This window comes from Haloferax larsenii (genome assembly GCF_024730625.1).
GTDB classification, from domain to species: domain Archaea; phylum Halobacteriota; class Halobacteria; order Halobacteriales; family Haloferacaceae; genus Haloferax; species Haloferax larsenii.
In genome coordinates this window covers 1,123,529-1,570,242 of sequence record NZ_CP078063.1, presented here as the reverse complement: position 1 = coordinate 1,570,242, position 446,714 = coordinate 1,123,529, and the positions used below count along the sequence as shown (strand labels likewise).

General features: G+C 62.9%; 462 protein-coding genes, 16 tRNA genes and 3 pseudogenes (2 of these 481 running past the window's edge). 225 read left to right on the top strand and 256 right to left on the bottom strand.

Annotated elements, in window-relative coordinates; genetic code table 11:
- The 5 genes from KU306_RS08170 to KU306_RS08150 all read right to left on the bottom strand — a co-directional run.
- A protein-coding gene (locus KU306_RS08170) for a transcription elongation factor Spt5 (RefSeq protein ID WP_007545105.1) crosses the window boundary here: on the bottom strand, window positions 1-339 show its 5' portion. Its footprint begins 114 nt before the window's first position; the window shows 339 of its 453 coding nt (coding positions 1-339); it begins with the start codon at window positions 337-339; its stop codon lies off the left edge, out of view.
- A 1-nt stretch (window position 340) separates the two neighbouring features.
- A complete protein-coding gene (locus KU306_RS08165; RefSeq protein WP_007545104.1) occupies window positions 341-514 on the bottom strand; it encodes a protein translocase SEC61 complex subunit gamma in 174 nt (57 codons plus the stop codon).
- A 192-nt stretch (window positions 515-706) separates the two neighbouring features.
- Entirely contained in the window at window positions 707-1,900 is a 1,194-nt protein-coding gene (gene ftsZ / locus KU306_RS08160) for a cell division protein FtsZ (RefSeq protein ID WP_258301661.1), read from the bottom strand.
- A 140-nt stretch (window positions 1,901-2,040) separates the two neighbouring features.
- A complete protein-coding gene (locus tag KU306_RS08155) occupies window positions 2,041-3,360 on the bottom strand; it encodes a D-aminoacyl-tRNA deacylase (protein WP_258301660.1) in 1,320 nt (439 codons plus the stop codon).
- A 99-nt stretch (window positions 3,361-3,459) separates the two neighbouring features.
- Window positions 3,460-4,431, bottom strand: coding sequence for a calcium/sodium antiporter (locus KU306_RS08150; protein WP_007545101.1), 972 nt, complete (start codon window positions 4,429-4,431; stop codon window positions 3,460-3,462).
- 204 nt (window positions 4,432-4,635) lie between these two features.
- On the opposite strand from KU306_RS08150, the gene KU306_RS08145 reads away from it, so the two are divergent.
- The 5 genes from KU306_RS08145 to KU306_RS08125 are packed head-to-tail and all read left to right on the top strand — an operon-like array spanning window position 4,636 to window position 9,461.
- Window positions 4,636-5,475: a shikimate dehydrogenase gene (locus KU306_RS08145; RefSeq protein WP_258301659.1), complete on the top strand. Its 840-nt coding sequence runs from the start codon at window positions 4,636-4,638 to the stop codon at window positions 5,473-5,475.
- A 47-nt stretch (window positions 5,476-5,522) separates the two neighbouring features.
- Complete coding sequence (locus KU306_RS08140; RefSeq protein ID WP_258301658.1) at window positions 5,523-6,305, top strand: helix-hairpin-helix domain-containing protein; 783 nt, start codon at window positions 5,523-5,525, stop codon at window positions 6,303-6,305.
- Window positions 6,306-6,364: 59 nt separating this feature from the next.
- On the top strand, window positions 6,365-7,900 hold the full coding sequence (locus tag KU306_RS08135; protein WP_258301657.1) for an anthranilate synthase component I family protein: 1,536 nt from the start codon (window positions 6,365-6,367) through the stop codon (window positions 7,898-7,900).
- On the top strand, window positions 7,897-8,574 hold the full coding sequence (locus KU306_RS08130) for an anthranilate synthase component II (protein WP_258301656.1): 678 nt from the start codon (window positions 7,897-7,899) through the stop codon (window positions 8,572-8,574). Before KU306_RS08135 ends, KU306_RS08130 begins: the two co-directional genes overlap by 4 nt.
- Entirely contained in the window at window positions 8,571-9,461 is an 891-nt protein-coding gene (locus tag KU306_RS08125; protein ID WP_258301655.1) for an aminotransferase class IV, read from the top strand. Before KU306_RS08130 ends, KU306_RS08125 begins: the two co-directional genes overlap by 4 nt.
- Before the next feature lie 6 nt (window positions 9,462-9,467).
- On the opposite strand, the gene KU306_RS08120 is transcribed toward KU306_RS08125, so the two are convergent.
- The 4 genes from KU306_RS08120 to KU306_RS08105 form a co-directional block, all read right to left on the bottom strand.
- Window positions 9,468-9,884: a Rieske (2Fe-2S) protein gene (locus tag KU306_RS08120; RefSeq protein ID WP_258301654.1), complete on the bottom strand. Its 417-nt coding sequence runs from the start codon at window positions 9,882-9,884 to the stop codon at window positions 9,468-9,470.
- A 317-nt stretch (window positions 9,885-10,201) separates the two neighbouring features.
- Window positions 10,202-10,276, bottom strand: a tRNA-Met gene (locus KU306_RS08115).
- Window positions 10,277-10,345: 69 nt separating this feature from the next.
- The gene (locus tag KU306_RS08110) at window positions 10,346-10,804 is read right to left on the bottom strand and encodes a GtrA family protein (RefSeq protein ID WP_258301653.1); all 459 of its coding nucleotides are present in this window, start codon (window positions 10,802-10,804) and stop codon (window positions 10,346-10,348) included.
- Window positions 10,797-11,582 (bottom strand): glycosyltransferase, encoded by a 786-nt coding sequence (locus tag KU306_RS08105; RefSeq protein ID WP_007545084.1) that lies wholly within the window; start codon window positions 11,580-11,582, stop codon window positions 10,797-10,799. The genes KU306_RS08110 and KU306_RS08105 overlap by 8 nt, the downstream gene beginning before the upstream one ends.
- A gap of 95 nt (window positions 11,583-11,677) precedes the next feature.
- Between KU306_RS08105 and KU306_RS08100 the strand changes: the two genes are divergently transcribed.
- Window positions 11,678-14,026 carry a DUF2298 domain-containing protein gene (locus tag KU306_RS08100; protein ID WP_258301652.1) on the top strand — a complete coding sequence of 783 codons (2,349 nt, stop codon included), beginning with the start codon at window positions 11,678-11,680 and terminating at the stop codon, window positions 14,024-14,026.
- 7 nt (window positions 14,027-14,033) lie between these two features.
- Here KU306_RS08100 and KU306_RS08095 read toward each other — a convergent pair whose 3' ends face one another.
- Window positions 14,034-14,294, bottom strand: a complete 261-nt coding sequence (locus tag KU306_RS08095; RefSeq protein WP_007545082.1) for an HAH_0734 family protein — start codon at window positions 14,292-14,294, stop codon at window positions 14,034-14,036.
- A gap of 220 nt (window positions 14,295-14,514) precedes the next feature.
- Between KU306_RS08095 and KU306_RS08090 the strand changes: the two genes are divergently transcribed.
- From KU306_RS08090 to KU306_RS08070, 5 genes and pseudogenes are all read left to right on the top strand, one after another.
- Window positions 14,515-14,796: a 50S ribosomal protein L44e gene (locus tag KU306_RS08090; RefSeq protein WP_007545081.1), complete on the top strand. Its 282-nt coding sequence runs from the start codon at window positions 14,515-14,517 to the stop codon at window positions 14,794-14,796.
- 4 nt (window positions 14,797-14,800) lie between these two features.
- A complete protein-coding gene (locus KU306_RS08085) occupies window positions 14,801-14,995 on the top strand; it encodes a 30S ribosomal protein S27e (protein ID WP_007545080.1) in 195 nt (64 codons plus the stop codon).
- A gap of 18 nt (window positions 14,996-15,013) precedes the next feature.
- Window positions 15,014-15,814, top strand: coding sequence for a translation initiation factor IF-2 subunit alpha (locus KU306_RS08080; RefSeq protein ID WP_258301651.1), 801 nt, complete (start codon window positions 15,014-15,016; stop codon window positions 15,812-15,814).
- Window positions 15,814-15,999 (top strand): annotated as a pseudogene (locus KU306_RS08075) (RNA-protein complex protein Nop10); the annotation flags it as partial. The gene KU306_RS08080 and the pseudogene KU306_RS08075, both read left to right, overlap by 1 nt.
- A 111-nt stretch (window positions 16,000-16,110) precedes the next feature.
- Window positions 16,111-16,875, top strand: a complete 765-nt coding sequence (locus tag KU306_RS08070) for a proteasome assembly chaperone family protein (RefSeq protein ID WP_007545077.1) — start codon at window positions 16,111-16,113, stop codon at window positions 16,873-16,875.
- Window positions 16,876-16,895: 20 nt separating this feature from the next.
- Here the strand turns inward: KU306_RS08070 and KU306_RS08065 are convergent, their stop codons facing one another.
- A complete protein-coding gene (locus tag KU306_RS08065) occupies window positions 16,896-17,795 on the bottom strand; it encodes a PhzF family phenazine biosynthesis protein (RefSeq protein ID WP_258301650.1) in 900 nt (299 codons plus the stop codon).
- Window positions 17,796-17,928: 133 nt separating this feature from the next.
- Window positions 17,929-18,099 (bottom strand): DUF7563 family protein, encoded by a 171-nt coding sequence (locus KU306_RS08060; protein ID WP_169317617.1) that lies wholly within the window; start codon window positions 18,097-18,099, stop codon window positions 17,929-17,931.
- A gap of 235 nt (window positions 18,100-18,334) precedes the next feature.
- On the opposite strand from KU306_RS08060, the gene KU306_RS08055 reads away from it, so the two are divergent.
- The 3 genes from KU306_RS08055 (at window position 18,335) to mtnP (ending at window position 21,070) form a co-directional block, all read left to right on the top strand.
- Complete coding sequence (locus tag KU306_RS08055) at window positions 18,335-19,048, top strand: phosphoribosyltransferase (protein WP_258301649.1); 714 nt, start codon at window positions 18,335-18,337, stop codon at window positions 19,046-19,048.
- A 99-nt stretch (window positions 19,049-19,147) separates the two neighbouring features.
- Window positions 19,148-20,119, top strand: a complete 972-nt coding sequence (locus KU306_RS08050) for an AEC family transporter (RefSeq protein WP_425499520.1) — start codon at window positions 19,148-19,150, stop codon at window positions 20,117-20,119.
- 90 nt (window positions 20,120-20,209) lie between these two features.
- The gene (gene mtnP, locus KU306_RS08045) at window positions 20,210-21,070 is read left to right on the top strand and encodes an S-methyl-5'-thioadenosine phosphorylase (RefSeq protein WP_258301647.1); all 861 of its coding nucleotides are present in this window, start codon (window positions 20,210-20,212) and stop codon (window positions 21,068-21,070) included.
- A 19-nt stretch (window positions 21,071-21,089) separates the two neighbouring features.
- Here mtnP and KU306_RS08040 read toward each other — a convergent pair whose 3' ends face one another.
- From KU306_RS08040 to KU306_RS08025, 4 genes are all read right to left on the bottom strand, one after another.
- Entirely contained in the window at window positions 21,090-22,178 is a 1,089-nt protein-coding gene (locus tag KU306_RS08040; protein WP_258301646.1) for a right-handed parallel beta-helix repeat-containing protein, read from the bottom strand.
- A gap of 399 nt (window positions 22,179-22,577) precedes the next feature.
- Window positions 22,578-23,651 (bottom strand): segregation and condensation protein A, encoded by a 1,074-nt coding sequence (locus tag KU306_RS08035; protein WP_258301645.1) that lies wholly within the window; start codon window positions 23,649-23,651, stop codon window positions 22,578-22,580.
- The gene (smc, locus tag KU306_RS08030) at window positions 23,644-27,342 is read right to left on the bottom strand and encodes a chromosome segregation protein SMC (protein ID WP_258301644.1); all 3,699 of its coding nucleotides are present in this window, start codon (window positions 27,340-27,342) and stop codon (window positions 23,644-23,646) included. Before smc ends, KU306_RS08035 begins: the two co-directional genes overlap by 8 nt.
- An 83-nt stretch (window positions 27,343-27,425) precedes the next feature.
- Entirely contained in the window at window positions 27,426-27,779 is a 354-nt protein-coding gene (locus KU306_RS08025; protein ID WP_258301643.1) for a DUF7518 family protein, read from the bottom strand.
- A 181-nt stretch (window positions 27,780-27,960) separates the two neighbouring features.
- Here KU306_RS08025 and gatB point away from each other — a divergent pair, with 181 nt between their 5' ends.
- Window positions 27,961-29,451 carry an Asp-tRNA(Asn)/Glu-tRNA(Gln) amidotransferase subunit GatB gene (gene gatB / locus KU306_RS08020; RefSeq protein WP_007545058.1) on the top strand — a complete coding sequence of 497 codons (1,491 nt, stop codon included), beginning with the start codon at window positions 27,961-27,963 and terminating at the stop codon, window positions 29,449-29,451.
- Window positions 29,452-30,053: 602 nt separating this feature from the next.
- On the opposite strand, the gene KU306_RS08015 is transcribed toward gatB, so the two are convergent.
- A complete protein-coding gene (locus KU306_RS08015) occupies window positions 30,054-30,233 on the bottom strand; it encodes a hypothetical protein (protein ID WP_258301642.1) in 180 nt (59 codons plus the stop codon).
- Window positions 30,234-30,291: 58 nt separating this feature from the next.
- Entirely contained in the window at window positions 30,292-31,719 is a 1,428-nt protein-coding gene (locus KU306_RS08010) for an MATE family efflux transporter (protein WP_309138734.1), read from the bottom strand.
- A 186-nt stretch (window positions 31,720-31,905) separates the two neighbouring features.
- On the opposite strand from KU306_RS08010, the gene KU306_RS08005 reads away from it, so the two are divergent.
- On the top strand, window positions 31,906-34,464 hold the full coding sequence (locus KU306_RS08005) for a DNA topoisomerase I (protein WP_258301640.1): 2,559 nt from the start codon (window positions 31,906-31,908) through the stop codon (window positions 34,462-34,464).
- Here KU306_RS08005 and KU306_RS08000 read toward each other — a convergent pair.
- Window positions 34,461-35,465, bottom strand: coding sequence for a restriction endonuclease (locus KU306_RS08000; RefSeq protein ID WP_258301639.1), 1,005 nt, complete (start codon window positions 35,463-35,465; stop codon window positions 34,461-34,463). The two genes, KU306_RS08005 and KU306_RS08000, sit on opposite strands and share 4 nt — an antisense overlap.
- A gap of 103 nt (window positions 35,466-35,568) precedes the next feature.
- Between KU306_RS08000 and KU306_RS07995 the strand changes: the two genes are divergently transcribed.
- Window positions 35,569-36,294: a phosphoglycerol geranylgeranyltransferase gene (locus tag KU306_RS07995; RefSeq protein ID WP_007545047.1), complete on the top strand. Its 726-nt coding sequence runs from the start codon at window positions 35,569-35,571 to the stop codon at window positions 36,292-36,294.
- 23 nt (window positions 36,295-36,317) lie between these two features.
- Here the strand turns inward: KU306_RS07995 and KU306_RS07990 are convergent, their stop codons facing one another.
- Window positions 36,318-37,052, bottom strand: coding sequence for a DUF4013 domain-containing protein (locus tag KU306_RS07990; protein ID WP_258301638.1), 735 nt, complete (start codon window positions 37,050-37,052; stop codon window positions 36,318-36,320).
- Between the two features lie 123 nt (window positions 37,053-37,175).
- Between KU306_RS07990 and aspS the strand changes: the two genes are divergently transcribed.
- Complete coding sequence (gene aspS, locus KU306_RS07985) at window positions 37,176-38,480, top strand: aspartate--tRNA(Asn) ligase (protein ID WP_258301637.1); 1,305 nt, start codon at window positions 37,176-37,178, stop codon at window positions 38,478-38,480.
- 276 nt (window positions 38,481-38,756) lie between these two features.
- A pseudogene (locus KU306_RS07980) lies at window positions 38,757-39,050 on the top strand (SHOCT domain-containing protein); the annotation flags it as partial.
- Here the strand turns inward: KU306_RS07980 and KU306_RS07975 are convergent.
- Window positions 39,047-40,399, bottom strand: a complete 1,353-nt coding sequence (locus KU306_RS07975) for an RNA-guided endonuclease InsQ/TnpB family protein (RefSeq protein WP_258301636.1) — start codon at window positions 40,397-40,399, stop codon at window positions 39,047-39,049. The pseudogene KU306_RS07980 and the gene KU306_RS07975 sit on opposite strands and share 4 nt — an antisense overlap.
- A 143-nt stretch (window positions 40,400-40,542) precedes the next feature.
- On the opposite strand from KU306_RS07975, the pseudogene KU306_RS19050 reads away from it, so the two are divergent.
- From KU306_RS19050 to KU306_RS07960, 3 genes and pseudogenes are all read left to right on the top strand, one after another.
- Window positions 40,543-40,686 (top strand): annotated as a pseudogene (locus tag KU306_RS19050) (SHOCT domain-containing protein); the annotation flags it as partial.
- A 64-nt stretch (window positions 40,687-40,750) separates the two neighbouring features.
- Window positions 40,751-41,584 carry a pantoate kinase gene (locus tag KU306_RS07965; RefSeq protein WP_007545042.1) on the top strand — a complete coding sequence of 278 codons (834 nt, stop codon included), beginning with the start codon at window positions 40,751-40,753 and terminating at the stop codon, window positions 41,582-41,584.
- Window positions 41,585-41,658: 74 nt separating this feature from the next.
- Complete coding sequence (locus tag KU306_RS07960; protein WP_258301635.1) at window positions 41,659-42,411, top strand: 4-phosphopantoate--beta-alanine ligase; 753 nt, start codon at window positions 41,659-41,661, stop codon at window positions 42,409-42,411.
- A 67-nt stretch (window positions 42,412-42,478) separates the two neighbouring features.
- On the opposite strand, the gene KU306_RS07955 is transcribed toward KU306_RS07960, so the two are convergent.
- The 3 genes from KU306_RS07955 to KU306_RS07945 all read right to left on the bottom strand — a co-directional run bounded on the left by KU306_RS07955 (window position 42,479) and on the right by KU306_RS07945 (window position 45,348).
- Window positions 42,479-43,162: a hypothetical protein gene (locus KU306_RS07955; RefSeq protein ID WP_258301634.1), complete on the bottom strand. Its 684-nt coding sequence runs from the start codon at window positions 43,160-43,162 to the stop codon at window positions 42,479-42,481.
- 57 nt (window positions 43,163-43,219) lie between these two features.
- A complete protein-coding gene (locus tag KU306_RS07950; protein ID WP_258301633.1) occupies window positions 43,220-44,293 on the bottom strand; it encodes a molybdopterin-dependent oxidoreductase in 1,074 nt (357 codons plus the stop codon).
- Between the two features lie 74 nt (window positions 44,294-44,367).
- The gene (locus tag KU306_RS07945; protein ID WP_258301632.1) at window positions 44,368-45,348 is read right to left on the bottom strand and encodes a glutathione S-transferase family protein; all 981 of its coding nucleotides are present in this window, start codon (window positions 45,346-45,348) and stop codon (window positions 44,368-44,370) included.
- Window positions 45,349-45,513: 165 nt separating this feature from the next.
- Between KU306_RS07945 and KU306_RS07940 the strand changes: the two genes are divergently transcribed.
- A complete protein-coding gene (locus tag KU306_RS07940) occupies window positions 45,514-46,437 on the top strand; it encodes a sulfide-dependent adenosine diphosphate thiazole synthase (RefSeq protein ID WP_258303369.1) in 924 nt (307 codons plus the stop codon).
- Window positions 46,438-46,554: 117 nt separating this feature from the next.
- Here KU306_RS07940 and KU306_RS07935 read toward each other — a convergent pair whose 3' ends face one another.
- From KU306_RS07935 to KU306_RS07920, 4 genes are all read right to left on the bottom strand, one after another.
- Window positions 46,555-47,262: a class I SAM-dependent methyltransferase gene (locus tag KU306_RS07935; RefSeq protein WP_258303368.1), complete on the bottom strand. Its 708-nt coding sequence runs from the start codon at window positions 47,260-47,262 to the stop codon at window positions 46,555-46,557.
- A 6-nt stretch (window positions 47,263-47,268) separates the two neighbouring features.
- Window positions 47,269-48,174 carry a thiamine-phosphate synthase family protein gene (locus KU306_RS07930; RefSeq protein WP_258303367.1) on the bottom strand — a complete coding sequence of 302 codons (906 nt, stop codon included), beginning with the start codon at window positions 48,172-48,174 and terminating at the stop codon, window positions 47,269-47,271.
- Complete coding sequence (gene dcd / locus KU306_RS07925) at window positions 48,171-48,761, bottom strand: dCTP deaminase (RefSeq protein WP_258303366.1); 591 nt, start codon at window positions 48,759-48,761, stop codon at window positions 48,171-48,173. Before dcd ends, KU306_RS07930 begins: the two co-directional genes overlap by 4 nt.
- A 101-nt stretch (window positions 48,762-48,862) precedes the next feature.
- Window positions 48,863-49,603, bottom strand: a complete 741-nt coding sequence (locus tag KU306_RS07920) for a Yip1 family protein (RefSeq protein WP_007545028.1) — start codon at window positions 49,601-49,603, stop codon at window positions 48,863-48,865.
- 113 nt (window positions 49,604-49,716) lie between these two features.
- On the opposite strand from KU306_RS07920, the gene pth2 reads away from it, so the two are divergent.
- Both pth2 and truD read left to right on the top strand, forming a co-directional pair.
- Window positions 49,717-50,055, top strand: a complete 339-nt coding sequence (gene pth2, locus KU306_RS07915; RefSeq protein ID WP_007545026.1) for a peptidyl-tRNA hydrolase Pth2 — start codon at window positions 49,717-49,719, stop codon at window positions 50,053-50,055.
- The gene (gene truD, locus KU306_RS07910; RefSeq protein WP_007545025.1) at window positions 50,055-51,401 is read left to right on the top strand and encodes a tRNA pseudouridine(13) synthase TruD; all 1,347 of its coding nucleotides are present in this window, start codon (window positions 50,055-50,057) and stop codon (window positions 51,399-51,401) included. Before pth2 ends, truD begins: the two co-directional genes overlap by 1 nt.
- 16 nt (window positions 51,402-51,417) lie before the next feature.
- Here truD and KU306_RS07905 read toward each other — a convergent pair whose 3' ends face one another.
- Window positions 51,418-52,233, bottom strand: coding sequence for a hypothetical protein (locus KU306_RS07905; RefSeq protein WP_007545024.1), 816 nt, complete (start codon window positions 52,231-52,233; stop codon window positions 51,418-51,420).
- A gap of 172 nt (window positions 52,234-52,405) precedes the next feature.
- Here KU306_RS07905 and KU306_RS07900 point away from each other — a divergent pair, with 172 nt between their 5' ends.
- The 7 genes from KU306_RS07900 (at window position 52,406) to KU306_RS07870 (ending at window position 54,984) form a co-directional block, all read left to right on the top strand.
- Window positions 52,406-53,131 (top strand): DUF2103 domain-containing protein, encoded by a 726-nt coding sequence (locus KU306_RS07900; protein WP_007545023.1) that lies wholly within the window; start codon window positions 52,406-52,408, stop codon window positions 53,129-53,131.
- A 109-nt stretch (window positions 53,132-53,240) separates the two neighbouring features.
- On the top strand, window positions 53,241-53,510 hold the full coding sequence (locus tag KU306_RS07895) for an eL43 family ribosomal protein (protein ID WP_007545022.1): 270 nt from the start codon (window positions 53,241-53,243) through the stop codon (window positions 53,508-53,510).
- Between the two features lie 32 nt (window positions 53,511-53,542).
- A complete protein-coding gene (locus KU306_RS07890; RefSeq protein WP_004044283.1) occupies window positions 53,543-53,677 on the top strand; it encodes a DNA-directed RNA polymerase subunit P in 135 nt (44 codons plus the stop codon).
- Window position 53,678: 1 nt separating this feature from the next.
- Entirely contained in the window at window positions 53,679-53,948 is a 270-nt protein-coding gene (locus tag KU306_RS07885) for a KEOPS complex subunit Pcc1 (RefSeq protein WP_007545021.1), read from the top strand.
- A gap of 43 nt (window positions 53,949-53,991) precedes the next feature.
- Window positions 53,992-54,369 (top strand): prefoldin subunit beta, encoded by a 378-nt coding sequence (locus tag KU306_RS07880; protein WP_007545020.1) that lies wholly within the window; start codon window positions 53,992-53,994, stop codon window positions 54,367-54,369.
- Window positions 54,370-54,624, top strand: coding sequence for a DUF3194 domain-containing protein (locus KU306_RS07875; RefSeq protein ID WP_007545019.1), 255 nt, complete (start codon window positions 54,370-54,372; stop codon window positions 54,622-54,624).
- Between the two features lie 153 nt (window positions 54,625-54,777).
- Entirely contained in the window at window positions 54,778-54,984 is a 207-nt protein-coding gene (locus tag KU306_RS07870; RefSeq protein WP_139198260.1) for an HVO_0649 family zinc finger protein, read from the top strand.
- A gap of 44 nt (window positions 54,985-55,028) precedes the next feature.
- On the opposite strand, the gene KU306_RS07865 is transcribed toward KU306_RS07870, so the two are convergent.
- The 3 genes from KU306_RS07865 to KU306_RS07855 form a co-directional block, all read right to left on the bottom strand.
- Window positions 55,029-56,939, bottom strand: a complete 1,911-nt coding sequence (locus KU306_RS07865; RefSeq protein WP_258303365.1) for a DUF2070 family protein — start codon at window positions 56,937-56,939, stop codon at window positions 55,029-55,031.
- 132 nt (window positions 56,940-57,071) lie between these two features.
- Entirely contained in the window at window positions 57,072-57,623 is a 552-nt protein-coding gene (locus tag KU306_RS07860; RefSeq protein ID WP_007545016.1) for a GMP synthase subunit A, read from the bottom strand.
- A 90-nt stretch (window positions 57,624-57,713) separates the two neighbouring features.
- A complete protein-coding gene (locus KU306_RS07855) occupies window positions 57,714-58,256 on the bottom strand; it encodes a DUF7097 family protein (RefSeq protein WP_258303364.1) in 543 nt (180 codons plus the stop codon).
- A 134-nt stretch (window positions 58,257-58,390) separates the two neighbouring features.
- Between KU306_RS07855 and KU306_RS07850 the strand changes: the two genes are divergently transcribed.
- Both KU306_RS07850 and KU306_RS07845 read left to right on the top strand, forming a co-directional pair.
- Window positions 58,391-58,735, top strand: a complete 345-nt coding sequence (locus KU306_RS07850; RefSeq protein ID WP_007545013.1) for a DUF192 domain-containing protein — start codon at window positions 58,391-58,393, stop codon at window positions 58,733-58,735.
- 217 nt (window positions 58,736-58,952) lie between these two features.
- Entirely contained in the window at window positions 58,953-60,497 is a 1,545-nt protein-coding gene (locus KU306_RS07845; RefSeq protein WP_258303363.1) for a (R)-citramalate synthase, read from the top strand.
- Window positions 60,498-60,526: 29 nt separating this feature from the next.
- Here KU306_RS07845 and KU306_RS07840 read toward each other — a convergent pair whose 3' ends face one another.
- Together KU306_RS07840 and KU306_RS07835 are read right to left on the bottom strand one after the other, a co-directional pair.
- A complete protein-coding gene (locus KU306_RS07840) occupies window positions 60,527-60,706 on the bottom strand; it encodes a hypothetical protein (protein ID WP_007545009.1) in 180 nt (59 codons plus the stop codon).
- 94 nt (window positions 60,707-60,800) lie between these two features.
- On the bottom strand, window positions 60,801-60,989 hold the full coding sequence (locus KU306_RS07835) for a hypothetical protein (protein WP_007545008.1): 189 nt from the start codon (window positions 60,987-60,989) through the stop codon (window positions 60,801-60,803).
- Between the two features lie 102 nt (window positions 60,990-61,091).
- Here KU306_RS07835 and bluB point away from each other — a divergent pair, with 102 nt between their 5' ends.
- Window positions 61,092-61,757, top strand: coding sequence for a 5,6-dimethylbenzimidazole synthase (gene bluB, locus KU306_RS07830; protein WP_258303362.1), 666 nt, complete (start codon window positions 61,092-61,094; stop codon window positions 61,755-61,757).
- Window positions 61,758-61,805: 48 nt separating this feature from the next.
- On the opposite strand, the gene KU306_RS07825 is transcribed toward bluB, so the two are convergent.
- The 3 genes from KU306_RS07825 to KU306_RS07815 all read right to left on the bottom strand — a co-directional run bounded on the left by KU306_RS07825 (window position 61,806) and on the right by KU306_RS07815 (window position 62,516).
- Complete coding sequence (locus KU306_RS07825; protein ID WP_258303361.1) at window positions 61,806-61,988, bottom strand: hypothetical protein; 183 nt, start codon at window positions 61,986-61,988, stop codon at window positions 61,806-61,808.
- A 40-nt stretch (window positions 61,989-62,028) separates the two neighbouring features.
- Window positions 62,029-62,208: a hypothetical protein gene (locus tag KU306_RS07820; RefSeq protein WP_049918877.1), complete on the bottom strand. Its 180-nt coding sequence runs from the start codon at window positions 62,206-62,208 to the stop codon at window positions 62,029-62,031.
- Window positions 62,209-62,431: 223 nt separating this feature from the next.
- Window positions 62,432-62,516: transfer RNA gene (locus tag KU306_RS07815), tRNA-Ser, on the bottom strand.
- A 149-nt stretch (window positions 62,517-62,665) separates the two neighbouring features.
- On the opposite strand from KU306_RS07815, the gene KU306_RS07810 reads away from it, so the two are divergent.
- Entirely contained in the window at window positions 62,666-63,616 is a 951-nt protein-coding gene (locus KU306_RS07810) for an AAA family ATPase (protein ID WP_007545003.1), read from the top strand.
- A 59-nt stretch (window positions 63,617-63,675) separates the two neighbouring features.
- Here KU306_RS07810 and KU306_RS07805 read toward each other — a convergent pair whose 3' ends face one another.
- Genes KU306_RS07805 through KU306_RS07790 form a run of 4 tightly spaced genes read right to left on the bottom strand, consistent with a single transcriptional unit; the run spans window position 63,676 to window position 67,056 of the window.
- A complete protein-coding gene (locus tag KU306_RS07805; protein ID WP_258303360.1) occupies window positions 63,676-64,182 on the bottom strand; it encodes a DUF7519 family protein in 507 nt (168 codons plus the stop codon).
- Window positions 64,170-65,438, bottom strand: coding sequence for a DUF58 domain-containing protein (locus KU306_RS07800; protein ID WP_258303359.1), 1,269 nt, complete (start codon window positions 65,436-65,438; stop codon window positions 64,170-64,172). The genes KU306_RS07805 and KU306_RS07800 overlap by 13 nt, the downstream gene beginning before the upstream one ends.
- On the bottom strand, window positions 65,435-66,058 hold the full coding sequence (locus tag KU306_RS07795) for a DUF7269 family protein (RefSeq protein WP_258303358.1): 624 nt from the start codon (window positions 66,056-66,058) through the stop codon (window positions 65,435-65,437). Before KU306_RS07795 ends, KU306_RS07800 begins: the two co-directional genes overlap by 4 nt.
- The gene (locus KU306_RS07790; RefSeq protein WP_258303357.1) at window positions 66,055-67,056 is read right to left on the bottom strand and encodes a DUF4129 domain-containing protein; all 1,002 of its coding nucleotides are present in this window, start codon (window positions 67,054-67,056) and stop codon (window positions 66,055-66,057) included. The genes KU306_RS07795 and KU306_RS07790 overlap by 4 nt, the downstream gene beginning before the upstream one ends.
- A gap of 871 nt (window positions 67,057-67,927) precedes the next feature.
- Between KU306_RS07790 and KU306_RS07785 the strand changes: the two genes are divergently transcribed.
- The gene (locus KU306_RS07785; protein ID WP_007544995.1) at window positions 67,928-69,154 is read left to right on the top strand and encodes an orc1/cdc6 family replication initiation protein; all 1,227 of its coding nucleotides are present in this window, start codon (window positions 67,928-67,930) and stop codon (window positions 69,152-69,154) included.
- A 2-nt stretch (window positions 69,155-69,156) separates the two neighbouring features.
- On the opposite strand, the gene KU306_RS07780 is transcribed toward KU306_RS07785, so the two are convergent.
- The 6 genes from KU306_RS07780 to KU306_RS07755 form a co-directional block, all read right to left on the bottom strand.
- Window positions 69,157-69,759: a class I SAM-dependent methyltransferase gene (locus tag KU306_RS07780; protein ID WP_258303356.1), complete on the bottom strand. Its 603-nt coding sequence runs from the start codon at window positions 69,757-69,759 to the stop codon at window positions 69,157-69,159.
- A gap of 98 nt (window positions 69,760-69,857) precedes the next feature.
- On the bottom strand, window positions 69,858-70,247 hold the full coding sequence (locus KU306_RS07775; RefSeq protein ID WP_258303355.1) for a DUF7268 family protein: 390 nt from the start codon (window positions 70,245-70,247) through the stop codon (window positions 69,858-69,860).
- Between the two features lie 3 nt (window positions 70,248-70,250).
- The gene (locus tag KU306_RS07770; protein ID WP_007544989.1) at window positions 70,251-71,186 is read right to left on the bottom strand and encodes an ABC transporter permease; all 936 of its coding nucleotides are present in this window, start codon (window positions 71,184-71,186) and stop codon (window positions 70,251-70,253) included.
- Entirely contained in the window at window positions 71,183-72,202 is a 1,020-nt protein-coding gene (locus KU306_RS07765; RefSeq protein ID WP_007544988.1) for an ABC transporter permease, read from the bottom strand. The genes KU306_RS07770 and KU306_RS07765 overlap by 4 nt, the downstream gene beginning before the upstream one ends.
- 21 nt (window positions 72,203-72,223) lie before the next feature.
- Window positions 72,224-73,954, bottom strand: a complete 1,731-nt coding sequence (locus KU306_RS07760; RefSeq protein WP_258303354.1) for an ABC transporter substrate-binding protein — start codon at window positions 73,952-73,954, stop codon at window positions 72,224-72,226.
- 135 nt (window positions 73,955-74,089) lie between these two features.
- On the bottom strand, window positions 74,090-76,792 hold the full coding sequence (locus KU306_RS07755) for an ABC transporter ATP-binding protein (protein WP_258303353.1): 2,703 nt from the start codon (window positions 76,790-76,792) through the stop codon (window positions 74,090-74,092).
- A gap of 250 nt (window positions 76,793-77,042) precedes the next feature.
- Here KU306_RS07755 and KU306_RS07750 point away from each other — a divergent pair, with 250 nt between their 5' ends.
- A complete protein-coding gene (locus KU306_RS07750) occupies window positions 77,043-77,534 on the top strand; it encodes a DUF7529 family protein (protein WP_007544983.1) in 492 nt (163 codons plus the stop codon).
- A 38-nt stretch (window positions 77,535-77,572) separates the two neighbouring features.
- Here the strand turns inward: KU306_RS07750 and KU306_RS07745 are convergent, their stop codons facing one another.
- The 3 genes from KU306_RS07745 to KU306_RS07735 all read right to left on the bottom strand — a co-directional run bounded on the left by KU306_RS07745 (window position 77,573) and on the right by KU306_RS07735 (window position 81,869).
- Window positions 77,573-78,103 (bottom strand): zinc ribbon domain-containing protein, encoded by a 531-nt coding sequence (locus KU306_RS07745; RefSeq protein ID WP_258303352.1) that lies wholly within the window; start codon window positions 78,101-78,103, stop codon window positions 77,573-77,575.
- Window positions 78,104-78,173: 70 nt separating this feature from the next.
- Window positions 78,174-81,176: a methyl-accepting chemotaxis protein gene (locus KU306_RS07740; protein ID WP_258303351.1), complete on the bottom strand. Its 3,003-nt coding sequence runs from the start codon at window positions 81,174-81,176 to the stop codon at window positions 78,174-78,176.
- A 285-nt stretch (window positions 81,177-81,461) separates the two neighbouring features.
- Window positions 81,462-81,869 (bottom strand): MoaD/ThiS family protein, encoded by a 408-nt coding sequence (locus KU306_RS07735; protein WP_258303350.1) that lies wholly within the window; start codon window positions 81,867-81,869, stop codon window positions 81,462-81,464.
- Window positions 81,870-81,894: 25 nt separating this feature from the next.
- Here KU306_RS07735 and KU306_RS07730 point away from each other — a divergent pair, with 25 nt between their 5' ends.
- The 3 genes from KU306_RS07730 (at window position 81,895) to KU306_RS07720 (ending at window position 85,079) form a co-directional block, all read left to right on the top strand.
- Window positions 81,895-82,023, top strand: a complete 129-nt coding sequence (locus KU306_RS07730) for a hypothetical protein (RefSeq protein WP_258303349.1) — start codon at window positions 81,895-81,897, stop codon at window positions 82,021-82,023.
- Window positions 82,024-82,324: 301 nt separating this feature from the next.
- Complete coding sequence (locus tag KU306_RS07725) at window positions 82,325-83,212, top strand: UbiA family prenyltransferase (RefSeq protein WP_193788137.1); 888 nt, start codon at window positions 82,325-82,327, stop codon at window positions 83,210-83,212.
- A 130-nt stretch (window positions 83,213-83,342) separates the two neighbouring features.
- The gene (locus tag KU306_RS07720) at window positions 83,343-85,079 is read left to right on the top strand and encodes a histidine kinase N-terminal 7TM domain-containing protein (protein ID WP_258303384.1); all 1,737 of its coding nucleotides are present in this window, start codon (window positions 83,343-83,345) and stop codon (window positions 85,077-85,079) included.
- Here the strand turns inward: KU306_RS07720 and KU306_RS07715 are convergent.
- On the bottom strand, window positions 85,076-86,746 hold the full coding sequence (locus KU306_RS07715; RefSeq protein WP_258303348.1) for an acetate--CoA ligase: 1,671 nt from the start codon (window positions 86,744-86,746) through the stop codon (window positions 85,076-85,078). The two genes, KU306_RS07720 and KU306_RS07715, sit on opposite strands and share 4 nt — an antisense overlap.
- Before the next feature lie 518 nt (window positions 86,747-87,264).
- On the opposite strand from KU306_RS07715, the gene KU306_RS07710 reads away from it, so the two are divergent.
- From KU306_RS07710 to KU306_RS07665, 10 genes are all read left to right on the top strand, one after another.
- Complete coding sequence (locus KU306_RS07710; RefSeq protein ID WP_258303347.1) at window positions 87,265-87,729, top strand: hypothetical protein; 465 nt, start codon at window positions 87,265-87,267, stop codon at window positions 87,727-87,729.
- Window positions 87,730-88,505: 776 nt separating this feature from the next.
- A complete protein-coding gene (locus KU306_RS07705) occupies window positions 88,506-90,824 on the top strand; it encodes a type II/IV secretion system ATPase subunit (protein WP_258303346.1) in 2,319 nt (772 codons plus the stop codon).
- The gene (locus KU306_RS07700) at window positions 90,821-92,740 is read left to right on the top strand and encodes a type II secretion system F family protein (protein ID WP_258303345.1); all 1,920 of its coding nucleotides are present in this window, start codon (window positions 90,821-90,823) and stop codon (window positions 92,738-92,740) included. Before KU306_RS07705 ends, KU306_RS07700 begins: the two co-directional genes overlap by 4 nt.
- On the top strand, window positions 92,737-93,489 hold the full coding sequence (locus KU306_RS07695) for a DUF7289 family protein (RefSeq protein WP_258303344.1): 753 nt from the start codon (window positions 92,737-92,739) through the stop codon (window positions 93,487-93,489). The genes KU306_RS07700 and KU306_RS07695 overlap by 4 nt, the downstream gene beginning before the upstream one ends.
- The gene (locus KU306_RS07690; RefSeq protein ID WP_258303343.1) at window positions 93,482-94,042 is read left to right on the top strand and encodes a DUF7266 family protein; all 561 of its coding nucleotides are present in this window, start codon (window positions 93,482-93,484) and stop codon (window positions 94,040-94,042) included. Before KU306_RS07695 ends, KU306_RS07690 begins: the two co-directional genes overlap by 8 nt.
- Window positions 94,035-94,757, top strand: a complete 723-nt coding sequence (locus KU306_RS07685) for a DUF7263 family protein (RefSeq protein ID WP_258303342.1) — start codon at window positions 94,035-94,037, stop codon at window positions 94,755-94,757. Before KU306_RS07690 ends, KU306_RS07685 begins: the two co-directional genes overlap by 8 nt.
- Window positions 94,750-95,202 (top strand): DUF7262 family protein, encoded by a 453-nt coding sequence (locus KU306_RS07680; protein WP_258303341.1) that lies wholly within the window; start codon window positions 94,750-94,752, stop codon window positions 95,200-95,202. The genes KU306_RS07685 and KU306_RS07680 overlap by 8 nt, the downstream gene beginning before the upstream one ends.
- A complete protein-coding gene (locus KU306_RS07675; protein ID WP_258303340.1) occupies window positions 95,199-95,744 on the top strand; it encodes a DUF7261 family protein in 546 nt (181 codons plus the stop codon). The genes KU306_RS07680 and KU306_RS07675 overlap by 4 nt, the downstream gene beginning before the upstream one ends.
- A gap of 118 nt (window positions 95,745-95,862) precedes the next feature.
- A complete protein-coding gene (locus KU306_RS07670; RefSeq protein ID WP_258303339.1) occupies window positions 95,863-96,957 on the top strand; it encodes a hypothetical protein in 1,095 nt (364 codons plus the stop codon).
- 196 nt (window positions 96,958-97,153) lie between these two features.
- Window positions 97,154-98,002, top strand: coding sequence for a hypothetical protein (locus KU306_RS07665; protein ID WP_258303338.1), 849 nt, complete (start codon window positions 97,154-97,156; stop codon window positions 98,000-98,002).
- 602 nt (window positions 98,003-98,604) lie between these two features.
- Here the strand turns inward: KU306_RS07665 and KU306_RS07660 are convergent.
- Window positions 98,605-99,045 (bottom strand): hypothetical protein, encoded by a 441-nt coding sequence (locus KU306_RS07660; RefSeq protein WP_258303337.1) that lies wholly within the window; start codon window positions 99,043-99,045, stop codon window positions 98,605-98,607.
- Between the two features lie 336 nt (window positions 99,046-99,381).
- Here KU306_RS07660 and KU306_RS07655 point away from each other — a divergent pair, with 336 nt between their 5' ends.
- From KU306_RS07655 to gdhB, 5 genes are all read left to right on the top strand, one after another.
- Window positions 99,382-100,401 carry a hypothetical protein gene (locus tag KU306_RS07655; RefSeq protein WP_258303336.1) on the top strand — a complete coding sequence of 340 codons (1,020 nt, stop codon included), beginning with the start codon at window positions 99,382-99,384 and terminating at the stop codon, window positions 100,399-100,401.
- Between the two features lie 269 nt (window positions 100,402-100,670).
- Complete coding sequence (locus tag KU306_RS07650; RefSeq protein ID WP_258303335.1) at window positions 100,671-100,844, top strand: hypothetical protein; 174 nt, start codon at window positions 100,671-100,673, stop codon at window positions 100,842-100,844.
- A gap of 747 nt (window positions 100,845-101,591) precedes the next feature.
- Window positions 101,592-104,459: a bacterio-opsin activator domain-containing protein gene (locus KU306_RS07645; protein WP_258303334.1), complete on the top strand. Its 2,868-nt coding sequence runs from the start codon at window positions 101,592-101,594 to the stop codon at window positions 104,457-104,459.
- A 125-nt stretch (window positions 104,460-104,584) separates the two neighbouring features.
- A complete protein-coding gene (locus KU306_RS07640; protein ID WP_258303333.1) occupies window positions 104,585-104,728 on the top strand; it encodes a rubrerythrin-like domain-containing protein in 144 nt (47 codons plus the stop codon).
- Between the two features lie 2 nt (window positions 104,729-104,730).
- A complete protein-coding gene (gdhB, locus tag KU306_RS07635; protein WP_309138745.1) occupies window positions 104,731-106,032 on the top strand; it encodes a glutamate dehydrogenase GdhB in 1,302 nt (433 codons plus the stop codon).
- A gap of 81 nt (window positions 106,033-106,113) precedes the next feature.
- On the opposite strand, the gene KU306_RS07630 is transcribed toward gdhB, so the two are convergent.
- On the bottom strand, window positions 106,114-106,788 hold the full coding sequence (locus KU306_RS07630; protein ID WP_007544961.1) for a hypothetical protein: 675 nt from the start codon (window positions 106,786-106,788) through the stop codon (window positions 106,114-106,116).
- Between the two features lie 142 nt (window positions 106,789-106,930).
- Here KU306_RS07630 and KU306_RS07625 point away from each other — a divergent pair, with 142 nt between their 5' ends.
- Entirely contained in the window at window positions 106,931-107,668 is a 738-nt protein-coding gene (locus KU306_RS07625; RefSeq protein ID WP_007544960.1) for a sporulation protein, read from the top strand.
- Window positions 107,669-107,742: 74 nt separating this feature from the next.
- On the opposite strand, the gene KU306_RS07620 is transcribed toward KU306_RS07625, so the two are convergent.
- From KU306_RS07620 to KU306_RS07555, 14 genes are all read right to left on the bottom strand, one after another.
- A complete protein-coding gene (locus KU306_RS07620; RefSeq protein ID WP_258303332.1) occupies window positions 107,743-109,131 on the bottom strand; it encodes a phage NrS-1 polymerase family protein in 1,389 nt (462 codons plus the stop codon).
- Between the two features lie 100 nt (window positions 109,132-109,231).
- Window positions 109,232-110,926 (bottom strand): histidine kinase N-terminal 7TM domain-containing protein, encoded by a 1,695-nt coding sequence (locus KU306_RS07615; protein ID WP_425499543.1) that lies wholly within the window; start codon window positions 110,924-110,926, stop codon window positions 109,232-109,234.
- An 87-nt stretch (window positions 110,927-111,013) separates the two neighbouring features.
- Window positions 111,014-111,949 (bottom strand): UbiA family prenyltransferase, encoded by a 936-nt coding sequence (locus KU306_RS07610; protein WP_258303329.1) that lies wholly within the window; start codon window positions 111,947-111,949, stop codon window positions 111,014-111,016.
- Between the two features lie 518 nt (window positions 111,950-112,467).
- Window positions 112,468-113,070, bottom strand: a complete 603-nt coding sequence (locus KU306_RS07605; protein ID WP_258303328.1) for a DUF8054 family protein — start codon at window positions 113,068-113,070, stop codon at window positions 112,468-112,470.
- On the bottom strand, window positions 113,067-113,840 hold the full coding sequence (locus tag KU306_RS07600; RefSeq protein WP_007544944.1) for a nucleotide-binding protein: 774 nt from the start codon (window positions 113,838-113,840) through the stop codon (window positions 113,067-113,069). Before KU306_RS07600 ends, KU306_RS07605 begins: the two co-directional genes overlap by 4 nt.
- A 117-nt stretch (window positions 113,841-113,957) precedes the next feature.
- The gene (locus tag KU306_RS07595; protein WP_258303327.1) at window positions 113,958-114,968 is read right to left on the bottom strand and encodes a pyridoxal phosphate-dependent aminotransferase; all 1,011 of its coding nucleotides are present in this window, start codon (window positions 114,966-114,968) and stop codon (window positions 113,958-113,960) included.
- Window positions 114,969-115,163: 195 nt separating this feature from the next.
- Entirely contained in the window at window positions 115,164-115,901 is a 738-nt protein-coding gene (locus KU306_RS07590; RefSeq protein WP_258303326.1) for an adenosylcobinamide amidohydrolase, read from the bottom strand.
- Window positions 115,894-116,925, bottom strand: coding sequence for a threonine-phosphate decarboxylase (locus KU306_RS07585; RefSeq protein ID WP_258303325.1), 1,032 nt, complete (start codon window positions 116,923-116,925; stop codon window positions 115,894-115,896). The genes KU306_RS07590 and KU306_RS07585 overlap by 8 nt, the downstream gene beginning before the upstream one ends.
- 8 nt (window positions 116,926-116,933) lie before the next feature.
- On the bottom strand, window positions 116,934-117,941 hold the full coding sequence (locus KU306_RS07580; RefSeq protein ID WP_007544935.1) for a nicotinate-nucleotide--dimethylbenzimidazole phosphoribosyltransferase: 1,008 nt from the start codon (window positions 117,939-117,941) through the stop codon (window positions 116,934-116,936).
- Window positions 117,932-118,540, bottom strand: coding sequence for an NTP transferase domain-containing protein (locus tag KU306_RS07575; RefSeq protein WP_007544934.1), 609 nt, complete (start codon window positions 118,538-118,540; stop codon window positions 117,932-117,934). The genes KU306_RS07580 and KU306_RS07575 overlap by 10 nt, the downstream gene beginning before the upstream one ends.
- A complete protein-coding gene (gene cobS, locus KU306_RS07570; protein ID WP_007544933.1) occupies window positions 118,540-119,304 on the bottom strand; it encodes an adenosylcobinamide-GDP ribazoletransferase in 765 nt (254 codons plus the stop codon). The genes KU306_RS07575 and cobS overlap by 1 nt, the downstream gene beginning before the upstream one ends.
- Window positions 119,295-120,245 carry a CobD/CbiB family cobalamin biosynthesis protein gene (locus tag KU306_RS07565; protein WP_258303324.1) on the bottom strand — a complete coding sequence of 317 codons (951 nt, stop codon included), beginning with the start codon at window positions 120,243-120,245 and terminating at the stop codon, window positions 119,295-119,297. Before KU306_RS07565 ends, cobS begins: the two co-directional genes overlap by 10 nt.
- Window positions 120,236-120,871 (bottom strand): HAD family hydrolase, encoded by a 636-nt coding sequence (locus KU306_RS07560; protein ID WP_258303323.1) that lies wholly within the window; start codon window positions 120,869-120,871, stop codon window positions 120,236-120,238. Before KU306_RS07560 ends, KU306_RS07565 begins: the two co-directional genes overlap by 10 nt.
- Window positions 120,872-120,951: 80 nt before the next feature.
- Window positions 120,952-122,160, bottom strand: coding sequence for a M24 family metallopeptidase (locus KU306_RS07555; RefSeq protein WP_258303322.1), 1,209 nt, complete (start codon window positions 122,158-122,160; stop codon window positions 120,952-120,954).
- Between the two features lie 179 nt (window positions 122,161-122,339).
- Between KU306_RS07555 and KU306_RS07550 the strand changes: the two genes are divergently transcribed.
- Window positions 122,340-123,011: an HAD family hydrolase gene (locus tag KU306_RS07550; RefSeq protein ID WP_258303321.1), complete on the top strand. Its 672-nt coding sequence runs from the start codon at window positions 122,340-122,342 to the stop codon at window positions 123,009-123,011.
- Between the two features lie 102 nt (window positions 123,012-123,113).
- Here KU306_RS07550 and KU306_RS07545 read toward each other — a convergent pair.
- Window positions 123,114-123,187, bottom strand: a tRNA-Tyr gene (locus tag KU306_RS07545).
- A 117-nt stretch (window positions 123,188-123,304) separates the two neighbouring features.
- Between KU306_RS07545 and KU306_RS07540 the strand changes: the two genes are divergently transcribed.
- From KU306_RS07540 to ftsZ (KU306_RS07530), 3 genes are all read left to right on the top strand, one after another.
- Window positions 123,305-123,928: a double zinc ribbon domain-containing protein gene (locus KU306_RS07540; RefSeq protein WP_258303320.1), complete on the top strand. Its 624-nt coding sequence runs from the start codon at window positions 123,305-123,307 to the stop codon at window positions 123,926-123,928.
- Window positions 123,929-124,139: 211 nt separating this feature from the next.
- The gene (locus tag KU306_RS07535) at window positions 124,140-124,325 is read left to right on the top strand and encodes a ribbon-helix-helix domain-containing protein (RefSeq protein ID WP_007544928.1); all 186 of its coding nucleotides are present in this window, start codon (window positions 124,140-124,142) and stop codon (window positions 124,323-124,325) included.
- Between the two features lie 2 nt (window positions 124,326-124,327).
- Window positions 124,328-125,527: a cell division protein FtsZ gene (gene ftsZ / locus KU306_RS07530; RefSeq protein WP_007544927.1), complete on the top strand. Its 1,200-nt coding sequence runs from the start codon at window positions 124,328-124,330 to the stop codon at window positions 125,525-125,527.
- 150 nt (window positions 125,528-125,677) lie between these two features.
- Here the strand turns inward: ftsZ (KU306_RS07530) and ncsA are convergent, their stop codons facing one another.
- Window positions 125,678-126,643 carry a tRNA 2-thiolation protein NcsA gene (ncsA, locus tag KU306_RS07525; RefSeq protein WP_007544926.1) on the bottom strand — a complete coding sequence of 322 codons (966 nt, stop codon included), beginning with the start codon at window positions 126,641-126,643 and terminating at the stop codon, window positions 125,678-125,680.
- 131 nt (window positions 126,644-126,774) lie between these two features.
- Here ncsA and KU306_RS07520 point away from each other — a divergent pair, with 131 nt between their 5' ends.
- Both KU306_RS07520 and KU306_RS07515 read left to right on the top strand, forming a co-directional pair.
- Complete coding sequence (locus tag KU306_RS07520) at window positions 126,775-127,419, top strand: DUF7095 family protein (RefSeq protein ID WP_258303319.1); 645 nt, start codon at window positions 126,775-126,777, stop codon at window positions 127,417-127,419.
- Between the two features lie 68 nt (window positions 127,420-127,487).
- Window positions 127,488-127,703, top strand: a complete 216-nt coding sequence (locus tag KU306_RS07515) for a zinc ribbon domain-containing protein (protein WP_258303318.1) — start codon at window positions 127,488-127,490, stop codon at window positions 127,701-127,703.
- A gap of 33 nt (window positions 127,704-127,736) precedes the next feature.
- Here the strand turns inward: KU306_RS07515 and KU306_RS07510 are convergent, their stop codons facing one another.
- The 3 genes from KU306_RS07510 to KU306_RS07500 form a co-directional block, all read right to left on the bottom strand.
- On the bottom strand, window positions 127,737-128,492 hold the full coding sequence (locus KU306_RS07510; protein WP_258303382.1) for a class I SAM-dependent methyltransferase: 756 nt from the start codon (window positions 128,490-128,492) through the stop codon (window positions 127,737-127,739).
- Window positions 128,493-128,649: 157 nt separating this feature from the next.
- Window positions 128,650-129,891, bottom strand: coding sequence for an endonuclease/exonuclease/phosphatase family protein (locus KU306_RS07505; RefSeq protein ID WP_258303317.1), 1,242 nt, complete (start codon window positions 129,889-129,891; stop codon window positions 128,650-128,652).
- Window positions 129,892-129,948: 57 nt separating this feature from the next.
- Entirely contained in the window at window positions 129,949-130,791 is an 843-nt protein-coding gene (locus tag KU306_RS07500) for a deoxyribonuclease IV (protein ID WP_258303316.1), read from the bottom strand.
- A 93-nt stretch (window positions 130,792-130,884) separates the two neighbouring features.
- Here KU306_RS07500 and KU306_RS07495 point away from each other — a divergent pair, with 93 nt between their 5' ends.
- Window positions 130,885-131,409, top strand: a complete 525-nt coding sequence (locus KU306_RS07495; RefSeq protein WP_258303315.1) for a redoxin domain-containing protein — start codon at window positions 130,885-130,887, stop codon at window positions 131,407-131,409.
- A gap of 81 nt (window positions 131,410-131,490) precedes the next feature.
- On the opposite strand, the gene KU306_RS07490 is transcribed toward KU306_RS07495, so the two are convergent.
- Window positions 131,491-132,318: a lipoate--protein ligase family protein gene (locus KU306_RS07490; protein WP_258303314.1), complete on the bottom strand. Its 828-nt coding sequence runs from the start codon at window positions 132,316-132,318 to the stop codon at window positions 131,491-131,493.
- Window positions 132,319-132,458: 140 nt separating this feature from the next.
- On the opposite strand from KU306_RS07490, the gene KU306_RS07485 reads away from it, so the two are divergent.
- A complete protein-coding gene (locus KU306_RS07485; protein WP_258303313.1) occupies window positions 132,459-133,109 on the top strand; it encodes a VOC family protein in 651 nt (216 codons plus the stop codon).
- Window positions 133,110-133,136: 27 nt separating this feature from the next.
- Here KU306_RS07485 and KU306_RS07480 read toward each other — a convergent pair whose 3' ends face one another.
- Window positions 133,137-133,580 carry an NUDIX domain-containing protein gene (locus KU306_RS07480; RefSeq protein ID WP_258303312.1) on the bottom strand — a complete coding sequence of 148 codons (444 nt, stop codon included), beginning with the start codon at window positions 133,578-133,580 and terminating at the stop codon, window positions 133,137-133,139.
- Window positions 133,581-133,795: 215 nt separating this feature from the next.
- Between KU306_RS07480 and KU306_RS07475 the strand changes: the two genes are divergently transcribed.
- Entirely contained in the window at window positions 133,796-134,707 is a 912-nt protein-coding gene (locus tag KU306_RS07475; protein WP_007544906.1) for a serine/threonine-protein kinase RIO2, read from the top strand.
- A gap of 134 nt (window positions 134,708-134,841) precedes the next feature.
- Here KU306_RS07475 and KU306_RS07470 read toward each other — a convergent pair whose 3' ends face one another.
- The gene (locus KU306_RS07470) at window positions 134,842-136,020 is read right to left on the bottom strand and encodes a lycopene cyclase domain-containing protein (protein ID WP_258303311.1); all 1,179 of its coding nucleotides are present in this window, start codon (window positions 136,018-136,020) and stop codon (window positions 134,842-134,844) included.
- Window positions 136,021-136,101: 81 nt separating this feature from the next.
- A complete protein-coding gene (locus KU306_RS07465; protein WP_258303310.1) occupies window positions 136,102-137,151 on the bottom strand; it encodes a TrmB family transcriptional regulator in 1,050 nt (349 codons plus the stop codon).
- A gap of 226 nt (window positions 137,152-137,377) precedes the next feature.
- Between KU306_RS07465 and KU306_RS07460 the strand changes: the two genes are divergently transcribed.
- Entirely contained in the window at window positions 137,378-139,384 is a 2,007-nt protein-coding gene (locus tag KU306_RS07460; protein ID WP_258303309.1) for a DUF7997 domain-containing protein, read from the top strand.
- An 80-nt stretch (window positions 139,385-139,464) separates the two neighbouring features.
- Here the strand turns inward: KU306_RS07460 and KU306_RS07455 are convergent, their stop codons facing one another.
- Window positions 139,465-140,607, bottom strand: a complete 1,143-nt coding sequence (locus tag KU306_RS07455) for an ABC transporter ATP-binding protein (protein ID WP_007544900.1) — start codon at window positions 140,605-140,607, stop codon at window positions 139,465-139,467.
- A 291-nt stretch (window positions 140,608-140,898) separates the two neighbouring features.
- Here KU306_RS07455 and KU306_RS07450 point away from each other — a divergent pair, with 291 nt between their 5' ends.
- The 4 genes from KU306_RS07450 to KU306_RS07435 all read left to right on the top strand — a co-directional run bounded on the left by KU306_RS07450 (window position 140,899) and on the right by KU306_RS07435 (window position 146,650).
- Window positions 140,899-142,200, top strand: coding sequence for a substrate-binding domain-containing protein (locus tag KU306_RS07450; RefSeq protein WP_258303308.1), 1,302 nt, complete (start codon window positions 140,899-140,901; stop codon window positions 142,198-142,200).
- Window positions 142,201-142,212: 12 nt separating this feature from the next.
- Complete coding sequence (locus KU306_RS07445) at window positions 142,213-143,232, top strand: carbohydrate ABC transporter permease (protein WP_007544896.1); 1,020 nt, start codon at window positions 142,213-142,215, stop codon at window positions 143,230-143,232.
- The gene (locus KU306_RS07440; protein ID WP_007544894.1) at window positions 143,229-144,377 is read left to right on the top strand and encodes a sugar ABC transporter permease; all 1,149 of its coding nucleotides are present in this window, start codon (window positions 143,229-143,231) and stop codon (window positions 144,375-144,377) included. Before KU306_RS07445 ends, KU306_RS07440 begins: the two co-directional genes overlap by 4 nt.
- 131 nt (window positions 144,378-144,508) lie before the next feature.
- The gene (locus tag KU306_RS07435) at window positions 144,509-146,650 is read left to right on the top strand and encodes an alpha-amylase family glycosyl hydrolase (RefSeq protein ID WP_258303307.1); all 2,142 of its coding nucleotides are present in this window, start codon (window positions 144,509-144,511) and stop codon (window positions 146,648-146,650) included.
- Between the two features lie 47 nt (window positions 146,651-146,697).
- Here KU306_RS07435 and KU306_RS07430 read toward each other — a convergent pair whose 3' ends face one another.
- On the bottom strand, window positions 146,698-147,567 hold the full coding sequence (locus KU306_RS07430; RefSeq protein WP_258303306.1) for a DUF7351 domain-containing protein: 870 nt from the start codon (window positions 147,565-147,567) through the stop codon (window positions 146,698-146,700).
- Window positions 147,568-147,906: 339 nt separating this feature from the next.
- On the opposite strand from KU306_RS07430, the gene KU306_RS07425 reads away from it, so the two are divergent.
- The gene (locus tag KU306_RS07425) at window positions 147,907-150,063 is read left to right on the top strand and encodes an alpha-amylase family glycosyl hydrolase (protein ID WP_258303305.1); all 2,157 of its coding nucleotides are present in this window, start codon (window positions 147,907-147,909) and stop codon (window positions 150,061-150,063) included.
- Between the two features lie 35 nt (window positions 150,064-150,098).
- On the opposite strand, the gene KU306_RS07420 is transcribed toward KU306_RS07425, so the two are convergent.
- Window positions 150,099-150,914 (bottom strand): alpha/beta hydrolase, encoded by an 816-nt coding sequence (locus KU306_RS07420; protein ID WP_007544890.1) that lies wholly within the window; start codon window positions 150,912-150,914, stop codon window positions 150,099-150,101.
- Between the two features lie 74 nt (window positions 150,915-150,988).
- Window positions 150,989-151,867, bottom strand: coding sequence for a hypothetical protein (locus tag KU306_RS07415; protein WP_258303304.1), 879 nt, complete (start codon window positions 151,865-151,867; stop codon window positions 150,989-150,991).
- A gap of 257 nt (window positions 151,868-152,124) precedes the next feature.
- On the opposite strand from KU306_RS07415, the gene KU306_RS07410 reads away from it, so the two are divergent.
- Window positions 152,125-152,715 carry a 50S ribosomal protein L15e gene (locus KU306_RS07410; RefSeq protein ID WP_007544888.1) on the top strand — a complete coding sequence of 197 codons (591 nt, stop codon included), beginning with the start codon at window positions 152,125-152,127 and terminating at the stop codon, window positions 152,713-152,715.
- A gap of 29 nt (window positions 152,716-152,744) precedes the next feature.
- On the opposite strand, the gene KU306_RS07405 is transcribed toward KU306_RS07410, so the two are convergent.
- Together KU306_RS07405 and KU306_RS07400 are read right to left on the bottom strand one after the other, a co-directional pair.
- A complete protein-coding gene (locus tag KU306_RS07405; protein WP_007544887.1) occupies window positions 152,745-153,320 on the bottom strand; it encodes a hypothetical protein in 576 nt (191 codons plus the stop codon).
- Between the two features lie 39 nt (window positions 153,321-153,359).
- A complete protein-coding gene (locus KU306_RS07400) occupies window positions 153,360-153,710 on the bottom strand; it encodes a rhodanese-like domain-containing protein (RefSeq protein ID WP_007544886.1) in 351 nt (116 codons plus the stop codon).
- Between the two features lie 126 nt (window positions 153,711-153,836).
- On the opposite strand from KU306_RS07400, the gene ubaA reads away from it, so the two are divergent.
- Complete coding sequence (gene ubaA, locus KU306_RS07395; RefSeq protein WP_258303303.1) at window positions 153,837-154,649, top strand: SAMP-activating enzyme E1; 813 nt, start codon at window positions 153,837-153,839, stop codon at window positions 154,647-154,649.
- 811 nt (window positions 154,650-155,460) lie between these two features.
- Here the strand turns inward: ubaA and KU306_RS07390 are convergent.
- The 3 genes from KU306_RS07390 to KU306_RS07380 all read right to left on the bottom strand — a co-directional run bounded on the left by KU306_RS07390 (window position 155,461) and on the right by KU306_RS07380 (window position 161,040).
- Window positions 155,461-157,155: a methyl-accepting chemotaxis protein gene (locus tag KU306_RS07390; RefSeq protein WP_258303302.1), complete on the bottom strand. Its 1,695-nt coding sequence runs from the start codon at window positions 157,153-157,155 to the stop codon at window positions 155,461-155,463.
- Between the two features lie 205 nt (window positions 157,156-157,360).
- Window positions 157,361-159,799 carry a methyl-accepting chemotaxis protein gene (locus KU306_RS07385; RefSeq protein WP_258303301.1) on the bottom strand — a complete coding sequence of 813 codons (2,439 nt, stop codon included), beginning with the start codon at window positions 159,797-159,799 and terminating at the stop codon, window positions 157,361-157,363.
- Window positions 159,796-161,040, bottom strand: coding sequence for an ABC transporter substrate-binding protein (locus tag KU306_RS07380; RefSeq protein ID WP_007544877.1), 1,245 nt, complete (start codon window positions 161,038-161,040; stop codon window positions 159,796-159,798). Before KU306_RS07380 ends, KU306_RS07385 begins: the two co-directional genes overlap by 4 nt.
- A gap of 256 nt (window positions 161,041-161,296) precedes the next feature.
- Between KU306_RS07380 and KU306_RS07375 the strand changes: the two genes are divergently transcribed.
- The 8 genes from KU306_RS07375 (at window position 161,297) to KU306_RS07340 (ending at window position 171,820) form a co-directional block, all read left to right on the top strand.
- Entirely contained in the window at window positions 161,297-161,599 is a 303-nt protein-coding gene (locus tag KU306_RS07375; protein ID WP_007544859.1) for a hypothetical protein, read from the top strand.
- Between the two features lie 72 nt (window positions 161,600-161,671).
- On the top strand, window positions 161,672-164,407 hold the full coding sequence (gene mutS, locus KU306_RS07370) for a DNA mismatch repair protein MutS (protein WP_258303300.1): 2,736 nt from the start codon (window positions 161,672-161,674) through the stop codon (window positions 164,405-164,407).
- Window positions 164,404-166,650 (top strand): DNA mismatch repair endonuclease MutL, encoded by a 2,247-nt coding sequence (gene mutL / locus KU306_RS07365; protein WP_258303299.1) that lies wholly within the window; start codon window positions 164,404-164,406, stop codon window positions 166,648-166,650. Before mutS ends, mutL begins: the two co-directional genes overlap by 4 nt.
- Before the next feature lie 27 nt (window positions 166,651-166,677).
- A complete protein-coding gene (locus tag KU306_RS07360) occupies window positions 166,678-166,980 on the top strand; it encodes a hypothetical protein (RefSeq protein WP_007544853.1) in 303 nt (100 codons plus the stop codon).
- 101 nt (window positions 166,981-167,081) lie between these two features.
- Window positions 167,082-168,038, top strand: coding sequence for a bifunctional 2-dehydro-3-deoxygluconokinase/2-dehydro-3-deoxygalactonokinase (kdgK1, locus tag KU306_RS07355; protein WP_258303298.1), 957 nt, complete (start codon window positions 167,082-167,084; stop codon window positions 168,036-168,038).
- A 103-nt stretch (window positions 168,039-168,141) separates the two neighbouring features.
- Complete coding sequence (locus KU306_RS07350; protein ID WP_258303297.1) at window positions 168,142-169,539, top strand: dihydrolipoyl dehydrogenase family protein; 1,398 nt, start codon at window positions 168,142-168,144, stop codon at window positions 169,537-169,539.
- 73 nt (window positions 169,540-169,612) lie between these two features.
- On the top strand, window positions 169,613-171,094 hold the full coding sequence (arcD, locus tag KU306_RS07345) for an arginine/ornithine antiporter ArcD (RefSeq protein ID WP_258303296.1): 1,482 nt from the start codon (window positions 169,613-169,615) through the stop codon (window positions 171,092-171,094).
- A 72-nt stretch (window positions 171,095-171,166) separates the two neighbouring features.
- Window positions 171,167-171,820, top strand: a complete 654-nt coding sequence (locus KU306_RS07340) for a DUF6663 family protein (RefSeq protein ID WP_258303295.1) — start codon at window positions 171,167-171,169, stop codon at window positions 171,818-171,820.
- 788 nt (window positions 171,821-172,608) lie between these two features.
- Here the strand turns inward: KU306_RS07340 and KU306_RS07335 are convergent.
- Together KU306_RS07335 and KU306_RS07330 are read right to left on the bottom strand one after the other, a co-directional pair.
- Entirely contained in the window at window positions 172,609-173,577 is a 969-nt protein-coding gene (locus KU306_RS07335; protein ID WP_258303294.1) for a C-terminal binding protein, read from the bottom strand.
- A 144-nt stretch (window positions 173,578-173,721) separates the two neighbouring features.
- Window positions 173,722-174,222 carry a DUF7344 domain-containing protein gene (locus KU306_RS07330; RefSeq protein WP_049918873.1) on the bottom strand — a complete coding sequence of 167 codons (501 nt, stop codon included), beginning with the start codon at window positions 174,220-174,222 and terminating at the stop codon, window positions 173,722-173,724.
- 263 nt (window positions 174,223-174,485) lie between these two features.
- On the opposite strand from KU306_RS07330, the gene KU306_RS07325 reads away from it, so the two are divergent.
- Window positions 174,486-174,911: a CopG family ribbon-helix-helix protein gene (locus KU306_RS07325; protein WP_007544845.1), complete on the top strand. Its 426-nt coding sequence runs from the start codon at window positions 174,486-174,488 to the stop codon at window positions 174,909-174,911.
- A 30-nt stretch (window positions 174,912-174,941) separates the two neighbouring features.
- On the opposite strand, the gene KU306_RS07320 is transcribed toward KU306_RS07325, so the two are convergent.
- Window positions 174,942-176,363 carry a sugar porter family MFS transporter gene (locus tag KU306_RS07320; protein WP_258303293.1) on the bottom strand — a complete coding sequence of 474 codons (1,422 nt, stop codon included), beginning with the start codon at window positions 176,361-176,363 and terminating at the stop codon, window positions 174,942-174,944.
- A 285-nt stretch (window positions 176,364-176,648) separates the two neighbouring features.
- On the opposite strand from KU306_RS07320, the gene KU306_RS07315 reads away from it, so the two are divergent.
- Complete coding sequence (locus tag KU306_RS07315) at window positions 176,649-176,909, top strand: glutaredoxin family protein (RefSeq protein ID WP_007544843.1); 261 nt, start codon at window positions 176,649-176,651, stop codon at window positions 176,907-176,909.
- 41 nt (window positions 176,910-176,950) lie between these two features.
- Here the strand turns inward: KU306_RS07315 and KU306_RS07310 are convergent, their stop codons facing one another.
- A complete protein-coding gene (locus KU306_RS07310; RefSeq protein WP_258303292.1) occupies window positions 176,951-179,566 on the bottom strand; it encodes a hybrid sensor histidine kinase/response regulator in 2,616 nt (871 codons plus the stop codon).
- Window positions 179,567-179,638: 72 nt separating this feature from the next.
- Window positions 179,639-180,874, bottom strand: a complete 1,236-nt coding sequence (locus tag KU306_RS07305; RefSeq protein ID WP_258303291.1) for a CBS domain-containing protein — start codon at window positions 180,872-180,874, stop codon at window positions 179,639-179,641.
- A 168-nt stretch (window positions 180,875-181,042) separates the two neighbouring features.
- Here KU306_RS07305 and KU306_RS07300 point away from each other — a divergent pair, with 168 nt between their 5' ends.
- The 4 genes from KU306_RS07300 (at window position 181,043) to KU306_RS07285 (ending at window position 186,336) form a co-directional block, all read left to right on the top strand.
- Window positions 181,043-182,413, top strand: coding sequence for an RtcB family protein (locus KU306_RS07300; RefSeq protein ID WP_425499542.1), 1,371 nt, complete (start codon window positions 181,043-181,045; stop codon window positions 182,411-182,413).
- A 50-nt stretch (window positions 182,414-182,463) separates the two neighbouring features.
- A complete protein-coding gene (locus tag KU306_RS07295; protein WP_007544839.1) occupies window positions 182,464-182,883 on the top strand; it encodes a DUF7539 family protein in 420 nt (139 codons plus the stop codon).
- 133 nt (window positions 182,884-183,016) lie between these two features.
- Window positions 183,017-185,815 (top strand): aconitate hydratase, encoded by a 2,799-nt coding sequence (locus KU306_RS07290; protein WP_258303289.1) that lies wholly within the window; start codon window positions 183,017-183,019, stop codon window positions 185,813-185,815.
- Window positions 185,816-185,922: 107 nt separating this feature from the next.
- Entirely contained in the window at window positions 185,923-186,336 is a 414-nt protein-coding gene (locus tag KU306_RS07285; protein ID WP_049918871.1) for a DUF6069 family protein, read from the top strand.
- Between the two features lie 76 nt (window positions 186,337-186,412).
- Here the strand turns inward: KU306_RS07285 and KU306_RS07280 are convergent, their stop codons facing one another.
- From KU306_RS07280 to KU306_RS19045, 3 genes are all read right to left on the bottom strand, one after another.
- Window positions 186,413-187,798, bottom strand: coding sequence for an FAD-binding oxidoreductase (locus KU306_RS07280; protein WP_258303288.1), 1,386 nt, complete (start codon window positions 187,796-187,798; stop codon window positions 186,413-186,415).
- Between the two features lie 238 nt (window positions 187,799-188,036).
- Window positions 188,037-188,612, bottom strand: coding sequence for a class I SAM-dependent methyltransferase (locus KU306_RS07275; RefSeq protein ID WP_258303287.1), 576 nt, complete (start codon window positions 188,610-188,612; stop codon window positions 188,037-188,039).
- Between the two features lie 67 nt (window positions 188,613-188,679).
- Entirely contained in the window at window positions 188,680-188,844 is a 165-nt protein-coding gene (locus tag KU306_RS19045) for a DUF7331 family protein (RefSeq protein WP_425499538.1), read from the bottom strand.
- 732 nt (window positions 188,845-189,576) lie between these two features.
- On the opposite strand from KU306_RS19045, the gene KU306_RS07270 reads away from it, so the two are divergent.
- A complete protein-coding gene (locus tag KU306_RS07270; RefSeq protein WP_169317615.1) occupies window positions 189,577-189,735 on the top strand; it encodes a DUF7331 family protein in 159 nt (52 codons plus the stop codon).
- A gap of 68 nt (window positions 189,736-189,803) precedes the next feature.
- Here KU306_RS07270 and KU306_RS07265 read toward each other — a convergent pair whose 3' ends face one another.
- Window positions 189,804-191,051 (bottom strand): NADH dehydrogenase, encoded by a 1,248-nt coding sequence (locus tag KU306_RS07265; RefSeq protein ID WP_007544820.1) that lies wholly within the window; start codon window positions 191,049-191,051, stop codon window positions 189,804-189,806.
- A gap of 349 nt (window positions 191,052-191,400) precedes the next feature.
- Here KU306_RS07265 and KU306_RS07260 point away from each other — a divergent pair, with 349 nt between their 5' ends.
- From KU306_RS07260 to KU306_RS07245, 4 genes are read left to right on the top strand one after another with little or no spacing between them, the layout of a single operon-like run.
- Window positions 191,401-191,847 carry a plastocyanin/azurin family copper-binding protein gene (locus tag KU306_RS07260; protein WP_258303286.1) on the top strand — a complete coding sequence of 149 codons (447 nt, stop codon included), beginning with the start codon at window positions 191,401-191,403 and terminating at the stop codon, window positions 191,845-191,847.
- Window positions 191,844-192,533: an SCO family protein gene (locus KU306_RS07255; RefSeq protein WP_258303285.1), complete on the top strand. Its 690-nt coding sequence runs from the start codon at window positions 191,844-191,846 to the stop codon at window positions 192,531-192,533. Before KU306_RS07260 ends, KU306_RS07255 begins: the two co-directional genes overlap by 4 nt.
- Before the next feature lie 3 nt (window positions 192,534-192,536).
- Complete coding sequence (locus KU306_RS07250) at window positions 192,537-193,079, top strand: TlpA family protein disulfide reductase (protein WP_258303284.1); 543 nt, start codon at window positions 192,537-192,539, stop codon at window positions 193,077-193,079.
- Window positions 193,072-193,737 (top strand): cytochrome c biogenesis CcdA family protein, encoded by a 666-nt coding sequence (locus tag KU306_RS07245; RefSeq protein ID WP_258303283.1) that lies wholly within the window; start codon window positions 193,072-193,074, stop codon window positions 193,735-193,737. Before KU306_RS07250 ends, KU306_RS07245 begins: the two co-directional genes overlap by 8 nt.
- 287 nt (window positions 193,738-194,024) lie before the next feature.
- On the opposite strand, the gene KU306_RS07240 is transcribed toward KU306_RS07245, so the two are convergent.
- The 3 genes from KU306_RS07240 to KU306_RS07230 all read right to left on the bottom strand — a co-directional run bounded on the left by KU306_RS07240 (window position 194,025) and on the right by KU306_RS07230 (window position 194,533).
- Window positions 194,025-194,099, bottom strand: a tRNA-Ile gene (locus KU306_RS07240).
- 100 nt (window positions 194,100-194,199) lie between these two features.
- Window positions 194,200-194,303 (bottom strand) — tRNA-Asn (locus KU306_RS07235).
- A gap of 126 nt (window positions 194,304-194,429) precedes the next feature.
- Window positions 194,430-194,533: transfer RNA gene (locus KU306_RS07230), tRNA-Asn, on the bottom strand.
- 136 nt (window positions 194,534-194,669) lie between these two features.
- On the opposite strand from KU306_RS07230, the gene cca reads away from it, so the two are divergent.
- Window positions 194,670-196,031 carry a CCA tRNA nucleotidyltransferase gene (cca, locus tag KU306_RS07225; protein WP_258303282.1) on the top strand — a complete coding sequence of 454 codons (1,362 nt, stop codon included), beginning with the start codon at window positions 194,670-194,672 and terminating at the stop codon, window positions 196,029-196,031.
- Here cca and KU306_RS07220 read toward each other — a convergent pair.
- The 4 genes from KU306_RS07220 to KU306_RS07205 all read right to left on the bottom strand — a co-directional run bounded on the left by KU306_RS07220 (window position 196,013) and on the right by KU306_RS07205 (window position 199,779).
- Entirely contained in the window at window positions 196,013-197,023 is a 1,011-nt protein-coding gene (locus tag KU306_RS07220; RefSeq protein WP_258303281.1) for a histone deacetylase family protein, read from the bottom strand. The genes cca and KU306_RS07220 overlap by 19 nt on opposite strands.
- Window positions 197,023-197,454, bottom strand: coding sequence for a histone family protein (locus KU306_RS07215; RefSeq protein ID WP_007544802.1), 432 nt, complete (start codon window positions 197,452-197,454; stop codon window positions 197,023-197,025). The genes KU306_RS07220 and KU306_RS07215 overlap by 1 nt, the downstream gene beginning before the upstream one ends.
- Window positions 197,455-197,589: 135 nt before the next feature.
- The gene (locus KU306_RS07210) at window positions 197,590-199,059 is read right to left on the bottom strand and encodes a single-stranded DNA binding protein (RefSeq protein ID WP_258303280.1); all 1,470 of its coding nucleotides are present in this window, start codon (window positions 199,057-199,059) and stop codon (window positions 197,590-197,592) included.
- 216 nt (window positions 199,060-199,275) lie between these two features.
- The gene (locus tag KU306_RS07205; RefSeq protein ID WP_007544799.1) at window positions 199,276-199,779 is read right to left on the bottom strand and encodes a hypothetical protein; all 504 of its coding nucleotides are present in this window, start codon (window positions 199,777-199,779) and stop codon (window positions 199,276-199,278) included.
- A 173-nt stretch (window positions 199,780-199,952) separates the two neighbouring features.
- Between KU306_RS07205 and KU306_RS07200 the strand changes: the two genes are divergently transcribed.
- Window positions 199,953-200,025 (top strand) — tRNA-Arg (locus KU306_RS07200).
- Between the two features lie 113 nt (window positions 200,026-200,138).
- Here KU306_RS07200 and KU306_RS07195 read toward each other — a convergent pair.
- Window positions 200,139-200,360 carry a DUF7564 family protein gene (locus KU306_RS07195; protein WP_007544797.1) on the bottom strand — a complete coding sequence of 74 codons (222 nt, stop codon included), beginning with the start codon at window positions 200,358-200,360 and terminating at the stop codon, window positions 200,139-200,141.
- A gap of 145 nt (window positions 200,361-200,505) precedes the next feature.
- Here KU306_RS07195 and KU306_RS07190 point away from each other — a divergent pair, with 145 nt between their 5' ends.
- Complete coding sequence (locus KU306_RS07190) at window positions 200,506-201,123, top strand: DUF309 domain-containing protein (protein ID WP_258303279.1); 618 nt, start codon at window positions 200,506-200,508, stop codon at window positions 201,121-201,123.
- Between the two features lie 4 nt (window positions 201,124-201,127).
- On the opposite strand, the gene KU306_RS07185 is transcribed toward KU306_RS07190, so the two are convergent.
- Window positions 201,128-201,802: a helix-turn-helix domain-containing protein gene (locus KU306_RS07185; RefSeq protein ID WP_258303278.1), complete on the bottom strand. Its 675-nt coding sequence runs from the start codon at window positions 201,800-201,802 to the stop codon at window positions 201,128-201,130.
- A 111-nt stretch (window positions 201,803-201,913) separates the two neighbouring features.
- On the opposite strand from KU306_RS07185, the gene KU306_RS07180 reads away from it, so the two are divergent.
- Window positions 201,914-202,339: a DUF8051 family protein gene (locus tag KU306_RS07180; protein WP_007544791.1), complete on the top strand. Its 426-nt coding sequence runs from the start codon at window positions 201,914-201,916 to the stop codon at window positions 202,337-202,339.
- A gap of 67 nt (window positions 202,340-202,406) precedes the next feature.
- Here KU306_RS07180 and azf read toward each other — a convergent pair whose 3' ends face one another.
- Window positions 202,407-203,195: an NAD-dependent glucose-6-phosphate dehydrogenase gene (azf, locus tag KU306_RS07175; protein ID WP_007544789.1), complete on the bottom strand. Its 789-nt coding sequence runs from the start codon at window positions 203,193-203,195 to the stop codon at window positions 202,407-202,409.
- Window positions 203,196-203,294: 99 nt separating this feature from the next.
- On the opposite strand from azf, the gene KU306_RS07170 reads away from it, so the two are divergent.
- The 3 genes from KU306_RS07170 (at window position 203,295) to KU306_RS07160 (ending at window position 204,669) form a co-directional block, all read left to right on the top strand.
- Window positions 203,295-203,639 (top strand): dihydroneopterin aldolase family protein, encoded by a 345-nt coding sequence (locus KU306_RS07170; protein ID WP_007544784.1) that lies wholly within the window; start codon window positions 203,295-203,297, stop codon window positions 203,637-203,639.
- Window positions 203,636-204,118: an NUDIX domain-containing protein gene (locus KU306_RS07165; RefSeq protein ID WP_258303277.1), complete on the top strand. Its 483-nt coding sequence runs from the start codon at window positions 203,636-203,638 to the stop codon at window positions 204,116-204,118. The genes KU306_RS07170 and KU306_RS07165 overlap by 4 nt, the downstream gene beginning before the upstream one ends.
- An 89-nt stretch (window positions 204,119-204,207) precedes the next feature.
- Entirely contained in the window at window positions 204,208-204,669 is a 462-nt protein-coding gene (locus KU306_RS07160) for a DUF5790 family protein (protein ID WP_258303276.1), read from the top strand.
- Between the two features lie 34 nt (window positions 204,670-204,703).
- Here KU306_RS07160 and KU306_RS07155 read toward each other — a convergent pair whose 3' ends face one another.
- From KU306_RS07155 to KU306_RS07140, 4 genes are all read right to left on the bottom strand, one after another.
- Window positions 204,704-205,426 (bottom strand): creatininase family protein, encoded by a 723-nt coding sequence (locus KU306_RS07155; RefSeq protein ID WP_258303275.1) that lies wholly within the window; start codon window positions 205,424-205,426, stop codon window positions 204,704-204,706.
- Between the two features lie 61 nt (window positions 205,427-205,487).
- The gene (locus KU306_RS07150) at window positions 205,488-207,425 is read right to left on the bottom strand and encodes an ABC transporter ATP-binding protein (protein WP_258303274.1); all 1,938 of its coding nucleotides are present in this window, start codon (window positions 207,423-207,425) and stop codon (window positions 205,488-205,490) included.
- Between the two features lie 60 nt (window positions 207,426-207,485).
- A complete protein-coding gene (locus tag KU306_RS07145) occupies window positions 207,486-207,755 on the bottom strand; it encodes a DUF7538 family protein (RefSeq protein ID WP_049918867.1) in 270 nt (89 codons plus the stop codon).
- 39 nt (window positions 207,756-207,794) lie between these two features.
- A complete protein-coding gene (locus tag KU306_RS07140) occupies window positions 207,795-208,292 on the bottom strand; it encodes a DUF192 domain-containing protein (protein WP_258303273.1) in 498 nt (165 codons plus the stop codon).
- Window positions 208,293-208,385: 93 nt separating this feature from the next.
- Between KU306_RS07140 and KU306_RS07135 the strand changes: the two genes are divergently transcribed.
- The 9 genes from KU306_RS07135 to KU306_RS07095 all read left to right on the top strand — a co-directional run bounded on the left by KU306_RS07135 (window position 208,386) and on the right by KU306_RS07095 (window position 212,967).
- A tRNA-Val gene (locus KU306_RS07135) sits at window positions 208,386-208,458 on the top strand.
- Between the two features lie 172 nt (window positions 208,459-208,630).
- Window positions 208,631-209,032, top strand: coding sequence for a VanZ family protein (locus tag KU306_RS07130; protein WP_258303272.1), 402 nt, complete (start codon window positions 208,631-208,633; stop codon window positions 209,030-209,032).
- 43 nt (window positions 209,033-209,075) lie between these two features.
- Window positions 209,076-209,744: a hypothetical protein gene (locus tag KU306_RS07125; RefSeq protein WP_007544775.1), complete on the top strand. Its 669-nt coding sequence runs from the start codon at window positions 209,076-209,078 to the stop codon at window positions 209,742-209,744.
- 61 nt (window positions 209,745-209,805) lie between these two features.
- Window positions 209,806-209,879, top strand: a tRNA-Phe gene (locus tag KU306_RS07120).
- 427 nt (window positions 209,880-210,306) lie between these two features.
- The gene (locus KU306_RS07115) at window positions 210,307-210,501 is read left to right on the top strand and encodes a cold-shock protein (protein WP_007544773.1); all 195 of its coding nucleotides are present in this window, start codon (window positions 210,307-210,309) and stop codon (window positions 210,499-210,501) included.
- Window positions 210,502-210,658: 157 nt separating this feature from the next.
- Window positions 210,659-210,853: a cold-shock protein gene (locus KU306_RS07110; RefSeq protein WP_007544772.1), complete on the top strand. Its 195-nt coding sequence runs from the start codon at window positions 210,659-210,661 to the stop codon at window positions 210,851-210,853.
- A 172-nt stretch (window positions 210,854-211,025) separates the two neighbouring features.
- Window positions 211,026-211,742 (top strand): DUF2270 domain-containing protein, encoded by a 717-nt coding sequence (locus KU306_RS07105; RefSeq protein WP_007544771.1) that lies wholly within the window; start codon window positions 211,026-211,028, stop codon window positions 211,740-211,742.
- Window positions 211,743-211,789: 47 nt separating this feature from the next.
- Window positions 211,790-211,863: transfer RNA gene (locus KU306_RS07100), tRNA-Phe, on the top strand.
- Window positions 211,864-212,268: 405 nt separating this feature from the next.
- Window positions 212,269-212,967 (top strand): DUF4013 domain-containing protein, encoded by a 699-nt coding sequence (locus tag KU306_RS07095; RefSeq protein WP_007544770.1) that lies wholly within the window; start codon window positions 212,269-212,271, stop codon window positions 212,965-212,967.
- Window positions 212,968-213,027: 60 nt separating this feature from the next.
- Here the strand turns inward: KU306_RS07095 and KU306_RS07090 are convergent, their stop codons facing one another.
- From KU306_RS07090 to KU306_RS07055, 8 genes are all read right to left on the bottom strand, one after another.
- Window positions 213,028-213,399, bottom strand: coding sequence for a winged helix-turn-helix domain-containing protein (locus KU306_RS07090; protein WP_258303271.1), 372 nt, complete (start codon window positions 213,397-213,399; stop codon window positions 213,028-213,030).
- Between the two features lie 172 nt (window positions 213,400-213,571).
- On the bottom strand, window positions 213,572-214,222 hold the full coding sequence (locus KU306_RS07085) for a helix-turn-helix domain-containing protein (protein ID WP_258303270.1): 651 nt from the start codon (window positions 214,220-214,222) through the stop codon (window positions 213,572-213,574).
- A gap of 152 nt (window positions 214,223-214,374) precedes the next feature.
- Window positions 214,375-214,830, bottom strand: coding sequence for a pyridoxamine 5'-phosphate oxidase family protein (locus tag KU306_RS07080; RefSeq protein ID WP_007544767.1), 456 nt, complete (start codon window positions 214,828-214,830; stop codon window positions 214,375-214,377).
- 121 nt (window positions 214,831-214,951) lie between these two features.
- Complete coding sequence (locus tag KU306_RS07075; protein ID WP_007544766.1) at window positions 214,952-215,098, bottom strand: DUF7560 family zinc ribbon protein; 147 nt, start codon at window positions 215,096-215,098, stop codon at window positions 214,952-214,954.
- A 93-nt stretch (window positions 215,099-215,191) separates the two neighbouring features.
- Window positions 215,192-215,347: a DUF7560 family zinc ribbon protein gene (locus KU306_RS07070; RefSeq protein WP_258303269.1), complete on the bottom strand. Its 156-nt coding sequence runs from the start codon at window positions 215,345-215,347 to the stop codon at window positions 215,192-215,194.
- A gap of 118 nt (window positions 215,348-215,465) precedes the next feature.
- Complete coding sequence (locus KU306_RS07065) at window positions 215,466-215,843, bottom strand: winged helix-turn-helix domain-containing protein (protein WP_258303268.1); 378 nt, start codon at window positions 215,841-215,843, stop codon at window positions 215,466-215,468.
- 201 nt (window positions 215,844-216,044) lie between these two features.
- On the bottom strand, window positions 216,045-217,199 hold the full coding sequence (locus KU306_RS07060) for an MFS transporter (RefSeq protein WP_258303381.1): 1,155 nt from the start codon (window positions 217,197-217,199) through the stop codon (window positions 216,045-216,047).
- Window positions 217,200-217,326: 127 nt separating this feature from the next.
- A complete protein-coding gene (locus KU306_RS07055; protein ID WP_007544760.1) occupies window positions 217,327-217,782 on the bottom strand; it encodes a pyridoxamine 5'-phosphate oxidase family protein in 456 nt (151 codons plus the stop codon).
- A gap of 107 nt (window positions 217,783-217,889) precedes the next feature.
- Here KU306_RS07055 and nucS point away from each other — a divergent pair, with 107 nt between their 5' ends.
- Window positions 217,890-218,687: an endonuclease NucS gene (gene nucS, locus KU306_RS07050; RefSeq protein ID WP_258303380.1), complete on the top strand. Its 798-nt coding sequence runs from the start codon at window positions 217,890-217,892 to the stop codon at window positions 218,685-218,687.
- A 17-nt stretch (window positions 218,688-218,704) separates the two neighbouring features.
- On the opposite strand, the gene KU306_RS07045 is transcribed toward nucS, so the two are convergent.
- Window positions 218,705-219,355: a type 1 glutamine amidotransferase gene (locus KU306_RS07045; RefSeq protein ID WP_258303267.1), complete on the bottom strand. Its 651-nt coding sequence runs from the start codon at window positions 219,353-219,355 to the stop codon at window positions 218,705-218,707.
- 185 nt (window positions 219,356-219,540) lie between these two features.
- Here KU306_RS07045 and KU306_RS07040 point away from each other — a divergent pair, with 185 nt between their 5' ends.
- Window positions 219,541-220,071 carry a 50S ribosomal protein L16 gene (locus tag KU306_RS07040; protein ID WP_007544755.1) on the top strand — a complete coding sequence of 177 codons (531 nt, stop codon included), beginning with the start codon at window positions 219,541-219,543 and terminating at the stop codon, window positions 220,069-220,071.
- A gap of 50 nt (window positions 220,072-220,121) precedes the next feature.
- Window positions 220,122-220,994, top strand: a complete 873-nt coding sequence (locus KU306_RS07035; protein WP_258303266.1) for an ATP-grasp domain-containing protein — start codon at window positions 220,122-220,124, stop codon at window positions 220,992-220,994.
- A 26-nt stretch (window positions 220,995-221,020) separates the two neighbouring features.
- Here KU306_RS07035 and KU306_RS07030 read toward each other — a convergent pair whose 3' ends face one another.
- Window positions 221,021-221,383 carry an Hsp20/alpha crystallin family protein gene (locus tag KU306_RS07030; RefSeq protein ID WP_007544751.1) on the bottom strand — a complete coding sequence of 121 codons (363 nt, stop codon included), beginning with the start codon at window positions 221,381-221,383 and terminating at the stop codon, window positions 221,021-221,023.
- 253 nt (window positions 221,384-221,636) lie between these two features.
- Here KU306_RS07030 and gap point away from each other — a divergent pair, with 253 nt between their 5' ends.
- Complete coding sequence (gene gap, locus KU306_RS07025) at window positions 221,637-222,689, top strand: type I glyceraldehyde-3-phosphate dehydrogenase (RefSeq protein WP_258303265.1); 1,053 nt, start codon at window positions 221,637-221,639, stop codon at window positions 222,687-222,689.
- A 132-nt stretch (window positions 222,690-222,821) separates the two neighbouring features.
- On the top strand, window positions 222,822-224,024 hold the full coding sequence (locus KU306_RS07020; RefSeq protein WP_258303264.1) for a phosphoglycerate kinase: 1,203 nt from the start codon (window positions 222,822-222,824) through the stop codon (window positions 224,022-224,024).
- A gap of 9 nt (window positions 224,025-224,033) precedes the next feature.
- On the opposite strand, the gene KU306_RS07015 is transcribed toward KU306_RS07020, so the two are convergent.
- Window positions 224,034-224,342 (bottom strand): hypothetical protein, encoded by a 309-nt coding sequence (locus KU306_RS07015; protein WP_258303263.1) that lies wholly within the window; start codon window positions 224,340-224,342, stop codon window positions 224,034-224,036.
- A gap of 107 nt (window positions 224,343-224,449) precedes the next feature.
- Between KU306_RS07015 and KU306_RS07010 the strand changes: the two genes are divergently transcribed.
- A complete protein-coding gene (locus tag KU306_RS07010) occupies window positions 224,450-224,938 on the top strand; it encodes a metallophosphoesterase (RefSeq protein ID WP_258303262.1) in 489 nt (162 codons plus the stop codon).
- Window positions 224,939-224,980: 42 nt separating this feature from the next.
- Here the strand turns inward: KU306_RS07010 and KU306_RS07005 are convergent, their stop codons facing one another.
- Window positions 224,981-226,051 carry a type II glyceraldehyde-3-phosphate dehydrogenase gene (locus tag KU306_RS07005; protein WP_049918865.1) on the bottom strand — a complete coding sequence of 357 codons (1,071 nt, stop codon included), beginning with the start codon at window positions 226,049-226,051 and terminating at the stop codon, window positions 224,981-224,983.
- Between the two features lie 143 nt (window positions 226,052-226,194).
- Window positions 226,195-227,403 (bottom strand): RNA-guided endonuclease InsQ/TnpB family protein, encoded by a 1,209-nt coding sequence (locus tag KU306_RS07000; protein WP_007544742.1) that lies wholly within the window; start codon window positions 227,401-227,403, stop codon window positions 226,195-226,197.
- Between the two features lie 249 nt (window positions 227,404-227,652).
- Between KU306_RS07000 and KU306_RS06995 the strand changes: the two genes are divergently transcribed.
- A complete protein-coding gene (locus KU306_RS06995) occupies window positions 227,653-228,612 on the top strand; it encodes an aminopeptidase (RefSeq protein WP_258303261.1) in 960 nt (319 codons plus the stop codon).
- Window positions 228,613-228,662: 50 nt separating this feature from the next.
- Here the strand turns inward: KU306_RS06995 and KU306_RS06990 are convergent, their stop codons facing one another.
- Both KU306_RS06990 and KU306_RS06985 read right to left on the bottom strand, forming a co-directional pair.
- A complete protein-coding gene (locus tag KU306_RS06990; protein ID WP_258303260.1) occupies window positions 228,663-229,934 on the bottom strand; it encodes an outer membrane protein assembly factor BamB family protein in 1,272 nt (423 codons plus the stop codon).
- A gap of 82 nt (window positions 229,935-230,016) precedes the next feature.
- Window positions 230,017-231,309, bottom strand: a complete 1,293-nt coding sequence (locus KU306_RS06985) for an outer membrane protein assembly factor BamB family protein (RefSeq protein WP_258303259.1) — start codon at window positions 231,307-231,309, stop codon at window positions 230,017-230,019.
- Window positions 231,310-231,486: 177 nt separating this feature from the next.
- Between KU306_RS06985 and KU306_RS06980 the strand changes: the two genes are divergently transcribed.
- The 4 genes from KU306_RS06980 (at window position 231,487) to KU306_RS06965 (ending at window position 234,298) form a co-directional block, all read left to right on the top strand.
- Window positions 231,487-232,143 carry an HVO_0476 family zinc finger protein gene (locus KU306_RS06980; protein ID WP_007544728.1) on the top strand — a complete coding sequence of 219 codons (657 nt, stop codon included), beginning with the start codon at window positions 231,487-231,489 and terminating at the stop codon, window positions 232,141-232,143.
- A gap of 72 nt (window positions 232,144-232,215) precedes the next feature.
- The gene (locus KU306_RS06975; RefSeq protein WP_258303258.1) at window positions 232,216-233,154 is read left to right on the top strand and encodes a class I SAM-dependent methyltransferase; all 939 of its coding nucleotides are present in this window, start codon (window positions 232,216-232,218) and stop codon (window positions 233,152-233,154) included.
- A 21-nt stretch (window positions 233,155-233,175) separates the two neighbouring features.
- A complete protein-coding gene (locus KU306_RS06970; RefSeq protein WP_007544725.1) occupies window positions 233,176-233,910 on the top strand; it encodes a protein-L-isoaspartate O-methyltransferase family protein in 735 nt (244 codons plus the stop codon).
- A gap of 112 nt (window positions 233,911-234,022) precedes the next feature.
- Window positions 234,023-234,298: a YgaP family membrane protein gene (locus KU306_RS06965; protein WP_007544723.1), complete on the top strand. Its 276-nt coding sequence runs from the start codon at window positions 234,023-234,025 to the stop codon at window positions 234,296-234,298.
- Between the two features lie 48 nt (window positions 234,299-234,346).
- On the opposite strand, the gene KU306_RS06960 is transcribed toward KU306_RS06965, so the two are convergent.
- Together KU306_RS06960 and KU306_RS06955 are read right to left on the bottom strand one after the other, a co-directional pair.
- Entirely contained in the window at window positions 234,347-235,447 is a 1,101-nt protein-coding gene (locus tag KU306_RS06960; RefSeq protein ID WP_258303257.1) for a threonine synthase, read from the bottom strand.
- Between the two features lie 3 nt (window positions 235,448-235,450).
- The gene (locus tag KU306_RS06955) at window positions 235,451-236,407 is read right to left on the bottom strand and encodes a succinylglutamate desuccinylase/aspartoacylase family protein (RefSeq protein WP_007544714.1); all 957 of its coding nucleotides are present in this window, start codon (window positions 236,405-236,407) and stop codon (window positions 235,451-235,453) included.
- A 97-nt stretch (window positions 236,408-236,504) separates the two neighbouring features.
- Between KU306_RS06955 and KU306_RS06950 the strand changes: the two genes are divergently transcribed.
- Entirely contained in the window at window positions 236,505-236,795 is a 291-nt protein-coding gene (locus KU306_RS06950; RefSeq protein WP_258303256.1) for a DUF7536 family protein, read from the top strand.
- A gap of 65 nt (window positions 236,796-236,860) precedes the next feature.
- On the opposite strand, the gene KU306_RS06945 is transcribed toward KU306_RS06950, so the two are convergent.
- Window positions 236,861-238,069, bottom strand: a complete 1,209-nt coding sequence (locus tag KU306_RS06945; RefSeq protein WP_007544710.1) for a potassium channel family protein — start codon at window positions 238,067-238,069, stop codon at window positions 236,861-236,863.
- A 350-nt stretch (window positions 238,070-238,419) separates the two neighbouring features.
- Between KU306_RS06945 and citZ the strand changes: the two genes are divergently transcribed.
- The 12 genes from citZ (at window position 238,420) to KU306_RS06885 (ending at window position 249,134) form a co-directional block, all read left to right on the top strand.
- Window positions 238,420-239,559 carry a citrate synthase gene (gene citZ / locus KU306_RS06940; RefSeq protein ID WP_258303255.1) on the top strand — a complete coding sequence of 380 codons (1,140 nt, stop codon included), beginning with the start codon at window positions 238,420-238,422 and terminating at the stop codon, window positions 239,557-239,559.
- A 393-nt stretch (window positions 239,560-239,952) separates the two neighbouring features.
- The gene (gene ilvA, locus KU306_RS06935) at window positions 239,953-241,164 is read left to right on the top strand and encodes a threonine ammonia-lyase (protein ID WP_007544706.1); all 1,212 of its coding nucleotides are present in this window, start codon (window positions 239,953-239,955) and stop codon (window positions 241,162-241,164) included.
- A gap of 186 nt (window positions 241,165-241,350) precedes the next feature.
- On the top strand, window positions 241,351-242,772 hold the full coding sequence (locus KU306_RS06930) for a cytochrome ubiquinol oxidase subunit I (protein WP_007544698.1): 1,422 nt from the start codon (window positions 241,351-241,353) through the stop codon (window positions 242,770-242,772).
- Window positions 242,765-243,763: a cytochrome d ubiquinol oxidase subunit II gene (locus KU306_RS06925; RefSeq protein WP_258303254.1), complete on the top strand. Its 999-nt coding sequence runs from the start codon at window positions 242,765-242,767 to the stop codon at window positions 243,761-243,763. Before KU306_RS06930 ends, KU306_RS06925 begins: the two co-directional genes overlap by 8 nt.
- A gap of 85 nt (window positions 243,764-243,848) precedes the next feature.
- Window positions 243,849-244,055: a hypothetical protein gene (locus KU306_RS06920; RefSeq protein ID WP_007544690.1), complete on the top strand. Its 207-nt coding sequence runs from the start codon at window positions 243,849-243,851 to the stop codon at window positions 244,053-244,055.
- Between the two features lie 101 nt (window positions 244,056-244,156).
- The gene (locus KU306_RS06915; RefSeq protein WP_007544688.1) at window positions 244,157-244,543 is read left to right on the top strand and encodes a Rid family detoxifying hydrolase; all 387 of its coding nucleotides are present in this window, start codon (window positions 244,157-244,159) and stop codon (window positions 244,541-244,543) included.
- Window positions 244,540-244,746 carry a DUF7981 family protein gene (locus KU306_RS06910; protein ID WP_007544686.1) on the top strand — a complete coding sequence of 69 codons (207 nt, stop codon included), beginning with the start codon at window positions 244,540-244,542 and terminating at the stop codon, window positions 244,744-244,746. The genes KU306_RS06915 and KU306_RS06910 overlap by 4 nt, the downstream gene beginning before the upstream one ends.
- A 29-nt stretch (window positions 244,747-244,775) precedes the next feature.
- Window positions 244,776-244,856: transfer RNA gene (locus KU306_RS06905), tRNA-Ser, on the top strand.
- Between the two features lie 492 nt (window positions 244,857-245,348).
- Window positions 245,349-245,525, top strand: coding sequence for a hypothetical protein (locus KU306_RS06900; RefSeq protein WP_007544684.1), 177 nt, complete (start codon window positions 245,349-245,351; stop codon window positions 245,523-245,525).
- 58 nt (window positions 245,526-245,583) lie between these two features.
- Complete coding sequence (locus KU306_RS06895; protein WP_007544682.1) at window positions 245,584-245,976, top strand: DUF7383 domain-containing protein; 393 nt, start codon at window positions 245,584-245,586, stop codon at window positions 245,974-245,976.
- A 216-nt stretch (window positions 245,977-246,192) separates the two neighbouring features.
- The gene (gene thsB / locus KU306_RS06890; RefSeq protein ID WP_258303379.1) at window positions 246,193-247,827 is read left to right on the top strand and encodes a thermosome subunit beta; all 1,635 of its coding nucleotides are present in this window, start codon (window positions 246,193-246,195) and stop codon (window positions 247,825-247,827) included.
- Window positions 247,828-248,135: 308 nt separating this feature from the next.
- Complete coding sequence (locus tag KU306_RS06885) at window positions 248,136-249,134, top strand: ornithine cyclodeaminase family protein (RefSeq protein WP_074791098.1); 999 nt, start codon at window positions 248,136-248,138, stop codon at window positions 249,132-249,134.
- 41 nt (window positions 249,135-249,175) lie between these two features.
- Here the strand turns inward: KU306_RS06885 and KU306_RS06880 are convergent, their stop codons facing one another.
- From KU306_RS06880 to hisH, 6 genes are all read right to left on the bottom strand, one after another.
- On the bottom strand, window positions 249,176-249,397 hold the full coding sequence (locus KU306_RS06880; protein ID WP_007544675.1) for a DUF7535 family protein: 222 nt from the start codon (window positions 249,395-249,397) through the stop codon (window positions 249,176-249,178).
- Between the two features lie 106 nt (window positions 249,398-249,503).
- Entirely contained in the window at window positions 249,504-252,380 is a 2,877-nt protein-coding gene (gene leuS, locus KU306_RS06875) for a leucine--tRNA ligase (protein WP_258303253.1), read from the bottom strand.
- Between the two features lie 241 nt (window positions 252,381-252,621).
- The gene (hsp14, locus tag KU306_RS06870; protein ID WP_258303252.1) at window positions 252,622-253,068 is read right to left on the bottom strand and encodes an archaeal heat shock protein Hsp14; all 447 of its coding nucleotides are present in this window, start codon (window positions 253,066-253,068) and stop codon (window positions 252,622-252,624) included.
- Between the two features lie 178 nt (window positions 253,069-253,246).
- The gene (gene hsp14 / locus KU306_RS06865; RefSeq protein ID WP_258303251.1) at window positions 253,247-253,657 is read right to left on the bottom strand and encodes an archaeal heat shock protein Hsp14; all 411 of its coding nucleotides are present in this window, start codon (window positions 253,655-253,657) and stop codon (window positions 253,247-253,249) included.
- Window positions 253,658-253,739: 82 nt separating this feature from the next.
- The gene (gene pheA, locus KU306_RS06860) at window positions 253,740-254,546 is read right to left on the bottom strand and encodes a prephenate dehydratase (RefSeq protein ID WP_007544669.1); all 807 of its coding nucleotides are present in this window, start codon (window positions 254,544-254,546) and stop codon (window positions 253,740-253,742) included.
- Window positions 254,547-254,600: 54 nt separating this feature from the next.
- Window positions 254,601-255,260, bottom strand: a complete 660-nt coding sequence (gene hisH, locus KU306_RS06855) for an imidazole glycerol phosphate synthase subunit HisH (RefSeq protein WP_007544668.1) — start codon at window positions 255,258-255,260, stop codon at window positions 254,601-254,603.
- A gap of 185 nt (window positions 255,261-255,445) precedes the next feature.
- Here hisH and KU306_RS06850 point away from each other — a divergent pair, with 185 nt between their 5' ends.
- The 4 genes from KU306_RS06850 (at window position 255,446) to KU306_RS06835 (ending at window position 259,025) form a co-directional block, all read left to right on the top strand.
- The gene (locus tag KU306_RS06850; protein ID WP_049918862.1) at window positions 255,446-256,378 is read left to right on the top strand and encodes a phosphate/phosphite/phosphonate ABC transporter substrate-binding protein; all 933 of its coding nucleotides are present in this window, start codon (window positions 255,446-255,448) and stop codon (window positions 256,376-256,378) included.
- Between the two features lie 61 nt (window positions 256,379-256,439).
- Window positions 256,440-257,186: a phosphonate ABC transporter ATP-binding protein gene (locus KU306_RS06845; RefSeq protein WP_007544663.1), complete on the top strand. Its 747-nt coding sequence runs from the start codon at window positions 256,440-256,442 to the stop codon at window positions 257,184-257,186.
- On the top strand, window positions 257,183-258,226 hold the full coding sequence (locus KU306_RS06840; protein ID WP_007544661.1) for a PhnE/PtxC family ABC transporter permease: 1,044 nt from the start codon (window positions 257,183-257,185) through the stop codon (window positions 258,224-258,226). Before KU306_RS06845 ends, KU306_RS06840 begins: the two co-directional genes overlap by 4 nt.
- A 79-nt stretch (window positions 258,227-258,305) precedes the next feature.
- On the top strand, window positions 258,306-259,025 hold the full coding sequence (locus KU306_RS06835) for a DUF6498-containing protein (protein ID WP_258303249.1): 720 nt from the start codon (window positions 258,306-258,308) through the stop codon (window positions 259,023-259,025).
- A 60-nt stretch (window positions 259,026-259,085) separates the two neighbouring features.
- On the opposite strand, the gene KU306_RS06830 is transcribed toward KU306_RS06835, so the two are convergent.
- Genes KU306_RS06830 through KU306_RS06820 form a run of 3 tightly spaced genes read right to left on the bottom strand, consistent with a single transcriptional unit; the run spans window position 259,086 to window position 260,563 of the window.
- Window positions 259,086-259,682, bottom strand: a complete 597-nt coding sequence (locus KU306_RS06830) for a uracil-DNA glycosylase (protein WP_258303248.1) — start codon at window positions 259,680-259,682, stop codon at window positions 259,086-259,088.
- A gap of 24 nt (window positions 259,683-259,706) precedes the next feature.
- Window positions 259,707-260,396, bottom strand: a complete 690-nt coding sequence (locus KU306_RS06825; RefSeq protein WP_258303247.1) for an endonuclease dU — start codon at window positions 260,394-260,396, stop codon at window positions 259,707-259,709.
- Complete coding sequence (locus tag KU306_RS06820) at window positions 260,393-260,563, bottom strand: DUF5786 family protein (RefSeq protein ID WP_007544647.1); 171 nt, start codon at window positions 260,561-260,563, stop codon at window positions 260,393-260,395. Before KU306_RS06820 ends, KU306_RS06825 begins: the two co-directional genes overlap by 4 nt.
- Window positions 260,564-260,704: 141 nt before the next feature.
- Between KU306_RS06820 and KU306_RS06815 the strand changes: the two genes are divergently transcribed.
- Window positions 260,705-261,331, top strand: a complete 627-nt coding sequence (locus KU306_RS06815; protein ID WP_258303246.1) for an MBL fold metallo-hydrolase — start codon at window positions 260,705-260,707, stop codon at window positions 261,329-261,331.
- Window position 261,332: 1 nt separating this feature from the next.
- Window positions 261,333-261,707 (top strand): hypothetical protein, encoded by a 375-nt coding sequence (locus tag KU306_RS06810; RefSeq protein WP_258303245.1) that lies wholly within the window; start codon window positions 261,333-261,335, stop codon window positions 261,705-261,707.
- Window positions 261,708-261,722: 15 nt separating this feature from the next.
- Here the strand turns inward: KU306_RS06810 and KU306_RS06805 are convergent, their stop codons facing one another.
- Both KU306_RS06805 and KU306_RS06800 read right to left on the bottom strand, forming a co-directional pair.
- Window positions 261,723-261,869: a 50S ribosomal protein L40e gene (locus KU306_RS06805; protein ID WP_007544643.1), complete on the bottom strand. Its 147-nt coding sequence runs from the start codon at window positions 261,867-261,869 to the stop codon at window positions 261,723-261,725.
- A 113-nt stretch (window positions 261,870-261,982) separates the two neighbouring features.
- Complete coding sequence (locus KU306_RS06800; RefSeq protein ID WP_007544642.1) at window positions 261,983-262,249, bottom strand: thioredoxin family protein; 267 nt, start codon at window positions 262,247-262,249, stop codon at window positions 261,983-261,985.
- A 173-nt stretch (window positions 262,250-262,422) separates the two neighbouring features.
- Between KU306_RS06800 and KU306_RS06795 the strand changes: the two genes are divergently transcribed.
- The 3 genes from KU306_RS06795 (at window position 262,423) to hisE (ending at window position 263,673) form a co-directional block, all read left to right on the top strand.
- Window positions 262,423-262,587 (top strand): preprotein translocase subunit Sec61beta, encoded by a 165-nt coding sequence (locus tag KU306_RS06795; RefSeq protein ID WP_007544641.1) that lies wholly within the window; start codon window positions 262,423-262,425, stop codon window positions 262,585-262,587.
- Between the two features lie 54 nt (window positions 262,588-262,641).
- Window positions 262,642-263,250, top strand: a complete 609-nt coding sequence (pdxT, locus tag KU306_RS06790; RefSeq protein ID WP_007544640.1) for a pyridoxal 5'-phosphate synthase glutaminase subunit PdxT — start codon at window positions 262,642-262,644, stop codon at window positions 263,248-263,250.
- 120 nt (window positions 263,251-263,370) lie between these two features.
- The gene (hisE, locus tag KU306_RS06785; protein ID WP_007544638.1) at window positions 263,371-263,673 is read left to right on the top strand and encodes a phosphoribosyl-ATP diphosphatase; all 303 of its coding nucleotides are present in this window, start codon (window positions 263,371-263,373) and stop codon (window positions 263,671-263,673) included.
- A gap of 10 nt (window positions 263,674-263,683) precedes the next feature.
- Here the strand turns inward: hisE and npdG are convergent, their stop codons facing one another.
- The 4 genes from npdG to KU306_RS06765 all read right to left on the bottom strand — a co-directional run bounded on the left by npdG (window position 263,684) and on the right by KU306_RS06765 (window position 266,096).
- Window positions 263,684-264,352: an NADPH-dependent F420 reductase gene (gene npdG / locus KU306_RS06780; RefSeq protein ID WP_007544636.1), complete on the bottom strand. Its 669-nt coding sequence runs from the start codon at window positions 264,350-264,352 to the stop codon at window positions 263,684-263,686.
- 72 nt (window positions 264,353-264,424) lie between these two features.
- The gene (locus tag KU306_RS06775) at window positions 264,425-264,634 is read right to left on the bottom strand and encodes a DUF7534 family protein (protein ID WP_007544634.1); all 210 of its coding nucleotides are present in this window, start codon (window positions 264,632-264,634) and stop codon (window positions 264,425-264,427) included.
- 7 nt (window positions 264,635-264,641) lie between these two features.
- A complete protein-coding gene (locus KU306_RS06770) occupies window positions 264,642-265,496 on the bottom strand; it encodes a TIGR01548 family HAD-type hydrolase (protein ID WP_258303244.1) in 855 nt (284 codons plus the stop codon).
- Window positions 265,497-265,655: 159 nt separating this feature from the next.
- Window positions 265,656-266,096, bottom strand: a complete 441-nt coding sequence (locus KU306_RS06765; RefSeq protein WP_258303243.1) for a UPF0146 family protein — start codon at window positions 266,094-266,096, stop codon at window positions 265,656-265,658.
- A gap of 39 nt (window positions 266,097-266,135) precedes the next feature.
- On the opposite strand from KU306_RS06765, the gene KU306_RS06760 reads away from it, so the two are divergent.
- The 3 genes from KU306_RS06760 to rtcA are packed head-to-tail and all read left to right on the top strand — an operon-like array spanning window position 266,136 to window position 268,164.
- Window positions 266,136-266,657, top strand: a complete 522-nt coding sequence (locus KU306_RS06760; RefSeq protein WP_007544628.1) for an archaemetzincin family Zn-dependent metalloprotease — start codon at window positions 266,136-266,138, stop codon at window positions 266,655-266,657.
- A gap of 46 nt (window positions 266,658-266,703) precedes the next feature.
- The gene (locus tag KU306_RS06755) at window positions 266,704-267,153 is read left to right on the top strand and encodes a universal stress protein (protein ID WP_007544621.1); all 450 of its coding nucleotides are present in this window, start codon (window positions 266,704-266,706) and stop codon (window positions 267,151-267,153) included.
- A complete protein-coding gene (gene rtcA, locus KU306_RS06750; protein ID WP_258303242.1) occupies window positions 267,154-268,164 on the top strand; it encodes an RNA 3'-terminal phosphate cyclase in 1,011 nt (336 codons plus the stop codon).
- 24 nt (window positions 268,165-268,188) lie between these two features.
- On the opposite strand, the gene KU306_RS06745 is transcribed toward rtcA, so the two are convergent.
- From KU306_RS06745 to KU306_RS06730, 4 genes are all read right to left on the bottom strand, one after another.
- Window positions 268,189-268,671: a YbhB/YbcL family Raf kinase inhibitor-like protein gene (locus KU306_RS06745; protein ID WP_258303241.1), complete on the bottom strand. Its 483-nt coding sequence runs from the start codon at window positions 268,669-268,671 to the stop codon at window positions 268,189-268,191.
- 55 nt (window positions 268,672-268,726) lie between these two features.
- Complete coding sequence (locus KU306_RS06740; RefSeq protein WP_258303240.1) at window positions 268,727-269,584, bottom strand: VOC family protein; 858 nt, start codon at window positions 269,582-269,584, stop codon at window positions 268,727-268,729.
- Window positions 269,585-269,721: 137 nt separating this feature from the next.
- On the bottom strand, window positions 269,722-271,536 hold the full coding sequence (locus KU306_RS06735; protein ID WP_258303239.1) for a ribosome biogenesis/translation initiation ATPase RLI: 1,815 nt from the start codon (window positions 271,534-271,536) through the stop codon (window positions 269,722-269,724).
- A 2-nt stretch (window positions 271,537-271,538) separates the two neighbouring features.
- The gene (locus tag KU306_RS06730; protein WP_007544614.1) at window positions 271,539-271,853 is read right to left on the bottom strand and encodes an EMC6-like membrane protein; all 315 of its coding nucleotides are present in this window, start codon (window positions 271,851-271,853) and stop codon (window positions 271,539-271,541) included.
- 124 nt (window positions 271,854-271,977) lie between these two features.
- Between KU306_RS06730 and KU306_RS06725 the strand changes: the two genes are divergently transcribed.
- On the top strand, window positions 271,978-272,271 hold the full coding sequence (locus KU306_RS06725; RefSeq protein WP_007544613.1) for a MarR family transcriptional regulator: 294 nt from the start codon (window positions 271,978-271,980) through the stop codon (window positions 272,269-272,271).
- 117 nt (window positions 272,272-272,388) lie between these two features.
- On the opposite strand, the gene KU306_RS06720 is transcribed toward KU306_RS06725, so the two are convergent.
- Together KU306_RS06720 and KU306_RS06715 are read right to left on the bottom strand one after the other, a co-directional pair.
- On the bottom strand, window positions 272,389-274,260 hold the full coding sequence (locus KU306_RS06720) for a PINc/VapC family ATPase (RefSeq protein WP_258303238.1): 1,872 nt from the start codon (window positions 274,258-274,260) through the stop codon (window positions 272,389-272,391).
- A gap of 93 nt (window positions 274,261-274,353) precedes the next feature.
- Window positions 274,354-275,988 (bottom strand): methyl-accepting chemotaxis protein, encoded by a 1,635-nt coding sequence (locus tag KU306_RS06715; protein WP_258303237.1) that lies wholly within the window; start codon window positions 275,986-275,988, stop codon window positions 274,354-274,356.
- A gap of 176 nt (window positions 275,989-276,164) precedes the next feature.
- Between KU306_RS06715 and KU306_RS06710 the strand changes: the two genes are divergently transcribed.
- The 5 genes from KU306_RS06710 (at window position 276,165) to KU306_RS06695 (ending at window position 282,704) form a co-directional block, all read left to right on the top strand.
- Window positions 276,165-277,259, top strand: a complete 1,095-nt coding sequence (locus KU306_RS06710; RefSeq protein WP_258303236.1) for a M20 family metallopeptidase — start codon at window positions 276,165-276,167, stop codon at window positions 277,257-277,259.
- Window positions 277,260-277,739: 480 nt separating this feature from the next.
- Window positions 277,740-279,248: a carboxypeptidase M32 gene (locus tag KU306_RS06705; protein ID WP_007544592.1), complete on the top strand. Its 1,509-nt coding sequence runs from the start codon at window positions 277,740-277,742 to the stop codon at window positions 279,246-279,248.
- Window positions 279,249-279,334: 86 nt separating this feature from the next.
- On the top strand, window positions 279,335-279,511 hold the full coding sequence (locus tag KU306_RS18970) for an HVO_0416 family zinc finger protein (RefSeq protein ID WP_309138744.1): 177 nt from the start codon (window positions 279,335-279,337) through the stop codon (window positions 279,509-279,511).
- Between the two features lie 157 nt (window positions 279,512-279,668).
- Window positions 279,669-281,519: a UvrD-helicase domain-containing protein gene (locus tag KU306_RS06700; RefSeq protein ID WP_258303235.1), complete on the top strand. Its 1,851-nt coding sequence runs from the start codon at window positions 279,669-279,671 to the stop codon at window positions 281,517-281,519.
- 6 nt (window positions 281,520-281,525) lie between these two features.
- Window positions 281,526-282,704 carry a M24 family metallopeptidase gene (locus KU306_RS06695; RefSeq protein ID WP_258303234.1) on the top strand — a complete coding sequence of 393 codons (1,179 nt, stop codon included), beginning with the start codon at window positions 281,526-281,528 and terminating at the stop codon, window positions 282,702-282,704.
- Window positions 282,705-282,728: 24 nt separating this feature from the next.
- Here the strand turns inward: KU306_RS06695 and KU306_RS06690 are convergent, their stop codons facing one another.
- Complete coding sequence (locus tag KU306_RS06690) at window positions 282,729-282,971, bottom strand: DUF7533 family protein (RefSeq protein ID WP_258303233.1); 243 nt, start codon at window positions 282,969-282,971, stop codon at window positions 282,729-282,731.
- 115 nt (window positions 282,972-283,086) lie between these two features.
- On the opposite strand from KU306_RS06690, the gene KU306_RS06685 reads away from it, so the two are divergent.
- A complete protein-coding gene (locus KU306_RS06685) occupies window positions 283,087-284,910 on the top strand; it encodes an SLC13 family permease (RefSeq protein WP_258303232.1) in 1,824 nt (607 codons plus the stop codon).
- A 27-nt stretch (window positions 284,911-284,937) separates the two neighbouring features.
- On the opposite strand, the gene KU306_RS06680 is transcribed toward KU306_RS06685, so the two are convergent.
- Window positions 284,938-285,693 (bottom strand): DUF502 domain-containing protein, encoded by a 756-nt coding sequence (locus KU306_RS06680; RefSeq protein ID WP_258303231.1) that lies wholly within the window; start codon window positions 285,691-285,693, stop codon window positions 284,938-284,940.
- A 114-nt stretch (window positions 285,694-285,807) separates the two neighbouring features.
- On the opposite strand from KU306_RS06680, the gene KU306_RS06675 reads away from it, so the two are divergent.
- Entirely contained in the window at window positions 285,808-286,419 is a 612-nt protein-coding gene (locus KU306_RS06675) for a riboflavin synthase (protein ID WP_258303378.1), read from the top strand.
- Window positions 286,420-286,431: 12 nt separating this feature from the next.
- Here the strand turns inward: KU306_RS06675 and KU306_RS06670 are convergent, their stop codons facing one another.
- A complete protein-coding gene (locus KU306_RS06670; RefSeq protein ID WP_007544582.1) occupies window positions 286,432-287,475 on the bottom strand; it encodes a PrsW family intramembrane metalloprotease in 1,044 nt (347 codons plus the stop codon).
- Window positions 287,476-287,575: 100 nt separating this feature from the next.
- Between KU306_RS06670 and KU306_RS06665 the strand changes: the two genes are divergently transcribed.
- Together KU306_RS06665 and KU306_RS06660 are read left to right on the top strand one after the other, a co-directional pair.
- A complete protein-coding gene (locus KU306_RS06665) occupies window positions 287,576-287,950 on the top strand; it encodes a DUF7532 family protein (protein ID WP_007544581.1) in 375 nt (124 codons plus the stop codon).
- Complete coding sequence (locus tag KU306_RS06660) at window positions 287,947-289,353, top strand: ribonuclease FAU-1 family protein (protein ID WP_258303230.1); 1,407 nt, start codon at window positions 287,947-287,949, stop codon at window positions 289,351-289,353. Before KU306_RS06665 ends, KU306_RS06660 begins: the two co-directional genes overlap by 4 nt.
- Before the next feature lie 90 nt (window positions 289,354-289,443).
- Here the strand turns inward: KU306_RS06660 and KU306_RS06655 are convergent, their stop codons facing one another.
- The 5 genes from KU306_RS06655 to KU306_RS06635 all read right to left on the bottom strand — a co-directional run bounded on the left by KU306_RS06655 (window position 289,444) and on the right by KU306_RS06635 (window position 294,248).
- Window positions 289,444-289,776 (bottom strand): NifU family protein, encoded by a 333-nt coding sequence (locus tag KU306_RS06655; RefSeq protein WP_007544577.1) that lies wholly within the window; start codon window positions 289,774-289,776, stop codon window positions 289,444-289,446.
- A gap of 111 nt (window positions 289,777-289,887) precedes the next feature.
- Window positions 289,888-291,414 (bottom strand): LVIVD repeat-containing protein, encoded by a 1,527-nt coding sequence (locus tag KU306_RS06650; RefSeq protein WP_258303229.1) that lies wholly within the window; start codon window positions 291,412-291,414, stop codon window positions 289,888-289,890.
- A gap of 501 nt (window positions 291,415-291,915) precedes the next feature.
- Window positions 291,916-292,884, bottom strand: a complete 969-nt coding sequence (locus KU306_RS06645; protein ID WP_258303228.1) for an ROK family protein — start codon at window positions 292,882-292,884, stop codon at window positions 291,916-291,918.
- A 154-nt stretch (window positions 292,885-293,038) separates the two neighbouring features.
- Window positions 293,039-293,719 (bottom strand): TIGR00266 family protein, encoded by a 681-nt coding sequence (locus tag KU306_RS06640; protein ID WP_007544571.1) that lies wholly within the window; start codon window positions 293,717-293,719, stop codon window positions 293,039-293,041.
- Between the two features lie 70 nt (window positions 293,720-293,789).
- On the bottom strand, window positions 293,790-294,248 hold the full coding sequence (locus KU306_RS06635; RefSeq protein ID WP_007544569.1) for a universal stress protein: 459 nt from the start codon (window positions 294,246-294,248) through the stop codon (window positions 293,790-293,792).
- A gap of 221 nt (window positions 294,249-294,469) precedes the next feature.
- Here KU306_RS06635 and KU306_RS06630 point away from each other — a divergent pair, with 221 nt between their 5' ends.
- Complete coding sequence (locus KU306_RS06630) at window positions 294,470-295,210, top strand: SDR family NAD(P)-dependent oxidoreductase (RefSeq protein WP_258303227.1); 741 nt, start codon at window positions 294,470-294,472, stop codon at window positions 295,208-295,210.
- A gap of 79 nt (window positions 295,211-295,289) precedes the next feature.
- Here the strand turns inward: KU306_RS06630 and KU306_RS06625 are convergent, their stop codons facing one another.
- Both KU306_RS06625 and KU306_RS06620 read right to left on the bottom strand, forming a co-directional pair.
- Window positions 295,290-295,670, bottom strand: a complete 381-nt coding sequence (locus KU306_RS06625) for a DUF5611 family protein (RefSeq protein ID WP_007544566.1) — start codon at window positions 295,668-295,670, stop codon at window positions 295,290-295,292.
- 71 nt (window positions 295,671-295,741) lie between these two features.
- Window positions 295,742-296,764, bottom strand: coding sequence for a DUF7093 family protein (locus tag KU306_RS06620; RefSeq protein WP_258303226.1), 1,023 nt, complete (start codon window positions 296,762-296,764; stop codon window positions 295,742-295,744).
- Window positions 296,765-296,868: 104 nt separating this feature from the next.
- Between KU306_RS06620 and KU306_RS06615 the strand changes: the two genes are divergently transcribed.
- Window positions 296,869-297,168 (top strand): DUF6432 family protein, encoded by a 300-nt coding sequence (locus tag KU306_RS06615; protein WP_007544562.1) that lies wholly within the window; start codon window positions 296,869-296,871, stop codon window positions 297,166-297,168.
- A gap of 131 nt (window positions 297,169-297,299) precedes the next feature.
- A complete protein-coding gene (gene ygfZ / locus KU306_RS06610) occupies window positions 297,300-298,391 on the top strand; it encodes a CAF17-like 4Fe-4S cluster assembly/insertion protein YgfZ (protein WP_258303225.1) in 1,092 nt (363 codons plus the stop codon).
- Window positions 298,392-298,423: 32 nt separating this feature from the next.
- Here the strand turns inward: ygfZ and KU306_RS06605 are convergent, their stop codons facing one another.
- The 6 genes from KU306_RS06605 to KU306_RS06580 form a co-directional block, all read right to left on the bottom strand.
- Complete coding sequence (locus KU306_RS06605) at window positions 298,424-298,873, bottom strand: nucleotidyltransferase family protein (RefSeq protein ID WP_258303224.1); 450 nt, start codon at window positions 298,871-298,873, stop codon at window positions 298,424-298,426.
- A gap of 53 nt (window positions 298,874-298,926) precedes the next feature.
- Entirely contained in the window at window positions 298,927-300,009 is a 1,083-nt protein-coding gene (locus tag KU306_RS06600; RefSeq protein WP_007544559.1) for a geranylgeranyl reductase family protein, read from the bottom strand.
- Window positions 300,010-300,142: 133 nt separating this feature from the next.
- Window positions 300,143-301,135, bottom strand: a complete 993-nt coding sequence (locus KU306_RS06595; protein ID WP_258303223.1) for a WD40/YVTN/BNR-like repeat-containing protein — start codon at window positions 301,133-301,135, stop codon at window positions 300,143-300,145.
- 54 nt (window positions 301,136-301,189) lie between these two features.
- Window positions 301,190-304,138 (bottom strand): excinuclease ABC subunit UvrA, encoded by a 2,949-nt coding sequence (uvrA, locus tag KU306_RS06590; protein ID WP_258303222.1) that lies wholly within the window; start codon window positions 304,136-304,138, stop codon window positions 301,190-301,192.
- A gap of 207 nt (window positions 304,139-304,345) precedes the next feature.
- A complete protein-coding gene (locus tag KU306_RS06585) occupies window positions 304,346-304,705 on the bottom strand; it encodes a cell division protein SepF (RefSeq protein WP_007544553.1) in 360 nt (119 codons plus the stop codon).
- Window positions 304,706-304,862: 157 nt separating this feature from the next.
- Window positions 304,863-305,342 carry an RNA-binding protein gene (locus tag KU306_RS06580; RefSeq protein WP_007544551.1) on the bottom strand — a complete coding sequence of 160 codons (480 nt, stop codon included), beginning with the start codon at window positions 305,340-305,342 and terminating at the stop codon, window positions 304,863-304,865.
- Window positions 305,343-305,537: 195 nt separating this feature from the next.
- Between KU306_RS06580 and KU306_RS06575 the strand changes: the two genes are divergently transcribed.
- A complete protein-coding gene (locus tag KU306_RS06575) occupies window positions 305,538-305,840 on the top strand; it encodes a DUF7562 family protein (RefSeq protein ID WP_007544549.1) in 303 nt (100 codons plus the stop codon).
- Between the two features lie 92 nt (window positions 305,841-305,932).
- Window positions 305,933-307,252, top strand: a complete 1,320-nt coding sequence (locus KU306_RS06570) for a ribonuclease catalytic domain-containing protein (RefSeq protein WP_258303221.1) — start codon at window positions 305,933-305,935, stop codon at window positions 307,250-307,252.
- Window positions 307,253-307,352: 100 nt separating this feature from the next.
- Here KU306_RS06570 and KU306_RS06565 read toward each other — a convergent pair whose 3' ends face one another.
- A complete protein-coding gene (locus KU306_RS06565) occupies window positions 307,353-307,586 on the bottom strand; it encodes a DUF7385 family protein (protein WP_007544545.1) in 234 nt (77 codons plus the stop codon).
- A gap of 71 nt (window positions 307,587-307,657) precedes the next feature.
- Here KU306_RS06565 and KU306_RS06560 point away from each other — a divergent pair, with 71 nt between their 5' ends.
- A complete protein-coding gene (locus KU306_RS06560) occupies window positions 307,658-307,858 on the top strand; it encodes a hypothetical protein (protein ID WP_007544543.1) in 201 nt (66 codons plus the stop codon).
- 111 nt (window positions 307,859-307,969) lie between these two features.
- On the opposite strand, the gene KU306_RS06555 is transcribed toward KU306_RS06560, so the two are convergent.
- Window positions 307,970-308,338 (bottom strand): hypothetical protein, encoded by a 369-nt coding sequence (locus KU306_RS06555; RefSeq protein ID WP_007544541.1) that lies wholly within the window; start codon window positions 308,336-308,338, stop codon window positions 307,970-307,972.
- Between the two features lie 134 nt (window positions 308,339-308,472).
- Window positions 308,473-310,077 carry a PAS domain-containing protein gene (locus KU306_RS06550; protein ID WP_258303220.1) on the bottom strand — a complete coding sequence of 535 codons (1,605 nt, stop codon included), beginning with the start codon at window positions 310,075-310,077 and terminating at the stop codon, window positions 308,473-308,475.
- Window positions 310,078-310,320: 243 nt separating this feature from the next.
- Between KU306_RS06550 and KU306_RS06545 the strand changes: the two genes are divergently transcribed.
- Complete coding sequence (locus KU306_RS06545; RefSeq protein ID WP_258303219.1) at window positions 310,321-310,650, top strand: DUF8153 family protein; 330 nt, start codon at window positions 310,321-310,323, stop codon at window positions 310,648-310,650.
- A gap of 182 nt (window positions 310,651-310,832) precedes the next feature.
- Here the strand turns inward: KU306_RS06545 and KU306_RS06540 are convergent.
- The 6 genes from KU306_RS06540 to KU306_RS06515 form a co-directional block, all read right to left on the bottom strand.
- Window positions 310,833-310,904: transfer RNA gene (locus KU306_RS06540), tRNA-Ala, on the bottom strand.
- A gap of 310 nt (window positions 310,905-311,214) precedes the next feature.
- Window positions 311,215-311,523 (bottom strand): 30S ribosomal protein S10, encoded by a 309-nt coding sequence (gene rpsJ, locus KU306_RS06535; RefSeq protein ID WP_004044563.1) that lies wholly within the window; start codon window positions 311,521-311,523, stop codon window positions 311,215-311,217.
- A gap of 2 nt (window positions 311,524-311,525) precedes the next feature.
- Window positions 311,526-312,791 (bottom strand): translation elongation factor EF-1 subunit alpha, encoded by a 1,266-nt coding sequence (gene tuf / locus KU306_RS06530; protein WP_007544533.1) that lies wholly within the window; start codon window positions 312,789-312,791, stop codon window positions 311,526-311,528.
- Window positions 312,792-312,981: 190 nt separating this feature from the next.
- Entirely contained in the window at window positions 312,982-313,935 is a 954-nt protein-coding gene (locus KU306_RS06525) for a homoserine dehydrogenase (protein WP_258303218.1), read from the bottom strand.
- Window positions 313,932-314,501, bottom strand: a complete 570-nt coding sequence (locus tag KU306_RS06520) for a hypothetical protein (protein WP_007544531.1) — start codon at window positions 314,499-314,501, stop codon at window positions 313,932-313,934. The genes KU306_RS06525 and KU306_RS06520 overlap by 4 nt, the downstream gene beginning before the upstream one ends.
- Window positions 314,502-314,824: 323 nt before the next feature.
- The gene (locus tag KU306_RS06515; RefSeq protein WP_007544528.1) at window positions 314,825-317,008 is read right to left on the bottom strand and encodes an elongation factor EF-2; all 2,184 of its coding nucleotides are present in this window, start codon (window positions 317,006-317,008) and stop codon (window positions 314,825-314,827) included.
- A gap of 179 nt (window positions 317,009-317,187) precedes the next feature.
- Between KU306_RS06515 and KU306_RS06510 the strand changes: the two genes are divergently transcribed.
- Window positions 317,188-317,943 (top strand): DUF5781 family protein, encoded by a 756-nt coding sequence (locus tag KU306_RS06510; protein ID WP_258303217.1) that lies wholly within the window; start codon window positions 317,188-317,190, stop codon window positions 317,941-317,943.
- Window positions 317,944-317,965: 22 nt separating this feature from the next.
- On the opposite strand, the gene KU306_RS06505 is transcribed toward KU306_RS06510, so the two are convergent.
- From KU306_RS06505 to KU306_RS06460, 10 genes are all read right to left on the bottom strand, one after another.
- Window positions 317,966-319,375, bottom strand: a complete 1,410-nt coding sequence (locus tag KU306_RS06505) for a PQQ-dependent sugar dehydrogenase (protein WP_258303216.1) — start codon at window positions 319,373-319,375, stop codon at window positions 317,966-317,968.
- 161 nt (window positions 319,376-319,536) lie between these two features.
- The gene (locus tag KU306_RS06500) at window positions 319,537-320,151 is read right to left on the bottom strand and encodes a 30S ribosomal protein S7 (RefSeq protein WP_258303215.1); all 615 of its coding nucleotides are present in this window, start codon (window positions 320,149-320,151) and stop codon (window positions 319,537-319,539) included.
- Between the two features lies 1 nt (window position 320,152).
- On the bottom strand, window positions 320,153-320,581 hold the full coding sequence (locus KU306_RS06495; RefSeq protein WP_007544522.1) for a 30S ribosomal protein S12: 429 nt from the start codon (window positions 320,579-320,581) through the stop codon (window positions 320,153-320,155).
- 183 nt (window positions 320,582-320,764) lie between these two features.
- Complete coding sequence (locus KU306_RS06490; protein ID WP_258303214.1) at window positions 320,765-321,679, bottom strand: mechanosensitive ion channel family protein; 915 nt, start codon at window positions 321,677-321,679, stop codon at window positions 320,765-320,767.
- 79 nt (window positions 321,680-321,758) lie between these two features.
- Complete coding sequence (locus tag KU306_RS06485) at window positions 321,759-322,178, bottom strand: NusA-like transcription termination signal-binding factor (protein ID WP_007544520.1); 420 nt, start codon at window positions 322,176-322,178, stop codon at window positions 321,759-321,761.
- Window positions 322,179-322,180: 2 nt separating this feature from the next.
- On the bottom strand, window positions 322,181-323,440 hold the full coding sequence (gene rpoA2 / locus KU306_RS06480) for a DNA-directed RNA polymerase subunit A'' (protein WP_007544519.1): 1,260 nt from the start codon (window positions 323,438-323,440) through the stop codon (window positions 322,181-322,183).
- Complete coding sequence (locus KU306_RS06475) at window positions 323,433-326,354, bottom strand: DNA-directed RNA polymerase subunit A' (RefSeq protein WP_007544518.1); 2,922 nt, start codon at window positions 326,352-326,354, stop codon at window positions 323,433-323,435. Before KU306_RS06475 ends, rpoA2 begins: the two co-directional genes overlap by 8 nt.
- Before the next feature lie 6 nt (window positions 326,355-326,360).
- Window positions 326,361-328,190, bottom strand: a complete 1,830-nt coding sequence (gene rpoB / locus KU306_RS06470; protein WP_008322818.1) for a DNA-directed RNA polymerase subunit B — start codon at window positions 328,188-328,190, stop codon at window positions 326,361-326,363.
- Between the two features lies 1 nt (window position 328,191).
- Window positions 328,192-329,757 carry a DNA-directed RNA polymerase subunit B'' gene (locus KU306_RS06465; protein WP_007544516.1) on the bottom strand — a complete coding sequence of 522 codons (1,566 nt, stop codon included), beginning with the start codon at window positions 329,755-329,757 and terminating at the stop codon, window positions 328,192-328,194.
- Entirely contained in the window at window positions 329,754-329,981 is a 228-nt protein-coding gene (locus tag KU306_RS06460) for a DNA-directed RNA polymerase subunit H (protein ID WP_007544515.1), read from the bottom strand. Before KU306_RS06460 ends, KU306_RS06465 begins: the two co-directional genes overlap by 4 nt.
- Window positions 329,982-330,248: 267 nt before the next feature.
- Here KU306_RS06460 and KU306_RS06455 point away from each other — a divergent pair.
- Together KU306_RS06455 and KU306_RS06450 are read left to right on the top strand one after the other, a co-directional pair.
- Window positions 330,249-330,321, top strand: a tRNA-Asp gene (locus KU306_RS06455).
- Between the two features lie 29 nt (window positions 330,322-330,350).
- Window positions 330,351-330,423 (top strand) — tRNA-Asp (locus KU306_RS06450).
- Between the two features lie 222 nt (window positions 330,424-330,645).
- Here KU306_RS06450 and KU306_RS06445 read toward each other — a convergent pair.
- From KU306_RS06445 to KU306_RS06430, 4 genes are all read right to left on the bottom strand, one after another.
- Window positions 330,646-330,906 (bottom strand): DUF6199 family natural product biosynthesis protein, encoded by a 261-nt coding sequence (locus KU306_RS06445; protein ID WP_258303213.1) that lies wholly within the window; start codon window positions 330,904-330,906, stop codon window positions 330,646-330,648.
- Between the two features lie 116 nt (window positions 330,907-331,022).
- On the bottom strand, window positions 331,023-331,379 hold the full coding sequence (locus tag KU306_RS06440) for a fluoride efflux transporter FluC (protein WP_258303212.1): 357 nt from the start codon (window positions 331,377-331,379) through the stop codon (window positions 331,023-331,025).
- A complete protein-coding gene (locus tag KU306_RS06435) occupies window positions 331,376-331,711 on the bottom strand; it encodes a fluoride efflux transporter FluC (RefSeq protein WP_258303211.1) in 336 nt (111 codons plus the stop codon). The genes KU306_RS06440 and KU306_RS06435 overlap by 4 nt, the downstream gene beginning before the upstream one ends.
- A gap of 21 nt (window positions 331,712-331,732) precedes the next feature.
- Window positions 331,733-332,812, bottom strand: coding sequence for an ATP-binding protein (locus KU306_RS06430; RefSeq protein WP_258303210.1), 1,080 nt, complete (start codon window positions 332,810-332,812; stop codon window positions 331,733-331,735).
- Window positions 332,813-332,887: 75 nt separating this feature from the next.
- Between KU306_RS06430 and KU306_RS06425 the strand changes: the two genes are divergently transcribed.
- Window positions 332,888-333,331 carry a DUF7382 domain-containing protein gene (locus KU306_RS06425; protein WP_007544506.1) on the top strand — a complete coding sequence of 148 codons (444 nt, stop codon included), beginning with the start codon at window positions 332,888-332,890 and terminating at the stop codon, window positions 333,329-333,331.
- Window positions 333,332-333,373: 42 nt separating this feature from the next.
- On the opposite strand, the gene KU306_RS06420 is transcribed toward KU306_RS06425, so the two are convergent.
- Complete coding sequence (locus tag KU306_RS06420) at window positions 333,374-335,329, bottom strand: PAS domain S-box protein (protein ID WP_258303209.1); 1,956 nt, start codon at window positions 335,327-335,329, stop codon at window positions 333,374-333,376.
- A gap of 110 nt (window positions 335,330-335,439) precedes the next feature.
- Window positions 335,440-336,708: a tRNA(Ile)(2)-agmatinylcytidine synthase gene (locus KU306_RS06415; protein WP_258303208.1), complete on the bottom strand. Its 1,269-nt coding sequence runs from the start codon at window positions 336,706-336,708 to the stop codon at window positions 335,440-335,442.
- Between the two features lie 144 nt (window positions 336,709-336,852).
- Between KU306_RS06415 and KU306_RS06410 the strand changes: the two genes are divergently transcribed.
- Window positions 336,853-337,827, top strand: a complete 975-nt coding sequence (locus tag KU306_RS06410) for a transcriptional regulator (protein WP_007544501.1) — start codon at window positions 336,853-336,855, stop codon at window positions 337,825-337,827.
- A gap of 124 nt (window positions 337,828-337,951) precedes the next feature.
- Here KU306_RS06410 and KU306_RS06405 read toward each other — a convergent pair whose 3' ends face one another.
- The 5 genes from KU306_RS06405 to KU306_RS06385 form a co-directional block, all read right to left on the bottom strand.
- Window positions 337,952-338,206, bottom strand: coding sequence for a glutathione S-transferase N-terminal domain-containing protein (locus KU306_RS06405; protein ID WP_007544499.1), 255 nt, complete (start codon window positions 338,204-338,206; stop codon window positions 337,952-337,954).
- Between the two features lie 108 nt (window positions 338,207-338,314).
- Complete coding sequence (locus tag KU306_RS06400) at window positions 338,315-339,727, bottom strand: NCS2 family permease (RefSeq protein ID WP_007544498.1); 1,413 nt, start codon at window positions 339,725-339,727, stop codon at window positions 338,315-338,317.
- A gap of 261 nt (window positions 339,728-339,988) precedes the next feature.
- Entirely contained in the window at window positions 339,989-340,702 is a 714-nt protein-coding gene (locus tag KU306_RS06395) for a phosphoribosyltransferase family protein (RefSeq protein WP_007544496.1), read from the bottom strand.
- A gap of 81 nt (window positions 340,703-340,783) precedes the next feature.
- The gene (gene pyrE / locus KU306_RS06390) at window positions 340,784-341,314 is read right to left on the bottom strand and encodes an orotate phosphoribosyltransferase (protein WP_258303207.1); all 531 of its coding nucleotides are present in this window, start codon (window positions 341,312-341,314) and stop codon (window positions 340,784-340,786) included.
- Between the two features lie 103 nt (window positions 341,315-341,417).
- On the bottom strand, window positions 341,418-341,960 hold the full coding sequence (locus KU306_RS06385) for a CDP-2,3-bis-(O-geranylgeranyl)-sn-glycerol synthase (protein WP_007544492.1): 543 nt from the start codon (window positions 341,958-341,960) through the stop codon (window positions 341,418-341,420).
- A 126-nt stretch (window positions 341,961-342,086) separates the two neighbouring features.
- On the opposite strand from KU306_RS06385, the gene KU306_RS06380 reads away from it, so the two are divergent.
- Both KU306_RS06380 and KU306_RS06375 read left to right on the top strand, forming a co-directional pair.
- Window positions 342,087-342,926, top strand: coding sequence for a proline dehydrogenase family protein (locus KU306_RS06380; protein WP_007544490.1), 840 nt, complete (start codon window positions 342,087-342,089; stop codon window positions 342,924-342,926).
- A 102-nt stretch (window positions 342,927-343,028) separates the two neighbouring features.
- Entirely contained in the window at window positions 343,029-343,649 is a 621-nt protein-coding gene (locus KU306_RS06375; protein ID WP_007544488.1) for a DUF502 domain-containing protein, read from the top strand.
- A gap of 84 nt (window positions 343,650-343,733) precedes the next feature.
- Here KU306_RS06375 and KU306_RS06370 read toward each other — a convergent pair whose 3' ends face one another.
- A complete protein-coding gene (locus KU306_RS06370) occupies window positions 343,734-344,672 on the bottom strand; it encodes a branched-chain amino acid transaminase (protein WP_074792724.1) in 939 nt (312 codons plus the stop codon).
- A 91-nt stretch (window positions 344,673-344,763) separates the two neighbouring features.
- Here KU306_RS06370 and KU306_RS06365 point away from each other — a divergent pair, with 91 nt between their 5' ends.
- Window positions 344,764-345,651, top strand: a complete 888-nt coding sequence (locus KU306_RS06365) for an NAD-dependent epimerase/dehydratase family protein (RefSeq protein WP_258303206.1) — start codon at window positions 344,764-344,766, stop codon at window positions 345,649-345,651.
- A gap of 12 nt (window positions 345,652-345,663) precedes the next feature.
- Here KU306_RS06365 and ribB read toward each other — a convergent pair whose 3' ends face one another.
- The 3 genes from ribB to KU306_RS06350 all read right to left on the bottom strand — a co-directional run bounded on the left by ribB (window position 345,664) and on the right by KU306_RS06350 (window position 347,502).
- A complete protein-coding gene (gene ribB, locus KU306_RS06360; RefSeq protein WP_258303205.1) occupies window positions 345,664-346,347 on the bottom strand; it encodes a 3,4-dihydroxy-2-butanone-4-phosphate synthase in 684 nt (227 codons plus the stop codon).
- Window positions 346,344-347,084, bottom strand: a complete 741-nt coding sequence (locus tag KU306_RS06355) for a DUF120 domain-containing protein (RefSeq protein WP_258303204.1) — start codon at window positions 347,082-347,084, stop codon at window positions 346,344-346,346. Before KU306_RS06355 ends, ribB begins: the two co-directional genes overlap by 4 nt.
- Before the next feature lie 265 nt (window positions 347,085-347,349).
- Window positions 347,350-347,502 carry a DUF7563 family protein gene (locus KU306_RS06350; protein WP_160163385.1) on the bottom strand — a complete coding sequence of 51 codons (153 nt, stop codon included), beginning with the start codon at window positions 347,500-347,502 and terminating at the stop codon, window positions 347,350-347,352.
- A 192-nt stretch (window positions 347,503-347,694) separates the two neighbouring features.
- Here KU306_RS06350 and argS point away from each other — a divergent pair, with 192 nt between their 5' ends.
- On the top strand, window positions 347,695-349,461 hold the full coding sequence (gene argS, locus KU306_RS06345; RefSeq protein WP_258303203.1) for an arginine--tRNA ligase: 1,767 nt from the start codon (window positions 347,695-347,697) through the stop codon (window positions 349,459-349,461).
- 30 nt (window positions 349,462-349,491) lie between these two features.
- Here the strand turns inward: argS and KU306_RS06340 are convergent, their stop codons facing one another.
- Both KU306_RS06340 and KU306_RS06335 read right to left on the bottom strand, forming a co-directional pair.
- Entirely contained in the window at window positions 349,492-349,629 is a 138-nt protein-coding gene (locus KU306_RS06340; protein ID WP_007544478.1) for a hypothetical protein, read from the bottom strand.
- A 39-nt stretch (window positions 349,630-349,668) separates the two neighbouring features.
- Complete coding sequence (locus tag KU306_RS06335; protein ID WP_258303202.1) at window positions 349,669-351,879, bottom strand: nucleotide-binding protein; 2,211 nt, start codon at window positions 351,877-351,879, stop codon at window positions 349,669-349,671.
- A gap of 130 nt (window positions 351,880-352,009) precedes the next feature.
- Between KU306_RS06335 and prf1 the strand changes: the two genes are divergently transcribed.
- Window positions 352,010-353,254, top strand: a complete 1,245-nt coding sequence (gene prf1 / locus KU306_RS06330) for a peptide chain release factor aRF-1 (RefSeq protein ID WP_007544476.1) — start codon at window positions 352,010-352,012, stop codon at window positions 353,252-353,254.
- Window positions 353,255-353,422: 168 nt separating this feature from the next.
- Here prf1 and KU306_RS06325 read toward each other — a convergent pair whose 3' ends face one another.
- The 11 genes from KU306_RS06325 to ahaH all read right to left on the bottom strand — a co-directional run bounded on the left by KU306_RS06325 (window position 353,423) and on the right by ahaH (window position 364,950).
- The gene (locus KU306_RS06325; protein ID WP_007544475.1) at window positions 353,423-353,809 is read right to left on the bottom strand and encodes a DUF6276 family protein; all 387 of its coding nucleotides are present in this window, start codon (window positions 353,807-353,809) and stop codon (window positions 353,423-353,425) included.
- 76 nt (window positions 353,810-353,885) lie between these two features.
- Window positions 353,886-354,566: a V-type ATP synthase subunit D gene (locus tag KU306_RS06320; RefSeq protein ID WP_007544474.1), complete on the bottom strand. Its 681-nt coding sequence runs from the start codon at window positions 354,564-354,566 to the stop codon at window positions 353,886-353,888.
- A 163-nt stretch (window positions 354,567-354,729) separates the two neighbouring features.
- Entirely contained in the window at window positions 354,730-356,715 is a 1,986-nt protein-coding gene (locus KU306_RS06315; RefSeq protein WP_258303201.1) for a bacterio-opsin activator domain-containing protein, read from the bottom strand.
- Between the two features lie 132 nt (window positions 356,716-356,847).
- Window positions 356,848-358,251, bottom strand: a complete 1,404-nt coding sequence (locus KU306_RS06310; protein WP_007544472.1) for an ATP synthase subunit B — start codon at window positions 358,249-358,251, stop codon at window positions 356,848-356,850.
- Between the two features lie 4 nt (window positions 358,252-358,255).
- Window positions 358,256-360,016, bottom strand: a complete 1,761-nt coding sequence (locus KU306_RS06305; RefSeq protein WP_007544471.1) for an ATP synthase subunit A — start codon at window positions 360,014-360,016, stop codon at window positions 358,256-358,258.
- A gap of 5 nt (window positions 360,017-360,021) precedes the next feature.
- A complete protein-coding gene (locus tag KU306_RS06300) occupies window positions 360,022-360,342 on the bottom strand; it encodes a V-type ATP synthase subunit F (RefSeq protein WP_007544470.1) in 321 nt (106 codons plus the stop codon).
- Window positions 360,339-361,385: a V-type ATP synthase subunit C gene (locus tag KU306_RS06295; RefSeq protein WP_007544468.1), complete on the bottom strand. Its 1,047-nt coding sequence runs from the start codon at window positions 361,383-361,385 to the stop codon at window positions 360,339-360,341. The genes KU306_RS06300 and KU306_RS06295 overlap by 4 nt, the downstream gene beginning before the upstream one ends.
- Window positions 361,382-361,966 carry a V-type ATP synthase subunit E gene (locus KU306_RS06290; protein ID WP_007544466.1) on the bottom strand — a complete coding sequence of 195 codons (585 nt, stop codon included), beginning with the start codon at window positions 361,964-361,966 and terminating at the stop codon, window positions 361,382-361,384. The genes KU306_RS06295 and KU306_RS06290 overlap by 4 nt, the downstream gene beginning before the upstream one ends.
- A gap of 21 nt (window positions 361,967-361,987) precedes the next feature.
- A complete protein-coding gene (locus KU306_RS06285) occupies window positions 361,988-362,245 on the bottom strand; it encodes a F0F1 ATP synthase subunit C (RefSeq protein ID WP_074792737.1) in 258 nt (85 codons plus the stop codon).
- 175 nt (window positions 362,246-362,420) lie between these two features.
- A complete protein-coding gene (locus tag KU306_RS06280) occupies window positions 362,421-364,631 on the bottom strand; it encodes a V-type ATP synthase subunit I (protein ID WP_258303200.1) in 2,211 nt (736 codons plus the stop codon).
- On the bottom strand, window positions 364,618-364,950 hold the full coding sequence (ahaH, locus tag KU306_RS06275) for an ATP synthase archaeal subunit H (protein WP_007544461.1): 333 nt from the start codon (window positions 364,948-364,950) through the stop codon (window positions 364,618-364,620). Before ahaH ends, KU306_RS06280 begins: the two co-directional genes overlap by 14 nt.
- 156 nt (window positions 364,951-365,106) lie before the next feature.
- Between ahaH and KU306_RS06270 the strand changes: the two genes are divergently transcribed.
- The gene (locus KU306_RS06270; RefSeq protein ID WP_007544459.1) at window positions 365,107-365,730 is read left to right on the top strand and encodes a methyltransferase domain-containing protein; all 624 of its coding nucleotides are present in this window, start codon (window positions 365,107-365,109) and stop codon (window positions 365,728-365,730) included.
- A 55-nt stretch (window positions 365,731-365,785) separates the two neighbouring features.
- Here the strand turns inward: KU306_RS06270 and KU306_RS06265 are convergent, their stop codons facing one another.
- On the bottom strand, window positions 365,786-366,268 hold the full coding sequence (locus KU306_RS06265) for a type IV pilin domain-containing protein (RefSeq protein ID WP_258303199.1): 483 nt from the start codon (window positions 366,266-366,268) through the stop codon (window positions 365,786-365,788).
- A 64-nt stretch (window positions 366,269-366,332) separates the two neighbouring features.
- Window positions 366,333-367,658: a DUF7094 domain-containing protein gene (locus tag KU306_RS06260; RefSeq protein WP_258303198.1), complete on the bottom strand. Its 1,326-nt coding sequence runs from the start codon at window positions 367,656-367,658 to the stop codon at window positions 366,333-366,335.
- Window positions 367,659-367,778: 120 nt separating this feature from the next.
- Between KU306_RS06260 and KU306_RS06255 the strand changes: the two genes are divergently transcribed.
- The 4 genes from KU306_RS06255 (at window position 367,779) to KU306_RS06240 (ending at window position 371,726) form a co-directional block, all read left to right on the top strand.
- Complete coding sequence (locus KU306_RS06255; RefSeq protein WP_258303197.1) at window positions 367,779-368,921, top strand: helix-turn-helix transcriptional regulator; 1,143 nt, start codon at window positions 367,779-367,781, stop codon at window positions 368,919-368,921.
- Between the two features lie 70 nt (window positions 368,922-368,991).
- On the top strand, window positions 368,992-369,786 hold the full coding sequence (locus KU306_RS06250; protein ID WP_007544452.1) for an electron transfer flavoprotein subunit beta/FixA family protein: 795 nt from the start codon (window positions 368,992-368,994) through the stop codon (window positions 369,784-369,786).
- Window positions 369,783-370,736 carry an electron transfer flavoprotein subunit alpha/FixB family protein gene (locus KU306_RS06245; protein WP_258303196.1) on the top strand — a complete coding sequence of 318 codons (954 nt, stop codon included), beginning with the start codon at window positions 369,783-369,785 and terminating at the stop codon, window positions 370,734-370,736. The genes KU306_RS06250 and KU306_RS06245 overlap by 4 nt, the downstream gene beginning before the upstream one ends.
- Before the next feature lie 147 nt (window positions 370,737-370,883).
- Window positions 370,884-371,726: a polyprenyl synthetase family protein gene (locus tag KU306_RS06240; RefSeq protein WP_007544449.1), complete on the top strand. Its 843-nt coding sequence runs from the start codon at window positions 370,884-370,886 to the stop codon at window positions 371,724-371,726.
- A gap of 85 nt (window positions 371,727-371,811) precedes the next feature.
- Here KU306_RS06240 and KU306_RS06235 read toward each other — a convergent pair whose 3' ends face one another.
- Complete coding sequence (locus KU306_RS06235; protein ID WP_007544448.1) at window positions 371,812-372,954, bottom strand: DUF373 family protein; 1,143 nt, start codon at window positions 372,952-372,954, stop codon at window positions 371,812-371,814.
- Between the two features lie 62 nt (window positions 372,955-373,016).
- Complete coding sequence (locus KU306_RS06230; protein ID WP_258303195.1) at window positions 373,017-374,903, bottom strand: S9 family peptidase; 1,887 nt, start codon at window positions 374,901-374,903, stop codon at window positions 373,017-373,019.
- Window positions 374,904-375,053: 150 nt separating this feature from the next.
- Here KU306_RS06230 and KU306_RS06225 point away from each other — a divergent pair, with 150 nt between their 5' ends.
- A complete protein-coding gene (locus KU306_RS06225) occupies window positions 375,054-376,049 on the top strand; it encodes a radical SAM protein (protein WP_049918851.1) in 996 nt (331 codons plus the stop codon).
- 75 nt (window positions 376,050-376,124) lie between these two features.
- Here the strand turns inward: KU306_RS06225 and KU306_RS06220 are convergent, their stop codons facing one another.
- The gene (locus tag KU306_RS06220) at window positions 376,125-376,787 is read right to left on the bottom strand and encodes a hypothetical protein (RefSeq protein WP_007544445.1); all 663 of its coding nucleotides are present in this window, start codon (window positions 376,785-376,787) and stop codon (window positions 376,125-376,127) included.
- 122 nt (window positions 376,788-376,909) lie between these two features.
- On the opposite strand from KU306_RS06220, the gene KU306_RS06215 reads away from it, so the two are divergent.
- The 3 genes from KU306_RS06215 to KU306_RS06205 all read left to right on the top strand — a co-directional run bounded on the left by KU306_RS06215 (window position 376,910) and on the right by KU306_RS06205 (window position 378,832).
- Window positions 376,910-377,398 carry a TRAM domain-containing protein gene (locus KU306_RS06215; protein ID WP_258303194.1) on the top strand — a complete coding sequence of 163 codons (489 nt, stop codon included), beginning with the start codon at window positions 376,910-376,912 and terminating at the stop codon, window positions 377,396-377,398.
- A gap of 74 nt (window positions 377,399-377,472) precedes the next feature.
- On the top strand, window positions 377,473-377,964 hold the full coding sequence (locus KU306_RS06210; protein ID WP_007544443.1) for a Tfx family DNA-binding protein: 492 nt from the start codon (window positions 377,473-377,475) through the stop codon (window positions 377,962-377,964).
- An 82-nt stretch (window positions 377,965-378,046) separates the two neighbouring features.
- Window positions 378,047-378,832: an SDR family oxidoreductase gene (locus KU306_RS06205; RefSeq protein ID WP_258303193.1), complete on the top strand. Its 786-nt coding sequence runs from the start codon at window positions 378,047-378,049 to the stop codon at window positions 378,830-378,832.
- On the opposite strand, the gene KU306_RS06200 is transcribed toward KU306_RS06205, so the two are convergent.
- The 3 genes from KU306_RS06200 to KU306_RS06190 all read right to left on the bottom strand — a co-directional run bounded on the left by KU306_RS06200 (window position 378,829) and on the right by KU306_RS06190 (window position 380,670).
- Window positions 378,829-379,233, bottom strand: coding sequence for an SHOCT domain-containing protein (locus tag KU306_RS06200; RefSeq protein WP_007544439.1), 405 nt, complete (start codon window positions 379,231-379,233; stop codon window positions 378,829-378,831). The two genes, KU306_RS06205 and KU306_RS06200, sit on opposite strands and share 4 nt — an antisense overlap.
- 66 nt (window positions 379,234-379,299) lie before the next feature.
- Window positions 379,300-380,304 (bottom strand): mannose-1-phosphate guanylyltransferase, encoded by a 1,005-nt coding sequence (locus KU306_RS06195; protein WP_258303192.1) that lies wholly within the window; start codon window positions 380,302-380,304, stop codon window positions 379,300-379,302.
- An 81-nt stretch (window positions 380,305-380,385) separates the two neighbouring features.
- The gene (locus KU306_RS06190; RefSeq protein ID WP_007544435.1) at window positions 380,386-380,670 is read right to left on the bottom strand and encodes a DUF7091 family protein; all 285 of its coding nucleotides are present in this window, start codon (window positions 380,668-380,670) and stop codon (window positions 380,386-380,388) included.
- 195 nt (window positions 380,671-380,865) lie between these two features.
- Here KU306_RS06190 and KU306_RS06185 point away from each other — a divergent pair, with 195 nt between their 5' ends.
- The 3 genes from KU306_RS06185 to KU306_RS06175 all read left to right on the top strand — a co-directional run bounded on the left by KU306_RS06185 (window position 380,866) and on the right by KU306_RS06175 (window position 382,909).
- Window positions 380,866-381,801, top strand: coding sequence for a hypothetical protein (locus KU306_RS06185; protein WP_007544433.1), 936 nt, complete (start codon window positions 380,866-380,868; stop codon window positions 381,799-381,801).
- The gene (locus tag KU306_RS06180) at window positions 381,802-382,389 is read left to right on the top strand and encodes an RPA family protein (protein ID WP_007544431.1); all 588 of its coding nucleotides are present in this window, start codon (window positions 381,802-381,804) and stop codon (window positions 382,387-382,389) included.
- Window positions 382,390-382,486: 97 nt separating this feature from the next.
- A complete protein-coding gene (locus KU306_RS06175; protein WP_007544429.1) occupies window positions 382,487-382,909 on the top strand; it encodes a DUF8146 domain-containing protein in 423 nt (140 codons plus the stop codon).
- A gap of 23 nt (window positions 382,910-382,932) precedes the next feature.
- Here KU306_RS06175 and KU306_RS06170 read toward each other — a convergent pair whose 3' ends face one another.
- Window positions 382,933-383,394 (bottom strand): DUF5814 domain-containing protein, encoded by a 462-nt coding sequence (locus KU306_RS06170; RefSeq protein WP_007544426.1) that lies wholly within the window; start codon window positions 383,392-383,394, stop codon window positions 382,933-382,935.
- A 125-nt stretch (window positions 383,395-383,519) separates the two neighbouring features.
- On the opposite strand from KU306_RS06170, the gene KU306_RS06165 reads away from it, so the two are divergent.
- A tRNA-His gene (locus tag KU306_RS06165) sits at window positions 383,520-383,592 on the top strand.
- A 226-nt stretch (window positions 383,593-383,818) separates the two neighbouring features.
- On the opposite strand, the gene KU306_RS06160 is transcribed toward KU306_RS06165, so the two are convergent.
- Window positions 383,819-384,727 (bottom strand): DUF4399 domain-containing protein, encoded by a 909-nt coding sequence (locus KU306_RS06160; protein WP_258303191.1) that lies wholly within the window; start codon window positions 384,725-384,727, stop codon window positions 383,819-383,821.
- Window positions 384,728-384,955: 228 nt separating this feature from the next.
- Between KU306_RS06160 and KU306_RS06155 the strand changes: the two genes are divergently transcribed.
- Together KU306_RS06155 and KU306_RS06150 are read left to right on the top strand one after the other, a co-directional pair.
- Entirely contained in the window at window positions 384,956-385,669 is a 714-nt protein-coding gene (locus KU306_RS06155; protein ID WP_007544423.1) for a helix-turn-helix domain-containing protein, read from the top strand.
- 83 nt (window positions 385,670-385,752) lie between these two features.
- Window positions 385,753-386,499 carry an aspartate/glutamate racemase family protein gene (locus tag KU306_RS06150; RefSeq protein ID WP_007544421.1) on the top strand — a complete coding sequence of 249 codons (747 nt, stop codon included), beginning with the start codon at window positions 385,753-385,755 and terminating at the stop codon, window positions 386,497-386,499.
- Window positions 386,500-386,571: 72 nt separating this feature from the next.
- Here the strand turns inward: KU306_RS06150 and KU306_RS06145 are convergent, their stop codons facing one another.
- Window positions 386,572-386,736: a DUF1059 domain-containing protein gene (locus tag KU306_RS06145; RefSeq protein WP_007544419.1), complete on the bottom strand. Its 165-nt coding sequence runs from the start codon at window positions 386,734-386,736 to the stop codon at window positions 386,572-386,574.
- A gap of 141 nt (window positions 386,737-386,877) precedes the next feature.
- Between KU306_RS06145 and KU306_RS06140 the strand changes: the two genes are divergently transcribed.
- Entirely contained in the window at window positions 386,878-387,639 is a 762-nt protein-coding gene (locus tag KU306_RS06140; RefSeq protein WP_258303190.1) for a competence/damage-inducible protein A, read from the top strand.
- Window positions 387,640-387,806: 167 nt separating this feature from the next.
- On the opposite strand, the gene KU306_RS06135 is transcribed toward KU306_RS06140, so the two are convergent.
- Window positions 387,807-388,979 (bottom strand): M50 family metallopeptidase, encoded by a 1,173-nt coding sequence (locus KU306_RS06135; protein ID WP_007544417.1) that lies wholly within the window; start codon window positions 388,977-388,979, stop codon window positions 387,807-387,809.
- 86 nt (window positions 388,980-389,065) lie between these two features.
- Here KU306_RS06135 and KU306_RS06130 point away from each other — a divergent pair, with 86 nt between their 5' ends.
- The 11 genes from KU306_RS06130 (at window position 389,066) to KU306_RS06080 (ending at window position 398,816) form a co-directional block, all read left to right on the top strand.
- Window positions 389,066-389,449 carry a cupin domain-containing protein gene (locus KU306_RS06130; RefSeq protein WP_007544416.1) on the top strand — a complete coding sequence of 128 codons (384 nt, stop codon included), beginning with the start codon at window positions 389,066-389,068 and terminating at the stop codon, window positions 389,447-389,449.
- Between the two features lie 239 nt (window positions 389,450-389,688).
- A complete protein-coding gene (locus KU306_RS06125; RefSeq protein WP_049918850.1) occupies window positions 389,689-390,741 on the top strand; it encodes a hypothetical protein in 1,053 nt (350 codons plus the stop codon).
- A 57-nt stretch (window positions 390,742-390,798) separates the two neighbouring features.
- On the top strand, window positions 390,799-392,853 hold the full coding sequence (locus KU306_RS06120; RefSeq protein ID WP_258303189.1) for a DEAD/DEAH box helicase: 2,055 nt from the start codon (window positions 390,799-390,801) through the stop codon (window positions 392,851-392,853).
- A 78-nt stretch (window positions 392,854-392,931) separates the two neighbouring features.
- Window positions 392,932-394,788 carry an SLC13 family permease gene (locus KU306_RS06115; RefSeq protein ID WP_258303188.1) on the top strand — a complete coding sequence of 619 codons (1,857 nt, stop codon included), beginning with the start codon at window positions 392,932-392,934 and terminating at the stop codon, window positions 394,786-394,788.
- Between the two features lie 50 nt (window positions 394,789-394,838).
- Window positions 394,839-394,911 (top strand) — tRNA-Pro (locus tag KU306_RS06110).
- Between the two features lie 64 nt (window positions 394,912-394,975).
- Complete coding sequence (locus tag KU306_RS06105) at window positions 394,976-395,209, top strand: DUF7563 family protein (protein WP_258303187.1); 234 nt, start codon at window positions 394,976-394,978, stop codon at window positions 395,207-395,209.
- The gene (locus KU306_RS06100) at window positions 395,206-395,334 is read left to right on the top strand and encodes a hypothetical protein (RefSeq protein WP_258303186.1); all 129 of its coding nucleotides are present in this window, start codon (window positions 395,206-395,208) and stop codon (window positions 395,332-395,334) included. The genes KU306_RS06105 and KU306_RS06100 overlap by 4 nt, the downstream gene beginning before the upstream one ends.
- A complete protein-coding gene (locus KU306_RS06095; protein ID WP_258303185.1) occupies window positions 395,331-396,218 on the top strand; it encodes a DNA adenine methylase in 888 nt (295 codons plus the stop codon). The genes KU306_RS06100 and KU306_RS06095 overlap by 4 nt, the downstream gene beginning before the upstream one ends.
- Complete coding sequence (locus KU306_RS06090) at window positions 396,215-396,787, top strand: DUF488 domain-containing protein (RefSeq protein WP_258303184.1); 573 nt, start codon at window positions 396,215-396,217, stop codon at window positions 396,785-396,787. Before KU306_RS06095 ends, KU306_RS06090 begins: the two co-directional genes overlap by 4 nt.
- The gene (locus KU306_RS06085) at window positions 396,784-397,089 is read left to right on the top strand and encodes a hypothetical protein (RefSeq protein WP_258303183.1); all 306 of its coding nucleotides are present in this window, start codon (window positions 396,784-396,786) and stop codon (window positions 397,087-397,089) included. Before KU306_RS06090 ends, KU306_RS06085 begins: the two co-directional genes overlap by 4 nt.
- A complete protein-coding gene (locus KU306_RS06080) occupies window positions 397,086-398,816 on the top strand; it encodes a winged helix-turn-helix domain-containing protein (protein WP_258303182.1) in 1,731 nt (576 codons plus the stop codon). The genes KU306_RS06085 and KU306_RS06080 overlap by 4 nt, the downstream gene beginning before the upstream one ends.
- Window positions 398,817-399,160: 344 nt before the next feature.
- Here KU306_RS06080 and KU306_RS19120 read toward each other — a convergent pair whose 3' ends face one another.
- The 8 genes from KU306_RS19120 to KU306_RS06040 all read right to left on the bottom strand — a co-directional run bounded on the left by KU306_RS19120 (window position 399,161) and on the right by KU306_RS06040 (window position 404,830).
- Entirely contained in the window at window positions 399,161-399,463 is a 303-nt protein-coding gene (locus tag KU306_RS19120; RefSeq protein ID WP_484494626.1) for a DUF7522 family protein, read from the bottom strand.
- Between the two features lie 197 nt (window positions 399,464-399,660).
- Window positions 399,661-400,041: a PD-(D/E)XK family putative nuclease gene (locus tag KU306_RS06070; RefSeq protein ID WP_258303180.1), complete on the bottom strand. Its 381-nt coding sequence runs from the start codon at window positions 400,039-400,041 to the stop codon at window positions 399,661-399,663.
- A 172-nt stretch (window positions 400,042-400,213) separates the two neighbouring features.
- Window positions 400,214-401,356 (bottom strand): ATP-binding protein, encoded by a 1,143-nt coding sequence (locus KU306_RS06065; RefSeq protein WP_258303179.1) that lies wholly within the window; start codon window positions 401,354-401,356, stop codon window positions 400,214-400,216.
- The gene (locus KU306_RS06060; RefSeq protein WP_258303178.1) at window positions 401,353-402,141 is read right to left on the bottom strand and encodes a DUF8125 domain-containing protein; all 789 of its coding nucleotides are present in this window, start codon (window positions 402,139-402,141) and stop codon (window positions 401,353-401,355) included. Before KU306_RS06060 ends, KU306_RS06065 begins: the two co-directional genes overlap by 4 nt.
- Window positions 402,135-402,695: a DUF8063 family protein gene (locus tag KU306_RS06055; protein WP_258303177.1), complete on the bottom strand. Its 561-nt coding sequence runs from the start codon at window positions 402,693-402,695 to the stop codon at window positions 402,135-402,137. Before KU306_RS06055 ends, KU306_RS06060 begins: the two co-directional genes overlap by 7 nt.
- 32 nt (window positions 402,696-402,727) lie before the next feature.
- Window positions 402,728-404,215, bottom strand: a complete 1,488-nt coding sequence (locus KU306_RS06050; RefSeq protein WP_258303176.1) for an Env/VP5 family phage fusion protein — start codon at window positions 404,213-404,215, stop codon at window positions 402,728-402,730.
- A complete protein-coding gene (locus KU306_RS06045) occupies window positions 404,202-404,423 on the bottom strand; it encodes a hypothetical protein (RefSeq protein ID WP_258303175.1) in 222 nt (73 codons plus the stop codon). The genes KU306_RS06050 and KU306_RS06045 overlap by 14 nt, the downstream gene beginning before the upstream one ends.
- A complete protein-coding gene (locus KU306_RS06040; protein WP_258303174.1) occupies window positions 404,423-404,830 on the bottom strand; it encodes a DUF8023 family protein in 408 nt (135 codons plus the stop codon). Before KU306_RS06040 ends, KU306_RS06045 begins: the two co-directional genes overlap by 1 nt.
- Before the next feature lie 108 nt (window positions 404,831-404,938).
- On the opposite strand from KU306_RS06040, the gene KU306_RS06035 reads away from it, so the two are divergent.
- Together KU306_RS06035 and KU306_RS06030 are read left to right on the top strand one after the other, a co-directional pair.
- The gene (locus tag KU306_RS06035) at window positions 404,939-405,145 is read left to right on the top strand and encodes a DUF8053 family protein (RefSeq protein WP_074792776.1); all 207 of its coding nucleotides are present in this window, start codon (window positions 404,939-404,941) and stop codon (window positions 405,143-405,145) included.
- Window positions 405,142-405,486, top strand: a complete 345-nt coding sequence (locus tag KU306_RS06030) for a type II secretion system protein M (protein ID WP_258303173.1) — start codon at window positions 405,142-405,144, stop codon at window positions 405,484-405,486. The genes KU306_RS06035 and KU306_RS06030 overlap by 4 nt, the downstream gene beginning before the upstream one ends.
- A gap of 188 nt (window positions 405,487-405,674) precedes the next feature.
- On the opposite strand, the gene KU306_RS06025 is transcribed toward KU306_RS06030, so the two are convergent.
- Window positions 405,675-405,968 (bottom strand): type II toxin-antitoxin system RelE family toxin, encoded by a 294-nt coding sequence (locus tag KU306_RS06025; RefSeq protein WP_258303172.1) that lies wholly within the window; start codon window positions 405,966-405,968, stop codon window positions 405,675-405,677.
- Window positions 405,969-406,649: 681 nt separating this feature from the next.
- Here KU306_RS06025 and KU306_RS06020 point away from each other — a divergent pair.
- Window positions 406,650-406,910, top strand: a complete 261-nt coding sequence (locus KU306_RS06020) for a DUF7386 family protein (RefSeq protein WP_258303171.1) — start codon at window positions 406,650-406,652, stop codon at window positions 406,908-406,910.
- Window positions 406,911-406,912: 2 nt separating this feature from the next.
- Here the strand turns inward: KU306_RS06020 and KU306_RS06015 are convergent, their stop codons facing one another.
- From KU306_RS06015 to KU306_RS06005, 3 genes are read right to left on the bottom strand one after another with little or no spacing between them, the layout of a single operon-like run.
- Window positions 406,913-407,194 (bottom strand): hypothetical protein, encoded by a 282-nt coding sequence (locus KU306_RS06015; RefSeq protein WP_258303170.1) that lies wholly within the window; start codon window positions 407,192-407,194, stop codon window positions 406,913-406,915.
- 6 nt (window positions 407,195-407,200) lie between these two features.
- Entirely contained in the window at window positions 407,201-407,725 is a 525-nt protein-coding gene (locus tag KU306_RS06010) for a hypothetical protein (RefSeq protein WP_258303169.1), read from the bottom strand.
- Window positions 407,722-407,967, bottom strand: a complete 246-nt coding sequence (locus KU306_RS06005; RefSeq protein WP_258303168.1) for a helix-turn-helix domain-containing protein — start codon at window positions 407,965-407,967, stop codon at window positions 407,722-407,724. The genes KU306_RS06010 and KU306_RS06005 overlap by 4 nt, the downstream gene beginning before the upstream one ends.
- A 453-nt stretch (window positions 407,968-408,420) precedes the next feature.
- Between KU306_RS06005 and KU306_RS06000 the strand changes: the two genes are divergently transcribed.
- From KU306_RS06000 to scpC, 6 genes are all read left to right on the top strand, one after another.
- Window positions 408,421-408,681 carry a hypothetical protein gene (locus tag KU306_RS06000; RefSeq protein WP_074792780.1) on the top strand — a complete coding sequence of 87 codons (261 nt, stop codon included), beginning with the start codon at window positions 408,421-408,423 and terminating at the stop codon, window positions 408,679-408,681.
- Window positions 408,678-408,839, top strand: coding sequence for a hypothetical protein (locus tag KU306_RS05995; protein WP_170836879.1), 162 nt, complete (start codon window positions 408,678-408,680; stop codon window positions 408,837-408,839). Before KU306_RS06000 ends, KU306_RS05995 begins: the two co-directional genes overlap by 4 nt.
- Window positions 408,836-409,867 carry a tyrosine-type recombinase/integrase gene (locus tag KU306_RS05990; protein WP_258303167.1) on the top strand — a complete coding sequence of 344 codons (1,032 nt, stop codon included), beginning with the start codon at window positions 408,836-408,838 and terminating at the stop codon, window positions 409,865-409,867. Before KU306_RS05995 ends, KU306_RS05990 begins: the two co-directional genes overlap by 4 nt.
- 593 nt (window positions 409,868-410,460) lie before the next feature.
- A complete protein-coding gene (locus KU306_RS05985; protein WP_258303166.1) occupies window positions 410,461-410,697 on the top strand; it encodes a hypothetical protein in 237 nt (78 codons plus the stop codon).
- 76 nt (window positions 410,698-410,773) lie between these two features.
- Window positions 410,774-410,965, top strand: coding sequence for a hypothetical protein (locus KU306_RS05980; protein ID WP_258303165.1), 192 nt, complete (start codon window positions 410,774-410,776; stop codon window positions 410,963-410,965).
- Window positions 410,966-411,082: 117 nt separating this feature from the next.
- Window positions 411,083-412,561, top strand: a complete 1,479-nt coding sequence (gene scpC, locus KU306_RS05975) for a succinyl-CoA:acetate CoA-transferase ScpC (protein WP_258303164.1) — start codon at window positions 411,083-411,085, stop codon at window positions 412,559-412,561.
- 44 nt (window positions 412,562-412,605) lie between these two features.
- On the opposite strand, the gene KU306_RS05970 is transcribed toward scpC, so the two are convergent.
- Together KU306_RS05970 and KU306_RS05965 are read right to left on the bottom strand one after the other, a co-directional pair.
- Window positions 412,606-413,493, bottom strand: coding sequence for a class I SAM-dependent methyltransferase (locus KU306_RS05970; protein ID WP_258303163.1), 888 nt, complete (start codon window positions 413,491-413,493; stop codon window positions 412,606-412,608).
- Window positions 413,494-413,534: 41 nt separating this feature from the next.
- Window positions 413,535-415,187 carry a spermidine synthase gene (locus KU306_RS05965; protein ID WP_258303162.1) on the bottom strand — a complete coding sequence of 551 codons (1,653 nt, stop codon included), beginning with the start codon at window positions 415,185-415,187 and terminating at the stop codon, window positions 413,535-413,537.
- Between the two features lie 55 nt (window positions 415,188-415,242).
- On the opposite strand from KU306_RS05965, the gene KU306_RS05960 reads away from it, so the two are divergent.
- Window positions 415,243-415,905, top strand: a complete 663-nt coding sequence (locus KU306_RS05960) for a CRISPR-associated protein Cas4 (protein WP_258303161.1) — start codon at window positions 415,243-415,245, stop codon at window positions 415,903-415,905.
- Window positions 415,906-415,946: 41 nt separating this feature from the next.
- Here the strand turns inward: KU306_RS05960 and KU306_RS05955 are convergent, their stop codons facing one another.
- The 3 genes from KU306_RS05955 to KU306_RS05945 form a co-directional block, all read right to left on the bottom strand.
- Complete coding sequence (locus tag KU306_RS05955; RefSeq protein ID WP_258303160.1) at window positions 415,947-416,555, bottom strand: L-threonylcarbamoyladenylate synthase; 609 nt, start codon at window positions 416,553-416,555, stop codon at window positions 415,947-415,949.
- A gap of 84 nt (window positions 416,556-416,639) precedes the next feature.
- Window positions 416,640-417,146, bottom strand: a complete 507-nt coding sequence (locus tag KU306_RS05950; protein ID WP_007544390.1) for a redoxin domain-containing protein — start codon at window positions 417,144-417,146, stop codon at window positions 416,640-416,642.
- Window positions 417,146-417,409 (bottom strand): glutathione S-transferase N-terminal domain-containing protein, encoded by a 264-nt coding sequence (locus tag KU306_RS05945; RefSeq protein WP_258303159.1) that lies wholly within the window; start codon window positions 417,407-417,409, stop codon window positions 417,146-417,148. The genes KU306_RS05950 and KU306_RS05945 overlap by 1 nt, the downstream gene beginning before the upstream one ends.
- Window positions 417,410-417,567: 158 nt before the next feature.
- Between KU306_RS05945 and KU306_RS05940 the strand changes: the two genes are divergently transcribed.
- Window positions 417,568-418,962, top strand: coding sequence for a hemolysin family protein (locus tag KU306_RS05940; RefSeq protein ID WP_007544388.1), 1,395 nt, complete (start codon window positions 417,568-417,570; stop codon window positions 418,960-418,962).
- Between the two features lie 19 nt (window positions 418,963-418,981).
- Here KU306_RS05940 and KU306_RS05935 read toward each other — a convergent pair whose 3' ends face one another.
- The 3 genes from KU306_RS05935 to KU306_RS05925 are packed head-to-tail and all read right to left on the bottom strand — an operon-like array spanning window position 418,982 to window position 420,666.
- Window positions 418,982-419,257, bottom strand: a complete 276-nt coding sequence (locus KU306_RS05935) for a hypothetical protein (protein ID WP_007544387.1) — start codon at window positions 419,255-419,257, stop codon at window positions 418,982-418,984.
- A complete protein-coding gene (locus KU306_RS05930) occupies window positions 419,254-420,456 on the bottom strand; it encodes an inorganic phosphate transporter (protein WP_258303158.1) in 1,203 nt (400 codons plus the stop codon). The genes KU306_RS05935 and KU306_RS05930 overlap by 4 nt, the downstream gene beginning before the upstream one ends.
- Window positions 420,457-420,498: 42 nt before the next feature.
- Window positions 420,499-420,666, bottom strand: coding sequence for a DUF7859 family protein (locus tag KU306_RS05925; RefSeq protein WP_193788049.1), 168 nt, complete (start codon window positions 420,664-420,666; stop codon window positions 420,499-420,501).
- A gap of 96 nt (window positions 420,667-420,762) precedes the next feature.
- Here KU306_RS05925 and KU306_RS05920 point away from each other — a divergent pair, with 96 nt between their 5' ends.
- The gene (locus KU306_RS05920; protein WP_258303377.1) at window positions 420,763-421,770 is read left to right on the top strand and encodes an ArsR/SmtB family transcription factor; all 1,008 of its coding nucleotides are present in this window, start codon (window positions 420,763-420,765) and stop codon (window positions 421,768-421,770) included.
- Window positions 421,771-422,020: 250 nt separating this feature from the next.
- Here KU306_RS05920 and KU306_RS05915 read toward each other — a convergent pair whose 3' ends face one another.
- Entirely contained in the window at window positions 422,021-422,539 is a 519-nt protein-coding gene (locus tag KU306_RS05915; RefSeq protein WP_258303157.1) for a metallophosphoesterase, read from the bottom strand.
- A 104-nt stretch (window positions 422,540-422,643) separates the two neighbouring features.
- Between KU306_RS05915 and KU306_RS05910 the strand changes: the two genes are divergently transcribed.
- Window positions 422,644-423,588, top strand: coding sequence for a cation diffusion facilitator family transporter (locus KU306_RS05910; RefSeq protein ID WP_007544378.1), 945 nt, complete (start codon window positions 422,644-422,646; stop codon window positions 423,586-423,588).
- The gene (locus KU306_RS05905) at window positions 423,589-423,804 is read left to right on the top strand and encodes a hypothetical protein (RefSeq protein ID WP_258303156.1); all 216 of its coding nucleotides are present in this window, start codon (window positions 423,589-423,591) and stop codon (window positions 423,802-423,804) included.
- Between the two features lie 12 nt (window positions 423,805-423,816).
- On the opposite strand, the gene KU306_RS05900 is transcribed toward KU306_RS05905, so the two are convergent.
- Window positions 423,817-424,842 (bottom strand): threonine aldolase family protein, encoded by a 1,026-nt coding sequence (locus KU306_RS05900; RefSeq protein ID WP_258303155.1) that lies wholly within the window; start codon window positions 424,840-424,842, stop codon window positions 423,817-423,819.
- A gap of 117 nt (window positions 424,843-424,959) precedes the next feature.
- On the opposite strand from KU306_RS05900, the gene KU306_RS05895 reads away from it, so the two are divergent.
- On the top strand, window positions 424,960-426,045 hold the full coding sequence (locus KU306_RS05895) for an aminopeptidase (RefSeq protein ID WP_258303154.1): 1,086 nt from the start codon (window positions 424,960-424,962) through the stop codon (window positions 426,043-426,045).
- Between the two features lie 321 nt (window positions 426,046-426,366).
- Here KU306_RS05895 and lrp read toward each other — a convergent pair whose 3' ends face one another.
- A complete protein-coding gene (gene lrp / locus KU306_RS05890; protein WP_007544372.1) occupies window positions 426,367-426,825 on the bottom strand; it encodes an HTH-type transcriptional regulator Lrp in 459 nt (152 codons plus the stop codon).
- 126 nt (window positions 426,826-426,951) lie between these two features.
- Between lrp and glnA the strand changes: the two genes are divergently transcribed.
- Window positions 426,952-428,322 (top strand): type I glutamate--ammonia ligase, encoded by a 1,371-nt coding sequence (glnA, locus tag KU306_RS05885; RefSeq protein WP_007544370.1) that lies wholly within the window; start codon window positions 426,952-426,954, stop codon window positions 428,320-428,322.
- Between the two features lie 138 nt (window positions 428,323-428,460).
- A complete protein-coding gene (locus KU306_RS05880; protein ID WP_258303376.1) occupies window positions 428,461-429,114 on the top strand; it encodes a class I SAM-dependent methyltransferase in 654 nt (217 codons plus the stop codon).
- Window positions 429,115-429,131: 17 nt separating this feature from the next.
- On the opposite strand, the gene KU306_RS05875 is transcribed toward KU306_RS05880, so the two are convergent.
- From KU306_RS05875 to KU306_RS05865, 3 genes are all read right to left on the bottom strand, one after another.
- The gene (locus KU306_RS05875) at window positions 429,132-430,076 is read right to left on the bottom strand and encodes a phosphatase PAP2 family protein (RefSeq protein ID WP_007544366.1); all 945 of its coding nucleotides are present in this window, start codon (window positions 430,074-430,076) and stop codon (window positions 429,132-429,134) included.
- 3 nt (window positions 430,077-430,079) lie between these two features.
- Window positions 430,080-431,360 carry a YihY/virulence factor BrkB family protein gene (locus KU306_RS05870; protein ID WP_425499541.1) on the bottom strand — a complete coding sequence of 427 codons (1,281 nt, stop codon included), beginning with the start codon at window positions 431,358-431,360 and terminating at the stop codon, window positions 430,080-430,082.
- A gap of 117 nt (window positions 431,361-431,477) precedes the next feature.
- Window positions 431,478-432,608 (bottom strand): tRNA (guanine(26)-N(2))-dimethyltransferase, encoded by a 1,131-nt coding sequence (locus KU306_RS05865; protein WP_258303152.1) that lies wholly within the window; start codon window positions 432,606-432,608, stop codon window positions 431,478-431,480.
- Between the two features lie 136 nt (window positions 432,609-432,744).
- Between KU306_RS05865 and KU306_RS05860 the strand changes: the two genes are divergently transcribed.
- From KU306_RS05860 to KU306_RS05825, 8 genes are all read left to right on the top strand, one after another.
- Window positions 432,745-433,089 carry an SWIM zinc finger family protein gene (locus tag KU306_RS05860; RefSeq protein ID WP_007544361.1) on the top strand — a complete coding sequence of 115 codons (345 nt, stop codon included), beginning with the start codon at window positions 432,745-432,747 and terminating at the stop codon, window positions 433,087-433,089.
- 90 nt (window positions 433,090-433,179) lie between these two features.
- The gene (locus KU306_RS05855; protein WP_258303151.1) at window positions 433,180-434,001 is read left to right on the top strand and encodes an HVO_0234 family beta-propeller protein; all 822 of its coding nucleotides are present in this window, start codon (window positions 433,180-433,182) and stop codon (window positions 433,999-434,001) included.
- 53 nt (window positions 434,002-434,054) lie between these two features.
- Window positions 434,055-434,906 (top strand): ribose-phosphate diphosphokinase, encoded by an 852-nt coding sequence (locus KU306_RS05850; RefSeq protein ID WP_258303150.1) that lies wholly within the window; start codon window positions 434,055-434,057, stop codon window positions 434,904-434,906.
- A 54-nt stretch (window positions 434,907-434,960) separates the two neighbouring features.
- On the top strand, window positions 434,961-435,194 hold the full coding sequence (locus KU306_RS05845; protein ID WP_007544355.1) for a DUF7860 family protein: 234 nt from the start codon (window positions 434,961-434,963) through the stop codon (window positions 435,192-435,194).
- Between the two features lie 24 nt (window positions 435,195-435,218).
- Window positions 435,219-435,842: a uracil-DNA glycosylase gene (locus KU306_RS05840; protein WP_258303149.1), complete on the top strand. Its 624-nt coding sequence runs from the start codon at window positions 435,219-435,221 to the stop codon at window positions 435,840-435,842.
- Between the two features lie 50 nt (window positions 435,843-435,892).
- Window positions 435,893-436,066: a hypothetical protein gene (locus KU306_RS05835; RefSeq protein ID WP_258303148.1), complete on the top strand. Its 174-nt coding sequence runs from the start codon at window positions 435,893-435,895 to the stop codon at window positions 436,064-436,066.
- Between the two features lie 135 nt (window positions 436,067-436,201).
- A complete protein-coding gene (locus tag KU306_RS05830) occupies window positions 436,202-436,618 on the top strand; it encodes an HIT family protein (protein ID WP_007544351.1) in 417 nt (138 codons plus the stop codon).
- Between the two features lie 97 nt (window positions 436,619-436,715).
- Complete coding sequence (locus tag KU306_RS05825; protein WP_258303147.1) at window positions 436,716-437,459, top strand: ParA family protein; 744 nt, start codon at window positions 436,716-436,718, stop codon at window positions 437,457-437,459.
- Window positions 437,460-437,503: 44 nt separating this feature from the next.
- Here KU306_RS05825 and KU306_RS05820 read toward each other — a convergent pair whose 3' ends face one another.
- Both KU306_RS05820 and KU306_RS05815 read right to left on the bottom strand, forming a co-directional pair.
- Window positions 437,504-437,959 (bottom strand): MaoC family dehydratase, encoded by a 456-nt coding sequence (locus KU306_RS05820; protein WP_007544346.1) that lies wholly within the window; start codon window positions 437,957-437,959, stop codon window positions 437,504-437,506.
- A gap of 112 nt (window positions 437,960-438,071) precedes the next feature.
- Window positions 438,072-438,593: a DUF7858 family protein gene (locus KU306_RS05815; protein WP_007544345.1), complete on the bottom strand. Its 522-nt coding sequence runs from the start codon at window positions 438,591-438,593 to the stop codon at window positions 438,072-438,074.
- A 162-nt stretch (window positions 438,594-438,755) separates the two neighbouring features.
- Between KU306_RS05815 and KU306_RS05810 the strand changes: the two genes are divergently transcribed.
- Window positions 438,756-439,622, top strand: coding sequence for a transcription initiation factor IIB (locus tag KU306_RS05810; RefSeq protein ID WP_007544344.1), 867 nt, complete (start codon window positions 438,756-438,758; stop codon window positions 439,620-439,622).
- A gap of 67 nt (window positions 439,623-439,689) precedes the next feature.
- Here the strand turns inward: KU306_RS05810 and KU306_RS05805 are convergent, their stop codons facing one another.
- From KU306_RS05805 to KU306_RS05780, 6 genes are all read right to left on the bottom strand, one after another.
- On the bottom strand, window positions 439,690-440,352 hold the full coding sequence (locus KU306_RS05805) for a P-loop NTPase (protein WP_007544343.1): 663 nt from the start codon (window positions 440,350-440,352) through the stop codon (window positions 439,690-439,692).
- On the bottom strand, window positions 440,349-441,290 hold the full coding sequence (locus tag KU306_RS05800; protein ID WP_258303146.1) for a DUF7857 domain-containing protein: 942 nt from the start codon (window positions 441,288-441,290) through the stop codon (window positions 440,349-440,351). The genes KU306_RS05805 and KU306_RS05800 overlap by 4 nt, the downstream gene beginning before the upstream one ends.
- A 68-nt stretch (window positions 441,291-441,358) precedes the next feature.
- The gene (locus KU306_RS05795) at window positions 441,359-442,210 is read right to left on the bottom strand and encodes a DUF7856 family protein (protein WP_258303145.1); all 852 of its coding nucleotides are present in this window, start codon (window positions 442,208-442,210) and stop codon (window positions 441,359-441,361) included.
- Complete coding sequence (locus tag KU306_RS05790) at window positions 442,207-442,545, bottom strand: DUF7855 family protein (protein ID WP_007544340.1); 339 nt, start codon at window positions 442,543-442,545, stop codon at window positions 442,207-442,209. Before KU306_RS05790 ends, KU306_RS05795 begins: the two co-directional genes overlap by 4 nt.
- A 72-nt stretch (window positions 442,546-442,617) precedes the next feature.
- On the bottom strand, window positions 442,618-442,920 hold the full coding sequence (locus tag KU306_RS05785; RefSeq protein WP_007544339.1) for a DUF7854 family protein: 303 nt from the start codon (window positions 442,918-442,920) through the stop codon (window positions 442,618-442,620).
- A 131-nt stretch (window positions 442,921-443,051) separates the two neighbouring features.
- Window positions 443,052-446,714: the 3' portion of an LAGLIDADG family homing endonuclease gene (locus KU306_RS05780; protein WP_258303144.1), read on the bottom strand. 15 nt of this gene lie beyond the right edge of the window; only the last 3,663 of its 3,678 coding nucleotides appear in the window; its start codon lies off the right edge, out of view; the stop codon is at window positions 443,052-443,054.

Here is a 446,714-nt window from a genome sequence, read left to right as displayed (position 1 = left end):
CTGGACGCGTGCCTTTTCGCCCTTGAACGGCCCGGCGATGAGTTCGACGATGTCACCCTCGGCGATACCTTCGACGTCCGGCGTCGGCGAGAGGAAGTGCTCGACTTCGGCCATGCTGGAGGTGCCGACCATCCCGCCGCTTTCGACCAGTCCGCGAGCGTGCGGAATCTCGTCGAGGACGCGAGAGAGGATGCCGTCGTCGTCGGCTTCGACCATCACGTAGCTCGTGAGCGAGTCGGGAGCCAACACGGCGTGTATCTCCGCGAAGTCCTTCGTCGCAATCATGTCCGCGACCGTTCGCTCCTGGCGAGCGGTCGTCTTTACGGCGAAGATTGGCATCTCAGATTCCCCCGGGGAGGAAGCTCATGACCGCGAAGATGATGAAGCCGACGAGGCCGATGAGGAAGATACCGGCGCCGGCAATCTTGGCGATTTGAGAGAACTCCTGCCAGGACGGGGTGCTCGCGAGCTTCAGCACGCGAATGTAGCTGGTCAGGTCGTACTTGACGTCCATGTTGTCGAGGCATAGGGGGTCGCCCTTTTTCTATCTATTGATGCCACGACGAGAGTACGCGCGGGTCTGCGGCGGCGCGAGCGACCCCGTACGTGACGCGCGGGCCACAGCGATGTGACTCACGGCGCGGGGATGACAGGGCAAGAGCGGGCGGGGACCCAAACGGACCCTATCGACAGCGCGCGACCTCGATTACTCGACGTAGTCGATATCTTCGAGGCGGCCGCCCTGCTGTACCTGTTCCTTCGGTACTTGCTGTTGTTGCTGAGGCTGCTGTTGCTGCTGTTGCTGCTGTTGTTGGTCCTCACCGCGACCGCCGTAAATCTGGGGCGACTCGACGCCCGTGACGACAATCATGGTTCGCATCATGCCTTCGAGTTCGTCGTCGACCGAGGTCCCCCAGATGATGCGCGCGTCGGGGTCGATGCGGTCGTAAATCTCCTCGACGACACCCTCTGCCTCTTCGATGCTCATGTCGGAGCCACCGGTGACGTTGACGAGCGCGGAGTTCGCGCCGGAGATGTCCACGTCGAGGAGGGGCGAACGGAGGGCAGACTTGACGGACTCTTGAGCCTTAGACTCGGAATCGGACTCGCCGAGACCAATCATGGCGACGCCACCACGTTCCATGACGGTCTTCACGTCGGCGAAGTCGAGGTTGACCAAGCCGGGCTTGGTGATGAGTTCGGTGATGCCCTTGACCGAGCGCATGAGCACTTCGTCGGAGACCTTGAACGCCTGCCGAACGGGAAGCTTCCCGACGGCGTCGAGCAGGCGGTCGTTCGGAACGACGATGACCGTGTCGGAGACGTCGCGGAGGCGTTCGAGTCCGGCTTCGGCGTTGGTCCGCCGAACCTCGCCCTCGGCCGTGAACGGCGTGGTGACGATGGCGATGGTGAGTGCGCCGGATTCGCGCGCGGCCTTGGCGACGACGGGAGCAGAACCAGTTCCGGTCCCACCGCCGAGGCCAGCCGTGACGAACACCATGTCCGACCCCTCGATGGCGTCGTAAATCTCCTCTTGGGATTCGAGTGCGGCCTCTTCGCCGACCTGCGGAAGCGACCCGGCACCGCGGCCCTGCGTCTTCTGTTCGCCCATGAGAATCTTCGTGTCCGCGTTGATTTCCACGAGGTGCTGTACGTCTGTGTTGGCCGCGACGAGCTTTGCGCCCTTGATGCCCTCTTCGTGCATTCGGTTGACGGTGTTGCCACCCGCACCACCGCACCCGACGACCGTGATATTGGTCTGGAGGTCTTTCAGGACAGCTTTCAGTTCGTCGTCGGTCATGGTTCCGGAGCGGTTGATTTCCGTCGGGTCGCCGACTTCAGGCGTCCCCTCCCCCATGTCCTCGGCCTCATCGATTGCGTCGTCGACGATAGAGTCCATATTTGTGGAGACGGTTTACGGAGGACCACTAATTATCTTTCTCCCTTTCGTCAGACATCTGTCCGACGACATGGCGTTGGGTTGGGAGGTCAACCCCCCGATTGTACAAGATTATGTATAAATTATGGGCAGAAATTGCATCAAACCGAGAAATCGACGATTCGTTCCTTCGAAACGGCTGCGGGCGAGATTACCTCTCCATCGACCTCGATTTCGTGGCCTGCGGAGAGCTTTCCGAACGCCGGTCCTTCGGGTACCCCGCGCCGTTTGGCCGCCTCAGGGTCGAACGCGGTCATCGAGGCGACGACGCGACCGTCGTCTCGCTCGACCGAGTCGTACTTCGCGCGCAGAATCTCGCAGAGTCGCGCGACGAGTTCGTCGTAGCTGTCGCCCGCGACCGCGGCGCGACCTCTCGCGCGCGTCCCACCTTCGACGGTCTGGTAGGCGACTGTCGTCTCCGCGACGGCGTCGAGCGCGGCATCGATGTCGATGCCCTGCGCTTCGGTTAACAGCGGGTCCGGGAGCGAAACGACGTCGTAGTCGGCAGCGTCGATGTCGGCTCCGAACCGAAGCCCGTCTTCGATGCGGACGAGCGTCGATTCGAGGTCGCGGACGCGCGCGAGCGGCACGCCAGCCGTCTCTCGAACCCAGGTCTCGGAGACCACGCGGTAGCCTTCGTCGTCTAGTACGTCGGCGAGGCCCTCGCGGTCGCCATCGACGAGTGCGACGTCTGCGGCCGAGGCGTCGAACGCGCGGCGAAGCACGTCTCGGTTCTCGTCGGGGTCACCCATCGCCTTCAGTTGCCAGTCGGCGGCGATGTGGCCGACCGACCAGTCCGTCTCGCGGAGGATGCGCTCGAACCGGGGAGCGTAGTGGCCGCCGCCGAAGCCGACGAGTTGGCGGTCGGAGTCGGGGGCGACGCCGTCGATGTCGAGGACGGCCGCCGCGACGGCGCGCGCGCCCTCGGGGTCGTCCCACTCGACTTCGCCACTGCCGAGTTCGACGAACATCGAGGGCACGTCCGTCTCTGTCGGTCCGTGGTGAGTCGCCTCGATGCCGACCTCGTAGCCGTCGGGCGCGTGGTCACGCAGAGCCGAAACGGCAGCTCGCTGGGCGTTCGGACAGGCGCGGGCGAACCGCCCGGACTCACCGCCGTAGTCGGCAGGGCCGAAGTTGCCGGTGAAGTGTGCGGTGAGAAGCGGTCCCGTCTCACCAGAGTGCCGTGAGACGACAGCAACGAAATCGGGCGTCGAAGAAAACGCCTCGGCGGGGTCGTCGAGGTAGATGTGCAGGTCGTCGAACTCGCGGAGTTCGAAGCCATCACGACGGTAGTATCGACCGCCGCCCGCTTCGTCTGGGCGGGTGTCGTCCGTGGCTTCCTCCCATTCCGCGAGGTCTCGCAGGTGCTCGCCGATGTGAACCGATGCGCTGTCGGCGCGGCTGACGACGATTCCAATCACGTTTCGAGAGTGGCCGAGACCAGCGAAAAGCGCGTCGGAAACGGCGAGGTGGAGAGCGGACGAACGGGCGTGAGAAACACCGCGCCGAAGACAGCCTGCTTACGGGAGGATGAGCCAGAAGAACACGAGATAGCCACCGACGAGGAGACCACCATCGAGTCGAGACACGTCGCGGTTGCGGAGCATCATCGCGATGACACCGAACGTGAACACGAGGAGCGCAGGGAAGTCGAGGGTGATGGTACTCTCAGGGACCGACACGGGGACCATGATTGCGAGGATACCGAGGACGGCGACGACGTTGTAGATGTTCGAGCCGACGACGTTCCCGATACTGAACTCGGCCTCGCCGCGGACGGCACTGACCACAGAGGCCGCGAGTTCCGGCAGCGACGTCCCGAACGCGAGGACCGTCAGTCCGATAAAGCGCGTACTGAAGCCGTAGGCTTCGAGGAGTCCTTTCCCGCCCTGGATGAGCCAGTTCGACCCGACGAACAGGAGGAGCAGACCGAGGCCGAGATAGAGCACGTCTTTGAACGTCGCCGACACCTCGTCTTCGTCTTCGATGTCGATTTCCTCGGTCGCGATGGCGTCTGCCTTGGCGGCCTGCGCCCGGTAGACGAGATAGCCAGTGAACGCGACGAGAATGACGAGGAGAATCCCACCGTCGAGCGGACCGAGCCGTCCGTCCATGCCGAGTAAGACGAGCGCGAGCGCCGCCGCAATCATGAACGGAACGTGTCGCCGGAGCGTCGTCGTCGAGACGCCCATCGGCTGGATGAGCGCGGAGATTCCCAAGACGAGGCCGATGTTGGCGATGTTCGAGCCGACGATAGCGCCAAGACCGAGGTCGGCGCTGTAGCCGAGACCGCTCAAGACGGCGACGAACAGTTCTGGTGTCGTCGTCGCGAACGCGACGATGGTCACGCCGACGATAGCCGCCCGAAGACCGAGGCCGATAGCGAGCCGGGACGCACCCTCGACGAGGGCCTCCGCCCCGAGGTAGAGTGCGACGATACCGGCCACGAGGATAGCGGTATCGAAGGAAAGCAAGGTTGCGAGTGCCGACATAGGCGGGAGTAGACCAACGGGAGAACAAAAACACGCCGGTACAGGAGGCGCGCGTTACTAGGTACCACACTAAAAATAGTCATTATTTGGAACAGCCGCCTCGACGCCCCGAGTCGGTCGGTAGCAGCACCGGACAGCAGTCGGGTCCCGGCGGAATCCGACGCAGGCGGGCGAGTTAAACCGTCTGCCAGACACCACCTCGGTATGCACGTCTACGGTCTGGTCGGGAATCCCGTCGGCCACTCGCTCTCGCCGCCGATGCACGAAGCGGCGTACGAGACGCTGGGACTGGATGCGCGATACGTCACGTTCGAACCCGAGCCGTCGGCGCTCGCCGACGCCATCGCCGGTGCTGACGCACTCGGAATCGACGGTCTCAACGTCACGATTCCCTTCAAACAGGACGTTCTCGAACTGGTCGACCCCGACCCACTCGCCGCCCGTATCGGCGCGGTCAACACCATCGCCTTCGACGACGCCGGCGGAGGTGACGGCGAACACGTCGGCGATACCACGCCGAAAGGGTACAACACGGACGCCGCGGGCGTCACGCGCGCTTTCGACCGCCACGACGTCCATCTCGACGGGTCGAACGCAGTCGTCGTCGGTGCAGGCGGTGCAGGTCGCGCCGCCGCGTTCGCCCTCGCGGACGCCGGTGCGTCGGTCCACGTCGCCAACCGAACCGCGGCGAAAGCAGTCGACCTTGCAACTGACGTCCCCGATGCGACCGGCGGCGGCCTCGACAGCCTCGACCGAATCCGCGACGCGACCGTGCTCGTCAACGCCACGAGCGTCGGGATGGAAGCACCCGACGAGACCCCCGTCCCGGCGGAATACCTCCACGGAGACCTCGCGGTTCTCGACGCGGTCTACACTCCTATCGAGACGCGACTCCTCCGGGAAGCCGCCGACGCTGGAGCGGTCACTATCGACGGCGCGTGGATGTTACTCTTGCAGGGAGTCGAGGCGTTCGAACTGTGGACCGGCCGCGACGCTCCCGTCGAAGCGATGAACGCCGCACTCCGCGACCGTCTCACCGCATGACGCTGCCGCAGGTTTTTAAATAACGGCACCGCATACAGAGAACTAATATGGGTTTGCTCGATAGTATCTCGTCCTTTCTGAAATCGCTTCTCGGGGGCGACTCGTCGTCCGCGTCGAAAAACGGCCGTGACACCGACGCGACAGTAACAGTCGAACGAGATACGCGAACGGAACGCGCAGAACCGGATATCGAGACAGAAGCCGCGGTGAAGGAACCAGTCGAAGAGGCGTCGGCCGACGCGGAGGACGACGAAGATGCTTCGACGGAGGGAACAGCCGCCGAAGCAGACGAAGCCATCGAAGAAGCGGAGCCAGCGTCCGAACCGGAACCGGAGTCCGAAGCGGAAGCGGAATCTGAATCGGTGACGGAAGAGGAAGTCGAGGAGGAAGACGAAGTCGAACCGGAAGACGAAGCCGAGACAGAACCGGCGACCGAGGAAAAGGAAACCGAACCTGACGCAGAAGAAGAGGAAGCAGAGTCCGACGCAGACGAAGACGAGCCTGACACAGCCGAAGAGGAAGCTGACTCGGAGACGGTCGAAGCAGAGACCGAGGCAGAAGCGGACGACGAGTCAGAGACTGAAACAGCGGACGAACCCGAGTCTGAGTCCGAAGCGACCGAAGACACCACCGACGCCGCGGACGAGTCCGAAGACTCACCGGCCGTCGAGACGGTTCGCGGCATCGGTCCGGCCTACGCGGGCCGGCTCTCCGATATCGGCATCGAGACGGTTGCGGACCTCGCCGTCGCAGACGCCGACGAAGTCGGAGCCGAAATCGACGTGTCGCCCAAGCGCGTCCAGCGCTGGATCGACCGCGCGAACGAATAACCCGGCACCACCTGACACGTCACGAAACCGTTTACCCGACGCACGAACTGGTGCGAGTAATGACCGCACCGACCGTCGTCACCGAGCGCGACGACTTTCTCGCGACTGCCGAAGGCGCTCCCGCCGGGAGTCGCGTTCCCGTCGAAGTCAGGGTCATCGTTGACGACCCGTTCGACGCCTATCGGCGCACGCGACGCAGTTCTGGTGGCTTCTTCTACGAGACGACCGGCGGCCAATCCGGCTGGGGCTACTTCGGCGTCTCTCCCGTCGAACGCCTCACTGTCGGTCCCGAGGCCGTCACAGACACCGGCGAGTCGCCGACGCTCGCCGCACTCGAAGGACTCGTCGAATCGGAGTCGCTCGTCCGGGGCGACTGCGACGTGCCGTACCCCTGCGGCCTGTTCGGTTGGCTCTCGTACGACGTGGCTCGCGAACTCGAATCGCTCCCGGACGACACCGAAGACGACCGCCATCTCCCGCACTTGCAACTCGGAGTGTACGACCTCGTGGCTGCGTGGCAGGAACCACGGGGTGGTGGTGGTGACGGTAGCGAGAACGAGAGCGAGAACGAAAGCGACCGAACCGAGCTCCGAGTGACCTGCTGCCCGCAGGTTGACCCAGATACCGACCTCGACAGCGTCTACGACGACGCGCTCGCACGGGCGACGGCAGTCGCTACCGAGGCGGTCGAGGGCGACAGAGCACCAGTCGAGCCAGCCGTGGTCGCCGACGAAGCCCGGTTCGAGAGCGCCTGCGGGCGCGGCGAGTTCGCAGAGCGCGTTCGAGCCGCGAAGCAGTACATCCGCGACGGCGACACCTTCCAAGCGAACCTCTCGCAGCGACTCGTCGCACCCGCCGCCGTCCACCCGGTCGATGCCTACGCCGCCCTCCGTCGGGTCAATCCCGCGCCGTACTCCGGATTGCTCGAATTCCGCGGCGTCGACCTCGTGAGCGCCAGTCCCGAACTGCTCCTCCGCGTCGATGGCGACCGACTCGTCACGGAGCCTATCGCCGGAACGCGCCCGCGCGGAGCAACTACAGACGAGGACGCCGAACTCGAAGCAGACCTCACGACCGACGAGAAAGAGCGCGCCGAACACGCCATGCTCGTCGACCTCGAACGCAACGACCTCGGGAAAGTCTCCGAGTACGGGACCGTCGACGTGACCGAGTACCGCCGCGTCGACCGCTACTCCGAGGTCATGCACCTCGTCTCGCTGGTCGAAGGACGCCGCCGAGACGGGACCTCACTGGCCGACGCCATCGCTGCCGTCTTCCCCGGCGGCACCATCACCGGCGCGCCGAAGCCCCGGACGATGGAGATTATCGACGAACTCGAAGCGACCCGGCGCGGCCCCTACACGGGAAGCATGTTCGCCATCGGCTTCGACGACCGGGCCGTGTTGAATATCGTCATCCGGACGCTCGTCCGCTTCCGCGACGAGTACCACCTGCGCGTCGGCGCGGGCATCGTCCACGACTCGGACCCCAACAGCGAGTACGACGAAACGCTCGCCAAGGCGCGGGCGCTCGTGAACGCCATCGACGAGGCGCTCGGCGAGCAGACTCAGTTGACCGTGGGGGCAGAGCGATGACGCGAATCCTCGTCGTGGACAACTACGACTCGTTCGCCTACAACCTCGTCCAGTACGTCGGCGAGTTCGCCGACGACGTGGTTGTCTATCGCAACGACGACCTGACCGTGGACGACATTCGGGACCTCGACCCCGACGGTATCGTGGTCTCGCCCGGACCGGGCACGCCCGCCGAGGCCGGTGTCTCTGTCCCCGTCTTCCGCGACCTCGACTATCCGACCCTCGGCGTCTGCCTCGGCCATCAATCGCTGTGCGCCGCGCTCGGGAGTCGCGTCGGCCACGCGCCCGAGGTCGTCCACGGGAAACCCTCGGTGGTCGAACACGACGGCAAGGGCGTCTTCGCCGGCCTTCCGGACCGTATCGAAGTCGGTCGCTACCACTCGCTCGCGGTCGAACACGACGACATCCCGGACGAACTGGTCGTGACGGCCACGACCGTCGAAGACAGCAAAGACGGCGGGGGGAGCGAGGACAACGAGCCCACCTCTGACGAACGCGTCGTCATGGGCGTCCGTCACCGCGAGAAGCCACACGTCGGCGTCCAGTTCCATCCCGAGAGTATCCTCACCGACGCGGGCAAGGCTATCGTTCGCAACTTCGTCGCTATCGCGGCGGACGAGGGGCCAGCGACCGAAGCGTGGGGAGAACGCACGCGCACGGGGGACGGACAATGAGCGACGAGACAGCCCGTTCCTACTACGTCGATGGCGACATCGTCCCCGCCGACGAGGCGTCGATTCCGGTCACCGACCGCGGCTTTCTCTACGGCGACGCAGCGTTCGAGACGCTTCGCGCCTACGGCGGCGACGTGTTCCACTGGGGTGCGCACGCCGACCGGCTCGCCGAAACCTGCGACGTACTCGGTATGGACCACGGTCTCACCGATACCGAATTGCGGGCGTGTATCGACGAGACGCTGGCCGCTAACGACCTCGAAGACGCGTACGTCCGTCTGTCGATAACGCGCGGAAGCCAGCCGGGTCGCCTGACCCCCGCAGAAGAGGTGGACCCGCGAGTCGTCGTCATCGTCGAACCCCTGCCGCGTGGCGGCCGCGGGTCCGAACCAGTGTGGGACGGCCCCGCGACGGTCCAGACCGTCCGAACCCGTCGGATTCCAGACCGCGCGCTCCCCGCCCGCGCAAAGACACACAACTACCTCAACGGCATCCTCGCCCGGACCGAACTCCGAGTCACGGGTGCCGACGAGGCGCTCATGCTCGATTCGGAGGGCTACGTCACCGAGGGCGCGACGAGCAACCTCTTTTTCGTCGCTGACGACGCCCTCTGTACGCCGAGTCTCGACGGCCCGGTCCTCCCCGGAATCACGCGTCGCGTCGTGTTGGACCTCGCCCGGGAGGAGGGTATCCCAGTTCGAGAGCGGCGCTTCACGCCCGACGAAGTCCGGGATGCGAACGAAGCGTTTCTCACCAACTCGACGTGGGAACTCCGCCCGGTCGAGACGGTCGATGGCATCAGCATCGGCGACGGCCCGGTGACGACGCTTCTCTCGCGGCTCTACGACGACTACGTCGAACGGCAGTGCTACGGAACAGAAGCGTAGGTCGCCTCAGAATTCGACGTTCGAACTCGAACTGCGGTCGGCCGGGTCCTTCTCGACACCGCCCCGTCCCACGAACGAGTAGTCGTCGTCCGAGAGGAAGACGTGGTCGCCGTCGACGGTGATGTCGAGGTCGTCGAGCACCGCGCCCTCGCAGGGGCCGTAGTTGCAGTAGCCCGTGTCGGCTTCGAAGTACGCGCCGTGGTTCTCGCAGATGAGTTCGCCGTTCCGCATCGTCGCACCCGAGCCCTTGTCGATTTTGATGTCCGTCAGGTGCATGCAGTAGTTCAGCCAGCCGCGGATGTCGCCGTCGGTGCGAACGAGAATCGCCTCGCGCTCGTCTTCGTCGTCGCCCGCGACGCGGAACAAGAACGTCGTGTCCGCGGGCACGTCGTCGACCGAACAGATTCGTTCGAGGTCACTCATTGGTATCTGGTCGGTAAGGTGCGGAAAATCTTCTTCGGAAACGGTTGATGCTGTCGGAGGGAGATTTGAACCAAGGTCGCTGTCGCTCCCGGGTTCAACTCTACTGTGCTATGAAGCCGACCTCAGGGGTCGCACCGAGACGAGACTCGGTGCTCAGGAGTTGAGGTCGGCAAAACCATAGCGGGAGGTAGATTTGAACTTTGGTCGCAACACGTTCGTGTTGCTCCCGAGTTCAAACTACCACGTCCGATTTCCAGAGAAACACGTCGTCGCAGTGCGACAAGACGCACTGCTTGGGAGTGTAGTTTTCAGGAGAATAGCGGGAGGTAGATTTGAACTACCGATCTCCGGGTTATGAGCCCGGCGGAATCTCCTGGCTATCCCATCCCGCTGAATCAACAAACGCGACTTCTATTGTTAAGACTTCTGTTTCGGGAGCCGTGTGTCAATTTTCACCGTGACTACCGCTGACTCGAACCGGCGGCAATTCGCCACGTGAACAGGCTCTCAGCGACGTAGTTCAGAAACATCGACGCGGCGATAGCGATGGGCAACGGGATGAGTTGCCAGAGGTCGATGCCGAAGACCGGAATCGACACCGGAACCTCCCGAAGCGCACGAACCACGAGCACCTGCACCGCGAGGCCGCCGCTCCTGACGAGGTTCGACTTCAGGAAGCGCCGCCCCTTCGCCATAAGGTGGTCTGCGCCCGCGCCCGCGAAGGTCCAGCGGTCGTTGATGACGAACATCACCACGATGGCAACCTCCGCGCCAGCGAGTTTGGCGAACTCACCGAGGACGCCGAAGAAGATGATGAGGATGCTGCTCACCGTGAGGTCGAACATCGCGCCGACGACACCGACGGAAGCGAACTTCCCGAACCGAGTGCCGGAGGCGAGCGCCGAGAACCGGTCAGTCATCCGTGGCCTCTGCGGAGAACTCATCGACGAGCGTACACTCGTCGTTCTGGGCGGCGATGAACTCGTGGAGACGGTCCTCGCGAATCGTCCGAGCGCGGTGACGCGACCGCAGGAGGCCGCGTGCCATCTTGATGGTCGTATCGACCGGCGAGACCGTCGAGTTGGGCTGGTCTTCCCAGACAACCGGGACCTCGGCGACGCGGTGTCCGAACGCGCCCGAGACGGCGATGAGTTCGATGTCCCACGCGAATCCGGGTTCGTAGAGGTGGCTGCGAACGTCGTCCCACGCGTCGGCGGTTATCGCCTTCGCGCCGCACTGGTAGTCGTACAGTGGCACGTCGAGCAAGCGGCGGGCGAGCCACGCGAAGCCGTCGCCGAGATAGCGGCGGGCGACGGTCTGGTGCGATGCGACTGTTGCACGGGGGTGGCGACGCGAGCCGACCGCGAGGTCAGCACCCTCGTGGACGGCGGCGACGACGTTCCCCATCGACTCCGCGGGCGTGCTTCCGTCGGCATCGGCGAACGCGAGAATGTCCGTATCGAGGGCTTCGAACCCGGCGGTGATGGCGGCGCCTTTGCCGCGCCGGGCATCGACAGCGTTCACGTCTGCGACTGGAGGGAGGGCAGAGAGAGAGTCGAGTATCCCCGCTCGCGGCGCGTCGAGTTCGACACGGACGACTGCCGGGTCGAACTCCGCGACGAGGGCGCGGACGTACGGGACGAGACGCTCGGGGTCGGGCCGATAGGCAGGGACCACCACCCCGACAGACTGCGACATACCCGTCCATTCTTCGAACGTGGTAAAAAGCGAACCGCTCTCGCGCGCACACCATCCACAACACGTTTACCGCCGGACGCACCTTTCTCTGACAGATGGAATACGCCCTCGTGGCCCGCTGGCTGGCGGTGTTTGCGGTCCTCTGGGCGGTCGGTCTTCCCCTCTCGAACCGACTGTTCGCCCGCCTTCCCGGCCGCGGTGCCGGCCTCACGCTTCCCGTGTCGCTCGTCGTCGTGACCCTCCCAGTCTACCTCGTCGGCCACCTCGCGTTCGGCCCGGCGATAGCTGTCGGTGTCGGCGTCGGCACGCTCGTGACACTCTCGGCGCTGGCTGGACTCGACCGCGACGCGCTCCGTGACGGCACAGTTCGACTCGCCCCCGAAATCGACATCGACAGGCGCGCCCTCACGCAGGCAGCCACCGTGTTCGCTATCGCGTTTCTCTTCGCGGTGGCCCTTCGTGCACTCGACCCCGCAGTCCACGCTGGCGGCGGTGAGAAGTTCCTCGACTTCGGTCTCCTGAAGTCGCTGGCCCGGTCGTCGACGCTCCCGCCGGAAGACATGTGGTTCGCGGGCGAACCGGTTCGCTACTACTACGGCGGCCACCTCGTCTCGATTCTGCTCGCGTGGCTCACGGGCACCGACCCCGCGTTCGCCTACAATCTCGCACTCGCCGGATTCTTCGGCTTCCTCGTGACCGGGGCGTTCGAACTCGGACGCAGCATCTCGCTGAGTCGCGGCCTCGACGGGCGACTCGGTGGCATCCTCGCGGCGTTCTTCGTCGGGTTCGCGAGCAACCTCGTCACGGCCGGTCGGTTCGTCCTCCGACTCCTCCCCGAAGGAATTCAGCGACCAATCGCACAGGCAATCGCCGAGCGCTCGCGCTACACCGTCTCGCAGATTCTCGCCGGAACGTCGGACTTTTCGTACTGGACTGCGAGCCGTGTCATCCCCGAGACGATAAACGAGTTCCCGCTTTTCGCGTGGCTCAACGGCGACCTTCACGCGCACATGATGGGGACCCCGTTTCTCCTCCTCGGCGCGGCGCTCGCGTTCGCGTACTTCCGAACACCGGAAGACGCCATCAGTGAGCGCCGCCTCCTCGTCGGCGCGACTGCTGTGCTCGGCGGCCTGCAAGTCGTCGTCGATACGTGGAGTTTCCCGTCTATCTTCGGCGTGCTCTTCCTTGGGATGGTGTTCGCGCCCGCACGCCCGTGGACACTGTTTCCCGGACGCGACCGACTCGCCGAACTCGTCGGCGACGACCCGGTCCGCAGTGAAGGCGCGAGAGTGCTCGGGACGACTGCGGTCGTCGGCCTCGGCGGTGTCGCCGCGGTCGCGATTGCGAGTCCGTTCCTCCTCGGCAGCGTCGCAGGCGGTGGGAGCACGCGCACAATCGAGATTCTCACGCCAGCACAGCGGAGTGGGGTCGGTGCGCTGCTCCTCGTCCACGGTGCATTCATCGCCGCGTTTGCGCTCCACTACGTCCGAAACCTCGGTGTCCGCGAGGCGCTTCCAGTCGGCGCAGGCGTCCTCGTGCTGGCCGTCGTCGCCGCCATGCACTCGTTCGCCGCGCTCGTCCTCTTCGTCCCGTTCGTCCTCGTCGGCTGGGTGCTCCTCCGTGCGAGCGACGACCCGCAGTTCGCGACGGTGCTCGTCGTCGCCGGGGGGGGACTGGCGATGCTCGTCGAAATCGTCTTCGTGAACGAGCAGGCCGGTCCGGGTCGGATGAACACGGTGTTCAAGACGTACATGCAGGTGTGGGTCCTCTGGGGCGTCGCCATGGGGCCCGTCCTCGCAGGGCTGTTCCGCGAGGCGGCCGCCGCGAGCGACCTGTCGGTTCCGAACGTCGACCTCAGCATCCGCCGAGAAGCAATCCGCGCGATGGGCGTCGGCGTCGTCATTCTGTTCGTCGCATCGACGTCGGTGTACGGCGGCCTCGCAGTCAGCGAACACGCCAGTTCGCCCCGAGAGGAAGTGACCCTCGACGCAACAGCGTTCACCGAGTGGCGGCATTCGCAGGAGGCAGCCGCGATTACGTGGCTCGACGAAACCGCCGACGAGGAGACGGTCGTCCTCACGGCACCGGGGACGAAGTGGTCCGAGGCAGTCACAGACGAGCGAGAATACGTGATGTACGCGTGGCGCGCGAACCCCGAATCGAGCCTCACTGGTGTCCCGACCGTCGCCGGGTGGGCCCACGAAGTCGGCTATCGCGGCCCTGAAGCGTACTACGAGCGAGTCAGACACGTGGACACGATGTACGTCGGCGACGAGTCGGCCCGCGCGCAGTTCATCCAGAGATACGACGTGCAGTACGTGTGGGTCGGACCGGGAGAACGAGCCCGTTACGGCGACGTCGACACCGACGTGCCGTGGTTGACGCCGGTGCACCGCTCCGGCTCTGTGGTGGTCTACGAAGTGGAAAAGTCGGAGTTACCCTGAGACAGGGCTAGGCCGCGCCGCTCTTTTTGATGACTTCGATGGCGTCGGCTTCGACACCCTCGGTGTCCAGCCAGTGCGGGACGAACTCGCGCTTTTCGAACGTCTCGCGCTCGTCTTCGGTGCCGATGGTACACCACAGCTGGACGCGGTCGGGGCCGTGCCAGTCGCCCTGCCGGTCGATGGCGAAGCACGTGTACTCCTCGCCGTCGTATTTGATGACGGCGTCGCGCCGAATTCCGGGGTCGCCGTGGATGATGAGCTTCTTCATGCGCCGGGATTGGCACACTCACCGCTTAATCGCTTCGGCTTCGGGCGTGGAGGCCGGCGCCGGAGACCAACATACTGAGGCCTCGAACTGCCCCGGCTGTCGGTCGAGAGACTGTGGGCCGTTGCCACGGCTCAACGGGGCACGGAAGAGGATTTTGCGGCCGCGTCGAACCAAACGGGTTTTAACGGGCCACGTCAAAACCCCCACAAGGTCGATATCTATGCAGATGCCACGCCGTTTCAACACGTATTGCCCACACTGCAAGGCACACCACGAGCACGAAGTCGAGAAGGTCCGCAAGGGCCGACCGACCGGTATGAAGTGGAACGCCCGTCAGACGCGACGCGGCAAGGCCACCATCGGTAACGCCGGTAAGTTCTCCAAGGTGCCTGGTGGAGACAAACCCACGAAGAAGACGCACCTGAAGTACATCTGCTCGGACTGTGGCAAGGCCCACATGCGCAAAGGATGGCGCGCAGGCCGCCTCGAATTCCAGGAGTAAATCGATGGCAGGAAACTACTACAAAGTCGCGTGTACCGACTGCGAAAACGAACAGATCATCTTCGGAAAGGCCTCTTCGGTCGTCAACTGCGCCGTCTGCGGGACGACCCTCGCCACGCCGACCGGCGGCAACGCCGAGTTCCACGGCGAGGTCGTCGAGACGGTCGAGCGCCGAGACAGCACCGAGCTCGAGGCGTAACTTCTTGGAGGACGCTTCATGAAGTACAGCGGATGGCCTGACTCCGGCGAACTCGTCGTGGGGAAGGTAGACGAGATTGCGGACTTCGGCGTCTTCGTCGACCTCGAAGAGTACGAAGACAAGCGCGGACTCGTCCACATCAGCGAAGTCGCGAGCGGGTGGATCAAGAACGTTCGTGACCACGTCCGAGAAGGCCAGACGGTCGTCGCGAAGGTCCTCGACGTCAACGAGGGGTCTCAGCAGATCGACCTCACCATCAAGGACGTCAACGAGCACCAGCGCAAAGAGAAGATTCAGGAGTGGAAAAACGAGCAGAAGGCCGACAAGTGGATGGCCATCGCGTTCGGCGAGGACGTCTCTGACGAAGAGTACGGCACCGTCGCGAACGCGCTCCTCGCCGAGTTCGAGTCGCTCTACGACGGGTTCGAGCAGGCTGCGATTCACGGCATCGAAGCCCTCGAAGACGTCGAACTGGACGACGACGACCTCGAATCTGTCGTCGACACCGCACGACAGAACGTCTCGGTTCCCTTCGTCAACGTCACCGGCTACGTCGACCTGCGCTCGCCCTCGGGCACCGGCGTCGACGACGTGAAGGAGGCGCTGAAGGCCGCCGAAGGCGACGGCGACGTCGGCGACGAAATCGAACTGTCTGTCACCTACGTCGGTGCGCCAGAGTACCGCATCAAGGTGAAGGCACCCGACTACAAGACGGCCGAATCGGAGCTCGAAGCGAGCGTCGCACGCGCCCGTGAGGCCATCGAGGCCGTCGGCGGCACCGCCGAGTACCACCGCGAACGCAGCGGCGACGAAGAGTAATGAAATCGGACATCCGGGTGTGTAGCGCGTGGCGCGGTCGCCACGACCGCCCGGTGTACTCACTTTCTCAGACGTGTCCGGAGTGCGGCGCATCCACAGAGAACAGCGCGCCCGCTCCGTACAATCCCGACGACACCTACGGCGAGTACCGTCGCGCTCGAAAGCGCCGGGCGGCCGAGGGGTCACAAACGGACGAGGAGTCGCAGGCGACTCGCGACTCACAGGCGACCGAGGAGTAGCCGAATCCGGGGTCGGCTACCGACGCCCTCTTAACCAGTGCGTTCGGCACTACGTGCATGGACGACATCGAAATCGAGGCTGTCGCAGAGGCTGACCTCTCCGACGCGGTCCTCATCGAGGGACTTCCGGGCGTCGGGAACGTCGGAAAACTCGCCGTCGAGCACCTGCTCGAAGAGTTCGAGGAGGCCCAACTGGTCCGGCGGGTCTACGCCGACGTGTTCCCACCGCAGGTGAGCATCGAAGACGGCGTCGCGGAGTTGACTCACACCGAGATTCACGCCGTCGAGACACCGGGCGACGGACCCGACCTGCTGTTGCTCACGGGAGACCACCAATCGCAGTCCAACGAGGGTCACTACCACCTCACTGACGCCTTCCTCGACATCGCCGAGGAGTTCGGCGTCGAGCAGGTGTTCGCGCTCGGTGGCGTCCCGACGGGCGAACTCGTCGACGAGCCATCGGTCCTGGGAGCCGTCGCCGACGACGACCGTATCGAGGAACTCGAAGACGCGGACGTGGAGTTCCGCGACGGCGAGCCCGCGGGCGGCATCGTCGGCGTTTCGGGGCTCATGCTCGGTCTCGGTAGTCGTCGCGGTCTGGACGCGACGTGTCTGATGGGCGAGACCAGCGGCTACCTCGTCGACCCACAGAGCGCACAGGCCGTCATCGAAGTGCTACAGCAACTCCTCGACTTCGACGTCGACTTCGAGGCGCTCGAAGACCGCGCCGAGGAGATGAAGGAAGTCGCCGGAAAGATACAGGAGATGCAGCAGCAACAACAGAGTATCGCCAGCGACGACGACCTGCGGTACATCGGCTAATCGCCGTAATCGACGAGGCTTCAGGCCTCGATGATGTCGTCGGATTCGGACTCCGGCACCACGAGTTCACCGTCGAGCGACTGCACCGCGCGCCCGCCGACTTCGATTGATTCTGCGACGCGAACCGAGATGTGACTGGGTCGGTCGACGAAGTGTCCCTGTTCGAACCGGAGTTCGTCCGGCATGGAGTCGAAAGCACCGACGTGCCGGAGATACGCACCGCAGGCACCGCTGGCGGTTCCCGTGGCCGGGTCTTCGGTGATTCCGACGCCGGGGGCGAAACAGCGCGCGTGGAGCGTCGAATCGCCGTCGATGGCGTCGAAGGAGAACGCGTAGACACCAGCAGCGTCGTACTCGGCGGCGAGTGCTGCGAGCGCGTCGTGGTTGGGCGCGGCACCGGAGAGATGTTCGAGAAAGTTCACCGGGACCATCACGAACGGGAGGCCGGTGGAGGCGAGCGCGACGGGCATGTCAGCGCCGATATCTTGGAGAGCAGCAGCGTCGATACCGAGGGCGTCGCCGAGGCGACCGTAATCGACGTCGAGTTCTCGGACGGTCGGTGCGTCCTGTGTCATCCACACCTCGCCGAACTCGTCGACTTCGACGTCGAGCGTGCCGACGTTCGTCTCCAGCGTATGCGTCCCCGGTTCGATGGCGCGCTCCGCGGCGAGATGCGCGAAGGCGGCGATAGTCGCGTGTCCGCAGAGGTCGACCTCCTGTGTCGGAGTGAAGTATCGGATTCGGCGGTCGGCCGAGGGAGACGAGCAGACGAACGCCGTCTCGCTCGCGCCGAGTTCCGCCGCGATTGCTCGCATCTGTTCCGCGTCGAGGCCGTCGGCGTCGGGGACGACACCGGCGGGATTCCCCGTCAACGGTTCTGTCGTGAAAGCGTCGACGAGAAGGGCGCGTCGGCTATCCATGGAAGTGCGCACTTGCCCGCGCGGTATCAAACCAGCGGGTCACGGACACGAGTCTACGCCAGCGGGTCAGCAGTCGGATGCAAGGTGAGAATGAGATAAGAGCGATACGGAGCCGTGACTGGAGACCGGTCAGTCACGCCCGCGACCAGCGGACTCCTTGAGAGCGCCGGGCCGCGCCCTCCCCTTGCATCACTTCGCGCATGTTCATGCATGCCGGGCAACCAACGACTTCGTTGTGCTCGTTTCCGAACACGCGGACGAAGTCGCGCGAGACGAATTCACCACAGTTTCCGCACGTGTGCATCGGTTTTTCACCTACGGCCTGTCGTACTCACCCATCAGACATAACTATGTGCCTTGTTAACATGGGTTAGTTTCTTCCTGACGAGAATGTCACATCGAACACAACCGCGGAATCGGGAGTTAGGAGGGCATTAACCGGCTGTCTTGGTCGTTTTTGGTAATTGTGCACACGCCTGGGCCGAGTCGTACAGATTAAAGGGTATCAGGCGCCGCAGTACGGACGGTGAACGGAAGTTATGGGCAGCCTCCCCGACGAGTTTAAGTGTACCATCACGAACTGGGAGTACATCTACGGACTCTGCCGAGACGTCTCTGACGACGTCAAGGAGTCCGAATTCGAACCGGACGTCATCGTCGCACTCGCGCGGGGCGGGTGGTTCGCAGGCCGGTGTATCTGCGACTTCCTCGGGCTCGACGACCTGACGAGTCTCAAGATGGAACACTACGTCGGTACGGCCCAGAAATCGAACGAACCCGAAGTGCGCTACCCGATGCCGGAGGGGAGCGTCGAAGGCAAAGACGTGCTCATCATCGACGACATCGCCGACACCGGCGGGTCCATCAAGCGCGCCTACGAGTACGTGACCGACCGCAACGCGGGCGAGGTTCGGACGGCCACGCTCCAACTCCTCCAGACGAGCGAGTTCGAACCCGACTACGTGGGCGAGCGCCTCGAAGAGTGGGCGTGGGTCGTCTACCCGTGGAACTTCATCGAAGACATGATAGACCTCGTCTCGGGCGTGATGGCGAAAGCCGACGAGGAGACCTTCGAGATGGAGGACATCCGCCACTACCTCACGGAGTACCACGACGTCGACCGCATCGAGATGGAAATCGCCCAACCCAACCGCATGCCCGAAGTCATGGCCGAGATGGAGCGACGCGGCTACGTCGAATCCACCGGCGATGACGCGTGGCGACTCGTCGAAAACGACGGCGTCGGCGCCTAAGGCACGCGGGGCGACCGGGTTACGTCGTACCGCACGACGTTTGGGTACTACTGTGCCGGAAGCGTAACGTTCGAGAGTGTGAGACACATCGCCACGCGTGTGTCGCTTCTGTCTATCTTCGCGACGGCGCTGCTTCCCATCCTCACCATCGGTGCGGTGGGGTTCGCACTGGGTCGCCTGCGAGACGTCGACCCCGACCCGCTCAACACGGTGACAGTGTACGTCCTCGCCCCCGCACTCGTCTTCTACAGTCTCGCGACGACCGAACTCGCCAGCGAGACGCTCGCCACACTCACCGGCGGTATCGTCGTCTACCACGTCGTCATGATTCTCGTCGCGGGCATCGTAGCGCGCCTGCTCGGTGTCTCCGAACCGATACTCGGCGCGCTAGTCCTCGTCTCCGCCTTTCCGAACTCCGGGAACTACGGCCTTCCCGTCTCGTCGTTCGCGTTCGGGGCGACCGGTCGGTCGACGGCAGTCGTCTACCTCGCGGTCCAGGGTGTCCTCATCTACACGCTCGGCGTCTACATCGCCGGACGAGGCGGGAGCGACGACGATGGACGTGCGACGTGGCGCATCGGACTCGGTCGCGTCCTTCGCATCCCACTCGTCTACGCCGTCGCCCTCGCGCTCGTCGCCCGGTGGCTCGGCGTCGTCCCGCCGACCGACATCGCGGCCATGCAGACGCTCAAACTCGTCGGTGACTCGGCGATTCCGGTGATGCTTCTCATTCTCGGCATCCAACTCTCGGACGCCGACCTCGGCTCGACGCTCCCGAAAGTCGGTGTCGTCTCGGGGCTCAAGATGGTCGTCGCGCCCGCCGTCGCAGTCGGTGTCGCACTCGTCGCCGGCTTCGGCGACCCGGTCGTCGCCCGGACGTTCGTCCTCGAATCGGCGATGCCCGCAGCGGTGACGCCGCTCATCCTCGTCGCGGAGTTCGGAGACACCGAGGTCGGCGGGGCGATTCCCGTCGCCGAGTTCGTCTCAGCGGCCGTCTTTGCAACGACGCTTCTCAGCGTCCCCCTTCTCTCGGTACTCATCTTCCTCCTCGACGCTGGCGTCGTCGTCTGAGCGTGTTCGACACGGTTGTACGGCCGTCGGTTCGGGCCCGACCAAACCCCGATTCGCCACGATTTTGTGCTCGGTCATCCACGTTCGTGTATGAAAATCGGATTTATCGGCGGCAGTGGAATCTACGAAGCACTCCCCCTCGAAAACACCCGCGAGGAACCGGTCGAGACACCGTTCGGAGAGCCCTCGACGACGCCCATCGTCGGTGAGTTCGGCGACACAGGCCGCGAGGTCGTCTTCCTCCCGCGTCACGGTCCCGAACACCAGCACTCGCCGACGACGCTCCCGTACCGCGCGAACATCTTCGCGCTGAAGAAACTCGGCGTCACCCACATCCTCGCCAGCAACGCCGTCGGCAGCCTCAAAGAAGACCTCCCGCCGCAGACGCTCGTCGTCCCGGACCAGATTTACGACCGCACCAAACACCGCCCGCTTACGTTCTTCGACGAGGGCATCGTCGTCCACCAGCCCTTCGCGATGCCGTACGACGAAGAACTCGTCTCTATCCTCGCGGAAGCCGCCGAAGAGGCGACCGACGCACAGGTCCAAGAAGGCGGCACCTACGTCTGCATCGAAGGCCCCTCGTACTCCACGAAGGCCGAAAGCGAGTTCTACCGCGACCAGGGCTGGGACGTCATCGGCATGACCACGATTCCGGAAGCCAAGCTGGCTCGTGAAGCCGAAATCGCCTACGCGACCATCACCGGCGTCACCGACTACGACGTCTGGAAAGAAGACAGCGAAGTCACGCTCGACGAAGTCCTGAAGAACGCCGCCGCCAACGAGGAGGCCATCAAGGAGACCGTCGAGGCGGCCATCCGTAAGATTCCGGACGACCACGAGACCGACAGCCACTCCGCGCTCGAAGGGACCATCAACACGCCCGACGAGGCGATCCCCGAAGAAACGAAAGAGATGCTCGCGCCGCTTATCGACCAGTACGTCGAGTAAGGGAACGAACACCCGGTTTTCAGCGCGATCGGTTGCCTCTCACACGGACTTTTTCGAGCGTGATTCCGTCGTCCTGAACCACCACGACGTCGTCGACACCGGTCGCTCTGTTTCCTGCGATGACAACGTCGCGGTACGTGACATCCGCGGCGTTCTTGTTAAGGTTCTGTAGCCGAACGCCTGTGATTGGACTTCCTGAGAACCGAGACCCGTCGAAGCGGTTCCCACTCACCGTGACGTCCTCGTAGGTGAGCGTTGGTCCCTGTGGGCCGAACGTCGGACCACTCGCGGCGTTGAGCCGGACACCCTGAACGGTCTCCACGTCGTTTCCGTGAACGTCGAGGCCAGTTACGTCGCGCTGGCTCAGTACGACGACGCCGTCGTACGCCCCGACGAGCGTGTTATCGACGATAGAGAGGTCAGAAGACTCGGCACTGCTCATCGAGATTTGAATCGTCCATCTCGCCGCGATGAAGACGGGGAACCCGAACGCTGAACCGGTGTTCCCCGACGCTCCCAAATCCACCGTGTTGCGCTTGACTTCGACGTCGGTATCTCCGTCGAGGTTGATTCCCCGCCGCCCAGAGTTCGTCTCCGAAGACCGGTCGACGGTGTTTTCCAGCACCGAGACGCCGTCAGTGTCGAAGACGGCGATTGCGGTGGCAGCGTTCCCGGTCATCGCACCGAGTGAATTGCCGACGATACTGATGTTCGACGCGCGGTTCACGGCGTTGCTCACACCCTCGGCGAACCCGAAGGTAATCACCCGTCCGGAGTAGCCCGAAAACGAGCAGTTCTGTACCGTTACGTTCGACAGCCCGGCGACGCCGTTTTTCACTGCAACCGAGGCCCCGCCACCGAACGTGAGGCCGTCGAGAGTTACGTCGTCAGACGAGATTGTGACCGTTCGGAAGGTGGCGCTTCCCGTGTAGTGGCCGGGTGAGGTAATCGTCGCGTCCCCGTTTGCGTCCGGAACGAGTTCGGTCGCGGCCGCTGCCGTCGTCGTGCCGAAGACGCCAAGTGCCGTCAGCGCGCCAGCCGTCCGGAGGATGGTGCGGCGTGTCTGTCCTGTCGTCTGTGGGTTCTGAGATGTGTCTGGTCGTGTCATTGTCACCACTCATCCCCGCATTTCGGCGCGAAGACAGCGCAACGTAACGCGGGTGAACGTGAAAACGGTGTAACAGGTATTCAGTATAGAATCGATAATTGAAATTTAGTTCAGTGTAATCAGGATAGTTCTACGACGGAGAATTCGTCTGCATTCCGCTGCAACGTACCAGCGTCTCTGTACACTCTGAGCAGGATACAGTCACGGATTCGGAAGCAACCACAGGTGCCGACTCGACGCAACTCGACCACGGGAAGAGACAGAGCAAACGTGCTGTGAAGTTCCCCGACACTGACGAGTCGATATAACAGAGCATTTCGACACAAAACGTCCACTGAAGTCGATACAAACACCCAGAGGGTCCACTTTTCGGACGGGTGAACGACAGAGACTCAGCACTCAGTCGTCAGCGAGAGCTTCGACAGCCGCCTCGTCCGCTTCAGCCTCGCCTTCGGGTGACTCTTCGTCGTCTTCGACTTCGTCGAACACCTCGGGGTTCCGAATCCAGAGGTCGCCGAACAGTTCGTCCTGATTTAGATAGACGGTGCTTCGGTGGGCGAGGAACAACAGCGCGAGATACGTCGTCATCACGGTGTCGCCGACGCCTCGAACCTCGGCGAAGAGGACCTCGTCGCGGCCCTTCTCGTAGTGCGTCGAGAGCACGTCGTGGACCGCGTCGACGACCGCCTCGATGTCCTCGTTGTGGGCGGTCCCCGTCACGTCGTCTTCGGTCGGTTCGCCCGCGCCGCGCATGTCGCCAGCGGAGTGGTAGTCGAGCGTCTGCGTCCCACGGGAGAACCCACGCGGCGACTCGGTGGTGTCGTACTCGCGGCGGCGCTTCCACCACGACCCGCGTTCTGCCTCGCGGAGTTCGCGGACGAGTTCGTCCAGCGTCTCCGGCGACCCCCGGGCGTGTTTGCGTTCCAGCCGACGGTCCATCTCGGCTTCCAGCGCATTGATGGGGTCGAATCCGGGTGCGCCGTCGTCGGGTGGGCGTTCGTCGTCGTCGCCACCCTGCATGGCGAGTTCCCACGGTTCGAGTTCTTCTTCCTCGGGGTCGTCCGGCGAGAGGAGTTCGTCGGACTTCATCCGAAGGAGGACGCTCGCGTAGAACAGCGCCCGTCCGGTAGTCCGAAGGTCCATCGCGTCGAGACGGTCGAGGAAGGCGTCTGTCACCTCGACGATGTCGATGTCCCACGGGTCGATATCGCCGTCTTTCGCGAGTTGGACGAGCAGTTCGACCGGTTCGACCTCGTCGTCGTCGCCGTGCTGGACATCGTCCGGGAGCACGTCGTCCATGCCGTCGGCGCTGGCGTCGGCCGGGGCTTCGGCGTCGGCGCTGCGGTCCTGGCCCTCAGCACGGTCGAACGAAAACGGCTCGTCTGCGTCGGTGCGGTCTGCGTCGCGGTCGTCGCCATCGCGGTCGGCACCGCGGTCACGAGTGAGATTGAGCGACGGGATATCGTCAGTCATTCGCCAGCACCTCTGGTTCCGGGCCGTCTGTTCCGTCGCCGGTGTCGGGCGCGTCGTCGCCACCGTCGTCGCGGTCGTCACTGCCGCCGGTGTCGCCATCGCCATTGCCGCCCGCGCCCTCGTCGCCTTCGTCTTCCGGCGAGAACTGGATGCCAGTGACGGCGCTGACGTTGTCGCCCTGCATCGTCACCCCGATAGCGCGCTCGGCGCGTTCGAGGAGCGCAGAGCGGTGCGAGACGACGACGAACTGGGCGTCTCCAGCGAGGTCGTCGACCATTTGACCGACGCGCTCGGCGTTCGCGGCGTCGAGGAAGGCGTCGACCTCGTCGAGTGCGTAGAACGGCGCGGGGTTGTGACGCTGGATGGCGAAGATGAACGCGAGCGCCGTCAGCGACTTCTCACCGCCGGACATGGCATCGAGACGCTGGATTGGTTTGTCGCCGGGTTGGGCCTTCATCGTCAGGCCCTCCTCGAACGGGTCGTCGGGGTTTTCGAGGTGGAGGTGCCCCGTCCCGTTCGAGAGGCGTTCGAAGATGTCGGTGAAGTTCTCGGCGATGGCGTCGAACGACTCCATGAACGTCTCTTTCTTCTGCGATTCGTACTGCTCGATGCGCTCTTGGATGGCGTCGCGCTCTTCGACCAGCACGTCGCGGCGCTCCTGGAGGTCTTCGAGGTCCGCCTTCACGTCGTCGTACTCGTCGATGGCGAGCATGTTGACCGGTTCGAGCGCCTCCATCTCCTCGGTGAGACGTTCGATTTCGGACTCGACGGTGCTGTGGTCGGGAATCTCGTCGGGGTCGTAGTCACCGACCTGCGATTCGAGTTCGTCGATTTCCCACTCCAGTCGCTCGGTCGCCGAGCGCAGGCTCTCCAGTTTGGATTCGACGGCGTTGACGCGGTCTTTCTTCTCGTCGCGGGCCGAGCGCGCTTCGCGCAGGTCGTCCTGTAACTCGCTTCGGTCTTCCTTGAGGTCGACCAGTTCCTCTTCGAGTTCGGCGACCGCCTCGCGTTTTTCTTCGAGGTCGGCTTCGCGGTCTTCGATTGCCTCTTTCGCGTCCTCGATTGCCTCTTTGGCCTCCGCCTTGCGGTTCTGGGCGGACTCGACCGTGCCGTGGAGGTCGTCGACGGCCTCTTCGGCGTACTGTTTCTCCAGTTGGAGTTCGTTGAGGCGACCGTCGAGCGACCCCATCCGGTCTTCGAGGTCGTCGATATCGGCGCGGATGTCGTCGGCGCGGGCGGTGAGTTCCGGAATCTCCGAATCTTCGAGTTGCTGTTCGATGTCGGCGATGTCGGCTTCGACGGCCTCGATTTGCTCGTCGTACGTGGCGATTTCGTCGTCGAGGGTCGCCATCTTCTGGTCTACCGACTCGCGTTCCGATTGGAGTTCGTCGAGGCGGTCTTCGAGACGCTCGATTTCCGCTTCCGCGTCCTCGATGTCTTCCTCGGCGTCTTCGATTTCGCGCTCGATAGTTCGGACGCGGTCTGCAGCATCGGACTTCCGGCCGCGAGCGTCTTCGAGGTCGCTTTCGATGTCGCGAACCTCGCTGTTGAGCGAGCGACGGCGGTCTTCGAGTTTCGTGATCTCCTTCGCGATGCGTTCGAGTCGGCCTTCGCCGGACTTCGAGAAGGAGTATCGAGAGCCACCGCCGGACCCGCCGGTCATCGCGCCGGAGCGCTCGACGAGGTCGCCGTCGAGAGTCACCATCCGGTAGTCGCCCATCAGCGCGCGAGCGGTCTGCATGTCCTCGACGACGAGCGTCGAGCCGAGGACGTACGAGAAGATGGACTCGTACTGCGAGTCGTAGTCGACGAGGTTGCGGGCGAAGTCGACGACGCCCGGATGGTTCGGCTTGCGCGGGAGGCTCCGATTGTCCATCTTGGAGATGGGCAGGAACGTCGCGCGACCCGCGTTCCGTGATTTGAGGTGGTCGATACAGGTCGAACCCACGCCGTCGTCGTCGACGACGACGTTTGCGAGACGCCCACCGGCGGCCGTCTCACAGGCTTTGGCGTACTCGCCGTCTACGGAGCCAAGTTGGCCGACTGCGCCGTGGACGCCCGAGAGTCCTGCGTTGAGAATCGTCGTGACCGCGCGCGGCCACGAGTTGTCGCCGTCAGACCCGGCGCGCGCTTCGAGGCGGGCGTACTCGGACTGCTTGGACTGGAGTTCGTCGGTGACCTCCGAGAGTTCGTCCTGTAACTCGGCCTTCTCGTCCTGTAACTCCTCGATGATGCCGTCTATCTTGGCCTCGTTCTTCTCGGCGGTGTCGAGTTCGCTGTGGAGGTCCGACAGCGTCGCCTTCAGTTCGGGAATGCGCTCGTGTGCGGCCTCGATTTCGTCTTGCGTCTCCGAAATCTGGTTCGAGCGCCGACGGGCGTCGTCGAGGAGGCGGTCTTTCTCGCGTTGACGGTCGTTCTTCTCCGTCTTGTACTCCTCTCGCGTCTCTTTTTTCTCTGTGAGTTCGGATTTTAGCTCGTCGAACTCGGTGTCCACGGAGTCGATTTCGGCTTGGACTTCGGAGAGTTCGACCCGCTTAGACTGGATATCGCTCTTGACAGACGCCTTCTCGACTTTTATCTCCCGGATGTCAGATTCGAGGTCGTCTATCTTCTCCTGTTTGCGGTCGATATCGACGAACGCCTTTCGTCGCTCGGCCTCGGCGTCGTCGCGCTTTTCCTCGGCCGCCTCGATGGCGTTTTCGAGGCGCGCGATGTCGCCTTTTATCTCCTCCATCTCCGACTTGATGCGGAGTTGCTCGTCTTCGCCCTTGCGCTCGATTTCGCGCGTCAGGTCTTCGAGGTCTTCTTCGAGACGCGTGACTTTGCCCTGGCGCTCGTCGAGTTCGGCCTGCAGGTCCGCGAGGTCGGATTCGGTGGACTCGATGCGCGATTCGGTCTGCGAGAGGTCGTCGCGCTTGTCTTCGAGTTCCGCGGCTTTGAGATAGCCTTCGTACTCTTCTTTCTCGTCGCGAAGGCCCTTGTATTCGAGCGCGGTCTCTCGTTCGTCTGCGAGTTGGTCGAGGCGCGTCTCTTTTTCCTCGATTCGGAGGTCCGCCTCGTCGACGCGTTCTTCGACCGCTTCGAGTTCCTCGAAGGCGGCTTCCTTCTTCGCGTCGAACTCGGCGACGCCGGCGATTTCGTCGATGATGCCCCGCCGCTGGTAGGGCGTCATGTTGATAATCTCGGTCACGTCGCCCTGCATGACGACGTTGTAGCCCTCCGGCGTGATACCGGCCTGCGCGAGGAGGTCCTGAATATCAGAGAGGTTGACCGAGCGCTCGTTGAGGTAGTAGTACGAGTAGTAGTTGTCCGAGGTCTCTTTCACCCGGCGCTTGATGGTGATTTCGTCCACGGAGCCGACGTTGTCGGTGCCGGCGGCGTTGACGACCTGCGACCGGTCGAGCGCGCCGTCGGAGTTGTCAAGGACGACGGTGACGCTCGCCTCTTTGGTTCCCGTCGCAGCCTCGTCGCTCCCGTCGGCGTGGCCGGGGTTGTAGATGAGGTCTGTCAGTTTCTCGGCGCGAATCCCCCGCGTGCGAGCGAGTCCGAGCGCGAAGAGGACGCCGTCGATGATGTTCGACTTGCCCGAGCCGTTCGGACCCGTGACGACCGTGAAATCCTCGTAGAAGGGGATGCGAGTCGGTCGTCCGAAGCTCTTGAAATTGTCGAGGACGAGTTCCTTGATGTGCATGTGTTGGTGTTCAGGCGGGCGACACCCGCAGTCGAGCGCACCGCATGGACACGAAGCACGCTCGTCGCTAGCGACGGACCCAGTTACGCGACGATGATGTCGTCGCCGAGGGTCTCGGTTTCGCCTTCGTCACTGTCCTCGGTTTCGTCCGTTTTAATTTCATCGTCGTCTACCTGTCCGCCCTCGGCGTCGGCGTCGACGAGTTCCGTCTCGTCGGTGGCGTCCGACTGAGGTTGGGTCTGGGACTGGGACTGAGTCTGGGACTGGGCCTCGGCATCGCCGCGTCGCTGTGCAGCGCGCGTCGGAATTTCGACGTCGTTCGCGTCTTCGAGTTGTCGAAGTCGCTCTTTCGTCTCGACGAGTTCTTCGGTGAGTCCGTTCACCGCGGCCTGTAGTTCTGCAACCTTCGATTCGAGTTCCTCCACCCGATTGCTCATGCGTATTGTAGCGCCGCGCTGGAGACATAAATGTGCGTCAGACAATCACCGAAAATGTGATACGTGTGCGAACTGTTATCGCCCCCGATTTTCGGTCGCGGCGACTCGATTCGGCGGTGACGAGACGCGCTCTCGGGTCTGTCCCGTTAGTCTTTAGCCCACCGCCGTCGAAGCGCGGCCAATGACTGCGCAAGCGCTCGAACAGCGCGAACTCGCGGTCGTCATCGGGTTGGAGGTTCACGTTCAACTCGAGACGGCTACGAAGATTTTCTGTGGCTGTTCGACCGAGTCCGCCGACGACGAAGAGCCGAACACACGCGTGTGCCCGGTCTGTCTCGGTCTCCCGGGTGCGCTCCCGGTACTCAACGAGAAAGCGGTCGAATCGGCCGTGAAGATTGGCAAGGCACTCAACGCCGACATCGCCGAGGACACCCGGTTCCACCGGAAGAACTACTACTACCCCGACCTGCCCAAGAACTTCCAGATTACCCAGTACGACGCGCCCATCTGCGCCGACGGGACGCTGGAGGTTTCCGTCGAAGGCACGCGCCGCAAAATCGGCATCACGCGCGCCCACCTCGAAGAGGACCCGGGGAGCCTCCAGCACAAAGGCGGCAGCATCGACACCGCCGACTACACGCTGGTCAACTACAACCGCGCCGGGACGCCGCTTATGGAAATCGTCACGGAACCCGACTTCCGGAGCCCACAAGAGACCCGCGCGTTCCTCGCCAAGCTCGAAGAGGTGCTCGAATACCTCGGCGTGTTCGACGCCACCCGCGACGGCTCGCTCCGCATCGACGCCAACATCTCGCTCGTCCCCGCCGACGAAGTCGACGACGACGGCGACATCTCCGACGAGGCGCTCGAAGCGGCGAACCGCACCGAAGTCAAGAACATCTCCAGCCACAAGGGCGCAGAGAAGGCGCTGGCCTACGAGGTCACCCGCCAGAAGAACGCCATCAAACGCGGCCGCGCCATCGAACAGGAGACCCGCCACTGGGACGAATCCCGCGGCATCACCGTCTCGATGCGCTCGAAAGAAGAGGAGAAGGACTACCGCTACTTCCAAGAGGCCGACCTTCCGGCGCTGCAAGTCGCCCACTGGAAAGAGGAGATTCCGATTCCCGAACTCCCCGACGCCCGCCGCGAGCGCTTCCAGACCGAGTACGGACTGGACGAGGAGTCCGCCTCGAAGCTCACCTCAACGAAGGAAGTCGCCGACTTCTTCGAAGACGTGGCCGCCGAGTTCGACGCCGACCTCGCCGCGACGTGGGTCGCCGACAACCTGCTCGGCGAACTCAACTACCGCGACATGCACATCACGGACGTCGCCCACCGCCTCGACGAGTTCACCCGCCTCGTCGAACTCGTCGATGCCGACGAGGTGACGACGAAGAACGCCGAGGAAATCGTCCTCCGGAAGATGCTCGACGAGGGCACGGACCCCGACACCATCGTCGAGGAAGAAGGTCTCGGCAAGGCCGACGACGACGAAATCGTCGGCTTCGTCGAGGAAGCCATCGACGAGAACCCCGACGCAGTCGCCGACTACCACGACGGCGAAGGCGGCGCGCTGAACTTCCTCGTCGGACAGGTCATGCAGAAATCCAAGGGGAGCGCCGACCCCGGCACAGCGAACCAGTTGCTCCGCGAGAAACTCGACGAGTAAGAAAACGCACGAATCCTTTTCGTGCTCTCGTGTCGTGTGCTTCAGATTAGTCTAAAATGTACTTAGAGACGTGGACAACCGAGTTTTGGTGCTCTATGTACCACCCATTCTCTGCTGGCTCGTTACTGTTGGTATGCTTTGGTAGCGAGTCGAGTGTCGACTGAAGGACTTTCTTTTCACTCTTTTTGACACCGGCGTGAGCTGGCGACTCTTCAATCGCCGATTTGACCGTCTCCCGAATCAACGACTCGTCTGGAATTCGAGAATCAGACAGTGGGATAACTTTCGCACGTTCAGGAGCCTCTGGAACGCGACGGCCGATTAATTCGATGTTGCTTTCAACATCACCGCTAAACCCGATATGCGGTACTCTGGCATTACATCCGGTCAGCAGACTGGTACTGATGGCGGCGGTGGTACCGATGAACGTTCTCCGGTTAGTTTTCGGGGACATCCGAGGACATATCAACCTCATTTGATTATAAAATTTCAGAAATTAGGAACGCTAACCGGACTGGTGCGAAATGTCCTCTCGTTACTGTCGAGTACGACGGATTGGCCAGCAGGTCACGGCCACATCCGCCGCCCCTACTGCGAGCGAATCACTGCGTCCGCCGCCGCACGTACTGCTCGAACGGGACGAACTCGGCCGTCCCACAGGCGGCGCACTCGTCGGGGGCGCTGTAGTGATACGACCCGCCTTCTCTCGTCACCGTGCCAGCGTAGACGGCGTGACAGCCATCGCAGACGAATCGCTCCGGCAGCTCTGGAGTGTGCGACATAGTAGCAATTCAACGCGGGCGGAGATGATACTTTGCCACAATGACCGACCCGACGGAATCAGTCGTCGCCCGCCGCAGGCGTCGCCCCGCGGTCGATGACGCCCTCGCGCCACGTGCCGAGCCGGAACCAGACGACTGCGACGGCGAACGACGCGACCGCGCCAGCGACGTAGGCCCACCAGAGGCCTTCGACGCCCCACGCGAGGCCGGAGACGGGGCCGATGACGGGCACCGTGACGGTCCACGCGAACGCGACGGCGAGCGCGACGGGAACGCGGAAAATCCACCGCGAGAGGAACGACAGCGCCATCGCGGCTTTCGTGATGCCAGCGCCGCGGAACGCGCCCTGAATGACCATCACGCCGCCGAAGAAGGCCCACGACGGGGCGACGATGCGGAGGAAGGTGATTCCCTCGTCGATGACCGGCTGTTCGCCGATGAACAGGCGCATCGCTTCGGCGGGGAAGGTAACGACGAGACCGGCCGCGGCGAAGAGGATGCCCATCGTCGTCGCCGTGGCGGTCCACGTGACCGACGCCGCCCGGTCGGGTGTTTTCGCGCCGAGATTCTGGCCGACGCCCGTCGCGGTCGCCTGTCCGACCGCACCCGAGACCGACCACGAGACGGACATCAGGCGGAGGCCGATGCCGTAGGCTGCGGTGGGTATCGGGCCGAACCGGGCGACGAGCGCGGCCATCACGACCGCCGAGAAGCTGCGCGCCCAGCCGTCGAGAGAGGCTGGATAGCCGACATCGACGAGTTTGCGCAGGCGGTCGGGGTCGGGCTGGAGGTCTTCGAGGTGGAGTTGGACGCCCCAGTCACCGCGCAGGAGGATATAGACGCCAGCGGCCGTGGCGAAGAGACGAGAGAGGAGCGTTGCGACGGCCGCGCCGCGAGTCCCCATCCCCTCGATTGGCCCCCAGCCGAGGATGAAGATTGGGTCGATAACGACGTTGAGACCGGCCGAGGCGACCATCAGCCACATGGCGGTCTTGGTGTCGCCAGCGCCCTGCAACGCCGCCCGAAAGGCGAAAAACAGGAACGTGAGCGGAAGCGAGAAGAAGATGACTTCGATGTAGGCCAACGCCTCGGTGTAGACCGCACCCTCCGCACCGATGAGGCTCAAAAGCGGATGTCTGAAGACGTATCCGAGGACGGCGAGCGCGACGGAGACCGCGAGCGTGAGAAGCACGGTCTGGCCGACGACGTGGTCCGCCTGCCGGTCCTCGCCAGCGCCGACGTGCTGCGAGACGAGCGCGATAGTGGCTGCCGTGATGCCCATCGCGGTGGAGACGAACATCCAACTCGTCGGGAACATGAGCGAGACTGCCGCGACTGCGTCGGAGCCGACGCGGCCGACCCAAAACACGTCCGCGAGGTTGTAGAGCGTCTGCAGGAGGTTTCCAGCCACGAGTGGCCACGACAGGGCGAACAGTTTGGGGGCGATAGCCCCGTCTGTCATGTCTATTCGTGAATCGCTCGACACGTTCGGGAGTTCGAGTCAGGCGTGTTAGCCCTTCGGGTTGCGGAACGCTCTCGGGACGTGATACACCTCTCGCGCGCGAGCGTACCGCGCTCTCGCCTGTACACCCACATACGCGCGCGTTGACGCCTCTCGAAGCCGAATTCGCCCACGAAAGGTTTAGAACCTCCCCCGACATATCGCCGGGCAATGAGTCGCGGCCCCGACCTCATCATCACGGAGAAGGACAACGCCGCGAGGCGTATCGCCGACATCTTGAGCGGCGAGACAGCCTCCGCAGAGCGAATGAACGGCGTGAACGTCTACAAGTGGGGCGGGAAGCGCTGTATCGGCCTGTCCGGCCACGTCGTCGGCGTCGACTTCCCGCCGGAGTACAACGACTGGCGCGACGTCGAGCCGGTCGAGCTCATCAGCGCTCCCGTCGAGAAGCACCCGACCCAAGAGAACATCGTCGCCGCCCTCCGACGCCTCGCCCGCAAGGCGGGGAACGTCACCATCGCGACAGACTACGACCGGGAGGGTGAACTCATCGGCAAGGAGGCGTACGAACTCGTCCGCGAGGTCAACGAGGACGTCCCCGTCGACCGGGTTCGCTTCTCGTCGATTACGAAACGCGAAGTGACCGAGGCGTTCGAGAACCCCGACGAACTCGACTTCGACCTCGCGGCCGCCGGCGAGGCGCGACAGATTATCGACCTCGTGTGGGGCGCTGCCCTCACGCGCTTCCTCTCGCTTTCGGCTCGCCAACTCGGCAACGACTTCATCTCCGTCGGCCGCGTCCAAGGGCCGACCCTGAAGCTCATCGTCGACCGCGAGCGCGAAATCGAGGCGTTCGACCCCGAGGACTACTGGGAGCTGTTCTCCGAACTCACGAAGGACGCCGACGGGGCCGCCGAGTCCTTCGAAGCCCAGTACTTCTACCTCGACGACGACGGCACCGAAGCCGAACGCATCTGGGACGAAGACGCCGCACAGGAGGCCTACGAAGACCTCCTCGGTGTCGATGCCGCCGAGGTTACGGCGGTCAAACGACGCACCCGAACCGACAAGCCGCCCGCGCCGTTCAACACCACCCAGTTCATCCGCGCCGCCGGGTCTATCGGCTACTCCGCCCAGCGGGCGATGAGCATCGCCGAGGACCTCTACACCGCCGGTTACATCACCTACCCCCGGACTGACAACACCGTCTACCCCGACGACCTCGACCCGCGCGAACTGCTCGGCGCGTTCGAAGGCGACCGCCGTTTCAAAGAGGACGCCGAGTCGCTCCTCGAACAGGAGGAAATCGAACCCACCGAGGGCGACAACGAGACGACCGACCACCCACCGATTCACCCGACTGGCGAACTCCCCTCGGCGTCGGACCTCGACGAGGACGAGTGGGACGTGTACGAACTCGTCGTCCGGCGCTTCTTCGCCACCGTCGCCGAAGACGCCGTGTGGGAACACCTCCGCGTCGTCGCCGAGGCGGCCGGTCGCACCCTGAAGGCCAACGGCAAGCGCCTGCTCGAACCGGGCTACCACGCGGTCTATCCGTACTTCAACTCCACCGAGTCGTTCGTCCCCGACGTCGAGGAAGGCGAGGAACTGCAGCTTTCGGACACTCACCTCGACGCCAAGCAGACCCAACCGCCCCGTCGCTACGGCCAGTCGCGCCTCATCGAGACGATGGAGCAGATGGGCATCGGGACGAAAGCGACCCGTCACGACGTGATTCAGAAGCTCTACGACCGCGGCTACATCGAGAGCGACCCGCCGCGTCCCACCCGTCTCGCACGGGCGGTCGTGGAGGCCTCCGAGGACTTCGCCAAACTCATCGTCAGCGAGGAGATGACCTCGCAACTCGAATCCGACATGATGGCCATCGCCCGCGGCGAGGCCAGCCTCGAAGACGTGACCGAGGAGTCCAAGGAAATCCTCGAAGACGTGTTCGAGGGCCTGATGGAGTCCCGCGAGGAACTCGGTAAACAGCTTCAGGACTCCCTGAAGGCCGACAAGACGGTCGGTCCGTGTCCCGAGTGCGACGGCGACCTCGTCGTCCGAAAGAGTCGCCGCGGGTCGTACTTCATCGGCTGTGACTCCTACCCCGACTGTACGAACACGCTTCCGCTTCCCTCCACGGGCAAGCCGCTCATCATGGAGGACACGTGCGACGAACACGACCTCCACCACATCAAGATGCTCGCCGGGCGCAAGACGTTCGTCCACGGCTGTCCGCTGTGTAAGGCCGAAGAGGCCGACGAAGAGGAAGACCTCGTCATCGGCTCGTGTCCCGAGTGTGGGGAGGGTGCGACGTCGCAAGACGAAGGCGACGAAACCGCCGAGGCGGGCGGCGAACTGGCAATCAAGCGCCTCCGCTCCGGCTCTCGGTTGGTCGGCTGTACCCGCTATCCGGACTGCGACTACTCGCTTCCGCTCCCCCGTCGCGGCGACATCGAAGTGACCGACGAGTCGTGTGACGAACACGACCTGCCGGAACTTCGCATCACCTACGACGGCGACCGCGAACCGTGGGAACTCGGCTGTCCCATCTGCAACTACCGCGAGTATCAGGCCCAACAGAACGGCGACGGCGGGTCCGAGTTAGAGAGCATCAAGGGCATCGGCGCGAAGACCGCCGAGAAACTGAAAGACGCTGGCTACGAGGACGTGAAGACGCTGAAGGCCGCCGAGCCTGACGACGTTGCTGAGAATGTCGAGGGCGTGGGTGCGGATACGGTTCGGAAGTGGCAGGCGGCGGCTGACTAAGGTTCCTGCCAGAAATACGTCTTCTCTCGACCGTTCTCGACTGATACCTCTGGCAGTCGGGCAAGCCAAACGCCGACCGAACTCCCTCGACGCTTCGCACTACTCCGTGACAGTTCCGACTCCGATTCAATACACTCGATTAGCGTGCCGTGGCTGATTGACCCAGATTCTCGGAGTGTGCGAGTGAGTCGAGCGATAATCTCGGTATCCCGAATCGCGTCGATGAGCAGCCGTTCCGCTTCCTCGTCGATCCCTGCCGTACGATACGCGACGTATCGAGCACCATCCCGAGTGAGTGACCATCGTCGTCGTCTGTGCTTCTCATCGTCAGGCCACTCTTGGTGGACAAATCCGAGAGCCCACCCAGCGACTGCGTATAGGTCTGCGTGGCGAGAAGACACGTCTGTGTTGGCGACGATATCTGCGTTCGTACCACGAGAGTCACTGATAGCTGCTAGAACAGAATCAAGCGTCTCGAACGAGTTCGCAAGTGGAATTTGCTTTGATGGAACCGAACCGCTTTCCTCGGGCTTTCCGAACAGCTCCCAAAATGTTTCGTCGGGCTCGAACCGCTCAGTTCCCCGGTGAACGCCGACCTGCAAATCCACCATCGACTGGAACAACGACTGGCCGTTCACCAGATGAATTCCTGCACGTTGGGCACTTTCGATGGCAGGGTCGGTAAACGAACTCGTCGTAATAACCGTCCCAGTGTCACAACCGGTGTCGGATAATGCACCCTGAAACCGCTGAATCTCGGGCGACCCGACTGTATTCGTCGGGGAGTACTGTTTCACTTGAACGCCCAGTGAGATGTCGAGAAGCGAATTCCGGACGTTCCCGTCGATGTCGATACCACCGTCCTGTCGGAAAGCAGTCACCGAGAATCGTGCTGGAGGGAGTGATTCTGTGAGCACCGACTCACAAAGTAATTCAAATTCCTCCGCAGAGAGGGACAACGACCTATCTTGGAGATATTCCGTTGCAGCGGCGGTATCCATCTTAACAGCTGATTTAGTGGCAGGTGATTTTAAATTCACTCTCGTCCGGTATCGTACACCACTTCCGCACGGTTTTTAGGCCCCCTCAAGCATAGACCGACCAATGAGCTATCCCTGGGAAGACTGGGACCACATCACCAAAATCGACCCCGACAAAGACCTCGTCGACGGCGAAACGTTCGAAGACGTCTGCGAGACCGGCACCGACGCGCTGGAAATCGGTGGCACGCTCGACATCACCGAAGAGAAGATGGAGCGCGTCGTCGAGGCCACTGCAAAGTACGACGTGCCGATTTATCAGGAACCGTCGAACCCCGGCGTCGTCATCGACGACCCGGCACTGGACGGCTACCTCATCCCGACGGTGTTCAACGCCAGCGACTCCTTCTGGATTACCGGCGCGCACAAAGAGTGGGTCCGCATCGAAGACGGCCTCGACTGGGACCGCACCCACACCGAGGCGTACATCGTCATGAACCCCGACTCGTCGGTGGCCGAGTACACCGACGCCGACACCGACCAGTCCGCCGAGGACGTGGCGTCCTTCGCCCGCGTGGCCGAGAGGATGTTCGGTCAGGACATCATCTACGTGGAGTACTCGGGGACCTACGGCGACCCCGAAAAGGTCTGTGCGGCCCACGATGCGCTGGACGACGCGACGCTGTTCTACGGCGGCGGCATCCACGACTACGACTCGGCCTACGAGATGGGCAAGTGCGCCGACGTAGTGGTCGTCGGGAACCTCCTGCACGACAAGGGCGTCGATGCCGTCCGTGAGACCGTCGAAGGCGCGAAAGACGCCACGGCGGAACTCGTCGGCGCGGAATAACCACACGCGGTCTCTCTTCTCTTCTACGCCGACCCGACCGCATCGACAGTCGAGTCTGGGCGTGGGGTGCTGTCGCGTGCTGCGAGTTTCGATGCCCCTCGTCCAAGGAGCGTCGCGGACGCGACGAGCGCGAAGAACGACACGAGAGCCGCGAGGACACTGCCGACGAGCGGGAGTGCGCCGAAGAGTGCGGTGAGGAGCCGACCGGCGAAGACAACCAGCGCGACAGCCGAGACGACGGGGACGAACGAGGCATCCGAGGCGAGTTCACGGGTGGTGGGGACAGCCGCGACGAGCGACCGTTCACGCGAGACTGCGACTGTTGCTGCGGCGGAGAGATACGTCCCGACAAGTGCAGCACCACCGGCTGCGACGAGTCCGACGCCGATGAGCGCGGAGTTTCCAATAACGTTCAGTGAGTGCATCTCGGCGGCGTACACGAGCGTCGCAAACGATGCTCCGGCGAGCTTCGCAACGGCGACTCCAATACCCACTGCCGGGAGTTGCAGGGCGAGAAGGACAACCGAGAGCCGAACCCCATCGACGACCATGCCACCGAACTCGTCGAACGCGGGGAGCGCAGTCGCGTTTCGGCCGCCGGCGCGAACCAGTCGGACGACGTAGCCGACGAGCACCACACCTGCGAGGGGCGTGGCGAACGAAGCGAGTGTCGCGAGTACACCGACGGCGACCGTGTCGAGTGACGTGTCCTCGGCGAGCGGGAGTGCGATCGCGGATTCGAGGTCTGAGAAGTCCATGTTCGCGCCGGAGTGGTCCCGGTATCGTACATAAACCTCCGCCCTGGCAGAGGAGTGTGGTACCAAATAACTCGCAAGAGCGAAACGACCGTGTTTAAGGCGCACGGTCAGGAATCACGTCGTATGCGAAACCGAACGTACACGGCCGACGCCGAACCCGGCGACACGGTCACCGTCGCCGGCTGGGTTCACGAGATTCGTGACCTCGGCGGTATCGCGTTCCTGATTCTCCGCGATACGACAGGCAAGATTCAGGTCAAGTTCGAGAAAGACGAGATGGACGACGACCTCGTCGAGACGGGGCTGGGCGTCCACCGCGAGAGCGTCATCAGCGTCACCGGCGACGTCGCAGAAGAGCCGCGCGCGCCGACGGGCGTCGAAGTCACGCCCGAGAGCCTCGACGTCATCGCCGAGGCCGACCCGCAGCTTCCGCTCGACCCCTCCGGTAAGGTCGACGCCGAACTCTCGACGCGTCTCGACAACCGGACGCTTGACCTCCGCAAGGACGAAGTGAAGGCCATCTTCGAGATTCGCGCCGAAGTGCAGCGCGCCGTTCGCGACAAGTTCCGCGACCTCCGCGCCACCGAGATCAACACGCCGAAAATCGTCGCCACGGGGACCGAAGGCGGCACCGAGCTCTTCCCCATCACCTACTTCGGACAGGAAGCGTTCATGAACCAGTCGCCACAGCTGTTCAAGCAGCTGATGGTCGGCTCCGGTCTCGAACGCGTCTTCGAAGTCGGTCCAATCTTCCGTGCCGAAGAGCACAACACGCCGCGACACCTCAACGAGGCGACCTCCATCGACTTCGAGTCGGCTTTCATCGACCACACCGAAGCGATGGACGTCTGTGAAGCGGTCGTCAAGGCCGCCTACGAGGCAGTCGAAGAGAACTGCCAGGACGAACTCGAAGCCCTCGGTCTCGCCGAGGAGTTCGAAGCGCCGTCCGGCGAGTTCCCGCGTCTCACCTACGAAGAGGCCATCCAGCGCATCAACGCGACGGGCGAACTCGACGAGCAGCTCGTCTGGGGCGACGACCTGCCCACGGAAGGCGAGAAGGCGCTCGGTGAGGACGTCGGCGAGCACTACTTCATCACCGACTGGCCCAGCGAAATCAAGCCGTTCTACATCAAGGACCACGACGACGACGACACCCTCTCGACGGGCTTCGACATGATGCACCCGAACATGGAACTCGTCTCGGGTGGCCAGCGTGAACACCGCTTCGAGCATCTCGTCGCCGGATTCGAGCAGCAGGGTCTCGACCCCGACGCGTTCGAATACTACACGAAGATGTTCAAGTACGGCATGCCCCCGCACGCAGGCTTCGGCCTCGGCGGCGAGCGTCTCATCATGACGATGCTCGGACTGGAGAACATCCGAGAGGCTGTTCTCTTCCCGCGAGACCGTCAGCGTCTCTCTCCGTAGAGACGCTTCGGACGAGCGGGAACAGCGAGCAACGCGGAGCGTTGCGAGTGAGTTCCCGCGTGATCGCCAGCGTCTGAGCCCGTAAGGGCGAAGACGTGGCGAGCCAACGAGACGAGCGACGCGAGTCTCGTCAGACCGCCAGCGTCTGTCGCCGTAGGGCGAAGGCCTGACGGACCAACGAGTAGTTTTCTTTTGCGGCCGCAGCAGCGAAACAGTCGTTACCTCCCCGACGAGTGATACCACCATGTACCAGCTCGGTCTCCGGCGGAGGGCACGATGAGCAACCGCGGCGGAATCGTCGACCGCCTCGACGATGACGATTCACCGCTCGAAGAGTTAGTCGCCGGCGTCGTCATCGGGCTCATCTTCCTCGTCGGCTTCGGCCTGCTCGCCCTCGACGTATCGTGGTTCTGGGTCGCGTTCCCGATTGGGTTCGCAGGCGTCCTTCCCGCAGCACTCGCGCTCGTGAAAATCTACGAGTCCCGCCGCGAGGATGGTGCTGAAGACTCACAGCAGTCCGAGACCCAAGACGCGCTCGAAACACTCCGGCAACGCTACGCAGCTGGTCAGTAACCCACGACTGAAGTCGTGGGCTTGTCAGTGGACTCCCCTTCTACCGTCGAACCGACGGAGGCGTGGAAATCGCCATTCAGGTTCAGCGTCCCTGACGGTAGCGCACACTGACAGGGTGCGCCTCCACTCGGAGACTTCTGCCCCGAGCGGAGTTTCTTGAGAAGTTTGCGAGCGATGTTCTTACTCGCGTTGTAGTCCGCGTTCAGTTCGTACTCGCACTTCTGACACACGAACTGGTGTTTCGACCGCCGATTCGACTTGTGCGTAAACCCACACGACGAACACCGCTGAGACGTGTACGCAGGACTCACTTGCTTAACATCGACGCCGAACATCTCGGCTTTGTACTCGGTGTACTGGTAGAGGCGTCGGAACGCCCATGCGTGGAAGCGTTTTGCACCAGCCATCCGCTTACGAATGTCGGTCAGGTTCTCGAACGCGATATACGTACAGTCGTGGTCGCGGGCTTCTTCGAGAATCTGATTCGAGGCACGGTGGAGTTCGTCTTGCATCCAGCGGTGTTCGCGGTCTTTCATCGACTGAATCGACAGGTGTGCCGACCGCGTGCCTGTCTGTTGCATCGACCCGCGAGTCTTCTCAAACTCTCGGCGTCGGTGGTTCATCTCGTCGGCGTTCCCGATGAACGCGCCTGTTGAAGTCACGGCGAGCGAGCCGTCCACGTTCAGGTCAACGCCAAGGACTGTTCTGTGCTTGGCGTCCTCAGAACGCGGGGCGTTCTGATGGGCTGCATCAGACTCTGTCTGATGAACGTCGGGAGAATCAGTTGTGGACTGCTCTTGCTCGTCCGTGGTTCGGCGCATCCGTGCGTGGAGGTAGAACGACTCCGTGGAGCGGTCGTACTGTAACGTGGACATTCGGAACTCGTAGTCGTCGTTCAGCAGATACTCACCAATCGGTGTTCCCTCGGGGTCGTCGGGGATGATGTAGTCACACTCGACGCGACCGTTGACGGTTGAGAGCGAAACACGGTTGCGGTAAAACGTCGCAGAACGTTTGTCATAGACGACGCTCCACGCATCGAAGTGTGGTTGACTGGTGTTGTCGCCTTTCTTGAGTCGGGCGACACCGCTTTTGGTGGCCTCGATAGCCCGTCGAATCCCCTTCTGGACGAGGTTCGCAGTCAACTCCGTCTCGTTGCGAAGTCCCTCGTAGAGGGCTTTCTCAGCTTTCTGTTTTGAAGTCACACAGTAGTCGGTCGGGTGTCTCCACGACCACTCTGCGGTGGTGTTCGCACAGTGGAGGAACTGTTGTTTGGTCTGATGGAGATCGTCGCACCGCTCGTCGGGGACATCGAGTTTGACTTTGACGGTGCGAATCACCTCCATCGGTGATTCACATATCGAATTGTCTTTTTATAATGATTCGGGTTTGTGTGGGGGAGTCGGACTGCTATCGCTCGTGGTTGGTGGAGGAGGTTGTCGGATTCCTCCCACCCGTAAACGGGTGGGCTTCCTCCTCGTAGTCATGTGAACTCACCGAAGCGGAGTTCGAAGCCAAGGTCGAACGGTTGTTGGAAACTGAGACGGTCGCTGACGCCAGAAAGCGAACGAGCATCGACACCCGAGAGGAAGCGGCTGTAGACACCGCCAACGAGGAGTTCGACCGAAACTGACGCCAAGGGAAAGCGGGCCGACGAAACGCAACACCGTTAACCGACCCCGGACGAAGGGATGACGATGAGCGACGACGCGACGGCATTCGTGCCCGGTCACATCACCGGCTTCTTCAGCGCCCACCCCGCCGACGACCCCGCAGTCGCAGGGTCGCGCGGTGCGGGGGTAACGCTCTCTCACGGCGTCACCGTGACCGTCGAACCGGCGGCCGAATCCGTCGTCAGCCTCGATGGCGAGACAGTCGAAATGCCGCCCGTCTCGGACGTGCTTCGGCGACTCGGCGTGACCGCCACCGTTCGGGCCGAGAGCGAACTCCCGCTCGGTGCCGGGTTCGGTGTCTCGGGTGGGATGGCACTCGGAACGGCCCTCGCAGCCAACGCCGTATTCGACTGTGGCCACTCCGAAAACGACCTCGTCACCGTCGCGCACGAGGCAGAAGTGCGGGCCGGAACCGGACTCGGAGACGTGGTCGCACAGGCACGCGGCGGACTGCCCATTCGCGTCGAACCCGGCGCACCGGAACACGGTCGGATGGATGGCATTCCGGCACGCCCCCGAATCGAGTACGTCGCCTTCGGTGGCCTCTCGACTGCCGACGTGCTCTCGGGGGATACGACTGCGCTCACGGCCGCGGGCGAGGCAGCCCTCGGAACCCTCCGTGACGAGCCGACGCTCGACCGGTTCATGACTGAGTGCCAGCAGTTCGCCCGCGACGCGGGACTGCTCACCGAGCGCGTTTCGACCGCTATCGAGGACGTCTCTGATGCAGGCGGCGACGCCGCGATGGCGATGCTCGGCGAGACGGTCTTCGCCATCGGAACGGGCCTCTCCGACGCGGGCTACGACCCCGAAGTCTGTCGCGTGCACCCGGCGGGAGCGACGCTGGAGAGCCAGTAGTTCTCGGCACCCAGCGACTGGGTGGTGGGGGAAATGAGAAAACATGTTAGACCCCCGGTGACGACTCCTACCCAATGAGCGACATCGAGATTCCCGAAAGCCATCCCCGCTACCAGTCGCTTCTCACCCGACATCGTATCGAAGACGGCGTGGAAAAGGGCATCACGAGCAAGCAAGGTCTCATCGCACAGGGTCGCGGCGAGGCGTTCGACTATCTCCTCGGCGAGCAGACGATTCCCAGTGCCGACGCCGCCGAGCGTGCTGCGGCCGCGCATCTCCTTCTCGCCGACCACCCGGTCATTTCGGTCAACGGCAACGTGGCCGCGCTCTGCCCCGCGGAAGTCGGCGACCTCGCCGAGGCAGTCGGTGCCGACGTGGAAGTCAACCTCTTCAACCGGACCGAAGAGCGAATGCAGGCCATCGCCGACCACCTCCGCGAACACGGTATCGAGGAGGTGAAGGGACTGACCGCGGATGGACGCATCCCCGGACTGGACCACGAGCGCGCCAAAGTCGACGCCGACGGAATCGGAAGCGCAGACGTCGTCGTCGTCCCCCTCGAAGACGGCGACCGCGCCGAGGCACTCGGCGAGATGGATAAAATCGAAATCGTCGTCGACCTCAACCCGATGTCGCGCTCCGCACAGGTGGCGACGGTGCCCATCGTGGACAACATCATGCGGGCAGTTCCGAACATCACCGCCCACGCCGAGGAACTTTCGGGAGCCTCCCGCGAAGAACTCGAAGCTATCGTCGCCGACTTCGACGCCGACGAGGCGCTCGAAGCGGCCGAGCGGGCGATTCGCTCGGGCGAAGACGGCGAATAGCAGTTCGGAACGATAGCAATTGGAGGGCCGGATAGATTACCTGTTGGGCATTTCGACAGAGCACCAGTTAGTACTCGCGCGGTTCTCGAAACGGGACAACAGGGATGTTCCGAACGAGAAACGTCTCGCCCCCGTGTTCAACAGGTACGTCAAGTGTTTGTGGAAGGATTTCACCGAGACGATCGAACGGGAACGAAGGCGGGTTTGGAACCGCAGGAACCGTTTTCGGGTCGGTTTTGTCGATAGGATAACTGACCGCCACCCACAGAACCCGCTCTGGGAACGCTGCCGTTCCGATAGCGGCCTGTGTACCAGCCCGCACAACCGCTGCTTCATCATCGAAATGGTCGGACAACAGTTGGTTGACGGTCTCTCTTGCCGACTTTGTCGCTTCGACGAGAAGCCAACTCTGGAACGACATCTCGTTCGTTCTCGTGGTCGACTCACCCGAACCGGGGTCACGCAGACCACCGTATTCTCGTGTCACTGAGCCTTTCGAGGCAAGGAATTCAGGCGGAGACCGCTGGCTGATTTGCTCACCTTCTGGGGCCGCTACGTCATCTAGAATCTCGTCTTCAACGCCAAGTTTGATGGCAGCTACCGTCAGTTGGTTTGGGTCTATATCGAACCCACGGGCAATTTCAGCAAGTGGTGTTGGGTCAACCGAGCCCCGCTGAATAAGTAGTGTTCCAAGCGCGGCTGCAACAGCAGCGTCCTCGTGGAACGGAACGAGTTCGAAAGTCGTGTTCATGTTCTGTGGGCGATAGTGTCTGATTTGACACTTGGCTATTTAGAGATCAGAGCTACTTCAGCTAAACCCACTCACCAGCACCGCCACCCACTGCGCCGGGTCGCGTCGCCGCCGCACCTCGATTGTCTCTATCCACTTGACCCACTGGAACCCGCGGCGATCCGGAGCGACGAGCCGAAGCGGCGCGCCGTGGCCGTGGGAGAGCGGTTCGTCGCCGACGCGAGTCGCAAGCAGCATCTCGCGGGCTTCCTCGATGGGGAACGACCATCGATAACCCGTCACCGACCGGACCGTGACCCAGCGGCCCGCCGCTGCGACCCCGGCCGAATCGAGCAAGTCGCCGAGGCGAATCCCGGTCCAGTCCTGTTCTGTGTACCAGCCACTCGTGCAGTCGAGGAGTACCGACTGCGTCTCGTCGGGGTCGAGGTCGGAGACGCCGAGTTCGAGTGGGTCGGAAACGAGGCCGACGACCGAAAGCGACCACGCGTCCGTGTCGATAGGGTCCGGGTCGTCGGCGACCCAACTCGTGACCGGGAATGAGGCGTTTCCAGACCCCTCCGGGAGCGGGCGCGAGCCGGTGAATCGGCGCGTCGTCCCCTGGACAGCCCCGGCGATTTCTGTCGCCCGGTAGGCCGCCGCGCCGAAGACGAGGAGCGCCCCGTACTGGAGCGCCCGGCGACGCCCCTCGAAGTCGGCTCTGCTCGGCGTGTGAAACCGCGACCGGAGGTGGACGAGAAGAATCGGAATCACGAGGAGGCCGAAGCCGATGTGGACGTTGAGGAGCGTCCAGAAGCCGAACCGAATCTCGACACCCGCGACCCACGCGATGCCGGTTCCGAGTGCCGCGAGCGCGACGATGGCGAGCAGGACAGAGATGGCCGTCGTTCGGTCGTGGAGGCGTGAGTCGAGGACGCGGTGACGGACGCGATAGAGTTTGAACCCGACGAGGGCGACGAGTGAGAGTCCGGCGACACCATGGGCGACAAAGAGGAGGGCGTTCGCGGGATGGCCAGCGCCGAGGCTGAGGACGCCGGAAAGCGTCTCGAACACCACGAGCACGAGAATCGACCAGTCCACCGCTCGGGGTGGTGGTTCGAGTCGATTTCGAAGCTGGGCTATTCGACCGGCCATGTGAACACCTAGCGCTGGCGGCCGGAAGTACTCGTCGCGGGGGAGAAGCGGAGCGAAAATAGAGGGTGCTGTACTTAGTCGTCGGCGGCGATAGCTGGCGGGAGGTCGGCGTCAAGTCGGTCCCGGTCGTGCGGTTCGGTGAAGTCGAGGTCCGGGCCGACAGCGTAGATACGCTTGGGGTTGATGTCGTCGTGGCTGACGAAGTAGTGGCGAACGATGTGGTCCATGTTGACCGTCTTTTCGACGCCGGGCAACTGGTAGAGTTCCTTCGTGTAGTTCCAGAGGTTGTCGTACTCGTGGATGGCCTTCTTGTTGCACTTGAAGTGCGTGTGGTAGACGTGGTCGAAGCGAATCAGCGTCACGAACATGGCGATGTCCGCCTCGGTGAGCGTGTCACCGGCGAGGAATCGCTGGTCGGCGAGCACGTCGTCCCAGTGGTCCAGCGCGTCGAACAGTTCGGTGACGGCGTTTTCGTAGGCCTCTTGGGTCGATGCGAATCCAGCGCGGTAGACGCCGTTGTTTATCGGGTCGTAAATCTCGTCGATGAGGCGGTCTACCTCGTCTTCGGACCCCTCGGGAAGCAAGTCGACCCCGGTCGTCGTGAGGTCTGAAAACGCGGTCGTCAACATCCGCATTATCTCGCGCGACTCGTTGTTGACGATGGTTTCGCGTTCTTTGTCCCACAGCACTGGAACCGTCACGCGGCCGGTGAACTCTTCGTCGGCCCGGAGGTAGACGTCGCGGAGGAACTCCTCGCCGTAGAGCGGGTCGGGGTACTCCTCGGAGAACTCCCACCCGTCGTCGATGCGCACCGGTTCGACGAGCGAGAGGGAGATGACGTCTTCGAGTCCCAGCAGGGCGCGCGTCATCGCGGTGCGGTGTGCCCACGGGCAGGCGCGACAGATGTACAGGTGATACCGTCCCGATTCGACGGGGAACCGGTCGTCCTCGCCGACCCAGTTTCGGAACGTCGTGGTCTGTCGCTCGAACTCTCCGTCTTCGTTGTTAGCGACGAACTCGTCGGTTCGCCACTCACCGTCGTAGAGCATGTTCATGCGACTGCCACCTCTGATTCGGGCATTAACACATCGTACGGACCTCGCCAACAAAAAGAGGCAGGCGACATGGATGTAACCGGGGTCTACGGGAGTTTCGTCGTCTCTCGACGGAGAGGTGTGCGTGTCGAAACGTTTTACTACTAAGTAATATCACTAGGTAGTATGTCGTTCGATGGATTCACCGACGCGACAGAAGCACAGGTCACGCGCGCAATCTCCGACTCGTGGATGGAGGAGTTCCGCGAGCGGACGGACACCGAAGTCATCATCGTCGGCGGCGGTCCCTCCGGGCTCGTCGCAGCGAAGGAACTGGCGGAACGCGACGTCGACGTAACCATCGTCGAGAAGAACAACTACCTCGGCGGCGGCTTCTGGCTCGGTGGGTTCCTGATGAACAAAATCACTGTCCGCAGCCCCGCTCACGAAGTCCTCGACGAACTCGACGTTCCGTACGAGGAAAGTGACGAGGCCGACGGACTCTACGTCGCGGACGGCCCGCACGCCTGTTCCGCGCTCATCAAGGCCGCCTGTGACGCCGGTGCCGAAATCCAGAACATGACCGAGTTCACCGACGTCGTCCTCCGCGAAGACGACCGCGTCGGCGGCATCGTCATGAACTGGACGCCGGTCCACGCCCTCCCGCGCGAACTCACCTGTGTCGACCCCATCGCCGTCGAGTCCGACCTCGTGCTCGACGCGACGGGCCACGACGCCGTCGTCCTCTCGAAGCTCTCCGAGCGCGGCGTCCTCGACGTGAGCGGTATCGAGCACGCCAAAGAGCACAACACGGGAATGGACAAGACGAGCGACGGCGAGTACGGCGCACCCGGCCACGACTCGCCCGGCCACGACTCGATGTGGGTCTCCGAGAGCGAAGACAACATCGTCGAGCAGACGGGCGTCGTCCACCCCGGCGTCGTCGCCTCCGGCATGGCCGTCGCCACGGCTCACCACCTCCCGCGCATGGGTCCGACCTTCGGTGCCATGCTCCTGTCCGGGAAGCAGGCGGCGCAGTCCTGCCTCGACGAACTCGGCCGCGACGCGGCTGAAGTGACCATCAGCGGTCCCGCAGCCGCCGACGACTAGGCCGTCTCCCCCGGTCCCGTTGCTACTTCCCCCAGTGCCTCTTTGACGCAACCTATTTCGACTCTCTGACCACCTACCGACAGTATCCCCCGACCACCTACCGACTTACTGTCCGACTCACTCGACGACGCCCGCCCTGACGCGTGCGAACCCGAATACGTGCCTTTCTCGGTGAGTCACACGACACCGTTTTTCGAGCATCTGATGCGCAGAGACGAGTCGCTCGTCGAGCATCGCAGTCGGCGACCCGCGCATCGTCCGCGTGCCGGGTGGTGCAGTGACGCGAACGAGTGCTCGAAAGAGTGGGTTGAGCGCCCGCCACGTCGAATCCGTCGTCTCCGCGAGGTCGACGAGACAGAGCCGCCCGCCCGGTCCGAGGAGGTCCGCCCACGACGAGACGACTGCTGCGGGGTCGTCGAACATCCCCGAGACGAACGTCGCGAGAATCACGTCCGGGTCGGCGAGCGGTGGCCGGGTCGCGTCGGCGCGGACAAGGTGGACGTTCGGGTAGTCGTGCACGCGCTCGCGAGCCACGTCGAGGACGCCGGGTGAGAAATCGACGCCGACGACGGTTCCGTCGGTGCCGACGCGTTCCGCGAGGTACGGGAGGTTCGCGCCGGTTCCACAGCCCATCTCGACCACCGTCTCGCCGGGTGAGAGGTCGAGGGCGTCTGCCGCCTCTTCGCGGACGGTTCCGACACCCGGCGCTCGGCGGGCGAGCGTGTCGTAGAGACGTGCCCAGCGCGTGTAGAACGATTGCGCGATAGTCGCTGGCGAGCGGGCGTCGGAGTCAGGAGACAGTTCCGCCGAGAAGTCGGGAGCCATCGTCCTTCAGAGCAGCACGCGAACCGCGTCGGCGACAGTCGGGGCGTCGGGGCCGAGGACGTAGGTAATCGGCTCGATGCCGTAGCTCCCGGTCTGGTAGACGACGAACGTCTCCGGGAGGTCGTCGTCGCGGGCTTCGAGCACGGCGCGAACCGGGTCAGTGGGCGCGTCTGCATCGAACTCGATGCATTCGTAGCCGGCGGCTTCGAGTTCCTCGACGACACCGGCGTCGTAGACGATGTTGAGACCGGCGTTCACGTCGGCATCGGCGGCACGGGCCGACAGGAGCACGGACGCGACGTGTTCGCTGACGCCGAACTCCGGTTCGCCCGGAACCGTCGCCTGTCCCTTCACGTCGAAGATGCGGCCGGGGATGCCGGCGATGTCGTCGATTCCCTCGGCGTCCGGCAGCGACTCCACCAGATTCGACCCGACGTTCGGGATGAGTCCCGCGAACCCCGAGGTGTTGGTGAGCTTCCGAAGTCCCCGCCGAACCGACGAGCGAACCTGTTCGACCGTTCGCAGGTGACTCTCTGGGTCGTGGATGTTGTGGAAGCCGTCGTACGAGGCCAGTTCGGGCATCGCTTCTTCGTGGAGGTCAGAGAGGAGGTCCGCCTCTTCGAGTTGCCGGATGAGCACCTCGGCTTCGACCAGGGCTTGCACCGGCGTCATGTCGCCGGTTGCGAGTCCCTCACCGACTTGGTCGACCAGTTCGCGGACGCGCGTGTCGTCCGCGACGCGGGCGTTCACGTTGACCTCGCCGTGGGCGTACTTCGAGACGGCGCTCTGGCTGATTCCGAGCGCGTCCGCCACCTCCGACTGGGTGAACCCGCGGTCGCGGAGGTCCTCTGCGAGGAGCGCGCGGAACGTCGGGAGAAACTCGTCGACGACGAGCTCTTCGATGAATTTCATTTTTCAGTGTCTCCGAATTCGGGGTCAGACCCGATACGCGACGCCTGCGGGCCGCGCTGGCCCTGATACTTCGACCCACGCTCGGCACCGTAGGGCCGGTCCGCGGGCGACTTCATCTCCGTGAACACGAGTTGCGAGATGCGCATTCCCGGCGTGAGCGCGACGGGCGCGGAACCGAGGTTCGACAGTTCGAGCGTAATCTGACCCTCGTAGCCGGGGTCGACGATACCGGCAGTCGCGTGGATGACGATTGCGAGACGGCCGAGCGACGACCGGCCTTCGACCGTCGCGAGCAGGTCGTCGGGAATCTCGACGCGCTCTTTGGTCGTCCCGAGGACGAAGTCGCCGGGGTGGAGGATGAAGTCGTCGCCTTCCTCGACGTAGGTCTCGTCGACGTAGGTCGAAACTTCGTCTTCGCGGTTCGGGTGGATACACGAGATGTTCGTTCGCTGGAACTCCAGGAACTCCGTCCCCAGTCGGAGGTCCACGCTCGCCGGCTGGACCTGCATGTCGATGTCGTCGAGCGGGTCGATTACGAGGTCCCCCGCTTCGAGGCGAGCGAGGATGTCGGCGTCGGAGAGTATCATGCTCGAATGAGCGCGACGTACGTAGGTAAATCCATCCTCTCGTTTCGGCGGCATAGATGAGGTGACACGACTATCGAGTCAGCCGTGGGGCGCACCGACCCTCAGACGAGTTCGAAGAGGAGCCCCACGAGCGACAGTCCGACGGTGACGACCGCAGCGGTTCCCACGGGGAGGTCGCGGGCGCGGGCGAGTCCGTACGTTCGGATGTACGTCGCCCACGCGACGACGACGAGCATGACGGCACCCGAGATGGGGCCGAGACCACTGACAGCTGTTTGAACCGCCTGAACCGCAGCTTCAGGCGACGACGGGAGCGACAGCGACCCGAGTCGATAGATGAGGTACGACCCGACGACGAGGGTTCGGACCGCGGTGGGAACCATCCCCCAGCCGGCGACTGCGAGCGTGTCGGTGAACCGACCCTCGCCGCCGACGAGTGAACTCCCGATGTGAAGCATCGCTCCCTCGAACAGCCACGTGAGGGGAACGAGCACCAGCGTGGCCCACGGAACCCACGAGAACTCCTCCCAGATGAGTTCGCCTAGCGGCCGTTGCATCTCTTCGGGGACGGACGGGTCGCACCCCTCGGGTGGAGACATATCATCGAACGGGCCGCCGTCTTCGTACTTTTCGCACGCCCACTCGGGGTGGTGTTCGGGGTTGTCGACCGTGACCTGTTGGTCGAGTTGCTGTGTGAACGTCCAGAGGAGACCGCCGATACCGGCAGCGAGGACGAGCGTGACGACCGCGACAGCGACGACTGCCCTGCCGAGGTCGAGCGGCGGTGTCTTCGACGCGAAGTATTCGCGCGGGTTGAGGAGGGGTGTTCGGGGACCAGTCATCGACTGAACGTGGGTAGTGTCAGGTAAGTTTCTTTTGACCCGAAGGAGGGACAGCGTGTCTGCACGGCTCAGCGATGGGAGGACATTTACCGCGTCGGCGGGGAGTAGGGCGCATGAAACAGGCCATCGTCGCACGAGCCGACATCGGCATGGGCGAGGGGAAACTCGCCGCGCAGGTCGCACACGCGTCGCTGTCCGCCTACGAGGACACGGACTCGCGGACGCGAAAGCGCTGGAAAGGCGAAGGACAGAAGAAGGTCGTCCTCAAGGCGAACGGCGAATCGAAACTGTTCGAACTCGCCTCGAAGGCCGAACACGAAGGCATCCCGCACGCCATCATCCGCGACGCCGGCCACACCCAACTCGAACCGGGAACGGTGACTGCACTGGCAATCGGGCCGGCCGACGACGACCTCGTCGACCGCGTCACGGGCGACCTCTCTCTGTACTGATGCGCGAGGCGCACCCCACAGAGCGGGCGGTCGGTATCGACCACTACGTGAGTGACGCCGACGGCATCGGCGGCGTGCTCCGCGTCGAACCCGAGGACTTCGGCGTCCGAGAAGTCGAACTCGACTCGCTGAACATTCGCCCGCCGGACGCGCCGACCGGCGACTTCCCGAATCTCGTCCTCCGCGTCACGCTCCGCGGCTGGGACACCAACGACTTCGCAGGCCACCTCTCTGACGAACTCGGCGTCAGCAGAGAGCGCGTCTCGTGGGCGGGCACGAAAGACAAACACGCAGTCACGACCCAGCTATTCACGGTCCACGGCGGCGACGCCGACGACGTGCCCGAGATTCGAAACGCCGATATCGAAGTCGTCGGCCGACTCGGCCGGACGCTCGACTTCGGCGACCTCGCGGGCAACCACTTCCGTATTCGCGTCCGCAACCCCGACCACCCTGAGAACGTCGCGGACATCACCGACTCGCTCCGCGAGTTCGGCGGTCGCGACGGCATGGTCGGCGTCCCCAACTACTTCGGCCACCAGCGATTCGGCAGTATCCGACCTATTACCCACACAGTCGGCCTGCACGTCGTCCGCGGCGAGTGGCGCGAGGCCGTCCTCGCGTACTGCGGCGGGCCGACCGAAGACGAACCCGAGGAGACGCAGAAAGGCCGGGCCATCGTCGACGAGGAAGCGGCCTCGGCCGACCCGGATTGGCACCGCGCGCTCGACGCGATTCCGGGCTACCTCGGCTACGAGCGCGGCATGCTCCACCGACTCGCAGAAGACGGCGCGGAGACCGACGACGACTGGCGAAACGCGCTCGAATCGGTGCCCTCGAACCTCCAGCGCCTGTTCGTCAACGCCGCGCAGTCGTACGTCTTCAACCAGATACTCTCGGAGCGACTCGACCGCGGCCTCCCCTTCGACAGCCCAATCGAGGGCGACGTCGTGGCCTTCGCCGACCGCGACGCCCCGGACGGAATCGAGATTCCAGACGTGAGCCGTCTCCAGTCGGCCACCGGCCGCCGAGTGGACGTGATGGCCCGCCACATCGAGCGCGGCCGGGCGTTCGTCACGGCACCCCTCGTCGGCACCGAGACGGAACTCGCCGAGGGCGAGCAGGGCGATATCGAACGCGAGGTTCTCGACGACCTCGACCTCGAACCCGCCGACTTCGACCTCCCCGGAAACTTCCGTTCGACCGGGACGCGACGGGCGATTCTCGTCCGCACGGACCTGACGGTCGAAGACGAGAGTTTGGTCTTCGACTTCGGCCTCCCGCACGGGTCGTACGCGACCGCCGTGATGCGCGAGTATCTGAAGGCCGGGCCGCTCGACCTCTGAGGCGCGCTTTTTCGAGTTATTCGTCTGCCGTTGCTGACGCGTTCGGGGGCGCTTTCGTTGCTTTCGTCGTTCGCGTCGTCGCGTAGCCGATGGCAGCGAACGGGAGCGACAAGAGGACCGCCGCGATGGCAAAGCCGACTGCTAACCCGACGGTCCCGAGTTGGAAGCCCGAAGCCTCTGCGGCGGGCGGGAAGTACGTCCACGCCGGGATGGCGAACGCGAGCGTGGAGACGAACGCGCCCGCAGTCGGGCGACCGTGTGCGCTGGCGACGCCGAGAGAGTAGCCGACAGCCAGCGGGAGTGCGAGCGTCGCAATCTGCGCGACCGACGGGCTGACGAAGAGATACGCGACAGCCCCGCCGACTGCGATAGGTGCGACCGCGTACAGCGAGCCGGTGACGACGCCTTCCGTGTTGGACCGGCCGGCGAAGACGGCACCTGCGGCCGCAAGAAGGACGACACTCGTTCCGACGACCACGATGGGGCGGTCACGGGCGAAGACCGCGACGAGCGGAATCGTCGCGGAGGCGACGAGGGCGAAAGCGAGTTCGGCCATCGTGCGCGTATCACTGTGGTCGCGGTGGACGAAGAACGCGCTGAAGGTGCTGGCGGCGACCCACGCGAAGACGGCGAACAGGCCAGTCGAGATGGGGGCCGCCCGGCGGAGATACGAGGCGACTGCGCGTGCCAGTGCCAACGCCTGGTTCGCCAGTTCGGTGGCGATTCGAATGGTCGCTTCGGGGTCGAGGGCGAGGGCGAACAAGCCGACGAGGCCGACCAAGGCGAGCGGGAGGAGAGACGCGAGAAGAGCCCCCCGGTGTAGACCCTGCATACGCGTGCCTCACGGACGGGCCACCAATAGTTTTCGCCACCGTGTCAGGCGGGCGAGGGGATATGAGGGGTCGGTCGATGTGCAGAACACGAGGGGGCGGTCAATGTGCAGAACACGAGGGGTCGGTCGATGTATAAACGACCTTTTGTAGACGCACGCCCGAGGGGGATTTATGCACTGTCGGCGGTGTGGAACGCCGTTAGCGAAACCGGGAGACTACTGTCTCACCTGCAACACCGCCAACTGCGACGCCGTGGTCGCCGTCTTCGAAGCCGACCGAGCGACGCTGACGTATCTCGACGAAGACGACGTCGTCGGCGAGACCACCGTGACGACGATTCCAGAGTCCGGCGACGAGACGAAGGTCGTCCAACTGCGGAACTTCGCCGGCCTCGTCGCCGACGAGATTCGCCGAAAGCGCCCCGAGACAGTCTACGCTGCTGGCGAGCGCGACCCACTTCGCGAGACGCGGGCGCAACTCCACTACGAATTCTACCGCGTCGCCGACGACGACCCCGTGGCTGCCGTCCTCGACAGACGGGGCGAACGGGCGCTGGAAGTCGTCGATATCCCGCCAGCCGAAAAGCTCGGCGGGAGCCACACGACGCTCATCGGCGACCGGAAGGGTCGGCGCGCGATTGGCGTTGTCGCCGGGCACCCGCACGTCAAGAAGGTCATCCCCGGCCCCATCGACGCCGGCGGGAAGGGGTCGCAGTCGGGGCTCCGGGCGAAGGTCACGCGCGCCGACAACAACGGCAACGTTCGCTTGCTCCTCCGCGACGGGTCGAGCGTACAGGAAAACCGCATCGTGACGACGGCGATGAACCGGGAGACGGGCGAGCGAGTCAGGGACGACCTGAACGACGCGCTCCGCGAGGCGGAGTTACAGGACGAATAGCACGCCCGAGCAGGGCGCGACGAGGGGGGATAGTGTCCCACACGGGGCGACGTCGTCGCCGACTCGACTCGTAGGGTTTATCCATGCCGCTGGGGTAGTAGGCGGTACTATGGCCGAGAATAAGGCACGGTCCGTCGGAAGTGCCGGGCGCTTTGGCGCACGGTACGGCCGCGTCGCCCGCCGCCGCGTCAAGGAAATCGAAGCAGAGATGCGAAATTCCAAGGTCGACGGCGACGACGTCACTCGCGTTGGAACTGGTATCTGGAAGAACGAAGAGACCGGTGAGGTCTTCACCGGCGGTTCCTACCGCCCCGAGACCCCCGCAGGCAAGCAGGTTCGTCGTTCCATCCGCGCCGCGCTGACCGGCGAGGACGAATAACGCCGCAGCAGCCTCGATTCCTCACACTACCAATGAGCTACAAGTGTTCCCGGTGTAAACGCGACGTCGAACTGGACGAGTTCGGTGGCGTTCGCTGTCCGTACTGTGGGCACCGCGTCCTCCTGAAGGAGCGGTCCCCCAACGTGAAAGAAGTCGCCGTCGAGTAACGTGCGCACAGCGCATCGCGCTGCTCTCGAATTCGACTACCCCGACGAGCGGCGCGCACGCATCGTCGAGCGAAGCATCGCGGTCGAAGTCGGCGAGATAGACGACGCTCGCTCGGGCGCGAGCGTCCACCGCGAGGGCAAGACGGTCGTCGTCACCATCGAGGCCGACGACCTCGTCGCCCTCCGCGCCGGCGTCAACACGTGGATTCGCCTCGTCGAGGCCGCAGAGACTGTTTTCGACGCCGCGACAGACCGCGGCCGACTCGCGTAGGAGACCGCGGGTGTTTTAGGGCCGGCGGCCCGTCGGTTCGGGTATGCAGGGAAGTCTGCCGCCGGAAGCGCAGGAGAAGCTCGAAGAACTTCAGAACCTTCAGGAAACCGCCCAGAACGTCGCTGAGCAGAAGCAGTCCTCCGAGACTGCGCTCAACGAGGCGAAGACGGCACTGGAGACCCTCGAAGACATCGACGCGGACACGAAGATGTACCGCGAAGTCGGCGAACTCCTCGTCGAAGCCGACTACGACGAAGCCAAAGACGACCTCGAAGAGAAGGTCGACAGCCTCGAAGTCCGCGTCGAGCAGCTCACGAAGCAGGAGACGCGCGTGCAGGACAAATTCGAGAGTCTGCAGGAAGAACTCCAGCAGATGCTGCAGGGCGGCGGCGCTGGCCCGATGGGCCCCGGCGGCGCGTAAATGCCACAGCCGAGCGACGAAGAGGTCGTCGAAACCGCCGCAGAGGCGGCTGAAGGCCTCATCTTCGACCGGTTCAAACAATCCCGCGTCAAAGACTTCGACGTCACCGTGACGTTCGAAGATGGCGTGCTCGATGTCGACGTGTACATCAACGCACCCGACGACGCCGAGAACGCTGCCGCGGTCGCCGACGAGGCGGCCAAGACAGCGCAGGAAGCCGTGGACGAACTGTTCGCGGCCGCTGAAGACGAATAGGGTTCTCGCGGGCACCCCCCGTGACTCGCCGACCGCTGAGCGGAGCGGGCGCTCCGTCCGTCACGACGTCGGCCTGTCCACCGTCACTGTGAGTATCAACTATCCTCAGTGTTCGGCGGTACATCTATACCACTTAATGCCATAAGTTAACGCATGTCAACCAGGCGGCCACGGAGAGGAACGACAGCGTTGGACCGACTGCGCGACCACTACACCGACGCCGACCGCGAGTGCTCGAAGTGCGGGTTCGTAGACGAGGACGGTGAGTGGTCCGCGAAGACGACGGGCAACCGAATCGACTACCGACGCGTCTGTCCGAGTTGTGGCGCTATCGAAGTTCGAACGCTCAAACTGAAGTGACGTGACGGGGTCGATTTTCGTCACGCACCCCACTCACCGAGTGGCTACGCGAGGAAGAACACGAGAAGACTGACGGCCATCGCAGCGAGGATGACCGCCAGCGCGAGTGCCCCGCCCATGGAGACGACGGCGTTGGCGTGGCTGGCGAGCGTTTCGGTTCGGTCGTTTCCGAAGATGGTCACTTCTGCGCGCCGGGTCGCCATCCCCGCAGTGACCGGTTCGCAGTCGTCGAGCGCCGCGTCGGTGAGGCGTTCGATGGTCGCGAGGAGTTCGTCCTGGTCGATGGCCGAGCCGACCTGGTTTTCGGCTTCGACGGTGTTGACGATGTGCGTGTCCGTCGTCATCACTTCGGCCACGTCGACGCCGCCGTCGGTCGTCGTGAGCGCGTCGACGATACGGTCGCGGAGTCCCGGTTCCATGTTGTTGCCGTCGATGAGGACGTAGGCCGTCGTCTGCCCGTCGACTCGGGTGACAGCCACGCGAATACCGAGCGGGCCGATTCCCTCGCGGGGAACCCAGTCGGTCTCCTCCCACGCGGTCCCCATCGACAACGAGTCTCGGCTGGCTTCGGTGAGTCGTTCGCCCGCGAGCCCCGCCGCGGATATCATGTCGAACGAGCGCTTGCTGCCCGGCGTGACGTGGCCGAGGTCGGGGCCGGAAAGTCCGTTGTTGCAGTTGTGAGCGTCGACCAAGAGCACGTCGTCGAGGCCGGTCGTTCTGGCTTCGGCGGCCGCCGAGAGGCCGACTGCGTACTCGACGTCGTCGGCGAAGAGCGGAGCGTACGTCGAGACGAGGACGGCGTCGTCGCCGAACGACTGCCCGAGCATCTTCGCGTCTCCCGACTCGACGCGGACGCTCTGTGTCGCTTCCGACGTGTACTCGATGTCGTCGGCAGCACAGTCGATGGCGTCGAGCACCACGTCGACTTCGCGCTCGGTCACGAGGTTGAAGTCGTGTCCGGCGGTCGCGTGAGGCGGGAAGGCCAAGCCTTCGGAGCGGCGAGCAACGCGTTCGGGGAAGTTCCCCCCGCCGATTTCACCCATCGGTCCGGGATGAATCATCGGGAGGACGAATCGGGCTTTCTCGGTGCCGTCGTCTCGCCGGAACGAGAGGACCGTCACGGGGACGATAGCCTCCTGTCCGAGTTGTTCGAAGAAGTCCTCTAACTCGCGGGTCCCCTCGGCGACGTGGCCGATGAAACCCCGGATGAAATCGAGGACCGAGACGCCGAGGCTGCGACGCCACGGGCGGTCGACGACCTGAAGGAACGCGTAGACGGCCAGCGCGTAGATGACACACGAGATTACCAGCAGTTGGAAGTGACTGAGGGCGATGACCGAGAGTTCTGGCGGGGCGCGCGATGGGCGCGCGAGATACGGCATCAGGTACGCTTCGAGGAGCGGGCCGCCGACTTCGAAGAAGCGAAGCGTCCCGCTGTAGACGAACAGGAGCGCCGCGGCGGTGAGCGTCTGGATGCTCGCGGGAACCGAGGCGATGAGCAGGGACGACCGCGACACCGCCATGATGATGAGGAGACGGAAGGCGAACACCGACGCGAGGGCCACGACGAGCGCGTCGAAGACGAATCGCTGTCCGAGTCCAGTCCCGACTGACACGATAGCCGCCAGCGTGACGACCATGACGATGATGACTTCGCCCGCCAGCGCGAGAAGCGACGAGCGATTATGCGTGAGTTTTCCGCCGACGAATCGGTCGACGCCAGTCGTCCCGAACGCCGCGACGACGGTCGGAATGCCGATGAAGAAGATTCCTTCCCACGCGTCCCGCCCGAGGAAGAAGAGTCCTCGCCACGACCCGGCGAGGTCGCCGGAGTCGAACGCCGCAACACCCGCCATCGCAGCGACGAGCAGGGCGAAGCCGAGACTCGTATACCATTTGGGTGCGCGGAAGATGAACCGCGACAACCCAGCGAGGTCGCTCTGCGTGGAGGTCATTTTTCGAACAGACAGGGTGGAAGGCGGTAAATGTCTCGGCTTGTCTCAGCGAAACGACGATGAAAGACACTGTCCGAAATCGGACGGCGTCGGGTTCGAGCGAAAATCAGCAGAACCGAGCAGTCAGATTGCTTACTGTTCGCAGATGTCGATGAAGTTCTCGAAGACTTCCTCACCTTCGTCGGTGTGGGCGACTTCGGGGTGCCACTGGACGCCGTAGAGGTTGCGCTCGGTGTCGCTCATCGATTCGATGGTACACACGTCGCTCGTGCCGGTGTGGGTGAATCCCTCGGGGACTTCCTTGACTTCGTCGGCGTGGCTGGCCCAGACGCGAGTCTCCGGGGCGAGCGAGCCGATAAGCGGGTCGTCGTCGTCGAGAATCTCTACGTCGACGTCGGCGTAGCCGCCGTAGTCGCCGCCACCGACGCGGCCGCCGAGTTCTTCGGCGAGAATCTGCATCCCGAGGCAGATGCCGAGGACGGGGACGTCGAGGTCGAGGTAATCGGGACTGCGGCCGATACGGTCCATGTCGGGGCCGCCGGAGAGGACGATGCCGTCTGCGTCGATGTCGTTCGGGTCCGTGTCGTTGTCGACGAGTTCGGTGTCGACGCCGAGGTCACGGAGTGCGCGCCGTTCGAGGTGGGTGAACTGCCCGTGGTTGTCGATGACGACGATGCGGGTCATGTGCCGGGTTGGACTACCGTGCGTAAAAGTGAATCGAAGACTGGCCGAGATGAGCGTATCCGTGCATCGAATTGGCACATTCACCGATTCCTATCGGTCGCTGGCGCGGTCACGCGCCGACTGAAAACCCAACTCCGCTTGCTCTTTCGTCCGACGGGCTTCACGTGCAGCGATGGCCTCCGGGTCGGGCGAGGCGTCGTCGTCCACGCGCGCGAAGGACTTGTGGACTTTCGTGTGACACCACCGACAGAGTGCGACGGTAATCTCGTGAGACGGCTCTTCACCGTCTGCGTGCGCGGCGTTCGCGCCGCTCCCGTAGGAGAGGTGGTGTTCTTCGAGGAGTGGCCGGGCGGTCGAGTCGTGTGCCATTCGAACCTCTTCGAGTCCACACCGGATGCACTCGCGGCCCGAGGTGGTCGATGCGTAGTGCGGGCAGTCGCGGAAGTCACACCCCTCCGCAGCGGCGACGCAGTCGTAGTTCTCGCGTGCGCGCTCGCGTGCGAACTCGGGGTCGCGGTCGGCGTACTCGCGGGCGAGTCGGCACGCGCCGTCGCCAGTCAGGTGGTCGCATCGGCCGGCGTGGTCGTAGGGGTCGTCGACTCCGACGGGGGTCCCGGTCGGCGTCCGCTCCATACCCGGCGTCGGGTCGGTGGCGGGGTAAACGTTGCTCTCGGTGGTGCGGTGGCAGGGTAAACGTTGCTCTCGGTGGCCCTTCTTGGAGGTGACGCGGCGGAGGTTTCATCACGAACCCCACCGAATCCGCGGCCGTGAAACTCGTCCACCGACGGAATGGAGACCACACGACGCTCGCCTCGGACGTCGAGACGGCAGATTCGTTCCTCACGAAGGCGCGCGGGCTGATGTTCCGCCGCGCGATTCCGGACGACTACGCGCTCGTCTTCCGCTTCGACGACGTGGACCGCCACAGTCTCCACATGGTGTTCGTCCCCTTTGACATCGACGCCCTCTGGCTCGTCGGTGGCGAGGTCGCGAAGAAGAAACGCCTCTCGGCGTGGACCGGTATCGGCTTCGGCATGGCCGACACTATCGTCGAACTTCCTGCCGGGGCAGCAGACGACGTGGAAGAAGGCGACCTCGTCGAAGTCGAATAGGGGGTGAGGCTGGAGTTGGAGTTGAGGTTCAGTCCGTCGGTTTCCGAAACGTGACACCAATTTCTGTCGGAACCCGCTCTTTTATACAACCGACAACACATCTGTACAACTACCATGTCGGGAGATACCACACCGACGGAGGATAGAGTAAGTCGTCGCGAGACGGCTGGCTGTGAAATTCAACGGTTCCGCTGACTCACGAGGATACGATTCTACCGTGAACGATGTATTCGGGGAGCCTGCCGAGCACACCCTTACTTCTGACTCCGTAGCACTGTTGGACACCACACTCCGCGACGGCGAGCAAGCGCCGGGCATCTCGCTGTCGCCGGACGAAAAAGCAGACATCGCACGCGCACTCGACCGTGCCGAAGTCGGGTTTATCGAAGCCGGAAGCGCCTGTACCGGTCCCGGCGAGCGCGAGACGATAAAACGCGTTACCTCGCTCGGGCTGGACGCGACGGTCACGAGTTTCGCACGCGGCGTCAAGGGCGACGTCGACCTCGCGCTCGACTGCGACGTCGACGGCATCACCTTGGTCGTTCCGGCGAGCGACCGCCACGTCGAGTCGAAGGTCGGAACGACCCGCGACGGCGTCGTCGAGACGACCACCGAACTCGTCGCCTACGCGAAAGACCACGACCTCTGGGTCGAGGTCATCGGCGAGGACGGGTCGCGGGCAGACCCCGACTTCCTCGAAGACATCGCGCGGGCGAGCCACGACGCCGGGGCAGACCGCTTCTGTTTCGCGGACACGGTCGGCCACACGAGTCCCGAGCACACCTACAACGTGGTCTCGCGTCTCGCCGAACTCGGACCGACCTCGACACACACCCACGACGACCTCGGTCTCGCGATGGCGAACGTCCACGCCAGCCTCGCTGCGGGCGCGGACCTCGTCCACACCACAGTCAACGGCATCGGCGAGCGCGCCGGGAACGTCGCACTCGAAGAGGTCGCAATCGCGCTGCACCACTGCTATGACGTCGAGACGGTGAAACTCGACGAACTCTACGCGCTCGCACAGAAAGTCGCACACGCGACCGGCGTCGTGTTGCCGCCGAACAAGGCCGTCGTCGGCGAGAACGCCTTCACGCACGAAAGCGGCATCCACACCGATGGCACGCTCAAAGACGACGCGATGTACGAACCCTACCCACCGGAGACGGTGGGCCGGGAGCGTCGTCTCGTCCTCGGGAAGCACGCCGGACGCGCCGGTGTCAAGGCCGCGCTGGAGGAACACGGCGTCGACGCCACCGACGAGGAAGTCGCCGCCGTCGTCCAGCGCGTGAAGGAACTCGGTGACCGCGGCAAGCGCGTCACCGACGCGGACCTGCTCGCGTTCGCCGAGGACGTGCAGGGACTCGAACGCGACCGGCAGGTCGAACTCCTCGACCTCACGGCCGCCTCCGGCGGCGGGACGCCGACTGCGAGTGTCAGACTCCGTGTCGATGGCGACGAGCGAGTCGCCTCCGGAACGGGGTCAGGCCCGGTCGACGCCGCGGTCAAGGCAGTCCGGAAAGCACTCGGCCCCAACGCAGACGCGCAGTTAGACGACTACCACGTCGACGCGATTACCGGCGGGACAGACGCCGTCGTGACCGTCGAAGTGACGATGTCAAGCGGCGACCGCAGCGTCGCTGTCGCCGCCTCGGACGCGGACATCACCCGCGCGAGCGTGCAGGCGATGGTCGATGCACTCGACCGCCTGCTTGCACCGACACCGGGAGTCTCGGAGCCTGCAGCGTCGGCCGACGACTAGACTGCTGAAGAACTTCGATTCGGCGCGCCTCAGCGCGTCTCTTTTGCGACGAGGTAGGTCCAGCCACCGCGGCGCTCGAACCCGATTGCGTCGTCGCCGAGTTCCGTCTCCGCGAAGTCGGCCACGCGGCCGGTACGGACAGTCGTCACGTTGATTCGGCGCGTGCCGCCCTCTTCGCTCGTGTTCGTCTCTGCTGCGTTCGCACTCATATCTCATCCAATGGCCGGACGGGATATGTATCGAATCCTAGGAGAGTGAAAGTGAAAATCGGGAGACTGAGGCGTGACGGTGGAAAACAGCGTACTATTCGTGCTCGCTTGTCGTCACCGACGTTCGGTTCGACCGCACCGAGACGAAGACCAGCACCCCCACTAACCCGAGAGGTGCTAGGAGGATGCCTATCGGACCGGTTGCCTGATACGTCACAGCCACGAAGATGAGACAGAGTAACGCGACGATACTGTCGAGTCTCCGCTTGAGCACGGGGTCCATACGCGACAATATGAGAGTTTACTGAAACTTCTTTCGAGAGTGCCGAGAGAGGCAGGAAACGTACCAGAACCGATATGCAACCGAGACAGTTCTATAGCAAGTATGGTTGGATTCGACGCGTCCGAGCGGGCTGGCGTCTACAAATCGGTGTACGCGCGGCGGGACATCAGGCGGTTCAGCGGCGAGCCGATTCCCGAGGAGACGCTGGCGCGGATTCTCGACGCCGCCCACCACGCCCCGAGCGTCGGGTTCTCGCAGCCGTGGGACTTCGTCGTCGTCGAGGACGACGAGACGAAATCGGCGATTGCGTCCATCGCAGACCGGGCGATTGCGGCCGCCCGTGAGGGGTATCGAGAGCCGCGAAAGTCCGATTTCGGACAGTTGAAACTGGAGGGTATCACCGACTCGCCGGTGAACATCTGTGTCACCTGCGACCCGACACGCGGCGCGCCGCACGTCCTCGGACGCAACACGATGCGCGAGATGGACGTGTACTCGACGTGCCTCGCGGTGCAGAACCTCTGGTTGGCCGCGCGGGCCGAGGGCGTCGGCGTCGGGTGGGTGTCGTTTCTCTACCCGCACGAAGTTCGGGAGGTGCTGGACATCCCGCACCACGTCAAACCGATTGCGTATCTCTGCGTCGGCTATCCCGAGGATGGCTTCCCTGAAGAGCCGGTGCTTCAGCAGGAGGGCTGGCGCGAGCGCATCGACGTGGACGAACTCGTCCACTGGGAGCGGTGGGGGTCTGGGTCAGAATCTGTAGAGTGAATGCGGAGCGTTCGTCTCACCCGCCCGCATCCACAGGGCGTCTCGTCGCTATCGCCCAGAATCGTCACGGGACGGTGCGGAGAACAACAACACGGTGTAGGCGGCGGCTCCTGCGACGAAAATCCCTGCGACTGCACCGGCCGAGCCTCCGAGCAGGAAGCCCTGGAGTGCGACCACCCCGAACACTACTACACCGAGCGCGTTGAGCCGTTGTTCGAGCGAGTACCCCATACACGTCTTCGTAGTGTTTTACTAACAATTCTATCGGCCACTACTCTCGCGTGACGGGACCGAGAGTGGCAGACGGCATAAAGACGTACACGATTCCGGAAGCGAACAGCAGTGCGAAAAACACGCCGGCCAGACCGGCGATTTGGTATCCCTCGAACGCGAACAGTGCGAGAACGAGGAGGATGAGACCATCGAGTCGCCGCTGAATGTCGGGTTCCATATGTCCATTCATGACACTATTGTAACAAGTCTTTTGCGAGAAGATTTGCTCACCGACTGCGTTCGAGAGAAGACCGAGCGTCGAGGGTGAGATTTGAACTACGTCCAGACGTGCTCGCTTCGCTGCGCGCGACTGGCCTCGTTAAAATCTCAGGTCGGTGTACATCCTCGTCACGCAAAGCGAGAGACACGGGAGTCTCTCGCGGGGTGACGTTCGGAAGAAGCGCCGAGGGTGAGATTTGAACTCACGTGTCCGAATGGACAGTAGATTTCGAATCTACCGCCTTGGCCGGGCTAGGCTACCTCGGCTTCCATCACCTCGTATCCGCCGGATAGTTTAATCCGTTTCGATTTCCGAAGACGGCGAAGGGTGTCGAGAGGGATGACGCAGGGGTCGAGGCGAATATGATTCGAGAGCTACCAGTGAGACTAAGACGCACGCGCCCCGGAGTCGTGGCATGGATATCGACACGGCGGCAACGACGTGCGACCAAGTCCTCGACGCCGTCTCGGAGGCAGTTATCGCCGACCGATTCTTCCTCGAAACCGTGCTCACGGGCGTCCTCGCCCGCGGTCACGTCCTCCTCGAAGACGTTCCCGGCACCGGGAAGACGCTGACGGCGCGGAGTGTCGCCACCGCGCTCGGCCTCTCGTTTTCCCGCGTCCAGTTCACGCCGGACCTCCTCCCCGCCGACGTGACCGGGACGAACATCTATGACGAACGCGACCGGTCGTTCGAGTTCTCACCCGGCCCGATATTCGCGAACGTCGTCCTCGCCGACGAAATCAACCGCGCACCGCCGAAGACGCAGGCGGCCCTCCTCGAAGCGATGGAAGAAGGACAGGTGACTGTCGACGGCGAGACGCACTCCCTCCCGGAACCGTTCTTCGTCATCGCGACCCAGAACCCGGTCGAACAGGAAGGGACGTTCGCGCTTCCCGAAGCGCAGGTGGACCGCTTCGTCGTGAAGTCGGCCATCGGCTATCCCGAACTGGACGGTGAAATCGAACTGCTCCGCCGACGGGCCGGGCGCGAAGCACAGAGCCCCAGCATCGAGCGTATCCTCGACCGCGAGGCCGTGCTCGCGATTCGCCGCGCTCCCGAGGACGTCCGCGTCGACGACGACCTGTTTCGGTACATGGCCGAACTCGCGCGTGAGACACGCACTGACCGTCGCGTCAGAGTCGGCGTCTCACCTCGCGGGACGCAACGACTCTTCGAAGCCTCCCGCGCCCGTGCCGTCATCGAGGGTCGCGAGTTCGTCACCCCGGACGACGTAAAGCGCGTCGCGCAGTCGGTGTTGGCCCACAGACTCGTTCTCACGGCGGACGCACGGGTCGAAGACGTCCAGAAGTCGGACGTCGTCGCCGACGTCCTCGACCGAGTCGTGGTTCCGACCCTCGACTGACTCGCTCCCGAGCGAAGAGAAGCTGGCTGCGTGTAGCCACCACTGTTCTCGACGCCGTACTATCGACGCAACCCGGCGACGAGCGCGATGACACCGACCAACAGCAACACGACGGCCGTGATGGGCTGACCACCCGACGCCGCGGTGCCGATAGCGAATACCATGCCTGCACCGACTGTGAGGACGACCAGTGTCGTCGCCGCGTGGACGACTTCGAGGCGAGTCGTGTCCGTCTCGCGACCGAGGTGGTCCCCGACTGAGAGCGCGTTTTCGGTGATGTCCCACGAGAGAATCGACGCGATAGCAGCCAGCAAGAGCACTTCTGAGCCGGCGTCTCCGAGACCACCGAGGAGGAGTGCTAAGACGTAGATGCCCCCTGCAGCGTCGAGGATGCGCCGTGACCCGCGAGTGAGTCCCCCAGCGAGAACGATACCCGCAAGAAGCGAGAGGAGCGCCGCGGCCGGCGACGTGACGGCGAGGACGAGAACCGAGAGCCCCGCCGCAGAGAGCGCCATCGCGGTCCCCGGTCGAGTCGGCTGGCGGGTGATTTCGCTCATCGCGACCACCCCGCCTCCGCTCGTTCGAGCGAGACACCGAGCGGTTCGTCACCCCAATCGACGACGCGAACGCCAGCGCGACGGAGGTCACGGAGGCGCAGGTCTCGCTCGATGCGGGCGAGGCGCGCACCGAGTGACTCGGTCGACGTCGGGTCGGGTGAGACGACAGTGACGGCGTGACCGTACGCCTCCAATCGACGCGCGACCGTCACGGCGTAGTCGTCAGTCAGCGGCGAACAGAAGATGACCTGTGCGTCGCTCGACAGTCGGCGGCGCAACCGACGCATCGCGATTGAAGGGAAGAACGCCGCATCAGACGGCGCTGGTGAGAACGCCGAGTGTGTGGCAAAGAGCCGGCGCGCACGGGCGCGGTGGTCGCCACCGCCGGACGGCGGCAGCCAACACTCCTCGGGACCGAATGCGGCCACGCCGACCCTGTCGCCGCTGTCGAGAAGCGCCGGGAACGCGATACTCGCCGCGTCGACACAGCGTTCGACCGCAGTCTCGGCATCCGTCGTCGGCGCGACGTGCGCTTCGGAGCGGGTGTCGACGACGAGGACGACCGTCGCTGCGCGCTCCTCTCTGAACTGGACTGTCGAGAGTTCTCCCGTCCGGGCGCGTCGGTTCCAGTCGATGCGGCGAATCGGGTCGCCGTGGCGGTACTCGCGAATCGACGCGAACTCCAAGCCAGACCCCGGGACGTCGGTCTCGACGCGACCGGTGTACTGCGAGGTGAGTCCCCGGAGCGGAAGGTCGGCGGTAGCCGCCAGTTCTGGCTCACACCGCATCGTCGTCTCGGTGTGGAACGTTTCTCTGCGCTCGATAGCCCCGCTCGGGTCGCGGGCGACGACGACTGTCTCGTCCCACGTGTGCTCGCCGCGAATTGCAGTCACGGTGTAGGTGGTAGACGCAGTCGCACCCGGTCGAAGAGCGGTCCCGAGTCGGGCAGTCCCGTCCGAGACTGCCAGCGCCGGCGGCACACCATCGACGAGTCTGAGGTCGAAAAGCGTCCTCGTTCCCTCGTTGGTGACGCGGAGCGTGACCGTTACCTCGTCGTCCGCGTCGGGCGTCGAGTCGGAGAGTTCGCGTTCGACCTGAATCGAGACCTCGTCGAGCGTCGCGATTCGGACGTATCCGAGTAGGACGATGCCCAGCCCCGCGAAGAGAAGCAGTGGGGGAGTGCGCATGAAGACGCCCGCGGCCGCACTGACGAGAACGAGCCCTTCGATTCCGTGCCATCGTTCGGTGTCGAATCCCTGCGTCATCGTCCCACCTCTGCATCGAGTCGCCGCGTTCGTTCGTGGTCGGTCGCACGCCCGGTGTCCTGTCCGGGACGCGAGTCGCGTCCGATTCGGTCGATAGCATCGACAGTTCGGGCGACGCGAGACGTCAACACCGTCTGCCCAGAGATGAAAAAGCGGAGTCGCTGCCGAAACGAAATCGGAATATCCGCGCCCAAGAACCGAGCAGCGACCACGTCGTCGGTCCACGCACCCGTTTCGATGAGCGTGTCTGCCTCGTCCGGCGTTCGGCCATCCCGGAGGATAAGCGCGCGGCGCGCAGCCGTTTCGAGACGGTCGTTTATCTTGTCGCGGGCAGACCACCGCGTTCGGCGCGACGTGGCTGCGACGAGTTGGTCGTCGAAGTCCGAACCCGGCACCGGCACGGCGACCCGAACTTCAGGGTCACTCGTTTGGGTCGTTCGCACGGTGGTTTCCCGGCGTCGCTGGACGTATCGGAGCCCTTGAATCGTCGCCAACGCCGCGACGAGAGCGAGAAACACGTCGGTGAGACCGAGTCCTAGTCGAACGCCCACGACGACCGCCAGCCCAGTCACTGTCACGACGACACCGACGAGCACGGCGAACGAGCGTCTCGAAATCATCGGTCTTCCCCCGCGTTGTCGGCCACGTCGTCTGCGTTGGCGTCGTCTGCGTCGGCGTCGGCGTAGGTCGCTTCGATGTTGCGGAGTGCGTCCACGGCGCGGCGCTCGCGTTCCGCAGTCGCCTCGGCGCCACCGTACCGGACTGCTTCGAACAGCGTCGTCAGTTCGGTGACGTCGTCTCGGTCCATCCCGGCGTCGACAGCCGCGGTGGCGAACTCGTCGGGCGTCGCCGCCGACCGATTCGGAACGTCGAGGAGGGCAGTCATCTCACCCCACGCGCGGAAGACTTCGTTTTCCACGTCGGCACCGCCTGATTCGATTCGTTCCGCCGCGGCTCCGGCCGCCCGCCCCACAGCAGCAACGTCGGGATGCCCGTCGTCAGGGTCCATCTCGGGGTCGTCGTCCGACGGAGACGAGTCTCCGGTCGACGTGACGAGCATCAAGACCGCCGCTGCGAGTGCGACGAGCAGGAGGAGACCGAAGAGTGCAGTCGGTGGCGAGACGCTACTCGCACTCCCGGCACCGCCTCCGGGGAGGCCGCCGCCACCCGGCGGGACCAGTGAGATGTTTCCGACCGCATCGGATGCACGCGACGAAAACGAGAAGTCGCGCTGGCACGCCGTCAGGAGTGCGAGAACAAGAATAACCGGCGGTCCGAGCGCCAGCCCAATCGCAATCGGTGGGAGAAACGACTGCGAGCGCCAGTAGGCGTACGCGCCCATGAGAAGAAACACACCGGCGATGAGTCCGAGTATCGTCGGAGAGAGGAGCCACGGGAGACACGGTGTCGGAAGGCTAAATCCACTTCCCGACCCCGAAAACGGCTCGAATCCTGTCGATTCGCTCTCGCCTGCAACGGCACCGTCGTTCGGTCCTGCACCGAACCCGGAGGAGCCACCTTCGGTGACGACGGTCGAGTCGATAGTCGCGGCGACCACCGCGAGTGCGACTACCGCGAGGAGGGCGAGTGTAAGCGTACGGAGAGCACGTCGGTCCACGACAGGAGTTCACACGTCCGTTGGCCTAAAGGGCGAGGGTTCGATGGCGTGACTGTCTGCCGATTTCTGGTGAACTCGTGTGAACCAGAGACAACAGCAACGTCCAACTGGTGGTGTATCGAAACGGGTGACTCCATTCACCCCTTTCCACCCCACACAGACCACTGATGCAAGTGAATGCGGCGATACCGAAGCCCGGTGTGACCGCCGAACAGGCACCCACACACCACAATTGCAAGTGAATCTAGCCGACAGGCGGGGGGCATCGGGGACAGACAGACACCACCGATGCAAGTGAAGAGGTGTGAGCGTCTGGGTGGGGAGTCAGTGGGACAGACCACCGGTGCAAGTGAACTCCTGATTCGTGCTCCACCGTTCACCCACCACCGTTACAGGTGAATCAGCCGCTTTGGACTCTCTGGGCGGCATACACCGCCACTGCAGTTCAATTGCCACCCTGCTACCGACCCAACAAGTGTCAACGCTTTAGTTGAAAGTACGCACTGTTGTTCTTCTAGACACTCTCGTAGAAGACGCTTCACTTGCAAGAGTGGTGTGTGTCTGTCCTGCGACCGATGAAGTGACACACTCGACACCACGTCACTCGAACCAGAGCGAAGAAGTGACACAACACAATCGGAGAGTCGACCGAGGACTCGAACCGAGCAAACAGTCATCCACTGATTGTTCGTCCCACTAAGTGATTATTCAGTAACTCTTCTAGGACTCGTTCACAGACACAACACCACCACACACCCGTCTAGACCCCTCTATCGGTTATTCACGTCACCTACCGCTAGCCAACCAAATTCACATGTATCAGATGAAATCGGGGTTTTAAATAAGGGGACGGCACAACGACCCGACGCCAATGCGCCGGTTCGAGCGAAAACAAAACATCTTCACAAACAAGGACGCCCTCGGGGAGTCCTACAAGCCCGAGCGCATCCAAGAGCGGGACGACGAAATCTCGGAGTACATGGATGCGCTCCAGCCCGTCGTCGACGGGTGGGAACCGAACAACGTCTTTCTCTACGGGAACACCGGCGTGGGCAAGACGGCAGTAACCGAGTTTCTCCTGGAGATGCTCCTCGAAGACGTCTCTCAGTACGACGACGTCGACTTGAGCGTCATCTCCATCAACTGTAAGACACTCAACTCGTCGTATCAGGTCGCGGTGGAACTCGTCAACGAACTTCGCCCGCCGGGTGCCGAAATCAGCTCGACCGGCTATCCCCAACAGACCGTCTTCAAGAAGTTGTTCCAAGAGTTAGACGACGTGGGTGGAACCATCCTCATCGTCCTCGACGAAGTCGACTCCATCGGGGAGCGCGACGAACTCCTCTACGAACTTCCGCGGGCGCGCTCGAACGGGAAGCTCGAAGCGGCCAAAGTCGGCCTCGTCGGCATCTCGAACGACTTCAAGTTCCACGACCAACTCGACCCGCGCGTGCAGGACACGCTCTGTGAGCGCGAACTGCACTTCCCGCCTTACCAAGCACCCGAACTCCAGAACATCCTCGAATCGCGTGCCGACGTCGCTATCGCCGAGGGCGCGTGCGAAGAAGGAGTCCTCAACCTCTGTGCGGCCCTCGCCGCCCGCGACAGCGGGAGTGCTCGACAGGCACTGGACCTGCTCAGACTCGCCGGCGAACACGCCGAGAACAACGACGACTCACAAATCACGCTCGACCACGTCGATATCGCCCGGCAGAAACTCGAACAGGAGCGCGTCGTCGAGGGGATGCGCGAACTCACAGAAAACGGGCACTTCGCGCTCCTCGCCGTCGTCTCGAAGGCCGCCCACGACGAGACGCCCTGCCGGATGCGCGACTTGTATCAGGAGTATCTTCGGCTGTGCAACTCCGCCGGTATCGACCCGCTCGCACAGCGCTCGGTTCACAACCACCTCTCGGACCTCCGGATGCTCGGCATCCTCTCGGCCGAAGAGAACCGCACCGGGTCGCGCGGGAACTACTACAGCTACGCCCTCGACGTGCCCTTCTCCAGCGCGATGGAAGCGCTCTCTGACGTGCTCGCTCTCGACTCCGTCTTAGAAGAGATTCGCCGGACGGCACAGCAGGCCGAAGCTGTCTAATCTCACGCGTCGCTTCGCGTTGCAAACACGAACTCACTCTGACTGCCGAGCGGGTCGTCCGCGACTCGTGTCTCGATACCTTCGAACCCTGCGTCCCGGAGTTGCTGAAGCGTCTGTGCGCGCCCCGGTGCCGAAAAGAACATCTCGCCGCCCATCCATCCGCGGCGGACTGTCTGGAAGCGCCCAGACGGGAGCGTCATCAGCAACATTCCGCCCGGTTTCAGCACGCGGGTGAACTCCCGATAGACCGCCGGATGCGACTCTCGCGGGACGTGAAAGACCGCGTGGTACGCGGTAATCGCATCGACCGACGCTTCTCGAAACGGGAGCGAGCACATATCCGCCTGCACCAGTCGCGCCTCCGGCACGGTGTCGCGGGCGAGGTCCAACCCGCGGCGAGCGAAGTCGAGACCGACGCTTCCGGGTGGCAAGTTCGCGAGCGTCCGAGCACCGTCGCCACAGCCCACGTCGACGACGAGTGGATTCTCGGGCAGCATCGCGGTGAGTTCCGACAGGAGAACCGCATCCGACCCGGTCGGGTCGCGAGTTCGAGCGTACGTTTCAGACACCTCGTCCCACGCCTGTCGAATCTCGTTTCTGTTCATGACAGTCGTACGGACGGAGCGGAGATAACGCTCGCTGTGACCGTGCACTCAGGGTGACGCCGCTGTGAACGTGCAGCCAAAAAACCGGCCGTATCGCGCTATACGAGCCCGAGGACGACGGAGCCGACGACCACCGCTCCGAGCATCACACCGAGGCCGAAGCCGATGATTCGCGCCATCGCCCGACGGGCATCGGGTTCTGTCCACCCGGTTTGGGTGTCGAGCGTCTCCTGCATCGACTCGATACCGCGGCCGAGTGCGACCGCACCCGACCACCCGAGCAGGCCGAACCCGAACACGAGCGAGCCGAGCGCGAACGCCGTCTCGACACTCGCAGTCGGGTCCGAGAGCATCGTCGCGGCGACCACCGACACGGCGGTGACGACGACGCCCGCGAAGAGCGCCGTGCCGACCAACCGAAGTCTGACACCCAGTCGTTCACTGAGCGGTGGGCGTTCGTCCGCAGGGTGGTCGGGCGCGGCAGTCATCGATTAATCGACCGCTTCCCGCATCCGCGGGTCCAGTGCGTCGCGCATCCCGTCGCCGAGGAGGTTGAATCCCAGCACGGTGAGTGCGAGGAAGAACCCGGGGAAGAACGACCACCACCAGACACCCGTCAGCAGGCCCTGGCTCACACCGTTCGAGAGCATCAGTCCCCACGAGGGCGTCCCCGCCGCGGCACCGAAGCCGAGGAACGAGAGCGCTGCGAGGTCGATGATGGCGAGCCCGAAGTTGAGCGTACTCTGGACCGTAATGGGTGCCAGACAGTTCGGCAGGACGTGCCGAACGAGCACGCGCGGGTCGGTCGCACCCAGCGCGATGGTCGCGTCGATGTACTCGTTTTCGAGGACGGTCAGTGCCGCCCCGCGAACGACGCGGGCGAACCGCGGCGTGTAGACGAGCGTCAGGGCGGCGACCGCACGCCACAGTCCGAGGTCGTCCGGGAAGATGGCGACGAGCGCGAGCGCCAACAACAGCGACGGGAACGCGAGCAGCACGTCCATCGTCCGCATGATGACGTTGTCCGTCACGTCGCCGTAGTAGGCCGCGATGATGCCGAGACCGACACCGAGGGTGGTCGAGGCCGCGACGGTGACGGTTCCGAACAGCATCGCGTACCACGCGCCGTAGGCGACCCGCGGGAGGAGGCTGCGCGCCTGCCCGTCAGTCCCGAAGAGATATTCGAGACTGGGTGCGGCGCGGTTCGGGTTCGTCCCCAGTTGCGACTGGGTGATGGCGTCCAGCGAGACGAAGAGTCTCGCGTAGATGGCGACGACCACCATCGTCACGATGATGGCGATACCCGCCAACGCCAGGCGGTTCGACAGGAGCTTCGAGACGAACGGCGACGCTGTCACGCGGTCGATAAGGCCGCGTTCTCCAGTCCCCGTCGTCGTCTCGGTCGTGGTTTTCGTTTCGGTGCTCATTGTTCGATCCTCGGGTCAAGGATGGAGTAGGTGATGTCCACACCGAGGTTGACCAGCGTGAACAGGAACGCGAACGTCAGGACCGTCCCCTGAACGATGGGGTAGTCGCCGACCTTGATGGCCTCGACGAGGAGCGTTCCGATGCCACCGATGGCGAACACCGTCTCCGTCAGCACTGCACCGCCGAGCAGGCCACCGAACTGGATGCCGATGACCGTGATGACGGGAATCATTGCGTTGCGGAAGCCGTGTTTCAGGACCGTAATCTTCGCGCCTTGGCCCTTCGCGCGGGCGGTCCGAATGTAGTCTTGGCGGATGACCTCCAGCATCGACGACCGCATCATCCGCGAGATGAGCGCCATCGAGTAGACGCCGATGACCGACGCCGGGAGAATCATGTGCCGGACAGCGGAGACGAACATGTCCCACTCCCCAGCGATGAGGGTATCCACGGTGACGAGGCCCGTCACTCGGATGGCCTCTACGTTGTAGAGGACCGAGATGCGACCACTCGTCGGGAGCACGCCGAGCACCTGCGCGAAAAGCAGGATGAGAAGCGGACCGCTCCAGAAGATGGGCACGCTGATACCGGCGAGCGCGCCGATACGGGTCAAGTGGTCCGTGATGCTGTCTTGCTTGACGGCGCTGAGGATGCCCAGCGGGATACCGAGGAACACGCCGATAAGCTGGCCGTAGATGGCGAGTTCGAGCGTGACCGGCAGCTTGTTCACCAGAACCTCGCGAACGGTCGTGTTCCGCTGGATGATGAACGACTCTCCGAACTGGAACTGGGCGGCGTCGGCGATAAACCGTCCGTACTGCACCCAGATTGGGTCGTTGAGGCCGAGGCTCTCTTCGACCTGCTTGACGAACTCCTCGCTCGCACGCTCGCCCGCGATGGTAAGCGCGGGGTCGCCCGGGGAGAGGTGCAGGATAGAGAAGACGAGCGATGCCACTCCCACCAGCACCGGAACGAGCAACAGCAGCCGCTTGAGTACGAATCGTGACGAAATCATGTGTCGAAAAGTGGTCAGTCCTTAGTTCAGGCTGACCAGGTTGAGGTACGGTCCACTGATGGCCGCGGGCTTGAACCCGCTGACGCGCTTGGAGACGCCGCGGAGCTCCTCAGCGTAGTCGAGGTAGACCCACGGTGCCTCGTCGTGTGCAAGCTGGTTCGCCTCTTTGTACAGCTCTTCGCGCTCGGCGTCGTCGTAGGAACTCTGACCTTGCTCGACGAGGTCCATGTACTCCTTGTTGGCCCAGCCCGAGCGGTTACTGGTGTTGTAGCCCTCGGTGTCGAAGCTGACCCAGTCCTGTCCCTCGGTGAGCTTGTCGTCTTCCACCTGCGGGTGCAGGAGCACGTACATGAAGTTGTCCGGGTCGGCGTTGTCGGTGTACCAACCGAGGAAACAGGCGTCGTGGCGTCCCTGTGCGGTGTATTCGAGGAACGGACCGAACGACTGCTGGTTGATTTCGACGGTGATGCCGACGTCGCCGAGGTTGGACGCGACCGTCTCTGCGGTCTGGATTGGCGACGGGTTGTACCCGCGCGGGTTCTGGAACGTCGCGAGTTCGAACGTGAAGCCGTCACCGTAGCCGGCCTCTTCGAGGAGGCTCTTGGCCTTCTCGGGGTCGTACGGATAGGGGTCGAGGCTGTCGTTGTGACCGAGGACGTTCGGCGGAAGCGGCTGGCTCGCCTGCGTCGCGAAGCCGGAGTAAATCTCGTTGACGATGGCTTCGGTGTTGATGGCGTAGCTCACGGCCTGCCGGACGCGCTTGTCGCGGAACTCCTCGCGGCTGGCCATGTTGAACGCCATGTAGCCGATGTTGATACCCTCGGTACGGGCGAGTTCGGCGTTGCTCGCGTTTTCGATCTGAATCGACGACTGTGCGCCGAGTCCGTCGATGATGTCGAGTTCGCCGCTCGCGAGCGACTGCGCACGCGTGGAGTTCTGGCCGATAGTGACGAAGACGACTTCGTCCACGTCAGGACCGTCGCCCCAGTAGTCGGGGTTGGCTTCCAGACGGATGAGCTCGTTCGCGTCGTCGAGGTTGCTGAGTTGGAACGGCCCCGTGCCGACCGGGTTCTTGTTGAGTTCGGTGCCGTACTCCTCGATGGCGGCCTTGGAGTGAACGGCGGCCGCGAACATCGCCAGATTGCGCAGGAACGGCGCGTACGTCTGGGTCAGCTGAATCGTCATCGAGTAGTCGCCGTCGACCTGAATCTCGTCGATCCACGCACCGAGCGTGAACGGACCGTACGCGGAGACGTAGTCGTCGCCAGCGTAGTGTTCGTAGTCGCTGTCGACGAAGCGGCGGTACGTCGCCACGAAGTCCTGTGCGGTGAACTCCTCACCGTTGTGGAACTTCACGCCCTCACGGAGCTTGATGGAGGCCGTCTTCCCGTCGAGGGAGTACTCCGTCGCAAGCCCTTGGGTCAGCGTGGACTTGCCCGGCTCGAAGTTGATGAGCGTGTCGTACAGTTGCTCTGTGACTTTGGCAACCTCGCCGCTCGTACTGTTCTGGAAGTCGAGCGTGGGCGAGTGACTGCCGCGGCCGTAGCGGAGCACCTTCGGCGACCCACTGTCGTCACCGTCGGAGCCACCTTCTTCTGCGGTGGTGTCCTCGCCACCGCCGCCAGTATTCTCCTCAGTGGTCGTCTCGGTGTCTGAGGTTCCACTACAGCCAGCAAGGGCCGCGGTAGCCGCGGCCGTACCCGCCGCGCTCAGGAAGCGACGCCGGGAGACAGTATTGCCATCCTGTGACATACGAGTAACTATCTACCACACGGTATAAAAATAACGGAGTCGGCCAAGGACGATTGGAAGACAGCATCGGGGTGATACGGAAAATATACGCAACTACCAAAAAATAGGTCGCTGGGGGCTGTCGCCCCGGATTAGTTAGTCGTCGAGAAGGTGGCAGGCAGCGGGATGTTCGTCCGTTCCGAGGGTCGGAGCGTCACGTTCACAGACACTTTCGAACCGCTCCCGAAGCACCTCGCTGGCGGTGTCCCACTCGTCGTCGACGACGTGACCGAGTGCGCGGTCGACGACGGCCTGATTGTCCGGTGACAGCGTGTGAGAGAGGTGTGACTCTCGAAGCTGTTCGACGACAGCGTCGCGGTCTGTGACACCGCCGTCCGCAGAGACCGTGGCAGTCTCTTCCGGTTCGCCGTCTATCGACGCACCGTCTGGTGCGACCGACGTGTCGAGCGTCTCGCGCTCGATACGCTGTCTGAGGTCCATCACCTCGCGGTACGCCTCCTGTTCGATGTCGATGTCTTCTGGCGGGATGACCTGCGGACACCGCGTGCGGAAGTGACAGCCCGACGGTGGGTTGATGGGGCTCGGCACGTCGCCTTCCAGGATGATTCGGTCGCCAGTGTCCGCAGACGGGTCGGGTTCGGGAATCGCCGAAAGGAGCGCCCGCGTGTACGGGTGTCGCGGGTCGTCGAACAGTTCGTCCGTGTCGGCGACTTCGACGATTTCGCCGAGGTACATCACGGCGACCCGGTCGGAGATGTGGCGCACGACAGAGAGGTCGTGGGCGATGAACAGGTACGTCAGCCCGAAGCGCTCTTGGAGGTCTTCGAGCAGGTTGATAATCTGCGCCTGCACAGACACGTCGAGCGCAGAGACGGGTTCGTCCGCGACGATGAAGTCGGGGTCGACAGCCAGTGCACGGGCGATACCGACGCGCTGGCGTTGCCCGCCGGAGAGTTCGTGCGGGTAGCGGTCGTACTGGCCCACTTCGAGACCGACTGCGTCCAGCAGTTGGTGCACACGGCGACGGCGACGCTCCCGGTCGGAGTGCCCCGGCGAGACGGTCACGTCGACGGCCGAGACGGTGTCACCGGTTCGCTCGACTTCGACGTCGAGTCTGAGTCGCTCGTCTACCGAGACGTCGACTTCTCCGTCGGCGACTGTCACCGAGACGTGGGCGGTCGCAACCCCGTTCGACGACCCGACGATGGCGTCGATTTCGTCGTCTGCCGTGACGGTCACACTGCCGGCGTCGATGCCGGAAATCTCGACCTCGGCCTCGCCGCGAACCTCGGGGTCCGAGACGGGGAGGTCGTGAACGTCGAGCGGCTCTCGGATGGTCTGGCCGACGGTCATCCGCGGGTCGAGCGACGACAGCGGGTCTTGGAAAATCATCTGCATGTCGCGGCGCATTCCGCGCAGCCCGTCGCTATCGAGGTCCGAGAGGTCGGTCCCCGAGAAGACAACCCGACCGTCGGTCGGCGGAGTGAGATGGAGCAGCGCACGCCCGGCCGTGGACTTCCCACATCCGGACTCCCCGACGAGTCCGAGTGTCTCGCCTTCGTAGACGGTGAAGTCGATACCGTCGACTGCTTTCACGCTCTCTTTGTTCGACCCGAGGACGCGGTCGAGGACGCCATCGCCCTGCTGGTAGTACTTCTGTAGTCCGTCGACTTCGACGAGCGGTTCGTCGCTCGGGCCGGAGTCGGACCACGCGCCGATGCCGTCGTGTCCGTACTCGCTTTTGTCGAACTCGTCGAGGACACACTTCGAGCGGTGGTCGACTCCCTCGCCGCTGTGTTGTTTGTACGGAATCTCGCCCGCCGTACACTCCTCTTTCGCCCACGGACACCGCGGTGCGAAGTGGCACCCGTCCGGCATATCGATGAGGTCCGGAACGTTGCCGTCGATGGGCGTCAGGCGCTCTTTTTCCTCGTTCGGGAGCGATTCGAGAAGCGCGTAGGTGTAGGGGTGCGACGGGTTGTGGAAAATCTCCTCGACCGGTCCTTCCTCGACGATTTCGCCGGCGTACATGACCGCGACCCGGTCACACGTCTCGGCGACGACGCCGAGGTCGTGGGTAATCATCAAGACCGACATCCCGAGGTCTTCCTGCAGGTCGTCGATGAGGTCGAGAATCTGCGCTTGAATCGTCACGTCGAGCGCCGTCGTCGGCTCGTCGGCGACGAGGATACGCGGTTGACACGCGAGCGCGATGGCGATGAGGACGCGCTGGCGCATCCCGCCGGAGAACTCGTGGGGGTACTCGTCGACGCGCGCACCCGGTTCCGGGATACCGACCGATTCGAGGACCTCGATGGTGCGCTCGACGATTTCGTCGTCGACGTCCCTGCTGATTCGGGGGAGCAGTTCGCGCACTGCGTTGAGCCACGAGTCCTTGCGACGGCCGCCGTACTGGTGGAGACGAAGGCTCTCGGCGACTTGCTCGCCGACCGTCAGCGAGGGGTTCAGCGAGGTCATCGGGTCCTGGAAAATCATCCCGATTTCGCTCCCCCGGATGGTCCGAAGCGCCTCCTCGGGCGCGGAAACGAGGTCGACGATGTCACCATCGACGAATCCAGGGTCGTTGTAGTTCTCCCGGAACTCGTCTGCGAGGTGCGGACTGTTCAGTTCGACGCTCCCCGAGACGATTTCTCCCGGGTCGTCGACGAGACCCATCGTCGAGAGGGCTGTCACGCTCTTTCCGGACCCCGACTCACCGACCAGCCCAACCGTTTCGCCTTCTCGGATGGTAAGGTCGAGTCCATCGACTGCCTTGACGCGACCACGGTCGGTCGAGAACTGAGTTCGGAGGTCCGAAAGAGAGAGCAGACTCGTCATTGACTGTGAATCACCCTCATGCCATCATATAACTTTCCAATCTTTGCCGCGACCACGAATCAGTACTGTTCGAACCTTTCGAACAGGTTAGCTCCGAAAATACGGGACTTCGTCGGGGTCGTCGAGTAGACACCCCGCTATTTCGGCCGATTTTTGGGTATCAGGTGGTACATAAAATCACTATTTGTTACGTGTGCGCGGAAGGACAGAGAAGCGAACGTTTACGTATCGCACCCCGACACCATCCCACATGGAAGAACATCCGCTCTCCGAGTCGTCGAACACGTGGGACACCGTCGTCGAAGAGTGCGAGTCCATCGCCGACGACTATCGAGAGCGCGGCTGGCGCGTCGTCGTCGCCACTCCCGGTGACGTAGTCCCCGTTCCACAACCCGGCGATTCGACCGTCGACCACGTCGGTCTCGACATCGTCGTCGGCGACGACGTGTACGCCGAACTCGAATCGGCCGTCGAAGGGGCATCGTTCGACGAGTACGAGGCATTCCGGGCTGTCACGGGCGGCCTCGTCTACCTCACGCTCGTCGTCCGCGCGACTGACGACGAAGTCGCAGTCTGTCTTCCGGTGTACTACCGCCTCGCCGAGACCGAGCGCATGTTCTCGCTCGTCGACGACGGTGAGACGATGAAGACGAAGGTCCACCCACTCGACCCCGAACAGGGCGTGGAATTCGTCCACGACGACCCCGAACCACTCCTGCCGCCGGACCGAGAGGCTGAGTGACCACTGTCCGATGTCTGTGTCGAGGACGAAGTGACTGCTTAGGACTGCGATTCGTCCGACGCTGTGGAATCGTCGTTGTCGTCGGACGTGTCCGACTCCATCGACCTCTCTGATTCCGCCAGCGCCGCCGATTCCTCGCCACCCTCGTCTGGCGCTTCCTCACGCTCCTCTGCCCGACGTTCTTCAGCCCGCAGTTCAGCCCTCGTGTAGGCGTCGTATATCGCAAAGAGCCACACCACGGGTACCAGCAGAAATCCCACGAAGGCGAGCGTGGAGAACGTTGCAATGATAATCCCGACGGCGAACGCGAGCGCCCGTTCGAGTTCACGGTTGTACAGTTGGCCGAGACCGGGGAAGATTGCGGAAAGCAGCCCAGCGACGAAGGGGTTCCCGCCCTCCAAGAGGTCATCGAGCGCCGAGTCGGCAGTCGATTTTGGTGGGTCGCGCTGGCGGACGCCGCACGACGGGCAAATCTCGGCGCGTTCGTCGATAATCGCACCGCAGTCACGACAGAACACGTCGTTCGGGCCGCGCTTGCGGTCCGATGGTGTCGAGGAAGGCGTAGACATACATCGGCTACGGGATGACTACGTGTAAACGTGCTGTTAAAGAAAGGGAGCCCGAGAGCGTGTTGGGGTTCTACTCCTGCGGAGACGACCCCTTGCCGTTAGGGAGGGCAGCGTCGAATCCCTGTCCGGCCTCAGAGGCCGTGTCGGAGTCAGCGTCGGGGGCGACCGCAGACGCTGAGGACCCACGTTCGCCCTCGATAGTGGATGCACCGACGTTGCCGGTCGTCTCGGACGCGACCGTGCGGTCGTCGTCGAGCACGGTATCATCGACGTCGAACTCATCGACGAGGTCACGCAGCGACTCCGCGAACTGAGAGACTTCTTCGACGTTTCGGCGCACTTCGTTGATAGCCGCAGACTGTTCTTCGGCCGCCGCCGACACCGTCGCCGTCTGTGACGTCGTCTCCTCGCTCACACTGGAGACCTCGTCCACCATGGACACGACCTCTTCCGTGGTGACTGCTTGGTCCTCCGTCGCCTCCGAAATCTCTTCGACACCGTGTTCGGCCTCCGTGACGGCCTCGGCGATGTCGTCGAACATCTCGATAGCGCTCTCGATAGTTTCGGCACCGCGTTCGACGTTTGCCTGCATCTCCTGCATGTCGTCGACCGTCTCGTCGGTCTGTTCGTGAATCGACTCGATGCGTTCTTCGACCTCGTCGGTCGCCGACCCGACCTCGTTTGCGAGCGACTTGATTTCGTTCGCGACGACGGCGAACCCTTCGCCCGCCTCACCAGCGCGTGCGGCTTCGATAGACGCGTTGAGTGCCAGCAGGTTCGTCTGCTCGGCGATGCCGTGGATGAGTTGGACGATGTCGTTAATCTCGTCTATCTGCGCCCTGAGGTCTTCGACCTGGTCGACCGCCGCACCTGCCTCGGACTCGATTGCAGCGATTTCGCGCGTCGCACCGGCGGCGTTTTCGCGGCCGCGACCCGCGAGTTCGGTGGCGGCGCTGGCAGTCTCGACGACACCGTCGGCGGACGCCGCAACTTCTTCAATCGTCGCCGAGAGGTCGTTCATCTCACCTGCAGCCGTCTGTAGTTGCTGTGCCTGTTGCTCTGCACCGTGGGCAATCTCTTCGACTGACTGTGCGGTCTCTTGGCTCGCAGCTTCGATTTCTTCTGTGCTGGCGACCGTCTGGTGAGTCACGGAAGTAAACCGGTCTGCGACGGCTTGCACTTCGACGAACCCGGCTTCCAGCTTCTCGACTCCGTCTGCGATGTCCGTCATAATCGCACCAAACTCCCCGGGGAGGTCGGTTCGGACGGTCTGGTTCAGCGTTCCGTCACCGAGGTTCTTGCCGACCGCACGGAGTTCGGCGACCTGCTGTTGGAGGTTCGATTGCATGTCGTCGAACGCCTCGACGAGGTCGCCGATTTCGTCGTCCGACGCCTCGATTTCGGTGTCGTCGTCGAACTGTCCCTGGGCGAGCAACCGCGCTCTGTCTCTGAGCTGTTCAATCGGCTCGGAGAAGTGTTTCGAGGCAGTGTAGCCAGTCCCACTCGCGACGATGACGACACCACCGATGAGCAACAACAGGATGTTCCGAGCCGATGCAGTCTGGCTGTCGACCTGCTGGCCGAGCGTCTCACTCGGTCCCGTCACGTCCGATTCGGGAACCGTCGCCATCAATTCGTACTGCTTGTCACCGAAGGACAACGGCGCGTACCCGACGTAGTAGCGTTGCTCCACGCCGTCTTCGCCGGTCACTGAGTGTGTCGTCAGCCCTCTCTCACCGGCGAGGATGTACTCTTGCCCCGAGATGCTCTCTTGGGCAGTAGCCACGGTCTCGTGGGTAGTGGTGAGTACGGTTCCATCACTGTTGACGATGCTGAGGCGGCCAGTCTCACCGACTGTGACGTCGGTCACGAGGGCGTCGAGCAGGCCGTAATCGAATCGGAGCGCGATAGTCCCCGCGAACTGGCCATCGTGGTACACTGGGGTCGCGACGTATCCTCTCTTCTCTCCGTCGCGCATTCGAACCGGGCCGACGTGGACCGCACTCGAATCGAGTGACTTCGTCGCATTGAACCACTCAGCGTTCGCGTACGTCACACCAGTCGTCGATTCGGCACTGACGTCGTCGCCGGTGCGGGTCGCTTCGACGACACCCTCACCGGTTTCGTCGGTGAGGATTATCTTGTCGAACACGGGGTGTTTCTCACCGTTGACGTCGACTGTTCGAGACTGGAGATACGTCCGGAAGGAGTCGGAGATACCGCGCTCTGCGTCCTCGACTGCCGTCGTCTGGAGTTCGTAGTAGTAGACGCTCGGTGCGAGCACCCAGTCGAAGTCCTCGTAGTACGTGTAGGCGATGAACTTCTCTTCGACCGGGTTCCCGTCCTGCGTGGTGTCTTCCCAATCGTACTCGGCGATACCCCACGTGTCGCCACGTCTGATTGCGGGCGTCTCGTCGATTTCCGAGTGGACGCCTTCGAACACCATCAGATTCGCGTCGTCTTCGAGGTCGAAGCCGTCTTCGATGCCGTGGTGGACGACGACCTTCGATTCCCCGTCGATAATGTACGCGTAGCCGCTGTTACCGATGTACCCGGGTTGGAACATGCTGTAGACGGTTCCACCGGGTCGCGTCATGTCACCACTCGTTCCAGCGAGCGTCTCTTCGACCTGTGTCTTCACTTGGCGCTGTTGTTCCGGCGTGAGTTCTTCCCAACTTTTCCCGTCGTACTCTTCTTCGAGAATCGCTCGCTTCGTGCTCTCGATGGTCCCGTGAAGCTGAAGCGCCATGTACCCGAGTTGCTTCTGGTTTTGCTCTTGGATGAGCTTCATCTCCCCAGCACTCGCCGCCTGATAGTTCTCGACAGGAGACGAGCGTGCTAATGAGCGAGCATCTACCTCGCGCGAGTCGAGGACGTTCTGTATCTGTTCTTGCCTCGCATCGACACTGTTGTTCAACTCACCCGTTATCTGTGCCTCCAGATGGGACGCACTCTGGTCTTGTGCAAACGACCCAACTTGGTTCATGTTGTATACCCCTGCAACCCCGATTATCGTCACTGGAATAAGCGAGAGTGCGAGACACAGCGCGATGAGTTTCGTTCGAATATTCATCGGTGGTTACACCAACCCACATCTCGAACGTTCCATGCTCAGCCCGCAATAATTGCGGTTTAGACTGTCCAACCCCATATGGCAGGACTCTAAAAATGTGCTATTAAACTGCTCGCCCTAATTCCACGTATTGATACCCACAATGTCACTCGGTAGCAACATCCACATATGAGGTCGAACATATTCGGTATTGGGCGAGTGTTTCAATTCAAATGGCTTTCATGTGTGGTGACACCAGACACCAAACTACTGGTGAGACCCTCACGCTCGACGGGGCGCGGACGGTCAACAACAGAATATGAACGGATAGACGAGCGCGACTCGGTCACCGTCTTCGAGGTGTGTGTCGAGGCCATCGAGCAGTTCGTTGAACCGACCGTTGACGAGAACTCTCGCGTACGCGCGGGTCTGTTCGCCCTCGGGGTTCTTTCGCCACGTTCCGGGAAGACTGTCGGCGGACACCCATCCGGGAGTCGTCGCCTCCGATTCTCGCTGTGCCATCACGAGGTCGCGCACGTCGTACTCGTCGAAGAACGCATCGAGAAATTGCCGAAGCGTCTCTCCGCGGAAGGTGAATTCGAGTTGGTGGGTCCCAATTTCTGACCGGACGTGACCGGTGCAGCCGACCTCGACAGTCGTCTGAGGGAGGCCTTGGCTCGACTCTCCAGTCGCGTCGGACACGTTCGTCGTCATACACGCGAGTACGACGCGCCAGCGGATGAGCACCCTCCCGAACACGTTCGAGGCGGTCGACGAGGACGTCGAGCGTATTCGAGAGCGTCCGTGGGAGTCGCCGCCAACTTCGAGCGTGTTCGAGAGCGTCCGTGAGAGTCAGTCAGGGAAGTGATACTGTTCTGATAACCCCCGCCTACTCACTCGAAGTAGGCCGGTAACTTAGCGAAGGAAGCTGGTAACGCTGCGAAGTAGGCTGCTAATTCCGTGCAACACAGCGGAATTCACCCGCGCAAAGACGTCAGACCACCTGAGACGAGAGCGTGGAAACGGCCCCATTTCAGGGTTTCATTAGGGTGTCAAAACACGCCGCGGGCTATCGAAATAGCTGCGGCGAGCAGCGACCGCTTGGGGAACTCACGCAGTGAGAAGGGCACCTCATAACTAATTCTTGTCAATTTAATTGTCATATTGCAATGAAAATTGTCCCAAAACAGCTATACGCAGCAGTCGTGCACAGTTCGGTGTTCCTCGGTGTTGCCACCATCGGAGAGATTTATGTCGCGTCGTCGCTCGCGGGAATCGAACCAAACGCGGCGCTCCTCGTTGGATTCCTCATCACCGTCGGCATCTACAATTTCGACAAGCTCGCCGACCTCGACGCCGACGAAGCGAACTACGCCGGTCGAACCGCCTTCGTCGCAGCGCACCCGAAACTGTACGCCGGGTTCTCGGCGCTCGCAATCATCGGCGCGCTCGGACTCTCTATCTCTCGCGGCGGCCTCTACGGACTCGGGTTGACGCTCTTTCCGGGGGTCGTCGCCGTCTTCTACAGTTTCCCCTTGCTTCCCATTCCGTCTGCGGACCGACTGAAAGATATCTTCCTCGTCAACACGGCGGTCGTCGCCCTCGCGTGGGCCGTTCTCGTCGCGTTCGTCCCGCTCGCGGTCGTCGCAGGCCAATCACAGTACGTCGCCGGGGCAGTCGTCGCCGCAGTGTGGTTCTTCATTCGCTCTGCGATTTCGGTCGAAGTCCACAACGTCAGGGACGTGGCAGGTGACAAAGAAAACGGCGTCGCGACCCTCCCGACTGTCGTCGGTGTTCGTCGGACGCAACTGATTCTCTACGCGATGGAACTCCTCTCGCTGGGACTGCTCGTCGGTGCGGCGTGGCTCGAATACGTCCCCATCTGGGCACCGATTGCGCTCCTCCCTGCAATCGTGTACTCCGTGTGGATTACGTACGCGCTCACCGGAACGAACCGGTCGGTAGAACGGCTGTGTACCCTCAGAGACGGTGAGGGGGTACTGATGGTCCTCGGTGTTGTCGTCGCACTGTCCGGCGTCGTCCCGGTTCCTGTATAAAGTTCCACATATACTTTTGTCGTTCGCAAAGAAATTCAGCATAGTGAACGCGAATCCCGAGGGAGGGCCACTGTGGGAGATAGTTCTCGTCGCCCAATCTGCTCCAGTGGTGGCTGCCGTCGTCGGGCTGATGATTCTCTCCGGCCTCATCAGCGTCGGCGTTACCGCGTACACGTGGCGTCATCGCAAGAAGCCGGGGGCAGTCGGGTTGGGTACGCTCGCCGCTGCGAGTGGGCTGTGGTCGGTCGGATACCTCATCGAACTCCTCATCTCGGACCTCCAACTCAAATTACTGGTCGCAAACGTCGAGTGGATTGGCGTGCTTGTCGCACCGGTCGCGTGGTTCGCATTTGCGTTCTCGTACACAGGCCGCGACCGGTACACTGCACCGGGGCCGCTCATGATTGTCTCGTTTCTCCCGATGGTCACACTCATCGCTGCCTGGACGAATCCCGCCCACCACATCATGTGGGCGACTTCGGAGGTCGTTCCGACCGCGACCGGGGCAATCACGCTCATGGACCACCAGTGGGGTCCGCTGTACTGGGTGATTCTGGCGTACAGCTACTTGCTGTGGCTCGCCGGTGCGCTCGCGCTCTTCCAGACGATGCTCGACCTGCCGACGATTTACCGACTGCAGGCGATTACGCTCATCGTCGGGACACTGATGCCGATTCTCGGGAGCCTCAGCACAGTGTTGCTCGAACTGTACGGGGTGGCACTCGACGTGACACCCGCGACGTTCACCTTCGCGGGACTCGCGTACGCCATCGCACTCAGTCAGTACGACTTACTCGGGTCGCGGCCGGTTCCGCGGTCGATTGCCTGCGAGCGAGTGGTCAAATCGATGGCCGACGCCGTGGTCGTCACCGACACCAAGTGGCGAATCATCGCACTCAATCAGACGGCAGCGGACATACTGGACCGAACCACTGCGGACCTCAAAGGCCGGCCCATTAGCAGTGTTATCTCTGGGACTGCCTCGAAAAAGTCGAACGGAAACGTCGCGGTCAAACTGGGAGAGAGCCAACGAGACTTCGAACTTCGGACGAGCACGTTCACCGATTTTCACGGGCGCCCAATCGGGAATGCACTCGTCTTCCGCGACGTGACCGACCGTCGCCGAAACGTCCAACAACTGGAGGTGATGAATCGCGTGCTTCGCCACAACCTTCGAACCGAGGCGAACATGCTCTTTGGGTACGCCGACCTCGTCGTCGAAGCGCTCGCAAACGACTCTCTGGACCGAGCGCAGCGCTACTCAGAGACCGTCCGCGACCATGCGTTTAGCCTCGTGACGATTAGCGAGAAGGCCAGGAAGATTGCCGCGCTCCACGGAAACACGACCGAGGACGACGAGACGGCGACACCAGTTCCCGTCGGCGTCCAACTGGAACAGGCAGCCAGCGCGGTCAAAGACGAACACCCAGGATGTGTCGTCCTCGTCGAGTCTGACCTCGACGACCAAATCGTCTGTTCGTCTACACTCGAACACGTCGTGCAGGAACTCATCGAAAACGGCGTCGTTCACAACTACTCCGACACGCCGACTGTCCAGGTCGAAGCGTTCGAGTCGGAGGAAACCGTGGAGATTCACATTACCGACGACGGACCGGGAATCAACCCGAACGAACTCGTCGCAATCCGCGCCCACGGAGAGACGCCGCTTCAACACGGGAGTGGACTCGGCCTCTGGCTCGTCACGTGGGGCGTCGACCAACTCGATGGTGAGGTGTCGTTCAAGCGCAACAACGGGAATGGGACCACCGTCTCGCTACAGGTTCCTGTCCAACGGGTCGCGGACGACTCGGAGACCACAGGAGCACAGAACGGCGAGGCAGAACACGGCCACGCCGAGGGAGGTTAGTTCGATGCGCCCTCGGTGTCGTCGCGGAGCTCAGTCCGGCGAATCTTCCCGGTCACCGTCTTCGGAAGCTCCTCACGGAACTCGATTTCGCGCGGATATTCGTGGGCAGCCAACTCGGATTTGACGTGGTTTTGAATCTCCGTCGTGAGCGATTCTGACGGACTCGCGTCATCGCTCGGAACCACGTATGCCTTGACGATGTTCCCGCGTTCGGGGTGCGGCTTTGGAACCACGGCCGCCTCGGCGACAGCGGGATGTTCACCAAGCGAACTCTCCACCTCGAAGGGACCGATGCGATAGCCCGACGAGAGAATCACGTCGTCGGCGCGGCCTTCGAACCAGAAGTACCCGTCTTCGTCTTTGTGCGCGAGGTCGCCAGAGCGGTACCAGCGGCCGTTGGGGCCGTCGACGAACGCCGCCTGCGTCTTCTCGGGTTTGTTCCAGTACTCGGCGAAGAAACACGGGTAGTCGCCTCGCTCGGCGATTTCGCCCGTCTCGCCCGGCGGGAGCACTTCCCCCGTCTCCGGGTCGATGATGTCGGCCTCGATACCCGGAAGCGGCTTGCCCATCGACCCCGGACGCACCTCCATCGTCGGGTAGTTGTTGATAATCATGTTCCCCGTCTCGGTCTGCCCGTAGGTGTCGAGGACGGTGACGCCGAGGGTCTCTTCGGCCCACTCGACCACACCGGCGCTGAGCGGTTCGCCGATAGAGAGTGCGTGTCGCAGGTCCAGTGAGGTGTCGTCGAGAACCGACTCGTTCTCTCGGAGCATCCGGTAGGCTGTCGGCACCGAAAACAGGACCGTGATGGGATACTCGTCGAGGAGTTCGGCCCACGTTTCGGGGTCGAACTCGCCCTCGTAGGTGAACAGCGACGCGCCCCAGAACCACGCGCCGAGGGTGTTGATTGCGCCGGTGAGCCATCCGAGGTCGCCCGTGGACCAGTAGACGTCGCCGGGTTGGAGGTCAACCGCGTAGCGCTGTGTTGCTGCCACGCCCGCGAGCCAGCGGTGTTTGTGGAGGACGCCCTTGGCAAGCCCCGTCGTCCCGGACGTGTAGTACAAGAGGGCGTCGTCCTCGCCGCCAGTTTGCGCCGTCTCGTACTCGGTGCTCGCGTCGTCGAGCGTCGGGGTGAAGATAACGTCGTCTGCGGGCGCACCACCGCCGCGGTCCACCGTGATGACGTGCTCGACGCTCGGCGCGTCTTCGAGCGCGTCGGCGATGGTGTCGCGGTTGTCGGTGGTCGTCACCACGACCGAGGCGTCGCAGTCCGAGAGTCGATAGGAGATTCCGTCGGGACCGAAGCGCTCGTTGATGCTGCCCCACACGGCACCGTGTTTGAGCGTCCCCACGAGCGCGACGTAGTGTTCGGGAATCCGCGGCATGTAGGAAAACACCCGGTCGCCCGGTTCGACGCCGAGTTCGGAGAGGACGTTCGCAAACTGGCTCGACCGGTCTGCGAGTTCCCAGAACGTCAGCGTGGTGAGTTCGCCGTCCGTCCCGACCTGATAGAGGGCCACCCGGTCCCGCGCGGTGGCGTGGCGGTCGGCAACCTCGTGTGCGATGTTCATCGACTCCGGCGCGTCCCACGATGCCTCGTCGTAGATGTCCTGCCACGAGAACTCAGTCCGTGCCGCCTCGTAGTCTGCTAAATTGTGTTCCACCATTGCACGTGTCACCACACTACAATATTTAATAATGATTATGGACAGAAACTTTCAACGAAGTGGGGAGTGGCTGGGCCGGTGAGAACAGTAGGAAGGACACCGACGGTCGCACAGACCTATCTCTCGCTAGTCCCGACGCGTATGAACTAACTTTGTTCCCCAAAACGCGGTCACAGATAGTATCAGTACCACGAACGTCTCGTTCTCGTATGTTCCCTGGGTCAGCAATTGATACGCGGTAATCGCTGCCAACAGTCCTGCTGCGGTTACGAACCCATTTCGAGCACCGAGGTAGTCTCTTTTTTCTCGACTGTTCATGTTCTGGCAGATTGTCAGAGGATGCTGTATAGCTTTGTTTGCTGAGACAGCCCCGAAGGGGCGTACCACTTTGTTCAGCAAGTGGAATTACGACTACTGTGGAGCCGGTGTGAGATAGTTGTCAATCAGTGCAGTGGCGAGAGTCTGTTGTCATCCAAATAGAAAATGATAACTTGCTAACTAGAATATCGGAAATGGAAATGCATCGGCGAGACTTCTTGTGTGGCATCGCTGCATCCTCCTCGATAGCTGTCGCGGGTTGTTCGGGGGTGATTGGCGAGCGCGAGATCGAGAAAACGACCCATCACCACGTGAAATCGAGCACTATCTGGAATGGGGTTCCATCTGACATCACGCAGACGGTGTTCATCCTGGACCTCGTCGAGAAGAACGAAACTGTAGAACTGCTGGTGTCTCCACGAGTAGACTTTGGGAGATACCATGTCTCGGGACCGAAGCAAACGACGGTCCATCTGGTTATCGACGATTTTGTCGACGAGTGGCAGCAGCAGTGGACGGAACAAAATGGGCTCGCAGGTACTCTTTCGTTCGAGTCACGGCCTGAGACGCCAGTTACGATTATTGCAAAGACAGAATTTGAGGAGGGCGGTTCGGTCGAAACCAGTCGCTACGAAGAGATTCAGTTCGCTTCGGATAGCAACTGAGGTGCTCTCAACTGGCTACTCTCGTAGCCTATTTCACGACCGGACACATACAATCGGAGTGTGGTTCCTGTCAAACAATTTTACAACCGAGTTGATAACTGGGCTAGAGACCTCTCCCGCGCTCGGTATGCTGCGCTCTTGGGAGCGTCGGCAGCCATCGGCGTTCTCGTAGTCGGTTTACTACTGAGCCGAGAGTTCTACCTCGTTCAGGCAGTCACGATGGGTGTCGTCATGTTCGCTTTAGAGTTCGCGTTTGGAAAATTCCAGACAGCAGAAGGCTAACATCCACTCCAAATGCGTGACCGACTCACCCCCTGTGTTCACCACGGCCTCAACAAACTCCCAGCGAATGAGGGGTTCAACAGGGTCACTACGTCCGTTGCGTCCAATTTGATTACCGAGGAGTCGCATCAGGAGTCGGTGTCTCTCAGCCTTTGCTCTCGTTTGGTTGCAGTTTCAGTCGCCACGCGTCGCAACTCTGCTTCCCCAATACATCTTTGCCCGCATCGGTCTAGACACTGAAACCGACAATAGCCACCAGTCTGACACTCTTGAATGGGGTACTTCTTCGGAAACTACACCCTCCCACAATCCAAGTTCTGATAATCGTAGCAGTATCTACCAATAGCAGATAGTCGTCTCAAGACACGAGAACAAATTCAAAACTCCCGCCTTAGTCACTCGAATCACCTCGCATCTCGGTTTTACAGATTCGGTGTCGACGGCGACCTCCATCAGCTAATTATTAAATACGAAAACCCAGCAATCCGTGTAGTATGCCTACCCAAGGTGAGTCTGACGGGACGGAGCCACCCACTCCGACCCTCGAATTCGGTACCCCCTCGACACCCAACGAGGAGGATGCCGTTCCAGCGCCAGTGCCGCCGGACGACCCGGCAGCGTGGTACGCGCCGAACGTCCGCGCACAGTACGAAGTCGCCCCCGACACGGTCGTCACGATTAGCGACGCCGACCACGGGTTCGACTACGACGTTCGGGAACCGTCACTCGGTGTTCGAGAAGCCCGGGCACTCGAAACAGTCCGCGACCACTTCTCGACGGTCACGCGCCGTCGGCCACTCACTCGTGAGGGTGCGGCCGAACGTGCCGCAGACGGACTCTCACCGAAGTACCGACGCGTCCTCGACCGGTTGCTCGACCTCTCGCCGCCCGCTCGCAGGCGCGTGGAGTATCACACTCTCGCCGACCTCCGGTTGCTCGGTAACGTGACACCCCTCGCGCTCGACGAGAAAATCGAAGTCGTCGACGCCGGTCGTGGTGACGGCACCGAACGACTCGTCGTCCACACCGAGAACTTCGCCCCGGCGACGACCGCGTTCGACTCCGACGTGGCGTTCGCGGACCGAATCGCCGCCGAGCGCGTGCGACACTACACGGTCCCGTTCGCCGGCTACGACGTGGACGTGGTCGTCTACCGCGACCGACTCCTCGGCGACGACCGCTTTGCGACCAAGTACGCAGTTCTCGAACCGGACCTCGTCCCCGGCGACACTGACCTCATCGACGCCTGTAAAGAGCGCATCTGGGAGGCCAACGTCGACGACGTGGTTGCCGACAGAATCGGGTTCGTCCGCGACCGAGCGCGCGAGTTCCTCTCGCGACAACTCACCGCCCGCAACACGAAGGCGTGGGTCGATGCGACCCGATTCCGTCTCAGGTCGGCGCTTTCGGAGTACGGACTCGCTCTGCCGCCGGTCGACCGCCGATTCGCGCAGGACCGCCTCGACGACCTCGTGTACTACGTCCTCCGGGACTACGTGGGCGAGGGAATCCTGACGATTCCAATCCGTGACCCGAACCTCGAAGACATCGAGGCCAACCGCGTCGGCGAGCGCGTGAAGGTCATCCCGCGGGCCGACGTGACCGGCCGCGGCGGCCTCCGCGTGCCGACGAATCTCGCGTTCGAAGACGAGACGGAGTTCACCAACGTGGTGACCCAACTCGCTGCCGCCGACGGCGTGGAGTTGAACGCCTCGAATCCGAGTGCGAAGGTCAACCTCCGCCCCGGCGAAGTCGACGGCTCGACGGCGACTGAGAGCGACGAGACGATTCGCTGTGCGGTCGCACTCCCTGTAATCTCCGAAGGCGGCCCGCACGTCTCGATTCGGAAGCAGTCGAAAGACGTGCTGACGCCCGTGGACCTCGTCGAAGGTGGGTCGCTGTCGACCGAACTCGTGACGCTGCTGTGGATCTGTTACGAGCACCACCGCGTCGTGCTGTTCTCGGGCGCGACAGGCGTTGGGAAGACGACACTCATGAACGCGCACATGCCGTTCATCCCCTACGACCACCGCCCAATCAGCATCGACGAGGGCTCCCGCGAAGTCCACCTTCCGCACGAGACGGGCATCTCGCTGACGACCCGCGACCACGAATCAGAGTTCAAGCGCGTCTCGATGGCCGACCTGATGACCGAGGCGAACTACCTGAACCCGGACGTCGAGGTTATCGCCGAAATCAACACCCCAGAGTCGTTCGCCACGTTCGCCGAGACGCTCAACACCGGCCACGGCGTCATCGGAACGACCCACGCTGCGGACGTCGAAACGCTCGTCAACCGCGTCATCGAACAGGGGCTTCCGCCGTACCTGCTCCGCGAACTCGACCTCGTGATCTTCCCGCACAAAGTCGACGGTGAGCGATACGTCTCCGAAGTCGTCGAACTCGTTCCCGAATCGGAGTTCGACGAGACGTGGGGGCGCCGCGGCGTCGTCGAGAAAGACGGTCGAAAACTCCACTGGAACACCGTCGCGCGTCGCCGTCCGGACGGGACGTTCAACCTCTCGTACGAACACCCGCAACTCGGCGACGACCACCGGCGCGTCGGCCTCCGTCTGTTCCATCGTATCGCGAACGCCACGGACAGAGAGGTCGAGGCGGTCGAACGCGAGTTCCACCGCAAACACCGCTACGTGGAATATCTCGTCCGCGAAGACGTGAGTAACGTCGACCAACTGTTCGGGTTCCTCTCGGACCTCCGAACCGACGAGGCGGCGACCGTAGAGCGCGTCCGTCGCCGGATGGCCGAACGCGATAGTGAAGAGGGCAGTCACGCCCGCAACGGTGAACCGTGACTGGGTTCGACACCCCTATCGACGACCGGCGTGTCTCGCGCATCCGGTCGCTCTCGGTGTTCGACAGGGCGCTCTACGCGCTCTTCGCCCGGCACGCCGACGCCGACAGACACGACCGAGACCGGCGTCGGTACCGCGGCACCGACCTCCGAATCAGCTTCGACCTCTATCTCGCCCGGAGCTACGGACTCGCGTGGGCGACGGGACTGTTCGTCGCACTGCCGACCCTGTTGGTCGTGATGGCGATTCCGGATGCAGCCGTCGATTCGGTGCTGAATCTGCTTCGTGCGGTCGTGCCCCCCTTCGACCGCGTCCCGGTTCCGGTCGTCCCGCGAACGCCAATCGCGGCAGTGGTCGCACTCGGGGTTGCGATACTTACTCGGCGCGTGGTCCTCACCGTCGCGGGACAGTACCTCAGCTGGCGGGCCACGGCACGCAGAGAGAATATCGAACGCACACTTCCCGGCGCAGTTCGCTACCTCCACGTCCTCGCGTCGGGAAGCGACGGCCCGCGGGAGATGCTCCGCCGTGTCGCCGAAACCGATGCGTACGGCGAGTCGGCCGTGGCGTTTCGGAGCGTCCTCAACACCGCTTCGCTGACCGGCAACGTGAACGAAGGGCTCAGACGTGTCGCCCGCGACACGCCCTCGGAGGGGATGCTCGCGCCGTTCCTCCTGAAGTTCCGCGAGCACGCCGGGCAGGGCGACGACGCCCTTCGGAACTACCTCCGCATGGAGAGCCGAATGCTCGGACACAGACAGGCCCGCGCTCGCGACCGCGCCGAGGGTTTTCTCGAACTGCTCGCTGAGCTGTTCATCGTCCTGCTCGTCCTCCCGTCGCTTCTCGTCATCGTCCTCACGGTGATGAGCGTCATCGCGCCCGGACTCTCCGCACCCGTCGTCACGCCGGTTGGAACGACGACGGTCCGCGGCGTGGTCGTCTACGCGAGCGCGTTCTTCATCGTCGGCGTCGGACTCGCGGCGAGTATCCTCATCGCCGGCCTGCGCCCGCCGGACCAGTCAGTCGAGTACGAGCGGCCGAGCGAAATCCTCGAACTCCTCGGAACGGCGACGATGAATCCTGCGAGCGCTGCGGTTGCCTTTGTCGCTCCGGCACTCGCCGTCAGCGCTGCTGCTGGACTCGTCGGTGTCGACGCATTCGGCGTGACTCTGGCAGGGTACGTTGCCTACGCGCTTCCCGTCGGTCTCGTCGGCGTCCGACGCGCCCGCATCGACGACGCGAAAGACCGCGAACTGAAAGACTTCGTCCACGCTGTCTCAGGACACGTGAGCCTCGGTCGACCGTTCGCTGCGGCCGTCGAACACGTCGGGCAGGACGTCGACCTCGGACCGCTCGACCCCGACGTGGCCGACCTCGCGCTCAACTTGCGACTGACCGCACCGAGTGCAGGGACGGACGTCGACCTCCGAACTGCCGCACTCGAACGCTTCGTCGACAGAGTCGGGACGCCGATGGCCGAACAGACGATTGGCCTCGTCGTCGGGGCGCTCGATGGCGGGAGTGACACGGGCACCGTCTTCGACACCCTACAAAGCGAAATCGGCCGCCTCTACCACGAAAAGCGGGCACTTCGGTCGAGCCTGCTCGTCTACGTCGCCGTCGGATGGACGACCGCACTCCTGGTCGTCGGCATCACCGTCGCCGTCAACGTCCACGTCTTCGACGGGTTCGCGCAACTGTCGACACTCTCGTCTTCGGGGTCGTTCGCCATCGACGCCGATGCCGTCGACCTGACTCGCGACCGCTATCGAATGTACGTCGTCACACAGGCGACAATGCTCGCGTCCGGGTGGTTCGCCGGTACTGCGAGTCGCGGCCGCTACGAAGCCCTCCTCCACTCTGCCATCCTCGTCACTGCCTGTTACGTCGTGTACGCGGGGGTCGGTCTGATATGACCGGCTCGACGAGTCGAAACCGAACGTCGAGTTCGAAGGGCGGTGACCGCGCCCAGTCGAACGTTGTCGGCGTCGCGCTCTTACTCGGCATCGGCGTCGTCGCCATCGGTCTCGTGACTGCGAGCGTCGGCGGCCTCGTCGACGCCCAGCGCACCTCGGCAGACGCCGGTGCCGCAGCGGACGGCTTCGAATCGCTCAGAGACGGGACGTTTGCAAGTGAAGACGGCGCGTACCCCATGCGCGTCACCGATGGTGACCTCGTCCGCGTGAATCGGACGGTCCGAATCGGCGCTGTAAACGGAGTGAACCGAACCTACGACGCCGACGGCTACGTCGTGACCATCGGGAGCCACCGAGTCGCGTTCGTGGGTGGTGCCGTCGTACGCGGGACGGGTGAAAACGCGCAACTCGTGACTCCTGCACCCCTCTCCAGCGCGGGCGACGCAGCGTTTCTCCCGCTCCCTGTACTGAACGCCTCGTCGAGTGATGGCGGCGGTCTCGACGCCGGAACCGAACTCCAGACGCAAACGACACGAACCGTCAATGAGCGTCCGGCCGACACGTACACGGTCGCCGTCGAAACCGCCGCACCCACTGCGTGGGAGCGAGCCTACGAACGACGCGGGTTCGACACGACACGGGCAGACTTCGACGGCGATGGCGTTCCGAGCGTCGTGGCGACGCTTCCCGAAGACCAGACTCTCACTGTCGTCCAGTACGACCTCACGGTGGAGGTGCGACGTGGCTGACCGTCGCCCCCGGCGGCAATCGTCGCCCTCACTTCGAACTGACCGGCGCGCAGTCGTTCCTGTCGTCAGCAAGGCGCTCGAAGCCGCAGTCGTCGTCCTGTTCGTAGGACTGCTGACGACTGTCCTCTTCGGCGGTGTCGTGCCCGACCACCGAGACGCAGTCGCCGACGAACTCGCCGACAGGACACTCTCGAACGCAGTCGAGCGAACCGAGACGGCCGCTCGCATCCCCGCCTCGGTGACTCGTGGCCACCGAACCGTCATCGTCGACCTTCCACGGTCGATTCGCGGCCATAGCTATCGGATTCGCTACGTGCAGAACGCCTCGGTCGACTCTGACTCGAACGCCACCACTCCGGCGCTCGTCCTCGACCACCCCAGAGACGCGTTCGACCGGCAGCTTCCGGTTTCGCTCCCGGATTCGGTCACCGTCTCGGGGACGTGGGACAGTGGCAGCGACGCTGCTGTCAGAGTGACCGTCGAAGACGACGGAACGACGCTCGAACTGCTGAATGGACCAGACACGAGCGGTGTGGAGGACGCCAATGAGTAGAGGGAACCTCCGCCACCTCCGCCTGAGTCAGCCCACTTCGTGCCGGGGACAGACGACGCTCGCTGGCCTCGCTATCGCGCTGGTTCTCTTGACCGCGGTGACGACCACGAGCGTCGTTCTGGCGGACCAAGCGCTCGTGGACGCGACCGGCGACCCGCCCGAACAGCGTCACGCAGAGAGTGCGGCCTCGGCGCTCGTCACCGAGTCGCCGCTGGCTATCTCAGACGGCACGGTCTCTGCGGAGCGAGTCAACCAAACGAACGCGTCGGAACTCGCGTCGGCGATTCCGGCACTTCGAGGGACCGACTTTCGCGTCGTCGTCGACGGCAACGTGGTCGCAACTCGCGGCGGCATCAACAACACAACAGGCACGACCGCCACCCGTGGCGTCGGACTCCTCAGCACGCGTTCCGACCAGATTACGTTCGCCATCGACAACGACAGTCGCGGAAGTCTCGACGGCCGGACCGACCAGCTTCGTATCGACGTCGACCCAGCGAACGGTACCACCGTGCGGGCCGTCACGGTCAACGACCGGGTCGTCCTTCACAGGCCGACCGGCGTCGAAGGAACCCACACAGTGAACGTTTCGACGTACGCCGACCCGACAGTCGGTGTCGAAGCGACCGGCCCAGCACCGGCCGGGCAGGTGACTGTCTCGGCGACCATCATCGAACGACGGCCGACTCGCGTGGAGGTGACAGTCGATGCGTGAGCGTGGCTTCAGTTCGCCGAGTGGTGAGGGCGAGAGTCGCGGCCAACTCTCGCTGACCGTCATCGAGGCAGCGGTTGCGACCTTGCTCGTGCTCACCGTCGCGGCTGGCTTCGCGCTGACGCCTGAATATCCGACTGCGACGCTGGACCACTCATCCACACCGCTCGACGAGCAAGCGCACGATGCTGCCGCACTCGTCGCTGCCGCTCCAGCAGACGGTCCCGGAACGCTCCTCGGGGTTGCGTGCGCGTCTGAAAGCGACTTCGACGCTCGCGCCGCACAGTTGCAAACGGTCGCCAAATCGGGTGTCTCACCGGGGGCATTCGTCGCTATTCAGACGGACGTCGGCGAGGCAGGAACGTCGCCACCGGCGGACGCGCGAGTCGGGTCCGCGTCGGTCGTCGTCCCGCGCTGTACGGCGACGCTGGAGGTGTGGTACCCGTGAGTCGCCGGTGGCGAGCGTATCTGAAGCGAGGCAGCGACACCACCGCCGCAGACCGCGGCCAACTCGTCTTGGTCTCCGGCGCTGTCGTCGCCGTCGCGCTCCTCGCACTCGTCTTCGCACACGCGCAACTCGCCTACGGCGGGTCGGCTGACGCACCAGAACTCTCAGACATCTCGGCGGCGACCCAAGACGCGGCTCACGCCGCGACTGCCCACGTCGCCGGGCGATACAGTTGGGGCGCGAGACAGGCAGCGGTCTCCGAGTTCAGGGACGAACTCGACCCCAACCTCGCGCGAATCGAACGCGCCCACACTGGGTCTGGCGGGGTGGCGATAACGACGAACGACTCTGCGGCGAGCGGGTGGGCGCTCAGAAACTGTCCGAGTGGTGTGTATCGGGATTTCGGTTCCTGTGTCGCCGACCGTGGCGTCGTCGTGCAGGAACGCGCCGGTGAGACGACGGTTGTCGCTGTGGCGGTCGACGTCGTGGTGTCGACGCCGCGCCACGAGACGGACGTGACGCTTGCGGTGACGGCGGTGTGAGAGTGAGGTGAGCTACGAAGCACAGTATCCGTTTGAGACCTTACAGCAACTCCCGACCATCACCTTTTCGGAAATTCATCAAAAATTATTAGTATAGAAAAAAGCAAATAAGTCTGCTATGAAATCGAGATCATATTTTATAATTGGGTCCCTCTCTGGGGTCCTCTCTCTTGCAGTTGCTGTGGCTCTATTTTTAAATAAGTCATTTTTCCGAGTGGCACCACTAGTCATCGGTGTTGTTAGTTTCGGAGTGAGTCTTACAAGCATCTGGAGAGGAATCAAAGAGACAAATAAGAGTGTCTCAACTGGTCAGAATATACCAAAACCAGACACTCAACACACAGACCAATCTACTGGTGTGGAATTAGTTTCGACAGGCAGGTCTGAGCAAACAGACACCGTGTTGGAAAACGAGGAGCCAAACCGAGAGATAGATGATGAAATCGTCCAAGTTACATCCGACCTCATCATTGAGAAAGCAGAACAGCACAAAGACCGGTTTACTCTTCGGTATAATGATGTGGACTCTGGTTCCAGCGGGGGTTCCTTCGAACTGATTGACCACCCGGAACCACTCACGCTGTACGATGAGATGCTACTCTACCTGTTAGTAGCTGCCCGTGCCTCAGTCGCGGGTATTCGTGAAAATCCGGTGGTCACCGGAGAAGAACTGAATTCTGCTGGCTACGAGTATCTCGAGATTGCGGCGTTTTTGAGTCGCTACGGACACTTCATCGAAGGAACAAAACATGACTGGAGTCCAGAGGCGTATCTGGCTCTACCGGATGCAGAACTTCAACTCAATTATCGCAAGGTGTCTGAAATCTCTGAGGAGATTGGGAAACTAGATCCGATATCTGCGTCCACCTTCAATATTGGATTTGCGTCGAAAAACCTCACTGAATGTGAGAAGGCATGTCGAGACCTAGACGGTACACAGATGGCTCATGACCGGCTCACCTCCGAGCAGAAACTCGCAATCAGGCGTCTTCTCGAGGCTATGTGGGAAGTACAAAAGTATCCAACCGTTGTTGGTCGCGATAATACGTGGAATAGCTTCGTGAACTGCGTTGGTGCGACGATCGATTGGATTGAGAGCGGCAATTCGAGTAGCGCAATCAAGTGTCTCGATCGAGCAAAGAGCCAGCTAGAGACGATAGCAAAACGAGGCAAAAATTCTCGTGCTTCGATAAATACGGGACAGAGTAACTAGGTCAAAGAGGGGGTCAAACTTCACGCTCACAAAGGGCGTGACTGCGCGCGCAGCACGATAGAGAAGCTTGGAGTGGTGAGTGGGTCATGCCGATAGAATTTGAGACGGGCAAACGGTGTACCCAAGATGACCGACCAATCACCGGACCAAGGATTGATTTTGGTTGCTCGAAATGTCCTATCGAGTTTACAAGCCAATGATTAGTTCGTTCGCCAACCTGTTGGAGACAATCGCTTCTCAGGTTCCGGTCTCGTTACTCAATCTCGTGTTGATTACCCTCACGCTGGTAGTTACATACTACGCCTTCAGGACACAGAAGCTATCTACAGCGTTACTCGATGCGAGACAAACGGACTATTCAACCGACTTTTTACTCCAGAATACATCACACACGTCACATGTCGTCCTTCGGGTGAAAATGCGGGTTTGGCTACCTGGCGAGGATGAACCACGAGATATGGCTGAATTTTCACTAGATGAAACGGGTTCATCTGTAGATTATCTCTATCCTGCACGTCCAGGTACAGCACGTCTCCCGAACATTGCATACCGTACAGAACTCGGTCCGCTTGACTTCACCCGCTTCCGAACAGTGCCACCGAACGTCAGATTGTGGCCATCTACGACGTTGCAAACTGTCGAGACAAGCGGTGATGGCGTCACTGACGTACACGTAGGGGAATCCTGTGACCCTTCGACGATGGAGATGAACGATCTAGAAACACTCCAAACGACCTATCAGCAACTTCTCTCAGAGGTCGATGCGCAAGAGCGGCCCATGCCACCGTATATTATTCCATCAGATGCTGAAAAAATCCGCTTGGAGATACAGCAAACGGGAGAAGTGTACGAATTAGTTCCAGATAATGACTCGTGGATTGTCACTTCGAAGAGAGAGCACACGGTCACGATGGATGGCAATGAATACAGGCTCGGTAACGAACGGCTCTCTCTTCGCAATATCTACTATCGGTTTAAATTTGGAATGCTGCGGATGAGACGAAAAACGCGACTCTCCGGCCAGAGCTACGGCGACGAGAGTTGAATCGTGAGGTAGATAGCGCTACCGTCGATGCCGAGCTGCCAACTTTTGTAGGGCTCACTGGGAGCGAACGAAACGAACCTGAGGGCACAGACTCAGTAACCCGTGGATGAAGCTGTTTGTGGTCGAACTGACCGTGGTGGCTATTGCAGCGCACAATCCTCGGCGGTCTCCCGCTTCAGCACCTTAGTTCTGAAATGTGAACTCAGCGATGCAAAATCCTCACCAGCGTCTAAATGGTATCCGACCAACGGTACCGGGGCGAATATATCTGAGACGAGTTCGACATGGACGTGCCTCAGCTATATGGGTTCGATTATGACACAGATTTTCTTGCAGTTATTGGCCACGTGCTTCCCAAAAGGTTCGAGTTGAATTACGACGGGTGCGGATTTAAGCGCGGTACGCTTCGGCCCAGATATACGGTCAGTGAATCTGAGGGCTTACCAAACAAACGTATCCACCACAATCTCCTCGCATTCCACCAACAAGGTCGTTCACCACCGGAAGACATCGAAGCACAGGTCGAGATTGCAATCGATTAAGCGTGATTTTGACTCTGCTCGATAGACGAACGGCAGACATGACTAAACAGCACCACGACGTCAGGCTGCTCGGGCGATCCAAACGTCGAGTGTGGTGTTGTTACGGATAACCCGGATGTCACTGCGTGTGACGTTATACTCCTCCGAGAGGAACTGGTCGAGTGAGTCGAGTTGCTCGGCTGAGAGGCCGCTGCTGACCGACTCGTTTGTCGTTGCAGCCGCTGTGACTGACTCGTTGAGGACGGGGACTTCTGCGAACAGCGTCTGATTGTACTCGATAGTGGGGTGGTCGCCAGCGTCCTCGTCGGCAGGAGACACGACGAGCAACCCACCACGTTCGGGTGTCGGTGTCGGCTCCGGAGTTGCTGTTTCAGTGTGCGTTTCCGATTCGGTAGATGGAGTCGATGCAGTGTGTGTCGTCGATTCAGTCGGCGGTGCGTCTGTTTGCTGTGGCGTCTGTTCGGGTTGGTCTGGTGCGATACCAGCGCACCCAGCAGTCACCACGACCAATGCAACTGCAAGTACCAGCGGGCTGTGAATTCTTCAGACCATAATAAGGGCGGAGATCGGTCGCCAAAGGTGCTACTTCGACCGATTTCAGTTGTGGCGTAACCCATCGGATTCGCTCGGGTTGTGTCTGGGAGGAGACGCTTCGTCCTTTGCGACCGTCGGCGCTCTACCCGTATCGTCACGACCCCCCGATGAAAATTTTGTCCGGGAGGAACGGAAACTGGTAACCGCTGGTGTCGAGTATCGGTAACACCAACCATCTGACCAAAGGCACTCCCTCGTCAGCCACAACATTCATCGCATCATCCAGTCCAAAATGATCCTACAGTGACTAATTATCTCACCCGCCGCGGTCTTCTGTCAAAAGCCGCTATCGCATCCGGAATCGGTGGGTTTTCGGGCTGTCTCGGTTCGGTTGGCCGCACGACGTTCCTGTTCAGTACGTTTCCAGTTGGTGAGTCGCTGACTGAACTCACGGATTCATTTATCGAAGCGGACCCGACACAAATCGAGGCGCAGTTTGCAATCGACTATCCAGACGCGTATAAACGCGAACTCGTCGACACGCTCATCGAGGAGGGAACCGTCGATGTCGTCGAGTGGCAACTCGCCTACGACCGCTCGTTCGGGACGACGACGCGTCCGGAACCGCAGTTCATCGAACGAGATGGGACGTACTACTCGGTGACTGAGGCTGGACGGATCGAGAGAACGGTGACCCGATGGGTGTTTTATCTCGACCTCGTCGATGAAACGCCGACTTCGTCAGACACCGTCGTTACCGAACCCCCTTCTTCGCTCTCTGAGGCGGACCAACTACTCGTCGAGCGTGCCCTCGAACCGGTCTGGGGACACGGAGGTGCTGTCGACGTCGACGAGCGCCCACTCGGCGGCCGAGGCCCGACGTTTCACCACCAGATGGACCCCAACGCGAGCGAACTCGTTCCCTCGGCACCGTTCGACTACCTGAACCGGGGTGACGCCTATTTTGTCCCCCGCGCCGAACGTGGTCCCGTCAAACAAACCCGCTACACCTACGAGGTCGAACCAGTTGCGTCCTCGCAGGCGGAACTTGAATCGTACGTCGATTCGACGGTTGTGGATGCGACCTTCGGCACAAACAACAGCACAGACGGTGTGATTTCCATCCTCGAAACGGCGACTGACCTCGGCTCAGGGCGACAATACAAAGAGCGCGGTTCGATGTCTGACGACCTGACGGCGATTACCGACCGACTCGGGATGACCGACAATATTCCCACCGAGCAGTCGGGATACGTCTCACTGAACGGTGCAGTGATGTCGTTTTCCGGGACGTGGTACCGCGCCTCCCTTTCGAGACGGTGACTGTGGAAGGAGCCGACGTGACGCTTGCGGTGACGGTGGATGGTTACAAGCGGATGAACGGACGAGTTATAGACGGAGAAGACACATATAACATCAGTGGACAATTTGCGCAGATGGCTTTGGATGAAAACATCCAACTAGAGCGCTACGCTCAAAATCCACCCGAGTAGATGAAATAGCACGATTTTTGACAATCATTTATTGCTGTCCTTTTTAATACCATGAATGTATGTCAAAAAGATTATTTGGGTTTGTGAAAATATACAAACATGAGTGAGAACATCACTACTAATATTTTGTTATTGATAATAACCATATCTTTGTATGAAATTGGGAAAGGGGTTGGAACAACCGACCACAATGCACTCCTTCTTTGTGTAGCAGGTGCATTTTTAGTCACGATAATCTCTATTTTCACTGGTCTTCGAGAGAAGTACCTATAAAGAGCTATCAAATGATTAATTATTAATGGTGGATTTTTACATTGGGAGACATACAAATTTTGTATAGTATTGTAATCATAGCACATGAAAATATTGGAATTGGAGAATACTTTTCAAAATAGTAGAAGTTGATACAGCTATCTTCTCCATCCACCAATATTGGACGAATAAACATTAAATGAGTAATAAAATATGGATAAGTACTATTATGGGCAGTATATGGAAAATATTCATTCCATCAGCCATTATAGATCGGGTTATAGACAGTATGTTTTGGGAATTGCATTTTTGCACACATTATTTATAACAATATATTGTACTGTTATATTTCTACACTTGTGCAATACTGTCCTGCATCATATCGGTGGCCTGTACGCCACATGAAAACGCGACACCGTCGCCACACTCATCGAAGAGGGAACGGTTGATGTCGTCGGGTGGCAACTCGCCTACGACCGCTTGTTCGGAACGACGACGCGCCCGGGAACACAGTTTATCGAACGAGATGGGACGTACTATTCGGTGACTGTGGAGTGGTCGGACGTGAAGCTCGCAACACGGACAGCGTGAGACCACCGCGAGTATGACAGTTCACGTGTCGATTTGATACCGGCACCCACCGGGGGAGTCGAGTGGGCGGTCCCTTTCGCGGAGGGGTTGAGTACCAAACAGCCATAGTTCTCGCTGGTTTGGTTACGAACAAGTGATGACCGAGAGACTGCCCACTCCAAACCAGGTTCGAGGCTGATGGCCGGTTCCGATAGCATCCTCGATTCGGCCACCGTCCTGCTCGCCGGGACGAGCGAGTGGCTCGACCAGTTCGAAAGCAAACTCGAATCAGAGACGGACGCAACGGTAACGCACGCCCGTGATAAGAGTGAAGCACTCGAATACGTCCAGACCCAGCCGATAGACTGTCTCGTCAGTGGGTACGTGCTCGAAGAGACCACCGGAGTAGACCTACTCAAAGAGATTCGGACTCAGACGGCCGCACTCCCGGTGATTATCGGGACTGCGTCTGGAAGCGAGACGATTGCAAGCGAAGCGATTGGGGCAGGAGTCACCGATTACGTTCCCGTCTCTGAGTCGATGGACGCGGCGGCCGAAGCGTTGCTGACCCGCACAGAACGTGCAGTTCGGTCTGCACGACGCGCGTCGACGCAGCGTGACCGGGCGAGACAGTTCGATGCGATTTTCAACGATTCGCGGACGGCGACGTGGGTTCTCGACCCGGACGGCTCACTCGCTCGCGTGAATCAGACGGCACAGGAGATGGTCGATGAGGATATCCAGATGCTCGTCGGCGACCCCTTCTGGTCGCTTCCGTGGTGGACGCACGACGAGACGACGCGGGCCGAAGTCCGACAAATCACCGAGCGAGCGCTCGACGGGACGTTCGGAAATGTCGTCGTCCCACAACCGCCGCACCTCGACGACCCTCGCGTCTTCGACCTCTCGGTGCGCCCCGTCGAGAACGAACGGGGCGAACTCGTGTCGATTGTCGTCGAAGGCGTGGATATCACTGAGCGAGTCGAGTTAGAACGAGACCTGCGACAATCGGAGGAACTCCACCGGGTTACGCTGAACAACATGACCGATACGGTCCTGATTACGGACGAGGCAGGGGAGTACACCTACGTCTGTCCCAACGTGCACTTCATATTTGGATACACGGCCAGAGAGATTCGCGAACTGGGGACCATCGACGAACTACTCGGTGAAGACCTGTTCGACCGCGACGAACTTGCGGAGAAAGGCGTCCTCAAAAACATCGAGTGTACGGCAACCGACAAGGCGGGTCGCGAGCACACGCTGTTAGTCAACGTCCGCGAAGTGTCGATTCAAGACGGGACACTGCTCATTAGCTGTCGGGACATCACTAAACGAAAACGGCGCGAAGAGGCGCTCGCAACCCTTCACGAGACGACTCGCGACTTCCTGTATGCCGAGACACACCAAGAAATTGCACAGGAAATCGTCGACGACACGCCGAGTGTGTTGAATCTAGACGCGAGTGCGGTCTATCTCTTCGACGCAGAAACGAACGCACTTCGGCCTGTCGCGAACTCGCGGGCGATGAGAGAATTGAACGGGCCACTTCCAACGGTCCGCGCCGACGGTGAGAGCCTCCCGAGCTACAGCTTCGTCGAGGGAACAGAACTGCTGTACGACGACATCCACGAAGCGGACCGTCTCGCAAACGAGGCGACAGATATTCGCAGTGCGATTTACATTCCCCTCGGAAACCACGGCGTGTTCGTCGCCGGGGCAGAACAAGTGGGTGCATTCGAAGCAGTCACTCGGGAACTAGCGGACCTATTGGCAGCAACGGCCGAGGCAGCCCTCGACCGAGTCACCCGCGAATCGAGACTCCGTGAGCAAGACCGGACGTTACAGCGACAGAACAAGCAACTCTCGGAGTTGAATCGAATCAACGAGACGATTCGAGAGATAGACCAGGCACTCGTGCAGGCCGAAACGCGAGACGAAATCTACCACACCGTCTGTGAGTTGTTGACCGCGGACGACAGGTTTCGGTTCGCGTGGGTTGGAACGGTCGATTCGACGACAAACACGGTGGAGCCGCAGGCCTGGGCAGGCAGCGAGAGAGGGTATCTGGACAGTCAGACGTTCACCGTGACCGAATCAGCGACGGAACCTGCCAGCAAGACAGCAGCGAGTCGAGAGATAACGATGGTGAGCAACGTCGCATCCGGCCTCCGAGACGAACCGTGGCGCAAGGACGCTCTCGCTCGGGATTACCTCTCTGTACTCAGTATCCCACTCGTCTACAATGACCTCACTCACGGGGTGTTGACGGTGTACGCACCGACCCAGAAGGCATTCGATGACACTGGCAAGTCGGTCCTCGCCGAACTCGGAGAGACGATTGCATCTGCACTCAGCGCAATCGAGCGAAAGAACGCACTCCTCACGACGTCGATGACGCGCGTCGAGTTCGCCATCACCGACCCAACGTTCGTCCTCACCCGCCTCGCACAGGAGGCAGCGTGTACGCTGTCGTACCAAGGCGGCGTCCAGCAATCGTCGGAGGGGAGCTACGTGTTCGTGACGGTTGCAGACGCCCCTCTCGACGAGGTGGCCGAAACGGCATCACAGTTGGTCGCAATCGACGACGTACAGCAAATCAGTGCAGACGGGACAGAGGGAGTCCTCCGTCTGCGCCTCACACAGCCGTTCTTCGCGCTCGAACTCGCAGACCACGGTGTCGTCTTCCAAGAGGCAACTGCCGACCCGACGACGACGGTTCTCGTCATCGACATCCCGACGAGTATCGACGTTCGAACGATTACACAACTCGTCGAAGAGACGTTCACATCCGTGGAACTGCGCGCGAAGCAGTCACTCGACCAGTCGATGGAACACGACCTCTACGCACGGTTTTTGGAAAAGCTGACCGACCGGCAGTTAGAGGTCATTCAGACAGCCTACTACAGCGGGTACTTCGAGTCGCCACGCGAAAATAGCGGTGAGGAAGTTGCGGACACACTCGGGATTTCGCCCCCGGCATTCTACAAACACGCCCGAACTGTCCAGCGAAAGCTGTTTACGACACTGTTCGAAGAGAGTACGCTCTCAGTGACGCCCCCCTGAGGGAGTTAGGCAACAAACCAGTCACACGCAGAGTGGTTTGTTATTCAACCAGCTGTTATTCCCTAATACACTTATTACGCTCTCCCAGAGTGCCCCAGTCGACCCGCGGCACTCGTGACTCAATCATGAACGATGTCGAACCTAAGACGGACGAAGAGAGCCCATATGAGTGCTTCGAGTGTGGGGCTATCGTCGTCACAGAAACCCATCCGATGACGTGTCCTGACTGTAATGCCTCGATGCGAAATCGGCGGACACCCATCGAGTAACGATGCCATCGAGCTCGAATGCGAGTCGTGAGGCCGCCGAACGACAGGACAAAGAATCACCGGTGTCGGAGTCGGCGCTCGAAACTGCTCGCCGACAGTTGCAGCACGCTGCTGCGTCTCTCGACATCGACCCCAATATCGTCGAACGGCTCAAGCACCCAAAGCGAGTGCAAGAGGTCGCAGTACCCATCAAGCGCGACGACGGGAGCGTCGACGTGTTCAGCGGGTATCGAGCGCAACACGATAGCGTCAGAGGCCCCTACAAAGGTGGCCTGCGGTACCATCCAGACGTGACGAGAGACGAGTGTGTGGGGCTGAGCATGTGGATGACGTGGAAGTGCGCAGTGATGGACCTCCCGTTCGGGGGTGCCAAAGGCGGCGTCGCCGTCAACCCAAAAGAGCTGTCGAAGGCCGAAAAAGAGCGACTCACTCGCCGGTTCACCGAAGAACTTCGTGAGATAATCGGTCCGAATCAAGACATCCCCGCTCCGGACATGGGAACCGACCCACAGACGATGGCGTGGATGATGGACGCGTACTCGATGCAAGAAGGTGAGACGACACCCGGCGTCGTCACCGGAAAACCGCCCGTCATCGGCGGGAGCGAGGGCCGCGAAGAAGCCCCTGGTCGAAGTGTCGCGCTCATCACGCGACTCGCCTGCGAGTACTACGACCGCGACCTCGACGAGACGACCGTCGCAGTCCAAGGCTACGGCAGCGTTGGGGCAAACGCAGCACGCCTCCTCGACGAGTGGGGCGCGACCATCGTCGCAGTCAGTGACGTGAACGGTGCTCTGTACGACCCGAATGGCATCGACACGACGTCGGTCCCGTCTCACGACGAGGAGCCAGAGGCCGTGACGAGAGACGCGGACACCGTCATCTCGAACGACGAGTTACTGACCCTCGATGTGGACGTGCTCATTCCCGCCGCACTCGGGAACGTCATCACACAGGACAACGCAGCAGACATCGAGGCGGACCTCGTCGTCGAAGGTGCCAACGGGCCGATAACCGCAGCGGCCGATTCCATCCTCGAAACGCGAGATGTCGCGGTCATCCCCGATATTCTCGCGAATGCCGGTGGTGTCACGGTCAGCTACTTCGAGTGGTTGCAGGACATCAACCGACGGGCGTGGTCCCTCGAACGCGTGTACGACGAACTCGAGACAGAGATGGAACGTGCGTGGCGTGCCGTTCAGACGGAGTTCGAACGCCACGACGTGACGTGGCGAGATGCAGCCTACATCGTGGCGCTGTCGCGCATCGCAGCGGCACACGAGACACGAGGGCTCTGGCCGTAGAGGCTGCACTCAGTGTACGGGCTGCGTGTATACCCAAAAAGAAATTCGCGTGTCACCGCACCGTCGGGGGCGACTCGAAGACTATCGCCGCCGTACGAGGAACAGCCCTAACACGAGGAGTGCAACCACCGCACCCGCGGCTTCGAATCCCGGGACCGACCCGAGAGTTGGCTTTTCGCTGACGGCGTAGATTCGGTTGTCAGTGAACGCCTCGGAGCCGCTTTCGTGCCATTCGGCGGTGTTCCCATCGACCGTATCGGCGTTCGAGTCGGTGATTTCACCGGGCATCGTCAGGTAGTAGTCGACGGCGAATCCGCCAGACAGCGCGCCGGAGTAGCCTTCACTCCCGTCCACTGCAGCGGCGCTCTCGTTGACGAACGTGGTGTCTTCGTACGTTATCTTTCCGTCCTTCGTCGTGACGTTGATGCTGCTGTTTCCGTCGGGGACGAAGTTCTCACGCGTCAGCGTCAGCGTGACTTGGTCGCCGTTGAACTCTTCTGTGTACTCGATGTCCTCCTGCTCGCTCTCGTTGAAATCGGAGAGAATCGAATCTTCGACGCTGTCGTATCCTTCCGTCTCGGCCGACTCTTCGAGGTAGCCGTAGGCCGTTCGGGACATGTTGATTTGGTACGTTAGCTCTCCGACCTCACCGCTTGCCTTGACTTCGGAGTGGACAGTGACCTGCGCACACCCGGCGAGGACCAAGAGGAGTGCGAGACCGGCGAAGGCCGCTGTCTTTCTGTGGGGACGTTCCATGACGAGAGATATTCGTCTGCACGATTATAAACAGTCATCTATTTGTTCGTTTTCGATGCAGAGGCGAGCCGAGTGATTCTCATTTCTGCCGGACTGTCGCGTACTCTTATATCTCTCGACGGGCACACACCCAGACGTAGCTATGAAGAAGGTCCTCGCGAGCATCGGAATCGGCAACGCCACCGTAGACACCGTCCTCCCCTCTGAGACGGTCCGACCAGGAGAGACAATCGACGCGGAAGTCCACATCACGGGCGGAAACGCCGAACAGGAAGTCGGCGCGATTCAGTTCGAAATCGAAACCCGATACCGGACCGAAGACGGGTATCAAGAGGCCGATATCGGACGGTTTAGCCTTGCAGACGGGCTGACTATCGAACCCGGTCAAGAAGAGCGACGGCCGGTCTCCATCGACATTCCGTACAGTACGCCGATTACCGTCGGCCAAATCGACGTCTGGATAGAGACGGAACTCGACATCGACCTCGCGGTCGACCCCGAAGACAAAGACTACCTCGACGTGCAGCCGACCCCGCGACTCCAAGCCGTCTTCGACGCGATGGACGACCTCGGATTCTCGCTGCACAGTGCAGAGTGCGAGGCCGACCCCTACGGCCGCTACACGTCCCAGCAGCGATTCGTCCAGGAGTTCGAATTCCGAGCCACGTCCGGTCCCTTCCGCGGCACACTCGACGAGATAGAACTCGTCGCCCAGCCGGGGCCGAACGAACTCACGCTCTTCCTCGAAGTCGACCGCCGCGGTGGACTCTTGAGCGAACTCACCGATATGGACGAACAGACGGTGCAGACGACGATTCGGTCGGACGACAAATCGACGGTGCGCGAGGAATTAGAACGCCTCATCGAGAAACACGCCTGACGACGCGCACCGCTCGAAAACCCCCGATTACAGGATTCAAGGAGAATGCCTGACCCTTCAGGGTCAGGATGAATCTATTTGAACCAACCGAACAGCGACCAGCCACCGTCGTCATCGTCGCGCTCGTCGTCGGCCGCTTCCAACTCGCGTCGCCGCGTGCGTTCTTCGGCCAGTTCGTCGCGTAACCGGTCGTTCTCCTCGACGAGTGACTCCACGCGCTCTTGTAACTCGTTCAGGCGGCGTTCGCGGTCGCCGGAGTGGTTGCCGGTGTTGTCGCCGGAGTGGTCAGCTGCGCGAGTGTCCGCGTGGTCATCCGAGTGCGCACCCGACGTGTCGTCTGCATCCGCGGCTGACGCTGTGCCAACGTCTCGGGTGGTATCGTGCTTGTCTGAGTGGTCGTGCTTGTCTGAGTGGTCGTGCTTGTCTGAGTGGTCGTGCTCGTCCGGGCGATTGCGGTCGCGACTCGTTTCCTCGGAGGGGTCCGACGCTCTCGGCTCGCCCTTCGACGCCGTCCGACGGACTGCACTGGAGAATCCCGACGGGTCGTAGAACTCGGTCGCCTCTTCGAGAGCGCGAGCAATCAGCTTCTCGCCGTAGGTCTCTCCGTCTGCGAAGTGGACCTCGTCCCACTTCCCGCGGTAGAGCCCGGATTCGCGAAACAACCGGTCCATCTGCTCGGGGTCGCCGCCCGTCCAGAACGCCAGTATCGAACACAGTGCGCTATCGGCGTCTTCGCGGCTGTCGTAGGCGTCGGCGTCGCCGGCCCACAGCCGTCTGAACTCCAAGCTGTTCGCCGTGTTCGACGCCCGCTTGACGACCATTTCGTCCGTGAGGTCGTTCCCCGGCGCGTCGAGAGCCGCCAGCGAGGTCGACTGTGTCGAGTCGACCTCAGCATCGACGGGCGATGGCACGTCTGGGGACTCACCCGACTCGACGTACGCCTGATAGATGGCTGTGAGTTCGGCTGTCCTGTCCGCGACACGGTCTGGCGTTTCGTCCACTCTGTCACCGGTGACTGTCAAGAAGCGAGCGCGCTCGTACAACTCCAACCCGCCGGTTCGGTCGCCACCCGGCGGGAGCGACCCGCGAACGATGACGTGATACCCGGTCCCCGCCGAGTCGACCTCGGTGTAGGAGTCCAACCGGTCGACGATGACCTGTGCCCAGTCTTCGGTCGCGCCCGTCTCGCGCTCGCGGCAGGCGTCGAGCGCGACGCCGACGTAGGGGTCCTCGTCTGTGAACACGAATCCCACACCGTCGGCCTCGCCGGCTGTCGCGTAGGCCAGTGCCTCGTCGAAGGTAGTCCACGTCGAGGCGTCCGTGGCCGACGCGTAACCGCCGTTCACGTCCAGCGGAACCTTCGTCTCGTTCCCACCGGTCGTCTGCGTGCGCCAGCCAACCCACTGCGGTCTATCGAGAAGCTCGTCCGGCAGGGCTGCCCGCGTTGGGAGTGGTGGCGTCATCGATACCGTTTGTCTGACGGCACCCAAGTAAGGTGTTTCGCGCCCAGCGGAGACACCCGTCTCAGGCGACTCTCGGCGTCACCTCCAAAATACCGCGCAGTTATCGGGCGTGTGTTTCGGCCGGTACCGACACGTTCGGGACCCGGACTGTGGCAATCGAACCGCAGGACTGGCGATTCTCGAACGTCACGCTCCCGTCGGCGATATCGACGCCCCACGTGACGAGCCACAGACCGAGTCCGCTGCCGTGTTCGAGCGGGGACTCTTCGCCCTGCGATAGGACGCGACGCTCGTAGTCACCGATTCCGTCGCCGTTGTCGACGATTCGTATCTCGACTGTGTCCTCGACCACGCGGGCAGACACCTCGACCCACGGCGCGTCGGCCGAGTTGTGTTCGACGCTGTTTTCGACGAGGTTCAACACGACCGGTTTGAGGACGGCCGAGACGGAGGCGTCCGTCGGCGCGTCGCCGACGACGACGCGGGCCTCGGGATACTCGGCAGCCACGTCGGTCACACAGGAGTCGAGCAGGGTGGCGACGTCACGCGGTTCGACCTCCGACCAGTCTCGCTCGAAGAGTTCGACGACCATCCGCCCCTTGTCGCCGACGTCGATGATTCGTTGCGTGCGCTCCTTGATGAGGCGGCTCTCGTGTGCTTCGTCGCCGTCTGCGAGCAGGTCTGCGTAGCCCGCGATGAGGTTCGCCTCGGTCCTGAGGTTGTGCCGGAGCACGCGGTTCAGTACTTTGAGGCGCTGGCGCTCGCGCAGGATGTCACTCACGTCGTGAAACGAGATGACGCGGCCGAGTGGCCGGTCGTGAACGTCGTCGATTGGAACGATAGAAACGTCGTAGCGGTCGACACCGCGGTCAGAGTCGATAGACAGTGGCGTGGACAGCGCGCCTTCGGCGGGGAAGGTGTCGTAGGAGGGAATGACACTGGTCGCCGGTGAGCCGAGTGCGTCCGACGGTGTAACGCCGAGTACCTCGGTCGCCGGTTCGTTCATGTCGACGACCGTGTCGTGGCGGTCGACGACCACCGCGCCGTCGTGCATCTTCGTGAACACGAGTCGGCGCGCCCGGTGTGTCGGCGAGGGGCTCGCACCGAAGAGTCGGAACCGCGTGACTGCGGCGAGGTACGCGACACCGGAAACCGAGAACGCGACGGGCGTCGGGTCGAGTCCAGAGGTGTCGTAGAAGCCGAGCAAGAAGAACACGTTGCTCATCCACGGCGCGAGCGTGCCGAGGAGGAGCGCGAAACTCTGGCCGCGGAACGGTCGTGCGTCACTCGACAGCAGACTGAGAATCGGGATGCCACCGAACAGTCCGAGAAGGTAGGTGTAGCCGGTGATGACCCAAAACCACGGGCCGACAGTTCGATGGATGCGGAGAGACCCGTTCTGGACGAGCAGGCGGGATTCGCGGTAGAATAGGTCGTGGTACTCGCCGGTCAGCGTGAGGACGATTGTGAGCGCCGGGACGAGCGAAACGAGAACGAGATATCTGCATTGGAGGTACTCGTCGCGGCCAGTGTACTGCAAGGCGAACGCGAGCCACGCCACGGGGATGACGACGACGCCGACCCACGAGACATCGACCCAGAGCATCTTGGCCTGGAGGGTCGTCGCCTGTACCTGGAGGACGAGACAGGTCGACCACCAACTCTGTCCGGCGAGCATGGCGACAAGCGGCAGCGAACCCGGCTCTGGACGAGCACGCCATGCGGTGAGCGTCGCCGCCACACCGATGACGATAGTGGCAAACAGCACCACAGTGAGCGGGGTAATCGGCACCATGTATGGGCGGTACATGGCCATCACACTATAATAAACACCAGCAGACACGCGAAAACTTGTTTAGTTGTTATCGTGTTTCGTGGTCGGTCAGAGTGCAAACGGGACGAGGGCGAGCGCGACGACGACGTACTCGGATTCGGCCGCGATTGTGAGGAGTTCCTCCTTGCTCGTTCGGCCGACGAGCGAGGTTACTGTCAGCGAAAACGCAAGTCCGAGGAGAAGCGCACCCACGAACATGGCGTCGAGCACCCCGGTGACAGCAGCGGCGACGAGGACCGACGCAGTGAGCGCGTCGACGCCGAGGAGGACGTGTCGCGTCCGATGCACACCGAGAACGACGGGGAGCGTCTCGACGCCAATCTCGCTGTCACCTGCGGCGTCGCGGACGTTCGGAATCTCGACGTTGACGAAGATACCGAGGAAGAAGTAGACGAACATGACGGCGGCAGCGGGCGTGAAGGGTGCGTCCGCGAACGCCAGTGGGAGGACAGTCAGTGTCAGCGCCCAGGCGAACGCGACGACGAACGAGTTGACGAGAAGCACGTCTTTCAGCCTGCGGAAGTGCGACGTGACCGATGGAAGCCACTCCGAGGCGTAGAGAATCCAGAACACGCCGGGGAGCAGCGTAATCGCCAGTGCGACCGGGCCGCCGAGGACGGCGAGTGCGATTGCGAGTCCGTACGACAGCGAAACCGCGTGTTGGAGCACGCGCTCGTAGCGTTTGATAAACGCCGTCCGTTCGGGATTCGTCGCCGCGTCGGTGTCGGCGTCGGCGATGCGGTCGCCCACGTAGACGGCGAACGTAACGAGTCCGACGACGGCAGGCGCGAGCGTGACTTCCAACGAGAGTGCGGCCGTCACGAGAAGCACCTGCACCATCGCGATAACGGCGAGATACGCCGAACTGTACCTGAAGGCCGTAATCACTCCCTCAGCAGGGTTCGTAAACCACTGCGTAGACTCTGTCTGAGAGGGTGCCGGGTTCGAGACGCCGCCTGCGACTTCTTTTGCATCTCCTGACATGTATTACCCGCGGCGAGGGACAGGGGTTCCGCCGTGACACCCGCCGATAGTGACACATCTAGTTTTATTACATTCAAACATTTCGACATAGGTTGATTATCCCTATTTACCACATTTATAAAGGGTATAAGTAAGGTCGAATCCTATCGGCGGAGAACACCTCGGCAAAGAGACTGCCAGTTCACGGTCGGCAGGCTCGACAAAAGAGCGGCACGACGCAGCATTGCCGAAACGATAGCGGTAACTCAGGAATGTTGAGAAGAGAGTGCAGATGACCGGGCACCCATCTGCACTCCACGGACACTGGGGGAACGAACCCCATATACGCAACCCAAGTGCAGGTAACTACCTGCGATAGCCCCAATGCTCTCCGGTGTTAAAACATTTTTCAATTGTCATTTGCCGGGTGACATCCCATATCACGGATTCGGACGTGCCGCTAGCACGTAAATATTGTGGCGGTATACACCAATGGCATATGGTGATGCGCCGGCAACAAAGGCGGCCGAGGCTGTCGGTCAGTACCGCGTCCCGCCGTGTGCGACGTCGTCTGCCTCGTCGCGCCCGGGCAGTTGCTCGTCGTCATCGGCGAGGGCCGATTCGAGACCCCACTCTTCGGCCCGGGCCTGTGCTTCTGCCCGCGCCTCCGACTGGATTTGCTCGATGGCCTCCTGGTCGGAGAGAAACGCTTCGAGCGCGCTCTGGTCGCGCCCCTCGTCGCGTCTCGATTCGGGGGCGGCATCGAGCGTCCGGTCCGACAACCGTTCGTCGCCAGCGAGGACGCGCGCAGGTTCGCCCGGCGACACCCGGAACGCCTCAGTTTCGTGCGCCTCTGCGAGGTCGTCGGCGTCGACGGCGTGGACCGCGACCCGATGGGGACCTGTAACTGCGAAGCCCTCCAGTCCGTCGCGACCACCCTCGTCTCGTTCGGTGTCGTACGCGAGGACGGGAATCCCGTCTTCGAACGTCACGATGCCGCGCGTCGACTCACCGAGCAGGAGTGCGTCCTGTGGTTCGAACACGACGTAGCCGGTCAGTCCCTCGTCGAGAAACTCGGCGAGCGCGTCGCCGGGGTCGTCGACGACGCGTGACCGGAGTAGTGCACCACGCGGAATTCTCATACTCGCTCGGGGACGACGGCGCTTCGGAATCGCTCGGCGACGTCGTGTTCGTCGCCATCGCGAACGTCGAGCCGTGCCGCCGCCTCTCTGAATGCGTCCGCCGCCGGGTCGTCGGGGGCGTGCGCCAAGAGCGGTTCACCCGACCGCCGCGCGGCGCGGACGGCGTCACTCTCCGGGACTGACGCGAGTGTCTGCCCGCCGAAGTACCGTCCCGCCTGGTCGGCGATTTGGTCTACGTCCTCGTCGTCGCGGACGCGGTTGAACACGACACCCGCCGTCTCGGTGCCGTAGGAGTGGGCGTACTCCTGGACCTTCAGCCCGTCAGAGAGTGACGGCACCGTCGGTTGGAGGACGACGACGATTCGGTCCGCGAGAACGATGGGAAGCACGGCACTCTTCGAGCCGAGTGCGGCGGGTGAGTCGAGAAGGAGCACGTCGGTGCCGGCGGCGAGTTCGGCGACCACGTCGCGCAATCGCTTCGGGTCGGCCGCTTCGAACGCCGTGAGGCTGGTTCCACAGGGGACGACCGACATGCCGAACCGGTCGTAGACGGCGTCTTCGACCGCCGCGTCTCGGTCGGCGATGAGCAGGTCGTGTAAGGTGACGTCGGCATCGTCCAACCCGGCGTGGAACAGCAGGTTCGCCATCCCCGTGTCGGCGTCGATGACCGTCACGTCGTACTCCTCTGCGAGTGCCATCCCGAGCGCGAGCGTACTCGTGGTCTTGCCCGTCCCGCCTTTCCCGCTGGCGACGGCGAACGCCTCTACCATGCTCTCTGGTGGCCGGTGTCGGGTGTTAAGTGTTCGGAAGGAACTGGCCGTCACTGCCGCCGCTGCCACTGCTGCCGTCACTGCCGCCGCTGCAGTCGAATCCGATGCAGACGGCGTTCAAATCGCCTCGGCGAGCGCGTCGAGGAGCCTGTCGTTTTCGCGCGGTCGGCGAACGGTGATTCGAACGTGTGAGTCCAGCGACCGATAGTATCTGGCGTCGCGAACCGCGAGTTCACGCTTCCGCGTCTCGTGAAGGACGCGGTCGACGTCCGGTGCTTCGAACAAGACGAAGGCGCTGTCGGACGGAGACGGGTCGTAGCCGAGACGACGAAGTTCGGAGACGATTCGGGGTCGCTCGGTCTCGACTCGCGTGCGAGTCGCTTCGAGGAACTCAGTTTGGCGCAGGCAGAACGTTGCGACGTCGACTGCGGGCTTCGACAGCACCCACGTACAGCGCGCGCGGTCAAGTTTGTCCCGGAGGTCGCCCGTGGCCGCAGCTAACCCCGCTCTGAGAGAGGGGACACCGAAGACGTTCGTCACCGAATGGAGTGCGATGACACCGTCCAGACCGGCCGTACTCGGCAGTCGGGTGAACCCGAGTTGCGATTCGTCGACGAGGAGTGGGGTGCCTGCACAGCGACACATGTCGACGAACGCCCGAAGTTCGTCCGCCGAGTACGCCGCCCCCAGTGGGTCACTCGGATAGCTCAGCACGACGGCGGCGTGTTCTTCGGGGTCGACGGTGAGCACGTCCTCGTACGGGACGTGATACGGCTCACCGCCCTGCAACCTGACCTCGCGGGCGTATTCGCCGGAGCAGGGCTCCGGAATCACCACCGATTCACCGGGCGAGACAGTCACACCGATAGCGAGGCGCAGCGCCCCGATAACGCCCGGTGCCGGAACGACGTGTTCAGGGTCGCACCCGACGAAATCGGCGGCCGCGACGCGGGACGCGGCGTAGTCGTCCAACGCGTACCGCCGAGACGTAGAGAGGGCAGATTCGTAGACGCCAGCGAGTCCCGAGGGGCGTTCGGGATTCGCCCCGAGACTGAAATCAACGAGCGAGTAGTCGGCAGTTCCGCCGTGCGTCACTGGGTCGACGTCTGAAACGGAACTGGAGTCCATGACCACATGCTAGATATGAACCATATTCAAATCTTCCTCACAGACCGACTGGGTACCACCGACGATTCGATGGAAAAACAGAGGTTTTTCTGTCTAATCTGTTCTCTACTCGCACCTCCTGGCGGCCACCCACGCGAGAGCAGTCACGGGTACCACGTCGTCCCTCGTCAGTTAGTCGGCGTTCGACCCCGTCAGTTAGTCGACGGTCGAGACGGTCGCGTGTTCGTCTGCGACGACGCCGTACGCTGCCTCTGCGACCGACGTGGGAAGCTCTCTGTCGGCGTATCGCGAGTCGAGGCTGGCGAGAATCGCGTCGCGCACGCAGACGCGGGTGGCGTTTCCGACCTCGGTCGCACTCCCCGAAAACGATGCAGTCTCACCCGCAGGGTCGCAGGCGGCCACGACGGCGTCGGTCGTCGTTCCGGGCGACCCACATCGCGAAAGCAGTGTCGCCGCTTTCGCCTCGGCGGCCACCGCGACGAGATTCGGCAACGCACCGGGCGCGAGCGACCGCGTCGTTCCGACGACCACGTTCACGGTACCGAGTTGCGGCCCGTCGGAGTTCGACGAGTCGTCAGCGACACCACCGACTGACTCATTCTCGCACCCTCCGTCACGGAGGCCCTCGACCGGAAGTTCGGCGGGGTTCGAGACACCCGCGGTCGCGACGACCTCGACGGGCCCGAACCGTGCCCGGCGAGCATGCTCCTGGTCGACGCCGGTGAGCAGTGCCGGACCAACGTCAGCAAAGCCTGCCTCGGCGAGTCGCTCCTCGACGTACGTATCGAGGTCCGTCTCCGGCCAGCCCTCGGGAACCGAGATGTTGTACACGACGTTCCCGGTGGACTCGCCGCCGTCGTATCCAGTCGAGAGCCACCGTGTATCGGGCCGGAAGATTCGACAGACACCGTCGCGGCCCGTAACGTCAAACATCCGTGAGCACCCGAAGCAACTGGTCGTTTTCGTCCGGGCGCTTCACGGCCACGCGGACGTGCGAATCGAGCGTCGGAAACGTCGTCGCGTCGCGGATTGCGACGCCTCGCTCGCGCGCCGTTTCGACCACGGTGGCGACGTCGCGGTCACCAACGTCGAGCAGGAGAAACGGTGCATCCGACGGGGACACGTCGAAGTCGTCCGACAGGGACTCGCGGAGTCGTTCGCGCTCGGCCGCGACTCGCTCGCGGGTCCGAGAGACGAACGCCTCGTCGCGCATGCAGTGGGCACCCACTGCGGCAGCAGGGGTCGAAAGCGACCACGAGCGCCGGGCAACTGCGAGTCGCTCGCGGAGTCCCCCGACCGCGACGGCGAATCCGGCGCGGATACCCGGCAGCCCGAACATCTTGGTCAGCGAGCGCGCGACCACGGCGCCCGAAGCACCAGCGAGACTGGGCACGTCGGTGAAGTCGAGAAACGCCTCGTCGACGACGAGAACGGTGTCCGACTCGCGGCACCGGGCGGCAAACTCCCGAAGCGCGTCCGGGGATGCAACCTCTCCGGTCGGGTTGTTCGGCGTGCAGACGACGGCGACCTCGTGGGGTTCGGGGTCAGCGTCGAGAATCGCGTCGTGGGCGACCGGAACCGGTTCGGCACCCTGTAGCCGAATCTCTCGGTGGTACTCGCCGAAGCTCGGTTGCGGAACCAGTGCCGAGTCACCCGGACCGAGCGTGACCTCGAACGCGAGGCGGAGTGCTTCGAGACCGCCCGCGGTCGGAATCACGTCGGCGGGCGAACAGGCCGGCTCAGTCTGGTCGCGCGAGACGTACTCCGCGGCGGCGACCCGAAACTCCCGATACTCGTCGTCCGGGTAGCGTGTGGCGTCGTCGAAGGCGGCCGCGTACACGTCTCGAACACCGTCGGGACGCTCCGGGTTCGTGTTCGCGCTGAAGTCGAGGACGGACGTGTCCGTGGTTCCGCCGTGTGGCACGCGAGTCGCGCGAGAGACGGCGTCAGGGTCCATCGGCGACCTCAGGCATCGTCTTCGACCACGTCGGCGTCGACAGCCTCCGGGTCGAGACGCGAGAGTACGTCCAGCGTCGCCGCCTCGACGTCGTCGAGGACGCCCATCCGGTCGGCGAGCATGAGCGCGCCGCCCATACACGCGCCTTCCTTGGCCTCGCCAGCGGCGTATCGGTCGAGCGGGTGCGACTCGAACTCGGGGTCGGTGACGACGAGGTCGAGGTCGAACGCCTCGGCCGCGTCTTCGAGATGCGGCACGTCGGCGGCGAGATAGCTGGTCGTCGCAAGTGACAGGTCGCCGACTGCACCGGCGTGCCGGGCGAGCGCCGCGGCCGTGAGTAGTTGCGTGCCACCGCCGAGTGTCACCTCGATACCCGATTCGAGTGCGCCGACAGTCAGCCCGGCGACGACAGGGAGCACGGGGTCGCCGAGGTATCGAGCGGCGCGTTTGGGGGTGTGCGCCGCGTCGCCCGACGAGAGGCTGCTGGCGTCGAACGCGTCGGCGACGACCTCTTCTTTGAGGTCGGTGGGGTTCTCCGGGAGCGACGAGGAGACGCCGAAGTCTTCGCCGAGCGCGCGGAGGACGGCCATCGCCGTCGTCGTCCCGCCGGGGACGGTCTCGCCGATGACGAGTTCGTCTTCTGGAAGCGTGGTGGCGAGTTGGCGGGCGGCCTCGAACGCACCCGGCGCGGTCGGAACAGGTTGTTCTTCGCGGATGTCGCGGCCGGGCATCGCGCCCACGTCGATAGTCGGCGCGCCAGTCGGCTCCGAGAGTCCGCCGTCGACGACGAGCGCGTCGAATCCGGTGAGTTCTCGGACGGCGCGCGTGATGGCTGCGGGCGTCGGACACCCTGTCGGACTGACCGGCGTCACCGGCGAGCGGACGGTCTGGCCGAACTCGACGATTTCGGCGTCGGCGCTCGGCGTGTGACCGACGAGCGACGGGTCGGCACCGGCGGCGCTGATGCCGGGAATCTTCGCCGTCTGGGTCGTTCCGGCGACGAGGATTACTCGCATCGGTCCTCCGCGAGTGCGATGTCTGTCTGACGGTTCACGTTGAGTGCGAGTTTCGGGTCTGCAGTGAGGTACACGGTTGAATCGGAAGTAGCTGTGTTCGTCGAATCTGTACGTTCTTCTGAGTCTGTACGGTCTGCTGCCTCGGCACCGACGATTCCCAACCCAGTCGGACACACCTCGCGCCCGCGGTGTTCGAAGACGACTAAATCGTCGACACTGGCTCCGAGCGACCGCTTCAGCGACACCGGCACGCACGCGGTCCGGGTCGCGCCAGCGGCATCGTCGATGAGGTCGTTCACGTGACTCGGCTCCAAGAGCGGCAAGTCGGAAACGACGGTCAAAACCGGGCGACTGACTCGTTCGAGGGCGAATCCAAGGTCGGCGACGTAGCCCTCGCCGGGTGCGTCGATGACCGCGATATCTCTCATCTTCGCGTGAGCGCGCGTGTCGGGCGTGTGCGGTGAGACCACTGCGTGAATCTGGTCGATGCGTGATTGCCGAAGCGCGTCTACGACGCGGTCGAACATCGGTCGGCCACACACCTCGACGAGCGGCTTTTCGACCGACGCGTCGAGGCGAGTTCCGAGGCCACCGCACATCACAAGAGCGTCCACGTCACCACCCCCACGTGAATTGCAGTCGCCCGCGCGAGTTCGTTCGTCGCGCCGATGAGGTCGCCCGAGACGCCGCCAAGGTGGTTCCGTCCCCACGAGCGAACGACGAGGGCGACAAGAGGGCCGCAGACAAGTGCGGTAAATACAGCAGCCTCGCCCGTCAGCGGGGCGAGTGCGACCGCCGGGAGACACGCGACAGCGACGCGGAACAGCCCGAGTGGACCGTTTTCGCTGACCAGTGCCGAGCCCAGTCCCTCGTGGGCCGGGTCGCCGAGGCAGACGAGCGTCGCCATTCCAGCTTTCGCGCCGACCTCCGCAGCGACCGCGATTGCGACGCCCGCGGTGAGCGCCACACGTCCGGCAGCACCTGCAAGACCGAGCGCACCGAGTGCGAGAACGACCAGCGTCAGTCCGAGCGCGAGAAGGCCGCCAACGCCCGTTTGCGAGTCTTTCAGTACCGACATCCGGCGTTCGTCGTCCCCGTGGACGACAGCGGCGTCGCCCAAGTCGGCGAGGCCGTCGGCGTGAGTGACACCGGTCACGAGGTACAAGACGACCAGATACAGCGCGGCAGCGGTCGAGACCGGCAGTGGAGCGATAAGCGGCAGGGCTGCGAGTCCGCCGACGACGTAGCCGACCAGTGGAAACGCGACCGGCGAGCGTCTGAAGGCGTCCCACTCGGTCTCGCCACCGCCAACCGGGAGTCGTGTGAGGAACCCAAGCCCACCGCGAACTGCGCTCAGAACCATGCAAACACCTCCACGGGGATGGATACACTCCTCGTTGGCGACAGCCACGCGACCACGCCCGCGAGCGCGAACGCGCTCAGGCCTGCACGTGAGACGAGTCGAACTCCCCGTGCAGCCGTCTCCGAATCCGGGAAGTCGGGTCCACCGTCGAGGCAGTAGTGTCCGGGTTTCTCCAGTCGCGTCCCGAGAAGGACCGCGAGCGTCGCCATCGGCCATCCGGAGTTGGGTGAGGCCGGTCGTCGCGCCAGCGACCCCACGCGCCCGAGGACACTCGGAGACCCGCCGACGGCGGCGAGTAAGACAGCCGACACACGGGCGGGAAACCACATCGTCGCGTCGTCGAGTCGGGCCGGAACGCGACCGACCGGCTTGTGATGGTAGCCGAGCATCGAATCGAGCGTGTTTACGGCCTTCACCCACGCTGCCGCGCCGGTTGCGAGGGGAAGCGAGAACGGGACGACGAGCGCGAACGCGAGAAGCGGCGCGACCAGCCCGTCCGCGAGATTCTCGGCCGCGCTCTCGACGGCGGCGCTTCGAATTTCGCCTGCCGACAACGATGCCGGGTCGCGTCCGGCGAGTGCACGGAGTTCCGTTCGAGCCGCCTCGACGTCTGAGGCAGTCACCGAGACGACAGCCTCGGTCGCGTCGAGAAGCATTCGGAGACTCGTCGTCGAAAAGAGCACGAGCGCGGCGACGGTCGCACCGACCCACGGAGAGACGGACGAACCGGCCAACGTCGCAACTGCGACGACACCCGCAGCCAGCGCAGGTAGCGTAAACGCGGCACACGCACCCACAACCGTCGGAGACGACCACTCTCGGTCGAAGGGTGCGACCACACGTCCGAACAGGGCGACCGGGTGGACGCTGGCCGGCGGTTCGGCGAAAAGCCGGTCGAGCACTGCGGCGGCGACCACAGCGACCGCGGCGGTCACGGGCATGGACCGTCACCTCGTCGTATGCGGGTTGCGAACGCGTCCAGCGTCGTCTCACGGAGGTTCACGAACTGCCCGCCGAGGGCCTCGATACCGCCGTCTGTCGCTGGGTCGTCGCCGACGTGAGTCACGTCCGAGGGGTCGACACCCAGCCCGCGGGCCGAGGCTTCGAACGCCTGTTCGTGCGGTTTTCGCCACCCGCAGGCGACGCTCGTCGTGATATCGTCGAAGTCGCGTCGGCCGAGGTCCGACCGGATGAGCGTCCGCGAGACGAGTTCCGGGACCGAGCAGTTCGACAGCAAGCCGACCGGGCCACACTCGCGGGCCGCCTCGACCGCAGCGACCGCGCCGGGGCGCGTCGTCACTTCGGGGTCGAACGCGTTGACGACTGCCCGGCGGGCCGCGTTGTCGGGAGACGTAGCGCCGCGCGAGCGAAGCGCCGCAGCGACGTGCGCCGGAAGCGGGACTTCCGCGCCCTCGGGAGCGTCGATGTGGACCTCACGGTACGCGTCGTCCCAATCGTCCGGAACCGAGACGCCGAGTTCGGAGAGCGCGTCTGCGACGGCCGAACTGGGGCTGTCGGGATACGCGACGTCGACGAGCGTGCCGAAGAGGTCGAACGTGATGGCCACTAGAATTGCATTGGTGAAACTCTACTTGAAGATAGCGAAGCGGGTGGTTCCGCGCCGCTCACCGAGAAGAGAGAAGAGCGTCAGCGTTCGACAGAGAGCGTGTTCGACTCGATATCGCGGGGGAAGTACGTGAGCATCTCTGTCCCCGAGTTGGTGATGGCGACCGTGTCCGAGTGACGATAGCCGGTCGTCTCGGTGTAGAGTCCCGGTTCGATAGTGTAGACCTGTCCGGCGGCGATTTCGGCGTCCGACTCGGTGAAGTCGGTCTCGTCGTCGAGGCAGTGGTCGGCCCAGCCGCGGTCGATGTACGGCGGTTCGTGCGCGCCGAGGCCGATGTTGTGTCCGACGTGGTGTTGTGCGAGGTCGGTGACGCCCTGCTCTTCGAAGTACTCCCAGACGAGATGGTCGACGTAATCGACCGGAACGCCCGGCCCGAGCGCGTCGATGGCGATGTCTTGCGCCTCCAGCATGAGTTCGAAGTAGTGTTCGTCCTCGTCGGCGGGGTCGCCGAGGAACATCGTGCGCTCCAATTCGGAGTAGTAGCCGTCGACGATGGCCGTCGCGCCGGTGATGATTGCGTCGCCCTCCGAGAGGCGTTCGTTCGGCGTGTGCCCGTGCGGGAGCGCGGTTTCGGACCCGGAAATGTAACCGGCGTGGACTGGGCCACCACCACGGGTTCGTGGCACGTACCGACCGCCGAGGGTGTCGAGCATGGCTCGCGACGCTTCCATGGAGGCACGCTGTGAGACCGTCACCGGGTGCGCGCCAACCTCGGTGAAGTCAGCGAGGTATCGGTGTCCCAGATTGGCCCATCGGGCAGACTCACGAATACAGGCGATTTCGGCGTCGGTCTTCTCCCAACGCATTCGCGGCACCCACTGCTGTGTCGTCACCTCGACGAACTCCGAGAGAGCGGGACCCTGATAGCCCATCACACCGGGTGCGCCGTCGGCGTCGGCCGCGACGTGGTCTACACCGAGCGCGTCGAGTGCGTCGGCGAGTGCCTCCATCGGATTCCCACCGGGGTAATCGAAGTACGTGCGCACGCGGTCGATTTGTCGGACATCGCTCGCTCGTTCGAGTTCGAGTCGTGGTCCGACGAGTTCGACTCGGTCGTCGGTGACGACGAGCGCGACGGGACGTTCGGTCTGGATGTTGTGAAACCCGGACAGGTACTCGATACTCGTCGCGCTGAACCAGACGCCGGCGTTTGCGTCGGTGTCGGCGAGGTTGCCGCGAACGGCGTCGAGCCGAGTGGCGAATTCGCTCGACGGGAGACTTGGAGACATATTCGGAGAAAGTCGACACATGTTGATAAGCAGACTGATGAATCGTGATGGATTCGTGGTACGAGGGAGTCGACGACGGCTAATATATTGTTTCGCGTAGGCGCGTTTCTCGCGCGCGTCGCTCAGCAAAACAAATAGCGACCACGTGATTTCAATATATCGACAGTCGTCCCCACGACATGGGAGACAACATCTCGACGGTTCTCTTCGACCTCGACGACACGCTCTGTGAGTACCGTCGCTCGGAAGCAGACCGCCTCGCGAACGCGTTTACGATGGTCGGCGTCGAGCCGTTCTTCACACCTGCAGACGTAGAACGCCTCGTTCCCACTGTCAACGCGGAGAGTCTGCTCGACCTCCGGTTACAGGTCTTCGGCGTGCTCGCGAAGGAGAACGACCGCGAACCAGCCACCGCTCGGAGGCTCGCTCACGCGTACGAAGACCCGGACCACACGAACGTCGTCTTCTGTGCGGGAGCGTCAGATGCGCTCGACACCCTCTGTGACGACTACAAGCTCGGCCTCGTCACGAACGGTGGGAAAGCAGCTCAACAGGCCAAACTCGACACGCTCGGTATCGCTGATTCGTTCGACGCGGCTGTCTTTGCGACCCCCGAGTCGGCGGTGAAACCCGATACGGACCCGTTCGAACGCGCACTTCGTGAACTCGGTTCCGAACCAGACGAGTCAGTCCACGTCGGCGACTCGCTGGCGTCCGACGTTGCGGGCGCAAACGCGGCAGGTCTCACGTCTGTGTGGGTGTCGTGGGGGCAGATGCCGGAGAGCTGTACGGTGCCTGATTATACGGTGCGGGAGACGGGTGACGTTGGAAGCGAGTTGTGGCGGTCGTAACCTCCCTCCCCGATTTGAACTCACTCGCAACGCTTCGCGTTGCTCGCTGCCCAAATCGGGTCGAGACGGACGTTTCACTGCTCACGTTGTTCGCAGGAAAAGTCCGCTCTCCCCGATTTGAACGGGGGACAAGCCGATCTACAGTCGGCTGCTCTGCCAGGCTGAGCTAAGAGCGGTCACTGAATTCTACCCGGTGGGCAGTTTTAACCATTTTCATTCGCCGCGAACCAGACGTGTGACTCGCGTCCGACGGGAGCGAACATTGATAAGGAACCCAGATAATCTCGGAACAGATGACGAAAATCACGTTCCGCGCCGACGACGCTCTCGTCGGGCGATTGGAGGACCTCGACACCTCCAAGAGCGAGGTGATGCGCGAAGCCCTCCGCCAGTACCTCGACCAGATGGAACGTGACCAGACCGACGCAGACGAGTCCGACGGTCAGCCGACGGACTTCGACGACGTGCTGACTGCCCGCGTCGACGAACTCGTCGAACGCCGATTGGAAGAACGGCTTCCCGCGTATCTCGACGACGCCCTCCCCAACCACGAGCATGGCAATTCGTCTGAAGTTACTGTCAACATTAACGTCGACGGTGCAGACGGCGATTCGGACGTAAACACGGAGTACGAGCCCGAAACAACGGCGAATGCAGAACGTAAGACACCCGCTGGGCCGGGTGACGACACGCACCACGAGACGGCACGGGCAGGCAACGTCCCGGAAGCGACCGAACTAACGTGTGGACAGTGCGGCGAGTCCATCGAGGGAGACCACGTCTACTGTCCGAACTGCGGCGAGAAGGCGACCCAACGAGTATTCTGCGAGTGCAATGCTGAACTTCGGTCTGACTGGGCGTTCTGTCCAGACTGCGGCCGTCGGACGCCGGCAGCAAACGTTCTCGAAGGACCATAATCCCCGGTTAAATACAGTATATAACCCATTCAAGTACTGTCTTACAACCGCCGTTACATTTATATCCCGTCGCTTTGTGGTGACTATCGCGTAAGACGGTTGTCTTACACCCTCCCGATGGGCACCCCGAAACGGGCGCTGTCCGTCGGTTTTGGGACGTATGACACTCGCACTCACGTGCGGCGCGCCGTCTTACCGGGGGAATGTAAACATGGAGCGTGTGACACTACGAATTCCGAAGCAGCAGATCGAGGAGGTCGAGCGAATGGTCGAGACGGGAGAATTCCCGAACCGGTCTGAAGCCATTCGGTCCGCCGTCCGCGATATGCTCAACGAACAGACAGCCGATAACCGCCAGCGCGAATCTACCAGCAAGCGCAGCTGGGCAAAGGTGTAATCATGCAGGATATTGTTCGCGAGGCGATGGAGCGGGACGAAGCAGAACGCCAATCGAAGATGTCGTCTGACGACGACGACCAGTTTGGTGACCCGCGTATCGTCATCGTCGGTGCTGGTGGTGCCGGTAACAACACCATCAACCGGCTCTACAATATCGGCGTCGAAGGTGCTGACACGGTCGCTATCAACACCGACAAGCAGCACCTGAAGATGATCGAAGCGGACACGAAGATACTCGTCGGCAAGTCCCTGACGCAGGGACTCGGTGCCGGTGGCGACCCCTCGATGGGCGAGCGCGCTACGGAGATGGCGCAAGGCACCATCAAGGACGTCCTCGGCGACGCCGACCTCGTGTTCGTCACCGCCGGCATGGGTGGCGGAACCGGTACTGGTGCGGCACCGGTCGTCGCCAAGATTGCCAAAGAACAAGGAGCTATCGTGGTCGGCATGGTCTCGACGCCGTTCAACGTCGAGCGTGCCCGGACGGTCAAAGCAGAGGAAGGTCTGGAGAAGCTTCGCAACGAAGCCGACTCCATCATCGTCCTCGACAACAACCGTCTCCTCGATTACGTCCCGAACCTGCCCATCGGTAAGGCGTTCTCGGTCATGGACCAGATTATCGCCGAGACCGTCAAGGGCATCTCGGAGACCATCACCCAACCGTCGCTCATCAACCTCGACTACGCCGACATGTCTACTATCATGAATCAGGGCGGCGTCGCGGTGATGCTCGTCGGTGAGACACAGGACAAGAACAAGACCCAAGAAGTGGTCAACGACGCGATGAACCACCCGCTTTTGGACGTCGACTACCGGGGTGCATCCGGTGGCCTCGTCCACATCACGGGCGGCCCCGACCTCACACTGAAGGAGGCCGAGGGAATCGCGAGCAACATCACCGAACGACTCGAAGCGGCTGCGAACGTCATCTGGGGCGCTCGCATCCAAGACGAGTACAAGGGCAAGGTCCGCGTGATGGCTATCATGACCGGTGTCCAGTCGGCACAGGTCCTCGGTCCGACGACGCAAAAGCAGGCAGACAAGTCCCGCCAGAGCATCCAAGGTCAGGGACAGAGTCAGAGCCAGCAGCGTCAGGAATTCGATAGTTCGCAACGTGCCGAGACGGCGCAGAGCGGTACGTGGTCCGACGGCGGTCGCGACGAAGTCGAGAAGAACAACGGTCTCGACGTAATCCGGTAACGCCCTGTCGGCCCCGCTTTCGATACCGCCGCGTCCGTCCGACACGGCCGCGGATTACCTCTCTTTGTTCGATTTTCAAACGCTGAGCTGTGCGGCTTCGACGGAGCGTCTGTCAGAATAGTCGCCGCCGAGACGTACTGCGTGGCTCGGTCAGACTGCTTCTATCGACTCGATAAGACGGCACTTCCGGCACACGTCACCTGCCGTCTTCGACCCGCAGCGTTCGCAGTCGTTGAGGTTCACTTGCCCGTCACCGCGGTATTCGCGGGCGGTCAACTCGGCGAGTTCCTCGTAGCCCGCCATAATCGAGTGCCGAGTACCGGGGTGGTTCTCTTCGAGTTTCAAGAGCAGTTGTTGAATCTCACCGCGATACGCTTCCGAGGAGTGGGGACACTCCGTGATGTGCGCGGGGAGGTCCTTGAGGTGGGCGTAGAGGGCGACTTCCTTCTCGGGGATATCGCGCAGCGGCTTGGCTCGCGGGATGAAATCACCCTCGTCTCGACGCTTGTCGAACGCCCCGATACTGGCGTCGAAGTGCTTTGCGACCTGTCTGACGTCGCCTTCGAGGAAGTTCATCAGCGCCGTCTGAGCCTCGTCGTCGAGGTTGTGGCCGGTCAGCAGTTTGTCCGCGCCGTACTCGTCGGCGAAGGTTTCGAGCAGGTCGCGTCGGAAGACGCCGCAGTAGGCGCACGCGGCCATGTTCTCGGGGTCTTTCTCGACGACGTCGTCCATCCGAACGCCGAACTCGTCTTCGTACGACACCATCTCGTGGCGCATGTCGAGGTCGTCGGAGAGTTCGACGCAGGCGTCGACCGACTTGTCGCGGTAGCCTTCGATGCCCTCGTGGATGGTGAGCGCGATGAGTTCGATTCGCGGGTCGCGCCCGAACGTCTCGTCGAGGATGTGGGTGAGCACGACGCTGTCTTTGCCGCCCGAGAGGCCGATAACCCACGTTTGTGGGTTCTCGGGACTCGCGTCTCGGGGGAGCATATCGTCCTCGCGGATGCGGCGGCGGACTCGTTTCTCGACCGAGGCACAGAAGTGGTCCTCACAGAGATGTGCCCCGGAGTAAGCCGCGTGCATTACCGCGTCGCGGCCGCACTTGTCGCACTCCATTGCCGGTCGCTTGCTCGGCAGTAGGGATACGGGTTTCGCCTCGGAGTGGCTGGCAGTCTGTCGCCCCTGTGTGAGATGACAGCGTACCCGACGCGAAACCGGTTTCCCCCTCGAACTCCCACCGTCACGCGATGGACAGAGACGCTGCCCTCGACCGCGTCGAAGCAATCGTCGATGCGGTCGAATCCGAAACGCTCCCCGTCCCCGTTCGCGAGGTGTGGGTCTACGGCGACGTCGCGCTCGGTCTCGACCCGCTCGACCGACTCGACGTGTACGTGACGAAAGACATCCTGCTCCGCGGCGACGGCGATGCGGCCGCCGAATTCGAAGCCAGCCACGGCGTGAAGGGCGTCGGAAAGAGCGTCCGCGCCGAGTGGGCACGGGAGAATCCCGACCTGCTCCGGGCGAATTCGAACGGTTACGCCGCCCCCGAGAAGTGCCTCGCCGCGCACCTGCTTCCGGACGACGAACCAATCCACCTCGAAGTGTGTAACGCCTCCTTCGAAGACAACGTCACACAGCGACTGAAGGGCGCGATGGCCCGCGAGAAGTACGAACAGATTCTCGATCCACGCGGCGTCTGTCTCTACGCGGATGGCCAGCGCTCGCCGAACGCGATGGAGAAACTTCGCAACGGTGAGTTCGCGTTCCCGACGCTCACCGGGGCACTAGAGATGCTCGGCGTCGACGACGACGAAGCCGACGTGGCCGTCGAAGCGATGCGCGAGTACCGCGCCGAACAGACCGGCGCGACCGTCCGCGGCGACGTGGTCTGACGCCGAACGTGTCGTCGGTATTGTCTGTCGCGATAATTTTTATGTAGTTTTGAATGACACATGGTAGTATGAGTCCCCCAAGTGAGAGTTCAGAAAACGGATGTCCGAAATGCGGACACGCCGAGACGGTGATGGACGAGATTGCAACGTCGGGGACTGGCGTCTCGCAGATGTTCGACATCCAAAACCGCCAGTTCACCGTCGTCTCGTGTGCGAAGTGCGGGTACTCGGAGCTCTATCGAGGCAGTTCGAACGGGAACTTCGAAGACCGATTCTTGGAGTGACCGCGTTTTATCCAATCTGTTCACACGAACTCGTCACACACGGCCAGTCGTCACGTCGAACGGGACGACCTCTGCCCGGCGGTACTCCTCATCTCGAATCTGTCTGACGACGTCGCGGCCCATCTGCCGCCACTCGCGTCGGACTGCCTCGTAGGAGTCGTCGTCGCCGAGGCCGCGCCGAAGGTCCGCCTCGTGGCGGTCGAGTCCCTCGCCGGTCGCCTTCTTCGCCGCGCTCCGAACGTCGTACTCGTCGTACGGTGGCTCGACGACCTTCCGATGGTGGTAGCGTCGCGTGCCGACGACCGACAGTCCGGCGTCGGAAAACAGGTCAGACACGCGCTCGCCGAGCGCCACGTCCGTCTGGACACCGTCGAGAAAGGCGTCTCTGACGCGGCGTTCGAGTTGGACTTCGGCATCGACCGTGGAATCGACCCCGACGGCGGCGTTGTCGGGTTCGACCGTCGCCACGAGGTCAGACGAGACGCGAGCGAACTCCGACAGCGCGGCCGCCGGGTCGGGCAGGTTCACGAGGAGTGCCTGACAGACGACGAGGTCGAAACTGTCGTCGCCGAAGGGAAGTCGCGTGGCGTCACCCGCGACTGCCTCGATTCCCGGACGCTCGGAAGCGACCGAAAGCAGGTCGGTGTCGGCGTCGACGCCGACGACGCGCGCGTCGGACGACTCGGCGAGGACGCGCGTAAACTCGCCCGTCCCACAGCCAACGTCGAGGATGCGCTCGCGCCCGTCGAGGTCGAGGTCAGAGAGTGAGGCGCGCGAGTCGTCCCACATCCCCTGTCGCGTCCGCCGGAGATACGATTCCGAAAAGCGTCGCACACCCGGGTTCGGGCGTGGTGAGCCAAAAATGAGTCGGTGTCGACGACTTCGGCGCAGTCGTCTGTCGTCTGTCTTAGCGTCAGCAGCCAGTCGCTAGTCGTCAGCACCAGCGTCAGTCGTGCTTCCGAGCGCGGACGGCGGCGACGACCAGTGCGACGAGTGACGCGAGGATACCGAACCCAGCAGCGTCTGCTGACGTCGACGTTCCATCGGTTGGGGGACTGGTCGGGTTCTCGGTCGGCGTACTGCTCGTGGTCGGTTCGGGCGACGACTGTGTCGTCACAGTCGGTGTCGGGGTCGCCGAGGGCGACGCAGTTTCGAGAGGCACGGCGTCGAGATTCACCACGACGCCCGCGTGGTCGGACGGCCACCGCTCGCCCTCCGGCGTTTCGATTCGGAGGTCGTCGCCGGTGACGAACCGAGTGGGGTCCGTTCCGTCGAATCCCCGGACGAAGACGTGGTCGACCGTCCGCGAGAGGTCGCCGCTCGTCAGGTCGCTGCTTCGGCAGCACGTCGGACCAACGTCGCCGGTGACTGGTTCGAGCGAGGCCGCGAGCGTGTCGTAGGCTTCGTCGTCCGGTGTCGCATTGACGTCTCCCGCGACGACGACTCGGCCGTCGCGCTTGTCGGCCCACGCAGCGAGTTCGGTCGCCTGCGCGGTTCGAATCTCGCTACTCGCCCGTTCGAGGTGTGTCGAACCGACGGCGAACGTCGGACCACCCGAGACAGACACCCTCGCGGCGGCAACCCCACGGGAGATTTCGACCGTCTCACCCCCCTCACCGAGTGGCACGGCGAGGCGAGCGTCGAGCGTCACGTTCGGTATCTCGGTCGATTCGACACCCTCGCGGACGAGAATCGCGTCTCTGTCGCGGAGTGTGACAGTCGTCTCGTCGCCGTCGACGAGACCCGGAAGCGAGACGCTCGTCGTCTCGGAGACGGCCGCGACGCGGTAGTCCGCGTCGGTGTCGTCGAGTGCCTGCGTCAACTCGTCGAGGAAGTCGACCGAGTCGGTACCGTCGGCGGCGACCGACGCGGCCTCTTGCAGGGCGACGACGCCTGCGCCGGTTGCGGCGAGTTCGTCTGCGAGCACGGCCATCCGGCGGGGGACGTCACTCGCGTGGACTGATTCGTACAGGTCGCCGACGACGCGGCGGCGTTGGGTCGCGTCTTCCGCGAACAGGACTGGCGTGAGACTCACGCCGAGACCGAGGTTCAGCGTCGCGATTCGTGGGCCGCCCGATGGTTCTGCGCGGGCGACTCCGACAACAGACGCAGCAAACGGAACTGTCGCTGCAGAGTGGAGGACGGTCCGGCGAGTCAGGCCGGGAGTCGTATCCGACGGGGAGGGCATTCAGAAAGCGCTTGGAAAGCGCGCCGGATAATCGTTGCCCGACGGCTCAGGCAGTCGTTAGTTTTCGTCGGCGCGGAGTTCACGAACGCGGTCGATGTTCCACGCGAAACTCTTGCCGTCTTCCGTCGGCGTCTCCAAGACGAGCGGAACCTCGTTGTCGACGATGGCGTCGTGGTTGATGAACGCGCGCATGCCTTCCTCGCCGATGAGGCCCTCGCCGATGTGGGCGTGTTCGTCCTTGTTCGTCCCGCATTCGTGTTTCGAGTCGTTCAGGTGGACGCACTTGAGGTGCTCCAGACCGACTTCGGCGTCGAGTTCCTCGAACGTCTCGTCGACACCTTCGGGCGTCGAGAGGTCGTAGCCCGCGGCGAACGCGTGGGCGGTGTCGAGACAGATGTCGAGGTCCTGTTTGGACTCTTCGAGGACGTACCCGAGGTGGGCGAAGTCGCCACCGAGTTTGGTTCCGGACCCGGCGTCGGACTCGATGAGAATCGTCACACCGTCGGGAACGTCGATTTCGTCGAGGACGGAGACGGCGTTGTCGAGGCCGCCGTCCACGCCCGCGCCGGTGTGGGCACCGAGGTGGACGTTCACGTAGGGGATGTCGAGTTTGGCCGCCGCGTCGACTTCCTTCTGCATGGAGTCGAGGGACTTCTCGCGGAGGCCGTCTTTCGGCGTACAGAGGTTGACCAGGTAGGAGGTGTGGATGACCCACGGTCCTTTCAGAGAGTCGCCCGTTCCGGTTCGGAAGGCATCGGCTTCGTCGTCGCCGATGTTAGGGTCCTGCCAGACCTGTGGTGAGTGGGTGAATATCTGTCCACAGTTCCCGCCGACGTCGAGTTGGTTTTCGACCGCGTTGTCGACGCCACCGGCGATAGAGACGTGTGCTCCTACTCGCATGGCGAACTCCACGGGGTACCCGAACAAAGGGACTTCGGAGTTGGTCGGTTCGGCGTCCGGAATCGATATGGCGCTTACTCCCCACCTCCCAGTATGACCGGGCTTTCTGTCGGAGCGACTGCCGACGATATCACACAGACACTCGTCGAACCAGGCGGCGAGACCGTCTCGCGGAGTCTTTCAGACCTCGTCGCCGAGAAACCCGTCCTGTTGTGTTTCTACACTGCAGACTTCAGTCTGGACTGCACGAAAGAGTGGTGTGCAATCCGCGACTTCGACTGGTTCTCGACGGGAAGCGACGTTCACGTGGTCGGCGCGAGTAAATCGAGTGTCGGGATGCACCGCCGGTTCATGGACGAACACGACCTGAACTTCCCGCTGTACGCCGACACCGACCTCGAACTGGCGTCGGCGTTCGACGTGGTCTACCGAACCTTCGGCGTCTCCAAGCGCGCCCGACGCTCCTGTTTTCTCATCGACGAAGACCTCACAGTCCGCTACCGCTGGCTGGGCGAACACTGGCTCGACCCCACCCGAGACATCCCGCCGCTGACGGAAGTGTACGAAGGCGTCGTCGAGGCGCTCGAATTAGACTCCCAAGAGACGTTCGGGTTCTGAATCGCGGCGGTCGAGGCGGGCGTTTTCGACCGCTCCCGCGCTCAGTTGGAAACTCTCACGCCGACGTTCAGTTGCGGATTTTCACGCCGACTTCGACTTCGGATTCCGGCGAACCCAGTCGTCAGTGTCGTACTTCTCTTCGACTCGCCGTCTCGCTTTGTCGAGTTCGTCGTCCGTCCACGACCCCGCTTCGGCCTCGACGAAGTCGGCGAGTGTCGATTCCAACTCCTCGACGAACGCCTCGCGAGAGACGTCGGCGAGTTCGTCGATGCCGACGACGCGCTCGCGGAACTCCGCGGGCGTCACGTCGTGGCCCTCGTGGACGCCGAGATGTGTCTCGGCGTCGACCGAGTAGGTGAGAGAGCCGTGTTGGATAACCGCGTCGCGGCGGCGGTACTGGGCGTTCCCCGCGACTTTCCGTCCCTCAGCGACCATGTCGTGAGCCGGGTGGAGCGCTCGAAGGTAGCAGGCCGGATGCCAGATGACGGGCATGTCGTCCTCGACGAAATCCACGTCGACGCCGACCGACCGAATCGCGTCGAGAATCGGCTCGCACAGCAGGTGATAACAGTCCATGAGGTCGCCCGGTAACTCGGCTTTCGGCGCGACGATGGAGTAGGCGACGTCACCGTAGTTATCGTGGTAGATGCCGCCACCGCCGGTCGGACGGCGCGTCACGTCGATTCCCTCGCGTTCGCAGTAGTCCCAATCGACCGTCTCGGGGTCCTGTCCGTACCCGAGCGAGAGACAACTCGGCTTCCACGAGTACACGCGGACCGTCCGGGGGCCGCCCTCGGCGGCCGTCTCCGCCGCAACTTCGTCGAGAGCCATCTGCATCGCCCCGGAGTGGACGTCTTCACGAATCAATCGCCACTCTCGGTCTGCAATCGCATCCGGCGCGTCGTTCATAGTCGAACATGGAACATCTGGGGGAAAGCGATTTCGACCGTGGGCTACGAAGCCAGCATGACCGACCAGTACGACCGACCCAGTACCTCACCACCCCAGCCGAGCGATTCGATTAAACCACGCCGCCGTGACGTTCCCGTATGCACTTCCACCGCGTCGCTTTCGCCGCGAGAGACCCAATCTCCCTGTGTGAGTTCTACGCCGAGACGCTCGGGTTCGCAGCGGTTCCGGGCTCACAGCGTTCCGTGACCGCTGGCGAGACGACAGTCTGGTTCGAACTCGGCGACACGGACCCGGGACACTTCGCCTTCACCGCCGACGCCGACATCGACTCCGTGGTGGCGTGGCTCGACGACCACGATATCGACATCCTCGAAACCGACGAGGGAGCAAGCATCCGATTCGAGTTCATGGAGGCCGACTCGGTCTACTTCGAGGACCCCGAAGGCAACGTCGTAGAATACGTCTGCTACGACGGGCAGTCGTCCGGCGAGTTCGACCCGAAGACGGACCTCGTAGGCGTGACAGAAGTCGGGCTGGTCGCCCGCGATGTCGATGCGTTCGTCGCCGCGCTGACCGACGCCCTCGACGTGGACGTGTGGAGCGACTTCGGCGAGGGAAGTGTCGTCTTCGTCGGCGACCAGACCGCACGGTTCGTCGTCGCAGCCGAGGGTCGACCGTGGTACCCGACGGACACCCCGGCAACCGTCGTTCCCGTGTCCGTGCAGTGCGACGCGACTGGAACCTTCGAACCCGAAGGATTGCCGCACCGCGTCAACGTCGAACAGTAGCGTCTCTCTCGAACAGGACGTCTCTGGCTACTGTGTCGTGGATTCGTCTCGGTAGGCTTCGATACGCTCGACATCTTCTTTGAGGTACTCGGGTGCGTCGTCGTGGTCACGAATCTCCTCGGGCGAGAGCCAGTGAACCGCGTCAACCTCGTCGGGGGCGCGGGCGTGGGCTTCACCGCCCTCGTACTCGCAGAGCGTGACGACGTTGATGCACTGTGTGCCGACAGCTTCGAAGGTTCGGCTGTGCACGTATTCGACTGACCCGACCTCGACGCCGACCTCTTCGTCGATTTCGCGACGAGCGGTCGATTCGATTGGCGCGGAGTGACCCGGCGGCTGCTCGACTTTGCCACCCGGGAATGCCAGCATACCAGCAGCGTGTTCTTCTTCAGCCGCACGCTCGATGAGGAGATACGTCCCGTCTCGGACGACCGCTCCCTCGACGTTCACGACGTAGGCGTACTGGTTCATCGTGACCGATGGTGCGCTGCACCACTGATAGTGATTTTCATCCCGCCACTCCCGTCCGAAGTAGTGACAGCCGACGGTCTCCGAGAGCTGGTTCTCCAGCACTCTGAGCAGCGGTTGGACCGGCGTCCATCGGTTCTGTATCGTCGTATGGGATTTATCGGATGTCGATTTGCCGACTCGCGGGCCTTTTACCCCTTGGTCGCGGAACACCTCACATGGTACGGAACGTCGCCGGCGTGATGGCCGAACTCGAGTCTGAGGACTTCTATCTCCTCTCGGGCGTCGAGCAGGGCATGCGCTTCAGCGAGTGGGTCAACCGCGAGAAACTCCCGAAGAACTCCGGGTTGACGAAAGAGGAGGTCGACTACCGCATCGACCGCTGTATGACCCGCGAACTCATCGAGCGCAAGACCATCCAGTACGAGGGGTACAAACTCACGGTCGAAGGGTACGACGCGCTCGCGCTGCGAACCTTCTCACAGCGGGACACCATCCAAGGCGTCGGCGCACCTCTCGGCGTCGGGAAGGAAAGCGACGTGCTGGAGGTGCAGTCGTTCAAACCCCTCGCCCTGAAGTTCCACCGCGAGGGCTACACCAACTTCCGCGAGGTCCGCCGCGAACGGGATTACACCTCGGACAACCACCACGTCTCGTGGCTCTACACCGCGCGCAAGGCGGCCGAGCGGGAGTACGACGCGCTGGAGACGCTCTTCCCGCAGGTGTCGGTCCCGCGTCCGGTGGACCACAACCGCCACGCCATCGTGATGGCAAAGCTCGACGGCGTCGAACTCTCGAAGGCGAAGCTCGCGTCCGAACAGGTGACGGGCGTGCTGGAGTTGATTCTCGACGAGATGGCGTCGGCGTACGATGCCGGATACGTCCACGCCGACATGTCCGAGTACAACGTCGCCGTCGGCGAGCAGGGAATCACCATCTTCGATTGGCCGCAGGCAGTTCCCACCGACCACGACAACGCCCGCGAACTCCTCGCACGCGACGTGAAGAACATCGTCCGCTACTTCCGCCGGAAGTATCCCGGCGAGATGCCCGACGACGTCGACTTCGACTCGCTGACTGACGCCATCGCCCGCAACGACTTCGAGCGCCTCGACGCCTACCGCGACTGAATTTCCGCCGAGACGCTCTGTCCCGCTCGTTTCTGTGCTGTTCGTTCGGTGAGCGATAGCCGCTTCTCTCGCAAATAAATCAAATGCCGCGATAGAGAATCACCTAACGGGCATCTCACGTCGTCCAAGAACAATTACCGACGCGTCTCGGCGTCGGACTCACCGAGCGTCTCGTGAACCGCGAGAACGAACGCCGGAACGACGACCATGAAGAGGTGTTCCTCCAGCGGGATGCCGAGCAAGTCGATGCCAGTCCGTAGTTGGATGGCGAAGATGCCGACTTCGAGCGAGTACCAGTCCCAGACGTACGCGACGGGGTAGACGACAGCGATAGTTCGAGCGACGCGGACTGCTGCCTCGCGCCCGGCGCGGGCAAGAACAACGGCTGCGACGCTCCCGAAGAAAACCTCCGTCGCGAGATAGGTGTAGGGGCCGAGCACGCCAATATCGGGGAGTCGAACGCCAGAGAGCGGGCGAAACGCCACGGCGACGACAAGGAGTGCGAGAAAGACGTACGACCCGCGGACGAGCAGCATCGTCGCGAGTTTCGGCGTCGCACCGCGGGCGACGAGCACGACGAGGACGAAGGGAAGGGTCGCAACCGCCGCGAAGGGTGGAAACTGCCCGTTAATCGAGCCTGCGACGACGAAGAAGAGACCAGCGCCGATGAGCGCGTAGGCGAGTTGAAACGCGGAGTCGAGGCCGAGAACCACCGAGACAGTTCGCTTGTCGATAGACCGGTCGTACTCGTAGTCGTCCGCGTCGTCGATGATTTTGATGCCGGCGAGGACGAGAAGGAGGACACCTGCAAACGCGAGCGGGGCGGCGGCGAGAGTGGCGGTCTGGACGTAGTACCCGCCGAGGATACTGAGCGCGATGCCGAGTGGATAGCCGACCGTCGCCGTCACGGGATTCGTGTCCAGTTGCGGGGCGTGGAAGAAGCCGAGGAGCCACCCCGGAAGGGTGAGGAGGACGACGCCGACATCGACCACGCCGACGAGCGCCGCGGTCGAAAGCGCGAATCCGAGTGTCGCGCCGCCGAGGCCGAGATAACACCCGCGTCGAGTCATCGGGTGGTCGTCGTCCTCGCCGCGGTGGTAGAAGTCGATGTAGCCGTCTTTCACGTGCGCGGTGTACACGCCGAAGAACACCGCGGCGGCGTGGAGTACCCCCGGCAACAGCGAGAACTCGCCCGCGAGGATGGCACCGAACCACGACGCCACCAGTGGCGGAAGCATAAACACCGGGTGGACCTGCGATGCGAGCGCGCCGAGCGCCGCTTTCGCTCCTGTTCCGTGTCGTGAGATAGACATACCCTAGCATAGTTGTCAACTACCTAAAACACTACACAGAGCAGCGTACCAGACCACGATTGCAACTGAAACAGCGACGACTCAGGAGGCGTGCTCGAGTTCGACGTACTCGGCTTCGAAGTCCTCGACGAACGCGCCGAGTCCACCGATGCTGTACGTGCCGTCGTCCGTCTCGATGACGAGCGTGTTCTCGACCGGGAAGGAGTTGTTCGCAGGTTCGAGCAGCCCCTGACGGATATCGACGATTCGGCCGTGGAGTTCGGTCGGGCCGTCGGTGTGGACCATACGACCGTGGGCAGTCACTTCGAGGTCGATATCCTCGCGGGCACAGAGCGCGGCCTGGAGGACGGCGTGGCGGAAGTTGTGATAGGTCGTCGGGAGCGGGTCCGGTTCGGAGATGTACGCCTCGGCAGCCATCGGCCAGTAGTTCCCGAAGAACGACCCGACGATGACCGGGCCGAGATGCGGTTGTGCGAAGACGATAGCCTGCGAGTCGGTGTTCGACCGCGCGACCATCTCACCGGGGGCGACGAGACCGATTCGAGAGTCCACGGTGAGCATCGTCGGCATGGGTTCGTGCCAGACGCGGACGAGCGACGCGAGACCGGCGAGCGAGAGTTCGTCGTGGGGTTCGACGCCGCTGATGACGAGCGAGATGAGAACGCCGCGTTCGCGGGCGGCACGCAGTTCGTCTTCGACCTCGTCGATGACGTCGTACGGGAGTGAGAGCGTGATTTCCGATTCGGCGCGACCGACGAGTTCGGCGATGCGCTTGATGACAGTGACGCGCGACTTGATGACCTCGAATCGCTCTTCGTCGCGCGCGGTAGCCGTGTATCGTGCTTCGAGCGCGGGGCGCATCGACGCCACGTTTTCGGAGAGCGATTCGATGACTTCGGCCGGCGGGCGGGGACGAATCGTCGTCGGCACGACGTGGTCGTTGACCTCGACGAAGCCCCGCTCTTCGAGCTCCTTGCTCACGCTGTAGACGTAGCGCTTGGAGACACCCGCCGCGTCGGCGATTTGACTCGCCTTCGCCTCCCCGAGTTCGAGGAGGGTCAGGTACGTGTCGACGACCTTCTCGGAGAGGCCGAACTGCTCCAAGTGGTCGGCGAGTTCGCGGTCGTCCATGGTGGGAGTGTCATCGACCACGGTACTTAATCACTCGACTCCGACGCGTCGGCGACGGTTCTGCGACGATTCTGCGGCACTGTACCCTCCGCCCATCCGATGATAGCAGTGTGACGTGTCATACTGCGACGTTCACCGACGGGGCTGATAGCGTTTCGGGAATCTATGAAAGTTTGAATGAGCATTACACCAAAGTTATTACTCACCGGAAAGAGACGAGTTATCAATGCAACTCCGTGACGCACTCGCCGATTACAAACGCCATGCGGACCACCCGACGCGGTTCCCTGGCGAACGACGAACGACGAGCGGCCGCTTTTCTGGACTCGGGGACAGACTCGTCCACGTCGAGACCGACGGCTCGGTCCGCGATTTCGGATTCCCACTGACCGGACGCTGGGGCGTCGAGCGCTCCCGATTTGGCGTCCGGCCGCGAGACGAAGACGCCGAGGTCGAGTGGTTCGACGACGACGCGACCCAGTCGTACGCCGGTGACGGCGGACTGGTCATCACGGAACACGAGACGGCGCTCGGAGACGTAACGCAGTACGACCTGACCACGGACGACGCGCACGTCACGCAGTTCGAGACGGACGCGGACGTCGAACTCGTCGCCTTCGTCCACTTCCAACCGGACGGCCGCGACACGCTCGTCGGGCAACTCACCCACGGCGACGCGGTCGAAGTGTACCACACCGAAGAACACGATTTCGTCGCGTCGTCGCCCGCATTCGACACCGTCGAAGGCCGCGTCCCAGAGCAGTTCGACGAACTGCTCGCCGACACACACGTCGAACTCCCTCGACCGCGCTCCGACGACCGCTACGAAGAGGGCCAACTGAGCGGTGCCGTGGTCGCAACGGTCCCCTTCGAATCTGGGACGGCGACCGTCGGGTCACTCGTCACCGACGAGAGCGAGACGGACCGCGACGAGGCGCTCGAAATCGTCCGGTCGCTCGTCGAACTGGACCGCGACGAACTCGAAGCACGCGCCGGAGCTGGTATCGCCGGGACCGTCCCCGACCATGCCGATGCGAGCGCGATGCGCGACGACCTGCGCGTTCTCTCTCTTCTCTCCGGTCCGCTCGGGCTTCGTATCGCCGGGCCGGACTTCGACCCCTACTACGCCTACTCCGGCGGCTACGGCTACACGTGGTTCCGCGACGATGCGGAAATCTCTCGGTTCCTCTTCGAATCCGACGAGCGACTCGGCCTCGACCTCGACGACTGGCACGCCCGGAGCGCCCGCGCCTACTGCCGAACGCAACGCGACGACGGTTCGTGGCCGCACCGCGTCTGGCCCTTCGACGGGTCGCTCGCGCCGGGGTGGGCGAATGCGCGGCTCGAATCGGGGGACGACGCCGACTACCAGGCCGACCAGACGGGCAGCGTCATTGCCTTCCTCGCGACGTTCTACGACGACTGCGACGACGAAGCCCTGCGCGCCGACATCGAAACGACGCTCGAAGCCGCGCTCGACAGCCTCGACGAGACGCTCGGTGACGATGGGCTCCCAGTCGAGTGCCAGAACGCGTGGGAGAACATGACCGGCCGATTCAGCCACACGGCGGCGACGTTCCTCGAAGCCTACGCGGCGCTCGCCACTTCGGGCCTCGACGACGACCTCACCGACCGAGCCGCCACGCGCGCCCACGAGGTGTACGACGGCGTGGACCTGCTCTGGAGCGACGAGCGCGACTGCTACGGCCTCCGACTCGCGGACGGCGAACTCGACGACCGATACGACTCCGCCGCGCTCGCGCTCGTGTCTGCCCACCGCGCCTACGACCGACTCGAAGCCGTCGGCGACGAGCGCATCGACCACCTCGTCACCCACGTCGAGTCCGTCTTCGACGGCCTCTGGCACGACCCCGATGAGAGCGACGTGAAGGGACTGGTCCGCTTCGAGGGCGACGACTGGCGGATGCGCGAGCAGTCGTCCGAAAAGATTTGGACGGTCTCGACCGCGTGGGGCGCGAACGCCGCCGTCGAACTCGGCGCGCTGCTCGCTGCTCGCGGCGACGAGCGCGCGGGCGACTTCTTCGACGAGAGTCGGTCGCTCCTCTCGCTCGTCCTCCCTGGCGGCCCGCTCTGCACCGACGAAGGCTACCTCGCAGAGCAGTTCTTCGACGACGGCACGCCCGACAGTGCGACCCCGCTCGGCTGGCCGCACGCGCTTCGGCTCGCGACGCTGGCGACGTTAGAGGTCGAGGCGACGGACGCGACGCGCTAGTCGGCGTCGGTATCGAGAACAGAGAAAAGTCGTTTTTCGACGGAATCAGTTCAGTCAGCGTCCCCCGCGACCAGCCGTGCTTACTGAACGGGGGCGGCCGTCTGCTTCGACTCGCGGTAGAGCAGCGATTCGCCGGTCTGCTTGTCGAAGACGTGGAGGTCGGACTCGTCGAACGTGACGCGAATCGAGTCGCCGGCAGACGGCTCGACGCCGGAGTCGACGCGGGCGATGAAGTCGGGCGCGACGTCGAGGTGGAGGTAGTTGTCGGAGCCGATTGGTTCGACGACTTCGACGGTGGTTCGGATAGCCTTCGAGTCGTCGGTCGTGGTCGTGGTGGTGATGTCCTCGGGGCGAATCCCGACGCGAACAGCTGGTTCACTGATTTCGTCGCGGAGGTGGGCGGCGAAGTCGTCGGACAGTTCGTAGGAGAACGGGCCGTCGTCGGCGACGAGGACCGTCGAATCGCCCTCGCGGTCGAGCGTCACGTCGACGAAGTTCATCGAGGGCGAGCCGACGAATCCGCCGACGAACTCGTTTGCGGGGTTCTCGTAGACGTCCTTCGGGCGGCCGACTTGCTGGAGTTTGCCGTCTTTCAGGATGACGATACGGTCGCCCATCGTCATCGCCTCCTCCTGGTCGTGGGTGACGTACAGCGAGGTGATGCCGAACTCGTTTTGGAGACGCTGAATCTCGGTGCGCATCGTCGTCCGGAGTTTGGCGTCCAAATTGGAGAGCGGTTCGTCGAACAGGAACACGTCGGGTTCGCGCACGATGGCGCGGCCGAGCGCGACGCGCTGTTTCTGCCCGCCGGAGAGTTCGTCCGGCTTGTCGTCGAGCAGGTCTTCGATGCCCATCATGCTGGCCGTCTCGCGGACGCGCGCTTCGCGTTCGTCCTTCGAGAGGTCGGTGCTCATCCGCAGGCCGAACGCCATGTTCTGCATGACGGTCTTGTGCGGGTACAGCGCGTAGTTCTGGAACACCATCGCCACGTCGCGTGTGCGGGCGCTCTGTTCGGTCACGTCCTCGTCGCCGATGCGAATCGTCCCGTCGGACGGCGATTCGAGACCGGCGACCATGCGAAGCGTCGTCGACTTCCCACACCCCGACGGTCCGACGACGGTGATGAACTCGCCGTCGTCCACCTCGAGCGAGAGGTCATCGACGGCGACGACGCGGCCCCTGTCGTACTCCTTCCGGAGCGTTTCGAGCGTGATTGTTGCCATTATATCCATGGCTCGGTGTGCCACAGTATAGTTCTTCCCCTCTTTTTCGAATGTGTGAAGCACAATTTCGTAGTAGTTTTATACTGGGGCGAGAGACCGTGAGACGCGTCTGAATGAGAGAGTCCGTCCCTGTCCGGGGACCAAGACGCACTTCTGGCACCTTATTTGTCTCCGCGAGCCGGTCGTGCCGCGAGCGGGAAGCACGACTGTCGCGTGAAATCGAGAATGAAAGTTTGTGGTGTATTCGAATGATTTAATATGTGAACTACTTATTCATCATCTATTCACACCATGGCACTGAATCGCAGAACCCTACTGAAGAACCTCGGCGTGGCTGGCTCTGCCGCTGCGCTCGCGGGTTGCGTTGGCGTCCAAGAGAGCTCCTCCGGCGAGTCTGGCGGCGACTCCGGTAGCTCCGGAAACTCCGGGAGTTCGAGCGACGAGACCACAGAAAGCAGTGCGGACGAGACGGTCGAAGCCGGAACGGCCTCGGTCTGGTACTCGCTTCCCGAGCCGGAGATTCCCGGTCGCAAGTCGGCGCTCGAACTGTTCAACGAAGAGTCGAAGCACACCATCAAAGGCTCCGACATCTCCGACATGCGCAAGAAGACGACGAGTGCGATTCCCGCAGGTCAGGGTCCGCAGTCGTTCGAGTGGGCGCACGACTGGGCCGGCGATTACTACCAGCGCGGGTTCGTCGTCGACCAGAGCGACCAAGTCGACGTCGACCTCGACGTGTTCACGAGTGCGGCCCGCGAGGCAATCCAGTTCAACGGCAACCTCGTCGGTCTCCCGCACGACGCCGAGACCGTGGCGCTCGTCTACAACAAGGACATCGTCGACGAACCGCCAGAGACGGTGGCCGACATGGTCTCCGTGATGGAAGAGTACCACGACCCGGACAACAACCAGTACGGTCTGGGCATGCCCTACGCTGACGGCTACTTCCTCAGCGCGTGGGCGCACGCCTTCGGCGGCTACTACTTCGACGACTCGGCGGACGAGCGCATCGGCGTGGCACTCCCCGAGACTATCGAGGGCGTCCAGTTCACCGTCGACAACTTCGTCCCGTACATGCCGAACGACCCGGCCTACGAGCCGCAGGCGGCCGCGTTCGCAGAAGGCAACGCCGCGTTCGCAATCAACGGCCCGTGGTACCTCTCGACGCTCAACGACAAGGGCGTCAACTACGGCGTGACCAAGCTCCCCACCCCCGAAGGCGGCTCGCCGAAGCCGTTTACGGGCATCACGATGTGGTACTTCGCCAAGGCGATGGAGGAAGGCGGTGCCGACGCCGCCGCCGGCCGCTCGTTCATCGAGTGGTACGCGACCAACGAGGACCTCGCGCTGAAGTCCGCTGAAGAACAGGGCAGCATTCCGGTCCTCAAAAGCCTCGTCGAGAGTGGCGACCTGCCGGAGAACGTGCAGGGCTTCTCCGAGGCCGTCCAACAGGGCCAGCCGATGCCGACTCACCCGGACATGGGCAAGGTGTGGGACCCGGTCAAGGCCGCGCTCACGAAGGCCTTCAACGGCAAAGACGTGAAGAAGGCGATGGAGACTGCCGACGCAGAGATTCGCAGCAACCTCGAATAACGACCTAAGCCAATGAGCACCGCATCACGTGTTGCCCGCCGCGTCGAGGACATTCCGTTTCTCGACAAGCGAGACGCTTCGCTCCTGTTCGTCCTGCCGGGACTGTTCGTCTTTTCGGCGTTCATGCTGTTTCCGGTCGTCTACCTCATCGGTATCTCGTTTACCGATGCGGCCCCGGCGAACCTGTTCGCTGGCGATGGCGCGTTTTCTGTCCTGACGTTCGGCGAGGCGACGTTCATCGGCATCGAGAACTACGCTGACGTGTTGTTCGGCGGGACGTTCAGTATCGTCCTGTTCGACCGCACCATCGTGACGCTCCCAATCAACGGGCAGTTCTGGAACTCCTTCGGAGTCACCTGGCTGTTCGTCGCCACGAGCGTCACGTTGAAGATTGCCTTCAGCCTCGCGCTCGCCCTCGTCGTGACCAGCGAGCGCGTCCGTGGCAAGCGCCTCATGCGCTCGCTTATCATCCTCCCGATGGGGCTGCCGTCCATCTTTACCATCACCGTCTGGCGCGGTATCTTCAGTTCCGCGGAGTTCGGACTGGCGAACCAGATTCTCGGGATGTTCGGTTTCGACACCGTCTCGTGGCTCAGCGAGCGCTGGCTGGCGTTCGCCGCCTACAACGTCACCGAGATGTGGCTCGCCTACCCGTTCATGGTCATCATCACGGTGAGCGCCCTCCAGGACGTTCCCGACGAACTCCACGAGGCGGCAATCGTCGATGGCGCGGGGTACCTCTCGCGGTTCTTCCACGTCACGCTGCCGTCTATCAAGCGGCCCGTGTTCTTCGCGTCCATCCTGACCGCGGCGGCGTCGTTCCAGCAGTTCCTCATCCCCTTCGTGTTCAACGAAGGCGGTCCGGCACGCCAGAACGAACTCATCGTCGTCTACGGCTACCGCGAAGCCCTCTCGTTCGCCGAGTACGGGCGTGGTGCGGCGATTAGCATCATCGCCCTCATGTTCATCGGCGCGTTCATGTGGCTGAACGTCAAGCGCGGCCGACTCGCCGACGGGGTGAACGACGCATGAGCCTCCTCGAGACGGTCGGCAAGAAGGTAAAAGAAGACGCCACGAACGTGGCGAAGGCCCCGGTGGAAGCGGCACAAGACGTGCGGTACACCGCTGAATCGGTCAGACGCGGCGACATCTCGCCGGTAGAGCCACTGAAGACGGCCGGTGCGACGCTCGGCGCGTTGGTGCTGGTCTGTCTGCTCTTGTTCCCGATTTACTGGATTCTCATCGCCGGACTGTCGGGGACGGGCGGGTCGATATACTCGTCGAGCGGGCTGAAGCTCTTCCCGGAAGCGCCGTCTCTGGTGCCGTTCCTCTGGGTCGTCGGCGACCTCATCGTCCCCGGATACGACATCTCGTTCAACATCCCGGCGACGAACTCGGCCATCGTGTTGAGCACGCCGCAACTCGCGTTCCTCGACGTGAGCGCCTTACAACCCGGCACTATCGGGCGAATCGCGTTCGGGTCCGTCGAGTTGTTCCCCGGCTTCGGCGTCGAACCCATCGAGAATCCGTCGTCGTTCAAGTCGTTCTTCTGGAACAGCCTGACGGTGGCGATTCCGACGGTCATCATCGCGATGATTCTCATCGTCCCGGCGGCCTACGCGCTGTCGCGCCGCGAGTTCATCTTCCGCCGGAAGATTCTGTTCATCTACGTCCTGTTGACGCAGGTCGGCGGTGGACTCGGAATCGCGCTGCTCATCGGGCTGTACACGGTGTACGTCCAACTCGGCATCAACGACAGCAAGCTCGCGTTGGCGGTGTACTACGCGGCGACGGCAGTCCCGTTCAACACGTGGCTCTTGAAGACCTACATGGACGGGATTCCGGTCTCCTACGAGGAGGCCGCGCTCGTCGACGGCGCACCACCGTGGCGCGTCGTGATCGAGATTATCCTCCCGCTTTCGACGGCGGGACTGGCGACGGTGTTCATCTTCACGTTCCTCACCGGATGGACGGAGTTCGTCGTCGCACAGACGCTCCTCGGGACCGAGAACTACACCCTCCCAGTCGGGCTGTACTCGCTCATCAGCGAGTACTCCATCCCGTGGGCGCGCTTCTCGGCGTTCGCCCTCACGTTCGCCTCTCCCATCATGCTCGTGTACCTCTTCGCACAGCGGTACATCGAAGGTGGGCTGTCGTTCGGCGGCGTCGAAGGTTAAGCCGGAACGCCCCCGGTGGTGCTCTCTTTATATTTGTTTAAGTAGCAATAGAAATATCTCATTTCTATCTTAAACCAATTTATCTAGAACTAGAAGATAACTATTTGTTATGAGATACTCATTCACGAATTATGCCATTCGACAGGCGAACGTTCCTGAAAGGGCTCGGATTGAGTGCAATCGGTATCGCCGGAAGCACCGGCACTGGAGGCGACGACCTCGCATTCGTCTCACAGGCGTCTGCGGCGACGCCGCCCGGCCACGCGGTGAACTTCGCAGACGACGTCATCTACCAGATTATCTCCGACCGATTCCACGACGGGAACTCCGACAACAATCCGACTGGCGAACTCGGAAGCGACTCCTGTTCGAACCTCCGGAAGTACTGCGGCGGCGACTGGCAGGGCATCATCGATAAGATTCAAAGCGGCTATCTGACCGACCTCGGGGTGTCGGCCATCTGGATTTCACCGCCGTTCGAGAACATCACCGCGGTCGATTCAGACATCGGAACCTCGTATCACGGCTACTGGGCGCGCGATTTCACCGACGCGAACCAGTTCTTCGGCGACATGGAGACGTTCGAACAGCTCGTCAGCGTCGCCCACCAAAACGGCATCAAAGTCGTCATCGACTTCGTGCCGAACCACACGTCGCCATCGACCGCCGACGACGAACTCGAAGACGGCGTCCTCTACGACAACGGAAGCTACGTCGCCGCCTACAACGACGACCCCGAGAGCTACTTCCACCACAACGGCGGCACCGACTATTCGAGCTACGAGGGGCAGATTTACCGCAATCTGTACAACCTCGCCGACTTCGACCAACACGAGGCGTACATCGACCAGTACCTGAAAGACGCCATCGAGCAGTGGCTGGATACGGGCATCGACGGCATCCGCGTCGACGCGGTGGCACACATGCCGCCGAAGTGGCAAAAGACGCTCGTCGATACCATCTATGACCACAAACCGGTGTTTACCTTCGGCGAGTGGTTCCTCGGCGCGGACCAGTCGAATCCGCGGTACTACGAGTTCTCGAACGACAGCGGCATGAGCCTCCTCGATTTCCGATTCGGACAGGAGATTCGGCAGGTCCTCCGCGACTTCACCGACGACTGGCACGGGTTCAAAGCCATGCTCGACGAGACCGCGGCGGAACACGACCAGGTCATCGACCAGGTTCCCTTCATCGACAACCACGACATGCCGCGGTTTACCGTCGAAGGCGGCGACACACGAAACACCGACATGGCGCTCGCGGTCCTGTTGACCTCGCGCGGGACGCCCACCGTGTACTACGGGACAGAACAGTACCTCACCGGTGGCAACGACCCCGACAACCGCAAGCCCATGCCGTCGTTCGACACGACGACGACCGCCTACGAGGTGATTCAGGAACTCACCGCGCTGCGCTCGTCGAATCCGGCACTCGCCTACGGTGACACCCAAGAGCGGTGGATAAACTCGGACGTATTCATCTACGAGCGCGAGTTCGGTGACAACGTCGTCCTCGTCGCCATCAACCGCAGTCTCGACTGGTACGACGTCTCCGGTCTCGTGACGTCGCTTCCTGAGGGGACCTACGACGACGTGCTCGGCGGCACCCTCGATGGGTTCTCGACGACCGTCAACGCCGACGGCTCTATCGACACCTTCTCGTTCGGCCCGCAGACCGTCTGCGTCTGGGAGTACACCGGAACCACGACCGAACCGGCACTCGGCCACGTCGGGCCGACGATGGGACAACCCGGCCACACGGTCGTCCTCAGCGGCGAGGGCTTCGGCGACACCGAGGGGACAGTCGAATTCGGCTCAACCGCAGCATCCATCGTCTCGTGGTCGGACACCGAAATCGAAGCGACCGTCCCCGCCGTCGCAGGCGGCTACTACGACATCACCGTCACCGACGCGAACGGCGTCCAGAGCGACGCGTTCTCGGGCTACGAAGTCCTCTCGGGCGACCAAATCTCGGCCCGGTTCGTCGTCAACGACGCGACCACAGACATGGGCGAGAACGTCTACGTCGTCGGCAACGTCCACGAACTGGGCAACTGGGACACCGACCGCGCAGTGGGGCCGTTCTTCAATCAGGTCGTCCACGAGTACCCGAACTGGTACTACGACGTGAACCTCCCCGCGGGGACGGACATCGAGTTCAAGTTCGTCAAAATCGCCGACGACGGCACCGTCACGTGGGAGTCGGGGTCGAACCGAACGTACACCACGCCGACGGACTCGACCGGCGAGTACACTGGCACGTGGAAGTAAAGACCAGCACGTGGAAGTGAAGTCGGACGACTGAATCGTCGAACCGCCTACCGCGGCACCGACCGCGTCGTCTCGACGACCGACCCAGATTCGTCCACAACGACCCGAAGCGTTTCGTCGCCCTGCCGAATCGGAACCGACACCGAAAGCGGGTCCTCCGAGACGACCGTCACGTCGCTGTCGTCGATACAGAAGTCGAACTCCCAGAACGGGCGGTCGTCGGGGCTGGTTCCGTGGTCTGCGAGGAACGAGACGACCGCGGGGTCGGCCAAGAGGCGGAGGCCAATCGTCGTCGCTATGGACGCACCGCAGTCGAGGCAGTCGCTCACCGCGGGATAGTCGAGATGGTGGTCGGATTCGGTTTCGACCTGCGTGCGCATCCGGCCGCGGCAGTACGGACAGACGCCTCGGTACGCGAGCGTGAAATCCCGCCAGAGACAGGTCCCGTAAGCGTCGAACAGCGAATCGGCGTCGCGGGTGGTCCGCCCGCGCGGCGGGAAATACCCGTAGTGGACGAGCGTCGAGCAGTCTGGGCAGGCGATTTCGACGTTCTCGTCGGCGTATCGCGCTCGGAGTTGGTTTCCGCAGGACGGGCACGCCGCGTCGATAGGGCGCTCTTCCGGCGGTGGCGACTCGCCGAAGCGTTCGTCGGTGACGATATCGACCGCTTTCGACCCTGCCGCACGGAGTTCGTAGCCGTCCTCGTGCTTGGCGACGAATCGCCCGACGAGCTTGCCGAGGTGGTAGTTGAACCGGCCGCTGTCTTCGAACCCCGCCGCCGACTGGAGTTCGACGAACGACTGTCGGCCGCCGTTTCTGAGGGCGACGAGGATGGCGATTCGGTCGGTGTCCGCGAGCGCGCCGATTGCGTCGGCCGCCTGCTCGACGTCGACGGTGAGTGAGTCCTCGTCAGCCATTACTCCTCACGCGGGCGCGGACGCGAAAACATCTTCCGCTCGGCGAGTGCGAACTGAAGAAATCTTCACACCCGGAACACCGCGGCAGCGACTCCCGGACACCACGACTGCCATCCAAGACACCGCGGCAGCAACTCCCGAACACCACGACCGCCACCCAAGGCACCGCGGCAGCGACACCCAGAAACGACGACAGCCACACCGCCGCGCTGGCTGGCGATTTCTCGCTCGTCGCAGTCGCGGTGCGGTCACAACACAGACGCTTGCCGAAACCACATCTCGGTAACAGAAGAAACCTTCAGAATAGGTTTAATGAGCAGTGTTGCGCCCGAATAGGTAATGCATCACCCCGGACCGCCGCGGTTCACCACTGTCGGCGAACCAGTCGAACTCGCACCGCGAAACCCCGACCCAGATGCGACCTTTCGGTGGACTCTCACCGACGCGCCCGAGGAGTCGAGTGCGACGCTCTCGGACGACCCCGTGGTCAACCTCGATTCGGACGTGCCGGGCGTCTACGTCGCCGAACTCGACGCCCCCGACGGGACTCACCGTGTGACCGTCCGCGTCTTCCCCGACCCGCGCCAGCCAGCACGGTTCTCCATCACGGCCGACGAGGTCGAACAGAACGCCGAGGGGTCGGACGACGAGGCCGAAGTGGGTGCCAGCGACTTCGATATCGACGCACTCGAATCGGCGTCCCTCATCGGGCCGTTCAACGACTTCACGCTGGGCGCAGACCGGGTCGAGCGCGACGGCGACGAGTGGAGCGTGGACGTTCGCCTCCCGCCGGGTGACCACGACGCGCTTTTCGCGTTCGACGACGAGTTCGACCCGTACGCGACGGCCGAGGTGACTATCGAGGGGGCGGGCCGACCGAACATCCGACTCGATGGCCGCGTCGAGGGCGACGAAGTCGTCGTCGAGGCAGAGGCGCGACCGGCACCCGACGGGAGAGAACCGACAGTCGAGTTCTACTTCGACGACCGCGACGACCTCGACGAATCGGCAGTCGAAATCAACGGTAACCGCGTGGTCGTCGGCCGCGAGGCCCTTCCGACTCTCTCGCGGGTTCACGCTGTCGCCGTGAGCGAGGAGCCGCACCCCGACGAGGACGGCGAGACCATCGAACGGGCGAGTATCGCCGACACGCTCGAAATCCGTGCCGACGGAGAGGCGGTCGGCTTCTCGAACCCCGCCGACGCGCCCGAGTGGCTGGACGACGCGACGATGTACCAGATATTCGTCCGCGAGTTCGCCGGTGAAACCGTCGAGACGACGTTCACCGAAATCAAGCGCCGCGTTCCGTACATCGAATCGCTCGGCGTGGACGTGGTGTGGTTCACGCCCGTCTGCGAGAGTCCGACCCGCCACGGCTACCACATCACCGACTTCTTCGACACCGCGACAGACCTCGGCACGCGAGAGGAGTTCGAATCGCTCGTCGACACGCTCCACGAAGCGGGAATCACGGTCATCTTCGACCTCGTCATCAACCACACCTCTCGGGACCATCCGGCGTTCCAACTCCACCGAGCGGGCGTCGCCGAATACGAGGACTACTACGAACGCGTCCCGGCCGAACAGGACGCGTCGGGCATCGACTGGGCGGGCGACGACGCGCCCGGCATGTACTTCAACTGGGCGCGGATTCCCAATCTCAACTACGACTCGCTGGACGTGCGAGCGTGGATGCTCGACGTCATCGACGAGTGGGTCGACGTGGTCGATGGCTTCCGATGCGACGTGGCGTGGGGCGTCCCCCACGGTTTCTGGAAGGAAGTTCGAGAGCGCCTGAAGGCCGAAAACGACGACTTCCTCCTCCTCGACGAGACGGTCCCGCGGGACGTTCAGTTCCGGGAAAACGAGTTCGACTACCACTACGACACCGACCTGTACGACACGCTCCGCGACATCGGGACCGGCGACGCCCCGGCGTCTGCGCTATTCGACGCGCTCGTCGAGGCCGACCACCACGGCTTCCCGGACGAAGCAGTCCACATGCGCTACGTCGAAAATCACGACGAGACGCGCTATGCGACCGAGTGCGAGGACGGGACCCTCCGTCCTGCCGCGGCGGCGACGTTCACCCTTCCCGGCGTGCCCATGATTTACTACGGGCAAGAACGCGGCGTCCCGGAACAGCGCGGCACGATGCGCTGGCACGACGGCGACGCCGACCTGACCGACTTCCACCGGCGACTCGTCGCCCTCCGAAACGAACACCCCGCGCTTCGTTCCGACCGCGTGTCGAAAGCGAGCGTCGAGGTCGAATCGGGCGACGCCGACTCGGTCGTCGCCTACCGCCGCGCGGGCGAAGACGAGTCGTTGCTTGTCGTGCTGAACTTCGATTCGTCGCCTGCGACGGTGTCGCTGGAGGCGGACTGTGAGACCGAAGACCTCCTTAGTGGGGTCGATGTGGCGGCCAACTCTAGTGCTGAGACGGCGAAAGGGACCTGCGTCGAGGTCGCCGACGTGGTCGTCTTGCGGGAGTAAAATAAGCACTAGGCGAACCGGAACAGAGGAGGGAATCAGTCGTCGTCCAAGAGGAACCGCATCGCACCGGGGAACCGGCGCGCCCACGCGTGTTCTCGGTGGACGCCGCCTTCGTCGACGAGGAATTCGACGTCGTCGTATCCTTTCTCGCGCAGTAACTCGACCATGCGCGCAGCGTCGTCGATGTACAACTCACAGCGGTCGGGGTCGTCCATGGATTCGGTGTCGCCCACGTCGACGTAGATGCGAGCGGGAGTGAACGGTTGGGCTTCGACGTACTCGAATATTTCCTCGCCGGACCACCAGAACGCGGGGCTCATCGCCCCGAGGAAACCCACCTTCTGGGGGTACTCGAACAACGCGTAGAGGCTGATGAGACCGCCGAGCGAAGACCCGAGCAGTCCGGTCGCTTCTTTCTCGGGTCGCGTCCGAAACGTCTCGTCGACGAGCGGCTTTACCTCCTCGAAGAGGAACTGCAGGTAGCTATCGGCACCGCCGCCACCGAACTCCGGGTGCGGGTGGGGCGTGTACTCGACCGTCCGGTCGTCGCCCGCGTTCGGGACGCCGACCACGATTGCGTCGAGGCCCTCGTCGTGCAGTTCGTCCATCGCCTGATGGATGTCCCACGACCCGGAGTAGCTGGTCGCCTCGTCGAAGACGTTCTGGCCGTCGTGCATGTAGCACACCGGGTATCGCCTGTTCGACTCGTCGTAATCGGGTGGGAGATAGACGAGCAGATGGCGCTCGAAATCGAGATACTCCGACGAGAGTTCGTCGGAGATGCGGACGTCGCCGTCGACGGGGTCCTCGTCGTCGAGGTCGTACGGCCGCCAGTCGATGTCGGTGAGCATGGTCCACAGATTCGAAAGCGGGATGAAAAGTCATCTGTTTGAGCTTTCTCCCCACCAAACCGTTCAGGGAGTGACTAGCCACCAACGAACCGTTGGTACACTGCTGTTTTGGCACCGTACGCCAGATAGCTCGCCAACCCAAGCGAGAGGACAATCGGTACGAAGAGTGTGATGAGCGACGAGTTGAAGCTGGGTACTGAGATACCGGCGACGGCGAGAGCGACCGAACTGAGACCCATCAAAAGAGTGAGAACGAACACCGACGGCAGAAAGATGACGAGAAATTCTACCGCCCGGTCACCAGTACCGCCCCTCTCAGTTAGCACGTACCCGCCAACCGCGCCGAGACAGGCGACCACAGTGATTCCGGCCCCGCCATCAAGACTAACGCTGGTTCGAGTCGCAATCAGGTACTCGCCGTACGCGACGAAGCCCGCCATTCCGAGAAAGAACCCAGCAACAGCACCCGCTACTGCACCCAGTAGCCGCCCTCGGTTCTGACGATACCACTCTGTATCGACCCGGTAGGCCAGCACGTACGAACCCACGAAGACCGCAATTGCAGTGAGGGTCGGAAGGACGAAGAACGGAACGGTGTACAGTCGTCCTCCGAGTATCGATTGGAACGCCATCGTCGGAACGATTGCGAGGGTCCACCCGGCAACGAGCGACCCGACGAACACGACACGATTGCGGTATGCCGACGCCGAAGTCGCCGCGTTTCTGTTGGTCACCCAGCGGTAGCCACCGATTCCGCCGACGACGAGGGCGAGTGGTGTTGCGAACTGAATCGACGTTACCCAATCGGGTGGGAAAAACGCCTCAGTCGTCGCTCGGTGGTGATTTCGGAGCAACCGAGCGAACGTATCCAGCAAAAACGCCTGCACCAATCCCCACTGGAGGGCGGTCACACGCGCCTGTTTCTTCGTGGAGGGGACATCTGAGGACGGCATATTCAGCACGTTTCCTCGCAACGTTCTTATACTATGTTGACACGTAATCGACGGAGTTTCTCCCGCGTGGACTTCCGTGTGTACGCGTTACACGCCAGCTCTCAATCCGAAGTTCTTAACCCTCCCCTGTTGGTAGTTCCGCCAACTCGCTGGCATGCGGGCACGCCAGAGGGCACCCGTCACGTACGGGACGAAATGTGGTCATCGAGGGATGGTCCCTCATTCGACTGAATCGCAAGCGCCCGCGGTGATATACAATGGCACGAAGCTTCTATTCCCACATCAAGGAAGCGTGGAAGACCCCGAAGGAAGGCAAACTGGCCGAACTCCAGTGGCAGCGAAAACAGGAGTGGCGCGAGCAGGGTGCTATCGAGCGCATCGAGCGTCCCACCCGCCTCGACAAGGCGCGTGAACTCGGCTACAAGGCTAAGCAGGGCATCGTCATGGTCCGCGTCTCCGTCCGCAAGGGTGGCGCGCGCAAGCAGCGACACAAGGCTGGCCGCCGTACGAAGCGCCAGGGTGTCAACCGCATCGGTCGCCGCAAGTCCATCCCGCGCATCGCGGAGGAACGCGCCTCGCGCAAGTACCCGAACATGCGTGTGCTGAACTCCTACGGCGTCGGTCAGGACGGCTCCCAGAAGTGGCAGGAAGTCATCCTCGTCGACCCCGAGCACCCGGCCATCCAGAACGACGACGAACTCAACTGGATCTGCGACGACGCCCACGACGGCCGCGCCTTCCGCGGTCTCACCAACGCGGGCAAGAAGAACCGCGGCCTCCAGAACCGTGGTAAGGGTACGGAACACGTCCGTCCCTCCATCGGTGCGAGCCGCGGCCGCGGTAAGTAACGCCCGCGCACCGCAACAAATTCTCTCGTTTATCGACTGCTGAGCGACTGCTGACTCGTGAGTACGAGACCGACGAGGCCAGGCCCCACGACAGCGACGACGAGTTCGAGAGCGACGGCTACGAGAAGGAGGACGCTGAGTCCACAGAATCCGGCGAGACAGGTCGTCGCGCCGTCGAGGTGAAGCAGATGGCCATCTGTCGGCCCACCGGGTGCGACGAAGAGTCCGAACACGACCAGCATCGCAACCGGCCACCCGTACGTCACCTGCCGCAACGCCGTCTCCGAATCGACACCCCGCAGGCGACGAACGAGGGACTGGCCGAGGAAGAGCGGAGCCGTCCACAGCACGACGAATGCGGCGACGCCCGAGGCGACGAGTGCGGCCGCCACGCCCCACAGCGAGCCACCGCCCGCGACCGCCCAGACGACCGCCGTTCCGACGAGGTACAGCAGGCTCACGCCCAAAAGTGAGCGTCGAAGACCGGCGCTGAACGACCGCGACCCACGACGCCACGAGAGGTACGCGCCGAGCGTCACGAGCGTCGCGACACCAGCAGTTACGACGAAGACGAAGACCGGGAGCAGTCCAGTCGGGAGAGCCATACCTAGAACATCAATTCACTGTCAGAAAAACGTAGGTGCTCAGAACGGTGCCGACGGGCCGAGGTCCGCTTCGCTGTCTTCAGTTCCCTGTTCGACTTCGCCGTCCCAGCCGTCAAAGCCGCCGCGGAGGCTGCTCACGTCGGCCTCGACGTTCTCGTCGAGGACGGACGCGACGCGCTTGGAACTCTTGCCGACGTAGCAGGAGACGACGACTTCGTCGGGCCACTCGCGGTCGAACACCTCGGGGCCGAGCGTCGCCGCCGGGAGGTTCTCCGACCCGGGGATGTGCCCCGAGGCGAACGAAGAGGGGTCTCGAATATCGACGACGGCCAGCGGGTCGTCGTCGGCCAGTCGCTCGCGGAGTTCGTCGGGGGTCGTCTCTGCGACCATACGAGGCAGTCCGACCGAAGCGGGAAATGTACGTCGCTTCCGGCGAACGAGAAACACCAGACGCACGCGAGCGCGACCCCAACGCGGTGCCGCGGGTTTATTCGGTGTGACCGCCAACGTCGGCCTATGACACTCTCACTCGACGCCACGCAACTCGAACGCTACTCTCGTCACATCATCATGGACGAGGTCGGCCCGGAGGGACAGGAGCGGCTCCTGTCGGCGCGGGTCGTCGTCGTCGGGGCGGGTGGGCTCGGGTCACCGGCTATCGAGTATCTCGCCGCCGTCGGCGTGGGTGAGTTGGTGGTCGTCGACGACGACGTGGTCGAGCGAAGCAACCTCCAACGACAGGTCATCCACCACGACGAGGACGTGGGCGAACCGAAAGCCCAGAGCGCCGCCGAATTCGTCCGCGGCCTCAACCCGGACGTGAGCGTCGAACCACTCGAAGCGCGTGTGGACAAATCGAACGTCCACGAAATCGTCGCGGACGCGGACGTGGTCGTCGACGCCTCCGACAACTTCCCGACGCGCTATCTCCTGAACGACGTGTGCCGATTCGAGGGAATTCCGCTCGTCCACGGCGCTATCTACAAGTTCGAGGGACAGGCGACGACGCTCCGTCCCGACGGGCCCTGCTATCGGTGTCTGTTCCCCGAAGCGCCCGAACCGGGGACAGTCCCCGATTGCGCGACGACCGGCGTTATCGGCGTGCTCCCCGGAACAGTCGGGTGTATTCAGGCGACCGAGGCCGTGAAGTTGCTTCTCGACGCGGGCGAGTCGCTCGATGGTCGGTTGCTGTTCTACGACGCGATGGACATGACCTTCGAGACGGTGCCGTATCGAAAGAACCCCGAGTGTCCGGTCTGCGGCGAGGGAGGACTGGACTCTATCGCTGATATCGAGTACGTCGAGGGCTGTGCGATTTCACTGGAGTGAGGGCAGCCAACCCACAACATTCATAGATTATTGACAGTTAGATGCTAGACGATGCGACGCCGAACGGCCCTCCAAACAATCGGCGCAACACTACTCGGAACAGTTGCCGGTTGTACGCAATTCGATGCCCAGCAATCCAACTCACCGTCGCCTGAAGCGAGGTCACCGACGACAGACGCTCCAATCCGGGAGTCCCCTCCCCAAGGTAACGACAGACGCTTTCGAGTTTACTGCCACCGTTCTGCAACAAGCGACTGCGGAGCATCCCGCTCGATTCCGCCTCGCATTCACGAACACGAGCGAGTCGGAGCTATCGCTATCTGGAGGTCCGATTCTTCCGTTTTCATCGATTCGTGGCGAACAGCAGGACGGAGATGAACGACTACTCCTCATTCCCGATGAACGGGACTGGATAACACCGACAGATGGGGACGGAAACGTCCTCGACGTTCCACTCATCCCACAATCACGAACCAATGGCTGTTGGACGGCCACATACGACGGGACACTCCGAAAACAGACCTCACTCCATACACAGGTTTCACCGGGAGAAACCGTCAGTCACGAGTATACGCTGTTGAACTGGGCGACTGACTCGTGTCTTCCCGCCGGTACGTGGACGTTCACTGACGAGCAGGTGGTGAGCTGGGAAGACCAGGCTGCGGAGTTTGAGGCCTCTTTCGAGATTTCTGTACACCGTGGTTCAGACGAAACGGTCGCAGTCGACGTACCAGAGCCAACGATTCGAAAACACACGCAGTAACCTGTAGCAAAGCGGTCGAGAGGAAATATCGAACCCTCTTGTGTCCACCTACCGGTCGAAGTTGAACGTGCTGTCCGAACTGGCTTCGCCCGACCCGTTTTGACCGTTCGCAACGCTGCTATCTGACGAAGAACCGGTCGCACCGCCGTCGGTACCCGCCGAACTGAGGTCGGAGACCTCCGATTCGAGCGTCTCGACTTCGTCGACCGCGTCGGCGTCGCCGCCGACGAGTTCGTCGACGCGCTCTGCGAGGACGTCGAGTGCCATGGTCTGGTCCGTCGTCGCGTCCGTGATGTTCGAGGTGGCGTCTTCGGCAGTTCGGGCGTGTTCCTGTGCCTGCTGAATCGTCGTCGTGACTTCCTCGATGTTGGTCGCCTGCGAGTCGGTCGCGCGGGCGACCTCCGAGATGCCGTTTGCGGCCGTGTCCGCCGCGTTCGCAATCTCGTCGAGGGATTCGAGGACGTCGCCGATTTCGCCGGAGGCGATTTGAATCTGCTCGTGGGACTGCTCGGAGGCCATCACGGTCTCGTCGGCCTGTTCTTGAATCTCTTCGATGCTGGTGGCAATCTCCTCTGTGTGCTCGTGGGTCTGATTGGCGAGTTGCTTGACCTCGTTGGCGACGACGGAGAAGCCTTCGCCCGCTTCACCCGCGCGGGCCGCTTCGATGTTCGCGTTGAGCGCGAGCAGGTTGGTTCGGTCGGCGACTTCCGCGATGACCTCGACGACCTCCTCGATTGCGCCCATCCGCTCTTGGAGTTCCATGACGCTGTCGAGCAGTTCGTCCGAGATATCGATGACTTGGTCGGTCGCGGTTCGGATACTCTGGCCGGCCTCGCGTCCGTTTTCGGCGGCCGCCTGCGCCTGATTCGCCGCCGAGGCGACTTCGTCGGAGGTGGCTGCAATCTCTTCCATGCTGGCCGAGAGGTCCTGCATCTCTTCGGCACCCTTCGAGAGCAGTTTGGTCTGTTCTGTCACCTGCGACTCGATATCGGTCGCGGCGGTCGCCGCCCGCTGAATCGCCGTCCCGAGGTCGGCAGTCGTGTCGTCGACGTCGGAGGCCAGTCGTTCGAATCGCGCGGCCATCTCGTTGAGGTGGTCGAGGACGAGAACAACTTCGTCGTCGAGGACGTCGTGTTCGTCCGTGAACTCCGCGCGCGCCGAGAGGTCCCCCTCGGTGATGCGCTGCATCGTCGTCGACACCTCGTCGACGAGTGCGAGCGACGCTTGGCCTTTGATTACCTCCTCGGTTCGGTCGTGAATCGTCTCGATGACGCCGACGAGTTCGTCGCCCTCGAACAGCGGTCGCGCCGAAAAGGAGATGTGTCGCTCGTCGCCGTTTCGGTCCACCATCGTACTCGAATCTCGGTAGAGGTACTGCGACTCGTCGGCGAAGGTGAGACCGTACGCTTCGTCTGCGTTTCGCGGCGCGTCGATAATCTTGTCTGCGAGCGTCTTCGCTCGGCGGCCGTCGGGGTAGAAGAGTTCACTGACGTGTTCGGACCCGAGCGCCTCGTCGGCAGAGACACCCGTCAGCTCCGAAATCGGCTTGTTCCACGCGATGACCCGGTTGTCCGCGTCGAGCATGAACACCGGTGTCCCGACCCCGTTGAGCAAGCCGCCGAGTTGCATCTGCTCTGCGGCGGGAGTCACCGTATCTCCCACCGCCAACTGTGCGCCACCGTCAGCACGCGTCTGAGTCCCAACCCTAGGGACCAGCGCCGCAATTCGCGAAAGCAGGCCCATATGTTGCTTCCACGAACATTTCCAATATAATGCTATGCAATTAGTTATCATGCATGATAACAGAGAGGAGGGCCGAGGTGCCACGAGAGCCAGGTATTGACCGGGACGATACCAACCAGATGAACTAGTTTTCGGCGATGTGTCAGCGTGTGGTAGAAAAGGGGCTGTCGGTAGCGTCGAAAAGTGAGTCGTCGGAGTTCGTTCGCTACTGAGTGTCGTCGTCGCCGCCGTCAGTGACGGGTGACTCGTTCAGTGGCATCTCGGCAGTGTCGACTCCGTCGTCGTCGATTTCGACTGATTCGTCCAGTTCGGTCTGCTGGGCGTCGACTTCGAACGACGAGATGAGCGACATCAGCTGTTCGGCCTGTGAGGCGAGGCGGTCGGTTCCGCTGGAGACCTCTCCGAGGGAGGCCGTCTGTTCTTCGGCGGCCGCGGCGACGGATTCGGACCGTGCTGCGGTGTCGTCGCTGATGTCGGTGACGCGGTCCATCATCGACGCGACTTCCTCGGTCGAGGCGGCCTGTTCGTCGGTCGTCCGACTGATTTCGTCGACGCCGTCCTTGGTCGCGCGGACGTTGTCGACGATGGTGTCGAGCGATTCGCGAGCGTTTTCGACTGCGTCGACGCCGGATTCGACGGCGTCTTTCGTCTCTCGCATCTCAGTGACCGAGGCCTCGGATTTCTCTTGGACCTCTTCGATGGTCGCTTCGATTTCTTCGGCGGACTCCTTGGTCTCTCCAGCGAGGTCTTTGACCTCGTTGGCGACGACCGAGAAGCCTTCACCCGCTTCGCCCGCGCGGGCGGCCTCGATGTTCGCGTTGAGCGCGAGGATGTTCGTCTGCTCGGCGATGTCGGTGATGAGTTCGACGATGTCGCCGATTTCGGCCATGTGCGCTTCGAGTTCTTCGATGCGTTCGGCCGTCTCGGAGGTCTTCTCCTCGACGTTCTCGATGGAGTCGATAGCCTCGACCGTGGCGGTGTGTCCCGCCTCGCTCGCTTCGAGCGTGTGTTCGGCCGTGCGTTCGAGTTCGCTCGCAGAGGAGGCGACTTCCTCGATGGTCGCCGAGAGGTTGCTCGTCTCGTTCGTGGTCTGGCGGAGGTTCTCCTGTTGTTCGTGTGCGCCCTCGGCCATGACCTGAGTAGATTCGCTGACCTGCCGACTCGCGCGTTCGATTTCCTGCGCACTCGCGGTCACCTCTTCGCTGGCTGCCGCGACGGTTTCGGCGAATCCGGACACTTCGGCGATGGTGGCTTCGAGTTCCGTGGCCATCTGGTTGAACGACCGGGCCATCTCGTTCATCGCCTCGTTGTCGGCGTCTTCGCTCATCCGAGCCGTGAGGTCACCGTCGGCGGCGGCCGACAGTGCGTCGCCGAACTCCTCGGCTTTCGTTTCGAGTTCGACGATGAGTGCTTCGAGGTCTTTGTGAGTCTGACCCATCGCCTCACCGAACGACCCTGGCACGTCCTCGTCCAACACGGGGTCGTCGAACTCTTTCGCCGCGAGGGCTTCGGCCTGGCCGGCGACCGTCGTCAGGTACGACTGCATCTCGGCGAACGAGTTGTACAGCCGTCCCATCTCGTCGATGCGGGCCGTAGAGGGAACCTCGCCGTCGACCTCACCGCTGGCAATCTGGTCTGCGTTCCGTGCGACAGTCGCGAGCGACTTCGCGGTGCCGCGGCCAATCGTCACGCCGACGAGGAACAGCGACCCGACCGCGAACGCGATGAGGTACGCGAGGTTACGCGTCACCGTGGTCTGGAGCGAGAACGCCCGTTCCGTTGGAACGTGGTAGGTAAGTACCCAGTCGGTGCCGGTAATGGGCACGTACGCCATCGCGTACTGGCCCTCTTCCATGCCGGTCCGAGCCGAGACTTGCTTGTACCCGCTCTGGCCTTTAAGTGCAGATTCGATTGCCGTAACCGACCCTTCAGACGCGGAGTACTGTTCGAGAAGCGACGCCTTCCGGTTGTCCAGAAGGATGTTCCCCTCTTCGGTGACGACCTTCACGTCACCCGTCGGAATCGGCGATTCGAACTCGTGGGACCGCGCTTCGAGCGACGCGGTCAGCACGATGAACCCGTTGGACTCGGTGACTGGTGCGGCGAACGCGATGACTGGCTCGCCGTTGACGTCGTAGGGTTCCGAGACGACTGGTTCGTTCGACCCCGCAATCGAGGCTGCTTGACCCGCCCACGTCGAATCGACAGCGTCGAGCGACGTGCCGCTCGTTCCGTCGGTCGTGCTGGCGACGACAGACATCGTATCCGCATCGACGTAGTGGAGCGACCGAACGTCACTCGGGAGTTCGATGAGCTTCTGTTCGAGCCATCGTTCGTGTTCTGCTGCCGACGTATTCGCCGGGCGTTCCGCGAGCGACGACGAGAGGAACGAGACGGTCGATTGCTTGGTTGCGGTCCAATCGGCGACAGAGCGCGCTTCGGATTTGGCGATGCCGCGAATCTCCTCTTCGGTCTGCGTCTCGACGACCGATTTGGTGTCGAAGTGGATGAACGCGCCTGCGGCACCCATCACGATGATAATGGCGAGGAGTGCGAGGCCGAACTTCGCCGCGTACCGGCGGCGAATCACGTTCGGCAAGAGCCGTTCGAAGGCGTCGGCTAACTGTTTCAGTGGTGAACTCATTGATTTCCTCCTGATTCGAAGAACTGCCGCTGAAGCAGCTCTAACTGCCTGACTTCGGAGCTTTGGACTTCCTCCACGACGTACGGGCTCAGCGGTTCGAGGTCTTCAGTCAGGTCGACACCGCTCGCTGCGCCTTGATAATTCAGCTCACGACCGGCGCTGGTGAGCGAACGGACACGGCTGAAGTCACCGACCGAAACCGTGTGTCCGGTTCCGCCGGAGACGGACTGAATCGTGTCGGCAATCGCCGAGCCGGTCGCCTCACCGGCCTTCTCCGCGGCCGCCGCCATGAGGAACAGTGCGTCGTACGCGTTGACAGCGTAGGCCGCAAGCGGCGCGATGTCAGAGAGCCGCTGTGAGAGATGGAAGTACCCGTCAGTGCGGACGCTCGAAAGCGACGCACTGTAGAATCCTTCGTAATACTTCGGAACGTCGCTTCCGAACATCCCCGCAGAGAACACCCACGGAGCCTCGTAGTCGGACGACCCGTACGCGTCGAGGACACCAGTCTCCTGTCCGGCCACACTAACGAAGCCGACTGCGTCGGGCGAGTTCCGGAACACCTCGTCGACGACGCCGTCGAACGACGAGGCGGTCGGGTCGTACCGAACGTCCGAAACGACCTCTGCGTCGGTGCTTTCCTTCATCGCACTGGCGAGACCGTTGCCGTAGGCGTTGTCGATTGCGAGAATCGCGATGGAATCGGCGTCCGCGTACTGCGGCGCGTCGAGAATTTTCGCCATCGCGATGGCCTGCAGCGCGTCACTGGGAACCGTCCGGCCGAAGTACTTCCGGCCGTCCGCTCGGCCAGCATCCGTGAGCGCAGGGCTCGTACTCGCCGGACTCATCTCCATGATGCCGTCCGAGGCTGCTTTTGGTGCGAGCGCGATGGACGCGTCGCTCACGAGTCCACCGACGAACCCGACGACACCCTCGTCGACGAGTGTCTTGTATCCTTCAACCGCTTTCTGAGCGTTTGCTTCCGTGTCGACGACCGTCAGTTCTACCGGCCGGTCGAGCACTCCACCGGCTCGGTTGACGTCTGCGACAGCCTGTTCCACTGCACGCATTCCGTGCGTCCCGAGCGTTTCGAGGGAGCCACTGACCGGCAGGACTGCCCCGAACCGAACTGGTTCGTTTCCTTGAGTACCGAGTTCCCCCACACACCCCGACAGCGAACCGAGCGCAACGGCGCTCCCGGCGGCGCGAAGAAGCCCTCGTCGATTGTACGAGCGAGTCACACCAGACCGACTAGCGAACCAGCATATAACTTTGGGCCGCCGATTATCAGTCGATATATTCTGATGTCAAATACATGTCTATATTTATATTAAGCCCCGTTATTTGAGGGATATGTTGGAGTGAGATTCACACTCACTCAAATAGACGGCGAGCTGATAGTATCCAAATGATAATTGGAGGCTGCCCAACACCGAGGCTGGTAACGATTAGTCTAAGCACCACAACTAATGGCATCGAAACATAGATTATTCCTGCATGACACAATTTTCAGACAGAACGTTGCGTTGTGGAGCACTCGTCACAGCACTGCTGGTCATCGGGATGGCCGTTTCGAGCGTTCCCGTCGCAGGGAAAGTGGGCGACAGTGGTCAGCAGGCGAACTCGACGGTCCAGTGCCAAGTCTCGATGGACGTCGCGAGCATGGCGTTGATGACCAAGGGACTGCTCACGTTTTCCCCATACGGTGTCATCATCAAGGCAATCGAAGTGTTTCAGGAACCGGTCGGCTACGTTTCGGTTCCCGCGGGGGTGAACTGTAACACCGTCGTGGTCGCCTAAGCACCCAGACGGCATCGTTCCCGTCCGCACGCCATCGTAGCGTTTTATCCGCCCGCCGACCCACGTGCGCACATGACTACTCAGGGAATCGTCGGCCAGTTCCTCTCGTTGAAAGAGGAGACCGACGCCGACCTCCTCGCCATGCAGTGTGGCGACTTCTACGAGTTCTTTGCGGACGACGCCGAGACGGTCGGTCGCGAACTCGACCTCAAGGTGTCACAGAAGTCGTCGCACGGTTCGTCGTATCCGATGGCGGGCGTTCCGCTTGCCGACTTGACGCCCTACCTCAAGGCGCTGGTCGAACGCGGCTACCGCGTCGCCGTCGCCGACCAGTACGAGACCGAATCGGGCGACCTCCGACGGAAAATCACGCGCGTCGTCACGCCCGGTACCCTCCTCGAAACGTCGCGCGCTGACGCCCAGTTCCTCGCCGCCGTCGTGCAGGGTCGAAATAGCGGTCTCGGCCTCGCGTTCGCCGACGTGACGACCGGACAGTTCCTCGTGACCGAAGCCGACACCGTCGAGGACGCCGCGGCCGAACTCTACCGCTTCTCGCCGGTCGAAGTCCTCCCCGGCCCGGACCTCAGAGCGGACGACGAAACGCTCTCGCAACTCCGCGATGCCACGGACGCCTCGTTCTCGCTTTTCTCCAGCGACGCGTTCGCCCCGGGTCGCGCTCGCCACGCCGTCCGCGAACAGTTCGGCGAATCGACCGTCGACAGCGTCGGTCTCGACTCCGAACTTGCGACCCGCGCTGCGGGCGGGATTCTCGCGTACGTCGAAGAGACGGGTGCTGGCGTCCTGCGGTCGATGACGCGCCTTCGCGTCTACCACCCGAGCGACCTGCTCGAACTCGACGCGACGACCCAGCGTAACCTCGAACTCACAGAGACCATGCACGGCGACCGCTCGGGGTCGCTGTTCGACACTATCGACCACACGGTCACCGCACCGGGCGGGCGACTCCTCCGCGAATGGCTCACCCGACCGCGACGCGACCGGGACGAACTCGCCCGCCGACACGACGCCGTGGAGTCGCTTGCGTCGGCCGCCCTCGCCCGTGAGCGCGTCCGCGACGTGTTGGATGGTGCGTACGACCTCGAACGCCTCGCCTCACGCGCCGCCTCGGGGAGTGCAGACGCGTCGGCGCTCCTCTCCGTCCGCGACACTCTCGGTATTCTCCCCGCACTCGCCGACGCCATCGAGGGAACCGAACTCGCGGACACGCCCCTTGCGGACGTAGTCGCCAGACCCGACAGAGACGCCGCTGCAGACCTCCAAGCGGAGCTCGCCGACGCGCTCGCCGAAGACCCACCGAAGACGGTTACACAGGGCGGGCTCTTCCAGAAAGGCCACGACGAGGAGCTCGACGACCTCATCGAGCGCCACGAGTCGGCGAAGTCGTGGATAGAGACGCTCTCCGACCGCGAGAAGCGTCAGCACGGCCTCTCGCACGTCACGGTCGACCGCAACAAGACAGACGGCTACTACATTCAGGTCGGCAAGTCCGTCGCCGACCAAGTGCCCGACCACTACCAGCAGATTAAGACGCTCAAGAACTCCAAACGCTTCGTCACCGAGGAGTTAGAGGAGAAAGAACGCGAGATTCTTCGCCTCGAAGAGGCGCGCGGTGACCTGGAATACGACCTGTTTCAGGACCTCCGCGAGCGCGTCGCCACCCACGCCGAACTTCTCCAGGACGTTGGCCGCGCACTCGCCGAAGTCGACGCCCTCGCCTCGCTGGCAGCCCACGCCGCCGGGAACGGATGGACGCGCCCGGAACTCACCGAACCGGGCGTCCTCCACGTCGAAGCGGGTCGCCACCCGGTCGTCGAGACCACGACCGACTTCGTCCCGAACGACCTCCACATGGACGACGAGCGCGGCTTCCTCATCGTCACCGGCCCGAACATGTCGGGGAAATCGACCTACATGCGGCAGGCCGCGCTCATCACGCTTCTCGCACAGGTCGGGAGTTTCGTCCCCGCCGACGAGGCGACTATCGGCGTCGTCGACGGTATCTACACCCGCGTGGGCGCGCTGGACGAACTCGCACAGGGACGCTCGACGTTCATGGTCGAGATGCAGGAGTTGTCGAACATCCTCCACTCGGCCACCGAAGAGTCGCTCGTTATCCTCGACGAGGTGGGCCGCGGAACCGCAACCTACGACGGTATCTCTATCGCGTGGGCCGCGACCGAGTACCTCCACAACGAAGTCCGTGCGAAGACGCTCTTCGCGACCCACTATCACGAGCTGACGAGTCTCGCCGACCACCTCGACCGGGTTGCGAACGTCCACGTCGCGGCCGACGAGCGCCACGGCGACGTGACCTTCCTCCGGACCGTCGTGGACGGGCCAACCGACCGGAGTTACGGGATTCACGTCGCCGACCTCGCGGGGGTTCCACGTCCCGTCGTGGACAGAGCCACCGACGTACTCGACCGACTCCGAGACGAGAAGGCCATCGAGGCGAAAGGCTCGGGGTCGTCAGAACCCGTACAAGCCGTCTTCGACGTGGGAAGCGGGCAGATGAAAGTCGAGAGTGAGAAGAGAGAACGGAGTCACGCAAGTGGTGCACCCCAGAACGGGTCGGTCGAGTCCGCAGCGGCGGTCGCAAGCGAGAGCGCCGAGAGCGCCGAGAGCACCGAAAGCACCAAAAACACCGAGAGTGCCGCCCCCGCCATCGACCCCGAAACCGAAGCCGTCCTCGACGAACTCGAATCGGTCGACGTGAACGCCACGTCGCCGCTGGACCTGATGGCGAAAGTGCAGTCGTGGCAGTCGAAACTGGAGGGTGACGAATGAGCGATATCGTCCAACTCGACGAGAAGACCATCCAGCGAATCGCGGCCGGAGAAGTCGTCGAACGCCCTGCCTCGGTCGTGAAAGAACTCGTCGAAAACAGCCTCGACGCGGACGCGACGCGCGTCTCGGTCGCCGTCGATGCTGGCGGCGTCGAAGGCGTCCGCATCCGCGACGACGGCGTCGGCATGACCGAAGACGAACTCGAACTCTCGGTGCGCGAGCACACGACGAGTAAGATTTCGGATATCGAAGATTTGGAAGCCGGCGTCGGAACCCTCGGATTCCGCGGCGAGGCGCTCCACACCATCGGGGCCGTCTCGCGGATGACTATTCGCTCCAAACCCCGCGGTGGCGATGTTGGGACGGAGTTGCAGTACGAAGGTGGGGAAGTCGAGGAGATTCGACCCGCAGGCTGTCCAGAGGGGACCGTCGTCGAGGTCGAGGACCTCTTTTTCAACACCCCCGCCCGCCGGAAGTTCCTGAAGACGACGGCAACCGAGTTCGACCACGTCAACACCGTCGTCACGCACTACGCCCTCGCCAATCCCGACGTGGCCGTCTCCCTCGAACACGACGACCGCGAGGTGTTCGCAACTGAGGGTCGCGGCGACCTCGCATCGACGGTGCTGTCGGTCTACGGCCGGGAAGTCGCCGAGGCGATGGTCCCCGTCGAATACGACTCGGGGGACGTCTCGGTTTCGGGACTCGTCAGCCACCCCGAGACGACGCGGAGTACCCGCGATTACCTCTCGACGTTCGTCAACGACCGCTACGTCACCGCGCGCGTCCTCCGCGAGGCAGTCCTCGACGCCTACGGCGGGCAACTCGACGCCGACCGCTATCCCTTCGCGGTCCTGTTCGTCGAGGTTGCCCCCGACGCCGTGGACGTGAACGTCCACCCGCGGAAGATGGAAGTCCGATTCGACGACGAGACGCAGGTCCGGCAGGCCGTGACCGACGCCGTCGAAGAGGCCCTGCTGTCGAACGGCCTCGTCCGGTCGTCGGCACCGCGCGGGTTGTCGAAAGCCGACGAGACGCCTATCGCACCCGGTGGTGAAGACGGCGAAGTCGGTGACGACAGCTCGGACGACCAGCGAGACGAGCAAGTTTCGCCATCTGACGACCCGCACGACGTTCACGCGGCGGCGACCGACAGCGAGGATTCAGCGGCCCGGCGACCGAGCGCGAGAGACGTACAGGCCACGCGCGACCGACCGCAGAGTCCAGACGATACCTCACCGGACACCGACACGACGGCGACGGCCGAGTCGGCGGAGGCTGACGACGCGAACACCCAATCGCCGCCGCCGACACCACCCCGCGAATACGACCTCGCGCCCGGCCCGGAGCGAACGTCGCAGTCGTCGCTGGATAGCGGGTCGCAATCGTCGCTGGATAGCGGGTCGCAATCGTCGCTGGATAGTGGGCGGTCGTCGGCCCCGAATAGCGGGTCGCAGTCGTCGTCCGACTTCGGCGAATCGTCTTCGCTGAACACGGAGTCCGGCAGCGGCATCGACCAGCCAACCGACTCGACCGCGACCACCCCGCCGCGCCGCATCTCGGCCCCGACGACCCAGCGTGATTTGTCGGGCGAGGAAGCCACGCTCGAACCCGAGTTCGAGTCGCTCCTGTCGATGCGCATCCTCGGGCAACTCATGGACACCTACATCGTCGCCGAGACGAGCGAAGGGTTGGTCCTCGTCGACCAACACGCCGCCGACGAGCGAGTGAACTACGAGCGCCTGAAGGCCGAAGTCGAGGGCGACACGCCGACGCAAGCCCTCGCAGACCCCGTCGAACTCGAACTGACCGCCCGCGAGGCCGCCCTGTTCGAGGAGTACCGCGAGGCCGTCGCACAGGTCGGATTCCACGCGGGGCGCACCGGCGAGCGAACCGTGACCGTGCGGACCGTGCCAGCGGTCTTCGACGCGGCGCTCGACCCCGAACTCGTCAGGGATGCGCTGACCGCGTTCGTCCAAGACGAGTCCGAGGGAGGCCAACAGACGGTCGATGCCGTCGCCGACGAACTCCTCGCCGACCTCGCGTGCTACCCGTCGATTACGGGCAACACCTCGCTTCGGGAGGGGTCGGTCCTCGACCTGCTGTCGGCGTTGGACGACTGTGAGAATCCGTACGCCTGTCCGCACGGCCGCCCGGTCATCGTCGAATTCGACAGCGACGAAATCGAAGCGCGGTTCGAGCGCGACTACCCCGGACACGGCGGGCGACGCACAGAGGATTGAAGTCAGGCCGCCGAGAGGGTCGAACCGATGCACCCGCTGGTCTTCGTCGGCATTCTGTTCGGGCCGCTGGTTCTGGTGGTTTCCTACCTCTTTACCGCCGCCACTGGGCCAAGCGTCCCCCCGTGGGCCGACCCTGTCGGCGAGGCGATTCGGTTCTACGGGACGGCGCTCGCCGTCATCGTCGGCCCGGCCGCGCTCCACATGGACCGCATCAGACTGGCCCGCGAGTCGAACTGGATACCGTCTCCGCTGTACTACCTCATCGGCGTTCCCTTCCTCAGTATTCCAATCTCGTTTATCTACCTCGTCCGGCGGCTGACCGGGGCGTGAGGGCGACGACGGGCCGTTGCCTGTTGTGCCGCCGCGCCGACTCGGTCGCGTGATTCGACGCCAACGCCGGACGTTTATACGGTGCCGTCGAACGCCTCTGCATGACCGACCTCGTGACCTTCGGCGAGACGATGCTTCGCCTGTCGCCGCCGCGTGGCGAGCGACTCGAAACTGCCCGCGAGTTCGAAGTGCAGGCTGGCGGCGCAGAGAGTAACGTCGCCGTCGCCGCCGCCAGACTCGGCCGGGACGCGGCGTGGTTCTCGAAACTCCCCGACTCACCGCTCGGCCGCCGCGTCGTGGGCGAACTGCGAAGCCACGGCGTCGCCACCGACGGCGTCGTCTGGGACGACGAACACCGACAGGGTCTCTACTACCTCGAACACGGTGTCGAACCGCGGCCGACGAACGTCGTCTACGACCGCGCGGACGCCGCGGTAACGACCCTCGAAACGGGCGAAATCGACCTCGATGCCGTCCGCGACGCCGACGTGTGTTACACCAGCGGTATCACGCCCGCGCTCTCTACGACGCTCCACGCGACGACGAAAGACGTGCTCGAAGTGGCACAGGAGGCGGGGACGACCACCGCCTTCGACCTGAACTACCGGACGAAGCTCTGGACTCCAGACGAGGCCGCCGCGGGCTACCGCGACCTGTTCGACGCCATCGACGTGTTGTTCGCCGCCCAGCGCGACGCCGAAACCGTCCTCGGACGCGACGGCGACGCGGAATCCGTCGCCCGCGGCCTCGCGGCCGACTACGACTTCGAGACGGTCGTCGTCACCCGCGGCGCGGAAGGCTCGCTCGCACTCGCCGACGGCGACGTGTACGAACAGGGCGTCTACGAGGCCGAAACCCACGACGCAATCGGCACGGGCGACGCCTTCGTCGGCGGCTATCTCGCCAAGCACCTCGACGGTGGCGACGTCGCCGACTCGCTCCAGTGGGCATCTGCCACGGCGTCGTTCAAGCGAACCATCGAGGGTGACGTGGCCGTCGTCACGCCCGAAGATATCGAGCGCGTCGTCGCGGACGAGGGCGACGGCATTTCACGGTAGGCGCGGCCCGCACCGTTTTTCGCGGTACACAATCTCGACTAGCAGTGCGATTTTCGCACACTCCGACCCAACGACTAAGCGCCCTCCGCACCCGCGACACAGTATGACACACGTACTCATTATCGGTGCCTACGGGAGCGCCGGAGTCGCCGTCGCGGACAAACTGGTCCCGCACGTCGGCGACGACATCGACCGACTCACGCTCGTCGACGACGGCGACCCGGCGGGGGGCCTCTGCATCCTCCGCGGCTGTATGCCATCCAAGGAACTCCTCTCGGCGGCGGGCCACCACTATCAAGCGCGGCACGACGACCGACTCGACGGCGACGCGCCCGAGATGGACCTCGACGCAGTCGTCGAGACGAAAGACGAACACATCTCGGGGTTCGCCAGTCACCGCCGGGCTGCAGTCCGAAAGCTGGCCGAGACGGATGGCGTCGAACTCGTCCGCGAGCGCGGCCGGTTCGTCGGCGAGCGTCGCATCCGGGCCGGTGACCGCGAGTTCGACCCCGATTACGTCGTCGTCGCTACCGGGTCGTCGCCGTTCGTCCCCGACCTCCCCGGTCTCGACGAGGTGGGCTTTTCGACCAGCGCCGACGTGCTCGACGCGACCGACCTCCCCGAGTCAGGCGTCGTGATGGGGTTCGGCTACGTCGGCCTCGAACTCGTCCCGTATCTCGCGGAGGCGGGCGTCGACCTCACGGTCGTCGAGCACGACGAGCGCCCAATCGACGAGGGGGACCCCGAATTCGGTGATGCACTCCTCGATATCTACCGCGACGACTTCGACATCGAGATTCGGACCGAAGTGTACGAAAAGCGCGTCGAACAGACCGACGACGGGGGTGTTCGCCTCCATCTCGACGACGGGTCGGCAGTCGAGGGCGACGAGGTGTTCTTGTTCACCGGGAGAGAACCGAATCTCGGCGGCCTGAACCTCGACGCAGCGGGTCTCTCGCCGGGTGAGGCCTGGGTGGACGACACGATGCGCGCCGTGGACGACGACCGAGTGTACGTCGTGGGTGACGCGAACGACAAGGAACCGATTCTCCACGTCGCCAAGGAACAGGGCTTCGTCGCCGCCGACAACATCCTCGCCGACATCCGGGGTGGTGAACTCACAGAGTACCACAACGTCCACCACCACGTCGTCTTCTCCGGGGCGACGGTGTACCCCTACGCCCGCGTCGGCCACTCGGCGGCATCTGCGGCGGACGCGGGAATCGACCACGTCGTCGTCACCCGAGAGGCCCGCGACGACGGAGTGTTCAAGACCAAAGCGACGCCGAAAGGATTGGCGCGTCTCGTCGTCGGAAGCGACGGCACCGTCCTCGGCTACCAGGGACTCCATTACCACGCCGACGTGATGGCGAAGACGATGCAGGTCGCCGTCGAGATGGAACTCGACGTGCGCGACCTCCCAGACCGGGCGTATCATCCAACGACGCCGGAAATTCTTGACTCATTGTTCCGAAACGCATCATCTGAGTTGGATGATTGAGTAATGATAACGGTTATTTATAATCTACAAAGGGCCAGATTGAAATTACCTACCATGGAAGACGGTACCGGTAATGGCAACTCTCTCGTTCGAACCGCTGACCTACGACGACATTCCCGAGGATGAGCGACCGTCGCTCGTGCAGGCGCTCGTTCCCGTCGTCGGGATGCTCGTCTTCCTGAGTGTCGGGGTCATCTGGCTCGGCCTCGACCCGCAGTTGCCGCTCCTGTGGGGTATTATCCTCACCGGTGCGGTCGGACGATACTGGCTCGGCATCCCGTGGTCGCGCCTCTCGGAGGGTATCCGGGACGGCATCAACATGGGGATGTCCGCACTGCTCATCCTCCTCGTCGTCTACATGCTCATCTCGACGTGGACCGCGGCAGGGACGATTCCCGCGCTCATCTACTACGGGCTTGACTTCCTGTCACCGGCAGTGTTCCTGCCCGTTGCGACGCTGCTTTCGGCTATCGTCACCTTCGCTATCGGGTCGTCGTGGACGACGGCCGCAACCCTCGGCGTCGCCTTCATCGGCATCGGGTCTGGCCTCGGCATGCCGAACGCGATGACCGCGGGTGCGGTTCTGACGGGCGCGTACACTGGCGACAAGGTGTCGCCGTTCTCGGACACGACGAACCTCGCTGCCGCCGTCACCAACACGGAACTCCTGACTCACGTGCGGACGATGCGCGTCGGAACGAGCATCGCGCTCGCAATCTCGCTGGTCGCCTACACCGCCCTCGGTCTCACGGCCACGGGGAACATTCCCGCGGGACGCGTCGCCGAGATTCAGACGGCGCTTGCGGGGTCGTACGCCCTCTCGCCGCTCGTCTTCGCGCCACTCGTCGTCACGTTCGTGCTCGCGCTTCGCGGCTACCCCGCGCTGCCGTCTATCATCGCGGGCGTCGTTGCCGGAACGCTCACCCAACTGTTCGTGCAGGGGCCCGTCGCCATCGACACCTTCGTCGGCGCGTGGAACGTCGCGTTCGCCGGGACCGAACCCGCGACGGGCGTCGAGACGGTCGATTCGCTGCTCAACTCGGACGGTCTCCTCGGTTCGTCGTGGACGATGACGGTCATCATCGCGTCGCTCTCGCTGGGTGGTATCCTTGAACGAACCGGCTGTATCGCCGTCATCGCGCACAAGCTTCGAGTCGTGCTGACCTCGGTTGCCTCGCTCACCGTCGGGACGGCCGCCTCGTCGCTGGCGATGAACGCCATCGCGGCAGACCAGTACATGAGTATCGTCGTCCCCGGCATGAGCTTCCGCGGCCTCTACGACGACTTCGACCTCGAAAGTCGGAACCTCTCGCGGGCCGTCGAATCCGCCGGGACGACCACCAGTGCGCTCATCCCGTGGGGGACTGGCGGTGCCTACATGACCGACGTGCTCGGCGTGCCGACGCTCCAGTACGCGCCGTACTACTTCCTCGGGTTCCTCTCGCCGGTCATCCTCGTCGTTATGGGACTGACCGGGTGGCGAATCACGAAGGAAGGCTCGGACACGCAAGCCGGTCTTCGCGGCGCTATCGCGTCGTTCGCTGACGACGACTGAGCCGCGCGGCCTTTTTTCGGACACGCACCCCGGACCGGTAGTCGTATTTTCGTCCGCCGAGTAGCCGCGGCCATGGAGGTCACGACGGCTGGACAGTTTCGGGTCTACCGCAGTCCGCGGGACCGAGACGAGACGCTCTTGCTCGAACGCCCCGACGACGACGTGGACTGGACCGACCCCAGCGCCGCGACCGAGGCCGAGGAAGCGTTTTCGCCGACCTACGTCCCGTCAGACGGGTACGAGGGCGAACTCGCCGAGACCGTCGCGGCGCTCGAACCCGGACACGTCGTGGATGCGACGCTCGCGTGGGACGACGGCGACCCCCGCTTTGCGTCGCTCGACATTCTCGACGAGACGCGATTCCGGTTCGTCGGGGCCGCAACCGGACTGTTCGACGCCGCCAAAGAGACGTGGCGTGCGGTCCAAGACGCCGGGGAAGCGATGGGGTCGCGCGTCACCTACAGCACCGAGCACGACCCGAACGCGGTGCTCTACGTCTTTGCCAAACAGTCCGGCGCGCGCGACCTGTTCGAGGAGTTCAGAGACGGCGTCCTCCCGCTGGACCCGCTCGTGGGGCGGGTGGACGAGCAGACTGACGCCCCCGACGCACCCCGAGAGGTGTTCGTGATGCGTCCCTTGGACGAGTCGTTCGTCCTCGTTGCTATCGCGTTCGACAAGGCGGGCCTGTTCGCGCGGACGATGCGCGAGACGTACTGCGAAGGGTAGTGCTCGTCGCCGTCGGCCACCTCATTGTTCGTTCCCACCAGTCTGCAGCAGCGGCCTGAACACGCGGTGGTGCCATTACACATGGATTCACGACTTCCGCTGAGACAGAACCAATATGAAATATAATCAATAGCAGTTGAATCAAATGAATGGTATATTTATTTCACATTTCGTTGGAAGGGAATTGGAATTCCTCCATGCGAGTGGTTTGAATTGACCCGCCCTCCTCAAATTCTGTCTGAGCAGTAATTGAAATTGGGTTATCACTTCCTGACTCAAATGTAAGGACACCTGCTACTCCATTCTGATTTGTCCAACTCTGTTGCCACTGGTCAACGATGTCATTGACAATTAAATGGACTGTCGTTTGTTTCTCCCCTGTGTACTGGTGTTGACCCAAGTCTATTTGTGGTGATACAAATATTTCCACCGCCCCATTCTTTTCGACGAGGTCTAATATGAACACACTTTGCTCGATATCTGATGGAACACCATTTCGGATGGTGGTTGACTGAACATGATGGTGAGTCGTCTTTTTCGTCTCACTTTTGTCAGCGATTGCTGAACAACCTGCGACAGCTATCGGGGTAGTAGCCGCAATACCACACAAGAAATCTCGTCGACGCATTTCTAGTCTGTGAGCCTTCTAGTTGGATAATTATCAATTTTCGCTCGGTAATCTACAGGGAGTACCAGAGTCCCGTTCACGGGTTGGGGTTCTCGTGCACCCAGCAGAACACAAAGCGTTCTGAGGATACGGTCACCGAGCTATTTAGAAATACGAAACCTCAATCCCACTCGGGTTCGACTTTCGCAGTCGGTTCTTCGCCCGCGAAGACGCGCTTGATGTCCGTCGCGGTCTGCTCGTTGACTTCGGCGCGGGCCTCGGCCGAGCACCACGCGGCGTGGGGTGAGAGAACCGCGTTCTCAAGCTCTCGGAGCGGCGAGTCCTCGCGCAGCGGTTCGGTCTCGAACACGTCGAGTCCGGCGGCCGCGATGTCGCCCTCGCGGAGCGCATCCACGAGCGCGGCTTCGTCGATGACCTCACCGCGGCCGGTGTTGACGACGATAGCGTCGTCGTCGAGCGCGTCGAACGCGTCGGCATCGACCATGCCGCGCGTCTCGGGCGTCGCGGGCGCGTTGACAGAGAGGTAGTCGGCGCGGGCGTAGAGGTCCGAGAGGCTGACGCGCTCGACGCCGTATTCGGTGAGGGTGTCGTCGTCGACGTAGGGGTCGTAGGCGACGAATTCGAGGCCGAACCCGCTGCACAGTTCGGCGGTTCGCTGGGCAATCGCGCCGAACGAGAGAAAGCCGAGGGTGCGGCCCTTCATGCGGTGGAGTTCGCGTCCGGGCGTCGCGGGCCACTCGCCAGCGCGGACGGCCCGGTCGTAGGTGGGTGTCGCGCGGATACACGACAGAAGGAGCGCGACCGAGTGGGTGGCGACCTCGTCGGTGCAGTACGACGGGACGTTGGTGACGACGACGCCGCGGTCTGTCGCCGCTTCGACGTCGATGTTTTCGAAGCCGACCGCCGCACGTGCGACGACGGACAAATCGAGGGTGTCGAGCGCGTCCGCGGTGACGGGGGTGTTGATGTCGGTGACGACAGCGTCGGCGTCGGCCGCCTCGCAGGCCTCCACGAGCGCCTCGACCGACCCGAGTTCGGCGGTCGTAACGTCGGCCACGTCGCCGAGGACGCGACGCTGGTGGTCGGGGTCCACCATGTGAAAGTCGCTGAGCACGACAGCGTAACTCATGTTCGAGTGAAGAAGTTCACCATGGCTACTTCATTGTGTCTCGGATTCCCAGAATATGACTGCTTCGAACGTTGATGACGGATTTTACGCGAGAGAATAGTGAGACGAGCACGGTCGGGTCAGTGAGTGGCGGAGTGTGTCTGGTCAGTGCTGTTGTGACCAGCGTTGGTAGACAGCAGACCCACCGAGGACGGCGAAGACGAGCGAGGCGAGAAGCGGAGCCCCGGCGTCGGAGAGGAGCGGTACACCGACGGCGACCGCTATCATGAGGACGATTCCGAGCGCCGCGAGTGCAGCGTAGTACTCGCTCCACGAGAGTTCGCCCTCGGGAACGACCTCCATGTAGACGGTGACGTCGGACGCTTCCTCCAGTGCGACGATTTTCGAGTTCTCGTCGTAGGAGACGATGTCCAGTTCGGACAACTTCGGGATGTGCGTCTGTTGGAGCGAGACGTACGCGCTCTGTCTAATATTTCGTGGAGGCGGCGTCTCCCCGGTCTCTGCCTCCGCAATACGCTCCGAAAGGTCACGGAGCGTCAGTTCGTCGGTGTCCTGTAGAAATTCGATCGCCATCCGTCGGCGGTCGTTACTCAACACCTCGTGGATGCGGGTCTCGGATAGGTCGGAATCAGATGTGCTCGCCATACGAGGATGCGACTGGTTCGTGACTGGTCGCTTCTTCTATATCAACGGTTCGCCTCAGTTATCTCGGCTGAAAACAGTCGCGTTTGAGTGAATGTGTCGAAATCGCCCGACACGAGTTAGTTTGCGGGGGGTTTGGCCGGGGTCCTTGAGTCGTCTAATTCTGCTGAAATTTAGTGTCGAAGACCGGAACTCACCGACACTCTTCCGACACACCGACTTACTTGATACCAATATTTATCATTCGAAGGCACCCGAGTTAATATATGACCGTCGTCAGTGTCTCGATGCCGGAGGAATTGCTTGAACGAATCGACTCGTTCGCCGGAGAACACGGATACACCGGCCGCAGTGAAGTCGTCCGAGAGGCGGCGCGAAACCTCCTCGGAGAGTTTGAAGACAAGCGCCTCGAAAACCGCGACCTGATGGCCGTCGTCACGGTTATCTTCGATTACGAGACGACGAGCGTCGAAGAGCGGATGATGGGACTCCGCCACGAGTACGAGGGCCTCGTCAAGTCCAACTTCCACAACCACGTCGGCAACCACTACTGCATGGAACTGTTCGTTCTCGAAGGACAACTACAGGACATCTCGACGTTCGTCGGGCGGATTCGCGCGACGCGAGACACGCTGAGCGTCGATTACTCGGTGATGCCCATCGACGAGTTCACGAACGTCGTCGACGAGTGACCACCGAATTCGACGGGCGATTCTGACTGTTCAGTCGTCGTCACCCCACGCGACGTCCGAGGGCGCGTCGGCGTCCTGACGACCGAGCATACTGTCGCGGAGGTCCGACTCGATAGCTTCCAGCGACCGACCTTTCGTCTCGGGGACGAACACGTAGGTAAAGGCCAGTGCCACGGCACTGAGAATCGCGTACACCCAGAATGTCCCGGCTTTCGTAATCGCGCCGACCATGATGGGGAAGGTCAGCGAGACGGCGAGGTTGGCGAACCAGTTGAACACGGTCACGACACCCATGGCAGTCCCGCGAACCTTCAGCGGGTACACCTCCGAGATGAGGAGCCAGAAGACCGGGCCGAGGCCGATGGCGAAGAACGCCACGTAGAGCATCAGACTGCCCGTGGCAATCCACCCGACGAGGCCCGACAGGCCGGGGAGGTAGAACGCTGCACCCAGACCGAAGAGCGTGAGCGTCATCCCGACGAGACCGACCGACAGGAGCGGACGCCGCCCAGTTCGGTCGATGAGCAAGACGGCCACGATGGTCATCACCACGTTGACGACGCCGATACCGACCGTGGCGAGGATGGACGCCGAGGACTCGAAGCCGGTCGATTCGAGGATAGTCGGCGCGTAGTAGATGACCGTGTTGATGCCGGTGACTTGCTGGAGCACGGCGAGGCCGACACCGACGACGAGCGCCGGGCGCATCCACGGTTCGAGGAGGTCGCGGATGCTCCCGTCTTCCTGTTCGATAGTCTCCTGAATCTCGTCGAGTTCGGCGCGAATCTGGTCGTCGGTGCGGGTTCGCGAGAGGACGTCCCGTGCTTGGCCTTCGCGTCCGTGTTCGACGAGCCAGCGGGGGCTCTCCGGCATGAACACCATTCCGGCACCGAGGATGAGCGCGGGGACCATCCCCGTCCCGAGCATCCAGCGCCACTGCCCGGCGTCGGCAAAGGCGTAGTTGACGAAGTACGACGAGAGGATACCGACGGTGACGGCGAGTTGGTTCAAGGAGACGAGCGACCCCCGAATCTTCGGTGGGGCAATCTCCGAGAGATACAGCGGGCCGACGATGGACGCAAAGCCGATAGCGACGCCGTCGATGAGACGCCCGACGACCAGCACCTCGACGGTCGGTGCGATAGCCATCACGAGCGAGCCGACGAAGAACACGACGGCGCTGACGAGAATGAGTCGCCGCCGACCCCAGCGGTCGGCGAGGTGTCCACCGAGCGCGGCACCGAACGCAGCGCCTGCGAGCGCTCCGCTCACGACGATACCCTGGGCGAGCGGGCTCATCGTGAACGTGTCTTTGATGTACAGGAACGCCCCCGAGATGACACCCGTGTCGAACCCGAAGAGAAGTCCGTTGAGCGCGGCGAGTGCGGCCGTTACGTAGACGAACCGGTTTCGTCCACCCCCGGAAGCTGATGAGACACTATCGTCTGTCATAGTTCGTACTTGACAATGACATTTCTGCGGTGGGATTAGAAATGCTGCGACATTTTATCAAACAATGAATATGTACATTATCGACCACTATATTACTCAAAATCGCATGACTGCAGTCGATTTTGATGATTATAGTGAATTTATAATAGATGGATTTGACAAGTACTCTACTTAGTATACGTGTGAATAGAATACCGTAACAATTCGGATAATTCGGTGATTTCGAGGACACGTTCCGCCGAACAGAGATGGACTAATGAGCGAGCGCGCTCCACTAGTGACCCAATGAGCGACCCTGTCCCAATCGTGATCTACACGCGCGAGGACTGCCACCTCTGTGAGGTCGCCGAAGAGACCATCCGCGAAGTCGCAGCGTCCGAGGACGTTCCGGTCGATATCGACGTCGTCGACGTGGACACAGACAGAGCGCTCGCGGAGGAGTACGGCGACCGAGTCCCGTACGTCTACGTCGACGACCGTCCGGCGTTCAAATTCCAGGTCGACCCCGAGCGACTGCGAGAAAAGCTAGACGCGGCCGCCGACTGACGGACGATTCGACCACCGAGAGCGGCAACCCAACACCATCGTCAGTCGTTCTGTACCTCCTGTTCGTGGGAAGGAGTCTGCACCCACCCGACACCGCTGAACTCGAACCGAGCACCGCCACAGTCACTCTCGGAGAGGTGAATCGACCAGCCGTGTGCGTCGGCGATGTCTCTCACGATAGCGAGACCGAACCCCGTTCCGGTACTGCTGGTCGTATAGCCGTGGTCGAACACCTGCTCTCGTTCGTCCTCCGAAATTCCCGGTCCGTCGTCTTCGACGTAGAACCCAGAGCCGTCGTCGAGTCGGTCGACAGTCACTTCGACTGCTGACCCACCGTGTTCCACTGCGTTCCGAAAGAGGTTCTCGAACAGTTGGAGCAGGCGACTCCCGTCTCCGACGGCGACACCCAGCCCGTTCGCCTGGAGTGTCGCGTCGTTCGTCTCGACGAAACTCCACGCGTGCGTGACCACGGTCCGAAGTTCGACCGCCTCCCGCTCGGCGATGGGCGACCCGTGGCGAGCGAGCGTGAGCAAGTCGTCGACGAGCAAGTTCATTCGGTCGAGCGCCGTCTCTATCTTCTCGAAATGCGCTGGGTCGTGCGTATCGAGCGCGATTTCGAGGTACCCCTTTGCGACCGAAAGCGGATTCCGAAGGTCGTGAGCGACGACCGAGACGAACTCGTCGAGGCGTTCGTTTGCGGCCGCGAGTTCGGACTCTCTATCTCTGAGACTCTGTTCGCGCTCGGCCCGCTCGATGGCCGACGAGACCGTCGCCGAGAGGATACGAAGCAAGTCGACGTCGATATCCGAAAGCGAGTCCGACTCGCTCGAACCAGCGACGAGCACGCCGTACTCCCCGAGCGGAACGTGCACTTCGGACTCGAACGGCGTGTCCGGGTTGAAGACGTCTGTCTCCGTTTCGAGGCGGTTGTAGACCTGTATCTCTCCCGTGTCGTAGGCGTCCCAGACGAGCCCCGTGTCGGGGGTGAAAAGTGGCGCGTCACCGACCATCGCCCGCGCCGTGTCGCTCTCTGCGGCCGGGACGAGCGACTGGCTCTCGTCGTCGTAGTACCAGACGGCAGCAATCGGCCACTCGACCACCTCTTCGACAGCATCGACCGCGACCGATGCCACTTCGTCGCGCGTCTCGACTTGAAGCAGGTCGCGGGCGACCGACTGGAGGTCGCGGAGTGCGGATTCGAGACGGGCGCGGTCTGTCACGTCGATTGCGACGACGATGGCCTCCTCGACAGTTCCGTCGTCGTCGAAGACTGGCTCGGCCCACGCTTCGAACGTCTGGCCCTCGACTTCGACCGTGAAGTTCACCGCCTCGCCGTCGAGCGCGCGACGCATTCCATCGACGATTGCTGGCACGTCGGCGTAGAGGTCGAAGATAGACTCCCCGGCGGCGATTTCCGGCGTTATCGAGAGCGGCTCCAGCGCCTTCCCCTCGGAGAACGTGACGATGCCGTCGGCGTCGACGACAGCCGAGGCGACCGGGAGGTTCTTGACGAGTGTTTGCAGCCGTGTGTGTCGGGCACGGAGTTCTTGGGCCGCCTCCCGTTTCTCGGTCGTGTCGCGGAAGTACACCGAGAGTCCCGACTCCGACGGGTACAGTCGTGCTTCGTACCACGCGTCCGAGAGCATGCCGTGAAATTCGAGCGTCCTCGGCTCGCCGGACGCCATCGCTTCGAGGTACTCCTCGTGCACTTCGGTGCCGACCAACTCTGGAAACGTCTCCCAGAGGTGGTCGCCGAGTTCGACGTCGCGGGTTCGGTTCATCAACGCCTCGGCACGGTCGTTGAAGTAGGTGAGGTTCCACTCGTCGTCGACAGCGAAGAAGGCGTCCGTCATCCGCGAGAAGACCGCTTTGTGCTCGGGGTCGAGACGCTCGGCGTCTGTCCAGTCGCGCACGCAGACTGTCAGCCCATCCTCGTCGGGGTAGATGCGTGCTTCGGCCCGAGCATCGAGCACATCGACGAACGTCTCGATAGTCTGTGGCTCCTGTGTCGTCATGGCGCGTTCGAGTGCGTGAGCGATGTCGGTCTCGCGTGCCTTCGGGAAGAGTTCGCGGAGGTCGTGGCCGCGCACCTCCTCGGCCGAGATGTCCGTCTGTTCCTCCAGCGGTTCGTTCCAGTAGACGACAGACCAATCGTCGTCGACGGCGAAGACGCCGTCTGAGATTCGTTCGTAGACCGCTGCGAGGGTCGAATCCGACTCGACGAGTCGTGACTGAACGCGGTGTTGGTCGACAGCGTTTCGGATTCGGCTGGCAAGGAGGCGGAAGTCCTCGTTGCCGCTGTCGCGACGAACGTAGTCGCTCACGCCCATCGAGATGGCGCGACTGGCGACTGACTCGTCACCGTCGGCGGCGTAGAGAATACACGGAAGCGTCGGAGACTGTGCGCGAACCGCCGTGAGAAGTCCCAAGCCGTCACCGTCGCGAAGGTGGTACTCGCAGACGATGCAGTCGAAATCACCGGTTTCGACAGCCGAGATACCGTCGATGAGAGACGTTTCGGTTCGAACGTCAAGCGCGTCGACGTGCCGTTCGAGTGCCGTCTCGACTAAGTCGGCGAAATCCGGGTCCCGACCGACGTAGAGGACTGCCAAGGGAGAATGGTCCTCGGTCGGCGGTCGTTGTTCGGGACCGTCCATACGAAACGTGCGAGAGGTAGTTCAATAGAAGTTGTGGCACTCGGTGAGGTTTCGGGGACGTGTCGGTTTTCGTCAGCGCCGACGGGGCGGTGCAGTCAGCCACCAGCCGAACACTTTCGACCAGTACTCCTCGGGGTCTGACGGCGGTTTCTTCGTCTCGACGTGCGTCTTCCCTTCGAGCAACTGGCGTTCGACGACGTTTCGAGCGAGATGCAGCGCGTGCGACGCACCGTATCCCTCACCCGTTCCGAGGAAGTGGCCCTTGTCCGTGTAGAGGCGTACCCGAGCCAGAATGAGTGGCGTGCCACGAAGTTTCTCGTCGTGTTCCTGCAAGTGGATGTTTGCTTCGAGCAGCGTGATGCCACCGAACTTCCCGGTCAGTCCGTCTATCATCTCGACGACCTCGTCGCGGGAGATGTCGTCCAACAAGTCGACGTTCGTAATCTGGACGGGCGGCCGCGTCTCGCCGGTCCACGTCAGGGAGCGAAGCACGTCTGTTTTAGTGACGATTCCCGCGGGCGCGTCCTCCTGAATGACGATGAGCGACGAGACGCCCTCGGTCAGCATTCGCTCGACAGCGTGGTCGAGACCCTCTTCGGGGAGTGCCGTCTCGATGGGCTCGCTCATCACGTCGGCGACCGGAAGGTCGAGCAAGCGGTCGATTTCGCCGGCTCGTTCTCCCATCCCACCGGGTGAACGGAATCCCGGCCCAGCCTCGCCAGCGGCGACGTCGAATCCGCCCGATGCGCCGCCCGAGGCCTTATCGACAGCTCTCGTCGTGAATCCAAGCACGTCGTAGAGGCTGACGACGCCGACGATGGTGTCGCCGTCGGTGACGGGAAGGTGGGTGATGCGGTTCTCGCGGAAGGTGTGGAGCGCTTCCCCGAAGGTGGCGTCTTCGTCGACGGTGACCAGCGAGTCGGTGTAGACGTCCTCGACGGTCAGCACGCTGAGGAACTCCTGTACCTCGGACAGCACGTCGTCGGCGGCGACGATGCCGACGAGGTCGTCGGCTTCGAAGACGGGGAGGACCTCACTCTGGCTCGCAAGGATGAGACGGGCGACCTGTCGAACGTTCTCGTCCGGCGTGACCGTCGCCGGGTGCCAGAGGATACTCCGAGCCTTGGCGTCGGGGTCGCGGTGGGTGGCGTTCAACTGCCGCAGCGTGACCAGCCCGTGGTACTCGTCGTCGGCGGCGACGACGATGGCCTTCGTTCCCGTCTCGTGGAACACGCCCTGTAACTCTGAGACGCGCGCACCGGGGCCAACAGTCGGGAACTCGTCGGTGACGATGTTCGAGATGTCCATGTCCGATACTACGGCCGACGTGCTGTTGAAGTTTGTCAGCAGAGAAATCAGTCCGTCTCAACCGTGGGAACGGTTATGCGAGTAGTTGTCATATGTGGACACGGTGACAATCACGTGGAACCCGTCGAAATCGAGCCGGACGTGTACGAGATAGCGCGGACAGGGGAGATGCGAGTGCCTGCGCGTGTCTACGGCTCGGAATCGCTCGTCGAAGCGATGCGAACAGCAGACGACCAGACGCTCGCCCAGATTCAAGACGTTGCGACCTTGCCGGGCATTCAGCAGTTCGCGGTCGTGCTCCCCGATGGCCACCGCGGGTACGGATTTCCGGTCGGGAGCGTCGCGGCCGTCGACGCGGACGACGGCGTCATCAGTCCCGGCGGCGTCGGGTTCGATATCAACTGCGGCGTCAGACTCCTCAGGACCGGGCTCTCGTTTCACGAGGTTGCCGGGCGCGAGTCGATGCTCGCCGACCGCCTGTTTCAGACGATTCCGACGGGCTTCGGAGCGGGAAGCTACCTCGACACCGACATCGCAGACGTTCGCGGGATTCTCGAAACGGGCGTCGAGTGGCTCCTCAACGAAGGTCACGCGCGGAAAGCCGACCTCGAACACTGCGAGGAGAACGGCCGCCACCCCGGAGACCCGAACGCGGTCCCGACGGAGGCGTTAAAACGAGGCGTCGACCAGGTCGGGTCGCTCGGGTCCGGGAACCACTTCCTCGAAGTCCAGCGCGTCAGTGAGGTGTACGACTCGGCCGCGGCGGCGGCGTTCGGCATCGACCTCGACGAAATCGTCGTGATGATTCACGCCGGCTCTCGCGGACTCGGCCACCAGACGTGTTCGCACTACATCGACGAGTTCGAGCGCGCGTACCCCGACCTCGCCGAGTCGCTGCCGAACGAACAACTCGTCTACGCGCCGGTTTCCGACCGACTCGCCGGAGAGTATCGGTCGGCGATGAACGCCGCCGCGAACTTCGCGTGGGGCAACCGACAGGCAATGACACAGGCCGTCCGCGAGGTGTTTTCCGACCTGTTCGAAGACGCCGACGTCCAACTCGTCTACGACCTGGGACACAACATCGCCACAGAGGAGCACCACGCCGTCGGCGACGACGAACAGACGCTTCTCGTCCACCGAAAAGGGGCGAGTCGGGCGTTCCCCGCCGGCCACCCGGACGTGCCCGACGCCTACGCAGACGTCGGACAACCGGTCTTCGTCCCCGGGGACATGGGCTCTCGCTCGTACGTGCTCGCTGGCGGGTCGCGGTCGCTCGAACGCAGTTTCGGGTCGGCTCCACACGGTGCCGGCCGAGCGAAGTCGCGGACGAAGGCGAGTCGAGAGTACGCTGCCGGCGAACTACAGCAGGCATTGCGTGCCCGCGGCATCTTCGTCAGGGCACAGTCCGGCGAGACGTTGACCGAGGAGTCGCCCGGCGCGTACAAGAACGTCGACGAAGTCGTACACGTCTGCCACGAACTCGGACTCGGGACGAAAGTCGCCCAGACCACACCACTGGCGAATATCAAAGGGTGACGGCTCCATTCGAGCGTACTGCTTTGGTCATGGCAACCGTTGAGATAGGTATGGACGCAGATAGGGAACTCCTCCGGCGTGCTCGTGACAATCTCGACGGCTGGATATACGCCGCTCGAGACGAGGCGTACCACGACCTGTTCACGGGAGACGACGCCGCGGTCACTCCAGAAGAGCGCCAACTGCTCGACGACATCGACTCGGAACTCTCGGTCAACGGCGACGAGGGGCTTTGGGGCGCAGACGAGTACGAAATCGTCCGCGGCCACCCGAAGAACCACCCGCTTTCGGTCGTCTGTACGCAACACCCCGAAATCCCCACCGAATGGTCACGAGGCGAGACGAGCCTCACCGAACCCGAACGCGAGCAGTTCAACGACCTGCTGTGGGACTACTGCGAACGGATTCGTCGGTACGTGCAAGACGAGGTCAACGAGTTCGTCGGTGCCGCCGGAATGCCGGAGAACTGACCCCTCGAAGCCGAAGCGCACGTCCTGACTCCCGACTCCCCTATTCAGGTCCCACACCGCAGTTGTTCGCCCCCGTTCCGAGATAGTGAGAACAGCTACTCGTTTCAAGACTGCTGGTGCCCTACACCCAGTAATGGTAGATTCCGACCCGTTCGGTGCCATCCGTGAATTCGAACACGGTGACACCACGTACAAGATGGCGGACCTGACGGTCCTCGAAGAACAGGGCCTCTGCGAACTCGACAAACTGCCGGTCAGCATTCGAATCCTCCTCGAATCCGTCCTTCGGAACGTCGACGGCGACACGGTTTCCGAAGCCGATGTGCGAAACGCGGCCTCGTGGGAACCCGACGTGCCGAACGTCGAAGTTCCGTTCACACCGTCTCGCGTCGTCCTACAGGACCTGACGGGCGTTCCGGCCGTCGTGGACCTCGCGGCGCTTCGCTCTGCGGCAGACCGCGCCGGCGAAGACCCGAAACTCGTCGAACCCGAGGTCCCGTGTGACCTCGTCATCGACCACAGCGTGCAGGTCGATTACTTCGGCAGCGAGGACGCCTACGAGAAGAACGTCGAACTGGAGTACGAGCGAAACGCCGAGCGCTACAAGGCGCTCAAGTGGGCGCAGAACGCCTTCGACAACCTCAGCGTCGTGCCGCCGGGAACCGGCATCGTCCACCAGGTGAACCTCGAACACCTCGGGCGAGTCGTCCACGACCGCGAGTGGCGCGATGACCAGTGGCTCCTGCCTGACACCCTCGTCGGCACCGACAGCCACACCCCGATGATTGGCGGTATCGGCGTCGTCGGCTGGGGTGTTGGCGGCATCGAGGCCGAAGCGGCGATGCTCGGCCAGCCGATTACGATGAAGCTCCCCGAAGTCGTCGGCGTCAAACTCGAAGGCGAACTGCCCGAGGGCGCGACGGCGACCGACCTCGTGCTGCACGTCACCGAGCAACTCCGCGAGGTCGGCGTCGTCGACCGCTTCGTCGAGTTCTTCGGCCCCGGCGTTCAGAACCTCTCTGTCCCCGACCGGGCGACCATCTCGAACATGGCTCCCGAACAGGGGTCGACTATCAGCGTCTTCCCGGTGGACGAGGCCACGCTGGATTACCTCGAACTCACCGGCCGCGACCCGGAGCACATCGAACTCGTCCGCGAATATCTCGAATCGCAGGGCCTCTTCGGCGAGCAGCACCCCGAGTACACCGAGACTGTCGACGTCGACCTCTCGGCTGTCGAACCGAGCCTCGCCGGGCCGAAGCGCCCGCAGGACCGCGTCCCGATGGGCGACATGAAGACCCACTTCCGCAAACTCGTCCACGGCGAGTTCGAAGACCAACTCGACGACTACGACGAACGCGAACTCGAACAGTGGTTGGGTGAGGGCGGGAGCGACCCCGAACTCGCCGGTGACGGCGGCGCGGCCGCCGCAGTCGAACCCGACGCCGACCTCGACCCCCTGACGAAGCGCGTCGAAGTGGACCTCGGCGACGGCGAGACGGCCGAAATCGGTCACGGGAGCGTCGTCGTCAGCGCAATCACGAGTTGTACGAACACCTCGAACCCGTCGGTCATGGTCGCCGCGGGGCTCCTCGCCCGCAACGCGGTCGAGAAGGGTCTCGACGTGCCGAACTACGTCAAGACGAGTCTCGCGCCCGGAAGCCAGGTCGTCACGGAGTACCTGAAGAAGGCCGACCTGCTTCCGTATCTCGAAGACCTCGGTTACGACGTGGTCGGCTACGGCTGTACGACCTGTATCGGCAACGCCGGGCCGCTTCCCGACCCCATCGAGAACGCTATCGACGACCACGACCTGTGGACCACGAGCGTCCTGAGTGGCAATCGGAACTTCGAGGCGCGCATCCACCCGAAGATTCGCGCGAACTACCTCGCGAGTCCGCCGCTCGTCGTCGCCTACGGCCTCGCCGGGCGGATGGACATCGACCTCGAGAACGACCCACTCGGCACCGACGAAGACGGTGAGCCAGTCTACCTCGCCGACATCTGGCCGGACGCCGACGAGGTCCACGAGACCATCCACGACAGCGTCGACCCCTCGATGTTCCGCGAGAAGTACGCGGAAGTGTTCGAAGGCGACGAGCGCTGGGACGCGCTCGAAGCGCCGACCGGCGACGTGTACGAGTGGGACGACGAATCCACCTACATCCGCGAACCGCCGTTCTTCAAAGACTTCCCGCTGGAGGAACCCGGCGTCTCGAACATCGAAGACGCCCGCTGTCTCATGACGCTCGGCGACACCGTGACGACCGACCACATCAGCCCCGCCGGGCCGTTCGGCTCTGACCTCCCAGCAGGCCAGTGGCTCATGGACCACGGCGTCGACCCCGTCGACTTCAACACCTACGGCTCCCGCCGCGGCAACCACGAAGTGATGATGCGCGGGACGTTCGCCAACGTCCGCATCGAGAACCAGATGCTCGACGGCGTGGAAGGCGGCTACACCATCCACCACCCGACGGGCGAGGAGACCACAGTCTTCGAAGCGAGCGAACGCTACCGCGAGGAAGACACCCCGCTCGTCGTCCTTTCGGGCGTCGAGTTCGGGACCGGCTCCAGCCGCGACTGGGCGGCCAAAGGCACGGACCTCCTCGGCGTGAAGGCGACTATCGCCGAGAGTTACGAGCGCATCTACCGCGACAACCTCGTCGGGATGGGCGTTCTGCCGCTCCAGTTCGAAGACGGCGACTCGTGGGAGTCCCTCGGACTCGACGGCTCTGAGCACTTCGACATCCGCGGGCTCGACGACGGTCTCGACGTCAACGACGAACTCACTGTCGTCGCCACGAAGGACGACGGAACCGAAGTCGAATTCGACGTGACCGCACAGGTCGGCACTCCGGCCGCGGTTCGATACGTCGAAAACGGCGGTATCCTCCACTACGTCCTGCGCCGCCTGCTCACGCAGGACTGAGGGCGTTCCGGTGGGGTAACTCTCCGACGAGCATGAAATGCCGCGGTCCCTCGCTGCGCTCCACCGAGCGTATCTTCATGCCGTCTGGCGGCGTAGTTCGTGCAGCAATGTCTACAGTCACACCCACCGTCCGACCAACTCGGTCAGTGCTCGCCCGGCGTGGTCTCACGGCCGTCGTCGGCTCCGTCGCAGCGAATGGGCTGCTCTTGGCGCTGGTCCTCGCAAGTGGCGCAGTACAGCCGTTCATGCCGCTTTCGTACCCGCCGGTGCTGTTTCTCTCCGCGGTGGGAGCTATCGGTGCGACCCTCGTGTATGGAGTGCTCTCGCGACGCGTCGAAAATCCAGACCGGACGTTCCTCCGGGTCGCAGTTGCGGCGTTGGTGCTGTCGTTCCTCCCGGACATCGGCATCCTCTTCGGTGACCCGCAGGCGACGATTCCGGGCGTGGTCGCCTTGATGGCGATGCACGTCGTCGTCGCTGCAGTGTGCGTGGGGACGTTGACGAAGATTGGCCGGAAGTGACGCGTCGGTGAGAGACCGAGAAGACGGCGTTGTCCGACGACTGCCCGACAAAAACGAGAGACTGTGTTTGGCGGCGCTATGCTCTGGGTTCGATATTCTGGTTCACGTGGAAGAAGTTCTCGGGGTCGTATCTCGCCTTGACCTTCTGTAACCGCTCGAAGTTGTCGCCGTAGGTGGCGCGAATCCGGTCTTCCCCTTCCTCCATCATGAAGTTGATGTACGACCCACCGAGCGTGTGGGGGTGGACTGCCTCCCAGTAGTCCGTGGCCCAGTCGGTCAGTTTGTCGACGTTCGCCGGGTCGGGGTCGACGCCCGCGATGACCATCGACCAGTTCGCGTCGCGGGCGGACCACGCAGTCTCGTCGGCGTCCACGTCGTGGACGGCACCGTCGATGGGATAGAGGTGCATCGCCGACTTCGCCGTCGGCACTTCAGCGAAGCGCTTGTGGGCGTCGACGGCTTCGTCGCTCAGTTCGCGCACGAAGTCCCCTTTCCAGTACCACTGGTCTCCTTCCGGGTAGAGACCGTCGAACATCCCTTGCAGTGCTGGGTACGGCATCTCGCCGACGTGCTCGAACATCGGTTCGGCCACGTCACGGGCAGTCTGGAGCATCGACTCCGCCTGCTCGTCGTCTCCCGTGCAGCACCACATCAGGCCGCAGACCTTCTCGCCGTGAATCGCTTCGGGGAACGGGTCGCCCGGTACTTCGGCGACGAGATAGAAGGCGTACACGTCTCTCGGTGCCTGTGTTATCCAATCGCGGTACCACCGCATGGTCGTCTCGAGTTCCGAGAGCGGCCAGAACATCGGTCCGGCGATGACCGTGTCGACCGGATGTAACTGGAATTCGAACGAGGTGACGACACCGAAGTTGCCGCCGCCGCCCCGAATCGCCCAGAACAGGTCTTCGTTCTCGTCTTCGCTCGCGCGAACCATCCGGCCGTCGGCCAACACCACGTCCGCACCGACCAGATTGTCTATCGTCAGGCCGTACTTGCGGGTCAGGTATCCGTGTCCGCCACCGAGCGTCAGTCCCCCGACGCCAGTCGTCGAGATGATTCCGCTGACCGTGGCCATCCCGAACGCGTGGGTGGCGTGGTCTACGTCACCCCACGTACAGCCGGCTTCGACAGAAGCCCTCTGCTTGTCTGCGTCGACGCGGATTCCGTTCATCTCCGAGAGGTCGATGACCAGTCCGTCGTCCACCAACGACAGTCCCGGTCCGTTGTGACCGCCACCCCGAACCGCCGTCTCGATTTCGTTCTCGCGGCCGTAGTTTACTGCCGCGATGACGTCCGCGACGTCTGTACACTTTGCGATGAGTCGCGGACGCTTGTCTATCATCGCGTTATATATCGCTCGTTCGTCGTCGAACTCCGAGTCGCCAGGTCGAATCAGGTTACCCCGAAACGAATCCCGGAGTTCGCCGGGTATCGTTGCATCGTCTCTTGCTGTTGACATAGTTTTTTCACGCGCACCCTTCCCACCACTTTCATTCAGTCCGAATGCGGATAGTGCGCTACCGGTAGTACATCGCGCAGTGCGTTATTCGTTACCATTTGTCGCCCCCATTCGTTTAATTCCACAATTCTAATACAAAATATCCAGAATAATTGGTCGTCCTCGTTTCGAGAGTACCTTCCGCCGAGCCACGACGTGCCGGACCCGGTACCCGTTCGAGTACGTCGCCACCGACGTCTCAGACGCTGGCAAGCGCTTGTATCCACTTCTCGTCTTCTCGGTCGATACTGACCGTCCCGAAGCCCGCTTCGTCGAGAAGCGACCGAATCTCCTCGGGACGGTAGCGTTCGAAGTACCGGCCTGCGGCGTCGAATCCGCTCTCGTCGCCGTGTTTCAGCGACAGGTAGAGCGTCCCGTCGTCGACGAGCACTCGTCTGAACTCGCGAAGCGTCTCGGGTGCGTCTTCTCGTGGAACGTGGAGGAAAGATGCACAACTCCAGACGCCGTCGAAGGTGCCGTCTGCAAACGGGAGTCGTCGCATGTCGCCACGGGCGAACGAGGCCGCGGGAACGTCGGCCGCCGCCTTCTCGACGAACGACGCCGTGAGGTCGAAGCCAGTAACGTCGAAGCCGTCGTCGCTGAAGGTCCGTGTATCACTGCCGGGACCGCATCCGACGTCCAACACGCGCTCGCCCGAGAGGGCCTCGTAGAACTCGTCGCCGAAGCGTGCAGCGATAGATTCGGAGCGATACTTCTCGACGTACGCGTCCGCGTGACTCTCGTAGACGGTCGTCGTGCGAGAGACTTCGTCCATGCCACCCAGTCAGCGACGACGATTGTCAATTTTTCCACAGCAGTCGTCGTGCTCGACTTCTCGACCGTTATCGAACGTGGCTGTACTTTGGGACCGGGGCACCAACTGTGAGCAGTGTGTCCGACCAAATCCACGCTCTGGGTTCCTTCGTATCGCAGATGACGAGTCCTCCCTCGTCCCAGTAGCTCGCGATTCGTCCGCTTTTGGAGGGCTCGTGTGCTTCCTCAGTCATGTTCTTCGAAGAGTATTTCGTGTTCGGGTGGGTGAATTCCCGTTTTCGTTCCCACCCGACGAGAATCACGGACTCCGACGCTCCGAAGTTCTCCCCGCACCATCTACGACGAGCGACAGCCGATTTGACATCCTCCTGCGCCTGAAGACGCAGGAACCCCGAGCGTTGAGAGTTTCAGGTTCGCAACCATGACTCTGCCACTTTTCGGGAACCCATTTAACCCAGTCGTCGTGGTCAGCGGCTGACTGGCGGTGCCAAACCGCCGTTACTCCTATCCTCGGCGTCGTTGACTCCCATCTGTTGTTTTTGCCAGCAGGGAGTCCACGTCGATTCGCCGGACTTGGAGTTACCTTGGCTTGCTCAACCAACAGGCACGAGACGAACGTTTCAGCATTCGTGTTCACCGTGTTGGCGTTTCGGATACTGTCTCATTAGTGGCGGGTAGACCGCCTCCGAAGGCAGTTCGGAATCGCTCCGTTCCGACCTGACCTTACTCATTGATATGAAGTTACAATACTTGGAACTGCGGATTTTGGAAACTCAGGAATGCCATCGAAGGGGGTTCGTGTAGGATTTTGTCGGATTCATCCTGACCCTAAAGAGTCAGGTATTCTCCTCGATTTCGTATAATCTCCTTACACACCCCTAGTCACAGTGTTTTTCTGTCAGAGTTGATTCGAACGTGATACCCTCCAGACCGTCCGTCACAGGACACTCTGGACACATCTATCAATGCGTACTGAATCACGAGAATCGGTGACCGACCTGCAGTCGGTTTCCACGTTCGACGACTTGACTGGCTACGAAGACGGCCGCGCGTTCGTCATCTGCGACACGAAGAATCCGAACGCGTGGATTCGCTCCGACGAGACGCGACCGGTCTCGGACTGACGGCTGCACTGACGACGGCGGGCACACAGTGACGCCTTCAGCGTGAGAGCCATCGAGAGCGACTCGGCTCAGCGGCAGTCCTGACAGACGTACTCTGTGCTCGCTCCGAGGTGTTCCCACTCGGGACGTGCGATGTATGCACCGCACTCCGCGCACGCGGTCCAGTAGACCTTGTGGTCGTGTTCGAGGATGCGACCACCCGAGGCACCCACGTCCGCCGCGTCGCGGCCGACGACGACGTGCGTCTCAGTTACTTCCGTGACCGTTCCGTCGAACGGCGCGTGCTGGGCGTTGCTGATGCCCGCTTGTCCCGGAACGGAAATCATCTCTCCCGCTTCGACCGTGTCGCCGACGTCGACGATTGGTCGGCTCTGGTCGACGAGTGACCCGAAGTTCGGATTGGTGAGAAGCGGGACGCGGGCCTCGTCGGGTTCGAGAGTAGTCGGCTCAGTCTCGTGGTTTCCGGGCCAATCGCGTGCCTTGAGGACGTTGATTCGTTCGTTGCCCAGCGTGTTCTCTTCGGCCTCGTCTTCGTCGAGGACGAGCAGACAGTTGGTGCGTTTGGTGATGCCGAACTCGTCCGGGGACTCCTCGATTTCGAAGCACCACCCGGGCCCACCGTCGGCGAGAACCTCGTCATCCCGGAGGTCGTCAGGTGACCGCCCGGCGGCTTCGAGCAGGGCCGACGCCGGAGTTCCGACCGGAACCTTCAGGAAGCGATGGTGGGGCACGTTTCCGTCCACGTGGACGTACTTGTGCGTCACCGACTTCCCACTCTCCAGCGCCCGGTAGATGTTCAACACCGTCTCGGTGTTCTGGACGAGCCAGCCCTTGTCCATCGGCAACTCGTCGCGTAAGGCGACGCCAGCCACGATGCGGAGCAGCACGCTCTCCATTCCGTACTCGTATCTATCGTCGGTGTACGCGACGACGATTCCCGACTCCTCGGAGGCGTCTATCGGCAGGTCATCCGGGAGGTACACCGTCGGGTCGGCCGCGGCCTCGAAGTTCTCCATCCAGTCGTCTCGCTTCGACTCTTTCGCACACACGACGACGAGGTCGACCGTGTTCTCCAGAAGTAACTCGAAGAACTCGGCGTACAGTTCGGCGTGCGCGTCGCCGAGCCATTTGTCGATGTAGTAGTTCGGTTCGCTCTCCTGGTGGTTCATCAAGAGGGACGACACCTCGTCGATACGCTCCCACTTCGCATGCGTCGGGAACCCAGCACCGCCCGCCCCGGCGATACCAGCGTTCTTGAGCGTCGTCGCGAGCGCTGATACGTCGGCCTGTTTGAGGTTCTGAAGGCTCACGCTCATGGTTCTAGGTAGTAATATGCGTGGTCGTATTCATACCAGTTTCGTTATTCATAACATATATGGAATGCTTGCTAGATAATGTCTCTCAATGTTGTGGAGGACGAACATATTCGATACCGTTCTTCCACCCTCGGAATCGCTGTGTCTCTTAATCGAACGTGCTCGCGAAGGGCTAGCTGTACCGATGACCTCCATCTCACCCACCACACGGCGGCGACTACTCTCGACAACTGGGGGCGGCCTCGTCACGGGCGTACTGGGAGGCTGCCTCGGAGGGTCGAAGCCGGGCGGCGACGGGGCTGCTCCCGAAGCGAGCGACTCGGGCCTCCCATCGCGGGTGGAGGTCACGATGACATCCCGACCGACGCCGAAGTTCGAACCCCGTCTGGCCCACGTCGCAGTCGGTGGGACCGTCGTCTGGACGCTCCACTCCGGCGACCACGACTCGACGGCGTACCATCCAGACACCTACGGTCCGGACCGTATCCCACCCGGCACCGAACCGTGGGCCAGCGACACGATGAGTTCCGTGGGCGAGACGTTCGAACGGACCTTCGACACTCCGGGGGTGTACGACTACGTCGACACACAGGCTGTCTGTACGGCCCACGAGCAGATTGGAAACGTCGGCCGCGTCGTCGTCGGATGGCCGGAACTCGACCCGGAGGCACAGCCCGCGCTTCGACCGCCGCAGTCTGAACTCCCGCGAATCGCGCGAACCAGAATCGAGGAGTTGAACGACCAGACGCACTCGTTGCTGTCGAACGAGAGCACCACACCCACAGAAGAATCATGACTACACCATCACGCCCCGTCAGCCGACGAACAGTGCTGCGGGCGGCTGGCGTCGCTGCAACCATCGGCGTCGCCGGGTGCCTCTCCGCACGCGACCGACCAGCAAACGTCACCTTGGACCCACCCGAAAACTACGACAAACTCGTCGAAGCCGACCTGCCGTATCCAATCTACGGCGAGAAACTGCCGGCCGTCACCGTCCCCGGCGTCGTCCACGACCGACCGGTCTCGACCCGAGAGTTCGTCGGCGAGCGTCATCTGCTCTTGACGTTCGTCTACACCCGGTGTGACGGCATCTGTCTCAACCTCGGACAGAACCTCGTCCACGTGCAAGCCCACGCTGCTGACGCCGGGTTCACCGACGAAATCGCCGTCGCTGGCATCTCGTTCGACCCGGAACACGACACGCCAACTAGACTCCGGACGTGGGGTGCGAAACGCGGCCTCGAGTACGACCTCGGGAACTGCTATCTCCTGCGCCCCGAGTCACCAACGCGAGCGAGAACCGTCGTCGAGGACACCTTCGGCGAGGCGTACAAACACGAGGAAGGAGCCGAGATGCCGTTTCTCCACAGCGGTCTCATCCTCCTCGTCAACGACGAAGGCGTAGTGGAGCGTTCGTACGCCGGCGACCCACCGAACCCCACCACAGTTCTCGACGACGTCGAAGCACTCGTGGGGGTGTAGACGATGCGCCGCCGCGACCTCCTCGCCGGACTCGCCGGTGCGGCAACACTGGGGGCTGGCGCTTACGCCGTCAGCGGGGGCAACGGGTTCGGAGATGAACCCGAAGGTGTCGAGCCAGTCGCGTTGACTGCCATCGAGGCACCGGGAAGTCACGGAGAGACGCTGACGGTTCCCGAGCGGGGTCGCGTCACACTGGTCGAGTTCTTCGCCACGTGGTGTGACGTCTGTGCCGCATCGATGGCACCGCTCGGGAAGGCCTCCGACCGCGTCGGCGACGACGTGCAGTTCGTCTCCGTGACCAACGAACCGCTCGGCCACGCCATCACCCGCGCCGAGATTCGTGAGTGGTGGGTCGAACACGACGGAGCGTGGCCCGTGGCACCCGACGAAGACCTCGCGCTCACAGAGGCGCTGGGTGCCAGCGCCGTTCCGATGGTCGTCGTCCTCGACGCCGACAACGTCGTCACGTGGACCGCGAAAGGCAAGCACTCGGCGGAGACACTCGTCTCTCGCATCGACGAGGCCCGCGGAGGACACGATGATTAGCCCGGAGACCGCAGGCGCGGCCACGCTCGCACTCGGCGCGTCCGTGGCGACGTTCTTCTCGCCGTGCGCGTACGCCCTCCTCCCGGGGTACGTCGGCTATTACGTATCGAGCGTCGAAGACGAACCAGACGCCGATACACCGGTCGTCGGTGCCACCGTTCGCGGCGCAGCGGCATTCCTCGGCGTGGTCGTCGTCTTCGCCGTGTTATCGGCAGGGATACTGCTCTTGGGACGGTCAATCGAACCCGTCCTCGGCGTCCTCGAACCGCTCGTCGGCGTCGGCTTACTCGCGCTCGGTGTCGCAGTCCTCGTCGGCTACAGCCCGGATATCCACGTCCAGTTGCCCGAGCGGCGGTCGTCGAAACTCGGCTTCGTGCTGTTCGGTGGTGGCTACGCTATCGCCGCCGCTGGCTGTGTCGCACCCGTGTTTCTGGCGATTGTGCTTCGAGCGGTGACGTTCCCGCCCGGTCCGGCACTCGTCGTCCTCGGCGCGTACACGGTCGGCTTCGGCGGACTCCTTCTGGGTACGACTGTCGCTATCGCGGTGGGCCACAGAGGGCTTCTGGACTGGCTTGGGCGTCGACACCGGTATCTCGATGCAGTCGCTGGCGTGGTGCTCGTCGGCGCAGGAATCTGGCAGGTGGTGGTCGCGCTCTGATTCGGTTAGTGTTAGTCGCGCGCTCTGCGTGGTCGACGAGACACGAAGCGTTGCAGCTCCGGCAGTGGTACCGGACATGCCGCCAGAGTTGCAGCTGCCGACCAGCGACAGCCATCTACCGAACACCTCCGGCTAAAGTTATCGACAGACCGTAGCCCGGTCCGTAAGCTGAGCTTATGGAATTGGAAAATTTCGGCGTTTCAGGATTTCCGTCAAACGCCGATTTCGGGCACGTGACAGCCCGTACAGCGTGGTTTAGTTTTGCACCAAACCGACTAAATTTTTTATGGGCCCCATGGGGTTCGAACCCATGACCACCCGGTTATGAGCCGAGCGCTCTGACCAGACTGAGCTAGGGGCCCTCGGTCGATTCTTTTCCGGCGTGCCTCTTATGTCTTATCAGAAGACGTCGCCGGAAGGTACTCGACAGTCAACCGGCTCAGGACGCGAGAAACGAAGAAGCGCCGCCGCCAGGACTCGAACCTGGGACCACCTCGTGGCTGCGGAAGACAGCCGGAACTGAATTCCCTAACAGCGAGGTGCTCTACCAACTGAGCTACGGCGGCTCTCATTTCTGTGTACCGACGACTGATTGAAGTGGATTTCGTTTCGCTTCGGAGAAGTACGACTGTCGAACCACGAGAGCGTCACGAAAGAGACGTGTCACTCGAAGGCGTTGAAAGTGAGAGAAGCGCCGCCGCCAGGACTCGAACCTGGGACCACCTCGTGGCTGCGGAAGACAGCCGGAACTGAATTCCCTAACAGCGAGGTGCTCTACCAACTGAGCTACGGCGGCTTTCGTCTGCACTCCTTCGTATTCGACGTTTCTTGATAGGGCTTTCGTTTCCGCACGACGGCTGTCGGGTGCCATCGTCTCACGCGGCCGCGGCAGCACCGTCACGCTTTCGCCCGCAGGCGCGGAAGCGTCGCCCATGACGAATTCGGACCTCGATGCAGTCGTCGCCGCGGTCCGCGAGCGCATCGACCCCGACGAGGAGGAGCGTCGGGCGCTCGCAGATGCGGCGGCGGAGTTGGAGTCACGCGTCTACGACGCCCTCGACGACCTGCCGGTGGACGCCGACGTGCTCCAAGTCGGCAGCACCGCCCGCGGGACGTGGCTCTCCGGCGACCGCGACATCGACCTCTTCGTTCGGTTTCCCGAGGACCTCCCGCGAGACGAACTGGAGTCCTACGGCCTCGACGTCGGCCATGCGGTCCTCCCCGACGGCCACGAAGAGTACGCCGAACACCCCTACGTGAAAGGCGACTACGACGGCTTCGACGTGGACCTCGTCCCCTGTTACGACGTGCCCACCGCCCCCGATATTCGCTCGGCGGTCGACCGCACACCCTTCCACAACGAATATCTCGTCGAACACCTCGACGACGACCTCGCGGCCGACGTGCGCGTCTTCAAGCGCTTCCTGAAAGGCATCGGCGCGTATGGGAGCGACCTCCGTACCGAGGGCTTTTCGGGCTATCTCGCGGAGTTGCTCATCCTCGAATACGATGGGTTCGAACCGCTTCTCCGCGCCGCCACCGACTGGCACCCGCCCGTCGAGTTCGACCCGGAAGACCACGGCACACGGTCGTTTTCGGACCCACTCGTCGTCATCGACCCGACCGACCCCGAGCGAAACGTCGCGGCCGTCTGCTCGGCAGAAAACGTCGCCCGCCTCCAGCACTACGCCCGCGACCTGCTGTCGAACCCGCGCGAATCGCTCTTCTTCAACTCCGCGCCGCCCGCACTCGACGCCGACGGCGTCCGCAAGCACATCGACCGGCGCGGAACCACGCCGCTCGCCATCGTCTTCGACGCGCCGGACCTCGTCGACGACCAACTGTATCCGCAACTCAGAAAGTCGATTTCGGGGGTCGCCGACGGGCTCGACCGACGCGGGTTCGACGTGTTCCGCGCGACGACGTTCGCCGCCGACGAGGCCGTGTTGTTCGTCGAACTCGCGGTGTCCGAGCGACCCACAGTCGAACGCCACGTTGGGCCGCCCGTGCACGTTCGACAACATGCCGAAGGCTTCTACGGGGCGTACGCCGAGGGCAACGACCACTACGGGCCGTTCCTCGACGGCGACCGCTACGTGGTCGAGCGAGACCGGGAGTTCACGTCCGCAACCGACTTCGTGACGAGCGACGCGCTGTTCGACGTGGCGCTCGGAAAGCACGTGGAATCGACGCTACGAGAAGACGGCTACGAGGTGTTCGTCGGCGACGAGGTGGCCACCCTCGCCGAGACGTTCGGCGCCGAGTTAGGTCGGTTCTACGACCCGAGACCGTGAACGTCGCGAATCTCGTCGACTAAGTCGATATTCTTCTGCTCTGGGTCCTCGTCGGGGTCCATCGCGAGTCGGCCGTCGAACGTCTCGTGGACGATAGCGACGCCCTCCGAGAGCGTGTCAAGCCCATAACCGCCTTCGAGAACGAACGAGAGCGCAGTGTCGGTGTCGTCACACAGGTCGCGGACGCGTTCTGTGAGCATCGCGTACCCCTCAGTCGAAACGCGCATCCGCGAGATTGGGTCGTGTCGGTGCGCGTCGAAGCCAGCGCTGACGATGAACAGGTCGGGGTCGAATCGCTCGACTGCGGGGGCGATAGTCTCCTCGAACGAGTAGACGTAGTCGGCGTCGCCCGCGCCAGCGCGAAGCGGGATGTTCAGCGTCGTCCCTTCGGAACCAGCTTCGCCCGTCTCGTCGACCTCGCCAGTCCCGGGGTAGAGACCGTCTTCGTGAATCGACGTGTAGAAGACGTCGTCGCGGTCGTAGAAGATGTCCTGCGTGCCGTTTCCGTGGTGGACGTCCCAGTCGAAGATGGCGACGCGCTCGGCGAGGTCGTCGTCGATGACGGCCTGTGCGGCGACCGCCGCGTTGTTGAAAAAGCAGAACCCCATCGCGTCGTCTTCGACAGCGTGGTGGCCCGGCGGACGGCCTAAGGAAAAGGGCGTCCGACGGCCGTCGTCGCCGGAGAGTGCGGAGCGAGCGGCCCACTCCGCGAGTCCCGCAGACGCGAGTGCAGCGACCCACGTCTCCTCGACGGCGACGGTGTCTGGGTCCCAGTTACCGCCGCCGCCGCGACAGAAGTCGTGGAATTCGTCCACGTAGTCGTCGTCGTGGACGGCCGCGACGGTCGATTTCACGGCGGGCGCGGCTTCGACGTATTCGACGCCGTGACGCTTCGCCAACCCGCGCCGAATCGCACGGAGTCGGTCGGCAGTCTCTGGGTGTCGGGCCCCGGTATCGTGGTCGAGACACGATTCGTTGTAGCCGAAGCGCATTATTCGAACAGGGAGAAGTAGGTCTCGATGTCCTCGGCTTGCACGGTTCGGCGACCGGCGTGGTGGGTGAGTTTGACGGCGGCACTCGCCACGTTGGTCGCGTAATCTTCGAGGATATCGGCCAGTGCGATTCGAGCATCCATCGCGACCCGGTAGCGGTCGTCGATTTGGAGGCGAGCGATGCGGTCGATTGGTGCGACGGGGAGTTCGAGGTCGTCGCGCTCGACGACCTGTTCGACGCCGAAATCCTCGGCCATCAACGTCTTGCGACCGTCTTCAGTCGCCCGCTCGGCCGCGTCGATTGCCAACTCGGCGCCGTGTTCCTGAATCCGGCGCGCGAGCTCCTCTGCGGCACCTGCGCTGACGCGAAGGTTGCCCGCGTTCTGCCGGATAATCGCGTCTACCGGGGCGAACGGTAGCTCGACACTCATACCCACATATCGGGTCCGACCGGCGTATAATCCTTTCCGTAGCGGCGTCCATTGGATTTTACAGACCACCGGCTCACCCGAGTCCCACGATTGGTATCGGGGTGTGACGAACACACCCGTTAGAGTGGACGCTCGTTACCGCTTCGCGCCGGTGTGGACTTCGACCGAGTCGGCACTGATTCGACCGCCGGTCTCGGGGCCGCTGACGGTTACTTCGTCACCGAGACCGAGGTCGGCGTCGGTCTCGACGGTTTTGGTCTCCGAACCGTCGTCGAGGATGACCGGGTTCCCGGCCTGAACGACGGTGCCGGTGAACTCGACGACTTCGCCGCTGGAGGTCGTTGTGTCGTCGGCCGACTGACTGGACGAGGTGGCCGCGGTAGTCGAGGTAGTCGAGTCGGTCGATGCGTCAGACCCACTCGACTCGCCCGAGAACGCGCCGAGACCTTGGGAACTCGTCTGGTCTGCGCCAGCGTCGCTGTCGCCACCCGCGCCTGCGGGTGCGTCGTCCATGACGGTTACAGACGAGCGCCAGCCGGCGGACGCTTCGAGGTCGTCCTGCCAGCCGTCTTTGATTTCCACGTCGGTGATGACGACGTAATCGGCGAGGTCGACGTCCGTGTCGGCTTTCTCGCCCCAGAGGGCGACGCGGATGTCACCCGTGTCGTCGCGGACGCGGATGTTCCGAACCTGTCCTTCGGAGCCGTCGTCGCGGTCGAACGTTCGCTTGGAGTCGGATTCGATGACGCCGCCGGCGATATCGACGGTCTGGCCGAGTTCGAGGGCACCGATGTCGGTCGTCTCGGGGACGTACTCGATGTCTTCGTCGATGACTTCGACAGCGCCGCGCGACCCGACGTGGAGTTCGAGCGACCCGTCGCGCTCGCGGACGTAGCCGTCGACGACTTCGACCGACTGCCCGGCGTCGAGTTCCTCGACGAGGTCGGCGCGCTCGTCCCACATGGTGACGCGCACGCGACCCGTGGCGTCACCGACAGAGAGGTTCGAGACGCGGCCTTCGGAGCCGTCGTCGCGGTCGAACGTGCGGACGGTCCCGACGTCCAGAATCTTCCCTTTGAGGTTCACGTCCGAGAGCCCGAGTGCGAGGTCCTCGACGCGATAGGTGTCGAGCACCTTGACGTCGACTTCGGCGTCGGGGTCCTCTTCGACCTTGCTCGCGCTGACTTCGACGCCGCTGTAGCCGTCTTTCGGGCGGCCACCGATGCGGAGGACAGTGCCGACTTCGAGGTTCTCTTCCGCGCCAGCGGCCATCTCGTCCCACAGCGAGACGCGGATGCGACCCGTCTCGTCGGCGACTTCGATGTTGAGGACTTTGCCGTCTTCGTCCTCACCGTCGCGCTCGAAGGTTCGAACGTCGCCGACGCTGACGACCTTGGCGAGGAACTTCACGTCCTCCATGCCCGGTTCGATGTCGGCGATGCCGTTTACCTCCTCGTCGCGGAGTTCGTGAGCGATGAGCATCGCCGCCGTCTCCTCGTCGGCGAGACCGCCCATCTGCTCGACTTTGTCGTTCACCGCGGCCTCGAACTTCTCGAACTCGACATCCGTGTCGAGGTCGTCGTAGACGTCTTCGATGACGCCCATCAGGCGTCACCTCCATCGACGAAAGACGCACCGCGTCGCAGAACACACGTCGTACTCATTCTATGCACGAACAGGGAAGGCCGGCGCTTAAGCGTTGTTTTCCTCGTGATTCGGGCTTCGAAAAGCCCCCTCGAATCGAGTGACATAGCGGGGGTGAAGCCGTCTTCCGTGATGAACCTTCGGTGGGCCGTCGAAAGGGGCGACTGCGAGAAGTCGTCAGGCGTCGTCGAAGTCGATGCGGGCAATCTCCCGGCGACCGTCCACGTCGTCGTGCTCGACGACGACCTCGCCGGGGAGGCCATTCGCGAACTGAAGTCGGGCCTCGTAGCCGACAGGCTTGAGCGCCTCGGTACACGCCTCGTCGGGGTCTCGGTCCTCGACCGTCTCGACGAGAAGCGACGCCACGTCGGATTCGGGGTCGTAGGCCACCCCGCCGAGTCGAGCGATAGCACACCCGTTTGCACCCCAGAGACAGCCCTCGACGAGGACGCCAGTCGAGACGTACGTCGCCCGTGCAGCGCCGCCCTGCGGACAATCCGGGTCGTGCCGCGGCGAGAGTGATTTGTCGACCAATCGTGGTTCCGTCGGAGTCGGCGTCGGCGTCGATTCGGTGGTTGTGGTCTCTGTGCCGTCGTCGGTTGCGTCGTCGCTCGTACACCCTGCGAGGGCTGCACAGAGGCTTGCGGTCCCGGTGAGCAGGGCGCGTCGGTTCACGACCAAAGGTACAGCGGGGCGGAAAAAAGTCCTTGTGTCGGGACACGTCGCAGACGGACCGAGGAGACGCCCGCCCCGCTATTTCCGTGCTTCTCCGTGCCGTGGTCCCGCGGTTCACTGGGAGTCAACATCGTAACCGTCTTAAGTAACCGTCGAGTACCGAAGGATGCAGCAAGACAGTCCTGGTAGGGTAGTGGACTATCCTCTTGGCTTGCGGAGCCAGGGACCGGAGTTCAAATCTCCGTCAGGACGTTTTCCTTCCGAACACTAACCTTCGAGAGACCACCGTCTCTCGGTCGTAACTCCGACACGGACTCCACGGTACGACACAGTCGCTCAGCGGCCAGTCCGGCAAAAAGTGAGTGTTACTCGTCGTCGTACGGTGGTTCGAGGTGTGGTGCGTCGTCTTCGTCGGGCTGCGTGACCGACGAGACGGAAGCGGGGCTCTGTGGGCGGGGACGGGGGGCATTCTCAGTCCGAGGTTTCGACGACCACTCTTCGTTGCAATCGGGGCAGTAGTTGCCCTTGTAGGCTCTGGAGAACAGGTACGCGTCTCCACAGCTGATGCAGACTGGAGAGGGGGTCATTAATCGACACCTCGGCTGAGGGAGGAGAGGGCATTCATGTGCTACCATATCACATATGTTCTGAAGAGGGATAAGCATGTACACCCTACCTATCGAGGGAGCCGGTTCCCGCGGAATCTTTACTCGTCGCCGGCGAACGACGACCATGGACGATTCGCTTCGCGCCGGTCTCGCCATCTACAACGCCGGTGCCTTTCGGGCGGCCCACGGCGCGTGGGAGTCACGGTGGCTCGACCTCCCGGACGGCAGCGCCGACGAGCGGTTTCTCCACGGACTCATCCAGTTCACGGCGGCCGTCCACCACGCGCGAGAAGAGAATTACTCCGGTGCGACGGGGTTGGCCGAGAGCGCACAGGCGTATCTCGACGGGTTAGCTGACGACTACCGGGGTGTCAACCTCGGCGACGTTCGGAACTTTCTCTCCACGCTCGAAGCTGACCCTGCTGCCGCACTCCGCGACGGGCCGGTCGCGCTCCGCCACGACGGGCAGGTGCTTACGTACGACGACCTCGACTTCGACGCTATTGTCGTCGCGGCCGAGACGCTCGCCGAGGAAGGAACGGGTTTCGACGAGTCGGTCGTCGAGGACGCGATTGCCTACGCCCGCGAGGAGGTCGCAGACGGAACACAGACGCAGTACACCGCACAGGTGTTCGACTTCGTCCAAAACGAGGCCCAACGAGGGCTGGTCTACCAGCGGCTGGCAGAACACGTCCGCCGGAAGCGACGACGCGAGGACGACGTGACCGGACTGTTCGAGTGACTCGTTACGGCTCGCCGTCGGTTCCGGGCGCACCGACCAGTGCCGACACGAGGTTGGCTTCGATTCGTTGCAGATGCTCACTCACAGTGCCGGGTGCCACGGCGAGTTCGGCGGCGATGTCCCGGTGTGTCGCTTCTCGGGGGACCTCGTAGTAGCCAGCCCGGACTGCGATGTCGAGAACCTCGCGCTGGCGGTCTGTGAGCGACGACAGCGGGTCGTGGGCAGACGCCTCGTATCGGCCGGTGCGAACGAGCGAGACGTCGATTTCGGCCGGGATAGTTGTGATAGCCTGACTCAGTGCGTCCTCGGTGCCGAGCAAGGTGAGTTGTGCCGAGAGGTTCCCGTTCGACCGGGCGAAGGTGACCGGCCACGTGAGGACGACTGCGTGGTCGAAGACGACCGCCAGCAGTCGGTCCATGAGCGGCGACGACTCGTAGTGGATGTACGCGATACCAGCAGCAGAGACGTCGAACGCCCGGACTTCGGAAACCGAGTCGAGAATGCTCCTCGCCGCGTCGAGGTCGCCCCGGAGGCGACTCAGTTCGGTGTAGCCGCCGTCTCCGACCGAGTTCACGTAGTGGAGTGACTCGATGGAGACACCCGCGTCGTCGGTGAACGCTGCTGTCAACGGGTGCAGTTCGGTGTCGTCCCAGCCGAGTCGCAGTGTGGTGTATCTCATCGTCCAAGTTCGGCGGCGGCGGTGCTGGCGCAGAGTGGGTAGACTGAGATTATAAATACACCTCGTATGCTCGGAGTCAGCCACATCTCGTCAGTGGACGAAAGTGTAGCTATGGCAGCAACCGCCGCTCGACGAATCGCACTCTTGTTGACCGTCGTCACCCTGCTTCTCGTCTCGCTCGCGCCGTGGGGACCAATCGAGACGCGGTCGTTCGAACACCTCTCTCCGGCCGTCTACTGGGGATTCAACGCTTTTCTCATCCTGTTGGGGCTGGGGAGCTTCGCCACCGCGTATCGCCTTTGGTCGGGAAGTACTGACGCGCTACTCGCTGCGGTCGTCGCCGGGGGACTCTACATCGTCGTCTACGGCCTCGATTTGGCTGGCATCTTCCCAACGTCGCCGGACGCGATGCCGCCGCTATTGTTCGCTATCGAAGTCGTCGATACGGCGCTCGCGGTCGTGCTCGTCGTGTACAGTTACGTGGTCTGGAATCGGGCGAACCCACAGCGCGGGCGGGCCGAGACCCGGACGTCCTGACCAGCGGCGGGCACGCTGGTCGCTGTGGAATCCGTCGGTTCCGAAAAAAACGCACCAGCCCTGAAACCTACGCTTCGTCCAGCGGTTCGCCTTCGAAGGTGAACTCCGCGGAGTTGTCCTGCGGGTCGTAGCCGAGGACCTCACGGGCGCGGTCGATGGAGTAGTACTTTCGGTCGTTGTCGGAGATGCCGTAGACGATTTCGAAGTCGTAGTCGGCGTCGATGCAGCACGCGAACAGGTGGGCGCAGTCGCGGTAGGAGAGCCACATCGCTTGGCCGCGTTCGTACTCCTTCGGCGGGTGATGCTGGGTGAGGTTGCCGATACGGACGTTCACGACGGAGATGTCGTGGTGGTCGTGGTAGTAGCGGCCGAGGGTCTCACCAGTCGCTTTGCTCACACCGTAGAGGTTACTTGGGCGGGCGAGTTCGGTCCCGTCCAGTCGGAACTCGTGGTGGGGTCGGTACATCTCCGGCGTCCGTTCGTCGGTCTCGTACGCACCGACGGCGTGGTTCGACGAGGCGAACGCGAACTTCTCGACGCCCGCGTCGATAGCCGCCTCGAACATGTTCTGCGTGCCGTCGATGTTGTTCCGAAGGACACTGTCCCACGGTGCCTCGGGACGCGGGTCACCGGCGAGGTGGATAACTGCGCCGACGCCCTCGATGGCGTTTCGAATCGCAGTCTCGTCGGTGATGTCCGCGACGTAGACGTTCGTCTGGTCGACGGATTCGGGTATCTTCTCGTCAGACAGCGGCTCGCGGTCCAGCAATCGCCAGTCGTAGGCGTCGCCGATGTGCCCCAGTATCGCCTGGCCGACGCGCCCGCCAGCCCCCGTCAGCAAAACCGGCTTGTCCATTCGATTCTACGTCCGACAAGCGGGACTAAGTAAGGACCGGTTCGCGCCCGCGAGCGGCCCGACCGGCGAACTTTAGGCCCGAGCGACAGACTCGCAGACATGGTCACTGACCCGCAGTCTGCCTGTTTCGAAGCGGGCATCAAGTTCGGCTCGCTCTACCACCAGTTCGCCGGGACGCCGGTGTCTCCCGACAGCGCTCGAAGCCTCGAAGAAGCGATAGCGGAGTCCATCGAGAACCAACCCCACTGCGAGTCCGTCACTGTGGACATCCTCGACGACGAACTCGAAGCCAAACTCGCCGATTCGACGGCCGACTACACCGAGCTCACGGGGTCGCTGATGCGCGTCGAGATGCGAATCGAGTACGAGGACGTGACCGTCCGCACGAAGATGGAGATGGAAGACGGCTACCCGCTGATGAAACTCGTCTCGGTCGAGGAATGAGCCCCCGAATCGCCGCTCGCGGCCTCGTTGTCTACGATGGAACCCTCCTGACCGTCCAATACGGGTCCGGCGACGGCGAGCGTTGGTATTTGACCCCCGGCGGGGGACAACAGACGGGCGAGTCGCTTTCGGAGACGGTCCGCCGCGAAGTCCGCGAAGAGACAGGGTACGAGGTCGAGGTCGAATCGCTCGCGTTCGTCCGAGACTACATCCCATCGAATTATGACACGGACGAAGACGAGGATGAGGGTGGAGCCGAGGACGACGACCACCGGGTAGACCACTTCTTCTGGTGCGAACTCGTCGATGACGACCCTGTCCAGCCCACGGTGAGAGACGCAAAACAAGTTGGCGTCACGTGGCTCGCGGTGGACGAACTCGACGACTACTGGTTTTTCCCGCGTGAACTGCCAGACGCGCTTCAGCGTCAAGTGAAGACCGCGAATCGAGAGGCGCGATATCTCGGTGACATTCGCTGAGTAAATCGGCCGCGACCGCGACCGAGTCCCTCGATTTCACTTTCACTTTCGGGGTTGTTTTTAAACCCCCACGTGCCGAATGTGCTGGCATGAGTCAAAGTACGCTCGGCGACGACGACCTGTTCGGAGAGGCGGCAGCGGAGATGCGAGCCGACGTCGAGGAACACCTCGGCGAGGCACGCACGGCCCTGCCCGATGCGGACGACGTGTGGGACGCCGAAGCGGACAACGTTCTGGGCGTCCTCAACGGCCTTCGCTCGTCACTGGACGTAGACGGTGCCGCAGAGCACGTCCGGCAGGCCAAGAAGTGGTACGTCATCGGCGAGCGCGCCGATGCGTTCGACGACCCCGAGGACCTCGAAGAAGCCATCGAGGAACTGCAGGAACTCCTCGAAATGGTCGAGGAGGCACACGAACTCGTGGGCGAACTCACCAACACGATGCCGCAACTCCGCGGTGCGCTCACCGAGGCTGCCGAGGCAGCAGACGCCGACGGAGAAAGTGAGGAGGAAGAAGAGGAAGAGGAAGAGGAAGAGGAAGAGGAAGAATAGGGTAATCGGGTCGGCCTCCGCCGACTGCCTCGCCTCAGTCGAGTGATTTCTCTCTTACTGCCGTCAGCAACGTCGCAAGCGATTCAGCGGCGAGCGACTCCAGTTCCGCGCCGCGTTCGGCGTCGCCGTCAGCCGGGTCGCCGACGACGCCGTTTTCGGTGAACTCGTCGGAGTCGTGGGCGAGATTGACGCCCGCAACCCACTCGCCCCAGCGGTCGGCCGCACCCTCGCGGGCCTCGTCGATGCGGTCCTCACGGACCAGTTCGGGGTGCGTGTGTCGGAGGAGTGCGGTTTCGAGCGGTCCGCCGTGACCCATGTCCGAGGAGTGGTCACCGACCGCATTGAACCACGTGAACGAGACGGCGTAGGCGTCTCCGGTTCGGGAGAGGCGGCGACAGCATTCCGTGAGGGCTTCGACGTTCCCGCCGTGGCCGTTGACGACGACGACGCGGTCGAAGCCGTGGTGGGCGAGGGAGTCGATGGTCTCGCGGACGTACGCGCGGAAAGTATTTGGGGAGACCCAGAGTGTGCCGTCGAAGGCGCGGTGTTCCTCGGCGACGCCAACCGGAATCGTCGGGGCGACGAGCACGTCGTCGTCGAAGGCCTCCGCTCCAGCGCTGGCGACTGATTCGGCGTTGAGAGCGTCTGTGCCGAGCGGTGCGTGCGGGCCGTGTTGCTCTGTGCTTCCGACCGGGAGGAGCGCGAGGTCGGTGTCGAGGTCGGCGACCTCGGTCCAAGTGGCCTCGGAGAGTCGCATGCCGGGAGAAAGCGGGGCGCGGCCTTAGTGGTAGGCGCTTCGGGCGAACGAGCGCGGTCGGTCAGTCGTCGCTCGCATCGACTTCGGCCTGGCGGCGGGCGGCGCGCTCGACGAACTCGTCGGGAAGTTGGTCGATTTCGCCCGCCTGCACGCCCCAGAGGTGGGCGTAGAGGCCGTCGTCAGCCAGCAAGTCGTCGTGGGTGCCGCGTTCGACGATACGGCCGTCTTCGAGGACGACGATGGTGTCTGCGTCCTTAATCGTCGAGAGCCGGTGAGCGATGCTGAAGGTCGTCCGGTCTTCCGTGAGCGTGTCGAGCGACCGCTGGATGAGCATCTCGGTCTCGGTGTCGACGTCCGAAGTCGCCTCGTCGAGGACGAGGATATCGGGGTCTTTGAGAATCGCGCGGGCGATGGAGACGCGCTGGCGCTGGCCGCCCGAGAGTTTCACGCCGCGCTCGCCGACTTTCGTGTCGTACCCGTCCGGGAGATTCGAGATGAATTCGTGTGCCTCGGCGGCCTTCGCGGCCGCGACGATGTCCTCTTCGTCGGCGTCGAACGTCCCGTAAGCGATGTTCTCGCGGACCGTCCCGTAGAACAGGAACGTCTCTTGGCTGACGTAGGCGATGCGCTGGCGGAGACTAGAGAGCGTCACGTCGCGCACGTCCTGTCCGTCGATGCTAACGGTGCCCTCGTCCGTGTCGTACATCCGCATGAGGAGTTTGAGGATGGTCGACTTGCCCGCTCCCGTCGGGCCGACGAGGGCCAGCGTCTCGCCGCCGCCGACTTCGAAGGAGATGTCTTCGACGATTGTCTCGTCGTCGTCGTAGCCGAAGGTGACGTCGTCGTACTCGACACGACCGTCGGTGACGGTGAGGTCCGGGGCGTCTTCTTTCTCGGCGAGGCGGGCGGGTTCGTCCATCAGACCGAAGATGCGCTCGCTGGAGGCGTGGGCACGCTGGTACATGTTGATGATTTGCCCGAACTGGGCGAGCGGCCAGACGAACTGCTGGGTGAGCAGGATGAACGTGACGAACTCACCGACGCCGAGTTCGCCGGTGAACGGGCCGGGACCCTGTCCCTCGATGACCCACAGGCCACCGACGACGAAGGTGAGCGTGAAGCCGATACCCGCGAGGATGCGGAGCGCCGGGAAGAACTTGATTCGGGTGTTGATGGCGTCCCAGTTCGCGCCGAAGTAGTCCATCGAGACGCCGTCGACGCGGTCTGACTCGTGAGACTCGGCGTTGAACGTCTTGATGACCTGAATGCCACCGAGGTTGTTTTCGAGGCGGGAGTTGAGCGTGCCGACCGACGAGCGAACCTCGGCGTACTTCGGTTGGATGATTTGGACGAACTTCCACGTGAAGACGGCGATGAGCGGAACCGGAACCAGCGCGACGAGCGCGAGCTGCCAGTTGTACGAGAGGAGGACTACCGCGATTGCGAGGACCATCACCGACAGGCGGAAAAAGGAGTTCATCCCGTCGTTGAGGAACCGTTCGAGTCGGTTCACGTCGTTCGAGAGGATAGACATCATCTCGCCGGTCTGCTTGTCGGCGAAGAAGTCCATGTTGAGTCGCTGCATCCGGTCGTAGGTGTCGGTGCGGACGGCGTGCTGGATGTTCTGGGCGAAGGAGTTCCAGCCCCAGTTGCGAAGCCAGTGGAACGCGGCCCCGCCGAGGAAACTGAAGACGATGATGCCGACGGCGAAGAAGAACTGGTCGCCTCTGGCGGTGGGAACGAATGGTGCGAGCCATGCCTCGGGGACGACGGGGAACGCCGCCGCGAAGGACTTCTCCTGTCGGATGATGGCGTCGATGGCGAGGCCGAGGACGACCGGTGGAAGGAGGTCCAAGACGCGAGCGGCGACGCTAGCGACGACGCCGAGGACGAACTGCGGGAGGTTCTCCCGTCCGTACTCGGCGAAGAGTCGTCGCATCGGGTTGTCGACCCGCTCGCGCTGGTCCTCGAAGGGGTCGTCGTCCGAATCAGCGGGCATGCCAGTGTTGGAAGGGACGGCGACAGTAAAGGACTCGGGTGGGGGCGCGCTGCGCCGGTTCTACAACTGACGGGCTTCGGTGTCGGGGTCGACGCCCGCGTCGTCGAGGTCCTGTCGCACGCGCTTGCGGAGCGGGTCGGGAACGGACTCTCTGCCGACGGGGACAGCTACCTCGCCGTCGCCTTTCACTTTCCAGTAGAGGACGCAGTTCGACGGCTCGTAGTATTCGATGCTGTAGGCGTCGTCAGCGCCGCGGTAGTGGACGCGCGCCGCGAAGTCCTCGGCGCGCCAGCCTTCGAGGTCCGCCAGTGCATCGACGTGTTCGCCCATACCGGGGACAGACACCCCGCCCCCTCGGACGTTTCGCTTTCAGTCGAGGACGACTCGGTCGCCTTCCTCGATACCCGTCTCGTTGGTGTAGCCATAGGGGACTTCGAGCACGTACGTCCCAGTCCCGCGATAGCGGGTGAGGTCCGACTCGCTCGTTCCTTCGGGGTCGAGTTCGGCGTGGTGGATGGTCGTGATAGTGCCGTTTTCGGCGACGAAGATGATGTCCAGCGGGAAGTCCATGTCACGCATGACGTAGGCGTAGGTGCCCGACGAGTCGTGGACGAACCACATGCCTTCGCCCGCTTCGAGAGATTCGGTGTCGCTCAGCCCGGTGTAGCGCTTTGCGTGGGTGTCGGCGACGCGAGCGTCCACGCGGGCGAGTGTGTCACCTGTTTCGTCGTCGACGATGGTGAGCGTGGTTCGCTCGTAGTCGGAGGTCGACCCGGGGACGATGGCCGGGTTCATGAGATAGACGACGCTTCCGGCCGCAACGAGGACGGCAGCGAGGAAGAGGACAGTCCGTGCCCGAGAGGTCATTAGTGGAGTGGTAGCGCGCCGTATGTCTAAGGGTTCCGCGGTCCGGTCGAAACAACAACCGTTATGAGCGCGAGCGGATTGCTTGCAGATGCAGGGCTCGTGGTCTAGTGGTTATGACGCTTCCCTTACAAGGAAGAGATCGGTGGTTCGACTCCGCCCGAGCCCATCAGATTTTGTGACGAACCGAACGGTGAGTCACAAATCTGTTCGCGAGGAAGGAGTCGAGCCAGGGAACAACCCGGAGGGTTGCGACCGAGGTTCGACTCCGCCCGAGCCCCACAACCCCCAACCTCACCAACACGAACCATTTTACCCGATACCGAAACCACACCTACCTAGTGACCATCAGAGCCCGCGCCCGAAAACACCCGTACTCGGTCGTCGCCGTCTACACCTATGCGATAGCCATCTTCATCGCCTCGGCGATACAGCCAACCGGGGCCGACCTCGCCGCACTGGGGCCACTCGGACTCGTTGGTGTGGATAAGTGGCTGCACGCGGGTGCCTACGCGGGGTTGGGATTCGGCGTCGCGGCCGCCCTGCGTGCCAAGCAAAACACGGTCCTCCTCGCAGCTATCGCCATCGCGACTGCCTACGGCGTGGGCGTCGAACTCTTTCAAGTGATGGCACCGAATCGGATGTTCTCTGTGGCAGATATGCTCGCCAATGCACTCGGGGCAGTGGTCGGTGGGCTTCTCTGGTCGGTCGTGAATAGTTTCGAATTCGATACTCGGGGGTAACATTATCATACCCTCTGCCGAACGTGGGTCCACCAGAGGCACAATGGGTATCGAACGACTTTCACGGGCACTTGGAATTGCGGGCGCAACCCTCGCGGGGGGCTACCTCCTCGCATTGCGGCCGTGGCACAGACGATGGGGAACGACCGACGACGAAGCAGCAGAGACACTTCCGGGCGACGACTTCGTCGACGATGCGGACTGGGAATCGACGCGAGCGATTACCATCGCCGCACCAGCGCGGGCGGTCTGGCCGTGGTTGGTACAGATGGGACAGGGCCGCAGCGGATTCTACAGTTACGAACGACTGGAGAACCTCTTCGGACTGCAGATAGACGACGCCGGGGGCAATCGCCCCAATCAGCAGCAACTCGACATTGGGGACGAGGTGCGACTCGGCCCGCGCGGGTCGGGTCTCCCCTCGTTCCACGTCGCGGTCGTCAATCCCGGGCAAAGCCTCGTGTTGAGCGCGCCCGGATGGGAAACCGGCGAGAGTGACGCGACGTGGACCTTCGCACTGCACGAGGTCGCCCCCGGAGCGACGAGGCTCGTCATTCGATTCCGCGGGCGTTCCGAGACGCTGTACGGGCGAATGATGAACCGCCTCGTCACCGAGCCGATACAGTTCCTCATGGAACGGAAGATGCTGAAAGGCATCCGAACTCGCGTCGAACGCGGGCGCTCGGCCGCGATGAACGGACGGTATCGCTGACCCGACGCCGACGGCCGATTCGAAAGTCTTTTTGACTGGCTCCGGCTTCGGAAGAATGCGAGCCGCCTTAGCTCAGACTGGGAGAGCACTCGACTGAAGATCGAGCTGTCCCCCGTTCAAATCGGGGAGGCGGCATTTTCCTGCGAACTACCGAGGGAGCGACGCGACCGAGTCGTGAGCAGTGAAACTGTTCCCGACCGGATTTGAACTAGACCGGGAACGCGCAGCGAAGCGAGCACTTCCGGGCGTAGTTCACAATCGGGGAGGCGACATACTTTTTCGGCGTAATTCCCATTCATCAGTCTCGACTAAAGGTCGAGCTGTCCCCCGTCCCCGTGAACGGAAACAGTGTGCAGATTCGGGAGACGGCGGCTGGAAGTTCGGGAAGGAAAGAAGCAGCCAGAATCACCGCCAAAGAGTGTCGTCAGTAGGTGTCGAAGACAACACACATCCAATTCTGATTATGATGCCTCGATAGATTTGGATTCGGAGCTGGTTATTGGCTCCGTTCGTTCACAGCTTCACAAGACTTATGAGTGCGTCGTGCGGGTATCCAAAGGCAATGGCGAAAGGTAAGGTTGACTTCTTCAACGACACTGGCGGTTACGGTTTCATCTCTACTGACGACGCGGACGACGACGTGTTCTTCCACATGGAAGATGTTGGCGGCCCGGACCTCGAAGAGGGACAGGAAATCGAATTCGACATCGAACAGGCCCCCAAGGGTCCCCGCGCGAAGAACGTCACCCGCCTCTAAGCAGGTTTCAGTTCCACGCGGTACTCTCACAGACGAACGGACTTTCTTCGGTTTTTCACACCACTGAGCGGCGGCGCTCGCGAGTCGTTCCGAGCCACGACCCGACGGTCGAGTATGCGGAAAGATTAACCGTCCGTGGGACCCCCATACAAAGGCAATGGCGAAAGGTAAGGTTGACTTCTTCAACGACACCGGCGGTTACGGCTTCATCTCGACAGACGACGCGGACGACGACGTGTTCTTCCACATGGAAGACATCGGCGGCCCGGACCTCGAAGAGGGACAAGAAGTCGAATTCGAAATCGAAGACGCCCCCAAGGGCCCGCGCGCGAAGAACCTCGAGCGACTGTAACTCGCCGAGATTCCCGCAGCGGTAGGAGTATCGAGTTCTGAGACATTTTCTAACATCTGCGAGTGGCGACGCTTGGCGACCGTACCCCAAACAGTTGTGCAGTGTGTGCGTCGGACCATCGCGAAGGCAGAAGGCTCATATCCGCTGGCAGTTGTGCATAAATAGAACAACAATGTCTGACGAGGGGGAGTCACCAGAACCGCCGTCGCCACCCGACTCACACATCGGTGCAGGCGTCTTCGAGGAGTCGATGGGGCCGGGGTCGTCGTTTGCCCACCTGTATCGCGGTGAAATCCACCGAATGAAGTCCTGGCGCGAGCGGTTAGACAGGACGAGCAACTGGGCAATCACGCTGATGGCCGGTATCCTCACGTGGTCGTTTTCCGCACAGAACCACCCGCACTACATCATCCTGCTCGGCGTCGTGACGCTGAGCATCTTCCTCTGTATCGAGGCGCGTCGGTTCCGTGCGTACGACATCTGGCGGTCGCGAGTGCGCATGTTCCAACAGAACGTCTTCGCCTACGCGCTCGACCCCGAGGGTGGTGTCGTCGACGACAACTGGCGGCAGAAACTCGGTGACGACTACCGGACGCCCAACCTGAAGATACCGTTCGAGGAGGCGCTCGCCCACCGACTCCGGCGTGTCTACCTCCCGCTGTTTCTCGTGATGCTCGTCGCGTGGGTCATCCAACTGACCGCGTACGCCGACCAGACGAGTCTGGTCGCGAGCGCTGGCGTGGGAGGTATCCCCGGCAACGTCGTCGTCGCGCTGGTCGCCGGGTTCTACGCGACAATCGGTGTCGTGGCGTTGCGCCCGCGGGACTGGCACGTCAACGGTGAGCTGATTCCGAGCGACGTGACCGGGTGGGAACCGACCGATACGTAGGGCGAATTCGAAATCGTTTTTTCGTCCCTGTGCTTCTTCCAAGTTGCGCCGCCTTAGCTCAGACTGGGAGAGCACTCGACTGAAGATCGAGCTGTCCCCGGTTCAAATCCGGGAGGCGGCATTTTCCTGCGAACAACGTGAGCAGTGAAAATGCTCGCGACCGGATTCTGAACCCTGGAAGGCACGCGCAACGAGCGAAGCGAGTGAGCATGTCTTCCTCCGGTTCAAATCCGGGAGGCGGCACTTCTCTGAACCCGACCACCGAGCGAAGCGAGCATTTCCGGGCGTGGTTCACAATCCGGGAGGCAGCCGTGTCCTGTAAGCGACAGCGCACGTATTGCACGGAAGGACACAAAAAGTCGATAGCGGAACTTTGTGACGACTTCGTGGCGAAGTGACTGTTCAACACAGAACGGCAGTGACCTTCCACAGAAATCGCCATTATTCCTCGCCCAACAGTAAATTACTCAAGATAGTCTAGCAAGTCGAACATTTAAATGAGTGTGAATAAATCAATCAGTTGCAAATGTTAGAAGATGGTCTGAGTTACCCCCTTTCTGGGGACAACACACTCGGTCGCATTGTTATCGGTTCACTGCTCGTCGCCGGGAGCATCTTGGTTATCCCGATGTTCCTCTTGTTCGGATATCTAGTTCGCGTCCTCGAATCGACTGCACGCAACGAACCGGAGCCTCCGGAGTTCGATGATTGGGGGAAGATGTTCGTCGATGGCCTCAAGGGAGTCGTCGTCACACTGGTATACGGAATCCTCCCCTTCGCACTCATCGGTGTCAGTCTCACACTCAGCGTCGGTGGTGCGGGGAGCGGAAACGACGCCGCTGCAGGCATCCTCGGCGGCGTCGGTGTCATCGGCCTCTTGGCGAGCTTCGTCGGACTGTTCGTCCTGTACTACCTCGTCCCTGCTGCGCTCACGAACATGGCCGTCGAAGACAGCATCGGCGCAGCGTTCGACTTCTCGCTTCTGAAAGACGTGCTTCTGAGCTTCGACTACCTCATCGCGTGGCTCATCCCGTTCGGCATCGCGTTCGTCGCGCAGCTACTCACGAGCGCACTGGTGACGTTCACGTTCGGTATCGGAATCATTCTCGTCCCGACCGTCCAGTTCTACGTCAACGTCTCCGTGTTCTACATGTTCGGCAGCGCGTTCGGGAAGGTTACCGGAATCTCGCCCTCTCGCTCGGCTAGTACCGCCGATATCGCGTAACGACTCTCCAACGACCTCGTCGAGACGTTTTCTTCGCCCAATCAACAGCCCACGGCGAACTCAGTTGCCGACGAACGAGAGTCGCACTTCCAATCCGGACGGAGAGACAGAGACCGTCACGTCGTCGATAGCGCGTTCGTACTCGGCAGTGTGCTTCCCAGACCGGCAGATACGGAGTTCCTTCGATACGAGGTCGGAATCGGTGAGTCGGTCGAGCTTCCGGTAGGTCGTCGAGAGCGGCAAGTCACATGCCTCGGCGAGTTCGCTCGCGGACATTGGGTTCCCCTCAGTCGCATCGAGAATACGTCGGCAGTCAGGGTCGTCGAGCGTCTCGAAGAGGACGTCGATGGTCTCCTGGTCGTCGACCACGACTTCGGAGGGAGACCCACTAGTGTGCGAACGAACAGACGGCGGAAGCGTTGCCTGACTCATACTCCAATGAACTCGCTAAACCGGAACGAACGGTCATCCCCGATAGCAGGGGTGGTTTATATACCCCGCGTGGAGGCGGCGACTGACGACAGAGTGGAGTGGAGTGGAGTGGAGTGGTATGGTATGGTACGACATGGCCTTTTATGCCATGATATGGTGTGGCGTGGAGTAGTCAGGACCCTTCTTCGAGAATATCTTCGAGTAGTTTCGACTGGGCGGCGACGAGGTGTTCGGCGAACGTCGATTGGTTGATGTCGAGGGTTTCGGCAACCTCGGTGGCGTTGGCCCGTCGCGGGCGCTCGAAGTAGCCCATCTCGTAGGCAGTCTGGAGAACCTCTAACTGGCGGTCGGTGAGTTTCCCGCGGTTGACGAAGACGTTGTCCTCGGCAGCCTCCCCTGTCGGAGAGCGGACGAGTCGCTTGATATCTACGTCGGGGTACCGGTCGCGGAGTTCACCGATGACCGCCTGTAGTTGGTCGTAGTCGCTCGCGTGAAAGACGAGCGTGAGCGACCCGCGGGCGGTGAAATAGCGGTCGATTGGACAGCCGAACTCGCCGAGACACTCACACGGGCAGTTGGCACTCCCGTCGTGTTCGATTCGGTAGACGTGCGTGTCACCGTAGGAGAAGACAGATTCGACGGGGATGTCGTCGGGAACGTCCTCGGAGTCGACGACGAATTCCGAGATGCTGACGGTGTCGGGCGTGGGTGCGACACTCGTCGAAACCGAGTGGACGGTCGAGTCGGTCGCGTACGCAACCGCCGTAATCGGGCAGATAGATGGCGAGTTGAACTCGACTGTCGCACGTATCCCAGCAGGCATCGCACTACGCCCGAGTCGGCAGTCGACGTACTTGAGTTTGCGGGTCCCGGCGGGTGGTTACGTCGGGACGCGAGAGGCGAATGTATCGGGTGGAGAGACGAGTGTATCGAGTGGAGAGTAGCCGTCCGAGTGGGTCGTCCCACCCAGGGGTCTCATTCTTCGTCTTCGTCGACGACGACCTCACGGCCGCTCAGCGTCTCGGCGTCGAGTTCGAAGAGCTGGATATCGAGGTTACGCTTCGTCTCGCCCCAGATTTCGAACAGTGGTCGTTTTGCATCCCCGTACTGGACGATGTGTTCGACAGTCATCTCGTCGGGGTCGACCTGATTGAGCGTCCCTTCGGCGATGACGCTCCGGTAGGTTCGGCCCGCTTCCTCGTAGATGACGAGGCGCGCCTGCGGCGACGAAGTCAGGAACTGCCGTTTCTCGCTTTCGGGCGTCGAGACGAGGCGGAGGTAGAATCGCTTCGATTCGGGGTCGTACCCGTAGGAGATAGGAATCGCGTACGGCTCGTCACTCCTGGCGAGCGTCAGCACACCGGTCTCGTGCCGGGCCAAAAGCTCGTCGATAGCGTCAGACGAGAGTTCAGTCTGCTGGTCCAAGGACATCTGTTATACCCCTCAAACTGGGGTGACAAGTAATCACTGTTATCTTTGTGTCACGGGCGACGAGCCCGGTCGAGCAAACCGCAGACCCGCCCGAAGTAGTGAGGAGAAGCGCGCCGACTGCTCACGCGGTCGAAAACGATTGCTGTGAGACGGTCGACCCACAGATGACACACCCGTTGTCGATGAGCGCGTCCCGCATGGAGGCGTTGACCATCATGGACTCGCCACACTCCGGGCACTCGAAGGTGTAGTCCGCGCTGTCGGTCATGGTAGTTTGTAGTACGGTAAGTCGTAGTATATGTAGTCTGCTGTTTCTCCGGCGGTGAGAACTCCGCGAAGAATGAAACTCGCTCCGACACTACTACGTCATCGCTGCCGAGAACGCGTCGTTCGGGACTGTCGCAGCACAGACCGGACAGCCCCGTTCCAAGAGCGCGTCTCGCATGCCACCGTTTACTTCGAACTGTTGTCCACACTCCGGACAGGTGAATTCGTATTCTTGTTGTGAGTCAGTCATGATTAATCGACCTCTGGTGACGCGTGTGCATCTTCGAACCCCGTTTCGCGGACAGTAACCGAGATGTCCCGCATCAGTTCGACGCCGGCCGCACCGAGTTCGGTGCCTGACATCCCACTCAGCGCTCCTCGGTGGTCGTCCCACCGTCGGTCGCAACGTTTCGGAACTCGACTGCGACGTCGCTGCCGGCCGCGAGCGACAGCGACAGCGTGTCGAAGCTCGTCGAGTACTCGCGCGGGTGGTGGTTCGCCGCCTGAATCCGGCGACTCTCTTCGAGGAGAGACGCCTCGGAGAGCGTGCCAAGCTTCCTGTACACCGTCGAAAGCGGCACGTCACAGGCGTCTGCGCACTCTTGGGCAGTCATCGCCTGTTCGTCACAGGCGGCGAGGATACGCCGGCTATCGTCGTCGCTGAGGGCGGAGAGGACGACGCCAGGGTCAGCGTTGTGGGAGTTGTGAGCCGCGACACCACCGATGGACAGAGACGACGAGTTCATACTTCTATTGACGGCCGTATGCCGGAGGTATCCAGTCCCGCGCTATCCGGGGTGGTTTAAGTAGGGGTGCGAAAAGAGGGCGGAACGTCGCGTTCAGTTTGTGTCTTTCTCGGGCGCGCCCGCGAATGTCTTTTCGAACCGCGAGCGCAGCGTCGTCTTCTCCGTCGTTCGTTCAGTGTGCATGCTCGACGCTCGGGAGGGTCACCCGCGTCCACCGGCCAACTTCGCTGCGTCGGGGTGTCGCCGGAGACGCAACATCGCGAACGTGCCGATGGCAGGGCCGACCGCGAGCGGCGCGAACGCCCATTGCCAGCCGACGAGGTCGGCGACGACGGGCGTGAGTTGAATCGAGACGACGGTCAGGAGGAATCCAAACGCCGTCTGGAGCGTGAGCGCGGTTCCGAGGTAGCTCGGGTCCGCAAGTTCCGAGACGGCCGCAGAGAACTGCGCCGAGTCGGCGACGATGGCGAATCCCCACCCGAGGACGAAGGGGACGACGACGAGCGGCGACGCACCGAAGACGAGCCCCGCGAGGAGACTGGCGAGACCGCTTCCGACCATGCTCACGGCCGTGACGGTAGTCCGACCCCAGATGTCGGCGGCGCGGCCCGCGACGAGTGCGCCGACGCCACCGATGGCAATCGCGCCGAACGCGGTGAGAGCGGCGGCCTCGGGAGTCGCCTGTGGGTGGGAAGAGGCGTCGAACGCGAGCGTGAGAAACACGGGGAGCCACGTCCAGACGGCGTAGAGTTCCCACATGTGTCCGAAGTAGCCCGTGTTGGCGAGGAGCGTCGGCGGGTCACGGAGGATGCGCCGCACCGCCGCCGGGTCGAACGGGGCCGCAGGGGACTGATACGGACCGGGGCGAACGCGAAGGACGAGAAGCCCGCCGACAGTTGCGAGAGTCGCCGCCCCGAGGAGGACGAGTCGAGGGCGGTCAATACCGCCGACGGCACGGAGTAGGTGCGGCAGGGCGGATCCGACAGTGAGCGCGCCGATGAGCGTCCCGATTGCGAACCCTCTCCCCTCGCGGAACCACCCCGCGACGAGCTTCATTCCGGGTGGATAGACACCGGCGAGTGCGACACCCGTGAGAAACCGCAGCGACAACGCCACCGCTGGCGATTCGACGACGGTTCCGAGCACGACTGTCGCGGCAGCACCGACCAGCGAAGACCCCGCGAGGAGATATCGCGGTGGGACGACGTCAGAGAGAGTGAGCGCCGCGGAGGCGAGCGCGCCGCCGACGAATCCGAGTTGGACGACCGTCGTCAACCACGCGGCTTGACTGAGGGTCAGTCCCCACTCGACTGCTAGTTGTGGAGCCACTGCACTGGCGCTGAACCACAGCGACATGACAAATAGCTCCCCGATGGCGACGACAGTCAGCGCGTACCACTGCGAGCGATTCACACACGATACGACGAGGGGCGAAATAAAAGAACAACTGCGGCAGTGCGTTCGCTCCGCGCAGACGGGCGCTTTACGCCTGTCGACGTTGGAGGCCGGAGCAGTGGTCGATACGGAGTTCCCACCCGAGCATATCCTGCATGGGGGAGGTCTCAGAGAACAGGCTCGGGAACCAGGCGTTGTCTTCGAGGATATCGTTGACGCGCTCCCAGTCGTCGTCCTCGATGTGGTGGAGTTCACCCTCGGCGACGACGCTCCGCCACTCGAACCGCGACGGGGCTTCCCAGACAGAGAAGCTCGCGCGTGCGGTCTGCTCGGCGAAGTCGGACTTCTTCGAGGACGCTCCCGGGCGGAGGAAGACGAAGTAGAGCTTGCCTCGCTCTTCATCGTACCCGAACGAGATGGGAATCCCGTACGCGACACCCTCGTCGGCGAGCGAGAGTACGCCGACGCCGTGGTCGCGGAGCATGCGGTCGATTTCCGAGTCGGTCATCTCGACTCGATTGCTCTCCGGATATTCGGGGGCCATGCCACATATACGCATGGAAGCGACATAAGCGTAGCATCGAGTCCCACGGCTCGGGCGACGACGCGGTGTTTATCCCCCGTGACGACGAACCGCACGACGACATCCGGATGACGGTGAACACACTTCACCGACCGACCCATCGCGACGCGCTCGTCCATCTCGAAGCCGCCTTCGAGCGCGAAGACATGATTACGGTGTTCGGTCGCTGTACGGTGGATTACGACGGTCGCGCGACGAGCGAACTCGGCCCCGGCGACCGACTGGTGATTCTGAAGCCGGACGGCTCCATCCTCGTCCACACCGACGAGAAGCGAACGCCCGTCAACTGGCAACCGCCGGGGTGCGAACACACCGCCAGCGTCCGCGACGGTCGCCTCCGCGTTCGAAGCACGCGCTCGAATCCGGACGAACGACTCGACGTGTTCTTCGAGCGCGTCGACCAGTGTTCGACCTACGCCGTCGACGACCGAAGCGACCTCGAACTGTTCGGCAGCGAAGAGGACCTCAGACAGCACATCCTCTCGGACCCCGACATCCTCGAATCCGGGTTCGAACCGCTCGAAACCGAGCGTCAGAGCGACGCTGGCCCGGTCGACATCTTCGGCGAGGACGCCGACGGAAACCCCGTCGTCGTGGAGTTGAAGCGACGGCGAGTCGGCCCCGCCGCGGCGAGCCAACTCCGCCGATACGTAGACGCGTTCCACCGCGAGTTCGGCGACGGCGAGACGATTCGCGGCATTCTGGTCGCACCGTCAGTCACGGACCGGGCCGGAGACCTACTCGACCGTGAGGGGCTGGAGTTCGTCGCCCTCGACCCGGAGACGGGCGAGCGCCCGCCCGAGGCTGACGACGAGAGCGAGTCGGAAGACGATGACGAGGGTGGGTCGAAAGACGACGAAGCGTAGTCAGAGAGGGCGAAGAATCAGTCGAGACCGGCTACGCGCGCGAAGTTATCGATAGTCTGTGCCGCGTTCACGTCCGAGAAGTCCCGTTCGTCGTCCGCGTCCGGCCAGCCGAAGTCGTCTGCGATGCGGTCGAGAAGTGACGCCGTAAACTCGGGATGGTACTGAACGGTCCAGACCGGGAGCGACTCGTGTCGGGTCGCGAGGTGGTCGTAGTAGTCTGCCGAGCCGATGGTCTCCATGCCGTCACCCGGTTCGACAACGTAGTCGCCGTGGACGAGTGGGGTTCGTTCGGAGAGGCCGTCGAAAAGCGGGTCGTCGTCGAATTCGACGTCGACCAGTCCGCGTTGTTGGTCGCCCGCTTCGACGCTGCCACCGAAGGCGTCGTTGACGAGTTGGTGGCCGAAACAGATGCCGAGCGTGGGAATCTCTCGGGCAGCGAGGTCGCGGACGAGCTTTCTGGCACCGTCGATCCACGGCCGGTCGTCGGTCTCGTAGACACCTGCGGTGCTCCCGCTGACGATAGCTGCGTCGACACCCGAAAGTGCCGGGAGGCCCGCATCGGGTATCGAGTGGACGACGCCCTCGCGCCCGTCGAGCGCCATGGTGACGAGGGCATCCGTGAAGTACGTCGGACCGTCCGACGGCATGGTGTCGCAGACGAGCAACATCGTCCGAAGCGAAGTGTGGAAATCTGATAAGACTGTCCATCGGTATCACGAGCCACGAGCTGTGTCAGGAACACGCCGATTCGGTTCGGCGGGGATGCGCGTGTGAGGAAATCACACGACGAGGCGGCCGAACGACGCTTCGAAGCGTTTTTAGCCCGTGTGACCCTCACACCTCACAAGTAACTATGTCAGACAAACCCGCCTCTATGTACCGGGAGATCAAGAACCCGGCGTACACGCGACGCGAGTACATCACGGGCATTCCCGGTTCCAAAATCGCACAGCACAACATGGGCGACCTGCAGGCGGACCCCGAGGACTACCCCGTCGAGATCAGCCTGATCGTCGACGAGGACGTCCAGATTCGCCACGGTTCGCTCGAATCCGCGCGTCTGTCGGCGAACCGCACGATGCTCAAGAACGCCGGCGAGAAGCAGTACAAGATGGTCCTGCGTAAGTTCCCGCACCACGTCATCCGCGAGAACAAGCAGGCGACCGGTGCCGGTGCAGACCGTGTTTCCGACGGGATGCGCCAGTCGTTCGGTAAGGTCGTCGGGACCGCCGCTCGCATCCCCAAGGGCGAGAAGGTCTTCACCATCTACTGCGACGTCGAAGACGCCAAGACCGCGAAGGACGCCTTCCGCCGTGCGTACAACAAGATGTCGCCGCCGTGCCGCATCGTCGTCGAGCGCGGCGAAGAACTGCTCGTCGCGTAAGTTCGCCACGAACCAGCCACTTTTTGACCTGGCGCTGCCCCTCGTAGCGTATGCTTCGGCTGGCCGTCACGACCAGCAGCGAGACGTTCGAGCGGATGCGCGAGCCACTCGCGGCGCGCGGTATCGAGGTGGGTCACCTGCGCGCCAAGCAGTTCGCGCTCGACCTCGGTCGCTCCCCGAGCGACGAGTTCGACGTCGGATTCGTCTTTCCCACGCGCGCGATGGAAGGCGGCGTCGTCGCCGCCCGGCACGACATCCCGTGGGTGAACACCCGCGAGGACGTGTTGATGTCGCGGAACAAGGCGGGCGTTATCGCACGACTCTCTCGTGCCGGGCTGCCGGTCCCGGAGAGCGTGTACGTCTCGAATCCGACCGACGCTGAGGACCTCCTCCGGGCCGTTTCCGACGCCGATATCGACTACCCGGTCGTCGTCAAACCGAACTCGACGACGCGCGGCGTCGGCATCGCGAAAGCCCACGACCCCGACTCACTGCTCGGTCTCGTCGACCACCTAAACCTCGTCCACGACTATCGAGCCACCGGCGACAAGTCGTATCTCGTCCAGGAGTGGCTGCCCGACGCCCGCGACTATCGCGTGATGGTACTCGACGGTCGGGTGGTCGGAGCAGTCGAGCGCAAATTGCCTGCCGAGGCACGCGACGAGGGGCGATGGAAACACAACGTCCACCGCGGAGCCGACGCTGTCGGCGTCGACGTTCCGGACCGATACCGCCGACTCGCCGAGTCGGTCGCCGACGAACTCGGGATTCGCTATCTCGGCGTAGATCTCCTCGAATCTGACGGGCGAGTCGTCGTCTCGGAGACGAACGCACGGCCCACTATCGACGACGACGCGAAGTACGAAGCGGGCTTTTTCGACAGACTGGCGGCGCTGGTCGAACGGGTCGCAAAGAAGTCGTAAGTCGGCCGTCTCCGGCGGCGAGCGCGTTACTCGACGTCGATTTCGGCGGAGTCCTCAGAGCGGTCGAACGTGACCTGCAGGACGCCGTTGTTGAAGGTGGCGCTCGCGGAGTGTTCGTCGACGTGTGCGGGGAGGCGGACACGTTCGTCGTACTCGCGGCGGTCTCCGGCGGCGCTGATTGTCAACGTTTCACCGTCGCACTTGAGGTCGATTGCGTCTTTATCGACGCCCGGAAGGTCCGCGACGAGTCGAAGCACGTCACCCTCATCGTACACGTGGATGTGGGTTTCGGAGGCGAATCCGGCGTCGCCTCTCGTCATGTCGTTCATCATCCGTTCGATTTCGTCGAAGATGTTGTCGAACGGGTCGTCGCGGTCGTCTCTGACCATGGGGGCCGCTATGGAATGGGAGGTTATAACGTTTCTGTCCGCGACAGTCACATCTCGGAGAACCGGCACGAGGCGGAAGTATACGGCCGCTGACGACCACTTCGCCGTCCCCCGACGAGCGGAGTGATTTGTTTGGTTTTGATTGGTTTTTGTTTATGATTGTTCGGGGACGACAGCTCCCGCTTGATTCTCTGCGTTTTCCGAAACAGATATACTGTTGGCACCTGGATATCTAGCCGGTAACTACTCGAACATGAGTGAAATTTCTTACCTCAACGCGGACGAGAGCGTGGACGAGTCGGACGTGGTGCGGGTGGCACTCAACGGGTTCGGCCGAATCGGTCGGAACATCTTCCGTGCCGTACAGGAGAACCCGAAGGTCGACCTCGTCGCTATCAACGACGTCATGGACTTCGACGACATGGCGTACCTCGCGAAGTACGACTCCGTCATGGGTCGTCTCGACGGCGTCGAACGCGACGGCGACTCGCTGACCATCGGCGGCACGTCCGTCGGACTCTACAACGTCCAGAGCCCGGCAGAACTGCCGTGGGACGAACTCGACGTGGACGTCGCACTCGAATGTACGGGCATCTTCCGGACGAAGCAGGACGCCTCGGCGCACCTCGAAGCCGGTGCTGACAAGGTCGTCATCTCCGCCCCGCCGAAGGGCGACGAGCCGGTCAAACAGCTCGTCTACGGCGTCAACCACGACGAGTACGCGGGCGAAGACGTCGTCTCGAACGCCTCCTGTACGACCAACTCCGTCACGCCGGTCGCGAAGGTGCTCGACGAGGAGTTCGGCATCGAGAACGGTCTCCTGACGACCGTTCACGCCTACACGGGCAGCCAGAACCTCATCGACAGCCCGCACGCAAAGCAGCGTCGCGGTCGCGCCGCCGCCGAGAACATCGTCCCCACGACGACCGGTGCCGCACAGGCGGCGACCGAAATTCTGCCCCAGCTCGACGGCAAGCTCGACGGGATGGCGATTCGCGTCCCCGTTCCGAACGGGTCGCTCACGGAACTCGTCGTCCGCCTCGAAGCCAAGCCCTCGGTCGAGGAGATCAACGACGCCTTCCGCGACGCCGCCGACTCCGGCCCGCTCGCTGGCGTCCTCGGCTACACGGACGACGAAGTCACCTCGCGTGACATCCTCGGCCTGCCGTTCTCCAGCACCGTCGACCTCAACACGACGAACCAGGTCAACGACGGCGGTCTCTACAAGATTCTGACGTGGTACGACAACGAGTACGGCTTCTCCAACCGGATGCTCGACGTCGCACACTTCATCACCCACCAGTAACCACGTCCGCGAACCGGCCGCCGACTCGGCCGCGACACCCGTTTCAGATTCGACCACCACACCGACCGAACAGTCCACGCCTTCGGTCCAACCCGACCACCACTAAGTAACACCTCTTCGTTCTCTCACCTGATGTTCAACACCCTCGACGACCTCGACCCAGAACAGCGCGTCCTCGTCCGACTCGACCTCAACTCCCCCGTCGAAGACGGCGAGGTACAGGACAACCGTCGCTTCGACCGCCACGCCGAGACGGTCCGCGAACTCGCCGAGGGCGGCCATCGCGTCGTGCTCATGGCCCACCAGGGTCGCCCCGGCGGCGACGATTTCGTCTCGCTCGAACAGCACGCCGCCATCCTCGCCGAACACGTCGGCCACGACGTGCAGTTCGTCGCCGACACCTTCGGTGACGAGGCCATCGACGCCATCGAGTCGCTGTCCGCGGGCGAGATTCTCCTCCTCGAAAATACCCGGATGTGCGACGAGGAACTCCCCGAGGAAGCACCCGAAGTCAAAGCCGACACCGAGTTCGTCCAGACGCTCGCACCCCTGTTCGACGCCTACATCAACGACGCCTACTCCGCCGCCCACCGGTCTCACGCCTCTCTCGTTGGCTTCGCGCTCGAACTGCCAGCCTACGCGGGTCGCGTAATGCAGACCGAGTACGAAGCGAACTCCGCAATCGCGACACGCGAGTTCGACGGGCAGGTCACGATGGTCGTCGGTGGGACGAAAGCGACCGACGTTATCGACGTGATGAACAACCTCGGCGACAAAGTCGACCGCTTCCTGCTCGGCGGTATCGCGGGCGAACTGTTCCTCCGCGCCGCCGGTCACGACGTTGGCTTCGACCTCGACGGCATGGACTTCTTCGACGACCAGTGGGAAGCCAACCGCGAGACCATCGAATCGCTCCTCGACGAGCGCGGCGACCAGATTACTCTCGCAGCCGACCTCGCGTATGAAGACGACGACGAGCGCGCCGAAATCGCCGTTTCCGACATCGACGAGAAGGACCGCGCCTACCTCGACGTGGGAACCGAGACGGTCGAGACGTACGACCCCGTCATCCGCGACTCCGAGGCCGTCTTCGTGAAGGGCGCACTCGGCCTGTTCGAAGACGAGCGCTTCTCTGCCGGGACCGTCGGCGTCCTTCGGGCCATCTCCGAGACCGACTGCTTCTCGGTCGTCGGCGGCGGCGACACCTCCCGCGCTATCGAGATGTACGGCATGGACGAGGAGGACTTCGGCCACGTCTCCATCGCTGGCGGCGCCTACATCCGCGCGCTGACGGGTGCGCCGCTGGCTGGCGTCGAAGCGCTGACGCAGGACTGACGGTCGAGCTTAGGAGTCTGCGTTCTTTTTCGCGACGAGACTGGCGGCCCCTTCGACGAGGGAGACCACGCCAGTTGCGAAGACGAGGAGCGTGAGCAGTGTGCCGAGAGATCCACCATCTGAGAAGGAACCAGCCGCACGGACCGCAAGCGTATGGAGTGCGCTGTGTGACGAAATTCGGATGAGCACAGCACCGACGAAGACGGCACCGCGGTCGCCAGTTGCGAGGACGAGAACACCCGATTCAGTCTCATTTGGTGGCTCGTCGTCGCGGTTATCGTGGTCATCGTCGCGGTGGCGATTCGGGTCACCGCTCATAATCCGACCTCCGAGTGGATGGCGAAGTGGGACATACCGACAACGGCGGGCGCTCGGCACATAAGTGTCGGCGAACGTTGATATCCGATGCCACCAAACCAACTGGTATGAAACTCGGCGTCGTCTCCGACACGCACGACAACCTCGACTTCGTCGAAGCGGCAGTCTCGCACTTCGAAGCAGAAGCCGTGGACGTGGTCGTCCACTGCGGCGACATCGTCTCGCCCTTCTCTGCAACCCCGTTCGACGCGGACTTCGACTTCCACGCGGTTCGCGGGAACAACGACGGTGAGTGGAAACTCCGCGAAATTGTGGAGTCGTTTGGCACTTATCACGACGATTTCGCGCACCTGACGCTCGCTGGTGAGGAGATAGCCGTCTACCACGGCACCGAATCGGGGCTGGTGGACGCACTCGTCGAATCGGGGTCCTACGACTACGTCCTCCGCGGGCACACCCACGAGCGGGTGGTCGAACACCACGGGAAGACGACACACCTCAACCCCGGCGGGCTTCCGATTGCAGGTGCTGACGACGACTTCCACGTCGCGATCGTCGACCTCGGGACGGGGGACGTATCGTTCGAAGCGCTGTGAGCAATAAACGACCGAAAAGAGGCTGAACAGACGATTCGCCGATTAGTCGTCGTCGGCGAACTCCGCGCGCGCCTGCTCAGAGAACCCAGAAGGGTCGCCGGAGATACCGACGCCGAGTTGGCGGTCGGTGCGCTGCATACTGGTCTCTTTGTCTTCGAGGTCGAACATCGCGCGGATGGCGTCGACGTTCTCCGGAATCACGTCGGATTCCTGGTGGATGGCCTGGAACAGATAGAGGTCGCGGCCGTTCACGCCGATGGATTCGCCCCACACGCAGTTCTCCCAGAGGTCACCGCGCGGACGGCCGGCGTCGAGTGCGAGGTCCTTGAGCTTCCCTGCGCCGTCGATGCCGAGGCCTTCCGGAATGACGTAGATGCGGTCTTCGTCTTCGAGCAGTTGGCGGACGTGTGCGCCCGTCACGTCGTCGCCGAGCGTGACGTTCAGCGCGTGCACGTGCATCAGCGTCGCCGGGACTTTCAGTCCGAGCGTGTCGATTTCGAGGTCGGGGAAAATGGTCTTGACGTCGGGGCCGTGGTGCGAGGGAACTTTAATCGGGTTCGGGAGGATGTCGTTGATTGGTCCGCGAGAGTTCTGTCCCGGGTCGCCGCCGCGGCGAACCAGTGTCGCGCGTACCTTCTCGACGCCGTACTCCTCTTCGAGCGGGGCGATGACGCGAGAGAGCCCGGTCGTGTTACAGGAGACGACGCGGACGTAGTCGGCGTCGCGTGCGGCGTCGAAGTTCGAACGAGCGTTGAAGCTCACGTCCGCGACGTCCGCGCTCTCGCCGCCCTGGAAGATAGCGGGCGTGTGGTGGGTCTCGTACAGTTCTCGGTTCTGCTCCCCGATTCCGGAGGGCGTGCAGTCGACGATGATGTCCGCTTCCGCGACGAGTTCGTCGACTTCACCGGCGACCTCGATGCCGGCTTCGGCGAACAACGGAGCACGTTCGGGGATGGCGGCGTACATCGGATAGCCGCGCTTGACTGCGGTGTGCGCTTCGAAGTTGGGCTGGGTCTTGGCCACGCCGATTATTTCCATGTCGGGCTGCGCCTCGACCGCGTCGGCGACGCGCTTTCCGATTGTACCGTAGCCGTTGACACCCACTCGTATCATGGCTGAAACACGGCCGCAGCCGACCATAGTTATTTCGATGGTTAGTGGGTAGAAATTAACTCCGATGTGAGTGAGTCGTTGGACAACTCCCGGGGTAAATTACCTCGGGGTCAAGCCCCGAGGCTTTCGCGTGGGCTCCCGTTCTAACCGTTAACAACGGTAGGCGAATATTCGCCGTTCACGTTCAGCGTCCCGCGATTCAAGCGCACATCTACGGGTGCGCCTCCGTCGTTTGCGTTTTGCCGACGACGGAGATACTGCAAACCGATGTTCTTTGAAGCGTTGTAGTCAGCGTGGTTCTCGTATCCGCACTTCTGACAACAGAACGCTTCACCAGACCGATTCTCCGGGTGGGTAAACCCGCACGTCGAGCACCGCTTCGACGTGTTCCGTGGGTCAACCTGTACGACTTCCACGTCGTACTCCTCTACTTTGTATTCGATGTACTCGTAGAGGCGTCTGAACGCCCAGACGTGTTGCCACGTCGCCTCCGGAATGTTCTCCCGAATATGCGTCAAGTCCTCGAACACGATGTGTGAGCAGTCGTGTTCGACAGCCTCCGTGATGAGTTCGTTCGCCACCGTGTGCAAGTAGATCTCGAAACGTCCAGTCTCTTTGCGACCCACTGATTCGATGTTCTCGTGAGCGTGACGCGAGCCACACTGTTGAAGCGACCCACGGCGTTTCTCGTACTCGTTTCGCCAGTGGTTGAACTCGTCTGCCGACCAGAATCGCCCAGTTGAAGCGACGGCGATGTTGTTGACGCCCAAATCCACACCAAGGACTGTTCTGTGCTTGGACTCGGATTCGGACTCATCTGCTTCGACCTTCCGCATGGAAGCGTGCAAGTACCAGTCGCCGTCTCGGTACTGTAAGTTCGCCATCCTGAACTCGAAGTCCTCGTCGGAGACGTACTTTGTCGGCGGGGTCTCCGAGTCGTTGGGGAGGATGTAGTCGCACTCAATACGTCCGTCTACGGTGGAGAGGGATACGTGGTCGCGGTGGAACGTTGCACTTCGTTTGTCGTACACCGCGCTGTCCGCTGAGAAGTAGGGTCGTGACGTGTTCTCTCCACGTTTGAGACGTTCAACTCCGCTCTTGACGGCTTCGACGGCCCGCCTGATGCCTTTCTGAACGAGGTTGGCGGTGAGGTTGGTTTCGTCGCGGAGTTGGTCGTACAGATCGCGTTCGGCTTTGGCTTTGGATGTAACGTGGTATCCGTCGTCGCCGTGCCAGCACCACTCCGAAGCGGTGTTGGCGCAGTGTTTGAACTGATCGACAGTCTCGCGGAGGAGCGGGTCGGATCCATCGGGTGTGTCGAGTTTGATGACGGCGGTACGACGGTATTCCACTGTGTTTCACATATTGAGCTGTGGTTATTTACTAGTTGGGAGTCAGGCTACCATCGTAGCGTGGTTTGTGTACCGAGTTGTCGGCTTCCTCCCCGAGGTCAAGCCTCGGGGCATCCGCCTTGACTTTTCTGTGAATTTCGGGGTGGTTGACAGGCAAAATTCGCCGACTGCGAGGCGGCGGGCAGAAACGAACACACAGTTGACTCGCGGATGGGAACGCCTAACCGGACCGCTATCACACGTTCGACCATGGCAATCGACGACTCCGACCTCCGCGCCGCCAGCGAGACGGCGGTCCACCAGTGTCTCGACCTGCAGGCTGACGAATCACTCGTCGTCGTCACCGACGACACGCGCCAGCGCATCGGCGAAGCCCTCTACGAAGTCGCAAGCGAAGTGACCGACGACGCCTCCATCATCCGCTACCCGCCGGGTAACCAGCACGGTGAGGAACCACCCGCACCGGTCGCCGCGGCGATGGCCGACGCCGACGCCTTCCTCGCACCGACGTCGAAGAGCCTCAGTCACACCCGCGCCCGCGGTGACGCCTGTGACGCCGGCGCTCGCGGCGCGACCCTCCCCGGCATCACCGAAGAGGTGTTCGTCACGGGTCTCGACGCCGACTACGACGCGATTTACGACCACAGTAAAGCGATGCTCGACGCCGTCGGCGACGCCGACGAGGTACGAGTCACGACCGAGAAGGGCACGGACATCACCTTCGTCCGCGGCGACCGCGAATGGCTCGCCGACACCGGCTCTATCGCCGACGCCGGGTCGTTCTCGAACCTCCCCGCGGGCGAGATTTTCCTCAGTCCCGAGTCCGCGACTGGGACCTTCGTCGTGGACGGGACGATGATGCCCCACGGCCTCCTCGACGAAGGGCAGGAACTCCGCTTCGAGGTCGAAGACGGCTTCGTCACCCACATCTCGGACGACGACATCCGCGAGCAGGTCGAGGAGGCCGCCGAGGAAGTCGGACAGGACGCGTACAACCTCGCCGAAATCGGCATCGGCACCAACGTCGGTGTGACCGACCTCGTCGGCTCGGTCCTCCTCGACGAGAAGGCCGCCGGAACCATCCACATCGCCATCGGCGACGACGCGGGCATCGGCGGCGACACCGACGCACCCCTCCACCTCGACGGTATCGTCCGCAACCCGACAGTCTACGCCGACGGCGAAGAAGTCGACCTGCCGCAGCCCTGAAAGTCACACTAACACCTCGCGCCCCCTGACAAGCCACGCTGACTCCTGTTTCACCCGTTCCTCACGCACCGCCCAAGGGCCGAGACGGCGCACGCTTCGAGACACAGGAGTTCGCCGCTCCCGAGTGCGACGTAGCCCGCGCCATCGACGACTGCGAACCCAGAGACGGTCGCAGAGCGGGAGACTCGCCCGGACCCGCGGACCCGCCCGGAGGCCGCATCCAACGCGTAGAGATAGTGCGGGCGGCTGTTTTCCGCACGATGCTCTGCGAGGGCGTAGACGACGTCTCCGGCGACTACCGGCGTCCAACTGAGCGAGACACGGGGAGTAGGGCCGAACGACCAGACGAGGTCGCCGGTGTCGAGGCGGCGCGCGAGTAGCATTCGGTCGGCACAGTAGTAGACGCGGTCGTGAGCGACGGCGACGCCAGCCTCGGTGTGTCGGACGCCCGGCGCTCGCCAGCGAATCGCTCCAGTTCGGCGGTCGACCGCCGCGATAGCTTCAGGGTCGCCGTCGAGTGGGACGAGTAGCGTGTCGCCCGCGACTGTCACGGGGCCTGCAACCGGGAGCGAAACGGACCACTCCCGTCCACCCGTCTGGAGGTCGAGCGCGACGACCCCCGCGTCGCCCTTGAAGAACGGGACGTAGACCGCCCCGTCGGCGGCCGCGAGCGTCCACGGTATCTGCCGGGAGTTGAATCCGACGCGCCACCGTGGGGTCCCAGTCTCGGCATCGACCGCGGCCACGCCAATCGGCGGCGTTCGCTCTCCGTAGGTGGCTGTGACGGCGACACCGTCGGAGACGACCGGCGGAGCCGCAATCGGGTACGGCTGTGCAGTCGTCGGAATGGGGTGTCGCCACAGGCGGTCGCCGTCGAGCGAGAGCGCGTAGAGGGCTTCGAGCGTCCGGAGATAGATGCGGTCGGCGACGACCAGCGAGTCGTGGTGATACGCGAGTTCGTCGTCGTCGGCCACCGAGACGATGGTCCGCCAGCGCTCTGCACCAGTTGCGGCGTCGAACGCGGAGACGACCGACTCGTGAGGATTTCCCCTCCCGCCGCGCGTGTGGAGGTAGTAGACCACCCCGTCGGCGACGACCGGTGAGGTCGTCGGATACCCGTCGAATACGTCCGCGCGCCACGCGACGGTGAGGGGGCCAGTGGGCCCAGTCGCCGGTGAGAACCCGGTTCGGGCGTCGTCGAATCCGGGACGCGACCACGTGCCCTCGTAGGTTGGCGCGTCGCTGGAGACGCACCCGGCGGTCGCCGAGAGTGCGGACGCGCCGAGGGCTGCGAGGAACTGGCGGCGGGTGGGGCCGGACACAACCTAGAGTATTGGTCGCGCAGGCGGAAAAGGGTCGAACGTCGAATAGCTGGACAGCACGTGCGGGCGTCGGCCATCTCGATTACCCGATTAGACAGTGGTCGAAGACGCCCGCCGCACAGTCTTCGAAGCAGACGAGTTCGCCATAGCTGTGCGAGAGGTAGAGCGCGCCGTCGGCGACTGCTGGTGTCGATGTGTCGGGCGTACCATCGTTCCACGGAATTATCCGTCCGACTTCGGTCCCCGTCTCGGGGTCGAGAACGAGCAGAAATGAACCATCGCCTTCGTTTTCGCCGAGCGACCGATACGCGCTGACGTAGAGGTTGTCGGCGGCGATGACGGGCGTCGACTGGTGGATATAGCGGTCGTCTGTGCCGCCGACTCGCCAAACCTCCTCGCCGGTGTCGAGTCGGCGGGCGACGAGATACCGAAATTCGTTGTGATAGAGCCGTGTCCCGTCGGTGACAACGGTCCCTTCGAGCATCCCCGCGTTGAGGTCGACACTCCACTGTTGGGCTCCAGTGGCGACATCGAACGAGTACAACCGTTCTTCCTGCCCGTGTTCGGAAAGGACGAGAAGTTGGTTGTCTGAGATACTGACCGCCCCAATCGGACCGGCGTCGTACGTTTCTATCGGCTCACCAGTCGTCGCGTCGAGTGCGAGGACGCGACCATCGCTGGAGAGTGGCGCGTAACACGTGTCGCCATCGAGCGTGAGTCGCCAGAGGGACCCTCCGTCGAAGTCAGCTACCGACTGTTTCCACACGCGTTCGCCGCTCTGACGGTCGATGCCGTACAGCACCTCGGGGTGGTCACTATCTTCTGTTCCGTACGAACCGGCAACGACGAGGTCGTCAGTGACGACTGGTGATGCGTAGTCGGGCAACGGTTGGTGTGGCCCGAGATTCTGGAACGTCCACAGGAGTTCACCGTCGGTCGAGACAGCCTTGACGCCGTCGTGTGTCTGGGCGAACAGTCGGTCGCCATCGAAGACCGGCGGGCCCTGGTGGTAGAGATAGTAGAACTCGTCTGTCTCCCAGAGGCGCGTCTCCCACTGCGTCTCGCCGGTTTTGGCGTCGAACGCGCCGAGCCACGTCCCACCGGACTGCTCACGTCGCGCCTCGCGAGAATCGAGATGGTAGACTGTGCCGTCGGCGACGACCGGCATCGTCGGTGGGAACGCGTCCCGCATCTCCCGAGACCACGCAATGTAGGCATCCGAGCCGGGGCCCGAAACGTCGGTGACGTACCTGTTCGTCTCGGGGGGCCAACGCCCCTCGTGAGATGGTCGGTCGTAGGTCACACACCCGGCAGTCGACGCGAGACCGGCAGCACCGAGGGTGGCGAGGAACTGCCGACGAGATGGGGAGGGCATGGCAAAATAGTCGAATATCCAATATGAAAAACGAACCGGCCGCGACCATCTGGTTCCCACCTCAAGCATCAGCGCCCGCCCACTCCTCACCAGCACCACCACCCACTCCTCGCCATCGACTCCCACGCGCACGAGGAGAAAGGCGGCTTTTTACGGCCTGATGGGGTAACACCCTCTATGAGCCTACCCGACGCCGGTGAGCGCGTCCCTCTCTCCTGTCCGACGTGCTCGCCCGACGAACCCACCGTCCACGAGGTGCTGAAGCCCGGCGGTCACTCGACCGTCCGCTGTACCGAGTGCGGTCACGTCCACAAAGAGAAAATCGAAGTCCCGAACGAAATCGACATGAACGTCGTCGTCTCGCAGGACGGGTCGTCCGTCTCGACGAAGGTCTCCGCACCCGCCGAGGCCGAGATTGCGAAAGGCGAGGAGTTCATTGTCGACACGCCCGAGGCGATTCAACTCGTGCGCATCACGGGCATCGAAGTCGGCCCCGAAGAGCGCACCGAGGAAGCGCAGGTCAAGGACGTAAAGACGGTCTGGACCCGCGTGGTCGACAACGTCGCCGTCAACGTGACCGTCCACCCGAAGGACGGCAAGCGCGAGGACACCCGAAGCATCACCGTCAACGTCCCCGGCGACTACGAGTTCGTCGTCGGCGAGACCGAGTCCTTCGGCGACGAAGAAGTGGAAATCGAAGGACTGGTCGTCCGCGAGGACGCCCCCGAATACCGCCACGGCAAACTCGACCACCCCGGAGATATGGTGTACGCGAAAGACGCAAAGCGCGTCTACGCGCGGGACCAGACCTCGACCGCGTGGTCCGCCTGGTAAGACGGCGACTCCGGCGACGCCCGTCCGCGGAACACGAAATTACCTAACTTCTCGCACCTCGTCGGTGCGGACATGCCTACCCGCGACCGGTCGCGTTTCTCGGTCGAATCGCTCGCGCTCCTCTGGGCCGCCCGCGAGAGCGGCGTCATCGACGCGCTCACGACCAGCGCCGGGACCGTCGAAGCCGTCGCCGAGACAGCGGCTATCGACCGCCGCGCAGCCCGAATCACGGTCGATGCGCTCGAATCGATGGACTTCATCAAGCGCGTCGGCGACGAGTTCGAGATTACGAATCGCGCGCTCGGCTTTCTCGCAAAGCGCGACGTTCGCTCTATCGGCCGCCTTCCGAACGCGCTCGACAGATTCTCGCTCTACACCGACCTCCCGGAGACGATGCAGACCGGAGCGCCGCCAGCACTGCCAACCGAGTGGACGCGGAACAGACTCGGCGCACACGACGCGACAGACGACGCAGTCGTTCGCGCGTGCGTGACCGCTGCGGTTCGAGCGGAACCGGACGCGACTCGTGTGCTCGACCTCGCAGGTGCATCGGGTGTGTTCACGAGAGAGTTCCTCGCGCGGGGGTACGAAGTGACGTTCCTCGATACCCCGAAGACTGTCGAGGTGGTTCGCCCGCTCCTCTCACGTGCCGGTGCCGAACTCGTCGCAGGCGACCCCACGGACCCGCCCGTAGAGAACTTCGACCTCGTCTTCGTCGGCGACGCGTTCGCCGGGCGCGACGCAGACGAGGCGGCCGAAGTGGTCGCGGCCACGCACGACGCCCTCGAACCGGGCGGGACGGCGGTGTTCGTCGATGCACTCCACGGCCGGTGTTCGACCGCCGCGACGACACAGGCCGCGGTCGACGCGCTCGCACTCGGCCGCGGCGACCTCCACGACGAGTCGACGGTCCGGTCGTGGGTCGAATCGGCCGGATTCGCCCGCCAGACCGTCCAAGACGTGCCCGGAACCGACTTGCAGGCGGTCGTGGCCGAGCGTGCGGTTGATTAGGGGCGACCGCCGAGGCTTTGTATGGACCACTCGGTGCTGCGCGAGGACATGGTCGACGGGTTAGAGCACTCGCTCGACCAGTTCGACGAGGCCGTGGACCTCGCCATGCGAAACGTCCCGCGCCACGAGTTCGTCACCGACTCGCCGTACCAGAACAAGCCGACGGCACACCGGAAGACGAACACGACGATTCTCGCACCCACCACCGTCGCACGCCTCCTGACCGCGCTCGCCGCCGAACCCGAAGACGACGTGCTCATCGTCGGCGCAGGCGTCGGCTACACCGCGGCCGTCCTCGCGGAAATCGTCGGCGACGCACACGTCCACGCCGTCGATATCACCCGCTCGCTCGTCTACGAAGCGCGAACGAATCTCCAGCGTGCGGGCTACGATGCCGTCCTCGTCGACTGCCGCGACGGCGCCGACGGCCTCCCGGAGTACGCTCCCTACGACCGGATTCTCGTCGAAGCCTCGGCCGTTCGACCGCCGCGACGACTGCGCTCGCAACTCGCGGCCGACGGCCGACTCGTCATGCCGAAAGGCACGACCGACCAGACACTCGTCGCCATCGAAGGTGGCGAAGTCGTCGAGACGTTCGGCCCGCTGCAATTCAAACCGCTCCTCGTCGATGGCGAGCAGACGGGCGGTGTCGTCCGAAACCGGACGAAGCGCGAAGACCCCGAGTACGAGGGCCGCGGCTGGCACGCGGGAAGCGGTTGGGAGCAAGAGTGGATTGACTGGGGCGGCCACAACTGAGCGGCTGTTTTGCCAATGTATCCGGACCAGTGACAGTCACGATTCCTCACTTCCGGGAACCTTCGTACGTCGCTATCCCCGTGTAACGCGTACGCATACACGGTGACAAACAATGGAGAAAAACGTCGGTGGATACGACAGAATTGCCCGCGCCATCCTCGGACCGGTGCTCATCATCGTCGGTGCCGCGGCGCTCGCGGGGTTCCTGACCATCGCTGCGGGGACGCTCGGACTCGTCATCGCGGGAGCGCTGCTCCTCGTCGGCGCGGTGCTTGCGACGACCGCAGTTACCCAGAAGTGCCCGCTCAACGACGCGCTCGGCTTCAACACCTACAAGGGTGAGATGAAGGCCGAGACCGAGGCTCCGGTCGAACCCCGGATGCAGTAACTATTTCTTCGGAACGGCGTCCGACCGTGACTCCGAGGCGCGTCCGCGCTAGGATTTGAGGCCGCTTCCCGTCAGCGGGACGACCACGTCGTCTTCGGCGTCGATTTCGCCCATGGTCCGAAGTTCGCGGAGTGCCGCGGGCGCGACGGCGCACGTCGGTTCGGTGTAGAACCCGTGGCGGTGGAGTCTGTCGAGTTCGTCTTCGACCGCGTCGGCCGAGAGCGCGACCGCGTCGCCGCCGGTCTCGTCGAGCGCCTCGTGAATCTCCGTCACGCGAACGGGGTTCTCGATTTGGATGCCGTCGGCCACGTCGTTGGTCTCGTCCGGCGTGTGGTGTCTCGCGTCGGCGATGGGGGCGTATCCGGCGGCCTGCGCGCCGTACAGTCTCGGAACGCGGTCTATCCATCCGGCGTCGCGGAGCGCGCGGAAGCCGCGGTACGCGCCGAGGAAGAGCGTGCCGTGACCGAGCGGGGTGACGATAGCGTCGGGGACGTTCCAGTCACGTTGGGCAGCGATTTCGTAGGCGACGGTGGCCGTTCCCGCGAAGAACGCCGGGTTCCACGCGTGACTCGCGTACCACGCGTCGCCGGTTTCGACCGCCTCGACGCAGGCGTCGGTCACGTCCTGTCGGGTGCCTTCGACGTGAACTGGTTTCGCACCGGCGCGTTCGATGGCCTTGACTTTCGAGGGCTTGACCGACGCCGGGACGTAAATCTCCGTCTCGATGCCCGCGCGGGCGGCGTAGGTCGCGACGGCGGCCCCGGCGTTCCCCGAGGAGTCTTCGACGACGCGGTCGATACCCAGTTCGGCCGCGAGCGAGAGCATCGTCGTCGCGCCGCGGTCCTTGAACGACCCGGTCGGGAAGACGTATTCGAGTTTGAACGAGGCGTTCCACTCCGGTGCATCGACGAGCGGTGTCATCCCCTCGCCGAGGGTGGCGCGTGGGTCGGTCGGGAGGAATTCGTCGAACGCCCAGAGGCCGTTTCGGTAGTCGAAGTCGGCGTCGTCGGGAGTCGCCGCGTCCGGGGACGGCGGGGTGGCGAAGTCGAGCGGCGCACCGCAGGTGCAACGCCAGCGCCACTCGTCGTACGTCGAATCGCAGGTGTGACACGCGAGACGGAGGTGAGCGGGAAGTGAGTGTGCAGACATCGGTCAGTAGGTGTCGGTATTGATGCCCACAGAACAGACGTATTCGCCGGTCGCGACCTGCGGGAGTCGGCGCGAGCGCCAGAATATTCCGGCGTGGTCAGCCGTGACGCGGGCCTTGAGTTGCCCGAACACGTCTGTCACTTCGAAGAGAACGTCGCCGGCGGAGACTTCGTTTCCGAGCTCCTGTTTGAACCGGACGAGACCGCCTGCGGGCGACCCGTACTGGTCGAAGCCGCGGGCGCGGGTCTGGGATTCGAGTTCGACGTCGCCGTCGAGGAATCCGTACTCGTGGAGGACGTTGTAGACGCCACTGACGCCCTTCTGGATGCTCTCTTCGTCCCAGCCGACACAGCCGCCGAGTTCGGGGTCGATAGTCGGGATGCCGGCGTCGGGACCAGCGCGGGCGAGTTGCCCGTCCGGGCCTTTCTGGTCGAGGACGTAGCCGCAGCCGAACGTCTTGGCGAGTCGCAGGCACTTGGCGTGCATGCGGTGGTGACGACCACAGCGCACTCGGACCTCGTTTATCATCCGACTGGTCGACCCTTGATGGAGGTCCAAAATGAGGTCGGCGCGCCGGGCGACCTCGAACGTGGCCGCGGCGATGCGCTCCGAGGAGGTGCCGCGCTCGTCGCCGGGGTACGCCCGGTTCATCTTCGTGTCGTCGATTGGGTTCCGGTGTTGTGCCACCTGAAACGCGTGGTAGTTGACGATGCCGACGACGAGAATCGTCCCAGAGAGTTCGGCCGGGTCGAGTTGCGGGACGACCCGCTGGATGACGCCGACCCCGTTGAGTTCGTCGCCGTCGGAGGCTGCCTGCATATAGAGCGTCTTTCCGGGAGACGCACCGTTGATGACGGCGACGGGCAGGCCGACAGTCGCGCCGTCGCGCGATTCACCCACCTCGAGACGGCCCACGTCAATCTCCCCGGGGGCCGCGCTCGCCGTTCCCAAGGTAATCATACCGCGAAACTCGGACCCATTTCCCTTTAGGGGTTCGGTCCGGCGAAATCGGCACCGAAGCGGTGGCGCTTTGGTCGCCGGGCCGTAACCTCGGGTCGTGACAGACGACGTTCCCGAACGCCCATCGACCGCCACGCTCGTCGAGGCGCTGGACGTGCCCCGAAACGCCGCTATCGGCGTCTCTGTGGGTCTCGCGCTCGCCGTCGGTGCCTATCTCTTCCGCGTGCTGGAGTTGTTCGGCCCGTTCGCGGGGACGCGCGAGTACCCGATTCTCGGGCCGGAAGGCTGGTTCCTCATCCTCGCGTTCGTCCTCGCGTCGGCGACGGCGCTGCTCGTGGCGACGGTGCTGACGCTCGTGTCCGCGTATCGGCTGAGTAAAACGCTCTAACTCGGTTCAATTTCTCGTGAGGTCGGCTCGGCTTCTCGTCGCGAATCACCGAGTCGCGGGAGTCGCTACTCGTCGAACTCGCGTTCGTCGCCGACGAGTTCGCCGAGGCGCTCGGCTCCCGCACGGGTCCCTTTGGCGATAATGAGGTCGCCAGCGTGGAGTCGCGTCGTCGGCCCCGGCGAGACGACCCACTCTTTGCCGCCGGCCCGCCGGACTGCGATGACGCGCATCCCCGTCTCGGTCTTGACGCGCCTATCGCCGAGCGTCGCGTCGGCGAGATGGCTCCCGGGCGCGACGCGAAGGCGGATGATGACCTCGTCGGACTCCTTGACCGCCGCGGCGACGACGGGGTGTGCGTCGATACCCCGAAGGACGCCTTCGGCGATTTCGAGCGCGGCGTCACTTATCATCTCCGTCGCGCTGGCGAGTTGGACCAGCCCGCGAAGCGAGACGGGGTCTTCCACGCGACTCGCGGCGCGAAGCGTCCACGCCTCGAAGCGGGACTTGAGTGCGTCCACTTCGGCTTCCAGTTCTTCGACCTCTTCGGCGACGCCCTCGCTGTCGAACAGCACCGCGCCGTAGGCGAGGTCGACGGCGAGTTCGCTCATGTCCTTCATCAGGACGATGGAGTCGACGGCGCGTTCGAGGTCGCCGATGGCCGGTTCTTCGAGGTCCGGCGGGTCGTATCTAAGTCCGGTCGCCGCCTCGTGGACCGTCCGAAGTCCGTCGTCGCGCCCGCGCAAGAGAAGGATGTCGTCCGCCCGGAGGACCGTCTCGTGGTGGGGGTTCGTCACCCACTCGCCGGCGCGATGGATGGCGACGACGCGGACGCCCGTCTCGGTCTCCATGTTGATGTCGCCGAGCGTCTGGTCGGCGTAGGAGGAGTCGGCGGTGAGTTTGCAGCGAATCGTCGTCTCGACCGCTTCCGGGAGGGCCGCGCGGATGGCGTCCGGGAGGCCGATGTCTTCGATGACGACCTTGGCGATGTCGCCGGCGGCGTCAGAAATCTTCTCCGCGGCGCCGACGACGCCGAGCACCGGGGCGAGTTCCTCGGCGTCCTCGGGGCTTCGAGCGGCCATCATCAGGCTCATCCGCGCTTGCAGTTGGAGGATGTCCATCCGCTCTTCGAGGTCCAGCACCTCGGCCGCGAGTTCGTCGTTCGCGTGGAGGACCGACGAGTACGAGAGGTCGATAAGTAGCTCGGCCGTGTCCTTCATCTCCGCGAGCACGGCTTTCACGCTGACGGGTTCGTACTCGACGTCCTCCGGATTCATGCGCCCGCCTTCACGACGTGACGGGAAAAGACTTGCCAGGAATATCGGTGCCACCGTTTCTCGCGTAGTCTATGCCGCCCACCAATATGACCTCTCCGCGAGTCGCGTTGCTAGCCGCTCCGCCGAGAACCGGCCACTATCGCCGACAACGTCCCTCACGAATGATGATGTATACCCACATTCTAAGGATATATAAATCCCCCAAAATTATCGACGAATGTCGAACGTGAGTATAGACAGCACGGTCGGGGAAATCGACAGACGGCGTCGGGGCGACCACCAATTGGTGGTCGGTAACAAATCCGTGGAAACGATAACGCTTTTTTGATATGGTAGGCAACGTTCTGGGTATGTCAGGTGAACTGAAGCGGGGGCTGGAAGGTGTGCTGGTCACAGAATCTGAGCTCAGCTTCATCGACGGCGACGCGGGACAACTCATCTACCGCGGGTACTCCATCGAGGACCTCGCACGTGATGCGAGCTACGAAGAGGTCCTGTACCTCCTCTGGCACGGGAATCTTCCGAATAGTGAGGAACTCGACGACTTCGCTTCGGAACTTGCGGCGCATCGCTCTCTCGACGACGGTATTCTCGACGTTGCTCGTGAACTCGCAGCGCAGGACGAGTCGCCGATGGCGGCCGTCCGAAGCCTCGTGTCGGCGATGTCGGCGTACGACGAAAACGCCGACTTCGAGGACGTGACCGACCGAGAGGTCAACCTCGAAAAGGCAAAGCGCATCACGGCGAAGATGCCGTCTGTGCTCGCCGCCTACGCGCGCTTCCGCCGCGGCGACGACTACGTCGCACCCAAGGAAGACCTGAGCCACGCGGCGAACTTCCTCTACATGCTCAACGGCGAGGAGCCGAACGACGTGCTCGCCGAGACGTTCGACATGGCTCTCGTGCTGCACGCCGACCACGGTCTGAACGCCTCGACGTTCTCCGCGATGGTCACCTCGTCTACCCTCTCGGATATGTACAGCGCGGTTACGTCCGCAGTCGGGACGCTCGCCGGCTCGCTCCACGGTGGCGCGAACGCGAACGTCATGCGCATGCTGAAGGACATCGACGACAGCGACATGGACCCCGTCGAGTGGGTCGAAGACGCTCTCGACCGCGGCGAGCGCGTCGCCGGGTTCGGCCACCGCGTCTACAACGTCAAGGACCCCCGCGCGAAGATTCTCGGCGAGAAATCCGAGGCGCTCGGTGAGGCCGCAGGCGACATGAAGTGGTACGAGATGTCGGTCGCAATCGAGGAGTACATCGGCGAGGAGAAGGGCCTCGCGCCCAACGTCGACTTCTACTCCGCCTCGACGTACTACCAGATGGGCATCCCGATAGACCTCTACACCCCCATCTTCGCCGTCTCGCGTGTCGGTGGCTGGATTGCGCACGTCCTCGAACAGTACGAGGACAACCGCCTCATCCGCCCGCGCGCTCGCTACACCGGCGACAAAGACCTGACGTTCCCCGGTATCGACGAGCGGTAACGAACGGCGAACGCGACACGGTTGGGCTCGTTTTCTTTTGTCGCGGTGGTGATTAGTACGGTCGCGACGGTGCCGCTGTCGGTTCGCAAGGACACCTGAACGCGAGACGCCGTCGACCCAAAAGGACGGAGACGACGGGCGAATGCCGCGTGTCTGACGCAAATTCGACTGTCGCCGCCGTCACTCGGTTTCACTTCCACTCCGGGTGGGGGACGTTTATATGGTCGGGCCTCGCAACAGCAATTGCACGTCACACGCGTGCGTTCCCCCCTTCCCCCTAGGACTACACCCCAGAGCAGCAGCAATCGCCAGACGGTGCGTGCGATTCGACACCACAGACCGAATCTGCGAGTATCCCGAACGATTAAACACTAACGGCAGCGAGTCGTGAGCATGCTCTCTCTCTCAGACATCGAAGACGCCCGCGAGCGCGTCGAATCCGTTGCTCGCCGGACACCACTGGAGTACTCACACACATTCTCCGACATGAGTGGGGCAGAGGTCCATCTCAAACTGGAGAACTTCCAGCGGACGGGGTCGTTCAAGATTCGTGGCGCGATGAACCGCATCACGACCCTCTCTGAGGAGGAAAAAGCTGCTGGCGTCGTGACCGCGAGCGCCGGCAACCACGCGCAAGGAGTCGCTCTCGCCGCCTCGCGTGCAGGCGTGGACTCGAAAATCGTGATGCCGGAGCACGCGCCCATCTCGAAGGTGAAAGCGACGCGACGCTACGGCGGCGACGTCGTCCTCTACGGCAGCGATTACGACGACGCACAGAAGCGCGCCCACGAAATCGAGGCCGAAGAGGGTCGAACCTACGTCCACGCGTTCGACGACGAGTACGTGATGGCCGGACAGGGTACCATCGGCCTCGAAATCGCCGAGGACTGCCCCGAACTCGATACTGTCGTCGTCCCCATCGGTGGTGGCGGCCTCATCTCCGGTATCTCGACAGCTATCAAAGCGAAGCACCCCGACGCGCGAGTCATCGGCGTCCAGGCCGACCGCGCATCGAGTGTTGCGACGTCGCTGGAGAAAGGGGAGATTCAGGCACTGGACGAAGTGGACACGATTGCCGACGGCATCGCAGTCCGTCGGGTCGGCGAGCAGACGTTCCCGGTCATCGAAGAGCGCGTCGACGAGGTCGTCACCGTCTCTGACGAGGAGATTGCCGTCGCGCTCACGTACCTGCTCGAACGCTCGAAGACGCTGGTCGAGGGAGCCGGCGCAGTCGCGCTCGCGGCGCTCATCTTCGAGAAGTTCGACTACGACGCCGACGAGGTCGTCGTCCCCGCGCTCTGTGGCGGCAACATCGACATGAACACGCTCACGACGGTCGTCATGCGCGGCCTCGTCGAGACGGGCCGTTATCTGAAGATTCGAACCGAACTCAAAGACCGGCCGGGGTCCCTCGAAAAGCTCATCGAAATCATCGCCGAGGAACGCGCGAACATCTACGCGATTCGCCACGACCGAACCTCGCGTAAGATTGCGATGAACGCCACCGAGGTCGAAGTGGACCTCGAAATGCGCGGCCCGGAACACGTCGATACCCTGCTCGAATCGCTCCGCGACGCGGGCTACGACGTCGAAGTGCTCGACTGACGGCAACGTTCCAGCGGGCTAATTTTCGACGTTGGTCGCAGTTCGTACAGACCTTCCGGGATGGTTTTCAGTTTCCGGGAACCGTCGATTACATACACATCCCCGTCATTCTAAGGTACTTTTTGAAGGGTGTCGAGGCTCGCTCGTCTGCACACAGACTGCGCCGCTGCCCTTCCCCCTGCAACCATGCTCGACCCAGTCATCGCAAGCCGGGCCCAGTTCGCGCTGACGACCATCGTCCACATCATCTTCCCCGTGATGAGCATGGGACTCGCACCCTTCCTCATCTACTTCACGTGGAAGGACATCCGCTCGGGCGACCCAGTGTACGAACAGTTGCGACGGTTCTGGACGAAGATATTCGCCGTCTCGTTCGTCGTCGGAACCGTCACCGGAATCGTCCTCGAATTCGAGTTCGGGACCAACTTCGCGGCGTTCTCCACCGCCGCCGGCGAGTTGTTCGGCGGCCCCCTCGCCACCGAGGGGATGATGGCGTTCATGCTGGAAGCGACGTTTCTCGGCGTGTTCGTCTTCGGCCGCGAGAAGGTCTCCGACGCCCTGTACATGGTCTCCGCTGTCGCTGTCGGCCTCGGAACGTGGCTGTCGGCCGTCTGGATTCTCGTCGCCAACTCGTGGATGCAGACGCCCCGCGGCTACGAACTCGCGAGCGAGAGCGGCCAACTCGTCGTCTCGCTCGTCGACCCGATTGCCGCCTACGCCAACCCCCGCTTCCCGTGGATGTTCGTCCACATGCAGAACGCCGCCGTCCTCTCTGTCGCCCTCTTCATGGCGGGCGTCGCGTCCTACATTGTCTGGCGACGCGGTATCGACGCCGACTCCGACGGACAGGACGCCCGCTTCTGGCGAAAGACGCTCAAAATCGCGCTCGTCGTCCTCCTCGTGACCGCCCCGTTTCAGGTGGTCCACGGCGACGCCTACGGCCGCCACGTCGCCGAGACACAACCCCAGAAGTTCGCCGCGATGGAAGCTGTCTGGGAGACAGATAGCTACGTCCCAGAGTACATCATCGCCCTCCCGACCGACCTCAGTCAAATCACGGACCCACGCGCCAAGGAACTGTTCGGCATCGGTATCCCCGGCGGGGCGTCGTGGTTAGCCAGCGGTGGGGACCCGCAGGCCGAGATTACCGGTCTCAACGAGTTCGAGACCGAGGCCCCGCCCGTGGCTATCGTCTTCTGGTCGTTCCGCCTCATGGTCGCCGCCGGGTTCTGGTTCGTCGTCCTCGCCTTCTGGGCGGCGTACCGCTGGTGGACCGGCGAGTTGTACGACGACGACCTGCTTCACAAGGCGTTCGTCGGGTCGTCGCTCCTCGGCATCTTCGCCGTCGAAGTCGGCTGGATCGTCACCGAAGTCGGCCGCCAACCGTGGGTGATTCAAGGCGTCATGAAGACCAGCGACGGCGTGTCGCCGGGACTGACCGGTCTCGAAGCGACCATCACGCTCGTCGGATTTGGTCTCGTCTACACCGGGTTGCTGACGCTGTACGCCTACATCGTCCGGCGAATCATCCGCGAGGGGCCGCCAGAAGTCGATGGGGGCGGTCCGACCGCGTCACCAACCCCGACGGAGGTGACTGCAGATGACTGACTACGGAACCCTCGCGACGGACCCGATTTTCGGCCTGCCGCTGCAGGAACTGTGGTTCGGACTGGTGTTTTTCATCCTCGCCATGTTCCTGTTCCTCGATGGGTTCGACTTCGGCGTCGGCGCGCTGTTTGCGACCCGCGAGGACGAGGCGGAACGCGAGACGCTCCTCGCCGCTATCGGCCCGTTTTGGGACGGCAACGAGGTGTGGCTCGTCGTCTTCGGCGGCGCGCTCTTCGCCGCGTTTCCCGCGGTCTACGCCAACCTCTTTAGCCGCCACTACCTGCTGATGTTCGCCATCCTCGGCGCGCTCATCCTCCGCGGTCTGGCCCCGGAGATGTACGAACAGCGCCACGACAAGGCGTGGCAGACGTGGTGGGGGCGCTCGTTCGTCGTCGGCAGCGTGACCGCGCCGTTCTTCCTCGGCGTGTTCGCGGCCCACTGGCTCCTCGGCGTCGAGACGCTCGTGTCGCTTCCGGGCGTCGTCGTCGGCCTCGCAGTCGTCGCGCTGACGGTCGTCGCCGGTGTCGGATTCCTCGGGCTGAAAACTCGCGGAACGCTCCGCGCCGACCTCGTCGCCTACGGCCCGAAGGCGGTGGCGGCCTACCTCGCGCTCGTCGTCGTCACACTCGGATACCTCGTCGCGGTGCGTCCGGACCTCGGCGTGCTCGCACCGATTCCGCTCGCGCTCGTTGCCCTCTCACTCGTCGCGGCAGGGGGCTACGTCGTCGCACTTCGAGAGGGTCGGTTCACGCTCGCGTTCGCGACGGTCCCGGTTCTCGTCTTCGCGTTCGTCGCGCTGGTCGCGGTGCTCATGTTCCCGATGGCCGACCCCGCCGCGGGGCTGACCGTCTCGGACGCGATTATCTCGATACTCCCGCTGAACATCATGAGCATCGCGTCGGCGTTGTTGCTGCCGCTCGTCTTCGCGTACTTCGGCATCCTCTACTCGTCGTTCAGCGGCCCCGTCGAAACAGGAGAATCGTACTCGTAAGCACCGCCAGTAGTTCGAGGTCCAACCGTCCTTGCGACCGGATTCCAACGGTCCCCAGAGTCAACAAACAGCCCACACCAAACCCATGGTCACACTTCCACCCATCCATCCCACCGTCGAATCGCTCACGAAACCACTCACGCTCCTCGGTCTCGTCCTGATAGCGGTGAGTCTCTCGGTCGCGGGCGTCGCACTCGGCGATGGCGACGTCGTCACCGCGCTCGGGATGGGACTCCTGCTCGTTTCGGGCGTCTTCGCCACCGGCATCGGTCTGTCGGGGAAGTCGGTCTGAGGCGACCGCACGGTCACGTCGTGGTCGTTCTCATCCAGTCGAGTGACGGCGGTTCACTCGTTCCCACCTAATTTATCACGCCGTGGCGAATTCTGCCGGATATGAAGCGCGTCATCGAAACAGACGAAGCGCCGGCCGCAGTCGGTGCGTACAGTCAGGCAACGACCAACGGTTCGCTCCTCTTCACCGCGGGCCAGATTCCCATGACGCCGGAGGGCGAACTCCTCGACGACGAGGATATCGCCACCCAGACCAAGCAGTCGCTCGACAACCTGATGGCCATCCTCGACGAGGCCGGTGCGGACGCGAGTGACGTCATGAAGACGACCGTCTTCCTCGCCGACATCGACGACTTCTCGGAGATGAACGAGACGTACGCGACGTACTTCGACGACGAGCCGCCGGCCCGCTCGGCCGTCCAAGCCGGAAACCTCCCGAAGGGCGTCGGCGTCGAAATCGAGGCTATCGCCGTCGTCGACGAGGAGTGAGTCGCCGCCGACGTTCCGCTATCGTCTGGGGACTCGTGAGCGTCCTCCTCGTGGGCGTCATCGCGCAGACCTCGATTCTCCTCGGACTAGGCCTCGACCTGTCGTTCGAGACGGTTGCGGCGGTGGCACTGGTGTCCGGTGTCGTCGTCGCGTCTGTGACATACGTCATCGAACCCCGGCTCGAACGGAAAGGAAGGGCTTAAATTATCCAGGCGGAAACGTTGTATTGTAAGCCAGGATGGCCGAGCGGTAAGGCGCACGCCTGGAAAGCGTGTTCCCTTTGGGATCGGGGGTTCAAATCCCTCTCCTGGCGCTTCTTCCGAAAACTACGCCCCCGAGCGATGCGTCTCGGCGCATCGCGGACGGCTGTTTTCGTGAAGCGCCTCAGAGGGATTTGAATCAGGGAGTGTCGCGAGCGTCAGCGAGCAGAACGACCGCGGTTCAAATCCCTCTCTTCCCCTTCTCTTCCCACATCTTCCCACCTCTTCCCACATCTTCCCTTCTCTTCCCTCCTCTTCCCCTTCTCTTCCCACCTCTTCTCACATCTTCCCGCCCCTACTCCTCTTATCGCGTCGTCCGCTCACCCCGCCCCGAGACACCTGCAGACGTATTCTGTGCCCATGACTATTCCCGACACACCAGAATCGCCAGCAAGTATATTGGCGTGTGACGGTAAGACAAGGTGGGCAAAACTCCCACTGCCACAGTCCGGCGCGACGTAGAACGGCTTCCGGACCGTGCCAACTCTGTATCAGCACAGCGTGCAAAACATTCATCCCTATGGGAACCAATACCACGTTTGACAATGCCTGACACCAAAAGCGGCCGAGAGAAGAAGGGTCTCAACAAGCAGTCCCAGCTCACCGAACGGCTGTACGAACGAGAATTATCGGTGTTAGACGGCGACGAAGAGGAGGACGAACCCTCGCTCGAAGACACCTCCGGTGAATTCATTGCTGACGAACTTCCGGAAGAAGACTAACGCGCCGCGCGACAGTTACACAGGCGATTTTTTATCGACGGCAGCGTAACCCGAGAGCGTGCCACACCGCGCTAACTACGCGACGCTCTTCGTCAGGTCGCACCTCCACCCGCCAGACGAAACGCTCGACCTCGACTGGGCCGACGATGTCGGCGACGCGACGGACGAATTCGAGTTCGACGTGCCAACCGACGACCCACAGGACCCCTACATCGGGATTCAGGCGTTCGACGTCGGCGAGTACGGCCACGAGATAGAAATCAACGGCCAATCGCTCTCCGGGTTCGACATCCCGCCGAACGACGGCTGGCAGTACTGGGTCGACACGATTACCGGGGCGGAACTCGTCGGCGGAACGAACACGATTCGGTTCGTCCGCGACGAAGCGAGCGACGACGCCTTCGCTGTCGGAACGATTACCGTCCACTGGAAAGCGCCGGTCGACGAATGATATATAAACACCAGCCGTAGCCGCCCGGCATTGATGCATGGTGTCTCATACCACGGTCGAGAATATTCCCTGAAAATCCAACGCAGTCTGTCGATTAGGTGGTGAGTTGCTCGGTAATTCGTTGTCACCCTGTGTCTCTCTCCGGCGACAGATTTTTATAGAATCACAAACAATCAGCCGGTGTCTATGAGCCAGCGAATGCAACAGGGTCAGCCGATGATCATTCTCGGTGAAGACTCCCAGCGCGTCAAGGACCGCGACGCGCAGGCGTACAACATCCGCGCCGCTCGGGCAGTCGCCGAGGCGGTACGTTCCACACTCGGACCGAAGGGAATGGACAAGATGCTCGTCGATTCGATGGGCGACGTCACCATCACCAACGACGGTGTCACCATCCTCAAAGAGATGGACATCGACAACCCGACGGCCGAGATGATCGTCGAAGTCGCCGAGACGCAGGAAGACGAAGCCGGCGACGGAACGACCACGGCGGTCGCCATCGCGGGTGAACTCCTGAAGAACGCCGAGGACCTCCTCGAACAGGACATCCACCCGACGGCCGTCATCCGCGGGTTCAACCTCGCCGCCGAGAAGGCCCGCGAGGAAGTCGACGACATCGCAGAACACGTCGAACCCGACGACCAAGAACTCCTGAAGAAGGTCGCCGAGACCTCCATGACGGGCAAGAGCTCCGAACTCAACAAGGAGCTTCTGGCGGACCTCATCGTCCGCGCCGTCGAGCAGGTTACGGTGGAAGCCGACGACGGTACCTACGTCTCCGACCTCGAGAACCTCTCTATCGAGACCCAGACCGGTCGCTCCGCGTCCGAGTCCGAACTCCTCACCGGTGCCGTCATCGACAAGGACCCCGTCCACGACGACATGCCGGTCTCCTTCGAGGAAGCCAACGTCCTGCTCCTCAACGAGCCGGTCGAAGTCGAGGAGACCGACGTCGACACGAACGTCTCCATCGAGAGCCCCGACCAGCTCCAGAAGTTCCTCGACCAGGAAGAGGCCCAGCTGAAGGAGAAGGTCCAGCAAATCGTCGACTCCGGTGCTGACGTCGTCTTCTGCCAGAAGGGCATCGACGACCTCGCCCAGCACTACCTCGCGAAGGAGGGTATCCTCGCGGTCCGCCGGACGAAGAAGTCCGACATCAAGTTCCTCAAGAACATCACCGGTGCGGCTATCGTCTCGGACCTCGACTCCGTCGACGAAGCCGACCTCGGTGTGGCGTCCATCCGCCGCGACGACGGCGACGAGCTGTTCTACGTCGAAGGCGTCGGCGAGGACGTCCACGGTGTCACCCTCCTCCTGCGTGGTTCGACCGACCACGTCGTCGACGAACTCGAACGCGGCGTCCAGGACGCTCTCGACGTCGTCGCCGCGACAGTCACCGATGGCCGCGTCCTCGCTGGCGGCGGTGCCATCGAAGTCGAACTCGCCTCGCGCCTCCGCGACTACGCAGACTCCGTCTCCGGCCGCGAGCAGCTCGCCGTCGAGGCGTTCGCCGATGCGCTCGAACTCGTCCCGCGCGTGCTCGCTGAGAACGCCGGTCTCGACTCCATCGACACGCTCGTCGACCTTCGCGCGGCCCACGAAGACGGTCAGGTCCGCGCTGGTCTGAACGTCTTCACTGGCGAAGTCGAAGACGCCTTCGAAGCTGGCGTCGTCGAGACGGCCCACGCCAAGGAGCAGGCCATCGCCTCCGCCTCCGAAGCCGCGAACCTCGTCCTCAAGATTGACGACATCATCGCTGCTGGTGACCTCTCCACCGGCGGCGACGACGACGAAGGCGGCGCACCCGCTGGCGGCATGGGTGGCATGGGCGGTATGGGCGGCGCGATGTGAAATTGGAGTAGGTACTCCAATTCCACATAAGCTGCCGGGCGTAGCCCGGCAACGCGATGTGAAAGTAGGCACGCACCCGTCACACTAACACACGCTCCGTTCCCCCAACCCAACCGCCGTACCGCGCGATAACCTGATTCTTTTTGCAGGGCTAATCACCAGACAGCAACGGTACTCTCTCGTACCAGACTGTGTGGCAACAAATCACACGGCAGACAAGTTGGATAATTCTCTCACTTTTTCCAGTAGCCTTGGACTTCCATGCAGAAATAGAACGAACTAAGTAGGAGGTACGGCAACGTTTCCCTATGCGCAAGACGCTGCTACTGAACAAGGACGACGTTCACGAGAACGTCCAGATGCCGGAGCTCATCTCGGCTATCGAAGACGCCTTCGGTGCCTACGAGTCCGGAGACGCCCAGATGCCGCCGAAGTCCTACATCGACCTGCCGCAGTACAACGGCGACTTCCGGTCGATGCCAGCGTACCTCGACGCAGGCGACTGGGACGCAGCAGGCATCAAGTGGGTCAACGTCCACCCCGACAACGGCGATAAGTTCGACCTGCCGACGGTCATGGGCACGATGATTTACTCCGACCCCGAGAACGCGTTCCCCCTCGCGCTCATGGACGGGACGGAACTGACGATGCTCCGCACGGGCGCGGCCGCGGCCGTCGCCACCGACTACCTCGCCGTCGAGGACGCCTCCTCGATGGGTATCATCGGCGCTGGCGTCCAGTCGTACACGCAGCTTCGCGCCATCAGCGAAGTCCGCGACATCGAGGAAGTCGTCGTCTCCGACCTCGACGAAGAGCGCGTCGCCGACTTCATCGACGCCTTCGAAGACCAGTTCGACATCCGCGCGGGCTCCATCGAAGAGGCCGCCCAGTGCGACGTCCTCTCGACGGTGACGCCCGTCGAATCGCCCATCGTCCCGCGTGACGCGGTCGGCGAGCACACCCACATCAACGCGATGGGTGCCGACGCCGAGGGCAAGCACGAACTCGCCGACGAGATTCTCCTCGACGCAAAGCTCGTCATCGACGACCACGCCCAGACGACCCACTCCGGCGAAATCAACGTCCCGTACCACGAGGGCGTCCTCGACGACGACGACATCTTCGGCGCTATCGGCGAAATCGTCGCCGGCAACAAAGACGCGCGCACCGAGGAAGATGGCATCACCGTCTTCGACTCGACGGGTCTCGCGATTCAGGACGTCGCTGCGGCTCACGTCGCCTACGAACACGCCATCGAAAACGACAACGGCTACGCGTTCGACCTGCTCGGCCTCGCCGAGGAGTAAACGCGACCCCAGTCCCTACCGCGGCCGGGCTCAGTGTCTGGCTATTCTCCCGCGCCGCGTTGTGCACCGAGGTAGCCGAAGGCTTTCGAAAGCACGTACACGATTGCAATAAACGGCAGTAGCGGGATGATGAGGACGGCGAGAAGCCCAAACATCAGCCATCCGACTGAGTCCATCTCTCCGTCCGGTCGGCTGTCGAAGCGCGGCGTGACAGTCTCGTACTCGTCTTCGGTCGGACGGGCGAGCGATTCTTCTTGGCTCATGTTACCAAATAGGAAGGGAAAGCCGATAAGATGAACGCTGCCCCCGGCAGTATCGGAACGTCACACGTTCGAGAACGTCGGTAAAAGTAGAGAGAACGTCAGCCGTCTATTCGAGGTGGACGGCCGGACGGAACGGAATCGCCTTCGACGCGCGGTCGGCCGGGTCGACGATGTCGTCGGCGTCCTCGGCGAACACTTCGATTTCGGCGTCGAACTCGCGGGAGAGGAAGTCCGCGGCGCGCTCGTAGAGTTCGACCTCGTCGAGGTCGAGTTGTGCGCGCAGAGTGTCTTCGTCCTGCCCGCGGGTCTGGCTCACGAGGTCCTGTACGAGGTCGTTGACCGCGTTGCCCTTCTCGCGGAGGTCGGGGTTCTGCATGACTTGTCCCATGATAGCCCCCACGTTGTCGCCCTGGTCGACCACCGTCTCGAAGACGGTGTGCTTCCAGTCGGCGGCGACGTAGACGCGAATCGTCTCGGGGTCGGAGTCGGTCACGTCGATGATGTCGCGGACGTCCTCGGTCAGGCGCTCGACCTGTCGCTCTTCGAGTTCGACCGTCTCGTCGTCGAACTCGGTGTCCGGGTCCGGCCACGGCGCGTCCTCGGCCGGCGTCCCGGTCAACTGCTCGTGGAGTTCGTTCGTCATGAACGGGATGAACGGCGCGAGCAGTCGCAGACGCGTTTCGAGGACCTGTCGGAGCGTCCACTTCGCGGCCTCGCGGTCGAGGTCGGTCCGGCGGCGGTACCAGCGCAGGTCCTCTTCGAAGTTGTAGAACGCGGCTTGGCTGGCAGAGCGCGTCTCGGCTTCGTCCATCGCGTCGGTCACGTCGCGGATGGTGTCGTTGAGCTTCGACAGCAGCCAGCGGTCCACCGTCTCCAGTTCGGGCTGTTCTTCCGGACCGGGGTCGGCGATAATCTCCTGTGCGCGGTTCCAGAAGCGTTCGAGTTGGTCGGAGACCGAGCCGACGAGGTCGTCGCGCCAGTCGTAGTCCTGCCACGGTTCGGCGGAGTTGAGCAGGAAGAACCGGACGGTGTCGGCACCGTACTCGTCGATAGCCTCGCCCGGGAGGACGACGTGGCCCTTCGACGACGACATCTTCTCGCCTTCGAGCAGGCCCATGCCCATGATGACGATTCCCTGCGGCCACTGCGCCTCGTCGAACAGTTCGCCGTGGTGGAACTGGTAGAACGTCAGGTGGTTCGTGATGAGGTCGTTCGCGGAGAACCGGTAATCGACGGGGTACCAGTAGTCCCACTCCTCGCGGAGTTCGAGCGCCTTCTCCGGGGCGTCGTCTACGGCCTCGGGGCCGTAGAACAGCGTGTCGAAGAAGTCCTGCGTGAGTTCCTCGGTCGGAATCTCTTGCAGACGGTGGGCGATGGTGTAGTACGCCATGTAGATAGTCGAGTCCGAAAGCGGCTCGATGACGAACTGGTCGTCCCACGGCAGGCGAGTGCCGAGCCCGTAGTTCCGGATACACGGCCATCCGTTCAGCCAGTCGATGGTGTGGTGGTACTCGTCGCGGGTGTTGTCCGGGATGGCGTCCAGCCCATCGGCCACGTCGTGGGCGATCTGCTTCCAGTCCTCGTCGTCGTACGAGAGGAACCACGTGTCCTGTTCGGCGACGACTACGTCACCGCCACAGCGACAGACGACTTCCTCGGAGAACTCCTGCATCACGTCGAACTGCCCCGACTCGACGCCGTCGGCCTTGAAGTCGTCGCGGGCTTTCTCGACGAGTTCGCCAGCGTACTCGCCGTAGAACTCCTTGAGGTGGCCAGCGTGGAACTCCTTGTTGTAGAGGTCCTTGGTGGCCTTTTCGAGGGCGGGGTCGTCCGAGGACTCGATACCGCGGTTCTCGACGATGGACTGGGCGGGAATCTCGCCGTAGTCGTCGTCTTCGGAGTCGATGTCGAGAATCGGAATCGGCTCGATGTCCTCGACGTCCTCGGGGTCGATACCGAACGATTCGAGGTAGTCGGTGTCGGCTTTCGCCTCTTGCAGCGCCACGTAGTCGTCGGGGCTGTGTGCCGGAACGGACATGACGACGCCCGTCGCGTTGTCGGCGTCGACGAACGAAGCCGGGAGGACCAGCACGTCGTCGCCCGTGACCGGGTTCTCGACGGTCTGGCCCACCAGTTCGGACCCTTCGACGGTGTCCAGAATCTCCACGTCGTGGGCCTGGTACTCCAGTTTCGCGGACGCGTACTCGGAGACGAACCACGTCTCGCCGTCGACCTCCGCGACGACGTAGGTCGCTTCGGGGTCGATGTAGGCGTTGGTCACGCCGTGGACCGTCTCGGGGCGGAGCGTCGCCATCGGGACGACGACCGACTCGCCGTCGCGTTCCCAGCCGAAGCGAACCAGCGTGTACTCTTGGAACTCCGCTTCCTCGCCTTCCAGCAGGTCGTGGGTCGTGACTGGCTGTTCTTCGTTCGTACAGAACTTGACGGGGTGGAGCCCCTTCTCCAGTCGGCCGCGCTCGCGGAGCGTCCGGTACTGCCACTCGATGAACTTCGAGTAGCGTTCGTCGTTCGTGGTGAACTCACGTCGCCAGTCGATAGAGAGACCGAGCGACTGCATTCCGTTCTTGTAGTGTTCCTCGATGAAGTAGCGTGCCCACCCCATCGGCGTCTCCAGTTCGGGGAGCGTGTCTTCGGAGACGTTGTAGGTGTCTTTCAGAACGGACAGTTGCTTCTCTTCGCCCTTCTGCAAGCGCTCGACAGCACCGATGATGGGCGTTCCGGTGACGTGCCACGCGATGGGGAACAGAACGTTGTCGCCCTGCTGGCGTCGGTAGCGGGCGTACACGTCGGGGACGGTGTAAGTTCGTGCGTGCCCGATGTGCATCCCACCGCTCGGATACGGATACGGAACTGTGACGAACGTCGCGTCGTCGGCGTCTGCGTCCGGGTCGGCCTCGTATCGGCCGGTCTCGGACCAGCGCTCCCGCCAACGCGCTTCGAGTTCCTGCGGGTCGTAGTCCATATCCGTGGTAGTGGCACCCCGGCCTAAAATAACTCCTATACTCGACTTGTGGGTCTGTCTGATTGCGGCAGATATTGCCAGATATTGTCACGCGAGTGTCTGGGGCAGTGTTCGGTCGGTGACACCACAGTCTGGTCAGTACAGATTGTCGGTGTCAGAAAAACGGGCGTGTACGACTCACAGGTCGTCGAAGGCACAAACAAACGCCGAGAGTCGCTGTTCGACGACGCTCCCTCGCCGCTTACTCGATGTCGATGTGGCGCGAGTCGTCGGGCTGGGTGTCCAACTTGGGCAGCGTCACGGTCAGGACGCCGTTGTGGTACGACGCCGAGGTGTTTTCCTCGTCGACCATCTCGGGAAGGCGGATGGTGCGGCGGGCGGATTCGTGGCGTCGCTCGCGCCGGAGGTACTCGCCCGACTCGTGTTCGTCGTGGAGTTCGCGTTCCGCGTCGATAGAGAGGGTGCGGTTCGCAATCGACAGCGAGATGTCGGACTTCTCGTAGCCCGGCAGGTCGGCCGTGACGATGATTTCGGTGTCTGTGTCGGTGATATCCACAGCCATGTCGTGGGTGCGGACGGACGACATCATGCCCGAGCGGTCGAACTGGCGGCCCATCTCGTCGAATTGGCGGGACATTCGTTCGAACAGTTCTTCGAAGTCGTCGAAGGGATTGGTACGTCGCATCATTGGTAATTCACCGAGGGGTAGGAACGTCGTCTGAGGAGATAATCGTTATCAGACCTAGTCTATCAATTCGCACGCCTCACGGACTCTACACTCGAAATACCAAGAATAAGCTCAAAAGAGTGGTCGGTCTTTCGGGGGTTCGCGTTTTCGGCCGTCGCCCCGCTCGGCCCCACCAGCGTCACTCGATGTCGATGCGATGGGAGTCGTCCGGTTCGGCCTCCAACTTCGGGAGCGTCACGGTGAGCACGCCGTTGTGGTACGACGCCGACACCTCGTCGCGCTTGACCTCCGCGGGGAGCGTGACCGACCGAGAGACAGAGCGGTGTCGTCGCTCGCGCCGGACGTAGTGTTCGTCGTCCACGTCGGTCGAGTCCTCACGCTCGGCGGAGATTGTCAGTTGCCGACCGCGGACGGTCACGTCGATGTCGTCTTTGTCGTATCCGGGGAGGTCCGCAACCACCTCGATGTCGCCGTCGGCTTCGACGACGTCGAGAGAGATATCCTGCATTCGTGCGAGCCCAGTCTCCTCGAACGACCGGCTCATTCGTTCGAACAACTCCTCGATATCGTCGAATGGGTTTCGCTGCATGCGTGACAACGTAGGGCATGCACGATTAAGAGAGATGTGGCTATTCCCACACGTTGGCGACCGAAAGAGAGAGGCGGCAGTCTCAGTAGAGGACGTGGCGCGTGTCGTACGAGCCGAGCACGCGAACCCAGCCGTTTCGGGCGATGCCTTCGACTTCGTCGAGAGCGGCTTGCATCCGTTCTTCGTAGAGACCGGCGTCGGCGTCGATGTGGAAGAGGTAGTCGCCGAGGCGGTTGCCACTCGGGCGCGACTCGATACGCGAGAGGTTGATGTCGCGTTCGGCGAACGCTTCGAGGAGTTCGAGGAGCAGTCCGGGGTAGTTCGCGTTCGGGTAGACCACGAGCGACGTCTTGCCACCGGCATCGGAGCGGGCCGACTCGGGGGCGACCACGAGGAATCGCGTCGCGTTCGACGAGCGGTCTTGGATGTCCTCGGCGATGATTTGTAGGTCGTCGCCCACGTTGTCCGGGTGGCCAATCCCCGCCACCGACGGGTCGGCGCGGGCGCGTTCGACACCGCGAGCGGTGCTGGCGACTGCTTCGAGCGCCACGTCGGGGTAGTTCGCTTCGAGGTAGGAACGACACTGTGCGAGCGCTTGGGAGTGGCTGGCGACGGTGTCGAACTCCTCGGACTGGGCGAGAAGGGCGTGTCGAATCGGCGTGACGATTTCCTGGACGACGCTCACGTCGGAGTTCGCCACGGCGTCGAGGCTCTCGGAGACGCTGCCTTCGATACTGTTCTCGATGGGGACGACACCGCGTTCGAACGCGCCATCGGCGACGGCGTTGACGATAGACGTGACCGATTCGCGGAACGCGACGTCGTCGGCGACCGCGCGGGCAGCGCGATGAGAGTAGGTGCCCGCCGGGCCGAGCGTGACTGCCTGCATGGGCACTCCTTGACTCACGGGTGACAAAAGCGCGTCGGGGGCGGCGAATTCGACCTACTGCTCGGCGCAGAACTCGACGAAGTTCCGCAGGATAGTCAGGCCGGTCTCGCCGGACTTCTCGGGGTGGAACTGCGTTCCGAAGACGGTGCCTTCCTCGTTGGCGACGACTGCCGGAAATTCGACACCGTAGTCGGTCGTGGCGACGATGGCGTTGTCGTCGTCGGGGTCGGCGTAGTACGAGTGGACGAAGTAGGCGTATTCGCCCTCGACGCCGTCGACGATAGGGTGGTCGCGCTCGACGTGCAGTTCGTTCCATCCCATATGCGGAACCTTCTGTCCCTCGGCGAACCGGACGTTGCGGCCGGGAATGAAGTCGAGACCTTCGACCTCACCCTCGCCGGCGTGGTCCGCCTCTTCCGAGGTGGTGAGAAGCATCTGCATCCCGAGACAGATGCCGAAGACGGGCGTTCCCGACTCGGCGGCTTCGGCGAGTGGTTCGCGGAACGGCCCGGCGTTCTCCATCCCCTCGGAGAACGCGCCGACGCCGGGGAGGACGATGCCGTCGGCGTCGTCGAAGTCGGCCGGGTCGTCAGAGATGATGACGTTCGCACCCGCGCGCTCCAGGCCGCGGCGGGCGCTCCGAAGATTACCAAGCCCGTAGTCGACCATCACCACGTCGGCGAGGGTCTCCTCGGAGGCCTGTGTCGTGCTCATGTGTGTATCTTGGCGACCGGGGGCAAGTGAGTTTCCGTCCCGGCGACCGTCGCGGGTTGAGACAACTTAGCACGCGTTCTATGGTTACTCACGAGATTCACGAGATGACCGAATAACTCCCGACAAATATAGAGAAAAAATAGGAACTTTTAACCTCAATCTGCAATAGCTTCCGTACGAATCACATGTCTTCCCGACGGAATTTCCTCAAGACAGCCGGTGCAGCAGGGGCACTCGGCATGGCGGGACTCAGTGGGTGTATTGGGAACTTCGGTGAGCAATCGTACGGAAACGGTGAGATCAACTTCATGATGTCGCCGTCTGAGCCGCAAGACTACATGCGGTCGCAGTACAAGCCGTACGCGGGCTATCTCGAAGAGGAGACCGGGACGACGGTCTCGCTGAAGTACGCTGCCGACTACTCCGCAGTCCTTCAGGGACTTGGCTCGGGGACGGCCGACATCGCAGAGACTGGCCCCTTCGCCGCCGCGCTCGGCGTGAAGGCTGACAAAGCGAAAATCGCCCTTCAGCGTCACGCCTACGGTTCGTGGGACTACACGAGCGTCATCGTGACCAAGAAGGACTCTGATATCGACTCCTTGACCGACCTCGAAGGCGAGAAGGTCGGCTTCGCCGACATGACCTCGGCCTCCGGGTCGCTGTACCCGCTGTACATGCTGAAGCAGGCAGGACTCACTATCGGCGAAGCGCCGGTCAGTGACTCCGGCGCAGACTTCACCGGTGTCTGGTCGGGACACGCGGAGGCGTTCGCCGCCCTCGAAAACGACCAAGTGGCCGCCGCCGGTGTCGGGCAGTTCATCACCCGCGACGACGACGGCGAACTCGCAGACGGCTACGAGTACGTCGAGACGTACGATGGCATCCCCCGCGCGCCGATGGTGGTCAATCCGAACCTCTCCGAGGAGGAGAAAAACAACATCGTCGAGACGCTTCAAGACGCTCCAGACGAGATATACTACGGCGCGGACGGCGAGCCGGACACAGACGACGACCTCTGGTTCGACAGCGTCCGCCCGGCCGGCCTCAAAACCTACAAGCCTGTCATCAAAGTCGCCGACGAACTCAATCTCTCTACCGACCTTCTGAACCAAGGTTGAACGCACTTTCGACGTGGCATAGGACGTAACAACCAATTGCTTTCTTTCAGACAACAAACCAATGCCTGCAGTTTCGGTACAGAACGTCACGAAGCGGTTCGGCGACACGGTCGCCTTAGAGAACATCTCCTTCGAAATACCCGAAGGGGAGTTCGTCATCCTCTTAGGACCCTCCGGGGCCGGGAAATCGACACTCCTCCGAATCCTAAACGGCCTCAGTCAACCGACAGAAGGGACAGTCCACATCAACGACCGGGCTGTCACCGGCCAACGGTCAGACGTGGGGATGGTCTTTCAGATGCACTACCTCGTCGAGACGATGAGCGCCTATCGAAATGCCCTCACTGGCGCTCTCTCGCGTGTCTCGCTCGCCGAAAGCCTCGCGTCGCAGTACAGTGAAGAAGACAAGCTAGCCGCGCTCGAAGCACTCGACACGGTCGGACTGCTCGACGAAGCGCGGCAGCGCGCCGGGTCGATGTCCGGCGGCCAGAAACAGCGCGTCGGAATCGCTCGCGCGCTCGTCCAGAAACCAAACCTGCTTCTCGCCGACGAACCGGTCGCGAGCCTCGACCCGAAGGCCGCAGAAGAGGTCATGGGCTACATGAAAACGGCTGCCCACGAGCGGAACTTGACGACTATCGCGAGTCTCCACCAGGTCAATCTCGCTCGCGAGTTCGGTGAGCGCTACATCGGCCTACGAGACGGAAAAGTCGTCTTCGACGGCCGGCGCGAAGACCTGACGATGGACGTCGTCGACGACATCTACTACGAAGAAGGAGAGACTGGTATGGTGGAGGCGATGGGATGACCGACGACGAACTCCGCGCCGACGGTGCTGGCGAGAGTGCGTCGGCACCGCGGCACATCCAAGACGCACTTTCGACCATCGAGCGCGCGCAGTTCATCCGTCGCGTGCTCATCTTCGTGGGCATCATCGCGCTCTTGGCGCTGACGGGCATCGGGATGACGTATCTCGGGTTTACCGTCGCTCAAATCTACCGCCAACTCCCGCAGTTCCTGAACAACGTCGCCGAATTCCTCTCGCCGGACTTCCATTACTTCACGCTGTTTGCCATCCAAAACGACCTCCACGGCTTCACCGCCCTCTTCGAGAGCCTCCTCACTCCCGGGTCGCTCCTCGACGCCGTCCTCAACCGCGACCAAGGACTGAGCATCATCGGTGGTGCTGTCGCAACCATCGTCATCGGGTTCACTGGGACGGTTATCGGGTTCCCGCTCGCACTCATCTTCGGTGTGCTCGGCTCCGAGCGCGTGACGCCGTTCCCGTTCAACTTCCTCTTCCGCGGGACGATGTCCGTCATCCGCGCCGTGCCAGCACTCGTGTGGGTCCTCATCTACATCCCGCTCGTCGGCATTACCCCCGTCGGGGCGATGCTGGCTATCGGGACCGACACCATCGGGAATCTCGGCCGCCTGTTCACCGACGAACTCGAAGAGGTGTCTGACGGCCCAATCGAGGCGATTTCCTCGACCGGTGCGGCGTCCTCCCAGACGGTCGTCTTCGGGATGTTGAGTCAGGTGTCTTCGTCGTTCGTCGCGTGGACGCTGTACATCCTCGAAATCAACGTCCGAATCGCCGTCTCGCTCGGTGTCGTCGGTGCCGGCGGCATCGGACAGTACGTGAAAGGACGGCTCAGCCTCCTCGCGTACGACCAGGCCGCGGCCGGTATCGCGATGATTATCGTCATCGTCCTCTCGGTCGAACTCACGTCGTCTCGCCTCCGCGCGCGACTCCGACCGGGCGAGACAGAGTCCAAGGGTATCGTCGATGCCCTCCTCGACCTCGCGGACACCGGAAAGTGGCTCGGCACGGGAAACAGGAAGTGACGAGCCACGACGGTCGTCACCCCCAGTGACCGTCTGAAAAGAGACAATTTTTTCAGGTGTATCACGTCGGTGCGAGCGCATGCGTTGGTCCTCGGGTGTTCCTTCGTCCCCGCTTGCCCTCGCCGCACTCGTCGCCGCGAGCGGCCTCCCACTCGCTGGCGTCGTCTGGTTCGACTGGAGTCTGAAGGCGCTTCTCGTCACGTACTGGCTGGAAAGTGCCGTGGTCGGGCTGGTGAACGTCCCGAAGATTCTGGGCGCGTGTGGGTCGGACGACGAAGCCCATTTTTCTGTGACAATCGGCGGGTATCGGCTCGACCTCGCACCGCCGCAGCGTTCACGCGACAGGTTCCACCTCTACCCGACGAACATCCCCGCAGCGGGCTTTTTCGTCCTACACTACGGTCTCTTCTGGGCAGTCCACGGACTCTTCGTCTGGGACTTCGAGTCGTTCGTCGGCGACATCGGCGGGGTTCCGCTGGTTCCTGTCGGTCTGGCCGCCGCCGCGACGCTCGTCAGTCACGCTGGGTCGTTCGCCGTCAACTTCGTCGGCGACGAGGAGTACCAGTCGGTCGCGCCCAAAACCCAGATGTCGGAACCGTTCCACCGAGTCCTCGTCCTGCATCTGACTGTCTTGTTCGGCGCGTACCTCGTCGCGGCCTTCGGTGCGCCCGTGGCGGCGCTGGTCGTGATGGTGTTCGTAAAGTCGGGACTCGACGTGCGGGCACACCTGAACGAACACGCCCGAGCCGAAAAGCGAACACAGCAGTCGGAAGATGGGACAGAAGAGCTGTCGGCGTAGAATAGCGGTGGCGACCGCGCTTAGAAGCCGGCGAGCCTATTCAGAAGTCGGCGAGCCTACTCAGAAGTCACCGAGACTCGACTGGCCGCTCGACGAGTCGGCGAGGCCGGAGAGTTCGGCGGCCCGCGAAATCGTCTCGAAGAACCCCTCGCGCTGGCCGCGGTCGTAGAGGGTCGCAGCGGGGTGAACAGACAGGAGGACGCGGTACGACTGGTCGCCGAGGCGAGCGTCGGCGACCGAGCCCGCTTCTTTCGTGATTGCGACACCCCGGTCGAGCAAGTGCTGCGAGGGCACCTTTCCGAGCGTGACGACGAGTTTCGGGTCTACGAGTTCGAACTCGCGGGCGAGGTAGCCCCGGCAGTTCGACAACTCCTCGCTCCGCGGGTCGCGGTTCTCCGGCGGGCGACAGCGAACGCAGTTGGTGATACGAACGTCTGCGCGCGCGAGGCCGGCTTCGCGGAGCGCGTCGTCGAGGACGGTCCCCGACCGGCCGACGAAGGGCTCGCCGCCCTCGTCTTCTTTCGCTCCCGGCGCTTCGCCGAGAAAGAGCAGGTCGGCGTCGTCGGGACCGACCCCGTTGACGATTCGACTCCGCGACGCGACGAGGTCCGGGCAGCGCTCGCAGTCGGTCACGCAGAGGCCCTCCATGTGTTCCATACCTCACCCGACGGCGGGGGGCGCTTAATCTCCAACGAACTGCCGTGCCGCACGCGCGGCCATCCGCGCCACGCGAATCGGCTCCGGTCGCCCGCCAGTCGGCGTGAACGCCCGGACGACGCGCTCGGCCTCGGCGGTATCACAGCCAGCAGCCCGCACGAACAACCGTTCGTCGTTCACCTCGATGGGAGTTCGCGGCGGAGCATCGCGGTAGGTCTCCAGACGGGCGTCGAGGGCTGCACCCGAAAAGTGCTCTCTGAGCGCCGGTTCGAGGCCGTTGCTCGCTTCGAACGAGACAGAGATGACCGGGCGGTCGAGGTCGGCGGCGAGTCGGGGACTATCGACGAGGTTGAACCACGCGGGGGCGATACCGGAGACGAGCACGTAGCGCGCGTCTTCGCGGCCGAGCGACGACCACAGCGAGGCGATGGCATCGGTGGCGTCGTCGCCGCCGACAGTACACGTCTCGAAGGCGAGGCCGTCGACGACGCGGTCGGCGCGAACGACCGCGCCGCAGAGGACACTCGTCGGGGTGGAAGCCGCGGTGTGACTCTCGGCAGTCGTCGCCTCGAAAGAATCAGTGTCGTCTGGTCTATCGGTCGATTCGTCGTTTGCGTCAGGCGCGGCGCTGGCGGGCGGCGGTTCGGTGGCTGCGTCGTCAGTGCTTCCGACGTACGATTCAGCGACCCCCAGTACGCGCGTCCCTGACTTCACTCCTCTTTGATGTCTTTGAGCTTGTCGAGCAGTTCGTCGTTCGACGCACCAATCTCGAAGTCGACTTCCCCCTCGTGGTTGCTTTCACTCGTCTCTACGCCATCTTCTTCGTCAAAATCGACGTTCTGGTCGCTCTGCTCAGACTCGTCGTAGCTCCCGAATCCCATACATCTAGTCATACGGGACCGACTGTGAAAAATGGTTTGCCGCACGAATCCCGGAAACTGTGACCCGACGGACGTGAGAGATGCGACCGAAGAGACGCGACGTGCCTACCGATTTTTTTCGCTCCGGTGCGTACGTGACGTATGCGCGTCATTCCAGTCACCGCCGACGCCGAGGTCTTCACGTGTAACGCGTACCTCGTCGTGGGCGACAGAACCGTCCTCGTCGATGCCGGGTCGATGTCCGGCGTCGAAGACGTCGTCGCCGAGCACACAGACCACCTCGACGCCGTCGTGGTCACGCATCAAGACCACGACCACGTCGGCGAACTCGACGCCGTCGTCGAGCGATTCGCCCCCGAGGTGTACGCCTATGCCGACCACCCGCTTCGAACCCACGAACTGGCGGACGGCGAGACAGTACAGATAGGCGACGAGGCGTTCGAGGTCGTCTACACGCCGGGCCACACCGACGACCACGTCTCGCTCGTCAGCGAGCAGCGACTCTTCTCGGGCGACGTGGTGGTGTACAACGACACCGCGTTCGAAGACGGCAGCTTCGGCAAGACCGACCGGCCGGGGGCCTCTCGGGAGCGCCTCATCGAGAGCCTCCGGACGCTTCTCGACCGACTTCCGGAGACGGTAGAGACGATGTACGCTGGCCACGGCGACGTCTTCGAGAGCGGCACTGGCGGCGACACCGTCCGCGACGTCATCGAACGCGCCCTCGAACGAGCCGAACGACGCGAACCGAAATATCCGGAGGCCTGAGATGGCAACCACAACGTCAGACGGCGGCGAGTTGACGCGCCTGCACTACATCGGCGTCGCCCTCGCGGTCGTCACGGGACTGATTCACCTCGCGCTCGGTGCTGGCGCACTCGCGTCGAACCTCGCCGACCCGCTTGGCTTGGCGTTTATCGCTGCCGCTGCCGGGTTCGCGGGTGGTATCGTCGCAGTCCTTCGCGGCGACGAGCAACTGCGCTCGCGAGCAATCCTGCTCGGGATTCCCTTCGTCGCCGGACAGGTCGTGTTCTACGTTATCCTGAACTGGCCCGACATCTTCGGCATCGGTGGCGTGGTCGACAAAATCGTCCAGCTCGCGCTCATCGGCGTGTTGGTCACGCTGTACAGTCGAGAATCGTAGGAAGAACGGAGGCGCTTACGCGGCGCGGCGTTCCTTCGACTTGGGTCGAAGGTGCTTGTAGCCGCACTTGCGGCACTTCTTGGCGCGCTTGGGATTGCGTGCGTTACATCGCATGCAAATCTGCTTTTCGAGCGTCCGTTCCGTCGCAGCGTCACTAGCCATGGTTACGATTCCCCACGCCGGTCGTATAACGCTTGCGAGACGGCCCGCGAGCGACAGCGTCGTGACTGACGGTGTCGAGAGCACTGCGGAGAAGTCGCGGGCGACGTGCGGACCTACGCGCCAGCCTGCTTGAGCGCGTCTTCGAGGTCTTCGCGCTGGGTCACGCCCACGAATCGGTCGACGATACCGTCGTCGTTTTCGACGATGAGCGTCGGCAGCGAGCGTACCTGATATTCGTTGGCGACGTCTTGCTTCTCGTCGACGTCGACCTTCTCGAAGGAGACCTCCTCGTAATCGGCCTCGAGGTCGTCGAGAATCGGGTCCTGCGTCTTACATGGGCCGCACCAATCCGCGTAAAAGTCCAAGAGTCGAACAGTCATCGTATCCCGGCGGAGTTTGCTTGCCCCCGCGCATAAGGATTACTCATGGGGTTGCACGTTCCGCTTCGAGGAGCGCCCGAGCGCGGCAGTCGGCGAGCGCGTCCGACTTCGAAGGGTGTCTGTCACGCCCGCGAGCCGAAACGTTTAGGCGGTGGACGCACAGACGACAGAGCATGAGCAAGGGCCAGAACTCTGGCGGCCTGATGTCGAGCGCGGGTCTCGTCCGCTATTTCGACGCCGAGGACCGCAACGCGATTCGAGTCGACCCCAAGACAATCGTCGCATCGGGCGTGCTGTTCGGCATCGGTATCCTGGTGCTGAACGCACTCGCGTTCTAACGCGAAGCGCCGACGAACGGACGCTTTTTGTCCTCCCGTTCCGCAGTTTCGACCATGAGTACGCTACGCGCCGGTGTCGTCGCCGTCCAAGGTGACGTCTCCGAGCACGCCGACGCTATCGAACGGGCAGCGGACGCCCACGGCGTCGAGGCAGACATCGTGGAGATTCGAAGCGCGGGGCTCGTCCCCGACTGCGACGTGCTGTTGCTGCCGGGCGGCGAGTCGACGACTATCTCGCGTCTCCTCGACCGCGAAGGCATCGACGAAGAGATTATCGACCACGTCGCGGCCGGAAAGCCCGTCCTCGCGACCTGCGCGGGCCTCATCGTCTCCTCGCGCGACGCGAAAGACGACCGCGTCCAGACGCTCGACCTCCTCGACGTGACCGTCGACCGCAACGCCTTCGGCCGACAGGTCGACAGTTTCGAAGCCCCCCTCGACGTTGCGGGCCTCGACTCGCCGTTCCCCGCGGTGTTCATCCGCGCACCCCTCATCGACGCGGTCGGCGACGACGTGGAAGTGCTCGCCGAGTGGGACGGAAACCCCGTCGCAGTCCGCGACGGCCCCGTGGTCGGAACGTCGTTCCACCCCGAACTGACCGCCGACAGCCGCATTCACGACCTCGCGTTCTTCGACGAACTCGAAGTCGAAGTCGAAGCGTAAGTCGCACACGGCGACTCGGCCGTCGCGACCACAACCCCACGCCCGCTGGAATCAGAGACGACCACACGCCGTCTCCGCCGGAACCAGAGAGTCTTTTTCCGCCCACGCCTGTTTCGGACCATGGACGCGGACACTCCGACAGACGAGGTTCTCGACGAACTCGTCGCGACTATCGAGTCGCGGAAGGCCGAGTTGCCCGAGGACTCCTACACGACGACGCTGTTCACCCACGAGAAGGGCAAAAACTACGCGCTCGAAAAGCTGGGCGAAGAGGCGACAGAGACCATCCTCGCAGCCAAGGACGACGACCGCGAAGAACTGCTCTACGAGAGCGCCGACCTCGTCTATCACCTGCTGGTCGTGTTGGCGATGCACGATGCGTCACTCGACGACCTGCGTGAAGAACTGAAAAAGCGGTTCTGAGTGCCGATTCTTACTTGAATTCGATTCCGAGGTCGTGCATCCCCTCGTTGTTCTGTGCGACGTTGATGAGAAGCGGCGTCAACGCCTCGATTTCGCTGGCGTTGGCGAGACCACCGGCGTCGAGGGGACGGAGTCCGTCGATACCGTCCGCGAGGAGTCGCACCGTCTCTTTCGCGTCGGGGTCGTCGGCGACGAGAAGTGTGTCGATACCGAGGTCGGCGTCGAGGTCGGCGAGGCGGCCGGCCGCGAGGTTGTGGAACGCGCCGACGACCGGGACGCCGTCGGGTGCCGCGTCGGCGACGAGCGCGGTCACGCTCCCCGCTTTCGGCGGGTGGTAGTGGAAGCCGTCGTCGTCGCGCTTGATTCCCGCCGCGGGCGTGACGAGCACGTCGCCTTCGGACAGCGAGTCAGAGACGGCTTCGACGGTGTCGGAGACGTGGTACGGCGGCACCGCGAGGACGACGACCGAGGCTCGGTCGGCAGCCATCTCGTTTGTGAAGCCGTTTACCTTCACGTCGCGGCCGCGACTGGAGAGTTCGGTCTCGTACTCGTCGGCCTTTGCGCGGGCTTTCTCGGGGTCGCGAGACCCGACGATGACCTCGTGGTCGGTGTGGAAGGCCCAGCGGAGGGCGAGTCCTTCGCCGATGTCGCCGGTTCCACCGAGGAGTGCGATTCGCATACCACCACGTGAGAACCGCGGCGACCTAAATGGTTACACGTCGGAGGGTGCTGCCACAAATCGAGACGCGGTTCACTCCTCGTCCGGGTCGACAGCACCTTGCAGGCGGGCGAATCCGTCGCGGTAGACCAGCCACCACGCGATGGCCGGCGCGAGGAGGAGCGCCGGGCCGACGAGCAGCAGTTGCGTAACCGGGTCCGGCGGGGCGAAAACCGACCCGACGACGAAGACGACGGCGTCGAGCGCGAGGAGCGTGACGAGGAACGCGCGAAAGTGACTCATCGGCTGACTAATCGAGGAGGCCGGGCACGTCGTTCACGTCCTCGACGACCGCCGCGGCCCCGATTTCGGAGAACTTCTGTCGGCCGTCGTCGCCGGTCAGCCCACCCGAGAGGACGCCGACACCGTAGTATACGCGTTCCGGGTCGGCCGCGTCGGCGTTGAGTGCGGTCTTCACGTCGTCGAGGGTGTCGCCGACGAAGACGACCGACTGCGCGCCGAGTCGTTCGGCGACAGTGACGAGGGCCGCGGGGTGCGGCTTGCCCTCCTCCCAGTCGTCCATCGTGAATCGGTGGTCGTCGTCGAGTTCGAGGCTGACGCGGTCGAGGGCGATGTCGGCCTCGGCCGAGGGTCGGCCCGTGACGACACCGAGTTCGCGAACCGAGAGCGCGTCGAGGGTCGCCTGTTCGAGCAAGACGGGTTCGTCGTGGATGTAGCCCGACGCCTCGAACGGCGGTTCGCCACCTTCGAGGTCACGGTAGAGGTCGGAACCGAGGTAGAGTGCCTGAAACGTCTCTCGGAGAGCGGTCGGGTCCCACTCGTCGAAGACGGGTTTGGGGTCGTCAAGCACGTCCTCGGCCACCGCTTCGGCGGCGTCGAGACCGCCGCCGCGTTCGGCAATCTGGGCGGTGAACTCCGAGAGGGGAAGGTCGACTTCGCGGGCGGTGAGAACGTAGAGCGCCGCAGCGTAGGTCAGTTCCCAGTCGTTGTTGAACCCGCCTGCGTCCTTGAACAACTGGACCGCTTCCCGCGAGATAGTGTCTCCGTACAATCGGTCGACCGACTCGACGATGGCGCGCCGGTACGAATCGGCAACGTCGACGAGCACTCCGTCGATGTCGAGAACGACAGCGTCCGCGTTCATACTGGAACGGTGCGACGAGAGAGCAAGTGCCTTACTCTTGGTGCCGACGAAGCCACCGCTCTCGGCGGCAGTCGCTTGGCGACGAAGACAATAGGCAGTCACCCACGATGGGGACAGCAGTCACCTACGGCGGGGGGTCACCCACGACGGGGACAGCAATTACCTACGACGAGAACCCGGGGCATCGGTCGCGACGAAGAGCGTATCTTCTGCGAGCGACTCCCGGCGAACCGGAATCGAGGGTTCGTCGTAGCCGAGCGTGGTAAAGAGGAAGTCGGCCCCGGCACGGCGTGCGACCCGGGCCGTCGGGCGATGGAGTTCGACCGGGAGATTCAACGCGTAGACGGCCTCGACACCCTCGTAGGGGCCGAGGGAAGCGTCGTCGCCGCGGGTAGCGACGTCGGCGCGGGCGACCACGTCGTCACGAACGAACACGACGCCCTCGGGAACGGGCACGTCGTAGACGTCGACGGCGACGACATCGACCCCGTGGTCGGCGAGGCCGGACGCGACGGCAGATTGTCGTCCGATGCCGACCTCGACGACGCGCTCGTACTCCGACAAGCGGGCGACAATCGTGTCACGCAGTGAATCTCTCACGTCGGGATATTTATGGCGCGCCACCGCTTAATCCCTCGCATGCTTGTCGATATCGTGCCCATCGGAGACGTCTCTGCCGGGGTCAAGCGAGAGGCGTCCGCTGGGCTTCGGTCCGTCTACGACTGTGACGTGACCGTCAATTCGAATCAACCCATCCCCGAGGGCGCGTTCGATAGGAGTCGAAATCAATACCGGGCCGAGCAGTTCATCGAACTCGCGAGTCGCGTCGGGCGCGGCGAAAAGAACATCGGCATCACGGCGAAGGACCTCTACTACCGCCGCCGAAACTACGTCTTCGGCCTCGCGTATCTCAACGGCAACGGCTCTGTTATCTCGACGTACCGGCTCCAGACTTCCTCCGACGGCGGTATCACCTCCAAACCCGCCGACGAAGTGTTCTCGGACCGCGTCCGCAAGGAAGTCGTCCACGAGATTGGCCACACCCTTGGCCTCGAACACTGCGACAACAACAAGTGCGTGATGTCGTTCTCGCCGACGGTCCGCGAAGTCGACGTGAAAGAAGAGAATCTCTGCGGCTCGTGTAGCAGGCTCGTTCACTAATTCCTTCGCCTCCCCTTTTTTCTCGTCTCGGCACCTGTATTCAGGTATGAACTTCATCGTCGCAGTAGATGGGTCGGAGCCGTCCGAGCGCGCGCTCGACCACGCCCTCACGATAGTCGAACCGTTAGGCGCTCACGTCACGGTCGTTCACTCGGTGGAACCTCACGTCCTCGTCGAGGGCGGCGAGGAACCGGTCTCGGGGGCCGCCGAGGCGGGCGACCGAATCTTCGCCGAGAGCCTCGAAGACGCCGAAATCCGAGCCGAAGAAGTGCTCGAAGCGGCGGCCGAGCGCGCCAGAGACGCCGGTGTGGAAGCCACGACCGAACTCCTCTACGGCGACCCCGTCGAGTCCATTCCGGAGTACGCAAAAGACGCTGCTTCGGACGGCATCTTCGTGGGCCACCGCGGCCTCGACGAGCGATACGAAGGTCTCGTCGGGAGCGTCGCCAAGGAGTTAGTCGAACGGGCGACCTGCCCGGTCACGGTCGTCCGCTGAATGCATCGACTCGATGGCGCTGCGGGCGGTGGACAACTCCTCCGAACCGCACTCTCGCTGTCGCTCGTGACTGGCGAGGCGTTCGAGATGGAGCGCATCCGAGGCAACCGCCCGAATCCGGGACTTCGCCCGCAGCACGTCGCGTGCGTCGAAGCCGCAGGCTCGGTCGCAAACGCCGAGGTTTCGGGCCACGACGAAGGCTCGTCCACACTTCGGTTCGCGCCACAGACGGTCCGCAGCGACCCCGTCGGCGTCGCGGTCGGAACCGCCGGGAGTACCACGCTCGTCTGCGAGACGCTCCTTCCGGTCGCGGTCGCGCTGGACGACCCACTTCGACTCACCGTGACCGGCGGGACCGACGTGCGGTGGTCGCCACCGGCAGATTACCTTCGCCACGTAAAGCGGCCGCTCTGTGCGACGTTCGGAGTCGACTTCGACGTCGACGTGCACCGACGTGGATTCTACCCGGCCGGCGGTGGCCGACTCTCGATGCGACTGCATCCCTCGAACCCAGCCCCGCTGGCGTTGGGGACGCGACCGCCGCTGGCGGACCTCCGCGTGTCCTCCGTCGCCAGCGACGACCTCGCCGACGCCTCGGTGGCGGAGAGGCAGGTCGAAGGCGTCCGAACCGCACTCTCTGATGCCGGAATCGACCTGTCGCTGGAGTCGTCTGCGTCGTACGTCGAGAGCGACTCACCCGGGACAGCCGTGGTTCTCGCGGCCCGGTGTGGGGATATCGTCGCAGGGTTCGACGCCTACGGCGAGCGCGGCGTCCCGGCCGAGTCGGTCGGCGCGCAGGCGACCGAGGCGTTTCTCGATTGGTACCGCGGTGAGGTACCCGTGGACCGGCACATGGCCGACCAACTGCTCGTCTGGGTCGCGCTGGCGGGCGGGACAGTCCGAATCCCCGCCGTCACAGAACACGTGCGCACGAACCTCGACGTGATTCGGGCCTTCGGCTACGACGTGGACGTTCGAGAAACGGAGACGGGCGCGGTTATCGAGGGGTAGTTTCCGAGAAAGTCGAGTTTTTCGTCAAGGCGCGTACGTCCCGGTCAGCCGCGCCTCGTCGAGGACGTGGCCCTCGATAGCCGATTCGAGGTCGGCTTTCGTCGCCCCCGGTTCGAGGCCGAGTTCGGTGTCGAGAGCGTACAAGACGAACCGATAGGTGTGCTCGCGGTCCGGCGGGTTGGGGCCGCCGTAGCCGCGCTCGCCGTAGCTGTTCTGCCCTTCGGTCGCACCGGAAATCGAATCCCCTTCGTCGATTCGAGCGGTCGCCGGGTCGATGTTCCAGACCACCCAGTGGTCCCACACTTTCCCCGCCGGTTTCACCGCGTCGGGGTCGTCCATCACGAGCGCCAGCGACTCGGCGTCGCCAGGAACGCCGGAGATCCGCAACGGCGGACTCGTGTTCTCGTTCGTATAGCCGTACGGTCTCGGAATCTCGCTTCCGTCGTCGAACGCGGGACTCGCCAGTGTGAGCCCCCCGGACGCGCCGCTCTCGTCTGGTGGTGCCATACGACACACTTGGCGGGCGAGTGACAAAATGGTTCGTTCGCCGGTTTCGACGTGTCTACTCCTCCGCGCGCAGTCGGACGCCGATGCCGTCAGGGTCGGCTACCGCCAGAGCACCATCGGTTTCTTCGACCCTGTGCTCGCGTTGTCGAAGTAATTCGCGGACGGCAGTGAGCGTCTCTTCGTCGGGGACGACGACTTCGAACCACTCGACACCGCGGGCGTTTTCGGCGGGGGCACTCCGGCCGTTCCAGCGATTCAGGCCGACGTGGTGGTGGTACTCGCCAGCCGCGACGAAGGCAGCACCGGGGTAGCCGTCGTCGCGGAGGTTCATCCCGAGCGCGTCGGTGTAGAACTCGACGGCGCGGTCCACGTCCGTCACTTCGAGGTGGACGTGTCCGAGGTCGGTTCCGCCGGGGGCGGCGTCGTCGCCGCGGGCGTCCGAGAGAAGTGCTTCGAGGTCCAGCGGAAGCGTGTCCATCGCGACGCGCCCGTCGTCTTTCAGGGGCCACTCCTCGCGGGGTCGGTCACGGTATATTTCGACGCCGTTTCCCTCCGGGTCGCGGAGGTACAGCGCCTCGCTGACGAGGTGGTCTGACGCGCCCGTCACCGTGGCTCCGTCGCGGATTCGGGTGAGTGCGTCGCCGAGTGCGGGACGGTCGGGCACGCGAATCGCGAGGTGGAACAACCCTGCCTGGTCTCCGGCGCGGGGCGGTGCGTCCGGGTCTTCGTCGAGGACGACGAGCGGTGCACCTCCGGCGGAGAGGACGGCACGGGAGCCATAGCGTTCGACCGAGAGGCCGACCACATCGCGGTAAAACGGAACGACTCGGTCGAGCGAGCTAACCCGGAGTGCGACCCGACCGAGGCGGGTCGCGTCGGTGAGTGGTGGCGTCTCGGACGTGGAGTCAGTCATGTCCGACTCTTGGAGCGTGCGCGTCAAAGGCATGGCAGTGACACGGGTGTAACCGACGCGGTGGCCGCCGGAGACGTAACTGCCGAATGATGTTCAGAAGACGGAAACGCGAATTCGACTCGCGGGAGCGAGTGCGATTACTCGGCGTAGTAGTACTCGCCGGCGCGCTTCTGCTCGCGGTCGAGTTGCGAGTCGGGCTTGTTGATACGCGGGCGCGAGGTGCGCTCGTCGCGGCGGAAGGTGATGTCGAGGTCCGACAGGAAGTCGTTCATGCCGTCGCGCATCTCCTGCGGTTTAGAGGCGTGCCCCTCGACAGACGGCTCGCCGTCGAACACCATCAGGCGGTCGGCGAGCAGGTCCATCATGTAGATGTCGTGGTCGATGACCATGACCGTCGCGTCGTGGTTCTCGGCGTAGCGGCGGATAGCCGAGGTGGCCTGCACGCGCTGTTCCACGTCGAGGTGGGCAGAGGGCTCGTCCAGCAGGTAGAGGTCGGCGTCCTGCGAGATACACGCCGCGATGGCGACGCGCTGGCGCTCACCGCCGGAGAGGTCGGTGAGGTTGCGCTCCATGATGCGGTTGAGTTGCAGCGGGTTCGCCACCTCGGTGTTCCAGTACGACGAGCCGAACTGGTCCGTGATGGACGACAGGAACGCGTCGACCCGCATGTGCTGGTCGATTTCGATGTACTGCGGCTTGTACGAGATGTCGAGTTCGAAGTCGAGTTCGCCCACGTCAGGCGTCAGGTCGCCCGTGAACAACTTCGCGAGCGTGGACTTCCCGATACCGTTCGGACCGACGATGCCGAGCACTTCGCCGTTGTAGATGGTGCCGGCGTCGACGTCGAGCGAGAACTCGCCGTCACCGTAGGACTTCCGAATCTCGGGGTACTCGATGAGGGGCGCGGCCTTCGAGGTCTCGCGCGGCGCGTGTTCCTCGAAGGTGATGGCATCCGGCCGGATGCGCATGTTCTCGTTCGAGAGGTAGCCCTTGAGATACTCGTTGATGCCGTTTCTGACCGACTTGGGGTCGGTGACGACACCGTACGCACCGGGCTCACCGTACGCGACGTGAAGCGTGTCGGCGAGCAGGTCCAAGATTGCGAGGTCGTGTTCGACCACGAGGACCGCCCGGTCTTCTTCTTCGGCGAGTTCGCGGATGAGACGCGCCGCGGTGACGCGCTGGCCGATGTCGAGGTACGGCGTAATCTCGTCGAGGAAGTAGAAGTCGCGGTCGCGGGCGAGCGTCGCCGCGAGGGCGACCCGCTGGAGTTCCCCGCCGGAGAGCGTGTCGATGTGGTTGTCGACGACCGGGGCGATGTCGAGGCGCTCGATGTAGGAGTCGAGCGCGCCGCGTTCGTCGGTCGCATCGAGCAGGTCGATTGCCTTCCCGTCGAACTGCTTGGGAATTTGGTCGACGTACTGGGGCTTCCGCGCGATGGAGACGTCACCGTCGCGGACGCTCTCGATGTAGTTCTGGAGTTCGGTGCCGCGGTAGCGGTCCAGAACCGACTCCCACGTGGGTTCGTCGTCGTAGTTTCCGAGGTTCGGGACCATCTCGCCCGCGAGGGCGCGAACGGCGGTGGTCTTACCGATACCGTTCGGTCCGAGAATCCCCGTCACGGCACCCGATTCGGGCACTGGAAGGCCGTACAGCGAGAAGGCGTTCTCGCCGTAGCGGTGGGTCGGGTCTTCGTCGAGTTCCGACGGGAGATTGATAATCTCGATAGCGTCGAACGGACACTTCTCGACGCAGATACCACACGTCTCACCAAGACAGATTTCCTCGGAGATACGGACCTGGTCGGGACCGCCCTGTTCGGCGTCCTCGCCGCGAAGCGTGATACACTCCTTGCCCGTCCGGTTGGGCGGACAGAAGTTCGAACACTCGTAGCTACAGCGGTCGGGAGAACACCGGTCTAAGTCGACGACGGCGATACTATCGTCTGCCATGATTACAGCTGAACACCCGACGTCAGCAGGATGGCAAACGAGATGAACCAGAGCGCGAACGTCATGAAGATGACGTAGAGGTAGTCTTTCACGCCGAAGTCGCTCACGTCGACACCGATGACGCGGAGCACCGGGAACTGTGCGAGAACGAACGCTCCGAGGATACCCACGGCCAACTGATTGGTCGCGGCCTCGACGCTCGTCCCCACCAGAACCCCGGAGAGCACCGCAGCGGCGATGCCAGCGAGGCAGGCGAAGGTCGTGACCGTCACTCCGCGAAGATGACTCGGGAGTCCGGTCTGCGTTTCCGTGGCCATGTGTTCCCGTGCGATACCCGGCGTCAAAAGGCGTTCGTTCCTCCCCTCGGGCCAGTCGATAAAGCGTTGTCGGGTACTCTCAGCCAAGAAGATTTATGCTGGTCGCGCGTTTCGATTCGTAACGATGGATGGAACAGAAGAGGAGAGTCTCGACGACCTCCCACCGAGTGCGAAGTTGGTTTTCAAAGTGCTCGAATACAACGGTCCGCTGACGCAGAAGGGCATCGTCGAAGAGTCGATGCTCTCGGCTCGGACCGTTCGCTACGCACTCGAACGGCTGGAGGGAATCGGCATCGTCGACGAAGACGTCTACTTCGCCGATGCTCGCCAGAACCTCTATCAGTTGACCGATATCGCTCCGAAGAAAGCACAGGCCAAAGCCGACGGCGGCAAAGAAAAGGCCTGCTGCGCCGAATAGCGTCGTCTCACTCTCGCGTCACCGCGGTCCGTACCGACGTGGCGCGGCACTTCGGACGAACTACTTCGACTCGACCGACTGCAGGGTCGAAGCCGGAACTCCCGGTTGAACGCGTATTCAGGCCGGAACGACCGTAATCTGCATCTTTCTGTCGATCGCGTTCTCCAACTCCTCAGCGATAGCGCTGCCGCGAGAGACCTGAATGTCGCCGCCGCGGCCGACTGTCGCGGTGAAGAGGTACTGGTCGTCGGCGCGGACTTCGACCGTCTCGCCGACGTGGCCGTCCATGTTGACGATGACGTGTCGTGAGGTCACTTCCGGCGTGACCACGATGCCCTCGTTGGACTGGCTGCCGCCGGACGAGCCAGTCGCGCCGCTGTTTGACCCCCCGCCGCCGCGACTCGGGTTCTCGCTGTGGGTTCGGACGTCGATGTCGATGCCGAGTCGGTCTTCCACGTCGGAGATGCGGCCGCCACCTTTGCCGATGACGTACGAGATGTCGTCTTCTTCGACGTAGACGACCGCACGGTTCTGACCCTTGAGTTCCACGTCGACGTGGCCACGGGCGATAGACCGAATCTCGCGTTCGACCTCTTGTCGGGCGAGACGCGAGACGCCGCTTTCCTTCTTTTTGCCGCCTTCGCCGTCGAGCGGGACGGTGACGACCTGCCGGTTGAACGTGTAAATTTCGTACTTCGGCGTGCTGGTCTCGAAGTCGCGGACCTGAATGACCGGGCGCGCGAGGTCCTCGGCGGTGAGGCCCTCGGGTACCTTCACTTCGGTCGTTACGTCGTAGACTGTGTGGACTTCGCCGTCTTCGATGTAGACGACAGTGTCGACGACTTGCGGAATCATCCCGAGTTCGACGCGGCCGACGAGACGCTGGAGGGCGTCGATGGCGCGGGTCGCGTGGACGACGCCGACCATCCCGACACCGGCGAGGCGCATGTCGGCGAACACCGAGAAGTCCTCGGTCTTTCTGACCTCGTCGTAGATGGTGTAGTCGGGGCGAACGAGGAGCAGCGAGTCGGCCGTCTTGGCCATGTCGCCGCTGAGGGCGGTGTACTGCGTGATGTGCGGGCCGACCTGCAGGTCGCGCGGTTTCTCCATCGTCTTGACCGCGTAGTCGCTGTCGTTGAGGAACTCGGCGACCGCCTGTGCGAACGTGGACTTCCCGGCACCGGGCGACCCGGCGATGAGGACGCCGCGCTGGCGCTCTGCGAGTCGGTCGCGGAGTTCGTCGGCGAACTCGTAGTCTTCGAGTTCGGTCTTGACGATTGGCCGAACCGCAGTGATTTCGATGCCGTCGGCGAAGGGCGGCCGGGCGACGGCGATACGGTAGTCACGGAACTGGACGATGTGCATCCCCTCTTCGGAGAGTTCGATGAACCCCTCCGGGGAGGCGCGGGCGGAGTTGACGATGTCGTCGGCCCACTCTTTCATCGTCGCCTCGTCCGTCACCTCCTCGTCGATGGTCTGGTAGTGCATGTGACCGACGTCGCCGCGTTTCGCTTTCGGCTTCGTGTCGGTCTTGAGGTGGACGGACATCGTCTGGTCGTCGAAGAACCGCTCGATGATGAGGCCACCAGAGCCGCGGACCTCGGCTTCGACGAACTCGACGCGTAGTCCCTTCGCTTTCGCAACTTCGGCCTGTACCACGTCGCTCGTGAGGAGGGTCGCCGAGCGCTCGGCGGCGATGTCGCGGATGAGCGCGTCGATGTCGCCCTCGTGAGCGCCTTTCGTCTCACCAGCGCTCGGGCGGCGACCGACGTACTTGAGTTCGATAACGTCGTCGTCCGCAAACTCGGCGAGGCGCTGGAGTTCGGAGAGCCCTTCCCAACCCGTATCGCGGCCGTCGTTGGCCTGCGATTCGAGTTCGCTGACGACTGCTTCGGGGACGAGCACGTCGGCACCGTCGTAGGTCCCGTCGTCGACTCGCTCGGACACGCGACCGTCGATGACCGCGCTCGTGTCCGGCACTATCTTCATGCGCGGGGGTTTGAGCGGCGAACGGATAAGGTTGTAGATAAAGCGGGTGACAATCGACGGACGAAGCGTGTCCTACGAGAACGAATGACCTACTCAGTCGTCGGCCGGGGAACTGACAGCGCGCTGTTCGTCGAGCACGTCGAACGACCCGACGAGTCCTTCGAGATTCGCTGCCCGCGACGACAGGAGCGTAGCCTGGTCGGCGAGGTCGTCGATAGAGTCCGACTGCCGGTCAGCGGTCTCGACGACCGTCTGGGACTGTCCGGCCGTCTCCTCGGAGATGTTCGCTACGTCGTCGACGCGGATGGCGATATCCTGTGCAGACTGGGCCTGTTGGTCGGTCGCGTCGCTCACTTCGGCCACGCTAGCGTCGATATCGGCGACCATGTCGACGATGGTCTCGAACTCCTCGATTGCCTCGCTGACCGTGTCCAGACTGTCGGAGACCTGTTGATTCATCTCCCGCACGTCCGCGAGCGTCTCCTCGGAGTGTTCAGTGATGGTTTCGATGAGCGACGAGACTTCGTCCGCGGAGTCGCGCGTCTCCTCGGCGAGCGACTTGACCTCCTGTGCGACGACGCCGAACCCGTCACCCGCTTCGCCAGCGTGGGCCGCCTCGATAGCCGCGTTGATGGCGAGCAGGTCGGTCTGTGACCCGACGTGGTCGATGAACGCCGCGATTTCGTCGATTTTCTCGATACCGTCGGCGAGCTCGGCCACCGCCTCGGCCGTGTGGTCGATGCGTTCTTCGACCGCGTCTAACTCCTGCATCGCCTCGGTCGCGGCGTCGCGTCCGGCCGCACCGCGTTCGGACGCCGTCTCCGCCGTGTTGGCGACTTCGTCGGCCGATGCAGCAATCTCCTCGACCGTCGCCGACAGCGTGTTGAGTTCGTCGGCGACCGTCTGGAGGTGTTCGGTCTGGGTGGTCGCGCCGTCCGAAATCTCGGTGACAGAGGCGGCGACCTCCTGACTGGCCTCGTTCGCCCGCTCGACGTGTTCCTTGGCGGAGGCGCTCATCTCGGACACTTCCTCGGCGAACGTCTGGACTTCGCCAATCGTCCGCGAGAGCGTCCGAACGAGTTCGTTGTACGTCTCTGCGACTTCCTCGTAGCGCTCGTCGTCGACGCCCCAGTCGTCGGTGTCGATAGTCGCCGTGAGGTCGCCCGCTTGTGCCCGCGATGTCGCTTCGGCGAACGCCTCGACGAGGTGCTGGAGGTTCCGCGTGTAGTCGGCTAAATCGCGTTGCATGCGGTCGAGTGCGTCACCGAACTCGCCCGGCATCTCCTCGTCGAGCGAGGGGTGGTTGAAGTCCTGGTCGGCCAGCGCCGTCGCCTGCGAGGCGACCGTACAGAGGTGCTGGTGCATCGAGCCGAAGTCGGACGCGAGCGTCGCAACTTCGTCGTTTCCAGAGACCGCCGGCGGCGTCGCCGACAAGTCGCCGTTTGCGACGCCTTCGGCCGACTCCGAGATGGCTTCGATGGGGTTCACGATGTCTCTGCGAGCGATGAGGATGGTGTTGACGAACGCGAGAGCCGCACCCGCGAACAGGAGTGCGGAGAGCGCGAGTCGAGTATCGCCGGTCGCAACCCACGGCAGCACTGCCTGTGCAATCGACACGGCGAATTGGATGCCGACGGCCGCGACGATTTTCCGTTCGACCGAGTCGGAGACCCTGAGGACGTCCATGGTCCCCCACAGCAGTCGTTCGTACGTCGAGAAGATACTCATAGGCCGACATATTCTCGGACAGCCATAAGCCACAATCCCGATTCTCGATACGTGAGAACAGATACCCCCGTCTCCGGGGTTGCGATTCTTCGCACTGAGAATGACGGTTCTTCGCACTGAAATTTCGACACCGTCGCGGCGGCCATACTTTTCGGGCTGGTTCACGTCGTATCGATATGGACGAACTCGAAACGCTCACGGCCGACCTCGTCTCGATTCCGAGCCACGAAGACGAGACCGAGGCCGGGGACTTCATCGAGTCGTGGCTCCGGGCCGAGACGGACGCGACAGTGACCCGCGACGACGCCGGGAACGTCCTCGCCCGCGTCAACCCCGGCGTCGGCGACTCGCTCGCACTCGTCGGCCACCACGACGTAGTCCCGCCAGCCGCCAGACAGATAACCGACGACGGCGAGTACGTCGTCGAAGCCGACGACGACCGACTCTACGGTCGGGGGAGCGCCGACATGAAAGGAGCAGTCGTCGCGTCGATGCTCGCCTTCCGCGACGCCGCCCAATCGGCGACCAACGAAGTCGTCTTCGCCTCGTTCGTCGGCGAGGAACTCGGCGGCATCGGCGTCCGTGACGCCCTCGACGCCGGACTCGACCTCGACTACGCGGTCGTCGCCGAAGGCTCGACCAACTACTCGGGACCGAACCGAACCGACGTGGTCGTCGCCCACCGCGGCCGCCGGGCGAGCACGCTCCACGTCCACGGAACCGCCTGCCACGCGAGCATGCCCGAAGAAGGCGACAACGCGGTCTACCGCGCCTGCGACGCGGTCGATATCGTCCGCGACATGCAGTTCCCCGAGACAGAGGTCCTCGGCCACACCGTCTCGGGGAGCATCGCCGTCACCGAAATCGACGGCGGGAGCGCGTGGAACGTCATCCCCGACCGTTGCGAGGTGACCATCGACGAGCGAACCGTCCCCGGTGGGTACGCCGACCTCTCGCAGACTGAATCTATCGATGGCGTCGAGTGGGCTGTCGAACAGGACCTACCCCCGATGGCCTGCGACGACGCCGAGTTCGCCGAGCGCGTGCTGGACGTTGCCCGCGCGGTTCACGAGTCTCGCGGCGACGCGGACCCACAACAGGTGACGAAGCCCCACGCCACCGACGCCGGGTGGTTGACGCAGGCAGGGACGACCTGTGTCGTCTACGGTCCCTCGGAACCCGGCGAGGCGCACACGAAAGCCGAGAGTGTCTCGTTCGACGTGCTAGAACGGTGTTACGAGACGTATCGAAGACTCGTGGAGGGGTGGTGAAGCCGTCGGGAACTGCCAAGAACACCTACGACACGGTCGACGAAAGTGTAAAGACCCTATCAGCGACTAGTCGACACACAGAGCGAGACGAGCTATAAGCCGCCACCTACGAAAGAAACTCTATGCTACTACTCTTCGCGATGGTGTTTCTCATCTTAGGAATCATTGTTTTCATTATCGGAGCGGAGTGTATATATCATCCAAAATATTATCTTGACAAGACGTTCAGCCATCGACCATCGTATAAAGAACCGGGGCCGCTTATGCAACGAGTAACACAAATTATTGGTATTGCGTGCATCCTTCTGAGTCTAATAGTATTCTCCTTCGCGTACTTCCTGTGGGTCTGATCGCTGTTCTCTCGGCGAACGTTTGGCCGACGTCGAATGATCTGTTACGTCAACTGCATCAGACGAAGAAGACCACCCGAAATCTCCGTCACCTTCGATTTAATACACTCCCGAGACCATCGTCATCGATATGGCACAATCCTCCACCGAAGCGGAATCGGCGTACGACCGACTGCTCACGAAGTACAAGCGAATTGCCAACGTGAAGAACGCTGGCGGGATTCTCTCGTGGGACCAGCAGGTCATGATGCCCGACGAGGGGACGCCCGCGCGCTCCCAGCAGATGTCGGCGCTCTCGGCGCTCAGCCACGAACTCCTAACCGACGACGAGTTCGGCGAGCTGCTGGAAGCCGCCGAGGCGGACGACCCCACAGAAGAGCAGGCCGCCGTGCTTCGTGAACTCCGCCGCGATTACGAACGCGCCGCACGCGTGCCGAACGACCTCGTGGAGAAGATTTCGGCGGCGTCCTCCGAGGCGATTCCGGCGTGGAAGCAGGCGAAAGCCGAAGACGACTTCGAGGAGTTCGCGCCGCATCTGGAGAAGCACGTCGAACTGAAGCGGAAGTACGCCGAGCACATCGACCCCGACCGCGACCCCTACGAGGTGCTGTTCGAGGACTACGAACCGTGCCTCCCGCTCGACCAGGCTGAGGACATCCTCGCCGACGTGCGCGAGGTGTTGGTCTCGATGATAGCGGACATCCGCGAGTCCGACACGGAACTCGCCGTCGATTCCTTCGAGGGCGAATTCGACGAGGACGAACAGGAGGAACTCGTCCGCGACGCGCTCTCGACGCTCGGATATCCGTGGGACCGCGGCCGTCTCGACACCGCGCCGCACCCGTTCTCGTCGGGCACGCAGTTCGACGCCCGCGTGACGACCCGCTACGACGAGTCGGACCCCCTCGGGTCGCTGTTTTCGACTATCCACGAGTTCGGCCACGCGCTCTACACGCTCGGCCTGCCGGACGAACACTACGCGACCCCGCTCGGTGAGGACCGCAACCTCTCGGTCCACGAGTCGCAGTCGCGTCTCTGGGAGAACCACGTCGGTCGGTCGCGTGCCTTCTGGCAGCACTTCCTGCCGACGTTCACCGAGCACTTCCCCGAGGTGGACGCGTCGGTCGAAGAGGCCTACGAGGCGGCCAATCAGGTGTACGACGACAACCTCATCCGCGTCGAGGCGGACGAACTGACCTACCACCTTCACATCGTCATCCGGTTCGAACTCGAACGCGAACTCGTCTCGGGCGACCTCGACGTCGAAGACGTGCCGGAGGCGTGGAACGACAAGTACGAAGAGTACCTCGGTATCCGCCCGGAGACCGACTCCGAAGGCTGTCTGCAGGACATCCACTGGGCCTACGGGAACTTCGGCTACTTCCCGACGTACTCGCTCGGCTCCATCATGGCAGCCCAGTTGTTCGCCGCCGCCGAGGAAGATATCGACGACCTCGACGAGAAAATCGCACGCGGCGAGTTCGGTGACCTCCGCGAGTGGCTCCGCGAGAACGTCCACCAGCACGGCCGCCAGTACGAGACGAACGACCTCGTAAAGCGCGCGACGGGCGAGGACTTCGCGGCCGACGACTTCCTCGACTACGTCGAATCGAAGTATAGCGAGCTATACGACCTGTAGGGCAGCGAGACAGTCTTTACTCCCGATTTCCCGGGAGTCATAATCGCCGCAGGAACTAAATAGTGCTGTGGCATACCATGCCATGTATGGCCTCAGCACCCAGTGACGATTTGTTCGACCAGTTCTTGGCCGACCGCGGTCACGAGACGGAACCGGTACGCTGGGATCGATCGTATAACAAACTGCAGTGTCCCGACTGTGGGGCACTACACGACGAAGGGGCGGCGACCTGCTCCGTCTGCGGGTGGGTGCCGGAGGCCTAACGCGTCCGGACTGACCAAGCCAGAGCACCGTTTTTTCCGGGATAGCAGGCGACTACTGCTATTCCGTTGCAAGCGCCCGGCATACCGAGACTCCGGCCGCGTTTTTCCCTCGTCGGAAGCACGTTGTTTATCACCGATAAGGCCGTGAACGTGGACAATGAGCGAATCCGACGTGACGGTCACTCGCCTGTTCGGGGGACCGGGTAGCGGGAAGACCACGGCCTTGCTCGACAAGGTCGAGGCGATTCTCGAACAAGACGACGTCACCATCCGCGACATTCTCGTCGTCTCGTACACCCGGGCTGCCGCAGCCGAGGTCCGTGAGCGTCTCGCCGAACGACTCGACATCAACCCGCGGTCGCTGAAGGGGAACGTGTCGACGATGCACGCGAAGGCGTACGAACTCCTCGGGCTCTCGCGCAACGACGTCGTTGGTGAGAAGGACAAACAGGAGTTCTGTGAGGAGTACGGCATCGAGTACGAAGACGAGTACGGCGGCGCAGGTCGCCGGACCGCCCGCTCGACGACCATCGGGAACAAGGTTATCGCGACGAGCCAGTGGCTCCAGCGGACCCGCCGCGACGTCGCCGACTGGTACGACGTCCCCTTCCAGTGGAACGTCGAAGAGGTTCGCCTCCCGCCGGAAGTCGACCCCAACGCCCAGGAGGGCAACAAGTACACCCCGACGTGGCCGTCCGACGACGACCGCGTCGATATCCCCGAGGCAATCCGCGCGTGGCGCGCCTACAAGGGAGAAAACGGTCTCGTCGGCTTCGCTGACATGCTCGAGCGCGTCAAGCAACGCGCGCTCGTCCCGAACGTCGACTACCTCGTCATCGACGAGTTCCAGGACATCACGACGCTCCAGTACGACGTGTACGAGGAGTGGAAACCTCACATGGAGGGCGTCCTCATCGCAGGCGACGACGACCAGGTCGTCTACGCGTGGCAGGGTGCGGACCCGAACCTGCTTCTCGACGCCGAACGCGACAACGACGAAGTGCTGCCGAACTCCTATCGGCTCCCGTCGAACGTTCTCAACGTCGTCAACCGAGAGATTCGACACATCGACAAGCGCCAAGAGAAAGACCTCAAGCCGCGCAAAGAAGGCGGGTCGGTCGAAGCGGTCCCGAACCCGTCGATGCTCGAGCTCGCACGGAACATCCGGTACACCGTCGAGCAACGAGACGGGACGATAATGCTGCTGTTCCGTGCTCGCTATCAGATGTTCCAGTTCATCGACGAGTTCCTCCCGTCTGGAATCCCCTTCTCGACGCTCACCGACCAGCGGATGTGGACAGACCGGCTCACGCAGTACGTCCGCGCCGTCGAGGCGATGGCCGACGACGAACCTGTCGATGGACTACAGGCTCGCCGGCTCGCCGACATGCTGCAAGACTCCGCGTTCGGGACGAACGACCGCGACGACCTGTTCGACCTCATCGACGAGCGCCAAGAGGAGGAAGGCGTCGAGGACATCACCGAACTCGAGTTCACGCCGAAGGAAATCAAGAACTTCGCGCCGTTCGCGCCCGACACCTCTGCGGCCTCCGACATGGTCCGCAAGGTCACGAGCTTCCAGCGCAAATCCGTCGACGCCTACTTCGCTGGTGAGTATCAGGGTATGGACCCCAGCCGCGTTCGCGTCGGGACCATCCACTCCGCGAAGGGTCGTGAGGCCGACCACGTGTTCATGGCGACCGACCTGACCGAGAAGGTCGTCGAGCAGATGGCCGCCTCCGTGTCCGACGAAGAACTCGAAGCCCGCGGAATCGACGAGTTCACGTCGGCGACGAGTCCCGTTCCGCTCATCACCGACAACGAGCGCCGCGTCTTCTACGTCGGCATGTCGCGCGCTCGTGAGCACCTCGTACTCCTCGAAAACCTCGTCAGCGGAGCCCCGACGCTCCCGATTAGCGTCCTGCTCCACAACGAGATTCGCGACGTAGAGGCCCAAGAACTGGTCGACGCGGCGCAGGAACCGCCTGCCCCCGAACCCGAGGCGTAAGCCGCCGTGCCGTTCGGTCCCCGCGGCGGTGACGCGCTCGACGCCGCACTCGACGACCGAGACGCCCTCGGATTCGTCTTCATCGGCCGCGGTCCCGACCCGAACCTGCGGTACCTCACGGGACGCGAGTTCGACACTACCGTCGTGTACGTTCGCGTCGCTGGCGAGAGCCATCTCCGGGTTCCATCGACGATAGAGACACCCGAGATTCCGGGCGTCACCACCCGCATCGACGACAAACCACCGGGGAAGGCCGCAGCGGCGGTCCTCGATTCGGAGGCGACCAGCGGCACGGTGCTCGCGCCGCAAACGATTCCCCACGACGCCGCGTTACACCTCGAATCGGCCGGATACGACCTCGCTTCGACCCCAGTTCTCAGCGAGGTGCGCGCGGTCAAAGACGACGACGAGCGCGCCGCTATCGAGACGGTCCAGCGGGCCGCCCGACGCGGTATCGCTCGGGCAGCCGAGATACTCGCCGACGCGACCGACGCCAACGCGACCGACGACGACACCGCCCACACGGCCGACGACGACGGCACGCTCGTCTGGGACGGCGCACCACTCTCGACAGAACGCATCCGCCGACAGGTGAACGTCGCGCTCGCAATCGAGGGCGTCGATGCCGCGGGTGCGACAAGCGTGGACGTCGGCGGGCAAGCCGAACGAGAGACTGCCGAGGCCGACAGCGACCACGACACCAGCGCGGTCGTCCTCCGGGCCGACGACCCGGTCGTCGTCTCGGTCGCTCCCCGTGGCCGCGACGGCTACCGCGGCGCGCTCGCTCGAACGTTCGTCGTCGATGCCGACGGCGGCTGGGAGCGCCGCGCGCACGTCGCCTGCGACGCCGCCCGAGACGTTGCACTCGTCGAAGCAGGCCCGGGAGCAGACGCCGCGTTCGTTGGCAGCGAAATCCGTGCCGAGACTGCCGCATTCGGGTTTTCGCCGAGCGAGGAAGTGGCGCGAGACGTCGGCGGCGGCATCGGACTCTCGCTGCGTGAATCCCCGCCGCTCGACGGCGACACAGAGCTGGCGGCCGGAAACGTCGTTCGAGTTCGAACGGCCGTCAGCGACCCGGAAAACGGACGCATCGAGCTGGTCGACGTGATGGCAATCGACGACGACGGGCCGACGTTTCTCGGTGACCCACCGACGAGTCTCGACCCGGCAGCGTGGTCGCAGTAGCGACCGCGACTCGGGAAAAAGCGGTTACTCGTCTTCGTCCGGGTCTTTTGCGACCCCGCCGACGACTTTTTCTGCGGCAATCATCGGGATGTCCTGCGGCGTCGTCAGATACTGCGGGAGGGCGACCATCAGGACCGCGAGGAGAAGCATACCGCCGCCGAAGACGGTCTGGCCGTCGGTGAGGAGTTGCACCCCGAAGATTCCGACGGGGATGGCGAAGATGAGCGTCGCCCCCAACCCGAGCATCTCCAAGATTCCAAGTCGCATCGAGCACCGGTAGTCCGCGGGCAGAGAAAAGTGTCGCGACAGCCGAGCCCACCCGTCAGCCGTGCGAACACCTCACCCGAGCAACCATTAAGCCGTCTCCGAATCCACACACGGCATGGTCGCGGTCACACCCGGGATGCTCGTCGTCTTCGCACTCGTGGTCGTCACGATGGTGCTCTTCGTGACGGAGACGACTCCGCCGGACGTGACCGCCATCGGCGTCATCGTCGCGCTCGTCGTGCTCGAACCGTGGACACAGGTCGATTTACAGACCGGACTCTCGGGGTTTTCGAGCACCGCGACGATTACCATTCTCGCGATGTACGCCCTCAGCAAGGGTATCCAGAACACCGGTGCGATTCGCCTCCTCGGCGACGCCGTCTCGAAATTTGCCCACGGAAGCGAGCGCCGACTACTCGGTGCCATCGTCGGCCTGACCGGCCCTATCGCGGGCATCATCAACAACACGCCGGTCGTCGCGGTGTTCATCCCGATGGTCGCCGACCTCGCCGACGAGGCGGCCGTCTCGCCGTCGAAGCTACTCATTCCGCTTTCGTACGTGTCCATGCTCGGCGGGACACTCACACTCATCGGAACCGCGACGAACCTCGTCGCGAGCGAGGCGTACGCGACTGCAACGGGCGAGCCACCCTTCTCGATGTTCGTGTTCACTCCGCTCGGCGTGCTCGTCCTCGTCGTCGGCGGGGTCTACCTCATGACCGTCGCGCCGCGTCTCATCCCCGAGCGCATCGCACCGGGGAACCGGACAGCGAGTTACGGCGTCGAACCGTTCCTCGCCCGGGTGTTGGTTCCGTCGCGGTCGCCGCTCGTCGGGTCGCCCGCGAAGGAAGTCGCCGACGACGCCCACCGCGACCTCAACGTCGACATTCTGGACGTGTTGCGGGGGCAAACGCATTTCATCGCCACCGATTCCGACCGCGACGTGGCGGCGCGGGATATCCTCACGATTCGCGGCGACCCCGCGACGATACGGGAGTTCTGCCGACTCGCCGAACTGCGGTTTCTCCCGCGGGCGAGCGTCACGGACGAAGAACTCGACCGCCCGGACCAAGTCGCGCTCGTCGAACTCGTCGTCCCTCGCGAGTCGGGGCTCGTCGGCGAGACAATCGGTGGGGCACGCCTCCGCGAGCGGTACGATGCGACGGTCCTCGCGGTTCGTCGGCGCGGCGGGGAACTCATTCGCGAGCACTTCCGCGACGTGGAGCTTCAGGTCGGTGACTCGCTGCTCCTCCAGACGACCGACGAGACGGCCCGATATCTGAAGGATACCGACGACTTCGTCGTCACGAGCGAAGTGGCCGAGGACCTCATCGGAAACGGTGAACTCTCTCCATCGGCGCTTCGGGCGTTCGCCATCGTCGCGGCCGTCATCGGCTTGGCAGCCATCGGAGCAGTGCCAATCGCCATCGCCGCGCTCGGCGGGGTCGTCGCGATGGTCGTCACAGACGTCCTCTCGCCGAGCGAAGCCTACGACGCCGTGAGTTGGAACGTCATCTTCCTGCTCGCGGGCGTCATCCCGCTTGGGCGGGCGCTCCAGCTGACCGGTGGCGTCGCCCTCCTCGGCGAACTGGTGGGACAGACGGCGATGGTGCTCCCGGTTCTCGGCGTCCTCGCGCTGTTCTACGTCCTGACGGGGTTGCTGGCGAACGTGATTACGCCCGTGGCAAGTGTCGTCCTCGTCTTACCCATCGCCATCGACACGGCGCTGCGACTGGGTGCGGACCCCTTCGGGTTCGCTATCGCCGTCACGTTCGCCGGAAGCACCGCGTTCATGACGCCAATCGGCTACCAGACGAATCTCATGGTGTACGGGCCGGGCGGCTACCGCTTTACCGACTACCTCCGGGTCGGCGCGCCACTCCAACTGCTGCTCGCGGGGGTTACGACGGTCGGTATCGCGTTCCTGTGGGGCGTGTAGGTCGGGACCAGAACTTGGAGGATGTCGTCACTCTGTCGGCTCGGCCTGAGAGCCGTCTGACTGTCCTTGTCCCGACTTCCGCTGCCCTGCGTGCTCCGCGTGCTCCGCTTTCGAATTCTCGGGCGAGTACGCTGCTGGGCCGGAGGGGAGTGTCTCGGGGTCGTCCACGCTCAGTCCGGTCGTGACGAGCAGTCGAAGGCCGCGGCGGACAGGCATGTCGAGTTCCTGAATCTCGTCGGGCGAGACGACGATGAGCGCCCCCGCAGTCGGGTTGGGACTGTGCGGGACGAACACGGTGAGGAGTTCTTCGCCCACTTCGTTCGTCACCGCGGAGGGCGCATCGTTGGTGACGAAGCCGAGCGAGTAGAGCCCTTCACGTGGGTACTCGACGAGGACGACGCGGTCGTATCCGGCGGTCGGTTCGGTGAGCGACTCGGAGACCTGCCGGACCCCGAAGTAGATGGTACGGACGAACGGAAGCAGTCGAACGCCGCGTTCGAAACTCCCGAAGAGTCGCTGGCCGAGACTCATCGACGCGAGGTAGCCGACGAACGTGATGGTGGCAGCGATGACGAGCGCCGAGAGAACTTGCGAGATGAGAACGATATCACCAGAGTACGACAGCACGTCGGCGACGACGGGATTGACCTGCCGGACGACCGGGCGAATCGTCGTCGCAACTCGGTTGAAGGCAAATTGGAGGACAAACACCGTCACCGCCAGCGGCGTGACGAGCACGAGACCCGTGACGAAACTACTCTGGAGTCGAGACCAGACGCCCATACGGCCTGTGGGAGCGACGACGACAAAATGGTATGGGAGCACGTGACCCATCACGGAAACGTGATATCGAACAGAAACGATAGGGATTAAATGCCACCACCCGAAGCCGAGTGTATGTTCACCGGCATCGTGGAAGGGTCGGGCGAAATCGTCGGCGTGACGGACGCCGAGGGTGGCCGACGCCTCCGCATCCGCACCGACGTCGCGTTCGACGACCTCCACCACGGCCAGTCTATCGCCGTCTCCGGCGTCTGTCTGACCGTCGAAGAGTTCGGCGACGACTGGTTCGACGTGTTCCTCGCCGCAGAGACCGTCGAGAAGACCTATCTCGGAACCGTCGAAGAAGGCGACCGCGTCAACCTCGAACGCGCGCTCGCGGCCGACGCCCGGTTCGACGGCCACCTCGTCCAAGGCCACGTCGATGGCACGACCACGGTCACGGCCATCGAGCAGGTCGGCGACGACTGGTTCTTCGAGTTCGACCTCCCCGAGTCGCTCGGGAAGTACGTCGTCCAGAAGGGGTCTGTCTGTCTCGACGGTATCAGCCTCACCGTGGCCGACCGCCGCGAGGACTCCTTTGCGGTCGCCATCATCCCGACGACGTACGACCTGACGACGCTCTCGGACAAGGAGGTCGGCGACCCGGTCCACGTCGAGGTCGACGTCGTCGCCAAGTACGTCGAGTCGATGCTAGACGGATACGCAGAACAGTTACTCGCCGAGTAGCGCTGCGTCCGATTAATCTTCGAATTCAGTCGTCTCGGAGCCGAGCGACGCGGCACTCGGGCCGGTCGCGTTGGCAGTGTGGTACGCCCGGGCGTATCGGCGAATCTTCCCGACCAAGTAGAGACCGAAGATACCGTCGTAGATGATGACGTAGACGAGGAACGACGCGAGGACGCCGAGGCCAGTAGCCGACGAGATGAGGGAAGCGCCGATACCGACCGTCGAGTTGTACGTCGCGTGGACGAGCGACGCGAGGATGAGTCCCTTGATGACGATTGGGCCTGCGTGCTGTTTGTTGAACTTGGCGAGTCCGAGGTAGTAGCCTGCGATAGCCGAGTAGATGACGTGTCCCGGCCCGGCGAGGGCGCGGACGGCCGTGATGGTACCGCCAGCACCGATGAGTCCGACACCACCTGCCGCGCCGAGGTCGAGGCCGGATTCGGCGATGTTCCGTGTGATGTACAGGGCGTTCTCGATGGTCGCGAAGCCGAGCCCGGCCATCGCGCCGTAGACCGCCCCATCGACGACGGCCGAGAAACTGTCGTGGGTGTAGGCGTAGAGCCTGACCGCGAGCAGCTTCACCGTCTCTTCGACCGGCCCGACGACGAGGTAAAAGAAGATGATGGAGCCGAAGAAGCCGACCGAGAGCTGAAAGTCGCGGGCGATAGTCTGGCCGACCTGACTCAGCAGTGAGTTGGCGACGGCCGCGAAGGTCGCGGTGAGCACGCCGAGGAGGAACGTCACTACCAGCATCGAGATGGGTTCGCTTCTGGTGACGTCGCTGTAGTAGACGTACGCGGCCAGTCCGAGCGCGGGGAGCGCAGAGAGAAGTGTGAGCGCCCCTATCTGCGGGTCAGTGATAGCAGAGAGACCACCGATACCGACGAGGATGAGAAAGGCGGCGAGAATGACCGTCGCGCGGGTCGAAGCGACCAAGAGGCGGTAGAGCGCGACCGCCAGCCCGTCGACCGACGTTCGCTCTTCCCAGGTGGCGATGTCGTAGAGGTCGGTCGAGTCGCCCGTCGCGCGCTCGACCGGGTCTTGGCTGCGGTCCATTGTCACTCAGAACGGTCTCCCGTCGGGTAATAGCTTCGCCCTGCGGAGACGCCACGCCAGACCGAGAGAGGTTAAAAACCCGCAGGACGAACGGCCGAACATGCACTTCGACCCCCGCGAACAGGCGGCACTCCGCGAGGTCGGTCTCGACACTGACGACCTCCGAACGGCCTCGGACCTCGTGAGCGACGCCGTCGACTCGGACGCCGAGCGACTCGACCAGTTCTTCGGCGACGGCGGAACGTTCTACTCGAACATGGAGATGGCCCACAGCGCCAGCGACGTACAGGAACACACCGTCGACCACGTCGACCTCTACACTCACGGCGCGGAACTCCGTGGCTACCTCAAGTTCGACTCGTGGGGCGTTCCCATCGAAGGCGGACGCATCCTCTCCGAGGACGTCGTCGAACTCACCCTCGGACCGACCGTGGACGGGCGCGTGAAGTTCGCCCGCGACGCCGACGACCTATGAAGGTTCGCGTCCGCGGCATCTACACCACCGCGTTGACGCGGTTGTTCCTCGAAACCGGCCACGACGTGGTACAGGCGTCGGACCCGATTCGAGAGCGATTCGACGCCGAGTTCGACGCCGCAGACCACGACGTCGCGGTCGAGACGACCACCGACAGACAGGGCGTCGGCGTGAGCGGAACGTCCGACGCTGTCGCCGAGGCGACCGACCTCCTCTCGGACCTCGGTATCGACACCTTCGCGTGGGACGACCCCGCGCCGACTGGCGCAGTGTTCGACGCCCGCGTGACCGAAACCCTCGGTGGGGGCGCTCTCTGCGACCTCGGCGAGACGGAGGGATACCTCTCCTACGGCGACATCGACGGCCGCGTCGAAGTCGGCGACGAAGTCCGGGTTCAGGTCTCGGAATCGGCCGCCCCGTGGCGCGACCGCAGACACGACCTGACGGGCGAAATCCGCGCTATCGCGGGACTCGCGACTCTCGACCCCGATTCGGAGGGCGTCCGCGTCGACACCCGCGACGAGGCGGCCGCCCGCGAACTCGCCGGAATGACCGACCTCCTCGGCGGCGACCCGCCCGAAGGCTGGGGGATTCGCTGGCATCGCGACGCCGTCGACGCCGACATGGGCGCGCTGGACGACGCGCTCGACCGAGCGGCCGACATCGCTTCCGAACTCGACGCCGTCCTCGACGAGCCAGTCGAGGCACCCCGCGCCGTCGCCGCCCCCTCGGCGACCACGTGGGTCTGGTTCGGCCGCGAGACGCGCTTCGCGCTCGACGAGCAGCGCAGAGCGGTCGAAACGACGATGGCGGGCCACCACCGAACCAAGGCCGCGTCGTCGTCGGCCTCGGCCGGCGTCGACCTCGCAGAAGCCCTCTGTGACGGCGTCGAGAACGGCGAGTTCCCGTTCGACGTGGTGACGGCGCAGTTCGGCCCCCTCGAAGGCGACGAGGTAGGTATCGGCCACGGAAAACCCGACGGCCGCCTCATCACGCTCGGAGCGGGCGAAGTCGTGGAACGCGACCCCGAGGGGACCATCGAGATTCGACGCCAGATGTCCGGTGGCGGTACCTACGACGGCCTCGGCATCGACCGGGAATCGGGCGACGTGGCCGTGACGAAGTTCCGCGAAGGGCGCTGGTGGTATCCGACGACCTACCGCGATTCGGATGGCGACGTGAAGGGAACCTACGTCAACATCTGTACGCCCGTCGAGTGCTTCCCCGACCAGGTTCGCTACGTCGACCTCCACGTCGACGTGGTGAAACACGCCGACGGGACGGTCGAACGCGTCGACGACGACGAACTCGACGAGGCAGTCGAAGCAGGGAACATCTCGGAGGAACTGGCAGAGAAAGCCCGGTCGGTGGCGTCGAGTCTGGAGTCGGCGTTGTCGGAATAGGGTGGCTTCCGTCAGCGCACGGTTGCGTATCTAATCTCGGTTTTTACGGTGTATGGGTCGCGTAGCGACCCCGAAGCGTAGAGGAGTGGATTAGAAGTGACCGGGGTCTTCGGTCCCGTACTGCACCTCGCCGCCGCGGCCGCCTTCGACGGTGCTGCTGCCGTGGTCGCCCGAACTGGGGACTTTGACCTGTACGTCCTGAATCTCGTCGAACGTCATGATGAGGTCGGACTGGATGTTCTGCGCAGTGATGTTGGAGATGCCGCAGCCGGCGCAGGCCCCACCCAGTTCGACGACGACCTCGCCCGTCTCTGGGTCGGCCTTTCGCACGACGCTGTTGCCGCCGTGCATCTGGATGATGGGCATCTGACCCACCATCCACGTCTCGACGCGCTCTTTGAGAGTCTCCGACTCGTCGCTCATGTCTCGAAGCTTCGAATCCCACGGATTAGAATGGAACGGTTCTCCCACCACACAGCCGGGTGAGAGAAAGGCTGTCGCGGTCGTTCGTGATAGATTCGGTTCCGGGTCGAGTCAGTCCTCGCGGCGGGCGCGGTGTCGATACCACAGGCCTGCGGCCCCCAATGCAGCAGCGCCGACGCCAACCCCGAATCCGGGTGCGTTCGTGGCGGCTGTCGCCGTTTCGGGCGCACTCCCGTTGCTCGATTGTGTTGTCTCAGTCGGCGTGTTGACGAGCGAATCGGTCTTCGTCTCAGGGGCGAGTTCCGGCGGGTCGAGTTGTTCGCCAGCGTGGTCGGGGAAGGTATAGAGCGCGCCCGGCACGTCGTCGAAGCCCCAACTGGAGGCGACGAAGACGCCCTCGTCGGCGAAGGGGTAGGCGTACTGCGCGGTCCAGAAGTTCGACCGGTCCGGGTCGCGCCACCACGCGAGTTCGACCGGGTCGCTCGGGTCCGACACGTCGTGGCGCTTCACACCGCCGCGATACCACGAGGTGTAGAGGCGGCCGTCGTGGAAATCGAAGTTGTGCGCGGTCGTCCACACGCCGCCCAGCGTCGGGTCTGGACTCGCCGGTGGGTCGATAGTCGAACGCTGTACCGGGGCCGTCGGGTCCGAAACGTCCCACAGTTCGACGCCACCCGGCCCACCGACGAGTTCGGTCTGTGACGTGGTCGTCTCGGTGCCCTGTGTCGTCTCGTCGTCCTGTGCCGTTTCGTCGCCTTGGCTCGACTCCCCGTCGTCGCGCTCGACTTCGAGTGCCCACGACTCGATGCCGATGCCGAGCAGGTCGCCCGAGTCGTCGGTGGCGACGTAGTGGTGGTTCCCCGGAGGTGTTCGCCCGATGCGGCGACGCTCTCGCCCAGAGAGACCGGCGAGTTCCGCGGGGTCACCGGGAGAGATAGACCCGAGCGTCGTCGGGTTCGTTGGGTCGGAGACGTCGACCAGCCACGTGCCGGCGTCCCAGTGCGCGATGAACACCACGTCGTCGTGGACCCACACGTCGTGGATTGCCCGCACCGACGACCCAACCTCGGCCCACTGGCTGTCTTCCGAGACGAGCGACCAGCGCCCGAGTTCGTCCCCAGTTTCGACGTCGAGGACGACGAGTGGGTTCTCGTCGCCGTCGTTGGCCGTGAGGTACGCCCGCCCGTCGGCGGCGAAGCAGTTGTGAATCGGGAAGTCAGTCTCGTAGAACGCCTGCTCGCTCGGGTCGCTCGGGTCCGACACGTCCACGACGAGGACGCCGGACACAGCGCCCGGAATCGGGTTCGCCGGGCCGACGACGAGCAGCGTATCGCCGTCGAGTTTGACGTCGAAGATGCCACGGAGCGGGCCGTCATCGTGGTCGGAGAGACGGTTTCGTCGCTCGGCGAGGATAGTCGGCCTGTCGGGTGTCGAGATATCGACTGTTACGTAGCCCGTCGTCGCGGCTACGAACGCGGTCTGGCCGTCGGCCGAGCAGACAGCTTCTTTCGCCCCCTCGATATCGACGCGACCGAGCGGTTCGAAGGGGCCGGGGTGGGCGGCAACACGGTGAGACGCTCCGACGGAGCCTGCGAAGAGGGCACCGCCGGTGACGCGGAGGAACTGGCGACGGTCCACACACGTCCTCGGTGCGGAGAGGAGAAAAGTCGGACGGACGCCACGCTCGGAAGGCAAGAGGGGTGAGAATGATACGACACCGACCGGCAGTGGGTGGGTGGGTGGGTGGTGGGAAACCGCCGGCGGCGTCGAACGGTCGGCAGTGGTGGTGGGGGGAGGTGCCGACCGAATCCCGTCCTAGCTTCCGGTGGAACGCCCGTGCACCGTCGTCGACGATGGGAACGGGACCATCGACGAACGCACCGCGTCTCTCGGCGGCGACGGGTGCACATTTCGAGTATCCCACACGGGGATTATAAGCCTGTACCATCGAATATCAATCGAGATAATACTATTCGGGGTGTCCGACTCGGCTCGTCGCACCACGGCGGCGGGGTAACGGGGTCGAAATGAAGTGCAAACTCAACTCGTTCTCGAAGTTGTGTCTGCCAGAAGTGTCGTTTTACAGCCGCGAACGGTCACCAGTACCACCAGCGCTCCCACTGGTGAATCCTTCCGGCCTTACAGCCGAGAGCGGTCACCAGTACCAGCGGTCATCGCACTTGCGAGCGCCCCCTCGACCACGACTTCGTCGCTAAGCGTCGTCAGTTGAATCTCGGGAATGTTCGACATGACCATCTCGCTCATCTGCTCGCGTATCGGGTCCAACACGAGTTCCGGGTTGTTGAGCGCGACTGCACCACCCACGTAGATGATAAGCGGCGCGTACGAGTGGACGATGTTCGCCACGCCCATCGCGTTCCAGTGAGCGACTTGCTTGACGACGTGGTCGGCGAAGTCGTCGTCGCCAGCGTGTTCGTACACGTCGACCGCAGAAAAGTCGGGGTCGTCTATCGGCAGCGAGGTTTCGACCGGGTCTTCTTCGTGAAGTTCGCGCGCGTATTTCGGGATGTTGTTCCCGGAACAGTATCCTTCCCAGTGGCCGTCGTGGCCACAGCCACACGTCATGAACCCGTGCGGGTCGAGCGTCATGTGACCGACTTCGCCGGCATTGCCGTCCCACCCGGCGAGGACGTGACCGTCGACACAGACGCCAGCACCGATACCCGAGGAGATGGTGAGATACACCATGTCGTCGGGGTTGCGGTCCGAGTGGAAGCGCTCGCCGATGACGCCGGCGTTCGTGTCGTTGTGGAGGTACACCTCGTCGGTGTCGAGAAGGACCGACAGCGGGCCGGTCAACGGAATCCGGTCGATAGTGTCGGGAAGGTTCGCCGGGTTCTCCACCGCACCTTCGGCCAAGTCGAGCGGGCCAATCGCGCCGATACCGGCCGCGACCGCCTCGCTCGGGTCGATACCTGCTTCACCACACGCCTCACGGACGACGCCGAGGACTGCCTCGGTGACTGCGATACCGGTCGGCCCTCGCGGCGTCCGGTCGCGCGCCTGTCCGAGGAGTGTTCCCTCGCCGTCGGCGACGACCGCACGGACGTTCGTCGCTCCCAGGTCGACGCCCACGTAGTACGCCATTGTCCCCATAGGGATTCGCGCGGCACTTAACTAAGCGGGATTTACTGCAGATTTACTCGGTACCCGATAGCGATTCACAAAATGTGCTGAGCCGAAGTATTCGGCGGTCTGGCGCGCCGAACGACGTGGTAACCTCGCGAGAGGCTGTTCGTGTCTACTGCGACGAGTTACTCGTCGGCAGTTGCGGGATGAGCCACGAGAGGAACGCGTCCATGCTCCGCGATTGCAACCAGACCGACCCCGGACCGGTGAACGTACAGACCAGCCCCTCACCGCTGAACAGGGTCGACTTCAGCCCACCGACGCGCTCGACGTCGAAGTTCGTCGTGCCGTCGAAGGCGACGATGTGGCCGGTGTCGACCGTGTACTTCTGCCCTTCGTCGAGTTCGACTTCGTGAATCGCGCCGTAACTCGACAGGAACGCGTCGCCAGTCCCCTCAAGTTTCAGGAGAAACAGCCCTTCGCTCCCGAAGAAGGTGCGCGCACCGCCGAAGGAGGTGTCGAGGTCGAGGGTCGTCTCGGAGGCGAGATACGACCCGGACTGGACGTACAACACCTCGTCCGAGAGGTGGCTCTCGACGACGTCGCCCGGAAGCGGTGGAGCGAACGAAACCTCACCGGGTGTCGTCGCGGTGAACGTGTTCTGGAAGAACGATTCGCCGCCGAGGACGCTGCGCTTGAGCGACCCGAGGAGGCCGCCCTGCGCACTCGTCTCGATGTCGATTCCCTCGTCGTAACTCACCATCGCGCCCGCTTCGGCGCGTATCGACTCCCCTTCGCCGAGGGAGACGGTCAGGAGGGCGAACGATGGCCGGTACTCGATGGAGTAGTCCATGCAGACGTGACGACGCGCCGAACCATGTGCGTATCGCAGAAATGACAGAAAAGGCGAATACAGATGGGATTTACTTGGTATCTGCGCGGACGAACGTCACCGGGCACGGAGATTCAAGCATGACTTCCTGTGCGAGACTCCCGAAGACGGCCTTTCCAGCGGGAGAGCGCTTCCGGCCACCGACGAGGAGGCGGTCGGCGTCGATGTCCTTCGCGAGGTCGACGAGTTCGTCGGCGTAGTCGCCGACGGCCCCTCGGACGATGTAGTCGACGTCCGCCTCTTCGAGCTTCCGAACGATGTCTCGGACGGTCGCGTGCCGGCGGGCGACGTCGTCGCCGGATACCTCTTCGGCCGTCACGTCGAAGTCGAGGTTGTCCAGCGCGTCGTTGTACTCGTTTTTCGTGAAGACGTGGCCGATGACCACGGTCGCGCCGGTCGGACCGGCGACGTCGATTGTCTCCTCTGCGAGTCGGTCGAGTCTGTCGGTGTCTCCGGCACCGACGGCGAGTAAGATAGTTTCGATAGCCATACCAGTCGGTTCGCTCTCGGCGTACTTAACCGTGGCGGAGTATTTACTCAGTTTCGAAGTAAGATTTTTGCGGCTATCGGTGTCGCAGTCGCTCGTCGCTAGTATGTTGTTTGTTAGCACTATGTATCTTACTTCGGTCCGGAGATTTGTCGGTTCGGTCGTATGCTCTTATCTGTCGGTTCGGTCGGTGTGTCTTTGGTTCCCGACACCGACATCGACGTATGCTCTCGGTCGACCTCTCGGACCACGTGGTGTTGGTGACAGGCAGTGCGAAAGGCGTCGGTCGCGACCTCCTCCTTGCGACTGCCGACGCGGGCGCGTCGGTGGCGGTGCACTACAACACGAGCGAGGCGGAAGCGACGGCGACGATGGAAGAAGCGCTCGAACGCGGTGCACCCGACGCGACGACTGTCTCCGGCGACGTGACCGACCCCGACGACGTGGACGGTATCTTCGACGCGGTCGAGTCTGACCTCGGTTCGGTCACTGCGCTCGTCAACAACGTCGGCGCGTTCGCACCGCAACACTGGGAAGACATCGACTTCGAGACGTGGCAGACGGTCGTCGAGACGAACTTCTACGGGACGTATCTCTGTTCGAAGCGCGCGCTCGGTCCCATGCGCGACGCCGGGTTCGGCCGCATCGTCAACGTCGGCTACGCTGGCAGCGAGAAAGCACTCGTCTACCCCGTCAACTTCCCGTACTTCGTCGCCAAGACGGGCGTCCTGATGTTCACGCGAATGCTCGCTGCCGACACCACAGACGACGGCATCACCGTAAACGCCGTCTCGCCCTACGTCGTCGAGAACTCGGACAAGTTCCCGGACGAGGCCCCCCGCGGTCGGTGGGCGTCGACAGACGATATCGCACAGGCATTGCTGTTCTTCCTGCATCCCGCGTCGGACTACATGAGCGGCGAGAACATCGAAGTCGACGGCGGGTGGTTGCCCGAACGACTCTGACGTGGGTCGGCGCGCGCAGGTTGCGAGCGCTGTCGCTCTGGACGTGAGTGGTGAGAGAAATCGAGTCGCGGCAGACGTATCAGTAGTCCGGCGCGTCGTCTTCGACGGCGCGCTTCATGGAGTCGCGGCGCGACTTGGCGTCGCGGCCCGTCGCTTCGAGAAGGAAGTCGTTTTTGGCGCTGACGGCCTCGCCGGCTGCTTCGAGGTCGTCCGGGCCGAGTTCGGTCGGGTCGGCCTCTTCGAAGTTGACTGCGAGGCGGTCTTTCTTCCCGCTGTACTTCACCGCGCCGACGACGACGCGCTGGAAGACGGGATTCTTCGGTTCGCCGACGACGTAGAGGTCGCTTCCTTTGTACTCCTCGGTCTCCGTGATGGGGCCGAAGTAGTCCTCGACAGTCGCTTCCATGTCCGGGACCCGCTCTTCGAGCGTCTCCCCACGACGCATCTTGTATTCCTTCATGGGCGCTCTTTCGATAGCCGGTGGTTTACCTGTTTCGTGACTCTACGAAGCCTGCGACGGCGTGACGGGGGTCAGGCCTGTCGCTCGGCGATATATCCTTTTCGGCACTCGGGGCAGATGTCGCCCGCGCGCATCGACGACGCGGAGGCACCGCGAGAGTGTCCGCAGTTCGGACAGTAGTACTCGACCGCCTCGTCTGGCGTCTCGGTCCCGAGGTTCGGGTCGTCGGCGCGCACGAACTCGTCGTCCGCCGCCTCGATGTACTCGTCGTTCGAGTCGGAGTCGACAGCCCCGTTTGCCTCGGGGCGCAGGCCGCCGCCGAAGGAGACCGACATTGGCTCACCGTCGTCGGGCTGGGCGTCCCAGCCGGTGTCTTCGCCCTGCTGTTCGGGCCACGCACCGTGTTCGCGAGTCTTCGTCTGGCCGGTCGCATCGGCGTCACGCCGGTCCGTGTCGGATGCGGCGTCGGAAGACGTCTCGGCGGCCGCGTCCGCGTCGATGAACTCCGCGTCGTCGTCGTCGGTCGGCGTCTCGGGGACGGGGTCCTCGGTGTCCATCTCGTCCACCTCGTCGGGCCACTGCGTCCGGTCGCGTCCCGATTCGTCGTCATCGTCGTCGAGGATGATTGCGTCGTCGGTGACCGGCGGTTCGTCCAACTGCTCGGCGCTCTCGTCGCCCGTCTGCTCCGGTGTCGGCGTCTGCTCCGGTGCCGACGCCGTAGCCTCGTCCGGCGTCGACGTGGGCGTCTGTGCCGGTTCGGAGGCCGCGTCGGCGCTTACATCGGCCTGCGCCTCCGTCTCCGGGTCGGGCGCAGTCTCGATTGGTGACTCGTCGGGGACAGGGGTCGGTTCGGGGTCGGCTGGTTCGAACCCTGCCGCGGCCGTCTCGACTTCGGCCTCCGTCATTCCCACCTCCTCGGGCGTCCGAATCGCGGTTACTTCTTTGTTCTCACTGATGACCTGTTCGTGACCGCAGCGCGAGCACACCTGTACCTCCCGAATCGAGACGACCACCTCGTCGCCTCGCTCCTCGCGCTCCCGTTCCGTCTCGGGTTCCCCATAGGAATGCCCGAGAAGACGGCAAGTAAGTCCCATTACGCGAGCATTCGGGGGTTCTGGAACAAAAAGGTACCTCCTGTTCGTCGGACGCCCGTCAGACGGGCGGTACAAGTAAACCTCATGCGGGCGATGTACCGACTATGAGAGCGAGGCGGGAGTTTCGGAACCGCCGCGACATCGAAGTCGCGGTGCTCGACGCGCTCGTCGACCGCCACGAAGATGGGATGACGGTGTTCGAACTCCGTGCCGCCGTCGACTCCGACATCGACACTATCGAAGACGCGCTGTCTTCGCTGAAGTCGGAGAGTCTCATCGTGGTGGAAGAAGACCACCAGGGTGTACGCATCTACCCTGACGACCGCGTTGTCCCCGACCCCGGTGAGAGCGTCGAAGCCGATGCATCGTTGTTCGACCGCGTGCGCGACCGATTGGGTCTCTGATTGTCTCGGGCGCGTCGCCCCGCGCGGCCGTCTAGATAGCTATCATCCGACCGCGACTACTCTATCACTCGGCCGCGACTACCCTGCCGCAGAGTGGGACTGTTTTACCCGCTGACGCCAAACGGGGAGTAATGACACTCGTCGCTTCGATTCACGAGTCCCACGGTGCGACGTTCGAAACACGCGGTGGTGTCGACGTGGTCGGCCACTACGGCCGCCCCGAACGGACGCACCGCGCAGTCCGAAACGGCGTCGGCGTCATCGAACACGGATACGGCGTCGTCGTCGTCGAAGGCGAAGACCGAATCGAGTACGTCGACAACGCCGTCACGAACGCCGTCCCGACCGAAGACGGCGAGGGTGCCTACGCGCTGCTTTTGGACCCCGACGGACGCATCGAGACGGACATGTACATCTACAACGCTGGCGAGCGCCTGCTTCTGTTTACGCCGCCGGACCGCGCCGAGGACCTCGTCGAGGAGTGGCGCTCGAAGACCTTCCTCCAGCGCGTCCGCATCCGCGACGCCTCCGACGAGTTCGGTATCTTCGGCGTCCACGGCGCGATGGCGACAGAGAAGGTCGCGAGCGTCCTCGCAAACGCCGGTGCGCCCGAACCCGAACTCACGTTCGTTCGCGGGTCTATCGGCGGCGAATTGGGCGTGACCGTCGTCGCCGCCGACAACCCGACCGGCGAGGAGGGATACAGCATCATCTGCCGCGCGAAGGACGCCGAAGACGTGTTCGACGCCCTCTTGCACTACGGCAACCCGGCGGTTCCCCTCGGCTACCAGACGTGGGACACGCTCACCACCGAGGCCGGAACGCCGCGCTTCGACACGGAACTTCGCGGGCGCGTCCCGAACGTCGTCGGCGTCCGCAACGCCATCGACTTCGACAAGGGCTGTTTCGTCGGGCAAGAGGTCGTGTCGAAGGTCGAAAACCGCGGCCGACCGTCGCGTCGTCTCGTCGGCTTCAGCGCCGACGACCTCCCCGAGTCCGGTGCCGAGGTGTTCGCCGGTGACGACAGCGTCGGCGAAGTGACTCGTGCCGTCGAGAGTCCGATGCGCGAGGCGCCAATCGGCTTCGCGCTCGTCGAGTACGGTCTCGACACCGACGAGTTGGCGGTCGAGGCCGATGGCGAGCGCGTGGCGGCGACCCGCGAGACGCTCCCGTTCGTCGAAGGCGGCGCTCGGTCGCTTCGGATTCCGACGTATTCGGAGTAGTCACCAGTAGTCTCCGCCGCGGCATCCCTCAGTTACCGCGCAGAGACACCGAGTTCGGATTGTAAGCGTACCACGGTCTCCTGTTTCCCTATCTGCTCGTAGACTGTGACGAGGTGTTCGAGTGGAAGAAGCGGAACCCCTGAGTTCTCGGTCTGCACAACTTCGATGCGTTCGAGGTCGATGAGTGGGGTCTGGTGGCTCTTCTCTCGGTGACAGAATATCACTTCGACCTCCTCACCGTGGACCACATACGTGTCGATTTGGGATTGGCCGACTTCACGAGTGTCGGTGAACCCGTCCGAGAACCGGCCTCGGAACTGCTTCGCCGCCGCTTCCGTGGCGAGGATATCGATATCGGATGGGTCATCGTCGAGGCCTCGCAGCACGGAGTCGGTACTTCCGATGACGCACCACGTTGCACTGTCGGACAGCTTCTCCACGAGTTCCTCAAGAACGGTCTCTTGAGACGCAGACAAGGGCATGTTCGTGTCTCGACACGCAGGAACAAGGTTCTGCTGGAGCGCAGAGCCCCGTCTCAGAACAACTTCTTCAGATGCTCTCTGGAGAAAAAGGAACTCGGCTTGTCCATGTGGACGCCGATTTCGCCCGAGAGCGTGCGCAAGCCGACGTGCTGGAGCCACTCGGGGAACGAATAACACTTTCTGACGAGGTGACCGAGGCGGATTTCGGTCGAAAGCGTGTCGCGCCACGCTTCCTCGTAGTCGGCGAGCGTGGCCGGGTCGTCAGGGTCGATTGCGTCGGCGGCGTGGTCGGCTGAAGTCATCCCGTAGAGGATGCCGCCGCCGGTGAAGGGCTTCGTTTGGGCGGCCGCGTCACCGATGAGGAACGCGCGGTCGGTCGTCGTCTGCTCCGGCGGGCCGATGGGAATCGCGCCCGAGCAGAAGTGCTCTGTCTCCACGTCGTAGGTGTTCGTAAGCGCGTCGAACATCTCGGTGACTTCCGCACCCGGCGGGGCAGCGAGTCCGTACTCGACGCCCGCGTCGCCGCGCGGGATGCGCCACGCGAAGAACCGCGGGACGGTGAGATGCACGTCCACGAAGTCCCCGTCGTCGGGGTCGGGGTCGAACGCGAGGACGCCGTGGAGCGTCTCGGTCGGTTCGGGCAGGTCGAGCGAGCGACGGACGCGAGAGGTCGGCCCGTCGCATCCGGCGACCATCTTCGCTTCGAACTGGACGGTTCCGGCCTCGCCCGCGACGCTCGCGGTCAGTCGGACGCGGTCGTCGAGTTCTTCGATTCCGGTGACGGTGTGGCCCTCGCGGACGTCCGCCCCGGCCTCGCGGGCGCAGTCGGCGAGCGTCCGGTCGAGTTCGACTCGGTCGATGACGTTCGAGACCTCACTCTGCTTGTAGAACGGGTATGCCTTCGAGTTCGGACCGCCGACGTGGAAGTCGGCCCCGTAGATACGGTTCTGAAAGAGGTGGTCGCGTGCGTCGTCGGGCACGTAGTCCCAGATGTCGGTACTGACGTGGCCCGAGCACGCGAGCGGCGTCCCTACCTCGCCTTTCTCCAGCGCGAGCACGTCGTACCCCGACTCGGCGGCACGGCGGGCGAACCGCGCGCCGGCGGGACCAACACCGACGACGGCGAAATCGTACATGGTCGGTCGTCGAACCGACGCGGCAAGAAACTTCTCGGTTCGGTCGCGAGGGTGCAGTGAAGTGCGGAGAGGTACGGAGGGGTGAGGAGAGGTGAGGTGCGGTGCGATGCGGTGTCGTACGATAGTCGCAACCTTACTCGGCGACCGCGAGCCCCGATGCGGTCTGTCTCGACTCACGCCACGGCACGTCGAGTTGCGTCCACGAGTCTCCGAAGTCGGTCGTTCGGAAGATGCCGTGGTCGTTTGCGGCGTAGCACTCACCGCCCGAATCCCCCGTCGCTAAGACTGCTCGCGTCGCCCCCTCGCCCGTCGGCAACCCGGTGTCGTCGAGTCGGGTCCACGGCTCAGACCCGCGCCGTCGATACAGGTACGCTTCGGCCGAGTTTGTCGAGTGCGCTCGTCGAGGGCCGTGGGCGGACGTGACCAGCACAGATTCGGGGTCAGACGGGTCGACGGCGACGCTCCAGCAGTAGTTGTGCTGAAGCCCATCTGTGGGCGTCGTCCACGTCTCGCCACCGTCGTCGCTCTCGGCGTAGCCGTCGCCCGCGGCGACCCAGATACGACCCGGTCTCGCCGGGTGCATCGCCATCGAGTGAACGTCGCGCTTGGACGACGGGACGCGGTCGACCCACGACTCACCGCCATCCGGTGAGGTGACGAGTGCGCCAGCCTCGATAGCGACGAAGAGACGCTGTGGGTCACAGGGGTCGATTTCTATCCACCGTGCGTGGTGCGTGTGCGGCCGCGGGGGAAACGCCCACGTGGAGGCCGAGGGCAGACCGGTAAGCGGTGGCAGTTCGGTCCACGTCTCACCGCCGTCTCTCGACCGAAACACTGCCGACGGCTCGGTCCCGGCGTAGACGACAGCGGGGTCGTCGGGCGAGACGGCGAGGCTCGTCACCGACTCAGAGACGGTGTTTCTACCGACAGAGTGCCACGTCTCACCGCCGTCGGTCGTCCGAAAGAGTCCGCGGTCGAACGTCCCGCAGAAGGCTCGGGCCGGCGCGCGGGAGTCGGCGGCGACACATTCGGGCGTACGGTCTTCGAGTCGTCGACGCACCGTGGGCGAATCCGGTGGACCGGAGGCCGACAGAACCGCACCGTCTGCTGCCGCGTAGAGTTGCATACATGGGCTACGAGTCGAATCGGCAAAAGTCCGAGCCGAAAGAGAGTCGTGTGCTTAGTCGTCGTTCGGAACTTTCGCCGGTTTGCGGCGGTCCGAACGCGGCCCCTCTTTGTCCACGTCCGGGAGGTAATCGCGGAGGTACCGACCCGTGTGGGAGTCGGGGTTTTTGGCGACTTCCTCGGGCGTCCCGCTGGCGACGATGGTGCCGCCGTGTTCGCCGCCCTCGGGGCCGAGGTCGATGATGTGGTCGGCGTTCTTCACGAGGTCGAGTTCGTGTTCGACCACGAGGACGGTGTTTCCGTTGTCCACGAGGCGCTGGAGCACGTCGATGAGTTTTCGCTCGTCTTCCTTGTGAAGCCCCGTCGTCGGTTCGTCCAGCAGGTAGAGCGTGTCGCCGGTCTGTTTCTTACCGAGTTCCTCCGCGAGTTTGACGCGCTGGGCCTCGCCGCCCGAGAGCGTCGTCGAGGGCTGACCGAGTTGCATGTAGCCGAGACCGACATCGTGGAGGAGTTGGAGTCGGCGGCGAATCTGCGAGTTCGCCTCGAAGAACTCCAGGGCCTCGTCGACTTCCATCTGGAGGACTTCGGCGATGGTCTTGTCCTTGTACGTCACGTCGAGCGTCTCGGCGTTGTAGCGCTTGCCGTGACACTCCTCGCAAGGCACGTACACGTCCGAGAGGAAGTTCATCTCGATTTTGACGTTGCCCTGTCCCTTACAGGCCTCACAGCGCCCGCCTTTGACGTTGAAGGAGAACCGGCCCTTCTCGTAGCCGCGCTGCTTGGCGAGTTTCGTCTCGGCGAACAGTTCGCGCACGTAGTCGAAGACGCCGGTGTAGGTCGCGGGGTTCGACCGCGGGGTGCGCCCGATGGGCGACTGGTCGATGAGACGCACCGTCTCGATTTCGTCGTAGCCCTCGATGGCGTCGTGTTCCCCGGGGTCGACGGAGGTGTTGTCGTTCATCGTCCGGGCGAGTCCCTTGTAGAGAATCTCGTGCATCACGGTGGACTTGCCGGACCCGGAGACGCCGGTGATGGCCGTGAACGTGCCAAGTGGGATGGGCACGTCGAGGTCCTTCAGGTTGTGCTGGCGCGCGCCGCGAACCACGAGTTCGCCGTCACCCTCGCGCCGCGTCTCGGGGACGTCGATGTCCTTACGGCCGGCGAGGTAGTCGGCGGTGATGGAGTTGTCGGCAGCGACGATGTCGTCGAAGTCGCCCTGTGCGACGATTTGGCCGCCGCGCTTGCCCGGACCGGGACCCATGTCGATAATCTCGTCGGCCCGGCGCATCGTCTCCTCGTCGTGTTCGACGACGATGAGCGTGTTTCCGAGGTCGCGGAGACCTTCGAGCGTGTTCAGGAGTTTGTCGTTGTCGCGCTGGTGCAGGCCAATCGATGGCTCGTCGAGGACGTAGAGGACGCCAACTAGGCCGGACCCGACCTGTGTCGCGAGACGAATGCGCTGTGACTCGCCGCCCGAGAGGGTCGCGGCCTCGCGGTCCAGCGTGAGGTAGTCGAGACCGACTTCCGTCATGAAGCCAAGGCGGGCGCGAATCTCCTTGAGAATCTCCTGTGCGATGGTGCGCTCGCGCTCTGAGAGGTCGGTTTCGAGACCTTCGAAGTGCTCCAGGGCGTCGGCGATGCTCAGGCGGTTGACCTCGGGGAGCGTCGTGCCGCCGACGCGGACGTGCCGCGACTGCTCTTTGAGGCGCGACCCGTTGCACTCGGGGCAAGTCGTGACGGCCATGTACTCCTCGATGTGGTCGCGCGTGCGGTCGGAATCGGTCTCGACGTGTCGCCGTTCGAGGTTGCCGACGACGCCCTCGAAGGGGTGTTCCTTGTGTCGCGTTCCGTTTTTCGTCGTCCACTCGAACACCACGTCCTCGGAGGTCCCGAAGAGGAAGGCGTCCTGAATCTCGTCGTCGAGGTCCTCGAACGGGGTGTCAACGCTGACGCCGAAGTGGTCGGCGACGTTGTCGAGTTGGCGCTGGTAGTACGTCCGGTTGTAGCTCCACGGCTCGAAGACGTGCTTGAGAGGTTTCGACGGGTCGGTGACGACGAGGTCTGGGTCGACCTCCTTGGCCTTGCCGAGACCCTCACACTCGGGACACGCGCCGTGTGGGCTGTTGAACGAGAACGACCGCGTCTCGATTTCGGAAAAGCGGAACGACGAGTTCGGATTGCCGAGTTCCTCGGAGAACTCCACGACGAGTCGGTCGTCTTCTTCGCCCGCGAGCGACCCGGTCGAACGCGTGTTCGACGCGAAGGGCGGGTTCTCCGGCGGGTCGGGGACGATGAGTTTCAGGACGCCGTCGGCCTCGTCGAGCGCCGTCTCGACGGAGTCGGCGATGCGCGAGCGCGACTCGGGTGCGACCTTCACGCGGTCGACGATGACGTCGATGGTGTGGTCGTAGTTCTTGTCGAGTTCGGGCGTCTCGAACGAGAGGTCGAACTCCTCGCCGTCGACTTCGACGCGGGCGTACCCCTCGCTGACGAGGTCCGAAAAGAGGTCTTTGAACTCGCCTTTCTGGTCGCGGACGACCGGTGCGGCGACCTTCGCGCGGGTCCCCTCGGGGAGTTCGAGAATCTGTTCGACCATGTCCTGTGCGGACTGCTCGCCGACTTCCTCGCCCGTAATGGGGTCGTACTGCGTACCGACCCGGGCGTAGAGGAGACGAAGGTAGTCGTGCAGTTCGGTGACGGTCCCGACGGTCGAGCGGGGGTTGTTCGCCCCGTTCTTCTGGTCGATAGAGATAGCGGGCGACAGTCCCTCGACGGCCTCGACTTTCGGCTTGTCCATCTGGCCGAGGAAGTTGCGGGCGTACGCCGACAGCGACTCGATGTAGCGGCGTTGTCCCTCGGCGTAGACGGTGTCGAACGCGAGGGAGGATTTGCCCGACCCCGACAGGCCGGTGACGACGGTGAACGTCTCGCGGGGGATGCGGACGTCGAGGTCCTTGAGGTTGTGCTCTTCGGCACCACGAACCTCGATGTAGTCCTTGCTCATTCGAAGATTCCTACGGACGTGGGGACCGAATAGGCATCGGTTCGAGTCATCTGAGCCGCAACTTACGGCGGCGTCTCGGGCGGGATTTCAGGACGCGAATCCCACGCTGTTCGGGCACTACAATCACCGGGTGTCGAGGCTGACGGCTCGACGAACAGTGGACACGAATGGAGACGAGAATGCGGGAGTCGCCCGCAGAAAACCGAGTTACGGACTGTTGAGTTTGCTTCGCGCGATTTTCACGCCAGTCGGCGTGATGATGAGTTGGTCGTCGCCCTTCTGGACGATGTCACCGTCGACTTCGTCGGCGACCTGTCGGAGGTCGTCGATGATGTGTTCCATCGTGTTGTCCGAGGTCGTGTGCCGGGTGATGTCGGCGATGACGAGGTCGCCGTCGTAGACGGCGTCTTTGATGGCGATGACGTCCTGCTGGCTACCGATCTCCGCGATGTGGACCGAAATGTCGGCCTCGCCGCGGGCGGTGTCGAAGTCGTCGAGGTCGAGTTCGACGTAGTCCTCGGTCGAACGGGAGTCCCCGCCACCGAGAATTTTGCTCATGATGCCCATAGGATGTACACCGGGACGACGAGGTTAGTTCTTACGTCAGACGTATGTCCATATTCCGAGAGTTCGTCCCGCGAAAACTGTCCGAATAATCCCACTATCCAGTGCAGTCAGCTGGTTTTGACGACCGGTGAGTGGGTACCGGACCGCGAAGACGGCCTCAGACGCTGAATTCGAACAGGTCGTCGCCGACGTGGTGGATGGACTCGACGACCTTTCCGGAGTCGCCGACGAGGTCGTCCCCGTCTTCGAGCGCGCGGCCGATAGCGAGGACCTTCCCGTGGGTCTCTTCGGCGATGGCGACGAGGTCGCCCGCGGAGATGGATTCGTCGGCTTCAGTGATACCGGGGCGCATCACGTCTGCGCCGCTGGAGACGAACGAGACGGCACCGGCGTCGACGGTGACGACGTGCTTCGTCGGCTGGAACTCGTTTGCGCCCGTGACGGTCAAGAACGGTTCGTCGTCGATGTAGACGACCATCGGTTCGCCGTCGACGAGGACGATGTCGTAGTCGGAGTCGGCCAGTTCGACACCCTCGAATGCGTCGCCGTCGACGTCGACGCCGAGGTTGGCTTCGATAGACTCCCGCAGTTCGGAGATTTCGTCGCTTCGGAGATGGTGGCGAGACTTGACTTTCATATCCGGTGGTGGACGCTGGGTGCCGATAAATCGACCGCTCCGCGTCCAGTACGGCGCGCGGTCCGACCGGCGAGCGCACACGCGTCGTCATTCGACTGTCGAGCGCACTTCGACCGCCGGCGACACGCGCTTCGTCACACGCTCGTCAGACGGGGCGGAACAACTGATAAGTAGCGGTGTCTCCACCAAACGAGTATGTGGCGCTCCCGGAGCAGCCGGGACCGGAAGACTGTCGTATGCATCGCGTGCGGCGATTCGGTCCTTCGGTCGGCGGCGCGCGAGTACGACAAAGAGGGGAACCGTTGGGAACGACACGGTAAACGGTTCGAACACCTCTGTAAATCCTGTTACCGGAACCTCTGTCACCAGCCACGCGCTGGTCTCGAAGCACTGCTCGTCGATATCGAAGAACACGGCGTCTCCAACGAGGAGTTCCTGTATCGGTACTACGACGCCGTCAAAGCCCAGTACGAATCCGCCGAAGAGCGCGAACGGTAGTCGGCTGCGCCGCCGAACCCCCGGCGGTGTCGAGACGCCGCCGCCCCATCGCGCCCGACACGCATTTCTCCCTGCCCCGTTTAGACGGTGCCATGTCAGACGACTCGCAGGCGTACGCCGGTACCGCCGAAGGGCAAGGACCGGTCGAAATCGACGCCGAACTCGCGCGACACCTCCAGAACAAGCGCGAGGAGTTGTTCGAGGAGTTCGAGATTCGAGATGCGTTCCCCCCTGAAGTTCTCTCCGAGGCGCGCGCGCGGACCGAAGGCGTCGACGAAGAGATCGAAGAGGAACTAGAACACCGGCAGGACCTTCGGGACCTGACGACGTGGACGACAGACCCTATCGACGCCCAGGACTTCGACGACGCCCTGAGCATCCGCGAGAACGAGGAGACGTACACGCTGTGGGTCCACATCGCCGACGTGACCCACTACGTCCACCCCGAATCGGAGATGTGGGCCGAGGCCGTCAAGCGCGGCAACACCGTCTACATGCCCGCGTACACTATCCACATGCTTCCGCCAGTCCTCGCCGAGACTGTGTGTTCGCTCGTCCCCAACGAGGACCGACTGGCGCACACAGTCGAGATGGAAATCAAGAAGGACACCCTCTCGTTCGAATCTATCGACATCTACAAGTCCGTCATCCACTCCGACGAACGACTCACCTACACGCAGTGTGAGAACCGCCTCGACGACCCAGAACTCCCGCTTCACGAGGAGAACTCGCTCGTGTTCGACCTCGCGGACCAACTGCACGAACAGCGGAAGGAAGACGGGTCGCTCGTCCTCAATCCGAGCCGCGACCGCGCGCACACCATCATCGAAGAGTGCATGCTGAAGGCCAACAAGGCCGTCACGCACGAACTGATGTGGAACCGCGGCGTCGAGGCGATGTACCGCGTCCACCCGCAGCCGACCCCCGACCAGTGGGACAAGGCGCTCCGCGAGATTACCGAACTCAACGGCGTGAGCATCCAGTCCACCTCGTGGGACGAACCACGGAAGGCCGTCAACGACGCCCTCGAAAGCGCGAACTCCCGCACGCTCAACAAGATTCAGCGCGCCGTGCTGAAGGTCATGCCTCGTGCGAAGTACATGAACGACCCCTTCGGCGGCCACTACGCGCTCAACTTCGACATCTACGGGCACTTCACTTCGCCCATCCGCCGGCTGTCGGACCTCATCAATCACTGGATCGTCCACGAAAACGACGTTCCCGAGGACCTCGTGGAACTCTGTGACCGCGCTTCGGACCGCCAGAAAGACGCCGAGACCGCAGAGCGTCTCTACAAGCAGTTCCTCGAAGAGGTCGGTCTCGACCCCTACGCCGTCAACAACCGCGGTATCGTCACCGTCGACGAAGATGGCGACGTTATCGACGAAAACGGTCTGCCGCCGAAGGAGTAAGCACCGACCGACGCGCGCCGAGCGCGACCGCGCGTCGGCGTCCTGTTCTGCGTGAAAGCGTGCTGTTCTGCGTGAAAACCTACTACTTGTGAGTGAAAACCTACTGTTTGTGCGTGAAAAGCAGCACGTCGCCGTCGTGCTGGGTCACACAGAGGTCGAGCATCATACTCAGTTCGAGGCTGTTGTAGTCGTCCTCACAGACGACGAGGTCGTCGAACGGTTTCTCACAGGCCGGACACGCGATAGCGACCGTGTTCCGGTAGGTAGTGACGCCACCGCTCGATTCGTGCGGTGTGAGTGACGACCGAAGTTCGTCGAGTTCTTCGTCGTTCATTGGTCTGGTGGTGTGTGCGGCGTGGGACCGTATAATTCTTCACGGTCGAACACCCCCGTGGAATACGACAGATGCGCGAGACCGTTTGGCGAGTCGCGGTCGGGCTCTACGTCTGCTGGCTCGTCGCCGTCGTGCTCCTCGTTGCGGGACGACACACTCCACTGCCATCGCTTCCGGGCGTCCACGAGAGCGTTGTACTCGGTGCGGGGGTACTGACGCTCGTCGGCGCTGTCTCGCTTCTCCGAGACGGATACCGCTGGCTTGCAGGGTGAGCAGTCGCTAGGCTATTCCTACGCTATTCCTACGCTACACTACGCTACTCCTACGCTACACTACGCTACTCCTACGCTACACTACGCTACTCTTCTCTTCCCTACGCTCCCCTATTCTCCCCCATCGAATCCGCACGCCCACCGAAAGTGCGGGTGAATCCATTCGAGTCGCGCCGCGTGTGTCTCTACCCACGCGGCAGGGTCGCCCAACGAACGCGAGAGCACCTCGGCGTCGTCTTCGTGTGTGCCCTCGCGGTCGAACGGGACCGATTCGAGCGTTCGTGACGCGGGATTGAAAAACACCGCTCGCTCGGTGTCGTCGACGAGGGCGACCAACCGGGACCCCGAGGCGTCTTTCGTGAGGAGCGCCTGCGCCATGCGGTGTTGGTGGACACCGCAGCGTGTCTCCCGGAGGGTCGAGACCACGTCTCGGAAGACCTCGGTCGGGTCCGACGAGGGGGTGCCGTGACCTGTTTCCATACCACCCCGGTTGCGCGGCGGACTAAAGAGGGTCCGCCAAGGGTGGAGTGAAAGTGAAGGATTCGGTGGAAGTGAAACGGATGGTCCTCCTGTGAAGGCGCTCTGACAGCCGACCACAGTACCGAATACCGCACTCACGTACGGCGGTCCGACGCCATCGCCAACTGGTCGAGTTTTACCCGCGCGTGTTCGACCAGCAGTTCGGCGAACTCCCGGTCGTACTCGTCGAACGCACCGACCTCACTGGAGGCGGCCTGAAGCGTTCCGAACCTTCCGATTGGGACGGTCAGCGCCGACCGGTAGTCGTCGTCCGCAGTCTTGGTGTCTACCTCCCGAAGGTCGTCGACGGTAATCGTCTCCTGTCGGTTGTACGCTCGCGCGGCGAACGTATCGTCCGACTCGAGCGACGTTTTCTCCAAGCAGCCTGCACCCTCGGAGTTGTACCGCCAGAACTCCTGTACGAGGTAGCCGTCTCGTTCGATGTCGACCGCAACGAGGTCGAACTGCAGGACATTCTCGGCGGTCTCGACGAGCGTCTTGTAGACGGTCTGTTCGTCTTCGGACTGCTCGATTTTCTGTGCCGCGGTGTGCAGCGCCGTCAACGTCCGTTCGCGTTCTCTTCGCTCGGTGATATCGACTGCGGCCCCGGCCGTCGCAAACACCTCTCCGTCGTCGTCGAAGAGTGGCGTGATTCGCGCGAGGTAGGCACGCATCCCGTACGCCGTTTCGACCTCCTCTTCGACCTTGATTGGCTCACCGCGAGACAGCACGCGCTGGTCAGTCTCTCTGAGCCGGTCGACTGTCTCTTGGTCGAACAACTCCGCGACGTCGACGCCAGCGAGGTCGATTTCGCTGTCGATGTCGAACAGGTCCCGATAGTTCTGGTTCGCGAGGATGAACCGATTCTCGGTGTCTCGCATCCAAAGCGCGGCTTGTACACTGTCGAGAACGCCCTGTAGCCGTCTCGTTTGCGTCTGGAGTTTCCGTTCGCGCTCCTTGCGCTCGGTGATGTCCTGAAAGTAGACGTAGACGCCGTCGCGGTCCTCGGTGGGGAAAATGCGCTCTTCGATCCACCGCCCCTCGTTGATATCCGAGAGCGCTTCGACCGTCTGCGGTTCGCCAGTCTCGATGACCTGCTCGTATCCCTCGATAGACGGGTTGTCGTCCGCTTCAGCGATATCCGCTCGGTAGTTCATCCCGAGAAGCGTCTCGCGTGACAACCCCGTCAGTTCCACCGTCTGCTCGTTGACGTCCGTGACCGTGAGGTCGGCGTCCATCTCTACGAATCCGTCTGTGATTCGAGTGAGCGTCTGGCGACGACGGCGGTTGGCCCGCTCGGAGCGGCGGCGCGCTCGATGCTGTTCGACGCTGTTCGTGATTCGATTTGCGAGTACGGTGTACTGGCCGGTTCCGAGTTCCTTCTGTATGTAGTCGGTCGCACCGGCCGAAATCGCGTCGGCAGCGACCTCCTCGGACCCCTTCCCGGTGAACAAGATAAACGGCAGTTCTGTGTACTCCTCGCGAACTGAGTCGAGGAAGTCGATGCCGGTCTGGCCGGGCATATCGTAGTCGCTGACGATGCAGTCGATATCGGACTCGTCCAGTCGGCGCATCCCCTCGCGCGTGTCGGTGGCCGATGTCACGCTCAGTCGGGCGTTCTCGCGTTCGAGAAACGTCGCAGTGAGTTCCGTGAAGTCGGGGTCGTCGTCGACGTGTAAGACCCGAATCGTGCCGGCCATACTACCTGCTGTAGTGAGTTCGTCCCTATAGTGATTCCCCTCTACCCCGGTTCGTTTAGGACAATTGTGATTATCTAGTGTCTAATATAAATCAAATGTATGGTTTCGTTCAGATTTATGCGTCTGTTGTCTATCGATTTGGTGACCGTTCTGTACCGAGGGGACTCGGTCTCCGGGCGACTGTACAACAGAGAACCCGTCAAGTAACTAGGATTTTTGTCCGGTGGTCGGTTCTCAGAAGATATGCGCAGGTCCCTCCGCTATTTGATTGCACTCCCCGTCGCGTTCAGTATCGTTGTGGCGACGTACCACTATTTCAGCCATGCGTACTTCATGGTCTACCCGGCCATCTTCCTCGTCTACGTGTTCACTATCGGTGTCGGATTAATCGAACCGAAACTGATGGTTTCGGGGACCGAGTCCAAGAACCGAACGCTCGGGGCCATAATCGGAGGTGTGTCGGCGTTCACCGTCTCGTCACTGCTTCAGTTTTCAGTTCCCATCACCGTGTTGGCGTGGGGAATGCTGCTGTTCGGAATGGTGACTGGCATAATGAGCATCCGTTCGGGGTGAGACGTGGTTGGCGGTTCGGTCGTAAGAGAACGAGTACGCAGTGGAGAACGGACTCCGTCCAGACTCACGACTCAACGTGCTAGGCTACGGACCCACTGCTGGACTCGCGGGGTCCCCGCGAGCAGTGCGAGCGGGGGCAAGCGAGTCCATTGACTGCAGTGAACGTAGTGAACGAAAGGAAATGGACTCGCGGGGATTTGAACCCCGGGCCTCTTCCTTGCGAAGGAAGCGATCTGCCACTGATCTACGAGCCCTCACTCCCACGGAGTCGTGGGATACACTTATACCCTCTGTTTCCCGGTCAGGCGTGCGATTGCATGCCGTTCCGTCGGGCGATTCGGTCGTGCGGCTTCCGACGAGTACGGTCACTCACTTCGGGCGACGCACCGACGCCACGCTCTCGTCTGTGGTGTCGACGTGTCGAAACGGAAGTGCGGTGACACGCGCCTTAGCGCTGTGAACCAGCTCGGAGGCAGAGTCCTCCGGACGCGCGCCTCGACAGCCGCGAATGTGACGGGCGAGCCGTCACGTCACGGATGGTGTGTCCGAATGGACAGACCGTGTTCAGTCTTCGAGGACGATCTCGATGCTGACGTCGTTCGGAACCTGGACGCGCATCAGTTGGCGCAGCGCACGTTCGTCAGCGTCGAGATCGATGAGACGCTTGTGAACGCGCATTTCCCAGTGTTCCCACGTCGCAGTCCCCTCGCCGTCAGGCGATTTGCGGGCGGGGACTTCGAGCGTCTTCGTCGGCAGCGGGATCGGCCCGCTGAGGTTGACGCCCGTCTTGTTCGCGATCTCGCGGACGTCGTCGCAGATGTCGTCGAGGTCTTCCGGACTCGTGCCGGCGAGCCGAACGCGTGCCTGTTGCATCGTTACCGCTCGTTGACCTCGAGCACCTTGCCGGCCGCGATGGTCTGACCCATGTCACGGACAGCGAAGCTGCCGAGTTCCGGAATCTCGGAGGACGGCTCGATGCTGAGCGGCTTCTGCGGACGGACGGTCACGATAGCGGCGTCGCCGGACTTGATGAAGTCCGGGTTCTCCTCAGCGACCTCACCCGACGCGGGGTCGAGCTTCTGGTCGATGGACTCGATGGTACACGCGACCTGCGCCGTGTGGGCGTGGAAGACCGGCGTGTAACCAGCCGTGATGACCGAGGGGTGCTGCATGACGACGACCTGAGCCTGGAAGGTCTCGGCGACCTTCGGCGGGTCGTCAGCCGGGCCACAGACGTCGCCGCGGCGGATGTCGTCCTTGCCGACGCCACGGACGTTGAATCCGACGTTGTCGCCGGGGCCCGCGCTGTCGACTTCCTCGTGGTGCATCTCGACGGTCTTGACCTCGCCGCCGACGTCAGAGGGCTGGAAGCTCACGTTGTCGCCGGGGTTGAGGGTTCCCGTCTCGATACGTCCGACAGGGACGGTACCGATGCCGGAGATGGTGTAGACGTCCTGGATGGGCAGGCGCAGCGGCGCGTCCGTCGGCGGCTGCGGTGCCGGCAGGGCGTTGAGTGCTTCGAGGAGGATGTCGCCGTCGTACCACGACGTGTTGTCGGAGCGGTCGGCGATGTTGTCGCCCTCGAAGGCCGAGATCGGCACGTAGGTCGCGTCGTCGGAGTTGAAGCGGACCTGCTTGAGGAGCTTGTTGACCTGCTCCTTGACCTCGTTGTAGGTGTCTTCGCTGTAGTCGACGACGTCCATCTTGTTGACCGCGATGATGAGTTCGCCGATACCGAGGGTGCGGGCGAGGAAGACGTGCTCGCGGGTCTGAGGTGCGACACCGTCGTCAGCAGCGACGACGAGAACCGCGTTGTCAGCCTGCGAGGCACCGGTGATCATGTTCTTGACGAAGTCGCGGTGGCCAGGACAGTCGACGATGGTGAAGTAGTATTCGTCCGTGTCGAATTCCTGGTGGGCGATGTCGATGGTGACACCGCGCTCGCGCTCTTCTGCGAGGTTGTCCATGACGTAGGCGAATTCGAATCCGCCCTTGCCCTTCTCCTCGGCCTCTTCGCGGTGCTGCTCGATGACGTGTTCCGGGACGGAACCGGTCTCGAACAGGAGTCGGCCGACGAGCGTACTCTTACCGTGGTCGACGTGGCCAATGATGGCCAGGTTCTGGTGGGGTTTGTCGCTCATTGATATATTCACGCGCTAAGGCGCTCTGTGGGGAGTGTTTTCGCTGAAACCCCTAAAACGATTTCGATACGCTCTACGGGCCGTCTAACCGGCGTACTGCGATTTGCGGAACCATACCACAGTGGTTCGCGGGGCGAATAGCTCACCGGTCGAACGGCGATAAGATGGTCCGTGAAGGCCAGAGACGCGGTTACTCCAGACGTGAAACGTCCGACAAAACGGCGGTTGCCGTCTCTGGACCGCCCGCGCCGCGGCCGCTGATGTTCAACTGGCCGGCGTGGGTCGTCTCCAACTGAACGATGTTCTGCGTGCCAGTGACCGAAAGCGCGGAGCCTTGCGGCACCAAGCGCGGTGCCACGCGCACGCCGGACGAGGTTGCCTCGCCGATAAGTCGAACCGTCCGACCATCTTCGGCGGCAAGGTCGAGCGCCGACCCCGGAACGTTTCGGATACCCTCGACGTCGGCGTCGTCGAGTCGGTACTCCGCGTCACCGTCGCTCAAGACGTTAGCGAGGATGACGAACTTCAGTGCGGCGTCGATGCCATCGACGTCGAACGAGGGGTCGGTCTCGGCGACACCGAGGTCCTGTGCTTCCGCGAGGACGTGTTCGTAGTCGAGTCCCTCGGCGGCCATCCGCGAGAGGATGAAGTTGGCCGTCCCGTTGAGGACACCGCGCGCGGCAGTGACGTGGCTCGGACCGAGGTCGGAGATGGTCGAGAGGACCGGAATCGCCCCGCCGACGGCGGCTTCGAACTGGACGGTTCCCTCGCTCTCTGCTTCGAGCGCGCGAAGGTCGCCGTAGCGTTCTGCGACCGGCCCTTTGTTCGCCAAGACGACGTGTCGGTCGTCCGCGAGCGCGCGCTCGACGTGCGAGAACCCAGGCTCCGCGTCACCGAGCGTCGTCGGCGTAGCCTCGATTAGCACGTCGTATTCGGTGTCGAACACGGCGTGGGGGTCGTCGTCGCCGACGACACCATCGCGTTCTTTCCGCGTGTGTACGGATTCGGCGTCGAGACCTGCCGGGTCGGAGACCGACGACGACGAGTCCGCGAAGGCGACGACCTCGTGGCCGTAGTCGCCCGCGAGGTCGAGAACGGACCCACCGACTGCGCCCGCACCGAGGATAGCGAGTTTGAGGCTCACGCCGACCCCTCCGTGAGCGGTTCGACGACGTGTAAGTCCTTCTCGGCCGCGATGTCGCGAACGACCGTAAGCGCCTCGTCGGTCTTCCCGGACCGCGTCGCGAGTCGGAGGCGAGCGCTGGACGGCTCCTGCGTCCCGGAGGGCGCAGACAGCGACACGTCTGTCACGGTCGCTTCCGCACCGTCTTCGATGCTGTGGAGCGTATGAGAGAGGTCCGTGTCCACGAGGTCGCCGACGAGGATAAGCGACACCGTCTCGCCGAAGTGCTCCGCACCGGCGCGGATGACGTTGATGCCAGCGTCACGGAGCGCGTCGACGATGGTATCGAACCGGTCCGGCGGGCATTCGAGGTCGACTTCGACCGGGATGTGCCCCCGCGGCGTCAGGTTGCCGCGTTCGTGGAAGATGGACAGCAAGTTGCCGCCGTTTTCGGCGATGGGCTGGAGTGCCGAAAGGAGTTGCCCGGGCTCGTCGACGAGTTCGAGCCGAATCGTGTGCGGCTGGGGAAGCTCCCCGCTCCCGTCGGTTTCGGCGTCGCTCTCGGATTCGACGTCCTGTGTACTCATCGTCCCACCTCCATGGGCCGCCCCGACAGTGTTGTCGGCGACGCGAGGCTCAGTCGTGGTTTCGCGTCGACGCGCCAGGAGTCGGGGTACGTGCCCGTACGCATATGTGTCCGTGATTCGGCCACGAGGTATAAGCCTTCGTAGCCGTCACGGTTTGCCGATGTCGCTACCGTGGTGGCATTTCACACGGTTCTACATCGGCGAGACACGACTGTACTGGAACCAAGTCGAACAGCGCTGGCGAGCGTGCCCGGAAGGGGGCCGACGAGTGCAGCGCCGTCGCTGCTGGGGCAGTACGCAAAAGAAAGCGCAGTCGTGCGCTTTTAGATGTAGTCGATAGCCTGCGAGAGCTCGAGCTTCATGCCCTTGCGCTCGCGAATCTCCATAATCTTCTCGCGCTGGAGGTTGTCCGAGAGCACGCGGAAGCCGGCGTTCTCCGTGTTCCAGGAGGCGCGGCCTTCCGTCGCGGAGCGGACGTCAGACGAGAAGCCAATCATCTCTTCGACGGGTGCGATACCCTCGATGACCATGAGGTCACCTTCCTGGTACATGTCGTCGACGCGACCACGGCGACCCTGAATCTCGCCGGAGGCCGAGCCCATGTAGTCGGACGGAACGTCGATGCGGACGTTCTGGATGGGTTCGAGGAGCTTCACCTGACCCGCGATGAGCGAGCGGTGGACCGCGTCACGCGTCGCAGGGATGACCTGTGCGGGACCGCGGTGGATGGTGTCCTCGTGGAGCTTCGCGTCGTGGAGACGGAGGAGCGTACCCTGGACGGGTTCCGCGGCGAGCGGACCGTCGTCGAGTGCCTCTTCGAGGCCCTCGATGACGAGTTCCATCGTCTCGTTGAGGTGCTGGATACCCTTCGTGTCGTCGATGAGGATGTTCGTCCCGTGGATGTGTTCGACGTTCTGGGACGTGTCCTTGTCCATGCCGGCTTCCTGCAGTGCCTCACGGCGCTCCAGTTCGGGCATGTCCATCGAGATTTCGCCGAGCTTGATGGAGTCGACGATGTCCTGCGAGAGGGGTTCCGCCGTGATGTAGAACTTGTTGTGGCGGTTCGGGGAGACACCCTCGACCTCGTGGGAGGAGCCCTGGACCTGCTCGCGGTAGACGACAATCGGCTCACCGGTGCGGACCGGGATGCCCTGGTTGTCGCGGATACGCTGCGTGATGACTTCGAGGTGGAGTTCACCCTGACCGGAGATCAGGTGCTCGCCAGTGTCCTCGTTAATCTCGATGCGGATGGTCGGGTCTTCCTTGGCGACCTGCTGGAGCGTCTCGATGAGCTTCGGCAGGTCGTCCATGCGCTCTGCCTCCACGGACTTCGTGATGACAGGCTCGGAGATGTGTTCGATGGACTCGAACGGCGTCATCTCGACCGAGGAGACGGTGGAACCAGCGATTGCGTCACGGAGACCCGTGACGGCCGCGATGTTCCCTGCGGGGACGCCGCGGTCGAGTTCCTCGCGCTCGCCACCCATGAAGACACCGACGGACTGGACGCGGTTCTTGCCCGCGGTACCGGAGACGTAGAGCTCCTGACCCTTGCGGATGGTACCGGAGAAGAGACGACCCGTCGCGATTTCGCCCGCGTGGGGGTCCATCGAGATGTCCGTCGCCATGAAGACGACTTCGCCTTCGTCGTCGACTTCGCGCATCTGGCGCGCGAGGTCGGAGTCGGAGTCACCACGCCAGACCGTCGGGATACGACGGGGCTGGGCGTCGAGCGGGTTGGGGAAGTGCTCCGCAACCATGTCGAGCACGACGTCCGAAAGCGGCGTACGCTCGTGGAGTTCCTGACGGTCGCCACCACGTTCGAGGTCGATGATGTCGCCGAAGGAGATACCCGTCTCTTCCATCGACGGCATCGAGACACCCCACTTGTAGAGAGCGGACCCGAAGGCGACGGTACCGTCTTCGACGGAGACCGTCCAATCGTAGTCCTTCTCTTTGGTCATGCCCCGGATGAGTTCGTTGACGTCGGAGATGACGTCGACGAGACGCTGCTGCATCTCCTCGGGACCTTCCTGCAGCTCGTTGATGAGGCGGTCGACCTTGTTGATGAACAGGGCCGGCTTGACACCCTCGCGGAGTGCCTGACGCAGCACCGTCTCGGTCTGCGGCATGGCACCCTCGACGGCGTCGACGACGACGAGCGCACCGTCGACGGCGCGCATCGCGCGTGTCACGTCGCCACCGAAGTCGACGTGGCCCGGCGTGTCGATGAGGTTGATGAGGTGGTTCTCATCATCGTACTCGTGAGTCATCGAGACGTTTGCCGCGTCGATGGTGATACCGCGTTCCTGTTCGTCCTCTTTCGTGTCCATCGCGAGCTGCTGGCCGGCAGTCTCGTCAGAGATCATGCCTGCGCCCGCGAGGAGGTTGTCCGAAAGGGTCGTCTTCCCGTGGTCGACGTGAGCTGCGATGGCGATGTTCCGGATCTGCTCCGGCTTGTCCATCAGTTTCTCACATTCTTGGACGATTTTCTTTCGTCGGCCCATTATACAGAGGTCTACCGGAAGGAGGGTCAAAAGAGTAGTGTTTTGTCCGAGCGGATTCGGCCTCGTCAGGTATCCTACTGCCGGGGTATGAGCATTTTTGTCACGATAGTCACGCCGTCCAACGGATTGGTGGGTCAGCGCAAGAGTCTTGTTCAATGGTACCATTACACACAACACGAATGGACCTCCGTGTACTCGGAGGCGCACCGGCAGACCCGTTCTTGAGCGCCGCCGACCTGTTCGAAACCGAATTCCACATCGACTACCCAGTCTTCGTGCGCGTCCACGACGACCCGGATTCCCGAACGTGGGCCGCCCACTACACAGACCGACACGTCCTCAACATCTCGCGGAAAGCCGCGACGAGTGCGATGGCCCGAGAGTTCGCCCTCCACGAACTCTCCCACATGGCCCTCAACGAGGCCGGCCACGCCTCGCACTACCAATCGACTCGGGAAGCGGTGTTTCTCGCGCTCGCGGGGCGAGCAGTCGAACGGCGAAAGCTCGCTCACTGCTACCAGATTGCGAATCACTGCAAGGACATCTACGCGGACGACTTGACACTCAGCGTCGCGCCCGCCGAAAAACTCGTTCAGTTCCTCGAATCGCAGTTAGCGACTGCCGTCGCCGACCGCCCGAGAGCCACGGAGCGCCCAGGAACACAACTCGTCAGCAACGGGTCGGACCCGGAGATTACCGTCGTGAACGCCGCGTTCGCGCTCGCGCTCGTCGAACGCCACGACCTCATCTCGTCTGACCACCGACTGTACGACCTTGCGCACGCGGCGGCAGACGACGCGCCGGACATCTCGCTTCCGACGTTCAAAGAGCACTTCCGCACGCTCGCGACCGACCCCTCGGAAAGCGAGTACCGCCGGACGCTCGTCGACGTGGTGAAAAACTACGTCGTCGGGTCGAACATGGCGGCCGACTGAGACGCCGCCGCTTCAGACTGGGTTACTCAGACGCCGGAACGACCCGCAGGATTCGGTCGTCGGTCGGTCGCGGGTAGTCTACCTCGTCGCTCCGCGTTCGGCCGTCGCGGTTCGACGTCGAAATCAAAAGCGACCCGTCAGGAGCCTGCGTCACGTCGCGGATGCGCCCGACTTCGTTTTCGAGTCGCACGTGCGCGACGGCGTCGTACTCGGCGTCCATCCACGACGCGTCGAACACCGTGCCCGAGTCCGCACCGGGAAGGTCGTCGTCCGACGGAACGAGCGTGACGATGTTGAGCCGTTGAGACCGCAACCCACCGACGACGAGACGATTCCGAAAGCCGTCGAACGACCCGGTGTAGAACGCACACCCCGGCGGTGCCCACGTCTTCGAACCAGTGTTGACGACCGGACGCGCGAACGACGAATCGGTGTATCCCTCCGCGTTGCGGTTCGTCGGCTCCATCGTTCCCCAGCCGTAGTTGCCACCGGCGACGAGGCGGTTTATCTCGTCTTTTCCACCGGGACCGTGTTCGGTGACGAGCGTCGTTCCGTCGGGGAGCCACGTGAGCCCCTGTGGGTTTCGGTGGCCGATAGTGTAGAGTCGGGAGTCGGAGTCCGGGCCGAAATCGGGGTTGTCGGACGGCGCGGTTCCGTCCGGTTCGAGGCGAAGGACCGACCCCGCGAGGTTCGTGGGGTCTGCGGCGTTCGCTTCCTCGGCGGCATCGCCGGTCGTCATCCAGAGGTAGTTGGCTGGACCGAACGCGAGGCGGCTTCCGTTGTGGACGTTCGCACCCGGAATGCCGTCGATGAGTACCGTTTCGGTCTTCGCGGGGTCGTCCGCAGTGACGTCGAAACACACCAGCCGATTTCGGGGGCCGTCCTCGGCATCGTAGGTATAGACGGCGTAGACGACAGGAACAGCAGGATACAGTGGGTGGACTGTCAGACCCATCAGTCCACCCTCACCGCCTGCGGCCCACCAGCCACCTTCTTCCCCGTGGGCGACTGCGCTGGCGTCGACCACGTCTGCAGCTTCGAACGACGCCTCCAGCGCACCAGCGGTGTACCGGAGGATGCGACCCGGACGCTCGGAGACGAACAGGTCGCCGTTAGGTGCGAAGGTGACCTCCCACGGAATCGCGATATTTTCGACGACTGGCTCGACTTCGAGTTCCGTCGGCGGCGGTGACGTCGGCGGTTCCCATGCGGTCTCGCTCGCCGCCGAGTCGTGGTCGACAGACAGGTCGTACCGTTCTGTGACTGGCGGGACGGGAGTCGCGGTCGCTGTCGTCGTCGCTGCCGTCTGCTCGGTCGCCGGTGTCGGCGTGTCGGCAGTCGACCCGGTCGAAGAATCACCGCGAAGACAACCGGCGAGAGACCCGATACCGAGAGTGACGAGCAACGAGCGACGCGAGAACCGTCGAGACATACAGACAGATACTACGTCGAAATCATAAGTTTCGTGGTGGTGTCGAGGTGGCGACAGTCACTGGAGTGGGAGTGAAATGAAAGCGAGGAGAGCGAGAGCGAGCACGAGCGTTCGATAGCGCAACCGCTCGCCGAGAAGAAAACGAAGAGAAAGACGAGAGATTACCGGGCCGCTTCTGCGACGCGCTCTTTCTCTTCTTTCTGCGAGATGGCGTATGCCTGCACGTCGTAGTCGGCGGCACCGATGAGCTGCTGTGCGAGCGCTTCGGCGGCGCTGGTCTTAGACTTGTACGAACCGCTGAGGGTGCCCTGTGCGATGAACTTCAGGGCCTGGTCGACACGGCGCTGGGGTGCGACGTCGACGGCCTGCGGGACCGAGATGCCACCGTACTTGAGGCGGACGGTCTCCTCGCGGGGGCCGGCGTTCTCGACGGCGGTGACGAGAATCTGAACCGGGTTCTCGTCGGTCTGCTCGGCGACGATGTCGAACGCATCGCGGACGATTTTCATCGTCTTCTGCTTGTGGCCCGTGTTGTCTTCCGTCTGCATCAGACGGTTGACGAGGCGCTCGACGATGCTGATTTCGGACTTCTTGAACTGCTTCGAGGCGTGACGGCCCATCGTGTGGGCAATCGGCGTCGCCTTGATGTAGCGGCTCATGCCCGGGGCGCTGTACTCGATTTCGGAGACATCCCACTCGCCGAACAGAAGCGCGTTCTGCTTTGCTTCGTCGCTGCTGGCGGGGGACTCGGGTTCGGGGGCGTCGCTTTCAGACATATTATCGCACCGGCTTTTCTGCGTTTCCGCGGACGAGTTCAATCATCGAGACGCCGTTGACCTTCTCGACCTTGTAGTTGACACCGGAAAGGTCACCCATCGCACGACCCTTCGCACCACCGATACCGGCGATGGTGACTTCGTCGTGCTCGTCGATGAACGAGATTGCGCCGTCACCAGGACAGAAGGCAGTGACCTGCTTTCCGTTCTTGATGAGCTGGACACGGACACACTTTCGGATTGCCGAGTTCGGCTGCTTTGCTTCGATGCCGACCTTCTCGAGGACGATACCGCGGCCCTGCGGGGCACCTTCGAGGGGGTCAGACTTCTTGCCGAGTCCACGCTCGCGTCGTGCGTAGCCCGAGTCGGACCAGCGGCGTTTCTGCCGGTCCTTCTTGAGCTTCCGCGCGGCGTATTTGCCGTTTGCCATAGTGGACGTGATTTCCATATGGAGCTACTTAAGCCTCCCTTTTCGAATCCGGCGAGACGGATTCAGCTCCGGTTAGCGACCCCTAAGGACGAATCTGAGGGCGTTTCACGAAATCAAACGACGGGCGCACGCTGGCGAAGAGGGACTGAAGTGACCGGAGAAGTTGTCGTTGGGGCTGGCGTGTCACCCCTCGACGAGGTCGACGTCGAGGTGGCCGCTCACCTCGCGGCCGGACGCCGGGCCGAGCGTCAGCCCCTCCGAATCGAATCGTAGTTTGACTCGCCGTCGGAACTTCGAGCGCACGTCCACGAGGTCGACGTCCATCGGCGATTCCACCCAAAACTCTGCACGGAGGGCTACGCTGCTCCCTGCGAACTCGATGATTCGAGAGTTGGGCGCGGGCGTCTCGACGATTCGGTCGTCTTCGCGGGCGACTTCGACGAGTTCGCGCAGCGCCAGTTCCGCGTCGTCGCTGTAGGCGATATCGACGCGCTCCGTAATCCGGTACCGCTCTCGCCCGTACGGCCTGAGAAGCGAGTTCGTCGTGAGTTCGGTGTTGGGAACGGTGACCGTCTCGTTATTGATGGTTCGGACGCGCGTGACCCGGAAATCCACGGCCTCGATGACACCCTCACCGCCGGGCCACGAAATCCAATCACCGACGTTGAAATCGGGGTCGGCGACGAGAAAGATACCGCTGATGAGCGCCCCAATGACCTCCTGACCGGCGACACCGACCACGAGGGTCAATGCGGCGACGATGAGCGCGCCGTCGGTCAGCGTTTCGCCGTATCCCGCACCGACGACTCCCGCCAACGCTGCGAGCAGTACGACGAAGACGTGCGCGTACGTCTGTGTCGCCGTCTCCAACGTCGGGTTGTTCTGGTTCCGCGAACTGACGACGCTCGTGACTGCCGGGACGAAAAGGAGGCGCCCGACGACGTAGACGACGACCGTTCCGACGACGAACCCGAGGGCTGCGCCCGCAACGCCCTCGTACCCGCGGAAGAGGCCGAAGTCAATCTGTGCCGAAACAGAGCCAGCGCTCGGTACAGAGATAGAACCGGCGCTCGTGGCGCTCGGAATACTCGCGGACATGCCTACTCAGGCGAGCGCGGGCAGCAAAAACGTGTGGCCGCAGAGAGCACACTCCGAACGCGGCGGCCGACGCGACAGCCTACGTCAACTGGATGTCGTCGATGTCGTAGTGGCGCTGCGCCAGCGTCCGGGCGGTATCGATGGTCTTCCCGCCGGACCCGATAGCGACACCGCGGTCGTCTTCTTCGACTTCGACGTACGCCACGGTGTCGTTCTGCCGCGAAATCGTCACGTGTCTGACTGCGGCCGGCGCGAGCGCGCTCGCGACGAACGCCTCGGGCGTGTCGGCGTCTTCGACCAGTTCGACCGTGCGCCCGATTTGGCGCTCGACCGCCTGCACCGTTCGACCACCGGGACCGATTGCCGTCGCCATGTCGCCCGCCGCGACGAGGAAGACGACCCGGTCGTCGAAGACGAGACAGTCGTGCGCCGTCGCTCCGGTCTCGTCCTCGAAGAGGACGACGAACCGGCGTGCCGCATCCGACAGCGTGACTTTCATCGTCAGTCGTCAGACGGTTCGGGTGCTGCGCCCGCGTCGGCGTCGTCGACGTCGAGCGACCCCATTCGGAGGTCCACGTCGCCGGTACCGATGGCGATTGGCTTGCCGACGATGACGTTCTCGATGACACCGTCGAGGTCGTCTTCTTCGCCGTGGATGGCGGCGTCGAGCAGGTGGTTGACCGTGACCTCGAACGCTGCACGCGCGAGGACGGACTCCTTCGACCCGGAGATACCGTGGCGGCCGATGGACTCGATTTCGCCGTTGTTGGTCATGATGTCCGCGACCAACATCAGGTGACGAATGTTCACGTCGTCGAGACCCTGCTCTTTGAGCGTGTTCATCGTCTCGTCGATGATTGCCTCGCGGGCCGCCTCGATACCGAGTTGCTTGTGCACCTCGTGGATGTTGTTCGACGTGGTGCGAGAGGCGTCGACGCCCTCGATAGAGAGCACGTCGCCGAAGGCCGACCCTTCGGTGTAGAGGACGAACTCTTCCTCGTCGGTGTCGTCGTTCTGTTCCTTGCGGATGACGACGCGCGAGACCTCTTCGATACCCTTGAAGACGATGTCGCGGAGTTCCTCGACGAGTTGGAGAAGCCGACGGTAGCTCGGGCTCTCGGGGCCGAACTCGATGATGGTCCCCTGCCGACGCGTCTTGACGCCGAGGGCGTCTTCGATGGTGTCGGCGATTTCGCTGGCGATGACACCCACGTCGTCGTAGGTCGGCCAGCGCTCTTGGAGCGTGTCGTCGTTCAGGTTGATTTGGACGACCATGTCGGCGACGTTCGTCGAGATGTCACCGAGGGCGAGAATCTTCGTCGATTCGATGTCCCAGACGACTTGGTGGGCGAGGTCGCGGTCCTTCGCGTACTCGTCGTCGAGGTGGACCGTCATCATCGGCGTGTCCGGAGTCTTCCGGGCGTCCACCAGTTCGATGAGGCGGGGAAGCCCCTGTGTCACGTCAATCTCCGCGACACCCGCGAAGTGGAACGTGTTCATCGTCATCTGCGTCCCCGGCTCACCGATAGACTGCGCAGACACCGTGCCGACGGGGTCGAGCGCGTCGACTCGCGTCTCGCGGTAGCGCGTCTCGACGGCCTTCACGATTTCAGCTGCCTGCTGGCTCGTGACGCCCTCGCGGTCGTCGATAGTCTGGTAAATCTCCTCTTTCAGGCGTCGAGGGACGTCGGCCGCCTCGACGACATCGACGGCGTCGGCGTCGACGTGTTCGTAGTCGGATTCGGGTTCGTGTTCAGTCATCGGATTCCACCTCCGCACGGGCCGAGACGCCGTGCTCGGAGAGGTTCGTCTTCGGCGCGCGCTCGCCGAGGAACCGTTCTTTCTCTTCGTCGGAGCTGAACTCCGCATCGACGACACGGTCCGCGATGGCGTCGACGTCGATTGGCTTGTCGTCGCCCGACGAGACCTTCACCGGACTCGTGCCGTCTTCACCGAATTCGAACTGGACGATGGTGCCCGAGGTGTCTCGGACGGAGCCGTCGTACTGCGCTTCGAGTTCGGACAGGGCGTTGATGAGACGACGCTGCAGGTACCCGGACTTCGAGGTACGGACTGCAGTGTCGACAAGCCCCTCGCGGCCACCCATCGCGTGGAAGAAGAACTCACGCGGGGTGAGACCGGCACAGTAGGAGTTCTCGACGAAGCCGTGGGCCTCTGCCGAGAGGTCGCCTTTCTGGTAGTGGCTCAGGGTACGCTCTTCGTACCCGCGGTTGATGCGCTCGCCACGAACTGCCTGCTGGCCGACACAGCCAGCCATCTGCGTCAGGTTGAGCATGGATGCACGCGCACCGGACTTGGACATCACCACTGCCGGGTTGTCCTCGTCGAAGTGGTCCTCTGCGATTTCACCAGCAGAGTCACGTGCCTTGCCGAGACGCTGCATAATCTTCATTTCGAGCGTCTCGTCGACCGAGCGACCGGGCAGCGATTCGAGTTCGCCCGCCTCGTAAATCTCGATGAGTTCCTGAATCTTGTCGTAGGCGGCGTCGATGGCTTCGTCGACCTGTGCGGTCGCTTCGTCCGGAATCGACTCGTCGTCGATACCGATAGACAGCCCGAAGTGCATGATGGCGCGCATCGCCAGCGAGGCAATCTCGTTGATGAAGATGCGCGAGCGCGTCTTCGAGTAGTCCTTCGCGAGCACGTCCACAATCTCGCCACCGAAGGCACCGACTGCGTCCTCGTCGATGGTGCCTTCGAGGAGTTGACCGTCCTCGATGACGACGGTGTCGCCGACCTTCGACGTGAACTCCATGTTCAGGTCGTCAGGCAGGAGTTCGGAGAAGATCTGGTGTCCCGTCCAGTACGGGGTGCCGTCGTCGTCTTCGCCTGCGGGTTCGGGGAGCGTGTCCACGCGCGTCGCGCGAAGCAGGTCGAGCGCCTGCGTCTCGACGAAGTGCGGGTTGTCGTGGGTCAGCAGGTACGTACCCGAAATGTGGTCCTGAATGGCCCCGATGATGTTCTCACCGAAGCGGGGCGAGAGAATCTGCTCTTGGACGCGCATGAGGACGCGCGCCTCGGCACGGGCTTCCTCGTTCTGGAGGGCGTGCATGTTCATCTCGTCGCCGTCGAAGTCTGCGTTGTACGGCGGGCAGACGACAGTGTTCAGGCGGAACGTCTTGTACGGCATCACGACGACTTCGTGCGCCATGATGGACATCCGGTGCAGCGATGGCTGTCGGTTGAAGATAACGATGTCGCCGTCGACGAGGTGGCGGTTGACCTCCCAGCCGACTTCGACCTTCTCTGCGAGTTCCTCGCAGTTCTTCTCTGTCACCTTCAGGCGACGGCCGTCGGGACGACGGACGTAGTTCGCACCGGGGTGGCTCTCGGGTCCGTTACGGACGTACTGTCGAGCCTCGTCGATGTTGCGGTCGGTGACGTTCATCGTCTGAGTCATCTCGGTGGCGACGCGGTCCGGGACACCGACCTCGTTGAGCGAGAGCGTCGGGTCCGGCGAGATGACGGTACGCGCGGAGAAGTTGACACGCTTACCGGACAGCGAGCCACGGAAGCGACCTTCCTTCCCTTTCAGACGCTGGCTGAGCGTCTTGAGCGGGCGGCCGGAGCGGTGACGTGCCGGCGGTGTTCCCGAAATCTCGTTGTCGATGAACGTGGTGACGTGGTACTGGAGCAGTTCCCACAGGTCCTCGATAATCAGCTGCGGCGCACCGGCCTCGCGGTTCTCCATGAACCGCTGGTTGATGCGGATGATGTCGACGAGCTTGTGGGTCAGGTCGTCCTCGGAGCGCTGGCCGTTGTCGAGCGTAATCGACGGTCGAGCGGTGACCGGCGGGACGGGGAGGACGGTCAGAATCATCCACTCGGGGCGCGACCGGTCGGGGTCGATACCGAGCGTGACGAGGTCCTCGTCCGGGATGTCCTCGAACCAGTCGCGGATGTCCGAGGGCATCAGCTTGTTCATGTCCTCTTCGGTCAGGTCGATACCGAGTGCCTTCTCCAGCGCCTTGCGGTCGTCGCCGACGGGGCGGAACTCACCGGCGAGCACTTGGTTGACGCGCTCTGCCGGGAGGTCGGCCTTCTCGGCGAGGTCGACCGGCGAGATGCCTTCGTCGTCCTCGTCGTCGGGGTCCGGCTGCATCGCTTCGGCGATGCGCTCGGAGAAGTCCCCGGCGAGCACGTTCTGGACCTCGTAGTAGGTCGTCGGCTTCTCGTGTTTGATGTCGTGCTGCGGCGAACTGCAGTGCGGGCAGCGGTGGGCCTTGCGGGCCTGCCGAACTGCCGACTTCATCACGTCGCTCCAGTCGTCGCCGAGTTCCTTCGTGCGACCGAGTTTGTCGCGGTAGTCGTCTGCTTCTTCCTGCGTGAGCGCGAGGCGACCGCACTCGCGACACGTCGAGCGGAGCAGGCGACGGATGAGCTTCGTGAAACCGACGTGGATGACGGGGGCGGCCAGTTCGATGTGGCCGAAGTGACCGTTGCACGACCCCGAGTGCTGGCCGCAGGTGCGGCACTGCAGACCGGGGTCGATGACGCCCAGACGCGGGTCCATGAGACCCATGTCGATGGGGTAACCGTCGTCGTCGTAGGTGTCCGCGGTGATGACCTTCGTCGCGGACATGTCTCGGTACGTCTCCGGGTCCATCAACCCGAACTGGATACTTCCGATTTCTTTGGGTGTCTGTATTGACATGTGTAGTTAGACCGCGTCCTTCAGTTCGATTCGCGGGCGCACGCCGAGTGCGACCATCTCGTCGAGCAGCAGCTTGAACGCGTAGCTGATGTCGATTTCGTGGATGTTGTCCTCGTCGCCCGTGACCGGGTCGTAGATACGGCGCTGGTCGCGGTCCTCGACGGCGACCATGCCGGTGTCCGCGGAGATGTAGACGCTCTCCTTGTCGGAGGAGTCGAGCAGGCGCTCCTGCAGCACCATCGCCGCGCCGTGCCCGATGACGGTGTCACGCTCCATCTCACCGAGACGAAGCCCACCCTCGCGGGCGCGACCCTCGGTGGGCTGGCGGGTGAGAACCTGCACGGGACCGCGCGAGCGGGCGTGCAGCTTGTTGCTCACCATGTGGTACAGCTTGTGGTAGAAGATGATGCCGACGAAAATCTCGGCTTCGACCTTCTCGCCGGTGACACCGGAGTACATGACCTCCTTCCCGGAAGACATGTAGCCGCGTTCTTCCAGCGCAGACCGAAGTTCGTCCTCGGACTCGCCCTGGAAGGCGGTCCCGTCGACGCGCCGACCTTCGAGCGCACCGACCTTGCCGCCGAGCATCTCCAGCACGTGACCGACCGTCATCCGCGACGGCAGCGCGTGCGGGTTGATGATGAGGTCCGGCACGACGCCGTCGGCGGTGAAGGGCATGTCTTCCTGCGGAGCCAAGTGGCCCACGACACCCTTCTGACCGTGACGAGATGCGAACTTGTCGCCGAGTTCCGGGACGCGCTGGTCGCGCACGGAGACCTTGGCGAGTTTCGAGCCGTCTTCACCCTCCATCAGCGTGACCGTGTCGACGACACCGGATTCGCCCGAGCGCATCGTGACGGACGTCTCGCGGCGCTTCTGCGGCGAGAGACCTGCCATGTCGTCGGGTTCTTCGAGGAACCGCGGCGGCGACGTCTTCCCGAGGAGAACGGAGTTCTCGTCGACGACCGTCTCGGGGTTGACGAGGCCGTCTTCGTCGAGGTGCGAGTAGGCGTCTTCACCGCGCGCACCGCGCACGTCCTGCGACGGAATCTCGAAGCGGTCTTCCTGACCGCCGGGGTAGCGGCGCTCTTCGCCTTCGTAGGTACGGAAGAAGTGCGAACGCGAAAGGGCGCGTTCGACAGAGCCCTTGTTCATGACGAGCGCGTCCTCGATGTTGAAGCCCTCGTAGGACATCACGGCGACGACGAAGTTCTGTGCCGCCGGACGCTCGTCGAACCCAATCTGCTCTGTGGTCTGGGTCTTGACCATCGAGAGCTGTGGGTAGTGAAGGAGGTGTTGTCGGGTGTCGGGACGGATTCGGTAGTTCGCCGCCGGAAGTCCCAGCGACTGCTTCATCATCCCTGCACCCATCGTAATACGCGGCGAGGCGTTGTGTTCCGGGTACGGAATCATCCCGGCACCGATACCGAAGATGAGCTGTGGGTCGATTTCGAGGTGCGTGTGGTCCTCGGTCAGTTCGTCCTCGTCGACGCCGACGTAGATGTCTTCTTCCTCTTCGGCGTCGATGAACTCGACGAGGCCGCGCTCGACCATGTCGTCGAAGTCGAGTTCGTTGTTTTCGAGTGCCTCGACGTGTTCGTCGCCGAGGAGCGGCTCACCGTCTTCGACGACGATGAGCGGACGGCGGGCGCGGCCGGCGTCAGCGTTGATGATGACTTCGCGGGTGCGCTCCTTGACGGAGACGTTCACCATCTGGCTGACGTCGCCGCGGCGACGTGCCTCGCGAATCTGCGCCGCGAGCTGTTCGGGGTCGGGATGCGTCCCGACGAGACTACCGTTGACGTATACTTTCGCTTCTCGCTGTGCCTGAGCCATGTTAGTCGTCTGCGGGTGTGGCGTCGACGCTATCGATGCCGGGGATACCCTCGACACCCATCGACGCAAGTTCTCGCTTCAGTGCCTGTTCGTCTTCGACGTTCTGGGAGAGTTCCATCGCCTGCGCGAAGTTCTTCACCAGCCCACAGTTCGGTCCCTCGGGGGTCTCGGAGGGACAGATGCGACCCCACTGGGTCGCGTGCAGGTCGCGTGCCTCGAAGTGAGGCTGTGACCGCGACAGCGGACTACGGAGGCGACGCAGGTGAGACAGCACACCCATGTAGTCGGTCCGGTCGACGAGCTGAGAGACGCCGGAGCGTCCGCCCACCCAGTTCCCGGTCGCAATCGGGTGTTCGAGACGCTCGGTGAGCACGTCGGAACGGACGACGGTGTTCACCGTGAGGTTACGGTTACGCATGTTGGCGCGTTCGAGCTGGTACTTCACGTCGCGTGCCAGCTTGTTGAGCGCAGTGCGGAAGAGGTCCTTCATCAGGTCGCCGGAGACCTTGAGGCGTTTGTTGGCGTAGTGGTCCTTGTCGTCGGAGTCGCGCCGACCGAGTGCGAGTTCGAAACACGCCTCGGCCATCCGGCAGAGGTAGTACGCTTTGTTCATGCGCACTTCCTCTTCTTCTGCGCCCTCCTCGTGGAGGTGCGGCAGAAGGTAGCGGTCGATGACGTAGTTGGCGCGCTTGAGCTGGTAGTTCTTCCCCTGCCCACCAGCGACGCGCTTACCGAGTGCCTCGATGGCCTGCTCTTGGGTCTGGACGTCGGCCTCTTCGAGGTTTTCGAGCATGAACTTCACAATCTCCGGGTCCTCGGAGACGCGGTGGACGATTTCCTCGTCGGATTCGAGACCGAGCGCGCGGACGAGCGTGACGAAGTTGACGCTCCCGGAGACAGACGGGAACGACACTTCGAGCAGGCCCTCACGGTTGCGCTCACAGAGAACGAGCGCGCGGTACCCGCGGCGCTGGCTGAACGTCTTTGCGACCTGAATCTCGTCGCCGTACTTCGTGTCGTACTCGGCGAGAATCTTGTTCGGAGCCAGGTCCTCGGACGTCATGAGGACGCGCTCGGAACCGTTGACGATGAAGTAGCCGCCGGGGTCGACGGGGTCTTCGCCGATTTCGACGAGGTCCGCGTCGGAGAGTTCGGCGATGTTACACTTCGAGGAGCCGACCATGATGGGCATCCGGCCGACCTTCGTCTCGGCGGTGTCGACGACGACTTCCTCTTCTTCTTCGCCGCCGCGGACGATGGACATCTCCATGAACACGGGGGCGGAGTAGGTGATGTTACGCAGGCGCGCTTCCTGCGGGAAGAGAAGTTCTTCAGAGCCGTCGGCCTCGCGGACACGGGGCGTCTCGACGCGGACGCCACCGAGTTCGACGTAGACCGGCTCTTCGCCCTCCTTGTCACCGATGTCCGTCTCGATGGTCGCCTTCTCCTCGACGACATCCGACATGCCGCGTTCGAGGAACGCGTTGAACGAGCGGAAGTGATGTTCAGCGAGCCGTTCTTCAGAGAAGTACTTGCGAGAAACCTCGCGTCGCGCTTGTCGGTTCATTCGATCACCAATCGATATACGACCGCCTTGTCGGTCGTTCGCGAATTCCGAACGATCTTGATGACATCGCCGGGCTCCGCGTCGTCGGGGAGCGCCGGGTCCTTGCGCTTGATCTTCGGCAGGTTCGTCTTCTCGACGTTGTACTCCTGCAACACGCTCTCGACTTCCTCGTCGTCGAGAACCGTGTGCTCCGGAACCAGTTTGTGTTGGCTTACGTCTACCATGTATGGTGCTGCTGGGTGCTGGAAGAAGCTGTCACGGGATACTACGGCAGATTTTGGGAGCCACCCATTTAACACTTCCCAACTTCGTCGAAGAAAGGCTGAGCTACCGGAGGTCACGCACCGGAGATGCGCGAATCGTCACGTATTGGCATGGGAAATCCCGATATAAAGGTCTTCGGGGCAGGAATCGCGGTACCGCAGGCCAAGGCCGTTTCAGATGGTAAGTCTTATCTATAAACCTCGGTTACGAATGATTGCAGACGGAGGGCCCGGGTGGTGTAGTGGCCCATCATACGACCCTGTCACGGTCGTGACGCGGGTTCAAATCCCGCCTCGGGCGCTCTCCGTACCGCAAACTCACTTCAGTAGGCCCGGGTGGTGTAGTGGCCCATCATACGACCCTGTCACGGTCGTGACGCGGGTTCAAATCCCGCCTCGGGCGTACTTTTCGATGAATTACTTCCTGAGCGCCGAGTCTCGTCTCGGCGCGAGCGTAATTCTCGTAAATACCCCACAGAGGGATTTGAACCAAGGAGCGACGCGAGCGTCAGCGAGCAGAGCGACTGAGGTTCAAATTCCGGCGAGGCAGAGCCTCGCCGACGTGCCACTCGCTCCGCTCGCGGCACTCCCGCCTCGGATATATTATTCAAGGTGGAGTGGGACCTCACCCTCCACCGACTCTCGCAAGTACCAGCAGCAGGAAGGCGACCCCCATCAGAAAGATGAACCCACCGACGGCCCGCGTGAGCGTGACGTTCCAGTCTGTGGGTTCGACGGTCCGTAAGTTGCGTTTGCTCCCGATAGCGTTCAGTTGTTCGAGGACGCGCGCGGACTGTCGTGGTTTCACCAGCATCACAGCACCGAGCAGGCTAACGAACACCCCAGGGATAAGCAAGGGAAGGGCGAGACCTGAACCGACGCTCATGTCAAAATATATGATGGAATTCCGTTAACGGTACCGGAACAGCCCAATCGGCATCCACCGCACTGTTCGAAGAGTCACGTCCGAAAGACGAACCGAACTGGCCTTTCGCCGACGCCCTACCCAACAATCCCACCAACCGCCCCACCAATCACCACGCCGACCAGCGCCGCCAGCAACGTTCCGAAGGCGTACCGGGCGGCCGTCCGGTAGTCGCCGACGTCCACGAGTTCGGCAACACCGACCGCAAAGGACGAAAAGGTCGTGAACGCGCCGCAGAACCCTGTTCCGGCGAGCGTCGCGGTCACGTCGCCCACGGGCGCAGTGACGATGAACCCCAGTGCGATGCTCCCGAGGACGTTGACGGTGAAGGTACTCCACTTGCCGACGAGTTGTTGGTCTACGACGTGCCGCGAGGTCGCCCCGGCCATTCCGCCGAGGCCGACGAGGAGTGCCGAGGTGAGCGTGAGGCTCATCGTCGCCTCCCGAGGGCGATGCCGAGTCCCGCGGCGACGAAGCCGAGGGCGTAGTTCGCGCCGATGTTGAGCAGGCCACCGGTCATCGAGAGTCCGGCCGTCTGGACGGCGAACGTGCTGTAGGTCGTAAACGAGGAGAGGACTCCCGACCCGAAGAGCCACTGCGCTCGCCGTGACGAGACGGTAGTGATGAACGCCCCGAGGACGAAACTCCCGAGAACGTTCACCGCGAGCGTCCCGCCGGTTCCGGGGATGGCGACGCCGACGAGATAGCGGAGCGTCGCACCGAGAAAGCCACCGACGGCGACCAATGCGAGTTCCGAGCGGTCCATACCAACCCTGACCCGGAGGGACTACTCCATGGTTTCGGAAGCGTCGTGGGTCGGAACGGAGGCGGGGGTCGCGTCGCGCTCCGAGACCGCGACGGGTGTCGAACCACCGTCGGGCGTGTCGCGCTCACGGACGCGTACGTCGTGAACCGATTCGGTCGTGTCGTCCACGACGAGCGCACAGCCCAGTTTTCGAGGGAGCCGAGATTCGAGATTCGAATCGAGATACGTCGGGTCGGCGGCGGCCATCGCCGACACGTCCGGTCCGGCGGTGAGCCGGTGGACGATTCGGAGGTCGGCCTGCGAGACGGCGACATCGGGGAGTGCAGATGGGCGCTGCGTTGCGAGGACGAGTCCGACACCGGGTGCGCGCCCACGCGTGAGAATCGTTCGAAGCGCCGGGTCTGCCACGCCGCCGACAAAGGCGTGCGCCTCGTCCACGAGGAGCCACGGGAGGTGGTCCACCGCGCTTGCGACGCGGGCCTCGTACACCCCTCGGGCGACGACGCGAACGACGGCGCTCGCAGGGCGCTCGTCCATCCCGGAAAGGTCGAGGACGTCCGGTGTCGGGCTGCAAAGGTCGGAGACTGCTATCCCATCGGAGCCGAACACATCCCACGAGTCGGCGAGCGCGAGGTGATTCGCGGCAGCCCGTCGCGTGGCGGCCGTCACGTCGGCGTCGGCGACTGCTGACTGCATCTCGGCGAGTGAGTCGGTCTCAGCAGCGACTTGCCAGACGAGCGACCCAACCGAGCTAGTTGGGTCGAGTCCGAGGAGGTCGGGCCACGCGCTAGGCGGGAGGGCACTTGCGCGGACTGTCGGGTCATGATGGACCGTTCCATCGATTGGGGCAGCCGTGAGTCCCGAAAAGACACCCATCGGGTCCACGACGATTGGTGCGACACCCTCGGCGCGAGCTAGCCCTTCGGCGACGACGCCGAGCGTGTGCGACTTCCCGCTCCCGCGTTTGCCGACGACGACCGCCGCGTGAGGGTGGTTTACGTCGAGGCCGACGGGTGCTCCGGTGCTCCCGTCGCGGGCGCGGTACGTTCCGAGGTCACAGACTGGGCCGCCTGCGTCTGCGTCGCGGCCGATAACGTGCATGGGACCTCGTGGTCCCGGCTTCCGACTTGAACCCCCGGACGAGGGTTTATATACGAAACCGCGGCCAGACGGCCCATGCTCGAAGCATTCCGGTCAGACACGCGCGCTATCGAAGGACTCCCAGTTCGTCTCGTCGTCGCACTCGTCGTCGGCGTCGCCAGCATGAGCGTCATGCTCAACATGCTCTCGGGAGTGCAGGGACTCGCCACGTCGGAACTCAACGTCAAGCCGAGTCCCGATGTCGTCGAACCGGGCACTCACGATATCACGTTCACCGTCGTCGACCACGAGGGGAACCCCGTCGAAGGAGCGACCGTCGTCGTGAAATCCGGAACTGCCGAACTCGGCGACGTCGTGGCAGAGAAGACGGGCGGCGACGGGACGGCGACGGCGACAGTCGAAGCCGAACTCAGCGCAAACAGAGAGGACGGAACGCTCGTCGTCGACGTGAAACCACCTGCCGGGAGTTCGTTCGTGGACCGTCGCGAGAACACGGCGATTCTCGTCGTCAGGAAGTGACACGGACCACGGACGTCACGAGAGCACGCCGGCGAGCGAGCGTTACCAGAAGAGTGCTGTCGATGGCTTCGCCGCCGCTTCGACACTGGTCTCGGCGTCGATAGACGGGACGAGAATCGTCGCACGCGTCCCCTGGTTGTCCTCGTCAGCAGGGCCGATTTGGAACGACCCACCGTATCGGGTGACAATCCAATTGACCAGCCACAGACCCATACTGCTCCCGTGCTCCAAATCCGTCTCGCGTCCCATCTGAACGAACGAGGTCTCACTAGGTGAGACTCCCTCCCCGTCGTCGACGACTTCGATTCGTATCTGGTCTCCAGCGTCGGCGACCGATATCGACACGCGGGCCGACTCAGCGGGATGGTGCGAAATCGCGTTCGCCACGAGTTCCGAAAGCGCGCGACTGAGTTCGCTCCCGGCGCAGATGTCGCGTTCGGACTGCACGTCGGCGGTGATTGTGGCTTGTGGGTTCGACGCCTCGTGTTGCTCGACGATACGAGCGACGAGTTCTTTCGGGTCGAGACGCTGCGGGTCGCGTTCCCGATGTGCGTACCGCTTCAGTTCCTGAGCGCGTTCGCTCAACCGAACCAAGTCGTGTCCGCGTTCACGGATACGGCCGATAGCTACGGACGCCATCTCAGGGTCGTTCAACAACTCGATGTTCCCGAGGATGACGTTCATACTGTTTCGCAAGTTGTGTCTGAGAACTCGGTTGAGAAGTTCGACCAACCGGACAGTTCGCTTTTCCTCGGTGACGTTTTCGTGGAATCCGACGTAGTGTGTCACCTCGCCGAACTCGTCTGTGACGGGGCTGATAGACGTACGACACCAGAGGGGTGTGTCGTCCTGCCGAGTGACGAGTAGGTCGAACACGCTGGAATCGCCCGTCGCTAGCACCTCACTGATATCGCCTGCTTCCGTAGACTTGGTGCCCTCCGCGAAGAAATCCCGATACGGGTGTCCAGTGATATCGTCGCGTGAATAGCCGGTCAACGCTTCGAAGGCTTCGTTCGCATAGGTGATGACGAACTCCGGGTTCGCCGCTTCGGCGATAGTGATGCCGACATCCGTGTCTTCGAGCGCCCGGTGTTGAAGCCGAAGTTCGCGTTCCTGTTCGACTCGTTTCGAGATATCGCGGGCCACTCCCTGAATCAATCTGACCGTGCCGTCACTGTAGATGGGGCGTGCATTGACTTCCAGCGTGACAGTCCCGCCGCCCTTCGTTTCGAACTCAAGTTCGAGATGTTCGACCGGATCACCGCCCAGTAGTTGGTCGAAGGCCTCGATAGTCTGCGGCAGCGACGACTCACGGACATATTCGGTAAACGACGTTCCGACCAGTTCGTCTGGTGTGTAGCCGGTGACGCGCTCGATCGACGAGGAAGCGTACGTAAACAGCCCTTGAATGTTGATTCGGTAGATTACGTCGAACGTCGTCTCGGCAATCTCCTCGAACGTTTGGCGTTCGGTTTCGAGTTGTCGGTTCTGGTCTGCGAGCGTCTGCTGATAGGCTCGTCGTTCGAGCGCCTGAGAGACCAGTTGCCCGACGAGTTCGACCAGCATGCCCTCGGATTCGGAAAACGACTCGCCACGTGGGTCCGAGTCGCCGAAGCAGACAGTACCGTACACCTCGTCGTCGACGACGACTTTCGTGCCGATGTAGCACCCGAGTTCGAACGTTTCGAACGCCTCTGTTGAGACGGCGGAAGACGCTGCGGCGTCTTGGGTGCTCAGCGTTCCCGGAATCTCTATCGTCCGCCGACAGTAGGCTTGTTCGAGCGGACACGACTCACCGGGTTGGAGGAGTTCGTGCGAGCCAACGGCCTGCAGTATGCGTTGCTCGCCGCTTTCGATTCGAGTCAAAAAGCCGTACTCGACGCCGAGATAGTTGGCAGTGTACTCAAGCGCCGTCTGTACGGAGGCTTCGAAGTCGAGCGAATCGTCTGCAAACGTCGCGTAGATTCGCTCTCGAATAGAGTCACTATCTCGTGGCATCGGAGTTAGAGCGCCCTGTGGGACCTGTCGTTCGGAACACGCCTCTCATCTATTTGTAGACGTGTCACGAAATAACGTTGTCTCCCGTTAGCGAACGATGAGAGCAAGTGCTACCGCTCGGGGTGTGTCGGTGCGTCGAATCCGCCTCGGACGAGTGGTTTCGCAATGTGGCGACGGGCGCACGGCGGCACCTCGTACCACCCCACTTCGAGCGCTCTGTCGAGTGGCGTCTCGACCTTTCCGGGTGCATCGGTCCCACAGTCGCGGCAGCGATAGCCCTGGTTTCGCCCGGCGCTCTTCATCGTCCGCCCACAGTCTCGACATGTCGGCGTCGCGAGTTCCGTGCGAACGAGGTCACGCACGGCGAACTTTTCGAGTTTGAGCGTCCCATCGGACACTTCTCCACAGACGGTGAGGCGGTCGCCAACGCGGAGCGAGCGAACGTGGTCACGGAAACGCTTCGTCGGTTCGAACGCCGCCACGGTAATCGTCGCATCGTCCTCAGAGAGGTCGAAAAAGACGTGGCCGCCGGTTCGCGTCTCCGGTTTCGACGCGACCGAGCCTGTGACGCGATACGCCCGCTCATCTCGGAGGTCCGAGAGCGACCCATCCCGAAGGTGGGCGTCCGTCCCCTGATTCGTGAGAAACGTCGCCGAGCGGTCGATTGGTTCCGAGACGATGTCGGCAGCGACCGACCGAACCGTCTCGGGGTCGTCGCCACGGATACCGTGGAGAATCGGCCCCGGCGCGTTCGGGACACAGACTGCTTCGCCCTCTACCCGGTCGACCGTATCCCACGCGTCCGGGTAACCGGCGTCTGCGGCCTCGAACACGGAGTCGAAGTCAACCTCTCGCGGCGTCCCGCAACGGTGGAACTCGCGATACGAGATGTGTTCGTACGTCCACTCGTCGAACGCGGCCCACGCACCGACGGCGGCGAGGGCACCGATTCGGCCGCGACCACCGTGCCACCCTTGGCTCAGGAAACCGGATTCGGTCGCGAGTTCGACGGCGCGGTCAGTGTCGTGGAAGTCGCGGACGGCGTCGCGGGCGAACTCCTCGACGGCAGTCGAGACAGTATCGGGCGACCCCGGTGCGACGACGAGGCCCGGACTCGTCCGGTCGTCGTCGACGACCGCCCAGCGTTCGAGTTCGGCCCGCGCAACGTCGAAGGCGGTCCCGGCGGGTACGTCGGTGTGAATGGCTAACGCGGCGTTTCCCCGCGTCTTGTGTTCGACCGCGGGGTTGAGCCGAATGAGAAGCAGGCGCTCGACAGCGCCGCCTTCCTGTTCGATGGCCTCGGCGACGAGCGTCGCGAGGTACGTCGTACACATCCCGAGCGTCCGGGAGTCGGTGTCGTCGAGGCCGATGACGGTCATCGCCGAAGCTAGCCGAAGAACGCAGTAACGCCTTTCGGGTCAGAGGCGACTATATAAATGTCGTCGAAGAACAGGAGGAATCGGGGGACATCGGGGCCACGCGCGGGGAAAACGCTTTATGGGCCGAATCGCTTATTGCCCCCTATGTCCCGGTCAGCGCTGGTTGGCAACATCGCCGCGATGCTCCAAGATGCGGGGTTCGTCGTGAGCGACCGGATTGCCATCCGGCCCAAGAGCTTCGACCTCGCCGCACGCAGAGGTGAGGACTTGTTGCTCCTCAAAATACTCGGGAACATCGACGCCTTCGACGGCGTCACCGGTTCCGAGATGCGACGCCTCGGTTCGTACCTCGACGCGACGCCGATGGTCGTCGGACTACGCACTCGCGACGAAGACCTGAAACCGGGCGTCGTCTACTTCCGCCACGGCGTCCCGGTGTTGAACCCCGACACCGCGATGGACCTGTTCGTCGAGGGAGTCCCGCCGCTCATCTACGCCGCACCCGGCGGCCTCTATGTGAGCATCGACGGCGACATCCTCTCCGAAGAACGACAGGAACGCGGCTGGAGCCTCGGCCGGCTCGCGAAGGAACTCGGCGTCTCGCGCCGCACCGTCTCGAAGTACGAAGACGGGATGAACGCGAGCATCGAAGTGGCCATTCAACTCGAAGAGATGTTCGACCGGCCGTTTTCGAACCCGGTCGACGTGCTCACGGGCGCAGAAGAAGTCCGCGACGCAGAACCTACGCCGGACGACCCGGCAGCCGACCCCGACGACGAACACGTCCTCTCCGTCCTCACGCAGGCGGGCTTTACCGTCCACCCGACCTCCCGCGCACCGTTCAAGGCGGTGAGCGAGGACTCCGGCCGGCGCAAGCACACGAACGTCCTCACCGGCCACTCGTCGTTCACGCGGAGCGCCGAGAAACGCGCACAAATCATGTCCTCGTTGGGTGAGGTGACGCGCACGCGCTCTGTGTACTTCGTCGAGGAGAAACAGAAGCGCGAATCGGTCGATGGAACCGGCATCGTCAGTTGCGACGAACTGGCCGCCATCGACGACCCCGACGAGATTCGCGACCTGATTCGCGAGCGCGCCCGCGACCCCGCCGAAATCTGACGGTGGGACGCTCGTCCTGACGCGCCGCTTTGTCTTTTCGTGGCTTCCAGCGTACCTGCAGGACCGAAAATCGAAGTGAGAACGGAGGAGTTCGAGAGCGAGCGCTTCGGGCCGAGTCGTCTGTTTACGACGCCGAGCCGTAGGTCTCGTCGAGGTATTCGACGATATCGCTGGACTCCGACATCCCCTCGATGTCGTGTTTCTCGTCGACGAGAACCGGAACACCGGTCTGGCCGCTAATCTCTTTGACTTCGGTTCGTTCTGGGTGTGCGCGGGGAACTTCCACCGAGTCGTACTCCAGGTCGAGGTCGGCGAGTTTGTTCTTGACCTTGTCACAGTACGGACAGCCAGGGAGTTCGTAGAGCGTGAGGTTCGACATCATCGCCTGCTATGGAGTCCGATATAAAAAGCGCGGCGGAGCTGTGTGTCGCCGGTGCAAACCGCAGTGAGGAGAGGAGAGAAGAGAAGAGGAAAGAAGACCGTCGCCTCAGACCTGTGCCTGAAGCATCCCGGACGTCCGAACGACGAAGTAGACGACGAACAGGAGCGCGAGGACCCACTGGCCCGCGCTGACGTCGTCGTAGTCTCCTGCAGCGACCTTCACGAGCGGGTACGAGATGATTCCCGCGGCGATGCCGTAGGCGATAGAGTACGTGAAGGGCATGACGAGGATGGTCATCCCGGCCGGAATCGTGTTGGTGATGTCGTCCCAGTCGATGTCGACGACGTTCTGGAGCATCACGACGCCGATGACGACGAGCGCGATGTGCGAGGCGTAGAGAGGAACGGCCGTCGCGAGCGGGACGAGCGCGAGCGAGGCGAGGAAGAGAAGTGCGACGACGAGCGCGGTGAGGCCCGTGCGGCCGCCTTCTTCGACGCCGGTCGCGGATTCGATGTAGGTCGTGACGGTCGAGGTGCCAATCATCGCACCAGCGGTGGTACCGACCGCGTCGGCCATGAGCGGCTTGTCGATGTCCGGGAGGTCACCGTTCTCGTCGAGGAAGCCAGCGACCTGCCCGACGCCGACGAGCGTCCCGGCGGTGTCGAAGAAGTCTACGAAGAAGAACGTGAAGACGATGAGAGCGAAACTGAACGCTTCGACGTTGCCGAACCCGGAGACGAACGCGCCGACGAGCGGCGTCACGTCGTAGGTCGCGGCTGACGAGCCGGCGACGAGTTCAGCCTCAGGGGAAACGAAGCCAAAGGTGGTGAGTCCCCACCCAAGAGCGGTGGTGAACACGATACCGAGGATAATCGACCCGGGGATGCCCGCCGCGTAGAGGGCGAACGTGACGAACAGGCCGACGATAGAGACGACGGCGACCGGGTCAGAAGCGAGGTTGCCGAGCGTGATGAGCGTCGCAGTGTCGTCGACGACGATGCCCATCGCCTGCAGACCGATGATAGTCAAGAACAGACCGATACCGGTTCCGACGGCCATCTTGACCGGTTGGGGGAATATCTTGATGATGGCTTCACGCGCGCCCACAGCGGTGAGCGCGATGAAGACCAGTCCCTCGACGAAGACGGCGGCGAGTGCCGTCTGCCACGGGATACCCAGCGCGCCGACGACGGTGAACGCGAAGAACGCGTTCAACCCGAGTCCGGGCGCTTGCGCGAAAGGCCGGTTAGCGTAGAACGCCATGACGAGCGTCGCGATAGCCGCCGCAACGATAGTCACCACGGCGAGCATCGACTGCACCTCACCGAAGGTGTAGCCCGTGATGGCGATGCCATCGAGGCCAGGAATATCCGGGTTTTCTGCGAGAATCGACGGGTTGACGACGACGATGTACGACATCGTCAGGAATGTCGTTATCCCCGCGATAATCTCGGTCCCGACTGAGGACCCGTGTTTATGCACGTCGAAGTAATCTGCGAGGGTTTCAGTGAGCCCCATAATGCACGAGTAAGCATACCCGCGATTCCACACATAAGCATTACCATCGATAGCTCCGGATATACACACGTTCGTGTATTAAATGGTGTGTTTGATGAAACACACCAGCACGAGCATGACTATTTGCGAGTAGAAGACAATAGAATTTAACCCACTGGTGTTATTCGGTTGTCAAACTGAGAGTGAGGTTAGAACCGTTTATTGCGTCAGCACGGTGGCCGCTCCGTCGGGAAGTGTCCCCACCGAAGCAGCGCCGACAGTTTACTCGAAGACGCTGAGTGCGCCGATTGGGGCGTCCGTGAGTTCGGCCGCGCGGGACGTACCCTCGTCGCCGACGGCGATGAGAGCGAAGACACCCGCGATGTCGGCGTCAGCCTGCAGGGCGATGTCCAAGAGGAGTTCCTGCGTCTCGCCGGAGCGGATGAGGTCGTCCACGACGAGGACGCGTTCGCCCGCGTCGATGGCGCTCGCAGGGAGGTAGTAGGTCAGTTCGATACCGGAGGCGAGGCGCTGTCGGGACTCGATGAAGTCCTCGACCGCGGTCTCTTTCGATTTCTTCGCGTACGCGAGGCGCGCGCCGAAGTAACTCGCCATGGCGGCACCGAGGGTGATGCCGTCGGTCGCGGCCGTCAAGACCACGTCCGGGCGCTCGAAACCGAGGGTGTTCGCTGCAACGGGCGCGACGAGGTCGAGGAACGACTGGTCGAAGACGACGTCGGAGTTGTCGACGTAGCCCTCGTCGTCGAAGCGGACGCGCGCTTCGAGTTCGTCGGCGAGCGCGTCGCGTCCGACACCTTCGACGACCTCACGGGCGCGCTCGACGCCGGGCAAGACGTGCCCGTTGACGTAGCGGTTAAGGTCGCCGGCCGGCAGCCCAGTCAACTCGGCGAGTTCGTCGTAGGTCCGGGTCTCTTTGAGCATCCGGAGCACCGACACCGCCTGTAGCTGGAGTGCGGCCTTCTCTGCTCTGTTCATGCCTTCGCCCTCGTGTTTGCACAAAAATGAATATTTCGATTGGCTTTCGCACGCGAATTACTCACATGCGTGTATCGCGTCTCAGTTGTCGGCGTCGGCGAGCAGGTCCTCGGCGGTGAGAAGCGACTGGAGTTCGATGTCGTGTTCGGCGAGCAGTTCGTCTGCACCTTCTTGGCGGTCGACGACGACGATGACGCGGTCGACGACTGCGCCGGCGTCGCGGAGTGCTTCGACGGCGTCGACGGCGCTCTGGCCGGTCGTCGCGATGTCTTCGAGGACGACGACTTCTTCGCCTTCCTCCAGTGCGCCTTCGATTCGCTTCGCCGTACCGTACTCCTTGGCCTTCTTTCGGGCGATGACGTAGGGTTTCTCGGTTTCGACTGCCGTGGCCGCGACGAGCGGAACGGCGCCGAGAGCGACGCCCGCGAGTTTTTCGTCGTCTTCGACGAGGTCCGCGAACGCCTCGGCGATGAGCTTCAGACACCGGGGGTCGGTCTCGAAGAGGTACTTGTCGACGTAGTAGTCGGACGTGCCGCCGTGGGAGAGTTCGAACTCGCCGAACTGGACCGCGTCGGCGTCACGAAGCGCCGCGATGAGTTCTGTGTTCGTCATCTTGTTTCGAGAGGGTTCACAGAGGCGCTTAAGCGGGTTGGTTCGGAGCGGCAGCGTCAAGCTGCGAGTCGTCGGAGGTGGCCCCAAAGGAGAGAAAGGAAAGTCACCACGGCTCGTTCTTCAGGCCCAAGAAGTATGCACCGACGTTGGTGACGACGTGGAGAACCGGCGTCATCACGAGGACGACGGCGAGCACGGGGAGCGTGAACGTCGCCGAGAACCACCCGGGAGCGGCGACGAAGGCGAGGACGAGCGCACCGACGACGAAGTCGAGTTGGTCGAGGCCGGGGAACGCGGCACCGCGCTCGCGACCCGAGCGACGCTTGAGGAACGAGGCACCGATGTCACCGAGCATCGCGCCGAGCGCGAGCCCGAATGCGGCAGTAAGTGGGAAGGTGGGGAGGTCGACCCCGATTGCGGCGGAAGCCGACGGGACGAGCGCGTTGAGGGCGACAGCGAGCAGTGTTCCCGCAAGTGTTCCCGCGGCCGTTCCGCGCCACGTCTTGCCGTCACCGAGGAGGCGACGGTCGCCCAGCATACGGCCGCCGTCTATCGGCCTTCCGCCCCCGGCGAGGACCGCAGCGTTGTTCGGGACGTACGCGGGCAACATCGCCCAGAACGCAGTGACGACGAGAGAGACGACCATACGCGTGACTGCGCACGGAGGGGTGTAAGTTCCGACGGTTTCGCTCGGAGCCGTGTCGGCGGTGTCCCCCGATTACGCAGCCGACGGATGATAACTCTGAATACCAAACGCTGGTTATCTTTCAGTATGATTCCTCCCATCGCGAGCAAGTTCGTCGCCGGTGAGTCGCCGGCAGAAGCACTCGACCACGCGCGACAGATGAACGACGAAGGTGTCGCTGTCATCCTCAACCTGCTCGGCGAGCACTACCACGAACGCGGCCCCGCCGACGAGGACGCCGACGCCTACGTGCAACTCGTGGAGGACATCGCGGAGACCGACCTCGACGCCTGCGTGTCGGTCAAGCCGTCACAAATCGGCCTCGACATGGGTGACGACGTGTTCGCCGAGAACTACCGCCGAATCGCCGAGGCGGCGGACGAACACGACGTGTTCCTGTGGTGTGACATGGAGGATCACGAGACCACGGACGCGACGTTGGATTCGTTCGAGGAACTCGCTCGCGAGTTCGAAGGCGGGATGGGTCTGTGCGTGCAGGCGAACCTGAAGCGCACGCCCGACGACCTCGAACGCCTCTCGGACGTGCCGGGGAAGATTCGACTGGTGAAAGGCGCGTACGACGAACCCGCGAGCGTCGCCCACAAGAAGAAAGCGAAGGTCGACGAGGTGTACAAAGAACTGCTCGCGTATCTCTTCCGGGAGTACACCGGCAGCATCGCGGTCGGGAGCCACGACCCCGAGATGATTTCGTACGCCCGCGAACTCGGACAGGAGTACGACACCGACTACGAGATACAGATGCTCATGGGCGTGCGCGAAGACGCCCAGCGCGACCTCGCCTCCGAGGGCGTCGAAGTCTGGCAGTATGCCCCCTACGGCGGCAAGTGGTTCCAGTACTTCTACCGTCGCGTCCGAGAGCGCAAGGAAAACGCGCTGTTCGCGATTCGCGCCGTCCTCGGCATCTAACGGGAGGCGACACGCCGTCGCGGGCCACGCCGCGTTCTGGCCCAGTATCACCATTCGCACTAGAAATCCCCTTAAGCCCGCAGGTTCACGTACCGCGTATCAATGTCCTCGTGGAGACGCGACTTCGCCAGCGGTCTCGTAGTTCTCGTTCCGCTGATTGTCATTCTGTACGTGCTGTCTATCCTCTACAGTAGCATCGTCAAGATACCGGGCGTCGCGACGCTACTGCAGGTCGAAGGTGAGTTCAGTTTTCTCTCCGAGGTGTTCGGCTTCTTCGTCGCTATCATCATCTTCCTTCTGCTGGTCCTCTCGGTCGGCTATCTCATGCGGACCACGGCCGGTCGGCTCATCGAAGCGGGCCTCGACGCCTCGATGAACAAGGTCCCGCTCGTTCGTATCGTCTACAACGCCTCGAAACTCGCGGTCGAAACTGCACTCACCGGAACCGAAGACCTCCAGAAGCCGGTCCGTCTCGAAACGTGGCCAGGTATCCGAATGACCGCGTTCAAGACGGGAAAGACGACGTCTGACGGCAAGGAGATTATCTTCATGCCGACCGCCCCGAACATCACCACCGGCTTCGTGATGGAAGTCGACCCCGAAGATATCGAAGAGACCGGTGAGAAGGTCGAAGAAGCCCTCACACGTGTCCTCTCGGCCGGGTTCGCAGAGCAAGAACACATCGACGAGTACACTATCGAAGTGACCGAGGAAGACGAGTAGTCACCCACCGGTCCACGGGTGTGACACCTCTGGCAGGGTGTTGCGACTGGCGGTACAATCTCCAAAAAACGGATTTTCGAAGTCTTACTGCTCTTCGACGTAGGTGAACCACTCTTCGTGGTCGTCGGTGCGACGCTCCACGAGGTCGAAGAAGGCCGTCTGGAGTTCTTCCGTGACGGGACCGCGAGTGCCCTCGCCGATGACGACGTTGTCCACCTTGCGGATGGGCGTGACTTCGGCGGCGCTGCCGGTGAAGAACAGTTCGTCGGCGGTGTGGAGTTCGCCGCGGCTGATGACGGCGCTGTCGTCGACTTCGTAGCCGCGCTCGCGGGCGAGCGTGATGACGGTGTCGCGGGTGATACCGTCGAGGATGCTCTGGGAGAGACCGGGGGTGTAAATCTTCCCGTCGCGGACCATGAAGATGTTCTCGCCGGGGCCTTCGGCGACGTTGCCTTCCTTGTTCAGGACGATGGCTTCGACGTAGCCGTTGCGGCGCGCTTCCTCACCAGCGAGGAGGGAGTTCACGTAGAGACCGGTCGTCTTCGCGTTCGTCGGAATCTGGCTGGAGGCGTGCTTGCGCCACGACGAGACCATCACGTCGACGCCGTTTTCGAGCGCGTCCTCGCCGAGGTAGGTTCCCCACGGCCACGCCGCGATTGCGACGTCCGTCGGGTTGTCCTTGGGGCTGACGCCGAGCGAGTCGTAGCCGTAGTAGGCAATCGGACGGATGTAACAGCCGTCGAGGTCGTTGCGCCGGACGACTTCCAGCGTCGCCTCGGTGAGTTCCTCCGGCGAGTACTCGATATCCATGTCGTACGGCTTCGCGGAGTTGTAGAGGCGTTCGAGGTGTTCTTCCCAGCGGAAGATAGCCGGACCGCGGTCGGTGTCGTAGGCGCGAACGCCCTCGAAAATGCCCGTGCCGTAGTGGAGTCCGTGCGTGAGGACGTGAATCTGTGCGTCCTCCCAGTCCACGTATTCGCCGTTCATCCAAATCGTGGACACGTCCATGTCGTCGAATCCCATGTACAGGCCTTCGGAGGCCCCCCTCTAAAATCATGACGAACCGGCCACAGCGTCCCAGACCGTTTTTGGCGATGTGTTGCCATATCGCAGTATGACTCTCGAATCCGTCGTCGTCACGGGCGGGACGGGTAACATCGGACCGACGGTCATCGACCACCTCCGCGACCACGGGTACACGGTCACCAACGTGAGTCGCACCGGCGGGTCCGACCACGCCGACCACGACTACCGAGTGAGCGCGTTAGACCCCGGCGACCTCATGGCGACGCTCGCCGCCGTCGATGCCGACGCCATCGTCCACCTCGGAGCCATCTCGACGCCGACCCACGACCCCGGCCACCGCGTCTTCGAGAGCAACGTCCAATCGACCTACGTCGTTCTCGAAGCGGCAGCCGCCCTCGGCATCGACACCGTGGCCCTCGCGTCGAGCATGAGCGCCATCGGCGGCGGGTTCGAACCCGACCCCGCGCGAATCGACTTCCTGCCTGTCGACGAGACACACCGAGCGACGCCGTCGAACCCCTACGGTCTCGGCAAGTACGTCGCCGAAGAGACGGCCGCGGGGTTCGCTCGCAGGGCTGACGCGCCATCCACGATTGCCAGCCTCCGCTTCCCGTGGATGCCGAGCAGAAAAGAAGCCATAGAGACGTTCGCCGAACAGGACCGAACACTCGACGGACTCCGCGAATCCGGGGTCTTTCACACGGCGCGAAACACGCTCTTTGCGTACCTCGGCCGCGACGACGCCGCGAGACTCGTTCGGCGGGCCATCGAAGCCGACTTCGAGGGCCACGAAGTGTTCTGGGCGGCCGCCGCCGACACCTCGACGACAATCGAATCGGCCGAAATTGCGCGTGACGTGTACCCGGACGCCGATGTTCGCGGCGACCTCTCGGGACACGAATCACTCGTCTCGACGGAGAAGGCGACGCGGCTCCTCGGGTGGAAACCGGAGTGGTCGTGGAGAGACGAAACCTGAGAGGAAAACGAGTTAGGAGAGGTCCGAAAGCAGGCGGTCGCCGTCGACGAACGCGAGGTCGTGTCGCCCGGCGTACTCGCGGGCGTCGGCTTTCGAGAGGGCCGCGCCCGTCTCGTCGTCGAGCATCTCGCAGACAACCACGGCTGGCGGCAGCGTGGCATGGTCGGCGAGTGCGAGACCGAGTTCGGTGTGGCCCTGTCGGTCGTCGAGGAGGTTGGGCGCGCCGCGAAGCAGGTGGACGTGGCCGGGGGCGCGGAACTCGCCGCCGAAGTCGTCGGCGTCGTAGTCACCCGCGCGAGCCAGTTCGGCAACGGGCGCGAGCCGCGAGATGGTCATCGCCCGGTCGCGGTCGGTGATTCCGGTAAAAGAGTCGCGGTGGTTCACCGTGAAGGAAAACGACGAGCGCGAGTCGTACGCGAGGTCGTGGGCGGCCGCGGCCGGGTGGTCGAGCACGTCGTCCATGAACGGGAGCCCAAGCGTTTCGGCCACGTCGTCCGGGAGCGCGACGCAGACGAGACCGCCGGCGTCGTTGCGCATGCGGGCGACTTCGGCCGGCGTGACCGCTCCCGCGGGGTAGACGAGGTCTGTCTCGCCCTCGCGGTCGTCGAAGTCGTGGACGAGGACCGGCTCACCCGCACGGAACGCCTCCACGACGCGTTCTGTCGGGTCGAGGTCCGTCTCCGCGGAGCGACTCATTCCGTCTCGACCTCCTCGACGCGAACCGTGACGATGTCGCCGTCTTCCAGGTCGAGTTCGTCGCGGAGTTTGTCGGGCGCGATAATCTCCAGTTGCGACTCGTCGTGGTGGGTTCGCTCGGGGACGATGATGTGAACCGGGTCGTACGTCTCGTCGTCGGCTTCGACGACAGCGGCGTAGCAGGTCGCCGGCCCAAAGGTGCGTTCGTCGTCTTCCCAGCCGTCGATTGGGACGGCGTCAAGCGCGGACATCCCGGCGCGAGCACGAATCGCATCGTCACTGAGCCGAACGTTCAGCGTGCCCGGGAAGGGCTCGTAGCCCAGTCGCTCGGTGAACTGCTCCATGTATCCCGGAAGCGAGATGTAGTGGCGACCCTCACCCATGCCGCCTGTCACCTCGCCTTCGAGGACGACCATCGACGGCGTCTCGAAGATACGTCGATAGTCGGCGTACTCTCGGCGGAGTGCAGATTCGCCGGCCTCGGTTATCGTAATCCACTGGCCGTCTGAGACGACCTCTCGGTCGACGTAGTCACCTTCTTCGAGGCGTTGCAAGCGACGCGACGCCGTCTGGTTAGAGACGTCTAGCCTGTCTGCAAGTCCAGAGCAAGAGACCTTGACAGGTTCAGCGCGCCCGCCGTCGAGGGCAACGAGCTTCAACGTTGCCAACTCGTCGTACCCGACCTCGCTGGCGACTGCCGATTCTGACATACTCGTGGATTCGAACGCTCGTCCCATAAGCGTATCGTATATGAGATGCGTTCCAGAAATGAGATGAGAGAGTACCGAACCGCTCGTACCCTGACTTTCGAGTACCGAGTGGTAAGTCCGTCGGTCGGTCCAGCAACGCGAGAAGCGAGCAGTCGCGTCGCTGGAAGGGGTAATAAACGAGAGGAGTGGGGTGGGTGAGGGTTGGAATCGGGGGAGGTTGGTCAGCGCACGTGCGGTGGGTGGGACGTGTGGAGACACACGTAGGGCCGTGGTCGGCAGGACCAAGCGAGGCTCAGAGACCCGCCGCCTTTCGCTCGGCGCTCACTTGGGAGACGCCGGCGTTCGCCGAACAGTTCGGACAGGCGAAGACGCGCCCTTTGTCGTCACCGAACACGCGTATGAAGTTGCTCGATACGAACGCGTCGCAGTAGTTGCATCGGCTCATTGTTGGGGGTGGCAGGTTCCTCCTGCCTCATTCATTCCTTTGTCCGGTGTCAGCATACCAGTTCTACCTAACTAGTAAGGTAGTTCAGACGGCGACCGCTGGGGCGACAGTCAGTCGCCAGCGAGGGTCGCAGTCGGCCCGCCCCGAACCGGTTCGGAAAGGCCTTTAGCCGTCTGCCGAGAACCCGTGAGCATGTTCAGACAGTTCCGTGAGGAGGTCGAAGCGGCGCTCTCTGCGGCGCTTTCGTCGCTCGACCTGCCGGACGACGACCTCGGGGTCGAGGAGCCACCGGAAGACGTACCCGCGACACTCGCTTCCAGCGTGGCGTTCCGACTGGCCGGAGTCGTCGGTGCTGCGCCACCGTCGGTTGCCGCCGACATCGCCGAGGAAATCTCCGTCGACGGCTACGACTACCTCGCCGCGGTCGACACGCAGGGACCGTACGTCAACTTCCACGTGACCGACGCCTACTACGACGACACACTCACCGCCGCGGCCGAAGACGTCGAGTACGGCCGTCTCCCCTCGACCGGCGACAGCGTCGTCGTCGAGCACACGAGTGCGAACCCGACCGGCCCGGTCCACGTCGGGCGCGCCCGCAACCCCATCGTCGGCGACGCCGTCGCCAACCTGCTGGATTTCGCCGGCAACGACGTCGAGCGACACTACTACGTGAACGACGCCGGTCGCCAGATGGCCGTCTTCACGTGGGCCTACGAGACGTTCGACGAGGACGACCTCGACAGCGAACCCGACCGCGACCGCATCGAGTACGACCTCGTGCGGTACTACCAGAAGGGCAACGCCTTCCTCGAAGAAGCCGACCCCGACGAGGTCGACGCCGCGGAAGCCGAGATTACGGAGATTCTACAGGGTATCGAAGAAGGCGACGAAGAGACCTACGCCCGCGTCGAGAACGTCGTCGACCAAGTGCTCGGTGGCATGCGCGAGTGTCTCGCCCGCCTCCCCGCGGAGTTCGACGAGTTCGTCAAAGAGACGCGCTTCATGTTCGACGGGCGCACCCGCGACCTCGCAGAGCGCCTCAAAGAGACCGACCACGCCGTCTACGAGGAAGACGCGTGGCAACTCGAACTCGACGAGTACGGTATCGACAAGAATCTCGTGTTCCTCCGCTCGGACGGCACGTCGCTCTACACGACCCGCGACCTCGCCCACCACGAGTGGAAGTTCGACAACTACGACCGCGCCGTGACCGTCCTCGGCGAGGACCACAAACTGCAGGCCGGGCAACTTCGCGCCGCCCTCGACCTCCTCGGCAACGACGTGGACAAACTGGAGAACGTCATCTTCTCGTGGGTCAACCTCCCCGGCGGTCTCGGAATGTCCACCCGCGAGGGAACCGGCGTCATGCTCGACGACCTGCTCGACGAGGCAATCGACCGCGCCCGCGAGGAAGTCGAGACGCGCATGGAAGACCGCATCCGCAACGACGACTTAGACGAAGACGACATCGAGCGTATCGCTCGCCAGGTCGGTATCGGCGCAGTTCGCTACGATATCGTCTCCAAACAGCCCACCAAGTCCATCACCTTCGAGTGGGACCAGGCGCTCAACTTCGAGGCCCAGTCCGCGCCGTACATCCAGTACGTCCACGCGCGCTGTTGTGGCATCACCGACGAGGCGGCCGCCGCCGGTCTCGACGCGAGCGACGTCGACCCGTCGGTCCTCGACTCAGAGGCCGAACGCGAACTGCTGCGCGTCATCGCGCGCTTCCCCGCCGTCGTCGAGGAGGCGGCCGACGACCTCGAACCCCACACGATTGCGACGTTCGCCCGCCAGTTCGCCGAAGTGTTCAACCGCTTCTACCGCGAGTGTCCGGTCCTCTCGGCCGACGACGAGGAAGTCGCCGCGGCCCGCCTCGCACTCGTCGAATCCTCGAAGCACACGGTGGCCAACGCGCTCGATATCATCGGCGTCGAGGCTCCCGAGTCGATGTAACGTCGGTCGAAACGACCGCGTTCTGATTTTTCAGAAGAGAAGTGGGAGTGCGACCGTCCCCGAGACGAGCGACCCGCCGACCGAGAACACGGCCGCAGCGCCGCTACCGAGCGCGAGAAGCAGGAACAACACGACCCACCAGAACGGAATGGACTCTGATTCTGTCATACCGGGTCATCGGCAGACGCGATTAATAGGCCTTCTCGTTTAGCCGAGGAAGCGGCTAAAGAAGCCTTTCTTCTTCTTGTCGTCTCCGTCTTCGTCCAGTGAGTCGATTTCTTCGACGAGCGTCGTCGTGTAGACGCCCTCTTCTTCGTCCTCGCCGGTCCCGTCCGCGTCGTCGTCCGGTTCAGACTCCGCCTCTGCGACGAGGGGTTCGTCGTCATCCGCACTCGATGGGTCTTGGACGAGCGGTTCACCCGACTGTTCGGTGGGTTCGGAGGGAGTGGTCGACTCAGGTGGTGCTGTCCGGTCAGCAGGTGCGCGGGACTCGGTGGGTTCGGGCGACTGCGGCTGGTCCCGAGGCGTTGCCGTCGGGTCCTGTGTCTCGGTCGGCGGGGTCTGTGGCTCCGCCGAGTCGTCACGCACCGCGGGCTTACCGTCACTTCCGGCGGCAAACGGCACCTGCGAGTCGGTGTCTGTCGGGTCTTCGTCTTCGACGTGTTCCTCTTCGACCGGTGCGACGATGATGTCGTCTTCGACGATTGGCTCGGGCGTGTCCGACGAGTCGGTCGTCGAGGCCGAATCCTCAGTCGGCTGTCTTTCCGGGGAGGACTCAGTCGTCGACTCCGGTTCCATCGTCGGTTCCGGCTCTGCGGCAGGTTCCGGTTCCGCAGTCGACTCCGGTTCTGGCTCCGTTCCCAGTTCCGACTCCGAAGCAGGCTTCGGTTCAGCGTCTCGCTTGTTCTTGTTCTTGTTCAGCACCTCGTCGGCCGCCGCCTTCGACGCTTCGACCAGTGATTCCGAGTCGGTCGCGTCGGCAGCGAGTGGGTCTTCGTCGACCACCTCACCCGCCAACGGGTCTTCGTCGACCGCATCGCCCGCTAACGGGTCTTCGGACGACTCGGCCGCCAATGGGTCCTCGTCCACGTCAGCAGCGAGCGGGTCTTCCGGTGCGTCCGTCGGGTCCGGTTCGGGAGTCGCGTCGGTAGTCTCCTCGGCAGTCGGCATCGACGACTCGCCTGCCTCTGTCGGGGAGTCCTCGGCAGTCGGCATCGACGACTCGCCTGCCTCTGTCGGGGAGTCCTCGGCAGTGTGGACCGCAGTGGAGTCGTCAGTGTCCGCACCCGATGTCTCCCGCGCGTTCGAGTCCGTCGCGTCAGTGGTATCTGCGGCTTCGAATTCGTCAGTGGTATCTGCGGCTTCGAACTCGCCAGCGTCTGCGTCTGGCGCAAGCGGGTCTTCGGTCGTCGACTCGGTCGTGTCGACGGAGTCCTCTGAGGCGACCGGCGTCGGTTCAGCTTCCGACGAGCTGTCGGACGGCGTCGCTGGCTCCGATTCCGAGACATCCATCGAGTCCGGTTCAGAAGTGGTTCGACCGGTGTCCGACGACGGTTCGGATTCCGCCTCGGGGTCGGCTTCAGGGAGTTCGGTGTCGGGTGCGGAAGACGAATCAGTAGTGACGACCTGCGTTGACTCCGACTCTTGGACGTCCTGCTTTGTCGTTTCAGTCGTGTGGTCGTCGTCGGTGGCTGCTCCGGTCTCGTCGGGGACCGGAACCGGCTCTCCGGTGAGTGCCTCCGCGAGCGCGCGGTAGCCTGCCGCCGAGATACTGTCAGGTGTGCGGAGGACGACGGGAACTTGGCTGTCGAGCGCGTCACGAATAGCCGGGTCTTCGGGGACGACGGCGACGACGCCAGCATCCAGAATCGACGCGACCACCTCGGCGTTCGGGTTCGACTCGTCGACACGGGTGAGGACGGCACCGACGATTGACGCGCCGATGCGCTCGGCGAGTTGTCGCGTCTTCTCGGTGTCGCCGAGTGCCTCTCGTTCGGTCGTCGTGACGAGCACCACGTCGTCGGCGAACTTCAGGGGGACGAACGTGTCGTTGCTCAGACCCGCACCGGTGTCGACGATGACGACGTCGTAGTCGTCGAGCTGGTCGACAGCCGCTTCGAGTCCTTTGGCGTCAGTTCGGGCAAACGCTTCCAGCGCGTTCGACCCGGGGACGACGTCGAGACCAGCCGGTCCCTCGTAAATAGCCGACTTGATGTCTACGTCGTCGTTGAGGACGTCGTGAAGTGTCGCCCCGTCTGGGTCGACACCGAGGGCACCAGCGAGATTCGGCATCCCGAGGTCACCGTCGATGACGACAACCTCGTGACCGGCCATCGCGAGGACGGTTCCAAGGTTGGCTGTCGTCGTCGTTTTTCCAACCCCGCCTTTCGCGCTGGCAATTGCGTACACCCGTGCCATGATTCCAACGTCGAAACCCTACCGTGACAGCACCATAAATGTTCTCCGAGCGCCGTCATGGGTGTGACACGATAGCTCGCCACGTGGACAGTCAAAGGTTACTTAGCCGCTGGCGGGACTATGTGGAGTGATGAGTAGCGACGCCGAGGAGGCGAGCGAAGACCGGCGAAAGTATGAATTCAAGAAGGTCATCGAGGACCTCAAAGAATTCGAAGGCTCCGGAACTCAGCTCGTCACCATCTACATCCCAGAAGACAAGCAGATTTCCGACGTGGTCGAACACGTCATCACAGAACACAGCGAAGCGTCCAACATCAAGTCCAAGCAGACGCGGACGAACGTGCAGGACGCCCTGACGAGCATCAAAGACCGGCTCCGATACTACGGTAACTTCCCGCCAGACAACGGCATCGTGATGTTCTCTGGTGCGGTCGACTCCGGCGGTGGCCAGACGAACATGGTCACGAAGGTACTCGAAAGCCCGCCGGAACCCATCCAGTCGTTCCGGTACCACTGTGACTCGAACTTCCTCACCGGGCCCCTCGAGGACATGCTCATGGACAAGGGTCTGTTCGGGCTCGTCGTCCTCGACCGCCGCGAGGCCAACGTCGGATGGCTGAAAGGCAAGCGCGTGGAACCGGTCAAGAGCGCCTCGTCGCTCGTCCCGGGGAAGCAGCGCAAAGGTGGTCAGTCCGCCCAGCGTTTCGCCCGCCTGCGCCTCGAAGCTATCGACAACTTCTATCAGGAAGTCGCTGGCATGGCGAACGACCTGTTCGTCCCCCAACGTCACGACATGGACGGCATCCTCGTGGGCGGTCCCTCGCCGACGAAAGACGAGTTCCTCGACGGTGACTATCTCCACCACGAACTGCAGGACCTCGTCGTCGGCAAGTTCGACGTCGCCTACACGGACGAATCCGGCCTCTACGACCTCGTCGACGCCGGACAGGACGTGCTGGCCGACCAGGAGGTCATCAAGGACAAAAAGCAGATGGAGGAGTTCTTCGAGAAACTCCACCGCGGCAACGAGTCCACCTACGGGTTCGAGCCGACGCGGAAGAACCTCGTGATGGGGTCTGTCGACCGCCTCCTCATCTCCGAGGACCTCCGCCAAGACGTCGTCATCTACGACTGCAACGGGAACGAAGAGTACGAACTCGTCGATCACCGGCACAACACGCCCACTCACGAGTGTGAGGACGGCACCGAAGTCGAAGCCGAGTCCCGCGAGGACGTCATCGAGTTCCTGATGGACATCGCCGACCAGCGCGGCACCGAGACGAAGTTCATCAGCACCGACTTCGAAAAGGGCGAACAGCTCTACGACGCGTTCGGTGGTATCGCCGGAATTCTCCGGTACTCCACGGGCGTCTAAGCACTTTCTCCTCGGCGTCTTCGCGCGCAAGCGCGAGAGACGAATCACTAGGCAACGCGAGCGCCGTGCCTATCGGCCGATAGCCGCGGCACTCCACCAGTCAGTAGCATAGACACCACAGCCGCTAGCCTCAGCACTTCACCCCGCGAAGAGCGACTGTTCGACTCGTCAGAAAAACGCCGTGAGTTGACTGCGACGTCGTTCGAGGTCGACGTGCGCATCGGGGAATCCGTGGGCGAGTCTATCGAGCGCCAGATGCACGTCGACGCCCGACTCCTCGGCGTATTCGAGACACTCCACGATACCGGAACGGTTGAGCGCCAGCGAGTCGAGCAACCCAAGCGCGACAGCGAGGGCCGCGCCGCCGTCACCGTCCGGGATGACATCGACGAGTTGCTTCGCCTCGTCGACTTGTGCCCCCGCGACGGTCGCCGGGGAGACGTGCAGGCAATCGCCGCACAGCGCGACGATATCGGTCGATTCGGGAGCGTACGTTCGCAGGTCTTCGGGAACGACGTACCGGACTGTCGCACCACCACACTCGGGACAGGCCATACCACTACCTACGCGGTTGCGCGACGAAAAGTGGTCGGTGGGGCGACCGAGAAGATACCGCAGAGAAGTGACGAGATTAGTCCGCAGTAGCGGCTTCGGCGGCTTGTTCGGCCTCTCGCGCTTCCTTCTCTTCTTCTTCCTTCTTGGCTTTGATCTTCTTGAGGCGGAAGATTTCCTCGCGCTCTTGCTCTTCGAGCTTCTGCTCGATGTACTCTTGGTTCTCGTAGAGTTCGGGAAGCAGTTTGAATTCGAGCGCGTTGACACGGCGCTTCGTCGTCTCGATCTCTTCGAGCATCTTCTTCATCGCCGTCTCGACTTCCGCGGCGAGGATGATGGATTCGAGCAGTTCCTCGTAGGCGTCGGCAGCCTCGTCGATGCGGGCCGAAGAACCGAGCAGACCGTAGCCGCGCTGGTCGAGGCTCTTTTTGACGCGCGAGGACTCGATTTGCGGGACGACGACGCCCATGATGTTCTTCGACTGCGTCGTAATCTCGGGGTACTCTTTCAGCGCTGCGGCAGCACCGCGAACCGTGACGTCACCCTCCATGGCGCGAGCCATGTTGATCTTGTTCTGGGCGCGCTCGTAGTCCGCGTTCAGGTTCGCCCGCACGTCCTGTGCCTGGTCGAGGATGTCCATGAACTCCATGATGAGGCCGTCCCGCTTCTGTTCGAGCGTGTCGTGACCCCGCTCAGAGAGTTCGATGCGATCTTCGATCGCCATCAGGTTCTTGCGGGTCGGCTTGACGTCTTCGGCCATCTTTGGCGAGGGTTGTTCGCCTGGGGTGTTAATCTTTTACTGTCTGGCCCGCTGTCCGGGGCGAAAACAGGGCAGGCGGCAGGGGGAGCCGCGACGACGTGGTAGCCGGCCAACACGTTCTCCCCGGAGTCGAGGCGGGACAGGACGGGGCGGGGGAAGTCGCCTACAGAACCTCGCTCTCGAAAAACCGAGTGACCAGCTTTCGCTCGGCCGCACGGAGATGCTGGTGGTACGTCGGTCGGGAGACACCCATCGCCTCGGCGAGTTCGTCGCCTTTCACCCCGTGGGGCCACTCGAAGAAGCCGCCGAGGTACGCCAGTTGGAGCGCAGTTCGCTGTCTGTCGGTGAGTTCTGCACCGACGCTCGCGGCAAACTCTCGCTGGGTCTGCGGCGGGACCGCACGGTCCCTGACGGCACGGAGCTCGACACCCCGTGCGACCGTTTTCAGGTCGTCGAGAAGCGACCGACCGAGTGCGCGGTCCGGGACTACGACGGTCAGTCGGGTCCCGTCGGTGTCGACTTCGAGGTCTGATATCCGGCCGCTCGCGTCGGCGACGAGGTGTAAAAGCGAATCTGATGCGAGAATGATTTCGTACAGTCCGGCGTCGTCTCCCCGCGGGAGTTGCGAGACGCGTACGATACCCTCAGCACCGAATTCGGACGTTTCTTCGGTGTCGATATCCTCGCCGGCGGTCGGGGGCGTCGTCGAGACGAAGAGGCTCACCGTCCCGTCATCGTGCGGAACCGACCCTTCGTATTCGAGCCGACATCCCCACGAGGTGGCGAGCGTGGCGAGGGGCTGTGTCGAGTCCGTGATTTCGAGTTCGAGTTCGAGAACCTCGTTGGACATGAGCGTCCGTCGGCTCTCGAACGCGTCGATGGCGGCCCCAACTGCTCTGCCGAGCGTCCCGAAGACGGCCTGCACGTACTCGTCGACGGCCGCTGTCGCGTACACGCTCAACACACCGTACATCGTATCACGGTGGACGAGCGGGACGGCGATAACGTTCGTAAATGGCAGCGACACGTCGGTGTGGAGGCGGCCATCCGAAGCCGTCTGTGACCGTACCTCCCCGGTCGTGGCGGCGAGCGCGGTCGGGTCGGTGTCGTCGTCGCGGTCGATTCGGAGTTCCGACAGCGTGGCCGATTCGGCTCCGGCCCACTCGTTCGGCACGATTTCCTTCGGTGAGAGGTCGACGTCGCCAATCCACGCGCCCTCGAACGACGGCGATGCGGCGATTTTCTCACACACTGTCGTTTCGAGTTCCGCGCGCGTCTCCGCGCGGACGAGCGCGCCCGTGACATCTTCGAGCAGCCCTTCGATGTGGTCGACGAGATTCTGGAGTCGGGCGCGTTCTTCTTCGACGCGGGCGGCGTACCGCTCTGCGGCCTGCTCGGCGCGGACGCGCTCTGTGATGTCCGTCTGGAAACCGACGTAGTGGGTCACGGAGCCATCGGGACCGGGAAGCGGCGCGATATCGACGCGATTCCAGAAGGTCGAGCCGTCTCGCCGGTAGTTCAGCAGTTCGACCGACGCCGACTCCTCGGCATCGATTGCGCGGCGAAGTTCGGCGACGCGCTCTTGGTTCGTCTTGTCACCCTGCAGATATCGGCAGTTTCGACCCAGCGCCTCTTCGATGGTGTACCCCGTCATCGACTCGAACGCGTCGTTGGCGTAGACGAGCGGGTGGTCGGGGAGCGAGCCGTCCGAGATAGTGATTCCGACGGGCGCTTCGTCCATCGCCCGTTCTTTCAGGTCTTCGGTAATCCGGTCTGTCGCCTCCTCGTGACGGTCGTGCCACGACACGACGCTGGCGACGCGGGCACCGAGTCGGTCGAAGAGGTTAGACTCGACGACGGGAACGACGTCTTCCGCACCGGCATCGAGTGCGTCACCCGGCGAGAGGTCGGCGTCCGGAGAGACCAGTACGACGACCGGAACGCCAGTCTCGCTGATGGCTGTCACGGTTGCTGGTGAGTCCGTGTCGATGACGATGCAGTCCGCAGAGTCTTCGGCGAGTCGTCGCTCGACAGCGTCGGCCGAGTCGACGGCTTCGACGTCGAACGACGAGAGTTCGCGTTCGACTCGTGCTCGGATGTCGTCGCCGACGACAGAGAAGACACGCGCCTGCGGCGAAGCAATTGACATACCTCATACACACGCTGGTAGCACAAGGAACCTCGCTCTCGGACGGTTCGACAGCGTACTCACGGGAGCGCGGACGAAAGCGACCGCTCTCGGAAGGAAATCGCGTCCGAAGAAAGAATCGAAGTCGCCGAGTTAGGCGTCCGCTTCGACGGTCTCGGCTTCGTCGCGGTAGTAGTCCTCGATAAGCTCTTCGTCGATACGGTTGAGCTCGGACTTCGGCAGCATCGAGAGGAGGTCCCACCCGATGTCGAGCGTGTCGTCGATGGTGCGGTTCGTGTCGAAGCCCTGGTCGACGAACTCCTCTTCGAAGCGCTCTGCGAAGTCGAGGTACTTGTTGTCACGCTCGGACAGCGCCTCGCGACCGACAATGTTCACGAGGTCGCGGAGGTCTTCACCCTCTGCGTACGCCGCGTACATCTGGTCGGACACGTCGGCGTGGTCTTCGCGGGTGAGTCCCTCACCGATACCGTCGTCCATCAGACGCGAGAGGGACGGAAGCGGATTGATCGGCGGGCGGATACCCTGCGAGTTGAGGTCGCGGTCGATGTAGATCTGACCTTCCGTAATGTAGCCGGTCAGGTCCGGAATCGGGTGCGTGTCGTCGTCACCCGGCATCGTGAGGATGGGAATCTGGGTGACAGACCCTTCGCGACCCTCGATACGACCTGCGCGCTCGTAGAGCTGCGCAAGGTCAGTGTACATGTAACCCGGGTAGCCACGGCGACCGGGGACCTCTTCGCGAGCCGCACCGATTTCGCGGAGCGCCTCACAGTAGTTGGTCATGTCGGTCAGGATGACGAGGACGTGGTAGTCCTTGTCGAACGCGAGGTACTCGGCCGTGGTGAGGGCGAGACGCGGCGTGACCGTCCGCTCGACTGCGGGGTCGTCCGCGAGGTTCGTGAAGACGACGGAGCGCTCGAGTGCACCCGTGCGCTCGAAGTCCTCCATGAACTCGTTGGCCTCTTCCTGCGTGATACCCATCGCGCCGAAGACCACAGCGAACTCGGAGTCTTCGTCGCCTTCCTCTTCGAGCACGGTCGCCTGACGGGCGACCTGCAGTGCGAGGTCGTTGTGGGGAAGTCCCGACGCGGAGAAGATGGGGAGCTTCTGACCACGGACGAGGGTGTTCATGCCGTCGATGGCGGAGACGCCAGTCTGGATGAACTCCTCGGGGTACTCGCGGGAGTAGGGGTTGATTGCTGCGCCGACGATGTCACGGCGCTCGTCGGGGACGATTTCCGGGCCGCCGTCGATAGGCTGGCCGGACCCGTCGAGCACGCGACCGAGGAGGTCCTCGGTCACGGGCATCTTGAGCGTCTCGCCGAGGAACTTGACGGACGCGTTTCGGTCGATACCGGTGGTTCCTTCGAACACCTGAATCGCGACGAGGCCCTCACTCGATTCGAGGACCTGTCCACGCTTGGTCTCGCCTTGCGGCGTCTCGATTTCGACGATTTCGTCGTAACCGATCGGCTCGTCAACCTCGGCGAACACCAGCGGGCCGCTGATTTCGGTGATAGTCTGGTATTCCTTCATGATCTCAGTACAGCTCGCGGAGTTGCTCGGTGATCTCTGCCTTGAGGTCCTCGATGTACGCCTCCCAGTCTTCCTGCACACCGATACGGTTCAGACGGGGAACCGCTTCGATGGCCTGGATTTCTTCGACGGGGACGCCGGCTTCGAGCGCCTTGAACGCCTCGTCGTTGAACGTGTGGATGGCGGTGAGGATACCGTAGGTCTTCTCTGGCTCACAGTACGTGTCCGTCGGGTGGAACGCGTTCTGCTGCAGGTACGCCTCGCGGAGATAGCGAGCGACTTCGAGGGTCAGCTGCTGGTCCTCCGGCAGGGCGTCCTTACCGACGAGCTGAACGATTTCCTGAAGCTCGTTCTCTTCGTCGAGCACGTCGACCGCCCACTGTCGCTCTTCGGGCCAGTCGTCCTCGACGTTCTCGACGAACCACGGGTCGAGCTGGTCCTGGTAGAGCGAGTAGGACTCGTTCCAGTTGATTGCCGGGAAGTGACGACGCTCTGCGAGGTCGGCGTCGAGTGCCCAGAAGGTCTTCACGATACGCAGAGTGTTCTGCGTGACCGGCTCGGAGAAGTCGCCGCCCGGCGGCGAAACTGCGCCGATGACGGAGACCGAACCCTCGTTGCCGTTGACGGTCGTGAAGTACCCTGCGCGCTCGTAGAACTCGGAGAGACGCGCGGCGAGGTACGCGGGGTACCCCTCTTCGCCGGGCATCTCTTCGAGACGCGAGGAAATCTCGCGCATGGCCTCTGCCCACCGCGAGGTGGAGTCGGCCATGAGTGCCACGTCGTACCCCATGTCGCGGTAGTACTCCGCGATGGTGATACCGGTGTAGATACAGGACTCGCGGGCCGCCACGGGCATGTTGGACGTGTTCGCGATGAGCGACGTCCGCGCCATGAGCGGGTTCCCGGTCTTCGGGTCGTCGAGTTCCGGGAAGTCCTCGATGACTTCGGTCATCTCGTTACCGCGCTCACCACAGCCGACGTAGACGACGATGTCCGCGTCAGCCCACTTGGCGAGCTGGTGCTGCGTAACCGTCTTTCCGGACCCGAACGGACCCGGAATCGCGGCCGTCCCACCCTTCGCGATGGGGAACAGACCGTCGAGGATACGCTGCCCGGAGACGAGCGGTTCGCGGGGCGTCTTCTTCTCTGCCGCGGGACGCGCCTTCCGAACCGGCCACTCCTGATGCATCGTCACTTCTTCGCCGTTGTCGAGTTCGACGACCGCCTCGGTGACGGAGAACTCGCCTTCGTTGGCGGCGACGACTTCGCCACCTTCGAAGTCCGGCGGGACCATGACCTTGTGTTCGATGGTCACGGTTTCGGGAACCGTACCGACGACGTCACCGGGGGCGACTTCGTCGCCTTCGGAGACCGTCGGTTCGAACTCCCATTTCTTCTCCAGGTCGATACCGGGTGCGTCGACACCGCGGTCGAGGTACGGCGAGCCCATCTTGGACTCGAGCACGTCCAGCGGACGCTGGACACCGTCGTAGATGGCGTCCAGCATGCCGGGACCGAGGTCGACGGTCAGCGGCTCGCCCGTGTTCTCGACGGGTTCGCCGGGACCGACGCCCGAAGTCTCCTCGTACACCTGAATGGTCGTGAGGTCGCCCTCGATTTCGATAACCTCGCCCATCAGCCCTTCGTCGCCGACGTACACAACGTCGTTCATACGGGCGTCAAGGTCACGGGCGGTCACGACCGGACCACTCACGCTTGCGATGATGCCGTCCTCGCGAACGGAATCTTGTGTTGCCTGACTCATGTTTGTTATTCGTCCATCAGATCGATACCGATAGCTCTCTTGATCTGGTCGCGGAGGCCGCTTGCGCCGCCGGAACCGCCGAGCGTCACGAGCGTTGGCTCGATACTCTGCTCGACCGACTTGCGGGCGTTACGCGAGAGGTAGTCGAGGTCGTCTTCGTGCATCACGATGATGCCGACATCCTCGTCCTCGAGCGTCTGCGTCACGGCCTCGTCGAGTGCTTCGTCCTTGTCTTCGTCCGGGACGTTCTCGAACTTGCGGACGCCCGCAAGTCGAAAGCCCGTCGTGAAGTCGGGACTGCCGATAACTGCGATTTCCTGGCTCATTGGATGACCAGTTCCTCCTCGATTTCGTCGGGACCAAGCCCGGCCTCGCGGCCGCGGGCAATCGCCCGAATGTTGTCGACTTCGCGTTCCTTGGCGAGAATGTACGAGATGACCGGCGTGACAGACAGTGGGAACACGTAGCCGAGCGTGTCAGCGTACTCGAGCAGCGCCGAATCGAGGGCGCGCTCGAAACTAATGAGGCTGTCTGCCGCCTCGAGGTCCGAGATGGCACCAGAGAGGCGGTCACCGTACTGACTGTCCGAAATCTTCGAGACCAGTTCGCTGGTACTGGTCGCTAACGCCGTAATCTCCGACGCTCGGAACAGCGTGCCACCTTCGATGAAATAATCTGCAGGATCGAGGTCGGCACCACTGCGAGCGATTCGGAGTGCGTTTCGGGCGTTTCGGAAGTCGATTTCCGCTTCGAGGAACTCACGATACTGTTCTGCTTCCTCACCGACGACCAAGTTCTCCAGCAGTTGCTCGTAGAACGCGCGGTCGACAGCGTTCTCTAACGGCACGAGGACACCGGCTTCCTCGTAATCTTCGAACGCGGCCTCAAGCCCGTCTCCGAACATCGTCCCGGAGAGGATTTCGACCACTTCTTCGATTTCGGTCGCATCGAGCAGTCGCTCGATGAGTCGGTCGTCGAACTCACCAGCGCGGATGAGGTCGGATTTGACCTCCTCACGGGACGACCCCGCGTAGATTCCACGCAGGACCGTCTTGACGTTCCACGCGTCGAACTTTCGAAGGTACCGGGCGATGAGGTCGTAGAGCCGACCACCGGCCCAGTCGAGGATGTCGTTGAACTGCTTCGCCATGTTGGCGTTCAGCGCGTACTCGATGAGGTCGACGCCCGAGAATCGGCTTCCCAGCGCGTTGATCTCCGTCTCGTACTCCGACTCCTCCATGAACCGGGCGATTTCGGCCGGGCCCATGCGGACCAGCTTGCGGTACTCTTCGTCCCCGAAGAGGGCGCTTCGTCTCGCTCGTACCCGAGCGATGACGTACTCCGGATTCGAGCCGCCAGCTGTGCTCATTGGTCGTCGAACAGTCGCGCACTCACTTCCTTCAGGTTGTCCTCCCAGACTGAATCGAGGACCGAGTCGAAGGTGTTGTTCACCCGAACGCGCGAATTCGTGCCTTCGACCACGACGCCACCGAGGCAGTCGCGCTCACCAGACACTTCGTATCTGTCGTAGTCGGCAAGGATGTCTTCGAGCATGTCGGCGTCGTCGGCGCGACCGTAGACGTGGACTTCGTCCTCGTCTTCGAATTCGACCGCTGCCGCATCGAGGAGCGTACGGGTCAGCTCCTCGCGACGGTCGCCTTCGAGGTCGGCGAGTTCGCTTTCGACCTGCTCACGGACACGCTGAAGCACGTCTCGGCGGGCGCTCAGCCGAGCCTGCTTGGCTTCGAGCTTCGCGCTGGAGAGCGACTGTTCTCGCTCTCGTTCGAGTTGCTGCTCGATTTCGGCCGTGCGCGATTCGAGGATTTCTTCGGCGTCTGCTTCGGCTTCAGCGACGATTTCGTCCGCTCGTTCCTGGCCGTTCTGCCTGATTTCCTCTGCGCGTGCGCGGGCTTCGTCTCGGATATCCTCAACGACGTTATCCAAACTCATAATGGGGAAAGGGAGGGGTGCTTAGGCCGCGAAGACAACGACCAGTGCGAGGATAACGAGGGTTTCGGGAAGAACCGTGAGGATCAGCCCGTTGACGAAGAGACCCTCGTCTTCGGCGATGGCACCCATCGCAGCGGAACCGATGCCGCGCTCGGCGTATCCGGCTGCGAAAGCGGCGATGCCGACCGAAAGGGCCGCTGCGGCGTCAGCGGTGATAGCAGGCGAGGAAGCGGTTTCATTCTGCAGTGCAGTCATGAGGGGTTCAATTGCTTCAATCATTGTATGTTCCTGAGTACCGGATTGTCGTCTCCGAACGTTCGTATGTGTTGCAAGACGTCTCATAAAGGTTCCCAAAATAATCGGCTGAAATACGGCATTCGGGCGGCTGTCGTGCGTGATTCCGGGAGAGCAGCCGCTATCGGTACGGTCGATAAAGAAGGTACCGCCTGTTCACTCAGTCTTCGGTGGTGAACTGACGGTCGTAGCCGAACGGTTCGTACTCGCGGCCACCGCCCTCGAAGAACTTGCCGAAGAACTCGACGTATTCGAGACGGACGGCCTGCAGGCCTGCACTCGTGACACCGAGTGCGAGGACGACAACGTGGCCAACGACCAGGACGAGCAGTCCACCGAGGACGCCAGCAGCGCCCGAGTGGAACATCCCGCCGAAGAGGACGTTGGTCACTTCGTATCCGTGGTAACTCAGCGTTTCACCCGGTCCGAGTGCCGCCACAGCCGTGGCGTCGGGCATCCCTCCGAGGCCGAAGTGCCAGCCACCGTGGTCGTCAACGTACACACCGAAGACGAGCAGGTTGACTGCGAACGCCATCGACGCCTTCGCGATGAGGACCGCGCCGAGACGAGTGTACGACAGGACGTTGGAGAGCACAGCCGCGAACTCAGCGAGTTCGGCCGGCTCTGCTAACGCCAGCAGGAGCGCACCGAACAGGTAGAGTCCAAGGCCTCCCCAGCCGACAGTGTACGAGAAGCCCGAGAAGCCGAGCGGGATGAGTCCGCCACTGGCGAACGTCGTGAACAGGAACTCCGGTGGGACACCGCCGAGTGCGTCACTGAAGACCCAAATCCACAGGCCGTTCAGCATGAGTATCCACGACCCAGCTTCGAGGACTGCCTCTTTCGCGCCGTGAAGTTGGAGCTTCTCGACGAAGTCGAAGAGGTACCCGACGTTCAGGTGGAAGATACCCACGACGACGCTCACGGTGAGCCAAGCAAGCGCCCACTCCGAAGTTGCGGGCGACAGACCCTTCTCAATCGGCGGGTGAGACATCTGGAGCACACCTTCCCAGAAGTACTCCGTGATGAGGTGGAATCCGAATATCTCACCGTACAGAATGCCGAATATCGTCGTGAAGACACCGGCTGCAATCGTCATTCCACCCATACTTTTGAACGCGTCCGAGTCGAAGTTCGCGTAGAGGAAGAACCCGATGGCGGTGTAGATGAGTCCGTAGCCGAAGTCACCAATCATGAACCCGAAGAACGCCGGGAACGTGAGGAACAGGATGAGTGTCGGGTCGAACTCGTAGTAGTTCGGGCGGTTGACTGCTTGTACCAGCAGTTCGAACGGTTTGACAACTCCGTTGTTGTTCTGGACGACCGGCGGTTCGTCGTTCGCCATCGTGACCGTCCCACCGTCAGTCGCAGCGGGCGTTCCGGTGCTCTCGGAAACGTGCTCACGTGCGTGGTCGTTACCATCGTGGGAGAACTCCGCGCGTTCGAGTTCTTCCACTTCGACGTGTTCGCCGACCGCATTTTTCAGCGACTTCGCGAACTCGTTGTATCGCTCGGTCGGAATCCAGCCCTCGGCGACGAATGCGTTCTCCGTCGTCGCGAACGACAACGGCGCTTCGGTCTTCTGGACGTCGATGGCGAGTCGCTCTTCGGCGGCGAGGAGGAATTCACCTTCTTCGACCGCGATGTCACGAAGCTCAGACTCGACGGTTTCGAGCTTGGATTCGATTTCGCGCTTCTGCTGTTTGAGATCGCGGATGTAATCTTCGGGGCTTCCCGAAGCGTCCGGGATTTCGAGCGTCGCGAACTCGACGCCGACGAGTGCATCCGTAATCGCCATCTCGGAAGCGCCCTCGGCGGGGCGACCAAAGACAGCGAGCGTGCGGTCGCCCGAGAAGATTTCGAAGGCGCCGATGCTGTCGGCATCGACGATTGCCCGCTCGACTTCGTCGGCCTTCCCTTGTCCAACGACGACTTGCAGGGAGTCGTATCCCGAGAGCAAGTCGAGGTCGAGGCCGAGGTCGACGAACGGCTTCATCGCGTCGATCTCCTCGTCTACCTCACGAAGCTTTCCTTCGAGTTCGGAGCGACGGTCGTCGAGTTCGTTGACGCGCTCGCGAATCTGTTCGAGCGGTTCACCGAGCGCGTCGTCGGGGACGATGCGCTGGCGACCGGCGTCATCTTCGGTGACGCCGAGAATGCTCTTGAGCGAACGAACGGTGACGAGCTTCTCGGAGGCGTCCTCCGCTCCCTCGATGGGAGTCCCCGTGTCGAAACCGAACTCCTCCTGCCACGACCCGTCGTATTCGGTGACGTGGAGCAGTCGAAGGTCGTGGACAGTCTCGATGACCTCGGACATGATGCCCTTGGAACCGGTCACCGAGACCTTGCTCATCTGCTCAGGTCTGAGCATTCACCGCCTCCTCGAATTTGCCGACGGCGTACTCGACCGCCTCGTCGATGCGGTCTTCCGCGTCGGCGACCAGTTCGTCCCGCGCCGATTCGCCTTCTTCGAGGATGCGTTCACGCTCCTTCTCGATGTCTTTGCGCCCCTCCGCCAAGCGCTCTGATTCGAGTTCGTCGGCCTCCTGCTCGGCCTCGGAGCGGATCTCGTCTGCCTCGTGGCGCGCCTCCGCGACGAGATCTTCGCGTTCCGCCTCGGCCTCTTCGATGATGTCGTCGGCCTCCTGCTCGGCCGATTTTATTTTCTCGAGAACCTCTTGTCTCGGCATACTCGTATCACAGGGAAGTTGCACAAGCGCTGTATAAGGTGTTTGCGGAACAGTGCTGAGAAACGACCGAATAGTCGACACCGTCTGGGCTTCGAAAGCACGGAGCTGCGCGGTGAATCCGCACCGTTATCATCGGTGAGTCCTAATCCCGGCGCGATGGGAGTCCTCGAAAACAAAGCCCGGGCCCGCCTGTTTTACAAGTACCTCTCGAAGGTGTACGACCAGGTGAACCCGTTCATCTGGAACGAGGAGATGCGCGACGAGGCGCTCGAACTACTCGGTATCCAAGAGGGTGACCGCGTCCTCGACGTCGGGTGCGGGACCGGCTTCGGTACCGAAGGTCTGCTCCGCTATACGGACGACGTGCACGGTCTCGACCAGAGTATCCACCAGATGCAGAAGGCGTGGAAGAAGTTCGGAAAGAACGACCAAGTCCGGTTCTACCGCGGCGACGCCGAACGGCTGCCGTTTGCCGACAACTCCTTCGATATCATCTGGTCGTCCGGGTCTATCGAGTACTGGCCGAATCCCGTGACCGCACTCGAAGAGTTCCGGCGCGTCGTCAAGCCGGGGAACAAGGTTCTCGTCGTCGGGCCTGACGACCCGAAGAACAGCCTCTTCCAGAAACTCGCCGACGCAATCATGCTCTTCTACGACGAAGAGGAAGCCGACCGGATGTTCGAAGCGGCGGGGTTCGTCGACATCGAACACCACATTCTCCAGCGACAGCCCGGCAGCCCTCGCGCTATCGTCACCATCGCGCGCGCCCCCGAGGAATAAGTCCCCGTCGCGAAACGTTTCATCGACTTGCGCCCTTTCTGCCGCCTCGACACACTTAGCTCGCCGTCGCTCGAACGACTGCAACGAGCGTGTCTTCCTCGTAGACTCGGACGACGACCCGAGCACCGGAAGTCACTGTCGGGGCGTTCGTCCCTGCGAGTTCGAACCCTGCCGTCTCTCCAACAGTCCACGTCCCATCTGATGCCGTGTTGAACGGCCCGGTCGGCCCCGGCTTGAACCCCGCCGCCGAGAAGAACGGCACCGGTGGTTGGTGACGTAACTCCTCACCATTTATCGAAACCCGGAGCCGAAGCGACGAAACTTGTACCGGCGCTCCCGCGTCGTGCGTCAGTTCGAACGCACTCCCGGTGACCGACAGCGAAAGCATCGTCGGTTGATTCGGCGTGGGCGTCGATTCCGCCACGTCGAACGCGGCAGCACCGACCACGCCCGCGATGACGACGACGATACCAACCATGAGGACGCCACCAATCAAAACGGTCGACCCTCGGGTGTCGGAAGCAAGTTGTCGAGGCATCGAGACGGAGTGGCCGCGTCACCCGATAAGAAGGTTCGGTCGGTGAGAACCCGAAAGAGAGTGGTTACGCGGGAGTTCGTTCCGGTGTCACCGAGCTATCCGCCGACAGCTCGCTCGCCGGTGTCAGAGTCGTCTCGTTCGTCTGGGTCTCGTTCGTCGCCAGTTGGGGAACCGGCGTCGGAGAGACGGTGAGGACGACCGCGGCGTTGCCTCTGATGACCGTAATGGTGAACCGACTCGCCGGTGAGACAGTCCAAATTGCCCCGTCCGAACCGGTCCGCCCGAGGAGCGTACTCTCGCGGCTCGCTTCCAGTCCGAGCGTTACGTTGGCGTCGACCGGGTCGCCCGACTCAGTCTCGTTCAGTTGGATTCGAAGCGGACCGCCCGGGTAGGTCCGATTGGCAGACAGTCTGAGCCCGTCTTTGACCTCGGTTGCGACCGTCCCGTTCGAGACCGTGTCGAGCGGGCGGATTTGAGCTTCTTTGAACACTTCTGCACTCCCACTGTCGACGTAGGCGAAGAGCTGTCCGCGGCCGTGATTGACGCGAACGAGATAGCTGTTTCCAGCACCGACCACGTCGGCGCCGTTCTGTGTCGCCCGGCTGTTCCAGATAGTCGGGTAGTTCTCAGCGACTTTGTCGAGTGCCTGCGTCGGCGTGACACCGCTCCGGTCCCGGTCACGCAGGTCGCTTCGGTAGGCCTCCCGAATGTAGGTGTCGTCCGAGATGACGCTGAGAACGAGTCCATCCGCACTCGTCCGAACGAAGAACCGCGTCGATGGCTCGTTCCCCGTGAGGACCGACGCAGCGTGTTTTCGGACGGGGCCAGTGAACGTATCCAGTTCCCGTTCGAGGGCAGCGAGTCGCCCGGGGTCGATAGAGAAGTCAGGAGTCTGTGCCGCGACCTCGCGGAGTTCGATACGGCGTTCGTTGAGTTCGCGTGCCTCGGCGTCGATGCGAGCGAGTTCGACGAGCAACTCCCGAGCAGCGATATTTCCGGTGTTGTACGCTTCGATGGCGTTTTGTTGCGCACTCTGGAGCGCGATAGCTCGCTGCTCGATTTGGTTTATTTCGCCGAGAATCAGTTGCTGTCGCACACCCTCGTCACTGGCCGACTCGATGCGTTCGAGAGAGGACAGCGTCTGAATCTGACTTCCCGCTCTGAGTCCGGCGAAGTCAAGCGAGGGGCCGAGGTCGACGTGTTGAGCGTCGACTGTCGACCTGACGACCGACGAGTCTGGGATGTCGAGGACGCGAACCGTCTCGTTCGACGAGGTCTGAACCTGTGTTCCGTTGGACGCGTCCGCGAGGTCCCCTGTACCCGGGCCGACCGCACCGAGAGCTGGTGAGGCCACCAAGACGAGAGCGAGGACGAGCGGGAGGGCCTTCATCGCCGTGACGGTACACGACGGCGGTACTAAAATGACCCTCTTACGAGCCGACGTTACTACGGAATAACACGGTCACGTCGATGGAAAGCGTTTTCATCGCCGGACGAAACGGTTTTAGGTATGCGGAGCGCCGCCGTCATCGTTGCCCTCCTCGCTCTCGTCGCTGGTGTTGCGACACCAATCGCGGCAGCCCAGTCGCTCGGTCCAGCCCCACACGAGAGTGGTACAGCGGCGGCGCTCGGAGACCGGGCGGTGCTCGCCCAACAGTCGGGAATCGAACAGACGCCGACGACGGAGATTATCATCGAACTTCGTGACGACCGTGCCGCCGAGTGGCACATCGAGATGCGGTATACGCTCGAAACGGACAACGATACGGCGGCATTCGAGCAGTTCGCGGGAGACTTCGAACGCGGAGAGACGGACGTCGGATTCGACGAAGCGCTCTTCGAGAGAATCAGCACGGACGTGTCTGACCACACGGGACGACAGATGTCGATCGAGAACACGACGAGACGCGGGTTCGTCGAGAACGAGACCGGTGTCTTGATCCTTTCGTTCACGTGGACGAACTTCCTCGAACAGACAGACGACGGCCTCCGACTCGGCGACGCCTTCTCGACGGGGCGAGACCAACTGTGGCTCACTTCAGTTCGCTCGAATCAAAACCTCACGATACGGACACCGCCGCGATACGCGGTGAACAGTACGAACATCCCACTGGAGAACAACTCCGTCGTCGTCGAAGGTCCGCGAACCTTCGAGTCCGTCGACGAGTTGCGCGTGAGCTACCGTCCGACGGCCGGCCCAGGCCCCACCCAGTTGCCGTGGGACCTCATCATTGGCGGCCTCGCGGCAGTCGCACTCGTCGGTATCGCGGTCGTCGCATTCACCCGTCGTCGCCCGACGGACGGCGATGGTGTCGCTGTTTCGTCCGACGAAGAGCCACCCCAGAGTGGGGCCGTCGAGCCAACGCACGAGCCGTCGCCAGTCCCGGAACAGCCAGCCGACGAAGACGAAAGGAACGGCAGCGACGACGAAGTCGACCTCGAACTCCTGTCGGACGAAGAGCGGGTCGAACTGCTTCTCGAACAGAACGGCGGCCGGATGAAGCAGGTCAACATCGTCAAGGAGACGGGGTGGTCGGACGCCAAAGTCTCGCAACTCTTATCGGCGATGGCGGACAACGGTCGCGTCGAGAAGCTTCGGCTCGGACGGGAGAATCTCATTTCCCTCCCGGACGAGGACGACCTCGAAGAATAATCGGAAGACGGCGGCGACCTCGGCCACGGGGCGAAAACGTTTACTCGCCCCCTTTCAATAGTGAACGTTGATGAAAGTTCTCGTAACCGTCAAGGAGGTTGCCGAGGTCGAAGAGGACTTCGAACTCGACGGCCTTCACGTCGCGGAACAGTTCCTCGAGTACGACCTCAACGAGTGGGACGAGTACGCGGTCGAAGAGGCGGTCCAACTCGCCGAGGAGAACGACGACATCGAAGTCGTCAGTGTGACCATCGGCCCGGAGCGGTCCGAAGAGACCATCCGGATGGCTCTCGCGAAAGGCGTCGACCGCGCCATCCGCGTGTGGGACGACGCGCTCGAAGACGTCGACCTGCTGGACGTGGGTGCGAAGACACGCCTGCTGTCGGCCGTCGTCGAAGCCGAAGAGCCTGACTTCGTCCTCACGGGCGTGCAGGCGAACGACGACAGTTTCGGTGCGACGGGTGTCTCGCTGGCGTCCGCAATCGACTTCGAGTGGGCCGCGGTCGTCAACGACCTCGACCTCGACCTCGAAGGCGACGTGGCGAACGTCCGCCGCGAACTCGAAGGCGGTGTCGAGGAACTCACGGAAGTCGACCTGCCGGCGGTTCTCAGCATCCAGACTGGTATCAACGAACCCCGATACGCCAGTCTGCGTGGGATTCGCCAGGCCCAGTCGAAGGAAATCAAGCCGATGTCGCTTTCGGACCTCGGTCTCGACGCGTCCGCCGTCGAGTCCGACCTCGAACTGACCGACATGTACGAACCAGAGACGGAGTCCGACGCCGTCTACTTCGACGGTGACGCCGGGGAGCAGGCCGCCGAACTTGCGACCGTCCTCCGCGAGAAGGGGGTGGGTGCCCAATGAGCGACGTTCTCGCAATCACCGAGCACCGCCGCGGCGAACTCCGCGACGTGTCGTTCGAACTCGTCACCGCCGGCAGCGACCTCGCCTCGCAGTCGGGCGGCGACCTGCACCTCGCGGTCATCGGCGGCGACGTGGACGCCTTCGCCGAGGAACTCTCGCTCGACGGCGTCGACACCATCCACACCGTCACCGAAGGCGACGAGTTCAACCACGACGTCTACGTGCAGGCCGTCACGGCGCTGTACGAGGAACTCGACCCGACGTACGTCCTGATGGGCAACACCGTCAACGGCCTCGACTACGCGCCCGCCGTCGCCGAGCAACTCGACCTCCCGCTCGTCACCGACGCAGTCGGACTGGAGAACGAGGGTGCCCTCACCGTCACGCGTGAGATGTACGCCTCGAAGGTCGAATCGACCGTCGAAGTCGACGCTGGCACGGCTGCCGTCACCATCCGCCCCGGTGAGTGGGACGTCGCGGAAACCGCTGGCGAACCCGCCGTCGAGGCCTTCGACATCGAAATCGACGACTCCCGCGTGCGCTCGCGTGTAACTGGATTCGAAGAGGTCGGCTCCGGCGACGTCGACATCGCGGATGCGGACGTGCTCGTCTCCGTCGGCCGCGGTATCGAGGAAGAAGAGAACATCGAACTCGTCCAGGAACTCGCCGACGCGCTCGATGCGACCCTGTCGTCTTCCCGCCCCATCGTCGACAACGGCTGGCTCCCGAAGGACCGGCAGGTCGGCCAGTCCGGCAAAGTCGTGACGCCGAAGTTCTACATCGCCGTCGGTATCTCCGGCGCGGTTCAGCACGTCGCCGGGATGAAGGGCGCCGAAAACATCGTCGCCATCAACACCGACCCCGACGCGCCAATCTTCGACATCGCCGACTACGGTATCGTCGGCGACCTGTTCGAAGTCGTTCCCGAACTCATCGAGCAGTTCGAATAGAGCGTTTGCACTGTGGACGGTCTGTGACCGTCCTCAGCAAAATCACGTCGTTCTTTTTCGGTCAGAAACCGACCGCCCACGGGAGTGTCCGCACACAGTTTCCGGAAATCCGGTACGTACTTCCCTACCCAACCCTACGAACCGACAATGGAATACCTGGAGCGCCGGGTCACGATGGTAAACGACCGCCTCGAAGAGGTCGTCTCGGCGGTCGAGCCGTCGGAACTCGCCGACCAACTGGACCACGTCGCTCTGGCGGGGGGCAAGCGCGTTCGCCCCGCCGTCACCATCCTCGCGTGCGAGGCCATCGGTGGTGCCCCCGAAGACGCCGTCGACTTCGCGGTCGGCATCGAACTCGTTCACAACGCCTCGCTCGTCATCGACGACATCATCGACCGCTCGGACATCCGCCGCGGGACGCCGAGCGCGTGGGCCGAGTACGGCTACGGACCGGCCATCACCGCCTCGGACGGCCTGCTCGGAGAGGCCTTCGCGCTCCTCTCGTCGAGTGACCGGGCCATGCAAATCGTCGCCGAGTCGATGGTCGAACTCGGCGAGGGAGAAGCGACTGAAATCGTCGCCATCCCGTCGAACGAAGCCGAATACATGGAGCTCGCCCGCCGGAAGACGGGCGCGCTCTTCCGCGCTGCGGCCGAGTTAGGTGCTGTCGCCGCCCACGCCGACGCGCACGTCGTGGAGGCCTTCGGCGACTACGCAGAACAGGTCGGCGTCGCCTTCCAGATTCGAGACGACGTGCTCGACGCGACTGCCGACGCGGAAGAGCTGGGCAAACCGACCGGACAGGACGCCGAGATGGGTCGCCCCTCGCTCGTCCAAGTGACTGACCTGACGCCCGAAGAAGCGAACAACCGGGCTCGGAATCGGGCCGACGCCGCGCTCCAAGCGCTCGAATCATCCGGCGTCGGCGACTCGGAATCGCTCGACTATCTCCGCGACCTTGCGGAGTTCGTCGTCGTCCGCGAGCGGTAGTTGGCACGCTTCCGTAGACAGTAGTCGGGACTCGTTTTTCATATCGACGGCTCGGTTGTGGTGAAAACAGCTACCAGTCGGCGGCTCAGTCGTGGGTGACAGAGGTGGGTTGGTCACCCTCGGGAGCCGTCGGATAGCGGGATTCAGCCACTGCGAAAGTGAGCGTACTCAGCACACCGAGGAGCGTACCGACCGTGAGTGCGACGGCGAGACCGGGCAGTTCGAACGTCTGCACGCCAGCGGTTCCGGCAGGGATGAAGAACCCGGAGAGTGCGTAGAGGACGATAGCGATAGCACTCACGTAGAACGGCGCGTTGAGATAGCGCCACTTGAACCGCTCGTGGAGGTACTCGTCTGTCACTTGCCCGAGACTGCTCGTGATGCCGGCGGCGGCGAACCACTCGACAGCGCCGTGGACGAGCGCTGCGAGGATGAGTCCCGGCGCGGGATCGCCACCGACGGAGTCCGTGACGGTTTGGAGCAGTTCGATGCCACGGACGCCGCCGACGACGAGGAGAGCGGCGGCAGCGACGTAGGTGATGATGGTCACTCGACCGGCGTAGAGGACGTTGCGGGCGCGGTCGGCCGCCTCGTCGACGGCGGACTCCAGTCCGAGACCCCGGAAGAGCGTGTACAGTCCGAGCAGAGCAGAGATGAGACCGAGGACGACAGCACCCGGAACGTCGAAGAAACTCGCGATAGTGACGAAGGGGTAGATGAGAAGCAGGATGCCGAGCGGGACGAGAATGGTCCCGCGGGTCTCGGGGTCGGCGAGGACCTGCTTCATCGTGTAGTACATCGATTCGAGGTTCTGAGCCTGTCTGACGACCACGCGGCGAACCCCGTCGATGGGGACGCGAGACCGGATGACCGGCAGGACAGACTCGTCCTGTGCGCCGTCAGAGATGACGATGGCGTGGATGGGTTCGCCGGTCGAGAGGCTCGCGAGCACGGTGTCTATCTCCTCGCCGATGGCGCGGTTCGCCTTCACGTCGCTTCCCTCTAATCCGGTGACTGCGGCGACTTCGACCTCCTCGTCTTCCTCTTCGAGGAGTTCGTCGTGGACGCGAATCCCCTGAAACAGGACGTTCACGTCCGAGTCCTCGGGGTCGGCGGTAGCGAGCGCGACCGCCGCGTCCTCGACGTTCTGTCGACCGACGACGGGCGTATCGAGACCCGTCTTGCGGCCGAGGTCGTCGTCGAGGTCGACACAGAGGACCAAGAGCATTGGTGGCACCTATGCCGTGGGGATATATCTGTTTTCGGGGGACCGTCCGACGACGGCGGGGGTCAGTCGTCGGCCGCGGCCGTCGTCGTCTCGACGCGCCGGTCGAGGAAGTCCGCGAGCAGTTCGAACATCCGAATCTTCTGGTCGATGTCCGACGAGGCGTGGCCTTCCGCACCGAGTTCCTCGTATTCGTAGTCGACGCCCTCTTCGTAGCCGTGGTCGTCGAGCGCGTGGCGGAACAAGCGCGCTTGCGAGACGGGGACCCGCCGGTCGTTGACGCCGTGGACCATGAACATCGGCGCATCGACGTTCTCGACGTGCGTTATCGGCGAGCGCTCGGTGTACAGGTCGGGATTTTCGTCGGGGGAACCGAGGTTGACGTCCATCAGTTCGGTTCGGAAGTGCGGCATCGTGGTCTCGTACATCTCCCGGAGGTCGGTGAGGCCAATCCACGCGATGCTCGCGGCGTACAGGTCGGGGTACTGCACCGCCTGCCAGTACGCCGAGTAGCCACCGTAGGAGCCACCGAAGACGACGACGCGGTCCTCGTCTATCCAGTCGTGGGTTTCGAGGACGTGTTCGACCGCTGTGGCGACGTCACCTTGTTCCGCGCCGCCCCAGTCGTCGTAGATTTGTTCGACGAACTCGCGGCCGCGACCGGTCGAGCCGCGGTAGTTGACCTGTAGGACGGAGAAGCCACACTGGACGAGGAACTGCGTGTAGAGGTCGAACGACTTGCTGTCCTGCGCTCGGGGGCCACCGTGCGGGTTCACGATAAGCGGCGACGGGCGAACACCGGAGTCGTAGAACAGCGCGCCAATCTCCAGTTCGTCGTAGGAGTCGTGTTCGACGGCCTTCGCAGGCGTCTCCGGCACGCCGTCGGACTCGAAGCGGAAGTACTCGGCGTCCGCGAAGTCGTCGGTGGAGAAGTCGCCGTGGTCGGCTTCCAGAAGCGTCTCGGCCGCGTCGGTTTCGAGGTCGTACGCCAGCAGTTCGTTCCGAGTCGTCGGCGTCGTGTGCGAGACCAGCACGCGATTGTCCGAGAGGCAGTGGTCGCTCGTCCGCCCGAAGACGGAGACACCCTCCGGGAGGTCGAACTCGTTGGCCGTTCCCGATTCGATGTCGTAGACAACCGGGACGGTCGCAGCGCGGCGTGTTCGGGTTGCGAGAAGTTTCGTTCCGTCGGCGAGGAACGCGATGGGGACCTCTTCGTAGTCGCCGTCTCCGACCCACGTCACCTCGTCGGTCGCGAGGTCGTAGACGCCGCAGCGATTCAGGTCGGGCGTGTTGTCCGAGACGAGGAGTCGGTCGCCTTCCGGGCCCCAATCGACGGGCATTGCCTCAGCGCCTGTCTCACCGATATCGAGGTTTCGCGGGTTCGACCCGTCGATGTCGGCGACGTACACGTCGTAGTTGGTGTCGTCGTCGGATTCGTTCGTCCCGTAGGCGATGCGGTCGCAGTCGGGCGAGAGAATCGCGCCCCACACTGCTCGGTCGTAGTCGGTGAGTTTCGTCGTCTCGTCGGCCGAGAGGTCGTGTCGGTAGAGATTCATCTGCCCGTCTCGCGACGACCCGACGAGGAGGGTCTCGACGTCGGACCCCACGTCGGAGAGCGTGACTTGCCCGTCCATCTCGACGACGGGTTCTGCGGTTCCCGAACGGTCGATAGCGTAGATGTCGTTTTGCTCGTCGCCGTCGTCGTCGAGGTGGAAGAACACGCGGTCGCCGTCGGCACCCCACACGACGGGCCAGCGGGCGTTTCGCGGGACTTCGCCGTCGCTCCACTGCTCGATAGTACCGGTTTCGACGTCGAGGACGTGCAGTTCGTTGCGCCCGGTGACGTCGTAGTAGAAGGCGACTTTGTCACCAGTCGGTGACGCAGTGGGATGGATGGCTGTTGGGAGACTCGCCAACCGTTCCAAGACGGATGTGTCAGCATCTTCTGTCATTATCCCAATTCATTTTCGGGGAGGACTTAATCTAATCCATGTGTGGTCCGAGTCGACACACCACTCGAAAACGGGGTGAATGGACAGAGTCCACTCGAACCGCGTTTCGCACGGTTTTTGCACGTGGGACGAATATCGTGTGTTCAACGAATGATCTCGAAGGGCTGCGAGCAGTGCGCCATGGGAGGAAAGATGGTGCTGTTCGTCTACGGGTACTGCGACCAGCGTGATTGTTTCTATTGCCCGCTCGGCGAGAACCGCAAGAACGTCACGGACGTGTACGCCAACGAGCGGAAGGTCGAATCTGATTCGGACGTCATCGAGGAGGCAAAGCGCATGGACGCGCTCGGGTCGTCTATCACCGGCGGCGAACCACAGGAAGCACTCGACAAGACCTGTCACTACATCTCGCTTCTGAAAGACGAGTTCGGCGAGGACCACCACATCCACCTCTATACGGGCATCACCGGCGGTCGGGAGAACATGCGCCGTCTCGCCGAAGCCGGACTCGACGAGATTCGCTTCCACCCGCCGCTCGAACTCTGGGGCGACATGCACGGCACCGAGTGGGAAGACATCCTCTACATCGCCCGTGAAGAAGGCCTGACTCCCGCCTTCGAGATTCCGGGTATCCGCGCGGAAACGGAGTTCCTCGACTTCCTCGACGAGGGCGCAGCGGAGTTCTGCAACGTCAACGAGTTCGAGATGTCCGACGGGAACTACCGCCGGATGCAACAGGAAGGCTACGAACTCCAAGAGGGCCACATGTCCGCAGTCGACGGCTCGAAGCAGGCCATCCTCGACGAGATGGGCGACCACGAGCGCGTCTACTTCTGTACCTCCGTGTTCAAAGACGCCGCCCAGCACAGAAACCGACTCAAGCGGATGGCGAAGAACCTCCGTCGCCCCTTCGACGAAGTGACCGAAGACGGCACCCTCGTCTACGGAAAGACCTACACCCCGGCCGAGAAGTTCGCCGAACTCGGCGTCCCCGAGGAGTTCTACACGGTCAAGACGAACCACGTTGAGGTCGCGTGGTGGCTGCTCGAAGAGATGATAGAAGACGGCGACGTCGACGACGGCGAAATCGTCGAGCAGTACCCGACCTTCGACGGGACGGTCGTCGAGCGGACCCCTCTGGCCTGAATTTTCAGTCGGATTTGTCTCTCACAGGTCGTCCACTACAAATTCTCCCTCGCAGGTCGTCCACAGGATGGACTGTCACCGCTCACGCGTGAGCGCGACGAACAGACTCGGCGCGAGTGCGAACGCCGCACCCGACGCGAGCGCCGAGACGAGGGGCAGTCGAGAGACGACAGCGACACCGACGATACCGATGCCGAGTAGTCCGCCGGCCGCGATGGCGAGGCGCTGGTGTTTCCGCGGCAGTCGATACCCGCGAGTGTCCGCGTAGAGCGCACCGGAGAGCGTGACGAGGAATCCAATAGCAGCCGCGAGCGCCCCTGTGACGGGGGCCGAGACGACGAACAACGCCCCCAAGAGACTCGTCACGGCGAGCGTCTGCGCGGGAGACAAGGGGTTGACGCCCGCACCGTACCGAACCGCGTACGCGACAGGTGGAAGCGCAACGAGCGTCGCGGCGAAGAGTCCGGCCACGAAGTCAGAGAGGGGGCGTTCGAAGAGCGCGGCAGCGAGCGTCACGCCGGCCAAGACGACACCGACCGCGAGGACGTATTTCGACGGAATCGCCTCGCTCGGGTCCTCGGACCGAACGATGCCAAAGGCAGCAAACGGATAGCAGACGACGACGCCGGTAAGAAGCGGACGGAACAACTCGCCGGTGAGGACGGCACCGGAGACGGTCGCCGAAAGTCCGAGAAAGATGCCGATGAGGAGGGCGAACTCGGGGACGCGCTCGGTCATGTCGCGGGGTTGGCGCGAAGGGCTGAAAGGCTTTCGGGGGCGGGATAACGCCGGCAGAGGCGGTTTCAGCAACCCCAGGACTACCCGCAAGCGTTTAGAGTGCCCCTAGTGTACCTCCCCACATGTCGGACTGTCCACTGGCGGACGACTGCCCCAGCTTCTCCGAGCGAATCAACGGGATGGGGTGTCAATACTACGGCGACCGCGGCGGCGCGGAGTGGTGTGACCACTACGAGCGGCCCATCTACGAACTGAAGCAGCAACCAGTCAGACCCGGTGAGGAAGTCGTCGTTACCGTCGAGGACATCCACGAGAGTGGTGCTGGCGTCGGTCGAACCGAAGACGGCTTCATCGTCTTCGTGGACGGACTCCTCCCCGACGCTCGGGCTATCGTCCGAATCGACCAAGTCAAGGGAAGCCACGCTCGCGCGAAGAAAATCGTCGAGCGACTGCCGCTGGACCCCGACGAGGGCGAGGACGCGGCAGATTCGACGGCCGCGGCTGACGAGGCCGATTCTGGCGACGCCGACTCGGACGACGAAGACGAGACGCGCACGATGCCGAAGCGACCGGAAGCACTCGGCAGCCGAGACAACTTCTGGGGCGAGTAACACCGACCCGGAAGCGACTGCAGTGGACAGACAGCCTGCTGTATCTTTTTGACCCCTCCGACCGACCCCGACGTATGAGCGACGGACGCGACGACGAGACGGTCCCGGATGTCGACGAACTCCTCGACCGGGCGGGGTTCGACCCCGAAGCGAGCGTCCTCACCCGCCGACAGGCCGAGGTGCTGGCACTTCGTGAGCAGGGCGTTCGACAATCGACTATCGCCGAGTTCCTCGGCACCTCTCGGGCGAACGTCTCCAGCATCGAGTCCAGCGCGCGGAGCAACGTCGAGAAGGCCCGCGAGACGGTCACGTTCGTCGACGCGCTCACCGCGCCGGTCCGCATCGAAGTCGCGGCCGGGAGCGACCTCTACGACGTGCCGAAACGCGTCTACGACGCTTGCGACGACGCGGGCGTGAAAGTGAACCACACCGCGCCGGACCTGATGAAAATCGTCTCCGACGCCGCAGGCGACGCCGTCGAGGGGCGAGAGGTCAAAGAGACGCTCTTTGTCGGCGTCACCAGCGACGGACGAGTTCGCGTCAGAAAGCACGCCGAGACGGTCTAACGAACACGGCCTCGCTGACGCGTTCCCGCACCATTCTGCTCCAACACGCACGTTTTTGCGGCGGCCGTTCGTCCCCTCGGCTATGAATCTCGGAATCGCAGGAGACACAGTCATCGTGACGGCGAGTTCCGCGGGTCTCGGCCGAGGGAGTGCCGAAGCGCTGGCCGACGAGGGTGCGAACGTTGTCATCTGCGGCCGCGACACCGAGCGCCTCGAATCGACCGAGCGCGAGCTATCAGAGCTCGATGGGTCGGTCGTCGGCGTCGAAACAGACATCACGAGCAAGGAGGACATCGACGCGCTCGTCGAGGCGGCCGTCGAGGAGTTCGGTGGGGTCGACCACGTCGTCACCTCGGCTGGGGGCGTCCCACCGGGTAAATTCACCGACGTGACGGAGGCAGAGTGGTACGGCGCGTTCGACATGCTCGTCATGAGCGCCGTTTGGACGGTCAAGGCGGCCCGGCCACACCTCGAAGCCAGCGACGCCGGAACAATCACCTGCATCACGTCCACGACGGTCAGAGAAGTCGCCGACGACCTCATCCTCTCGAACGCGGTTCGTCGCGGCGTCATCGGTCTCGTGAAGTCGCTGTCGCGGGAACTCGCTCCGAGCGTTCGCGTGAACGCCGTTCTCCCCGCCGCACACGAGACGAGTCGTATCGAAGAGTTAGTCGAGGCCGGCGTCGAGCGCGGCGACCACGACACCTACGAAGCGGGCTTGCAATCGTGGGCCGACGACATCCCGCTCGGGAGAATCGGCGACCCGCGCGAACTCGGTGACGTGGTCGCGTTCCTCGCCAGCGACCGGGCGAGTTTCGTCACGGGCGCGTGCGTGCCCGTCGATGGTGGACGACTCGCGAGCGACTAAGCCCGTTCTTTCTCACGCGACCGGTCTTCGATATCTTCGAGCGTCTCCGTTTCGAGAAGTACCTCCAGTTTTCGGTCGAACTGCTCGTCTGTGAGTTCGCCGCGAGCGTATCGGTCACGGAGCGTTTGCAATGCGTCACGGTCCGAGCCGGTCTGCGCCGCAGTCGAGTGGGTAGACTGCTCGGACAGCGAGTCCTCCCGTTCGGGAAGGTCATCCTCGGTCTCCTCGTCGGTCCCAAAGAGCATGTCTGTGATTGGGATGACGACCACGTACCCGAGAAGAAGCGCGCCGAGCCACCAGTCCTGACTGGTCAGCAGTGCGGTAAGCCACACCCCGGTGACGAGTACCGAGACGATTTCGGTGGCGTTCTGCCGGAGGCGGGTGAGCGGTGAGGTGGACATACGGTGCGTGACAGAACCTGTGACTGTAATACTACCTGATACCTTCGACGGCGAAGAACGCGACGGTTAGAACTCGCCGTCGTCCTGCAACTGCGAGACGACTTCTCGGACGCGTTGCGCCTCGTCTTTCGGGACGACGAGAACTCGGTCGTCCCACGCGACCACCGCGAGGTCGGAGACGCCGACGAGCGAGACGTTCGCCCCATCGGTGGCCACGACGTTGTCGGCGGCATCGACAACTATCGGGTCGTCGCCGAGTGCGACGTTTCCATCTTCGTCGGCGTCGAGGACGCGAGCGAGTGCGTCCCACGCGCCCACGTCGTCCCACTCGAACTCGACGGGGACGACCGCGGCGTCCTCGGCGCGTTCCATCACCGCGTAGTCGATGCTGAGTGGCTCTACCGCGTCGAATCCGGCTTCGACCGCTCCGGCATCGAGACCGTCGACGAGGGGGGCAAGCGGCGAGTCGCGGGCGGCCGCGAGGAGCGCGTCGGGCGTCCACGCGAACATCCCGGCGTTCCAGAGATAGCCCTGTTCGACGTACCGCTCGGCGGTGTCGGCGTCGGGTTTCTCGTGAAAAGTCGCGAGGGCGGCGTAGTCGCCGTGGAACGCGCCGGGTTCGATGTAGCCGTAGCCGGTGTCGGGACGGGTGGGTTCGACACCGAAGGCGACGAGGGAGTCGGTCTCGGCGGCGACGCGAGCGCCGCGAGCCATCGCCTCGGAGAAGCCGTCGCCGACGTGGTGGTCGCTCGGGAGGACGACCACGACGGGGTCGTCGTACAGCTCGGCGATTCGGTGGGTCGCGTAGACGAGCGCCGGGCCGGTGTCCTTTGCGGCGGGTTCGACGACGACCTCTGCGTCGGGTGCGTGGTCGGCGATGTCGTCGGCGAACTCCGGGCGCGTGGAGACGACGACGTGGTCTGCGAAGTCGGCGCGGGAGACGGTCGCCGAGAGGAGCGACTGGTCGCCACCGAGCGGGAGGAACTGCTTGGGACGGTCGCTTCGACTGGCAGGATAGAGCCGAGTGCCGGTTCCACCGGCGAGGACGAGTGCGACGAGCGGGCGGTCCATATCGGCAGGTCGAGACGTAGGGTAAAAATCCTACCACGTCCCGGAGCGAGACAATCCGGTCAGGTCTCGGCGCACATCACCCTACCACGTCTCGACGATGCCTTCGCGAACGTCTTCGACACAGCCCTGACAGTCGGGATGGTCGGGGTCGAAGCAGGCGGGGCGGCCCTTCGCGTCGATGGCCACAGCGCGGCGTTCCGCGTGTCGCCGACAGACGATTTTCGCGCGTCCCTCGGCGTCTTTCGGAAGGGAGTCCACAGCGTCGGACGACGATCGACCGTCGCTGTAGGCGCGTTTGACCTCCTCGTAGCGCTTACCAGCGGTTCGAGCAGCGCTTCGGATGATGCTTTCGAGGCGGTCGTCCATGGAACACGGTGCGTGCCCCGGGCGTATCAATTCCTCGCTCGTCTGCGTTCGACACTGGAGTTTAAATCGGACGCATTACCGGCCCTACGGATAGCAGTATTCACTTTCACTCCGCCCTATGCAACTTTTTATATGAATACGCATCCAACCTGCGTATGCCTCCCAATGGAAACCAAGGTGGAGGCGAGGTAAACCATGACTGATCTGCGAACCCATGCAGCAGAGATAGCTGAACAGTTTTCGGACCATCTAGACGTGTCCGTCGACGACGTCGAAGAGCGACTGGAGAGTCTCGTCAACGAGTACCGCGTCCCTGTCGACGAAGCACGGCGGAGTGTCGTCAACAGCTACCTCGACGAGGCCGACATCGACCGCGACGAACTCGGCGGCGGTGCCGGCGGCAACGAGGAGACGCTCCTCAATGACATCGACGAGGACGAACAGTGGGTCGACGTGCGCGCGAAGGTCGTCGAACTCTGGGAACCCCGGAGCGAGGCCATCGCACAGGTCGGCTTGCTCGGCGACGACTCCGGGCGGATGAAGTTCGTCTCCTTCACCACGTCGGAACTCCCCGAACTCGAAGAAGGCAAATCGTACGCCCTCGGCAACGTCGTCACCGACGAGTACCAGGGCAACTTCTCCGTGAAGCTCAACCGAACGACGAGCATCACGGAACTCGACGAGGATATCGAAGTCGGCGACGACTCGACGAGCGTCGAGGGGGCGCTGGTGGACATCCAGTCCGGAAGCGGTCTCATCAAGCGCTGTCCCGAAGAGGGCTGTACGCGCGTCCTTCAGAACGGTCGCTGTTCCGAACACGGCAACGTCGAAGGCGAATTCGACCTTCGCATCAAGGCCGTACTCGACGACGGCAACGAGGTCCACGAGGTCATCTTCAACCGCGAGATGACCGAGGAACTGACGGGTATCGAGCTGGATGAAGCGAAGCAGATGGCCATGGACGCCCTCGACACCACCATCGTCGAAGAGGAGATGCGAGACGACCTCGTCGGCGTCTACTACCGGGTCACGGGGCCGACCCTCGGCCGCTACGTTCTCGCGAACGAGGTCGAACGGCTCTCTGAACCCGCGGACGTCGAAGAACTGCTGATTAAAGCGAGGTCGATGTAGATGAGTTCCAACGAGATTCCAACCCGAGAAGTTGCCCGGCGCGTCTTCGCACAGGAGTTCAACGACGCCGGTTACACGTTCAAAGAGTCCGACGACGAGCGCGCACCCGTCTATCTCCTTCTCCCGACGGGCGAGCGTGCCAACCGCGTCTTCCTCGTCGGCACCCTCACCGAGAAAGACGACGTGGGCGAGGACAACGAGTACTGGCGAGGTCGCATCGTCGACCCGACGGGGACGTTCTTCGTCTACGCCGGGCAGTACCAGCCCGAGGCCGCAAGCGCACTGCGCGACCTCGAACCTCCGGCCTACGTCGCCGTCGTCGGCAAGCCGCGGACCTACGAGACGGACGATGGCTCGATTAACGTCTCCGTCCGTCCCGAGTCCATCACGGAAGTCGATGCCGCGACGCGCGACCGCTGGGTCTCCGAGACGGCGACGCGAACGCTCGAACGTATCGAATCGTTCGACGACGAAGGCAACGAGTACGCCCTGATGGCGGGCGAGAACTACGACCTGCCCGTCGACGAGTACAAGCAGGCTTCGATTGCCGCACTGGAGAGCCTCGAAGGCTCCGACGAACTGGAATAACGGCCACGCGAACACCACATCATTTTCGACGGGAATCGGCGCTTGCTCTCTCGTCTGACGAAATCTTAAGTGGCCAGACTACAGACCGACGAGTATCATGGGCAACAAGAACAAGACCATCTCGTTTCGCGTCAACGAAGACGCGTTCGAGACCCTTCGGGAGATAGCCGAAGAGCGGGACATCTCCCTGTCCGCCGTTTTCCGCGACTACGTGGACACGTTAGTTGCCCACGACGGTCAGGTGGAAGTCGTCCCGGAACACGAACTCGACCGGCTGCGCGAGGGCGACGAGACACACGAGTCGTTCCCGCCGACCGTCGAAGTGCCGAAGAGTTTCATCCGCGAGCACGAGCGCCTCGAACTGGAGGCCGAACACCTCCGCGAGCAGCTCGAAGAACACAAAGGCTACGTGAACTACCTTCGGGAGCAACTGGAAAACGACACCGGCGAAGTCGAGGAAGTCATCCAACTCGAAGACCTCGACGCGTCGGGTGACGAACCGCCGTTCAAACTCGGCTGAGAATCGGTTCGGAAAGCGGCGACTTAGCGCGGGCCGACCAAGTCTTTCTTCGCGCGCCGCGCTTCGTCGAGCATCTCTCTGTCTCCTTCCACGTCGGCGAGCGCTTCGACCGATTCGAGCGTCCGCACCGAGTTGTCGAGGAACGAGAGCACGTCGCCGGGATAGGCGTACACCATGTACTCGTCGCTCATCACGTCCACAATAGCGTCGGGGCCGAGCCCCTGCGCGCGCAGTTCGAGGAGGTAGTTGATGAACTTGCGTTCGGGATATCCGGTGTAGATGTCGTCGGAGTTCTCGCAGTCGAGGAAGTCCTGCGCGAAGTCCAACAGGCGGTCACGGGTCGCGTCGTCGACTTTCGAGAGCCCCTCGCCCGAGTAGAGGATTTCGAGCGTCGCACCGCTAAAGACGCGCTTTGGGATGTTCGTATCCAGTTGCGAGACGATTTGGCGGTGGTTCTTGAGATAGATTTTGTCCGTGATAGCCACGCGTAGGCGTCCCTTTGGCCGTGACGAGCAAAAGATTCCCGGTGGAGAGTGTGCGGGTCTGAGTCGCACTGCCCCCGAGTCGTAACGTATTTTAGTCGTAGCGGATTACAGATGGTTGCAGCGTGTCCGGGTTGGGGTAGTGGACTATCCTTCAGCCTTGTGGAGGCTGAGACGCGGGTTCAATTCTCGCACCTGGACCTCTTCTTCAAATTTCGACCGGTGAGCGCCGCGTAGCGTGCGCGAACCTGTTCTCGAAATTTGATGTGAGGTGTAACTGCAAAATTGAACCAGGGAGGTCGCGCACAGCGAACGAAGTGAGCGAGCACGTCCGACCGAGGTTCACGCGAGCGAAGCGAGCGTGAGGACGTGAACGTCCACTGTACCAAACGCGACGTGAGACCGACTCGACCGGTGAGCGTCGTGTCTACTCGGTCGTCACTGTCGTATCTGTGTGGACCATCGTCGCCCGATGGGTGCCCGACCCGACTTGGAAGTGAATCGTGTGGTCGCCCGGTTCGTACTCGTCGCCGAGTTGTGCTTCGAGGTCGAGGCGGCCGCTCGTCGACCCGTCACCGAAGTGGACGTGCTGTGCGTCGCTCGGAATAACGTCGCCGACCGGGACGGGGTCGGTGTCGATAATCGCGTGGAGGTGTCCGGCGTTGGACGAAATGCCTTCGCTAGATGGTTCGATAGTGTACTTCTCGGCGGTGATGTCCCACTCGACAACGCTCCCATCGACACTCGTATCGAGGCTGAGACTCGCGTCGTCGCTGACTGTGACCTCGACAGTCTCGACCAAATCCATCGCCTTGTGTTTGCCATCACCGACTTGGAGGTGGAGCGTGTAGTCACCCGGTTCGAGTTCGAGGACACCATCTGTCTGCCCGCTTCCGTAGTGGATATGCGAGTCGTCGCTGGGGATGACTTCGCCCGGTGTCACGGGGTCGGTGTCGACGATGACGTGATAGTGACCAGCGCCCTTCGAGACCGCCCCCGACTGCTCGATGGTGACCCCGTCCGCGGTGGCGTTCCACTGCACTGACGTACTGGTGAGTTCCGACCCCGCCGACGGCACCTCGAACGTGATGCTGGCGTCGGAGCCGACGCCATTCCTGTACGCGTCGGATTCGGCAGTCGTGGACGTATCCGATTCAGCAGTCGTGGTTGGCTCTCCGGACTCGGTCGACGTCTCTCGTCTCTCCGTCGTCGTCGCGTCGGTTTCAGTCTCGTCACCCGCTGTTCGGTCTCCAGTACAACCAGCGAGGCCGACAGCGACGGCACTCGAAATCGTTCCGACGAACGCCCGTCTCGAAAAATCACTGTCATCAGACATGTCTCGGGATTTTCGTTCAGGGTTTCTAACGATAACGTTCTATCCCGGTTATTTGCACAAAATGGCTGGAAATTCCAAATTTGTAGTTTGAATGTGTGTCATATCGGAGAATAAGTCTGACATAACGGTGAGGAAGCTGTCGAATGGCGTAGTCAGTGAGGCCAGCCACGTGAACGACCTCCTGCCAACCTGTCCAATTTTTCACGACAGACGAACATGGTCCCATCAATGAGCGCATCGAACGGTGAACGGGAACTCCTCAATCTCACCCTCGAGGTCTGGCATCCCGACTGCTGGGGGATTATCTCCACAGACGAAGCGGGGAGTGGCCTCATCGGTCACGGTGCGGCGGTCGACGACACCTCGGCGTACGAGCGGTGTACGATTTACGGCGACTCGCGCGAGCACGTGACGCAGGCAATCGAAGTCGCACACGACGTCTCGTTTATCAACCACATCGAGCCGATCGGCACGGCCGCGAGCGAAGGGGCACTCGCGTCGCCAATCGGCCACGCCGCACAGGACGTGTTCATCGAATACGACGTGGACGAAGGAATCGGCTCGGCGTTCCTGACGCGTGGCGTGCTCGTCGATAGCTCCTATCGAATCGAAGACGGCGTCGAGACGTGGAACCTGCTCGCGCACACGTCGCGGTCGTCGCTCGGGCGACTGCTCGACGAGATTCGGGAGGACCGCGACGCGGAGATTTCGGTCACGAAAATCGCCCCGGCGTCCGAGCCAGTGCGCCCGCCGTCGGTGGGAGAGCCGACGTTGCTCACCCCGCGACAACGCGAGGCGGTGAGCACCGCAAAGCGGTACGGCTACTACAACTGGCCGCGAGAGGTATCGGCACAGGAGTTGGCCGACGAACTCGGCGTCTCGAAGGCGACGTTTCTCGAACACCTCCGCAAGGCGGAGGCGAAACTCATCGGAAACCAGTAGGCGAGCGGAGATTTTTCAGGAGTTCTGGGCGGCCCTTCTATGGAAGGGTCTCGCTGATAGGGTGGCGTTCGCTCTCGAAATATATGCCAGAGAGTGCGAATGCGAACACCAGCGACGAACCGCGAACGATTGGTATCCTCGGCGGCATGAGCGGCAAATCGACCGTCGAGTACTACCGCCTCATCGACGACGCGGTCAACGAACGCTACGGCGGCCACCACGCCGGCGACATCCTGATTCGGAGCGTCAACTTCGCCGACATCGAGGGATTCATCGCCAGCGAGCAGTGGGGCGAAGCGGGGTCGTACCTCGCCGATGCCGCACAGGACCTCGAAGCGGGCGGTGCCGACTTCGTCATCATGGCCACCAACACGATGCACAAAGTCGCACCGGACATCACCGACGCGCTCTCGATTCCGTTCGTTCACATCGTGGACGCGGCCGCCGACGCGATTCTGGACGCTGGAATCGACACCGTCGGCGTGCTCGGAACGTCGGTGACGATGGAAGACGCGTTCTACCGGGAGCGCTTCGCACAGCACGGCATCGACATCGTCGTGCCCGACGAAGCCGACCGCGAGGACGTAGACCGCATCGTCTTCGAGGAGTTGACCAAAGGCGAGATTCGAGACGCGTCTCGCGACCGCTACCTCGAAGTCGTCGACGACCTCGTCGAACAGGGCGCAGAGGGCGTCGTCCTCGGCTGTACGGAAATCGAGCAACTCATCGACCAAGCAGACCGCCCCGAGACACCGTTTTTCGACACGACCGCGCTCCACGTCGAGCGGGCCGTCGAAGAGAGTCTCAGCGCTGGCGTCGAAGCGAAGTGACGGCACTCAGGTCGGCGGTGTGCTGGACCTAAGCCGGAGTATCGGGAGCGTCGGACCCCAAAAATGAGGCAGTCAGACCTCGACTGCCAGTCCGCGGATGTCGCTCGCGGACAGTTCGGTGCCGTGTGTGTTCATCGCATGTTCCTTGACGAACTCTACGAGTTCGTCCTCGTTCTCTGATTGGACCTGGAAGTCACAATCGTAGCCCGCCTCTCGGCAGACGATTCGCTTGGTCATCTCTGTGTCACCACCCCGATGGTGTGTGACAATACGGCACGGCGTGGATTAATCGTTGCGTGTCAGTGCGCCGCGGTTGCAAGGAGAGCGAACTCCGCTTGAAACGAGTACGGCTTTCTCTCCACACGGCAATCGTCACTCATGCACGTCGCCATCCTCACCGTCGGCAACGAACTCCTCGCGGGCGACATCGAGAACACGAACGCGACGTGGCTCGCCCGACGGCTGACCGAAGAAGGGGCGACAGTAGCGCGCATCCAGACGGTTCCGGACGACCACGACGTCATCGCTGGGGTTGTCTCGGAGTGGAGCGCGTCGTTCGATGCGGTCGTCGTGACCGGTGGTCTCGGCGGCACGCCCGACGACATCACCATGGAGGCTGTCGCCGCCGGGCTCGGTCGTGAGTTCGTACTTGTCGACGACGCGGCCGAGCGGGTCGAAGCGACTATCGACGCAATTCTCGAACGACGGCCAGACATCGACTTCGACCTCGACGTGGCGTGGTACGCCTCGATGCCCGAGGGAGCCGAAGTGCTCCCGAACGACGAGGGACTCGCACCCGGATGCCGAGCGGGGAACGTCTACGTGCTGCCGGGTATCCCCACCGAGATGAAGCCGATGTTCGAAACGATTGCAGAGCGGTTCGCTGGTGAGAGGGCCTCGCGCGAGGTCTACGCCGACGCACCGGAAGGTGCCGTCGCCCGCGAACTCGGTGCCGTGGCGACCAACTTCGGCGTGGACGTCGGGAGCTATCCCAACCGAGGCGGCCCGACGCGAATCAAACTCAGCGGTGCTGACCCGGTCGTCCTCGACGACGCGATGGCGTGGTTCCGTGAGAAGACGACCGTGAACCTCTACGAGAGTGAGCGTGCGGTCGAAGACGCACGGGAGGAAAGTGAATGAATGAGTGAGTGAGTGAGTGAATGAATGAGTGAGTGAGTGAGTGAATGAATGAGTGAGTGAGTGAGTGAATGAATGAGTGAGTGAGTGAGTGAATAAGTGAGTGAGTGAGTGAGTGAATAAGTGAGTGAGTGAGCGAGTAGGAGAGTAGTGAATTGTCGAGTGAGTGCTTAGCGGAGCTGGGCTAAGCTAGCCTCGTTGAGCGGCATCGCGTCGAGCGACCCGCGACTGCGGATGATGTTGAAGGCGGTCACGAGGTCAGACCGGGAGACGAGACCCACGAGGTCCCCCTGCTCGTCGACGACCGGGAGTCGACCCACGCCGCGTTCCTGCATGAGGGCAATCGCGTCCATCGCGTCCGCGTCGGGACCGATGGTGGCGAGTTCGTCACTCATGATATCGTCGACGCGGTAGGCGTCGCGTTCGACTTCTTTGACGCTGCGGGCGTCGTCGAGCGTGACCATGCCGACGAGGTCACCGTTTCGGAGGACGGGATAGCCCGTGTGGCGTTCGACGAACATGCGTTCGAGGAGTTCTGCGACGGACGTCTGTTCTTCGACCACGTCGAGGTCCTCGCTTCCGGTCATGATGTCGCGGACGACGACATCCTGAAACGTCGCTTTGAGGACGGTCTGTTGGGCCTCACCCGACGCGCCCATGTAGATGAAGAAGGCGAGCGCGACGAGAAAGAGGTTGAAGAACAGCCCGAAGATTCCGAGGAGGAAGGCGAACACCTTCCCGACTTCGGCGGCCATCTGGGTCGCCTTCGCGTGGGGGCGGGTCCGGGCGAGCAGTGCGCGAAGGACGCGCCCACCGTCCATCGGGAACCCCGGGAGCATGTTGAAGATAGCCAGTGAGACGTTCATCAGCGCGAGGTATCCGAAGACGAACAGCGCCGGGCCCTGCGACTCGGGAAGGGCGAGAAAGCCGACGTACGAAACGACGCCGATAGCGACGGAGACGAGCGGGCCAGCAACGGCGATGGTGAACTCCTGTTTCCAGTCTTCGGGTATCTCCTTGAAGCGAGCGACACCACCGAAGAGCCACAGCGTAATCGACTCGATTTCGTAGCCGTAGCGCATGGCGACGAGCGAGTGGCCGAACTCGTGGAGTAAGACACCGGCGAACAGTCCGATAGCGGCGGCAGAGCCGAGTATCCACTGCATCGACCCGGTCGTGAGGACCTCGCCGTCGATGGCGGTCCCGAAGAGGTCGTTGATGACGAGCGTGAGGTTCGCCACGTCGGACCCGATGAGCCACGCGAAAAGCGGGAGGACCAAGAGGAAGGTGAGGTCGAGCCGAATCGGGATACCGAAGGCGCTACCAATGCGGATTCCTCGCATACCCGTACTTACCATGGGAAGGTCTTAAGTCGTCAGGCTGGAGGCACGGGGGAAGGCTTACGCGGCCCGGCGATACACGGAGAGATATGAGCGATTCCCGACCCGACCCAGTGGTCAAGCGCGGCGACGACATCGAGTACGAGGCTGTCAGTGCCGCCGAGGGGATGCACAAGGGCGTGCTCATCTCCGACGACGACGACGCACCACACTTTGCAATCCGCCGGTTCGTCCTCGAACCCGGCGCGTCGGTACCGAACCACACCAACGAGGTCGAACACGAACAGTACGTCCTCTCTGGGACCTACACCGTCGGCATCGGTGACGAGGAGTACGACGTCGAAGCGGGCGACTCGCTTCTCATCCCGGCAGGCGTCCCCCACTGGTATCGAAACGACTCCGACGAGGAAGGGTCGTTCATCTGTGCGGTTCCGAATGGCGACGACGCTATCGAACTCGTCGACGACGAGTAAGCGCTCACCTTCCATCTCATCCCGGTCTCTTGTTTTCCCGAACTCCGTATGTGACTGCCTACTGCGGATGCTATGTCGTCGCTAACAGTTAGAGTAGTGTGTTAGTCATACACAATGAGTTGTCAGGTGTTTTGTAACAAAGAATCGGCGTCACGGAGTGTCAGCAAGAAGCGCAGTCAGTGTGCTTCGGGCGCTGGGGAACCCTGTGTGGGGGACACGCGGCGTCAAAGAACCAAATCATGCAACGAAGAACATACCTCAAGACGCTTGCAGGAGTGGGTGTAGTCGGTGCGGTCGGTGTGGGTGCCCTGTCAGGAAACGCCGCGGCGATGAACGTCAATATCGGTGCTGGAGACGTCAACGTGGGGACGAACGACGAGGGCGAAGTCGATGCAGTCACCATCGACCCCAAATTCAGAGTCGAGTGGCGGAACTTCGACCAGACGGTCGCCAAGATATTCTACCTCGTCGAAGCGGCACTCGAAGACGAGGACGGCCGAACACCGTACGAAGGCGGCTATCTGGGAGACGGGTTCTCTCCAGTGTTCCGTGCGACACCTTGGATAAACGCCAGTTCCCCGACGGGTGTCTCCGAGAGTGCACCGGGCACGACCGGACACTACGAACTCACGGTCCCCCTCTCGCAGGCCCTCTCTAACGATTCGCGTGTCTCGAACGCTGATACGTCCCGTCCTGTGCCGCGACCGTTGGACGTGTTCAACAAAGCGGGGCGCCCGGACTACGAGAGTGTCGCAGACGGTGATTATCCCGCCGGGTCGCAAGCAAGCTATCTCGACGGGACCAGTATGGGACCGGCGAGTGACGCCGAGTCGATGCTGGTCGACGGCCAAGGCCTCCCGCTCGTCAACAACTTCCCCGGTGCCAACGCCGGTTACTACGGGGCTGCTGGCGACGTTTCGCAGTTCCGAGATACGACCGAAGACGAACAGAAAAAAGAGACGAGAGTCTTCCTGCGGTACACGTTCGAACTACAGCGACCGAACGGAGACCCATCGACCGGTGCATTCAGTGGGTTCGGAATTCCCGCAGCGGACTTCGACAGCGGCAACAGTCGAATCGTCTATCCGAGCGGAGAACTGGGGAACTACGACTTCGAAGGCAACGGCTACACCGCCTCCGGCCTCTCGTACGCAACCCTCCAGAACTTTGCCGACCAGCACGTCGGCATCACCGTCGCCACGACCGATTTCACTGTCAAAGTCGGCAACGAAACGTCAGAAGTCGGTGTCACGGGGACCAGCGGAACTGGTGCCGAAGCGCCGAGTCCATAGTCTCTTCTCCCTTTTCGAAGCGAACTGCTCAAATAACGCGAGAACGCACCAACGGGTGTGTCTCAACAGGTCACCCGCGTCGATACGCTGTTTCTCCACCAGACAGGTGACGACTATCTCGTCGTCGTCCGTCGGGATGGAAAGCGGGTGCTCCGCGGAAAACTCGAACTGAAGCAGACGAACGCGGGGCCCCGACCGCTTCGCTTCCTCGTGGTCCAGAAGGGTGCCGAAGAGCCGCGCGACCCCAGCCAGTTTGTCGAACTCGCTCGCTCGGCCTCGCGCATCCGCATCTCGCAGCAGACCCCCAGTGCGGGCCGCGAGAAACTCAAAGCGATGCTCGAAGGGTACCAACTCGAAGCCCTCGTCGTTCGGACCTGTCGCCGCTGTGCGATAAACGGGCGCTACTCGCCTATCACCGACGACACGGCAATCAAGGCCGAACACGAGGATATCTGCCGCGACTGCGCGGTGCAGGAACTCGAACAGGAACTCTCGTATAGTGGCGGCCTCACCCGTGCTGCGCAGGACCGCCTCGAAGAACTCCTCTACGAGACCCAAGACCTGACGCGCATCACGAACCTCCTGCAGGGCGAACTCGACCCCGACCTGACGAAGTTCGACACTATCAGCGCGACCACCGAGGACGTCGACCTCGTCGACACGGCCGACCTCGACGTCCACCCCAACCTGAAGTCGATGCTGACAGACCGGTTCGAAACCCTACTTCCGGTCCAGAGCCTCGCCGTCTCGAACGGGGTGCTCGACGGCGACGACCAACTGGTCGTGAGTGCGACGGCGACGGGGAAAACCCTCATCGGTGAACTCGCCGGTATCGACCGGATGCTGAAGGGGAAAGGAAAGATGCTCTTTCTCGTCCCGCTCGTCGCGCTCGCCAACCAGAAACACGAGGACTTCAAGGAGCGCTACGGCCACCTCGGTAAGGTCACCATCCGCGTCGGTGCGAGTCGCATCAACGACGACGGCAACCGATTCGACCCGAACGCCGACGTCATCGTCGGGACCTACGAGGGTATCGACCACGCGCTCCGAACGGGCAAGGACCTCGGCGACATCGGCACTGTCGTCATCGACGAGGTCCACACGCTCAAGGAAGAAGAGCGAGGCCACCGCCTCGACGGAATGATTTCGCGGCTCAAGCACTACTGCGAGTCGCGAGCGAGTCGGAGCGACGACTACGGCGGCGCGCAGTGGATTTACCTCTCTGCGACCGTCGGCAACCCGAACTGGTTGTCTCAGACCCTCCGGGCGAAACTCATCGAGTACGAAGACCGGCCGGTCCCCATCGAACGCCACGTCACATTCGCCGACGGGCAGGAGAAAACCAGAATCGAAAACCGCCTCGTGAAACGGGCGTTCGACACCAAGTCGTCGAAAGGCTACCGCGGCCAGACGATTATCTTCACCAACTCGCGGCGTCGCTGTCACGAGATTTCGCGAAAGATGGAGTACAACGCCGCGCCGTATCACGCGGGGTTGGACTACAAGCGCCGCAAGCGCGTCGAGCGACAGTTCGCCGACCAAGACCTCGCCGCCGTCGTGACGACCGCAGCACTCGCCGCGGGTGTCGACTTCCCGGCGTCGCAAGTCATCTTCGACACGCTCGCGATGGGTATCGAGTGGCTCTCTGTCCAAGAGTTCAGTCAGATGCTCGGCCGTGCAGGTCGCCCCGACTACCACGACAAAGGGACCGTCTACCTCCTCGTCGAACCCGACACGAGCTATCACAACACGATGGAGATGACCGAAGACGAGGTCGCGTTCAAGCTTCTAAAAGGCGAGATGGAAGAGGTTCGAACCGTCTACGACGAATCCGCCGCCGTCGAAGAGACGCTGGCGAACATCGTCGTCGCAGGCAAGAAAGCGAAGGCGCTCAACGACCGAATGCTCGGCGAGGTGCCGACGACGCACGCCGTCGGAAAGCTCATCGAATGGGAATTCATCGACGGGCTCGAACCGACGCCGCTCGGCCGGGCGATTACCAGACAGTTCCTCTCGCCCAGCGACGCGTTCCGCATCCTCGACGGGATTCGGAACGACCTCTCTCCGTACGACATCGTCGCCGACCTCGAACTGGCCGACGAAGGGCGGTAACTTCGGACACCGGTAGTCAGCCAAGAGAGAGGTTCCGAATCCCGCACCCTTTTCGGCTGTCAGTACCTCGATACCCGCGTGGTAGCGATAACTCCGGGCATCGTGGTCATCTTCGCCATCATCCTCCTCGCGTTGCTGTTCTTCGCGACGGAGCCAGTTCCGGTGGACGTGACGGCCATCGGCGTGATGGTGACGTTGATGTTGGTCCAGCCAGTCTCGGAGGCACTCGTCTCGGTCGGACTGCTCGGCGCACCAATCGTCTTCTTCGAGTCGTATCCAGGTGACGCGCTGTCTGGCTTCGCCAACACGGCGACGCTGACCGTTCTTGCGATGTTCATCCTGAGCGAGGGCGTCCAGCGAACGGGCATCATCCAACTGCTCGGGGCGAAAATCGCGTCGTTCACCGGCGACGACGAGTTGAAGCAACTCGGCGCGACGGTCGGTGTGGTCAGCCCAATCTCGGGGTTCATCAACAACACCGCCGCCGTCGCCATCTTGCTCCCGATGGTGACCGACCTCGCAGAGCGCGGGAATACGTCGCCGTCGAAGCTTCTCCTGCCGCTTTCGTACGCCTCGATGTTCGGCGGGATGTTGACCCTCATCGGAACGTCGACCAACATCCTCGCCAGCGACGTGTACTCGCGTATCACCGGTGAGCCGGCCATCTCGATGTTCGAGTTTACCTCTCTCGGTGTGGTCGTCATGGTCGTCGGGACCATCTATCTCCTGACTGTCGGGCGGCGACTCACACCTGCCAGAATCGAACCCCAAAGCGACCTGACCGAGGAGTTCGAGATGGCGGAGTATCTGACCGAAGTCGTCGTCAGGGAGGACTCGCCGGTCGTCGGCCAGCAGGTACAGACCGCGCTCGTCGAGACGGACTTCGACGTCGACCTCCTGCAGTTGATTCGCGGCGACAGCGTCTTCCTCGAACCGCTCGGCCCGAAGGAGATTCAGGTCGGCGACGTGTTCACCGTCAGAACCGACCGCGACACCCTCGTCGAACTCCTCGACGTGGAGGGACTCGACCTCGTCCCCGTGACGGTCACGGAAGACGAACTCGAACTCGCAGACGAGGGACAGAACCTCGTCGAAATCGTCGTCGCACCGGGGTCCTCACTGCTCGGTGAGACGCTCACCTCTGCGAGTTTCAGACAGCGATACAACGCGACCGTCCTCGCGCTCCGGCGTGGCGGCGAACTCATCCGCCGCCGAATGGACAACCTCCCGCTTCGCGTCGGCGACACGCTCCTCATTCAGGGGACCGCCAGCAGCATCGAGCGCCTCGACAACAACCGGAACTTCATCGTCGCACAGGAAATCGAGCGTCACGACTACCGCGAGTCGAAGATTCCCGTCGCCGTCGGCATCGTCGCGGGCGTCGTCGCCCTCGCGGCACTCGATTTCGTCCCCATCGTCGTCTCGGCACTCATGGGGGCGCTTGCGATGGTCGCAACGAAGTGTCTCCGACCGCCCGAACTGTACGACGCCGTCCAGTGGGACGTTATCTTCCTCCTCGCGGGCGTCATCCCGTTGGGCATCGCCATGGAGACCTCGGGCGCGGCCGCCCTCCTCGCCGAGCTGGTCGTGATGTCGGGGACGTTCCTCCCGCTTCTCGGCGTGCTCGGGGTGTTCTACTTCGTGACGGCGCTCCTGACGAACATCATCTCGAACAACGCGAGTGTCGTGCTCATGATTCCGGTCGCCATCGAGGCGGCGACGACGTTGGGCGCGCGGCCCTTCTCGTTCGTCCTCGCGGTGATGTTCGCTGCCTCGACCGCGTTCATGACGCCCGTCGGCTATCAGACGAATCTGTTCGTCTACGGTCCGGGCGGGTACAAGTTCACGGACTACATTCGCGTTGGCGGCCCGCTACAGTTGGTTCTCGGCATTGTGACGACCCTCGGGGTGGCGTATTTCTTCCCCCTCACCTGAAAATCGAGGAACGAAACCCTTTACTCCAAGACGGGGAGAGACGTATATGCGGGACCGTGGGTTAGCCTGGTATACTTCGGGCCTTGGGTGCCCGTGACCCCGGTTCAAATCCGGGCGGTCCCATACCCATTAAGGGGAATTCGGCTAATTTTGCCGGTTTTAACAGCCAACAGAGGTGGTTGGCGTGATGCCCCTATTCACCGAGGCGAAGCCTCGGGAGTGCGGGCACTGCGGCCGCCACGTCACCCACGATTTCTGTCGCGTCTACGGCGACTCCGACGACCGCGTACACCGCTGCCGGAAGTGCGACACCACCGTCCGCATACAACAGGGGTCGGCAGCCGGTCGTAACGTTCGGACACCGGACCCTCAAACGTCGCCCGGTCGCCACGGCAACGAACCCGAGAGGTGGTCGCAGTGAACCCCGTCGGGTTCGTCCGTGCCTCGACGCTCTACCACGTCGAGAGCCGGACGACTGTTCGCCACCCCGCGTTCGACGCGACTGACGAGGACGTTCGTCGCGCGGTCGGAGGTGACGGCCGGTGAGTCGCGGAATCGACTTCGGGAAAGCAGTGATGAACTACCCGGGAGCGAAAGCGCGACTTGCGCCGTGGATAATTGACCACCTTCCAGACCACAACACCTACGTCGAAGTCTTCGGCGGCTCCGCAGCGGTACTGGTCCACAAACCCGAGTCGGTCAACGAGATATACAACGATGTCGACGACGACCTGATTACTTTCTTCGAGGTACTCCGCGATCGTCGAGACGAGCTACTCGACTGGCTTCGTCACACGCCCTACTCGCGGAGACTGTACAACGAGTACGCAGACGACTACCACTCAGATAACCATCCAACTGACCCGGTAGTTCGAGCAGGTCGCTACTGGTATCTCGTTCAGGCGGGTTTCAACGGAGACCTCACAAAGCGCAATTCGTTCTCCACGTCAACCTCTGCGCGAGGGTACCCGAGCGATTCGCAGGGACGAAATTACCATCGGTCGCGTGAACGCCTCGAAGCGTTCTCACGTCGATTCCAAGCAGTCACCATCGAATGTCTCGACTGGCGCGAAGTCATCGACCGATACGACTCAGATACGACGGTATTCTACGTTGACCCGCCGTATCTCGCAGTCCGTTCAGAGGGCTACTATCCGAACCATGGGATTGACCACGACGCTCTCATTCAGAGGCTCGCGGACATTCAGGGAGAGGCAGTCATTTCATACGGTGAGCTTCCTGAGTACCCCAGCACGTGGGACCTCCGCGAGAAGACGGTCACTTCGACGCTCTCCCGAGGCAACGGGGAAGACAAGGAATGTCCCGAGCGATTGCTGCTGACGTTCAATCCCGACGAAGCGCCAGTATTCCGGGACGGCGAACAGCGTAACCTTAGCTCCTTCAAGAGCGCGGGAGGTGAGGAGCGGTGAGCATCCAGACGACGTACTTCTCGGCGCTCACCCACGAGAAGGTCAAGGTCACTGGCGACGCCCGCCTCTTTAGTCTCGTTCGGCAGCCTGCCGACTGGATTACCGACGTTGTTGACCGGAACATCTCCGCATTAGCACCGCCGGATGAACTCCTCGAAGCGTACAAGAAAGTCGAGAACGCCGCGCGAGACGCCGGGGAAGACGAACCGCAGGCGGTCGCGTGGCGGTCAGTACAGTTCGAAGAACGGTTCCGTGAACAGCTCTCAAAGCCCGGCCCACGGCAAGTCCTGAAAACGCTCGTTGAAGACGCTCGGGCAGCACCCGTCTGGTTAGTCTGCTACGAAGCCGACGACTCGTACTGTCACCGTCGTCTCGTCGCGGAAGAAGCTCGGTATCTCGCCCGCGAGGAGCTTCCTACGCGCCCGCACCTCAACGATGCCTGTTCGACGGGGTATCACACTCTCATCGCCGACGGGAAGGGGAGACACACGAAGTCCTGTCTCTGGTGCGGTCTCTCCGCGCAGACCATCTATGACTACCTCGGCCACCACGGAGGTGAGAAGGCGTGAGCCGTCCTGCTCGCTTCGAGACGCGCGGGGACGGGTACGAACGCTGGCGGTCGTGGGACCCCGTAGAACGGAAGGAGCGGTACGTCTACGTCCACCAACTCCTCTGCATCTCGGACGGTGCGGACCCGCACCTCGTCTTCTCCAACGGTGACTACCACGTCCACCACGGGAACCGGATTCGGTGGGACAACCGACCCTCGAACGTCTCGCTGCTCGACTCAGAGAAACACGAACAGCACCACCGAAGTCACCGCGTCGCCGGTCGGCAGCGTGTCGCCCGTGCCGATGGAGGTCGCCGATGACGGTCGCCCCGTTCATCGACCCGCAGCCGCACGAGGGCGACGTTCACCTGATTTTCGACGAGTACGGACTGAAGCCGTACTTCGCGCTCGATAGCGTCAGGAAGGACTACGACGGCTGGCAGACGGCCGGGAAGCCTACTCGCAAGGTCAACTGGCGGAACCAGACGTGGCATCTCGCCTACGACTACGACGTGCAACCCATCGACCCCCGCGACCACGAGGACTACGACCTTCAGACGGTCCCGTTATTCCGAATCTACTTCGTCGCGGCTGATTCGCTGTACGACGACAAACCCGCCGACCAATCGGCACGGACCACTGGCGGCACGATGACGATTCGCCCGCGGTGGCCCAACATGACCAAGGACGGGAAGCCTGTTCGCGGAGTCCCGAACCTCGGTGGTCCCTACCTCGACGTGCAGATTCAGGCGTCGAACATCGACCACCATCTCTACCACGACCTCGTTCAGACCGCGATGGAAGCCTTCGGTGTGAGTCGTCAATACTTCCAGACGCCACACGAGATGAGCAACGTTCAGGACCTCGCCGTCTACGTCCGCCTCTCGCGTGAGCACTCGGGAGCTATCTACGCCCCGGATGGGCCAATCGCCCGAACTCACTCGGTGATGACGAGCGGTATGTCGGGATACCGGATGCACAAGGAGGACCACCGCAAGATACCGGGATTCTACGTTTCGACACACATCACCGACGAACGCGCCGGAGACATCATCTCCGGCCACCAGTACGGCAAAGAGGCCAAGCACTACTATCCGCTGCACCCCGAACAGTTCGACGAGGACCACCCACTCTACAACCCGAAGTTCGAAGTCTCACTTCAGACCAGCATCACCGACGAGACGGTCTACTGGTCCGACCTCGACGACGTGTTGCGTGAACTCGACGAGACGCTACTGAACTACCTCAACTGGGCTGGCCTCACCACCCGTGCCGACGAGGACGTGTTTGAGTCAGACGTACACTTCGATGCGGAGAGCGAGACGCGCCGCTCGCGCCGTCTCGTGGACTGTCCGCTGCCGGAAATCGAGGACGAACAGGAACACGTCGTGATGCGAATCTGGGGCGATATGAGGACATCTGACAGGGATTTCACTCGCAGCCTCATCGAGGACGGCGGCACACCAACGCGCCAAGAACTCGCCGAGCGAACCGGATGGAGCTACCGTACCGTTCGGCGGTACGTCAACAGGTGCGAAGCCATCGTGACCGACGCCGCGGGGAAGCTCGAAATCGGGAGTAAGCACATGCAGGAGATGCTCATCTCCCGCGTCCGCGCCGCTGCCGAGAACTTCGAGACCGCGATGGAAGACGCCGTGATGACCGCCGCTGACGCGGCTGCGGGCCGTCGTCGGTCGGAGTGGTCCGAGATGAAAAACCGGTACGCCGCCCGCGTCGTCGAGCATGACCGCCGACGCGACGAGATACACGTCGAGTATCGGCCGACCGACTGGGAGGACCGAACCGACATGCTCCGCGACATCAAGCGTGCGGCCCGCGACCGGTGGACATCGCTGCGCCAAGTGACCGTGACCTACCACGACCACCTCGGAGGTGAGCACACGACGGTCCTTTCCGACCTTCAACTCACCACTGGCAACATCACGAACCTCGACGTGCGCTCGATTCGAGAGAAGGTCGAGAGCGTAGACTGGGGCGCATGGAAAGCGGGCCTTCCACAGCCCACGAAGGACCGCGACGACACGTAGCGCGTGGCCTTGTGAGAGGCATCACTACCAACTCACCTTATTTTCGCTCTTGTTAGTCAGAAATCAGTTGTCGACAACTGCTTTCGAGACACATCCTCTCGAAAGATACGCTCGTTCCTTCCCGACTTCCTGGGCTTCAGCGATGCCCGGCGGCCAAGGGGTGGCCGCGCGTCGCTTAGCATGTGTGGCTAACGCCACCTAACCAAAATACACCGCACAGCTACGCACGCAGAACAGCGGACGCGTCGGTCCCGTGGACCGCGCGAAAAATTCTAAGACTCTGTTGGAATTATCGGACGGAGACAGTTTGTCGAAGTGGTTCCGAGTACAGTTGTGATAGGTTCCTACTCCTGTGTCTGTACTATTTCTCGACATGATTCGATGAATTTCACTAAGCCCCGCCCGACATCTCGTGAAACACTAATGAGAATCGTTTCCGACTCTGAGTATGGGAGTTGAATCACGCACGCATTCTCATGGTAATAGAGGAGAGCGCGACGTTCGCCGATAGGTTTGTTTTCGAGGGCAGGGGACATAGACGGACCCTCAAGACGGAACCGGTCTACGACCGCCGCGTACGTATCACTGGAATATTTCTGTTGCAGGTCGTTCCGGAGGTAGACGACTTCCCAACTGTCTTCACTCATCATGACAACTGTCCGGAGTCCATCACCTGCCCGCTCATGGACGTACTCGATAAGCTGCTCAACGGTGGCCCCAACCATATCATAAATACAATCCTGTCCTTTGAAAATATACTGGCGTAGTCATGTTTCTCTGCAACGAATACAGAGGTCTGATTTTTTAATTGGTGACAGAGTTTCCCACTTCCTTACTGGCCATTTCAGGAGAAGACACGGCGCGGATGAATTTTCACCTGCTTGCTCTCACGATGCCCACCAGCGCCGTAGAAGTTGAGCCGTAGTTTCGAGGCGTCCACCGAGCGAGCGTCAACGACCTGTATTCCGCGTCCACGAGCGCGGTATGGAATGAAGACGTACAGGCCACCGTGCTGCACCAGTCGCTCGTGGTAGTCCTCGAAAATCCGAAACCGCCCCTCTGTGCCATCAGCCCGGTTCAGCATCGCCGCTTTCGTCTCGACGGGCCTGCCGTCCGACGTGCGGGCGTCGTGCCAACTCGCGTGGTCGGCGTCGAGGTCATAGATTCGCCGCGCCGCTTCTTCCGCGAGCCGACCGTAGCGTGCTGCTTTCCGCGAGCGATTCATTTTCTTTGACCCACCGCCTCGGTTCGACGCTCGACACACGACTTTCGTCGAAAATCCCGGTTCGGTCGGGACCGGACCACCACCGGGGGCAGCCAGCAGCGCATCACTAGATAAGTAATTATACGCCGCTTGGGGGGTCCGTGGTGGTGGCGGTCGCGGAAGGTTAACGCCGTCACGCGGAATCACCTTCCGGGGCACTAACGATGTCTCGGTGGTCGCCACGCTTCCACTCGCGGACGCGATTCCCCACCCACGAATCTTTGTACGGCACGAGTTCGGCCGCGTCAGGGTAGCTCATGCCGTTTTCCTCGTCCCACGGCTTGCACGCTTTGATGGCCGTCGCCACGTCCTTCTCCCACGCGATTTGCGTGGGGTCTGGCGAGTCGTCCTGTTCGTCGCCGTCGTCGTCAAGCGTCACCGAGAAGTGAGACGCTTCGTGTTCGTCGTACTTCTCGCGGGTGTCCGTGACGCCCGTGAACTCGGCGGCTTCCTCGAACGAGTCCGCGCCACCCTCGGAGTCGAGGAACACGACGCGGCCGGGGTCGTTCCGAGTCGGTTTCACGAACGCACCAGACGCGAGTCGTCGAATCTCGGCCGCCGTGTCCTTCCGCGTGTGGCCGATGAGTAGGACGCTCCCGCGTTTCGCGTACTTGTCGCCGTCTTCCTTCTTTCGGACGTACTTCAGCGACTTCACGAACTCGTCGGTGACTGCCGCTTCAGCGCCGCGAGACGTGAGCGACTGCCCTGCCTCGTCGATGACTTGTAGCACCTGTCCGTCGGTCGAACCCATCGCGTCGAGCATCGAACCGGAGGATGTCGTAATCTTGTCTGCACCGTCCCACGCGACGTTCGCGAGGACAGTACCGCCCGTGAGGGAACCGAAGACGCGGGCCACGTCGAGAGCGAACGCGGTCTTTCCTGCGCCCGGCGGACCGAGAACGAGATAGATTGCACCCTCGTCGGCGAGTCGTTTCGCCGCCTCGACGATAGCCTCGGAGCCGTCGCGCTTCTGGTTGGTGAGGCCCACCATGCCCTGTAGCTGCGAGACGTTCCCCTCGCGGTAGGCACGGTCTGTCATCGAAGTCGCCGCCGACCGGACGATGTGGCGACCGACGTGAGTATCCAAGAAGTTCAGGCCGCGTTCTTCGTAGATAGAGCAGTATTTGTTGAGGAAGTCGAGTACGTCCGGGTCGTCAATCATCCCGGCGAACTCTCGAATCCACTCGTTGCTCTTGTCGCGGAGTGCGCCACGAAGGAACTCGCGGCCCTGTGCAGCCGCGTACACCGCCGAGTCGCCTTGCTTCCGACTGCTCATGACGAACTACCTCCGTCGTTGAGCAACGGGTCTGCGGGCGGGATAGCGTCTCTGTCGAGGTCGTCGTCGAAGACCATCCCCATGCCGTCGCCCCAGTCGTCTTGCTGGTCAGGTTCCGCCGCAGCGTCGAGGAGGTCGCGGAGGTCGCCGTTTTGGAGTCTTCCGGGCCGAAGTTCGTCGGGGAGTTCTGCGGTGATAATCTCGTCAACAGTTGGCTGGTCCGTAATCATCGGCGCGGATGGGTCGAGAGCGGCGTTTTGCGCCTCCATCGTGTCGTACTTCACGCGGCGGACGATGGCCGGGAGTGCCTGCCGAAGCTCTTGACCTCGACGAGCCGCCGGTTCGAGGTCGCCGCGAAGCTCCCCAATCACGTCGAGAACGTCGTCAGTGTCGTGCCTGCCGACGAGTGCAGAGCCGGGCACAGAACGCCGCCACGTCCCGACAGCGACGTTTCTGTCTGCATCGTAGGCGTAGCACTCGTACACCTCTCCGTGGGCCTGCTCGTGCGGATAGAGCGGCCCCCACTCGACCTGCATCTCGGCGAACTTGTCCGGCGAGAGCGACCAGCACGCGAGCGGGTCGTCTCCGTTGGCGTTGACCTGAACAAGACGGACACGCGGCGGGTCCGGTAGGAGGTCGTTGATTTTGCCCGTGGCGAACAGCGCACCGATGCCTGCGATGACGAGACCGGACGCTGCGAGCGGTGCCCACGCGGGGATTTCTGTGCCGCCGAACCACGCGAACGCCGCACCTGCTGCACCGAGCTTCAGCCAGTCGCTCACCATTCTCGCTCAACCTCCATCTCCTTCTCGTCGCGCTTGCGCTTCACCCAGTAGAACGTCCCTCCGGCGCTTGCAATGGCAGTCCCGCCGAGGAGCGTCTGGACTGTTCCGTAGTCAACAGGCGGTTTCCCGGTCTCGATGGCATCCGAGCGAATCGCTACGATACCGTCTGCGTTGCTCGATGAGACGGTGATTGCTGACGCACCGTTGATGTCCTCGGCGTGGAACTTGACGACAGTCTCGCCGGGGGTCAAGGTCATGCGACGCACTCGAGCTTTTCCGGCTGCCGGACCGTCTCCCTCGGTTAAGATTCGAGAGAGTTCACCAGCGTCCGTAATGGCGATTCTCGTCGGTAAGTCCGCCTGAACCGTCAGATAGAACGTACCGTTACTGAATCGCCAGTTCGTGATTCGCGTCGTCGGCGACAGGTCGATGGTCCGGGTGACTTCCGGCGTTGGTGCTGCGGTCGTGGTCGTGTTGTTCTCCGCTACGACCGTGCCGACGAGTGCGGGCGATGCAACTGTGATGAGTATGATGAGTGTAATTATTCGGCGCATAGTGCGGTCGAAAGGGTTGTTCGTGGTCGGTGCTACCCGCGGAAGACGACGATGAGCGCGACAGCGACGAGGACGATGATTGCCTTCGCTTCGCCGGTGAGGTTTCCGAGGTCGATACCACCACCGCCGGACCCAAGCGCGGCTTCCCGCTCTTCGATTTCCATGCGAAGTTCGGTGAGTTGCTCCTGCATTTCGAGCAGCTGGCTGGTGTTGGCGGTCTTGTAGACGTAGGTCGTCGTGTTCTGTGTCTGGATGTTGGTGCCATCTTTCGCCGTCATCTCGGTGACAGTGAACTCATCAGTGAGGTCCACTTTCCGACCGTCTGCGGTCGCTAAGAACACTGGACCGGAGATGTTCGAGGCGTTGTACGTCGTATTAGCCTGCCACGCGCCACCGGGCGCGCTGCGAGCCAGCACGAGACCCTGATAGGTCGTGTTCTGGTAGGTGACGTTCATCAGACCGGACGAGTTGAGGTCCGGCGTATCGAACCCCATCAGCGCGAGCGCCGCCGTCGACGAGTACAACGAGGACTCATCACCCGTCTGAGTACCGTACTCGAACATGGCGGTGTTGGCCGAAATCACGTCTGAGGCGTTGATTTGGCCGCTATCGTAGTCTTCCCACGTCGCGTTGACGAAGTTCTCGGCTTCGTCCTGAAGGTTCGAGTTCTTCGACTGGATTACCTGAAGGCGAGTCTTGTACCACTCGTAGTCGAAGACCTCCTGTTGGTCGTAGTTGCTGTTTGGTGCTTTGACCTTCAGCGCCCCTTTCAACGTGGTCTTCTTGTTGTTGTGGGGTTCCAGATTCGACAGGCTCCACGTCTCTTCGTCGCCGGTCGTGCCGAACCCTAACTGGTGATTCTTGACCGTCAGCGTCGTGTACGTCGTCGTGTTGCCGTTGACAAGCGTGTACGTCGCATTCGACCGTCCGGTAATCCAGAACTGTCCATCGTAGGAACTTCCGTCTGAGTGGTCGCCGTGAGCGTACAGGAACCGCTTAGACACTCCCGACTCGTTGCGGGCGACACTGGCGAGGTACGCCATTTCGCTGGCGTGTTGCGAAGTCGCCTCAAGGACGTTCCTCTGCTTGATAGCGTAGTAGTCAGCAATCGCCTGCCGTGCAGCGACTTGTGCCTCTAACTTCGTTGCACCGTTCTGGTAGGCTTCAGCGATAGCGACCTGCGCTTTCATCCACGCGACCGACTCGGAGTCGTTGAGGTAGTTGTCAACCGGAGCAACCCACGCCTCGTGCCCGGCCTTGGAACCGACTGCCCCTGAATAGATATCGACCTCTGTCTGGTTCGCGTCGATTTCTTTCATCTCCTCAATGGTGTTCGTCGTGTGAACCTCGCAGGTCCCGTGGGGGTCATCGACGCCGATGAAGAACCCGATGAAGTCGCGGAGGAATCCCGAGGGAGAACAGTCACCTGAGACTGTCTGTGCAGCCACCGGAGCCGCCGCCGAGGTCGTCACCAGCAGCACCACGAGGACGAGGGCGAGTACCTTCTTAGCTCGACTCACTGTCAAACACCTCAACGAGACCGAGCTTATCGGCGATGACGACCCCGCCCGCCGCACCGACGGCGAGCAACCCTATTTCGAGGTTCCCCCCGAGCAGGTCCGACAAGAGCGTGATGTCTGTGTTCGCGGCGAGACCGGCGTTGAGCGACCCGATACTTGCGCCGAGGATGGCGATGTTTTCGAGGTCGAGGTCTACGTCGTCGAACATTACAACATCCACCCGATTGCCATCTGCGCGGTGATAGAGACCGCCACGTAGGCGACTCCCCACAGGTCACGACTCTGTACGAACGAGGACACGTCTCCAACGAAAACCCAGCCGACCAGTAGGCCGACAGACGCGACGATGGAGTAGTAATAGTAGTCGTCGAGGTTCTTCGCCTGCTGGTGCAGGGAAGACAACTCGGCGTTGTCGTTCGTGACGATTGTGACACCCAGCGCCGCCAACGTGAGGAGCGTCGCAAGGGTAACGTCGTTGCCCGCCAGTTGGAACGCGACATCCGATAGCGTCACGTCGAACAGCGACCACGATGCGATTCCTGCCATTGCTGTGGTCCCGACGAACGTGGCGACGAGTGCCGCCGCATCCTCCGGGTCAAATTCCATCACTGACATGATACGAGAGCGACCGCCACCCGACCCGTCCTATCTCTCAGGGTTTTGGCTACGAGAGTGACACAGCAGGAACATTTTTATTGGGGCGGGTGGGCCGCCACGTGTACAATGTTCAGAAAACTGTGCGACAGAGAAGGTACACCAACCGTATCGCTCGACAAGGACGAACTGCGGATGGACGGCATCATCGACGAGTCGGGAGAAATCCCTGATAGCCAAGAGATGCACGTTCAGCGCGTCGGGAAAGGTGCGTATCTGGTTCGAGCGGTGAGCGCGAACGGGATTCCCGAACTTGACCGGGTGTTTCAGTCGTGAGTAGCATCGTGGAAGGGGGTCTTCGAGACCGTCTCACAGACCGAGAAAAGACACTAATCATCCTCAGCGCCGCGGTGATGTTCGTCTTTGGCGTTTGGGTCGGCATCTGGATTATCCCGAGCGCCGCCCTCGACGTTCCGATGAACTCGCACTACGACGGCAGACAGGTGGTAGATACACCAGCGTACCAGCCAGTGCCGACGTATCTCCCCATCGGGTCCCTCACTATCGTCTTGCTGGCCTTGTACGCCGCGAAGCACTTCTACTTTCGAGAGTCACCACCTGAACTCGCGGCGACTGACGGAGGTGATGACCGTGGCGAAGAGTCCGAGTCTGCTTAGGCCCGTGCAGACCCCCTGCTCAATTCCGACCCAATGGGGTGAGTCAGGATTGAGTGCCGAATCCCGATTGATGTATTTCATACCGTCTCCATCCAGACCAGCGGACAGTAGGGTACATCAAAATCTGAGCCCCTACAATCACCTACTCAACGACGTACGCAAACGGATACTATTCAGAGAAGAGTCAGTCAGAAACCGTACCTTTTGTGAGCCTCGTCGATGTCGATGATTTCGACTACACGGACTTCTTGCTTGGATTCGATAATATCGTAGAAGGCAGTGTGTGTCCGACCAATATGGAGTCGGTAGATCTCTTCACCGTCAACTACGATTTTCTCCTTGTCTCCAGAACCAGTGCCGGGGCGAGGAAATGGGTCTTCCTCCAGCTTTCGTAGGTTTTTCTTTACGATGCGTTTGCTCTTCTCGTCAAGCGCAGCAACGTACTCGCGTGCATCTTGTGCGAGCAGAATTTCATAGCTCATCGAGCGACGTCAGCTCCTCGCTGTCCGCCTCTCGGACCTTGCGTACCTTCTTTGCGAGTTGGCTCTGTTGGTGCTCCTGAATCAGCTCTGAGAGCAGATCGTCGTACGTTTCGCCTGCTTGCTTGAGTTCGTTCAATTCTTTCCATCTTTCTTCTGTTACTGGGATTCTTTTAGTGGCATTCGACATTGTCCTTGGTTTCCTTCTTTGATTTCATCCCCGTTTTCCAGGTATAATCCCATTATCCAGTGGGCCTGTTATTCGGAGAGAGGGACGAGTCCTTTTTTCAAGCAAACGGTTGCCACGCGCATGCCCTTTTTGGATCTCGTGTATAATCCTTACAACGCTTACAACCTAAATGCTTCGCCTGTGGGGTTTGACCTCCCAGAACAGTCATAACAAAGCAGGTTGCCGGTCTTCTCGGTGTGCCGAATCAACCAATCTTCGACCAGTAGCATCGTACAGAGGGGTCTTCAAGACCGACCCCACGGGGTAGCTCGCGAATGTATACGGTATCCTCGATGTATGCACACCGCCCGGCGAGCGCAGCAAGCGAAGTGCATAGAAATCGGGGCCAGACGCTCAGTGACTTCCACGACCTCGGCGGTGAAGGAAGCGCCACTAATAAAGAATCGACCAGTCAGCAACCCCAATTCCGCGGGTTTCGAACCCCGGTGCATACAATGACCAGTAGAACCAGCCTCAAACTCACCGACGAACGGAAACGTCTCTTCGAGAAAGCCAGCGAGATAGTCGCCGCCGACGAGACCGACGACCCACCACGCTCGGTGGTCCTCGACGCCGCGCTTACTCACCTCATCGAATCGAAAGAGAACATCGAAAAGGCACGCGGAGACGTTGACCCCACAACGATTCAGCAGGTAGCGAATACGTCAGTTATCGGGTTACGGTATCGCACGCGGGTAGAGAGTCGGTGGCGGTGAAATCAAGAAGCTCGGTGCGGAGGCCAGTAGTAATCTACTTCGTCAGAGGGGTCTGAATCGCTCTCTTCCTCTTCGTTTTTCTCCTCTTTGTTAGGTTTGATGTAGGCCTTAGTCAGGTCGTGAACCCCATAGCTAAGTGTTAATAAACCGATTAAAAATAGTGTGAAGAAACCAACTATCAAGTCCGAAGTGCCGTCCTGAACTAACAATACAACAAGTCCTCCGAATGCACCACCAACGATGTCCTGAGTCGCCTTGAATACCGGAATTTTACCGTCACTCATAGATTTCTAAGGTGCGTGAGCCGCCCCAACAGCCTTCGAAATCGCCGATGCAACCTCTATTTCGTCATCTGCGAGGGTGAATGAGCCAATCGAGTTGCCTTCGTCGCCGAGTATCGAGACTCGGATTCGACCGCTGGACCGCTGTAGCGCGGTGTAGATATACGCTCCACCGATACCGAGGCCGAGAAGAGCGAAGACCGCACCGAATCCCATCCCGATAGCGCCGGGGAAAACCTCGTTCACACCGAGGCCGATAAGGACGCAGAGGATTGCGACCGAACTGCCGACGACGAGTTTCCACATATCGACGGGTTCCTCTCCAACCTCGATGATTTTCGCACCGGTCACGTGGTCACCTGTGAACACCGTGCTACTCACCATCTGAAGGTCTTGCCCGCTGTTGGTGTTACTCCGTTTCACTTCCAGCACCCGGCGGTCGGTAACGACGATTGCGTCTACTCCGCTTGCCCGCGCTGATTTGATTTCTTCCCCATCCGCTAAGTGTGGTCGAATCGCGTTTTTGATGCTCATGAGTTGGTCTCTTCGAGTTCTGAAACGTCTAAATCGCCAGTAAGATAGCCCTCTCCGAGGTCGTCGATTCGGTATCGTCCTCGGCGAATCTTCTCGACTAACCCGTGTTCAGTCAGTACTGATAGACGGCGACTGACCTCCTCCCGACTCTTCTCGATGTTTTCTGCGATAATCGTGGGAGACAAAATGAGGCCGGATGAACTCAACACTTCAAGAATTCTGTCATCTATTGGGAGTTGCATCCACGGTCCCGGTTTGCGCGTCGAATCTGCCACCTTGCACCGACATTCTCGTTCTTCGTATATGTCATATTTGAATCACTATGCGGTGATTTATAAATCACTATATCGTGAGGTAGATTTATGCTCTAACAATCGTATAGGATTTCTAACGGAAGCACTTCGCGGACCCGTTGCTCGTCAGCGGGTCCATCTTGAAAAGCAAGCGGACCCCGATGCTGAAGACATCGGGTCCGCGCGGGCTTCCGTGAGATAGGCACGAAAGCCATGAAATCGCACCATCCGCGGGGTATTGAATCCCCCGACCGACCGGTAGTACCGTTTTCGAACCTCCGTTTAGTTTCACCGCCGCTATCCCCCGATTTCCGGGGGACAGGTAGCTATTTTGCCACGTTTCAGTTTCACTCTGCGTTTATGGATTCGGACTTTTACGAATCCATTCCTCGTTTGAAATTGATGTCTGAGAAACAAGTTGTGCGAATCGAAGACCGAACCGACCGTTGGCGGTTCACCTGTCCGCGGTATCACCGGTCTTGGGAACCGACCAATCACCATTTCTGGTGTGAACGTTGCTCGAAAATCGAGGGTATCGACCCGGTTTTCGATGAACTGCTCGACCGGCTGACTGGCGAGCTTCGGTCTCGTGATGAGGTCCGGTTGATGACCGATACGGGGCCGTTCGATTCGGACCTCGACACCGAGGAGGAGGCGGCATGAGCCTCTTCGTCATTTTCGACTGTCCCGCTTGTGAGCGAGTCGAGAAGCTGACGCGCGAGTCAGACGAACTCTGGTCCTGTAGTGGGTGCGGTGCGACGCTCCGTGAACACCGCGACCAGAACGGCGCAACGGTTGACCTGACGGTGGTGGGAGGATGAACGAACCTTCGGAGTTGAAGCCTCGGGAGGCTGTTCGTCGGTATCTCGACCGCCGGGGGACGGAACTCTCGAAGTCGAGCCTCAAGACCTACAAGTACCGTCTGAAGCTGTGGGTTGAGTGGTGCGAGGACCGGAATATCGAGCGTGTGTCGGACTTGAACGGGTGGACGTTCGAGCAGTTCGAGGCGTTCCGCGCCGGTCAGGGTATCGCGTCGCCGACGCTCCACGGTGAGATGGAAACCCTTCTCGGCTTCGTCGAGTACCTCGAACGTATCGAGGCCGTTGATGACGGTCTCGCCGACAAGGTCCACGTTCCGAAGGTTCCGATGTCGGAGCGGTCGCGAGATACGATGTTGGCTCCTGAGGATGCGCTTCGGTTGCTCCGGTTCTACCGGTCGAACAGTAGTGTCCGCGGAACTCGGTATCATGCTGTCCTCGAACTCGCGTGGCACACTGGGGCGCGTCTCGGTGCGCTTCGTGGTCTCGACCTGCGTGATTACTACCCCGACGAGCAGTATGTCGAGTTCGTCCACCGACCGGAGTCGGATACGCCGCTGAAGAACCAGATGAATGGTGAGCGCACGGTGTCGCTCTTGCCGGAGGTCGTCGAGTCGCTGAATGCGTACATCGAGAACTTTCGGCCGGAGGGTCACGACGAGTTCGGTCGGTCGCCGTTTTTCGTCACGCACCACGGAAAGCGTATCTCGAAGCCGGGGTTTCGCGGGTGGATGTATCAGGCGACGCAGCCGTGCGTTGTTGGTCCGTGCCCGCACGAGTACGAGAAGGATTCCTGTGAGTTCGCGGGGTCGTACACGCAGGGGAGTAAGTGCCCGTCTTCTCGCGCTCCGCATCACGTTCGGACGGGGTCGATTACGTGGCATCGGGACCGTGGTTTCCCGGCTGAGGTCACGGCTGAGCGCGTGAATGCGTCTCAGCAGGTTATTGAACAGCATTACGACAAAGCTTCCCAGCGGGAGCGGATGGAGTTGCGCCGCCGCCCCCACTTGGAGAAACTTCGGATTGACTGAGCCATGAATGCCTACAACATGACTCGACGAATAGACACACTGCTGGTACGAATAAACTCGGGTAGGGAAAGGCCGGGCGGTCCCATTTCTACGCGGATTTCTTCGGCGAGCATCGCGTAGTGTATGCGAGCCACTGCGAAATCCGGGGTGTGGGGGACGACCCCGTGATTTGAGCCAAGGAGTGGAGCGAAGCGGAACGACTGAGGTTCAACATCCGGGCGGTCCCATTTTGACTCTGAATTGACATTCGAGCACCGCGTAGCGTGTGCGAGAAAGACCAAGATTGCAGTGGGGCGAGACTCCGGAATGCGGCCCAAGTAAGTTTTCGACCGTTTGAGGTGGTTACAGTGATGAGAAACGTGAGATACAAAAGACACATTTGGATGACAACCATCTGAACAATTGTGTCCTCCAGACGCCAATTCATCGCCACAGCTGTCGGAATCGTTCCGCTTGCTGGCTGTTCGCTACCCCCCAATGAGAGCGGAAACATTCAGGTTGGAAACCTCACAGAACAGAAAATTTGGGTCGAGATTACGATACGAAGCGACGGCGGACTATTTTCGGACCCCAAGCAAGTATACCATGAGAGAGTGCAAAAACCGCAAGCGCACGGCTATCGCTCGACACACACTGACGTTGCTCGCCCCGGAACGTACGACGTACAGGTCGAAGCGGAGCAGATGGAAGACGAGGAACACACCCAACGCAGTTCGAAAGACCAGGAGCGTGCCCAGCGCAGTACGCAATGGGAAGTAACCGGGGAGAAAGGTCAATCTCTCATCGTCCACATTCTAAATGGATTCGAGATAGAATTTTTCAGACAGTAATCGCCATCCATCACCGCGGAACCCCTAGGTAGCAGCAACAAGACTTTTGCGACGAGCGGGAATCCCCCCAACTAACGTGAATATTCAACCACTCGATATCCTCGGCAGTATCATGTTTCTCGTCGGCGTCCTCCTTTTGACCGGGATGCTCACGCCCACTGTCGTCGCGAGTCAACGACTGGAAACGGGAGTGATGCTGATGGTACTCGGAACCGCCGCCGTCGCGGGACCGCGCGCATACCGTGACGCCCTCGACAGAACAGAGTAACGTTCGGAGCGCGAAACTGAGTGTCAATGACCGAAAGCTCACCCCACACACCCGAACGCCGACTCGTCAGCGGTTGGCTGGAAGGAATCGGCACCCAACCGGAGGACGTGAACTGAGATGGCCGACGAAACTCACAGGCAATCCGACGAGAGTCGAATCCACGGGTCGGTTTCCGTGCAAGACGCCGAGACTCTCGCGGCGTCGATTCCGGCGGATGCAACCCTCGCGACGAGTGGGTTCGGGAGCGTCGGCTACCCGAAGGCCGTACCGCTCGCACTCGCCGAGAGCGACCGCGACCTCTCGTTGACCATCGTCAGCGGCGGCAGTGTCGGCGAGGAAATCGACACGCGACTCGTCGAAGCGGGAGCTATCGAGCGCCGCTACCCCTATCAGGTCACCACGGAGGCGCGGACGGCCATTAACGAGGGGCAAATCGCGTTTCACGACAGTCACATCTCCCGCCTCAGCGACGAAATCGAACTCGGCCAGCACGTCGATGTCGATATCGCGGTGGTCGAGGCAGTCGCCGTGGGCGACGACTGGTTCGTCCCCTCGCTTTCCATCGGGCCGACGCCGGCGTACGTCGCCGCCGCAGACCGCCTCATCGTCGAAATCAACGATTCGCTCCCGCGAGAGCTCGAAGCGATACACGACGTCTACCGGCCGGGGCGACCGCCCAACCGCAAGCCGATTCCGCTGACGCATCCCGGCGAGCGGATTGGAACCTCTCGAATCGAGTTCCCGAGCGAGAAACTCGTCGGCGTCACGAGAACCGAGCGCCGAGACACCTCGTACACGTTCCGCGAACCGACCGAGGCTGACCGCGCTATCGCGGCGAACCTTCTTGAGTTTCTGGCCGACGAGATTCACGGCAATCCGGTCTTTGCGGAATCGGTTCAACTCCAATTCGGCGTCGGAAGCCTCGGAAACGCGCTTATGGGCGCGCTCGGCGACTTCGACTTCGGCGACCGCGAGGTCAACTACTACGGCGAGGTGATACAGGACGGCCTCTTGGACCTGCTCGACGACGGACTGCTCGACGTGGCGAGTGCGACCTCCCTCGCGCTGTCCGAAGACGGCCAAGAACGGCTCTGCGAAGACATCGACCGCTACGCAGAGAACGTCGTGCTCCGACCGTCGGACATCTCCAACAACCCAGCGGTCGTCAACCGCTTCGGCGTCGTCGGCGTCAACAGCGCCCTCGAAGTCGACCTCTATGGACACGTTAATTCGACGCACCTCGGCGGGACGCACCTGCTGAACGGCATCGGCGGGAGCGGGGACTTCAACCGCAACGCGCTCGTTCCGATTGTGGCGCTGTCGTCGACCGCAAAGGAGGGCACCATCTCGCGCATCGTGCCGATGGTTCCGCACGTCGACCACACCGAACAGGATATCTCGGTCGTGATTACGGAACAGGGCGTCGCCGACTTACGCGGACTCGCACCACGAGAACGAGCCGAAGAGCTGGTCGAACACTGTGCGCATCCCGAGTATCGAAGCGACCTGCGCCGGTATCTGGAGCGGGCAGAACGAGGCGGCGGTCACATCCCACACGACCTCGAACGGGCCTTCGACTGGCAGTCAGAGGGGTGAGGCAAGCCATCGGAGAAGTAGTGCGGAGCCGAATGCAGCGTGATTTACGCCTCGAAGCCACCTGTGCCGTGGTCTCCTAGGATTCCAGCACAGAGGTCCGACCGGCCGTCTTCAGACACCCATCGCGTCGCTCGCGAGGTGTTCGTGAGCGCGGCGTCGGCGAACTCGTTCCACGTCGCTTCGGCGGCCGACCCGACTGGACAACAGGTGACGATAATCGACCCGGGTCGCATCCGCGTTGCCGCTATCGCCAACTCGTCTCGGAGGATGGCGTTCGGAACGTCGCTGAAGAACAGGTCCGTGCTGTCGTCGAGGACGGACGGCAGTTCGGTTGTCGAGTCACCCAAGCGTAACTCCCAGTGTTCCCGGAGTCGGTGGGGGACGAGCCACCCGATTTCCGGGTCGTCGAGGTCCGCAGGCAACACCGAGGTGTCTCCGAGGTCGATAGAGACGAGGGACCCGCGGGCGTTGCGGTCGAGGGCGCTCAACAGATACGCTGCACTCAGCCCCCCACGGACGCCGGTTTCGACGACCATCTCGGGTTCTGTGAGTCGAACGAGAACGGAGAGAACGTCGCGCCAGTTGTGGTAGAACACGTCCGGGCCGGTCGCGGTTCGCCGGAACGACGCCGTCAACTCCGCACGGAACTGCTCGTCGCCCGCGAGCGCAAGCCACGCGTCGGTGATGTCACGATGCGTCGCGTCGAGTCCGAGGTCCAAGACAAACGATTCGAGTTCGTTCGGGGACGGCGGGGATTCATACCGGTGTCTCGGCAGCAGTTCCGGCGTTTCGGCGGCCGAGAGATGCCGATACGCCGCCGTCGGACTGGTGAGTGCCTTTCGCGTTGCACCCGCCACGCCGTGTTGCTTGATTGGCTGGAGGAGCCGATTGGGGAGTATCGCCGCGAATACCGACTGCCGGTATTGGCTCATTCCCTTGATAGACGCACAGAAGCGTGTTAGCTAATACGTCGCTAACGACGAGCGACGGCGGCTATCACGTTCGCACCGACTTCGTTTCGGTCGCTTTCGCTGCTGTTGTTCTCGGATGGGGGACTTCGACTGCTGTCGTTCTCGGGCCGGTCGCTCTCGTTCGACTGCTGGATGACGTACCGCTGGCCGACCATCGGGTCCATGAGGCTATCGACGGGAGCGCGGTCGTCGCGGAGAATCGGCACGTCGTCGGTCGGTTCGCTGTTCCGGTAGGTCGAGACTTCGGACGCGAGATAGACGCCGACGTCGCGTTGGCGGTTCCGCTGCTGCAACTCGTTTCGGGTGACGAGCGTCGCGTTTTTCGTCGCCACCACCTCGATGTTCTGGACGACGACGCTCCCCGCGGTGGGGAAACTGTACACCTGCGGGTAGACCTGGTTAATCGTCTTGTACTCGGCGCGGTAGAACTTCGAGGCGGGGCCGCTCGGGGCGGAGATGATGTTGGCGAAGAGGATGCCGTCCTCGTCGAGTCGCTCCGAGGTGAGGCGCATGAACTCTACCGTGGTCAACTCGAACGGGACCCTGTCTTTCCGATAGGCGTCGAGGACGATGAGGTCGTACGTCTGGTTCGTCTCTTGGAGATACTGCCGTCCGCCCATCGTGTAGATGTTCAGTCGGTCCGATTCCTCGACGTCGAAGTACTCCTTTGCGACCGAGACGACTTCGGGGTCGATTTCGACCACATCGACGGTCACGTTGGGGTATTTCTCCAGAAACACTCGCGGGCCGGTGAACCCGCCGCCGCCGACGAACAACACGCGGTCGATGTCGTCCGAGAGGAGGAACGGGACGTGGAAGTACGAGGTGTAGTCGAAGACGTGTCGCGTCGGGTCGTCGAGGTCCATCGCGCTGTGGGGTTGCCCGTCGAGATAGAGCGTTCGCGTCCCGTCGGCGTCGACGACGCGAAGTTCTTGATAGGCAGTCTGAGTGTGGTAGACGGTGGTCCCGCGGTCGTCGAGACCGATGCTCCCGGTCGTCGCCGCGAGGACGAGCAAAGCGACGATACCGACGCTCCAGACGGTCTCCCGCGAACTGACGCTCGGCCGCGCGAGGTACAGCGCCGTGCCGACCGAGATGACGCCGAAGACCAGTCCGATATCGACGACGCTCAGCGACGGGATAAGGAGGTACGTGGTGGCGAACGCGCCGATGATGCTGCCGACAGTTCCCACGGCGTAGACGTGGCCCGAGGCCGCGCCAACGTCTGACTGCCCCGAGAGTTCTGCCGCGTACGGACTGACGTAGCCGAGGAGGTACGTCGGCGGGCCGAAAAGCAGCGTGACCGCCGGAAGCGAGGCGAATCGGTTGGGAAGCGGGAGCGTCGCAGTCGCCTGCAAGAAGAAGTCTCCGAGGAGGATGAGACCCGCGATGTACGCCGCCGTGGCGATGAACACCCAGACGAGTGCGGTGTTCGATGCGTTGGACGCGCGCTGGCCGCCTCGGTGGTAGCCGAGGCTCAACGCGGCGAGGAAGACGCCGATGATGCTCCCCCACGTGTAGATGCTGCTTCCGAACTCGGGGGCGACCATCCGCCCGGCGAGAATCTCCAGTCCCATGCTGGTGACCCCGGAGACGAACACGGCCAGTTCGGGGCGCGTCATCCGAACCCACGAGCGGACGGACGTCGATGCCATGTCGGTATGTCTAGGGCGGCGAACACATAAATACGAAAGCGCGGCCAGACGCGCCATGTCGTCGCTGGTCGCCGCGTCGGACCTCGCCCGCGCCGCCTACTGCCCGCGGCAACTGTACTACGCCCGCCGCGAAGAGACGCGAGAGCCGCCATCGTCGGTCGACGCGATTCGAGCACTCGCCTTCGAGTATCCGTCGCTGGTCGAGGCGCGTGACGACGAACTCACGACGCGGCCACTCGCGACGTCCCCGGAGGACTACCGCACGAACCTCCGAGAGCTACGGAACCGAGACGAGTGGGAGGCACTGACGGAGCCGGTCGCCCGCGACGTCCTCCTCACGGGAAAGGACTGCCGCGGCATCGCGCACAAACTCGTCGGCGACCCACCGATTCCGTCGTTCGTGTCACCCGGAACACCTCCAGAACAGGGCGTCTGGGAACCGCAACGCGTGAGAGCAGTCGCGCTCGCAAAGGCACTGGCGTGGGAGCGCGAGGCCGAGGTGCCGCGAGCTATCGTGGAGTATCCGGCAGTCGGTGTCGTCAGGACGGTCACCCTGACCACGAGAAACAAAGCAGCCTACCGGCGCGCGCTTCGCGTCGCGCGCGAACTCGACTTCGTCCCGCCGCGGCTCCAAGACTCGGCGAAGTGCGACGGATGTTCGTACCGGACCGAATGCGGGGTGAAGACGCGGTCGTTGAAGTCGTTACTCGGGTTCTAAATCAGCCAGCGAGTGCTACCGAGTCGCTGGAGTCGGAGCCGCTACAATTCGTTTTCGAGCCACGCTTCGATATCGTCGGCCATCGCGCCGCGACGGTGGACGATTCCCTGTCCGGGGTCGACGACCGTACTCTCGGTGCCGGGTGTCGTGCCGCCGTCGAGGACGACCGCGACGGCGTCGAGAATTTCGTCGGGGAGTTGCGACGGATTCGTGATACTCCCCGCGCCGGAGAGGTTCGCACTCGTGGCCGTCACGGGTGTTTCGGCCGCGCGGAAGAGTTCGAGCGCGAGGTCGTGGTCGGGGACGCGGACGCCGACGCGGTCGCGACCGGAGACGAGGACGTCCGGCAGGCTCTCGCGGCGTTCGACGACGACAGTCACCGGGCCGGGAAGGAACCGACGCATGAACGCTTCCTCGTGGTCGGTCACTTCGACGTAGTCGAGTGCGGAGTCGACGTCCGGGAAGCCGGCCGAGAGCGGTTTGTCGCGGTCGCGGCCCTTGATGTCGAAGACGCGTTCGACGGCCTCGGGCGAGGTGGCGTCGGCACCCATTCCGTAGACTGTTTCTGTCGGATAGACCACCGCGTCGCCGTCACGGATAGCGGCGGCCGCTCGGTGAACGTCGTCGGTGGTCGGCGCGTCGTCACTCATAGCTGAATCGAAGCGGGAGGTGAGAAAAAGGGTGACGAAAGCCGGTATTCGTGGCGTGTGGGCGTCTCGGACAGGCAGCGTCTGCTACAGGTCCGAGACAGCCGCAGCGACATCGTCGTAGTCCGGGAAGTCCGGCCACGCTTCGGCGACCCAGCGATACTGTATCTCGCGCGACTCGTCGAGGAGGAAGACCGCGGGTCGATGTTCGGTGATGCCGGCCATGTCGTCGAGGTCGTTTTCGATGCCGTATTCGGTGGCGATGCCTGCGGCGGGGTCCGAGAAGAATCGAGCGTCGACCTCGCGTTCCGCGAGGAAGGTCTTGTGCTCGTAGGGCGACGAGATGGAGACGCCGACCGCCTGCACGTCGTCGGGGACGCCGCGGTCGCGGAGGTTGTTCCAGATGTACGTCGCGGGGAACGCGCCGTCCATGGTGTGGAAGACGAGGAGAACGGGACCGTCGTCGGTCAGGTCCGACAGGGAGGCGTCCTCCCAGTATTCGTCCTCGACGAGCGGGCGGGTGAAGTCCGGCGCGGTGTCGCCGACGGCGGGCGCGTCGTGGTCGGGGAGTTCGACGACCTCGAAATCGACCATTATGCGGCCCCCTCGTAGGTGTGTTCGAGGTACTCGACGATGTTCGCCGACTCAGACATCGTGACGCCGGTGTTCTCGTCGACGATGGCGGGGACGGTTCGCTTGCCGGAGATTCGCTTGACTACGTCGCGGTCGGAGTGCATCGGTTCGACGAATCGCGATTGGTAGTTCAGCCCTTTTTCTTCGAGAACGCGAACGACGCGCTCGCAGAACGGACACGCCTGCAACCGATACAGCGTAATCGCCGGCTGGTCGTCGGACATGGGGGGTCGTTAGGAAGTTTTCACCCTAAGGGCTTCGCTCCCGGGTATCTGGGCCGCAATGCCGTCTTTGGGTGGGAGACAGTCGCTCCCCGGTGCCGACTGCCGATGCGCCCGAGGGCAACTCTTAATTTCGGTGCCATGCAAGACTTTGTAGTTACATGGGTTTGCCGCTGCTACCAATATTTCCAGCCACGATACTCGCGGCCGCACAGGTCTCGAACCTCCCGGTTGGCGACGACGTAATCACTGCCCTCGGAGTGGCTGCAATTATCGTGCTCATCGGACTCTCGGCGTTCTTCTCTTCATCCGAGATTGCGATGTTCTCGCTGGCGAAACACCGTGTCGACTCGATGGTCGAAGAGGGAGTCCCCGGTGCAAAACGGGTGAAAGCGCTGAAAGACGACCCACACCGCCTCCTCGTGACCATCCTGGTCGGAAACAACATCGCCAACATCGCGATGTCGTCCATCTCGACCGGGCTCTTGGTGTTCGTCGGCTTCCAGCAGGGCGAAGCTGTCGCCATCGCGACGTTCGGTATCACGGCAATCGTCCTGCTGTTCGGCGAGAGCGCGCCGAAGTCCTACGCGGTCGAAAACACCGAGTCGTGGTCGCTCCGCATCGCGCGCCCCCTGAAGTACGCCGAGTTGCTGCTGTTGCCACTCGTCGTCTTCTTCGACTACCTGACTCGGGTTATCAACAAAGTCACCGGTGGCCAGACGGCCATCGAGACGACGTACGTCACCCGCGACGAGATTCAGAACCTCATCGAGACGGGCGAGCGCGAGGGCGTCATCGAGGAAGAAGAGCGCGAGATGCTCGACCGCATCTTCCGCTTTAACTCGACGATTGCCAAGGAGGTCATGACCCCGCGACTGGACATGACCGCCGTCTCCAAGGACGCGACCATCGACGAGGCCATCGAAACCTGCGTCCAGGCCGACCACGAGCGCGTGCCCGTCTACGACGGCAACCTCGACAACGTCATCGGCATCGTCAACATCCGTAACCTCGTCCGCGAGAAGTACTACGGCGAACGCGGCATCAGCCTCGCCGACATCGTCTCGCCGACGCTCCACGTCCCCGAGTCGAAGAACGTCGACGAACTGATGGCCGAGATGCAGGACACCCGAATGCAGATGGTCATCGTCATCGACGAGTTCGGGACCACAGAGGGTCTCATCACGCTCGAAGACATGGTCGAAGAAATCGTCGGCGACATCCTCGAAGGCGACGAAGAAGAGCCGTTCGAAGAGGTCGACGACGATACCTTCCTCGTCCGCGGCGAGGTCAACATCGACGAGGTCAACGAGATTCTCGGAATCGAACTCCCCGAGGGCGAGGAGTTCGAGACGCTCGCCGGCTTCATCTTCAACCGCGCCGGTCGTCTCGTCGAAGAGGGCGAAGAGATAACCTACGACGACATCGTCATCCGCATCGAGCAGGTGGACAACACGCGCATCATGAAAGCGCGCATCCAGACCAACGTCGGCGGCACAGACGACGCCGACGACATCGACGACGAAGAAGAGGCGGAAGTCGAGACCGACGCCTGAGCCGCCTTCGACTCTATTTTCACCCGAGGAGCGTGAACGAAACGAGTATCAGCGCCAGCGACGCCACCGCGAGCACGACCAACTCCTGTCGCGTCTCGGTTCCCGTGGTGAGCCGCCGCGACCGTCTCCAGAAGAGAACCGAGAGGGCGAACGCTCCGAGACCGACGCTTCCGAACGTAACCCCACGAATCGAGAGGCCAGTGACGACAGCCATCGCGACGTGGTAGACGCCGAAGACGGCCCACAGAGCAGCAACGAGTGTCGCAAGTGCGGTGCGGAGGGCGCGAACAGTCACACAGAGAGTACGCTCGACACGAGCGTAAACCCGCCGTAGCTGAGGGTGAACGCGAGGAGTAGCGACCCAATCCACGCGAGGACCGTGTAGAGCATCTTCCGCCCGGAGACGCCAGCACCGCTCGCGGCGTATCCGGAACCGATGATGGCGCTGACGATGATTTCGTTGAACGAGACGGGGACGCCGAGGGCGACCGCCGTCTGTGCGATGGCGAACGAGGGAATCATCGCGGCGATAGAGCGGCGCGGCCCGAGCGAGGAGTAGTCCTGCGCGAGCGCCTTAATCATCCGCGGCGCGCCCGTCCACGACCCGGCGAGCAGACCGAGTCCGCCGCCGACGAGAAGCGCCGGGAGCGGGACAGTCACAACGTCGAGAAGCGGGACGAGCGGCCCGATGGCGAGACCGACCTGCGACCCGCCGGCAGAGAACGCGACGAGTCCACCGAGGACGAGCAGGAATCGCTGCTGTCCCGACGCGACGTCGACTGTGACCCACCGTCCGACGACCGCGGCAGCGACGAGACCGACCGCGAGCATAGAGGCGACAAACCAGAGCGTCTCGGTTCCGACACTTGCACTGACGACCAGTGAGCGAGCCGCGAGTCGCGCAATCGAGTCTGATTCGCCGGGGCCAGCGAACGCAGCGAACTCCATGTTCGCGACGAGAACGCCGACGAGACCCGCGAGGGCTGGCACGGCCCACACCTCGGAGATGCGTTCGGCGCGCAGGCCGCGGGCGGTGGCGTATGCTGCACTCCCGCCGACGAACGGCGTAAGCACCCACAGAGTGGCGATTTGTTGGTACTTGGGCCACGCTGGAGTGCCGCCCATCGCGAGACCGACGCCGACGACAGCACCGGTCACGGTGAACGCCGTCGCGATTGGGTAGCCCGCAAAGACGCCGAGCGCGACGAGCACGGCAGCCGTGAGCAGTGCCACGACCGCGGCGGGTGCCGTCAGCGTGACGCCGCCGATGAGTTCGTTTCCGACGGCGTTGGTGACGTTCGCACCTTGGAGAATCGCACCGCCGAATCCGAGGAGGCCGACGATAAAGCCCGCGCGCATCACGGAGATTGCGTTCGCGCCGACAGCCGGGGCAAACGGCGTCGACCCCGACGACCCTGCGCCGATGGCCCACGCCATGAACAGACTCGCGAGTGCTGCGACGACGAACGTCCCGACTGCGCCAATAGCTACCACAGACGAACACCTCGGTTACGCGAGGGAGTATTGTGGGACATCCTACCGCTTCCGGGCGTCGTCGTATCCCTCGCGCAGGCCCAAGAGGGTCCGTCGAACGAGGAGATACGCGAAGAAGACGAAAAGCAGCATCAAGACGAGCAGGCCCGTGAAGACGGGGTCGCCCGCCAGAAAGTCGACGATGCCGTCAACGACCAGAAGACCAGTCATGTGGCACGTCTCCGAGTCCCCGAAGTATAGCAATTTCGGCGTGTCGTCCTGCAAGAACATCAACACTCATACGTGACAGGTGAGTACGGCGAACAGATGGCCGACCTCATTCCCTCCCTTTCCGGTGGCTCGGACGACGACCGGGAAGAACGCGACCCACGGGTCATCGGCCTCGACAGCGAGGAGGCAGACGACTTTCTCGGCGCTATCTCCTCGTCTACCGCTCGGTCGATGCTCTCTGCACTCCACGAGTCGCCCGCGACACCCTCCGACCTCGCGACGGAAGTCGACACGTCGCTCCAGAACGTCCAGTACCACCTCGGGAATCTCTCGGACGCGGGGCTCATCGAAGTCACCGGCACGCGCTACTCCGAGAAAGGCCGCGAGATGAACGTCTACGCCCCCTCGGACCGCGCCCTCGTCGTCGTCGCCGGGCGCGACGAAGAGACGAAAGGCCTCAAGAGCGCGCTCTCGCGTCTCATCGGCGGCGTCGGCGTCCTCGGTATCGGCGCGGCCGTCGTCAACCGTCTCGCCAGAACAGGCCCAATTACGCCGTTTGCGATGGGAAGTAGCGCAAGCGGCGGAGACGGCGGCGGCGGTGACGGTGCCGTCAGTACGGGCAACGCCTCGACGACCACAGAATACGACGGAGCAAACGCCACCACAACGAGTGGACAGTCGGATACGATAGGAACCGAGTCGACGACGACGTCCGACGGCGGCGATGTCGGAATCTCGGAGGCGACGACGACTGACGAGGCGACGTGGACGGCGGGTGACGAGGGGACCCAAACCGTGACCGAGGAAGCGACCCGAACTGCAACCGAGGAAGCGACTGAGACAGCCGTCGAGACTGCGACCAGTGCTCCGACCGAGACAGCGACGTCGACGCCGATGCCGACCGCGGAACCGGCCGCGACCGAGACGGCAGCGACCGAGACGGTGACGACGACCCAGTACGTCACGGACACGGCGGTCGAACTCACGACTGCGTCGTCGGGAGTCGCAGATGCGATTGGGTCGCTCTCGCCGGGCGCGTTGTTCTTCCTCGGAGGGCTGACGGTCCTCGTCGCGTGGGTGACGCTCGGCCTGCTGCGTAGCTAAAACACCTCTTTTAGCCTACGGAGTGTATTTCATCTCACCACGCTATTGGTTGGGTAGAGGCTGCGTTCGGTCCCCGACGACGGGTGAATCCACCCTCCCCAGTTCCGTGCCCCTGCCCCCCGTCGTCCTCCAAACGTGGCCTCGAACAGCCCCCAAGCAAGCCCTGCCCCCGCTGATTCTTTCGGCCCCCTCCGAACCTCCCTGCTGACGCCCCTCCTGTCGGTCCTCGATGGAGAGGGAAGTCACACACTCAGTCCCGCGGGAGAATCCTGAACGTCTCGAATACGTCGCCGTCAGTCGCAACCAATCGACCGCGCAGTCCGCCATCAGGGAGTTCTTCCAACTCCGCGAACGCCTCGCGGTGGCCCCGGGGTTGGGCGTGGCTCCCCGGGTTGAGAAGCGCAACGTCGCCGCCAGTATCGACCGTCGGTCGGTGGCTGTGACCGAAGATGACTGCGTCAGCACCGCGTTCGCGTCCGAACAGTGAGAGCGCGGTACCGCCGCCGCGTCGCGTGTGCGTCATCGCAAACTCGACGCCGCCGTACGTGAAGTTTCGAGCGTCGGGAATTCGGTCGCGAATCCCCGCGTCGTCGTTGTTTCCGTAGACGCCGAGGAACCGATTCGTCTCGTCGAGGAAGTCGTCGAGGACCGACTCGCGCATGAAGTCCCCGGCGTGGACGACGAGGTCGGCGTCGTGGACCGCGTCGAGGACGGGACCAGAGAGTCGATGACCGGCTGTGCTGTGGGTGTCGGAGAGGACGACGAGCATGTGGCGACCTATGCAATGGGGGCATTGAAACCTACCGACCGCGGCGTGGATTCGGTCGTGTCGACGACGGAAACACTATCCGGGCGGGCAGAGTGGCCCACGATATGGCAGGCAGCACGTCAGTCGTCGTCGCGGCCCTCTTTGCGAACGGGGCCATCGCCATTCTCAAATTCCTCGGGTTTCTCGCGACCGGGAGTCCCTCCATGCTCTCGGAGACGTACCACTCCATCTCGGACACGGGGAATCAGGTGTTCCTCCTCATCGGAATCCGATACAGTGGGCGCAAGGCGACCCAATCACACCCGTTCGGCTTCGGCAAAGCGCAGTTCTTCTACTCGTTTCTCGTCTCGGTGATGCTCTTCGGCATCGCCGGCTGGGAGTCTGCGAAACACGGCTACAACGCCCTGATGCACCCCGGCCACGGTGGCGCTGGCGAGGCAGTTCTCCTCTTCGGGATGGAGGTTCGTCCGGTCTGGGTCAACGCCGCCATCCTCGTCGGTGCTATCGTCTTCGAGACGTACGCCTTCGTGAAGGCGAACGCCGAACTCCGCCGCCAGATAAACGAGTACGAGTGGGACGGCTTGGTGCAGGCGTTCCGCGAGACCAGCGACGTGACGACGCTGACTGCGTTCACCGAAGATGCCGTCGCCCTCGGTGGCGCGGTGCTCGCCCTCATCGGCATCGGGCTGACCGAATACACGGGCAACGAGATGTACGACGCTGCCACCGCGCTCCTCATCGGGATTATGCTCATGGGCTTCGCAATCGCGCTCGCGTGGGAGAACAAGCGCCTCCTCATCGGCGAGAGCGTGCCGACGCGAGACGAACAGCGCCTTCGCAAACTCGTTCGAGACCATCCGATGGTCTCCCACGTCGACAAGTTCAGGGCGTCCTACGTCGGGGCGGAGAAGCTACTCGTCACGCTCGACGTGAGCTTCGATTCGAGTCTCGGCACCGAAGAGATAGACGACTACATCACCGAAATCGAAGAGACACTCAAGTCCGAAGACGACCGCGTCCACTTCGTCTACATCGAACCCGAGCTATAGATGGACCTCACACTACTCGTTCCCCCGCTGATGTTCGTCGCCGCCGGTAGCTACATGTACAGACGGCCGATGTCGGTACGGAACGTAGTTCCGCCGCAGAAGTGGAAGGACTCGCCAGAGAAAGCCGAACAACTCCAGCGCGTATTAGCGAAGGCGTTGGGCGGCGCGCTCGCCCTCGGCGGTGTACTGTGGCTCGTCGTCGGACTGGCGTTCTAGCGGGACGACAGCCTACTTCGACTGCACTGCCTTCGCAACTCGCTCGACTGCTTCTTTGACCTCCGCGCGCGACACGTTCAGGTTCGTGGTAAAGCGCGTGTGGTACTCACCGAACGTCCCGCCGAGGACGCCCGCGTCGTCGCACAGGCCGACGAACTCCTCGGCAGTCAATTCTGCACCTTCGGAATCGATGACGACGATGTTCGTGTCCGGCGTCGGGACCGACAGCCCGGAGATATCGTCGAGACCTTCGGCGAGGATGCGGGCGTTCTGGTGGTCGTCGGCGAGGCGCTCGACGTTGTCGAGGGCGACGAGGCCGGGTGCGGCGATGAGTCCGGCCTGTCGCATGCCGCCGCCGAACTGCTTTCGAACGCGAACGGCCTGTTCTACGAACGCCTCGGGACCGGCGAGAATCGACCCGACGGGCGCGCCGAGACCCTTCGAGAGACAGAACATCACGGTATCGACGTTCTCGACCATCGTTGCGGGGTCCTCGTCGAGCGCGACACAGGCATTGAACAGACGGGCACCGTCGAGGTGAACCGGAATGTCGAGGTCGTGGGCCGCCTCGGCCGCCGCGTCGATGTCGGCTTTCGGGATTGCGACGCCGCCGCGAGCGTTGTGCGTGTTTTCGAGACAGAGCAGGCCTGTCCCAGCGACGTGGAGGGATTCTTCGCGTGCGTGCTCGCGTACCTGCTCGGGCGTCGGAGCGGCCCGCTCGCCGGCGTCGAAAGCGCGGATTTGCAGATTCGACAGTTCGGCGAAGCCGCCGACCTCCCACTTGTAGACGTGGGCTTCGGCATCGACGAGTGCTTCCTGTCCGGGGTCTGTGTGAACGCGGGCGGCGATTTGGTTGCCCATCGTGCCGGAGGGGACGAACAGCGCGGCCTCCTTACCAACCAGTTCGGCGGCGCGCGCTTCGAGTTCGTTCACCGTCGGGTCGTCGCCATAGACGTCGTCGCCGACCTCGGCGTCTTTCGCGGCCGCGCGCATCTCGTCAGAGGGGAGTGTGACCGTATCGCTGCGAAGGTCTATCATCGCGCGAAGAGACCGCACCGAGCGAGAAATAATCGGGGGTCACTCGCCGCGGCGTCACTGCATCGGCAATAGTTGCGCTTCGAAATGTGTTTGGTGTGCGAAGACGCACGTCGCGGTATGGACCCACGCATCCGCGAACACGCTCAGACTATCGTCGACCACTCGACTCGCGTCGAGGAAGGCGACAACGTCGTCGTCTCTGCACCCCCAGTCGCCGAGGACCTCGTGACCGCCATCTGCGAGCTCGTCGGCGAGCGCGGAGCGTACGTCGTCACCACCGACAGCAACTCCCGATTCGACCGCGCGTACCTCCGCGCCTCGGACGGCGAGAAGTTCGAGACGCCGTCGCACCAACTCGCGCTCTTCGAAGAGGCAGACGTGCTCATCAACGTCCGCGCCGAAGAGAACGCGACGGAGATGAGCGACGTGGACCCCGAGGTCAACGCCGCGTGGCGACGGGCCTACCAGCCGATTCAGAAGGAAGCGCTCTCGAAACGCTGGTGTCTCACGCAGTACCCCGCGAAAGGCAGCGCCCAACTCGCCGGCATGAGCACCGAGGAGTACGAGAACTTCGTCTACGACGCCGTCAGCCTCGACTGGGAGAAACAGGAGGAACTGCAGGCGCAGATGGTCGAGATTATGGACGACGCCGAAGAGGTGCGCATCGTCTCGGGCGACGAGACGGACGTGACCATGAGCGTCGCGGGCAACACCACCATCAACGACAAGGGCGAACACAACCTTCCCGGCGGCGAGGTGTTCACCGCGCCCGTGAAGGAGTCGGTCAACGGCGAGGTCTACTTCGACCTGCCGCTGTACCGACAGGGCCGCGAGGTCTCGGGCGTCCGCGTCACCTTCGAAGACGGCGAGGTCGTCGAGTACTCCGCCGAGCGAAACGAGGAGGTTCTCGACGGCGTGTTCGACACCGACGAGGGCGCGCGCTACCTTGGCGAACTCGGCATCGGCATGAATCGCAGCATCGACCGCTTTAGCTACAACATGCTGTTCGACGAGAAGATGGGCGACACGGTCCACATGGCCGTCGGTTCGGCCTACCCCGAGACGGTCGGCGACGACAACGAAGTCAACGAGAGCGCCGAACACGTCGATATGATTGTCGATATGTCCGAAGAATCGCGCATCGAAGTCGATGGGGAAGTCGTCCAGCGCAACGGGACGTTTGTGTTCGAAGACGAGTTCTGAACAGACTCCTAAGCAGCGACTCCTCGGTGCGGTCTTTTTCCCTCCGAGTTTTTGCGACCATCACTTCGTTCCGGTCGGGAAAAAGTAGAGCTTCGTCTCCACATGTCTGCCCCCGCAGGCCACCGCCGTCCATCACTCTCCAGTCGAAACACTACCCTTTCAACGTACCAACAACTACCGTGTGCGACATCCGTCAGACGGGCGTCTCACAGGTGCTCTCGTCCGGAATTCTCCAGTCGAAACGGTGCCCTTCCATCTGTAGAGACTCGGAAGTGCTCGGTAGGTTCGGAATAATCGTAAAACCGAGTGACGTTCGCGTCGCTACTCCTCGATGTCGAGTTCGAACTGCTCGTTTTCGGTGACGGCGTTGAGGACGACTGAGGTGTTGGACTCGCGGATGTCGGCGTCGGTGAGCAGCTTCTTGATTTGCGTGTTCATGCCGTCGGTGTCGCGGAACTTGCCGATGGCGATGATGTCGTAGTCGCCGGTGACCTCGTAGACCGAAATCATCTGCTTTTCTGACTGCAGACGCTCTGTGATGTCGGGGAGAGCCGACCCCTCGACTTTCAGTTGGATGACGGCGGTGACGTCGTAGCCGAGTGCGTCGTAGTTCACGCGCGGTGTGTACCCCTCGATGACGCCCTCGTCTTCGAGGTCGCGGAGGTGATTCGAGACGGTCGTGACCGACACGTCGAGTTCTTCGGCGAGGCTTCGCAGACTCGCGCGACCGTCGCCGAGTAGTGCGTTGATGAGTTTGGCGTCGAGGTTTTCGTACGTCATTACATTGAGAAACCGTCCGGGGGCATTAGAATTTTACGAATATCCAATTCTACAGCGAACACCGGGGAATTGCATTAAGCGGAAAGGTCTTTATACTCCGGGTGTTCCACTCGTGTGTCCAGGAAAATGACGGAAGACAATGCAGTCACCGACGGCGGTCTGAGCGCCGAAGCACAGGCAGTCGTCGACGAAATCGAAGAGAAGAACGTCGACTTCCTCCGCCTCCAGTTCACCGACATTCTCGGCACGGTGAAGAACGTCTCGATTCCGGCGTCCCAGGCCGAGAAGGCGTTCACGGAAGGCATCTACTTCGACGGGTCGTCCATCGACGGCTTCGTCCGTATTCAGGAGTCGGACATGCGCCTCGAACCCGACCCGTCCACGTTCGCCATCCTGCCGTGGCGGAAGAAAGAAAACAGCGCAGCCGCCCGCCTCATCTGTGACGTGTTCAACACGTCCACAGGTGAGCCGTTCAGCGGCGACCCGCGCGGCGTTCTCAAGCGCGCTATCGCCCGCGCCGAAGAGATGGGCTACGACATCAACGCGGCACCCGAACCGGAGTTCTTCCTCTTCGAAGAAGACGACGAAGGCCGCGCGACGACGAAGACCAACGACGCCGGTGGCTACTTCGACCTCGCGCCGAAGGACCTCGCGTCGGACGTGCGCCGTGACATCATCTACGGCCTCGAAAGCATGGGCTTCGACATCGAAGCCTCGCACCACGAAGTCGCCGAAGGTCAGCACGAGATTAACTTCACGTACGACGACGCCCTCTCGACGGCCGACAACGTCGCAACCTTCCGTTCCGTCGTTCGCGCCATCGCGGCCGAACACGACCTCCACGCGACCTTCATGCCCAAGCCCATCGCCCGCATCAACGGCTCGGGGATGCACACGCACATCTCGCTGTTCAAGGACGGCGAGAACGCGTTCCACGACGGTGCCGACGAGTTCGACCTGAGCGAGACTGCCAAGCAGTTCACCGCCGGTATCCTCGAACACGCGCCTGCCGTGACGGCCGTCGCCAACCCGACGGTGAACTCCTACAAGCGCCTCGTCCCCGGCTACGAAGCGCCGGTCTACATCGCGTGGTCCGACCGCAACCGCTCGGCGCTCATCCGCAAGCCGGCTGCCCGCACGCCGGCCGCCTCGCGTATCGAGGCTCGCTTCCCCGACCCGTCCTGTAACCCGTACCTCGCTCTCGCGGCGCTCATCCACGCCGGTCTCGACGGCATCGAGCGCGGTCTCGACTGCCCCGACCCGGTCCGCGAGAACATCTACGAGTTCGACGAGCAGAAGCGCGAAGAGTACGGCATCGAGACGCTCCCGAAGGACCTCGGCGCGGCCGTCGACGCCCTCGAAGAGGACGAAGTCATCCAGAGCGCACTCGGCGACCACGTCACCGAGAAGTTCATCGAAGCGAAGCGCGAGGAGTTCCAGGACTACCTCGTCTCCGTCTCCGAGTGGGAACTCGACCGCTACCTCGAAAAGTTCTAAGCGCGACGTACTCTCAGCGGTCTCTCTCTTTCGGACTCCAGCACCGAGAGCGGCAGAGCCGGGCAGATAGTCGCTTAATTTGTTCTCAGAATAGCACAAGACACTTACACCATCGAGAGTCACCAGTGGTCAGTGAGAGTGAACAAAGACGACGTTCGTCGGGGATACGACGACTTGGCTCCAGTGTACGCCGAACAGCGCACTGGAGACGGAGACGGAACAGACATTCTCGCGGAGTTTCTCGACTCGCTCTCTGTGTCACCTCGCGTACTCGACGCAGGCTGTGGGCAGGGAACACCGATTCTGTCTCGGTTGGCGTTCGAAGCGGACCCGGTTGGACTCGACTTCTCTCGCGGGCAGTTGTCTCGGGCCGCCGAGAACGTCCCCGACGCACCAGTTCTGCAGGGAGATATGACGACACTCCCGTTCGAATCGAACACCTTCGATGCCGTCGTCGCCTACTGGTCGCTGATTCACGTTCCGATGGACGGCCACCAGACGGTCATCGACGAGTTCGCCCGGGTCCTTCGGCCCGGTGGCCACGTCCTCCTGTGTGAAGGGTCGGACGAATGGGCTGGCGAGAATCCCGACTGGCTCGAAAGCGGTGTTCGGATGGAGTGGAACATCGCCGGTGCGGACGAGACGCGCACGCAACTACAGAACGCCGGGTTCGACGTTACTGACACGTGGGGCGCGCCAGAGACGTTGAACCCGGACGAGGGAGACGGAGAAGAGACAGGAGACGATGACGACGACCCGTGGACGTTCTTCGCCGCCCGGCTCGCGTCCTAAATCGGCTCCCGTTTCGACTACCGTTCGACAGACCGCCCAGTCGCCGCGTCGCCGCTCAGTCGGTCCTGTATCCACGGCGCGACGAGGATGAACGCGACGACAGTTCCGGTCGCGAGAATCGCGATTGGCACTACCTGAAGCGCGTCGGCAGCGACCCAGAGCGCGCCCGCGCCGAGGAGTGACACGAATGCAGCCGGAAGCGACAGTGTCGGCAGCGACTCGTGGTCAGAAAGCCGGGACCAGCCGACAAGGCCGCCGATAGACCCACCGAGGGCGGCAGACGCGTTTGCCGCGTGGTGCGACGCCCCGCTCGCGACGACCACTGCGAAAGCGACGACACCGAGCCCGACCGCGAGTGCGAACAGTCGCGTCGGGTCGAGGTGGCCGGGGGCGTCGTCTGCGGCGGCGACGGTGAAGACGGTTTTCAACACGACGAGTCCGAGGAGCACGCCGACGACGACGTCGACACCGTAGTGAACTCCGATGACGACGCGGGAGAGCGCGACTGTTGCGACGATAGCCGCGGCAGCGAGGACGCGTCGCCGTCGGTCCCACGCGTCCAGAAGGAGCGCGGCGGCCCCGTAGACGACCGTGGTCCCGAGTGCGTGCCCGCTTGGGAACCCGAAGCCGTCGTCAGTCGTAAACGAGACGTACAGGTCCGCGAACGGGGCGGGCCAGTTCGGTGCCGAAGCGATGTCGGCCGTCGGCGGGCGGGGGAGCGCGAAGCCGACTTTGAGCGCCGTCACCAGCGACAGAGAGATGAACGCGAGGGCGACGAACGAGGCTGCGACTCGTCGCGGGCGCTCCGAGATACGAGGGCGAGCAAGCCAGTACAGCGACGTGAACACGAGGAAGAAGAACCACTGGTCGCCGAGCTGGGTGAGAAGCCCGAACAGAAAGACGACGATATCCGGGGCGTCCGCGAGCACCGTCTCACCAAAGCCGCGTGTCTGCAAGAACATCGGTTAGCTTCGGCGTTCGCGAACCGCGTCGACCGCGCGTCCCGGGACGCCGAGCGCGCTCAGTCCGAGACCGAAGATGACAAAGAGGACGTACAGCCCCAGCGTCGACAGGAAGATAATGAGCATAGCGACGACCGCGATGAGGTCCGACTGGAGGTAGTAGAACGCGCCGAGCGTGAGGACCACGCCGTAGAGGAGCACGAGATACGGCCCCCATCCGCGGGCTTTGCCGCGACGGACTCGTCGCCGGACGTATCGCTTGAGCTCTGCTTCGAGCTTCGGCTTTTCGACCGTCCGGTCTTGTACGTCGGCCTCGAACGTGTCGAGGTCGGCGCGGAGTTCCTCGACGCGCGCTTCTAACTCCTCGATGTCGGGGGCACCCTGCGGGGAGGCGGAGGTACTGGCGCGACTCTCGTCGCCAGCGTCGTCACCCGTTTGCGGGCCATCGGTGTCTCCTCGGTCGTCGCTCATATCCGTACGACCGCCATGTCGAACTCCCGTATGTTGTAGCTGCCGGTCCCGGTCGCCGGGTTCCCCCGGCGGGTCGGTCGGTTCCGCATCGTCCACACCGGCGAGCACGGCGTTGACGACCGCCCCCGTCAAGAGGATGATGCCCGAGAGGTAGAACCACGTCACGAGCAACAGAATCGACCCGAGCGCACCGGCCACCGACGAGCCCGCGACGGTCGCGTAGAAGCCGAAGACGACGCCGAGAAGCGTCCATCCGATAGCCGCGAAGATGGTCCCCGGGACCGCCTCCCGTGGCGCAAAGTCCATGTCGGGAAAGACGTAGTAAAGCGGAAAGAATGCCACACAGAGCGTGAGAAGCAGAATCACTGGTGAAAGCAGTTGCAGAGAGGGAATCGGCAACAGCGCGAGGAGAGCAGTTAGCGCAGCGACACCAATGGTTCCGAGGCCGATACTGACGAGTGCGACGGTTCCGTCGCGGAGTTGGTCGAGAATCCCGCCGGTTTCGGACCCATAGATGCGAGAGAAGGCGATGTCGAGGCCGCGGAAGAGTTTCAACGCCCCCCAAAGGGTGAGGCCGAAACTCACCAGTCCGATACTCCCCTGACCGGTTCGGTCTGAAAGCGCCTCTTCGACGAGGCCCTGTCCGGTCGGGACGAGATACTGATTGACGAGGGCCTGGAGTTGCGTTTGCAGCGCCTCACCGCCAACAAATGTCGCCAAGACAGCGGCTAACACGAGAAGTGGAACGAGTGAGACGAGCGCGTAGTACGAGATACTCGCCGCGAGAAAGCTCAGTTCTTTCTCCTGAATCATCTCGACGATAGCCCGGACAACCGAAACGAAGGACCGAGTCTGCGCGCTCACGCGCTGTGAAAACGACGCGGAGCGGGAAGAAACTAGTCCGGATGTGTCGAACTATTCGGCGACGGCTCAAGCTTCGGGGTCGAGTTCGGCGGTCGCGTCACGAATCTCTGCGACCGTCGCGTCGGTCTTGAACGCGGTGCCGTGGTAGTGGGCGGGCGTCGCGTCGAACCCGGCGTCTCGGAGCGTCGCGAGGAACTCCTCCATCTTCGAGGCAGAGCGGCCCCAGAGTTTGCAGAGGCGGTGTTGGTCGAAGTGCGTCGGCGTGTCGAGTTCGGTGGCGAGCGTGTCGAGCATGCCGCGGGCGCGCTTGGCGCTGCCGAAGTCGTCTGTCACCTCGTCGCGGACGGACTCGACGAAGTCGCTCTCGGAGACGGAACCGAGCCAAATCGGACCGGCTTCGAGGATGCGCGTCGACCCGCAGTTGGCGCACTCCTCGGGCGGGTGGGCGACGAGGGAGTGTTCGTGTTCGCGGTGGAGGCAGTCCTCGCAGTGGTAGACGAACCCGGTCGAACCGAGGAGTTCGTCGGCTTTCGTCGCTCGCTCGTCGAGTTCGAGGTAGGTCCGCGCGTAGTGGCGCGTCGCGTGCGAGAGAATCGGAACGGCGGCCTTGTCGTAGCGGGCGGCGGTTCGGACCATCGAACCGACGAGGACACGCAGGCCCATCTCGGGGTGGTAGTCGGTGTTCTGCGGGACACAGCCGTACTTTCGGATGCCGCTTTTCTGGTGGGCACCGCAGAGGGGTGCAGTGTCAGTGGCCGTGACACAGACGAGGTCGCGGGTGTTGGCGAACGCGGGGTCGGCGAAGGGGATGGGCGTGCCGAACGGGTCGAGGTCGACCACGTCGAACACTTCGTCGTACATGAGGGCGTTGGCGTTGCGGTGGACCGCCTCGCCGTCGAAGTCGTTGTGGTCGAGGTTCGACTGAGCGAGTTCGACCGCGTCGGCGTCGAGGTCGGCGCAGGTCACGTCGTAGCCCTCGGCGGCGGCGCGGACGCCTCGAATCCCGGAGGCGGCCATCGCGTCGAGATACGACTCGGCGCGGGGTTCACGCTCGCGGAAGGCCCGGAGGACCGCCACCGTGACGTCCCGATTCAACTCCTGTGTCGGGTTGTAGAAGACGTCGTCGCCGGCCCCTTCGGACGCCCCGTCCCGAGCACCGGGGACCTCGATTTCGACGCCTCCCTCGCTGACGTACATACTACTGCGTTCACCCCCGTGCGGGGAAACCGATTGCGATGCACTACGACGTACCGCAGCGCACTGCGATACGAATCGATGCCGCCGCCCCGCTGGCACCGAATGCGTTTTGACTGCCACCCGCCAACACGACGACGTGGACACGGTCGAGGACTGGCGAGCGGCGCTCGCGGACGCGGGCAGCCTCTCGCCCCCAATCGTGCAGGCCATCGCGGACGCCCACGGCGACCGCGGGATTCAGGCCATCGAGGCCGTCTCAGAGCGGCGCGTGAAGCGCTACCGCGACTTCGACGTGGTCGTCGGCTTCGACGACGAGTACGTGGTCGAAGGCCGCGGCTGTACCTGCAAGGACTCGATTTACAACCTCGACCCCGACGAAGGTGAGCGCTGTTGGCACGTCATCGCCGTCGACATCGCCGACGCCCTCGACGAAGTCGATTACCACGACATGTGGTACTCGGAGGTCAGGGAGTTTCTGTAGCCCGACCGCACCGAGAGCGACTCACCGTCACCGCCCCCCGAGAACGACCACAATCCTTTCCGAACGTCGCATCGAACCTCCCCCCAACGGATGGCTGATTTCGACCTCTCGATAGACGAAAAGCGCGTGTACGCGGACAAGTCGGGGAAGAAGACCGCCTACGTCGCCGCGAGCGTCGGCGTCGTGAGCGTGGACGTCTCGGACGACCTCGTCGGCGGGTTCCGAATCGACCACCAGTGCGACCCGCGGGACATCGCCGGGTCGCCGGGCGAAGTCGCAATCGCGACCGCCGAGGACGTGCTCTTACTTCAGAACGACGACTACCACGAACTCGACTTCGGCCCGGCCACGACCGTCGGCTTCCACCAGAACCGCGTCGTCGCCGCCGACGAGACCGGTCGTATCGCCCGATTCGACGACGAAGGCTGGACCGACATCGGAACCGCCGAGGGAGTACAAACTATCGACGGGAGTCTCGTCGCCGCAGACGACGGTGTCTACCGAATCGCCGACGGCGAACTGACTCACGTCGGTCTGCCGGACGTGGCCGACATCTCCGACCCGGCAGGTCGTCTCGGCGGGGCGGAGGGGACGGCCTACGCCGCAGCAGAATCGGGACTCTACCGGCTCGGAAACGGCTGGATGTCGGAGTTCGAGGACCCGACGAACGTCGTCGCGTCGATGCCCGACGGGCGCGCCCACGCAGCCGGCTCAGCGGGCGTCGTGTCGCTCGAAGACGGCGCGTGGGTCGCCGACCCGATTCCGCTGGACGAGACGGTGATTGGGGTCGCACACGACGCGCGGACGACCTACGCAGTGACTGATGCGGGGTCGCTCTGCTTGCGGACGACCGAGTCCGACTGGCGGACGCAGGTCCTCGGGTTGGACACCGTGGGCATCGCAGTACGCTGACACGCCTACGCGCAACGAAAAGCGGTTTTACCCACCACGAGAGACGGACGAGTATGCTCGTACCCGGCGCATCTTCACAGGCCCTCGCGGCCGCCCTCGCCGACGAACTCGGCGAGTCGCTCGCGGCCGTCGAGTACGACCGATTCCCGGACGGCGAGACGCTCGCGGCAGTCCCCGGTTTCGACGCCGACACCGCGACAATCGTCGCCAGCACCGTCAGCAACGACGCCTACATCGAACTCCTCCAGCTTCAGGACGCTGTCCGCGAGGCCGGTGCCACCGAAGTCACGACGGTCATCCCGTACATGGGCTACGCCCGACAGGACAAGGCGTTCGAAGTCGGCCACCCCATCTCCGCCCGCGCCGTCGCCCGCGCCGTGAGTACGACCACGGACCGCGTCGTCCTCGTCAATCCCCACGAAGACGCCGTCGCCGACTTCTTCGACGTTCCCGTGGACATCGTCGACGCCGCCGGGCAACTCGCCGACCCGCTTCCGAGCCTCGACGACCCGCTTTTCCTCTCGCCCGACGCGGGCGCAATCGAGATTGCAGAGACCGTCCGCGACGCCTACGGCGGCGGTGAGACCGACTACTTCGAGAAGGTGCGCCACTCCGGGACCGACGTCGAAATCACACCGAGCGACGCCGACTTCGAGGGTCGCGACGTGGTCATCACCGACGACATCATCGCCACCGGGTCGACCATGAGCGAAGCCGTGTCCGTCCTCGCCGACGGCGGCGCACGTCGCGTCTTCTGTGCGACGGTCCACCCGCTTCTCGCCCGCAACGCCCGTACGAAGCTCTGCCGCGCCGGTATCGAGCGCGTCGTCGGCACCGACACTATCGAGCGTGACGTGAGTTCGGTCTCTGTCGCGCCCGTCGTCGCCGACGTTCTCCGACGCTAACGTATCACACACTCTCTCGCAACGATTTTCTTCGCTCCCCGACCTCGGTTTGCTATGGGACGCTACGGAAAACTCGACTATCCCCGATTGGCGAAAGCTGGCTTCGGACTCGGACTCGCACTCTTCCTGTTCGGCGCGATTGGCGCGAAAGTCGCACTCGCACTGAGCGGAAACGGCCACATCCCCGGATGGGAGCGCACGCTCTTTTTCGACGCGGAGTGGCTCGGCATCGCGCTGGCGCTGTTTTCGCCCATCATCTTCGGCATCGTTCTCCCGCTCACCGAGTAGATGGTCGAAATGGAGAGGGCGTAGATGGCCGACCCGAAATTTCCGGACCCGAAGAACAAACTCGTCGTCGAGAGCGACTGCACCCGCTGTCCGGCGCTCGTCGAGTGTCGCAACCGAATCTCGTGGGGTGTCGGCCCAGGTGATGCAACTGTCGTGGTCGTCGGTGAGGCCCCCGGTGCGGGAAATCCGGACGCAGAGCGCTGGCAAGGCGGCAACTGGACCGGGATGTCCTACACCGCCCAACACTCCGGTCGCCGAATCCGCGAGACGATGGCCACCGTCGGCTACGACGAGGGCGTCTTCTACACGAACGCCGTGAAGTGCTTCCCCGCAGACGGCGAGGGGTCGAATCGCGCACCCAGCGCCGACGAGAAAGCCAACTGTCTGGACCACCTCGTCACCGAACTCGAAACCATCGACCCCGACGTGGTGATACCGACCGGTCGCCACGCCACTGAGAGCGTCTTCTCCTTGGACGACCGGACGCTCGGCGGCTTTCTCGAAACCGTCCTCGAACCAATCGAGAGCGAGCGATTCGGCTATACTATCGTTCCGCTTCTCCACCCTGCCTACCGCGACGTGTGGCTGTCCCGAGTCGGCTACGAGTTAGACGAGTATTTCGACGAGTTGGCGCGGTTGCTTCCCTGAGTCGAAGCCCAAAGCTCATCACAAACTCGTGTCAATACGTCTGAAATAAGATGCTCGGTGAAATCATCGCAGACCTGATTATCGAACTCGTCGCTCGCCCGATTTTGAAGGGTATCGAGTTCGTCGCTGGGTCACTCAAACGCGGCGTCTCGAAGGCCGCAGCGCAGTTCCGGCGGGGTGCCGCCGACGCGAAGTCAGACGAGTCGGAGCGAGTGAGTGAGTGAGTGAGTGAACGAGCAAGCGAGGCGACGACGACTGACTCTGTTCCCAGCGATGACGCTGACGAATCAACCGCCGATACGACACTCACAGAATAATCGGTGGGAACTTTCTTTTCCACACCACCCGACACCTCACTCATGTCCGACTGCATCTTCTGCGCCATCGCTGCGAAGGACGTCCACGGCCGAATCGTCCACGAGACCGAACACTCGCTGGCGTTCCTCGACGTGAACCCCCTCGCGCCGGGGCACACGCTCGTCGTGCCGAAGGACCACTACGCCCGCCTCGACGACCTGCCCGAGGAGATTTCGGCGGACCTCTGGCGAACCGTGGACGAACTCGTCCCGCGCGTCGAAGACGCGGTAGACGCCGATGCGACGAACGTCGGCGTCAACAACGGCCCGGCCGCCGGACAGGAAGTCGAACACGTCCACGTCCACATCGTCCCGCGCTTCGACGGCGACGGCGGCAGCCCCATCCACGCCGTCGGCGGCACGCGACCCGACCTCTCCGACGAAGAGCTGGACGACATCGAAACGGCCATCTCGAACTGACAGCCAAATCACTGTTTTCGATACCGTTGGGACCTACTACCCGCATATTCACCCACCCGACCGAAGGTATTAATCCGAAAACCGGGCCAGTCGCGGTATGACCGTTCCAACCACCGCGGCGCTCGTCGGCGCAACCGGCGGCGCTGGCACGACGCGACTCACGTTCGAACTCGCCACGGCACTGGCTTCTGACGGCCGCGACGTGGCCATCCTCGACGCGGCGTTCGCCACACAGGGACTCTCAGATTACGTCGCGGGCGACCTCTCACCCGACGCGACGGCGCTTTTGACCGACGCCGCGGACGAACCGCTCGGTTCCGGACTCGTCGACGTCGATACCGACACCGACGGCCGAGTCGCTGCTTGTCCCGCCGATGCGCCGTTCGAGCGCTTCGCGCGGGCGATGACCACCGGCGCGGCACAGGCGTTCGAGGGGCGAATCGAAGACGCTACCACCGAGTTCGACCACGTGCTCGTGGACGCCCCATTGCTCGCATCGAATCCGACTGTCGCCGCGGCGACGACGTGCGACCGCGTGGCGCTCGTGGCACCGGCGACCGACCGCGGTGCGGACGCAGTCGGCCGGTTGACAGCACGCGCGGCAGACGTCAGTGCCGACGTGGACGCCGTGATTTCGACGTTCGGCGCGCTCGACGACGCCGATGTAGTCGTGCCCGAAACCGAATCCGGACGCGTCGCCGACGCGCCAGCGTGGCGAGACGACACCGACCTCGCCGCGAGTGTCGCGGGTGTGGCGTCGGTCCTGTTCGACGTCGACGTCTCGGACGCGCTCGACTCCGGGGGCGTGTTGTCGTCGGTCGGCGAATTCGTGAGAAACTGAGGCGGCGAATCAGCCGTCGCAGGACACACAGCGCGCGAGAAACACTAGTCAGCGTCCGCTATCGGCATCGTGTAACAGAGTGCCGTCCCGTCGAGGGCGCGCGTCCCGTCGTCGCGGGTGACCGTCGTCAGGAGTTCGGTGATTGGCTTGTCGTCCCGGACCGCAGTCACTTCGATGCGACCGACTATCGTGTCGCCGGGGCGGACCGGCGCGGTGAAATCCCAGTTGACGTTCAGAAACACCGACCCCGGACCGGGGAGGTCTTCAGCGACGAGGGCGTTGAGAATCGAAGTCGTGACGCCGCCCTGGACGACGATTTCGCCGAATTTCGTCTTCTCAGCAACCGTCTCGTCGTAGTGAAGCGGATTGTAGTCGCCGCTCAGTTCCGAGAAGCGCTCGATGTCCTCGGAGGTAATCGTCCGTGACCGCTCGGCAGACTCTCCGATATGGGGGGACCCACCGGGCCAGACCGTCGAGTTAGCCTTCGTTGTGTCGTCCATGAGGAGTGGTTAGAAACCTGAGAAGATAGCTGTGCTGGGCGGGAAGCGACTGCGAGAGCGACGGCTCAGCGTGCGAAAACGGGAGGTGGTGGGGGGAGGCGTTTGTGTCCCGCTAGAACTGCAAGTCGGTGACCGAACTCATGGTTTCGGCCAGTGAATCGCGCTTCGCCACGGAGGCATCTCCGTGGTCGGTCAGCGCGCCCTCGACGGCTTCGACGAGGGGGTCGATGGGGTCGTGTGTCTCGAGATACGTCGCCAGGGCGAACTCCGACTCGTCCGCACGAGTGAGTGCGAGCGCGTCGGCGCGCGACAGTTGTCCGTCGAGCCAGTCGCGGACGATTCGTCGCGCTTCGGGCGCGAGGGGGTTTACACCCGCTTCGCCACAGCGATGTAGGACTTTGGCCGCAGTCACCGGAGCGACGCCGGCAGCACGCGCACTGTCTCCGACAGTCGTGCCCGACCCGTATGCCTCGACAACCCTCTCCGCTTCTGCGGGCGCGCAGGGGAGCGCGTCCGCGTGCGTCTCGAATCGCGTACGGAGTGAAACATCGGTATCGTCCACAGTCGGGACGTGGCGCGAGCGCTGTTCAGTCGTCGTTGTCTCCAGTGTCGCAGCTATGTCCGACAACCCCATCGGTCCATGCTCTCGCGTTTCAGAACAAAAGCGTTACCACTTGGTATCAGAATAGATAGTTGAGCGTACCGATAACCGGTACGTTACCTTCGACTAAATCACCGATTTAGGGGCGGTTTGTCCCGTGTTTAAATACTCCTTCGAGCCCGATTTTCAATTGTGATGAGTGAAGCACGTTCCACCCAGGGTTGCCCCGAATGCGATGGACACCTCGGCGTCGAAGCCGGCGAAACGGTCTGCGGCGACTGCGGACTGGTCGTCTCGGAGTACCGCATCGACCACGGTCCCGAATGGCGCTCGTTCGCCGACGACGACCGAAACCCCGCTCGCACGGGCGCACCACTGACTCGGTCCCGCCACGACCGCGGCCTCTCGACCGAAATCGGTCGTTCGACGCGTATCAAGGGGCGCAAGCGCCGCCAGTTCGCCCGCCTGCGCCGTCAGCACAACCGCGCCCGCATCTCGTCGAAGCGCGAGCGCAATCAGGTGTACGCCTTCACCGAGATTCGTCGTCTCACGAGCGCGCTGTCGCTTCCGAACCACATCCGCGAGCAGGCGTGTGCGCTCTTCGAGTCCGCACAGAACGAAGACCTCCTGCGCGGACGCTCGCTCGAAGGCTTCGCGGCCGCCTGCGTCTACGCCGCCTGCCGCGTCGCTGGTATCGCACGCAGCGTCGAGGAAGTCTGCGACGTCGCCAAGGCGACCGAATCCGAGCACCACGCCGCCTACCGAGCGCTCAACCGCGACCTCGGCCTCCCGGTCGCTCCGACGGACCCAACCGAGTACATCCCGCGCTTCGCGACGAAACTCGACCTCGACCGCGACGTGGAGCGCCGCGCCCGCGAATACGTTGCGGACGCACGCGAGGACGGTATCGTCGCCGGGAAGAACCCCTGCGGCGTCGCTGCGGCGTGTCTCTACACCGCCGCGCGCGACGTTGGCGCAGACTGCACGCAAGCCGACGCCGCCGACGTTGCGGACGTGACGCCCGTTACCCTTCGAAAGACGTACGTCGCACTCCGTGACTGAACGGTTCGAAGCACGCCGCGAGTAGCCACATCGCTCGATACACGCGACTGGAAAACAGCACTTCTCCTCAGCGCCGACAGGTCGACACCGAAGCAGCGAGCTCTCGAATCCGAGTACTGACGAGACTGTTCGGCGCATCGAGGACCGCCGGGTCGAACTCCTCGATTGCTGCTGCGAGCCGTGGGTCGGCGGGAATCGCCGTCGTCGGAGCGCCGAGTACGTCGGCGAAAGCGTCCACTGGTGGGTCGTCGACGACGCGGTTGACAGCGACCGCAGCGAGTCCACAGTCGAGTTCCCGCGCGAGTTCGCGCGTCCGAACCGCGTCGGCCAGCGCGTAACGTTTCGGCGACGCGACGAGGAGACACGCGTCGGCGACCGCGAGCGGCACGCCTGCGTCGGCGCGCATCCCGGCCGGACAATCGACTACGACATCGCCGTAGGCGGCCTCGACCGCGCGAAGCGTGTCTGCGAGACGGCGAACGTCGGCAGCACGGGCACCGGCGAGCGTCCGCCCGCAGGGGAGTATCGACACCGACGAACTATCTCGAACAGCTTCCACCGGGTCTGCACGGCCCGCCAGCACGTCGTGGAGGTCCGGACCGGGCGCGTACGGCAGGTTCGCCATGCCGAGGTCGGCGTCGACGACGACAGCATCCAGTTCCGCAGCCAACTCGAACGACAGCGTGGACTTGCCGACTCCGCCTTTGCCTGAGACGACGGCGAGAATCACGCCAACCTCCGCAGTGCGTCCGTGTCTGGGTCGGCATCCGCCGCGCGGTCGGCGAGCGCAGTCGCGCGGGCAGCGAGTCGGCGAAGTTCGTCACGGTCTGCGGCGAGCGACGAGAGGGCTGACGCCTCTACTTCACTCGACGCCAGTGCAGTCGCCGCCGTTTCGACGGACGCGCCGTCGAGGCGCTCGGCGAGTTCGATTCGACGCTCGGCGGCCGTGAGGAACGACCCAACGTCGTCGGTAGTCGGGTGGGCCTCAGTGTCGTCGATAGCCGAGTGGGTCACCTCAGCGTCGTCGATAGCCGAGTGGGTCACCTCAGTGTCGTCGGCAGGCGAATCAGACCGCGGCTCCGACACCTCCACAGATGGTGTCTCCGACTCGACTGCGGCCGCAACCTCCTCGTCGGTCGGGAATTCGACCGGGCCTGTAGCACGCTCGGCTTCGGCAGCCGTGTCGACCGACGCGGTTTCGCGGGAGAGTTCAGCTCCAGCGTCAGACTCCGATTCGACTTCAGATTCCCCTGCGACCTCAGTCGGCGTTGGCTGCGGCGCGGGAACGACGTCAGCAGGCGGGCGACACGGCCCGAGTTCACGAATCGCGTCTTCGGGTGAGGCCTGCTGTGAAATCGCTTCCGAGTCGTCGCGGCCGAGAACGTCGACCGAAACCACGTCTTCGGGCGTGAGCGAACTGCCGTCGTCTCCACTGGCGTCTATCGCACAGGCGTAGCCAACTGCGAGCGTCGAATCAGTGGGAACGACGCCCTCGAACCCGGTTTCGTCCCATCCGTCTTCGGGAACGCCCGACCGACGCGGCGGCAACACCGGTCCATCGAGGCGGTTCCGCAGTCTGACCCGCTGGTCGACGGGTGTGGTGTTGTCGAATCGAACCGTGACGAGCGCCACGGCGTCGGCGACAGACACGTCGACGTCGAAATCCATGACGGGGATGGCCGCCTTTTCGTATATAAATCGATGCCCGCAACGGCCATTCACGTGAGACTGTGCAGTTAAACTCGAATAACCGGCGTATCGAGCACCTGTGCGGCAGTCGAGGCGTCGGAGAAAAATCGCGCCGTCAAAACGACCGGCGCACAGAAGTCGGCGAGTTTGACTGCGGCGAGCGTGGGTACGACGTGTTCTGCTCGGGAGTCGGCCACGTCAGCACCTCGTTTGTGGAGTTCTCGAACCACGCTCTCGAACTCGGCTTCGAGTGTGTCGGCGAGGTACTGCCTGGCCTCGCGGCGGCGATTGTCCAGCGCGTCCTGCAGGCGGAGGCGCTCTTCGCGAGTGTCTCGTGAGCGCCGCGCGTCCTGTTCGAGGGTCGAAAGCCGCTGTTCGGCCGCGATGCGCTCTGTCGATACTTCGGAGAGTTTCGTCGTCGTCTCGACGAGTTCGGTTTTGACCGCTGCGGCCGCATCCTCGTCATCGGCGTCGCGGTGGGCGTTCAACTGCCCGCGGAGCGTCGCAACCTGTTCTCGGAGACGGTCCTCGTCTGCCCCGGCCGTCGCGAGACGACGACGGGCCGCTCGAAGCGCTTCGAGCGACTCGTCGGTGTCCGTGTCCGATTCGATATCGGCAAGCCGCGTCTCGATTCGGTCGAGTTCGTCGTCGACAGGCGTCGTCAGTCCACGAGAGCGCCCGGCAGCAGCGAGGGCGTGCGAACGTGAGAAACTCGGGAGCGGAACCACGGCGAGTCGGTCGTGGCCCGGTCCCGGGTCGGGACAGTCGATGTGGAGTCCGCGCTGGTCGGCTGTCGAACATCGAATCGAATCGACCACGCTGTCGGCGTCGATATCGAACGCAGAGAGGTCGATTCCCCGACCCTGAATCGTCGTCCCGTCCGGCAGTCGAGCCTTCATAACTCCCGGTCGCGCATCTGGTCGGGAGACGGGTGGTCGGTTCCCGACGCGAATTTCCGATAGGGGGTCGACGGCGACTCACGGTTCTCGTACGCGCTAGCGGCCTCGCGAACTGGCTCGGAAACGGCTTCGAATTCGTTGAACGGTTCCGTCTGTTCGAGTTGCACGTCCGCGCCGTGTTTTGCTTGCAGCCGCAACGCGAGGAACGCACCCAACTCCGTCTCCTCGAAGAGTGCGGCCCGCCCGAACCGACGAACGACAGTCTCGTCGTGGGTTCGACAGATGTTGCGGAGCGTCGTCCGTGCCGCCTTCGAGTATGTCACGACCAACAGCACGCGCGATGGGTCACGGAGTCGGGAGAAAAATCGTTCGACACCGGCCGCAGAGAAGTGGCGCTGAACGGGGGTTCAGACGCGTTCGACAGCGAAGTCGATGCTGTCGGCCGACTCCGCGGCTTCAGCGAGGAGGTCACGGACTCGCGTGGCTGCTTCGGACTCGGTCGCCGCGAGGACGACGATTCCTTCCGCTCGCTCGTCGCCGACGGCCTTCCACGCATCGAGGGCGGCTTCACCGGTGTCTGTCTCGAACTCCGTCGCGAACGTCCGGAGGACGGTCACGACACGTCGTTCCGTGCTTGCGAGGTCGGCCTCGCCCGACTCGAAGTCGCGAATGGCGTCCTCGATGTTCCGGATAGCGGAGATTCGGTCCATTAGGTCGTCTGTCCCATCGCTTCACTCTCCACTAAGTTCGTCGGTTCACTACCCGACCAGAGTTACACGTTCGTGGCTCGGTTGGGCACCGCGCACGGGGCGTGGCCTGCCTCTCGAATCGGTGCGTCGGTCTACGTCGCCCGGTAGACGTCGCCGCGCGGTTCGTAGATATCGCCTTTCATCTTGAGTTTCTCCAGTTGGTCGCCGACCGTCTTTTCGTCCATGTTCAACTCGGCGTTGGCGCGCTCGACGACCTCTTCGTGTGGCGCACCCTCTTCGTACTCTTCTTGCATGTTGCGGATGAGTTCGAGGAGGTTCTTGATGCGATCGCGCTGGGTCTTCGAACGTCCCGTCTCGACGATGTCGGCGTCGAACTCGCCCGTCTCGGGGTCCATCCCGATATCGCGTAGACACGACTCGACGATGCCGGTGACGCGCTCTGCGTCTTCGGCGGTCACTTTGTCCGACAGACGGACACGCGCCGAGGCCTCCGAGAGCCGAACGAGCGCTTCGAGTTTCCGGGCCGTGACGGGCACCGGTGCGTCTTCGTCGGCCCCGCGGGCGCGGAAGTCGACGTAGAAGTCGCGGATGATGTTCTTGGCTTCCTCGGTCAGCGTCGGGTAGCAGGTCCGCTTGGAGTAGGCGATGTACTTCCGAAGGAGTTCGGCGTCGATGTCGGGTGCGACTTCGTCCGTGACGGAGTTGACCTGCTCTTCGGTGAACTCGGAGTTCGCGACGTTCGTCCGCTGGGTGTTCAACTCCCCTGCGTAGTTCGTCTTGATGATGTGTTCTGCGAGTTCGGCGTCGGTGTCGGGGTCGGGGTCGTCTGTGACCGTGAAGATGAGGTCGAATCGGGAGATGAGCGCCGGTTCGAGGTCGATTTGCTCGCCGATGGGTTCGTACTGGTCGAAGCGACCGTACTTCGGGTTCGCCGCACCGAGAAGCGAACACCGCGACTTGAGCGTCGCGTTGATACCCGCCTTAGAGACCGAAATCTGCTGTTGTTCGAGGCCCTCGTGCATCGCAGAGCGGTCTTCGCTCCTCATTTTATCCAGTTCGTCGACTGCCGCAATTCCCTTGTCGGCGAGGACGAGCGCACCCGCTTCGAGCGTCCACTGCTGGCCGTCGCCGAAATCGTCGCGGACGGCGGCGGCGGTGTTGTGGGTCACGATACCGTTGCCAACGAAATTGTGTGTTTCGGGGACTGTCAAGTCAAACACTTCCCGCTCACCGACAGCCGCCGAATCGACGACGCGGTCCCACCGGAGGTCGGCATCGACCGCCTCACGAATAGCAGATTCCGCATCCCCGAGGTCGACATTCTCGAGAATCTCTTTCGCACGTCCACGCCCCGGATTATCGCCACGAGAGACGTTCGTATGATATGCACCGCCCGCACCATCAGTTGCGACCAATGCTGAGCCGACAGGAATCGTTTCCTCTCGTCGCCGCGCGGCGTTCGTGATTTTATCAAGCGCTTGTTGTTTGGCTTCGACATCGAATCCAATCTCGTCGGCATACCGCTCGATGTTCGAACCATACATCTCCAGGAAGTGCTGGACGTGCTTCGATTCGATTGTGTGACCGTTCGCAAGCTCAGACGTTCCACGCCGGTCGCGCTCACGTCGACGCGCACGAATACCGTACGTCTCCAGCATCAGCTGCACTTGCTCGGCAAGCGGTTCGCTGATAGTAGAAATGAGAATGCTCGATCCGCCGTTTTCACGGACCGAAACGGAGCCGTCAGCATCCATCAACCCCCGGAGGAATGCGTCAGCGTGCGCCGCCGTCGTCAGTTCGGGTGCGAGTTCCAGATCGACCTTTGGCGTTTCCATTCCGGCGTTTGCGAAGAGCCGTGCAATCGTCGCACTGCTCACCCTGATACACGGTACCCGCCCGGACTGACGCTCAATCTCCGGATGTTTGTCGAACTTGTCGGCAAAGATCGCTTTCGCTCGTTCTAACAGCGCCTCGTCACTGTTCGAAATCCGGACCAGTCCACGGTTACCGCCACGCCGGTCGAGAGAGATATCACCATCGCCGAAGACAAGCCCGAGGAGGTACATGAGGTCCTCGTCGAACGTCTCCGGAACAGTGATACTGTCCCCGTGACGGATCATTACGCGGTCGAAGTCTATGGCGTCACGGGTCAGTTCGACAGCATCAAGCATCCTATCGAGTTTCGAGAGAGGTATGTGACGGTTCCGGAGGGAATCGTATACGAAGTCCTCTGAGAGGTCGAGCGCGGCTGCTGCGGCCCGTAGGTGGCCGAACCGCCCACATAGTTCGTCTCGAACGAGTTCGATAGACTCCTCAGAGAGTTTCACCTTCTCGGTCGTCAGTTCGAGGAAGTCTCGAACAGGAACTTCAGAACGTTCGAGTTCACCATACTTCGGGACTGCAACAAACTGTCCCGGCTCAATGTCCGAGATATCGACCCACTCGATACCCTGTTTTCCACACGTCAGAACAGGCGTGTTTTCGGACGCTGTGAGCGTCTTTCCGTGTGCGGTCTCGATGCGTCGGCACGGCTTTTTCGGCATACGCCAGACGTGAGAGGATTGTCGCTCGGTCATCTCGCCCGCGTTCCTATCGAACGTCTGTATTCCCACCTGTTTCCCCGCGCTCGTCTCCTCTGATACTGGTTTGGGATGTTCGTCGAGTGCGACAGTTTCGATTTCTCGGAATCCGTCTTCGGTGTGGATTCGAGTGTCACCAGTCACACAGAGACCTGCAGACGAGGAACCCTTACCCGAGGTGTAGACGGAGCGTGGCGCAATGTGTCGTATATATGATAACATCTGCGATTTGCCAGTTCCGGGGTCCCCTATCAACAACATGTGCAGGTCGCCGCGAATCCGCGACCCGTCGGGGAGATGTTTGGTGACACCCGAGAACAGTTGGAGAATCATGGCGAGTTTCTCCTGTTCGTAGCCGTAGATGGCCGGCGCCACGGAATCGACCATCTTCTCGTAGATGTTGGGTTCGTTCGAGAGTTCGACGATTTCGGCCACGTCGTCGTCGGTAATCTCCATGTCCTCGAACTCCTCGTCTTCGATAGAGAGCGCGATGCCCTCCATGTAGTAGTCGAAGACGGGCGTCTTCTCGTTTCCAGAGGTTTGTTGTTCGATGTGGAGGATGCCGACGACGGTGACGTGGTCGCCGGCGGTGACTTTCCCGGTCACGTCGTCGGCGAGATTGATGTCGATACTCTGTGGCGTCTCGCCCCCGCGCAGGCCCTCGGGGGATTCTTGGACGCGTAGTTTCTGAGAGTCGACGAAGTTCGACTGGTCGAACTCGATGCGGAACGGCCCTTGTCGTTCACAGCCCTGACACTCGTGGGGTTCCTGGAACCCGCCGTCGCCCTGCGGGATGTAACTCATCGTCCCACAGCGCTGGCATTCGAAGGCCGCCTCGGTAATCTTCGGGCGCACGTCGGTCGCCTTGCGGACGATTCCTTGGACGGCGATGAGCGTCCCGATGTGGTCGTCGTTGACCCGGATGTTGCGGATGTCGATGGTGTCGGGGAGGTTCCGCATCCGGACGTGTGCCTGTCCGAGTTTGACGTCCGCGGGCAAGTCGAACAGTCGCAGGGCTTCCTCGGCGTACTCCTGATACTGCCCGGGTTTCGTGACGTAGTCGTCGGCGAGTTCCGGGTCGAAGTTGTACAGGTCGTCGTAATCGATGTACAGAGAGCGCTTTTCTTTCGGGTACTGCTGTGCCAGGTCTCCGATTTCCTCCCGATAGTAGTTGCGGTAGAACTGGATGAACCGCTCTGTGAGTTCTCGGTTTTG

Bases quoted from the DNA above. Each gene is read 5' to 3' on its own strand.
- KU306_RS06835 (WP_258303249.1), top strand. From the start codon at position 258,306: ATGCGTTGGTCCTCGGGTGTTCCTTCGTCCCCGCTTGCCCTCGCCGCA.
- KU306_RS07610 (WP_258303329.1), bottom strand. From the start codon at position 111,949: ATGTCAGGAGATGCAAAAGAAGTCGCAGGCGGCGTCTCGAACCCGGCA.
- KU306_RS07310 (WP_258303292.1), bottom strand. From the start codon at position 179,566: ATGGACGGTCCCGAACAACGACCGCCGACCGAGGACCATTCTCCCTTG.
- KU306_RS07435 (WP_258303307.1), top strand. From the start codon at position 144,509: ATGCCATTCGACAGGCGAACGTTCCTGAAAGGGCTCGGATTGAGTGCA.
- KU306_RS08095 (WP_007545082.1), bottom strand. From the start codon at position 14,294: ATGAAGAAGCTCATCATCCACGGCGACCCCGGAATTCGGCGCGACGCC.
- aspS (WP_258301637.1), top strand. From the start codon at position 37,176: ATGCGAAACCGAACGTACACGGCCGACGCCGAACCCGGCGACACGGTC.
- npdG (WP_007544636.1), bottom strand. From the start codon at position 264,352: ATGCGAATCGCACTCCTCGGTGGAACCGGCGACATCGGCGAAGGACTC.
- KU306_RS07780 (WP_258303356.1), bottom strand. From the start codon at position 69,759: ATGAACAGAAACGAGATTCGACAGGCGTGGGACGAGGTGTCTGAAACG.
- KU306_RS06340 (WP_007544478.1), bottom strand. From the start codon at position 349,629: ATGACAGAATCAGAGTCCATTCCGTTCTGGTGGGTCGTGTTGTTCCTG.
- KU306_RS07440 (WP_007544894.1), top strand. From the start codon at position 143,229: ATGAGCCTCCTCGAGACGGTCGGCAAGAAGGTAAAAGAAGACGCCACG.
- KU306_RS07810 (WP_007545003.1), top strand. From the start codon at position 62,666: ATGGATATCGACACGGCGGCAACGACGTGCGACCAAGTCCTCGACGCC.
- KU306_RS06710 (WP_258303236.1), top strand. From the start codon at position 276,165: ATGGACGAACTCGAAACGCTCACGGCCGACCTCGTCTCGATTCCGAGC.
- nucS (WP_258303380.1), top strand. From the start codon at position 217,890: ATGACGGTGAACACACTTCACCGACCGACCCATCGCGACGCGCTCGTC.
- KU306_RS05965 (WP_258303162.1), bottom strand. From the start codon at position 415,187: ATGGCATCGACGTCCGTCCGCTCGTGGGTTCGGATGACGCGCCCCGAA.
- KU306_RS05995 (WP_170836879.1), top strand. From the start codon at position 408,678: ATGAGCCTCTTCGTCATTTTCGACTGTCCCGCTTGTGAGCGAGTCGAG.
- glnA (WP_007544370.1), top strand. From the start codon at position 426,952: ATGACGGAAGACAATGCAGTCACCGACGGCGGTCTGAGCGCCGAAGCA.
- KU306_RS06665 (WP_007544581.1), top strand. From the start codon at position 287,576: ATGCACTTCGACCCCCGCGAACAGGCGGCACTCCGCGAGGTCGGTCTC.
- KU306_RS07880 (WP_007545020.1), top strand. From the start codon at position 53,992: ATGCAGGGAAGTCTGCCGCCGGAAGCGCAGGAGAAGCTCGAAGAACTT.
- KU306_RS07520 (WP_258303319.1), top strand. From the start codon at position 126,775: ATGGACAGAGACGCTGCCCTCGACCGCGTCGAAGCAATCGTCGATGCG.
- KU306_RS06235 (WP_007544448.1), bottom strand. From the start codon at position 372,954: ATGCTCTTGGTCCTCTGTGTCGACCTCGACGACGACCTCGGCCGCAAG.
- KU306_RS06215 (WP_258303194.1), top strand. From the start codon at position 376,910: ATGTCGGACTGTCCACTGGCGGACGACTGCCCCAGCTTCTCCGAGCGA.
- KU306_RS07400 (WP_007544886.1), bottom strand. From the start codon at position 153,710: ATGGTCGCAGAGACGACCCCCGACGAACTCCGCGAGCGACTGGCCGAC.
- scpC (WP_258303164.1), top strand. From the start codon at position 411,083: ATGGCCGACGAAACTCACAGGCAATCCGACGAGAGTCGAATCCACGGG.
- KU306_RS06135 (WP_007544417.1), bottom strand. From the start codon at position 388,979: ATGCGAGGAATCCGCATTGGTAGCGCCTTCGGTATCCCGATTCGGCTC.
- KU306_RS08090 (WP_007545081.1), top strand. From the start codon at position 14,515: ATGCAGATGCCACGCCGTTTCAACACGTATTGCCCACACTGCAAGGCA.
- KU306_RS06000 (WP_074792780.1), top strand. From the start codon at position 408,421: ATGTCTGAGAAACAAGTTGTGCGAATCGAAGACCGAACCGACCGTTGG.
- KU306_RS07115 (WP_007544773.1), top strand. From the start codon at position 210,307: ATGGCGAAAGGTAAGGTTGACTTCTTCAACGACACTGGCGGTTACGGT.
- rpoB (WP_008322818.1), bottom strand. From the start codon at position 328,190: ATGGCTCAGGCACAGCGAGAAGCGAAAGTATACGTCAACGGTAGTCTC.
- ftsZ (WP_258301661.1), bottom strand. From the start codon at position 1,900: ATGGACTCTATCGTCGACGACGCAATCGATGAGGCCGAGGACATGGGG.
- KU306_RS07325 (WP_007544845.1), top strand. From the start codon at position 174,486: ATGACCGTCGTCAGTGTCTCGATGCCGGAGGAATTGCTTGAACGAATC.
- KU306_RS07615 (WP_425499543.1), bottom strand. From the start codon at position 110,926: ATGGTGCCGATTACCCCGCTCACTGTGGTGCTGTTTGCCACTATCGTC.
- KU306_RS07075 (WP_007544766.1), bottom strand. From the start codon at position 215,098: ATGACCGACAGCGCGGACTACACCTTCGAGTGCCCGGAGTGTGGCGAG.
- dcd (WP_258303366.1), bottom strand. From the start codon at position 48,761: ATGATACTCTCCGACGCCGACATCCTCGCTCGCCTCGAAGCGGGGGAC.
- KU306_RS06945 (WP_007544710.1), bottom strand. From the start codon at position 238,069: ATGAATCCGGAGGACGTCGAGTACGAACCCGTCAGCGTGAAAGCCGTG.
- KU306_RS06980 (WP_007544728.1), top strand. From the start codon at position 231,487: ATGAGCCTACCCGACGCCGGTGAGCGCGTCCCTCTCTCCTGTCCGACG.
- KU306_RS07430 (WP_258303306.1), bottom strand. From the start codon at position 147,567: ATGGCTGACGAGGACTCACTCACCGTCGACGTCGAGCAGGCGGCCGAC.
- KU306_RS06180 (WP_007544431.1), top strand. From the start codon at position 381,802: ATGAGTTCCAACGAGATTCCAACCCGAGAAGTTGCCCGGCGCGTCTTC.
- KU306_RS07415 (WP_258303304.1), bottom strand. From the start codon at position 151,867: ATGCCGTCCTCAGATGTCCCCTCCACGAAGAAACAGGCGCGTGTGACC.
- KU306_RS06745 (WP_258303241.1), bottom strand. From the start codon at position 268,671: ATGGCACCACCAGACGAGAGCGGCGCGTCCGGGGGGCTCACACTGGCG.
- KU306_RS07740 (WP_258303351.1), bottom strand. From the start codon at position 81,176: ATGAATATTCGAACGAAACTCATCGCGCTGTGTCTCGCACTCTCGCTT.
- KU306_RS05835 (WP_258303148.1), top strand. From the start codon at position 435,893: ATGCTCGGTGAAATCATCGCAGACCTGATTATCGAACTCGTCGCTCGC.
- KU306_RS06500 (WP_258303215.1), bottom strand. From the start codon at position 320,151: ATGTCTGAAAGCGACGCCCCCGAACCCGAGTCCCCCGCCAGCAGCGAC.
- KU306_RS07670 (WP_258303339.1), top strand. From the start codon at position 95,863: ATGAAATCGAGATCATATTTTATAATTGGGTCCCTCTCTGGGGTCCTC.
- KU306_RS07405 (WP_007544887.1), bottom strand. From the start codon at position 153,320: ATGGCTCTCCCGACTGGACTGCTCCCGGTCTTCGTCTTCGTCGTAACT.
- KU306_RS05870 (WP_425499541.1), bottom strand. From the start codon at position 431,360: ATGATTCAGGAGAAAGAACTGAGCTTTCTCGCGGCGAGTATCTCGTAC.
- KU306_RS06570 (WP_258303221.1), top strand. From the start codon at position 305,933: ATGTCAGACGACTCGCAGGCGTACGCCGGTACCGCCGAAGGGCAAGGA.
- KU306_RS07170 (WP_007544784.1), top strand. From the start codon at position 203,295: ATGGTCACTGACCCGCAGTCTGCCTGTTTCGAAGCGGGCATCAAGTTC.
- KU306_RS08145 (WP_258301659.1), top strand. From the start codon at position 4,636: ATGCACGTCTACGGTCTGGTCGGGAATCCCGTCGGCCACTCGCTCTCG.
- KU306_RS07055 (WP_007544760.1), bottom strand. From the start codon at position 217,782: ATGGCCCCCGAATATCCGGAGAGCAATCGAGTCGAGATGACCGACTCG.
- KU306_RS06300 (WP_007544470.1), bottom strand. From the start codon at position 360,342: ATGAGCCAGGAAATCGCAGTTATCGGCAGTCCCGACTTCACGACGGGC.
- KU306_RS07340 (WP_258303295.1), top strand. From the start codon at position 171,167: ATGGAGGTCACGACGGCTGGACAGTTTCGGGTCTACCGCAGTCCGCGG.
- KU306_RS06495 (WP_007544522.1), bottom strand. From the start codon at position 320,581: ATGGCAAACGGCAAATACGCCGCGCGGAAGCTCAAGAAGGACCGGCAG.
- KU306_RS08065 (WP_258301650.1), bottom strand. From the start codon at position 17,795: ATGGATAGCCGACGCGCCCTTCTCGTCGACGCTTTCACGACAGAACCG.
- KU306_RS06640 (WP_007544571.1), bottom strand. From the start codon at position 293,719: ATGGACTACTCCATCGAGTACCGGCCATCGTTCGCCCTCCTGACCGTC.
- KU306_RS07505 (WP_258303317.1), bottom strand. From the start codon at position 129,891: ATGCCCTCCCCGTCGGATACGACTCCCGGCCTGACTCGCCGGACCGTC.
- KU306_RS06190 (WP_007544435.1), bottom strand. From the start codon at position 380,670: ATGGACGACCGCCTCGAAAGCATCATCCGAAGCGCTGCTCGAACCGCT.
- KU306_RS06055 (WP_258303177.1), bottom strand. From the start codon at position 402,695: ATGCGCCGAATAATTACACTCATCATACTCATCACAGTTGCATCGCCC.
- KU306_RS06645 (WP_258303228.1), bottom strand. From the start codon at position 292,884: ATGGCGTACTACGTGGGCGTCGACCTGGGAGCGACGAACGTCCGTGCG.
- cca (WP_258303282.1), top strand. From the start codon at position 194,670: ATGACGAATTCGGACCTCGATGCAGTCGTCGCCGCGGTCCGCGAGCGC.
- KU306_RS07315 (WP_007544843.1), top strand. From the start codon at position 176,649: ATGAGCGACCCTGTCCCAATCGTGATCTACACGCGCGAGGACTGCCAC.
- KU306_RS06660 (WP_258303230.1), top strand. From the start codon at position 287,947: ATGAAGGTTCGCGTCCGCGGCATCTACACCACCGCGTTGACGCGGTTG.
- KU306_RS07085 (WP_258303270.1), bottom strand. From the start codon at position 214,222: ATGCCTGCTGGGATACGTGCGACAGTCGAGTTCAACTCGCCATCTATC.
- KU306_RS07550 (WP_258303321.1), top strand. From the start codon at position 122,340: ATGGGAGACAACATCTCGACGGTTCTCTTCGACCTCGACGACACGCTC.
- KU306_RS06205 (WP_258303193.1), top strand. From the start codon at position 378,047: ATGAATCTCGGAATCGCAGGAGACACAGTCATCGTGACGGCGAGTTCC.
- KU306_RS06675 (WP_258303378.1), top strand. From the start codon at position 285,808: ATGTTCACCGGCATCGTGGAAGGGTCGGGCGAAATCGTCGGCGTGACG.
- KU306_RS06465 (WP_007544516.1), bottom strand. From the start codon at position 329,757: ATGAACCGACAAGCGCGACGCGAGGTTTCTCGCAAGTACTTCTCTGAA.
- KU306_RS07150 (WP_258303274.1), bottom strand. From the start codon at position 207,425: ATGCCCGCTGATTCGGACGACGACCCCTTCGAGGACCAGCGCGAGCGG.
- KU306_RS07860 (WP_007545016.1), bottom strand. From the start codon at position 57,623: ATGACCCGCATCGTCGTCATCGACAACCACGGGCAGTTCACCCACCTC.
- KU306_RS08105 (WP_007545084.1), bottom strand. From the start codon at position 11,582: ATGTCGCAGTCTGTCGGGGTGGTGGTCCCTGCCTATCGGCCCGACCCC.
- KU306_RS07255 (WP_258303285.1), top strand. From the start codon at position 191,844: ATGACTACACCATCACGCCCCGTCAGCCGACGAACAGTGCTGCGGGCG.
- ftsZ (WP_007544927.1), top strand. From the start codon at position 124,328: ATGCAGGATATTGTTCGCGAGGCGATGGAGCGGGACGAAGCAGAACGC.
- KU306_RS07160 (WP_258303276.1), top strand. From the start codon at position 204,208: ATGAGTCAAAGTACGCTCGGCGACGACGACCTGTTCGGAGAGGCGGCA.
- KU306_RS06705 (WP_007544592.1), top strand. From the start codon at position 277,740: ATGGCACAATCCTCCACCGAAGCGGAATCGGCGTACGACCGACTGCTC.
- KU306_RS07835 (WP_007545008.1), bottom strand. From the start codon at position 60,989: ATGGACCCCGTGCTCAAGCGGAGACTCGACAGTATCGTCGCGTTACTC.
- KU306_RS07765 (WP_007544988.1), bottom strand. From the start codon at position 72,202: ATGATTTCGTCACGATTCGTACTCAAGCGGCTGCTGTTGCTCGTTCCG.
- KU306_RS05900 (WP_258303155.1), bottom strand. From the start codon at position 424,842: ATGATAGACCTTCGCAGCGATACGGTCACACTCCCCTCTGACGAGATG.
- KU306_RS07725 (WP_193788137.1), top strand. From the start codon at position 82,325: ATGAAAATTGTCCCAAAACAGCTATACGCAGCAGTCGTGCACAGTTCG.
- KU306_RS06405 (WP_007544499.1), bottom strand. From the start codon at position 338,206: ATGTCGAACCTCACGCTCTACGAACTCCCTGGCTGTCCGTACTGTGAC.
- KU306_RS08100 (WP_258301652.1), top strand. From the start codon at position 11,678: ATGGAATACGCCCTCGTGGCCCGCTGGCTGGCGGTGTTTGCGGTCCTC.
- KU306_RS07420 (WP_007544890.1), bottom strand. From the start codon at position 150,914: ATGCTCACCGACATCGACTGGCGGCCGTACGACCTCGACGACGAGGAC.
- pdxT (WP_007544640.1), top strand. From the start codon at position 262,642: ATGAGTACGCTACGCGCCGGTGTCGTCGCCGTCCAAGGTGACGTCTCC.
- KU306_RS06350 (WP_160163385.1), bottom strand. From the start codon at position 347,502: ATGAGCCGATGCAACTACTGCGACGCGTTCGTATCGAGCAACTTCATA.
- smc (WP_258301644.1), bottom strand. From the start codon at position 27,342: ATGCACATCAAGGAACTCGTCCTCGACAATTTCAAGAGCTTCGGACGA.
- KU306_RS08125 (WP_258301655.1), top strand. From the start codon at position 8,571: ATGAGCGACGAGACAGCCCGTTCCTACTACGTCGATGGCGACATCGTC.
- KU306_RS07770 (WP_007544989.1), bottom strand. From the start codon at position 71,186: ATGAGCACCGAAACGAAAACCACGACCGAGACGACGACGGGGACTGGA.
- KU306_RS06195 (WP_258303192.1), bottom strand. From the start codon at position 380,304: ATGGACCGCCCGCTCGTCGCACTCGTCCTCGCCGGTGGAACCGGCACT.
- KU306_RS07945 (WP_258301632.1), bottom strand. From the start codon at position 45,348: ATGAACATGCTCTACGACGGTGAGTGGCGAACCGACGAGTTCGTCGCT.
- KU306_RS06600 (WP_007544559.1), bottom strand. From the start codon at position 300,009: ATGTACGATTTCGCCGTCGTCGGTGTTGGTCCCGCCGGCGCGCGGTTC.
- KU306_RS07965 (WP_007545042.1), top strand. From the start codon at position 40,751: ATGAGCGACGACGCGACGGCATTCGTGCCCGGTCACATCACCGGCTTC.
- KU306_RS19045 (WP_425499538.1), bottom strand. From the start codon at position 188,844: ATGACTGAGGAAGCACACGAGCCCTCCAAAAGCGGACGAATCGCGAGC.
- mutL (WP_258303299.1), top strand. From the start codon at position 164,404: ATGAGCGATATCGTCCAACTCGACGAGAAGACCATCCAGCGAATCGCG.
- KU306_RS05815 (WP_007544345.1), bottom strand. From the start codon at position 438,593: ATGGGGTTGTCGGACATAGCTGCGACACTGGAGACAACGACGACTGAA.
- KU306_RS06305 (WP_007544471.1), bottom strand. From the start codon at position 360,016: ATGAGTCAGGCAACACAAGATTCCGTTCGCGAGGACGGCATCATCGCA.
- KU306_RS05850 (WP_258303150.1), top strand. From the start codon at position 434,055: ATGCTCGTACCCGGCGCATCTTCACAGGCCCTCGCGGCCGCCCTCGCC.
- KU306_RS08140 (WP_258301658.1), top strand. From the start codon at position 5,523: ATGGGTTTGCTCGATAGTATCTCGTCCTTTCTGAAATCGCTTCTCGGG.
- KU306_RS07145 (WP_049918867.1), bottom strand. From the start codon at position 207,755: ATGGGCGAACACGTCGATGCACTGGCGGACCTCGAAGGCTGGCGCGCC.
- KU306_RS06510 (WP_258303217.1), top strand. From the start codon at position 317,188: ATGGACCTCCGTGTACTCGGAGGCGCACCGGCAGACCCGTTCTTGAGC.
- KU306_RS06020 (WP_258303171.1), top strand. From the start codon at position 406,650: ATGACCAGTAGAACCAGCCTCAAACTCACCGACGAACGGAAACGTCTC.
- KU306_RS07900 (WP_007545023.1), top strand. From the start codon at position 52,406: ATGCACTGTCGGCGGTGTGGAACGCCGTTAGCGAAACCGGGAGACTAC.
- KU306_RS06670 (WP_007544582.1), bottom strand. From the start codon at position 287,475: ATGGACCGCAGCCAAGACCCGGTCGAGCGCGCGACGGGCGACTCGACC.
- KU306_RS06585 (WP_007544553.1), bottom strand. From the start codon at position 304,705: ATGGGCATCATGAGCAAAATTCTCGGTGGCGGGGACTCCCGTTCGACC.
- KU306_RS07590 (WP_258303326.1), bottom strand. From the start codon at position 115,901: ATGTTTGACGTTACGGGCCGCGACGGTGTCTGTCGAATCTTCCGGCCC.
- KU306_RS06810 (WP_258303245.1), top strand. From the start codon at position 261,333: ATGGCAACCACAACGTCAGACGGCGGCGAGTTGACGCGCCTGCACTAC.
- KU306_RS06760 (WP_007544628.1), top strand. From the start codon at position 266,136: ATGCTTGTCGATATCGTGCCCATCGGAGACGTCTCTGCCGGGGTCAAG.
- KU306_RS07715 (WP_258303348.1), bottom strand. From the start codon at position 86,746: ATGGTGGAACACAATTTAGCAGACTACGAGGCGGCACGGACTGAGTTC.
- KU306_RS07385 (WP_258303301.1), bottom strand. From the start codon at position 159,799: ATGAGTTCACCACTGAAACAGTTAGCCGACGCCTTCGAACGGCTCTTG.
- KU306_RS06375 (WP_007544488.1), top strand. From the start codon at position 343,029: ATGTCCTCGTGGAGACGCGACTTCGCCAGCGGTCTCGTAGTTCTCGTT.
- KU306_RS06680 (WP_258303231.1), bottom strand. From the start codon at position 285,693: ATGGGCGTCTGGTCTCGACTCCAGAGTAGTTTCGTCACGGGTCTCGTG.
- KU306_RS06285 (WP_074792737.1), bottom strand. From the start codon at position 362,245: ATGATTGAAGCAATTGAACCCCTCATGACTGCACTGCAGAATGAAACC.
- KU306_RS05875 (WP_007544366.1), bottom strand. From the start codon at position 430,076: ATGTTCTTGCAGACACGCGGCTTTGGTGAGACGGTGCTCGCGGACGCC.
- KU306_RS06795 (WP_007544641.1), top strand. From the start codon at position 262,423: ATGAGCAAGGGCCAGAACTCTGGCGGCCTGATGTCGAGCGCGGGTCTC.
- KU306_RS07540 (WP_258303320.1), top strand. From the start codon at position 123,305: ATGACGAAAATCACGTTCCGCGCCGACGACGCTCTCGTCGGGCGATTG.
- KU306_RS06505 (WP_258303216.1), bottom strand. From the start codon at position 319,375: ATGTCTCGACGGTTCTCGCGTCGCTCGTTGCTCGTCACTCTCGGTATC.
- azf (WP_007544789.1), bottom strand. From the start codon at position 203,195: ATGGACAAGCCGGTTTTGCTGACGGGGGCTGGCGGGCGCGTCGGCCAG.
- KU306_RS06150 (WP_007544421.1), top strand. From the start codon at position 385,753: ATGCCAGAGAGTGCGAATGCGAACACCAGCGACGAACCGCGAACGATT.
- KU306_RS06010 (WP_258303169.1), bottom strand. From the start codon at position 407,725: ATGAGCATCAAAAACGCGATTCGACCACACTTAGCGGATGGGGAAGAA.
- KU306_RS05785 (WP_007544339.1), bottom strand. From the start codon at position 442,920: ATGGACCGAATCTCCGCTATCCGGAACATCGAGGACGCCATTCGCGAC.
- KU306_RS06690 (WP_258303233.1), bottom strand. From the start codon at position 282,971: ATGCGACTTGGAATCTTGGAGATGCTCGGGTTGGGGGCGACGCTCATC.
- mutS (WP_258303300.1), top strand. From the start codon at position 161,672: ATGACTACTCAGGGAATCGTCGGCCAGTTCCTCTCGTTGAAAGAGGAG.
- KU306_RS07040 (WP_007544755.1), top strand. From the start codon at position 219,541: ATGTCAGACAAACCCGCCTCTATGTACCGGGAGATCAAGAACCCGGCG.
- thsB (WP_258303379.1), top strand. From the start codon at position 246,193: ATGATCATTCTCGGTGAAGACTCCCAGCGCGTCAAGGACCGCGACGCG.
- bluB (WP_258303362.1), top strand. From the start codon at position 61,092: ATGGTTGGATTCGACGCGTCCGAGCGGGCTGGCGTCTACAAATCGGTG.
- KU306_RS06635 (WP_007544569.1), bottom strand. From the start codon at position 294,248: ATGGCTATCGAAACTATCTTACTCGCCGTCGGTGCCGGAGACACCGAC.
- KU306_RS07335 (WP_258303294.1), bottom strand. From the start codon at position 173,577: ATGAGTTACGCTGTCGTGCTCAGCGACTTTCACATGGTGGACCCCGAC.
- KU306_RS06315 (WP_258303201.1), bottom strand. From the start codon at position 356,715: ATGTCAATTGCTTCGCCGCAGGCGCGTGTCTTCTCTGTCGTCGGCGAC.
- KU306_RS07755 (WP_258303353.1), bottom strand. From the start codon at position 76,792: ATGACGAGTCTGCTCTCTCTTTCGGACCTCCGAACTCAGTTCTCGACC.
- KU306_RS07990 (WP_258301638.1), bottom strand. From the start codon at position 37,052: ATGGACTTCTCAGACCTCGAATCCGCGATCGCACTCCCGCTCGCCGAG.
- KU306_RS06520 (WP_007544531.1), bottom strand. From the start codon at position 314,501: ATGAGTACACAGGACGTCGAATCCGAGAGCGACGCCGAAACCGACGGG.
- uvrA (WP_258303222.1), bottom strand. From the start codon at position 304,138: ATGAGCAAGGACTACATCGAGGTTCGTGGTGCCGAAGAGCACAACCTC.
- KU306_RS07565 (WP_258303324.1), bottom strand. From the start codon at position 120,245: ATGCCCGTGACCGCCGCGGTCGCTGTGGTCGCCGCCGCAGTGCTCGAC.
- KU306_RS06915 (WP_007544688.1), top strand. From the start codon at position 244,157: ATGAAGCGCGTCATCGAAACAGACGAAGCGCCGGCCGCAGTCGGTGCG.
- KU306_RS06700 (WP_258303235.1), top strand. From the start codon at position 279,669: ATGAGCGAATCCGACGTGACGGTCACTCGCCTGTTCGGGGGACCGGGT.
- KU306_RS06125 (WP_049918850.1), top strand. From the start codon at position 389,689: ATGCAACGAAGAACATACCTCAAGACGCTTGCAGGAGTGGGTGTAGTC.
- hsp14 (WP_258303252.1), bottom strand. From the start codon at position 253,068: ATGATGCGACGTACCAATCCCTTCGACGACTTCGAAGAACTGTTCGAA.
- KU306_RS06255 (WP_258303197.1), top strand. From the start codon at position 367,779: ATGCGGAGCGCCGCCGTCATCGTTGCCCTCCTCGCTCTCGTCGCTGGT.
- KU306_RS06060 (WP_258303178.1), bottom strand. From the start codon at position 402,141: ATGGTGAGCGACTGGCTGAAGCTCGGTGCAGCAGGTGCGGCGTTCGCG.
- KU306_RS07625 (WP_007544960.1), top strand. From the start codon at position 106,931: ATGAAGAAGGTCCTCGCGAGCATCGGAATCGGCAACGCCACCGTAGAC.
- KU306_RS05925 (WP_193788049.1), bottom strand. From the start codon at position 420,666: ATGACTGGTCTTCTGGTCGTTGACGGCATCGTCGACTTTCTGGCGGGC.
- KU306_RS07640 (WP_258303333.1), top strand. From the start codon at position 104,585: ATGAACGATGTCGAACCTAAGACGGACGAAGAGAGCCCATATGAGTGC.
- KU306_RS05830 (WP_007544351.1), top strand. From the start codon at position 436,202: ATGTCCGACTGCATCTTCTGCGCCATCGCTGCGAAGGACGTCCACGGC.
- KU306_RS07695 (WP_258303344.1), top strand. From the start codon at position 92,737: ATGACCGGCTCGACGAGTCGAAACCGAACGTCGAGTTCGAAGGGCGGT.
- hisE (WP_007544638.1), top strand. From the start codon at position 263,371: ATGGACGCGGACACTCCGACAGACGAGGTTCTCGACGAACTCGTCGCG.
- KU306_RS06320 (WP_007544474.1), bottom strand. From the start codon at position 354,566: ATGGCCGAAGACGTCAAGCCGACCCGCAAGAACCTGATGGCGATCGAA.
- KU306_RS06580 (WP_007544551.1), bottom strand. From the start codon at position 305,342: ATGAAAGTCAAGTCTCGCCACCATCTCCGAAGCGACGAAATCTCCGAA.
- KU306_RS08165 (WP_007545104.1), bottom strand. From the start codon at position 514: ATGGACGTCAAGTACGACCTGACCAGCTACATTCGCGTGCTGAAGCTC.
- ahaH (WP_007544461.1), bottom strand. From the start codon at position 364,950: ATGCCGAGACAAGAGGTTCTCGAGAAAATAAAATCGGCCGAGCAGGAG.
- KU306_RS06955 (WP_007544714.1), bottom strand. From the start codon at position 236,407: ATGATTACCTTGGGAACGGCGAGCGCGGCCCCCGGGGAGATTGACGTG.
- KU306_RS06245 (WP_258303196.1), top strand. From the start codon at position 369,783: ATGAGCGACGTTCTCGCAATCACCGAGCACCGCCGCGGCGAACTCCGC.
- KU306_RS08135 (WP_258301657.1), top strand. From the start codon at position 6,365: ATGACCGCACCGACCGTCGTCACCGAGCGCGACGACTTTCTCGCGACT.
- argS (WP_258303203.1), top strand. From the start codon at position 347,695: ATGTTCAGACAGTTCCGTGAGGAGGTCGAAGCGGCGCTCTCTGCGGCG.
- KU306_RS06240 (WP_007544449.1), top strand. From the start codon at position 370,884: ATGGAATACCTGGAGCGCCGGGTCACGATGGTAAACGACCGCCTCGAA.
- KU306_RS06260 (WP_258303198.1), bottom strand. From the start codon at position 367,658: ATGAAGGCCCTCCCGCTCGTCCTCGCTCTCGTCTTGGTGGCCTCACCA.
- KU306_RS07865 (WP_258303365.1), bottom strand. From the start codon at position 56,939: ATGACCTCCACGCAGAGCGACCTCGCTGGGTTGTCGCGGTTCATCTTC.
- KU306_RS08025 (WP_258301643.1), bottom strand. From the start codon at position 27,779: ATGAGCAATCGGGTGGAGGAACTCGAATCGAAGGTTGCAGAACTACAG.
- KU306_RS06840 (WP_007544661.1), top strand. From the start codon at position 257,183: ATGACCGACGACGAACTCCGCGCCGACGGTGCTGGCGAGAGTGCGTCG.
- KU306_RS06270 (WP_007544459.1), top strand. From the start codon at position 365,107: ATGGGAGTCCTCGAAAACAAAGCCCGGGCCCGCCTGTTTTACAAGTAC.
- KU306_RS07470 (WP_258303311.1), bottom strand. From the start codon at position 136,020: ATGTCTATCTCACGACACGGAACAGGAGCGAAAGCGGCGCTCGGCGCG.
- KU306_RS06490 (WP_258303214.1), bottom strand. From the start codon at position 321,679: ATGTCCGCGAGTATTCCGAGCGCCACGAGCGCCGGTTCTATCTCTGTA.
- KU306_RS07215 (WP_007544802.1), bottom strand. From the start codon at position 197,454: ATGAGTGTCGAGCTACCGTTCGCCCCGGTAGACGCGATTATCCGGCAG.
- KU306_RS07185 (WP_258303278.1), bottom strand. From the start codon at position 201,802: ATGAGATACACCACACTGCGACTCGGCTGGGACGACACCGAACTGCAC.
- KU306_RS18970 (WP_309138744.1), top strand. From the start codon at position 279,335: ATGGCCTCAGCACCCAGTGACGATTTGTTCGACCAGTTCTTGGCCGAC.
- KU306_RS07165 (WP_258303277.1), top strand. From the start codon at position 203,636: ATGAGCCCCCGAATCGCCGCTCGCGGCCTCGTTGTCTACGATGGAACC.
- KU306_RS07855 (WP_258303364.1), bottom strand. From the start codon at position 58,256: ATGGAGCGGACGCCGACCGGGACCCCCGTCGGAGTCGACGACCCCTAC.
- KU306_RS06560 (WP_007544543.1), top strand. From the start codon at position 307,658: ATGCGCGAGACCGTTTGGCGAGTCGCGGTCGGGCTCTACGTCTGCTGG.
- KU306_RS06800 (WP_007544642.1), bottom strand. From the start codon at position 262,249: ATGACTGTTCGACTCTTGGACTTTTACGCGGATTGGTGCGGCCCATGT.
- KU306_RS07620 (WP_258303332.1), bottom strand. From the start codon at position 109,131: ATGACGCCACCACTCCCAACGCGGGCAGCCCTGCCGGACGAGCTTCTC.
- KU306_RS07585 (WP_258303325.1), bottom strand. From the start codon at position 116,925: ATGGACCCTGACGCCGTCTCTCGCGCGACTCGCGTGCCACACGGCGGA.
- KU306_RS06930 (WP_007544698.1), top strand. From the start codon at position 241,351: ATGCTCGACCCAGTCATCGCAAGCCGGGCCCAGTTCGCGCTGACGACC.
- KU306_RS06805 (WP_007544643.1), bottom strand. From the start codon at position 261,869: ATGGCTAGTGACGCTGCGACGGAACGGACGCTCGAAAAGCAGATTTGC.
- KU306_RS07450 (WP_258303308.1), top strand. From the start codon at position 140,899: ATGGCACTGAATCGCAGAACCCTACTGAAGAACCTCGGCGTGGCTGGC.
- KU306_RS07305 (WP_258303291.1), bottom strand. From the start codon at position 180,874: ATGGACATCTCGAACATCGTCACCGACGAGTTCCCGACTGTTGGCCCC.
- lrp (WP_007544372.1), bottom strand. From the start codon at position 426,825: ATGACGTACGAAAACCTCGACGCCAAACTCATCAACGCACTACTCGGC.
- KU306_RS06725 (WP_007544613.1), top strand. From the start codon at position 271,978: ATGGATGGAACAGAAGAGGAGAGTCTCGACGACCTCCCACCGAGTGCG.
- KU306_RS07605 (WP_258303328.1), bottom strand. From the start codon at position 113,070: ATGAGAATTCCGCGTGGTGCACTACTCCGGTCACGCGTCGTCGACGAC.
- KU306_RS06105 (WP_258303187.1), top strand. From the start codon at position 394,976: ATGCCCCTATTCACCGAGGCGAAGCCTCGGGAGTGCGGGCACTGCGGC.
- KU306_RS06225 (WP_049918851.1), top strand. From the start codon at position 375,054: ATGATCTCGAAGGGCTGCGAGCAGTGCGCCATGGGAGGAAAGATGGTG.
- KU306_RS05855 (WP_258303151.1), top strand. From the start codon at position 433,180: ATGGCTGATTTCGACCTCTCGATAGACGAAAAGCGCGTGTACGCGGAC.
- KU306_RS07350 (WP_258303297.1), top strand. From the start codon at position 168,142: ATGACACACGTACTCATTATCGGTGCCTACGGGAGCGCCGGAGTCGCC.
- KU306_RS06040 (WP_258303174.1), bottom strand. From the start codon at position 404,830: ATGTCAGTGATGGAATTTGACCCGGAGGATGCGGCGGCACTCGTCGCC.
- KU306_RS07685 (WP_258303342.1), top strand. From the start codon at position 94,035: ATGAGTAGAGGGAACCTCCGCCACCTCCGCCTGAGTCAGCCCACTTCG.
- KU306_RS05795 (WP_258303145.1), bottom strand. From the start codon at position 442,210: ATGAAGGCTCGACTGCCGGACGGGACGACGATTCAGGGTCGGGGAATC.
- KU306_RS07455 (WP_007544900.1), bottom strand. From the start codon at position 140,607: ATGGCAACAATCACGCTCGAAACGCTCCGGAAGGAGTACGACAGGGGC.
- KU306_RS06005 (WP_258303168.1), bottom strand. From the start codon at position 407,967: ATGCAACTCCCAATAGATGACAGAATTCTTGAAGTGTTGAGTTCATCC.
- KU306_RS06555 (WP_007544541.1), bottom strand. From the start codon at position 308,338: ATGGAAACAGGTCACGGCACCCCCTCGTCGGACCCGACCGAGGTCTTC.
- KU306_RS06295 (WP_007544468.1), bottom strand. From the start codon at position 361,385: ATGAGCACAGCTGGCGGCTCGAATCCGGAGTACGTCATCGCTCGGGTA.
- gatB (WP_007545058.1), top strand. From the start codon at position 27,961: ATGACTGCGCAAGCGCTCGAACAGCGCGAACTCGCGGTCGTCATCGGG.
- KU306_RS05865 (WP_258303152.1), bottom strand. From the start codon at position 432,608: ATGTACGTCAGCGAGGGAGGCGTCGAAATCGAGGTCCCCGGTGCTCGG.
- KU306_RS08130 (WP_258301656.1), top strand. From the start codon at position 7,897: ATGACGCGAATCCTCGTCGTGGACAACTACGACTCGTTCGCCTACAAC.
- KU306_RS07905 (WP_007545024.1), bottom strand. From the start codon at position 52,233: ATGCAGGGTCTACACCGGGGGGCTCTTCTCGCGTCTCTCCTCCCGCTC.
- KU306_RS07095 (WP_007544770.1), top strand. From the start codon at position 212,269: ATGTTAGAAGATGGTCTGAGTTACCCCCTTTCTGGGGACAACACACTC.
- KU306_RS07300 (WP_425499542.1), top strand. From the start codon at position 181,043: ATGCGAGTGCCTGCGCGTGTCTACGGCTCGGAATCGCTCGTCGAAGCG.
- KU306_RS07745 (WP_258303352.1), bottom strand. From the start codon at position 78,103: ATGTCTACGCCTTCCTCGACACCATCGGACCGCAAGCGCGGCCCGAAC.
- KU306_RS06185 (WP_007544433.1), top strand. From the start codon at position 380,866: ATGACTGATCTGCGAACCCATGCAGCAGAGATAGCTGAACAGTTTTCG.
- KU306_RS07265 (WP_007544820.1), bottom strand. From the start codon at position 191,051: ATGAGCGTGAGCCTTCAGAACCTCAAACAGGCCGACGTATCAGCGCTC.
- KU306_RS07645 (WP_258303334.1), top strand. From the start codon at position 101,592: ATGGCCGGTTCCGATAGCATCCTCGATTCGGCCACCGTCCTGCTCGCC.
- KU306_RS06280 (WP_258303200.1), bottom strand. From the start codon at position 364,631: ATGCTCAGACCTGAGCAGATGAGCAAGGTCTCGGTGACCGGTTCCAAG.
- KU306_RS06380 (WP_007544490.1), top strand. From the start codon at position 342,087: ATGATTCCTCCCATCGCGAGCAAGTTCGTCGCCGGTGAGTCGCCGGCA.
- KU306_RS07490 (WP_258303314.1), bottom strand. From the start codon at position 132,318: ATGAACGACGCGCCGGATGCGATTGCAGACCGAGAGTGGCGATTGATT.
- KU306_RS06365 (WP_258303206.1), top strand. From the start codon at position 344,764: ATGACTCTCGAATCCGTCGTCGTCACGGGCGGGACGGGTAACATCGGA.
- KU306_RS07480 (WP_258303312.1), bottom strand. From the start codon at position 133,580: ATGAACCAGTACGCCTACGTCGTGAACGTCGAGGGAGCGGTCGTCCGA.
- KU306_RS07975 (WP_258301636.1), bottom strand. From the start codon at position 40,399: ATGGAGGTGATTCGCACCGTCAAAGTCAAACTCGATGTCCCCGACGAG.
- KU306_RS06545 (WP_258303219.1), top strand. From the start codon at position 310,321: ATGCGCAGGTCCCTCCGCTATTTGATTGCACTCCCCGTCGCGTTCAGT.
- KU306_RS05905 (WP_258303156.1), top strand. From the start codon at position 423,589: ATGGACCTCACACTACTCGTTCCCCCGCTGATGTTCGTCGCCGCCGGT.
- KU306_RS06420 (WP_258303209.1), bottom strand. From the start codon at position 335,329: ATGCCACGAGATAGTGACTCTATTCGAGAGCGAATCTACGCGACGTTT.
- kdgK1 (WP_258303298.1), top strand. From the start codon at position 167,082: ATGACCGACCTCGTGACCTTCGGCGAGACGATGCTTCGCCTGTCGCCG.
- KU306_RS07890 (WP_004044283.1), top strand. From the start codon at position 53,543: ATGAGCTACAAGTGTTCCCGGTGTAAACGCGACGTCGAACTGGACGAG.
- KU306_RS07285 (WP_049918871.1), top strand. From the start codon at position 185,923: ATGTCTACAGTCACACCCACCGTCCGACCAACTCGGTCAGTGCTCGCC.
- KU306_RS06995 (WP_258303261.1), top strand. From the start codon at position 227,653: ATGGCAATCGACGACTCCGACCTCCGCGCCGCCAGCGAGACGGCGGTC.
- KU306_RS07940 (WP_258303369.1), top strand. From the start codon at position 45,514: ATGTCGTTCGATGGATTCACCGACGCGACAGAAGCACAGGTCACGCGC.
- KU306_RS07280 (WP_258303288.1), bottom strand. From the start codon at position 187,798: ATGTCAACAGCAAGAGACGATGCAACGATACCCGGCGAACTCCGGGAT.
- KU306_RS07425 (WP_258303305.1), top strand. From the start codon at position 147,907: ATGCATCACCCCGGACCGCCGCGGTTCACCACTGTCGGCGAACCAGTC.
- KU306_RS06880 (WP_007544675.1), bottom strand. From the start codon at position 249,397: ATGAGCCAAGAAGAATCGCTCGCCCGTCCGACCGAAGACGAGTACGAG.
- truD (WP_007545025.1), top strand. From the start codon at position 50,055: ATGCGCGAGGCGCACCCCACAGAGCGGGCGGTCGGTATCGACCACTAC.
- KU306_RS06970 (WP_007544725.1), top strand. From the start codon at position 233,176: ATGGACCACTCGGTGCTGCGCGAGGACATGGTCGACGGGTTAGAGCAC.
- KU306_RS07125 (WP_007544775.1), top strand. From the start codon at position 209,076: ATGGGTATCGAACGACTTTCACGGGCACTTGGAATTGCGGGCGCAACC.
- rpoA2 (WP_007544519.1), bottom strand. From the start codon at position 323,440: ATGACTGAACACGAACCCGAATCCGACTACGAACACGTCGACGCCGAC.
- KU306_RS06145 (WP_007544419.1), bottom strand. From the start codon at position 386,736: ATGACCAAGCGAATCGTCTGCCGAGAGGCGGGCTACGATTGTGACTTC.
- KU306_RS06595 (WP_258303223.1), bottom strand. From the start codon at position 301,135: ATGCAACTCTACGCGGCAGCAGACGGTGCGGTTCTGTCGGCCTCCGGT.
- KU306_RS06830 (WP_258303248.1), bottom strand. From the start codon at position 259,682: ATGGAACACATGGAGGGCCTCTGCGTGACCGACTGCGAGCGCTGCCCG.
- ubaA (WP_258303303.1), top strand. From the start codon at position 153,837: ATGACACTCTCACTCGACGCCACGCAACTCGAACGCTACTCTCGTCAC.
- KU306_RS06250 (WP_007544452.1), top strand. From the start codon at position 368,992: ATGAAAGTTCTCGTAACCGTCAAGGAGGTTGCCGAGGTCGAAGAGGAC.
- KU306_RS08000 (WP_258301639.1), bottom strand. From the start codon at position 35,465: ATGGATACCGCCGCTGCAACGGAATATCTCCAAGATAGGTCGTTGTCC.
- ribB (WP_258303205.1), bottom strand. From the start codon at position 346,347: ATGAGTCGCTCCGCGGAGACGGACCTCGACCCGACAGAACGCGTCGTG.
- KU306_RS06960 (WP_258303257.1), bottom strand. From the start codon at position 235,447: ATGTCTGCACACTCACTTCCCGCTCACCTCCGTCTCGCGTGTCACACC.
- KU306_RS06920 (WP_007544690.1), top strand. From the start codon at position 243,849: ATGGTCACACTTCCACCCATCCATCCCACCGTCGAATCGCTCACGAAA.
- KU306_RS06485 (WP_007544520.1), bottom strand. From the start codon at position 322,178: ATGAAAGTCACGCTGTCGGATGCGGCACGCCGGTTCGTCGTCCTCTTC.
- KU306_RS07065 (WP_258303268.1), bottom strand. From the start codon at position 215,843: ATGAACTCGTCGTCTCTGTCCATCGGTGGTGTCGCGGCTCACAACTCC.
- gdhB (WP_309138745.1), top strand. From the start codon at position 104,731: ATGCCATCGAGCTCGAATGCGAGTCGTGAGGCCGCCGAACGACAGGAC.
- KU306_RS06625 (WP_007544566.1), bottom strand. From the start codon at position 295,670: ATGAAGGAATACAAGATGCGTCGTGGGGAGACGCTCGAAGAGCGGGTC.
- KU306_RS07705 (WP_258303346.1), top strand. From the start codon at position 88,506: ATGCCTACCCAAGGTGAGTCTGACGGGACGGAGCCACCCACTCCGACC.
- KU306_RS08120 (WP_258301654.1), bottom strand. From the start codon at position 9,884: ATGAGTGACCTCGAACGAATCTGTTCGGTCGACGACGTGCCCGCGGAC.
- KU306_RS07465 (WP_258303310.1), bottom strand. From the start codon at position 137,151: ATGGACGACCGCGAACTCGCCGACCACTTGGAGCAGTTCGGCCTCTCC.
- KU306_RS06415 (WP_258303208.1), bottom strand. From the start codon at position 336,708: ATGACCGTCATCGGCCTCGACGACACCGACTCCCGGACGCTCGGGATG.
- KU306_RS06720 (WP_258303238.1), bottom strand. From the start codon at position 274,260: ATGAAGATAGTGCCGGACACGAGCGCGGTCATCGACGGTCGCGTGTCC.
- KU306_RS07485 (WP_258303313.1), top strand. From the start codon at position 132,459: ATGCACTTCCACCGCGTCGCTTTCGCCGCGAGAGACCCAATCTCCCTG.
- KU306_RS06130 (WP_007544416.1), top strand. From the start codon at position 389,066: ATGAGCGATTCCCGACCCGACCCAGTGGTCAAGCGCGGCGACGACATC.
- KU306_RS07895 (WP_007545022.1), top strand. From the start codon at position 53,241: ATGGCCGAGAATAAGGCACGGTCCGTCGGAAGTGCCGGGCGCTTTGGC.
- KU306_RS07515 (WP_258303318.1), top strand. From the start codon at position 127,488: ATGAGTCCCCCAAGTGAGAGTTCAGAAAACGGATGTCCGAAATGCGGA.
- KU306_RS06395 (WP_007544496.1), bottom strand. From the start codon at position 340,702: ATGAACAGAGCAGAGAAGGCCGCACTCCAGCTACAGGCGGTGTCGGTG.
- KU306_RS06065 (WP_258303179.1), bottom strand. From the start codon at position 401,356: ATGAGCAGTCGGAAGCAAGGCGACTCGGCGGTGTACGCGGCTGCACAG.
- KU306_RS05945 (WP_258303159.1), bottom strand. From the start codon at position 417,409: ATGTCCGACGACCAGCCGGCGATTACGCTGTATCGGTTGCAGGCGTGT.
- KU306_RS06440 (WP_258303212.1), bottom strand. From the start codon at position 331,379: ATGAGCCTCACGCTCACCTCGGCACTCCTCGTCGGCCTCGGCGGAATG.
- KU306_RS07800 (WP_258303359.1), bottom strand. From the start codon at position 65,438: ATGACGCAGGGATTCGACACCGAACGATGGCACGGAATCGAAGGGCTC.
- KU306_RS05820 (WP_007544346.1), bottom strand. From the start codon at position 437,959: ATGGACGACACAACGAAGGCTAACTCGACGGTCTGGCCCGGTGGGTCC.
- KU306_RS07995 (WP_007545047.1), top strand. From the start codon at position 35,569: ATGAGCTATCCCTGGGAAGACTGGGACCACATCACCAAAATCGACCCC.
- KU306_RS07680 (WP_258303341.1), top strand. From the start codon at position 94,750: ATGCGTGAGCGTGGCTTCAGTTCGCCGAGTGGTGAGGGCGAGAGTCGC.
- KU306_RS05800 (WP_258303146.1), bottom strand. From the start codon at position 441,290: ATGGATTTCGACGTCGACGTGTCTGTCGCCGACGCCGTGGCGCTCGTC.
- KU306_RS07290 (WP_258303289.1), top strand. From the start codon at position 183,017: ATGGTAGATTCCGACCCGTTCGGTGCCATCCGTGAATTCGAACACGGT.
- KU306_RS06655 (WP_007544577.1), bottom strand. From the start codon at position 289,776: ATGAGCGACGAGTCGGAGACTCTCAAAGAGCGCGTCGAGACGTGGATG.
- KU306_RS07665 (WP_258303338.1), top strand. From the start codon at position 97,154: ATGATTAGTTCGTTCGCCAACCTGTTGGAGACAATCGCTTCTCAGGTT.
- KU306_RS07090 (WP_258303271.1), bottom strand. From the start codon at position 213,399: ATGAGTCAGGCAACGCTTCCGCCGTCTGTTCGTTCGCACACTAGTGGG.
- KU306_RS06155 (WP_007544423.1), top strand. From the start codon at position 384,956: ATGAGCGCATCGAACGGTGAACGGGAACTCCTCAATCTCACCCTCGAG.
- KU306_RS07210 (WP_258303280.1), bottom strand. From the start codon at position 199,059: ATGGGCGTCATCGAAGACGTCTACGACGACCTCGACACGGATGTCGAG.
- KU306_RS06160 (WP_258303191.1), bottom strand. From the start codon at position 384,727: ATGTCTGATGACAGTGATTTTTCGAGACGGGCGTTCGTCGGAACGATT.
- KU306_RS06210 (WP_007544443.1), top strand. From the start codon at position 377,473: ATGAGCGACGGACGCGACGACGAGACGGTCCCGGATGTCGACGAACTC.
- KU306_RS07220 (WP_258303281.1), bottom strand. From the start codon at position 197,023: ATGCGCTTCGGCTACAACGAATCGTGTCTCGACCACGATACCGGGGCC.
- pyrE (WP_258303207.1), bottom strand. From the start codon at position 341,314: ATGACGAACACAGAACTCATCGCGGCGCTTCGTGACGCCGACGCGGTC.
- KU306_RS07070 (WP_258303269.1), bottom strand. From the start codon at position 215,347: ATGACTGACTCACAACAAGAATACGAATTCACCTGTCCGGAGTGTGGA.
- KU306_RS06575 (WP_007544549.1), top strand. From the start codon at position 305,538: ATGTGGCGCTCCCGGAGCAGCCGGGACCGGAAGACTGTCGTATGCATC.
- KU306_RS05895 (WP_258303154.1), top strand. From the start codon at position 424,960: ATGGACCCACGCATCCGCGAACACGCTCAGACTATCGTCGACCACTCG.
- KU306_RS06615 (WP_007544562.1), top strand. From the start codon at position 296,869: ATGAGAGCGAGGCGGGAGTTTCGGAACCGCCGCGACATCGAAGTCGCG.
- KU306_RS05955 (WP_258303160.1), bottom strand. From the start codon at position 416,555: ATGAGTGACGACGCGCCGACCACCGACGACGTTCACCGAGCGGCCGCC.
- KU306_RS05845 (WP_007544355.1), top strand. From the start codon at position 434,961: ATGGGACGCTACGGAAAACTCGACTATCCCCGATTGGCGAAAGCTGGC.
- cobS (WP_007544933.1), bottom strand. From the start codon at position 119,304: ATGGTTCTGAGCGCAGTTCGCGGTGGGCTTGGGTTCCTCACACGACTC.
- KU306_RS06620 (WP_258303226.1), bottom strand. From the start codon at position 296,764: ATGGGACTTACTTGCCGTCTTCTCGGGCATTCCTATGGGGAACCCGAG.
- KU306_RS06265 (WP_258303199.1), bottom strand. From the start codon at position 366,268: ATGCCTCGACAACTTGCTTCCGACACCCGAGGGTCGACCGTTTTGATT.
- KU306_RS07735 (WP_258303350.1), bottom strand. From the start codon at position 81,869: ATGACGACGAACGTGTCCGACGCGACTGGAGAGTCGAGCCAAGGCCTC.
- arcD (WP_258303296.1), top strand. From the start codon at position 169,613: ATGGCAACTCTCTCGTTCGAACCGCTGACCTACGACGACATTCCCGAG.
- KU306_RS08015 (WP_258301642.1), bottom strand. From the start codon at position 30,233: ATGTCGCACACTCCAGAGCTGCCGGAGCGATTCGTCTGCGATGGCTGT.
- KU306_RS07825 (WP_258303361.1), bottom strand. From the start codon at position 61,988: ATGGGGTACTCGCTCGAACAACGGCTCAACGCGCTCGGTGTAGTAGTG.
- pth2 (WP_007545026.1), top strand. From the start codon at position 49,717: ATGAAACAGGCCATCGTCGCACGAGCCGACATCGGCATGGGCGAGGGG.
- KU306_RS07270 (WP_169317615.1), top strand. From the start codon at position 189,577: ATGCGTACTGAATCACGAGAATCGGTGACCGACCTGCAGTCGGTTTCC.
- KU306_RS07580 (WP_007544935.1), bottom strand. From the start codon at position 117,941: ATGCGAGTAATCCTCGTCGCCGGAACGACCCAGACGGCGAAGATTCCC.
- KU306_RS06845 (WP_007544663.1), top strand. From the start codon at position 256,440: ATGCCTGCAGTTTCGGTACAGAACGTCACGAAGCGGTTCGGCGACACG.
- KU306_RS07360 (WP_007544853.1), top strand. From the start codon at position 166,678: ATGCACCCGCTGGTCTTCGTCGGCATTCTGTTCGGGCCGCTGGTTCTG.
- prf1 (WP_007544476.1), top strand. From the start codon at position 352,010: ATGAGTAGCGACGCCGAGGAGGCGAGCGAAGACCGGCGAAAGTATGAA.
- rtcA (WP_258303242.1), top strand. From the start codon at position 267,154: ATGCATCGACTCGATGGCGCTGCGGGCGGTGGACAACTCCTCCGAACC.
- KU306_RS08040 (WP_258301646.1), bottom strand. From the start codon at position 22,178: ATGACACGACCAGACACATCTCAGAACCCACAGACGACAGGACAGACA.
- KU306_RS07030 (WP_007544751.1), bottom strand. From the start codon at position 221,383: ATGGTCAGAGACGACCGCGACGACCCGTTCGACAACATCTTCGACGAA.
- KU306_RS07295 (WP_007544839.1), top strand. From the start codon at position 182,464: ATGGACGCAGATAGGGAACTCCTCCGGCGTGCTCGTGACAATCTCGAC.
- KU306_RS07275 (WP_258303287.1), bottom strand. From the start codon at position 188,612: ATGGACGAAGTCTCTCGCACGACGACCGTCTACGAGAGTCACGCGGAC.
- KU306_RS07060 (WP_258303381.1), bottom strand. From the start codon at position 217,199: ATGTCGCTGTGGTTCAGCGCCAGTGCAGTGGCTCCACAACTAGCAGTC.
- KU306_RS06080 (WP_258303182.1), top strand. From the start codon at position 397,086: ATGACGGTCGCCCCGTTCATCGACCCGCAGCCGCACGAGGGCGACGTT.
- KU306_RS08085 (WP_007545080.1), top strand. From the start codon at position 14,801: ATGGCAGGAAACTACTACAAAGTCGCGTGTACCGACTGCGAAAACGAA.
- KU306_RS07930 (WP_258303367.1), bottom strand. From the start codon at position 48,174: ATGAAATTCATCGAAGAGCTCGTCGTCGACGAGTTTCTCCCGACGTTC.
- KU306_RS06815 (WP_258303246.1), top strand. From the start codon at position 260,705: ATGCGCGTCATTCCAGTCACCGCCGACGCCGAGGTCTTCACGTGTAAC.
- KU306_RS06290 (WP_007544466.1), bottom strand. From the start codon at position 361,966: ATGAGTTTGGATAACGTCGTTGAGGATATCCGAGACGAAGCCCGCGCA.
- hisH (WP_007544668.1), bottom strand. From the start codon at position 255,260: ATGAGCACGACACAGGCCTCCGAGGAGACCCTCGCCGACGTGGTGATG.
- KU306_RS07260 (WP_258303286.1), top strand. From the start codon at position 191,401: ATGACATCCCGACCGACGCCGAAGTTCGAACCCCGTCTGGCCCACGTC.
- KU306_RS06015 (WP_258303170.1), bottom strand. From the start codon at position 407,194: ATGAGTGACGGTAAAATTCCGGTATTCAAGGCGACTCAGGACATCGTT.
- KU306_RS07500 (WP_258303316.1), bottom strand. From the start codon at position 130,791: ATGCGAGTAGGAGCACACGTCTCTATCGCCGGTGGCGTCGACAACGCG.
- KU306_RS06220 (WP_007544445.1), bottom strand. From the start codon at position 376,787: ATGACCGAGCGCGTCCCCGAGTTCGCCCTCCTCATCGGCATCTTTCTC.
- KU306_RS07720 (WP_258303384.1), top strand. From the start codon at position 83,343: ATGATTCTCTCCGGCCTCATCAGCGTCGGCGTTACCGCGTACACGTGG.
- KU306_RS06475 (WP_007544518.1), bottom strand. From the start codon at position 326,354: ATGTCAATACAGACACCCAAAGAAATCGGAAGTATCCAGTTCGGGTTG.
- KU306_RS07785 (WP_007544995.1), top strand. From the start codon at position 67,928: ATGCGCCGGTTCGAGCGAAAACAAAACATCTTCACAAACAAGGACGCC.
- KU306_RS07005 (WP_049918865.1), bottom strand. From the start codon at position 226,051: ATGATACGAGTGGGTGTCAACGGCTACGGTACAATCGGAAAGCGCGTC.
- KU306_RS07935 (WP_258303368.1), bottom strand. From the start codon at position 47,262: ATGGCTCCCGACTTCTCGGCGGAACTGTCTCCTGACTCCGACGCCCGC.
- KU306_RS07375 (WP_007544859.1), top strand. From the start codon at position 161,297: ATGACACAATTTTCAGACAGAACGTTGCGTTGTGGAGCACTCGTCACA.
- KU306_RS07460 (WP_258303309.1), top strand. From the start codon at position 137,378: ATGCAACTCCGTGACGCACTCGCCGATTACAAACGCCATGCGGACCAC.
- KU306_RS08055 (WP_258301649.1), top strand. From the start codon at position 18,335: ATGGGCAGCCTCCCCGACGAGTTTAAGTGTACCATCACGAACTGGGAG.
- ygfZ (WP_258303225.1), top strand. From the start codon at position 297,300: ATGACACTCGTCGCTTCGATTCACGAGTCCCACGGTGCGACGTTCGAA.
- KU306_RS06335 (WP_258303202.1), bottom strand. From the start codon at position 351,879: ATGGCACGGGTGTACGCAATTGCCAGCGCGAAAGGCGGGGTTGGAAAA.
- KU306_RS05970 (WP_258303163.1), bottom strand. From the start codon at position 413,493: ATGAGCCAATACCGGCAGTCGGTATTCGCGGCGATACTCCCCAATCGG.
- KU306_RS05810 (WP_007544344.1), top strand. From the start codon at position 438,756: ATGAGTGAAGCACGTTCCACCCAGGGTTGCCCCGAATGCGATGGACAC.
- KU306_RS07250 (WP_258303284.1), top strand. From the start codon at position 192,537: ATGCGCCGCCGCGACCTCCTCGCCGGACTCGCCGGTGCGGCAACACTG.
- KU306_RS06230 (WP_258303195.1), bottom strand. From the start codon at position 374,903: ATGACAGAAGATGCTGACACATCCGTCTTGGAACGGTTGGCGAGTCTC.
- citZ (WP_258303255.1), top strand. From the start codon at position 238,420: ATGTCAGGTGAACTGAAGCGGGGGCTGGAAGGTGTGCTGGTCACAGAA.
- KU306_RS08035 (WP_258301645.1), bottom strand. From the start codon at position 23,651: ATGACTGACGATATCCCGTCGCTCAATCTCACTCGTGACCGCGGTGCC.
- KU306_RS06850 (WP_049918862.1), top strand. From the start codon at position 255,446: ATGTCTTCCCGACGGAATTTCCTCAAGACAGCCGGTGCAGCAGGGGCA.
- KU306_RS07730 (WP_258303349.1), top strand. From the start codon at position 81,895: ATGAGCACCCTCCCGAACACGTTCGAGGCGGTCGACGAGGACGTCGAG.
- KU306_RS06435 (WP_258303211.1), bottom strand. From the start codon at position 331,711: ATGGACCGCTCGGAACTCGCATTGGTCGCCGTCGGTGGCTTTCTCGGT.
- KU306_RS07495 (WP_258303315.1), top strand. From the start codon at position 130,885: ATGACCGGGCTTTCTGTCGGAGCGACTGCCGACGATATCACACAGACA.
- KU306_RS06565 (WP_007544545.1), bottom strand. From the start codon at position 307,586: ATGAACGACGAAGAACTCGACGAACTTCGGTCGTCACTCACACCGCAC.
- KU306_RS06885 (WP_074791098.1), top strand. From the start codon at position 248,136: ATGCGCAAGACGCTGCTACTGAACAAGGACGACGTTCACGAGAACGTC.
- KU306_RS05940 (WP_007544388.1), top strand. From the start codon at position 417,568: ATGGGTTTGCCGCTGCTACCAATATTTCCAGCCACGATACTCGCGGCC.
- KU306_RS06755 (WP_007544621.1), top strand. From the start codon at position 266,704: ATGAACTTCATCGTCGCAGTAGATGGGTCGGAGCCGTCCGAGCGCGCG.
- KU306_RS07575 (WP_007544934.1), bottom strand. From the start codon at position 118,540: ATGTGCGGTGGCCTCGGAACTCGCCTCGACGCGTCGGTCGAAAAGCCG.
- KU306_RS08150 (WP_007545101.1), bottom strand. From the start codon at position 4,431: ATGTCGGCACTCGCAACCTTGCTTTCCTTCGATACCGCTATCCTCGTG.
- KU306_RS06735 (WP_258303239.1), bottom strand. From the start codon at position 271,536: ATGGCAGACGATAGTATCGCCGTCGTCGACTTAGACCGGTGTTCTCCC.
- KU306_RS07445 (WP_007544896.1), top strand. From the start codon at position 142,213: ATGAGCACCGCATCACGTGTTGCCCGCCGCGTCGAGGACATTCCGTTT.
- KU306_RS06770 (WP_258303244.1), bottom strand. From the start codon at position 265,496: ATGAACGCGGACGCTGTCGTTCTCGACATCGACGGAGTGCTCGTCGAC.
- KU306_RS07870 (WP_139198260.1), top strand. From the start codon at position 54,778: ATGTCAACCAGGCGGCCACGGAGAGGAACGACAGCGTTGGACCGACTG.
- KU306_RS07650 (WP_258303335.1), top strand. From the start codon at position 100,671: ATGAGTGAGAACATCACTACTAATATTTTGTTATTGATAATAACCATA.
- KU306_RS07820 (WP_049918877.1), bottom strand. From the start codon at position 62,208: ATGGAACCCGACATTCAGCGGCGACTCGATGGTCTCATCCTCCTCGTT.
- KU306_RS06985 (WP_258303259.1), bottom strand. From the start codon at position 231,309: ATGCCCTCCCCATCTCGTCGGCAGTTCCTCGCCACCCTCGGTGCTGCC.
- KU306_RS06460 (WP_007544515.1), bottom strand. From the start codon at position 329,981: ATGGTAGACGTAAGCCAACACAAACTGGTTCCGGAGCACACGGTTCTC.
- KU306_RS07760 (WP_258303354.1), bottom strand. From the start codon at position 73,954: ATGTCACAGGATGGCAATACTGTCTCCCGGCGTCGCTTCCTGAGCGCG.
- KU306_RS05960 (WP_258303161.1), top strand. From the start codon at position 415,243: ATGTCGTCGCTGGTCGCCGCGTCGGACCTCGCCCGCGCCGCCTACTGC.
- KU306_RS07920 (WP_007545028.1), bottom strand. From the start codon at position 49,603: ATGACTGGTCCCCGAACACCCCTCCTCAACCCGCGCGAATACTTCGCG.
- KU306_RS06200 (WP_007544439.1), bottom strand. From the start codon at position 379,233: ATGTCCACCTCACCGCTCACCCGCCTCCGGCAGAACGCCACCGAAATC.
- KU306_RS06775 (WP_007544634.1), bottom strand. From the start codon at position 264,634: ATGAGTCACTTTCGCGCGTTCCTCGTCACGCTCCTCGCGCTCGACGCC.
- KU306_RS08110 (WP_258301653.1), bottom strand. From the start codon at position 10,804: ATGACTGACCGGTTCTCGGCGCTCGCCTCCGGCACTCGGTTCGGGAAG.
- KU306_RS06425 (WP_007544506.1), top strand. From the start codon at position 332,888: ATGCTCGAAGCATTCCGGTCAGACACGCGCGCTATCGAAGGACTCCCA.
- KU306_RS07015 (WP_258303263.1), bottom strand. From the start codon at position 224,342: ATGAGCGGTGACCCGAATCGCCACCGCGACGATGACCACGATAACCGC.
- KU306_RS07180 (WP_007544791.1), top strand. From the start codon at position 201,914: ATGGCAGCAACCGCCGCTCGACGAATCGCACTCTTGTTGACCGTCGTC.
- KU306_RS07955 (WP_258301634.1), bottom strand. From the start codon at position 43,162: ATGAACACGACTTTCGAACTCGTTCCGTTCCACGAGGACGCTGCTGTT.
- KU306_RS07110 (WP_007544772.1), top strand. From the start codon at position 210,659: ATGGCGAAAGGTAAGGTTGACTTCTTCAACGACACCGGCGGTTACGGC.
- KU306_RS07035 (WP_258303266.1), top strand. From the start codon at position 220,122: ATGCTTCGGCTGGCCGTCACGACCAGCAGCGAGACGTTCGAGCGGATG.
- KU306_RS07950 (WP_258301633.1), bottom strand. From the start codon at position 44,293: ATGGCCGGTCGAATAGCCCAGCTTCGAAATCGACTCGAACCACCACCC.
- KU306_RS06370 (WP_074792724.1), bottom strand. From the start codon at position 344,672: ATGGGATTCGACGACATGGACGTGTCCACGATTTGGATGAACGGCGAA.
- KU306_RS07245 (WP_258303283.1), top strand. From the start codon at position 193,072: ATGATTAGCCCGGAGACCGCAGGCGCGGCCACGCTCGCACTCGGCGCG.
- KU306_RS06715 (WP_258303237.1), bottom strand. From the start codon at position 275,988: ATGAGTATCTTCTCGACGTACGAACGACTGCTGTGGGGGACCATGGAC.
- tuf (WP_007544533.1), bottom strand. From the start codon at position 312,791: ATGAGCGACAAACCCCACCAGAACCTGGCCATCATTGGCCACGTCGAC.
- KU306_RS06820 (WP_007544647.1), bottom strand. From the start codon at position 260,563: ATGGGATTCGGGAGCTACGACGAGTCTGAGCAGAGCGACCAGAACGTC.
- ncsA (WP_007544926.1), bottom strand. From the start codon at position 126,643: ATGGAGTGCGACAAGTGCGGCCGCGACGCGGTAATGCACGCGGCTTAC.
- KU306_RS05950 (WP_007544390.1), bottom strand. From the start codon at position 417,146: ATGGTCGATTTCGAGGTCGTCGAACTCCCCGACCACGACGCGCCCGCC.
- KU306_RS06385 (WP_007544492.1), bottom strand. From the start codon at position 341,960: ATGGTCGTCTCTCTCGTCGTCACTGCGTTCTGGGCGATGTTGCCCGCG.
- KU306_RS05840 (WP_258303149.1), top strand. From the start codon at position 435,219: ATGGCCGACCCGAAATTTCCGGACCCGAAGAACAAACTCGTCGTCGAG.
- KU306_RS07875 (WP_007545019.1), top strand. From the start codon at position 54,370: ATGCCACAGCCGAGCGACGAAGAGGTCGTCGAAACCGCCGCAGAGGCG.
- KU306_RS06430 (WP_258303210.1), bottom strand. From the start codon at position 332,812: ATGCACGTTATCGGCCGCGACGCAGACGCAGGCGGCCCAGTCTGTGAC.
- KU306_RS06045 (WP_258303175.1), bottom strand. From the start codon at position 404,423: ATGTTCGACGACGTAGACCTCGACCTCGAAAACATCGCCATCCTCGGC.
- KU306_RS06410 (WP_007544501.1), top strand. From the start codon at position 336,853: ATGTCCCGGTCAGCGCTGGTTGGCAACATCGCCGCGATGCTCCAAGAT.
- KU306_RS07775 (WP_258303355.1), bottom strand. From the start codon at position 70,247: ATGACTGCCGCGCCCGACCACCCTGCGGACGAACGCCCACCGCTCAGT.
- KU306_RS07190 (WP_258303279.1), top strand. From the start codon at position 200,506: ATGGACGATTCGCTTCGCGCCGGTCTCGCCATCTACAACGCCGGTGCC.
- KU306_RS07475 (WP_007544906.1), top strand. From the start codon at position 133,796: ATGGTACGGAACGTCGCCGGCGTGATGGCCGAACTCGAGTCTGAGGAC.
- KU306_RS06355 (WP_258303204.1), bottom strand. From the start codon at position 347,084: ATGGGACGAGCGTTCGAATCCACGAGTATGTCAGAATCGGCAGTCGCC.
- pheA (WP_007544669.1), bottom strand. From the start codon at position 254,546: ATGCAGGCAGTCACGCTCGGCCCGGCGGGCACCTACTCTCATCGCGCT.
- KU306_RS05915 (WP_258303157.1), bottom strand. From the start codon at position 422,539: ATGCTCGTCGTCCTCTCCGACACCCACAGCACAGCCGGTCATCGACTC.
- KU306_RS07795 (WP_258303358.1), bottom strand. From the start codon at position 66,058: ATGATTTCGAGACGCTCGTTCGCCGTGCTCGTCGGTGTCGTCGTGACA.
- gap (WP_258303265.1), top strand. From the start codon at position 221,637: ATGAGTGAAATTTCTTACCTCAACGCGGACGAGAGCGTGGACGAGTCG.
- KU306_RS07535 (WP_007544928.1), top strand. From the start codon at position 124,140: ATGGAGCGTGTGACACTACGAATTCCGAAGCAGCAGATCGAGGAGGTC.
- KU306_RS07105 (WP_007544771.1), top strand. From the start codon at position 211,026: ATGTCTGACGAGGGGGAGTCACCAGAACCGCCGTCGCCACCCGACTCA.
- KU306_RS07840 (WP_007545009.1), bottom strand. From the start codon at position 60,706: ATGAGTGCGAACGCAGCAGAGACGAACACGAGCGAAGAGGGCGGCACG.
- KU306_RS06175 (WP_007544429.1), top strand. From the start codon at position 382,487: ATGGGCAACAAGAACAAGACCATCTCGTTTCGCGTCAACGAAGACGCG.
- ilvA (WP_007544706.1), top strand. From the start codon at position 239,953: ATGCTCTCTCTCTCAGACATCGAAGACGCCCGCGAGCGCGTCGAATCC.
- KU306_RS06925 (WP_258303254.1), top strand. From the start codon at position 242,765: ATGACTGACTACGGAACCCTCGCGACGGACCCGATTTTCGGCCTGCCG.
- KU306_RS08080 (WP_258301651.1), top strand. From the start codon at position 15,014: ATGAAGTACAGCGGATGGCCTGACTCCGGCGAACTCGTCGTGGGGAAG.
- KU306_RS07510 (WP_258303382.1), bottom strand. From the start codon at position 128,492: ATGTGGGACGACTCGCGCGCCTCACTCTCTGACCTCGACCTCGACGGG.
- leuS (WP_258303253.1), bottom strand. From the start codon at position 252,380: ATGGACTACGACCCGCAGGAACTCGAAGCGCGTTGGCGGGAGCGCTGG.
- KU306_RS08070 (WP_007545077.1), top strand. From the start codon at position 16,111: ATGGACGACATCGAAATCGAGGCTGTCGCAGAGGCTGACCTCTCCGAC.
- KU306_RS08060 (WP_169317617.1), bottom strand. From the start codon at position 18,099: ATGCACACGTGCGGAAACTGTGGTGAATTCGTCTCGCGCGACTTCGTC.
- KU306_RS06140 (WP_258303190.1), top strand. From the start codon at position 386,878: ATGCACGTCGCCATCCTCACCGTCGGCAACGAACTCCTCGCGGGCGAC.
- hsp14 (WP_258303251.1), bottom strand. From the start codon at position 253,657: ATGCAGCGAAACCCATTCGACGATATCGAGGAGTTGTTCGAACGAATG.
- KU306_RS05910 (WP_007544378.1), top strand. From the start codon at position 422,644: ATGGCAGGCAGCACGTCAGTCGTCGTCGCGGCCCTCTTTGCGAACGGG.
- KU306_RS06070 (WP_258303180.1), bottom strand. From the start codon at position 400,041: ATGAATCGCTCGCGGAAAGCAGCACGCTACGGTCGGCTCGCGGAAGAA.
- KU306_RS07595 (WP_258303327.1), bottom strand. From the start codon at position 114,968: ATGGACTCCAGTTCCGTTTCAGACGTCGACCCAGTGACGCACGGCGGA.
- KU306_RS06325 (WP_007544475.1), bottom strand. From the start codon at position 353,809: ATGGCCTGTCCCGAGTGTGGTGGTGCGACAGTCCGGTACGTCGTTCCC.
- KU306_RS07320 (WP_258303293.1), bottom strand. From the start codon at position 176,363: ATGACAGACGATAGTGTCTCATCAGCTTCCGGGGGTGGACGAAACCGG.
- KU306_RS07020 (WP_258303264.1), top strand. From the start codon at position 222,822: ATGTTCAACACCCTCGACGACCTCGACCCAGAACAGCGCGTCCTCGTC.
- KU306_RS06975 (WP_258303258.1), top strand. From the start codon at position 232,216: ATGCCTACCCGCGACCGGTCGCGTTTCTCGGTCGAATCGCTCGCGCTC.
- KU306_RS07960 (WP_258301635.1), top strand. From the start codon at position 41,659: ATGAGCGACATCGAGATTCCCGAAAGCCATCCCCGCTACCAGTCGCTT.
- KU306_RS06900 (WP_007544684.1), top strand. From the start codon at position 245,349: ATGCCTGACACCAAAAGCGGCCGAGAGAAGAAGGGTCTCAACAAGCAG.
- KU306_RS06515 (WP_007544528.1), bottom strand. From the start codon at position 317,008: ATGGGCCGACGAAAGAAAATCGTCCAAGAATGTGAGAAACTGATGGAC.
- KU306_RS07600 (WP_007544944.1), bottom strand. From the start codon at position 113,840: ATGGTAGAGGCGTTCGCCGTCGCCAGCGGGAAAGGCGGGACGGGCAAG.
- KU306_RS07010 (WP_258303262.1), top strand. From the start codon at position 224,450: ATGAAACTCGGCGTCGTCTCCGACACGCACGACAACCTCGACTTCGTC.
- KU306_RS06310 (WP_007544472.1), bottom strand. From the start codon at position 358,251: ATGAAGGAATACCAGACTATCACCGAAATCAGCGGCCCGCTGGTGTTC.
- KU306_RS06730 (WP_007544614.1), bottom strand. From the start codon at position 271,853: ATGGCCACGGAAACGCAGACCGGACTCCCGAGTCATCTTCGCGGAGTG.
- KU306_RS06445 (WP_258303213.1), bottom strand. From the start codon at position 330,906: ATGAGCGTCGGTTCAGGTCTCGCCCTTCCCTTGCTTATCCCTGGGGTG.
- KU306_RS19120 (WP_484494626.1), bottom strand. From the start codon at position 399,463: ATGAGTGAAGACAGTTGGGAAGTCGTCTACCTCCGGAACGACCTGCAA.
- KU306_RS07390 (WP_258303302.1), bottom strand. From the start codon at position 157,155: ATGGGCCTGCTTTCGCGAATTGCGGCGCTGGTCCCTAGGGTTGGGACT.
- KU306_RS07195 (WP_007544797.1), bottom strand. From the start codon at position 200,360: ATGACCCCCTCTCCAGTCTGCATCAGCTGTGGAGACGCGTACCTGTTC.
- KU306_RS07080 (WP_007544767.1), bottom strand. From the start codon at position 214,830: ATGTCCTTGGACCAGCAGACTGAACTCTCGTCTGACGCTATCGACGAG.
- KU306_RS07555 (WP_258303322.1), bottom strand. From the start codon at position 122,160: ATGTCTCCAAGTCTCCCGTCGAGCGAATTCGCCACTCGGCTCGACGCC.
- KU306_RS07410 (WP_007544888.1), top strand. From the start codon at position 152,125: ATGGCACGAAGCTTCTATTCCCACATCAAGGAAGCGTGGAAGACCCCG.
- KU306_RS07045 (WP_258303267.1), bottom strand. From the start codon at position 219,355: ATGTTGCTCGTCTGCGACACCATGCCGTCGGACGGTCCGACGTACTTC.
- KU306_RS07140 (WP_258303273.1), bottom strand. From the start codon at position 208,292: ATGACCTCTCGGGCACGGACTGTCCTCTTCCTCGCTGCCGTCCTCGTT.
- KU306_RS05920 (WP_258303377.1), top strand. From the start codon at position 420,763: ATGGCCGACCTCATTCCCTCCCTTTCCGGTGGCTCGGACGACGACCGG.
- KU306_RS05825 (WP_258303147.1), top strand. From the start codon at position 436,716: ATGACCGTTCCAACCACCGCGGCGCTCGTCGGCGCAACCGGCGGCGCT.
- KU306_RS06035 (WP_074792776.1), top strand. From the start codon at position 404,939: ATGTTCAGAAAACTGTGCGACAGAGAAGGTACACCAACCGTATCGCTC.
- KU306_RS07330 (WP_049918873.1), bottom strand. From the start codon at position 174,222: ATGGCGAGCACATCTGATTCCGACCTATCCGAGACCCGCATCCACGAG.
- KU306_RS08005 (WP_258301640.1), top strand. From the start codon at position 31,906: ATGAGTCGCGGCCCCGACCTCATCATCACGGAGAAGGACAACGCCGCG.
- KU306_RS07630 (WP_007544961.1), bottom strand. From the start codon at position 106,788: ATGGAACGTCCCCACAGAAAGACAGCGGCCTTCGCCGGTCTCGCACTC.
- KU306_RS06740 (WP_258303240.1), bottom strand. From the start codon at position 269,584: ATGACTGACTCCACGTCCGAGACGCCACCACTCACCGACGCGACCCGC.
- KU306_RS06605 (WP_258303224.1), bottom strand. From the start codon at position 298,873: ATGCCCTTGTCTGCGTCTCAAGAGACCGTTCTTGAGGAACTCGTGGAG.
- KU306_RS06630 (WP_258303227.1), top strand. From the start codon at position 294,470: ATGCTCTCGGTCGACCTCTCGGACCACGTGGTGTTGGTGACAGGCAGT.
- KU306_RS07155 (WP_258303275.1), bottom strand. From the start codon at position 205,426: ATGCGACTCTCCGAGGCCACTTGGACCGAGGTCGCCGACCTCGACACC.
- rpsJ (WP_004044563.1), bottom strand. From the start codon at position 311,523: ATGCAACAGGCACGCGTTCGGCTCGCCGGCACGAGTCCGGAAGACCTC.
- KU306_RS07710 (WP_258303347.1), top strand. From the start codon at position 87,265: ATGCATCGGCGAGACTTCTTGTGTGGCATCGCTGCATCCTCCTCGATA.
- mtnP (WP_258301647.1), top strand. From the start codon at position 20,210: ATGAAAATCGGATTTATCGGCGGCAGTGGAATCTACGAAGCACTCCCC.
- KU306_RS05990 (WP_258303167.1), top strand. From the start codon at position 408,836: ATGAACGAACCTTCGGAGTTGAAGCCTCGGGAGGCTGTTCGTCGGTAT.
- KU306_RS06965 (WP_007544723.1), top strand. From the start codon at position 234,023: ATGGAGAAAAACGTCGGTGGATACGACAGAATTGCCCGCGCCATCCTC.
- KU306_RS07750 (WP_007544983.1), top strand. From the start codon at position 77,043: ATGGAAGAACATCCGCTCTCCGAGTCGTCGAACACGTGGGACACCGTC.
- KU306_RS06550 (WP_258303220.1), bottom strand. From the start codon at position 310,077: ATGGCCGGCACGATTCGGGTCTTACACGTCGACGACGACCCCGACTTC.
- KU306_RS06400 (WP_007544498.1), bottom strand. From the start codon at position 339,727: ATGGGGCTCACTGAAACCCTCGCAGATTACTTCGACGTGCATAAACAC.
- KU306_RS06025 (WP_258303172.1), bottom strand. From the start codon at position 405,968: ATGAGCTATGAAATTCTGCTCGCACAAGATGCACGCGAGTACGTTGCT.
- KU306_RS06685 (WP_258303232.1), top strand. From the start codon at position 283,087: ATGGTCGCGGTCACACCCGGGATGCTCGTCGTCTTCGCACTCGTGGTC.